General features: G+C 27.8%; 432 protein-coding genes, 3 pseudogenes, 2 riboswitches and 4 other annotated features (2 of these 441 cut by a window edge). Of the genes and pseudogenes, 98 read left to right on the plus strand and 337 right to left on the minus strand.

Annotated elements, in window-relative coordinates; all coding sequences use genetic code 11:
- The 16 genes from JJC01_12770 to JJC01_12845 form a co-directional block, all read right to left on the minus strand.
- A protein-coding gene (locus JJC01_12770) for an ABC transporter permease (GenBank protein UDN57045.1) crosses the window boundary here: on the minus strand, nucleotides 1-271 show its start. It extends 467 nt beyond the left edge of the window; 271 of the gene's 738 nt are visible here — the first part of the coding sequence; it begins with the start codon at nucleotides 269-271; its stop codon lies beyond the left edge, outside the window.
- Nucleotides 264-1187: an ABC transporter ATP-binding protein gene (locus JJC01_12775; protein UDN57046.1), complete on the minus strand. Its 924-nt coding sequence runs from the start codon at nucleotides 1185-1187 to the stop codon at nucleotides 264-266. Before JJC01_12775 ends, JJC01_12770 begins: the two co-directional genes overlap by 8 nt.
- Nucleotides 1188-1344: 157 nt before the next feature.
- Entirely contained in the window at nucleotides 1345-2262 is a 918-nt protein-coding gene (locus JJC01_12780; GenBank protein UDN57047.1) for a HAMP domain-containing histidine kinase, read from the minus strand.
- A gap of 7 nt (nucleotides 2263-2269) precedes the next feature.
- Entirely contained in the window at nucleotides 2270-2971 is a 702-nt protein-coding gene (locus JJC01_12785) for a response regulator transcription factor (GenBank protein UDN57048.1), read from the minus strand.
- A 384-nt stretch (nucleotides 2972-3355) separates the two neighbouring features.
- On the minus strand, nucleotides 3356-5392 hold the full coding sequence (locus JJC01_12790; GenBank protein UDN57049.1) for a thioredoxin domain-containing protein: 2037 nt from the start codon (nucleotides 5390-5392) through the stop codon (nucleotides 3356-3358).
- A 177-nt stretch (nucleotides 5393-5569) separates the two neighbouring features.
- The gene (locus JJC01_12795) at nucleotides 5570-6247 is read right to left on the minus strand and encodes a manganese catalase family protein (GenBank protein UDN57050.1); all 678 of its coding nucleotides are present in this window, start codon (nucleotides 6245-6247) and stop codon (nucleotides 5570-5572) included.
- Nucleotides 6248-6467: 220 nt separating this feature from the next.
- The gene (gene ilvB, locus JJC01_12800) at nucleotides 6468-8156 is read right to left on the minus strand and encodes a biosynthetic-type acetolactate synthase large subunit (GenBank protein UDN57051.1); all 1689 of its coding nucleotides are present in this window, start codon (nucleotides 8154-8156) and stop codon (nucleotides 6468-6470) included.
- A 50-nt stretch (nucleotides 8157-8206) separates the two neighbouring features.
- Nucleotides 8207-9196, minus strand: coding sequence for a ketol-acid reductoisomerase (gene ilvC / locus JJC01_12805; GenBank protein ID UDN57052.1), 990 nt, complete (start codon nucleotides 9194-9196; stop codon nucleotides 8207-8209).
- A gap of 325 nt (nucleotides 9197-9521) precedes the next feature.
- Entirely contained in the window at nucleotides 9522-9761 is a 240-nt protein-coding gene (locus JJC01_12810; protein ID UDN57053.1) for an ACT domain-containing protein, read from the minus strand.
- Nucleotides 9762-9874: 113 nt separating this feature from the next.
- Nucleotides 9875-10133 (minus strand) — a binding site (T-box leader).
- Between the two features lie 154 nt (nucleotides 10134-10287).
- The gene (locus JJC01_12815) at nucleotides 10288-11049 is read right to left on the minus strand and encodes a M48 family metallopeptidase (GenBank protein UDN57054.1); all 762 of its coding nucleotides are present in this window, start codon (nucleotides 11047-11049) and stop codon (nucleotides 10288-10290) included.
- Entirely contained in the window at nucleotides 11049-11876 is an 828-nt protein-coding gene (locus JJC01_12820) for an XdhC family protein (protein ID UDN57055.1), read from the minus strand. The genes JJC01_12815 and JJC01_12820 overlap by 1 nt, the downstream gene beginning before the upstream one ends.
- Nucleotides 11877-11917: 41 nt before the next feature.
- A complete protein-coding gene (locus tag JJC01_12825; GenBank protein UDN57056.1) occupies nucleotides 11918-12673 on the minus strand; it encodes a DUF3298 and DUF4163 domain-containing protein in 756 nt (251 codons plus the stop codon).
- A 42-nt stretch (nucleotides 12674-12715) separates the two neighbouring features.
- A complete protein-coding gene (locus JJC01_12830; protein ID UDN57057.1) occupies nucleotides 12716-13585 on the minus strand; it encodes a DUF3298 and DUF4163 domain-containing protein in 870 nt (289 codons plus the stop codon).
- 11 nt (nucleotides 13586-13596) lie between these two features.
- Nucleotides 13597-14079 carry a sigma-70 family RNA polymerase sigma factor gene (locus JJC01_12835; protein ID UDN57058.1) on the minus strand — a complete coding sequence of 161 codons (483 nt, stop codon included), beginning with the start codon at nucleotides 14077-14079 and terminating at the stop codon, nucleotides 13597-13599.
- 51 nt (nucleotides 14080-14130) lie between these two features.
- Nucleotides 14131-15063 carry a peptidylprolyl isomerase gene (locus JJC01_12840; protein UDN60177.1) on the minus strand — a complete coding sequence of 311 codons (933 nt, stop codon included), beginning with the start codon at nucleotides 15061-15063 and terminating at the stop codon, nucleotides 14131-14133.
- 92 nt (nucleotides 15064-15155) lie between these two features.
- Nucleotides 15156-15989 (minus strand): polysaccharide deacetylase, encoded by an 834-nt coding sequence (locus JJC01_12845; protein ID UDN57059.1) that lies wholly within the window; start codon nucleotides 15987-15989, stop codon nucleotides 15156-15158.
- 502 nt (nucleotides 15990-16491) lie between these two features.
- Here JJC01_12845 and JJC01_12850 point away from each other — a divergent pair.
- On the plus strand, nucleotides 16492-17340 hold the full coding sequence (locus tag JJC01_12850) for an MBL fold metallo-hydrolase (GenBank protein ID UDN57060.1): 849 nt from the start codon (nucleotides 16492-16494) through the stop codon (nucleotides 17338-17340).
- A 93-nt stretch (nucleotides 17341-17433) separates the two neighbouring features.
- Here JJC01_12850 and JJC01_12855 read toward each other — a convergent pair.
- The 9 genes and pseudogenes from JJC01_12855 to JJC01_12895 all read right to left on the minus strand — a co-directional run bounded on the left by JJC01_12855 (nucleotide 17434) and on the right by JJC01_12895 (nucleotide 25599).
- A pseudogene (locus JJC01_12855) lies at nucleotides 17434-18770 on the minus strand (amino acid permease).
- An 809-nt stretch (nucleotides 18771-19579) separates the two neighbouring features.
- On the minus strand, nucleotides 19580-20248 hold the full coding sequence (locus JJC01_12860) for a bifunctional phosphoribosyl-AMP cyclohydrolase/phosphoribosyl-ATP diphosphatase HisIE (protein UDN57061.1): 669 nt from the start codon (nucleotides 20246-20248) through the stop codon (nucleotides 19580-19582).
- Between the two features lie 28 nt (nucleotides 20249-20276).
- Nucleotides 20277-21035, minus strand: a complete 759-nt coding sequence (gene hisF / locus JJC01_12865; GenBank protein ID UDN57062.1) for an imidazole glycerol phosphate synthase subunit HisF — start codon at nucleotides 21033-21035, stop codon at nucleotides 20277-20279.
- Entirely contained in the window at nucleotides 21017-21739 is a 723-nt protein-coding gene (gene hisA, locus JJC01_12870; GenBank protein ID UDN57063.1) for a 1-(5-phosphoribosyl)-5-[(5-phosphoribosylamino)methylideneamino]imidazole-4-carboxamide isomerase, read from the minus strand. The genes hisF and hisA overlap by 19 nt, the downstream gene beginning before the upstream one ends.
- Entirely contained in the window at nucleotides 21736-22341 is a 606-nt protein-coding gene (gene hisH / locus JJC01_12875; protein UDN57064.1) for an imidazole glycerol phosphate synthase subunit HisH, read from the minus strand. The genes hisA and hisH overlap by 4 nt, the downstream gene beginning before the upstream one ends.
- A 1-nt stretch (nucleotide 22342) precedes the next feature.
- Nucleotides 22343-22921 carry an imidazoleglycerol-phosphate dehydratase HisB gene (hisB, locus tag JJC01_12880; GenBank protein ID UDN57065.1) on the minus strand — a complete coding sequence of 193 codons (579 nt, stop codon included), beginning with the start codon at nucleotides 22919-22921 and terminating at the stop codon, nucleotides 22343-22345.
- Between the two features lie 2 nt (nucleotides 22922-22923).
- Nucleotides 22924-23973 (minus strand): histidinol-phosphate transaminase, encoded by a 1050-nt coding sequence (gene hisC / locus JJC01_12885; protein ID UDN57066.1) that lies wholly within the window; start codon nucleotides 23971-23973, stop codon nucleotides 22924-22926.
- Nucleotides 23974-24006: 33 nt separating this feature from the next.
- Nucleotides 24007-24633, minus strand: a complete 627-nt coding sequence (locus JJC01_12890) for an ATP phosphoribosyltransferase (GenBank protein UDN57067.1) — start codon at nucleotides 24631-24633, stop codon at nucleotides 24007-24009.
- 21 nt (nucleotides 24634-24654) lie between these two features.
- Nucleotides 24655-25599: an ATP phosphoribosyltransferase regulatory subunit gene (locus JJC01_12895; GenBank protein UDN57068.1), complete on the minus strand. Its 945-nt coding sequence runs from the start codon at nucleotides 25597-25599 to the stop codon at nucleotides 24655-24657.
- A 527-nt stretch (nucleotides 25600-26126) separates the two neighbouring features.
- Between JJC01_12895 and JJC01_12900 the strand changes: the two genes are divergently transcribed.
- Nucleotides 26127-26303: a hypothetical protein gene (locus JJC01_12900; GenBank protein UDN57069.1), complete on the plus strand. Its 177-nt coding sequence runs from the start codon at nucleotides 26127-26129 to the stop codon at nucleotides 26301-26303.
- 158 nt (nucleotides 26304-26461) lie between these two features.
- On the opposite strand, the gene JJC01_12905 is transcribed toward JJC01_12900, so the two are convergent.
- Nucleotides 26462-27115, minus strand: coding sequence for a hemolysin III family protein (locus tag JJC01_12905; protein ID UDN57070.1), 654 nt, complete (start codon nucleotides 27113-27115; stop codon nucleotides 26462-26464).
- A 159-nt stretch (nucleotides 27116-27274) separates the two neighbouring features.
- Between JJC01_12905 and JJC01_12910 the strand changes: the two genes are divergently transcribed.
- A complete protein-coding gene (locus JJC01_12910) occupies nucleotides 27275-27841 on the plus strand; it encodes a DUF1836 domain-containing protein (GenBank protein ID UDN57071.1) in 567 nt (188 codons plus the stop codon).
- A gap of 139 nt (nucleotides 27842-27980) precedes the next feature.
- Here the strand turns inward: JJC01_12910 and JJC01_12915 are convergent, their stop codons facing one another.
- The 10 genes from JJC01_12915 to JJC01_12960 form a co-directional block, all read right to left on the minus strand.
- Nucleotides 27981-28190, minus strand: coding sequence for a hypothetical protein (locus tag JJC01_12915; protein ID UDN57072.1), 210 nt, complete (start codon nucleotides 28188-28190; stop codon nucleotides 27981-27983).
- Nucleotides 28191-28270: 80 nt separating this feature from the next.
- Nucleotides 28271-28924: an NAD(P)H-dependent oxidoreductase gene (locus JJC01_12920; GenBank protein ID UDN57073.1), complete on the minus strand. Its 654-nt coding sequence runs from the start codon at nucleotides 28922-28924 to the stop codon at nucleotides 28271-28273.
- A 308-nt stretch (nucleotides 28925-29232) separates the two neighbouring features.
- Complete coding sequence (locus JJC01_12925; protein ID UDN57074.1) at nucleotides 29233-30273, minus strand: Fic family protein; 1041 nt, start codon at nucleotides 30271-30273, stop codon at nucleotides 29233-29235.
- Between the two features lie 107 nt (nucleotides 30274-30380).
- Complete coding sequence (locus JJC01_12930; GenBank protein ID UDN57075.1) at nucleotides 30381-31754, minus strand: MATE family efflux transporter; 1374 nt, start codon at nucleotides 31752-31754, stop codon at nucleotides 30381-30383.
- Between the two features lie 122 nt (nucleotides 31755-31876).
- A complete protein-coding gene (locus tag JJC01_12935; GenBank protein UDN57076.1) occupies nucleotides 31877-33751 on the minus strand; it encodes an ABC transporter permease in 1875 nt (624 codons plus the stop codon).
- Nucleotides 33751-34497, minus strand: coding sequence for an ABC transporter ATP-binding protein (locus tag JJC01_12940; protein ID UDN57077.1), 747 nt, complete (start codon nucleotides 34495-34497; stop codon nucleotides 33751-33753). Before JJC01_12940 ends, JJC01_12935 begins: the two co-directional genes overlap by 1 nt.
- A gap of 155 nt (nucleotides 34498-34652) precedes the next feature.
- Nucleotides 34653-36863 (minus strand): EAL domain-containing protein, encoded by a 2211-nt coding sequence (locus JJC01_12945; GenBank protein UDN57078.1) that lies wholly within the window; start codon nucleotides 36861-36863, stop codon nucleotides 34653-34655.
- Nucleotides 36864-36884: 21 nt separating this feature from the next.
- Nucleotides 36885-37217 (minus strand): hypothetical protein, encoded by a 333-nt coding sequence (locus JJC01_12950; GenBank protein ID UDN57079.1) that lies wholly within the window; start codon nucleotides 37215-37217, stop codon nucleotides 36885-36887.
- Between the two features lie 170 nt (nucleotides 37218-37387).
- Nucleotides 37388-38782: an NADPH-dependent glutamate synthase gene (gltA, locus tag JJC01_12955; GenBank protein ID UDN57080.1), complete on the minus strand. Its 1395-nt coding sequence runs from the start codon at nucleotides 38780-38782 to the stop codon at nucleotides 37388-37390.
- Complete coding sequence (locus JJC01_12960; protein UDN57081.1) at nucleotides 38782-39675, minus strand: sulfide/dihydroorotate dehydrogenase-like FAD/NAD-binding protein; 894 nt, start codon at nucleotides 39673-39675, stop codon at nucleotides 38782-38784. The genes gltA and JJC01_12960 overlap by 1 nt, the downstream gene beginning before the upstream one ends.
- Nucleotides 39676-40303: 628 nt before the next feature.
- Between JJC01_12960 and JJC01_12965 the strand changes: the two genes are divergently transcribed.
- Complete coding sequence (locus tag JJC01_12965; protein ID UDN57082.1) at nucleotides 40304-41155, plus strand: sulfurtransferase; 852 nt, start codon at nucleotides 40304-40306, stop codon at nucleotides 41153-41155.
- A 138-nt stretch (nucleotides 41156-41293) separates the two neighbouring features.
- On the opposite strand, the gene ggt is transcribed toward JJC01_12965, so the two are convergent.
- From ggt to JJC01_12980, 3 genes are all read right to left on the minus strand, one after another.
- Complete coding sequence (ggt, locus tag JJC01_12970; GenBank protein ID UDN57083.1) at nucleotides 41294-42907, minus strand: gamma-glutamyltransferase; 1614 nt, start codon at nucleotides 42905-42907, stop codon at nucleotides 41294-41296.
- Between the two features lie 194 nt (nucleotides 42908-43101).
- Nucleotides 43102-45033, minus strand: coding sequence for an ABC transporter permease (locus tag JJC01_12975; GenBank protein ID UDN57084.1), 1932 nt, complete (start codon nucleotides 45031-45033; stop codon nucleotides 43102-43104).
- The gene (locus tag JJC01_12980; protein ID UDN60178.1) at nucleotides 45020-45709 is read right to left on the minus strand and encodes an ABC transporter ATP-binding protein; all 690 of its coding nucleotides are present in this window, start codon (nucleotides 45707-45709) and stop codon (nucleotides 45020-45022) included. The genes JJC01_12975 and JJC01_12980 overlap by 14 nt, the downstream gene beginning before the upstream one ends.
- Before the next feature lie 364 nt (nucleotides 45710-46073).
- Here JJC01_12980 and JJC01_12985 point away from each other — a divergent pair, with 364 nt between their 5' ends.
- From JJC01_12985 to JJC01_13005, 5 genes are all read left to right on the plus strand, one after another.
- Nucleotides 46074-46748 carry a response regulator transcription factor gene (locus JJC01_12985; GenBank protein UDN57085.1) on the plus strand — a complete coding sequence of 225 codons (675 nt, stop codon included), beginning with the start codon at nucleotides 46074-46076 and terminating at the stop codon, nucleotides 46746-46748.
- 23 nt (nucleotides 46749-46771) lie between these two features.
- A complete protein-coding gene (locus JJC01_12990) occupies nucleotides 46772-47776 on the plus strand; it encodes a HAMP domain-containing histidine kinase (protein ID UDN57086.1) in 1005 nt (334 codons plus the stop codon).
- Nucleotides 47777-47892: 116 nt separating this feature from the next.
- Complete coding sequence (locus JJC01_12995) at nucleotides 47893-49125, plus strand: efflux RND transporter periplasmic adaptor subunit (protein UDN57087.1); 1233 nt, start codon at nucleotides 47893-47895, stop codon at nucleotides 49123-49125.
- 7 nt (nucleotides 49126-49132) lie between these two features.
- Nucleotides 49133-49807 carry an ABC transporter ATP-binding protein gene (locus JJC01_13000; protein UDN57088.1) on the plus strand — a complete coding sequence of 225 codons (675 nt, stop codon included), beginning with the start codon at nucleotides 49133-49135 and terminating at the stop codon, nucleotides 49805-49807.
- Nucleotides 49808-49809: 2 nt separating this feature from the next.
- Nucleotides 49810-51045: an ABC transporter permease gene (locus JJC01_13005; protein UDN57089.1), complete on the plus strand. Its 1236-nt coding sequence runs from the start codon at nucleotides 49810-49812 to the stop codon at nucleotides 51043-51045.
- Nucleotides 51046-51224: 179 nt separating this feature from the next.
- Here the strand turns inward: JJC01_13005 and JJC01_13010 are convergent, their stop codons facing one another.
- The 5 genes from JJC01_13010 to JJC01_13030 form a co-directional block, all read right to left on the minus strand.
- A complete protein-coding gene (locus JJC01_13010) occupies nucleotides 51225-52220 on the minus strand; it encodes a GNAT family N-acetyltransferase (GenBank protein ID UDN57090.1) in 996 nt (331 codons plus the stop codon).
- Between the two features lie 27 nt (nucleotides 52221-52247).
- A complete protein-coding gene (locus JJC01_13015; protein ID UDN57091.1) occupies nucleotides 52248-53513 on the minus strand; it encodes a dihydroorotase in 1266 nt (421 codons plus the stop codon).
- Between the two features lie 52 nt (nucleotides 53514-53565).
- Nucleotides 53566-54714, minus strand: a complete 1149-nt coding sequence (locus JJC01_13020; protein ID UDN57092.1) for a DUF362 domain-containing protein — start codon at nucleotides 54712-54714, stop codon at nucleotides 53566-53568.
- Between the two features lie 100 nt (nucleotides 54715-54814).
- Nucleotides 54815-55360 carry an NADH peroxidase gene (locus JJC01_13025; GenBank protein UDN57093.1) on the minus strand — a complete coding sequence of 182 codons (546 nt, stop codon included), beginning with the start codon at nucleotides 55358-55360 and terminating at the stop codon, nucleotides 54815-54817.
- Between the two features lie 223 nt (nucleotides 55361-55583).
- The gene (locus JJC01_13030) at nucleotides 55584-56528 is read right to left on the minus strand and encodes a DMT family transporter (GenBank protein UDN57094.1); all 945 of its coding nucleotides are present in this window, start codon (nucleotides 56526-56528) and stop codon (nucleotides 55584-55586) included.
- Between the two features lie 370 nt (nucleotides 56529-56898).
- On the opposite strand from JJC01_13030, the gene JJC01_13035 reads away from it, so the two are divergent.
- Nucleotides 56899-57780 (plus strand): polysaccharide deacetylase, encoded by an 882-nt coding sequence (locus JJC01_13035; GenBank protein UDN57095.1) that lies wholly within the window; start codon nucleotides 56899-56901, stop codon nucleotides 57778-57780.
- Nucleotides 57781-57836: 56 nt separating this feature from the next.
- Here the strand turns inward: JJC01_13035 and JJC01_13040 are convergent, their stop codons facing one another.
- Together JJC01_13040 and JJC01_13045 are read right to left on the minus strand one after the other, a co-directional pair.
- Nucleotides 57837-59045, minus strand: a complete 1209-nt coding sequence (locus JJC01_13040) for a tyrosine--tRNA ligase (GenBank protein UDN57096.1) — start codon at nucleotides 59043-59045, stop codon at nucleotides 57837-57839.
- A gap of 71 nt (nucleotides 59046-59116) precedes the next feature.
- Nucleotides 59117-59369 (minus strand) — a binding site (T-box leader).
- 151 nt (nucleotides 59370-59520) lie between these two features.
- Nucleotides 59521-60489: a DUF2232 domain-containing protein gene (locus JJC01_13045; protein UDN57097.1), complete on the minus strand. Its 969-nt coding sequence runs from the start codon at nucleotides 60487-60489 to the stop codon at nucleotides 59521-59523.
- A 180-nt stretch (nucleotides 60490-60669) separates the two neighbouring features.
- Here JJC01_13045 and JJC01_13050 point away from each other — a divergent pair, with 180 nt between their 5' ends.
- The 3 genes from JJC01_13050 (at nucleotide 60670) to feoB (JJC01_13060) (ending at nucleotide 63810) form a co-directional block, all read left to right on the plus strand.
- Entirely contained in the window at nucleotides 60670-61110 is a 441-nt protein-coding gene (locus tag JJC01_13050) for a GNAT family N-acetyltransferase (protein ID UDN57098.1), read from the plus strand.
- 326 nt (nucleotides 61111-61436) lie between these two features.
- A complete protein-coding gene (locus tag JJC01_13055) occupies nucleotides 61437-61664 on the plus strand; it encodes a ferrous iron transport protein A (GenBank protein UDN57099.1) in 228 nt (75 codons plus the stop codon).
- Nucleotides 61665-61689: 25 nt separating this feature from the next.
- Nucleotides 61690-63810: a ferrous iron transport protein B gene (feoB, locus tag JJC01_13060; protein UDN57100.1), complete on the plus strand. Its 2121-nt coding sequence runs from the start codon at nucleotides 61690-61692 to the stop codon at nucleotides 63808-63810.
- Between the two features lie 141 nt (nucleotides 63811-63951).
- Here the strand turns inward: feoB (JJC01_13060) and JJC01_13065 are convergent, their stop codons facing one another.
- Nucleotides 63952-64770, minus strand: a complete 819-nt coding sequence (locus JJC01_13065; GenBank protein ID UDN57101.1) for a MerR family transcriptional regulator — start codon at nucleotides 64768-64770, stop codon at nucleotides 63952-63954.
- Nucleotides 64771-65048: 278 nt separating this feature from the next.
- A pseudogene (locus JJC01_13070) lies at nucleotides 65049-65361 on the minus strand (BlaI/MecI/CopY family transcriptional regulator).
- Nucleotides 65362-65574: 213 nt separating this feature from the next.
- Between JJC01_13070 and JJC01_13075 the strand changes: the two are divergent.
- From JJC01_13075 to JJC01_13085, 3 genes are all read left to right on the plus strand, one after another.
- Entirely contained in the window at nucleotides 65575-65808 is a 234-nt protein-coding gene (locus JJC01_13075; protein UDN57102.1) for a helix-turn-helix transcriptional regulator, read from the plus strand.
- Entirely contained in the window at nucleotides 65792-66205 is a 414-nt protein-coding gene (locus tag JJC01_13080) for a hypothetical protein (GenBank protein ID UDN57103.1), read from the plus strand. The genes JJC01_13075 and JJC01_13080 overlap by 17 nt, the downstream gene beginning before the upstream one ends.
- 668 nt (nucleotides 66206-66873) lie before the next feature.
- Complete coding sequence (locus JJC01_13085; GenBank protein ID UDN57104.1) at nucleotides 66874-67191, plus strand: hypothetical protein; 318 nt, start codon at nucleotides 66874-66876, stop codon at nucleotides 67189-67191.
- 59 nt (nucleotides 67192-67250) lie between these two features.
- Here JJC01_13085 and JJC01_13090 read toward each other — a convergent pair whose 3' ends face one another.
- The 5 genes from JJC01_13090 to JJC01_13110 all read right to left on the minus strand — a co-directional run bounded on the left by JJC01_13090 (nucleotide 67251) and on the right by JJC01_13110 (nucleotide 71070).
- Nucleotides 67251-67418: a hypothetical protein gene (locus tag JJC01_13090; GenBank protein ID UDN60229.1), complete on the minus strand. Its 168-nt coding sequence runs from the start codon at nucleotides 67416-67418 to the stop codon at nucleotides 67251-67253.
- 6 nt (nucleotides 67419-67424) lie between these two features.
- Nucleotides 67425-67532 (minus strand): DUF2829 domain-containing protein, encoded by a 108-nt coding sequence (locus JJC01_13095; GenBank protein ID UDN60179.1) that lies wholly within the window; start codon nucleotides 67530-67532, stop codon nucleotides 67425-67427.
- 188 nt (nucleotides 67533-67720) lie between these two features.
- Nucleotides 67721-67939 (minus strand): hypothetical protein, encoded by a 219-nt coding sequence (locus tag JJC01_13100; protein ID UDN57105.1) that lies wholly within the window; start codon nucleotides 67937-67939, stop codon nucleotides 67721-67723.
- A gap of 644 nt (nucleotides 67940-68583) precedes the next feature.
- On the minus strand, nucleotides 68584-68733 hold the full coding sequence (locus JJC01_13105) for a hypothetical protein (GenBank protein ID UDN57106.1): 150 nt from the start codon (nucleotides 68731-68733) through the stop codon (nucleotides 68584-68586).
- A 234-nt stretch (nucleotides 68734-68967) separates the two neighbouring features.
- The gene (locus JJC01_13110; protein UDN57107.1) at nucleotides 68968-71070 is read right to left on the minus strand and encodes an EAL domain-containing protein; all 2103 of its coding nucleotides are present in this window, start codon (nucleotides 71068-71070) and stop codon (nucleotides 68968-68970) included.
- 421 nt (nucleotides 71071-71491) lie between these two features.
- On the opposite strand from JJC01_13110, the gene JJC01_13115 reads away from it, so the two are divergent.
- The 4 genes from JJC01_13115 to JJC01_13130 all read left to right on the plus strand — a co-directional run bounded on the left by JJC01_13115 (nucleotide 71492) and on the right by JJC01_13130 (nucleotide 75320).
- Nucleotides 71492-71674 carry a hypothetical protein gene (locus JJC01_13115; GenBank protein ID UDN57108.1) on the plus strand — a complete coding sequence of 61 codons (183 nt, stop codon included), beginning with the start codon at nucleotides 71492-71494 and terminating at the stop codon, nucleotides 71672-71674.
- 232 nt (nucleotides 71675-71906) lie between these two features.
- A complete protein-coding gene (locus JJC01_13120) occupies nucleotides 71907-72821 on the plus strand; it encodes a DUF2935 domain-containing protein (protein ID UDN57109.1) in 915 nt (304 codons plus the stop codon).
- Between the two features lie 445 nt (nucleotides 72822-73266).
- A complete protein-coding gene (locus JJC01_13125; GenBank protein UDN57110.1) occupies nucleotides 73267-73914 on the plus strand; it encodes a lactate utilization protein in 648 nt (215 codons plus the stop codon).
- Between the two features lie 563 nt (nucleotides 73915-74477).
- Nucleotides 74478-75320, plus strand: coding sequence for a creatininase family protein (locus JJC01_13130; GenBank protein UDN57111.1), 843 nt, complete (start codon nucleotides 74478-74480; stop codon nucleotides 75318-75320).
- Between the two features lie 914 nt (nucleotides 75321-76234).
- Here JJC01_13130 and JJC01_13135 read toward each other — a convergent pair.
- The 3 genes and pseudogenes from JJC01_13135 to JJC01_13145 all read right to left on the minus strand — a co-directional run bounded on the left by JJC01_13135 (nucleotide 76235) and on the right by JJC01_13145 (nucleotide 77826).
- A pseudogene (locus JJC01_13135) lies at nucleotides 76235-77089 on the minus strand (4Fe-4S binding protein).
- 10 nt (nucleotides 77090-77099) lie between these two features.
- Entirely contained in the window at nucleotides 77100-77249 is a 150-nt protein-coding gene (locus JJC01_13140; protein ID UDN57112.1) for a hypothetical protein, read from the minus strand.
- On the minus strand, nucleotides 77242-77826 hold the full coding sequence (locus JJC01_13145; protein UDN57113.1) for a TlpA family protein disulfide reductase: 585 nt from the start codon (nucleotides 77824-77826) through the stop codon (nucleotides 77242-77244). The genes JJC01_13140 and JJC01_13145 overlap by 8 nt, the downstream gene beginning before the upstream one ends.
- A 421-nt stretch (nucleotides 77827-78247) precedes the next feature.
- Between JJC01_13145 and JJC01_13150 the strand changes: the two genes are divergently transcribed.
- Nucleotides 78248-79573: an MATE family efflux transporter gene (locus JJC01_13150; protein ID UDN57114.1), complete on the plus strand. Its 1326-nt coding sequence runs from the start codon at nucleotides 78248-78250 to the stop codon at nucleotides 79571-79573.
- 177 nt (nucleotides 79574-79750) lie between these two features.
- Here the strand turns inward: JJC01_13150 and JJC01_13155 are convergent, their stop codons facing one another.
- The 7 genes from JJC01_13155 to JJC01_13185 all read right to left on the minus strand — a co-directional run bounded on the left by JJC01_13155 (nucleotide 79751) and on the right by JJC01_13185 (nucleotide 86565).
- Nucleotides 79751-80542, minus strand: coding sequence for an ABC transporter permease (locus tag JJC01_13155; protein ID UDN57115.1), 792 nt, complete (start codon nucleotides 80540-80542; stop codon nucleotides 79751-79753).
- Nucleotides 80543-81418, minus strand: coding sequence for an ABC transporter ATP-binding protein (locus JJC01_13160; GenBank protein UDN57116.1), 876 nt, complete (start codon nucleotides 81416-81418; stop codon nucleotides 80543-80545).
- Nucleotides 81419-81421: 3 nt separating this feature from the next.
- On the minus strand, nucleotides 81422-81790 hold the full coding sequence (locus tag JJC01_13165) for a GntR family transcriptional regulator (GenBank protein UDN57117.1): 369 nt from the start codon (nucleotides 81788-81790) through the stop codon (nucleotides 81422-81424).
- Nucleotides 81791-81977: 187 nt separating this feature from the next.
- Nucleotides 81978-82637, minus strand: a complete 660-nt coding sequence (deoC, locus tag JJC01_13170; GenBank protein UDN57118.1) for a deoxyribose-phosphate aldolase — start codon at nucleotides 82635-82637, stop codon at nucleotides 81978-81980.
- A gap of 35 nt (nucleotides 82638-82672) precedes the next feature.
- On the minus strand, nucleotides 82673-84217 hold the full coding sequence (murJ, locus tag JJC01_13175; protein UDN57119.1) for a murein biosynthesis integral membrane protein MurJ: 1545 nt from the start codon (nucleotides 84215-84217) through the stop codon (nucleotides 82673-82675).
- Nucleotides 84218-84913: 696 nt separating this feature from the next.
- Nucleotides 84914-85798: a sigma-70 family RNA polymerase sigma factor gene (locus JJC01_13180; GenBank protein UDN57120.1), complete on the minus strand. Its 885-nt coding sequence runs from the start codon at nucleotides 85796-85798 to the stop codon at nucleotides 84914-84916.
- 290 nt (nucleotides 85799-86088) lie between these two features.
- Nucleotides 86089-86565 carry a type I restriction enzyme HsdR N-terminal domain-containing protein gene (locus JJC01_13185; GenBank protein ID UDN57121.1) on the minus strand — a complete coding sequence of 159 codons (477 nt, stop codon included), beginning with the start codon at nucleotides 86563-86565 and terminating at the stop codon, nucleotides 86089-86091.
- Between the two features lie 267 nt (nucleotides 86566-86832).
- Here JJC01_13185 and JJC01_13190 point away from each other — a divergent pair, with 267 nt between their 5' ends.
- The gene (locus JJC01_13190; GenBank protein ID UDN57122.1) at nucleotides 86833-88023 is read left to right on the plus strand and encodes a DUF1002 domain-containing protein; all 1191 of its coding nucleotides are present in this window, start codon (nucleotides 86833-86835) and stop codon (nucleotides 88021-88023) included.
- A 79-nt stretch (nucleotides 88024-88102) separates the two neighbouring features.
- Here the strand turns inward: JJC01_13190 and proC are convergent, their stop codons facing one another.
- From proC to JJC01_13225, 7 genes are all read right to left on the minus strand, one after another.
- Complete coding sequence (gene proC / locus JJC01_13195; protein ID UDN57123.1) at nucleotides 88103-88906, minus strand: pyrroline-5-carboxylate reductase; 804 nt, start codon at nucleotides 88904-88906, stop codon at nucleotides 88103-88105.
- A 36-nt stretch (nucleotides 88907-88942) separates the two neighbouring features.
- Nucleotides 88943-89527: a helix-turn-helix transcriptional regulator gene (locus tag JJC01_13200; GenBank protein UDN57124.1), complete on the minus strand. Its 585-nt coding sequence runs from the start codon at nucleotides 89525-89527 to the stop codon at nucleotides 88943-88945.
- Nucleotides 89528-90622: 1095 nt separating this feature from the next.
- Nucleotides 90623-91231, minus strand: coding sequence for a DNA-3-methyladenine glycosylase (locus JJC01_13205; protein UDN57125.1), 609 nt, complete (start codon nucleotides 91229-91231; stop codon nucleotides 90623-90625).
- A 114-nt stretch (nucleotides 91232-91345) separates the two neighbouring features.
- Nucleotides 91346-94084 carry a PAS domain-containing sensor histidine kinase gene (locus JJC01_13210; protein ID UDN57126.1) on the minus strand — a complete coding sequence of 913 codons (2739 nt, stop codon included), beginning with the start codon at nucleotides 94082-94084 and terminating at the stop codon, nucleotides 91346-91348.
- 148 nt (nucleotides 94085-94232) lie between these two features.
- Entirely contained in the window at nucleotides 94233-95024 is a 792-nt protein-coding gene (locus JJC01_13215) for a MetQ/NlpA family ABC transporter substrate-binding protein (protein UDN57127.1), read from the minus strand.
- Nucleotides 95025-95061: 37 nt separating this feature from the next.
- Nucleotides 95062-95718 (minus strand): ABC transporter permease, encoded by a 657-nt coding sequence (locus tag JJC01_13220; GenBank protein UDN57128.1) that lies wholly within the window; start codon nucleotides 95716-95718, stop codon nucleotides 95062-95064.
- A complete protein-coding gene (locus tag JJC01_13225) occupies nucleotides 95711-96676 on the minus strand; it encodes a methionine ABC transporter ATP-binding protein (GenBank protein ID UDN57129.1) in 966 nt (321 codons plus the stop codon). Before JJC01_13225 ends, JJC01_13220 begins: the two co-directional genes overlap by 8 nt.
- 118 nt (nucleotides 96677-96794) lie before the next feature.
- Nucleotides 96795-96901: riboswitch (SAM riboswitch) on the minus strand.
- 601 nt (nucleotides 96902-97502) lie between these two features.
- Between JJC01_13225 and JJC01_13230 the strand changes: the two genes are divergently transcribed.
- From JJC01_13230 to JJC01_13240, 3 genes are read left to right on the plus strand one after another with little or no spacing between them, the layout of a single operon-like run.
- Nucleotides 97503-98126 (plus strand): TetR/AcrR family transcriptional regulator, encoded by a 624-nt coding sequence (locus JJC01_13230; GenBank protein ID UDN57130.1) that lies wholly within the window; start codon nucleotides 97503-97505, stop codon nucleotides 98124-98126.
- Between the two features lie 15 nt (nucleotides 98127-98141).
- Nucleotides 98142-98948, plus strand: coding sequence for an alpha/beta hydrolase (locus JJC01_13235; protein UDN57131.1), 807 nt, complete (start codon nucleotides 98142-98144; stop codon nucleotides 98946-98948).
- A 26-nt stretch (nucleotides 98949-98974) separates the two neighbouring features.
- Nucleotides 98975-99073 (plus strand): hypothetical protein, encoded by a 99-nt coding sequence (locus JJC01_13240; protein UDN60180.1) that lies wholly within the window; start codon nucleotides 98975-98977, stop codon nucleotides 99071-99073.
- A gap of 152 nt (nucleotides 99074-99225) precedes the next feature.
- Here JJC01_13240 and JJC01_13245 read toward each other — a convergent pair whose 3' ends face one another.
- Nucleotides 99226-99825: a hypothetical protein gene (locus tag JJC01_13245; protein UDN57132.1), complete on the minus strand. Its 600-nt coding sequence runs from the start codon at nucleotides 99823-99825 to the stop codon at nucleotides 99226-99228.
- 244 nt (nucleotides 99826-100069) lie between these two features.
- Between JJC01_13245 and JJC01_13250 the strand changes: the two genes are divergently transcribed.
- Nucleotides 100070-100666 carry a DUF3793 family protein gene (locus JJC01_13250; protein UDN57133.1) on the plus strand — a complete coding sequence of 199 codons (597 nt, stop codon included), beginning with the start codon at nucleotides 100070-100072 and terminating at the stop codon, nucleotides 100664-100666.
- Between the two features lie 115 nt (nucleotides 100667-100781).
- Here the strand turns inward: JJC01_13250 and JJC01_13255 are convergent, their stop codons facing one another.
- The 12 genes from JJC01_13255 to JJC01_13310 all read right to left on the minus strand — a co-directional run bounded on the left by JJC01_13255 (nucleotide 100782) and on the right by JJC01_13310 (nucleotide 112691).
- The gene (locus JJC01_13255) at nucleotides 100782-101744 is read right to left on the minus strand and encodes an NrtA/SsuA/CpmA family ABC transporter substrate-binding protein (protein UDN60181.1); all 963 of its coding nucleotides are present in this window, start codon (nucleotides 101742-101744) and stop codon (nucleotides 100782-100784) included.
- Nucleotides 101745-101777: 33 nt separating this feature from the next.
- Nucleotides 101778-102509 carry an ABC transporter ATP-binding protein gene (locus JJC01_13260; protein ID UDN57134.1) on the minus strand — a complete coding sequence of 244 codons (732 nt, stop codon included), beginning with the start codon at nucleotides 102507-102509 and terminating at the stop codon, nucleotides 101778-101780.
- On the minus strand, nucleotides 102502-103272 hold the full coding sequence (locus tag JJC01_13265; GenBank protein ID UDN57135.1) for an ABC transporter permease: 771 nt from the start codon (nucleotides 103270-103272) through the stop codon (nucleotides 102502-102504). Before JJC01_13265 ends, JJC01_13260 begins: the two co-directional genes overlap by 8 nt.
- Before the next feature lie 88 nt (nucleotides 103273-103360).
- The gene (locus JJC01_13270; GenBank protein UDN57136.1) at nucleotides 103361-104071 is read right to left on the minus strand and encodes an AIM24 family protein; all 711 of its coding nucleotides are present in this window, start codon (nucleotides 104069-104071) and stop codon (nucleotides 103361-103363) included.
- Between the two features lie 180 nt (nucleotides 104072-104251).
- A complete protein-coding gene (locus tag JJC01_13275; GenBank protein ID UDN57137.1) occupies nucleotides 104252-104404 on the minus strand; it encodes a FeoB-associated Cys-rich membrane protein in 153 nt (50 codons plus the stop codon).
- Between the two features lie 25 nt (nucleotides 104405-104429).
- Nucleotides 104430-106586: a ferrous iron transport protein B gene (gene feoB, locus JJC01_13280; GenBank protein UDN57138.1), complete on the minus strand. Its 2157-nt coding sequence runs from the start codon at nucleotides 106584-106586 to the stop codon at nucleotides 104430-104432.
- Between the two features lie 99 nt (nucleotides 106587-106685).
- Complete coding sequence (locus JJC01_13285; GenBank protein ID UDN57139.1) at nucleotides 106686-106907, minus strand: ferrous iron transport protein A; 222 nt, start codon at nucleotides 106905-106907, stop codon at nucleotides 106686-106688.
- A 12-nt stretch (nucleotides 106908-106919) separates the two neighbouring features.
- Nucleotides 106920-107129 (minus strand): ferrous iron transport protein A, encoded by a 210-nt coding sequence (locus JJC01_13290; protein ID UDN57140.1) that lies wholly within the window; start codon nucleotides 107127-107129, stop codon nucleotides 106920-106922.
- A gap of 510 nt (nucleotides 107130-107639) precedes the next feature.
- A complete protein-coding gene (locus JJC01_13295) occupies nucleotides 107640-108251 on the minus strand; it encodes a dienelactone hydrolase family protein (protein UDN57141.1) in 612 nt (203 codons plus the stop codon).
- Nucleotides 108252-108415: 164 nt separating this feature from the next.
- Nucleotides 108416-108961 (minus strand): NADH peroxidase, encoded by a 546-nt coding sequence (locus JJC01_13300; GenBank protein UDN57142.1) that lies wholly within the window; start codon nucleotides 108959-108961, stop codon nucleotides 108416-108418.
- Nucleotides 108962-109079: 118 nt separating this feature from the next.
- Nucleotides 109080-110903, minus strand: a complete 1824-nt coding sequence (locus JJC01_13305) for an ABC transporter ATP-binding protein (GenBank protein ID UDN57143.1) — start codon at nucleotides 110901-110903, stop codon at nucleotides 109080-109082.
- Nucleotides 110904-110915: 12 nt separating this feature from the next.
- A complete protein-coding gene (locus tag JJC01_13310; GenBank protein ID UDN57144.1) occupies nucleotides 110916-112691 on the minus strand; it encodes an ABC transporter ATP-binding protein in 1776 nt (591 codons plus the stop codon).
- Between the two features lie 291 nt (nucleotides 112692-112982).
- Between JJC01_13310 and JJC01_13315 the strand changes: the two genes are divergently transcribed.
- Nucleotides 112983-115211: a YhgE/Pip domain-containing protein gene (locus JJC01_13315; GenBank protein UDN57145.1), complete on the plus strand. Its 2229-nt coding sequence runs from the start codon at nucleotides 112983-112985 to the stop codon at nucleotides 115209-115211.
- A gap of 200 nt (nucleotides 115212-115411) precedes the next feature.
- Complete coding sequence (locus tag JJC01_13320) at nucleotides 115412-115981, plus strand: TetR/AcrR family transcriptional regulator (GenBank protein UDN57146.1); 570 nt, start codon at nucleotides 115412-115414, stop codon at nucleotides 115979-115981.
- Between the two features lie 303 nt (nucleotides 115982-116284).
- On the opposite strand, the gene JJC01_13325 is transcribed toward JJC01_13320, so the two are convergent.
- Nucleotides 116285-116584 carry a rhodanese-like domain-containing protein gene (locus JJC01_13325; protein ID UDN57147.1) on the minus strand — a complete coding sequence of 100 codons (300 nt, stop codon included), beginning with the start codon at nucleotides 116582-116584 and terminating at the stop codon, nucleotides 116285-116287.
- Nucleotides 116585-116791: 207 nt separating this feature from the next.
- On the opposite strand from JJC01_13325, the gene JJC01_13330 reads away from it, so the two are divergent.
- Nucleotides 116792-119836 carry a serine hydrolase gene (locus JJC01_13330; protein ID UDN57148.1) on the plus strand — a complete coding sequence of 1015 codons (3045 nt, stop codon included), beginning with the start codon at nucleotides 116792-116794 and terminating at the stop codon, nucleotides 119834-119836.
- Nucleotides 119837-119911: 75 nt separating this feature from the next.
- Here JJC01_13330 and JJC01_13335 read toward each other — a convergent pair whose 3' ends face one another.
- The 6 genes from JJC01_13335 to JJC01_13360 form a co-directional block, all read right to left on the minus strand.
- A complete protein-coding gene (locus JJC01_13335) occupies nucleotides 119912-121186 on the minus strand; it encodes a 4Fe-4S dicluster domain-containing protein (protein UDN57149.1) in 1275 nt (424 codons plus the stop codon).
- 224 nt (nucleotides 121187-121410) lie between these two features.
- Complete coding sequence (locus tag JJC01_13340; GenBank protein ID UDN57150.1) at nucleotides 121411-123975, minus strand: ABC transporter permease; 2565 nt, start codon at nucleotides 123973-123975, stop codon at nucleotides 121411-121413.
- Nucleotides 123976-124653, minus strand: coding sequence for an ABC transporter ATP-binding protein (locus tag JJC01_13345; GenBank protein UDN57151.1), 678 nt, complete (start codon nucleotides 124651-124653; stop codon nucleotides 123976-123978). It lies immediately after the preceding gene.
- A 79-nt stretch (nucleotides 124654-124732) separates the two neighbouring features.
- Entirely contained in the window at nucleotides 124733-125983 is a 1251-nt protein-coding gene (locus tag JJC01_13350; protein ID UDN57152.1) for a HAMP domain-containing histidine kinase, read from the minus strand.
- A complete protein-coding gene (locus JJC01_13355; GenBank protein UDN57153.1) occupies nucleotides 125970-126674 on the minus strand; it encodes a response regulator transcription factor in 705 nt (234 codons plus the stop codon). Before JJC01_13355 ends, JJC01_13350 begins: the two co-directional genes overlap by 14 nt.
- Nucleotides 126675-126942: 268 nt before the next feature.
- Nucleotides 126943-127398, minus strand: a complete 456-nt coding sequence (locus JJC01_13360; GenBank protein UDN57154.1) for a hypothetical protein — start codon at nucleotides 127396-127398, stop codon at nucleotides 126943-126945.
- A 206-nt stretch (nucleotides 127399-127604) separates the two neighbouring features.
- Here JJC01_13360 and JJC01_13365 point away from each other — a divergent pair, with 206 nt between their 5' ends.
- From JJC01_13365 to JJC01_13375, 3 genes are all read left to right on the plus strand, one after another.
- The gene (locus tag JJC01_13365) at nucleotides 127605-127994 is read left to right on the plus strand and encodes a GntR family transcriptional regulator (GenBank protein ID UDN57155.1); all 390 of its coding nucleotides are present in this window, start codon (nucleotides 127605-127607) and stop codon (nucleotides 127992-127994) included.
- On the plus strand, nucleotides 127987-129084 hold the full coding sequence (locus JJC01_13370; protein UDN57156.1) for a DUF1648 domain-containing protein: 1098 nt from the start codon (nucleotides 127987-127989) through the stop codon (nucleotides 129082-129084). Before JJC01_13365 ends, JJC01_13370 begins: the two co-directional genes overlap by 8 nt.
- 118 nt (nucleotides 129085-129202) lie before the next feature.
- On the plus strand, nucleotides 129203-129679 hold the full coding sequence (locus tag JJC01_13375) for an HD domain-containing protein (protein ID UDN57157.1): 477 nt from the start codon (nucleotides 129203-129205) through the stop codon (nucleotides 129677-129679).
- A 118-nt stretch (nucleotides 129680-129797) separates the two neighbouring features.
- On the opposite strand, the gene JJC01_13380 is transcribed toward JJC01_13375, so the two are convergent.
- Nucleotides 129798-130349: a tryptophan transporter gene (locus JJC01_13380; protein UDN57158.1), complete on the minus strand. Its 552-nt coding sequence runs from the start codon at nucleotides 130347-130349 to the stop codon at nucleotides 129798-129800.
- A 170-nt stretch (nucleotides 130350-130519) separates the two neighbouring features.
- Nucleotides 130520-130786: a binding site (T-box leader), on the minus strand.
- Nucleotides 130787-130932: 146 nt separating this feature from the next.
- Here JJC01_13380 and JJC01_13385 point away from each other — a divergent pair.
- The 3 genes from JJC01_13385 to JJC01_13395 all read left to right on the plus strand — a co-directional run bounded on the left by JJC01_13385 (nucleotide 130933) and on the right by JJC01_13395 (nucleotide 133265).
- Nucleotides 130933-131400: a pyridoxamine 5'-phosphate oxidase family protein gene (locus tag JJC01_13385; GenBank protein ID UDN57159.1), complete on the plus strand. Its 468-nt coding sequence runs from the start codon at nucleotides 130933-130935 to the stop codon at nucleotides 131398-131400.
- 298 nt (nucleotides 131401-131698) lie between these two features.
- Entirely contained in the window at nucleotides 131699-132418 is a 720-nt protein-coding gene (locus JJC01_13390; protein UDN57160.1) for a hypothetical protein, read from the plus strand.
- A 244-nt stretch (nucleotides 132419-132662) separates the two neighbouring features.
- Entirely contained in the window at nucleotides 132663-133265 is a 603-nt protein-coding gene (locus JJC01_13395; GenBank protein UDN57161.1) for a TetR/AcrR family transcriptional regulator, read from the plus strand.
- Between the two features lie 342 nt (nucleotides 133266-133607).
- On the opposite strand, the gene JJC01_13400 is transcribed toward JJC01_13395, so the two are convergent.
- From JJC01_13400 to JJC01_13525, 26 genes are all read right to left on the minus strand, one after another.
- Nucleotides 133608-134129 (minus strand): GNAT family N-acetyltransferase, encoded by a 522-nt coding sequence (locus JJC01_13400; GenBank protein UDN57162.1) that lies wholly within the window; start codon nucleotides 134127-134129, stop codon nucleotides 133608-133610.
- A gap of 142 nt (nucleotides 134130-134271) precedes the next feature.
- Nucleotides 134272-134853 carry an NAD(P)H-dependent oxidoreductase gene (locus tag JJC01_13405; GenBank protein ID UDN57163.1) on the minus strand — a complete coding sequence of 194 codons (582 nt, stop codon included), beginning with the start codon at nucleotides 134851-134853 and terminating at the stop codon, nucleotides 134272-134274.
- Between the two features lie 62 nt (nucleotides 134854-134915).
- Nucleotides 134916-136013, minus strand: coding sequence for a Nif3-like dinuclear metal center hexameric protein (locus JJC01_13410; protein ID UDN57164.1), 1098 nt, complete (start codon nucleotides 136011-136013; stop codon nucleotides 134916-134918).
- Between the two features lie 13 nt (nucleotides 136014-136026).
- Nucleotides 136027-136716 (minus strand): SAM-dependent methyltransferase, encoded by a 690-nt coding sequence (locus JJC01_13415; protein UDN57165.1) that lies wholly within the window; start codon nucleotides 136714-136716, stop codon nucleotides 136027-136029.
- A gap of 148 nt (nucleotides 136717-136864) precedes the next feature.
- Nucleotides 136865-138031: an RNA polymerase sigma factor RpoD gene (rpoD, locus tag JJC01_13420; GenBank protein ID UDN57166.1), complete on the minus strand. Its 1167-nt coding sequence runs from the start codon at nucleotides 138029-138031 to the stop codon at nucleotides 136865-136867.
- Between the two features lie 17 nt (nucleotides 138032-138048).
- Nucleotides 138049-139836 (minus strand): DNA primase, encoded by a 1788-nt coding sequence (locus JJC01_13425; GenBank protein UDN57167.1) that lies wholly within the window; start codon nucleotides 139834-139836, stop codon nucleotides 138049-138051.
- A gap of 263 nt (nucleotides 139837-140099) precedes the next feature.
- A complete protein-coding gene (gene aroF, locus JJC01_13430) occupies nucleotides 140100-140885 on the minus strand; it encodes a 3-deoxy-7-phosphoheptulonate synthase (GenBank protein UDN57168.1) in 786 nt (261 codons plus the stop codon).
- On the minus strand, nucleotides 140866-141372 hold the full coding sequence (gene folK / locus JJC01_13435; protein ID UDN57169.1) for a 2-amino-4-hydroxy-6-hydroxymethyldihydropteridine diphosphokinase: 507 nt from the start codon (nucleotides 141370-141372) through the stop codon (nucleotides 140866-140868). Before folK ends, aroF begins: the two co-directional genes overlap by 20 nt.
- The gene (gene folB, locus JJC01_13440) at nucleotides 141365-141730 is read right to left on the minus strand and encodes a dihydroneopterin aldolase (protein ID UDN57170.1); all 366 of its coding nucleotides are present in this window, start codon (nucleotides 141728-141730) and stop codon (nucleotides 141365-141367) included. Before folB ends, folK begins: the two co-directional genes overlap by 8 nt.
- A 10-nt stretch (nucleotides 141731-141740) precedes the next feature.
- The gene (gene folP, locus JJC01_13445) at nucleotides 141741-142532 is read right to left on the minus strand and encodes a dihydropteroate synthase (protein ID UDN57171.1); all 792 of its coding nucleotides are present in this window, start codon (nucleotides 142530-142532) and stop codon (nucleotides 141741-141743) included.
- Nucleotides 142533-142598: 66 nt separating this feature from the next.
- Entirely contained in the window at nucleotides 142599-143171 is a 573-nt protein-coding gene (gene folE / locus JJC01_13450) for a GTP cyclohydrolase I FolE (protein ID UDN57172.1), read from the minus strand.
- Between the two features lie 25 nt (nucleotides 143172-143196).
- On the minus strand, nucleotides 143197-143898 hold the full coding sequence (locus tag JJC01_13455; GenBank protein ID UDN57173.1) for a hypothetical protein: 702 nt from the start codon (nucleotides 143896-143898) through the stop codon (nucleotides 143197-143199).
- A 36-nt stretch (nucleotides 143899-143934) separates the two neighbouring features.
- Entirely contained in the window at nucleotides 143935-144675 is a 741-nt protein-coding gene (locus JJC01_13460) for an aminotransferase class IV (protein UDN57174.1), read from the minus strand.
- A complete protein-coding gene (gene pabB, locus JJC01_13465) occupies nucleotides 144665-146014 on the minus strand; it encodes an aminodeoxychorismate synthase component I (GenBank protein UDN57175.1) in 1350 nt (449 codons plus the stop codon). The genes JJC01_13460 and pabB overlap by 11 nt, the downstream gene beginning before the upstream one ends.
- A 1-nt stretch (nucleotide 146015) precedes the next feature.
- The gene (locus JJC01_13470; GenBank protein UDN57176.1) at nucleotides 146016-146600 is read right to left on the minus strand and encodes an aminodeoxychorismate/anthranilate synthase component II; all 585 of its coding nucleotides are present in this window, start codon (nucleotides 146598-146600) and stop codon (nucleotides 146016-146018) included.
- Between the two features lie 24 nt (nucleotides 146601-146624).
- Nucleotides 146625-147344, minus strand: a complete 720-nt coding sequence (locus JJC01_13475; GenBank protein ID UDN57177.1) for a polysaccharide deacetylase family protein — start codon at nucleotides 147342-147344, stop codon at nucleotides 146625-146627.
- A 27-nt stretch (nucleotides 147345-147371) separates the two neighbouring features.
- Entirely contained in the window at nucleotides 147372-148436 is a 1065-nt protein-coding gene (locus tag JJC01_13480) for a peptidase (GenBank protein UDN57178.1), read from the minus strand.
- A 159-nt stretch (nucleotides 148437-148595) separates the two neighbouring features.
- Complete coding sequence (locus tag JJC01_13485; GenBank protein ID UDN57179.1) at nucleotides 148596-149405, minus strand: hypothetical protein; 810 nt, start codon at nucleotides 149403-149405, stop codon at nucleotides 148596-148598.
- A 245-nt stretch (nucleotides 149406-149650) separates the two neighbouring features.
- Nucleotides 149651-150517, minus strand: a complete 867-nt coding sequence (locus tag JJC01_13490) for a YitT family protein (GenBank protein UDN57180.1) — start codon at nucleotides 150515-150517, stop codon at nucleotides 149651-149653.
- Between the two features lie 511 nt (nucleotides 150518-151028).
- Nucleotides 151029-151718, minus strand: a complete 690-nt coding sequence (locus JJC01_13495) for an LrgB family protein (GenBank protein UDN57181.1) — start codon at nucleotides 151716-151718, stop codon at nucleotides 151029-151031.
- The gene (locus tag JJC01_13500; GenBank protein UDN57182.1) at nucleotides 151711-152082 is read right to left on the minus strand and encodes a CidA/LrgA family protein; all 372 of its coding nucleotides are present in this window, start codon (nucleotides 152080-152082) and stop codon (nucleotides 151711-151713) included. The genes JJC01_13495 and JJC01_13500 overlap by 8 nt, the downstream gene beginning before the upstream one ends.
- A 180-nt stretch (nucleotides 152083-152262) precedes the next feature.
- Nucleotides 152263-153612: a tetratricopeptide repeat protein gene (locus tag JJC01_13505; protein ID UDN60182.1), complete on the minus strand. Its 1350-nt coding sequence runs from the start codon at nucleotides 153610-153612 to the stop codon at nucleotides 152263-152265.
- Between the two features lie 181 nt (nucleotides 153613-153793).
- Nucleotides 153794-154387: a Fis family transcriptional regulator gene (locus JJC01_13510; protein ID UDN57183.1), complete on the minus strand. Its 594-nt coding sequence runs from the start codon at nucleotides 154385-154387 to the stop codon at nucleotides 153794-153796.
- 64 nt (nucleotides 154388-154451) lie between these two features.
- Nucleotides 154452-155921, minus strand: a complete 1470-nt coding sequence (locus tag JJC01_13515; GenBank protein UDN57184.1) for a VanW family protein — start codon at nucleotides 155919-155921, stop codon at nucleotides 154452-154454.
- Between the two features lie 122 nt (nucleotides 155922-156043).
- Nucleotides 156044-157435, minus strand: coding sequence for a UbiD family decarboxylase (locus JJC01_13520; GenBank protein ID UDN57185.1), 1392 nt, complete (start codon nucleotides 157433-157435; stop codon nucleotides 156044-156046).
- Between the two features lie 164 nt (nucleotides 157436-157599).
- Nucleotides 157600-157848, minus strand: coding sequence for a hypothetical protein (locus tag JJC01_13525; protein UDN60183.1), 249 nt, complete (start codon nucleotides 157846-157848; stop codon nucleotides 157600-157602).
- Between the two features lie 264 nt (nucleotides 157849-158112).
- Here JJC01_13525 and JJC01_13530 point away from each other — a divergent pair, with 264 nt between their 5' ends.
- Nucleotides 158113-160236, plus strand: a complete 2124-nt coding sequence (locus tag JJC01_13530) for a peroxiredoxin (protein ID UDN57186.1) — start codon at nucleotides 158113-158115, stop codon at nucleotides 160234-160236.
- Nucleotides 160237-160420: 184 nt separating this feature from the next.
- On the opposite strand, the gene JJC01_13535 is transcribed toward JJC01_13530, so the two are convergent.
- Both JJC01_13535 and JJC01_13540 read right to left on the minus strand, forming a co-directional pair.
- Nucleotides 160421-161020: a ribonuclease H family protein gene (locus tag JJC01_13535; GenBank protein UDN57187.1), complete on the minus strand. Its 600-nt coding sequence runs from the start codon at nucleotides 161018-161020 to the stop codon at nucleotides 160421-160423.
- A 24-nt stretch (nucleotides 161021-161044) separates the two neighbouring features.
- Nucleotides 161045-164155: a DEAD/DEAH box helicase family protein gene (locus JJC01_13540; GenBank protein UDN57188.1), complete on the minus strand. Its 3111-nt coding sequence runs from the start codon at nucleotides 164153-164155 to the stop codon at nucleotides 161045-161047.
- Between the two features lie 224 nt (nucleotides 164156-164379).
- Here JJC01_13540 and pdaA point away from each other — a divergent pair, with 224 nt between their 5' ends.
- Complete coding sequence (gene pdaA / locus JJC01_13545) at nucleotides 164380-165204, plus strand: delta-lactam-biosynthetic de-N-acetylase (GenBank protein ID UDN57189.1); 825 nt, start codon at nucleotides 164380-164382, stop codon at nucleotides 165202-165204.
- A 94-nt stretch (nucleotides 165205-165298) separates the two neighbouring features.
- Here pdaA and JJC01_13550 read toward each other — a convergent pair whose 3' ends face one another.
- Nucleotides 165299-166084 carry a GNAT family N-acetyltransferase gene (locus tag JJC01_13550; protein ID UDN57190.1) on the minus strand — a complete coding sequence of 262 codons (786 nt, stop codon included), beginning with the start codon at nucleotides 166082-166084 and terminating at the stop codon, nucleotides 165299-165301.
- A 555-nt stretch (nucleotides 166085-166639) separates the two neighbouring features.
- On the opposite strand from JJC01_13550, the gene JJC01_13555 reads away from it, so the two are divergent.
- The 3 genes from JJC01_13555 (at nucleotide 166640) to JJC01_13565 (ending at nucleotide 168533) form a co-directional block, all read left to right on the plus strand.
- A complete protein-coding gene (locus JJC01_13555) occupies nucleotides 166640-167005 on the plus strand; it encodes a helix-turn-helix transcriptional regulator (protein UDN60184.1) in 366 nt (121 codons plus the stop codon).
- Between the two features lie 78 nt (nucleotides 167006-167083).
- The gene (locus JJC01_13560; GenBank protein UDN57191.1) at nucleotides 167084-167638 is read left to right on the plus strand and encodes a cysteine hydrolase; all 555 of its coding nucleotides are present in this window, start codon (nucleotides 167084-167086) and stop codon (nucleotides 167636-167638) included.
- A 220-nt stretch (nucleotides 167639-167858) separates the two neighbouring features.
- A complete protein-coding gene (locus tag JJC01_13565) occupies nucleotides 167859-168533 on the plus strand; it encodes an MgtC/SapB family protein (protein UDN57192.1) in 675 nt (224 codons plus the stop codon).
- 43 nt (nucleotides 168534-168576) lie between these two features.
- On the opposite strand, the gene JJC01_13570 is transcribed toward JJC01_13565, so the two are convergent.
- Together JJC01_13570 and JJC01_13575 are read right to left on the minus strand one after the other, a co-directional pair.
- On the minus strand, nucleotides 168577-169245 hold the full coding sequence (locus tag JJC01_13570) for a hypothetical protein (GenBank protein ID UDN57193.1): 669 nt from the start codon (nucleotides 169243-169245) through the stop codon (nucleotides 168577-168579).
- Between the two features lie 440 nt (nucleotides 169246-169685).
- The gene (locus JJC01_13575) at nucleotides 169686-170495 is read right to left on the minus strand and encodes a MerR family transcriptional regulator (protein UDN57194.1); all 810 of its coding nucleotides are present in this window, start codon (nucleotides 170493-170495) and stop codon (nucleotides 169686-169688) included.
- Nucleotides 170496-170905: 410 nt separating this feature from the next.
- On the opposite strand from JJC01_13575, the gene JJC01_13580 reads away from it, so the two are divergent.
- Together JJC01_13580 and JJC01_13585 are read left to right on the plus strand one after the other, a co-directional pair.
- Nucleotides 170906-173140 carry an EAL domain-containing protein gene (locus tag JJC01_13580; protein UDN57195.1) on the plus strand — a complete coding sequence of 745 codons (2235 nt, stop codon included), beginning with the start codon at nucleotides 170906-170908 and terminating at the stop codon, nucleotides 173138-173140.
- Nucleotides 173141-173553: 413 nt separating this feature from the next.
- Nucleotides 173554-175287, plus strand: coding sequence for a diguanylate cyclase (locus JJC01_13585; GenBank protein UDN57196.1), 1734 nt, complete (start codon nucleotides 173554-173556; stop codon nucleotides 175285-175287).
- 669 nt (nucleotides 175288-175956) lie between these two features.
- Here JJC01_13585 and JJC01_13590 read toward each other — a convergent pair.
- Nucleotides 175957-176127, minus strand: a complete 171-nt coding sequence (locus JJC01_13590; protein ID UDN57197.1) for a hypothetical protein — start codon at nucleotides 176125-176127, stop codon at nucleotides 175957-175959.
- A 196-nt stretch (nucleotides 176128-176323) separates the two neighbouring features.
- On the opposite strand from JJC01_13590, the gene JJC01_13595 reads away from it, so the two are divergent.
- Both JJC01_13595 and JJC01_13600 read left to right on the plus strand, forming a co-directional pair.
- Nucleotides 176324-177310, plus strand: a complete 987-nt coding sequence (locus JJC01_13595; protein UDN57198.1) for a CPBP family intramembrane metalloprotease — start codon at nucleotides 176324-176326, stop codon at nucleotides 177308-177310.
- A gap of 28 nt (nucleotides 177311-177338) precedes the next feature.
- Nucleotides 177339-177656 carry a hypothetical protein gene (locus JJC01_13600; GenBank protein ID UDN57199.1) on the plus strand — a complete coding sequence of 106 codons (318 nt, stop codon included), beginning with the start codon at nucleotides 177339-177341 and terminating at the stop codon, nucleotides 177654-177656.
- Between the two features lie 701 nt (nucleotides 177657-178357).
- Here the strand turns inward: JJC01_13600 and JJC01_13605 are convergent.
- A complete protein-coding gene (locus tag JJC01_13605; GenBank protein ID UDN57200.1) occupies nucleotides 178358-178645 on the minus strand; it encodes a hypothetical protein in 288 nt (95 codons plus the stop codon).
- Nucleotides 178646-179593: 948 nt separating this feature from the next.
- Here JJC01_13605 and JJC01_13610 point away from each other — a divergent pair.
- Nucleotides 179594-180949 carry an MATE family efflux transporter gene (locus JJC01_13610; protein UDN57201.1) on the plus strand — a complete coding sequence of 452 codons (1356 nt, stop codon included), beginning with the start codon at nucleotides 179594-179596 and terminating at the stop codon, nucleotides 180947-180949.
- 111 nt (nucleotides 180950-181060) lie between these two features.
- On the opposite strand, the gene JJC01_13615 is transcribed toward JJC01_13610, so the two are convergent.
- Both JJC01_13615 and JJC01_13620 read right to left on the minus strand, forming a co-directional pair.
- Nucleotides 181061-181711, minus strand: a complete 651-nt coding sequence (locus JJC01_13615) for a diphthine--ammonia ligase (protein UDN57202.1) — start codon at nucleotides 181709-181711, stop codon at nucleotides 181061-181063.
- A 90-nt stretch (nucleotides 181712-181801) separates the two neighbouring features.
- Complete coding sequence (locus JJC01_13620) at nucleotides 181802-182230, minus strand: DMT family transporter (protein ID UDN57203.1); 429 nt, start codon at nucleotides 182228-182230, stop codon at nucleotides 181802-181804.
- Nucleotides 182231-182382: 152 nt separating this feature from the next.
- Here JJC01_13620 and JJC01_13625 point away from each other — a divergent pair, with 152 nt between their 5' ends.
- Both JJC01_13625 and JJC01_13630 read left to right on the plus strand, forming a co-directional pair.
- Nucleotides 182383-182931 carry a DUF308 domain-containing protein gene (locus tag JJC01_13625; protein ID UDN57204.1) on the plus strand — a complete coding sequence of 183 codons (549 nt, stop codon included), beginning with the start codon at nucleotides 182383-182385 and terminating at the stop codon, nucleotides 182929-182931.
- A 118-nt stretch (nucleotides 182932-183049) separates the two neighbouring features.
- Nucleotides 183050-183991 (plus strand): TIGR01212 family radical SAM protein, encoded by a 942-nt coding sequence (locus JJC01_13630; protein UDN57205.1) that lies wholly within the window; start codon nucleotides 183050-183052, stop codon nucleotides 183989-183991.
- A 153-nt stretch (nucleotides 183992-184144) separates the two neighbouring features.
- On the opposite strand, the gene JJC01_13635 is transcribed toward JJC01_13630, so the two are convergent.
- The gene (locus JJC01_13635) at nucleotides 184145-185089 is read right to left on the minus strand and encodes an EamA family transporter (GenBank protein ID UDN57206.1); all 945 of its coding nucleotides are present in this window, start codon (nucleotides 185087-185089) and stop codon (nucleotides 184145-184147) included.
- A gap of 325 nt (nucleotides 185090-185414) precedes the next feature.
- On the opposite strand from JJC01_13635, the gene JJC01_13640 reads away from it, so the two are divergent.
- Both JJC01_13640 and JJC01_13645 read left to right on the plus strand, forming a co-directional pair.
- Nucleotides 185415-186836 carry a sigma 54-interacting transcriptional regulator gene (locus JJC01_13640; GenBank protein UDN57207.1) on the plus strand — a complete coding sequence of 474 codons (1422 nt, stop codon included), beginning with the start codon at nucleotides 185415-185417 and terminating at the stop codon, nucleotides 186834-186836.
- 199 nt (nucleotides 186837-187035) lie between these two features.
- Nucleotides 187036-187620 carry a zinc dependent phospholipase C family protein gene (locus JJC01_13645; GenBank protein UDN57208.1) on the plus strand — a complete coding sequence of 195 codons (585 nt, stop codon included), beginning with the start codon at nucleotides 187036-187038 and terminating at the stop codon, nucleotides 187618-187620.
- A gap of 193 nt (nucleotides 187621-187813) precedes the next feature.
- Here JJC01_13645 and JJC01_13650 read toward each other — a convergent pair whose 3' ends face one another.
- Together JJC01_13650 and JJC01_13655 are read right to left on the minus strand one after the other, a co-directional pair.
- Nucleotides 187814-188593 carry an HAD family phosphatase gene (locus tag JJC01_13650; GenBank protein UDN57209.1) on the minus strand — a complete coding sequence of 260 codons (780 nt, stop codon included), beginning with the start codon at nucleotides 188591-188593 and terminating at the stop codon, nucleotides 187814-187816.
- A 69-nt stretch (nucleotides 188594-188662) separates the two neighbouring features.
- Nucleotides 188663-189919 carry a competence/damage-inducible protein A gene (locus JJC01_13655; GenBank protein UDN57210.1) on the minus strand — a complete coding sequence of 419 codons (1257 nt, stop codon included), beginning with the start codon at nucleotides 189917-189919 and terminating at the stop codon, nucleotides 188663-188665.
- Nucleotides 189920-190178: 259 nt separating this feature from the next.
- Between JJC01_13655 and JJC01_13660 the strand changes: the two genes are divergently transcribed.
- From JJC01_13660 to JJC01_13675, 4 genes are all read left to right on the plus strand, one after another.
- The gene (locus tag JJC01_13660; GenBank protein UDN57211.1) at nucleotides 190179-191078 is read left to right on the plus strand and encodes a D-alanine--D-alanine ligase; all 900 of its coding nucleotides are present in this window, start codon (nucleotides 190179-190181) and stop codon (nucleotides 191076-191078) included.
- A gap of 23 nt (nucleotides 191079-191101) precedes the next feature.
- Nucleotides 191102-192550 carry a PLP-dependent aminotransferase family protein gene (locus tag JJC01_13665; GenBank protein UDN57212.1) on the plus strand — a complete coding sequence of 483 codons (1449 nt, stop codon included), beginning with the start codon at nucleotides 191102-191104 and terminating at the stop codon, nucleotides 192548-192550.
- Nucleotides 192551-192631: 81 nt separating this feature from the next.
- Nucleotides 192632-193414, plus strand: a complete 783-nt coding sequence (locus JJC01_13670) for a M15 family metallopeptidase (protein UDN57213.1) — start codon at nucleotides 192632-192634, stop codon at nucleotides 193412-193414.
- A 25-nt stretch (nucleotides 193415-193439) separates the two neighbouring features.
- The gene (locus JJC01_13675) at nucleotides 193440-195359 is read left to right on the plus strand and encodes an ABC-F family ATP-binding cassette domain-containing protein (GenBank protein ID UDN57214.1); all 1920 of its coding nucleotides are present in this window, start codon (nucleotides 193440-193442) and stop codon (nucleotides 195357-195359) included.
- A gap of 146 nt (nucleotides 195360-195505) precedes the next feature.
- Here JJC01_13675 and JJC01_13680 read toward each other — a convergent pair whose 3' ends face one another.
- The 3 genes from JJC01_13680 to JJC01_13690 all read right to left on the minus strand — a co-directional run bounded on the left by JJC01_13680 (nucleotide 195506) and on the right by JJC01_13690 (nucleotide 200374).
- Nucleotides 195506-195859, minus strand: a complete 354-nt coding sequence (locus JJC01_13680; GenBank protein UDN57215.1) for a PqqD family protein — start codon at nucleotides 195857-195859, stop codon at nucleotides 195506-195508.
- Nucleotides 195846-197774 carry an oligopeptide transporter, OPT family gene (locus JJC01_13685; GenBank protein UDN57216.1) on the minus strand — a complete coding sequence of 643 codons (1929 nt, stop codon included), beginning with the start codon at nucleotides 197772-197774 and terminating at the stop codon, nucleotides 195846-195848. Before JJC01_13685 ends, JJC01_13680 begins: the two co-directional genes overlap by 14 nt.
- Nucleotides 197775-198184: 410 nt before the next feature.
- The gene (locus tag JJC01_13690; GenBank protein UDN57217.1) at nucleotides 198185-200374 is read right to left on the minus strand and encodes an amino acid adenylation domain-containing protein; all 2190 of its coding nucleotides are present in this window, start codon (nucleotides 200372-200374) and stop codon (nucleotides 198185-198187) included.
- A gap of 336 nt (nucleotides 200375-200710) precedes the next feature.
- On the opposite strand from JJC01_13690, the gene JJC01_13695 reads away from it, so the two are divergent.
- Together JJC01_13695 and JJC01_13700 are read left to right on the plus strand one after the other, a co-directional pair.
- Nucleotides 200711-201442: a glycerophosphodiester phosphodiesterase gene (locus JJC01_13695; protein ID UDN57218.1), complete on the plus strand. Its 732-nt coding sequence runs from the start codon at nucleotides 200711-200713 to the stop codon at nucleotides 201440-201442.
- A 79-nt stretch (nucleotides 201443-201521) separates the two neighbouring features.
- On the plus strand, nucleotides 201522-202160 hold the full coding sequence (locus JJC01_13700; GenBank protein ID UDN57219.1) for a cysteine hydrolase: 639 nt from the start codon (nucleotides 201522-201524) through the stop codon (nucleotides 202158-202160).
- A 222-nt stretch (nucleotides 202161-202382) separates the two neighbouring features.
- On the opposite strand, the gene JJC01_13705 is transcribed toward JJC01_13700, so the two are convergent.
- Entirely contained in the window at nucleotides 202383-202976 is a 594-nt protein-coding gene (locus JJC01_13705) for a DUF3867 domain-containing protein (GenBank protein UDN57220.1), read from the minus strand.
- Between the two features lie 70 nt (nucleotides 202977-203046).
- Nucleotides 203047-203910 (minus strand): LD-carboxypeptidase, encoded by an 864-nt coding sequence (locus tag JJC01_13710; protein ID UDN57221.1) that lies wholly within the window; start codon nucleotides 203908-203910, stop codon nucleotides 203047-203049.
- Nucleotides 203911-204083: 173 nt separating this feature from the next.
- Between JJC01_13710 and JJC01_13715 the strand changes: the two genes are divergently transcribed.
- The 4 genes from JJC01_13715 (at nucleotide 204084) to JJC01_13730 (ending at nucleotide 207705) form a co-directional block, all read left to right on the plus strand.
- Nucleotides 204084-205253, plus strand: coding sequence for an amidohydrolase (locus JJC01_13715; GenBank protein ID UDN57222.1), 1170 nt, complete (start codon nucleotides 204084-204086; stop codon nucleotides 205251-205253).
- Nucleotides 205254-205350: 97 nt separating this feature from the next.
- Nucleotides 205351-205827, plus strand: a complete 477-nt coding sequence (locus JJC01_13720; GenBank protein ID UDN57223.1) for an SAM-dependent methyltransferase — start codon at nucleotides 205351-205353, stop codon at nucleotides 205825-205827.
- Between the two features lie 617 nt (nucleotides 205828-206444).
- Entirely contained in the window at nucleotides 206445-207239 is a 795-nt protein-coding gene (locus JJC01_13725) for a M55 family metallopeptidase (GenBank protein ID UDN57224.1), read from the plus strand.
- Between the two features lie 22 nt (nucleotides 207240-207261).
- Complete coding sequence (locus JJC01_13730) at nucleotides 207262-207705, plus strand: regulatory YrvL family protein (GenBank protein ID UDN57225.1); 444 nt, start codon at nucleotides 207262-207264, stop codon at nucleotides 207703-207705.
- Between the two features lie 78 nt (nucleotides 207706-207783).
- Here the strand turns inward: JJC01_13730 and JJC01_13735 are convergent, their stop codons facing one another.
- Both JJC01_13735 and JJC01_13740 read right to left on the minus strand, forming a co-directional pair.
- Nucleotides 207784-209070: a Gfo/Idh/MocA family oxidoreductase gene (locus JJC01_13735; GenBank protein ID UDN57226.1), complete on the minus strand. Its 1287-nt coding sequence runs from the start codon at nucleotides 209068-209070 to the stop codon at nucleotides 207784-207786.
- A 186-nt stretch (nucleotides 209071-209256) separates the two neighbouring features.
- The gene (locus tag JJC01_13740; GenBank protein ID UDN57227.1) at nucleotides 209257-210156 is read right to left on the minus strand and encodes a DMT family transporter; all 900 of its coding nucleotides are present in this window, start codon (nucleotides 210154-210156) and stop codon (nucleotides 209257-209259) included.
- Between the two features lie 301 nt (nucleotides 210157-210457).
- Between JJC01_13740 and JJC01_13745 the strand changes: the two genes are divergently transcribed.
- Nucleotides 210458-210802 (plus strand): RidA family protein, encoded by a 345-nt coding sequence (locus tag JJC01_13745; GenBank protein UDN57228.1) that lies wholly within the window; start codon nucleotides 210458-210460, stop codon nucleotides 210800-210802.
- Nucleotides 210803-210898: 96 nt separating this feature from the next.
- Here the strand turns inward: JJC01_13745 and JJC01_13750 are convergent, their stop codons facing one another.
- Genes JJC01_13750 through JJC01_13760 form a run of 3 tightly spaced genes read right to left on the minus strand, consistent with a single transcriptional unit; the run spans nucleotide 210899 to nucleotide 215256 of the window.
- Nucleotides 210899-212995 (minus strand): CocE/NonD family hydrolase, encoded by a 2097-nt coding sequence (locus JJC01_13750; protein UDN57229.1) that lies wholly within the window; start codon nucleotides 212993-212995, stop codon nucleotides 210899-210901.
- Between the two features lie 13 nt (nucleotides 212996-213008).
- The gene (locus tag JJC01_13755; GenBank protein ID UDN57230.1) at nucleotides 213009-214169 is read right to left on the minus strand and encodes a DUF819 family protein; all 1161 of its coding nucleotides are present in this window, start codon (nucleotides 214167-214169) and stop codon (nucleotides 213009-213011) included.
- A gap of 19 nt (nucleotides 214170-214188) precedes the next feature.
- Nucleotides 214189-215256 carry a dipeptide epimerase gene (locus JJC01_13760; protein UDN57231.1) on the minus strand — a complete coding sequence of 356 codons (1068 nt, stop codon included), beginning with the start codon at nucleotides 215254-215256 and terminating at the stop codon, nucleotides 214189-214191.
- Between the two features lie 341 nt (nucleotides 215257-215597).
- On the opposite strand from JJC01_13760, the gene JJC01_13765 reads away from it, so the two are divergent.
- Nucleotides 215598-216164 (plus strand): helix-turn-helix transcriptional regulator, encoded by a 567-nt coding sequence (locus tag JJC01_13765; protein ID UDN57232.1) that lies wholly within the window; start codon nucleotides 215598-215600, stop codon nucleotides 216162-216164.
- A 202-nt stretch (nucleotides 216165-216366) separates the two neighbouring features.
- Here JJC01_13765 and JJC01_13770 read toward each other — a convergent pair whose 3' ends face one another.
- From JJC01_13770 to JJC01_13785, 4 genes are read right to left on the minus strand one after another with little or no spacing between them, the layout of a single operon-like run.
- Nucleotides 216367-217353 (minus strand): biotin-dependent carboxyltransferase, encoded by a 987-nt coding sequence (locus JJC01_13770; GenBank protein UDN57233.1) that lies wholly within the window; start codon nucleotides 217351-217353, stop codon nucleotides 216367-216369.
- A 29-nt stretch (nucleotides 217354-217382) separates the two neighbouring features.
- A complete protein-coding gene (gene pxpB, locus JJC01_13775) occupies nucleotides 217383-218078 on the minus strand; it encodes a 5-oxoprolinase subunit PxpB (protein ID UDN57234.1) in 696 nt (231 codons plus the stop codon).
- Between the two features lie 19 nt (nucleotides 218079-218097).
- Nucleotides 218098-219318: a divalent metal cation transporter gene (locus tag JJC01_13780; protein ID UDN57235.1), complete on the minus strand. Its 1221-nt coding sequence runs from the start codon at nucleotides 219316-219318 to the stop codon at nucleotides 218098-218100.
- A 28-nt stretch (nucleotides 219319-219346) separates the two neighbouring features.
- Nucleotides 219347-220138 carry a LamB/YcsF family protein gene (locus tag JJC01_13785; protein UDN57236.1) on the minus strand — a complete coding sequence of 264 codons (792 nt, stop codon included), beginning with the start codon at nucleotides 220136-220138 and terminating at the stop codon, nucleotides 219347-219349.
- A gap of 585 nt (nucleotides 220139-220723) precedes the next feature.
- Between JJC01_13785 and JJC01_13790 the strand changes: the two genes are divergently transcribed.
- Nucleotides 220724-221353 carry a GntR family transcriptional regulator gene (locus JJC01_13790; GenBank protein UDN57237.1) on the plus strand — a complete coding sequence of 210 codons (630 nt, stop codon included), beginning with the start codon at nucleotides 220724-220726 and terminating at the stop codon, nucleotides 221351-221353.
- 113 nt (nucleotides 221354-221466) lie between these two features.
- Here the strand turns inward: JJC01_13790 and glpK are convergent, their stop codons facing one another.
- The gene (gene glpK, locus JJC01_13795; GenBank protein UDN57238.1) at nucleotides 221467-222981 is read right to left on the minus strand and encodes a glycerol kinase GlpK; all 1515 of its coding nucleotides are present in this window, start codon (nucleotides 222979-222981) and stop codon (nucleotides 221467-221469) included.
- 260 nt (nucleotides 222982-223241) lie between these two features.
- Between glpK and JJC01_13800 the strand changes: the two genes are divergently transcribed.
- From JJC01_13800 to JJC01_13810, 3 genes are all read left to right on the plus strand, one after another.
- On the plus strand, nucleotides 223242-223784 hold the full coding sequence (locus tag JJC01_13800; protein ID UDN57239.1) for a TetR/AcrR family transcriptional regulator: 543 nt from the start codon (nucleotides 223242-223244) through the stop codon (nucleotides 223782-223784).
- 13 nt (nucleotides 223785-223797) lie between these two features.
- On the plus strand, nucleotides 223798-226296 hold the full coding sequence (locus JJC01_13805; GenBank protein UDN57240.1) for an MFS transporter: 2499 nt from the start codon (nucleotides 223798-223800) through the stop codon (nucleotides 226294-226296).
- 432 nt (nucleotides 226297-226728) lie between these two features.
- Nucleotides 226729-227136 (plus strand): transcriptional regulator, encoded by a 408-nt coding sequence (locus JJC01_13810; GenBank protein UDN57241.1) that lies wholly within the window; start codon nucleotides 226729-226731, stop codon nucleotides 227134-227136.
- A 231-nt stretch (nucleotides 227137-227367) separates the two neighbouring features.
- Here JJC01_13810 and JJC01_13815 read toward each other — a convergent pair whose 3' ends face one another.
- Both JJC01_13815 and JJC01_13820 read right to left on the minus strand, forming a co-directional pair.
- On the minus strand, nucleotides 227368-227577 hold the full coding sequence (locus JJC01_13815) for a hypothetical protein (protein ID UDN57242.1): 210 nt from the start codon (nucleotides 227575-227577) through the stop codon (nucleotides 227368-227370).
- A 37-nt stretch (nucleotides 227578-227614) separates the two neighbouring features.
- Complete coding sequence (locus tag JJC01_13820; protein UDN57243.1) at nucleotides 227615-227824, minus strand: helix-turn-helix transcriptional regulator; 210 nt, start codon at nucleotides 227822-227824, stop codon at nucleotides 227615-227617.
- Between the two features lie 298 nt (nucleotides 227825-228122).
- Between JJC01_13820 and JJC01_13825 the strand changes: the two genes are divergently transcribed.
- Complete coding sequence (locus JJC01_13825) at nucleotides 228123-228533, plus strand: helix-turn-helix transcriptional regulator (protein ID UDN57244.1); 411 nt, start codon at nucleotides 228123-228125, stop codon at nucleotides 228531-228533.
- 235 nt (nucleotides 228534-228768) lie between these two features.
- Nucleotides 228769-229224 (plus strand): hypothetical protein, encoded by a 456-nt coding sequence (locus JJC01_13830; GenBank protein UDN57245.1) that lies wholly within the window; start codon nucleotides 228769-228771, stop codon nucleotides 229222-229224.
- A gap of 169 nt (nucleotides 229225-229393) precedes the next feature.
- On the opposite strand, the gene JJC01_13835 is transcribed toward JJC01_13830, so the two are convergent.
- The 18 genes from JJC01_13835 to JJC01_13920 form a co-directional block, all read right to left on the minus strand.
- A complete protein-coding gene (locus JJC01_13835) occupies nucleotides 229394-230191 on the minus strand; it encodes an N-acetylmuramoyl-L-alanine amidase (protein UDN57246.1) in 798 nt (265 codons plus the stop codon).
- Between the two features lies 1 nt (nucleotide 230192).
- Nucleotides 230193-230456 carry a hypothetical protein gene (locus JJC01_13840; GenBank protein UDN57247.1) on the minus strand — a complete coding sequence of 88 codons (264 nt, stop codon included), beginning with the start codon at nucleotides 230454-230456 and terminating at the stop codon, nucleotides 230193-230195.
- 244 nt (nucleotides 230457-230700) lie between these two features.
- Nucleotides 230701-231054 carry a hypothetical protein gene (locus JJC01_13845; protein ID UDN57248.1) on the minus strand — a complete coding sequence of 118 codons (354 nt, stop codon included), beginning with the start codon at nucleotides 231052-231054 and terminating at the stop codon, nucleotides 230701-230703.
- Nucleotides 231055-231071: 17 nt separating this feature from the next.
- Nucleotides 231072-236249, minus strand: coding sequence for a chromosome condensation regulator (locus JJC01_13850; GenBank protein UDN57249.1), 5178 nt, complete (start codon nucleotides 236247-236249; stop codon nucleotides 231072-231074).
- Between the two features lie 21 nt (nucleotides 236250-236270).
- Nucleotides 236271-237254, minus strand: a complete 984-nt coding sequence (locus tag JJC01_13855; GenBank protein UDN57250.1) for a phage tail protein — start codon at nucleotides 237252-237254, stop codon at nucleotides 236271-236273.
- Complete coding sequence (locus JJC01_13860; GenBank protein UDN57251.1) at nucleotides 237255-237953, minus strand: DUF2313 domain-containing protein; 699 nt, start codon at nucleotides 237951-237953, stop codon at nucleotides 237255-237257. It lies immediately after the preceding gene.
- Nucleotides 237950-239002 carry a baseplate J/gp47 family protein gene (locus JJC01_13865; GenBank protein UDN57252.1) on the minus strand — a complete coding sequence of 351 codons (1053 nt, stop codon included), beginning with the start codon at nucleotides 239000-239002 and terminating at the stop codon, nucleotides 237950-237952. The genes JJC01_13860 and JJC01_13865 overlap by 4 nt, the downstream gene beginning before the upstream one ends.
- Nucleotides 238995-239423, minus strand: a complete 429-nt coding sequence (locus tag JJC01_13870) for a DUF2634 domain-containing protein (GenBank protein ID UDN57253.1) — start codon at nucleotides 239421-239423, stop codon at nucleotides 238995-238997. The genes JJC01_13865 and JJC01_13870 overlap by 8 nt, the downstream gene beginning before the upstream one ends.
- Entirely contained in the window at nucleotides 239423-239749 is a 327-nt protein-coding gene (locus JJC01_13875; GenBank protein ID UDN57254.1) for a DUF2577 domain-containing protein, read from the minus strand. The genes JJC01_13870 and JJC01_13875 overlap by 1 nt, the downstream gene beginning before the upstream one ends.
- A 14-nt stretch (nucleotides 239750-239763) precedes the next feature.
- Nucleotides 239764-241293, minus strand: a complete 1530-nt coding sequence (locus JJC01_13880) for a C40 family peptidase (GenBank protein UDN57255.1) — start codon at nucleotides 241291-241293, stop codon at nucleotides 239764-239766.
- 281 nt (nucleotides 241294-241574) lie between these two features.
- Nucleotides 241575-241997: a hypothetical protein gene (locus tag JJC01_13885; protein ID UDN57256.1), complete on the minus strand. Its 423-nt coding sequence runs from the start codon at nucleotides 241995-241997 to the stop codon at nucleotides 241575-241577.
- On the minus strand, nucleotides 241997-244444 hold the full coding sequence (locus tag JJC01_13890; protein ID UDN57257.1) for a hypothetical protein: 2448 nt from the start codon (nucleotides 244442-244444) through the stop codon (nucleotides 241997-241999). Before JJC01_13890 ends, JJC01_13885 begins: the two co-directional genes overlap by 1 nt.
- Nucleotides 244444-244611, minus strand: a complete 168-nt coding sequence (locus tag JJC01_13895; GenBank protein UDN57258.1) for a hypothetical protein — start codon at nucleotides 244609-244611, stop codon at nucleotides 244444-244446. Before JJC01_13895 ends, JJC01_13890 begins: the two co-directional genes overlap by 1 nt.
- 26 nt (nucleotides 244612-244637) lie before the next feature.
- Nucleotides 244638-245084: a phage portal protein gene (locus tag JJC01_13900; GenBank protein UDN57259.1), complete on the minus strand. Its 447-nt coding sequence runs from the start codon at nucleotides 245082-245084 to the stop codon at nucleotides 244638-244640.
- An 81-nt stretch (nucleotides 245085-245165) separates the two neighbouring features.
- Nucleotides 245166-245594 carry a phage tail tube protein gene (locus JJC01_13905; protein UDN57260.1) on the minus strand — a complete coding sequence of 143 codons (429 nt, stop codon included), beginning with the start codon at nucleotides 245592-245594 and terminating at the stop codon, nucleotides 245166-245168.
- 13 nt (nucleotides 245595-245607) lie between these two features.
- Nucleotides 245608-246672, minus strand: coding sequence for a phage tail sheath subtilisin-like domain-containing protein (locus tag JJC01_13910; GenBank protein UDN57261.1), 1065 nt, complete (start codon nucleotides 246670-246672; stop codon nucleotides 245608-245610).
- Nucleotides 246673-246676: 4 nt separating this feature from the next.
- Nucleotides 246677-247120: a hypothetical protein gene (locus JJC01_13915; GenBank protein ID UDN57262.1), complete on the minus strand. Its 444-nt coding sequence runs from the start codon at nucleotides 247118-247120 to the stop codon at nucleotides 246677-246679.
- A gap of 251 nt (nucleotides 247121-247371) precedes the next feature.
- Nucleotides 247372-247812 (minus strand): hypothetical protein, encoded by a 441-nt coding sequence (locus JJC01_13920; protein UDN57263.1) that lies wholly within the window; start codon nucleotides 247810-247812, stop codon nucleotides 247372-247374.
- A gap of 467 nt (nucleotides 247813-248279) precedes the next feature.
- Between JJC01_13920 and JJC01_13925 the strand changes: the two genes are divergently transcribed.
- The 3 genes from JJC01_13925 to JJC01_13935 all read left to right on the plus strand — a co-directional run bounded on the left by JJC01_13925 (nucleotide 248280) and on the right by JJC01_13935 (nucleotide 250654).
- The gene (locus JJC01_13925; GenBank protein UDN57264.1) at nucleotides 248280-248600 is read left to right on the plus strand and encodes an XRE family transcriptional regulator; all 321 of its coding nucleotides are present in this window, start codon (nucleotides 248280-248282) and stop codon (nucleotides 248598-248600) included.
- Between the two features lie 82 nt (nucleotides 248601-248682).
- On the plus strand, nucleotides 248683-249189 hold the full coding sequence (locus JJC01_13930) for a hypothetical protein (protein ID UDN57265.1): 507 nt from the start codon (nucleotides 248683-248685) through the stop codon (nucleotides 249187-249189).
- A gap of 709 nt (nucleotides 249190-249898) precedes the next feature.
- On the plus strand, nucleotides 249899-250654 hold the full coding sequence (locus JJC01_13935) for a peptidylprolyl isomerase (GenBank protein ID UDN60185.1): 756 nt from the start codon (nucleotides 249899-249901) through the stop codon (nucleotides 250652-250654).
- Nucleotides 250655-250802: 148 nt separating this feature from the next.
- Here JJC01_13935 and JJC01_13940 read toward each other — a convergent pair whose 3' ends face one another.
- From JJC01_13940 to JJC01_13950, 3 genes are all read right to left on the minus strand, one after another.
- The gene (locus JJC01_13940) at nucleotides 250803-251231 is read right to left on the minus strand and encodes a CBS domain-containing protein (protein ID UDN57266.1); all 429 of its coding nucleotides are present in this window, start codon (nucleotides 251229-251231) and stop codon (nucleotides 250803-250805) included.
- A 422-nt stretch (nucleotides 251232-251653) separates the two neighbouring features.
- Nucleotides 251654-251854 carry a cold-shock protein gene (locus JJC01_13945; GenBank protein ID UDN57267.1) on the minus strand — a complete coding sequence of 67 codons (201 nt, stop codon included), beginning with the start codon at nucleotides 251852-251854 and terminating at the stop codon, nucleotides 251654-251656.
- Nucleotides 251855-252036: 182 nt separating this feature from the next.
- Nucleotides 252037-253206, minus strand: coding sequence for an amidase domain-containing protein (locus JJC01_13950; GenBank protein UDN57268.1), 1170 nt, complete (start codon nucleotides 253204-253206; stop codon nucleotides 252037-252039).
- A gap of 235 nt (nucleotides 253207-253441) precedes the next feature.
- On the opposite strand from JJC01_13950, the gene JJC01_13955 reads away from it, so the two are divergent.
- The gene (locus tag JJC01_13955; GenBank protein ID UDN57269.1) at nucleotides 253442-254263 is read left to right on the plus strand and encodes a pyridoxamine kinase; all 822 of its coding nucleotides are present in this window, start codon (nucleotides 253442-253444) and stop codon (nucleotides 254261-254263) included.
- 80 nt (nucleotides 254264-254343) lie between these two features.
- On the opposite strand, the gene JJC01_13960 is transcribed toward JJC01_13955, so the two are convergent.
- From JJC01_13960 to JJC01_13995, 8 genes are all read right to left on the minus strand, one after another.
- A complete protein-coding gene (locus JJC01_13960) occupies nucleotides 254344-255735 on the minus strand; it encodes a HAMP domain-containing histidine kinase (GenBank protein UDN57270.1) in 1392 nt (463 codons plus the stop codon).
- 132 nt (nucleotides 255736-255867) lie between these two features.
- Entirely contained in the window at nucleotides 255868-256623 is a 756-nt protein-coding gene (locus JJC01_13965) for a lantibiotic immunity ABC transporter MutG family permease subunit (GenBank protein ID UDN57271.1), read from the minus strand.
- Between the two features lies 1 nt (nucleotide 256624).
- Nucleotides 256625-257344 carry a lantibiotic immunity ABC transporter MutE/EpiE family permease subunit gene (locus tag JJC01_13970; protein ID UDN57272.1) on the minus strand — a complete coding sequence of 240 codons (720 nt, stop codon included), beginning with the start codon at nucleotides 257342-257344 and terminating at the stop codon, nucleotides 256625-256627.
- Between the two features lies 1 nt (nucleotide 257345).
- Nucleotides 257346-258053, minus strand: coding sequence for a lantibiotic protection ABC transporter ATP-binding protein (locus tag JJC01_13975; protein UDN57273.1), 708 nt, complete (start codon nucleotides 258051-258053; stop codon nucleotides 257346-257348).
- A gap of 125 nt (nucleotides 258054-258178) precedes the next feature.
- Nucleotides 258179-258709, minus strand: a complete 531-nt coding sequence (locus JJC01_13980) for a hypothetical protein (protein ID UDN57274.1) — start codon at nucleotides 258707-258709, stop codon at nucleotides 258179-258181.
- A 101-nt stretch (nucleotides 258710-258810) separates the two neighbouring features.
- Complete coding sequence (locus JJC01_13985) at nucleotides 258811-259884, minus strand: DUF4097 family beta strand repeat protein (protein UDN57275.1); 1074 nt, start codon at nucleotides 259882-259884, stop codon at nucleotides 258811-258813.
- On the minus strand, nucleotides 259877-260806 hold the full coding sequence (locus JJC01_13990) for a DUF1700 domain-containing protein (GenBank protein UDN57276.1): 930 nt from the start codon (nucleotides 260804-260806) through the stop codon (nucleotides 259877-259879). The genes JJC01_13985 and JJC01_13990 overlap by 8 nt, the downstream gene beginning before the upstream one ends.
- The gene (locus tag JJC01_13995; protein UDN57277.1) at nucleotides 260793-261125 is read right to left on the minus strand and encodes a PadR family transcriptional regulator; all 333 of its coding nucleotides are present in this window, start codon (nucleotides 261123-261125) and stop codon (nucleotides 260793-260795) included. Before JJC01_13995 ends, JJC01_13990 begins: the two co-directional genes overlap by 14 nt.
- Nucleotides 261126-261314: 189 nt before the next feature.
- Here JJC01_13995 and JJC01_14000 point away from each other — a divergent pair, with 189 nt between their 5' ends.
- A complete protein-coding gene (locus JJC01_14000; protein UDN57278.1) occupies nucleotides 261315-262445 on the plus strand; it encodes a galactosyldiacylglycerol synthase in 1131 nt (376 codons plus the stop codon).
- Between the two features lie 133 nt (nucleotides 262446-262578).
- On the opposite strand, the gene JJC01_14005 is transcribed toward JJC01_14000, so the two are convergent.
- Nucleotides 262579-264477 carry a glutamine synthetase gene (locus JJC01_14005; protein UDN57279.1) on the minus strand — a complete coding sequence of 633 codons (1899 nt, stop codon included), beginning with the start codon at nucleotides 264475-264477 and terminating at the stop codon, nucleotides 262579-262581.
- 313 nt (nucleotides 264478-264790) lie between these two features.
- Here JJC01_14005 and JJC01_14010 point away from each other — a divergent pair, with 313 nt between their 5' ends.
- The gene (locus JJC01_14010) at nucleotides 264791-265567 is read left to right on the plus strand and encodes an exonuclease domain-containing protein (protein UDN57280.1); all 777 of its coding nucleotides are present in this window, start codon (nucleotides 264791-264793) and stop codon (nucleotides 265565-265567) included.
- Between the two features lie 92 nt (nucleotides 265568-265659).
- On the opposite strand, the gene xth is transcribed toward JJC01_14010, so the two are convergent.
- Nucleotides 265660-266412 carry an exodeoxyribonuclease III gene (gene xth / locus JJC01_14015; protein UDN57281.1) on the minus strand — a complete coding sequence of 251 codons (753 nt, stop codon included), beginning with the start codon at nucleotides 266410-266412 and terminating at the stop codon, nucleotides 265660-265662.
- A 135-nt stretch (nucleotides 266413-266547) separates the two neighbouring features.
- Entirely contained in the window at nucleotides 266548-267498 is a 951-nt protein-coding gene (gene galT / locus JJC01_14020) for a galactose-1-phosphate uridylyltransferase (protein UDN57282.1), read from the minus strand.
- A gap of 374 nt (nucleotides 267499-267872) precedes the next feature.
- Between galT and JJC01_14025 the strand changes: the two genes are divergently transcribed.
- Nucleotides 267873-269069 carry a pyridoxal phosphate-dependent aminotransferase gene (locus tag JJC01_14025; GenBank protein ID UDN57283.1) on the plus strand — a complete coding sequence of 399 codons (1197 nt, stop codon included), beginning with the start codon at nucleotides 267873-267875 and terminating at the stop codon, nucleotides 269067-269069.
- A gap of 87 nt (nucleotides 269070-269156) precedes the next feature.
- Here the strand turns inward: JJC01_14025 and JJC01_14030 are convergent, their stop codons facing one another.
- The 3 genes from JJC01_14030 to JJC01_14040 all read right to left on the minus strand — a co-directional run bounded on the left by JJC01_14030 (nucleotide 269157) and on the right by JJC01_14040 (nucleotide 272416).
- Nucleotides 269157-269609, minus strand: a complete 453-nt coding sequence (locus tag JJC01_14030) for a MarR family transcriptional regulator (GenBank protein UDN57284.1) — start codon at nucleotides 269607-269609, stop codon at nucleotides 269157-269159.
- A 309-nt stretch (nucleotides 269610-269918) separates the two neighbouring features.
- Nucleotides 269919-271364 (minus strand): adenylosuccinate lyase, encoded by a 1446-nt coding sequence (locus JJC01_14035; GenBank protein UDN57285.1) that lies wholly within the window; start codon nucleotides 271362-271364, stop codon nucleotides 269919-269921.
- 140 nt (nucleotides 271365-271504) lie between these two features.
- Nucleotides 271505-272416 (minus strand): tyrosine-type recombinase/integrase, encoded by a 912-nt coding sequence (locus tag JJC01_14040; GenBank protein UDN57286.1) that lies wholly within the window; start codon nucleotides 272414-272416, stop codon nucleotides 271505-271507.
- Nucleotides 272417-272671: 255 nt separating this feature from the next.
- On the opposite strand from JJC01_14040, the gene JJC01_14045 reads away from it, so the two are divergent.
- Both JJC01_14045 and lepB read left to right on the plus strand, forming a co-directional pair.
- On the plus strand, nucleotides 272672-273496 hold the full coding sequence (locus JJC01_14045) for an undecaprenyl-diphosphate phosphatase (protein UDN57287.1): 825 nt from the start codon (nucleotides 272672-272674) through the stop codon (nucleotides 273494-273496).
- Nucleotides 273497-273535: 39 nt separating this feature from the next.
- Nucleotides 273536-274066, plus strand: coding sequence for a signal peptidase I (lepB, locus tag JJC01_14050; protein UDN57288.1), 531 nt, complete (start codon nucleotides 273536-273538; stop codon nucleotides 274064-274066).
- 77 nt (nucleotides 274067-274143) lie between these two features.
- Here the strand turns inward: lepB and JJC01_14055 are convergent, their stop codons facing one another.
- From JJC01_14055 to JJC01_14205, 31 genes are all read right to left on the minus strand, one after another.
- The gene (locus JJC01_14055; GenBank protein UDN57289.1) at nucleotides 274144-275931 is read right to left on the minus strand and encodes a UvrD-helicase domain-containing protein; all 1788 of its coding nucleotides are present in this window, start codon (nucleotides 275929-275931) and stop codon (nucleotides 274144-274146) included.
- Nucleotides 275932-276284: 353 nt separating this feature from the next.
- On the minus strand, nucleotides 276285-278618 hold the full coding sequence (locus JJC01_14060; protein UDN57290.1) for a diguanylate cyclase: 2334 nt from the start codon (nucleotides 278616-278618) through the stop codon (nucleotides 276285-276287).
- Nucleotides 278619-278964: 346 nt separating this feature from the next.
- Nucleotides 278965-279771 (minus strand): response regulator, encoded by an 807-nt coding sequence (locus JJC01_14065; GenBank protein ID UDN57291.1) that lies wholly within the window; start codon nucleotides 279769-279771, stop codon nucleotides 278965-278967.
- Between the two features lie 4 nt (nucleotides 279772-279775).
- The gene (locus tag JJC01_14070) at nucleotides 279776-281569 is read right to left on the minus strand and encodes a histidine kinase (protein UDN57292.1); all 1794 of its coding nucleotides are present in this window, start codon (nucleotides 281567-281569) and stop codon (nucleotides 279776-279778) included.
- A gap of 325 nt (nucleotides 281570-281894) precedes the next feature.
- A complete protein-coding gene (gene rny, locus JJC01_14075; protein ID UDN60186.1) occupies nucleotides 281895-283436 on the minus strand; it encodes a ribonuclease Y in 1542 nt (513 codons plus the stop codon).
- Nucleotides 283437-283611: 175 nt separating this feature from the next.
- Nucleotides 283612-284658, minus strand: coding sequence for a recombinase RecA (recA, locus tag JJC01_14080; protein ID UDN57293.1), 1047 nt, complete (start codon nucleotides 284656-284658; stop codon nucleotides 283612-283614).
- A 289-nt stretch (nucleotides 284659-284947) separates the two neighbouring features.
- The gene (gene pgsA / locus JJC01_14085; protein UDN57294.1) at nucleotides 284948-285490 is read right to left on the minus strand and encodes a CDP-diacylglycerol--glycerol-3-phosphate 3-phosphatidyltransferase; all 543 of its coding nucleotides are present in this window, start codon (nucleotides 285488-285490) and stop codon (nucleotides 284948-284950) included.
- Complete coding sequence (gene rimO / locus JJC01_14090) at nucleotides 285477-286811, minus strand: 30S ribosomal protein S12 methylthiotransferase RimO (protein ID UDN57295.1); 1335 nt, start codon at nucleotides 286809-286811, stop codon at nucleotides 285477-285479. The genes pgsA and rimO overlap by 14 nt, the downstream gene beginning before the upstream one ends.
- Nucleotides 286805-287863 (minus strand): tRNA 2-selenouridine(34) synthase MnmH, encoded by a 1059-nt coding sequence (mnmH, locus tag JJC01_14095; protein ID UDN57296.1) that lies wholly within the window; start codon nucleotides 287861-287863, stop codon nucleotides 286805-286807. The genes rimO and mnmH overlap by 7 nt, the downstream gene beginning before the upstream one ends.
- Before the next feature lie 2 nt (nucleotides 287864-287865).
- Nucleotides 287866-290277 (minus strand): DNA translocase FtsK, encoded by a 2412-nt coding sequence (locus tag JJC01_14100; GenBank protein ID UDN57297.1) that lies wholly within the window; start codon nucleotides 290275-290277, stop codon nucleotides 287866-287868.
- Nucleotides 290278-290399: 122 nt separating this feature from the next.
- Complete coding sequence (locus tag JJC01_14105) at nucleotides 290400-291134, minus strand: ATP-dependent Clp protease proteolytic subunit (protein UDN57298.1); 735 nt, start codon at nucleotides 291132-291134, stop codon at nucleotides 290400-290402.
- A 111-nt stretch (nucleotides 291135-291245) separates the two neighbouring features.
- The gene (gene dapG / locus JJC01_14110) at nucleotides 291246-292469 is read right to left on the minus strand and encodes an aspartate kinase (protein UDN57299.1); all 1224 of its coding nucleotides are present in this window, start codon (nucleotides 292467-292469) and stop codon (nucleotides 291246-291248) included.
- Between the two features lie 9 nt (nucleotides 292470-292478).
- Complete coding sequence (locus tag JJC01_14115) at nucleotides 292479-292724, minus strand: YlmC/YmxH family sporulation protein (GenBank protein ID UDN57300.1); 246 nt, start codon at nucleotides 292722-292724, stop codon at nucleotides 292479-292481.
- A 34-nt stretch (nucleotides 292725-292758) separates the two neighbouring features.
- Nucleotides 292759-294006: an insulinase family protein gene (locus JJC01_14120; protein UDN57301.1), complete on the minus strand. Its 1248-nt coding sequence runs from the start codon at nucleotides 294004-294006 to the stop codon at nucleotides 292759-292761.
- 156 nt (nucleotides 294007-294162) lie between these two features.
- Nucleotides 294163-294906, minus strand: a complete 744-nt coding sequence (locus JJC01_14125) for a polysaccharide deacetylase family protein (GenBank protein UDN57302.1) — start codon at nucleotides 294904-294906, stop codon at nucleotides 294163-294165.
- 384 nt (nucleotides 294907-295290) lie between these two features.
- Nucleotides 295291-296691, minus strand: coding sequence for a multidrug efflux MFS transporter (locus JJC01_14130; protein ID UDN57303.1), 1401 nt, complete (start codon nucleotides 296689-296691; stop codon nucleotides 295291-295293).
- 47 nt (nucleotides 296692-296738) lie between these two features.
- Nucleotides 296739-297164 carry a MarR family transcriptional regulator gene (locus JJC01_14135; protein ID UDN57304.1) on the minus strand — a complete coding sequence of 142 codons (426 nt, stop codon included), beginning with the start codon at nucleotides 297162-297164 and terminating at the stop codon, nucleotides 296739-296741.
- Between the two features lie 147 nt (nucleotides 297165-297311).
- A complete protein-coding gene (gene pnp / locus JJC01_14140; protein UDN57305.1) occupies nucleotides 297312-299423 on the minus strand; it encodes a polyribonucleotide nucleotidyltransferase in 2112 nt (703 codons plus the stop codon).
- A 124-nt stretch (nucleotides 299424-299547) separates the two neighbouring features.
- A complete protein-coding gene (locus JJC01_14145; GenBank protein ID UDN57306.1) occupies nucleotides 299548-300393 on the minus strand; it encodes a DegV family protein in 846 nt (281 codons plus the stop codon).
- A gap of 238 nt (nucleotides 300394-300631) precedes the next feature.
- Nucleotides 300632-300889, minus strand: a complete 258-nt coding sequence (rpsO, locus tag JJC01_14150) for a 30S ribosomal protein S15 (GenBank protein ID UDN57307.1) — start codon at nucleotides 300887-300889, stop codon at nucleotides 300632-300634.
- A 103-nt stretch (nucleotides 300890-300992) separates the two neighbouring features.
- Nucleotides 300993-301922: a bifunctional riboflavin kinase/FAD synthetase gene (locus JJC01_14155; protein UDN57308.1), complete on the minus strand. Its 930-nt coding sequence runs from the start codon at nucleotides 301920-301922 to the stop codon at nucleotides 300993-300995.
- Nucleotides 301923-302053: 131 nt separating this feature from the next.
- Entirely contained in the window at nucleotides 302054-302959 is a 906-nt protein-coding gene (gene truB / locus JJC01_14160) for a tRNA pseudouridine(55) synthase TruB (GenBank protein UDN57309.1), read from the minus strand.
- A gap of 12 nt (nucleotides 302960-302971) precedes the next feature.
- Nucleotides 302972-303955: a bifunctional oligoribonuclease/PAP phosphatase NrnA gene (locus JJC01_14165; protein ID UDN57310.1), complete on the minus strand. Its 984-nt coding sequence runs from the start codon at nucleotides 303953-303955 to the stop codon at nucleotides 302972-302974.
- Nucleotides 303936-304316, minus strand: a complete 381-nt coding sequence (rbfA, locus tag JJC01_14170; protein ID UDN57311.1) for a 30S ribosome-binding factor RbfA — start codon at nucleotides 304314-304316, stop codon at nucleotides 303936-303938. Before rbfA ends, JJC01_14165 begins: the two co-directional genes overlap by 20 nt.
- A gap of 42 nt (nucleotides 304317-304358) precedes the next feature.
- Complete coding sequence (infB, locus tag JJC01_14175) at nucleotides 304359-306299, minus strand: translation initiation factor IF-2 (GenBank protein UDN57312.1); 1941 nt, start codon at nucleotides 306297-306299, stop codon at nucleotides 304359-304361.
- A gap of 21 nt (nucleotides 306300-306320) precedes the next feature.
- Nucleotides 306321-306632 carry a ribosomal L7Ae/L30e/S12e/Gadd45 family protein gene (locus JJC01_14180; GenBank protein UDN57313.1) on the minus strand — a complete coding sequence of 104 codons (312 nt, stop codon included), beginning with the start codon at nucleotides 306630-306632 and terminating at the stop codon, nucleotides 306321-306323.
- The gene (locus JJC01_14185; GenBank protein UDN57314.1) at nucleotides 306622-306903 is read right to left on the minus strand and encodes a YlxR family protein; all 282 of its coding nucleotides are present in this window, start codon (nucleotides 306901-306903) and stop codon (nucleotides 306622-306624) included. Before JJC01_14185 ends, JJC01_14180 begins: the two co-directional genes overlap by 11 nt.
- A 6-nt stretch (nucleotides 306904-306909) precedes the next feature.
- The gene (gene nusA, locus JJC01_14190) at nucleotides 306910-308064 is read right to left on the minus strand and encodes a transcription termination/antitermination protein NusA (GenBank protein ID UDN57315.1); all 1155 of its coding nucleotides are present in this window, start codon (nucleotides 308062-308064) and stop codon (nucleotides 306910-306912) included.
- Nucleotides 308065-308093: 29 nt separating this feature from the next.
- Nucleotides 308094-308555 (minus strand): ribosome maturation factor RimP, encoded by a 462-nt coding sequence (locus tag JJC01_14195; GenBank protein ID UDN57316.1) that lies wholly within the window; start codon nucleotides 308553-308555, stop codon nucleotides 308094-308096.
- Nucleotides 308556-308767: 212 nt separating this feature from the next.
- Entirely contained in the window at nucleotides 308768-313066 is a 4299-nt protein-coding gene (locus tag JJC01_14200) for a PolC-type DNA polymerase III (GenBank protein UDN57317.1), read from the minus strand.
- A 212-nt stretch (nucleotides 313067-313278) separates the two neighbouring features.
- Nucleotides 313279-315108 carry an SH3 domain-containing protein gene (locus JJC01_14205; GenBank protein UDN57318.1) on the minus strand — a complete coding sequence of 610 codons (1830 nt, stop codon included), beginning with the start codon at nucleotides 315106-315108 and terminating at the stop codon, nucleotides 313279-313281.
- Nucleotides 315109-315422: 314 nt separating this feature from the next.
- On the opposite strand from JJC01_14205, the gene JJC01_14210 reads away from it, so the two are divergent.
- Together JJC01_14210 and JJC01_14215 are read left to right on the plus strand one after the other, a co-directional pair.
- The gene (locus JJC01_14210) at nucleotides 315423-316160 is read left to right on the plus strand and encodes an NAD-dependent protein deacylase (GenBank protein ID UDN57319.1); all 738 of its coding nucleotides are present in this window, start codon (nucleotides 315423-315425) and stop codon (nucleotides 316158-316160) included.
- Between the two features lie 118 nt (nucleotides 316161-316278).
- Entirely contained in the window at nucleotides 316279-316599 is a 321-nt protein-coding gene (locus JJC01_14215; protein ID UDN57320.1) for a MazG-like family protein, read from the plus strand.
- 211 nt (nucleotides 316600-316810) lie between these two features.
- On the opposite strand, the gene JJC01_14220 is transcribed toward JJC01_14215, so the two are convergent.
- The gene (locus JJC01_14220) at nucleotides 316811-316960 is read right to left on the minus strand and encodes a hypothetical protein (protein ID UDN57321.1); all 150 of its coding nucleotides are present in this window, start codon (nucleotides 316958-316960) and stop codon (nucleotides 316811-316813) included.
- Nucleotides 316961-317236: 276 nt separating this feature from the next.
- Between JJC01_14220 and JJC01_14225 the strand changes: the two genes are divergently transcribed.
- Complete coding sequence (locus JJC01_14225) at nucleotides 317237-317905, plus strand: YwaF family protein (GenBank protein ID UDN57322.1); 669 nt, start codon at nucleotides 317237-317239, stop codon at nucleotides 317903-317905.
- 101 nt (nucleotides 317906-318006) lie between these two features.
- On the opposite strand, the gene JJC01_14230 is transcribed toward JJC01_14225, so the two are convergent.
- The 7 genes from JJC01_14230 to JJC01_14260 form a co-directional block, all read right to left on the minus strand.
- Complete coding sequence (locus tag JJC01_14230; GenBank protein ID UDN57323.1) at nucleotides 318007-319458, minus strand: leucyl aminopeptidase; 1452 nt, start codon at nucleotides 319456-319458, stop codon at nucleotides 318007-318009.
- A gap of 15 nt (nucleotides 319459-319473) precedes the next feature.
- Complete coding sequence (locus JJC01_14235; protein ID UDN57324.1) at nucleotides 319474-319914, minus strand: MarR family transcriptional regulator; 441 nt, start codon at nucleotides 319912-319914, stop codon at nucleotides 319474-319476.
- Nucleotides 319915-320174: 260 nt separating this feature from the next.
- The gene (ytfJ, locus tag JJC01_14240; protein UDN57325.1) at nucleotides 320175-320603 is read right to left on the minus strand and encodes a GerW family sporulation protein; all 429 of its coding nucleotides are present in this window, start codon (nucleotides 320601-320603) and stop codon (nucleotides 320175-320177) included.
- On the minus strand, nucleotides 320557-321189 hold the full coding sequence (locus JJC01_14245; protein UDN57326.1) for a DUF2953 domain-containing protein: 633 nt from the start codon (nucleotides 321187-321189) through the stop codon (nucleotides 320557-320559). The genes ytfJ and JJC01_14245 overlap by 47 nt, the downstream gene beginning before the upstream one ends.
- A 219-nt stretch (nucleotides 321190-321408) precedes the next feature.
- The gene (gene scpB, locus JJC01_14250; GenBank protein UDN57327.1) at nucleotides 321409-321948 is read right to left on the minus strand and encodes an SMC-Scp complex subunit ScpB; all 540 of its coding nucleotides are present in this window, start codon (nucleotides 321946-321948) and stop codon (nucleotides 321409-321411) included.
- A 1-nt stretch (nucleotide 321949) separates the two neighbouring features.
- Nucleotides 321950-322669 (minus strand): segregation/condensation protein A, encoded by a 720-nt coding sequence (locus JJC01_14255; GenBank protein ID UDN57328.1) that lies wholly within the window; start codon nucleotides 322667-322669, stop codon nucleotides 321950-321952.
- A 29-nt stretch (nucleotides 322670-322698) separates the two neighbouring features.
- Nucleotides 322699-323295 carry a site-2 protease family protein gene (locus JJC01_14260; GenBank protein UDN57329.1) on the minus strand — a complete coding sequence of 199 codons (597 nt, stop codon included), beginning with the start codon at nucleotides 323293-323295 and terminating at the stop codon, nucleotides 322699-322701.
- 258 nt (nucleotides 323296-323553) lie between these two features.
- Between JJC01_14260 and JJC01_14265 the strand changes: the two genes are divergently transcribed.
- The 3 genes from JJC01_14265 (at nucleotide 323554) to JJC01_14275 (ending at nucleotide 325176) form a co-directional block, all read left to right on the plus strand.
- On the plus strand, nucleotides 323554-323703 hold the full coding sequence (locus tag JJC01_14265; protein UDN57330.1) for a hypothetical protein: 150 nt from the start codon (nucleotides 323554-323556) through the stop codon (nucleotides 323701-323703).
- A gap of 192 nt (nucleotides 323704-323895) precedes the next feature.
- Nucleotides 323896-324750: an AraC family transcriptional regulator gene (locus JJC01_14270; GenBank protein UDN57331.1), complete on the plus strand. Its 855-nt coding sequence runs from the start codon at nucleotides 323896-323898 to the stop codon at nucleotides 324748-324750.
- A 3-nt stretch (nucleotides 324751-324753) separates the two neighbouring features.
- Nucleotides 324754-325176 (plus strand): DUF2000 domain-containing protein, encoded by a 423-nt coding sequence (locus JJC01_14275; protein ID UDN57332.1) that lies wholly within the window; start codon nucleotides 324754-324756, stop codon nucleotides 325174-325176.
- Between the two features lie 114 nt (nucleotides 325177-325290).
- On the opposite strand, the gene JJC01_14280 is transcribed toward JJC01_14275, so the two are convergent.
- The 3 genes from JJC01_14280 to JJC01_14290 all read right to left on the minus strand — a co-directional run bounded on the left by JJC01_14280 (nucleotide 325291) and on the right by JJC01_14290 (nucleotide 328586).
- Nucleotides 325291-326454, minus strand: a complete 1164-nt coding sequence (locus JJC01_14280) for a D-alanyl-D-alanine carboxypeptidase (protein ID UDN57333.1) — start codon at nucleotides 326452-326454, stop codon at nucleotides 325291-325293.
- A 53-nt stretch (nucleotides 326455-326507) separates the two neighbouring features.
- The gene (locus JJC01_14285; protein ID UDN57334.1) at nucleotides 326508-326708 is read right to left on the minus strand and encodes a spore protein; all 201 of its coding nucleotides are present in this window, start codon (nucleotides 326706-326708) and stop codon (nucleotides 326508-326510) included.
- A 201-nt stretch (nucleotides 326709-326909) separates the two neighbouring features.
- On the minus strand, nucleotides 326910-328586 hold the full coding sequence (locus JJC01_14290; protein UDN60187.1) for a ribonuclease J: 1677 nt from the start codon (nucleotides 328584-328586) through the stop codon (nucleotides 326910-326912).
- 216 nt (nucleotides 328587-328802) lie between these two features.
- Between JJC01_14290 and JJC01_14295 the strand changes: the two genes are divergently transcribed.
- Nucleotides 328803-329540, plus strand: coding sequence for a metal-dependent hydrolase (locus JJC01_14295; GenBank protein ID UDN57335.1), 738 nt, complete (start codon nucleotides 328803-328805; stop codon nucleotides 329538-329540).
- Nucleotides 329541-329660: 120 nt separating this feature from the next.
- Here the strand turns inward: JJC01_14295 and JJC01_14300 are convergent, their stop codons facing one another.
- The 18 genes from JJC01_14300 to JJC01_14385 all read right to left on the minus strand — a co-directional run bounded on the left by JJC01_14300 (nucleotide 329661) and on the right by JJC01_14385 (nucleotide 351877).
- A complete protein-coding gene (locus tag JJC01_14300) occupies nucleotides 329661-330119 on the minus strand; it encodes a transcriptional repressor (protein ID UDN57336.1) in 459 nt (152 codons plus the stop codon).
- Between the two features lie 275 nt (nucleotides 330120-330394).
- Nucleotides 330395-330682, minus strand: coding sequence for a DUF1292 domain-containing protein (locus tag JJC01_14305; protein UDN57337.1), 288 nt, complete (start codon nucleotides 330680-330682; stop codon nucleotides 330395-330397).
- A gap of 77 nt (nucleotides 330683-330759) precedes the next feature.
- Entirely contained in the window at nucleotides 330760-331185 is a 426-nt protein-coding gene (gene ruvX / locus JJC01_14310; GenBank protein UDN57338.1) for a Holliday junction resolvase RuvX, read from the minus strand.
- Between the two features lie 151 nt (nucleotides 331186-331336).
- Entirely contained in the window at nucleotides 331337-333508 is a 2172-nt protein-coding gene (locus tag JJC01_14315) for a hypothetical protein (protein ID UDN57339.1), read from the minus strand.
- Nucleotides 333509-333517: 9 nt separating this feature from the next.
- On the minus strand, nucleotides 333518-333775 hold the full coding sequence (locus tag JJC01_14320) for an IreB family regulatory phosphoprotein (protein ID UDN57340.1): 258 nt from the start codon (nucleotides 333773-333775) through the stop codon (nucleotides 333518-333520).
- A 24-nt stretch (nucleotides 333776-333799) separates the two neighbouring features.
- A complete protein-coding gene (gene alaS / locus JJC01_14325; GenBank protein UDN57341.1) occupies nucleotides 333800-336439 on the minus strand; it encodes an alanine--tRNA ligase in 2640 nt (879 codons plus the stop codon).
- Nucleotides 336440-336506: 67 nt separating this feature from the next.
- Nucleotides 336507-336751: a binding site (T-box leader), on the minus strand.
- A gap of 141 nt (nucleotides 336752-336892) precedes the next feature.
- Entirely contained in the window at nucleotides 336893-337972 is a 1080-nt protein-coding gene (gene mnmA, locus JJC01_14330; GenBank protein ID UDN57342.1) for a tRNA 2-thiouridine(34) synthase MnmA, read from the minus strand.
- 142 nt (nucleotides 337973-338114) lie between these two features.
- Nucleotides 338115-340958 carry a cell wall-binding repeat-containing protein gene (locus JJC01_14335; GenBank protein UDN57343.1) on the minus strand — a complete coding sequence of 948 codons (2844 nt, stop codon included), beginning with the start codon at nucleotides 340956-340958 and terminating at the stop codon, nucleotides 338115-338117.
- A 326-nt stretch (nucleotides 340959-341284) separates the two neighbouring features.
- Nucleotides 341285-341725: a Fe-S cluster assembly scaffold protein NifU gene (gene nifU, locus JJC01_14340; protein ID UDN57344.1), complete on the minus strand. Its 441-nt coding sequence runs from the start codon at nucleotides 341723-341725 to the stop codon at nucleotides 341285-341287.
- Between the two features lie 55 nt (nucleotides 341726-341780).
- Nucleotides 341781-342974 carry a cysteine desulfurase NifS gene (gene nifS, locus JJC01_14345; protein UDN57345.1) on the minus strand — a complete coding sequence of 398 codons (1194 nt, stop codon included), beginning with the start codon at nucleotides 342972-342974 and terminating at the stop codon, nucleotides 341781-341783.
- A 17-nt stretch (nucleotides 342975-342991) separates the two neighbouring features.
- Nucleotides 342992-343441: an Rrf2 family transcriptional regulator gene (locus JJC01_14350; GenBank protein UDN57346.1), complete on the minus strand. Its 450-nt coding sequence runs from the start codon at nucleotides 343439-343441 to the stop codon at nucleotides 342992-342994.
- Nucleotides 343442-343550: 109 nt separating this feature from the next.
- Nucleotides 343551-344321: a GNAT family N-acetyltransferase gene (locus JJC01_14355; protein UDN57347.1), complete on the minus strand. Its 771-nt coding sequence runs from the start codon at nucleotides 344319-344321 to the stop codon at nucleotides 343551-343553.
- Nucleotides 344322-344351: 30 nt separating this feature from the next.
- Entirely contained in the window at nucleotides 344352-345617 is a 1266-nt protein-coding gene (locus tag JJC01_14360) for a replication-associated recombination protein A (GenBank protein ID UDN57348.1), read from the minus strand.
- Between the two features lie 113 nt (nucleotides 345618-345730).
- On the minus strand, nucleotides 345731-346516 hold the full coding sequence (gene codY / locus JJC01_14365; GenBank protein UDN57349.1) for a GTP-sensing pleiotropic transcriptional regulator CodY: 786 nt from the start codon (nucleotides 346514-346516) through the stop codon (nucleotides 345731-345733).
- 163 nt (nucleotides 346517-346679) lie between these two features.
- Nucleotides 346680-348767, minus strand: coding sequence for a type I DNA topoisomerase (gene topA / locus JJC01_14370; GenBank protein ID UDN57350.1), 2088 nt, complete (start codon nucleotides 348765-348767; stop codon nucleotides 346680-346682).
- A gap of 32 nt (nucleotides 348768-348799) precedes the next feature.
- Nucleotides 348800-349900, minus strand: a complete 1101-nt coding sequence (gene dprA, locus JJC01_14375) for a DNA-protecting protein DprA (GenBank protein ID UDN57351.1) — start codon at nucleotides 349898-349900, stop codon at nucleotides 348800-348802.
- An 18-nt stretch (nucleotides 349901-349918) separates the two neighbouring features.
- Entirely contained in the window at nucleotides 349919-351502 is a 1584-nt protein-coding gene (locus JJC01_14380; GenBank protein UDN57352.1) for a YifB family Mg chelatase-like AAA ATPase, read from the minus strand.
- Between the two features lie 30 nt (nucleotides 351503-351532).
- Nucleotides 351533-351877 carry a YraN family protein gene (locus tag JJC01_14385; GenBank protein UDN57353.1) on the minus strand — a complete coding sequence of 115 codons (345 nt, stop codon included), beginning with the start codon at nucleotides 351875-351877 and terminating at the stop codon, nucleotides 351533-351535.
- 184 nt (nucleotides 351878-352061) lie between these two features.
- Between JJC01_14385 and JJC01_14390 the strand changes: the two genes are divergently transcribed.
- From JJC01_14390 to JJC01_14415, 6 genes are all read left to right on the plus strand, one after another.
- Nucleotides 352062-353225, plus strand: a complete 1164-nt coding sequence (locus JJC01_14390; GenBank protein ID UDN57354.1) for a sensor histidine kinase — start codon at nucleotides 352062-352064, stop codon at nucleotides 353223-353225.
- Complete coding sequence (locus JJC01_14395; GenBank protein ID UDN57355.1) at nucleotides 353218-353862, plus strand: response regulator transcription factor; 645 nt, start codon at nucleotides 353218-353220, stop codon at nucleotides 353860-353862. Before JJC01_14390 ends, JJC01_14395 begins: the two co-directional genes overlap by 8 nt.
- Before the next feature lie 187 nt (nucleotides 353863-354049).
- Nucleotides 354050-354985 (plus strand): ABC transporter ATP-binding protein, encoded by a 936-nt coding sequence (locus JJC01_14400; protein ID UDN57356.1) that lies wholly within the window; start codon nucleotides 354050-354052, stop codon nucleotides 354983-354985.
- Nucleotides 354986-354998: 13 nt separating this feature from the next.
- The gene (locus JJC01_14405) at nucleotides 354999-356096 is read left to right on the plus strand and encodes an ABC transporter permease (GenBank protein ID UDN57357.1); all 1098 of its coding nucleotides are present in this window, start codon (nucleotides 354999-355001) and stop codon (nucleotides 356094-356096) included.
- 2 nt (nucleotides 356097-356098) lie between these two features.
- On the plus strand, nucleotides 356099-357163 hold the full coding sequence (locus JJC01_14410; protein UDN57358.1) for an ABC transporter permease: 1065 nt from the start codon (nucleotides 356099-356101) through the stop codon (nucleotides 357161-357163).
- Between the two features lie 255 nt (nucleotides 357164-357418).
- Nucleotides 357419-357916, plus strand: a complete 498-nt coding sequence (locus JJC01_14415) for a CarD family transcriptional regulator (GenBank protein UDN57359.1) — start codon at nucleotides 357419-357421, stop codon at nucleotides 357914-357916.
- A gap of 183 nt (nucleotides 357917-358099) precedes the next feature.
- Here JJC01_14415 and JJC01_14420 read toward each other — a convergent pair whose 3' ends face one another.
- The 25 genes from JJC01_14420 to aroE form a co-directional block, all read right to left on the minus strand.
- Nucleotides 358100-358348 carry a hypothetical protein gene (locus tag JJC01_14420; protein UDN57360.1) on the minus strand — a complete coding sequence of 83 codons (249 nt, stop codon included), beginning with the start codon at nucleotides 358346-358348 and terminating at the stop codon, nucleotides 358100-358102.
- A gap of 65 nt (nucleotides 358349-358413) precedes the next feature.
- On the minus strand, nucleotides 358414-359430 hold the full coding sequence (locus JJC01_14425; protein UDN57361.1) for an alpha-hydroxy-acid oxidizing protein: 1017 nt from the start codon (nucleotides 359428-359430) through the stop codon (nucleotides 358414-358416).
- 57 nt (nucleotides 359431-359487) lie between these two features.
- Nucleotides 359488-360255 (minus strand): ribonuclease HII, encoded by a 768-nt coding sequence (locus JJC01_14430; GenBank protein UDN57362.1) that lies wholly within the window; start codon nucleotides 360253-360255, stop codon nucleotides 359488-359490.
- A gap of 71 nt (nucleotides 360256-360326) precedes the next feature.
- Nucleotides 360327-362519 carry an adenosylcobalamin-dependent ribonucleoside-diphosphate reductase gene (locus tag JJC01_14435; GenBank protein UDN57363.1) on the minus strand — a complete coding sequence of 731 codons (2193 nt, stop codon included), beginning with the start codon at nucleotides 362517-362519 and terminating at the stop codon, nucleotides 360327-360329.
- 536 nt (nucleotides 362520-363055) lie between these two features.
- On the minus strand, nucleotides 363056-364351 hold the full coding sequence (gene brnQ, locus JJC01_14440; GenBank protein ID UDN57364.1) for a branched-chain amino acid transport system II carrier protein: 1296 nt from the start codon (nucleotides 364349-364351) through the stop codon (nucleotides 363056-363058).
- Between the two features lie 1132 nt (nucleotides 364352-365483).
- The gene (brnQ, locus tag JJC01_14445) at nucleotides 365484-366776 is read right to left on the minus strand and encodes a branched-chain amino acid transport system II carrier protein (protein ID UDN57365.1); all 1293 of its coding nucleotides are present in this window, start codon (nucleotides 366774-366776) and stop codon (nucleotides 365484-365486) included.
- Between the two features lie 389 nt (nucleotides 366777-367165).
- Nucleotides 367166-368062, minus strand: coding sequence for a ribosome biogenesis GTPase YlqF (gene ylqF, locus JJC01_14450; protein ID UDN57366.1), 897 nt, complete (start codon nucleotides 368060-368062; stop codon nucleotides 367166-367168).
- A 317-nt stretch (nucleotides 368063-368379) separates the two neighbouring features.
- Nucleotides 368380-368730, minus strand: a complete 351-nt coding sequence (gene rplS, locus JJC01_14455; GenBank protein ID UDN57367.1) for a 50S ribosomal protein L19 — start codon at nucleotides 368728-368730, stop codon at nucleotides 368380-368382.
- 187 nt (nucleotides 368731-368917) lie between these two features.
- Nucleotides 368918-369613, minus strand: a complete 696-nt coding sequence (trmD, locus tag JJC01_14460) for a tRNA (guanosine(37)-N1)-methyltransferase TrmD (protein ID UDN57368.1) — start codon at nucleotides 369611-369613, stop codon at nucleotides 368918-368920.
- Nucleotides 369614-369621: 8 nt separating this feature from the next.
- Nucleotides 369622-370137 (minus strand): 16S rRNA processing protein RimM, encoded by a 516-nt coding sequence (rimM, locus tag JJC01_14465; protein ID UDN57369.1) that lies wholly within the window; start codon nucleotides 370135-370137, stop codon nucleotides 369622-369624.
- Nucleotides 370138-370247: 110 nt separating this feature from the next.
- Nucleotides 370248-370475: a KH domain-containing protein gene (locus JJC01_14470; GenBank protein ID UDN57370.1), complete on the minus strand. Its 228-nt coding sequence runs from the start codon at nucleotides 370473-370475 to the stop codon at nucleotides 370248-370250.
- Nucleotides 370476-370539: 64 nt separating this feature from the next.
- Nucleotides 370540-370812: a 30S ribosomal protein S16 gene (gene rpsP, locus JJC01_14475; protein ID UDN57371.1), complete on the minus strand. Its 273-nt coding sequence runs from the start codon at nucleotides 370810-370812 to the stop codon at nucleotides 370540-370542.
- A gap of 39 nt (nucleotides 370813-370851) precedes the next feature.
- Nucleotides 370852-372204 (minus strand): signal recognition particle protein, encoded by a 1353-nt coding sequence (ffh, locus tag JJC01_14480; protein ID UDN57372.1) that lies wholly within the window; start codon nucleotides 372202-372204, stop codon nucleotides 370852-370854.
- A complete protein-coding gene (locus JJC01_14485) occupies nucleotides 372201-372569 on the minus strand; it encodes a YlxM family DNA-binding protein (protein UDN57373.1) in 369 nt (122 codons plus the stop codon). Before JJC01_14485 ends, ffh begins: the two co-directional genes overlap by 4 nt.
- A 102-nt stretch (nucleotides 372570-372671) precedes the next feature.
- A complete protein-coding gene (gene ftsY, locus JJC01_14490; GenBank protein UDN57374.1) occupies nucleotides 372672-373964 on the minus strand; it encodes a signal recognition particle-docking protein FtsY in 1293 nt (430 codons plus the stop codon).
- A gap of 26 nt (nucleotides 373965-373990) precedes the next feature.
- Nucleotides 373991-377545, minus strand: coding sequence for a chromosome segregation protein SMC (gene smc / locus JJC01_14495; GenBank protein UDN57375.1), 3555 nt, complete (start codon nucleotides 377543-377545; stop codon nucleotides 373991-373993).
- Nucleotides 377546-377572: 27 nt separating this feature from the next.
- Nucleotides 377573-378643 carry a radical SAM protein gene (locus JJC01_14500; protein UDN57376.1) on the minus strand — a complete coding sequence of 357 codons (1071 nt, stop codon included), beginning with the start codon at nucleotides 378641-378643 and terminating at the stop codon, nucleotides 377573-377575.
- 53 nt (nucleotides 378644-378696) lie between these two features.
- Nucleotides 378697-379407: a ribonuclease III gene (locus tag JJC01_14505; GenBank protein UDN57377.1), complete on the minus strand. Its 711-nt coding sequence runs from the start codon at nucleotides 379405-379407 to the stop codon at nucleotides 378697-378699.
- Nucleotides 379408-379569: 162 nt separating this feature from the next.
- A complete protein-coding gene (locus JJC01_14510) occupies nucleotides 379570-380031 on the minus strand; it encodes a zinc ribbon domain-containing protein (protein UDN57378.1) in 462 nt (153 codons plus the stop codon).
- 91 nt (nucleotides 380032-380122) lie between these two features.
- Nucleotides 380123-380680, minus strand: a complete 558-nt coding sequence (gene efp / locus JJC01_14515; protein ID UDN57379.1) for an elongation factor P — start codon at nucleotides 380678-380680, stop codon at nucleotides 380123-380125.
- 398 nt (nucleotides 380681-381078) lie between these two features.
- Nucleotides 381079-381609: a hypothetical protein gene (locus JJC01_14520; protein ID UDN57380.1), complete on the minus strand. Its 531-nt coding sequence runs from the start codon at nucleotides 381607-381609 to the stop codon at nucleotides 381079-381081.
- Nucleotides 381599-382018, minus strand: a complete 420-nt coding sequence (locus JJC01_14525) for a hypothetical protein (protein ID UDN57381.1) — start codon at nucleotides 382016-382018, stop codon at nucleotides 381599-381601. Before JJC01_14525 ends, JJC01_14520 begins: the two co-directional genes overlap by 11 nt.
- A 19-nt stretch (nucleotides 382019-382037) precedes the next feature.
- The gene (locus tag JJC01_14530) at nucleotides 382038-382730 is read right to left on the minus strand and encodes a hypothetical protein (protein UDN57382.1); all 693 of its coding nucleotides are present in this window, start codon (nucleotides 382728-382730) and stop codon (nucleotides 382038-382040) included.
- Nucleotides 382717-383076, minus strand: coding sequence for a hypothetical protein (locus tag JJC01_14535; protein UDN57383.1), 360 nt, complete (start codon nucleotides 383074-383076; stop codon nucleotides 382717-382719). Before JJC01_14535 ends, JJC01_14530 begins: the two co-directional genes overlap by 14 nt.
- A gap of 57 nt (nucleotides 383077-383133) precedes the next feature.
- Complete coding sequence (gene aroE / locus JJC01_14540; GenBank protein ID UDN57384.1) at nucleotides 383134-383985, minus strand: shikimate dehydrogenase; 852 nt, start codon at nucleotides 383983-383985, stop codon at nucleotides 383134-383136.
- 258 nt (nucleotides 383986-384243) lie between these two features.
- Between aroE and JJC01_14545 the strand changes: the two genes are divergently transcribed.
- A complete protein-coding gene (locus tag JJC01_14545; GenBank protein UDN57385.1) occupies nucleotides 384244-384636 on the plus strand; it encodes a sigma-70 family RNA polymerase sigma factor in 393 nt (130 codons plus the stop codon).
- A gap of 391 nt (nucleotides 384637-385027) precedes the next feature.
- On the opposite strand, the gene JJC01_14550 is transcribed toward JJC01_14545, so the two are convergent.
- On the minus strand, nucleotides 385028-385990 hold the full coding sequence (locus JJC01_14550; protein UDN57386.1) for a cysteine synthase family protein: 963 nt from the start codon (nucleotides 385988-385990) through the stop codon (nucleotides 385028-385030).
- 190 nt (nucleotides 385991-386180) lie between these two features.
- On the opposite strand from JJC01_14550, the gene JJC01_14555 reads away from it, so the two are divergent.
- On the plus strand, nucleotides 386181-386732 hold the full coding sequence (locus JJC01_14555) for a helix-turn-helix transcriptional regulator (protein ID UDN57387.1): 552 nt from the start codon (nucleotides 386181-386183) through the stop codon (nucleotides 386730-386732).
- A 302-nt stretch (nucleotides 386733-387034) separates the two neighbouring features.
- On the opposite strand, the gene JJC01_14560 is transcribed toward JJC01_14555, so the two are convergent.
- The 4 genes from JJC01_14560 to JJC01_14575 all read right to left on the minus strand — a co-directional run bounded on the left by JJC01_14560 (nucleotide 387035) and on the right by JJC01_14575 (nucleotide 390333).
- Nucleotides 387035-387253 carry a hypothetical protein gene (locus JJC01_14560; GenBank protein ID UDN57388.1) on the minus strand — a complete coding sequence of 73 codons (219 nt, stop codon included), beginning with the start codon at nucleotides 387251-387253 and terminating at the stop codon, nucleotides 387035-387037.
- A 284-nt stretch (nucleotides 387254-387537) separates the two neighbouring features.
- Complete coding sequence (locus JJC01_14565; GenBank protein UDN57389.1) at nucleotides 387538-387696, minus strand: hypothetical protein; 159 nt, start codon at nucleotides 387694-387696, stop codon at nucleotides 387538-387540.
- Between the two features lie 154 nt (nucleotides 387697-387850).
- Nucleotides 387851-389278 (minus strand): cell wall-binding repeat-containing protein, encoded by a 1428-nt coding sequence (locus JJC01_14570; GenBank protein UDN57390.1) that lies wholly within the window; start codon nucleotides 389276-389278, stop codon nucleotides 387851-387853.
- A 242-nt stretch (nucleotides 389279-389520) separates the two neighbouring features.
- A complete protein-coding gene (locus JJC01_14575; GenBank protein UDN57391.1) occupies nucleotides 389521-390333 on the minus strand; it encodes a hypothetical protein in 813 nt (270 codons plus the stop codon).
- 180 nt (nucleotides 390334-390513) lie between these two features.
- Here JJC01_14575 and JJC01_14580 point away from each other — a divergent pair, with 180 nt between their 5' ends.
- Together JJC01_14580 and JJC01_14585 are read left to right on the plus strand one after the other, a co-directional pair.
- Complete coding sequence (locus tag JJC01_14580; GenBank protein UDN57392.1) at nucleotides 390514-392031, plus strand: recombinase family protein; 1518 nt, start codon at nucleotides 390514-390516, stop codon at nucleotides 392029-392031.
- A gap of 34 nt (nucleotides 392032-392065) precedes the next feature.
- Nucleotides 392066-392338: a sigma-70 family RNA polymerase sigma factor gene (locus tag JJC01_14585; GenBank protein ID UDN60188.1), complete on the plus strand. Its 273-nt coding sequence runs from the start codon at nucleotides 392066-392068 to the stop codon at nucleotides 392336-392338.
- Nucleotides 392339-392437: 99 nt separating this feature from the next.
- On the opposite strand, the gene JJC01_14590 is transcribed toward JJC01_14585, so the two are convergent.
- The 17 genes from JJC01_14590 to JJC01_14670 all read right to left on the minus strand — a co-directional run bounded on the left by JJC01_14590 (nucleotide 392438) and on the right by JJC01_14670 (nucleotide 410357).
- Nucleotides 392438-394102, minus strand: coding sequence for a penicillin-binding protein 2 (locus JJC01_14590; protein ID UDN57393.1), 1665 nt, complete (start codon nucleotides 394100-394102; stop codon nucleotides 392438-392440).
- Between the two features lie 71 nt (nucleotides 394103-394173).
- Complete coding sequence (locus JJC01_14595) at nucleotides 394174-395421, minus strand: U32 family peptidase (protein ID UDN57394.1); 1248 nt, start codon at nucleotides 395419-395421, stop codon at nucleotides 394174-394176.
- Nucleotides 395408-396082, minus strand: a complete 675-nt coding sequence (locus JJC01_14600; GenBank protein UDN57395.1) for an O-methyltransferase — start codon at nucleotides 396080-396082, stop codon at nucleotides 395408-395410. The genes JJC01_14595 and JJC01_14600 overlap by 14 nt, the downstream gene beginning before the upstream one ends.
- 171 nt (nucleotides 396083-396253) lie before the next feature.
- Nucleotides 396254-397333 carry an endolytic transglycosylase MltG gene (gene mltG, locus JJC01_14605; GenBank protein UDN57396.1) on the minus strand — a complete coding sequence of 360 codons (1080 nt, stop codon included), beginning with the start codon at nucleotides 397331-397333 and terminating at the stop codon, nucleotides 396254-396256.
- 216 nt (nucleotides 397334-397549) lie between these two features.
- Nucleotides 397550-398875: a pyrimidine-nucleoside phosphorylase gene (locus tag JJC01_14610; protein ID UDN57397.1), complete on the minus strand. Its 1326-nt coding sequence runs from the start codon at nucleotides 398873-398875 to the stop codon at nucleotides 397550-397552.
- Between the two features lie 178 nt (nucleotides 398876-399053).
- A complete protein-coding gene (locus JJC01_14615) occupies nucleotides 399054-399866 on the minus strand; it encodes a purine-nucleoside phosphorylase (protein ID UDN57398.1) in 813 nt (270 codons plus the stop codon).
- Nucleotides 399867-399934: 68 nt separating this feature from the next.
- Nucleotides 399935-401107 (minus strand): phosphopentomutase, encoded by a 1173-nt coding sequence (locus JJC01_14620; protein UDN57399.1) that lies wholly within the window; start codon nucleotides 401105-401107, stop codon nucleotides 399935-399937.
- A 41-nt stretch (nucleotides 401108-401148) separates the two neighbouring features.
- Nucleotides 401149-402063, minus strand: coding sequence for a tyrosine-type recombinase/integrase (locus tag JJC01_14625; protein ID UDN57400.1), 915 nt, complete (start codon nucleotides 402061-402063; stop codon nucleotides 401149-401151).
- Nucleotides 402064-402074: 11 nt separating this feature from the next.
- Nucleotides 402075-402680, minus strand: a complete 606-nt coding sequence (locus JJC01_14630) for a stage II sporulation protein M (protein ID UDN57401.1) — start codon at nucleotides 402678-402680, stop codon at nucleotides 402075-402077.
- A gap of 68 nt (nucleotides 402681-402748) precedes the next feature.
- Entirely contained in the window at nucleotides 402749-403285 is a 537-nt protein-coding gene (locus JJC01_14635; GenBank protein ID UDN57402.1) for an NUDIX hydrolase, read from the minus strand.
- Nucleotide 403286: 1 nt separating this feature from the next.
- Nucleotides 403287-404354 carry a DUF3866 family protein gene (locus tag JJC01_14640; protein UDN57403.1) on the minus strand — a complete coding sequence of 356 codons (1068 nt, stop codon included), beginning with the start codon at nucleotides 404352-404354 and terminating at the stop codon, nucleotides 403287-403289.
- Between the two features lie 4 nt (nucleotides 404355-404358).
- Nucleotides 404359-405183, minus strand: a complete 825-nt coding sequence (locus JJC01_14645; protein ID UDN57404.1) for a glycosyl transferase — start codon at nucleotides 405181-405183, stop codon at nucleotides 404359-404361.
- 7 nt (nucleotides 405184-405190) lie between these two features.
- Entirely contained in the window at nucleotides 405191-405883 is a 693-nt protein-coding gene (locus tag JJC01_14650; protein ID UDN57405.1) for a glycosyltransferase family 2 protein, read from the minus strand.
- 23 nt (nucleotides 405884-405906) lie between these two features.
- Complete coding sequence (locus JJC01_14655) at nucleotides 405907-406782, minus strand: copper transporter (protein UDN57406.1); 876 nt, start codon at nucleotides 406780-406782, stop codon at nucleotides 405907-405909.
- A 17-nt stretch (nucleotides 406783-406799) separates the two neighbouring features.
- On the minus strand, nucleotides 406800-407921 hold the full coding sequence (locus JJC01_14660; protein UDN57407.1) for a hypothetical protein: 1122 nt from the start codon (nucleotides 407919-407921) through the stop codon (nucleotides 406800-406802).
- A 408-nt stretch (nucleotides 407922-408329) separates the two neighbouring features.
- Nucleotides 408330-409154 carry a sporulation transcription factor Spo0A gene (gene spo0A / locus JJC01_14665; protein ID UDN57408.1) on the minus strand — a complete coding sequence of 275 codons (825 nt, stop codon included), beginning with the start codon at nucleotides 409152-409154 and terminating at the stop codon, nucleotides 408330-408332.
- A gap of 141 nt (nucleotides 409155-409295) precedes the next feature.
- Nucleotides 409296-410357: a PDZ domain-containing protein gene (locus tag JJC01_14670; protein UDN57409.1), complete on the minus strand. Its 1062-nt coding sequence runs from the start codon at nucleotides 410355-410357 to the stop codon at nucleotides 409296-409298.
- A gap of 160 nt (nucleotides 410358-410517) precedes the next feature.
- On the opposite strand from JJC01_14670, the gene JJC01_14675 reads away from it, so the two are divergent.
- Together JJC01_14675 and JJC01_14680 are read left to right on the plus strand one after the other, a co-directional pair.
- Complete coding sequence (locus JJC01_14675; GenBank protein ID UDN57410.1) at nucleotides 410518-410958, plus strand: GNAT family N-acetyltransferase; 441 nt, start codon at nucleotides 410518-410520, stop codon at nucleotides 410956-410958.
- A 60-nt stretch (nucleotides 410959-411018) separates the two neighbouring features.
- Nucleotides 411019-411510 carry a GNAT family N-acetyltransferase gene (locus JJC01_14680; protein ID UDN57411.1) on the plus strand — a complete coding sequence of 164 codons (492 nt, stop codon included), beginning with the start codon at nucleotides 411019-411021 and terminating at the stop codon, nucleotides 411508-411510.
- A 79-nt stretch (nucleotides 411511-411589) separates the two neighbouring features.
- Here the strand turns inward: JJC01_14680 and JJC01_14685 are convergent, their stop codons facing one another.
- The 37 genes from JJC01_14685 to JJC01_14865 all read right to left on the minus strand — a co-directional run bounded on the left by JJC01_14685 (nucleotide 411590) and on the right by JJC01_14865 (nucleotide 446338).
- Nucleotides 411590-412456 (minus strand): hypothetical protein, encoded by an 867-nt coding sequence (locus JJC01_14685; protein ID UDN57412.1) that lies wholly within the window; start codon nucleotides 412454-412456, stop codon nucleotides 411590-411592.
- Between the two features lie 214 nt (nucleotides 412457-412670).
- Entirely contained in the window at nucleotides 412671-414350 is a 1680-nt protein-coding gene (gene recN / locus JJC01_14690) for a DNA repair protein RecN (protein UDN57413.1), read from the minus strand.
- Between the two features lie 19 nt (nucleotides 414351-414369).
- Nucleotides 414370-415182, minus strand: coding sequence for a TlyA family RNA methyltransferase (locus JJC01_14695; GenBank protein ID UDN57414.1), 813 nt, complete (start codon nucleotides 415180-415182; stop codon nucleotides 414370-414372).
- Nucleotides 415183-415301: 119 nt separating this feature from the next.
- Nucleotides 415302-417161, minus strand: a complete 1860-nt coding sequence (locus JJC01_14700; GenBank protein ID UDN57415.1) for a 1-deoxy-D-xylulose-5-phosphate synthase — start codon at nucleotides 417159-417161, stop codon at nucleotides 415302-415304.
- A gap of 34 nt (nucleotides 417162-417195) precedes the next feature.
- Entirely contained in the window at nucleotides 417196-417633 is a 438-nt protein-coding gene (locus tag JJC01_14705; protein ID UDN57416.1) for a divergent PAP2 family protein, read from the minus strand.
- Between the two features lie 29 nt (nucleotides 417634-417662).
- Nucleotides 417663-418550: a polyprenyl synthetase family protein gene (locus tag JJC01_14710; GenBank protein UDN57417.1), complete on the minus strand. Its 888-nt coding sequence runs from the start codon at nucleotides 418548-418550 to the stop codon at nucleotides 417663-417665.
- Between the two features lie 2 nt (nucleotides 418551-418552).
- Nucleotides 418553-418768, minus strand: a complete 216-nt coding sequence (gene xseB / locus JJC01_14715) for an exodeoxyribonuclease VII small subunit (protein ID UDN57418.1) — start codon at nucleotides 418766-418768, stop codon at nucleotides 418553-418555.
- Between the two features lies 1 nt (nucleotide 418769).
- Nucleotides 418770-419975 (minus strand): exodeoxyribonuclease VII large subunit, encoded by a 1206-nt coding sequence (locus JJC01_14720; protein ID UDN57419.1) that lies wholly within the window; start codon nucleotides 419973-419975, stop codon nucleotides 418770-418772.
- Nucleotides 419972-421084: an O-sialoglycoprotein endopeptidase gene (locus JJC01_14725; GenBank protein UDN57420.1), complete on the minus strand. Its 1113-nt coding sequence runs from the start codon at nucleotides 421082-421084 to the stop codon at nucleotides 419972-419974. The genes JJC01_14720 and JJC01_14725 overlap by 4 nt, the downstream gene beginning before the upstream one ends.
- Nucleotides 421068-421574: a transcription antitermination factor NusB gene (gene nusB / locus JJC01_14730; protein UDN57421.1), complete on the minus strand. Its 507-nt coding sequence runs from the start codon at nucleotides 421572-421574 to the stop codon at nucleotides 421068-421070. Before nusB ends, JJC01_14725 begins: the two co-directional genes overlap by 17 nt.
- Nucleotides 421575-421658: 84 nt before the next feature.
- Nucleotides 421659-422021 carry an Asp23/Gls24 family envelope stress response protein gene (locus JJC01_14735; GenBank protein ID UDN57422.1) on the minus strand — a complete coding sequence of 121 codons (363 nt, stop codon included), beginning with the start codon at nucleotides 422019-422021 and terminating at the stop codon, nucleotides 421659-421661.
- A 109-nt stretch (nucleotides 422022-422130) separates the two neighbouring features.
- The gene (locus tag JJC01_14740) at nucleotides 422131-422820 is read right to left on the minus strand and encodes a SpoIIIAH-like family protein (GenBank protein UDN57423.1); all 690 of its coding nucleotides are present in this window, start codon (nucleotides 422818-422820) and stop codon (nucleotides 422131-422133) included.
- A gap of 26 nt (nucleotides 422821-422846) precedes the next feature.
- Complete coding sequence (locus tag JJC01_14745) at nucleotides 422847-423401, minus strand: stage III sporulation protein AG (protein UDN57424.1); 555 nt, start codon at nucleotides 423399-423401, stop codon at nucleotides 422847-422849.
- An 11-nt stretch (nucleotides 423402-423412) separates the two neighbouring features.
- Complete coding sequence (locus JJC01_14750) at nucleotides 423413-424024, minus strand: stage III sporulation protein AF (GenBank protein UDN57425.1); 612 nt, start codon at nucleotides 424022-424024, stop codon at nucleotides 423413-423415.
- A gap of 59 nt (nucleotides 424025-424083) precedes the next feature.
- The gene (spoIIIAE, locus tag JJC01_14755; protein UDN57426.1) at nucleotides 424084-425289 is read right to left on the minus strand and encodes a stage III sporulation protein AE; all 1206 of its coding nucleotides are present in this window, start codon (nucleotides 425287-425289) and stop codon (nucleotides 424084-424086) included.
- 100 nt (nucleotides 425290-425389) lie between these two features.
- A complete protein-coding gene (gene spoIIIAD / locus JJC01_14760; protein ID UDN57427.1) occupies nucleotides 425390-425776 on the minus strand; it encodes a stage III sporulation protein AD in 387 nt (128 codons plus the stop codon).
- A 15-nt stretch (nucleotides 425777-425791) separates the two neighbouring features.
- Nucleotides 425792-425989, minus strand: a complete 198-nt coding sequence (gene spoIIIAC, locus JJC01_14765; protein UDN57428.1) for a stage III sporulation protein AC — start codon at nucleotides 425987-425989, stop codon at nucleotides 425792-425794.
- A 16-nt stretch (nucleotides 425990-426005) separates the two neighbouring features.
- Entirely contained in the window at nucleotides 426006-426527 is a 522-nt protein-coding gene (locus JJC01_14770; GenBank protein ID UDN57429.1) for a stage III sporulation protein AB, read from the minus strand.
- On the minus strand, nucleotides 426517-427485 hold the full coding sequence (gene spoIIIAA, locus JJC01_14775) for a stage III sporulation protein AA (GenBank protein ID UDN57430.1): 969 nt from the start codon (nucleotides 427483-427485) through the stop codon (nucleotides 426517-426519). Before spoIIIAA ends, JJC01_14770 begins: the two co-directional genes overlap by 11 nt.
- Nucleotides 427486-427684: 199 nt before the next feature.
- Entirely contained in the window at nucleotides 427685-429670 is a 1986-nt protein-coding gene (locus JJC01_14780) for a fructose-1,6-bisphosphatase (GenBank protein ID UDN57431.1), read from the minus strand.
- Nucleotides 429671-429759: 89 nt separating this feature from the next.
- Nucleotides 429760-430299, minus strand: coding sequence for a GNAT family N-acetyltransferase (locus JJC01_14785; protein ID UDN57432.1), 540 nt, complete (start codon nucleotides 430297-430299; stop codon nucleotides 429760-429762).
- A 207-nt stretch (nucleotides 430300-430506) separates the two neighbouring features.
- Nucleotides 430507-431820, minus strand: coding sequence for an amino acid permease (locus JJC01_14790; GenBank protein UDN57433.1), 1314 nt, complete (start codon nucleotides 431818-431820; stop codon nucleotides 430507-430509).
- 21 nt (nucleotides 431821-431841) lie between these two features.
- Nucleotides 431842-432567, minus strand: a complete 726-nt coding sequence (locus JJC01_14795) for a gamma-glutamyl-gamma-aminobutyrate hydrolase family protein (GenBank protein ID UDN57434.1) — start codon at nucleotides 432565-432567, stop codon at nucleotides 431842-431844.
- Nucleotides 432568-432602: 35 nt separating this feature from the next.
- Nucleotides 432603-432848: a TIGR03905 family TSCPD domain-containing protein gene (locus JJC01_14800; GenBank protein UDN57435.1), complete on the minus strand. Its 246-nt coding sequence runs from the start codon at nucleotides 432846-432848 to the stop codon at nucleotides 432603-432605.
- Nucleotides 432849-433207: 359 nt separating this feature from the next.
- On the minus strand, nucleotides 433208-435208 hold the full coding sequence (locus JJC01_14805) for a sigma 54-interacting transcriptional regulator (GenBank protein UDN57436.1): 2001 nt from the start codon (nucleotides 435206-435208) through the stop codon (nucleotides 433208-433210).
- 30 nt (nucleotides 435209-435238) lie between these two features.
- Nucleotides 435239-436957: a GGDEF domain-containing protein gene (locus JJC01_14810; protein ID UDN57437.1), complete on the minus strand. Its 1719-nt coding sequence runs from the start codon at nucleotides 436955-436957 to the stop codon at nucleotides 435239-435241.
- 243 nt (nucleotides 436958-437200) lie between these two features.
- Nucleotides 437201-438439, minus strand: coding sequence for a beta-ketoacyl-ACP synthase II (fabF, locus tag JJC01_14815; protein UDN57438.1), 1239 nt, complete (start codon nucleotides 438437-438439; stop codon nucleotides 437201-437203).
- Nucleotides 438440-438467: 28 nt separating this feature from the next.
- The gene (gene acpP / locus JJC01_14820) at nucleotides 438468-438692 is read right to left on the minus strand and encodes an acyl carrier protein (GenBank protein UDN57439.1); all 225 of its coding nucleotides are present in this window, start codon (nucleotides 438690-438692) and stop codon (nucleotides 438468-438470) included.
- 76 nt (nucleotides 438693-438768) lie between these two features.
- Nucleotides 438769-439518 (minus strand): 3-oxoacyl-[acyl-carrier-protein] reductase, encoded by a 750-nt coding sequence (gene fabG, locus JJC01_14825; GenBank protein UDN57440.1) that lies wholly within the window; start codon nucleotides 439516-439518, stop codon nucleotides 438769-438771.
- Nucleotides 439518-440468: an ACP S-malonyltransferase gene (gene fabD / locus JJC01_14830; protein UDN57441.1), complete on the minus strand. Its 951-nt coding sequence runs from the start codon at nucleotides 440466-440468 to the stop codon at nucleotides 439518-439520. The genes fabG and fabD overlap by 1 nt, the downstream gene beginning before the upstream one ends.
- Before the next feature lie 15 nt (nucleotides 440469-440483).
- Entirely contained in the window at nucleotides 440484-441413 is a 930-nt protein-coding gene (fabK, locus tag JJC01_14835) for an enoyl-[acyl-carrier-protein] reductase FabK (protein ID UDN57442.1), read from the minus strand.
- 106 nt (nucleotides 441414-441519) lie between these two features.
- Nucleotides 441520-442506, minus strand: a complete 987-nt coding sequence (locus JJC01_14840) for a ketoacyl-ACP synthase III (GenBank protein UDN57443.1) — start codon at nucleotides 442504-442506, stop codon at nucleotides 441520-441522.
- A 25-nt stretch (nucleotides 442507-442531) separates the two neighbouring features.
- Nucleotides 442532-443554, minus strand: a complete 1023-nt coding sequence (gene plsX, locus JJC01_14845) for a phosphate acyltransferase PlsX (GenBank protein ID UDN57444.1) — start codon at nucleotides 443552-443554, stop codon at nucleotides 442532-442534.
- Nucleotides 443555-443564: 10 nt separating this feature from the next.
- Nucleotides 443565-444122: a transcription factor FapR gene (gene fapR / locus JJC01_14850; GenBank protein UDN57445.1), complete on the minus strand. Its 558-nt coding sequence runs from the start codon at nucleotides 444120-444122 to the stop codon at nucleotides 443565-443567.
- Between the two features lie 201 nt (nucleotides 444123-444323).
- Nucleotides 444324-444500 carry a 50S ribosomal protein L32 gene (gene rpmF, locus JJC01_14855; GenBank protein ID UDN57446.1) on the minus strand — a complete coding sequence of 59 codons (177 nt, stop codon included), beginning with the start codon at nucleotides 444498-444500 and terminating at the stop codon, nucleotides 444324-444326.
- 24 nt (nucleotides 444501-444524) lie between these two features.
- Nucleotides 444525-445049, minus strand: coding sequence for a DUF177 domain-containing protein (locus JJC01_14860; GenBank protein ID UDN57447.1), 525 nt, complete (start codon nucleotides 445047-445049; stop codon nucleotides 444525-444527).
- A gap of 92 nt (nucleotides 445050-445141) precedes the next feature.
- Nucleotides 445142-446338, minus strand: a complete 1197-nt coding sequence (locus JJC01_14865) for an acetate kinase (protein UDN57448.1) — start codon at nucleotides 446336-446338, stop codon at nucleotides 445142-445144.
- A gap of 454 nt (nucleotides 446339-446792) precedes the next feature.
- Here JJC01_14865 and JJC01_14870 point away from each other — a divergent pair, with 454 nt between their 5' ends.
- Nucleotides 446793-448073, plus strand: coding sequence for a nucleotidyltransferase (locus JJC01_14870; protein UDN57449.1), 1281 nt, complete (start codon nucleotides 446793-446795; stop codon nucleotides 448071-448073).
- Between the two features lie 304 nt (nucleotides 448074-448377).
- Here JJC01_14870 and JJC01_14875 read toward each other — a convergent pair whose 3' ends face one another.
- From JJC01_14875 to JJC01_14895, 5 genes are all read right to left on the minus strand, one after another.
- On the minus strand, nucleotides 448378-449769 hold the full coding sequence (locus JJC01_14875) for an FAD-binding oxidoreductase (protein ID UDN57450.1): 1392 nt from the start codon (nucleotides 449767-449769) through the stop codon (nucleotides 448378-448380).
- 10 nt (nucleotides 449770-449779) lie between these two features.
- Complete coding sequence (locus tag JJC01_14880) at nucleotides 449780-451000, minus strand: FAD-binding protein (protein UDN57451.1); 1221 nt, start codon at nucleotides 450998-451000, stop codon at nucleotides 449780-449782.
- Between the two features lie 13 nt (nucleotides 451001-451013).
- The gene (locus JJC01_14885; protein ID UDN57452.1) at nucleotides 451014-451802 is read right to left on the minus strand and encodes an electron transfer flavoprotein subunit beta/FixA family protein; all 789 of its coding nucleotides are present in this window, start codon (nucleotides 451800-451802) and stop codon (nucleotides 451014-451016) included.
- A 16-nt stretch (nucleotides 451803-451818) separates the two neighbouring features.
- Nucleotides 451819-453093: a nickel-dependent lactate racemase gene (larA, locus tag JJC01_14890; GenBank protein ID UDN57453.1), complete on the minus strand. Its 1275-nt coding sequence runs from the start codon at nucleotides 453091-453093 to the stop codon at nucleotides 451819-451821.
- Nucleotides 453094-453210: 117 nt separating this feature from the next.
- Nucleotides 453211-453924, minus strand: a complete 714-nt coding sequence (locus tag JJC01_14895) for a FadR family transcriptional regulator (protein UDN57454.1) — start codon at nucleotides 453922-453924, stop codon at nucleotides 453211-453213.
- A 124-nt stretch (nucleotides 453925-454048) separates the two neighbouring features.
- On the opposite strand from JJC01_14895, the gene JJC01_14900 reads away from it, so the two are divergent.
- Together JJC01_14900 and JJC01_14905 are read left to right on the plus strand one after the other, a co-directional pair.
- Entirely contained in the window at nucleotides 454049-455308 is a 1260-nt protein-coding gene (locus JJC01_14900; protein ID UDN57455.1) for a sporulation integral membrane protein YlbJ, read from the plus strand.
- A 268-nt stretch (nucleotides 455309-455576) separates the two neighbouring features.
- Nucleotides 455577-456143 carry a tyrosine-type recombinase/integrase gene (locus JJC01_14905; GenBank protein ID UDN57456.1) on the plus strand — a complete coding sequence of 189 codons (567 nt, stop codon included), beginning with the start codon at nucleotides 455577-455579 and terminating at the stop codon, nucleotides 456141-456143.
- 131 nt (nucleotides 456144-456274) lie between these two features.
- Here the strand turns inward: JJC01_14905 and JJC01_14910 are convergent, their stop codons facing one another.
- The 7 genes from JJC01_14910 to JJC01_14940 form a co-directional block, all read right to left on the minus strand.
- Entirely contained in the window at nucleotides 456275-457477 is a 1203-nt protein-coding gene (locus JJC01_14910) for a homoserine dehydrogenase (protein ID UDN57457.1), read from the minus strand.
- A gap of 103 nt (nucleotides 457478-457580) precedes the next feature.
- A riboswitch (SAM riboswitch) is annotated at nucleotides 457581-457687 on the minus strand.
- A gap of 93 nt (nucleotides 457688-457780) precedes the next feature.
- On the minus strand, nucleotides 457781-458149 hold the full coding sequence (locus tag JJC01_14915) for a YhbY family RNA-binding protein (GenBank protein ID UDN57458.1): 369 nt from the start codon (nucleotides 458147-458149) through the stop codon (nucleotides 457781-457783).
- Nucleotides 458150-458178: 29 nt separating this feature from the next.
- Nucleotides 458179-459456 carry a GTPase ObgE gene (gene obgE, locus JJC01_14920; GenBank protein ID UDN57459.1) on the minus strand — a complete coding sequence of 426 codons (1278 nt, stop codon included), beginning with the start codon at nucleotides 459454-459456 and terminating at the stop codon, nucleotides 458179-458181.
- Between the two features lie 110 nt (nucleotides 459457-459566).
- A complete protein-coding gene (rpmA, locus tag JJC01_14925) occupies nucleotides 459567-459857 on the minus strand; it encodes a 50S ribosomal protein L27 (protein ID UDN57460.1) in 291 nt (96 codons plus the stop codon).
- A 13-nt stretch (nucleotides 459858-459870) separates the two neighbouring features.
- Complete coding sequence (locus JJC01_14930; GenBank protein UDN57461.1) at nucleotides 459871-460188, minus strand: ribosomal-processing cysteine protease Prp; 318 nt, start codon at nucleotides 460186-460188, stop codon at nucleotides 459871-459873.
- A gap of 14 nt (nucleotides 460189-460202) precedes the next feature.
- The gene (gene rplU / locus JJC01_14935; GenBank protein UDN57462.1) at nucleotides 460203-460514 is read right to left on the minus strand and encodes a 50S ribosomal protein L21; all 312 of its coding nucleotides are present in this window, start codon (nucleotides 460512-460514) and stop codon (nucleotides 460203-460205) included.
- Between the two features lie 100 nt (nucleotides 460515-460614).
- Nucleotides 460615-461373, minus strand: partial view of an Rne/Rng family ribonuclease gene (locus tag JJC01_14940; protein UDN57463.1) — the 3' portion only. Its footprint extends 663 nt past the window's final position; 759 of the gene's 1422 nt are visible here — the last part of the coding sequence; the start codon falls outside the window, past its right edge — the gene reads right to left on this strand; it ends in the stop codon at nucleotides 460615-460617.

Here is a 461373-nt window from a genome sequence, read left to right on the forward strand (position 1 = left end):
GCACAATCAAAAGTTGTTTGAGTATATCATACTGATTTTCTTCGCGCATAAGTATCGTACAAAGCATTCCCAAAACGACAGGCAAAATAATAAAAATAGTATAACTGAACGCAGACCATTTATAAAATTGTATTGGGTCAACATCAGTTTCTCCCAAATGCTTGAAATATAATAGTGCGAAAAATGGCATAATGAGAGTAGCTAACAACATTAACCAAATAAGTTTCTTGCGGCGCAGTTTAAGAAATTCTGTTTGAATAAATTTAAGCAATGCCTTCTCCTCCTGTAATTTTTTTGAAATAGTCCTCTAAAGTATCATTACAAATCCCCGAACTAGTTACAGTAACATTCTGCATAACAAGGGCTTTATTTATTTCACCCATATTCAGATTAGTGTCGTAAATACGTAAGCTATGGCTGTCTTGAACAGAATAATCTTTTAAGTTGAATTGACGCTCTAAAATCAGTAAAGCTTTTGGAGTATCTGACACTTGCAGCAGTATATATTTACGATTTTTCTTTTCTAGTTGACTCATGCTGCTTTCTTCCAAGAGGACACCATTGTTGATAATTCCAATATCATCAGCCAATAATGAAATTTCCGAAAGAATATGACTTGAAATAAGAATCGTTTTTCCGCACTCAACACTTAAATGTTTAATAAAATCTCTCATTTCAGCAATGCCAATAGGGTCAAGACCGTTTGTAGGTTCATCCAAAATCAGCACTTCTGGGTCATGTAAAATAGCATTTGCAATTCCCAGACGCTGTTTCATTCCAAGTGAATACTTACCAAACAGCTTTTTGTCTTTATAATGCAATCCTACTATTTTCAATGCGTTTTCAACTGCGTGTGGGCTGGCTGTGCCGCGCAGCTTCGCAAAAATTTCAAGATTTTCTGTTCCAGTTAAATTTGGATAAAATCCTGGTGTTTCAATAATTGCGCCAATACGAGGATATATTTGTTTTTCTCTACCTTTGATATTTTTTCCGAATACAGTTACTTCGCCAGAAGTGATAGGCGTCAGTCCTAAAATCATTTTCATAATCGTGGTTTTACCAGCTCCATTGCGTCCTAACAAACCATAAATTTGACCTTTTTTAATATGGAGATTGACTTTGCTAACCACTTCCTGTTCTCCATAAACTTTTGTCAGATGTTTTGTTTCAATCACAAAATCATTCATATAAAATTTCCTCACTTTCCATAAAACTACTTTTGTCATGTGATAACTGATAGAATATCAGAAACAATCACAATTAGAAGTATACAACATAAACCTTGCCAAAACCTTGCTAAAACCTTGCTTTTATCTTGTTTTAGCAGAAAGAAAGCCCTGCATTTTACAGAGCTTTCGGAAGCAATATTGTAAATATAGTCCCCATATTAATGGTGCTGTTGGCGGTAATCGTTCCTTTGTGAACATTGATAAGTTCTTTTACAATCGCCAATCCTAAGCGATTACCTTTTGATGACCTAGAATGGTCACATTGATACATTCTTTCAAAGATATGTGGGAGATTATCAGAAGATATTCCTTTCCCGTTATCTTCTACTACAATTTTGACTTGCTGTTCATTTTCAAAAATACGTAGTGTTACTTTATCTCCATCACTATGCCTAATGATATTTTGTAATAGATTATTAAGAATGCGGGTATATGCGTTTACATCTATGTGCATAGCATACTCAGTTTCAGGTATATCAATTTCATATTCAAAATGGCATTTTTCTAAAATAGGAACCCAATCAGCTATAATATTACGAGATAATTCATTCAAATCGAAAAGTTCAAAATGAAAAATCTGTTCCCTAGAATCCAATTTCACCCATTCAAATAGATTTTCTACAAAATGTTTTAAGTGTTGGGCTTTATTATACGCAACATGTATATATTCGTCCTTTTCTTCTCCTACAACAATATCAGTTTCGATTGCCTCCAAATAACCAACCAAAGAAGCAAGTGGAGTTTTTACATCATGGGAAAGACTTGTCATTAGCTGTTTGTATGCTTGTTCCGATTGTTTCTGCTGGATAAGCTGTGATTGACTGTTGATTGCAATTTTGTTAATATCATAGCAAATTTGTCTTGTTATATCACTCTTCCTTGTTAAAACACGTCGGTTAAGGTTCCCGTTTTTTATATCTTCTAAAGCATATTTTATAAGTGCAAGCTGTGTTCGGACACGCCACAAAATAGAAACGAGATACACTATAATAATTAAAGCAAGAGCAAATGCAAAAAGCAGATAAACATTCATATTTAGGTTATGCCTCCTTATTAAAACGATAGCCAACACCTCGGACTGTCAAAATATAAAATGGATGTCCAGGGTCTGCTTCAATCTTTTTCCGTAATTTACTGATAAAAGACATAATATTACTATCGTCAAAAGCATATTCTTCTCCCCACACTTGCATATAAATCTGTTTTTTGGTAAACACTCGTCCTTTATTAGAAGCCAGAAAAGAAAGTAAATCAAATTCTTTGCTTGTAAGCTGAACAGTAATATTGTCAACGGAAACAACGCGATTTGTTCTGTCAATAACCATGCCTTTTATTATTATGCAATCTGTATCTGTTACAAAAGTAGGGTTTAACATAGTATAACGGCGAATAAGAGAATTGATACGAGCCATAAGCTCATTTATGCAGAATGGCTTTGTTAGATAATCGTCAGCACCTAGACGCAACCCAGAAACTTTATCATTCTCGTCACTTTTAGCGGTAAGCATAAGTACTGGGACATTACTTGTTTCCCTAATTTTTTTCAGAACTTGAAACCCATCTATGTCTGGCATCATTACATCCAAAATCACAAGAGAGCAGCTATTTTTGTTTTCATCAGTCAGGCGTAATCCCTCCACACCTCCATGTGCAATAATAGCAGATAAATTTTCTTGCTCTACACATTTTTTCATAAGAGCACAAAGCTCTTTGTCATCGTCTATAATCACAACATTATTCATATTATAGCTCCTTTCTCCTCTTTGTTCTACTATACGACTTTTTAGAGTCTTTTAGTATTAGCCACATATAATCAATTTTTGAAAATTCCAGTATATTTTGCACCATCTTTCAGAAATGCCCCATTTTATCGTCACTTAGGGGCAAGACATATATTCCATATTCAAATGGTTCTTTCGTTATAATATATCAGCATATATTATATATGGAGAACCAAATAAAATCAAGAAATGGAGTGCGAATACCATGATTTATTTTGCCTAATAATAAGAACTACGTAAATATCCCTAAAAAGAAAGGAGAACAGTAAAATGTAACTAGGTGAATAACTATTGCAAAAAGAACTCAGTATCAAATATCAATACTGAGTTCTTTCAACATTATAATTAGTCTCTCATAAAAATTATATCATTTAGCTTTTGTAAATCATTAAATGGTTGACTACAACTATTATTTTGACATACATAATAAGTAGTTTTGTCGTTTTTTAATCTATAATTATTTAAAAAATCTATCTTAGTATTTTCTTCATTGTATTTTTTTACTAAAAAAGTTGAATTTGGTAAAAAATTTTCACTTACTAAAGTCTTAAAACCAATTAAATCAGAGTTTTCCTTTAAAATACATATGATTTCTTTTGTAGGATAAAGTTCATACATTAATGAAAGCATATAAAAACTATATCCTGTTGGTGAATTTTTTACACTATCTGAATAAAGCTTTAATTGCTTGTATGACAATTCTTCAAGTTTATTGTCACCAGTAGTTTTTGCAAGTCTTATAAGATTATATAATTGTACAGAATTACCTGATGGAATAGCTCCATCATACAAGTCTTTTGGTCTTGCTATTAAATTTTCACTATCTTTACCATATAGGTAAAATCCACTTTTTTCATAGTCCCAAAAAAGCTCAATACAACTTTCATTTAATTTTAATGCCTCTTCTAAATACTTTATATCAAATGTTGATTCATAAAGTTCTATATATGCCCATATTAAAAATGCATAATCATCCAAATATGCTAAATAATCAGCACTACCATCTCTATATCTAGCTAATAATCTACCTGCTTTATTCACAAGATTACTATTTATAAAATCAATACACTTATTTGAATACTCTAAATATCTATCCATTTTTAGAGTTTTATAAGCCTTTGCTAAAGCTACTACCATCAATGCATTCCATGATGTCAGAATTTTATCATCTTTATGCAAAGAAGTTCTTTCTCTCCTATATTCAAATACCTTTTTACTCAAATTAGCTATTCTTTCATTATACTTATCATATTCTTTATTTTCTATGAGATTAGGAATACTTTTCCCCTCAAAATTTCCACTACTAGTTATATCAAAATAATCATTAAAGAATTTTCCATCTTCTTCACCTAATATATCAATTATTTCAAGTGGATTAAATGTATAAAATTTACCTTCCTCGCCCTCACTATCTGCATCTTGTGCTGAATAAAATCCACCTTCTTTATCTTGCATCTCTCTAATTACATAATCTATAGTTTTTATAGCAATTTCTTTATATAACTCTTTCTTGGTTATCTTGTATGCATCTAAATATGCAACTGTAAGCATAGCATTGTCATATAGCATCTTTTCAAAATGAGGTGCTAACCATTTTTTATCAGTGGAATATCTTGAAAAACCAAATCCAATATGGTCAAATAGACCTCCTCTGTACATTCCATCTAAAGTTTTTTCCACCATTTTTAATACATCTTCATCTTTTTCTATACTATAGTATTTCATCAAAAACATAAGATTTTGAGGACTTGGAAACTTAGGTGCATTACCAAAACCACCATATTTATCATCATAAATAGTTTTAAATATTCTAACTGATGAACTCAACATATCTTTTGATAAATCACCATCTGTATTTTTCACTCCAAAATCATCTTTAAGAGCCTCTACTATTTCATTTCCAGATTTTATAAGCATATCCTTATTTGTATTCCATTTGTCAGATACATTTTCCAATAAATCTATAACACCTGGTCTATTATATCTTGAGTATTTTGGAAAATAAGTTCCTGCAAAAAAAGGTTTTTTATCAGGAGTCATTATTATAGTCATTGGCCATCCACCACTACCTGTCATTGCTTGACAAACTGTCATATACACACTATCTATATCTGGTCTTTCTTCCTTGTCTACTTTTATTGCTATAAAGTTTTTGTTCATTATTTCAGCAACTTCTTCATCTTCAAAAGATTCATTTTCCATAACATGACACCAGTGGCAAGTTGAATATCCAATACTTAAAAATATCGGTTTATCTTCTTCCTTTGCCTTTTTAAAAGTTTCGTCGTTCCAACTATGCCAATTTATGGGATTATATGCATGTTGCAGAAGATATGGAGATTTCTCACTTATTAAATTATTAGGTTTTTTATTCGTTGCCATAATACCACCTCATTTATTATTTTGTTATATGTTTTGCAATAAAAAAATAGATATACACTTATAATAAGCATATACCCATTTTTAACTGTATATATTTAAGTTTTTATCTACTTAATTCCTCTAGGCAAATAATTTTTAAAATACCTACCAAAACAAAACAATACAAGAAATATCAAGCTATTTCTTTAAAGGTTTTTCAAAAGAAGGAGGATTGATATCTATCTTAGTATCATGATTTGGTCCTGGAGTTGATAAATCGAAGTATAGCTTAGAATCTTCTGTAACTCCAAAATCCTTGTTTGAACCTGTATCTTTAACCTTGTTTAAAGCATCTCTAAATAAAGCATTATGTGCTTCTTCTCTATTAAGTAAAAAATCAATTGTTTCTTTTACATATTTATCATCAATTTGTCTATATAGATGCTCATAAACTACCTTTGCTCTTTGTTCAGAAGCTATATTTGAAAGTAAATCAGCTACTAAATCACCTGTAACTGTAACATAATCAGCAGTCCATGGAGCTCCTGATGAATTTATTAATACTGGTGATAATCCAGTTAAAACATGAGTTTCGATTTCCCCTGTATCAACTGCTTTGTAATCAACATCATGCCCATTTAATAAATTTATAGTTTGACCTACCATTTCCATATGACTAAGTTCTTCTGCTGCTATATCAAGAAATAAATCTTTTATTTGAGGGTCTTTTATTCTAAAGCTTTGAGCTAAATATTGCATTGCTGCTTTTAATTCTCCATTTCCACCACCTAACTGTTCTTGCATCAAAACGGCATATTGAGGGTTTGGTCTTTCTACTTTTACTTCTTTTAATAAAGCTTTATCATGCTTAAACATATAAATACCTCCGTAAATTATTATTCAGAATTATTATTTACTTAAGTTACATTATTATTCTAAATTCCATCATTAATATTTAATCAATACTTTATCATACATGAATTAAATTATTATAAAACTAAAAAATATTAATCTATACTTGAGATTATTGTAAAATAAAAAACTGAATATCAATAAAAGTTTAATAAAAAACTTTATCAATATTCAGTATCAATTTTTAGTTACATATCAAATTTTCTAATGCATCATTAGGAGCTACAATAGGATAAACATCATAGTCTTTATCTATATCACATTGTAAAAACACAGGTTTATTAAAATCTATTGCATCCAAAATTCTTTCTAATCCTTCCATATCACATGCTTTATATCCATCTATATTATAAGCATTTACAAGCTTAACATAGTCTACATTTTCATTAATATCAGTTTGAGAGTATCTTTGATTAGAAAATAATTTCTGCCATTGTCTTACCATTCCTAGAGTTCTATTATTAAGCAATAAAATAAGCATAGGTACATTATAATTTGCAACTGTAGCTAACTCATTACAATTCATTCTAAAGCTTCCATCACCAGTAACTAAAACTACATTTTTATCTAAATTACCAACTTTAGTTCCAATAGCTGCTCCTAGACCAAATCCCATAGTTCCTAGACCTGCTGATGTTATAAAACTTTTATTTCCTTTAAAATCCCAATACTTTGCAGACCACATTTGGTGCTGGCCAACATCAGTAACAACTACAGTTGGATTTGCCAATTGCTCGTATTTTTCGTTTATTTTTCTAAGTATATTCTGTGGATGAAACTCTTTTTCCTCTACACCCTCACCTTTTCTAAAGGTCTTTATTTCCTCTTTCCAATTGCTATTGTCCTTACCTTCAACTCTTTCTAGTAGTAGACTAAGAACCATCTTTACATCTCCAACTAAAGATATATTGGACTTTATATTTTTACTTATTTCAGATGGGTCTATATCTATGTGTATTACTTTTGCATTTTTAGCAAATTCAGAACTTTTACTTATTACTCTATCACTAAATCTTGCACCTATCGCTATCACTAAATCTGAATTAGAAAGTGCTAAGTTACTTTCTCTACTTCCATGCATTCCAACCATTCCAAGAGATAATTCATTTTTTCTATCTATATTTCCAAGTCCCATAAGTGTATTTAATATAGGTGTATCTATCTTAGTTGCAAATTTTACAAGAACTTCTTCACTATTGGATGATTTAACACCTCCACCAGCATAGATTATAGGTTTTTTAGACTCTTTTATCATCTCCACTGCATCTTTTAAAAGTTTAAAGTTGTTTTCATCATCTAAGTCAAAATCATCCTTATAATCCATATACTCATCTATTTGACATAAACCATAGTCCTCATCATTAAAATCCATTTCTGCTAAAAACAAATCCTTTGGAACATCCACAAGTACAGGTCCTTTTCTACCTGAGTTTGCAACTTTAAAAGCTTCTTTTATTGTAGGTACTAACTCTTTAGTATTTCTAACTAGATAATTGTGCTTTGTCATAGATAAGGTTGCTCCAGTTATATCAATTTCTTGAAAAGAATCTTTCCCCAATAAACTAGTTGGAACTTGACCTGAAATTACAACCATAGGAGAAGAATCCATAAAGGCTGTTGCTATACCAGTTATAGCATTCGTTGCTCCTGGTCCAGATGTTGTAAAACAAACCCCCACTGTATTAGTGCTTCTTGCATATCCATCTGCTGCATGAACCAAACCTTGTTCATGTGAAGTCCTTATATGTTTAAAATAATCTGTATAATCATATAGAGCATCATAAAGAGGTATTACTGCTCCACCAGGATATCCAAATATTGTGTCAACTCCCTCTTTCTTTAAACATTCTAAAATTACCTTTGCTCCGTTCATACGCACTACTATGCACCACTCTTTCCCTCAAACTAATCCATTTAATATATTTATTTCAAGAATGACATCATACTTCTTAAATTTCTACCAACTTCAGCTATTTCTGTAGCATATTCTGCTTCTCTAGTTTTTAGGAAGTTTTCACGCCCTTCTTCATTTTCTTTAATCCATGCCTTAGCAAATTTTCCATTTTGTATATCTTCTAATACATCCTGCATACCTTGTTTTGCTGCATCAGTTATTACTCTTTTACCAGATACATAATCTCCATATTCTGCTGTATCACTTATGCTGTATCTCATTCTTTCAAATCCACCTTCATATATAAGGTCAACTATTAGTTTCATTTCATGTAGACATTCAAAATATGCTACTTCCTTTTGATACCCTGCATCTACAAGTGTCTTATATCCTAATTTTATAAGTTCACTTATACCACCACAAAGTACTGATTGCTCTCCAAATAAGTCAGTTTCTGTTTCTTCTTTAAAAGTAGTTTCTAAAACACCTGCTCTTGTAGCTCCTATTCCTTTTGCATATGCCAAAACTGTCTCTGTGGCTTTTTTAGTGTAATCTTGATATACTGCAAACAATGCTGGAACTCCACTTCCTTTAGTAAATACATTTCTAACTAAGTGACCAGGTCCTTTAGGAGCTACCATTACAACATCAACAAATTCTGGTGGTTGTACTTGATTATAGTGTATATTGAATCCATGTGCAAATGCTAATGTTTGACCTTCTTTTAAATTATCTCTAACGCTTTCTTCATAAACTTTCTTTTGCTTTTCATCAGGCATTAACAACATTGTTAAATCACTTTCTCTCGTAGCCTCTGCTACACTTTTTACTTCAAATCCATCTTCCTTTGCTTTTTGCGCTGACTTACTTCCATCATAAAGTCCTATCACTACATCCACACCATTATCTCTAAGATTTTGTGCATGTGCATGACCTTGACTTCCATATCCTAAAACTGCAACCTTTTTATTTTTTAAAACCTCTAAATTTACATCATTTTCATAATACATCTTTGCCATCTTTACTTCCTCCCAATATTTTCTCTCAATTATTTTGTGATATTTATTTTTATTAGAAATTTATACTCATTATCATTGATTCTATGCTACTTAACAAACTTTATTTTCTAATTTATAGAATTTTAATCTTCAGAATCTCAATATTTATAGTTTTAATAATCTTAATATTTATAATTTTCAGTTTTTAGAATTTGTAATAGGTTTATAATTTCAATAATAATCGTATTTTTAATCTAAAATTTTTCTCATCTAATATTTTTCTTTAGTTTTTATTTAAACATTAGTTTCTTCATACTAGTTTTTAATTTTTATAAGTCATATTTAATTAGTGTCTTACTTGTTCAACAGTTATTTCTCTTATATCATGTAGTTTCTTCATGTGATTTAAGACACTATCTAGAGATGTCTTTTCTTCATTTACTATCAATTTTATACCTGAATTATTCATATTATCTACAGTCATACTTATTGATTGTATATCAACTTCTCTTCTTCTAAGTGTCATCGCCACTCTTAAAAAAGAATCTATTCCTTGGTTTAATTTAGCATATACAGTATTTTCCATAAAAAACTCCTCCTTATTTTTTATTATTATTTTCATTAATTTTATATGGATTAATCTTTTATATCGCTCAAAATAAAAAAACTTTCATCTTTATAAGCAATATAAATATTACTTATAAGGACGAAAGTTAAATTCCGCGGTACCACCTTATTTGTAGATATAAAAAATATATCTACCACTCTTTTTTCAGGTCGGGTAATTGATTACCTTAACCTTAGCCATATAACGTTGGCAGACGTTTGTACTTACTAAAATATATTCAGTACAAAAGCTCCAGAGTGATCATTATACTACTGTTAACACCAATTCTCAGCAACATTGGTTCTCTGTAGATAACTCTATTAGTATTGTTGTCTCTGTCATTGCTTTTATCTATCTAATTTTTTTAACTTTGTTTTGCTGTTAATATAGATTATATTATCTATCTTTTGGAATGTCAACGACTTTTTTAAAATTTTCAGATTATTTTTTTTCTTCGCAATAATCACTTTTTTATATTTTAAATGAACATTTGAAATAATCGTTTTCATATTATTATCTTATATCCATTTTTTTTAAGCCAATTTTCTTTATCTTTATACTCTGGCATAATATTTTTTACCAAATCATAAAATTTTTTTGAGTGATTCATATGTAATAAATGACTAAACTCATGTACTATTATATAGTCAATTACATCTAATCTCGCCATAGATATTTTTGAATTTATATAAATATTTTTTTGAGATGTACAACTCCCCCATCTACTTTTTTGTTCTTTTACTTTTACATTAACTGGTGTTAGTTGCTTCATTATATCACAATTCGACTTAAGAAAATCGATTCTTTTTGAAACAATTCTTTGACTTTCATTTTTGTACCAACACTGTAAAGATTTTTTGATAAAATCTTTACTTAGGTCATTTGTTTTAACAATTATTTTATATTCTTCAAGATTTATTTTACACTTACTTTTTTTCGCACAATCATCCAAAGTTTTATTTACAACTAAGCAATATTCTTCACCAAGATAAAGAAATTTGTCACCTGTCATAAATGTTCTTTGTTTGTATGCTTCCTCTCTGTCTTTATACTCACCAGATTTTTTAAGTATCCAGTCTCCTTTTTTAATTATTATTTCTTCTATTGTTTTTTTAGAAACTTTAGGTGGACTTATTACAACTACTTTGCCAAATGAGTCTATTTTTATGCAAATATTTTTTCTATTTTTATACAGTAATACTGCTTCTATTTCTTTATTTTTAAAATTAATATTTAAAATCTGATAATCTTTGCTCATCATTTTCATTAATTTCTTTTTTCCTTATTTGCTCTACAATTTATAAGTTCAGCTGCTATACACACAGCTATTTCTGCTGGTGTTTGAGCATCTAATTTTATTCCTATTGGAGCATGTACTTTATTTAGTTCTTGCTTACTGAACCCCTTTTTCATAAGTTTTTCGTATGTCAATCCAATTTTTGTTCTACTTCCAATCATACCTATATAGCAAGGATTCGTTTTAAGAGCCCATTCCAATGAACTTGAATCATATAGATGACCTCTCGTTAAAATAATTATATAGCTATTCTCATCAATTGGAAAATCTGGTATATTTTCAAAAGAATCTAAAACTACCACTTCTGAGTGTGGAAATCTTTCAGAATTAGCAAATTCCTCTCTATCATCTATTACTATTGTTCTAAACTCTAGAAGTGATAATATTACTGCTACATCTTTTGAAATATGACCTGCACCAAATATATATGCTTTACTTATATTTTCTTTTAAGTTTTTATTAAATCTTTCTAAATTGCTCTTCAAATTACTATCAATAAAATCTATCTGTATTTCTCCAGTACCACCACATATCATTCCAAGCTTTGCTATATCAGTTTTATTTAGAGTAAATTTATACAACATTGACTCTCTATTTTTTATAACATTAATTGAATGTTTTATGCATGTTGCTTCTACACTTCCCCCACCTACAGAACCAAATATAGAGCCATCACTTTTTACAATCATCATTGCTCCAGTTTCACGTGGTGTTGAACCTGAGTGAGAAGTTATTGTAGCAAATGCAAAGTCCTCATTATTTTCTATTAACTTTATCGCTTGTTCATATATATTCATATATTTCTCCTTACTAGTCTATTTAAAAATCTTCTATATGTCTACTTTAAGTTTTTTATTACTTTGTCTGGTATTACAAACTCAACTGGCCCCATATACCCAGGAGCTACTTCATATTCATCAAAACTAATTACAAGGTTTCCATCTTTATTAAAATAGAAATCTTGATACTTATTTATAGACTTAAAATTTTTTACTGGGGAATCTTTTTCTTGGTCTATAAAATATGATTTTGTATTGTCTTTCTTAATTTGATTTTTCATCTGTCCTTTTATATTATCACTTATAGCATCCATATATCTACTATCTTTAAAAAATATTGGTAAGTTTAATAGTATTTCTCTATTTTTATCAATAGTATAATGTGTTTTAGTTACATATGAGGAAGCTTCTATCTCTTCTTTTTTAACTTCTATAGATAAAAAGCCCTTAGAATTATTTTTTACACTATAACTTACATTTAAGTATCTATGACCTTTGTTGTTTTCTTTTTTCATTTTATTTTGAAATTCACTATAAAGTTTTTTCACATTTTCCATAAATTCATTGTTTAATTTATTCTCTAAATCTTTATCTTTTAAACCTTCTATCTTAGGAATTTTGATATTGACTTCATAATTATCTTGTTTCAAACTATAATTTTTAGCATTTATCACTTTTATCGGATTATTTTTTATAACTCTATCAGAAGAACTTCCTGCAAATATAGGATTTACATTTACTAATGCTACAAGTAGACACACTGAAATCACAGCAATTTTAAATATAGATTTTTTAAGTTTTTTATATGTATTCATATTAACCTCCTTAATATATTTATATATAAATTACTATTCTATTTACAAATTTTTTATTACTTTATATGGAATTACAAATTCTACTGAACCCATATAACCAGGTGCTACTTCAAACTGGTCAAAACAAATTACAAGGTCTTCATTTTTATTAAAATAGAAATCTTGATATTTATTTATTGTTTTAAAATCTTTAACAGGAGAATCTTTCCCCTGATCTATAAAATATGATTTTGTGCTGTCATTTTTCATTTGATTTCGCATTTGTTCTTTTATATTATTACTAATAACTTTTACATATTTATCATCCTTAAAAAGCATAGGTAAAGTTAAAACTATTTGTCTTTTTTTATCAACATTATAATGTATTTTGCTCACATATGATGATGCTTCTATCTCATTTTTTGTCATTTCTATTGATAGAAAATCTTTAGAATTATTTTTAACACTATAACTTAAGCTTAAATACTTATGTTCCTTATTTTTTGATAATTCTATTTTTTCCATTCTATTTTGAAATTCATCATAAAGCCTCTTTCCATCTTCCATAAAACTATTATTTAATCTCTTCTCTAAATTTTTATCTTTTAAACCTTGTATTTTAGGAATATCAATTTTAGCTTCATAGTTTTCGTTTTTTAAACTATAATTTTTTATAGTTACTACTTTTACTAATCCTCCAATTATAGGTAATTTAGAAAAGTTATCTGCAAATACAGGGCTAATATTTACTAATACTATAAACATACAGGCTGAAGCCATAATGACTTTAAATCTCCATTTATTTATCTTTTTATTTTGTTCGCAATATATATCTTTTATTTTTTTATGATTTATTATAGTATCTAGTTTCTTTGGTATTGGAATTTTATGATACTCATCTCTTAACTTATCTAACCTTTCTTTGTTCGTCATTCTTTTTATCCCTACTCTTCAATTTTTAATTTTAATTTTTTTAAAGCAGTGTATAACCTAGTTTTAACAGTATTCACATTTTCATCCAATATTATTGCTACTTCTTCAATCTTTAAATCCTCAAAAAATCTCAATATTATAATAGATTTATATTCAATAGGTAATTCTTCTAATGCTTTTTTTAAGTCTAAATCAGTATACTTATCACATTCTCCTGTCTCATCTATAAGAGTGATATCTGTCATATTATTATATTTGCGGTTTTTTCTAATAAAATCTATACTCGTTCTAACTAGAATTTTATAAAACCATGTTTTTATATAATTTACTTCTTTAAGGTTTTCTACTGAATATAGAGCCTTATACATGGCTTCTTGAACCACATCTAATGCGTCCTCTTCATTTTTTGTATAACTATATGCAATTCTATAAAAAGAGTCTTTATTATCGATAATGTATCTCTCAACTTTCCTTCTCTTTAAACTCTTAAACATTCCTGTAAAATCTCCCTCCGGCTACAGGCTAGGATTGAGTTTTTATAGATTCTATCTCTCTACTTTTGCACTTTCATTCAATTTTTTTATGTGCTCAATATATTTTTCGTTTAAAATAGATTCTCTTACTAAACTCTGACACTCATTAAGACTTTTTTGTCTTTCTCTTTTATCAGTAACTTTGACTATATGATATCCATAACTAGTTTCAAAAACACCTGAAACCTCATTTTTCTTTAATTTGAATACTTTTTTTGTAAATTCAGCATTTTTATCATTCTTTGAAAAATATCCTAGCTGACCTCCATTTTTTCCAGTCGCTTTGTCATCTGAATATTTTTTAGCCAATGCTTCAAAACTTTCTCCATTTTTGATTTTAGTCAATATACTCTCTGCCTCTTTTTTTAAAGCTTCTTTTTTATCCTTACTTACTTCTTTTTTATTTTTGTCTAAAGTTGATATCAATATTTGAGAAGCACTTACTTCTTCTACGTTAAAATCTTTTTTATGATTTACATAATAAGATTCCATCTCAGCATCACTTATATTTATTTTATTTTCAAAGGCTTTTTTACTTTTGTCTATGGCTAAATCTCTAGATATTTCTTGCTTTAAATATTCCTTATCTACACCTGCTTTGTCCATTTTTTCTTTATAGCTTGTATTCAAATTCATTTCATTTTCTAGTTCTTGATATTTTGAGTCTATCTCACCTTTACTTGGAGTTAATCCTTTATCCTTAGCCTCTTGATATAAAAGTTCATTATCCACCATAAACGATATTATAACATTTTCTAATTTATTTCTACCTTTTTTATCTAAACTTTTTTCCATTTCATCTAAAGATTGACCATTTATATAACTGTTAGTAGCAGATAATACTGCCTTTGTTTTTTCATATTGCGCCTTTGTGATTTCTACATCATTCACTTTAGCTAAACTTTTATTACAACCAACCATCATTAAAGATAGTACTCCGACCATTCCTACACAAAGTTTTTTATTCAAAACACTTACACCTCACTCATTTTTTATTTTCAATTTTTAAAACTCTTAATCAACATTTTTTATTTTTACTATTCCAAATTACGTAACCAATAATTTTTTGGTATCTGATTTTGCTCTACTGCTGCAAATTCATAGCCTTCATCTGATAAAAATTTTAAAATTGAATCTAAAGCTTCTGCACTTTGTTTTTTCTCATGCATTAAAACTACAAGTTGATCCTTATCTTCACCTTTTCTATTCTTAATATGAGCTTTTACATTCTGTACAATTTGTGCAGAATTAGATTTCCAGTCTTCAGTATCTAAATCCCAATCCCAAATTTTATACCCTGCATCAACTAAGGCTTGATATGAAGCTTGTGGAGTATATGGTTTACTTCCATAAGGAATTCTTATTACTTTTGAATGTTTACCAGTTATACTATAAAGAGTCTGATCATTCGTATCAAATTCATCTTTTGCTGATGTACTAGTAACATAAAGTTTATGAATATCATGAGATACACTATGAAAACCTGCTGTGTTCCCATTTTTAATTATATTTTTAACTTGCTGTGGATATTCCTTCATATTTCCATCTATCATAAAAAAAGTTGCTTTAACATTATACTTATTTAAAGTTTTTATCATTTGGTCAGTAAATTTAGATGGACCATCATCTATAGTTATGTATGCTACTTTTCCAGAACTTTTACTAGGCCCTTTACTAACTTCTGCTGATGTATTAGATATTATATCTGTAATAGTAGAACTTGATAGTTTAGCATTTCTACTAATTTCATCTTCTTTCATGTTCATATAACTAACTCGTATGCCAATTATTATAAATGCTAAACAGACTACTATAGCACTTAAAAGCAAATACAATCTCTTTCTATTTATTTTTTTCTTTTTATTTCTCATCGTTCGACCTCCAATATTACTATATTTTTACATTTATATTTTTGTAGTATTTTAGAATCAGAATCTACACTACATATATATAGACGTTGAACTTCGACAAAAAGTTTTACTTAATTTTTAAAATTTGTTATTTTGCTGATTATTATGCTGTATAATTTCTGTATAATTGTATAGAATGTTGAAAATTGAGTATTATATAGTGTTTTTTACAATTAATACTAGTTAAAATGTCGTTTCTAATTTTTAAAATTTATAATTTTTTTTCTATAAAATAGAAATTTAAAATAAGAAATATATTAAGAAAATAATATTATTTCTTGTTTTGACCTTATATTTTATATATTCATATACATTTGTTTTTGTTATTAAATAAAAATTTATAAACTTGTCTACAAAGTGTTATACTTTATAGGAAACTTTTTACATTACAACATAATAATTTGTTACAATATAAGTATTAGTTGTATAAAAATTCTAAAAATATTATTGGGAGGTATTGTTTATGAAGGTAATTTCTTTAATTGAAAATATTTCTGGCTCCAAAAACTTAAAATCTGAACATGGTTTATCTTTATTTTTAGAAATTAATGATAAAAGATATATATTAGATACAGGAAAAAGTGGAAATTTTATAGAAAATGCTAAAAATTTAAATGTTGATTTATTAAATTTAGATGCACTTGTAATATCTCATAATCATTCCGACCATATTGGTGGTATAGATAAATTTTTTGAAATTAATAAAGATATTGACGTTTATATAAAATCTCAAGCTAAATTATATGAATATTTCTACCATAACGAAAATCAGCAAGAAAACTACTATATAGGAAATAGAAAGGGCTTATTTGAAGATTTTAATAAAAACTTTATTTGGATAGATGATTTTTACAAACTTAGTGAAAATCTTTATATCTTCTCTGATAAAAACAATAATAAAGATTTCTTTTGTAGAGATAAAAATCTGTTAAAATTTAAGGACAATATGTTTATTGAAGATGATTTTAAACACGAATTATTCTTAGTATATGTGGATGGAGACTATGTATCAATAATAAGTAGTTGTAGTCATAGTGGAATTGTAAATATCGCTCATACTGTTAAAAAATACTTTCCAGATAAATCAATTAAGTTTATTATTGGAGGATTTCATATGGATAATTTATCAAAACAAGGTGGACTTAACTGTTCTACAGAATACATAGATGATGTCATAAAGGAACTTAACACAATTGGTTTTCAGAAAATATATACATTCCATTGTACAGGATTAGTTGCATTTGATTACATGAAAAAATTACTTGGAGACAAAATAGAGTATTTTAAGACAGGTGATTTTTTAGAGGTGTAATTATAAAAGCTAAAAATAAAAAAATAAAATCCCAATCTATCTACGTTATAGATTGAGATTTTATTTTTTATATAATCATAAAGTATTTATAAACTAGTTAGACTCATTTTTTGTTTTCTTAGTCATATAAGCATACACTGGCAAGCCTATAGCTGTTATTATAAGACCTCCAACAGATATCATAGTAGTTTTCATACCCGCGAAGCATAATTGATTAACTACGACAAATATACCACTCACTATAGCTATTATTGGAACAATTGGATATAGTGGTACTTTGTATTCTCTTGGTATATCTGGGTGAGTTTTTCTAAGCTTCATTACCCCTATAAATGTCAATACATAGAATATCCAAGTAGCAAATACTGCTAAATCAGTTAATAAATTAAATTGACCTGATAAAGCATAGATAGCTGCAAGAACAGATACTAATACTATAGAATTTGCTGGAACTTGAGCAGAATTTAATTTAGAAAATACTTTATATTTAGGCAAAGTTTTATCTGTTGCTAAAGTATAGGCCACTCTTGAACCAGTTAATAAGAATCCATTTAATGCTCCAAATACTGAAATTAATATACCTACAGATATTATTTTTCCACCTATTGAACCAAATATAACCTCAGCAACTGCTGATGCTGGTGAAGCGTAATTAGCTAGCTCACTAGCTGGTAATACCCAAAGATATGCTAAGTTTATTACAAAGTAAACAGCCATAACCACTGATAATCCACCTATTATAGCTTTTGGAAGGTCTTTTCCTGGATTTTTCATTTCTCCAGCCAAAGTACCAACATTCATCCATCCATCAAATGCAAATAATATAGCAATTAAAACTTGACCTATTACACTTCCTAGACTTAATCCTTCACCAACCATAGGACTAAGTATTGGATTATCTCCACCGCCTTTAATAAATCCAACAATCATTATTAATATAAGTGGTATTAATTTACATATTGTAGAAATTGTTTGTATAGCTCCCCCAGTTTTTGAACCCAACATATTCAGCCCTGCAACTATCACTATAATTCCAATTGCTATTGGAAGTAATAATGATGAATTACCAATTAAAGCTGATGCTTGCTCTCCAAATATGACACCTAATGCTGCCATCATCCCAGGATAGAATAATACAATTTGCATCCATCCAGTTAAAAATCCCAATTTATCTCCATAAATCTCTTTTATATATACCATCATTCCACCAGTTTTGGTATTGCAACTGATACCTCTGCAGCTGTAAGACCAGCTGTTATAGTTATGATTCCTGCTATTAACCATGCCAATATGCCAAGTCCTGGAGCTCCTCCAGTTAATGTATAAACTGCCTGCGGTTTAAAAAATACACCTGCTCCTATTACTGAACCTACAACAGTTGATAATGCTGCAGATACACCAAGAGTCTTTTTTAGCTCACTATTTCCCATTTTTTTCCTCCTATTTCTTCCTATTTAATTTTAATTTCATAGTTATATAAGCATCTACTATGCCAATATTATAGAAAAATAGTTTTTATTATTTATTAAGATAAAATAACATATGCTAAACTTTTGTAAATTTTAATTTTTAAGTAAAATTAAAATTTTTTAAAAAAATTATAAAAATTAAAAATCCCAATATGATGATACATTCTTCATAACAGTTAAATTGTTTTACATTTCAATATCTATTTATCTATTAGAATAGATTCTATCCACAAGTAAAAGTTAATTTAAACCTTTTGCAATAAATTTTCACCGTTTTCAAAAACATTTTATTATATTTTTGTAATTTGTATTTTATTATTAATGTTTTTGACTAAATAGTATCACTTTTATTTATTTTATAGCTTGTTTTATAGTAATAAATAATTTAACAATTTATTATAACCCAAATTAAACCATAAATCAAAACTAATATTTTATTTTTTAGTAAAAAATAAAATATTAGTTTTGAAAACGTTTACTTTTTATTGAAATTTATATCTATTTCATCTTAAAACATATCCTTTTTCAGCCCATATTATTCAATATGAAAATTAATTTAAAATTATTTTTCTTAAATATTAATTATATAATCATATTTTTTCTAAAATAAATAATGTATTATAATCGTTTTATTGATAAATTGTATACATAATAAACTTAAGTAAGAAACCTGTGATTTTCCTCTATAATATAAAACAGAAAATAAGAAAGTATACCGTTTTTTTTTAAAAACGGTATACTTTCTTATTTTCTATCAATCTATTTTTATTCTATTTTCTTCTTTTAATTAATTCTTTTTTTATTTCATCAATTTCAACACCTTTTTCTATCATTAAAACCAATGTATGATATACTAAATCACTAATCTCATAAATAAGTTCACTTTTATCTTCATTTTTTGAGGCTATAATTACTTCACTGCTTTCTTCTCCAACTTTTTTAAGAATTTTATCTAAACCTTTGTCAAATAGATAGTTAGTATAAGACCCCTCAATAGGATTGTTTTTTCTTTCATTTATTAAATCATATAATTCTTTTAATGTATTTTTTTGTACTTCAAAGTCAATTTTATCAGTATCATCAAATAAATCTCTATAGAAACAAGAGTAATTACCTGTATGGCAAGCTACACCTGTTTGTTCAACTAAAAGTAATATTGTATCTACATCACAATCATAAGAAATCTTGACCACTTTTTGAATATTTCCAGATGTCTCACCTTTAACCCATAATTCTTGTCTACTTCTGCTAAAGTAACAAGCTATTTTGTCTTTTAAAGTTTTCTTTATAGACTCCTCATTCATATATGCTAACATCAATACATCTTTACTTATTACATCCTGAACAACAGCAGGAACTAATCCTTTATCATCAAATTTTACATTTTTTATAAATTCTTCAAATTTTTCACTGCATACATTATTACATTTATCATTCATTTTTCCAATCTCCTTATAGATATTTAATTTATAATCTTACTTCTACACCCATTTCTTTTAAATACTTTTTCAAATCCTTTATTTTTATCTCTCCAAAATGAAAAACAGATGCTGCTAAGATTCCATCTACATTAGATTCTTTGACTGCTTCATAGAAATCTTCCATTTTCCCAGCCCCTCCAGATGCTATAACAGGTACATTTACTAAAGATGTTATTTTTGACAGTAACTCTATATCGTATCCATTTTTCATTCCATCTTCATCCATACTATTTACAACAATCTCTCCAGCTCCAAGTTCAACACCTTTGACTGCCCATTCAATTGCATCTAAATCTGTTTTCTCTCTACCGCCTTTTACATATACACTCCATGAACCCGCTTCATTTTTTTTTGCATCTATTGATAAAACTACACATTGTGCACCAAACTTTAGTGAGGCTTCTCTTATTAATTCGGGATTTTTTACTGCTGATGAATTTATAGAAACTTTATCTGCACCTTTTCTTAAAATATTAGTAAAGTCTTCTAATTTATTTACTCCTCCACCTACACAAAATGGAATATTTATATTTTCTGCAACTTTAGATACAAATTCCAAAGATGTCTTTCTTTCTTCATTTGATGCAGTTATATCATAAAATACAAGTTCATCTGCGCCACAGTCACTATAAAATTTTCCAAGGACTTCTGGACTATCCACATCCACTATATCTGTAAATTTTTTCCCTTTTACAACTCTTCCATTTCGTACATCTAAACATGGTATTATTCTTCTAGTAAGCATAGTTGTTGAGCCTCCTTAAAGTCTATCTTCTTATCATAAAGTGCTTTACCTATTATTGCTCCATATAAGTTCATATCTTTAAGTTTTTTAATATCTTCAATAGAAGTCACTCCCCCAGAAGCAATAACATTTAAAGATGTCTCTTTTGATATTTTTTCATATATATCAAAGTTTGGACCTTGAAGCATACCATCTTTTGATATGTCTGTATAAACAATCGTCTTTACTCCTATTTTTTCAAGTTGTTTACATAAAGTCAGAGAATCTACATTGCTTACAACTTCCCAACCTCTAACCGCTACCTTTCCATTTTTAGCATCAATTGAAATAACAATTTTTTCTTGATATTCATTAACCAACTCTTCAACTAACTCCATATTTTCAATTGCGATACTCCCAAGTATCACTCTAGTAACACCTGCTTTTATTAAACTTTGAACTTTCTCCTTATCTCTAACCCCTCCACCTACTTGAATAGGTATTTTTATATTGTTTGCTATATTTTCAATTGTTTTTGTATTTACACCAAATTCACTTCTAGCTCCATTTAAATCTACTATATGTATATATTCTGCACCTTCATTTTTCCATTTATATGCTACTTCTAATGGATTATCATAATATACATTTACTTTGTCAAAATCACCTTGAGTTAATCTTACACACTTGTTATCCTTTATATCTATTGCTGGAAATATTATCATTTTATCATCTCCCCATATGCTCTTAATATATTTAAACCTACTTCTCCACTTTTTTCTGGATGAAATTGTATACCATATACATTATCTTTTCTAACTATTGCTGGAATCTTCTTCTCATACTCTGAAAACGCAACAAGTTCTTCATTTGATGAATTTGCATAATATGAATGAACAAAGTATACATAGTCATCTTCTTTAATATATTTAAGAATATCATCATTTTTCTTATTAAATTTTAGATTATTCCATCCCATATGTGGAACTTTTAAACTTATATCCAGTTTATCAATGCTACCTTCTATAAGACCTAACCCTTCATATTCTCCATATTCATAGCTTTTTTCATAAAGTAATTGCATGCCTAAACATATGCCTATTAAAAACTTTCCCTTTGACACATGTTCTTTTATTATTGGCACCAAATCTAGCTTATTTAAAGCATTTATAGAATCTCTAAAAGCTCCAACACCTGGAAGTATTAGTGAATTTGCCTCCTTTATTTCATTTAAATTGTTAGAAATTTTAGTTTCTATTCCAGCCTTCTTAAAACCTCTAGATACAGAATCTATATTTCCTAGACCATAATCTACTATTATATTCATTTTATAAGACCCCCTTTGAAGATGCTATTTCATTGGAAATTACTTCGCTACCTTCTTTCAATGCTCTTGCAAATGCTTTAAAAATACTTTCTATTTTGTGATGGTCATTTTCTCCATACAAAAGATTAATATGTAAAGTTACTCTAGATTCATTTACAAAAGCTCTAAAAAATTCTTTAAAACATTGAGTACTCATACTACCAATCGTTTGAGTATCAAACTTTGCATTAAATACAAGATATGGTCTGTTGCTTATATCAATAGACACCATGGATAAAGATTCATCCATAGGTATGTAGATAGTAGAATATCTTCTTATTCCTTTTTTATCCCCTAAAGCATTTTTAAATGCCTCTCCTACAGCTATACCTATGTCCTCCACACTATGATGGTCATCTACATATATATCTCCTTTACAAATAATCTTTAAATCAAACTTACCATGAAACGCCATTAAAGTAAGCATATGGTCTAAAAATCCAATTCCAGTATCTACCTCAACTTTTCCAGTACCATCAATGTTTAGTTCTACTAAAATCTGTGTTTCAAGTGTATTTCTTTCTATCTTCCAAACTCTCATACCTAATTCTCCTTTTGAAAAATATCTTTTATAGCATTTGCAAACATAATATTTTCTTCTTTATCACCAATTGTAACTCTATAATAATTTTCTAGTTTTCCACTAAACTTTCTTATTAGTACTCCTCTATCAATCAGCTTTTGTGATAAATTTTCTATCTCAGAGTAAAATAATATAAAGTTTGCTTGTGACTCATACGCTTTGATACCCATATCAATTATTTCTTTATACAATTTTGCTCTTTCTTTTTTTACTTCATCTATATAGGACTTAACTACTTCTTTATTTTTCAATGCTCTTGTAGCAATGAAATCGGACAATGAATTTAAGTTATATGGAGGTCTTACCTTCTCAACAGAGTTTATCAAACTACTATTAGATAGCATATATCCAGTTCTTATCCCAGCTAATCCAAATGCCTTTGATAGAGTTCTAAGAACGATTAAGTTTTCATACTCAAAAACATTCTCTAACATGCTTTCTTCCCCAAAATCCATATATGCTTCATCTAAAACTACTAAACTGTTAGTTGAGTTTAAAAGTTTTATTATGTCTTCTCTTTTAAGTATTGCCCCTGTTGGATTATTAGGATTACAAACAATTACTATCTTTGGATTATTTTCTTTTACTGTTTCAATTACATCATCTATATTTATAACTAAATTTTCATCACTCTCAACACCTATAAACTTTGAACCATTTATCTGACTGTATATAGAGTACATGCTAAAACTTGGAGAAAAACTTAATATTGTTTCATCTTTATCTACAAAAGTATGTATTATCAAATCAATTATTTCACTTGAACCATTTCCTACTAAAAGGTTTTTCTTACTTACTCCAGAAATATCTATGTAATTTATTATAGACTCTTTTAAATCGCTATAAGAGTCTTCAGGATATAAATTTAAATCTATATCGCTATCTCCAAGCTCTTTAACAAGATACTTGAACAACTTTTTATTTCCTTCATTTGCATCAAGCTTTACCTTACAATTTACATGATTTGGTTCGTATCCCTTTAGTTCTCTTATACTTTCTTTTTCTCTCAATCTAAACCTCTCCTTGTCAATTTTAATTATATTTTAGTTATCAATTTCCTTAAACAAACGAATTATATTTTGAATTTGTTCATACTTAAATCTATAACTAGCTCTATTTGATATAATCCTAGCGCTTATATCGCATATATCTTCTAATATTTCAAGTCCATTTGCTTTAAGTGTATTACCTGTCTCAACTATATCAACAATTACATCTGATAAGCCTACTATTGGAGCTAGTTCAACAGAACCATTTAGTTTTATTATTTCAATTTTTTGACCTTTTTCTTTAAAGTATTTTTTTGCTATATTTGGGTACTTTGTTGCCACTTTTAAATATTCATCTTTTCTATATATGCTATCTCCCTTTAATCCTGCTACTGCAAATTTACACTTTCCAAAACCTAAATCATATATTTCATATACATCTGTTTCATTTTCTAAAATAGTATCTTTCCCTGCTATACCAAGGTCAGCAACTCCTTTTTCAACATAGGTAACCACATCTGATGGTTTTACATGTATATATATGATTTTATTTTTTTCATCTTTAAAAATTAACTTTCTTGTATCAGTATCTATACTGTCTCCCAAGCCCATTTTTTTAAATTTTTTAAATGATTCCCCTTCTATTCTTCCTTTTGCTAGTGCTATAGTTAAATAATCCAAAATAATACCTCCTTTTCAATCTTACTTATATACATACTTCATTAGCTCATCAACACTTAATGTAAATCCAATAGCTGGAATTTCTTTTCCATACTCTTTAGTTAGAGAATCATATCTTCCACCGCTTAGAATTTCTTTATATGAGTCTGGATAGTATCCTCTAAACATAACTCCTTCATAATAGTCAAGCATTGTAATCATTGATAAATCAAATCTAGCTTTATCTAAAAAATTACATTCCTCAATTAAATCGTTTATTTGTTTTAACTCTTCAAGTGCTTGTTTCATCTTATCATTACAATAGAATTTTTGCGCCTTTTCAATAACATTATATAGATTACCTTGAAAACTTAAGATATTTGATAATAATTCTTTTACATCATTTTTAATTTTTAAATCTTCAATATATACTTTTAATTCATGGTTATTTTTGGTATATAATAAGTTTTTAATTTGATTTTCACAATTCTTATTCAATTTTAATTCCTCTAATAATCCATTAATATATTTACTACTCCCAACTTCCAAAATGAAATTATTGTTGTACTTTTCAAGTATCTTAAGGGCCAATTTTACCACTTCTCTATCTGCTTCTACAGAAGATTCTCCTAAATACTCACAACCTATCTGTCTTATCTCTTTTATTCCAACTGTATTCTTATTTTTATATATAGATGAATTATAAAAAAGTTTAAGTTTTAAACCCTCTTCCCATCTTGGTATGAGGCTTTTTATTATACTTGTAGTTATATCAGCTCTTAACACCATTACTCTTCCATTTACAACCTTTACCATAGATTCTTTTGGGATTTTACTATTTATATTTGTAAATTCATCATATTCTTCAAATAATTGTGGTTCTATTTGAAAATATTCTTCATCTAAGAAAAGCCTGTCTATTTCTCTTTTTAATTTGTATCTTTTTTTAGAATAAATAACCTCATCTTCAATTCTTAAAAATTTCATACTCTCACCCTTTTCATTAAAATTACTCTTACATTTGCAAATTTAAAACAATAAAAAAGCCATATAGGCTTTATACCTATATGGCTATAATTTTCTTTTAAAATTACTTCCCATCATAGATACAAGACCAATTACACTAAAAACAGGGCTTGTGTCTATGAATCAATTTCATATTACAATCCCTTTAATCTATGATGATGGTGATGATTTAATTTTATATTTAATTTTTCTACATTTAATCTCACCATGATAATTTCCTCCCAAATATTTTTTATTAATATTCTAAATTTACAGTTTTTTTATTACTATTAATAATAATATACTTTTCAAAAATTGGCAATAGTTATTTAAAAATTTAAATAAAATATTTTATATGATTTTTTATTTGTACAGTTAGATATTTAATCTTTACTTAATTTGGAAGTTTTGTGTATAAAAAATGAAATTTCGGGAAAAATTGTAATAATTAAAAAAAACTTATTAAAATATAGTATAATAAGTATATCTTAATGTAAAGGGATGATTTTATGTATAAATATGATGACTATGTAAATTTAACAAATGATTTAGATTTGCCTGTAGAAATTAGAAATAAATGTGTTAGAATTGTTAGTGTGTCAGAGAATTTAGAGGATATAATTATAGTACATAAATTCAAACTATATGTCGTAAATGAGAAATACATTAAAGGAATTATGGAATAGACATTTTGAATATGCTATTTTTATAAACAGGTTATTATAAATATAATTGTATTTATAATAAGGAACTGTCTTATAGTAGAAGATAGATTCTATATAAGACAGTTCTTTTTATTTTCTTCATTGTAGAAATTTTAGTATCAATTAACTGGATTCTTAAACTATAAAACATACAATAAAACAGCTAAAAAGTGGAATAAAGAACCTAACATAATAAAAATATGAAATATCTCATGAAATCCAAATTCAGGACTTATGTTTGGCTTCTTAATAATGTAAATAACTGCACCTATAGAGTAAGATACACCTTCTATTATTAATAAGTTAAGACAATCCTTAGGAATTGAATTAAATGCATTTATATCAAAGACAATTGCCCACCCCATAAGTAAATATAGACTTGTAGACAACCATCTAGGTGCATCCATCCAAAATATTTTTATTACTATACCAATAAATGCAACTATCCATATTGCTGTAGTAAATATTATTCCCTCTTCTTTTTGCATAAAATATAAGCATATTGGTGTATATGAACCAGCAATCAATACATAAATCATTGCGTGGTCTACTTTTCTGAAAAATAATTCTTGTTCTGGTGTACCTTTTAAAAAATGATAATATGAGCTTGCACTATAAAGAGCAATTAATGATAATCCAAATACAGACACAGACACTATCATCAAAAAAGAAGTTTGTTGTAAAGATATAGATTGAAAAATTAAAATTATAGTAGCTATAAGAGATAAACAAGCCCCTATAAAATGAGTTAAACTACTTATTGGGTCTCTACCCTTTAAAAAAAATTGATACATTTCGTCCTCCTACAATTATGTATTTTAAAAATTACATTTTATATATAGTTTTTAATACTATATTATAAATTTAATTATACCACTTTATATATCTTTTGCAACCATTAATATTGTTTTATTTTCTAAATTAGTGTATTATAAATATTATGGAGGTAACATATGATGAACAATGAATTAAATACCATAATACTGGAAACGCTAAATAATACAGATATAACTTCAAATGATATTCCATCTATTGACCTATATATGGATCAGATTATTTCTCTAATTGACAGTAAACTTTCTGCCAATAAAAGATTTGAGGATGATAAAATTCTCACTAAAACAATGATAAATAATTATAGTAAAGAAGGATTAATCAAACCAATTAAGGGAAAAAAATATACCAAAGAACAAATCTTACAAATGATAATCATTTATTCTATGAAAAATACACTTACAATACAAGAGATTAAAAGAATCTTAAATGGTGTATACGAAAAAGATGATTTCAACGGAGAAGATTTAGTGGCATGTTATGAAAAGTTTATATCAATAAAAGAAAGGCAAAGAAATAATATGCCAAACTTTATAGAGTCTAATTTTGAAAATATCAGTATTAATCCAGAAAATAAAGGTGATTTATTGATAGCCTTACTAAGCCTAACTTCAATGGCTGACCAATTAAAAAGTATTTCAGAAAAAATAGTAGATACTTTTTTCCAAGATACTCCCAAAAAATAATTTTAATAAAGTAAGACTGAAAATAAATATTAAAATACAATACAGCTTAAATTAATCATTATTGTATACAATATAATTTTCAGTCTAAATATTAATACTTTCTATTTTTAACTCTTTCAAGAATCTCCATATCTAAAGTTTACAAATTTAATTTTATTCTATTTAAGTTTTGACAATGTGAACAATTCAAATTAACTTGAATTTGTTTATACCCTATGAAAACGGCTTGTTTAAGTATACCAGTGCCATCATCTATCATCACTACATTGTCTTTTATCTCTACATGGAAATTATTTTCTTGATTACACCAATAACAATCATACTTCTCATTACTTTTTTCTTCTCGCATGATTTTCGCCTCCTTCAATATAGGTTTCTACATTAAGAGAGGTTTTTCCTTTATATTTTCAATAAAATAAAATATTATAACTAAAACTTCATAGAATCTACTATGCCTTCTATTTTTTCAGATGCTTTTTCTATTGCACTTTGTCTTTCTTCTTCACTAGTTCCAGTTCCATCTACTAATAATTCATCAAATTTTTTGATTCCTATAAATTTCATGATACTTTCCACATAATTTACCCCTTTATTCATAACTGGTTTTAGTACCCATGGTATATGTCCACCTGAAGATTGTATATATACCATACTTCTATCAATATCATTCAGTATTCCTTGTGGTTTATCATCACCTTCAAAAGATATAGTTTTTCCATCTTGAATTATACAATCTATATATTCTTTAAGTGGTGCTGGAAAAGATAAACTCCACATAGGTGCTGCTATTACATATACACTTGCACTCACAAATTGGTCACAAAGGCTTCTAATTTTTGCAAGTTCTTTTCTATCCTTATCATCTAATTGCTTAGCGGCTTCTTCGCTGACTATACTATTTCTCTTTTCGAAGTATTGATATTCTAGTCTTGGTATATGCTCTTTATAAAGATCTATTTCTTCAACTTCAAAATCCTTATTTTTTTCTATAAATTTATTGATAAACTTTCTTGCTACAGTTTTACTTGAAGATAAATCTTCTGGTTTTGAATTCACATTTATATATAATAATTTTTTCTTCATAAGCTCACTCCTAAGATTATTTTTATATTATTATTTCACAAAAATAACCATTCTATTCTGTAATTAAATTATAAAGTTAATAGAAATATATTTGTTAAATAATCTTAAAAAGTAAATTGATAGAGTACAGGAATAAAACATAATTTATTATATAATATAATTTTAAATATTTTAAAATTCTAATCAAGAAATTACCTATAGTATTTTAGGTTCCATAAAGTTATGTAAATTCCTCTCAGAGTTTCTAATTTCAATAAAAAATGGTATAGTGCTTTAACACTATACCATTAAAATTATTAAAGTATTTTTTAATACTTCTTCTTCCATTTTGCGCTTCTTCCCCTTGCAACAACCTCTATCTTATCTTGTTTTCTTAGATTATTAAAAACTCTATTTATAGTAGGTTCTGGAATATCAGGACACAAGTCCTTTATATCTTCTTTTGTAAAATATCCAAGAGTAGAATTTATTATTTTTTCTATTCTACTAGTTTTTGTCTGTCTTTTCTTATCAGATACATTTAAACTGTCATCTAACTTCTTATATGCAGTCAATATAGTTTCTAAAAAATATTCAATCCAAGCATTCATATCTGATTTTTCATTCCCTATAGATGACTTCAAATAGTTTAAGTTACTATAGTACTCATATGAACTGTCATCAAATATTTTTCCTAAACTTATATATCTTCCAACTTCATATCCATTTTTGTTTAACAGCAGTAGTATAAGTACTCTTGCCATTTTTATATTACCTTCTTTAAATGGATGTATCAAGATGAAATCTAACACAAATGCAGAAATTAATATTAATATATCAATTTCATCCTCATCTATCAATGTATTATAAGCTTCACATATTTCTTCTACAGCTTTTTCAACCTTATTAACACTTGCATCAACATTTATGAAGTCACTATTTTTTAAATTATATTCAAAGAATCCACTTTCTGATTTATAGCTTCCCCCTCTGGTAGATGAAAATTTATATAAGTATCCATGAAGTTCAAGAATTGTTTGCGAGCTTATTGGTATACTCTCATAAGCACTATTAATAGTTTTTACTACATCTCTGTATTCAACAATACTTAACTCTTCTCTACTTTTAGGTGTGACTTCATTGCTTATTAATTTTTCTAAATTAAAAGTATTACTTTCTTTTTGATTTCCAATATATGTAGATTCCGAACAATCTACTAAAGATTTTTTTTCTAGACTTTCTAAAATTTCTTTTGGTTGTTTTTTGTAAAGCAGTTGTCTACCTTTATACTCATTTATCTTAGACAACATTTTAGCTACATTCATGTTTACATACATATTTTTTAATTTGCTTTTTTTTGTAAATTCCATAAAATCACTCCATAATTAGAATTTCTCTTCTTTTTGACAGCGGTTTTATTTTATCATATAATTGTATTTTTTACAATTTTTTACTTATTTATCTGAAATTATACTTTTTATTCAGTTGTTATTTCACTTAAACGTTCACTTTTAGGTGTATATCTTTTCAACTCTCTAAATACTACTACACCTGTAATTACTGTGGCTATAAAGTCAGATACTGGTTGAGCTGTCCATACACCCTTTAAACCTAAGAATGTAGGAAGAATTATTACTGCTGGTATCAATAAAATTACCTGTCTTAGAAGACTTAATAACATTGCCATTTTTGCTTTACCTATAGATTGTATAAAGTTTGTTCCTGTAATTGATAAACCTACAATTGGTAACATAAGTAGGTATATTTTTAAACCATCTACAGATATACTCATAAGCTCAGGGTCTTTATTAAATATCCCTATAATTGCCTCTGGGAAAAGCATAATTACTACCATACCCATGCATAAAATTATAGTAGCTACTACTAATGAACCTAAGTATGCTTTTTTAACTCTATCGTATTTTTCAGCCCCATAGTTAAAACCTATAATGGGTTGCGCTCCCTGATTTATTCCAAAGATAGGCATTAAAAATACCATTGCTATAGAAGAAATTGTAGCCATAGCTCCTATAGCTAAATCTCCACCATGAGTTTTAAGTGCAATATTTGATATTACTTGAACTAAGCTTGCTGCAAGTTGCATAGCAAATGGTGACATTCCTATTGCAAATACTGCACCTACTAATCTTTTATCTAATTTTAAATGAGATTTACTGAATTTTAAATTTGATTTTCCACTTATATAGTAGCCTATAGTTAAAATAGCTGTAAGAGCTTGAGAAGTTACTGTAGCAATTGCAGCTCCTTGTATTCCCATATTGAATCCAAATATTAACATCCAATCTAAAACTATATTAGTTAGGCATCCTATTATCATTATTCCTGCTGAAATCTTAGGGCTACCGTCAGCTCTTATTGAGTGATTTAAAGAAAAGGATAGAAGATTTACTATTGTTCCTAATAAGATGATATTTATATATGTCTTTGCATATATTAATGTATTTTCACTTGCTCCAAATAATGTAAGTATTTTATTTGCAAATAATATCCCAAGTACCATTATTATAATTCCTGTAACTACAGCTAATGTCATTGCATTTCCTATAAGTTTCCTTGCATCTTCTACTTTACCTTGCCCAAGTTTTATCGATATAGTTGTCGTTGTTCCTATTCCTATCAACATACCAAATGCAAGTATTATTGTCATTATTGGCATCGTAACACCAAGACCTGTTATTGCAAGTGGTCCAACCCCTGGTATGTTCCCAATAAAAATTCTGTCTACCACATTATATAGACTATTTACCAGCATACCTATTATTGCCGGTATAGAGTATTTCAGTAGTAATTTACTGATTCGTTCCGTTCCTAATAATTGTTGATTATCCATCAAGTCTCCTCCTTCTTCTAATATTTAATTTTCCACATATTACAAGGGAGGTGCATATGCCCTCCCTTAATATTAACTACTTTTTAAATATTAATTTTCTATAATATATATTATATACCACTTTAATCAAAAAACCAAACTTTTCTAATATAAAATTTCTTTAGTAAATGAAAATAAAGTGAATATATACATGAGAGCACTAATAATATACCCCAATTTTTTAAGTTAAAACTATTGTTTAGTACACTATTTAAAAAGAGTAAAGAAAATATGCTATTTACAATAGCTATGATAAAAGGTACAAAAAATAGTATACCTATCTCTATACTAACAATCTTATTCATATTTTTAAAAGATAGACCTATTTTTGATAGATTATTGTACTTAACCTTATCAAAAGGTTCATCTGTGTATAGTCTAAAATACAAAAAACTAAGAACTGCCATAAACATAATAACACCTATGAAAATACCCATAAATTGAAGAATTTTACTTTGTTGTAACTCAGCTAAATACATATCTGGTAAGGTTAAAAAATATGACTTCATATCATTTCTATCTAGATTAAAATGTTTTTCTTTTAATGCTTCAGTTATATCAGCACTATTTTGCCAGTTTTCATAATCAAATCCATGAAAGTTTATTTTTGAAAACTTACTTTGTATATTATTATATAAATTATCATGTATAACTATAATTTTACTAAACATACCTGTAGGAAAAATTATCCTATCTGTTGATTCTTTTATCTTTATGTTTACATTTTTTATCTTATAAGCTTTAATTTCTTTTAAAGAATTTATATGCTCTTTAGAATTATATCTAGGAACTATAATGCCCTCATCTATCTTTAGATTAATTTTATCTAATCCCAATTGTTTTGATAATTTATTATAGTTACTCATACTTAATAATACTTCATTATTATATTCAAGCATAGGAAAACTTAATTCCTTATAATCATATTCTTTTATTGTGTTTCTAATTTCTTCTAAGTCTTCATATTTTTTGTTATTATTGTCTTCTGAGAAATATGAGTAAACCATTGGAAAATTATTTTTAGAGGATTTACCTTGTGAAGTTACAAGCGTTAAAGTTGTTGTAAATGCTACTAAAGTACCAGATAAAAGTATTGTCATTAAAAACAATAATCGAGAATTATCTTTCATCTTATATACTAAATTACCTATAAGCAACATATTTATTTTGTTTTTATAAAACTTCTCTCTATTTTTCATATGCTTTAATATTAAAATCGTAAACTGAGAAAAAAATAAAAACATTCCTAGAGTAATCAACAGCGCTATCATGTACATATCACCATTTATATTTAACTTATTACCAAATAGTATCATAGCATATCCTGTCATAAGACATGATATACCAAGTATTCCAAATAATTTTGAAGGTTTTATATCTTTTTTAGGTTTCTTTGTGCCTACTAAAAGTTCAAAAATATTATTTTTGTTTAACAATTTTAAGCTAAGTGGTCCTGTTATCAAAAATAATAACATAAAAGATATAATTGTCATTAGTATCGCTTTTATTGGAAAGTAACTTTCTGTCAAGTTCATATAAAATATTTTACCTAAATACAATAAAAATAACTTAGAAATAGATAGCCCTAAAAGTATTCCTAACATTATTGCTAATAATCCTATTATTAAATTTTCAATCAATATCAATCTTTTCAATTGTTTATCACTCATTCCAATTATTATCATAACTCCAAAATCTCTTAATCTAGATTTTAAGAAATTTCCTAAGGAATATAATATAAAAAGCAGACTAAATCCTAATATTATTAATTCTGAAATCATAAGAGCCATAAATGCAGTAGAACCACTTTGGATTCCAGAATCCGTTATAATTGGATGAAACATAGATACTGCAAATACAAAAAATATCATTATAGAGAAAATTGAGCTTAAAAAATACGCTAAATATGCTCTAAAATTTCTAATTATATTATTATAAGCAAATCTTCCAAAAGTCACTACCTTACACCTCCTATTTGAGACAAGACAGATAGTATTTTATTGTAAAAAGAACTATTCGTGCCTGATTTCTTTATCTCTGTATATATGCATCCATCCTTTATAAAAACAACTCTATCTGAATGGCTTGCACTATATGCTTCATGAGTTACCATAAGTGTAGTTACATTTTGTTCTTTGTTTATCTTGGCAAATAACTCTAAAACATCATCAGTGGATTTCGAATCAAGATTCCCTGTTGGTTCATCTGCAAGAAGTAATGATGGGTTATTTATAATTGCTCTAGCAATTGCACATCTTTGAGCTTGTCCTCCTGAAATCTCATAAGTTCTTCTATCTAAAATTTTATCAATACCTAAAAATTCAGATATATTTTTAGTTTCCCTGTTCATTTTTTTAACATTTCTACCATCTAGTGTAAGTGGCAACATTATATTTTCACCAACTGTCAAAGTATCAATCAAATTAAAATTCTGAAATACAAAACCAAGTTGTTTTCTTCTAAATTCAGCTAATTTTTCTCCTTCTAATTTACTTGTATCCTGTCCATTTAATATAACTTGGCCTTCACTCTGCTTATCAATTGTAGATATTATATTTAAGAGAGTAGATTTGCCACTTCCAGATGGACCCATAACAGCTACAAATTCGCCCTTTTCTATACTTAAATTAATACTATCTAATGCTTTATATGGAACTTTTCCATAATATGTTTTTGATATATTTTTAATACTTAATATGTTCATTTTATATTCTCCATTACTTTTTTATTTTCACTACAGTAATATATTATCGTGAATATCCCATTTTAACCATAAAAATACCCTAACAATTAACTTACATATTTGTAAGTTAATTGTTAGGGTATCAACAAACTAATTAGTATTAATAATTAATTCAACTAAAATTTTAGAAGCTTTTCAAATTCACTAAGTACCATCGGTTTAGCAAATAAATAACCTTGAACCTTATCGCATCCTATTTCTTTTAAAAACTCTACTTGCTCATTGGTTTCTACACCTTCACATATAACTTTAATATTAATCGCTTTTGACATTTCTACTATCTTAGAGATAATAATTTTTCCACGTTTTGTATCTGTTGTTTCAATTAGAAAGCCTCTATCTAATTTTAAAATATCAAAAGGAAGGTCCTTTAATAGATTCAAGGATGAATATCCTGAGCCAAAATCATCCATTGATATAAGAAATCCTATCTTTTTAAGCCTCTTAATTATATCAATCAATATATTTAAATTATCAAATACAACACTTTCTGTTAATTCAAGTTCTATAAACTTAGGAGATATATTATACTTATTTATCAATTCAGTAATATTCTCTATAAAATTATCTCTATGTAAATGAACTCTAGATATATTCACTGAGATTGGCACAGGGTTATAACCTTTGTTTAGCCACTTTCTCAAGGTCTTACATACTTCTTCAAATACAAACATATCAATATTTACAATGAAACCATTTCTTTCAAATAAAGGTACAAAATCTACGGGTGAAATAAATCCTATATCTGGATTGTTCCATCTTATTAGAGCTTCTGCTCCTTCAATTTCATTTCCATCATTTAAACTATATTTTGGTTGGTAATATACTACAAACTCGCCTTTTTCCAAAGCTTTATTCATATTATCCTCCAATTTCTTTTCTCTATATAATCGATTTCTTGTATCTTCATTGAAAAATGAATATGAATGCTCATACTTATCTTTTTTTGTTTTTGCAGCAATATTCGCTCTATCAATTAACAAGTCAATTTTTTGTATATCATCACTTCTATTTATCTTATATATGCCACTTGACATAACAATTTTATATTGTGAAGAATTACTAGTACTTAAATTGCATATTTCATTATTTATTTTAGCTAGTCTATTTAAAAGGTCAGTATCAGTATTACAAGAAAGCAATAATATAAAGTGGTCATTATCCATTCTGGCACAAAGTTCATATTTGTTTGTATTGTGTTTTAACACATTTGCAATATGTATTAATATCTTATTTCCTTCAGTATAACCAAACATCTCATTTATGTATTTAAATTTATTGACATCCAATTGAACTAAGTAAAAATCATCCTTATAATAATTATGTAAAATATATATAGAATCTTTTTTAAACTTTTCTTTGTTCTTTATTCCACTTAAGGAATCATAATAAGCTAATTTTTTCAGTTGTTCTATTAGTGTAACATTACTTAATTTCCACAATATCAAAAATATTAATATATAGAAAAATAACTTGATTATAAAATCAATTATCAAGCTTTTAAAGTTCTTAAAGACATCACAACTTGATATTAACGTCCAATCAGTTCCTTCGATACTCGTATATCTTGCACTATATAACTTCCAATTATCCCATGATAAAAAACCACCTTGACGTTTCTCATCTATATTTTTTAAAATTTCATTTTTACTGGACCCTATAATATTTCCTTCTATACTAAACATGTCCGTCTTATTGTGGACATAGTCTTTATTTTGATGAGAAATAATGGCATAATTTTTATCTACCATTAAAAACTTAATAGAATCATCAGAATTACTTCTACTTACTATCTTATTTACATCTTGAAAATAAAAGGAAGCAAAAATAGTTCCAGTTACTTCATTATTTTTTATAATAGGTACACATATAATAAATACTTTATCTCCTGTAACCTTACTAACTGTAATGTCAGAAATCACCATTTTCTTTGTTTCTAATACCTTCTGAAAATGAGTTCGGTCTTTTATTGTCCCAACCCTTTCTCTATATGTACTTGAAGTATTCCCTTGTGCATCAGTTATTCCAAGCATAAAAAGGTTATATTGTTTTTGATAAGGTCTTAATAACTTACCTTTTTCAATTAGAGAAGTTCTGGCATCAGAAAATCTATCGTCTTGACTAAGAGCTTTTAATAAGGATGCATTGACACTTAAATAATTTTCTAATTCTCTTTTTGAGGCTTCAATCATATTTTTAGAAGCAACCTCCATAGAATTACTTGCATATATAATTGTACTTGTAAAATCAATTAAAATTAATAACATCCATAAAATTAATATATACCTAAAAACTAATCCATCAAATATTTTTTCTCTTTTTCTCATATTTAAACACCATTAATTATACTATTGTAATACATACTCAATCGGCTCTTTAATAACTTGTGACATTACTCTATGTGAATAATCCAAAAGTATTCTTTCTTTAAATTTATATGAATCCTTTATACGAGATTCATAATTTAAAACTGGCACATTTAATTTTTCAATTTTATATAGGAAAGGCCTATATTCTAATGATGGTATATTATTTTTTAAGTAATTTATACTTGCTTTATCTAAAATGCTTACATTTTCAATATCTGTTGCACTAATATATGTAACCGTTATACCAAAAATATTCTTTTTAGGTATAAGTTCTAATGTCAAGTTTGATAACTCTGATTCTGCCAACCACACATTATTTCCCCCTTATAAAATCTTTATTCGATATTATTTTACCATAATTAAACAAAATTATGTTGCTTAATAGTAAATATTACAATAGTAACTATGACTTTATTATATAATTTTTCAAAAAAATATACCAAGCTAGAGATTATTCTAACTTGGTATATTTAATTTACAAATTAAGCATTAACTTTTGCTTTTAAATATTCATCTATTGAAGCTGCTGCAGTTTTACCAGCACCCATTGCAGATATTACTGTTGCTGCTCCAGTAACAGCGTCTCCACCTGCAAATACACCTTCTTTAGAAGTTTGACCATTTTCATCTGTTATTAAGCATCTTCTCTTATTTATATCAAGGCTCTTTGTTGTAGAAGATATTAATGGATTTGGACTTGTTCCAAGTGACATTATAACTGTATCTACATCAAGTACAAATTCAGAACCTTCTATTTCTATAGGTCTTCTTCTTCCAGAATCATCTGGTTCTCCTAATTCCATTCTTATACAAACCATACCTTTAACATATCCATTTTCATCTACTAAAATTTCTTTAGGATTTGTCAATGTATTAAATATAATTCCTTCTTCTTTTGCATGATGTACTTCTTCAGCTCTCGCTGGAAGCTCTTTTTCACTTCTTCTATAAACTATATATGATTCTGAACCTAATCTTAATGCAGTTCTAGCAGCATCCATAGCAACATTTCCACCACCAACTACAGCAACTTTTTTACCAGAACTAATAGGTGTATCATAATCATCTCTATAAGCTTTCATTAAGTTTACTCTAGTTAAAAACTCATTTGCAGAAAATACTCCATTAGCATTTTCTCCTGGTATATTCATAAACATAGGAAGACCAGCTCCTGAACCTATGAATATAGCTTCAAATCCTTCATCTTCTATAAGTTCATCTACTGTTATTGTTTTACCAACAATTACATTAGTTTCTATTTTTACACCTAATTTTCTTATATTATCTATTTCAGGTTGAACAACAGCTTGTTTTGGAAGTCTAAATTCAGGTATTCCATAAGTTAAAACTCCACCTGGTTCATGCATTGCTTCAAATATTGTTACATCATAGCCTTTTTTAGCTAAGTCACCAGCACAAGCAAGACCTGCTGGTCCACTTCCTATTACAGCTACTTTTTGATTTTTCTTAGGTTCTGTATCAGATAAGTTTATATCATTTTCTTTTGACCAATCTGCTACAAATCTTTCCAATTTTCCTATTGATACTGCATCTGATTTTATTCCAAGTATACATACACCTTCACATTGACTTTCTTGTGGACATACTCTACCACAAACAGCAGGTAGTGAACTACTCTTGGCTATTACTTTAGCAGCACCTTCTATATCATCTTCTTTAATTTTTGTTATAAATCCTGGGATATCAATTCCTACTGGACATCCACCTACACATTTTGGTTTTTTACATCCTAGACATCTATTAGCTTCCGCCATAGCTTCTTCTTTATTGTATCCTAAACATACTTCATCAAAGTTTGCTGCTCTTACAGCAGGTTCTTGTTCTCTAACTGGTACTTTTACTTTTTTAGCATCCATTATTTGTTACCTCCACATCCACAATTACTATGATGATGACTATCGCCTTCTTCAAGTTTTAACATAGCTCTTCCTTCTTGAGTTTTGTACATAGATTGTCTTCTCATAGCTTGGTCAAAATCAACTAAATGTCCATCAAATTCAGGACCATCTACACATGCAAACTTAGTCTCATTTCCAACACTAACTCTACAACCACCACACATACCTGTTCCATCAATCATTATTGTATTTAAACTTACTATAGTAGGTATGTTTAATTCTTTAGTCAATTGACACATAAATTTCATCATTATCATTGGTCCAATTACTATTGCTTGGTCATATTTTTTGCCTTGATTATCAACCAAATCTTTTAATAAATCTGTAACTCTTCCATCAAATCCATATGTACCATCATCTGTTGATATGTATACATTTTTAGCTACTTTTCTCATATCATCTTCTAATATGATTAATTCTTTAGTTCTTGCACCAATTATTACATCTACATCTAATCCATTCTCTTTAAACCATTTAACTTGTGGATACACTGGAGCAGAACCTACTCCACCAGCTACAAATAGGATTTTTTTATTTTTTAATTCTTCTATATCTTCATGTATGAATTCACTTGCTTGTCCTAATGGCCCTACAAAGTCCATTACAAAATCGTTTTCTTCAAACATTGCTAATTTCTTAGTTGAAGCACCAACTGTTTGGAATACGATAGTTACTGTTCCTTTTTCTCTATCATAATCAGCTATTGTAAGAGGAATTCTTTCTCCCTTTTCATCATTTTTAATTATTATAAATTGACCAGGCTGAGAAGATTTTGCAACTCTAGGAGCCTCTATTTCCATCAAATAAATACTATCTGTTAATTGTCTCTTACTAACTATTTTATTACTCATCTCGCTATTCTCCATTCTAACAAATATATTTTTCCCACTTTAAATTTAATTAAAACATAAACACACAAAACTATAACTCTAATTATAATACAATATTAGTTCTCGATTAAATGTTTTGTATTGGACATCCCCCCTGTAAAATAATTATAACTGCCCAAATTACAAATAGTTGATATTAACAAATTACGTTTAAATTCCAACAAATATTAAAACCCATATTATACGTATAATTTGTTATAGATTTAACCTAATACACACTTAAAGTATACTATATTATGCCAAATTTGTAACAAAAATTTTATAAATACATAATAAATTTTTTTTATTCAATTATTTGTTTAATAAATTAACCTAGGTTTTCATAATAACTCAGATTTCTTTAAAAACTAAACATGTATAAGGCTTTAATCTATTGCAATACCAGCTTTTATATAAACTAAAATATACTCTTATTTTATTATATATCTAAAATTTTTAATATTCATTAATTATTTGAATTTTTATATAAAATTTTTATATTTTCTAAAGATTTATTTACTTATGTAATAATTTATAATAATATTAATTTATAAAGTTAATAATTATTATGAATACACATAAAAATAATTAAAAATAGGAGGTTTGTTTTTTGAAAAATATTATTTCTGCAAAAGAACTTATATCTAAATTAGAACATAATGATAATCTAGTTGTTATAGATTGTAGATTTGACCTTATCAATAGAACTTATGGTATTGATTCTTATAAAAAAGGACATATAAAAGGTAGCTTTATCTTGGATATAGACAAGGATTTATCATCTCCTACAAAAGAACATGGCGGTAAAAATCCTTTACAAGACCCTTTTATATTAAAAGAAAAGTTAGAAAAAATGGGTGTTGATAATTACACTACAATTGTAGCTTATGATGATGGAGATTTAAATGGTGCTTGTAGACTATTCTTCCAATTAAAACACTTAGGTCTTGAAAATGTCTATGTATTAGATGGTGGAATAACAGCTTTTGTAAAAGAAGGTGGAGAATTAGAAGAAAAAATAAATATTCCAAACTGTACAGACAAAAAAATTAAGCCTAATGTAAATGACAGTTTAGTTGTTCCAATGGAATATGTTAAGTCTAAATTATATGACAAAAATACTGTGATTATAGATTGTCGTGCTAATGAAAGATACCAAGGTTTAGTTGAACCTGCATATTCAAAAGCTGGCCATATACCTAGTGCAAAAAATTACTTTTGCAAGGATTTAATAAAAGGTGATTTTGAAAATGGCTCACTTAAAGATACTGAATTTTTAAAAGACTTCTTTAAGGATTTAAACAATTATGAAGAAATAATTTTGTCTTGTGGTTCAGGAATATCTGCTTGTGTTAACAGCCTTGCACTTAGAGAACTTAATATGCCCCATAAGATTTATGTTGGTAGCTTTAGTGACTGGATTAGCTATGATGACAACGAAGTTAAAACTGGACAAGAATAAAGTTAATAATAAATAAATCTAGCATATTATATATCTTAGTTTTTTATAAAGGCGTTAGTCATTGTAGACTTTCGCCTTTTATTATCATCATTTCATATAGATTCCTTTAGTCATTAAATATAAATTTAGTTTACAATATTAATAAACTGCAACATGACCATCACATCTTGACTCTGTTGCACAAACATAACTTTCTTGCTCTGTTTTGAAGATTATTTGTCCCCTACCCATATCAACATTATCATAAATTACTTTTATCTCATGACCTTTTTCAATAAGAGCATCTACCATCTGTCTTGGCATCTCTGATTCAACTTCTATCTCTTTACCTTTTATCCACTGCCATCTTGGAGCATCTAATGCCTCTTGAGGGTTTAAACCAAAGTCTATCATACTCGTTAATACTTGAAGATGTCCCTGTGGTTGCATAAAAGCACCCATTACACCAAATGGACCTATTGCCTTATCATCTTTACCTAAAAAACCAGGTATTATTGTGTGATAAGGTTTTTTAAATGGTTTTACTACATTATGGTGTTTAGGGTCTAAGTTAAAATTATTACCTCTACTATGTAGTGCAATACCAGTGTTTGGTATTACTATCCCAGAACCAAAATTTATATAATTACTCTGTATATATGAAACCATATTTCCATCTTTGTCAGCAGTACAAAGATATACAGTTCCACCACAATATGGTTCTCCTTCTTTTGGGTATAAAGCTTTTTCATTATCAATCAATAAACTTCTCTTTTTTGCATAATCTTGACTTAATAATTCCTGAACCTTTACTTTCATATGTTCTATATCAGTTACATAAGTTTTAGAATCTGCAAAAGCCAGTTTTAAGCTTTCTATAATCTTATGTATGTCATCTACATTTTCTATATCTCCTTTTATGTCCAATTCTTTTAATATATTTAATGCCATTAGGACTGTTATTCCATGTCCATTCGGTGGAATTTCAAATATTTTATATCCTTTATATTCTGTACTTATAGGTTCTACCCAAGTTGGATAAAAACTCGCTAAATCACTTTTTCTTATAGCTCCCTCAAACTTTCTAGAACACTCATCTATTTTATCTGCTAGTCTACCTCTATAAAAACTTTCAGCTTGTGTATTGGCTATTTCTTCTAATGTATTAGCATGCTCTTCACATACAAATATGTCACCAGCTTCTGGAGCTTTACCATCCTTAGAAAACGTCTCAAACCATGACTTAAATTCTTCTCCAACAAATTCTTTTTCATATAGTTCATAGGATTTTTTCCATACTTTTGATACATTAGGAGAAACAACATATCCTTCTCTTGCATATTTAATTGCTGGAGATAAACATTCTAGTAGACTAAGTTTTCCATACTTTTTATTTAATTCTGCCCAAGCTGCAGGTATTCCAGGTACAGTTACTGCTCCAAATCCATACTTTGGCATTTCTTTCATGTTCTTGTAATTTTTTAATTCCATTCTTTCTGGAGCAAAACCGCTAGAATTTAGTCCATATAATCGTTTTTCTTCCTCTATCCAAACAAGAGCATATGCGTCTCCTCCAATTCCATTACTTGTAGGTTCAACTACAGATAATGTAGCAGCAGTTGCAACTGCTGCATCCACAGCATTTCCACCTTTTTTTAGTATTTCAAGCCCAGCTTGAGAAGCTAATGGCGTTGAAGTTGCAACTGCTCCATTTTTAGCATATATAACATTTCTTATTGATGGATATTTATGTTGATGAGCATCAAACATCATAATTTTCAACTCCTTGTCATTTTTATTTTATATTTTCCTTAAATTTATTATATAACATTAATTAATACAACTGATACAAAATACAAACTTTTTCCAAGACTTAATTACATTATTATAATATTTTTTTGTTTTGATTAGATAAGCTATCTTGTTTTTAGTATTTAATTCTTATTAAGTAAAAAATACTCTACAACTTAATCTATTATCATATTTTGAGCGTATTTTAATGTTATAAAATAATATATAAAATAACCTATATAATAAATGGCTAGTGTTGTAATAATTGGTATAAGCAATGGCCTAGTTATAAATTTTTGAGCAATTGACATAGCAAATAAATTATGAATTGTACCTACAATTAATGGCAACAAAAATACAACTTTTAATTGTCTTGATATTATTTTCTCAATATCTTGATTATTTGCCCCAAGTTTTTTTAGCATAATATATCGTTCTTTATCATCATATATATTTGATAATTGCTTAAATAAAATTATACTTCCTGTACACAAAAGAAATACTACAGATAGAAATATACCTATAAATAACATAAGACCACTTACTCTAATTAAATCATTATAGTTTTCGACATTTGATGTAAAATTAAAAGGATAAGTTGATTCCATATTTTTATCAACTATATTTTTTAATCTTAAAGACATATCAAACTCTTTTTTTTCATTTTTTATATCAATTAATCTTAATAATCTCGATTCTCCTCCTGATTTTAATCTATTAAATATGTTATCTTTTACCACAATTAAATCAAATGTTGATTGTAAATTTATTTCTGGCTCTAAAATATTTTTTTGAACTGTAAATAAATTCATCTTCTCTTTTTCTTTAATGTATACATCTATTTTTTGAGTACCAGTACTTTTAAGAAACATTCTCTTATATGAATCTGAAACATAATATACATGCTCTTCTGAAGTTAATTCTTCATAATTAGTGTTTTGATATTGTCTTAATTTCTTAAAATCACTTTCTTTAATAAAATCTACAATCACTGTATTTTCTCTATAAACTCCTCCTTTTTTATAATACAATTTAAAATTTACATCTCTACTTATAAACGCTACTGTCTTATCAAAAAGCACCTTATCATCTTCTTTATATTTATATAGCAGCTTATCGATTTCATTATTTACAAGAGAATTTTCTGCATTTATAGTATAACTATACTTGTAGTTTTCATTTATATTTCTATCTATATCGTAATAAATTGATATTGTAAATCCTAACATAGTTACACTTGTAGCTATTAATATTGCTATTATTGCCAATACTCTGCTATTATTCTTTAATTTGAATCCAAGTTCTGAAAATGCAATTAGATTTCTTCCCTTGTAATAAAAACTTTTTTTCTTCTTAGCAACATCTATAATTATCGACATTATTGATGAAAAAAATAAAAAAGTACCTGGTATTATTGTAATTAATATAAAAGCTGAAAACATTATGTTTTCAACAATGAAATGACTAACTGACATTAAATAAGAAAATACTATCAGTAAAACTCCAAGAGTTCCCTTTAGCTTTATAAATCTTTTATTTGTATATTTTTCTGGTGACTTCTTAAATAACTCTACAATTTTTTTATTCCTAATAACTATAATATTTCTCATTCCAATTACTACAAATATTATTAAAAATATTCCTAATGTCTGAATTAAAGCCCTTATACTTAAAGTCATCTTTACTACTATAATCTCTTTCATTAATTTTACAAGAATCATTGTCATAAGCTTTGAAAATAAAAAACCTAAAGATATTCCTATTAATATTGCAAAGATTCCCATCAAAAAAGTTTCATATAAAAATATTCTGCCTATCTGATTTTTTCTCATTCCAATCAAGCTATAAGTACCTATCTCTTGCCTACGTCTATTAAAGAAAAATGAATTTGAATAATATATAAACAAAAAAACAAATACCACTATTACAATTGAACTTGTATTAATACCTATTTTAGTTTTTCTACCAAGTAAATTTAAGGCTTCATTGTACTCTATTGACTTGAAACTAAAGAATATAAATACACTAAATACAATTGAAACGAAGTACATAAAATAGCTTAAAAAGTTCTTTTTTATATTTTTTATAGCAATTTTAAATAAACTCATTTTTATTAACTCCTCCAATTAAGGAAACTGTATTTAGTATTTTATTATAGAATTCTTTTGTGCTTTCTCCTTTTATAAGTTCTGTAAAGATTATTCCATCCTTTATAAAGAGTATTCTACTACAAAAACTTGCACTTATAGCATCATGTGTTACCATTAATATTGTTGAATCGTTATCTTTATTTAATTTTACTAGAGAATTTAATAAATCCCTTGCAGATTTAGAATCTAATGCTCCTGTAGGCTCGTCTGCAAGTATTAATGATGGTTTTGTTACTATTGCTCTACAAACAGCGCCTCTTTGTTTTTGTCCACCTGAGACTTCATTAGGATATTTATCTAATACTGATTCTATATTTAGTGATTTTGAAACTTCTTTTATTCTACTTTCTATTACTGATACTTTTTCATTTTTTAAAGAAAGAGGTAGCATTATATTTTCTTTTATAGTTAATGTATCTAAAAGGTTAGAGTCTTGAAATACAAATCCAAGATTATCACGTCTAAAGTCGGCTAATTTATTTTGTTTCATTTTAATAATATTCTTATTCTCTATATAAACATTTCCTGATGAAGGCAAATCTATTGTAGAAATAATGTTCAAAAGAGTTGATTTTCCAGCTCCAGATGAACCCATAATACCTACAAATTCGCCTTTATAAACTTTAAAACTTATTCCCTTTAAAGCTTCATATTTTGAGCCTTTTCTACCATACTCTTTTTTATATTTTCAACAATTAATATTTCTTCCATAATTACTTACCACTCCTCAACATAATTGCTCATTTTCCAATTCTTATAAATATATTATATATATTAAAGTAGTTTTTAACCATTTACTTATATTAATATAATGTTACATTTCTGTAAGTATTAATTATATTTCTTCCTTTTTACTAGAATTATATTTAAAATATAATTTGTCAAGTAAAATATAGTTATATTAATATAATTATTTTAAATTATAAGGTAGAAATGTTTGAACTTATCAAGTAAAATATAGTTATGTTAATATAACTATTCTGGATTAGGAGGTAAAAATGTTTAAAATAATGGTAATTGAAGATGATGTTTCATTAAAACATCAAATAGCAGATTGTCTTTCTAAATGGGGACATATTGTCTATCAAATAGAAAATCTTGAAAACATAATAGAAGAATTTAAGCATTATAAACCACAATTGGTTTTATTAGATATAAATCTTCCATTTTATGATGGATTTCATTGGTGTAATGAGATAAGAAGAATTTCCAAAGTTCCAATAATATTTATTTCTTCAAGAAATTCTAATATGGATGTGATAATGGGTGTAAATCTAGGCGCAGATGATTATATACAAAAACCATTTTCTATAGATGTTTTAATAGCTAAAGTAAATGCTCTTTTAAGAAGAACTTATAATTTTGTTGATAATAATTCAAATAAAATTGTCCATAATGGGGTTACTTTGGATTTATCAACTGCAACTATATGTTATAAAGATAGTACTATTGAGCTAACCAAAAATGAAATTAAAATTCTTCATGAACTTATGAGGAATAAAAGTAAAATAGTTAGTAGAAATAAACTTATGAAAAAATTATGGGATAATGATTGGTTTGTAGATGATAATACTCTCACTGTTAATGTAAACAGAATACGTTCAAAATTAAGTGAAATTGGATTGGAAGACTTTATAGAAACTAAAAGAGGATTAGGTTATATAATCAGTTAAAATAGTTTTAAGTAGGTGAATTTATGAGTTTTAAAGATTTTCTCAAAGATAAACTCGAATTTTTAGTATACAACTTTGGTTTCTTACTTTTTACGATAGCAGTTATTATATTTTCTCCTATTGATGCTCTCTTAGTAGATACTATTGTATACATATTAATTGTAAATATAGTATTTTCATTTATATATATACTTACTGGCTACATTAAGAAAAATAGATTTTTAGAGAAAATTAAAAATAATACATTCAAAGTTAGTACTAATGATATAGAATTAGTTAAATGTACAAATGAAGAAAAAATATATTTGGATATAATTAAAGGTTATCAAAACCAGTGTGATGATATAATAGATATCAATACTAAGAAATTTGAAGAAAATAAAGAAATTATGAGTATGTGGGTACATGATATAAAAATACCTATAGCAATAATTAAACTAGTACTTGAACAAAACGAAGATTTAATCGAAGAAAAAATTTCAGATGATATTGATAAAGAGATATTTAGAATTGAAAATTCTGTTGAAAGAATTTTATATTTATCTAGACTTGAAGATTTTCATAAAGATTTTTTGATTCAAGAAGTAAATATTGAAAATATTCTTAGAGATATTATAAGAAAATATTCAAAATATTTTATCTCAAAAAAAATAATTTTAAACTTAAATAATTTGAATTATACAGTTTTATCAGACGAAAAATGGCTTCACTTCATATTCGAGCAATTATTAAATAATTCCCTAAAATATGCCTCAATAGAAGATAATATATCTATCTATTGCAAAACCCACAAAAATTATTTACAATTAAGGGTGGAAGATACTGGCTGTGGTATAAAAAAGGAAGATTTAAATCGAATATTCAATAAGGGATTTACAGGTAATAATGGAAGAAATAACACTAAATCTACAGGGCTTGGTCTTTATTTAGTAAAAGAACTTTGTGACAAACTTGGCCATAAAATTGATGTAGATTCAGAGTACAATCAATATACAAAAATTACTATTACATTCAAAGATTATCTATAGTATCTTATATATTGATAAGTTATTTTCATTTGACTTATATTCAACATGCTTCTTATAATGATTCTATATGTACATCCCAGTATATAATAAGTAGTTTTTATACAAAGGAGGAAAACATGTCTTTTCTAAAAAAATTTAAAAATAAAAAATTTAGAAATAGTAGCTTTAAGAGTAATAGCTTTAAAAATACTAGCTTTGGAAGTAATAATTTCAAAGCTAAAAATAAAGGTTTTAAAAATAATCCTTTTAAAAACAAGAGATTTAAAATCTATGCAGGAATCGTGATAATCATACTTTTAATATTAGGGGTACTTGCTTATGTCGATTCAAAAAATACTGAATTACAAACTAATGAAAACTTCATAGAAACATACACTATTCCAGAAAACGAAAAAATATTTATAAATGGTATGGTTGTTCCTAAGCAAACTAAAGACTTTAATATTTCTGGAGATTATGAGTTAAGTGATGTAAATGTTACAAATGGTCAAAAGGTAAATCAAGGAGACCTTCTTTTTACTGCTAAAAATCCAACTATAATATCAGAAATAGATAGTCTAAAATCACAACTTAGCCAATATAAAAAACAAAAGATATCACTTGCAAATATTGATGAAAATAGAGATGCTATAGCTTCTATAAATGCACAAATAACAGCTTTAAACTCTCAGATAGCTTCTTTAGATAAGAAAGCATATGATAGAACTACTGCTCCTTTTGATGGTACTGTATATTTAAATGACCAAACTGGAAATCCAGACCAACCAGCTTCATTTATGACTATTCAAGGTCTAGAGTTTTATATGAATGGGCAAGCAAGTGAACAAGATTTACCTAAGATGAAAATTGACCAAATGGTTAATATATTAGTTTTCTCAACTGACCAAAATCTTACTGGTAGAATAAGTTTTATATCTGATAAGCCATCTACTCCAAGTAGCGAGATGGGAGCTCAACAAAGTACTTTATCTTATTATGATATAAACATAGCATTTGATAACCAAGAAGGGTTGACAAATGGATTCCATCTTCAAGCATCACTTGAAGTAGCTAACTCAAGCTTTAAAATACCAGCATCTTGTGTACTTAAGGATAAAAAGCACTCATATGTATTTAAAGACTTAGATGGAATCTTGAAAAAACAAATTGTAGATGTTGCAAGTAAAAATAATGACTTTGCTGTAATTAGAGGCGGTCTTGAACAAGGTGATATAGTAATAAAATACCCTACTAAAGAAATGAAAGAAGGAGACCCAGTTCAAGGTGATGGTGTAACTGCTGGCTCTAATAATAATGGAGATGCTACTCCAGACAAAAATTTAAAAGAAGTTAATATGGATGTGAATTAATTTACATATGTTAATTAAATTAGAAAATATTCAAAAATATTACAAAGTAGGGAAAGATGAATTACATGTTTTAAAATCCTTAAATTTAGAAATTGAATCTGGAGAATTTGTCATGATAATGGGTAAATCTGGTAGTGGTAAAACCACTTTACTTAACATCTTAGGTTTTCTTGATGTGTTTGACGAAGGAAGATATATATTTGATGGCACAGATGTAACTAATCTCAGTGAAAATGAGCGTTCTGTTTTTAGAAATATCAATATTGGTTTTGTTTTTCAACAATTTAATTTAATAGAAACTTTAAATATATATCAAAATGTAGAGCTACCTCTAATTTACAATAAAATATTAAAAAAATCTGAAAGAGAAGAAATTGTTAAGAGCAAACTAAAATCTGTTGGGCTTTTAGATAAAATCAAACAAAAACCTCTTCAATTATCTGGTGGTCAGCAACAACGTGTAGCTATTGCACGTTGTTTGGCAAATGACCCTCAAATAATCTTTGCTGATGAACCAACTGGAGCATTGGATAGTGAAACTAGCAGGGAAATTATGGAACTTTTGACAGAACTTAATGAACAAGGCAAGACTATAATAATGGTTACACATGATCAGGATTTGACTAAGTATGCAACTAAGGTCATACGACTTAAAGATGGTGTGTTTACTTCGGAGGTGTAATCATGGGCTTATTAAAAAATTCTTTGGCTAATTTAAAGGGGCACAAGCTTCGTGTCTTTGTAGCTTTACTTTGGATTATTATAGGAATAACTTCAGTAATACTTGTTAGTTCTATAGGTAATGGATTTCAAAAAGAAATCAAGAAATCTGTAAATAACGCTAATCCTAATAAAACTACTATTTCATTTGAATCAGCTGATAACACAGGTCTTACCAATGATATGAGTATATTTTTAAAGCCATTCAATGCAAAAGATTTAGAAGAATTATCATTTGTTGAAGGTGTAGAAAGAATTGCTCCTGCAAGAGATGGATTTAATCTTGATTCAACTTATTCTTCTGAGGCATCTTTTGATAAAAAAACGACTTATGTGGAAGTTGGACCAGTAAAAAAAGATTCAAAAATAAATTTAATCTGTGGTAGAGATTTTTCCTTGGATGATGAAAAAAGAAAGGTAATTCTACTTACACAGCAAAGTGCAAGTGAAATTTTTGAAAATCCAGAAGACGCTTTAGGCCATGGTATTAATGTAAATGGAACTATATTTGAAATAATTGGAGTATTGGATGATTCTTCTAACCAACAACAAGCTGGAGGATTTTTAGGAGGTTATCAAGATATGCAATTTATAACTTCTCTTATACCTAAAAAAGCTTTTGATAGTCTAATGAGTCAAAACTCTTACTCCACTGAAATTTATCAGTTAGACTTAGTTTGTTCTAAAGGATATAATGTGAATGAAGTTGCAAACAATATTATAGCTAAACTATATGAAATGCATCCTGGTATCAATGGTTCTTATACTACACCAGACCCAACTGAACAAACAGCTTATCTTGAAAGCATCAATTCTAATGTCAATAAATATGTATCTATAATAACTGTAGTTGCAATGTTTGTTGGTGGTATTGGTGTAATGAATATAATGTATGTATCAGTTATGGAAAGACAAAGAGAGATTGGTATAAGACGTGCTATTGGTGCAAAACCTAGGTCTATATTATTTCAATTTTTAGTTGAAGCTGTTTTTATAACGGTATGTGGAGGAATTTTAGGAACTATAGTTGGATTTATTGCTACTAACTATGTTTCTAAATACATTGGATTTGAAGCAATTCCTAGCTTAAATAGCTTACTTTATGCTATTTTGGCTACTATATTAACTGGAGTTGTATTTGGTTTAATACCAGCCTTTAAAGCCTCTAAACTAGACCCTATAAAGGCAATTTATAAATAGTATTTCCATTAATAAGTTATTATTTTTAAATTGTTTTCTAAAACATGCTTAAATATTTAATGCACTATTATATATGATAGATTAAGAACTTAATCTTTTTCAAATCAAATATAATAGTGCATTGTTATTTTCAAAATTACTAATGAATTATTTGCTTTAAATATTTTTAATATTAATATCTAATCTATTATGCCTCTTATGAAATCTGTTTTGTTATCACAATAAGAGTTAACATCATACCTATAAAGTTTTGCTAGCTTCTTTTTTAAGTCAGAATATTCTTTAACCTTATCTGGATTTAGTCTCAAATACTCTCGAAATTTAATATGCTCTAAATATCCTTTCCCATCTTTAGGACATACATATAAATTATGCTCCATGAAACTAGTTGTCTCATAAGAAAATGCTTCTCTTCCTTCTACTTCTAAATTGCCTAGATGTTTATACCCTAATTTTTTTAGTTTACTGACAACATCATTTAAGTAGCTATAATCTCCAATTATTATATCAACATCTAATCTAGGTTTTGCAGAAAGCCCTTCAACAGATGTGCTACCAACATGTTCTATTTTCAAAATCGAATTACCTAGAGTCTTTTCTAGTGTAGATTTTAATTTTTCAAACTCATACTTCCAATTTGGATTATAATCTACTATTTCAACAATTTTTGTAGTTAATCCTGTTACTTTTAATTGGTAGACATCATGTTTCATTACTTGTCCTCTATAAATCTTGTCGCACTCAGATATTTTCTTCATACCTAGTTTTTTTGCCACATTTATAGATGCTATATTTTCAGGTCTGATATCTGCTACTAAAGTATCTACATTTAAGTTTCTAATAGCATAATCTATACATATAGTAGCACCTTCTGTAGCATAACCTTGATTCCAATATTCTCTTTTTACTATATAACCTATTCCTAACCCTATGTCCTGTTTTATAAGGCCTATTTGCCCCACTACATTATCTATATACTTATCTATAACAATAAAATATCCATATCCATCATTATTATATCTCTGTATATTTCTATCAATCCATTCTGTAACTTCTTCATCAGAAAAAGCATGTTCCCATGCATACATTACTTCTGAATCTTGTAACATTTTACTTATTTCCTTAAAATCACTATGATTCATTTGTCTAATATATAATCTTTTGCTTTCAATCACTGTATTCACCACCCTTAAAACACAACCTTAAGCGTTGTATACAACTTCTCCATTACATATAGTATAATTAACTTTCCCATATAGAGATTTACCTCTAAATGGGGAATTGTCAGCTTTAGAAGCAAAATCTTCAACTATCCATTCTTCTTCAGGATTAAATATAACAATATCTGCTACTGCTCCTTCTTCTATAAAACCAACATTTAAATTGTATAGTTTTGCAGGATTTGTAGACATTTTTTCTATTAACTGCATCATACTAAGATGATTTTTATATACTAAGTTTGTTATTCCAAGAGACAACGAAGTTTCAAGCCCTATAATACCACTTGGAGCTTTTATAAACTCTCTATCTTTTTCTTCTTTACTATGAGGTGCATGGTCTGTTGCTATTATCTCAATAGTACCATCATTTAACCCTTCTATAATCTTATCTCTATCCCACTTAGTTCTTAAAGGCGGATTCATTTTTGCATTTGTTCCAAACTCTAATACATCTTCCTCAGTCAGTGTAAAGTGATGTGGTGAAGCTTCTGCAACTACGTTTGCTCCAAGATATTTTGCAAATCTAACCATATCAACAGAAACCCCAGAACTTATATGTTGTATATCAATCTTAGCACCAGTTTTTAGTGCTAACATGCAATCTCTAGCAACCATTACATCTTCTGCTACATTCGATGCACCTTTTAGACCAAGCTCTGAAGCTATCTTTCCTGCATTTACGCCAGGATTTCCAACTAAAGAAGGGTCTTCTTCATGAAAACTAAGTGGTACATCTAACTCTTTTGCCTTAATCATTGCTTCCATAATTAGACTGCTATCCATTAAAGGTAATCCATCATCAGTAAATCCTGGAACTCCAGCCTTTTTAAGATTTTCCATATCCACTAACTCTTTACCTTCAAAACCTTTTGTTATAGCTGCTGCTTGTAAAACATTTATACATGCATTTTTTGCTTTTTCCTTCACATAGTTAAAAGTATCTTCATTATCTACAATTGGGTCAGTATTTGCCATACATATAACTGTTGTAAATCCACCTCTAGCTGCAGATTTAGCTCCACTATCTATATCTTCTTTATATGTAAATCCTGGGTCTCTAAAATGTACATGTACATCTACTAATCCAGGTGCAACTATATTCCCACTAGCATCTATTATTTTTTCAAATTCATCATTTTCATCAAAATTACCTATTTTATAGATTTTATTTTCTTTTATAATTAAATCTATTTTCTCATCTCTTTGACTCTTAGGGTCTATCACTCTACCATTTTTAATTAAAATCATGTTATTTCTCCTTTATAATTTTCATTTATATAGACTCATATAATATTATACATTATTTTACATACTTAAATACAAAATTACGTTTGACATCAATAGCCTTTTTAGGACAAAGTTCATGACAACAGTAACATCTTATACATTTATTTAAATCTATAAGAGCACCTCTATTCCCTATCTCTATGGTATTTGCAGGACAAGCTTCCTTGCACTTTCCACATTTTATACAATCTTTAAATCTAACCACTGGCTTTGGTGTTATAAGTTTTGAAATAGGTTCATTTAAAAATTTTGGCAATTTTACAGAAAATAGCCTTAAATCTTTACTTACAATTGGTACCTTATAATCTTTTATAATTAAATCCTTTATATCTTCTCCTACAATCTCAATATCTAAAAAGTCTTCTTTTATATACTCTCTTTTAATAGCCCCTCTAATTGTAGCAACTTTATTTGGAAGCAAACCTATAATCTTACATGCAACAACATCTATAGCATATGGATTTTGTGATGCTAATAAAACACCTATTTCTTTAGGGTTTCCTGCTGAAGGACCATCCCCTTCCATCCCTACAATTCCATCCATAATTGTCAGTGTCGGATTTACATAATCACAAATATCTAAAAGTACATTTTCACAAAATAATTCCTCTGTAGGAAATCTATAATGTATTTCTGCTTTTTTTAATCCAGCTATACATCCATATAAGTTTTTTGTTCCACCAGTAAAAGTTGCCATCACATGTGTTTTTAATTTACAAAGATTTATTACATAATCAGCATCTATTACTGGTTTAATAATATCCATATATTTAAGAGCATGCGCTTTTTCACTATGTATCTTAACATCTGAAACATCATAATTTAATTTGATACCTAAATCATTTGCTACCTTTTCAATTCCAGATGTCTTATATATACTTTTAAGAGAGGCTTGATTATATGGTCCACCAGGACTATCTGCTACTACTACATCACAGTTTAATTCTAAAAGCTTTTCGCATACAACCCTTACTACCATAGGATGAGTAGTTGTAGCTTCTTCAGGCTTTTTTTTCATCAGTAGATTTGGTTTTACAAGTACTTTACTTCCTTCTTTTACAAACTTGTTAAGCCCTCCAATGTCCTCTAAAATTTTTTCAATAGAAAATCTTACATTTTCATACTCATAATTTTTACAGCTTCTAACAGATACCGATTTCATATTATCTTCACCCTTTTATTACAAAGATTTTTTTATATTTTTTGTATAATTTAAAAAAGGAGAAACCAAAGTTTCTCCTTTTAATCTATGTTTTTAATTATTATTTTCCAAAATGTCTATTTAATAATCCTAAGAATGCTTTACCATGTCTAGCTTCATCTTTACACATTTCATGTACTGTATCATGTATAGCATCTAATCCTAATTCTTTAGCTCTCTTAGCTAATTTTAATTTCCCATCAGTTGCACCATATTCAGCGTCAACTCTAACTCTTAAGTTTTCTTTTGTATCTGCAACTACAACTTCTCCAAGAAGTTCTGCAAATTTAGCAGCATGTTCAGCTTCTTCAAAAGCTATTCTCTTATATGCTTCTGCTACTTCTGGATATCCTTCTCTATCAGCTTGTCTACTCATTGCTAAATACATTCCTACTTCTGTACATTCACCAGTAAAGTTAGCTCTTAATCCTTCGATTATTTCTGCATCCACACCTTGAGCTACTCCTATTCTATGTTCGTCAGCCCAAACCATTTCACCTTTCATTTCTTCGAATTTATCAGCTCCAACTTTACATACTGGACATTGTGCTGGTGCAGCATCTCCTTCATGTATATATCCACATACTGTACAAACAAATTTTTTCATAATTAAATTCCTCCCAATTTTATATTAATTAAATTTTTATTTTAAAGTTTAATAACTTGCTACAAGAATATATATACCCCATGTACTATAGTTTAAACACTAAAAATAAAATTTATTTCCTAATTAATTTTATCACTTTGAAACATTGGTATCAACTAAGTTTTGATGTCAAATTTCTACATAATATATACTTTATTTGATTAATTAGGAAACAATTGTCTATTTAAATACTTTCTAGTGAAGAATCTTTTGACTCTTTAAGTTCTACTTTTTTACTTTTTAAAAATGATAATTTAGTTTCTGCTGTTATAATTGCACCAAATATCAATATACTACCAATAACTAATTTGGCTGTAATAGGTTCTTTTAAAATTATTATAGAAAATATAGTCCCAAATATAGCTTCAGTAGATAGTATTATGGCTGTTCTAGTTCCATCAACTCTCTTTTGACATATAGTTTGGAATAAAAACCCTATTGAAGTACTAAATATAGCTAAATATATAGTTCCCATATATCCAGACAATTCAGCTTCCATTTTCAACTGTCCTGCAAATGTCTGAACTACTAAAGACAGTAAAAATGCTACAGTAAATTGAATAGCTGTTAATGCCATTGGATTGTTATCTTTAGCAAATTCGCTAGTAAAGAATATATGAAATGCAAATCCAAATGAACATATCAGTGTTAATAAATCTCCAAAATTAATAGAGAAATCAGCCTCTAAAGAAAGTATACCTATACCTACAAGAGCTACTAAACTACTTATTAATCCTATTTTATCTAGTTTTCTTCTATAAAGTATAAATCCTATGAATGGAACTATTACAACATTTGCTGCTGTTATAAATGCATTTTTAGATGGTGTAGTGTACATAAGTCCAATGGTTTGTACTGTAAAGGCTAAAAATAAAAATATTCCTAAAAGCCCTCCTGCTTTTAATAAATGCTTTCCCATATTGGCACGAATTTGTTTAAAAAATAATAAATTCATAATTACAGCTGCCAAGAAAAATCTTATAGTTATTATTTGTAGAGGTGTAAGCCCACCATCTAGTGCAAATTGGGTTGCTACAAAGCCACTTCCCCATATAATTGCTATGAATATTAGTCCTATTTCTCCAAAGTATTTTTTCAATAAAGCCCCCTCCTTTTTATTTTTTTGCAAAATTATAAACCCCCTAAACAGCAAGAGAGTTTTTCTATAAGCATTACTATAAATTTATATAGTTATAGTAAATTTTTTCAGTATTTTAAATCTAGATTTATATCCACTATTTAACATTAATATATTAATCATTTTTTGTAAACACCTTTTTAATAAATTTTTACCTTTTTTATATTTTTTTTACTTATATTAAATTTTTTTATAGATAATTTCAATATCTAGGATAATTTAATATTATGCAAATAATGTTGTATAAGTTACACTTTAGTTATTTTAGTTACAACTTTGTCGGTTTACTTTTTCTACTTTCTTCGATATAATTATAATATATTTTTGATACAATTCGACAAAAAGGGGGAATGTTGAAATCATGGTAAAAAAAAGAAAAAAGAAAACTATGGCACTTACTATAATTGTTGTAATAGTTATTGGTATTTTTTCTATGGCATGGGCGGATATGTCCAAGAAAAGAGAAATTAAAGAAACTCAAGAAAAGCTTAAAGCTGAAAAATTAGAAAAAGAAAGAATTGAAAAAGAAAAAAATGAGCCTATCATTGGTGCAAAAAAAGAAGCTGCAAAAGAATATGGATATGACGCAAAATCAGTTTGGGATAAACTTAACAAATACGACTATTCAAATAATGGAGAAAAAATAGTATTCCTTACATTCGATGATGGACCATCTACTACTAATACTCCACAAGTCCTAGATATCTTAAAAAGACACGATGTTAAAGGAACTTTCTTTATTAAGGGGGATTCTCTTGAACGAAAAGGTGCCAATGAAATTTTAAAAAGAACATTTGATGAGGGAAATGCAATAGCTCATCACTCATATTCTCATGACTACAAAAAACTATACCCTGGCAGAAGCCTAAATCTTGATACATTTGTAAATGAACTTAATAAAACAGATGAAGCCATGAAAAAAGTTCTAGGAAAGAATTTTTCATCACATGTAGTTAGATGCCCAGGTGGATATATGTCATGGAAAAATATGGAACCTTTAGGTAACTACTTAAAAGAAAAAAATATGGCATCAATAGACTGGAATGCTCTAAATGCTGATGCAGAAGGTAAAAAGAAAAATGCTCAAGAGTTATTTGAACATGCAAAGAAATCTTCTGAAGGTAAAGAAATAGTTGTACTTTTAATGCATGATACTTATGGAAAGCAAGAAACAGTAAATGCACTAGACCAAATTATAACATATTTTAAAGATAATGGTTACCAATTTAAAACCTTAATATAATAAAAAAGCAAGTTCATTGATTATACTTTTATATAACCAACGAACTTGCTTTTATTTTACTTTACTAACTCTATTTTTACAAATTTTTTCTTTCCTATTTGAACAACAAGTTCGCTTTCTTTAGCAACTGTACTTAAATCTTCCACTTTCTCACCATTTACTTTTACTCCACCTTGAGATGCTAATCTTCTAACTTCACTCTTACTTTTAACAATCTCATTAGAAACTAATACTTCAATTAAATCAAATTCTTCTTGTTTAACTTGAATTGTTTGTATATCTTCAGGTATTTGACCTTTTTGGAATACAGATTTAAACCTTTCCTCAGCTTCTTTAGCAGCTTCTTCTCCATGGTATAAAGTTACTATTTCTCTTGCTAGATTCATTTTTATATCTCTTGGATTTACTGAACCATCTTTTAACTGAGTTTCAATTTTATTAACTTCATCAGGATGAACATCAGTTACTAAATTATAGTATTTAACTATAAGTTCATCAGGAATCTCCATAGATTTTTGGTACATTATTCCAGCTTCTTCATCTATTCCAATATAGTTACCTAAACTCTTACTCATTTTTTCTTTTCCATCTAAACCTTCTATTAAAGGCATCATTATTACTATTTGAGATTCCATACCAAATTCTCTTTGTAAAGATCTTCCCATTAATAAGTTAAATCTTTGGTCAGTTCCACCAAGCTCTATATCAGCTTCTAATGCTATTGAATCATATGCTTGCATCAATGGATAGAAAAATTCATGCACTGATATTGGCATTTGTCCTTCATATCTCTTCTTAAAATCTTCTCTTTCCAACATTCTCGCAACAGTAATAGTTGCAGCTAATTTTATTACATCTTCAAAGTTTAATTTAGCTAGCCATTCACTATTAAATCTTACAATAGTTTTTTCTTTATCTAGAACTTTAAATATTTGTTCTTGATAAGTTTTTGCATTTTCAAGAACTTGCTCTGTTGTTAAAGCTTTTCTAGCTTTAGATTTTCCAGTTGGGTCTCCAATTTTACCTGTAAAATCTCCAATTATAATTACTATTTGATGACCTAAATCTTGTAATTGTTTCATCTTTCTAAGAACTACTGTATGACCTAAGTGTATATCTGGAGCACTTGGATCTAACCCCAATTTTACTATCATAGGTTTTCCTTCTTTTTCTGATTTAATAAGTTTTTCTCTTAGCTCTTTTTCGTCTATTAAGTCGTCTACACCTTTCATAATGATTCGCATTTGCTCGTCTATTGATTTCATTTTCATTCCTCCTAAAATATTTATATAATCTATGATTTTTATTTTTATAATAAAAAAAGCTCTCATCCTATTAAAAGGACGAAAGCATTGCTTACGTGTTACCACCTTAGTTCACTAATATCTCACGATATTAATCTCTGTAGAGTATAATTTGTTTACTCATGTACTATAACGTGTACTATTCCGATATCTCTTAGTGGTTGTTATCTTTCAGAGATATTGCTCCAAGATGTATTCAAACTAAATCAATTTATTCCATTTCACCAAACTGGAACTCTCTGTTAAATAAAATTCAGCTCTACTTCTTCTCTTCACAGCACTTATATATTCAGATTATTTCATCAATTACAAGAAATTTTTCTTAACTTACTCATAATATATTATTATTTTTACATTTTGTCAACCTTTTTTATTATTATATACATGTTTTTTTACATTATACTACTTTTTTATATTTTTTACCAATGTATAAAGTTTATTTTTCAATTAAAATATTTATTTGTTTATCGACAATATTAATTTGAGTCAATCTTATATTCATTTTCTTATTTAAAAATGCATTTATAATTATTAATCCAATAACAGTTATCTTAAACATTAGAAATAAAGATATAACTACTATCAAAAAAGAAATTCTAGCGTATGCTACTTTTCCAAATTTAGTTATTATAAAATTTTGTAGTGACATACAGGAATCTCTAATAACAAAATACATACACAAATATCCAATTGATATAAAAATTGTTTTTAAGTAAACTAACTCAGTTTTAATATTTAATATATTTGTAACTTCAAAAATAGTTAAATAAAACACACACATATAAAAAACTTTCTTTGAGCAACATAAAAATTGATTTAAAAATCTAAAACTCTTAAACACTAGAAACTTTTTTAATGCATTAGAGTTTAAAATATGTAATTTATGTCCCATAATCAAACTTAAAAAGTATATACAAAAAACCATTCCAAAAGGAAATAGTGCTATCAGTAAGTAAAAAATAGAATCTGAGTATTCATTAAAATAAATCAATTTACTATATCCTTGAAATTCTCTCATAAAACTGTATCCTATTAATGCTGAAGCATATATATCAATAAAAACCATTATAATGACTCCAATAATTGAACCATATACTAAATCATCCATAACTGTTGATGATTTACTTATCAAATAACCACATATTATACCAAGTAAGACACTCTGACTTGCCCAAATAGCAGTTCCCAAGTTTCCAAGCACCAAGGAAATTATTAAAAGAGATATAACTCCAGATAAAACAGTATACTTTAAATCACACTTTAAACATATTATACAAAAAAATATTGGCACTATAAAATCTAAATAAATGGCATATCCAAACCCAGTCCCTACAGCTATAATTGTTATTACTATAAATAAAGACGACAATAAAGCCGCTTCAGTTAATTTTTTGGTAGTATTCAAAACAACTTCCTCCACAAACCATAATTTTTCTAACTAATATTTTGTTTTTAATACAGTATAACACTTTTTTAAAATATTTTTAACACATACCTATTTTAATAAAAGTATTACTGTTAAAAATTATAAAATGGTATAATATATCTTAATATTTGGTTTTAATATACTTAGGAGGTAATTATTATGTTTAAAATAAAACACTTTAATGATTTAAGTCTAAATGAGTTTTACGAAATAGCAAAGTCAAGATATGAAGTATTTGCATGCGAACAGAGGATATTTTCATTAAATGATTATGATGATGTAGACAAAAACTCTTATCATATATTTTTAGAAGAGAATGGGTTGATTTGTGCTTATGCCAGAATAATCCCTAAAAAATATAGCTCTTATAATGATGTTTCTATTGGTAGGGTTTTAGTTCTTTCTACTCATCGAAAAAAGGGCTTGGCAAAGAAAATGATGGACTGTGCTATAGACTTTATAAAGGTTAATTTGCATGAAAATAATATAACCTTATCAGCACAGGCTTACATAAAAAATCTTTACTTATCTTGTGGTTTTAAAGAAATTTCAGAAGTGTATGATGAAGCAGGTATTGAACATATTAAAATGAGATTATAGTGTTGACAAGCTAACATTGTTAATATATAATTAAGTCATAAATTAAATATTGAATTGATATCTAGGTATTTGAAAATACCTTATATAAGTCAGAAGGCTTTTGCGCTTTCTGACTTTTTTATTATCAAAATTCAATAATTATATAGATTCAAAATGTTAATTTTTATTCTATATTCTACTTTCCCCAAAAGTAAGAATTATACCCAACTTTGTGATAGGCATATTGCCTATCTTTTTTTTGCAAAAAGTAACAAGGTAATAGCATAGTGCATAGTTTAAAATAAGAAGATTAGCTCAGGCTAAATTTCATGCATGGAGGTGCTACTATGAAAAACCTTAATGATATTCAAGTGAAAAAAACTGTTAAAGTTGAAGATATATTATCTAGTGGTAATTTAAGAGAGAGAATGTTAGCGCTTGGTCTTACTAGAGGAGCTGTTATAGATGTAGTTAGAAAAGGACCAAAAAATAATTTAACTGTCTACAACATCAGAGGTAGCAAGATAGCTCTACGACAAGAAGAAAGTAGACTAATATTAGTTTCTGACATTTAAAATTTTCTAGCAGGAGGATATTAATATGGGTTTAACACACAACTCAACTAAAATGAATTCTTTAAAAGACATGTTTGATATAGATAACAAGGAAGACCAGTTTGTAATTGCACTAGCTGGTAATCCAAATACAGGTAAAAGTACTGTATTTAATCATCTTACTGGACTTAGACAACACACTGGAAATTGGCCAGGAAAAACTGTAGCTACAGCTCGTGGTAATTTCAAATATCAAAATACAGAGTATGCATTAATAGATTTACCAGGAACATATTCTCTATTTGCTTTGTCACAAGAAGAGGTTGTAGCTCGTGATTTTATATGCTTTGGTAATCCAGATGCAGTAATAGTAGTGTGTGATGCTACATGTCTTGAAAGAAATTTAAATTTAGTTTTTCAAGTAATGGAACTCACAGATAAAGTCATTTTGTGTATAAATTTGATAGATGAAGCTAGAAAAAAAGGTATTAATATTAATAAAGATTTCTTAGAGGAATCTCTTGGAATTCCAGTTGTTTTAACTGCTGCAAGAAATGGTTCTGGTATGGGTGAACTATTAGAAATTTTAAATGACGTATCTTTTGATAGATACAAGTTTAATAATAAACCAGTAAAATACAGCGAAAATATAGAAAACACAGTAAAATCAATTCAACCAGAGTTAGATGATATCATGCCAAATATAAATTCTAGGTGGTTGGGTCTTAGACTTATTGATGGCGATGAAAGTATTTTTGAATCTATGAGTAATTATATAGATAAAGATTCTATAGATGCTATTAACGAAGTAAAGAAAAAAGTTCCAAATGATATAAACAAACAGAAGACTAGAGATGAATTTACTAAAATCAATTATGATTATGCTAAAAAATTAAGTGATAAGTGTTGTTCTAATAATGCTAAAAAACCAACAGATAGAGAAGAAAAAGTAGATAAAATATTAACATCTAAAATATTTGGACTTCCAATAATGCTCTTATTATTAGGTACTATACTGTGGATTACTATAGAAGGTGCTAACTATCCATCCACTTTATTATCTAATTTATTACTTGGATTTGAACCAAGTATTTCAAATATATTAAATAGTATTAATTGTCCATTGTGGTTAAATGATATGTTAGTATTAGGATTATATAGAACTTTAGCATGGGTAATTTCTGTAATGTTACCTCCTATGGCAATCTTTTTTCCATTATTCACATTACTTGAGGATTTTGGATATTTGCCAAGAGTTGCATTTAACTTAGACCATCTATTTAAAAAAGCATGTGCTCATGGTAAACAGTGCCTGACTATGTGTATGGGATTTGGATGTAATGCTGCTGGAGTTATTGGTTGTAGAATAATTGACTCTCCAAGAGAAAGACTTATTGCTATACTTACAAATAACTTTGTACCTTGTAATGGTCGTTTTCCTACTTTAATAGCCATATCTACAATATTTTTTAGCTCTGTTGTAACTAGCTCTTTTGTATCTAGTATAGCAACTGCATTTTGTATAACCTTATTAATAATTTTAGGAGTTATAATAACATTGTTGGTTTCTTATACTCTTTCCAAAACATTATTAAAAGGAGTTCCTTCTACATTTACATTAGAACTTCCTCCTTATAGAGTTCCTCAAATAGGTAGAACTTTATATACTTCTATAATAGATAGAACAATATTTGTTTTAGGAAGAGCTGTAATGGTGGCTATACCTGCTGGTGTAATAACTTGGATATTTGCAAATATCTATATAGGAGATTTGAGCATATTATCACATGTTGCAAACTTTTTAGACCCTTTAGCTAAGCTAATTGGCCTAGATGGCTTCATATTAATGGCTTTTATTCTTGGTTTTCCAGCAAATGAGATAGTTGTACCTATACTTTTAATGGCTTATCTAGCAACTGGTTCTATGATAGAATTAGATAGCTTTAGTGCTCTAGGTCAAGTTCTTAGAGAACATGGTTGGACTTATTTAACAGCTTTAAATGTTATGTTATTTAGCTTACTTCATTGGCCTTGTGCAACAACACTTTTAACTATAAAAAGAGAAACTGGAAGTTTAAAATGGACTGCCTTAGGATTTTTAATGCCTACTGTACTTGCTTTTGTTGTTTGTTTTTTAACAACTTTTGTTTATAATTTATTTGTATAATTAGCATTTAGTTAACATTAAACTTTATCCTATAAGTATTATTTAAAAATTCATATACTTTATTATTAAAATAGAGGTATATTCAGGTGATAAGTAAAATTACTTATCACGTGAATATACCTCTATTTTAATTTTTAATTCTTATATAGATATTTGAATTGAAATCTCAGTCATATAATTTTCTTCATTATTTTCGCAAAAAAAGTCAAGTATACTTTCTTCATATGAATTACCAATAATTTTATAGTTATTATCGTATATATATTTTTTTAATTTTTCATAGGACTTATATGAGTCTTCATATCTCCCAATATGCTTTATACACACATACATTCCTTCTGGCTTTATATATAGCTTTTTATCTTTTATTTTTTTATCTATTTTTAAATAAAAACTTGATATACTTAAATATTCTCCATTTTTTATATTTTCATTACTTACTATTGCTCCTAGTTCATACCCCTGATACAGATTTTTTGACTTACAGTAATTTGTAAAATCAATCAATTCCATCATAAAATTGCCATCATTTATACTACTCAAATCACTTGATAATACTAAGTATTCTTCACATCTATTGGATATATAAATTTCTTCATTATATATCTTAGAAATACCTTCAACTGTAGTATTTATCCGGTTTTGTATTTTAGAACTTATTTGTTTTAATTTTTTTATTTTCTCTTTTATCTTTTTTTCTTCTTCTTTAAGCATTTCTACACAATGTTGAGGGCTTCTATTTTTTATATATTCTTTTATCTCTTCTAAACTCATGCCTATTTCTCTTAATGATTGTAATATATCTAATGTATCGTACTGATATACTGAATAATATCTATAATTGTTTTTATCTTTATATTCAGGTGAAAAAATCCCTATTTTATCATAAAAAATCAACGTCTGCTTAGAAACACCACATAGTTTTGCAAATTCACCTGTAGTAAAATACTGTTTTTCCAAGGTTTGTACACTCCTTTTCGCTTTGTTGTCTATATAGTTACTATATCCTTTAGTATTTACTAAATCAAGTAGTTATTATTTAATAAAATCAATATTTTTTTAATTTTAAAGGTCAAATGTCAGTTAGATATCAGTAAAATATGTTACCCACAATTTTATATAACTTTTCCATATTTTATCCATATCAATAAAAAGGTAGCACTTATATTGAACTGAGCCCTACTTAATAGCTACCTTTTATTCTATTAATCTTCATCTTTCCAAGTTTTTATCCATTCTCATATCTCTGTTATTTTGTCTTCTGTTGTTTCCTCTTTATGTAGCTTTGAAATTATTTCTGATAAAGGATTGTTATGTAAACCTCAAAAAATTCTTTTTCTTTCACTAATACTGTATAGTGTACATGTCTTCTAATTCTCTGAGATATTAAAAAACCTTTTTAGTTAATCTTGCTAAGATTGTAATTGTAGTTGTATGTTTCCACCCATAGTTTTCATCTGCAACATCTTTTGATATTACAGTTTTGTATGCCAAATTCCAAATAAATTTCATGAGTTTTAATTCTGCATCTGGTAATTTTTTATTTAGCATAATATATTCCTTCTTTCTATATAACATAAAATTTAACTTAAACTAATAGTAGGAACTTTTTAATACAAAAACTACAGGTAAAATTTACAATATATTCTACTTTTTTAGTTTATTTTTATCTTTTCTCTAAAAAAAATTGACATTTTACTCTTTTTAGGATATTATGAAGCTAACTTCACATGAAGTTAGCTTCATATAGAGAGAGGGTATGGAATGAAAACAAAAGTGCGAGAATTTCGAACAAATATGAGTTTAACACAGCAACAACTTGCTGATTTAGTCCATGTATCAAACAGAACAATTATTTCTATTGAAAAAGAGCAATATAGTCCTTCTCTTATGCTTGCTTATCGTATGGCACAAGTGTTTGGTATAACTATTGAAGAACTATGTTGTTTAAAAGAAAATAAAGAAATGGAGGACAAAAAACATGAAGGTAAAGAATAGACGAGGTTTTATAGTAGCTGTTATAGCTTCTATGTTATGCTGTGCTAGCATAGTTATTTACTGCATTTTAAAAGAACAAAGATTCCTAATTTCATCATTCCTTTTAATTACAATAGCAATCTTTAATTTTTACAATGCTTTTTCAAAAAAAGGCATTGTTGAAGAATTACAAGATAATGCAGATGAAAGAGACTTATACTTAACAATGAAAACAAGTCATATATTAGTTAAAATTATGAATTATACATTATGCGCTTTTACATTTCTTTTCATCATAGCTTATAGTGCATGGAAAAATCAATCACTTATAGTTATAGCTATAACACTATGTGTCATTGAGATTTTTTTATTTGTTGCATATTTGCTCATAAATATACTTTTAGATAAAAAAGAGTAAATACAAGTTTATTAAAAACACAAGTTAATGTAACTATTTTAGAGGCTAATATATGTTTAATTTTTTTATAAATATGAGAGGTGATATAAGTGTGTTTTAAGACTTACATACTAAAAAGAACTCTAAACAACAATCAACTAGAAATAACTCGAAGTTTTGACTTAGATAATCTAATTTTTACTGCAACAGAAATATTAGAAGAAAATGAGATTGATTTGATAATTATTGATGAAGTAAATAATATTGTTTGGAAAAATGAAAAAAGCACTCCCCGACATGAGAATGCTTAGTTATAACTATAGAAGTGTATTGGCAGTACACTTCTATTTTTTTATTATATCATATGATTTAGGTTGTTAAAAAGACCTATTTAAATCAATTTTAAAGTGTGTTGAGTAATGTTCTTAATAGTTCATATATATTAATGAATTCCAAAAAAATAAGCACTCTTTTGCAGAAGTGCTTTTAGTGTAATTAATGAAACTTTGTAATACAATTATAACATGTCTTATGTTTTAGTATGATAGTTTTTGTTCGTTTTATTATTAAAACTTTTACTATAATTTTATTCCCTTTGTTAATATTTGTAATTTTTTAGACACTCTTTATGTTTATACTACTGATATACTTTGATTAAGAAAATAAATCTAAATGGAGGTATCTCTACTATGAATTCTTGGAACATTATATTTTTAAGTTATGGAGTAACATTTACAATAGTAGTTACTGTAGGATATTTAATCAAGGGTAAAACTAATTATTGTAAGAAAAAATATTTAGATAAATTAGAATTAAAATATGGGAATATAGATAGAGAAAAAGCTACTAAACTAGAAATATTTTATCACTATTTAATAGGTTTAGAATATATAATCATGGGTTTATTAACAAGAAGACTTGATACTGCAATAATATCAGTAATATTAGTGTCTATCATAACAATAATATCCTATTATTTAATTAGGAAAAGATATATTGTTTTATAAACTTTAAATTTATTAAAAAAGAAGGTAACAACTATTTACAGTTGCTACCTTCTTAAGCATCAATTCTTAAGTTTTGATATACTAAAATTTTCAACTTGAGACTTGAATAACTGTTCAATCTCATAAACGTATATTGATTTTAACTGTCTTTTTATCTTGAGAAAGTCTATTGCTGGATAAATATTATTTGGATAAAAACTCTTATCATTTATTAACATCCTATCCATCCCTTATCATTCTCCTCTTATTACTTCCCAATCCTCTGCAAATATATCACTTACACTTGGAACCCATGTATTAAAAGAATTTAATGTGTTTTTTATTACAAAGAATGGATAAATTTATGAAAACTCATAATTTCTGCCTTTATCCATTTGCATGTACATTCCTTTCCCATTCAAATATAATCTAAATGCTTTTTCTTCATTTTTTATTAGTGGTAATACTTCTTCAAATTTCATAATTCATTCTCCTTTTCAATTTATTATATAAAAAAAGACCATCTACAAAGATAGCCTTTTAACTTATTCTATTTTTTTATATTCTTTATTCTCTTTATCTGCCAATCCTCATCAGTATTTTCCATTATGTATGTTCTAACTATTTCACCACAATCCAAACATAAATCAGAATATACGGTTGCTACTCCTAGTAAACTATATCTTAGTCCAACATTACCAGCATTTCCTTTTCCTCCCCATTTAATATTTTTTTGAATTTTCTCACTAGCACAGTTAGGACATTTCATGTTTATACCTCCCAAAATTATCATATATTTTATGTACAAGTATGTATATTTGAATTCATTTAGTGTCTATACACTCTTTGATTTACTTATATATTACCAAAAGTTTGTGTACTGAATATGAACTGCATTAGAAGAATTTTAGAATTTAAAAAGACTAAACTTACCCAAACTTAGTCTTTTTAAGGTGGAATTACATATTATGTCTCAAGTTCTATGAATCGAACCTAGATTAATCACCAGTACCTGTATAATGAGTGAAGTTACCAAGTCCCACCCGATTTTTAGACTTTGAACTAAGATACAAAATTGTATGAGATTTTAATCTCAATTCAAATACTTAATATAGTGTATTAATAGATTTTGAACATAATTAGAATTGAACTAGCATCATCAATCATATTACTAGCTTTATTAGTTTTTCCTGCTTTGACACTATCATAGCTTATACCTTTTGTTAAATCTCCAGTGAGCTATAAATAGTTCAATTGATAGCAGCTATCACATACATAAATTACTGCAAAATTTATATAATTATATCATATTATATAAATATTTTTTTTGAATAATTGTATCAATTTGTGGTATAATAAAAAACAAGAAGAACTACAATCTATTGTCAGTAGAGTGGAGTTCGTAATTTAAAATTACTCATTTTTACGGAATGTGATTTTTAAATCAAATTCCCAACCACTCTTAGTTGCCGCTTCGAGTGGTTTTTTACATTTTCCAAATAGTTTGTTAACTATAAAACTGGCAACTAAACGTTCTAGTACACCTCGTAAAAAAATATCCATGCACAATTCACCTCCCTTCTTAACGTTGGGAGGATATTCTTTACGCATGAACCTCACTCTTTAGATTGTAGACTGCTTCTTCTTGTTAACCCTATTATAGCATATATATTTACATAATCTACCTATATTTTACTTTTTCTTTATTTTTATCTAAGGTTAAATGTCAGTTAAAATTAAAATATATTTACTTGCTAGATTATATAAGTAAATGTGAAATTGAAAATTTGATTAGTATTAGATATCTAATTTTAAAATAGCTAAAATTTCTCTTGCTGTTTGCGGCTTTCCAAAAAAATATCCCTGTATGTAATCTGGTTTCATTTGCTTAACTAAATCATACTCCTCCTGTGTTTCTACTCCTTCTAAACACACTCTTATGCCTACATCATGACAAATTGCAACAATAAATCGTATGAATGTAGCATCAAACTTACTTTTTAATATGTCTTTGACAAATACTCTATCAATTTTAACTATATCTATTGGAGAAAATTTTAAAATCTCTAAAGAAGAGTACCCTGTACCAAAATCATCCATAGCAATACGAATTCCTAAACATTGTAGAATTTCAAACTTATCTTGTAAAATACTCATATTTTGTACTGTATGACTTTCTGTCAACTCTAATACAAGATTTTGATAAGGAAAACTTTCCTCAGATATAATTTTAATTACATCCTCAATAAACGTCTCCTCTAATATTTGTACAGCTGAAATATTTACGCTTACTGTAAAAAGAGGATTATAATCAATCCAATCACTACAAGTACGTAATGCCATTCGAAGTACCCATGCTCCCACATCATTTATCATGTCATTTTCTTCCAAAATTGGAATAAATTCTAAAGGAGAAATTGCTTCACCTTTTTGGTTAGTCCATCTTAAAAGTGCTTCTACACCTATTATTTTATGACTTTGCGTGTCTACTTGTGGCTGAAATCTAAGACTAAATCCTCGAAAATTATCATTAATTGATGCTTTCAACTCCCACATCATTTCCAATGAATGCATTTTATTTTTCAAGATTTTTTCAGAGAAAAAAACAAGTTTATTCTTTCCATGTTCTTTAGCATACTGTAAAGAATAGCTAGCATATTTATAAAGTTCTTTTACTGTATCTCCATGCTTTGGATATATAGCACATCCAGTAGAAATTGTTATATTTAATCCATATTTTCTCCACAAGTGAAGATGTATAATCAAATTCTGTATTTGTTCATATAGAATTCGAATGTCATTTTCTTCAACATTATCAACAAGAATTCCCATTTCATCACCATCAAGTTTATAAAGTTCAGCATTACCTGGCAAAATAGATTTTATAGATTGTGCTAAAGTTTTTATTATGTTATCTCCAAAGGCTCTATCATATATCTCATTAACATTCTTAAAGTCATCAATATTTAGTAGCATTATGCATAATTTTTCAATCATGGGATTTGAAAGTTTTTCTTCAAATACACTCATAAACTCATAGTAGTTCAATAACTGTGTTAATGGGTCAATCTTATTTTGTTTACCTAACTGCGTCATAATTCCTGCAAAAATACTTGGCTCTCCAAATTCATCACGCATTAATTGGCCTTTACACTTTAACCATATATATTCTCCACTACGATTTTTAGCTCTAAATTCAACTGTATGATAATCCATATAATCTTTACCTATTTCCATATTTGACTTATAAAAACGATTCCAGTCCTCTGGATGTACAATTTTTTTCCAATATTCAAGTGGATTTTCCACAATTTCTCCTGGTAAATCAAATAATTCAACTTGTGATGGTGAATATCGAAATACTCCTGTTTTGAAGTTACATATATATATATATTCATCTGTACCTCTAATAAGAGCATCATAAAGTAAAGTGGAATCATAATCAAATTTATCTCTTGATATATTTAAATACTCAAAGTTCTCTTTTTTTTCATCGTTATCTGATACGTGACAAAACTCATCAATCTTAAGTTGTTTGTTTAAATCTATAGAGTTTGTAATATCTATAGATTGATGTATATGAACAGTTGTCCCATCATACCATGTAATTAAACTATCATAATTCTCAAAAACTCTATTTAACTTATTACATTTTTCATACCATTTTATTGATACTCCTTTTTTATTGCTCGCTAGTAATTCTGAAATCTTACAACAACTGCAAGGAATATTTTTTTCGGGATATAATACTTCCCAACAGACTTTTCCTTCTGGAACTAAAATACTGTATTCTTCTTTCATATTTTCATTCATAAAAATAATTTTATTAGTATGAATATCTGTAATATATATATTAGTCTTTATCTGATTTAATATAATTTCAATGTTATGTCTGTTCATATACATGCCTCCTTCATTGTTACTATTACTTATAACAACATTTCCAAAATTATTTTTTATTACAGAGGATTGCTTAATCATTTATATATACACATTAAATAGCTTAATTTACTGGAGAAATTTATCACTTCATATTCTAAATTATAGTTGATAAAAAAAAATACATCAATATCCTATTTACCAATTTAAATGATATATAAAAAATCTATTTGATAATGGATTTGCCCAATATCTTACTTGGTTTCTTATTCATGAACATATAACAAAACAGCTATCCAGTTTTGCAATTATAACAACCAGTTTTGCATACCCACTTGTAAAATTTTTCTAGCCAATATATCATACTATATAGGTTATCAAATGAAATAATACATGCTATTTACTGAATATTTTAATTTTTCGTTTTTTAGGGGGATTGGTTGTGTTTAAAGATAAAATTGATGAATGTGTCCATATAATGACTGCATATATTGCTAATTTAAAAGAATACTATTCATTTATAGAAACTCAAATCGATGATTTTATTAAAAAATATGGCGAAGATACTGTGGAGTCATGTCTCCATAGAATAATGATTTTATTATGTGAGTGTGGTTTGGCATAAAGTCAAGTATATTAAGTAGGCAAAAGAATTTTATATAAGATTCTTCTTGCCTACTTTTATGTATTTTAGCTTTAATAGTTTTATCCAAAAGTTATGTATTCAAAACTAAAATCTAATAATAAATCTTAAAACTAGTAACAAGAGAATTTAATTAATTTATTTCTAATATACATAAAATCAAATCTTAAGAATAAAGTATTATAAACAAGATAATTTTTAAAGGGAGGAAGTTATGATAGATAATCAAAAATATGTTATTTTATCACTTGAATTACACTTATTTTTTTCAAGAATCATGAAAGAGCATTCTCTTTTTTTGGAAGCAGGATTCACACCTAATGATTACAATCTTGCTCTAGAAGCTGACCACTATAAAAAGCAATTTGAGGAATTATTATCATATGCTGTTAGTGCTAGCAATGGTGTAATTAGACCTGATATATTATATTCAGAAGAAATTGTCACTAGTCATACATTGAATGCAGAAAAAAAGACAGAGGAATTTACAGGAATAGAAATAAATCAAAACATAACCACAAGAGAATTAAATTTACAAAGTGGTGTAAATCCACAGGTTAGCCAAGATTTAGTAAATTATGTAGCTCAGCTTAACTCAGATTCACTAAAGTTACTTGATGGACTTATTAATCTAAAGGAAAGAGTTCTAGATGGAGTGCTATCATGCAATCTATTTACCTCAAATTACCCTCTACTTATTGAACATATAATACATGAAGCTAACTTATATCGTTCCTATGTAATTGACCTAGAAAATAAAATAGATATTGATTCAAAAGATTTTAAAGAGATAGAATTATTTTGGGATCAAATTATGATGGAGCATGCATTGTTTATAAGAGGATTACTTGACCCATCTGAAAATGAACTAATCAATACTTCAAACGAATTTGCTGCAAAATTTAAGGAATTAATAGAAGAAGCAAATAAAATGAATGATGCTACTATAAATAGTATGACAGATAAAACTCTAGATGAAACAGTTGAATTCAAAGATTTTAAAGAGGCTGGAGTATCTGGAATAGAAGAATGTAAAATAAAATCTATAATATTGCCACTTTTAGCAGACCATGTGTTAAGAGAAGCCAATCATTATATCAGAATATTGGAAAACTACAAAAATATGTAATTAAAAAACTCTAAACAAATTTATATAACATAAAATTAATTAAAGTAAAGATGCATCTAAACTGCTTCTTTACTTTTTTATTATTCAATAGAACTTAAGTCATTTATTTATAATAAATATTTGTGAAAAAATCATATAATCAACTACAATTTACAACATTCTTATATAGTAGTTTTAAAAATAAGAACTCTTAACAGAACTATTTTTCCACTTGATTATTTACTAAAAATTAATAATATACATCTTATAATAAAAACTTATTTGTGTTATAACTATATTGTAACTATTTTCATAATTTTAGGAAAAGTTAATAATAAAATTGGTTTTATGTAAGCTTATTTTGTATAATCTTTTCTTTATCTTTATTTATACAATTATCTAGTAGGTAAATTTAATTAGCATAATAGTTACAACTTTAAAATTTAAATACAGGAGTGATTTTAGTATGATAAGACAAACACCATTAGAAAAACGTTACGATAAGTTAGGTCCAAACATCGTTACAGCTCTTAAAAAACGCTATTTTGATGCTTATTACTGTAAAACTAAAAACGATGCTTTACAACAAATTTTAGATTTAATTCCTCAAAATCATACAGTCTCATGGGGAGGTTCTGAAACTCTTAAGGAAATGGGTGTACAAATTGCTGTTAAAAATAAAGGATATAAAGTTATTGATAGGGATTTGGCAAAAAGTCCAGAAGAAAGAACAGAAATTATGCGTCAAGCACTTCTATGTGATACTTTTTTAATGAGTAGTAATGCTATTAGTGAAGATGGTCAGCTTTTTAATATTGATGGGAATGGAAATCGTGTAGCTGCAATGATTTTTGGACCAAAAAATGTTATAGTTGTTGCTGGCATGAATAAGATTGTAAAAAATATTGGTGATGCAATACAAAGAACTAGAACAATTGCTGCACCAGCAGTTGTACAGCGTTTTCAAGATGTTAATACTCCTTGCTATATTAATGGTAGTTGTATAGATTGCACAAGTCCTGAAAGTATTTGTGCATATATGGTAACTACAAGAATCAGTCGTCCAGCAAATAAGATAAAAGTAATATTAGTTGGAGAAAATCTTGGTCTATAAAATACATCTGTAAACAAAAATAATTACATAAATAATAAAATAATGTTACATAGTTTACCTACATAAGTGATAGAGAGAAAATTCTATATAAAATTTTCTCTCTATCACTTTTACCTTGTCCTCAAATTTCTATATTCCAATTTTCTTAAATACTATTTCCCTTAGAAATCAAAATATCTACTACTTTTATTATTTAAACTTCTATAATATATAATTTAAATTGTATTTCTAATAAAGTTTTCATAAATACCATAAAGTTTTTTGTTTTAATTTCCGATTGGTGTTTTTTGAATAAATATCTTCTATTTTTTAATAGTACTATACTTGCTCTTTATATTTAGTCTAAAAAATATTGTAATAAATTTATAAGCATTAACTTTTTCACTTAACAATTATTAAAAGAATCGTCGTTGTTTTTAAAATCAGAGTTATTTCTTTCTTGACACTAATATGTATATATATTACTATTTATATAAAGTACTATATATACATATTAGTGTTAATTATTATGTATATAGAAAATAATATCACTACTAAAATAAATTTTCAGGAGGTTCAAGGCTATGAATTATAACTTACTTACTCTTTCATGGGAAGATATTTTGAATTTAGACAAAGAAAAACTAGTAGTATTTGTTGGTATAGCTCCAATTGAGGAACATGGTAGACATTTACCAATAGGTGTGGATATTTATGAAACAGATGAATGGATTAACCTTGCAATTAATAAACTAGACTCAATTTTACCTAGCTATTGTTATGGAAAACTGCCTATAATACCTTTGGGCTTTGCAGATATGGGAACTTTCCCAGGTAATATTCATATTAGCCGTGAATTAATTTACAAAATAATTTATAGTACATTAAAGAACATAGTCAAATGGGGTGTTAAAAATATCGTTGTTATATCTGCTCATGCTGACCCACTACATACAATTGCTATAGAACAAGCCTGTAAATCAATCAACAAAGAATATGGCATAATTTCCATTGCACCTATGGGTTCAATTTTTAATTGCGAACAAAAGGGAATCTTAAGAAAATTTTCTAATTCTATTAAAGAAAAAATCAAATTATTTCCAAATGATTTTCACGCAGGCTGGATTGAAACATCTAATATGTTATCACTCTATCCAGAATTAGTAAATGATAATTACCAAGAACGCCCTGATATATCTATTCAAGATAACGAAATGATGAACATCCAAAAAGTTATCAATACAATTAAAAATGAAGGTCATATTGGATTTCCTAAAGAGGCAAGTGAAGAATTGGGAGTTGAACTAAACAATGACATTGGAGAACAAATATACATAGCTACACATAATTTTATTCTTCGTTCTAATTATGAAAAATATATGAATCATCCTTTATATCATGTCCCAAACTTAAAACTTAAAATTTAAAACTTATAATTACTATAATACTTAATTTTTCAAATCAATATAATCTATTTATAACCTATAAAAAATACCTACATAAACTCTTATAAATAACATAAATAGTATAATAAAAGTGGCACTTATAATTAAGTGCCACTTTTATTATACTATTTATGTTACATATTTAATTATTTTTATATAATTCAAGCAAATATTTATATTGCCAATTATGTTCTTTATTAGCATCTTTATTTCTATAAGAAACAACTTTTACATAATAAACTTCTACATATTGACCATAATTTTAATAAATTATTGAGTATGTTTTATCTATAAATTTAGTTTTTTTATTCTCCATCAAGTTTTTTAAAATAATCTTTATTATACTCAGCTAGATAATCTGTACCTCCTCCAGTAATTACATTTAAAAGTTTCATTGCAAATTCAGGGCTAGCTTTACATATATAATTTTCCCCAGACTTAACGACTTCTAAAGCAATTGTAAACTCTTTTTTATTTGCAGAATCAATGTCCTCCATAGTTGGATTAGGCATCATTTCTCCTAATTTAGGAGGATTCTTTTTTAATATAGAAACCATATCTGTATTATTAATTTTTAAATCTACAATAACTTTATCGTCTTTTTTCTTTATATTTTCGATTTTCCAAGACATATTTTTAGAATACATTTTAAATCCTTCTTTGTCACTATAGATAAAACTACCTAACCCTGATTCTGGAAAATATTTATCTACTTTATCAGAATCTTGAGTCTTTATTGCATTAAACATATTATCTACTTCACTTTTTATTTTATTGTCATTATTACACCCAGTTAATACTAATACTGAGATTGCAAACATCATAATACATATAGTAATCTTCTTCATTAAATTATTTCCCCTTACATTTTTTTTAAATATTGATTTATTCTTTATATTTTTTGAAAAAGTTGCAGTAATTGCATTTTGAGGGCACACTTTTATACAATCACCACATCTAATACATTCTAAACTATTTACATCTTCATATATTGGAATATCAAGCTTACATTTTGACTGACATACTGTACAATTTGTACATTTATCTTTATCAATTTTAAATCTATATATTGAAATAGGATTAAAGAAACTATAAATTGCACCTAAAGGACATAAGTACCTACAAAATGGTCTATAAATCATTATTGACACTAATAAAATCAATATCAAAATACTTAATTTCCAGCTAAATAAGAATCCTATGGATTCTTTTAAACTTTCATTTTCTAAAATAAGAGGTACCCCACCTAATAATGTACCTGAAGGACAAATCCACTTGCAAAACCAAGGATTACCACCACCTGCTACATTTACAATAGTAATTGGTAAAATAATTACAAAAACTATTAAAACTATGTATTTTAGATATTTTAAATATTTGTCACCATAAACTTTTTTTACTTTTAATGGAAATGGTATTTTATATAATAAATCTTGAATAAGTCCAAAAGGACAAAGCCATCCACAAACAAAGCGTCCAAAAAAAGCTCCAAATGCCATTAAAAATCCTACAACATAAAATGAAAATTTATAATCCCTACTTGATAAAACGGCTTGTAGTGAACCTATTGGACATGCACCTAGTGCCCCTGGACAAGAATAGCAATTTAATCCAGGTACACACAAGTTTTTACTTTCTCCACCATAAATAGTCCCTTGCAAAAAACCATTTATATATCCATTTGTTAATGCTGTAAATGCAATCTGAGTAATAATTCTTATATTATTGTTTATTTTTGATAATAACTTCATGATTGCTCTCCTAACCAATACCAATACATTCAAGGCAAATCATAATTGCTTTAGTTAATACTATATTTGCTTCTCCACGATATATGCCCAATACAATAAATGAAATACCAATTACAATAATAGAAATACCTTTTTTATTTTCTTTAATAAAGTTACTCATTACTTTTTACCATCTTTAATCTTTCATCTATAATTTTTTTCCATTCTTCTTTGCTATTTGCACCTGCAACTTTGTCACCTACAAATTTCCCGTTCTTGTCTACAAAATAAGTTGTTGGAAACTCTATAATTCTTTTAAAATCAGTCTTTTTCAAACCTTCAGATACTGTTAATTGTTGATAGGTAGCATTTGATTTTTTCATAATATCTTTAACTAAGTCTCTCTCTTCATCAGAAAGACCAGTTTTCATATCAGCTCCATCCACTTCTACAACTAATCCCTTTATAGCTACATTTGAATTATTACTTGCATATTCTTTTGATAAAGCTTCAAGTTCTGGCATCTCACCTACACATGGACCACACCAGGTAGTCCAAACATTAATAAGAGTAAGGTCTTTACTTGAAAACACCTCCTTTGTTACCTTATTTCCATCTACATCTTTTGTTTCTAGATTAAAAAACCATTCACTATTCTTTTCGCTTGTGTCTATAGGCTTAGACTCTTTTTTACTACAACCAGAAAGTATACCTAAAACAAAAACACATCCCAAAACTAATACAAAAAACCTTTTCATACTTCACACTCCTAATATCTATATAATATATAAAATTGTTGATTGAAATAAAAGTAACCTATTCTCTATACTATAGTTATTACATTTAATAAATAATAGCCAACCTAAGGAAAACTATATTGAATATATATAGTTACTAAAATATACTTCTTATCAAACAAAATCTTATATATATGATAAGCTGTAAAACTTAAGATTATATACCTATATTTCTAAAGATTTTCTTAAGATATAATTATCTTTTTCAATAGAGTATAATTATTCTTTCAATAAAAGTTCATTAATCGCTATTCTATAAATTATACGAAACATAAGTTATTATTGATTTAAAGCCATTTATAGTATTAGCAAAGTTTTTCTTGACTATATAGTTACTATATACCTTATTATATATAGAGAGTAATAAAAGGAGGTAAAATTTATGGAAAATTTATTTACAAGAAAATTCACTACTTTTGAATTTCTGAAATTTGTTTCTCCTGCAATTATATCCATGGTATTTATATCTTTATACACAATAATAGATGGTATATTTGTGTCAACATTAGTTGGCTCAGATGCTCTTGCTAGTATAAATATTGTACTACCCATAATCAACCTTGTTTGTGGTTTTGGAATAATGATGGCAACTGGTGGAGGAGCTATAGTTTCTATACGTATGGGGGAAAATAGACAAGATGAAGCCAATTCTACATTTTCTTTTATAGTTTTATTTTCATTGATTATTGGAATTTTATTCACAATAATCTCGTATTTTTTTGTCAAAGAAATATCTATTTTACTTGGAGCAACAGATAAACTACTACCTTATTGTATAACTTATGGTAAGGTTATGATTTTATGTACACCTTTTTATATTTTAAAATTTATATTTGAATATTTTACAAGAACTGATGGAAACTCTAAATTTAGTTTATTTCTATCAGTAATTGGAGGTGTAACAAATATAATATTAGATTATGTGTTTATTAAATATTTTGGAATGGGTCTTCTAGGTGCTGCGGTTGCAACTGCTATAGGTATCATTTTAACTTGTATTTTAGGTATAGCCTACTTCTTATCAAGTAAGTCTACATTAAAATTAAAAAAACCAAAAACTGATTTTAGACTTATAAGAGATACAATGATAAATGGTTCTTCTGAAATGGTTACAGAATTATCTACAGGAATTACAACATTCTTATTTAATATAGTTGCTTTAAGATTAGCAGGAGAAACTGGACTTGCAGCTCTTACTATAGTACTTTATGCTCACTTTTTGATGACATCGGTTTATCTAGGTTTTGCTGCTGGAGTATCACCATTGATAAGTTATAATTTTGGTGCTGAAAATAGTGATAAGTTAAAAGAAACATTTAAGCATTCTTTAAAATTTATATTTGTTTCTTCTATTTTAGTTTTTATTGTAGCTTTAGTTTTTGCACCACTTATTGTTAGAGTTTTTGTAAATCCTGATAATGAGGTATTTGGTTTAGCTTTACAAGGTCTAAAAATATTTGCTTTTGCTTTTTTATTTGTTGGTATAAATATATTTGCATCAGGATTTTTCACAGCATTTCACAACGGAAAAATTTCAGCTATTATATCTTTTAGTCGTGCCTTTGTTTTTGTAATTATAGGAATTGTAATTCTTCCTCCTATATTGCATCTAAATGGATTATGGCTTACTGTTCCATTTGCTGAAATTATAACTATATTTATATCTATATTGTTTATAAAAAAATATAAGAGTAAATATAAGTATTAGTAAAATATATACTTGTTAAAATTAATAAAGCTAGCTTAAAGTAACCGTATTCAAATTTCGCTTTAGAAACTTCATATTTGTAATGAAATTAAAGCCCTTAAAATCCAAAACAAATGGTTTTTAAGGGCTTTTCACTAGTAATATTTAAATCTACTTTTAAGGTGATTTCTATTTTAATTATAATAAATCATTTGCATAATCCTTAATTGGAGCTCTTCTAAGTAGTAATATTATTAAGGCTATACAAACAAATATAGTTCCTACTTTTAACCCTAATAAAATAGAAGGATTTTCAAATAAAATAATAATTTTATCTAAATATGTAATCATTTTTTGCATATGTTTAATTGCAAAATTAACTACATAAATTAATATCAATATTGGTAGTCCTATTAATATGGTAAAGCTTGTAGCTTTTCTAACCCTATACGTAAAAGCACCCAATAAAGCGCCTATCAAACCTATACATATTTCACTAATACATAAATTTATAAAATAATTTAAATAAGCTAGTGGCATATTTGTTGTTGATGATTTTATTATCATGGGTATAGAGGTCCAAATTAAATCTTGTTTCAGTAAAGCTAACATATCTACCTTATAACCAGTTATAAGCTCAATAGATAACTTTGATAAAAATATCAAAACTATACTTACAATAGAAAGAACAAAGGCTAAAATAATTAAAGTTAGTATAATAGCTTTTATACAATTCTTTCTATCTGCCCTTATACTTAAAGCACCTGAAAAATCTTTATTTACTATAGATATTCCATATACAAATATTAGTATACTTATATAGTTTAAAAGTGGAGTTGTAAATGAAGATAAGTCTTCTCTAGGTAAATTAGCAAAATTTACAATAATAAGTGGTAAAACATTTAAAAAAACACCTATTACCAAAAATAAAATTATATACGTTTTTGTATTTTTATTAAAAAATTTCATATATGGTCTTAATTCATTCAATTACAAAACCTCCTTTTTAGTCATACTTACAAACATATCTTGTAATCCTATATATCCTACATCTATATTTGAATTTTTAAGTATATTTTCATCGTTTTTATTAAAGTCACCATAGTAAAAATAGGCAACTGTATTTCCAAATGATTTTTTAGGCTTTACATTTCTTATTGCTTCTAATTTTTCTACTTCTTCTCTGCTTCCAGTAATATAATGAGCTTTTTGTTTTATAGTATCAATATCTTCATCTATAATAATCTTACCTTCATTTAATATTATTACATGCTCTAATAAATCATCTATTTCATCAATCAAATGAGTTGATATTATTATCGTTCTTGGATTTTTTATATAATTATCTAAGATTACATTATAAAATTCTTGCCTGTTTACTGCATCTAGACCAATTGTTGGTTCATCAAATATAGTAATAGCTGAATTGGAACAAATTCCTATTATATTTGAAAGTATAGTCTTCATTCCCCTAGACAATTGTCTATACTTTTTCTTTATATTTAAATCAAAATATTTACATAGTTTTTCTTCTAATGCCTTATCATAATTTTTATAGAAGCTAGAAGAAAACTCAAATATCTGACCTACCTTAAAGTCTGAATTATAAAATTCTTTTTCTCTTACAATACAAATATCTTCCAATACTTTTAAATCTTCTTTTATATTTTTTCCTGAAATTTCTATATCTCCTTCACTTTGAATTAATTGATTTACTATTATATTCAATAATGTAGTTTTCCCAGCACCATTTTTTCCTAATAAACCATATATTTTATTTTCTTCAAAATTCAGAGATACATTATCAAAAATCTTTTGTTTTTTGAAGCTATGAGACAAATTTTTTATCCTAATAGAGTTACTCATACATTACTCCCCCTTAAAATTTATTATAATATCAACTAATTCTTCTCTGTTTATTTCTAATTTATCTGCTTCTTGAAGTAGATTTTTTATAAAATTATTTTTAAAGTTTTCTTTCCTAACTTCTTTTATTATACTTCTTGCCCCCTCTGATACAAACATTCCTATCCCTCTCTTCTTGTATAAAATATTCTTATCAACTAATGTATTTATTCCTTTCAAGACTGTAGCAGGATTAATTTTATAAAGCTTTGAAAGTTCAGTTGTTGATGGAACCTGCTCTTCTTCTTTTATTCCATCTGATAGTATTTCATCTTCAATTGCTCGTGCTATCTGAATAAATATGGGTTCTTCATTATTTAATATTAATTTCATAGGTTCCTCCTTCCTAAGTTAGTTAATTGCTTAAGTAACTAACTATAAGACTATAATATATTATAAAGTTTTCTCTGTCAAGATTAAATAAAAAAAACAGAGGGAAATTTCCCTCTGCCTTTTATTCTATAAATTTATAATTAAACTAATATCTAGTTGTCATTGTTTTATCCATTAATTAATAGTTTTAATAACCTGTTATGTCTTCATTTTTTAATATTTTACATATTGAACTAGTACCTAATCTTTCAGCACCTGCCTCTATAAATTTTTCTGCATCAGAAATCGATTTAACACCTCCAGCAGCCTTTATCTTAACAGTTTCTCCAACATGCTCTTTCATAAGCTTTATATCTTCTAAAGTAGCTCCACCTGTTCCCATTCCAGTAGATGTCTTTATAAAATCTGCACCAGACACTGTTACTATCTCACACATCTTTACTTTTTCATATTCCTCTAAATAACATGTTTCTATAATAACTTTTAATATTTTATCTCCAATAATTGCTTTTATTTCTTTTATCTCATTTTCTATCTTCTCATAGTCCCCATTTTTAATATCTGAAATATTTACAACCATATCAACTTCATCTGCTCCATTTTTAATTGCATCTTCAGCTTCAAATACCTTTGTTGCAGTAGTTTGATATCCTAGGGGAAATCCTATTACTGTGCATACCTTTATTTTACTATTTAAATATTCTACTGCTCTTTTTACATATGATGGTGGTATACAAACTGATGCTACATTCATGTTTATAGCCTCATCACATAAAATCTTAATATCTTCCCATGTCGTTGTAGCCTTTAAAATAGTATGGTCTACTGTTTTTAATATGTGTTTCATAAAATCCTCCTAAATATATAATTAATATAGTTAAACTAGTTTTTTAAGTGTAACTTTCTTTTTGCAATATTTAATATCATATCAACTTCTTCAACTTTAAAAATGGTCATTAGTAATGTATAAATTCCACCTCCAACTATTACTGAAATGGTTAACGATACTAACTCGTTAAGTGTACCTACGCCTAAAAGTCCAAATATAAATTTATACGTAAAATATGATAAAATTCCCATAATAACTGATGCTACTAATGATTTTAAGGTTGCTTTTATTATCTTATCTTGTCCAAAATAACCTACTTTCCTTCTTAAATTTATGAAAAGTAACAATATACATGCAATTGATGATGAACTAGTTGCAAGAGCAAGACCACCATGAGCCATAGGTTTTATTAAAATTAAATCTAGCACTATATTTACACAAACAGATATAATACCATTTACCATAGGTGTTTTTGTATCTTGTAATGAATAAAAAACTTTACCTAATATATCTCTAAGTCCAAATGCAGTCATTCCAACTGCATAGAAAACTAAAGCAGTTGCTGTCATTTGAGTTGCTCTAGCATCAAAAGCTCCTCTTTCAAATATAATTCTAACAACTGGATTTGCAAAAACAATAGACCCAACTGAAATAGGAATCATAGAAATTATTATCATATTGACACTAGATTTAACTGAACTAGTAAATTTTTTTTGATTATTCTCTGCACTTAATTTTGACAGCATTGGGTACATAACAGACACTATTGAGGCTGTAAATGTCCCTGTAACAAAACCATTTAACCTATCTGCATAAGTAAGTGCTGGTATACTACCTTTAACTAATGTAGATGCTAAAGTTGTATCAACTAATGAGTTTACTTGATTAACAGCAACACCTATAAACACTGGTGAAAGTAATGCCAGCAATTTTATAAGACTATCATCTTTAAAATCTAAGTAAAATGAATATTTGTAATCTGTTTTTTTAACAAAAAACATGTAAAAAAGTAGCTGAACTATCATAGCAACTACAGCACCAACTGGAAGTACATATGGTCCAAACACGGTACTTATCATTATTGAAATAATTATTACTATATTATAGGGGATACTACCAAATCCAACTATGATAAAATTTTCTTTTATTTGTAAAAATGCTGACATAACACTAGTAATACCTATAAATATTATTCCCGTTATAAGTACTTTAGTAAATTTTACAGTAAGCTCAAATCTTTCGCCTTCAAATCCTATAGCAAATATACTCACAAGTTGTTTTGAAAAAATCACACCCAGTATAGCTACAATTATGCATATACCAACTATTATATTTAAGACATTGTTTAAAAATTTTACTGCTTGTTTTTCACCTTGTTTACTACTTATGTCTTGATACATTGGTATAAAAGTAGTAACTATAGCAGTTCCTATTGCTGCAAATATAATATTTGGTATATTCATAGCTGTCAAATAACTTTCTGTATACAAACCTGTTCCATAAATTGATGATAAAACCAATTCTCTACCCATGCCAAGAATCTTAGATATTACAGTAACTATCATCAAATAAAAAGTTGCTTTAGCCACTTTGCTCATTTCATCACTCCACTTCTAACACACTTCTTTTAGTTCAGTAAAAGCTAGCCTCTTATATATAATTTAATCTATTATTCCTACATTTTCTGAAGATAATAGTAGTTGTTTATTCTTTAATATATCATAAATAACATTATTTTTTATGTTTTTTATTTATACAACATTTTCTATAATCGCAATTTAAATCTAATAGAATAAATTTAATTGAATTCACAGAAATGGAGTTATTATTTTCTAATCTAGGTAAAACAAAACACTTATATTAGCAATATCTTTAAATTTCATTTTATTCATTTCTTATAACTTAATAATCTCAACATAAGGAAAATATATAATCATTTTTAAGTTATATTTTAACATATTTTATCTATTTTGAAAAATTTTAATCACTTTTACTAAATAATTATTTATTTAAAGAAAATCCAAAAAAGTATTCTCCTCAATGAAGAATACTTAACAGAGATATATAAGTGCATTTTAAATAAAGTACATCAATATGATTATTAATAGTCGTCAATAAGCTAATAAAAACTCAACTTTTCTGCAAGTTAAAGTAATGTAAAGGTAATTTTTATTTTATTAATCTCATATTTTCCTATTGAAAAACCATTATTGATTATGTGTAAGTATAACAAAAGAAAAAACAAAAGTAGGAGAATCTTTCTCCTACTTTCTTTTATATTCGCTTTATAAATATTAATAAAAATGCTTTAATTGTTTTAATTTACTTGGATGTCTTAATTTTCTTATTGCTTTAGCTTCTATTTGTCTTATTCTTTCTCTAGTAACTCCAAACACCTTTCCAATTTGCTCTAATGTCTTAGGGTCATCATCATCAATGCCAAATCTCATTCTCAAAACCTGCTGTTCTTGTTCTCCAAGACCTGTAAGTAATTCTTCTATTTTTTCTTTTAAATTATGTTGTTCCACTTCATGCATTACAACATCTTTAAAATCAGCATCTGATGGTATAAATTCAACTAAACTACTATCTTCATCTTCTTTTAATGGTGTATCCAAAGATACAACATTTTTATCTCGTTTTAATAATTCCAATACTTTCTCAACCTCAAGACCACAAGCATCTGCAATCTCATCTACAGTTGGTTCTCTTAATAATACATTTAAAAGTTCTTGTTTCTTTTTCTTTACAAAATTTATTCTTTGGTGAAGATGTATAGGTATTCTAATAGTATTTTCGCAATCATCAATATATCTTGTTATGCTTTGTTTTATCCACCATGTAGCATAAGTGCTAAATTTGTATCCTTTTTTATAATCGTACTTCTCTACTGCTTTTATGAGTCCTATATTTCCCGCTTGAATTAAGTCTAGCATATCAATACTATCTCTTTTATATCTTTTTGCTATGCTCACTACCAACCTATAATTTGAATTTATAAACTTTTCCTTTGCTACTGAAGATGAGTTGATTATTTCCTTTGCCAGCTCTACCTCTTCTCCTGCTGACAACATTTTGTATTCCTCAATTTCCTTTAAATACATTTTCATCGCATTTGATACATTTGATGAACCCACACAAATATAATTTTCATAATTATTTTCTTTTTTAGTATCCATAATCAAACCCCTTCTATTCATAGAATTTGCTAAAACAAAAATAAATAATTTAAAACTACATAATCTACAACTACATAATATCCCCTTCTTCAAATAAGTTGTTTTGTATATTATGTATACAAAGTTATAAAAACTATACCTATAATATTATTCTACCTCTAACCCTAATATCCTCCTTATATATATAATTTATTTTATTATATATTGTTATATCCTAAGTTTTTAGATTGATATATGTCTAAAAAAAGACTGTTGATTAAACAGTCTTTTTTAATATATATGCTTGTTATTTACTTTTCATGATGATTGCATCCACATCCACAATTTTCATCGTGATGATGATGTTCTTCTTCTGAATCTTTAACTTGTTGTTCCATCTCATTAAACTCTTTTACCATTATATCATAAGTTGGAAGTGCTGCCTCAGTATCATATTCTTCGCCTCTCCAATCAGCATACATCATAGCATCACCATTAGTTAAAACCAATCTACCTGACATAGTTATGTTATCTACTTCTTCTAAAAATTCTATTTGTTTTTGTAAAACTTCCCCTTCTAATTCTACATCTTCATCTAAACACTGCACTATCATTACTGGAGCGTAATAATCCTCATCATCTTTAACATTTACAATAATATCTAAAGTTCCCTCTGCACCTTCTTCAAATTCTGCTAATTCAACATTTGTATCAATCATGTCCTGAGGTACTAATAAATCTTCTATTAAATATTTTATTACTCTGTCTTTTACTAATTCTTTTGACATTTATTTTTTCTCCTTCCGATTCTATAACATTATCATAATCATTTCTATATTATAGTATACTACATTAATTGTTTTTTCAATCTCTTATAAAAATTATTTTTTTATTATTTACCTTATATTACCTTTTTTATTACAAACTTGTAATCGCATTGATTTAAAAAATAGTTTATATTTAGTATAATAGAAATGTAGCACATATTTTTATTCAATATATTGATAAAAATATATATTGAAAATGTAATGTATGTTAAATCTAGGAGGATTATTATGAAGTTTAAAAAACAAATTAGCTCTATTATTATATCTACTATGCTTGTGTTTGGAAGTTTAAACCTTGCTTATGCAGATGGAACAAATGTTGTTACACTTGGAGCTAACTTATCAGAATCTCAAAAACAACAAATGCTTAATTATTTTGGAGTTAAAAAAGACCAAGTCTTAGTTTTAGATGTAACAAATGCAGAAGAAAGACAATATTTACAAGGTGTTGCAACAGAGAGCCAACTTGGTAAAGTTACTATTTCTTGCTCTTATGTTGAGCCTACAACAAATGGCAATGGAATTAATGTTAAAACAGCAAATTTAACTTGGGTAACTAGCTCAATGATTGCTTCAACACTTACAACAGCTGGTCTTGAAAATGCAAATGTTATTGCTGCTGCTCCATATCCTGTAAGTGGTACTGGTGCATTGACAGGAATTATGAAAGCATTTGAAGATGCATCAGGAAAAAAACTTGACGAAACAAAAAAGGAAATTGCTTCTGAAGAGTTAGTGGTTACAGGTGATTTAGGAGATGATATAGGTCAAGAAAAAGCAACTGGTGTGATGAATGATATCAAAACAGAAATTGTAAAAAATGGTACAAAGGATACTAATCAAATAGCTAATACGATAAATAATGTTGTAAACAATTACAATATTACTATTACACCAGAACAAAAAGAACAAATTCAAGGTGTAATGAAAAAAATAGCTGACCAAGATTATGATTACAATAATATGAAAAATACATTGGATAATGTATCAGACAATGTAAATGAACAACTAAAAAAATTAGGTGATAGTGTTAAAGGTTCTGGAATACTAGATACTATAGGTGGATGGTTTAGTGGAATAGGAGATTGGTTCTCTGGTTTATTCTCAGGAGGAGATAAAAAAGATTTGGGAATCTTAAATAACACTAATGATGAGTCTCTTGGCTCAAATGCTGTGATAAACTCTACAGAAGGTGTTCAAATAAATCCACAAGATAATACTAACTCTAATAATACAGATAACTCAGAAGATAGTACTAACTCTAATAATACGGATAACTCAGAAAATAATAGCGAGAATAATGATAACACTCAATCAAGTGAAAATAACACAACTAATAATTCTGAAAATCAATCCAATACTAATGACTCAGTTGGTTTCTTTGAAAAAATAAAGAATTGGCTTTCAGGTTTATTTTAAAAATTAAGTAAATAAAAGAATTGCCTAATATAGAAATTTTCTATAAAAGGCAATTCTTTTTATCTCAAATAAATTCTTATTACTTGCTCATTTTTTGAGATTTTTCTATACATGCACATATAGCTTTTATAACAGAGGCTCTAAAACCTTCCTCTTCAAGGACTTTAACTGCTTCTATAGTAGTCCCTCCAGGTGAGCATACCATATCTTTTAGTTCACCAGGATGTTTTCCTGTTTCAAGTACCATTTTTGCAGAACCCATAACTGCTTGTGCTGCAAATTTATATGCTTGTTGTCTTGGCATTCCTGCAATTACTGCTGCATCTGCAATAGCTTCTATAAACAAAAACACATAGGCTGGTGCAGAACCACTCGCTCCAATCACTGCTTCTATAAGATATTCTGGTACGACTTCAGTGTTTCCAAAAGAACTAAATACTTCTACCACTGCTTCTAAATCTTCATCTTTTATATTTTTATTTATAGATATTGAAGACATAGCCTCATTTACAAGTGCAGGAGTATTAGGCATAGTTCTAACTATTTTTTTATTTTCACCTATAATTGCCTCTATATCTTTTATAGATTTTCCTGCTGCTATTGTAACTATAATCTTACTATCATCTACAAAATCTTTTATCTCTTCTAAAATATCATCATATATGTCTGGCTTAACAGCTACAATTACTATATCAGAATTTCTAGTAACCTCTTTTGAATCTTTTGTAGTATTTATACCAAAATTTGCATGTATTCTATCAAGAGTTCCTTGAGTATATGCTGATGCTGTTACCATATTAGGTTCAACTAATTTTGAATTTACTATACCACCTATCATAGCACTGGCCATATTCCCTGCACCTATAAATCCAATTCTTTTCACTGTAATACTCCTCCTTAAATAAGTAATAACTAAACTTTAAGCTTCTTTAACTGTATCAGAATTTTCAAATGGATTTGGTATACTTACCACTAAAATTCTTACCATCTTATTAGTATAGTTAACCCAATTGTGATTGTTCTTTTCACTATTGTAGTGTATTGTATCACCTGGATACATTTCAATTTGCTCGTCACCCAAAAACACTGTAAGAGTGCCCTCTAAAACATATACAAATTCTTCACCACTATGTACATAGCAACAAATTTCTTCACTACTTTTACTTGGAAGAATTTCAATTAATCTTGGTAACATAGTTTTTTCTTTTAAATTAGATGATAAATGATAATGTATAAATGTTGAATTTTCTACATCAAAAACTTCTTTTTCATAACTTCTTAATACAGGTCTCTTATGCTCCTTTGGTTTCATAAAAAAGTAAGTTAAATCTACATCCAATACATTTGCTATTTTACCTAATGAATCTGTTGCCACACTTGTTAATCCTCTTTCAAGCTGTGACAAAAATCCAATTGATAAGTTTGTTTTCTCACTCATATCTTTCAGTGTCATTTGTTTTTGAGTTCTAAGTTGCTTTATTTTTGCTCCTATGTCCTTATTCAAAACCATCACCCCTAAATAATTTTAATTTTTTCATAATATAAATATAAGAATATAAATATAGGCTATTATATCTATAATATTTCACCTCAAAAAAACTTTATTAGTATAAATATAATTTATTCACTTTCTTTTGTCTACACATTTATCATTATTTATAATTTATTATATATATCTCTCTACCTAATTTAATAAAATTTATTAATCATTTTTCTATTTTTTAATATATCTGATTATAATGACTTTTTTTATATTATAAAACTATATTATAAAACTTAAGTTATTCCTATAATTTACTTTATTATTTATATAGTTCATAATATATAAATCCTATTAGTATAATTTTTATCAGATTACTATCTTTAATTTATGTATATTGCATTATATAGTTTATTTGAATTTAACTATTAAAAATCAAGCTTATTATATTGCTATTTCTACAGATTTTTACATCCTTTACAATAATTATAACATAATTTTACAATTTAATAGTATCTATTCAATGCCTTTTTTTATTTCTACAATATCTTATATTTTACAGTCTAAAACTATACATATTTTTCTAATATTTATACAGATACAGACTTGTTATTTCCTAATTTAACAATCGTTATCAAAATATTTATCATCTTTTTAAATTCCATTTTTAAATTTTCTGTCTAACAATAATTTTCATAATAAACCATATGAAATCACCTTATAACCTCAATCATACGATTTTAAATATATCTCTATTCTAAAGATACTTTCTTTTTTTGTCAAAATTTTTCTATTTTTTATAAATAATTATTTGTTGTAATAAATAATCTGTTTAATATAAAATAAACTAACTTTATATATAAACACGACTATTCTTAATAAAATGCGTCCAAAAGTTAATATTCATTTATTTTATAGTATAATATTATCATACTTATTTTGTTGAAATATATCTTTGTTTGTATAAACAAAACAATTGAAAATAATTATAAAAATCTACTGAAAATACATCTCCTGCTTTATAAATTTATTTATACTAAAATAAAAATTCTATAAAAAATAAGATATATATTTATAAAAAATAATTTTTATAAATATATATCTTATTGATATCAGTACCTATTCTATATAAAAACGCCATAAAAAATCTTTTGCTTCTTCTGCATAGTCTATATTTATACGTTTACTAGTTTTTATATCCAATTTATCTTCACTAAATACTTTTTTTCCTTCATTATCATAATAAAAGTCACTTATATATAATTCTTCACCCATTATACTCTTACTATTTAAGCTTCTATCTATTTTTAAAGCCTTACAAAGTTTTCCTGGTCCATTAGTAATATTTTTTATTTGATACTTACTCAAATTATCATACAGTTTATTATATCTATTTACAGATATCTCATTTAAAGAAGTTATTGGTTCGACACCTCTTATTAACACACACTCTGGTACATTTTCTATATTTGCTGATAGATTTAGACAATTGTACATACCATAAATTAAATAAACATATATATGTCCACCATCTAAATAGAGAGGCTTAGTTCTCTCAGTTCTTTTATCACCATATACATGTGCGCCTTTGTCATTTATACCCATGTATGCCTCTGTCTCTACTATCTTGGTAACAATTGTTTTATTTTCATATTTTCTTATTAAATATTTACCTAATATAGATTTAGCTAAATCAATTCCATTTTTCCTAAAAAAATCCTTTTCCAAAATTCCACCTCATAAAGTTTATTTATAGTCAGTTAAATACAGCTAAAATCATAAGTAAAATTAGTCTGCTTTTAATTGTATATTAATATATAAAATAATGGATTTCAATATTTACTACTTATATATATCAAAAAATTCTATCTCGAATTTTTCAATATTATCGTTGTAATTTGATTTATCATAGACTTCTTCAACTACTTCTTTAATTGGGAATATTATTTTTACCTTTGTTCCTTCTCCTAATTTACTATCTATATAAATTTCTCCATTTTGAATTTCAATTAATGATTTTGCAAGACACAATCCTATTCCACTGCCGAATTCGTTTGATATACCACTATTTTCAATTTGTTTAAATCTATTAAATATGTCGTTTAATTTCTCCTTTTCTATACCTATTCCAGTATCTTTTATAAGTATTTCTACATTTTCACCCTCTTTATATATTCCTACAAGTATTTCTCCACCTTCTAAAGTAAACTTTATAGCATTTGATAATATATTCAATATTATCCTCTCTATAGATTCTGGGTCAAGTCCTACTCTCATGGTTTCTTCATTTGTATCAAAAACTAAGTCTATTCCCTTAGATTTTGCATAACTGCTAATGGATGTAACTATTCTTTCTGTTATATCGATAATATCAAAGTTAACCGCTTTAATCTTATATATTTCTGATTTAACTTGAGAAATATTTATTATATTATCTATTAATCTTAATAATCTAAACATGTTTTGTTTAGTTATTTTTATGTGTTCTCTTAATATATCTTGACAGTCAATTATCTTTCCTTTTTTATAAAGATTCTCGATAAGCTGAACTGAACTATAGATATTATTTAAAGGGGTCTTAAGTTCATGAGATATATTAGCATAGAACTCCATCTTCATCTGGTCATACTGTCTTTGTTTTATTAATGCTTTTTTAAGTCTCTCAGACTCTCTTTGTACACTTAAATCTTTAATTATTCTCACTCTACTTCTCTTCTGCCCAAAGTATAAGGTTCTTGATATCATCTTTACTTCTTTAATATGATTGTTTTCATTTACTATATGAATACTTTTTTCTCTTTCACCTATATTTAAATTGTTTATGTATTTTTTTACTAAGATATTTCTATATTTTTGTGTTGTTACGCCTAGTACATCACTTGATATTCCAAATAATTCTCTAAAAGCTCTATTCGTATAGAGTACTCTTGATGTACTTAAATCTTCAAGAAAAATAGCCTCTGGTATAGCATCTAATAATTTTTCATATATTATTTTTTGTTCATTTACTGTTCTAAGTATATTTATTTCTTTAGTTATATCTCTAAATGTAAGTAACTTAAATAATTTATTATTTGACCAATAATCTCCAACTCTTACTTCTTCAACATGTTCTTCGCCCTCTGAATCAGACATTACAAAATTAATTATACAATTTGCTGTATCATTATAACTTACTATTTCAGCTTTCTTTTCTTTTGTTAGATTTAATCTTTTAAACTCTCTATTATCAAAAAAATCTATGTTAAAGGTTTCAAAATATTTTTCTAATGTCATATTAACTAGCTCTTTTGGTGTACATTTAAAACTCTTTTCATATTTTTTATTTATGCTTATTACTTTATTCTTCTTTATACCACCTTCTGCACTTCTTACAAGTATAGGAGATGGTATATTTAATATTATATTTTCATAATCTTTATTTATAGCCCTTATCTCTTTATCCATTTTTATTTCATTTGTAATATTATTTAAGCTTATTAAATAATTACTTTCTTCTTCATTATTACTTAAACTTAACAAATATATTTTATTATTCAACTCTACTTGTTTATCAATTATACTTATATCCGTATCAAATTTCTTTAGCTTTTCAGCTACATGCTCATCTTCCTTTATAAAATTTAATATGTGATAAAAGTTTTTCATATCCTTTGAAAATTCATCTTTAAATGCATTATTTGTATAACTTATATTAAAATCATAATCTGTTATTATCCATACATTTGGTATAGTATCAAGTGCTTGTCTTAATAACTCTTTTCTTTCATCTATGTAATTTTTTAATGTTTTCTGTATAGTCATGTCCTTTTCTATTGCTAGATTTATCTTACTTAATTGTTCTGACTTTTTACTTAATTTCTTATTTATTGAATTTAATTCATAATATGGATATACCACTCTATTAATTAGACTGTATACATACACATAGTAAGTATAATTACATAACAATAAATACACTACTCCTATTAATCTATCTGTATCTACTATACTAATTTGACAAGTTGTTATAAAACCTATAATAGTTGCAAATAAAGCAAAGTATGATAAATTTTTTATTAAGCTATAATGTTCAGTTTCACTATTAGTTTTGTTTAATACAAACAATAAATTGAACAAAGACATGACAACATTAATTGCCATAATAATCATATTCAAATAAAAGTTATTAAAAATACTTCTTAAAAGATAATCTACTATTACAAAAGTACTGTTGAAAATCAACAAATGACTTATTCTCAGCTTTTTTATTTTAGAAATTGTTAAGTATATAAATGTAGATATATTAATTATACTTAAATTGAGTATCATAACTTGGAATTTTTGAATCTCTAATTCTGCTATGCCTAAAATCCCCACAAAAACTAATACAAGGCATCCTAATTTTAGTATGTTTATAAATTCATCTTTTTCAAAACTAGTTATATAAACTATAGAATATCCAAATATCCAAAGTAAAATTATTCTATACATATTTATGGAAACTGTATACAAATTTATATTCAAAAGTGCAATAATTAAAAATAACCCATTAGCCAATATATAGCCCTTATTCTTCCTTAAAGTTCCTTTAGATTCCATATTCTCCACCACTTCTTCATTTTTATATAGTTTTATCTATAAATATGTTACCACAATTCTCCCAAAAAATTTGTCACTTTCTAGTTATAAAAAAAAATGAGTAAAGTTTTTAAAATTTTACTCATTTTATAGATTTTGTATATTTAATTTAAAAAGCTGGAACTATACTTCCTTTATATTCATCTTGTATAAACTTTTTAACTTCTTTACTATTCATAGCCTCTGATAAAGCTTTAATCTTATCGCTATCTTTATTATCTTCTCTACAAGCAATTATATTTACATATGGAGAATCGCTTGATTCTATTACTATTGCATCTTTAGTAGGATTTAAATTCGCTGTTAAAGCATAGTTAGAATTTATTACTGCTCCATCAACATCTTTTAATACTGTTGGTAATTGTTCTGCATTCATTTCTTTTATTTGTATATTTTTAGGATTTTTAGTTATATCTTTTTTAGTTATAAGTTCGCCATCCTTTACTTCTATTAATTTATGCTTTGCTAATAATTTAAGTGCTCTAGCTCCATTAGTCGCATCATTTGGTACAGCTATAACTGCTCCATCTTTTACTTCATCTAATGATTTAACTTTTTCTGAATAGAATCCCATTGGCTCTATATGAACTTTAGATGTATAAGTAAGTTTATATTCCTTTTCCTTCACAGTCTCCTCTAAAAATGGAATATGTTGAAAGAAGTTAGCATCCAAAGAACCTTCATCTAAAGCTGTATTTGGAAGCACATAATCATCAAATATCTTTACTTCTAAATCATATCCTTTTTCTTTTAATAAAGGTTTTGCAACTTCCAATATTTTTGCATGTGGATTTGATGATGCCCCTACTAATATTTTTTTATCCTCTTTGTTTGAACATCCTACTGCTGATATTGCTATTGCTGACACTAATGCTACTGATAATAATTTTTTTAATTTCATTTTTTACTCCCCCTTTAAAAATGTTTTATTGATTAAATTATTTTAGTTTCTTATAAGCTAGATTTCCTAAACCTTGTATTATTTGAACTAGTATTACAAGTGCTATTACTGTATAAACCATTACTGCTGTGTCAAATCTTTGGTATCCGTAAATAAGAGCTATATTACCTAGTCCACCAGCTCCTACTGCACCTGCCATAGCTGTATAGCCAAGTATAGAAATTACTGATAATGTAATTCCAGATACTATTGAAGGCATTGCTTCTTTTATCATAACTTTAAATACTATTTGTTTTTTTGTAGCTCCAAAAGATTTGGCAGCCTCTATTAGTCCCTTATCAACTTCGTTTAATGAACTTTCTATAATCCTAGCGATAAATGGTGCTGCACCAATAGTTATTGGTACTATTGCAGCAGTTTCTCCTATACTTGTTCCAACAATTAATCTTGTTATTGGAATCATTGCAACTATAAGTATCATAAATGGGAAACTTCTAAATATGTTTACTATAAATCCTAGTGCACTATTAATCGTACTATTTGGTTTTAATCCATCTGGTTTTGTCACTACTAATATAATTGCTAGTATAAATCCTAATATTGTTGCCACTACAGTTGGTACTATGACCATATATAAAGTTTGTAGTAATGCATTTGGAAATAGTGTTGTTAAAAAATCAATTAGACTATTCATTTATCATTTCCTCCCATCTTATGTCCTTATCTGTAAGATACTGTTTTACTTTATCTCCACTTTTATCTGAAACATTTATAATAAGTGAACCTAAAATATCTTCTTTAAATTGTTCTAATTTCCCAAATATTATAGATACATCTATGTTTAACTCTCTTGCCATTGTTGTAATAATAGCTTCATTAGAAATGTCTTTAGGGAATAGTATTTTTATATTTGTTCCTTTTGGTAAAATTATACTTTCTTCACCTATTAATTTTCTAAGTCCTTTAGTATTTCTCAAGAAAATTTCTTCTGTATCTCCTATTTCTAATACCTCTCCATTTTCCATTATTGCCACTCTTCCACAAATTTGTTTTATAACTTCCATTTGGTGAGTTACAACTATTATTGTTATTCCTAGGTTTTTGTTTATATCTTCAAGTAATGAAAGAATTGATTTTGTAGTATTTGGGTCTAGTGCTGAAGTTGCTTCATCACAAAGAAGTACTTGTGGGTTTAGTGCTAAAGCCCTAGCAATTGCAACTCTCTGTTTTTGACCACCACTTAAGTTTCTTGGTTTATCATTTTTCTTTTCAGATATACCAACCACTTCTAGTAACTCTAAAACTCTTTTTTTTATTTCTGCCTTTGTATATCCAAAGCACTCTAAAGGTAATGCTACATTATCAAACACTGTTTTTCTTTCAAGTAATGAAAAGTGTTGAAAAATCATACCTAACTCTTTTCTTAAATCCCTCATTTGCTTTTCATTTAATGACTTTACTTCCTTATTAGATACAAGCACACTACCTTCTTGATATTCTTCTAGCCCATTTATACATCTAAGTAGTGTTGATTTTCCAGCACCACTATGACCTATTATTCCAAAAATTTCTCCAGATTCTATCTCAATACTTACATCTTTAAGTACTTGAGTCTTTCCATAATACTTATTAACATTTTTTATGCTAATCATAAAATTTCCTCCCCACATATTCTGCTCAATTTGTATGTTTATTTTTATTTATGTATTTTAAATTTGTATCTAACAAAATAAAAGCCTGAGTATAAACTCAGGCTTAGAAAGCTATTTATACTCATCTATCAACTATATTAGTTGCAGGATTTAGCACCAATGTATATAAAATATACTGGTTGCCGGGTTTCAAAGGGCCAGTCCCTCCACCACTCTTGATAAGACGTTATTTAATTTAATTCGATTATCATTTCTTGCTATGTTATATATAATATATTTATTAATAATATTTGTCAATAAATTTATTTGAAATTTTTATTTTTTATTATTCTGAATTGAAAACAAAGTTCATAAAACCTCATATCAGTTTAGAAAATGGATATCAAGATACTACTCTTTCAATTATTTTGACAAAACTGATACTTGTTCTATCTAATTTCTATTTGGATGTGGATTTCTTCGAGTAGAATGTTAGTGATTTTCCAGCAAAAGTAGAAGCATATAAAGAACTTATTTGCAAAGAACTTGGAGTAAAAAATAAAAACGAACTATTTTAAAATGCGAAGTAAATATTTGTGAAAATACTAATCATCTGAACTGGAGTTATTGGAACTTTAAATGCAGTCTCGTTGGCAGGCAAAAACCAAATACATCACTATGTAAGAAAAGATTGTAATAAAGCATTATAATATCTCCACTTGTAACATTTTTTTGAAAAACTCATTGACAAGTAAGTGACTAATAAGTATACTAAATATCAGTGACCACATGGTCACTAATATTGTACAACGGAAATGACCAGTCGGTCATTACATAAGGAGATATCATGCCTACAAAATTATTTTTTGAGCTTAATGAAGACAAACAAAGGAATATTATTAGTGTGGGAATATCTGAATTTGCAACATATGGTTATACAAATAGTTCCACCAATAGAATAGTTAAAAGCTCTGGTATTAGTAAAGGTAGCTTGTTTAAATATTTTTCTACTAAAGAAGAATTGTATTTTTTCATACTTGATACCGTCACAGCAGACTTTATTGAAAGTTTAGAAAAAAAGACAATCGCCATTTCACCAGAGTTATTCCAACGAATAATTGAATATTCTGCTTTAGAATTTTCTTGGTATATTCAAAATCCTGAAAAAGCAAAATTGTTAATAGGTGCATTTACAAGAAGTGATACTGAGATTTACCAAAAGACCATAGAACGATATAGTATTAAGGAATTTGATGTATATGACAATCTAGTTAAAGATATTGATTTGAGTAATTTTCGTTGGGATAAGCAGAAAACTATCGACATTTTGAAGTGGTTTCTAAAAGGTTTTAACGATTCTTTTTTAGTAAGTACTCAAATAGATAACTATTCATTCGAACACATACAAAATGAATATGTAAAAAGTCTAACAGAATATCTGGAAATATTAAAAATGGGGCTTTTAAAATAAAAGGAGGATACAGTTATGTTTTGGAAGGCAAAAGGTGGATGCGTCAGCATTGACGATACAGATATGGACTATATCTCTTTTGGAAATGGTAGTGATATTTTAATCATGCTTCCTGGACTAGGCGATGGATTAACCACAGTCAAAAGAATGGCTATCGCAATGGCTATAGCATATCGCATGTACGCCAAAGACTATAAAGTATATGTTTTTAGCAGAAAAAACCATTTAAAAGAAGGTTATTCTACACGAGATATGGCTAAAGACCAAGCGAAAGCCATGAAAATACTTGGTATCACTAAAGCTAAAGTTTTAGGTATTTCTCAAGGTGGAATGATAGCACAATACCTTGCTATTGATTATCCCGATTTAATTGAGAAACTCGTACTGGCAGTTACGCTATCAAAGCAGAATAAAAACATACAAGAAGTTGTTGGGAATTGGATTACATTGGCAGAGCAAGAAAAATATAAGCATCTAATGATTGACATATCAGAAAATTCTTATTCAGAGAATTATCTAAAAAAATATCGTTTTCTTTACCCCTTGCTTGGGAAAATCGGTAAACCTAAAGATTTTAGACGGTTTCTCATACAAGCATCCTCTTGTATTCAGCATGATGCATATATGGAGTTGAATAATATTATATGTCCCACTTTGATAATTGGGGGCGATAACGATAAGATAGTTGGTGTAACTTCTTCTGTTGAATTAACTGATAAAATTAAGGACAGCGAATTATTTATATATAAAGGTCTTGGACATGCTGCGTATGAGGAAGCAAAAGATTTTAATAATCGTGTTCTAAATTATTTATCGAAATAAAGTAAAGCATTATAAAAATAGAGTAGATACGCTATCCTGTATGTGGCAACAAAACAAGGCTAAAAATTCGATTAGATACTATACCTGAAAATTTCTCGTTTTATATTTTTTTACTGTTTTTATAAGCCATCATTAAATATTGAAATCAAATAGGCGTAAAACGGAATTTTTAAGCAACTAAAACAGAAACACATAAAGCCACACAAACATAGTGTTCGTGTGGCTTTACAGCGCTTTATAAAATAATTTTTATTGTTGATATTGGCAGGTTATTCTACTATTTTTTATTATTTCCTGTTATTCCTAATCTATCATTCATGTCTTTTATCATTTTTCTAAAACCACTACCTATATCATTTCCAACATCTTCTGTTCCATGAACTAGTTTCATAAAGTCATTTTGACCTTTTTTCATATCTTCATCAGATACTTTATCTAATTTCTCTAATCTAGCATCTATATCTTTTACTAATCTTTCACCTTCAGTTATTAATTCATCATTCATTTTCTTTAATTCAGCATCTTCTGTTTTACCATCTTTTTTAAGAGATGTTACAAATGATTGTATTTTGTCTCTACTGTCTTTGTATGCAGCCTTTACATCACTTAAATATTTTTCATTTCCTGGATATTCTTTATCTTTAAATTGATTATTTATACTTTCTGGAGTATCATAAATAGAATATCTATTTAAACCTGCTATATAATCATTATAGCTTGTTGAATAATAATTCATATAACCTTCATTGTTGTTTACTGATTCATTTGGATTTTTTCCTGCATTTTCATTTGGTTTTTCAGTTTTTTTAGTACAAGCAGTCATACCTATAGCTAATACTAACGCTAGTCCTACAAATAAAGTTCTTTTTAATTTCATTTTTATTATCCTCCTAGATGTTTTATATTACAAAAAGTTTTAATAAAGTTCTTTCTCAATTTAGTATTTCTATATTTTTATTTTTTATTTACTAAAATTAAACAATTTATAATTTATTTTTTGGGAAATTATAATAGATAAGTAATTAATAAAAAAAATATAATTTTATTATTGATATTGATTATCATTCATAGTATAATTTAATTAATTGATATTAATTTTCATTTGAAGGAGGTTATCTTTTATGCATTGTTGCAATTCACAATTTTGTTGTAAGAATAAAATTGAATCATCATATATAAAATGGCTTTTAGAAGTTTTAGGTCCAGTTTTTTTAGGCTCTAAACCTGCTGAAATAATAAATATTTCATTTACTGATGTAAATAGAGAGGAAAAAATTAATGATATTTACAAATATCTATATAATTGTAAAAGAATAGATTTTATAGTTATTGATAAAGAAAAAAAAGGATTAAAAATTTTATTTGTAAATAAAACAGCATTGTCAGAAAGATTAAAATGTAAAAAAACAGTAAATTTCTTGAAGTTTTTAGGATACAAACAAAATACTAATGTAAATGCTTATTTAGAGCATCTAGTTGAAAAGCTTAAAACTGATACTTTTCCTGATGAAATAGGTATTTTTTTAGGATATCCCCTTAAAGATGTAATTGGATTTATGGGATATAGTAACTATGAAGTTTCTATGATTAGGTATTGGAAAGTTTATGGTGATCCAAAACAATCAGAAGACACATATTCTAAGTTCTTGCTTCATCGTAAAAAAATGAGAAAATTACTTGACTACATAAGTGTAGATAAAATAGTAAGCTGTTTCTAATTAGATTTTATTCTATAAAATAATTAAAAATAAAAATACATCCTTTTTTATCATGTTATTATCACAATAACTTAAGGATGTATTTTCTATTTTAATATGCTAATTTCTTAATATACTAATTTTGGTTATATAACATATCTTTAATATTTATTTTCTTTTCTTGCATTCCATTAGACATCAAGAATTCTTGTGTATCCTCTAACTCTTTTATGTCCTTATCTGTTATCTTAGAACTAAAATCATACCAAGAATACATTTCCTTTGTTTCATCTAAAGTTAAACCAACTTCTTTTGATACCTCTTCCATTACCTTATCTTTATTCTCATCCATATATTTTAAAGTATCTTCATGAACTTTCATAAATCTTTTTACTAATTCAGGATATTTTTGAGCAAAATCATCACTTACTGCAGTAACTATTATTCCACTAACTAAACCTTCTCCATTTACTATCATTTTGCTACCTGCATTTATTGTTTTTAAAGCCACTGGCCCTGCAAGCATTGCAACATCTGCACTTTTACTTTCTAATGCAGAGGCAGCACTAGGAATATCCATGTTTACATATTCAACATCATCTATCGTATAACCTTCCTTAGCAAGTGCAGCAATCAATAATTGATGAAGTATAGTCCCTTTTGGACCTACAATTTTCTTACCTTTTAAATCTTTTATAGATTTGATATTTTCATTGTTAGTTATAAGCATATATCCTTTTGGTGATCTACTATAGATATTTGTAACTTTAAGTCCAACTCCATTAGATGCTGCTATTATAGCAGATGTTCCACCTAATGCATGTAAAAAGTCTAATTCTCCAGCAGCTAGTGCCTGAGTTTGTTCTGGGCCTGTTGTTAGTTCATGAAAATTAACTTTTATATTATCCTTTTTAAATTCCTTACCAAATGAATCATCTTTCTTTTCCAGTATACTTGGAACGTTAAGTGGAGACTTCACATAGGTTAAATTTATTTCCTTAGGTAAACTAGTCTCTTTTTTTGTAGGAACATCTTTATTACCCTCTTCTTTGGTTGAACATCCCACAGTCCCAACCAATACCATTACTAAAGATGTCATTACTGCTAAAATTTTTTTGTTTCTCTTAATCACTTAAAACTCCCCCAATTCCCTTAATATTTCTTTTTTTAAGCTTATATAATAGCTTTTAGTTAAATCTCTATTATATTCATCTTCGACACTAAATTGTTTAATCCCTTTATTTTTACTAAAAACAATTATTTTCTTTGCTATTTCCATAGCTTCTTCTATATTATGAGTTACAAATACTACCCCTTTTTTAGTATTTTTATGGATATTTACTACTTCTTTTTGCATTTTTCTTCTTGTAAAATAATCTAATGCTGCAAATGGCTCATCCATCAATAGAATATCTGGGTTAAAAGAAAGAGCTCTTGCAATACTTACCCTGTGAGCCATTCCTCCTGATAACTCATTTGGATATGAGTTCTTAAACTTTTCAAGTTTCATCATCTTTAAATATCTATCTAAATCAACTTTATTTCTATTATTTTTTTCAGTATGTAAAAGTATATTTTCACTTACATTTAGCCATGGCATTAGTCTACTTTCTTGAAAAACAACTCCTACTTTTGGGATACACTTTTTATCATTATTAAAAAAATATACATTTCCACTAGTAGTACTTTCAAGACCTGCTAAAATTCTAAGCAAGGTTGTCTTCCCACAGCCACTTTCCCCTAGTATAACCGTTATTTCTTCGCTAGATATACTTAATGATATATCATCAAGCACTAAATGTTCTTTATTATCAACTAAATACTTTTTATGTATATTCTCTAATAAAAATCCATTTCTAACCATTTAAATCAACCTGCTTCCCTTTACTAAATTTTGCTATTGCCATTGAAAATAGATAATCTGAAAGTATACCTAAAAAACCAATAACAAAAATTCCAACCAGTACAATATCAGTTCTTGACATATCCTTACCGTCAGAAATCAAGTATCCTAAACCTGAAGAAGCCGCAATAAGTTCTGCACCAATTATAGCTCTAAAGCTATACCCAAGACCTAAACTAAGTCCAACAACAATATCTAACATAGAATTAGGAATTATTATTTTGCAAAAAATTCTTTTCTTAGATAAATTAAAAGACTTGCCTACTTCAATTAATTTACTGTCACAATTTTTTATCCCTTTTAGTGTATTTAAAAATATTGGAAAAAACGATGCTAAAACTATAATTATAATTTTAGACTCTTCACCTATACCAAACCATAAAATCAGCATAGGTATTAAGGCTAGTGGAGGTGTACTTCTCATAAATTCAAATAGTGGCTTGAAATATTCATACATTTTTTTATTTACACCAAACACGATTCCAAGTGGTATTGCTATCAATGAACTTATTAAAAAACCTATAAATATCCTCTTCACACTAGCATAAACATTTAAAAAAATAGAACCATCATTTATCATTTTTATAAAAGTTTCCAAAACTCTTTCAGGCGGAGGCAAAATATAGCTACTCCATATACCTAAAACACATACAATTTTCCATAAAACTAAGATTAGTAAGAAAATGTAATATCCTTTAAACTTTCTATGAATTCTCTCCAGCATCTAATACTCCTTTTTAATATACCTACCCCTGCTACCCTTTTTATTCTTTAAATATATTTTAAGCTACAATTAAAATTCACTATAAAAATTAATCTATACCAATTCTTACTCCACCTGACCTCATTCTGTCAGAAGGTGTTGCATCTGTATTCAAGCTAGACAATCTTTCAGATGGTTGTATAATAACAATTTGACCATGCTCAACAAACTCCATATGATAAGATTCCCCTGAAGTCTGACCAACAAAAGTTTTCCATGATAGTTTTGCTACTTTAGGATATGGTTCCCTTCCAGTCCATGCTACTAACGCATCTGGGTCGACACAACAAGGCCCTTCAAGTATTAGAGGGTTCCCATCTGTTATTATGGCAATATCTTGATTTTGACTTGTTTTATTTATTAAATGTGTAGTAAAAAGTCCTTTTTGAGATATTACTCCTGAACCAATTAATTTTACACTATAATCTAGTTGTTCTGAAAATGCTAATAAGTTTTCACTCTCAACACAAATCGAGTCACCTGGGTCAATTGATATTACATCTACATGATAAGCATTTTGTGCTAGGTAAATTTCACCTTCACCTTCAACAACCATTATTGGCATTTGTTCTCCTGTCAATGACCTTTGAACATGTCCTAGCAATGCTCTACCTAAACCACCACCATTATTTGGGCCTAATATTAATTTTTCAAAGTTAAAATTTCCTTTAAATGCTACCATAGCACCTTTTTTAGCAAAAAATTTACCACTTCCTCTTGCTATACACATAAGTTCATTTGTTACATCAAATTTAAACATAATAAACATTTATATTGCTGTATTTAGCAATAATCCCTCCTAATCATATATTTGTCTATAATTATACAGTAAAAATATAATATAGTCTAATTGACTTCAAATATGAAATTTATTATTTATATAAAAAATAAGAGCCTGATAAAAAGTTTAACTTACTTTATTATCAGACTCTTATTTTATCTATCTTTTAGTATCATGGCAACTCTTACTACTTGAGCATCCAGAACAACCACATCCACAACTACTGCCATTCTTTTTCTTGTTATTAACCATATGCATCACAGCCAATGCCATTAATACTACCACAATAGCTGCTATAATAAATGTAGCCATAATCATCACTCCTTATTTATATGAACTAATTTTTCATATAGCTCAAATTACCAATTTTATCTTTTTTTATTGTTCGATTTGAATAAGTTAAAACCCCAAATACTACAGCTATTGCTATAACTATAGATATTATTGCCCCAGCAATACTTCCACCAGTTCCTAAAAGTACACTTCCAACTTGATTGATAAGAAGAGCAACTATATAAGCTGTTAAAGTTTGGAACCCTAATGTAATCCATGTCCATTTCCATGAACCCATTTCTCTTTTTATAGCACCAATAGCTGCAAAACAAGGTGCACAAAGCATGTTAAATGCCATAAATGAAAATGCACTGACTACTGTAAACATACTTGCAACTGAACCAAGAAGTGTTGGGTCTTGTTCTGTTGCATCTGATATACCAAATAAAACGCCAAATGTTCCAACTACATTCTCTTTTGCTACTAGACCTGTAACTGTTGCTACTGATGATTGCCAGTTTCCAAATCCAAGAGGTGCAAATATTGGTGCAACTATATTTCCTAGACTAGCCAATATACTATCTCCTGCATCTACCATTTGTAGTGACCAGTTAAATGATTGTAAGAACCATATTACTCCACAAGCAACAAAGATAATTGTACCTGCTTTGATTATAAATGCTTTTCCTCTATCCCACATATGAATTAAAACTCCTTTTGCACTAGGAACATGATATTGAGGTAGTTCCATAACAAATGGAGATGGTTCTCCAACAAATAAAGAAGTTCTTTTTAATATAATTCCACAAACAATTATCATTACAATTCCTAAGAAATACATTGATGGTGCTACCCATGAAGCCCCTCCAAACAGTGCTCCTGCAAATAAAGCTATTATTGGAATCTTAGCTCCACATGGAATAAATGTAGTTAACATGATAGTCATTTTTCTATCTCTGTCATTTTCTATAGTACGAGTTGACATAACACCAGGAACTCCACAACCTGAACTTATAAGCATCGGTATAAATGACTTTCCTGAAAGACCAAACTTACGGAATATTCTATCCATTATAAAAGCCACACGTGACATGTATCCACAATCTTCAAGTATTGATAATAGCAAAAATAAAAGCATGATTTGTGGTACAAATCCTAATACAGCTCCAACTCCACCAATTAAGCCATCAACTACAAGACCTTGTAACCAATCAGCTACATTTACGGAAGCTAAGAAATTACTTACATTACCTTGAATAATTTCTCCAAACAATACATCATTTGTCCAATCAGTTGCTATAGCACCCAATGAACTTACTGCTATGTAGTAAACTCCCCACATTATAAGTGCAAAAATAGGTAGTGCTAATATACGGTTTGTTACAAACTTATCTATTTTATCTGAAACAGTTTCTTTACCATTTCTATTTTTCTTTATTATGCTTGAAATTATTGAACTAATAAATTCATAACGATTTGCTGTGATTATACTTTCACTATCATCATCCAATTCATCTTCACAATTTCTAGTTATCTCTTCTATGTCATTTAATATTACTTTAGAAATATCAAGCTTTTGTATAACATTTTCATCTCTTTCAAATAACTTTATAGCTAACCAACGTGTTTCCATATCTATATATGGAGTTTTTTCCTCTATTATCTTTTCGATTTTTTCTATTGCTCCTTTGCTTTCATCAACAAAAGGTAACTTAAAATCTAATTTATTGTTACCACTTGCAATTTCAATTGCTTTTTGAGCAGCTTCCATAATTCCTTGCCCTTTAACAGCTGTTACTTCTACTACAGGGCAACCTATAACCTCTGATAATTTTTTAATATTTATCTTATCTCCATTTTTCTTAACAACGTCCATCATGTTAAGAGCTATAACAGTAGGTATACCTAATTCCAAAACCTGAGTTGTTAAATATAAATTTCTCTCTATATTTGATGCATCTACAATGTTTATTACTGCATCTGGTTTATCATCAAGCATAAAATTACGTGTAACAACTTCCTCTAATGTATATGGTGATAGAGAATAAATACCTGGTAAATCTACTATTTCTACATCTTTATTTCCTTTTAATTTTCCACCTTTTTTTTCAACTGTTACTCCTGGCCAGTTACCAACATATTGTGATGAACCTGTAAGTCCATTAAACATTGTTGTCTTGCCACAATTAGGATTTCCTATGAGACCTATTTTTATTGACATTTCCATTCCCTCCATTAATATTTAGATATATAAATTATTTTTGATACAGAAAATCATTCTCACTATATAATTGCATTAACTCTACTATAATTAACTTTATTATTCCACAATAATTTTTTCTGCATCTGATTTACGAATTGATAGTTCATAATCTCTAACTGTTATTTCAATTGGGTCTCCAAGAGGAGCTACTTTTCTCACAAATACATCAACACCTCTTGTAATTCCCATGTCCATTATACGTCTTCGTGTAGCTCCTTCTCCTTCTAATTTTTTAACTTTTACAGTTTCCCCACACTTAATATCCTTTAGCTTGTTCATATTACTACCTCCCTATATTATTATTCTACTTGCCATTTTTTTATCTAATGCAATTCTAGTATCCTTTACATCTATTATTAAATTACCATCTATCTTAGAAATTATTTTAACATTTGTTCCTACTACAAATCCTATGCTATTTAAAAATGTTCTTGTCTTATCACTTCCTGAAATCTTCTTTATAACTACTTCTTCTCCTATATTTGATAATACTAATGGCATACGATATTCCTCCTTATACTAATTTAAATTTATATGTAGACTTTTCCTTCTATTTAAATTCTAGTATCTTATTTTTAAATTGTGGTTCATTAAAATGATTACCTATTTTTTTCCTTCTTTTTACAATTCTTAATTTTGATTTAAGTCTATCATAATAGTATAGTTTTTGCAAGTGATTATTGTATTCTTTTGATTTTTTCTCTCAATTAATTTTATTCCTCATACAAATCTTATTTATCTTAACATAATTTTTATAAAATAAAGATGCTTTTAGATAGTATCTTTGACTATCTAAAAGCATCTTTATTTTTCATCTATTTTATATTTATTTATATACTTAATTCTTACTTGGAAACATTTTCATTATTACTTTCATCTTTTTCTGTAAAAATGTCTTTATCTAATTTTAAAATATCAACAAACAAATGTATTTTGACATACTCTCTTCTTCTATGTATGAGAGTGTGACAAACAAAGTTTAAATTCTATTATAAATAATTATATTCTCTATTAACTTGAATATTTAGATAGAAACTCTATTTGTTGAAGATTAAATGTTTGTGTATGAATATTGGAATAATTTTTTGAGTATGTATCAACAAAACCATGATTTGCATCTGCGATTTCAATTTGAATATTTTGTTTTTTGGCAAGAAGTTGAGAGGCAACAAACTCAACATCAAATGAATCGTATTTTGCAAATACTAATAAAACAGGACATTTTGGAATTATATCCATATAATCTCTAATTCGAGAACCATAACAGCAAATTATTCCATCACATAAGGAATTTTCACTGCATCTCCATGCAATTGTTGCACCTACACTATATCCAATAACGAATACATGCTTATATTTTAATTTTAAATCATTTATAAGTTTTTCTACTTTTTCATAGATATTAAATCCTATATTACTTATAAAAAAATTATATGCATCTTGAGCTTTTAAATAAGAAAAAACTTTCCCGCTACCCAAAAGTTCAGGGCAAAATACATCATATCCATCTTGATAGTATTTTTCACAAATATCCTTTATAAAATTGTTAACTCCATAAATTTCATGTAGCACTACAATAGCTATATTACTTTTATGTGTATACTTAATCAGTTTATCCACCACCTTTATTAAATAGTCAATATTTTTATACTTAGTTTAATGTATTCCTATATGTATGTCAATTTACTGTTTTAGAATCTAATTTACTCAAAAAGGAGTATTTCACTCATAATCTTTAAAAACCATGAATGAAATACTCCTAAAAGTTTACTTAATTTATATTAAATTTATTTTCCAAAATATCTATTTAATAATCCTAAGAATGCTTTACCATGTCTAGCTTCATCTTTACACATTTCATGTACTGTATCATGTATAGCATCTAATCCTAATTCTTTAGCTTTTTTAGCTAATTTTAATTTTCCATCAGTTGCACCATATTCAGCGTCAACTCTAACTCTTAAGTTTTCTTTTGTATCTGCAACTACAACTTCTCCAAGAAGTTCTGCAAATTTAGCAGCATGTTCTGCTTCTTCAAAAGCTATTCTCTTATAAGCTTCTCCAACTTCTGGATATCCTTCTCTATCAGCTTGTCTACTCATTGCTAAATACATTCCTACTTCTGTACACTCACCAACAAAGTTAGCTCTTAATCCTTCGATTACTTCCTCATCTACACCTTGAGCTACTCCTATTCTGTGCTCATCAGCCCAATTCTTTTCGCCTTTCATTTCTTCAAACTTATCAGCTCCAACTTTACATACTGGACATTGTGCTGGTGCAGCATCCCCTTCATGTATATATCCACATACTGTACAAACAAATTTTTTCATAATTAATTTCCTCCTAATATTTTATATATCAAATTTAATTTTTTATTTTCTAAGTTATTCTATATATACCCGTGTCATATACCTTCAAACAATTTTTTTTAAAATTTTTTATTAATTTTTAATTTCGATTTGTCAGCAGTATATTTCTGTAGTAATGACCTTTGAGTTTCATTAGCTCTTTATGATTTCCAGATTCTACAATTCGTCCATTTTCTAAAACTATTATATTGTTACAATTTGATATAGTACTTAGTCTATGAGCTATAATTATACTAGTCTTTCCATAAGTCACATTATTTATTGCATCTTGAATCTTAGCTTCAGTTGCTATATCTATATTACTCGTAGCTTCATCCAAAATAAGTATTGGTGCATTTTTTAATACCGCCCTAGCAATACTAATTAATTGTTTTTGCCCCTCACTTAAATCCTCACCCCTATCTGATAAAACAGTCTCATATCCTCCATGCATTTTAATTATAAACTTGTGTAAATTTGCTATTTTACTAGCAGATATAACCTGTTCATCAGTTGCTGTTAGGTTTCCATACCTTATATTTTCCATAACAGTGTCATTAAATATATAACTTTCTTGTGGAACTACTCCAAAATAATTTCTTAAACAATTCCTATCAACTGAATATATATCATTCCCATCTAAAAATATCTTCCCTTTTTCTACTTGATAGAAATTTGTAATCAGATTTATAATTGTCGTTTTTCCACTGCCAGTTTCTCCTATTATGGCATTTGATGTTCCAGCCTTGATTTTTAAGTTTATATCACTTAGAATATTCTTTTTTGAGTCATATGAAAAACTTACATCTTTAAATTCAATATCTCCATTTATAAAAGATTTTTTTAAATTATTATTTTTATTGTTGTAAATGTCACTTTTAGTGTTACTATTTATTTGTTCTTCTTCTTGCTCATCCATAACTTCAAAGACTCTTTCACATCCTGCTACAGCTGAAAGCAATGTATTAAATAAGTTAGCTAATTCATTTAAAGGTCTTGTAAATTGTCTTACATAACTTAAAAAACTTGCTATAACGCCTATAGTTATAACATCTTTAGACGCAAGTACTCCACCTATAATACATATAATTGCAAATCCTATATTACTAATTACGTTCATAATAGGCATTAAAAGAGATGTATAAATCTGTGATTTAAGTGAAATACTCAAAAGCCTATCATTGATTGCTTTGAAATCACCTACAGATTTTTTCTCATAATTAAAAGCTTTTACTACATTTATATTTGATATCATTTCTTCAATATGAGAATTTAGTTTTCCTAATTCTACTTGTTGTTGCTTAAAAAAAACTCTAGTCCTCTTTGCAATGAAATTGCTTAGAAACATTACTATTGGTATTAACACGATACTGCAAAAAGTTAAAATAGGGCTTAATATAAACATCATAATGAAAGTTAGCAATATGTTCAAAATTCCTGTAATTAATTGTACTAATGAAGTTGAAATACCTGTACTAATATTATCAACATCATTTGTTACTCTACTCATAATATCTCCAGTAGGACTCTTATCAAAGAAAGTTATTGGTAAATTCCTGAATTTTAGAAATAAATTACTTCTCATATCTCTAACTATGCTTTGAGATAATCTAGCTGTAAATATCCCCTTGAACAACTTAACTAAAAATTCAATTATATAAAATAAAAGTAAAATAAGTATTCCTTTTAAGAAAATAGACTTTGAATATATATCAATATTTATTATGTCAACTACTTTTCCAAGAGTATATGGTATTATAGTTGATATAATTGAATCAATTATTACTAGTAAAAAAATTAATCTAGTAATTTTTTTATCTTTTTTAAAGTACATAAAAACTCTTTTAAATGTTTTTTTAAAATCTTTAGGCTTTGCTTTTTTCTTTAGTCTACTCACCTTTTGATTTCCAGTACTCAAATTCAATACACTTCCTCCTTAATTTACATCTTCATTTACTAGATTTTGCAACTCAAAAATCTTTTTATAAGTTGGAGAACTAACCAGTAAATCTTCATGTGCAGCAAATCCAACCACCTCTCCCTCATCTAAAACTAAAATCTTATCACAGTCAATTATAGAACTAATTTTTTGTGAAATAGTTATAATAGTACATTTCTTGTTTTCATTTTCTCTTAAATTATTTATATAATCTTTTATATTTTTCCTTATAACTGTTTCTGTATTGATGTCCATCGCACTAAAACAATCGTCAAGAATTAATATTTGTGGTTTTTTTGCTATAGCTCTAGCTATTGTAACTCTTTGTCTTTGTCCTCCTGATAGGTTTTTACCCCTTTGAAACAAAACTTCATCATAAGAATTTTCAAGTTTTGTTATAAATTGATTTGCATTTGCTATTTCGCATGCTTTTACAACATCTTCTTTACTTATATCTTTACTTCCCATAATTATATTTTCTGATATACTCTTTCCAAACACACTGCTATTTTGAAAGACTACACCTATTTTTTCTCTTAAACTATCTTTAGATATACTGTATATGCTATGCTCTCCAATCTTAATATCTCCTTTATCAACTATATATAGTTTTTGGATTAAATTGACTAAAGAAGTCTTTCCTGAACCAGTTTGACCAATCACGCCAATATTTTGCCCTTCTTTTATTTTAAAAGATATGTCTTTTAATATCTTCTCATCTATATTTTTATTATACGAAAAATCTACATTTTCAAAAATTATATCACCATTTATAAATTCTAACTCTCTTTCTTTAGCATCTAAATCAGTATTTTTGATAATTACTTCTTCATTCTCATCAATTAGGACTTCACTTATTCTTTCATAAGAAGCTTTTGCTCTCACAAAAACATTAAAAACGTGTGAAATCATTATAAGTGATGTTAATATTCTAGTCATGTAGTTTACATAGGCAACTATAATTCCAATTTTAATTTCTCCAGAATAAATTAAATATCTCCCAATTAGCAATATTATTATTATAGCAATGTTAATAATTATTGTAATTGTTGGTCTAAAAAATGACATCATTGTTGTGGCTTTTCTACTATTTTGAAAAAGTTCATTATTTAATTCTTCAAAACGTTTATTCTCATAATCATATCTACAGAATAATTTAACTACCTTTATTCCACCTAAAAACTGTCTCAATTTTGAGTTTATCTTATCTGTACTTTCTTGTACTTTTTTAAACAACTTATATCCAATCTTCATGTTAAGCAATATTATAATAAATATAATTGAAACTGCAATTAAAATAATTATTGACATTTTTAAATTTAATTTTATCGCTATAATTAAACTTCCTATACACATAATTGGTGATTTTATAAAAACTCTCATCATTCCATGAACAAATAATTGTATCTGATTAATATCATTAGTAATTCTTGTTATTAGTGAGGCTCTACCAAATTTATCTACTTGCTTCAATGAATATGTATTTATCTTTTCAAATACATCCTGTCTTAAATCATAAGAAAAACACTGAGAAACTCTTGCTGAGATTATACTTCTTATTATTGAAAATACTGCTCCTAAAAAAGTTATACCTATCATTAATGCTCCTGTTGATAATATGTAATCTAAGTCCTTATTTGAAACCCCTATATCAATTATTTTAGCCATTATAGTTGGTTGTGCCAAATCACAAAAAGCTTCCAATGTTAAGAAAAATATTGCTGTTAAAAACAACACTATATATTTTTTTATATATTTTTTAAAATACCTCATTCAACCATCCCTTCATAGTATTTTCTAACTATTAAAAGTATATCACAATCAATAATTTAATTGATTATATCAATTATAAATATTTGATTTATTCTTAATTTTTATACTATATATTTTATAAATTATTTGTTTTTATTTCCCATATTTATATATATTTATAGCATACTATTATATATAATATATATGTATTAAAATTAAGACAAAACTTTAACTTTACTATTTGTGTAAAAAGTAATATAATTTAAAATTGATTATAAATCTAACTTTTTTATCTATTAAAATATTCAGGAGGTGAGAGATTTGAAAAAAACAAATGGTTTAAAAGAAATTTTAAACTGGAATAATATGAAAAATTTAAGACCTTCAAAGGGTTTAAAAAATATATTAGAAATTTTTAAAAATGACCTAAAAGATATACGTGGAAATTATGCAGTACTTATAATAGTTGTAGGACTTGCTTTTTTACCATCTTTATATGCTTGGTTTAACATAAAAGCATCTTGGGACCCATATGGGAGTACTGCTAATATGCTTGTAGCAGTAACAAATGAAGATAAAGGTAATGAGATAGCAGGACAGAAAATTAATATCGGAGACCAGTTAATTGAACAACTTAAAGATAATAAAAGTTTAGGTTGGCAGTTTGTAGATGAGAAAACGGCTCTTGAAGGTGTTAAAAAAGGTACTTATTATGCATCACTTAAGATTCCAAAGAATTTCACAAAAGATTTAACTTCCCTAATTACAGATGATGTCAAAAAGGGTGAACTTATCTATACAGTAAATGAAAAGATAAATGCAGTTGCACCAAAGATTACTGACAAGGGAGCTTCTGCAATACAGTTACAAGTTAATCAAACAATAATAAAGACAGTGAGTGAAATAGTTCTTGGTGTATCAAATGGAGTTGGTGCAGGAATTGAACATGGGCTTCCAAAACTAACAAAAGTTGAAAACTCTCTTATGGACCTTCAAAAAAGATTTGACCATATAAATAAAACGGTCGATTTAGCTGCTGATGCTACTTCAAAATTATCAGGTACAGTTAGAGATATTAAGGCTGATTTACCTACAATTAAAAAGACTTTAAATGATACAAAATTATTATCAAGTGATGTAAAAAAATTCTTAGAGGATACAAATAACAATGTAGATGAACTTTCTCCTCTTATAAAGTCTGATTTAAATTTAATGGTTGACCTTTCATCTTCTGCTTCTTCTCTTACATTAAATTTAATTGATGCTGTAAACAGTGGAAGTGAAGATGTACCAAAATTGATAGACAATTTATCAGAAAAGCTTTCTAACTTACAATCTTTAAATGATACTTTAGAAGATTTTTTAACTAAATTGAATCAGCTTACATCCAACAATAGACTGGATGATGTAATAAATAGCCTTGAAGATTCCAGTAATAAAATAGATTCTTCTATATCAACATTAAATGATATTAAAGATAAGGTTATATCTGGGCAACAGCCATCTATAAGTGCCTTAAATAATGTTTTAAGTTTATCAAATGGTATAGGAAGAATTAATTTAAATATTTTGAATAATTTTGACTCAAAAATATCAAAACCTATAAACAGTATATTTGAAAAAAGCATAAATGTAGCAAATGATATAATTACTGTTTTAGATAAAGCAGAAGCAAAACTTCCAAAGGTTGAAGAAATTCTTACTACTTCTTTAAGTCTTTCAGGAAATGCACAAGAAAGTATATCATTAATAAGAGAAAAACTTCCTTTGGCAAAAGGAATGTTGGATGACTTAGTTGATACTTTAAGTAAAATTAGCAATGGCGAGGATATGAAAAAATTAGTTAACTTACTTGAAAGTGATATATTGACAAAATCAAACTTTTTAAAGGAACCTGTTGAAGTAAAGACAGAAAAATTATATCCAATTGCCAACTATGGTTCTGCAATGACACCATTTTATAGTGTTCTTTCTACATGGGTAGGTATATTACTGCTTTCAGCATTATTATCTACATCTGTACATGGAAACTATAAACCTTATGAGATTTATTTTGGAAGAGGACTTACTTTTTTAAGTATAGCCCTCGTTCAAGGATTTATAATTGGAACTGGAGATATATTATTATTAGGAGTAACAGCAGAACATCCAATTTTACTAATAATTCTACTCATGTTTACTAGTATGGTGTTTAATTTTATAGTTTACTCTTTAGTGTCTGTGTTTGGAAATATAGGAAAGGCAATTGCAATAGTACTACTAGTTGTACAGATTGGTTCTTCTGGTGGTACATTCCCTATACAAGTTACACCTACATTCTTCCAAAGAATAAACCCTATAATGCCATTTACTTACGCAATAGGTGCCACAAGGGAGGCTGTTGGTGGTATATATCCTCCAAATTTAATTAAGGATGTATTAGTATTACTATTATTTATGATTTTGTTCATCTGCTTAAATGTACTTTTAAAAGGGCCTATAAATAGAGTTATAAAACCATTTAACAAAAAATTTGGTGATAGTAATTTAACTGGACATTAAACACTTGATTATATCTTTAAAAATCCTATAAAAATAATCTATAGTTTAAGTTTATATTAAAGGTAGTAGCTTCTCAGTTACTACCTTTTTCTAGTTAATAGACTATCCCTCACAATTACTTATAAATGACTGATATTCATTCATTGACTTTCAAAATCCCATATGCTATTATGTACTTGAAATCAGAAGGAGGATGCTATATGCCACGTATTACTAAAGAACCTAATGAGCGTAGACAAGAAATTTTAGATACTGCAATGAAGTTATTTTATGAAAATGGATATGAAAAAACTTCTATTACTGATATTGCAAAATATATGAATGTTGCACAAGGTTTATGTTATCGTTATTTTCCATCAAAAGAAATCTTATTTGATAGTGCTATAGATCAGTATGCACAAACTTTAGTAGATAAAATGCTATCTATACTAAACGATAAAAATAAAACATTAAAACAAATAATTGAAGAAGTACCAACATTTATTGATATAGAAACTGATGATAATCTTTATTACAAAATATGTCATGGAGAACAAAACAAAAAAATTCATGACCAGTTATCTTTAAAAGTCTGTGAAAAGCTTTTGCCAATTGTAAAAAAACAAATTGAACTAGCTCATTCGCGAGGAGAAATTGATGTTCCTGATTCCGATACAACAGCATACTTTTGTGTATACGGTCAACAAGGTATATTACTACGTAATGACATTTCTAATGATGAAAAGATAGAAAGAATTCGTTCTTTTCTAACTTATCTTATGAATATTTAAATATATACCAGCTCAATAATCAGAGATACATATATTTTACAAATACAATTTAGCATTATACTCTATCTCTTACTTCTATATCTAAAGATACACAGATTGACACTTTTTATACCACTCTGCATATCTTTAGATAAACTTGTAGTTACATTAATCCTTTGTAATTCTCTTCCTCTAAAAAATAACTATAACTTTTACATATATTCTAGCTTTATTTTCTTTAAATAAAAATATGCCTTTATAATTTATAAAAGCATATCATAAAAATTTAATATTAAATTACTTCACCTAACATAACCTAAGTATTTAATTCATATAATCAGTTATTCCAGATTTTAAGTTATACAAATGCTTAAAACCTTCCTCGACTAATAAATTACATGCTGTAACACTTCTGTGACCACTTCTACAATAAACTATTACCTTTTTATCCTTATATTCATAAATTTCATCTATATTATTAATTAACTCTTGTAAAGATATATTTATCGCATTTTCTATTTTACTTTCATTAAATTCATCTTTAGTTCTTACATCTAACAATAAAACATCTTTTTCATTTTTCATCATTTCCTTAAGTTGATTTTTATTTATAGTTTTGTACATAATTTAAGATTCCTCCATTTTATTTATATATTTACTTATACCCTTTATTTTTTATCAGATAACAAAATATTGTATTTTTATTTTTCTCATATATATAAAATGTAACTTATTATAAATACACTTTTCTTGAACAATAATCTGTTGATTAAAATAATTAAGAATGTTATGCTAATTATAATTATTAAAAGGGAAAAGAGGTAATTTAATATGTTTAAGCAAAGATTATGTAAGTTATTATCTAGCACATTGGTACTTAGTATGTTATTTACTGCTACTCCAAGTATTACTTTTGCTGATAATGACACAAACAATATCTCCGATAAGTATCAAAGCTCTGATATAGAGTTAAATGATTATAGTAAAGGTTCGGAGTCTTACACAAAAACTAGAGCTCTTGCTAAAGAGAAAATTCAAACTTTACTATCTAAATATGGTGCTGTAAGCGCTCAATATGCTCTAATTGATAATGGTAAAATTGAGATTTCTGGAAATGGTGGAGTATACAGCAAACAAGATAATAAAAATTTAACTAAGGATAATATGTATAATATTGCCTCTATCAGTAAAGTATTTACTACTACAGCTGTTATGAAGTTGGTTGAACAGGGAAAAGTAAATTTAGATACTCCTGTTGTAAAATATATACCTGAATTTAAGATGGCTGATGATAGATATAAAGAAATCACTCCAAGAATGTTATTAAATCACTCATCAGGGCTAATGGGAGGAAGTTTAAAAAATGCCCTTTTATTGGGAGACAATGATTCTTATAGTCATGATAATTTCTTAGAAGAATTAAAGAAACAAAGATTAAAAGCTAAGCCAGGAGCTTTTTCCGTTTATTGTAATGATGGATTTACTTTAGCTGAAATTTTAGTAGAGAAAGTATCTGGTATGTCATTTACTAATTTTCTTGATAAGTACATAAATAATCCACTTAACTTACAAAACACAAAAACTCCAGAAAATAGCTTTGATAGTTCAAAACTTGCAAAAGCCTATGTACCTTATTGGGAAGATGCAGTTCCACAAGATAACTTTAATACTATAGGTATGGGTGGCTTATATTCAAGTGCAGAAAATCTATGTACATTTGCACAAACATTTATGAAAAAATCAAATGGAATTCTTTCTCCTGCTTCAGTAAAAGCTATGGAAAATAAAGAATATTTAAATGGTCTATGGCCTGAGGGAGAAGACTCTATCCTTGGATATGGTTTAGGATGGGATTGTGTCAACACTTATCCATTTAATCAATATAATCTAAAAGCACTTACAAAAGGTGGAGATTCTTTATTATTCCATAGTAATCTTACAGTGCTTCCAGATGAAAATATGGCAGTTGCAGTTGTTTCTTCTGGTGGAAGTAGTCAACTTAACGAAGTAATCGGACAAGAAATTTTACTATCTGCATTAAAAGAAAAAGGTAAAATTAAAGAAATAAAACCTGATAAAACATTTAGTAAGCCACAACAAGTCAAAATGCCAAGTTACTTAAAAGAAAATAGTGGACTTTATGCTTCTTCAAATATGCTAAAAATCGATGTTAATGATAATGGTACTTTAACAGTATCTTCTCCATACATAGAAAATGGACCTGAAGATAAATATGTATACATAGGTCAAGATAGATTTGTATCTGAAAAAGGTAATAGTTGCCTAAAATTTGTAAAAGAAAAAAATAATATCACATATTTAAATATGAGCTCTTATGATGATGTTCCTGGATTAGGTCAGACAGCAAGTTTATACTACGTAGCTCAAAAGGTAGATGACAATGATATATCAGATAGTGTCAAAGAAGCATGGGAAAAAAGAGGTGAAAAAGGCTACTATATAGTGGATGAAAAATATAGTTCTCAACACTATATGCTTGGTTCTGTTAAAGCAATTCTTGGTGTTTCTGATAAAACTCCAGGTTTTTTAGCTAATACTAAAATAATAGATGAGAATAATTCAAATGCTTTTATAGAAATACCTGGTGTAATGGGTCGTGATTTGAGTGATATCAAACTGTATAAAGAAAATGGTACAGAATACCTAAAATTTGCAACACAAACATATGTAAGTGAAGATTCTCTAACTAATTTATCAGCAGAAAAATCTTTTACATATCAAATAGATTCAAAGGGGTATGCAAAATGGTACAAAATTGGCGATGATATAGCAAATAAAAAAATAGAAGTTAATCTTCCTCAAAATTCATCTTTTGCAGTTTATGATGATAAAGGAACTCCTGTAAATTACTCTTTAGTGACAAAGAATAATAGAGTTAGATTGCCAAAAGGAGGCGTAATAGCTTTCTTAGGAAGTCCAAATGCCAAATTTGAAGTTACGTACCAAGATGAAGTAAATGCAAATGCATTAACAGGAACTGATAGATATGAAACTTCTATTAAGATAAGCCAAGCAGGTTGGGAAAACGCTGAAAATGCTGTTTTAATAAATGATTCTGCAATTGCAGATGCTTTGGCTGCAACACCATTTGCATATAAAAAAGATGCTCCTATATTGCTAACTGGAAGTTCTCAAATAAATGAGAAGACTTTAGCTGAATTAAAGAGATTAAAAGTTAAAAATGTATATGTAATCGGTGGTGAAGCTTCTGTAAACGAAAAATCTTTAGATACTATAAAGTCAGATAATATGTCTGTATCTAGAATTTCAGGAAATGATAGATATGAGACTTCTCTAAATCTTGCTAAAGAATTAAAAGGAATTAGTAATGTATCAAAAATATCAGTAGTTAATGGTGAAAAAGGATTAGCAGATGCAGTAAGTATTGGTGCAGCATCAGCTCAAAATGATATGCCTATAATACTTACTAATGAAAATAGTAATATAACTGAAATAAATGATTTATTCAAAGATAAAAAAATAGATAAATCTTATATAATAGGTGGAGAATATACAGTTTCTAAAAATATAGAAAACAAACTTAAAAATCCACAAAGAATATCAGGTAGTACTAGAAATGAAACAAATGCAAAAGTAATAAAAGAGTTCTACAAGGATTCTAATATAAATAACCTATATGTAGCTAAAAATGGAATCAATAAACAAGATGATTTAATAGATGGTTTATCTGTTGGGGTTTTAGCTGGAAAAACTAAATCTCCTGTAATACTAGTAGGAAATTTACTAGACTATAGTCAAAAAGAACTATTTAAAACTATGAGATTTAAATCAGTAACACAAATTGGTGGAAATGGAAATGAAAATTCATTTAAACAAATTAAAGAAATAGCTTAATATTTTAAAACGGGCTATATTCAAATAATTTTATTTGAATATAGCCCGTTTTTATTACAATTATAAAATTAATCTTTATTTATCATTCATACTTAGTAATTTATCTAAGTATACTGACTTTAGCTGCTTACTAGCCAAAGCTTTTTTAGCTGGTTCAAGTTTTAATATAGCTGATAGTATCGCTCCCATAGCTCTATGACTAGCTAAGGCATTATTATCAAAAATTAGATTTTGTAATTGCCCTTTCTCGATTGCCATGAGAACTGCTCTATGTACTGAATTTGCAGGAGTTATTATTTTTTCATCTCTCTTTAATAGCATAATACTATTTTTGTGACAATTTCTAACACAAACGCCACAACCTAGACATCTATCCTCATCAACTTTTATATATTCTTTATCATTTTCTTTTACTTTACTTATTGCATCTATTGGACATGCAGATATACATTTACCACACTTTACACAACTTTCATGGTTTATATTTGGTATAAAACTAGTTGTTTGTACTGGGTGAAGATTTCCAAATCTTTTTGCTGCTACTAGCGCCTCACAGCAGCAACCACAACAATTACATATAAATGTAACTCCTTTTCGAACATTTTCTCCACATTGAACTAAATTATGTTCATATGCTTGATGAAGTAATTCCTTACATTCTACTTTATCTACACGTCTTGCAAATTTATTGTTTATTAAAGAATTAGCTACATTGTCAAATGTCATACATATATCCATAGGAGCATCACAGGCTTTTCCAACGTGTTGCATTCTATGTCTACAATAACACATGCTTATACCTATATGAGTCGATTCATCAATTATATGAGTAGCTCTTTCATAATCTAAAATACTTACTTCATTATCATTAGTCAATACTTCTTCTTGAACGTAAACTCTTCCAAGTTTTGTTTCTGTTGAATAAAATAAATCTTTAATAAAATCTTCTTCTACATTCATATACTGATAGTAAAGTTCTGATAAAAGTTTTTGGTCTATATCGTGTCTTGTTCTCATCATGGCAAACTCAAAAAAACCAGCCATTGGAGGAGGCATTATATATTTTTTACCTTTTTTATCTTCTATATCTAGTATTAGTGCCCTGCTAGCTAGCTTATCTAGCACTCTATATGCTTCACTTTCACTTATACTCCAAATTTTAGCTGCTGTTTTTACTCTAAAAGGCTTTATTGGAAGTTGTGCCACTAATTTTGCCTCTTGTTCTGTAAAAAGTACATTTAGTATTTTATATAATGTATCAGAGGGTGGAGCACCCTGTGGAAATTTATTTATTCTTTCCTCTAAGCTTTTATACATGTTTTTAGCAGTTATATGAGAAATAGTAATCACCTTCTTTTTCTTTTGTTTTCCAATATAATCAAATATCTTTCTTTATTATCTAAACTCCTACTTTATATAATACCAATTCTTTCTAAATAATTAAATACCTCTAGCAATTTATTTATTAGATTTCTTATATAAATAAAAACCGTTTAATCAGCATAATTATAGTTTATACCAATTAAACGATTTTAATAATATTTTACATATCTATAAATTATTTTTATAGTATTTTATATACTTTCCTTTCTTATATTATCTATTATATTCTCCTTATTTAATTTATTCATAGGTATATATGCTGCTATAAAGGTTATTATAAAAACACTAACTATGCATATGCCAATTGCTGTCCATGGTATAACTGTAGAAAACTCAATTACACCTGAAACTAATTTATTCATAATTAATATCAACCCAATACCAATTGGTACGCCAAACAATAAAGATAAAATACCATAGATAAAACTTTCTAAGTATATCATTTTTCTAAAACCTACAGGAGTAACACCTATTGATTGTATTATTGCTAGTTCTCTTTTTCTTAGATTTATACTTGTACTTATTGTATTTAGTATATTTGTAACACTTACTAGAGATATCACTACTATAAACCCATATACAAAAACTTTAATAGCTTTTAAATTTTGCTTTTCACTTTTGTCACTTGTATTTTCATCATGAAAATTGACATTATTTTTCTTAGCCAAAGACTCTATACTCTTCCTAGTCTGAGCACTTCCCCCTGAGTCAATAAAGACAATACCTTTCTCTAACTTTAAATCCATATTTTCAGCAACCTCATCATAAGTTAAAAATTGCAATCCCATATTTTGATAACCCATTCCTAGACGTTTTTCATCTGTTATACCAAGAATTTTTATGTTTACTTTTTTCTTTGAATCATTTTCGCCAGTATATTCACAAGTTACAGTATCTCCAACTTTGTAATTAGTTAACTCTATTACGCCTTTCTTACCCTTTGATTCAAAGTAACTTTTTCTAACAAATATCACTCCATTTTCTTTAATCGCTCTTTCTTTATCAAAAGAGCCTTTTATTAAGTTTTTTGTTTTATTTTGTATTGCAGTTTCTCCAGGAAAAATTAGTTCGTTGTTGTTAAACTCATATACATAACTATCTCCAACCTTACGTTGTTGATAATAATCCTTAATTAGATTTTCTTTAGATTTATTTATTTTATCCTTATCTACTCCTATAGAAATATACTCTCCTACAGCTACTTCAAAGTTTTTTATTCCAGATATATTTTTTAGTTTATTTATAGTATCATCCATAGACTTAGATATTTGTCTTGAACTTAAATATAAATCGTAGTTTCTTTGAGAATTTCTGATTTCTTCACCTTTTAAGAAATTCGCCATAAATCCGCTAAAAGATATAAATATTACTATACTTACTATTAAAGAAAAAAGTGTCACAATAAATTTCTTTCTATTTCTTCTTACACTTTTATATGCAAGTACACCTTCTGTTCCAAAAACTAATTTAATAAGTTTCGAATTTTTAACCTTACCTACTTTGTAATCTCCACTACTCCTTATTACACTAAGAGGAGAAATATTAGAGGCTGTTATTGCAGGTAGGAGAATTGATATAAAAATTGTAAGTAAAACAATTATTATACTGATAATTATTATTAATGGATTATATACTATTTGTAAACCCATCTGTGATACAACTGATTCTGTAAGATATTTATTTATAGCTTTAAATACTAAATCTATAGCTACTGTTCCAGACAATAGTCCTATTGGTATTCCAATACAGCTAATTATAATACCTTCAATAAAAACTAATCTTTTAATTTGATTAGTAGTAGCTCCTATAGAATTTAATATTCCAAACTGCTTTTTTCGTTCAGTTATAGAAATACTAAAAGAATTATATACTGTAGCAATTGTACATATAATTACTAAAATAGTTACCATAGTAATTATAGCTTTTATAGAACTATTTATATTTGCATACTTACTAGCTCCTTGTAATCTCAATAAATGTTCATTGTATTTTATCATTTCAGAGTTTGATGCTTTATCTTTATTTGTATATATATTATTACTTATTTTTCTTGTTATTTCATATATATCTTTAGGATTTTTTGCTGTTATTGATATATTCACTGTCTCTTTATTATTATCTATAGGATTAAAGTAAGTTAAACCAGTAGCAACTTGGTCAGTGAGTTCAAATCCTGGCCTTTTGATTATACCTACAATTTTAAATGTCTTTTCTTTTTCATTGGCAATATAATCACCTTCATGAAATACACTCATATCATCAATTTTTTTGTTATTACTATCAAACATATCACCTACTTTTAAGGTTATCTTATCTCCTATTTTTAGCTTTTTCTCCATAAGATTAACTATGTTTTCACTTAAAATAATTTCTCCATCTTTATCTGGAAATCTACCTTCTTTTATAGAAACTCTATATCCTTCCATAGCATTTTTATCATATTGCTTAACGCTTAATATACCATTTACAGTATCTTCTATTCTAGAGTATCCAAGTTGATTAGTAAGTGCATAACTTTTTATTTCAGCCGATTTTGTTGCATAGTCTATATTTTTTTTGTTTACATTGTAGAATTTAGCATGAAAACTCCCATCATTTTTTATGGTTTCTCTTATTTGATAATCCATAAAACTTTCAAATATGTTACCTATACCACAAATTAGAGCAGTGGAAAGTATTATTCCAATTATAGTTACAATAGTTCGTCTTTTATTTTGTTTTAAATATCTAACAGTTAGAGATGTATATAGATTCATTTATATCACCTCATCACTTTTTATAATTCCATCTTCTATGCCTATAATTCTATCCGCCTGAAGTGCTATATTTTTGTCATGAGTTATCATTATTAATGTTTGATTATATTTTTTCACTGATAATTTTAATAACTCTAGTATTTCTTTTGAGTTTTTGCTATCTAGATTACCTGTTGGTTCATCTGCTAATACTATAGATGGTCTATTAATTAAGGCACGTCCTATAGATGTTCTTTGTTGTTGACCTCCTGATAATTGATTAGGAAGATGATTTTCTCTGTTGCTTAGACCCAATGTTTTCATCAAATCATTCAAGTATTCTTTATCAATCTTTCTATTATCAAGCTCTGCTGGAAGTAATATATTTTCTTTGACATTTAAAACTGGAATCAGATTATAGAATTGATATATAAGACCTATATTTCTTCTTCTAAAGATTGCCAAATCCTTAGTTTTTAGATTATATATATCTACATCATTTATATAAACCTTACCACTAGTAGGTCTATCAACACCTCCTAATAAATGTAATAATGTACTCTTTCCACTTCCGCTTGGACCTGTTATTGCTATAAACTCACCTTTTTCTATAGACAAGCTTACATTTTTTATTGCATCGACTTTTGTTTCATTTTTACCATAACTTTTAGTCAGATTTTCTACTCTTAAAATTTCCATAACTACCTCCAATATTTATATTCTATACTTCATATATTAGACTCAAGCTATTACTATAAAGTGAATTAAATATTACAGATTAGTCACTATTATCATCATATATCTTATGAAATGCTATATGAAATTCAGTTCCTTTACCTTTTTCACTATTTACATAAATATCTCCATTTTGGCTTTCTATTATGGATTTTGCCATTGCAAGCCCTATACCTACACTATCCTCTTTTGAACTACTTTTCCCTCTATAGAAACGTTTAAAAATATGTGGTATATCTTTTTTATCTATACCTTCACCATCATCTTTTATTATTAACTCTGAAAATAATGGATTTTCTTTGTAAATTATACTTATATTTCCAAACTCAGGAGTATGTTCTATACAATTTTTTATTATATTTACTAAAGCCTCAACTGACCAATCAATATCACCAACATAAGATACATTACCATTGCCTTCTATACTTAACTTTTGGTTTTTAATCTCCATAGGTATTTTCATTGGTTGGATTGCTCTATGTATAAGTTCACTAAACTTTATTTTTTCTCTCTTAAACTTTATAACTTTAGCTTCTACTTTTGATAATTTAAGCATACTTTTAATCAACCAATCCATACGATTTAGTTGATTTTTTATCTTGTCTAAAAAATCTATTTTCACTTCATATGGTACATCATTATATAATAAATCACTTAGTATGATTAAGGAAGTCATGGGAGTTTTTAACTGATGTGATATATCTGAAATTGTATTATTTAAAAATATTTTTTCTGAATTTAAAAGTTCAACTTTTTCATTAAGAATTGTTGTCATCTTCAATAGCTCTGTTTTTAAAAGACCTATCTGCCCTTCTTGATTTCTATTTTTCATATCAAATTCTTTTCCTTCTGAACTATAGTAAACATACTTAGTCATATCTGATAAATCATTATATATAGTTCTAAAATATTTAAGTATCAACATAAATATCATCATAAAAATTATACAAACTAAGATTATATTTATTTTTATAGTGTTTGAAAGTAATTTGGAAGTAAGAGGCTCAGAATTTATTCTAATAGTTTTGTCATAGTTATACTTACTTAATATTTTCTCACCAAATTCTACATTTTGCATGGACTTTCCTTGTGTTATTATATCTACGATATCACTTTCTAGTTTTGGATACTTGTTAACTAAGGTTCCTATTATAGCTTGATTATTTTTTACAATCATATTTTTAGTTGTATTTATATTGATTATACCAAATCCAATTGATATAAGAATTACCATCAACATTAAAATAATATATTTACTAAAAAAGTTCTTTACTTCAGGATTATATAGAAACATTATTTTCACTTCCTATCCATTTATAACCTAGTCCTCTTACAGTTTCTATGTAAATTGGTTTACATAAGTCATCTCCTATTTTTTCTCTAAGTCTTTTTATATAAACAGTTAAAGTATTATCACTAACAAAATCATAAGTTACATCCCAAAGCTTTTCTAATATTTGAGTTCTACTCAAAACTGTATTTTTATTCTGTATAAGAATTAAAAGAAGCTTATATTCAACAGATGTCAGAAATATTTCTTTGTTATTTTTATATACTCTAGCTTCTAATGTATATATATTTAAATCTCTATATTTAAGTATCTTCTTATTTTCTTCTGTAGCGTCACCTTTTCTTCTTAAAACAGCTTTTATTCTCGATATTAATTCTCTAATTCTAAAAGGTTTTGTTATATAGTCATCTCCACCTATATCAAGACCCAGTACAATGTTTACTTCTTCATCACAAGCAGTTAAAAATATTATGGGAATCTGAGAAAACTTTCTTACATACTCACAAAATTCATATCCTGTTCCATCTGGTAACATTACATCCAATAGTACCATACTATATTCATTAGAAGATATCATTTCTTTTCCACTTGATAAATCCTTTGATATATCTACACTAAATCCCTCTTGCTCCAATGCATACTTTATTCCAAAAGAGATAGTACTGTCATCCTCAACTATCAATAACTTTAACATAACTATTTCCCTTCTTAACATTTTAATTTTAAACTATTTACATATACAACTTTTATTATACACAATTGTTTTAGATACTAAAATATATTTAGAATTACAAAATAGTCACAAACAATTACTAAAAAACATAAAAATAAAAATGCAAGTTGACACTTAACTATTTTGAAAATAGTATAGATTTTTCTCAAGTTAAGCTACAACTCACATTTTAGATATTTAATTTTATATAAACTGGTATTCTCATCTGTTTAACTATTTAAAGCTTACTTTATTCTTCCTCATATTTTTTATATTCTTCTTCTTTATAAATATTATTTTTTTTGTCATCTTCATGTAAATCAATGTCTTTTTTATCATTTTTAACACTATTTACATAATGCATCATTTCTTCTTGAGAAACATGTGGACAATTTTCACAATTTATTCTTCTTGAATTAAATTCTCTTACTTTTTTTTTTAATTCTTCATATTCATAATCTTGTTTTTTATCACTACAATCACATTCATAACCAAACTCATCATATTTATAGTCATTGTATTGATTATTTCCATAATACTCTGTATCAATCATTTGAGACATTTGAGATTTAGATTTAATGTTTTTTATCATCCTATAAGTTGCATATGCACCCACTCCTGTAATCACGGCTCCTGCAAACATCATTGGCTTACTCATTCCATCATCTTTTTTATTCATTTGTCTTTTAATTAAATATGTTAACATATTTTTTCTCCTTTCTGATTTCTATTTATAGATAGTATCTGTATTATTTTGATAAAAATTATGTTATTTTTAAATTACAATTTTTACAAATAATATAAATCATCTTGCAGAATATAAATTTATATTTTGTACTTGATAATGTTTTTTGTGTTATACTATATATATAACAAGTATTTTTATTTATAACGATATTATGGAGGTTTTTTATGATTTTAAATTTAGATTTTAATAGTGATAAGTCTATTTATGTACAAATTAAAGAAGAGATAACTAAAGCTATAGCTTCAGGAGAATTAAAAATAAATGAATCACTTCCATCTGTAAGAAGTATGGCTGAAAATATTGGTGTAAATCTACATACTGTAAATAAGTCTTATAATGAACTAAAAGAAGAAGGATTTTTAAATATTGATAGGCGAAAAGGTGCAATTGTAGCTCAACTTCCAATGGAAACAGAAAATTCAACTCGCCAAAAAAATAGAATTGATTTAGAACTTTTAGTAGCAAAATCTTATTTATCAGGTATCAATAAAGAAGAGTTCTTGACGTTAAGTAAAAATCTATTTGATAAGTATGAGGTGAAATACTATGAATAAGATTGAATGTTTATTTACAATATTTTCAACCTTAATTTTGATGTATGCTACTTTTTATTTTATGCCACATCTTATTGGTAAAAATCACATTTATGGTGTTTCTATAAACCAAGAACATAGAAACTATCCTGATTTTATAATACTTGATAAAAAATTTAAAAAACTTTTATCTATAGGATTCATTGTGATTTTTATTTTAGTTTTAGCTCTAGTTTTTATGTTTGATAAAATAGAATTTTCTTATTCTATTAGTATTATAGGGTTTTTACTATATGAAAGTATATTATATATCTATATTCATAAAGAAGTTAAAATGACTAAATCCAAGTTTTTCACTGAATTAAGTCAGATAAGTGCAGACTCAAAATTGGTAATAGATATGGATTTTATAAATGAAAAAAATAAAATAATAAAAAAATTTAAGATATTGTATTTAATACCAGTATTACTTACTTTTGGAATAAGTATTTTTATATTGCTTAACTATAATCAATTACCAGATTTAATTACTACGCACTCTACTATAACAGGAAAACCTGATGGATTTATGAAAAAATCCTATCTTGGTGTGTTTAAATTAATAGGTCTTGAGTTTTGTATAATGATTTTATTATATATAACTTCTATTGGAGCTATAAAAGCGAGAATTAAAGTAGATACAAATAAAATTGAAGAAAGTAAAACTAAAAACATTAAATATCTAAATAAAATTGGTTATTTGTTTTTTATATTGATGATTATGATGATAGTACAATTCTTTATCGTTTTTTTATCATTAAAAACAAATTCAAATTTATTAACTGTTATAAATATAATAATGCTTTTAGTTATAATTTATTTAATGGTAACATATATTAATTCTCCAAATTTAAAATCCAATTCTTCTTATACTCCAGACAATGATGAAAAGTACTGGATAGGAGGTATTATATATAATAATCCAAACGACCCATCATTTATGGTTGATAAAAGATTTGGCATAGGATGGACTATAAATTTGGGAAATCCGATTGGAAAGATATTATATATTCTTATAGCTATATTTTTAATTTTTTCACTTTTTAGTGTTATAAAATCTCTTTTACTTTAAATACCATAAAAGGTATCTTACTTGTATTATTGGGTATTATATTTTGTAAGATAAGAAATATTTCATATTATCATTGAAATATAGTATTTATATATTACTAGGAATGGAGATTTGCATAATGTTGTCAAAAACTGAAATTAAATACTTTAATGATTGTGCTTCTGAGATACTTTCATCTGAAAAAGTACAACTTATGAGAACATTTCCTCATCATGGCAATGTTTCATGTCTTGAACATAGTTTATCAGTAGCATATTATAGTTATCTATTATGTAAAAAATTGCATTTAAATGTTGAAATTCAAAGCGTTATTAGAGGGGCTCTACTGCATGATTTTTTTCTTTATGACTGGCATTATAAAGGTGATAGAAAGGGATTACATGGTTTTACTCATCCTAAAGAAGCACTAAAAAACGCAAATTTATTCTTTCAAATAAATGAAAAAGAAACAGACATTATTTTAAAGCATATGTGGCCACTTACTGTTAGACCTCCTAGATACAAAGAAGCATTAATTGTTTGCTTATTAGATAAATTTTGTTGTCTAGTTGAGACTCTAAGAATACACTCACTACTCTCTCCTTATCACATATAAAATAGGTCTTTGATATTGTTATAATTTAATTTAAAAAGAGGTATTAAGATTACATTTAACTTAATACCTCTTTATTAATTTATTATTTATTTTTGTCATATGCTTATAAAATATAATCTTATCCTTGATAACTTATTCTTCTTATAGAGATACTTACTACTTTAAATAATAACATACCAGCTATTAAGTTTATCAATATTGCTGGTACCACTGCTACCATAAATAACGCTGTGAATGAACCTCCAGGAAGACCTACTATAGCTTGAGCAACTAGTAAAAATAGAGTTCCACTTATAACTGTCCCTACTGGGAATATTATTGTTGCAGCTATTAAATCTTGTTTTTTACTGTTCAATTTTTTCATAAATGGTAATTTATAAATTATATACATTATCATGAACATTATATTTATTGTAATAGTTTTATCAAGTATATTTGGAATCTGACCACCTGGGAATTTAGTTGTTAATGCTGCAAATATTCCTGTTACAATTCCTGCTACCAAACAAATCTTATAATCATCCTTATTTAGTATCATTATTATAAACATCATTGCTAGTGATATATCTGGTTGCATTGGAAGTCCTATAGCAGGTGTAAGTTGATGTATCAATAATCCCATAGCTAAAAGTATTGCATTTAAAGTTAATTTTTTTGTATTTGTTTTCATTGTAATATTTCCCCCTAATTTGTTTAATATTTATTTCATTTTCGTTCCAATTTTCCATATCATTCTCTTTAGCTTTAGAAGTTCATAACATCTCTCTCACCACCTTTTATTTTAAATTATATAATTTCTTTATTAATAGTTTTTGCAAAATAAAAAACTCCGTCCTAAATCAATAGGACGGAGATTATCCGCGTTGCCACCTAAATTATATAAAAAATAAGCTTAAAACTTAATTCTTATATATCTCATTATCAAGTACTTACATACCCTATTCGCTGTAACGTGCGACTGACGATAAAGTCTACTCTCATAAAAATATGATTTCAATTTATTCCTCTAAGGTCCATTCACTATATTCCTTCTTGCTAAGATTCCACCATCCTCAGCTCTCTATGTTGAAGCTAAACATAATTACTCTTCCTTGTCATAGGATTTTTAATTTGCTGTTGCTATTATAATATTCTAAATTTTTATAATTGTCAACTGTATTTTTTATTTTATTTAAAATTTACAAAAAGTGTAGAATAATTTTTATAAATGCTTTAAACTTTTATTTAAATATTGAATTAGGAAGGATGATATTATGTTTAGAGAAATGAGATTAAAAAAGAGAGAAATGACAAAAGAAGATACTATAGAAGTATTAAAAAATGGTGAATTTGGTACTTTTTCTACTATAAGTGAAAATGGCTATCCTTATGGAGTTGCTGTAAATTATGTATACTTTAATGATTCTGTATATTTTCATTGTGCAAGAAGTGGACATAAATTAGATAATATCTCAGCAAATAACAAGGTTTCTTTCTTAGTAGTAGCTAATGAAAGTGTTCTTCCAGATAAATTTAGTACTACATATGCTAGCGCTGTAGTATTTGGAAAAGCTTCAACAGTAGACAATGAGGAAAAGAAAAATGCTCTTGTAGAAATAATAAAAAAATATTCTAAGGGCTTTATTGAAGAAGGTATGAAGTACATAGAAAAAGATATAAATTTGACAACTGTAGTTAAAATAGAAATATACCATATTTCTGGTAAAGCTTCTCGTTTATAATAATCTAATACGATATAATAAAGTGGCTATATGTATGGTCACTTTAAATATATTTATTTATCATTATTTTTATTAATTGAAAATGCTCAAAACACTTTAAGAAACTTCCTCAATACCTATGTAGATACAACACAAAGTTACTTGTATCCAAGCTGACATAAATTTTTCCATACCCATATAAAAACTTGAAAATAATACAGTCATATATGTCAAATATCAACATAAATTACTTACTTTTTTTGCCATTAAAACTATCAAAAAAAGTAAGTAATTATTGAAAGAGAGGTTGAAAATAATTATGAAATTCAAGAAAAAACCAAAGTTTTTACTCCTCATTACATTTTTAATAATAACTATATTATCAACAGGAGCAACAGCTTTAGAAATCCATACATCATCACAAGTACATGGTGATAGTGATATCAGCAATAGAGGAAATTTCAATACCTCTGCTAATTCCAAGGTAGGTGCAGACTCACAAAAAAGCAGTGATAGCTTACCTCACAATGCACAAAACCTTAATGTTTCTTTAGACATCTGCAATGGAGGAGTAGAAATACTACCAACCTCATCCAACAAAATAATAGCAAATTACAACAACCAATACTACAATATTAAAATGATAGAACAAAACGGAAAATGGGTTGTATCTATATCAGGAAAAACAGCTAAAATGGGCAATTCTAGCTATGTTCAACTCCATATTCCAAATATAAAATGCAATATGGATGTAAATGTGCTTGATGGTAGCTTTAGTTATGATTTACCCGAAAATTGTATTGATGCAATAAATGTTACTTCAAAAGATTCAAGTATAGAATTTACTTCAAAAAATCAATACAAAAATAGCACTATTTCTCTATCCGCAACAGATAAAGAATTTCTTAAATATGGTCTAATTAATTATCCAGACTATTTTACTAAGATGAATAAAGGATTTGAATATAAGAATGGTACGAGAAAAAATCAAATTGACATTTCGCTAACAGGATTTACTAATGTTGATTTTAGAGATTAAAACATAAAAAATTGAAGACTTTAGCCTTCTTTTTCTTTGACTTTCTGTATTCATATTTATATTTTATTGTTTATTTTTCCTTTTGGATATGAGTACATATATCATAGCACTAGGTAAAATTGAACATATTACTCATCCACAAATAATAATTATAAGAACATTATTCTTTTTATTATTGACGTTATTTATACATTGTGATATTCTTTAAGCAAAACACCATTCTGTTTAAGGGAGGATTAAATAAATGGCACGAAAACCTATTTTAGAAGGTGGTAAAAGAGAAGAAATACTTAAATGCGCTTTACAGTTGTTTCTAAAAAACGGTTATGAAAGCACCTCTATTCGCATGATATTAAATGAGGTTGGTGGAGAAGTTGGAATGTTCTACCATTACTTTTCTTCCAAACAAGAATTATTTGATGAAGCCTTAAGACTCTTCATGAAAATGCAAGGAGAGCGAACTTCTAAACTGATGAGTCAGAAATCCGATAAGATTTCCCCACGAATGAGATTGGAACAACTTATAGAATGCTATGACAGCGGAATGGATGAATTTTCGAAATTATCTGATGGAGCTATTCATTGGTCAGTTTTATCATCTATTCACAGCTTAACCTTAGAAGCAATTCTGCCCTCTTTTAGGACAATGATTATTGAAATACTCAGATTAGCAGATAAAAAAGACTTAAGTGAGTCTAAATGGCTTGCGCCATTTGTACTAAAAGGTATCAGTGGATTATTACATGATAAATCATTTGCTGAATTAAGCAAAGAAAAACAGATGCTTTTAATTATAAATTTACTATGCAGAACTTTACAAGTTCCATATAGCTTGTTTGAAGAATAAGAGAATATCGACAATGAACATCTATGTATTAAAATTGAACAATGACATCAAAAGTATATCTGAGAGAAAATGGCATTAAAAACTGATATAAGATTTGGCACTCGTTATTATGAGTAAGCAAAGAAAACTGAGTTAAAAATATAGAAAACACCAACAACTCATAAAAATGTAGTGTTTATACGAGTTTTGGTGTTTTCCTTATTCTTGACTTGCATGAAAATATGATTGGCAAGAATGGGCTGGTATATACCACTCTTTCATGCTTGCCATTTTTAAAAACAGCAAAAATGATGTTTCGTAAAATATCTCAATAAGGCACATATAAATTATACCTACTCTGAATCATAACCCCATTACTGTTCTTCTTAAATACTGATTGAAATTACCATACTCAACTTTTGTCAATGTTTCTGGATAAGACATCAAAATTAACTGATGTCCATTGCATTCTTCATGGTATGGTGGGTGAATATGTTCAAAATCATTTACCTTATATCCAACCCTCTCATAAAAACCTTGTCGCTTGATGGAAATTTTATTAATGGGAGGGTCGATTTCTAGAATAACAGTTTTGCCTCGCTGGTTTAACAGCTCCAAAGCTCTTTTTCCATACTTTTTATTGCGCATTTCAGGATTGATACAGAAATGTTCCACGTAAATAAAATTCTCTGTTTCCCAGCATAAAATGATACCAACCATGTCGTTTTCATCATAAATTAAGTTAAATTGATATTCTTCATGACCCATAATTTCTGCTTGTAAAGATGGGTTTCTCTGTTCATGAAAAGGAAAACTTACATTGTATAACTTTATTGCCTCTAAATACAATTTATCTTCATATGTTCTTAGCCTCTCAAAGCGCATTTTGCTATCCTCCTATTATATAAAACAACCTTCGCACCACATCTTTTTAGTCTAATGAAACTCTAATTAGCTCTTATTTAGATTATAATATCTGTCCAAGTATAAAATGAATTGTAAGGTTAAACCATTGCTGAAAATATATCTATTTTTTATATATACTAAGACTGTTTAGATAATCTCTTATACCAAACTTAACATCATCACTTGGTCTTATATCAGAGTTATCTCCTGCTATATGAAGTATTCCATATGCTGGATGACCTCCTCTTACTGTACATGGAACTGATAAAAGTGTCATCCCCATATGTTGAGCAAATATATTCATTGATTGTAAAGCTAGTTCTCCTCCTCCATGTTGTGAACCTGCAGTAGCAAAACAACCAAATATTTTTCCACTTAAAGGTGCTCCTACCCATACATCAGAAAAACTGTCCATAAACATCTTCATTTGACCAGATACATTTCCATAATATGTTGGTGAACCCATAAATATTGCATCATAATCTAGTAATTCTTTTCCAGATTTAATTACATTTATACTTTCAAATTCATCTTTATGTTCCTTTGAATTTATCAAATAGTACTGAGGAAGTGTTTTTGCAACCTCATCACTTACTTTAAATATATCTACCTCTATATTCATTTCTTCAAGTACCTTTTTATACTCCCTTGCTAATAAATATGTACTTCCACAAACGCTATGAAAAATCACTGCTACTTTCATTTTTATCCCCCTAATCAAAATCAAATTTATTTTTTATATAGTGCTTTTATTATCAAGTACCATTAAATGATACTAAATGGATTTAAATATACATTACTTTTTATTGTTTCAATCTCTTCAAACTCATCCAAAAATCTCTTCATAACATGTTTAAATATATCTTCTGTATCAAAATGTCCACAATCTACCATACATATTCCCATATCAAGTGCATCTTGTGCCTCATGATATTTTACATCACCAGTTATTAGAACATCTGCGCCTTGTCTCTTAGCCTTTTTCACAAACTCAGAACCAGCTCCTGTTACAACAGCAATTTTTGTTATCTCGGTATTAAGACTTCCAACTACCCTTATATGCTTCATATTTAATTTTTCTTTTATTTTATTAGAAAGATTTTCTAATGTTGTACTTTCATCAAGTTTACTTATTCTACCTAATCCAAATGTTTTTCCTTTGTTTTCTAGCTTGTACAAATCATAAGCAACTTCTTCATAAGGATGTGCATCTATCATAGAACTTATCACTCCACCTAAACGCTTCTGTGGTACTACAGTTTCAATTTTAACCTCATTTACACTTTCTATATCATTTATACTTCCAAGAAACGGATTTGAGCCTTCTAATGGCTTAAATTGACCTTCTCCTTCTATCGAAAATGTACAGTTACTATAATTTCCTATATGGCCTGCTCCTGAATTACTTAGTGCCTTTCTCAACACTTCTGAATAATTACATGGAACATATACTGCAAGTTTGTATAAAGTCTCATTTTCAGTGACATCTAAAACTTTTGAGTTATTAAATTCCATAATTTCCATGAAATAATCATTTAGACCATCAAATGCTATGTCAAAATTGGTATGCATAGAATAAAGGGCTATATCATTTTTAATGAGTTTTTGTATAAGTCTACCTTTTAAGTCCGCGCTATTAATCTTATTAATTTTTCCAAATATAAAAGGATGATGTGTAACAATTAAATCAACATTTTGAGATATAGCTTCATTGATTACATTTTCATTGGCTTCTAAGGATACCAGAATCTTCTTTACATCCATATCAAAATCTCCAACTATAAGACCTACATTATCCCAATCTTCAGCTAAGCTTAGAGGATACTTTTTTTCAATTTTTCTAGTAAGACTCTTCAGTAACATATTTACCTCCTATTTATTTTATTAAATTTTCAAGTTTTCTTATTGCTATTTTACTTTCTTCTCTCTTCCTATCTATTTCTTCTCCATGTTTACCTTCTAGTTGATTAACTATAGCACTATATGTTTTTATTTTTTTTTCTACAAAGTCATAAAAAAGAGAATCTTTATTTTCTAAAAGTTTTATTCCAACTTCAAACTGTATCTCATCTTCTATTATAGTATTTTTACCTGTATATTTGGCAACTATTATTTCATATATCCTAAAATCTTCTCTCACTAAAACCTCTGTTAAAATTTCATATCCGTTATTCAGAAGATAGCGTCTAAGCTCTTCTTGAGCCTGCATAGGCTGTAATATCAATTTTTCTATACTATGTGCTACTTCTTTTTTAGCTTCTAGAAGCTCACTTATCAATATACCTCCCATACCAGCAATTATTACTTCTTCAACTTCACCTATTTCTAGTACCTCTATACCAGAACCCAATCGTAAATCGACTTTCTCTAAAAGATTGTTCTGTATGACCTCTTTTCGTGCATTGTCAAGAGGTCCTTTATTAACATCTGCCAACACTGCAAATGGAACTCTTTCCTCCTTTAGCAAATAAACTGGTATGTATCCATGGTCCGTTCCTATATCAGCTATCTTTTTACCATCTGACACCAATGATGCTATTTTTAATAATCTATCTGTTAGTTTCAAAGATATATCTCCTTTCAATCTTTTTATTTGTTCTTGATTTTAAACTAAAACCAAGATAAAAAATAATATAAAATCTCTACCACAAAATAGCCATGAGATATCACTTATCCCATGGCCTTTATTGCAAAAACATTAATGATGTATCTTTTTAATCTAAATAATCTCTAAGTTTTTTTGATCTACTTGGATGTCTTAATTTTCTTAGTGCTTTTGCTTCTATTTGTCTTATTCTTTCTCTAGTTACATCAAACTCTTTTCCAACTTCTTCAAGAGTTCTAGCTCTTCCATCCTCAAGACCAAATCTAAGCTTTAATACCTTTTGCTCTCTATCATTTAATGAGCCAAGTACATCTTCTATTTGTTCTTTAAGTAAAGAATATGCTGCTGCCTCAGCTGGAGCTGGAGCATCATCATCTGGAATAAAATCTCCTAAATGACTGTCCTCTTCTTCGCCTATTGGAGTTTCTAAAGACACTGGGTCTTGAGCTATTTTCATTATCTCTCTTACTTTATCTTCTGTCATTTCCATTTCTTTTGCAATTTCTTCTGGTTTTGGGTCTCTTCCAAGTTCTTGAAGTAGTTGTCTTGATACTCTTATTAATTTATTTATAGTCTCTACCATATGCACTGGTATTCTTATAGTTCTCGCTTGGTCTGCTATAGCACGTGTTATAGCTTGTCTTATCCACCATGTTGCATAAGTACTAAACTTATAGCCCTTTGTATAGTCAAATTTTTCAACAGCTTTTATAAGACCTAAATTTCCTTCTTGTATTAAGTCTAAGAAAAGCATACCTCTACCTACATATCTTTTTGCTATACTTACAACTAGTCTTAAGTTCGCTTCAACTAATCTTTGCTTTGCTATCTCATCACCTTCATGCATTCTTCTAGCAAATTCTACCTCTTCATGTGGCTTAAGTAGAGGAATTTTTCCTATTTCTTTTAAGTACATTCTAACAGGGTCGTCTATACTTATCCCTTTTGGTAAAGATAAATCCACAGTTTCTATTTCTATTGCAGAAGAGTCCTCATGTGAAATTACTTCTGCATCTTCATCTATGTGGCTCATATTTAAATCGTCATCAGTAGCCGAAAAGTCTATATCAGCTTTATAGTTCTTTGTTTCTGTTATTTCTATTCCCAAATTACCTAAAGTTTCATAAAGATTTTCTACCTGATCCTTATCAAGTTCAGTTTCAGAAAAAGCTTCCATTATTTCTGCAAGCGTCAATGAACCTTGCTTTTTTCCTTTTTCTATTAGTGTCTTAGCGGTAACTTTTTTTAACTCTTTTTTATTCGACTTATTTTCCACACTCAAACCTCCTTTCTCTACAAGCTTTTTAAAATTTTATTTATCTCAACTATTTTTAAAGCAATTTCCATAACTTTACCATCTACCTCTTTCATATCATTATTATTTTCTAATTCCTGTTGTTCTTTCAACAAGTTATTAATTTGTTCTTCTAATGAGTTCTTTCTGATATTTGTTATTATTCCTTCTATTTCTTTTGTGTTCTCTAAGTTTATACTATTCAAAGAAATTGAATTTAATTCTTTTAAGTATTCTTCGGATATGTTTAAACTTTTCAATTTGTCAATAGTTATTTTGTCCAATTCTTGATTTTTAATCATGTAATTTAAAATTTCTTTACTTTCATTCAATAAAAAATCACTTTCTTCTACTTTAAGTAGAGCTATTTCTCTAATTTTTTTGTCTTCTAACATTATTTTTATTAGAGTTTCTTCAACTAATTGTTTTCCATCTTGTCTAACTTCGACTTTTTCAATTACTTTTTCTTCTATCTTTTTCTGGTTTTTATTATATGGCTTATTGTAGTTTTTACCATACACTTCCCTTTTTATAGACTCGACATTAATATCTATTTGATTACTTAAATATTTTGTATAAAAATCAATTTCTACAGGACTTGTCAATTGTTTTATAATCTTAGAAGCTTCTTTTGCAAACTTCACTCGTTCTTCATCTTTTTGAATATTGAATTCTTTTTTAAGATGATCTATTTTATATTTTATGTAGTGAGTAGAAACATCCATTGCCTTTTTATAATCACTAAGTCCGTACTTTCTTACAAATTCATCTGGGTCTTTAGAGTCTTTCAAATCCAAAACTTTTACAGTAATACCTAATTTAATAAGTATATCTATAGCTCTTAAAGTCGCTTTTATTCCAGCTTCATCAGAGTCATAAGATATAATAGCAGTATCCGCATATCTTTTTATTAAAATACCTTGTTGTTCAGTCAAGGCTGTTCCAAGGGTTGCTACTACATTTCTTATACCATACTGATAAAGTGAAATTAAATCCATATATCCTTCAACTAAGACTATAGTTTTATTATCTAAATTTTTTCTAGCAAAATTTAGTCCATATAAGTTTTGTTTTTTATTAAAAATTAATGTGTCTGGAGAATTTAAGTATTTTGGTAAAGAATCATCTAGTACTCTTCCTCCAAATCCAATTATATTTCCTCTATAATCAAATATAGGAAACATAACTCTATTTCTAAATTTATCATAGCAATTAGTTCCATCTCTATTTCTTGCAATTAGACCGCACTCCAATAAATCTTGTTTTGTATACCCTTTATTAATAAGAGCATTCATAAGAGAATTCCATGAATCCAAAGAAAATCCTAGACCAAATTTTTTAATTATTTTATCATCTAATCCTCTAATCCTTAAATATTCATACCCAAGATTTTTACTTCCCAATAAGTTTGAAAGATAAAATCTAGCAGCTTCTGTATGAATATCTTGAAACTTTTTAGATTTCTCTATTTTCATTCTAGTTTCTTCATTCATGTTGGTATTAATTTCTATACCACATTTATTTGCTAAAATTTTTACAGCATCCATAAAATCTAAATTTTCCATTTGCATGACAAAATTTATCACATCTCCACCTTCACCACAACCAAAACACTTATAAATTTGTTTTGATGTATTTATATAAAAAGATGGAGTTTTTTCTCCATGAAATGGACATAATCCTTTATAATTAGCTCCAGATTGTTTTATATTCATATATTCAGATATTATACTTGCTATATCACATCTAGCTTTTATTTCTTCGATAACGTCTTTTATATCATTCATATTATCACCTTCTGGTGTAATTTTTTGTGTTAACATTTCTATTCTACACTATATTCTAAATTTGTCAATCACTCAATATACAGAATTCGACTTTTTTTATTGATATCCTTCTTATTAATCAAAAAATTTTTATTTTTTATGTTAATTACATCAATATTAGATTTTTATTTATGTCAAATAATCTAACTATTAAATTATATATCTATTATCTTATAAATTTACATCAAAACTATCACGAATAAAAAAGAGGCTCTTGCCTCTTTTTAATAAACACTAATTGATTTCATCAAATCTTCAAATTCATCAAAGCAGAGAGATTGAATCCCATCTGATAGAGCATTTTCTGGGTCTGGATGAACTTCTACCATTATTCCATCTGCTCCACATGCAAGTGATGCCATTGACATAGGTTTTACTAAATATCTAACTCCAGTAGCATGACTTGGGTCTACTACAACAGGAAGTCCCGTTTCTTTTTGAATAATCGGTACAGCCGCTAAGTCTAATGTATTTCTAGTATAATCATTGTATGTTCTTATACCTCTCTCACACATTATAATGTTACTATTTCCTTCTATTGCTATATATTCTGCTGCACCTATCCATTCAGTAATTGTTGATGCGATTCCTCTTTTTAACATAACAGGCTTATTTTGTTTTCCGATTTCACTTAAAAGAGTAAAGTTTTGCATATTTCTTGAGCCAATTTGAATTATATCACTGATACTATATAATTCATCCATATCTCTTATATCCATAAGTTCTGTAATAACAGCTATCCCAACCTCTTCTTTAACTGCTTTTAATATTTCAAGACCTTCTTTTTTTAATCCCTGAAATGAGTTTGGTGATGTTCTTGGCTTATATGCTCCTCCTCTTAAAATATTTGCACCATGACTTTTTACAAATTTAGCAGTCTTTAAAAGTTGCTCATAACTTTCTATTGCACATGGCCCAGCTATTACAAGTTTATCTTCTTTTACAGTTATTTCTTTATCATTTGTATTTATCACTATCTTTGAATTATCATTAAATAGGTTTTTTCTCATAACCTACAAGCTCCTTTACTTCTTCTATTTCTTTAGCAGATAGGAGATTTAAATATTCTTTTATTGATTTTTTATTTATTAAAAGTTCCTCATTCAAATCCATAAGTGGTATCAAAACAAAAGCTCTATCTTGAATCCTTGGATGTGGTATTAGTAATCTTTCATCAGTTGAAACTACATCATTAAAAAATAGTATATCTACATCAATAGTTCTTGGACCCCAATGTACTATTCTCTCTCTATGCAATTCTTCTTCTATTTTTTGACAATATTCTAACAACTCATAAGGTTCAAACTCTGTTTCTATCTCTACACACATATTTAGAAAATCTGCTTGTTCTGTATATCCCCATGGCTTTGTTTCATATAATTTTGATTCTTTTACTTCATATATAGAATCACTATCTCTCAAAAGTTCACATGCTTTTGATAGATTATCAAATCTATTGCCCATATTCGTCCCTATTCCCAAATAAGCCTTATTCATCTCTTGTTCTCCTTATCTCAACACCAAAGTAGTCATAAATTCCATTTACAGGAGCTTCTGGCTTTCTAACTCTAACCATAACTCCATTTACAAGGTTAAATTTATTTAAGACTTCTTCAGCAATATTCTCTGCCAAAGCCTCCAAAAGATTAAATTGTTTATTTTCTGTAATATCCTTAACAACACTATAAACTTCAGCATAGTTTACAGATTTATTTATATCATCACTAAGTCCTGCTTCTCTTGAATCAACATAAAGTTCCATGTCGACAAAAAATTTCTGACCTAGAAAATTTTCTTCTTTAAGCACACCATGATATCCATAGAATCCTAGATTACTAAGTAATATTTTATCCATTATACTACACCTACTTTCTATATATTGCATCAGTCATTTTAGCTGCCATTAAATTTTCATAAACATCATGCACTCTAACTATATCTACACCATCTCTTATTCCAAGTACAGTAGTAGCTATTGTTCCTTCCAATCTCTTTTTAGGTTCAACTGGAAGTACTTTTCCTATTACTGATTTTCGAGATGTTCCAAGTAAAATAGGATAGTCTAATTCTTTCAATTCATTTAATCTTCTTAATACTTCTATATTTTGCTCAAATGTCTTCCCAAACCCTATCCCTGGATCAAGAACTATTTTTTCTTTTTTTACACCACAGTCTATTGCCATTTTTATGCTCTCTTTAAAGAAGTCCTTTATTGACTCCATTATATCTTTGTCATAGTTTGTCCCATCTTGATTATGCATTATACATACTTCTGCATCATATTTTCCTACCACAGAAGCCATATTCTTATCTCTTCTAAGCCCCCAAACATCATTTACCATAGTGACACCTAATTTTAGAGCTTCTTCTGCAACATCTGCCTTGTAAGTATCTATTGATATTGGTATATCTAATTCTTTTTTAAGTTTTTTTATCACAGGGATTACTCTTCTTAGTTCTTCCTCTGAATCCACATAGCTATGACCTGGACGTGTAGATTCACCACCTAAGTCAATTATATCAGCACCTTGTTCAACCATTTCTTTTGCATGTTTTATTGCTATGTCTAAATTACTAAAGTCTCCTCCATCAGAAAAACTATCTGGAGTTACATTTAATATACCCATTATATAAGTTCTTTTACCATAATCAAACACAGTTAATGACACTCCCTTAAATTAAAATTTATATCTTATCAAACGATTTTTATCTACAATAATTTACTACTTCATAGTAATTAAACTCATAGCCTCAGCTCTTGATGCAATATCTTTTTCAAATATACCTCTAACTGCTGATGTAACAGTTTTTGAACCAGGCTTTTTTACACCTCTCATTGTCATACACATATGTTCAGCTTCCACTACTACTAAAACACCATATGGCTGTAGCTCTTCCATTATTATGTCTGCTGCATTTTTAGTAATTCTTTCTTGTAATTGAGGTCTTTTTGCTAATGTGTCTATTACTCTAGCAAGCTTAGAAAGCCCTGTAAGTCTTCCACCTTTTGGTAAATAAGCGATATGTGCCTTTCCAAAAAAAGGAACCAAATGATGCTCACAGCATGAATAAAATGGAATATCTTTTACTAGTACTAGTTCTTCATGCTTTTCATCTGCAAAAAGAACTTTTAAGTGGTCTCTTGGTTCTTCACTAAGACCAGAGAATATCTCTTCATACATTCTAGCAACTCTATTTGGAGTCTCTATTAGACCTTCTCTATCTGGGTCTTCACCAATTGCTTCTAATATTTCTCTTACTGCATGTTGTATTTTTTCTTTATCTACTTTATTCATTTAAACTCCCCCCATTGACTCGTGACTAGAAGATTAATTTTATAATCTTTTTTGTCTCAATTTCTTTAAAAATATAATTATAAACATCTAAAAGTTTTTGATAGTCATAACTTTCACTTACCTTTGATACTAGGTTAAAAAGTTCCTTATTTTCTTTTTTCAAAACTTTTAGCAATTTTTTATCTTTTGGTACCCATTTATCATTTATATTAAAGTACCCAATTATTATATCTTTTAAATATAAATTCGTCAAAAAATGATATTCAAAAACATCAAATTTTTCTTTATTTTTCAACTTTGATATTTTTGTTTCAATATCTTGTTTTAAAAAAGACTTTTCTTCTAAAGACAATTTGCTAGGACCTTTTAAGTAAATATCTCTGCTCATATCTTTTATAGTATTGGATATATTCTCCATATCAAATAGTACTTTAGCATCCTTCATCTCTTTCACAAAGAAGTACTCTCTATCTGACAATAATTTTTTTACACCATCTTTTGAAAAATAATTTATATCAAATTCTATTCCCTTTTGTTCAAACAGTACTCGCTCTTGTTTTTCCCCTTCTTTTACAAAAACGAATACATCAATATCATTAACTTCTACATTATAAAAACTAAAATCTACATCTTTACTAGAACCCACTAGAAATACTGCTAATGTATTTGGATTGTCTATTATTTTTTTAATATTTTCACTATATACTTTATAAGTATGACTTGCCATCTCTTATCTCCAATAAATTGTTAATATTTTAATTTATTACAAACACTCTATTATTTTATTAAAAATAATATTTTCTTTGCCAAATTCTGTCTTGTCAATTTCTGTAACTTTCATTGCTCCCATAAGACTATTTGTGACAAAAACAAAATCAAAACTACTAATTTCTGATATGTTAATTTCATTTTCCATCAACTCTATATGTAATTCGTCACAAATCTTTATAATCCTTTTTTTTATTGTTCCATTTAAAATTGGTAATTTACTACTGGGTGTATATACTTTACTTCCTCTTATAAAGAATATATTACTCATAGAACATTCTAAAATCACACCATCTGAATTTATAAATATACCATCATTGTATCCATTCTTATTTGCAATATTTTTAGTATATATATTTTCAAAATAATTAGTAGTCTTATGTCTATAAATTAGGCTATCTCCCCTAACTATAGGAGATATAGTCAATTTAAAACCTTTATTATATGCTTCTTTATTATATGGAATTTCTCTAATAGATATATTGTAACCTTCATCAAAAACGGTAATCCTAAGTGCTTTATTAATAATATTTTCTTTTTTTATGTATTTAATAATTTCATCTATTAGAAATCGCTTTTCATAATTTATATTCAAATCCAAACATGTTATCGAATTGAGCATCCTATCTATATGTGTATTTAAATCTATAGCTATACCATCTTTAACTTTAATAGTCTCAAATAACCCAATTCCAAATTTACTCAAGCTACTATTAAAGCTTAAATTATTCTTCATAATATCCCCTCAAGGCTTTCATTATAGATTTTGCTTTATCTAGTGTTTCTTGGTATTCTTCATCTGGGTCAGAATCCCAAGTCATGCCTCCTCCAACTTGGAAGTATACTTTTTTGTCTTTTTTTATTATAGTTCTAATTGCTATATTAAAATCCATATCACCATTAAAACCTATATATCCAATTGAACCAGTATATACATTTCTCTGTGTTGGTTCCAGTTCGTCTATGATTTCCATTGCTCTAATTTTAGGTGCTCCTGTTATAGAACCACCTGGAAAAGTTGCTTTTATTATATCAGTAGCATCCTTATCATCTTTTAGTTCACCTACAACTGTTGAAACCAGATGATTTACATTTGCATAAGGTTCAATTACAAACAACTCTGGAACTTTGACACTTCCAGTTTTGGATATTCTACCAATATCATTTCTTTCTAAATCCACTATCATAAGTAACTCTGCTCTATCTTTTTCGCTATTTTTAAGTTCCTCTTGAAGCTTTAAATCTTCTTCCTTATTTTTACCTCTTGGTCGAGTGCCTTTTATTGGTCTTGCCTCTATTTTTTTATCAATACATCTTATAAATCTCTCTGGAGAATTTGATAAGATATGTGCTTCTTCAAAATTTAAAAATGCTCCAAATGGTGCTGGACTAAATCTTCTTAAATCTCTATATAACTCAAAACTTGTCAATTCTGTTTCCCCACTAAACCTTTGTGTCAAATTAGCTTGATATATGTCACCTTGTCTTATGTACTCTCTAACATTTCCAACTGCATTTTTAAATTCTTCCTTTGTAAAGTTAGATTTAAGTTGAATAGGTTTTACATCTTTTTCCTGATAGCATATACTATCTATTCCTTTTTTCTCTCCTGTTAATATTTTTTCTTCTATATCAGCTATTATTTTTTCTTCTACTTTTATATCTATATCTGGAGTGGCTATGTAAGTTTTTCCCTTCAAATGGTCTATTACTATAACATGGTTATAAAATCCAAAATACATATCAGGCATCTCAATATCATCTATAGCAGTTCTAGGTAATTTTTCTATATAATTTCCCAAATCATAAGACAAATATCCTACAGCTCCACCTATAAACGGTAAGTCAGTTTTATTTACAACTTTATATTTATCTAATTCTTTTTTCAAATTTTCTAATGGATTTTCATCAGTATTTTTATATCTTAACACTTTAAATGGCTGGCTACTTATAAAAGAATATCTTCCTAACTTTTCTTTGTCCATAGCACTATCTAATATAAAACTATCATTTTCATTTCTAAAAATAGTAAATATCTCAAAAGAATTTAATTTAGTTTTTATTTCTCTTATCATTTTATTTATGTATCCTTTCCCTAGCTTCTTTTATAAAGTTTTTCAGCATTTCATGACCATACTCTGATAAAATAGCTTCTGGATGAAATTGTACTCCTTCTATTAAATACTTCTTATGTCTAATTCCCATTATTTCACCTTTACTTGTTGTTGCTGTAACTTCAAGTTCATCTGGAACTGTATCAGAATCAATTATAAGCGAATGATACCTAGTAACATTTAAAGGATTTTTAAGACTACTAAAAACTCCCTTATTACTATGGTTTATACTGTATACTTTTCCATGAACAGGTTGTTGTGCTTTTATTATGTTACCACCAAAAACATGTCCAATAGTTTGGTGACCTAAACAAATTCCTAGTATAGGCTTCTTATCTTTGAAATATTCAACAATATCTATACAAACCCCAGCTTCTTTTGGAGAACATGGACCTGGAGATAACACAATTATCTCTGGATTTAGTTCTTCAATATCTCTTAATGTTATTTCATTATTTCTTTTTACTATAACTGTTTCCCCCAATTCTTCTATGTATTGTACTAAGTTATACACAAAAGAATCATAATTGTCTATCATGAGAATCATACTATAAATCTCCCCCCAAAAAAATTATTTAATTAATTCAGAAACTGTAACAAACTTAAAACCTTTTTCTATCATCTTTGGAATAAATATATCCAAAGCTTTGACTGTATCATCAGTTGCATAGTCATGTAAAAGTATTATATCTCCATTTTGTACTTTATTAATTATTTTATCTGCGATACTATTAGCTCCAGGATTTTTCCAATCCCTCACATCTACACCTGTCCATAAAACTACTTTGTAATTATGCTTTTTTGCAATTTCTACTAAATCCTTTTCTCTGTAACTCCCAAATGGTGGTCTAAATAATGTAGGTTTCTTTCCAGTAACTTTCTTTAAAATTTCTTCACACTTAACAATCTCCTCTTCAATTTGACTAGAAGTTAAATTGCTTATATCAGGATGATTAAAAGTATGATTTCCTATTTCATGCCCTTCTTTACTTGCTCTTACCAGTGGTTCTTTATACCACTGTGCATGTTTTCCAGCTATAAAAAATGTAGCCTTTACATTATAATTCTTTAACACATCTAAAACTTGATCAGTTTCTTTAGGATGAGGTCCATCATCAAAGGTAATTGCTATTAGTTTCTTTTCCCTTGAACCATGTTTAATTAAAATATTTTCATTCGTTTCCATCATTAAAGCAGAAACTTTACTAAAATTGGCTATTAGTATTATTCCACAAAACAAGACTACTGCTATTAAACTCTTAAATATTGTCTTTTTTTTCCCTGGTGTCATTTTTAAACTTCCTTTCAAATATTTTAGTTATTTATAAAAATTTTGAGTGTAGTACGTTTTATAACTTCCTCCAAATATTACTCCAACTCCAATATTATTATAATTCCCCAAAATATTTTTTCTATGTCCTTCTGAATTCATCCAAGCTTCATGTGCATATATTGCATTAATCTGTCCTGCTGCTATGTTTTCTCCTGCTGAAGTATATATTATTCCTTCTCTTTTCATTCTATCAAAAGGAGTTTCATCTTTTTTGTTTATATGGTCAAAAAAATTATTATCTCTCATATCTTCACTGTGTTTTCTTGAACTTAAAGTGGCTTGCTCACTGTATCTTAGTGAATTCAATCCTCTTTGATTTCTAACACTATTTACAAGGTCTATAATTTCAAATTCAAAGCATTTTTTAAGTTCTTCTTTATCAGTTGGATATAATTCTTTGAACTCATCTTCTGTACTTTTATCAATTATTAAATATGAACAAACTCTATTTTTTTCATGAATATCGTAGAAAATTGTAATATATTTACCTTCCTTATTTATTATATCATATTGATTTTCTGAATTTATTATATATCTAGTATTTCCTTTTTTCTTATATTTTAATGGAGTAATCTTGTTTCTTACTGTTTGTCTATCTTGATTTATTTTTATATCTTGATTTTCACATGAGTTCATAGAGTTACTGTAAAGTGCAACTACCTCATCATTTTCAACACCAACCATTGCAAAATCTTTTCCATATTGATTATATACATACCAGTCAAATCCATATTCACTAGTATCAATTCTACCAGGCTTTCCAATATTAGCTAAAACTTGATTTAAGTTTTCTCCTAAATTTAGTTTTTCAAAATTTTTTATATTAGTCTCGTTTAAATTATTCTCTCCATTATTATTTAGTTGTGAGCTTTGATTTTTCTCATCTTCCTTTTTCTTTGAATTATCACTTAAGTTTATTTTATCTAAAAACTCATTCCATATTTCGCTTTGAAAAAATTTTTCCTTCAAATCATCTACTTCTCTCAATAATTCAGGACTATAAAATAAAACAATAAGTATTACTAATACTAAAGCAATTAATTTTTTCAATATATTCCTCCTTTAAAAAGCTTCACTAAAAATTTCTAATATATACATTATCATGTATTAATACTGATAATATATACTAATTAAATCCTATTAACATCTCTTTATATGTTTTTTATTTAATAAGTATTATAAAAAAGCTTTACCTATTAATAGATAAAGCTACAATCTTAATGAAAATATTTCATCTAAAGTTCTATCAAAGATAGATGGCTTATCAAATTTCCAAGTTCCTTCATAAACTAATTCATTATTTAGATAAAAAGTACCTTGACCATGTTTTTTACCATGCATAAACTCTCCTACATACTTCTTTCCTTTTGACCATATGTAAGTTCCTTTTCCATGAATCAAATTATTTTTCCATTCTCCTTCATAAAGTATTTCTCCTTCACTATTATAACAAATACCATATCCCTCCATCTTTCCACCTTTAAATTCTCCTGCATATATACATCCATCATTCCATTTATAAATACCTTTTCCATCTTTTTTGCCATTCTTCCAAGTTCCAATATATTCATCTTTACTGTTATAGAGCATATTCCCAATGCCATTCATCATGTCTTCCTCAAAATAACCTATATACTCATTACCGTTTGAAAATACAAAATTTCCTTTTCCATTTTTTTTATCTTGTTTAAATTCTCCTATGTACTCCATATCAGTTCCTTCATTGACAAAAAAAGTATATGAACCTTGACCTTCCATCTTTCCTTCTAAAAACTTTCCTACATATACATCTCCATTAGAAAATTTATATATTTTGTTTTTTGGCTTTTTTGTATCGACATCATCTATATCACGAATTGTTTTTCCTTCTAATTCCAAGACTTCACTTTCTGATGCAAAATCACCCTTTTTTAAAACACGTTTTTTCATATTTTTTATGCTCTTAATCTCTTTATTTACTTCATTTATATATTTTAAATAATTATCATACAAATCAACATATTCTTTAGATAAATTCATAATGCCATTCCTCCAACGTTATTCATAGATATTTTATTAAATCTATTAAATTTATTATATCCTAATACTGGTCATGTTTTCTACACATTGAGTAATTTTTTCAATTTTAATTTTAAAATAACCTCTTTTAAAGTGATACACAAATAGTAAATAAACCATATTTATTATATTTTTAAATAAAAGAAGCTGAGGACTATAATATATAAATTTACATATTACAAACCCTCAGCTTATATTTTTATAGTTTATAAGTCTTTTGCTTTAAATCCTCTTCCTTTTACCTCTGTAACATCATTTACAGATATAAATGCTTTTTTATCATATTTTAAAGCTATATCCTTTATCTTTGGTATCTCACTTGATGCAACTATTGTATATATAATCTTCTTTTTTTGATGAGTGTATGCACCCTCTGCATCCAAGAAAGTTACACCTCTAACTAAACTTCTCATTATGTCTTCTGCTATCAAATCGACTTCAGTTGACATTACCATAACAGATTTTTGATAATTCATTGCATCTTTAATAAAAGTCATTGAATATGCATTTAGAAATAATCCTATGAGAGTATATAATGCTAAATCTAAACCAAATAAAAAGCTTCCTGTAAGTACTATCAAACCATTTATTGCTAAAGCAGTATCTTTCATTTCTATATTTTTCTTAATTTTTAGTATTGCAGCTATAATGTCTGTACCACCTTGAGAAGACCTAGTTCTAAATACAATACCAACTCCTAAACCAGATAATATACCTCCATACACACTTTGAAGTAATATATCATTGATAGGTATGATATTACTTACTTCCTGAGTTGCACCTAATAATAATGAAAATACAATCATATTTAATAAACTTGAAATACAAAATTCTTTTTCTAGGTATATAAAACCTAAAATAAATATTGGAATATTGATTAAAAATGTTAATAGACCCACATTGATATTTGTCAAATAGTTTATAGATGTTGCTATACCTGTAGCACCTCCACTTAATAGATGTGCTGGTCTTAAGAACCCATTTATTCCTATAGATGTCATCAACATCCCCAGTAGCATTGTTGAATATCTTAAAGCTGGATGTTTTTGTAGGGTATTCTTAACTTCACTCATTTCTTTCTCCCTTCAATTCTTATAAATCTTTAGAATTTTAAAAACTTACTTTTATATATATTATTACTGATGTAATAGATAATATTTCAAGCAAATTTTTTCATAGAGTTTCTTGAACTGTCATCTATTACATCATCTATTATAGTATCTTTTATATATATGTCTAGTGCATTTTTTTATATTCCAAAATTTCAAAGTACTTAAATTCTCTCATTTATGCTCCAAATTAAAATTCTTCTAGCACAATATGATACTATATATTATGCAACTTGCAATATAGTAAATTTATAGTATTTTTTCTTAAATATTTATTTTTATAGTATTTTAGTAAACTTAACCATATAATTCTTTATTCATAATTAAGTTTTAAATGAAATTTTTATTTTTATAATTTCAGTACATGATTTTTTTATTTCATTATTTGCAATTTTTTCATTCAGTTTTTACTTTAAAATTTTTTTATTTTATTTTGTTTTAAGTATTCAAAGACGCCTATTGTTACTTTATATTTTTACATAAAATTCATTATAATTGGGATTAATATTACTGTAATCGTACCAGAAACCCCAATAGAAACTCCACTCATTGCTCCTTCTACTTCTCCAAGTTCAAAAGCTTTAGTTGTTCCCAGAGCATGTGCTGATGTCCCAAGTGCAATTCCTTTAGCAACTGGATGATTTATATTTCCAAGTTTAAATACAGTAGAAGCAACCATCCCACCAAAAATACCTGTAAAAATTATAGCTACTACTGTTATTGACTCTACACCATTTAAAGAATTTGCTAAAGATATTCCCATTGGTGTTGTTATAGATTTTGGAATAAGAGAGTTTATTATACTTACATCTGAATTAGCTATTTTACCAATTATTAATACAGATGCAAAAGAAATTATTATACCACAACCTATTCCTATAACAATCTCAAGCATATGCTTTTTAAATAATTCAAACTGTTTATAAAGTGGAACTGCAAGCACTACTGTAACAGGTCCTAAAAAGAAATTTATGCTATCTGCTCCTATCTTGTAATTTTCATAAGGAATTTTTGTTATGCTTAGAAATAATATGATTCCTACAATAGCAATTAACATAGGGTTACATATAGGATTATTTGTTTTTCGCTGAATGTATCTCCCTAAATTAAAAAACACGATTGTTACTATTATACCAAATACTGGTGTTTGTAATACATTATACATTCTTTTGTCCTTCTTCCTTTTTTTTTATCATTTTTTCCACTATAATTCCAGTGGTGTACATTACTACTAATGTACTTAGACATATAACTAGTAAAAGTACTAATACATTTTCTTTTATTAGGTCTAGTGATTTTATAAGAGACACTCCCGCTGGTATAAAAAATACAGCCATATTATCAAGGAAAAATCCACTTATATTTTCTATACTGCTTAAATCCAACACTTTAAATTGTAGCAATAGGAATAATAATAGCATGCCAACTATACTCCCAGGAATAAGTATAACACTTTGTATAAATGAGCTTATATACTCTCCTATTACCCATATACATAAAATTATTACTAATTGATTGAAAACTTTCATTTTCCACCTCCAAAAACTAAAGAGATTGTTTCAAACCATATATTTGTAGTCTTATAAACAAGCAAATATCTTTCTTCAAATAGAAAGTTATGATTTAATACAATCTCTCTTTAAATTTATTTTTATTTTAATTTAATAAAATACATACTTGGTTGTTTCAAAAAACTTAATTATATAAATCTATTTTTTGCTTAAAATTTCTTTTATTTTTGAATTGTTATACATACTATCTGGAACTTCACTTCTTAAACTATAAAAAGTTTTTTTTGCATTTTCTAAATCTCCATTATCATAATATAGCATGCCTAACTCATAGTATGAATCATCATAGTACTGGTCATTTTTAGTATACGTATTTATATACTTCTTATAATACTTTATAGCTTCATCCTTATTTTTCAATGCTTTATTTGTTATTGCTAATTGATATATTGATTCAGAAATGTATTTTTTAGTTTTTCCTGAGGAAACTATACTTTTGAAACTATCTATCGCTTTTTCATACTCTTTATTTTTCTTTAAATCTAAAGCCTTATAGTATAAGTCTTCCTCATTAGCTACAGTGATTTCTTTTTCTGGTTCTTTATTTTTAGCTTCATATAACTCTTTATTTGTTTTTTCTAATTCTTTATTTGTTTCACCCAGTTTTTTATCAGTTTCAGTTAACTTCTCATCTTTCTTACTTATCTGATTATTCAAGGTTTCTATTCTCTTTTTACTTTGAATAAAATATACACCCATTGCAATTACAATACAAGCAAATATAATATATGGTAAGCTATTTTTCTTCTTCTTTTTAACTCGTTTTTCCTCTTCTTTTTTACTTGTATCTTCTGGTTTCTCTTCTTCTTTTTCAAATACTGGATTATCTTTATCTATCTCTTTGAGTCTATCCAAATATCCTTCTCTCTTTTTTACATTACCTAGTTTATCATACAATAAAGATAGGATTACATATGGTTCTATTAGTTGTGGTTCTTCCTCTACTATATTCTCCAAAATATGTATTGACTCATAATTCATTTCTTCATTTATAAACCTTATAGAATGATTGTATCTGCCTAAAAATGTTTTGAAATCTTCAGATGAAATTAAATTAACATATTTTCTTGATATATGATTATTTTCATAACATAGAGCAGTATAAAAACTTTCAAATGATTTAGCAAAATCGCATTTTAATAACTTTAGAAGCCCTCTAAGATTTAATATATCAATATCTTTAGGATTTATTTCTAAAGCTTTATTTACCATATTAACAGCACTAGTTATATAGTCTTTATACGCTAAGTCCAATGCATTATTGTACCTTTTATATGATTCTAATTTTAACTCCTTTGATGTTGTATCTGACTTTGACTTCAAAGCTCCTTGTAAATTTAAAAGAGTCTCTTCTTTATAATTAGTAGTCACATAGCTTTGTTTTAATGCTTTTAGTGTCTCATCACCATCTTCTTCTTCTATGTTAAAAAAAGTTAAATCGCTTTTATTTTCTTCTATCAAAGATATATCTAAAATTTTTCTAGGCATGTTTTCTATATCTTGTTTTATATCTTTTACTAAAATAATAATCACCTCCACTTCAAAATATATATTTAAGATAACATATTTAATATGTCAAGTCAAAACTATACATTTTTTGCCATTATTCTCACAATAAAAAAGGTAATCCAATTCTTTTTATGAAAAGGTTACCTTTTTTACAATATTACTAACTTTTAATGTTGAATTTTTTTACTTTTCTATAAAGAGTAGCTATACCTATATTCAATGCTTCTGCTACTTTTTTCATTCCTTCTGTATTACTGCCATATTTTTTGATAGCATTTTCTATAGCTTCTCTTTCAAGGTCATCCATAGTCTTAACCTCTTGTTTGTATAGTTCATCCAATTTAAAAGATATTAAATCAGACATACTCCTTACAAAAGCAGTTAATTCCTTATCTTTTGAAAGTATCTTTTCTTTTTGCTCTTCATTAAATGCAGCTATACCCAATATTCCAAGTATATGTTCTCCCATTTTAACAGGAGTACAGATATCTGCTAACTCTTTACAGTTTTCTCTATTTGCACACTTATTACAGTTCTCTTCTATTTCCTTATTTATAACATAGGATTTTCCATCTTTTAAAACAAGAGAATACACAGATTTCTCTGATATTGTTTCTCCTATTTTACCTCTGAATATTCCTGTTCCTGCTATCCTAGTCAAATCTTTTGTAACTAAAGTAACATCTACATCTAACACATTAGAAATATTCTCGCAAATACTTTGAACGTAATTAGTTATATTATTTAAATTCAAAGTAATCCCTCCTATTTAGATTTATATTTTTTAATACTCTACATAAATCCTATTCTTGAGAACTTTAAGCTTGTGGTTGTGGTTGTGTCTCACTAGGTTTATTATCAGTTGGTGGTGTTTCTGGTTTTGGTTTATTATCTGTATTTTGATTATTTGTATTTTGATTATCTTTATTTTCATCTGTCTTTGGCTTTTCTTCTGGTTTTGGTTCCATAGTTCCAACTAATATAATACCTTCCTTCTTAGGATAATATGAATTAGCTATTTTTTCAGTTTTAATTTTCTTGCCATTTGCATCATTAAATGTTCTATATGTTGATACAGAGTATGCATTTCTTCCACTCTTATCTACTTTTTCTTTTCCTTTAGGCATTGAAGAATCATTGACCCTCTTCATTGTAGTTTGTGAAACTCCATCTAATTTTGTTGATATTGTTATATTTTGTTTATCCTCTGCACTTCCATATATATTGCAAACAATTTGATTTCCTGAAACATAATTTTTTATGTAAATTGGATGCTTAAGATTGTTTTTAAATAAGAAATCTATTCCGCTGTCTGCAACAGTGGCATCCCTTCCTTTTGGAACATAACTTGATGGTATAGTATGATTTTTTACATTAGTAATTTCTAAGCCTGCATATAAAACAGAATTATATAGAGTTGATGAAACTTGACAAACTCCTCCACCATAATCCTCTTCCATTTCTCCCTCTACTATAACAGGAGCACTTTTGTAGCCATTCGCTTTGCTTCTTTTTCCTGTATGTTCATTAAACGAAAAAGTTTCTCCTGGCATAAGTAAAATATTACTTATACTATCTGTTGCTAATTTTATATTTATACTTCTATTTACCTGAGAAGTTTTAAATGTTGTTGCATATTTACCTAAATTTGTGTCTATATTAGCAAGTTGCTCTTTTTTTATTTTTGCTGAAGTAGCTTTTACCACTAACTTATTTGTATACTTTCCTTTTTTAATCTGACTGTCAAAACTATTCATACTCTTAGAAATATCCATTTTAAGGCCATCAGAATCTGGTACAACCTTTACCTTATCACTACTTATATCAATTGTTGCATCTTTTACCTCTACATCTATTTCTTTAGCTATTTTTTCCATTTCTGTTTTTAACTTATTTTTATCATAATTTGTTACTACTACTAAATCACTCTTTTTACCAAAATTTGCTGAAATAGTTTTTGATAGGTTGCTAAAGAAACCATTCTTTCTATTTAAATTATATGCATTTTCTACAGTTTTATCCAAATCAGCAGATAAATTTAGGTCTTGACTTTTAACTTTCCAATTTCTATCGTTGTAATTAAATTCAACATTATCTAAATTGTATTTTTTAGCTAATTCCTGCTTAGCCTGAGATTTAGTTAATCCTCCAACACTTATGCCATTAACATATGTGTTTTTTGCTATTTTCTCCCCTTTAAACTGTATACACATTATACCTACAAATATTACTAATAATAATGCTACAGCTCCAATAGCTATAACTAGCTTTTTGTTCACATTAATCATCCCTTACTTCTCCTTACAATAAAATTATTTATATACACCTACTATTATATTACTACATAATGTGCCTTAAAAACCCAAAAACTTTTTAATTATATAATAATTTAACATTATAATATAAATAACTAATATTCACTCAATCCTTTTTCTGATATAGAATATATTTTTTCATTGTATATGTTGATAGCATAAACTTCTTTTCCTCTAAATAAACCTTTGTTTACTACAGCATAATAATAAATATTTTTTTGTTTTCCAAATAATTCTTCTAAACTTTTTTTACTTTTTACATATTTATCAGCTTTTTCTATATCCAATATATCAACCTTTTTGTATTTATTTTCTTTTTCATCAAGAGTACTAGTCAACACAAATTTAGCTTTATCTTTAGTAATACCAAATTGATAGCTTCCATCTTCTAATATTCTAAAATATCCTTCTCCATAGTCCACCTTATAATCTTTTTTACCATCTTTATATGAATATAAATCTTTAGTTTTTGCACTTATTAAAACTTCATTTATTAATTTATCATACTCATATACCTCAGCATAATAGTATTTATCGTTTTTTACCATTTGTGGAAGTGAGTTTATAGATAGATTTGCCTTTTCTTTCCCACTTTTTTTAGAGATTATATTTATAATGTCATCAGATGTTAAAGTATACAATGATAAATTCTTTTTATATTTCTTCTCTAAACTTTGTACCTTTTCATCGTCTGAATAGTCTTCTTTTAGATAGTCTATATACTGTAATGCTTTCTCATAATCACCAGAAGTGTTTGCTTCTTCTGCTTTACTTATATAGTAATCATACATTTCTTCAACACATTGTTTTTTAGCGTTTTGAGCTAGGTTGTAATATTTTTCGTCTTCTTTTAATACTTTATTATATTTTTCAATAGCATCATAATATTTATATACTTTTTGGTCTTTTACTGCAGAGTCATAAACATCTCTGGATTCTTTAATTGTTTCTACATTTTGCTTGTATACATCTAAGTTGCCACCTATACCATTTAAAATTGAAATAGTATTTATGTAAGAAATTGCCACATTGTAAGTAATATTTTCTTCTTTATACATTTCTCCAACTCTATTAGCTTGAGTTATTAAATCATCTACATTTATATTTATTTTATCTAATGATTTTACTGTATTTATTAATCCAATAAAACTTTCTTGACTTATATCTCCATCTAAATATTTGTCACCACTATTTAATAATAATTTATTTATTTTTTTAGAAATGGATTTATTAAACCTTTCCATTTTTGAATCAGAAAACTTTTTATCTACACTTGCATAGTAATCCACAGCAATAGAGTATTGTCTTTTCTCTACAATTTTTAACAACTCATTTGCTTCATTTCCTACACTAAATTCATTACTACTTAAGAAAAATACTATGATTAAAACAAGTATGCCTAATGCTGATAATGAAACTGCTACTATAGATTTTCTTTTTTCATCAATAAAATCTACAGTTTTTTCAAATAAATCTCTAAAATTCATTATAGTTCCCTCTCTATTTAGCAATATTTATATTTATGATAAACTAAATTTCTTAATGGTTATTATATCATAATTCCTGAAAAAAAATAAAAACACAAGTTAAATCGTGTTTTTATTTTACCTACCAATCATTATTTTATACATAAATATTTCCTTTACATAAATTATGATATCTTTCTCTTTATATCCCTAGAATGACTTTTTTGTTTTTTATTAGCACTGACATTTTTCATTCTTGTTGTATGTATAGTTTTGTTAGCAAATATTTTTCTAGCATTGCATAAAACAACTCCTGTAGTCAAGCATACTGTAAGCACACTCGCCATTAAAAAGTAATAATCCAATCCTACATGTACTCCCATAACTGAATTTATTAATACTAATGCAAAAGTCATTGCAAAACATATCATCATGGAGATAACTAAAATTCTTAGAATTTTTTTCAATCCAATCACCTCGTATAATCACTAATATTGACACTACTCCTTATCCATTACTATACCAAATTAGTAAAAAAATAGCAATTATTATTGTCATTTATATTACGAAAATATTAAATATTTTTAATAAATATCTTTTTTTGACATTAGTATTCCTTCATTTTAATAAAATAGTAACACTAATCTGTGCTAATTAATAGAATGAAATAAATGATAATTTATTGAGGGGTGATTTACATGCCAAATTTGCCAAGTTTAGGATCCAAGGCTCCTGATTTTAAAGCCAATACAACAGATGGCCCTATTAGACTGTCTGATTACAAAGGTAATTGGGTTGTTTTATTTTCACATCCTGGTGATTTTACACCAGTTTGTACTACTGAATTTTTATGCTTTGCTAAATATTATGATGAATTTAAGAAAAGAAATACAGAATTAATCGGCCTAAGTGTTGATAGCAATAGCTCTCATTTAGCTTGGATGTACAATATGTTTTTACTTACAGGTGTAGAAATCCCATTCCCTATCATAGAAGATAGAGATATGAAAATTGCCAAATTATATGGCATGATATCAAAACCAATGAGTGATACATCTACTATCCGTTCTGTATTTATTATAGATAATAATCAAATATTAAGAACTATTCTTTATTATCCATTGACTACAGGAAGAAATATACCAGAAATACTTAGAATAGTAGATGCTCTTCAAACTAGTGATAGAGATAATGTAGTTACTCCTGCAAACTGGTTCCCTGGAATGCCTGTTATCTTGCCATATCCTAAAAACTATAAAGAGTTAAAAAATAGAGTAAATAGTTGTAATAAAAAGTATTCATGTATGGATTGGTACTTATGTTTTGTGCCAGATAATTACACAGATGAAGAATATACTAAAAATATTGATGATACTTACAGTTGTAAAAAAGAACATACTAAAAATATTGAAAATGATTACGAACAAGAAAATATTAAGTGTATAAACAAATCTCATGACCACAAACAAGAATACAATAAGGATGTTAAAGATAGTTGTGATTGCGAACAAAAACATACTAAAAATACTAACAAAATTCATAACTCCAAACAGGATAAACTTAAAGATAAATCCTGTGATGAAATAAAATACAAATACGATAAATGTAGTAAAGAGGATAATAGCTATGATAAATGCGATAAAGAAGATAATAGCTATGAGGATTTCTATAAACAAAATTATAAAAACTATGATTATACAAGTGAAAAAAATTCTAAAAAAATAGCTATGAAAACATTAAAAGACTCAAAGAAGTTAGTTAGACCACAAATAAATGACCCATATAATCCAATAGTTGAAAATATAAATTGTCCAGATATAAATCCTATTGTAATGGAATATGTTCTTGGTAATCCAACTAATGTAGATGCTCAGTTATTAGATGCAGTTATTTTTGCATTTGCTGAAATAGACCAATATGGTAATTTATTTATTCCTTATCCTAGATTCCTAAACCAATTGCTTGCACTTAAAGCTGAAAAGCCTAGCTTAAAAGTAATTGTAGCCATTGGTGGTTGGGGAGCTGAAGGATTCTCCGATGCAGCTTTAACGCCTACATCCAGATATAACTTTGCAAGACAAGTCAATCAAATGATAAATGAATATGCTTTAGATGGAGTTGATATAGACTGGGAATATCCTGGAAGTAGTGCAGCTGGTATAAAATCGAGACCTCAAGATAGAGAAAATTTCACACTTTTACTAACAGCTATAAGAGACGTTATAGGAGATGAGAAATGGCTTAGTGTAGCTGGAACAGGGGATATGGGATATATAAACTCAAGTGCTGAAATAGATAAAATAGCTCCAATAATAGATTATTTTAATCTTATGAGTTATGATTTCACAGCAGGTGAAACAGGGCCAAATGGCAGAAAACATCAGGCAAACCTTTTTGACTCAGACTTATCCTTACCAGGATATAGTGTTGATGCAATGGTTAGAAACCTTGAAAATGCTGGAATGCCTTCTGAAAAAATCCTTCTCGGCCTTCCATTTTATGGAAGATTAGGTGCCACTATAACAAGAACTTATGATGAACTTAGAAAAGATTATATAAATAAAAATGGATATGAATATAGATTTGATAGAGTTGCTCAGGTTCCATATTTAGTTAAAGATGGAGAATTTGCAATGTCATATGATGATTCATTATCTATATTCTTAAAAACTCAATATGTGCTTAGAAACTGTTTAGGTGGTGTATTCTCTTGGACATCAACTTATGACCAGGCAAATATATTAGCTAGAACTATGTCTATTGGTATAAATGACCCTGAATTGTTAAAAGAAGAACTTGAAGGTCTTTATGGTCAATTCTAATTAGACATAATATAAAATTTTATACTTTTGCCATATAAAAAAGCAGATTGCATTATATTAAATGAGTTTTACTTAATTGATAATAATATCAATTATTTTGAAATCAGAAACTTATCTTATTATAATACAATTCTGCTTTTTTGGTTATAAGTCAATGTTTTTTTAATAGCATGCTAATTCCTAATTATATACCAATAGCTTTTTTGGCTAACTTATCAGCTTCTTCATTATATTTATTTCCAGAATGCGCTTTAACTTTCATAAATCTGACATTTAACTCCGTTTTGATACTATCATAAAAGTTTTTATATGCTATAGTTCCTTCTTTATTTGTTTTCCAAACTCCAGTGCACCACTTTTCAATACCTTCATAGTCAAAATATAAAATCAGGTTTTGAATATTATTATCAATACAGTACTGCATTGCAATTTTAGAAGCTTCTATCTCACCCGCCACATTTCTCATACCTACTAAAGTTTGCTCTTTTCCATTTTTACTATAAGTTTTTATAACTTCATTCTTCTTTAGAATTACAACACCTGAACCATACATCTTTATTGAATGCTCATAACTACCATCAACATATGCTTCTATAAATTCTTCATCTTCTTTAAATGTTGGTTTTGTTGCTCCATAAACATACTCTTTTGCTTCCTGTGATGTAGTAAAACTCTTGTATTCAGCTCCTGAAAATCCATTTACTTGTTTTTTACACTCATCCCATGTCTCATATATTCCAATTTTTTTGCCCTTTTTTACAGCATAAAACTTTTGTTTTGCCAAATATATCACTCCCACCATTAGTTTTTATGTTTCTCTCATAAATATATCTAGATTTATTAGATAATTTTTATCGAAATACTTTACTCTCATATCTTTGTTTTCAATATCTATATGATATACTTCTCCTTTTACAGCTCTTTGCCTTATATTTTCATTGATATCTTTTTTTATAGTATTTTTATCAACTTCATCATTTTCTATTTTAGTATTGACCTGTAATGCTTTTATAGTATCAAATATAACAGATTTTAATATTAGGCTTCTAGATTTATTTAAGTGTTTTTTTGCATAAGTATAAAAATCGTTACCATTCATCTTTAAAATTTTACAACCATGCAAATCTTGCTCTAGTCTTTTTAATATGCTTATATTAGTGCCAACATCAAAAATCACAAAGCATCCATAATCATATTTACTTCTTAAAAGTCTTCCCATAGCTTGCTTTACTTTTATAGTCATCTGGGGATAATTTATACTGTAATAATCTATATTATACTTCTTCATTATAGTATAATACAAAGGGTCTTTAGGGTTTAAATTAGGAAGCTTGTCCAAAGTTACACATACCAAACCATCGCCTGGAATGTCTACACCTTCAAAACATCCTTTTGAGCCAAGTACTACACACTTTCTATTTAAATCATTAAGATGTCTAACACCTTTTTTATTAGCATAAATTTCTAAATTTAAACCATGCAAATATTTTTTTAATATATCATAAGTTTTTTCTTGTCTATTTTTACTATTAAAAAGAGCTAACATATGCCCTTCTGTAATGCATGATATATTCGATATAATTTTACTTATTTCATTTGGAAATTCAGCATTTTTATACTCACAAATATCAGAAAACGCTACTACAGAAACCATATTCTTATAATCAAAAATTGGTTCTATAATTTTTTCTATATTCTTAACCCTATCTATTCCCAATGTAGTTTTAAAATAAGACATATTTTGAGATAAACTTAAGGTTGCTGATAAAAATATTCCTTTCTCTAGCTGAGATAAAATATTTTCTTCAAATAAATCTGCTATTTTTAATGGAACTACTCTAAATTCAAAATCATTATAATTCTTTTCAATTTCAACTATTCTTGCATAATCATCATTCTCATCATACTCCAAGAAAATTTCAAAAACAATTTTTATATCCTCTAAGTCTCTTGTCTTTGCTTTTCCAAACTTGTATATATCTGTTTCTTTATCTATACTATCATCATCAATATTCCTATAAATTACAATTATTATTGAAACTAAATTTTTTATTATTTTTTCACAACTTAGCTTTATCTTTTCACTATACAATCTATAGCTAACTTCAGTATCTATATCATCTTTTTTTATTTTTCCTGCAATTTCATCTATTTGTAAATTTAATTCCCACCTTAAGTTATAATTGCTTACATTACCATATTCACTACAATTGCCAAATGCTAATATTGAATCTATTTCTTCAATAATAAGATTTATACTCCTAGCAATCTTTTGTTTATTTTTTCTTTCAATTTTTAATATATGATAGAATTTATCAAAAGCCTTTATTTTCTTCATGTTTGTAGTAGTTTTTTTATACATAAAACTACTATCTTGTATAAATTCATAAGGATAAATTTCTTGTAATAAGTATCTTAAAGACTTTGAATTTATGATACTTGAAAAAAAATCATATCCTTTTTCAGTTAAATTGTGAGCCTCATCTACTATTATATTTTCTAAAGGCTTTTCATCTTTATATGGCCATTTAGCCAGTAAAGAGTGGTTTATTACTGTTATATGTTCATCTTTTAACTCTTCTGTCCTATTTTTATATAGACAATCTTTTTTACATTTTTTAGGTTTACACATGTTTGGGTCACAACTTATATTTCTTAAGTGAGTATTTATTTCCTTGAAGTTATCCAACACCCAATAATTTATTTCTTCTATATCTCCATATTTACCACCTTCAACTAATCTTTCTAAAAATATTAAAGATAATATTTCTTCTTTAGTAGGTTCTTGAGACTCATAATCTGCTATATATGCTTCTAATCTATCTATACATATATAGTTGTTTTTTCCCTTTATATATCCATAACTTACTTTACCATTTAACCCTAAAGAATTTAACACATTTGGAATATCTTTATTTATCAATTGTATCTGCAATTCTTTTGTATCAGTAGAAATTAGCAATCTTTTTTTATTAATTCTAGCTTCTAATATAGCTGGCAATAAGTATCCAACACTTTTTCCTATCCCTGTTGGCGCCTCTATGCACGCAATTTTTTCGTCATCTTCATTATTTCTAAACAATTCTCGTATTGCCTTAGTAAGCTCATACTGACCTGGTCTATATTCATATGTAAATCCCTCTTTACTCTCCCATATATGCTTATATTTTAATAATTCTTCATATTTCTTTTCTTGCTCACGTAAAATTTTTAAAGTTTCTTTTTCTTTTATATTTTCTTCTTTTGGATTAAACTCCTCATGCTCTTTTATAATACTTACATCATGAGATAAATCATAGTTTGCTTCTTCTAAAAATTTACTCCATTCCCATTTTCCAAGATTAAACTTATTTAGATATGAATTTATTTTAAAACTTAATGGCTCTAAATTAGTTTTCTCATGGTTATTAAATCTTATTAAAAGAGAATTTACAATATTTATAGTATCAATAGCATCTGATAAAGCTCTATTCTTGGTCTCAGATTTATCACTAGTTAAAATACTTTTTAAATACACCAAACTATAATCCTTATGATATGGCTCTAAAATAATTGCCAACTCAATTGAATCAATAAATTTATTTTTTAGCTTTGGCATATAGTACTCAAAAAACTTTCTTTTAAAACTTAAATCATGACATATAATCAGACTATCTCCTACAAAATTTCTTAACTCCTCTTCTACCATTTTTAGATTAAAAGCATCTTCTAAATCAATTTTTTTAAGATTATCACATAGAGAGAATACTTCTATAGGTACTTCAGCTTTATTTTTTATTAACGATTGATATGTCTCAGCTTTCCAATCTTTAATTTTAACAGCTCCAACTTCTAAAATTTCTGAATTTAAATAGTCTATTCCACTAACTTCTATATCTAAAAAAACAACATCATTCAATATACTTATTATATTATTCATTTTTTTATCCCTTCAAGTTAAACCAATTTCACTTCTACACAATAATTGCTCCTTATATTTTATCATTTATAATGTATTTTGTTTAAGATAATTAATGTTATTTTATATATCTTAAAAGAAACTTCTTTAATTTATTATTTGTATATATGAATATTTTTAACTATAAATATTCAAACTATATTATAAGAAAGATTTACTTGAAATTTTAAATAAGAGGTGACATTGTGAAAAAAGATAGCCTGAAAAAATACATTATGATAGGAGCATTCGCTTTAATACTTTTTGGAATTGCTAGTATGAACTTTAAATCCCTAGATAAAACAAAAACTCAAATTTCTAGTCCAACACTTGATACACATGAATATGATTGGTATTTTAATCCTAGAGAGGATGGCAAACAACCATCCCCTATAAAAGAAGCCAATTTTTTTAAGAAATATGATTCATATTATGTAGGAAACCCTAATGAAAAAGTTATATACTTATCATTTGATGCTGGATATGAAAGTGGGAACACTCCAAAGTTGTTAGATACACTAAAAAAACACAATGCAAAGGCACAATTTTTCGTAGTTGAGAGTTATATAAAAAGTAATCCAGATTTAATAAAACGTATGGAAAAAGAAGGTCATTTGGTTTGTAATCACTCAAAAAGTCATCCATCAATGGCTGGAATTACAGATTTTGAAAAATTCAAAGAAGAAATTACAAGTGTAGAAAAAGCATATAAAGATGTTACTGGAAAAGAAATGCCTAAATATTTTAGACCACCAATGGGTAAATTTAGTGAACAATCTCTAAAATATACACAAGACTTGGGTTATAAATCTATATTTTGGAGTTTTGCTTATGTAGATTGGTATGAAAAGAAACAACCTACTCATGAGTTTGCTAAAAACAAAATTTACTCTAGAACACATCCTGGTGCAATAGTTTTATTACATCCAAATTCTTCAACTAATACTGAGATATTGGATGAAGTACTTACACATTGGGAAAAAGAAGGTTACAAACTTAAAACACTTGACTATTTAAGCAGTAAAAAATAACATTTTAATTAAAATAAAACTCCCTCATGAATTATAGTAAAAATAAATCTATTTATAAATACTTTAATTCTTGATGGAGTTTTGTGTTTTAGAATTATTTAAAAAGCATTGTCCATTCATTTATCTCTTCATATCCTATATCGTAATATATTTTTCCTGCTATTTCATTATTATAAAAAAGACATGGTATTTTCCCTTCTGACAATAGTTCTTTACTTAAATTGTACACCATATAACTAGCAAGCCCTTTTTTTCTATGCTGTTTGTCTGTACTTACAGAAACTATCATTGCTAAAAAACTAGTTTCCATACCAGTTGATACAGTACTAATCATAGTATTATTATCTTTTATGAAATATGCTCTTACGTTACCTTCTTTTAAGTACTCTTTTCTTGCTTCTATGTAATTTGGACTTACCTTATATCCTGATTCATTTAAAAGTTTTCCTATTTCATCAATGTCTCTTTCATATGCCTTTTCTATCCTATATTCATTCATAGTAGAAAAATCCAGCTCTTTTATTTTCTTTAATATACAAAATTTATTATCCAATTTTTCATAAAAATCTTTGTATATACTCACTAGTCTATCTATTACACACTTTTTTCCACTTATACTTTCTATATCTAATCCTTTTATATGGCTTTTCATTTCTTCTACATCAAAATTATTTTCTAAACTATAGATTATAAGTGTTGACTTATTTTTTAATATTATAGAAGTTATACTTCCTTCTTTTGTCTGAGACCATACTTCTTGAGAATCAGAACTAAATCCATAGTTTTCAACATATCCAATTATAAATAAGTTTAAACTTTCTTCATGTGATACATATTGCCAGAATTTTTTTTCTAAAGTATTATCTATTTTTACAATCAAGTGTACATCCTCCTTTTGTGTTAATAATGATATACCTTATAATTTATAGTATCATTTAAAGTTATTAACTTCTACTAAATATTCTAAATTTTTGTAAATAATTTAAATTTGTAAATTTATAATTTTTTCAGAAAAATCAATCAGTGATTATATTATATTTTCTACTTTACAAAATTGAACTATATTTTTAAATTTCTATGCAATATGTTGGTATTTCTGTTTATATTCTTTTAATGCCTCATCCCAGGCTTCTTCTACTGAGATACCTCTCTTGGTTGCAATCCTTTGTGCTAATTCTATTATTCTCATAGCTTTTCTTGATATATTCATATATTTTCCTCCTCTAAATTATCATAAATTATTTTAAAATTATTTAATTTGTATCAAATATATTACTTACTTATATATTACTAACTATTTGTGTACTAAGTGTGAACTATATTAGAAGAAATTTAGAACTTAATAAAACACAAATTTTATATATACTTCATATAGATTTGTCATATTATAAAAACAGTGATATAATTTATTATCATTTTATGGAGGTGATATATTATAAAAATAAGAGATGAATATACATGCCCTCTTGAAATTGTACATGATATCATTAAAGGGAAATGGAAGACTATAATTGTATTCAAGTTGAGACAATGTAATAAAACATTCTCTAACTTAGAGCATAGTATAGATGGAATAAGTCAAAAAATGTTAATCCAACAATTAAAAGAACTTAGAGAATTTGGTATTGTTGATAAAATCAGTTCAACTGGATATCCATTACATACTGAATATTTTCTTACCAATCGTGGCAAAAAAATGCTACAAGCTGTAGAGATAATGCAAGAAATAGGTATAGAATATATGCTTGAACATGGACAACAAGAATTTTTAGACAATAAAGGAATCTGTTATAATAAATAATTCTATACATACCAAAAAGTAAGTAATTTACATTTCATTTAGCAGTATTATAATTAAAATATATAAGGAGGTATAAATATGTCTATAGCTTTAATTTTAATTGATATTCAAAATGATTATTTTAAAAATGGGAAATGTGAATTATTTAATACAGAAAAAACTGCTGAAAATGCTAAAAAAATACTGACACTCTTTAGAAAAAATAACTTACCAATTATTCATATACAGCATATATCAATGAGTTCAACTTCATCATTCTTTCTCCCCGACACTTATGGTGCAAAAATAAATAAAAATGTTTTTCCACTTGAGAATGAAGAAATTATCATTAAAAATACACCAGATAGTTTTTTTAAAACACGTTTACAAAGTTGTCTTGAAGAAAAAAACATAGATAAATTAGTGATTTGTGGAATGATGAGTCATATGTGTATTGATACAAGTGTAAGAACAGCAAAGAAACTTGGATACGATATTACGCTTATAAGCGATGCTTGCACAACAAAAAATTTATTTTGGGATGACAAAGAGATTAATGCTGAAATTGTACATCAAGTATTTATGGCATCCTTACAATCTAGTTTTGCAGATATAAAAAATACAGACATTTTTTTGTCTAATTATTGTAAATAAAAATATTTACCATTATAAAGAGCAAACTTAATTAATTTAAGTTTGCTCTTTAATCATATAATCTTATATATCCCTTCTAGTATTTTTATATATATAAAATACTTTTTCTGATTTTAGATTTAGGTGCAACAATCATATAATTTTCAAATGTTACTATATCCACATAAAAAATGTAGTGTTATAGTATATATAATATTACATAAAAGGGGGTGCTAAATAGATGAATAATCATATACTTATTCAATTTGAATATATAGCAAGAATCATTATTGCTGGTTTATGTGGAGCTTTGATTGGATATGAAAGAAAGAATAGGCTAAAAGAAGCTGGAATCCGAACTCATTTTATAGTAGCACTAGGATCAGCACTTATAATCATTGTTTCTAAATATGGGTTTGATGATGTAGTAGGTACTCCAGGTATTGGTTTAGACCCTGCCCGTGTTGCAGCACAGGTTGTCAGTGGGATAGGTTTTTTAGGGGCTGGATTGATATTTATCAGAAATCAATCAGTGAGTGGACTTACTACAGCTGCTGGTATATGGGCGACAGCAGGTACAGGGCTTGCAATTGGTTGTGGATTATACTTACTTGGTATTGTTTCAAGCATTATTATCGTTATCACGCAAATACTACTTCATAGAGATAGGAAATGGATGAAACTCCCTACAGCAGAGCAGGTCTCTCTCAAAATTTCTAACAGCACTGATTCAATCTCATATATTGAAGAAAAATTTAAGCAGTCTAAAATTGAAATTATAAATATGAATATTAAACGCATTGATGGAGATTGGCTAGAAGTAATTATCTATACTAAATTACCCAAAGGATATAAAAAGACAAATCTGTTAAAGTTGTTTAGTGATAATCCTCTTATAGAATCTTTAGAGATATAATATAAAAAATAGACTAGCTAAACACTAGTCTATTTCTTTGTTACTAATAACATATTTTACAAGCTACATATCCATTTGCTTCTGCTTCTTCTCTACTCATTGAAATTGCACCTTCCATATTATGTGCAGTAGGAGAAGAATGATATTTATTTGATTTAGATTTTCCTCCATTTGCATATACAGTTTCAGATGTTTTTTGGTTGTTTGGATTTGATTCTTCAGTTTTAGGATTTTGAACTTGAACGTTTTCAGTTGACTTATCGACACTTTCTTTATCAAGTTTTTCTGCTTTTTCCTTCTGAGCTAACTCTAACTCCTCTTGTTTTTTCTTTTCTTCTAACTCTTTTTTCTTTTGTTTCTCTAAGTTATCTTTTTCTTCTTTTGCTTTTAATTCTTGTTTTTCTTTTACTTCCTTGTCTTTTGTATCCTGTTCTTCTTTTCTTTTTATTTCCTGTTGCTCATTTAAGTTAGGTTCCGTTGCTACTTTAAACGTTGCTCCCCACCATACCCAATTGAACATTAAGAGTATAAACACTACAAATAGGCTTATAACAACTTTTAATGTTTTTACTATTTTATTACTATTTTTATTTACACTTTTTACTAAAAATAGAATAGACAATAATAATAATGTTAATGGTAATAATAAAATTCCTATAATAACAATTAATATCTTTTGCCAACTTTTTAATACTTTAAACTTCTCAAACATAAATTCCCCTCCAAAACAATAAGTTAACTACTTTATCATCCATGACTATCAATCTAATAAGATTTAAGTCTGATAAATATTGATGTTAATTTTTAATAATCCCTTAATTTTCATCCTATATCCCCCTGTTTATACATTATTAATTAAATTATATAATAAACAAATAATAAATGTTGTCGAAAATCAAAATTATATATTGTTAATTGGGTATAAAGATAATTATTACTAATTTTCAATCTAAACACTATCTACTTATACTTTAACCAATATAAAACATAATTAAGACTTATTCTTATGTCACACATAGAATGGAAATGAAACAGTAAATATTTTAGAAGTTCTTAAAATACAATTTGCCACCGATTTTATAATAAAGTGGCAAATTGGTGGCAAATTTACATTTTTTTACGTTATTTATTGTCTAGTTTATTAAAATTTAGCTATTTATTTACAGGAACTTGAATTTCAGTTACAAATTCATCTACAATTCCAGTTTCATGTATATCTATTTTATATATCTCTATTGGCGCAGCATTTATTTTATAATTATTTTCTTCTATAAATCTAAATACTTTTTCCATATATATTTTATTATTAGAGTTACTTCCAGTATAATTTAATGTTACATAGTACCCCTCATCAAAAACTATATTATATATCTCCTCATTATCTTCCAAAAAACAAAATACAGACTTAAACTCATTAAAGATACCATTATTGATTGCTTCAATAGAAAAAGCAGAACCAATATTATTATTTCCAAGTATATTAAATCTGTCTTCATATTCTTTTTGAAGCTTTTGAATTAAGAAATCAAAATCCTCATCTCTTTCTATATCAGCATTTAATTCTAAGGCTTTTCTTTTTTCTATATATACAACTTCTATCTCATCTATTTTAGTATTTTGAATCACACTTTCAATTGAACTTAATCTTGTTATGATATTTTCCTTGTGACTTACAAGTTCAAGCATCTTTTTGTCAATTAAATCAAGTTCTTCATTTAATATAGTTTTTGTAGATTCTATACTTCTATCGTCTAAATATTCTTTTATCTTTTTCATTGGAAAATTCAAACTTCTAAATTCTTTTATCAAATTCAATTTCCATATATCAGATATATTATACATTCTATATCCATTGGTATCTCTAAATGGTTTTAGAATTCCTATTTCTTCATAGTACATTAAAGAATCTCTTCCTATACCATATATTTTAGATATTTCTCCTATTTTATAATAATCTTTCATTTATATATAAAGACCTCCATAATTATATTTTTTCTTAAAAATAAATAACTCGTCTATTTCCCTAATTCTATTTTAGAATATACTAAAAAATCGTCTAAAACAAGTTTTCAAAAATAAATTGTATTTTGTTAACTATCTAAATATATCTATATTTTGTTCATTATTCTATTATAATATTGATTATGATGTTTCTGACTCTACGCTTTTCAAAAGATATATTTGACTTTGTATTTACATCTATGCCATTATGTTTTTATATGATATTTTTTATTTCCAAAATATACCTTTATAAATTTAATAATATTGATATATTATTTCAGTATATTGTTCAAATATTAATTAACATTTAAATATTTTTAATATAAACACAGTTGGTATCAAAAAATCAAAGTATCTTATGGAGGAATGCTATGCCAAATTATGATTATATAAAAATGTTAAATAAAAAAGTAGAACTATTGTCTAAAGATTTAGAGAAAAGAAATTGTAAATTAAAAGTCTCAAACGAAATAGATTTTTTTACTAAAATGCCAAATAGAAAATGTATATATCAATATATTGATAATTGTATTTCAAAAAATACTTCTATTGGAATTATGTTATTAAATATTGATAATTTTAAATTATTCAATGATATATACGGATACCTAGTTGGAGAAAATTTATTAATTAATCTCATTCAAAAACTATTGTATTATGTTCCAGAATCTAAAGGAATAGTTGGCCATTTAAAAGGAGAAGGATTTTTGATTGCTATCCCAAATATATCAAAGGAAAAATTAGATGATATGGGAACATCTATTATAAAATCTGCTAGGGAATTAAAAATACAACTTCCTAATGAAAAAGAAGTCTATTCTAATGTTACATTTAGTATTGGTAGTACAGTTTGGAATGGTAAATCAGATGTAACTACTTTAATACTTTTAAATCAAGTATATAGTGCTTTAAAAAAAGCTAAAAGTGAAGGTAAAAATAGATACATTTCATTTGATTTTAATGATAATAATTTTTATAATAAATTAGAAAGTGATAAAGAATTTTTATCAGAAATATCATATGCTTTATTGGATAAACAAATTGAGGTATTTTACCAACCACTTTATAACATAAAAAGTAATACTATAGTTGGATGTGAAGCACTTGCACGCTGGAGACATCCTCTTAAAGGGCTTCTCACTCCAGATAAATTTATATCTTTATTTGAACACTCTGGACTTATAATAGAATTAGATTTATATTTATTTGAAGAAAACTGTAGAAATATAAGAAGATGGATTGATAACAATGATGTGTTTGTATCAATTTGTTGTAATTTTTCTCGTCTTCACTTTTTTAACCCTAATTTTCCAAGTACTTTAAAAAATATTACTGAGAAATACAGTATATCTACATCAAATTTTAGCATTGAAATTACAGAAAATATATTAATAGAAGATACAAATACAATTATTCAACAACTAAACGAATTACGTTCTTTTGGTTTTTCTGTATCAATAGATGATTTTGGCTCTGGATATTCATCCTTTGGTATGTTGCAAAATCTCCCTTTGGATATAATAAAAATTGATAAAATATTTTTATCCCATGACTTAAATGATTTTAAAAATACAACAATTTTGTATTCTATAATAAATATTGCAAGAGCTCTTGGTATGCTTACAGTATGTGAAGGTGTTGAAACAAAACAACAAGTAGAGTTTATCAAAAGCATAAACTGTGACATTGCTCAAGGTTTTTATTATGCAAAACCTATGGAATGTAAGCAATTTGAAAAGTTACTATCTAAAAAAAATACTTCAGATAAAATGTTTATCAAATATTCTGATATAGGAAAATCTTTAATAGAAAAAATCTTTGATGCATTTTTTATTATGCAAGATATGCAAAAACTAAGAGCAAATGTTATTGAAAATATTAAATGGTTTGATTTTTATAACAAAAAAGAACTTATATCTTTTTCTGAGGTGATAGAACACTTTGAAAAACATATCAAAGGTAAAAAATTTTCTATTCTTTATAAAAGTATAACTCCACATGATGTTGGTTCAGATTCATTACTAATTAGTGGAGAAGCTGTTTTATCTGATGAAACTACTGATTATCAAAAATATAGTAATTTCTATTTTAGTGCAAATTGTATTATTTCAGAAAATAAATTAATCTTAACAAAAATACATTTAGATTTAATTAAAACTGCTGGTTATATAAATGAATTTGAATCATATTCAATACCTAAAATGACAAACACTCATCTCGATGAAAGTAGTACTTTATCACAATTTTATTCAATGCTACCTGTAGGTATCATTCGCTATGATTTACTTGGTGATATGATTATTACATATATGAATGAGGAAATGTTTGATATTATAGGTTATACAAAAGAACAATTTTTTGGTGAAATGAGTGGCAACTTAAGAGCAATTGTTCATCCAGATGATTTAGATTTTGTTTATAAAAAAAGTTTAGAAATGATTGACACAAATAATATTAATCCTTTTTTATACAGATTTATAAAACGTAATGGTCAGATTGTTACAGTTATGTATAAACAATGTAATCTTTCTGCAATTGATGGAAGATCTATTGCACAAGGTATGTATATCGATGTTGATAAAATAAAAAATTTAATAGATATTTAATTTTAACTGTCTCAACTATAAATAAATTACAAATACTGTTATAGATTTATTAAATTAAAATTCCAATTTATGTATAATTAATAACAATCGTTCGACAAATTGATGATAAAATTCCCACTATGTGCTATAAGTTAATATATAATGCAATAAAATTAATTTAAATTTAAGTCACTAGGCTATTTAGAGTAACTATTTTTGATTTATTTGTGTTTTTATAATAAAATCATTTGATGCTATAAATCAGAGTTAACATAGATAAAATAAGTTTTTATATAAAAAACCTACTTTTACTTAAAATATTGCATAAATTTTTCTTATTTCATAGAAATGTCATAGTTCAACAAAGTTTTCTAATTTAAAAGCATTAATGTATAATATAATTAATTTATATAATATTAAGAAAGGGGAATATCATGAGCACACTCTCAAAAAAAGCACCTGAATTGGTAAGACATATTTTAATGAGTTTTTATGTAAATCGAGATATTAATGAGGTATTAAGATATCTGTCAAAAGATATTACTTGGATTGGTCCAGGAGAACAAGAGTTTCTCACTTCTTTTAATGAAATAAAAGACTATTTTTATGCTGGTCAAAATGAAGTCCCTTCTTGTGATATGAATAATGAAACATTTGAAGTTGTAAGTGAAGATAAATATAGATGTATTGTAGTAGGAAAATATACTATTCGTACTAAAGAAAATGACCAAATGATTTTAGAGGTGTGTCAGCGTTGTACATTTGAAATAATTGAAAATAATGGACAGTTATTGGTGAGACATATGCACATATCAAATCCATATAGTGAAATGCAAGTTGATGAATTCTTCCCTAATAAAATAGGAACACAAAGTTATGATTATTTGCAAAGATTACTAAAGGAAAAAACAGAAGTAATTGAAATGATTACCAATAATATCAATGGTGGATTAAAAGGAAGTAATGATGATGATACATATTCATTCTTCTATGTCAATGAAGGATTACCCAAAATATTAGGATATACATACGATGAGTTTATTGAAATGAGTGGTGGCTCTGCAGTAGGTGCTGTATACCCACCAGATTTACCTAAAGCACTAGAAGATTGCCAACGTTGTTTTGCAAAAGGCACTACCTATTCATCTGAATATAGAATACGTAAAAAAGATGGAACATTAATGTGGGTATTAGACTCTGGAATGAAATCCTTAAATAGTGATGGTATCGTAAAAATTAATAGCATTATTACAGATATCACTCAACTAAAAAATATAGAGTCTGAATTAAAGTTAGAGAGAGAACGCTATCGCATTGCTTTACAAAACATTACAGATATTATGTTTGAATATGACATTGAAAACGATAACTTTATGATATATCAACGAGTTGAAATAGACCGAAAAATTGAACTAGAAAATTTTGAAACGAAAAATTATTCTAACATATTGAAAGATGGAAAAAGTATTCATCTTGATGATATTGGTAAATTATTAGAAGTACTTCGCGGAAATCTTCGTGAAACAATTGAAATACGACAGTTAGAATCATTAACTAAAGATGAATGGAGATGGATTCGTGTTCAATGTTCAGTTATTTATGATGGTGATCATAATCCAATCAAAACAATTGGCGTTTTGAAAGATATAACTGAAGACAAATCTAAATTAGAAAAATTAATTGCTCAAACTCAACGAGATCCATTAACACAGCTTTATAATCAAAAAGCATCAGAAAATTTTATAGATGAGTATCTTAACAGTACTAAACAAAAAAATAATGAAGCTTTAATGGTCATTGACATTGATGACTTTAAAACTGTAAATGATTCTTTTGGACATTTAGAAGGAAATGAAGTTTTAGTTGCTGTTTCAAAAATATTAATGCAAAATGCAGATGATAAGGATATAGTTGCTCGTATTGGCGGAGATGAGTTTATGATATTTATGAAATCGTTGACAAAGGATTTTGTAATAAAAAGTATTAATGATATTTTAACTGATGTAAGCAAAATAAAAGTAAAAAACAATCATCAAATAACATTAAGTATTGGTATCGCTTTTGCTACAGATTCAAGTAAATCATATAAAAACTTATTTTCTAAAGCAGATGAAGCTTTGTATTTAGCAAAAGCAAGTGGTAAAAATTGTTACAGAATATGTGAATAATATATTTATTTAACATATTCCATATTAATATAAATTTAATTTATAAGATATATACTTTTATAAATGCTATAATGAAGCACTGTAAACAGTAAATTCTTCCCAAGTTAAGTTATTACAATCAATATAATTTTTAATAATTCAACTTCTTTACTATATGCTCCAATCCTCTAACTACTACTTATATATTAAACTTTCTGAGGTTAACATATAGACCTCTTTACTGGTTTTTATACTATCTTTTAATCTTATACATATTTTATATATAACGAAATATTTTTGTATAAAAACATTTCGTTATATATAAGTTTCTAATTTTATAATCAATAATATAAGTTAAAATATTTGTCAATTTAATAAGATGTATTTTTAATTTGTGTTATTGTTTATAAGTCATCTCGATGATATACTGAAATTATTTAAAACATCTTTCATATGCTTAAAGAATAAAAGTACTATGAAAACAAAAAATTTAAAGAATATCCCCCTTTTACTGACAGTTTTTTCTTGGCATCAAAAGATGGAAATGCGATTTTTCCAAATGTCAAAAACTTGATATTTCAGGAAGTCGCTACTTTAAATCAATTAATAAACTTAAAATACCTCTAAATCTAGAATCTTAATCAACATTTATAGTATATTCAAGTTGTAGTGCTAAGTTTACCCATTTACTCAAGTATCTAAATCTATTGTTAACTCTTTTTCATACTTTTTATAATTTTTTAATTTTTCTACTTCCACTTCAAGTAAATTGGATAAAATATTTTCATTTATGCTATCTTCATTGATTAATTTATTAAGTAAATGTTCTATATAATTACTATCTATCTTTTTTATTTCCATAAAAATTAGCCCTTCTAAATAAAATTTTATTAATTTATTTTTATTATATTATATTTGAAATTAAATCAATTTGTATTTGTAATTTTTTAGACACTCTTTATACTTATACTACTGCTATACTTTGATTAGGAAAATTAAATCTAATATAATTTTGTGATTATTTAAAAAAAGTCATATCTTAAAGGAGGTTTTTCTATTGAAGTTAAAAGAAAAATGGATTGATTTATTAAACCCAAAATATATTGAAAACGAGGAAAAAAGAAATAAAATACAGATTATAATATTTTTTTCTATAACTTTTGGTTTAACTTATTTATTAGGTTTTCTATTATATTTCAATAAGTTTATTGACCCAGAAAATTTTGGATTATTTATGATGATATTGCCCTTATCCTCAGTTGCAATCGCAAAATTTTATACAGAAGGAATGACTAATGATAAATATAAATTTTATTCATTAATAATATTATTTTTTCTAATTTACTTATTTTTACTTATTATTGAATTATTAAACTTAATAAATAATCAGCAATTTCAATCATTAAATACTATATTGGTTATTATAAGTAGTTTATCTATTATTCTTTATTCTGACAGTATAAAAGATTTGTCTCCTATAAAAAATATTAAAGTAGGTTGTTTATTAATTTTTTATTTCATGTTTTCCAAAATTATTCCAGAATCACTTAGCCTAATAATACAAGGAAATCAACCTAACTATGAAGGTATTTTTAATTATATATTCTCTTCTATGATGTTATTCTTATATATATACCCTTTTTTTGGTGAAGAATATGGTTGGAGAGGATTTTTGCAAGATATATTTTTTGATAGATTTGGTAAAAAAATTGGTATTCTAGCACTAAGTATGTGTTGGAGTTTGTGGCATTTACCTCTAATATTTACATTATATACACCCGAAACACCAGTATTAGGCTTAATAACTCGCTCAATATATATATTTGGAATTTCAATATTTTTAGGATATGTATACATGAAGACTAAAAATGTATGGTTTTGTGCTATAATCCACGCTTTAAATAATACATCTTTTCTTATATCAGGTTCTAGTATTACCTATTGTTCAACTATTACTTATTCTGATATATTAGAAATATCCATACTTATTTTAATTTTTTATGTTCCATTTCTATTTACAAAAGAATATAAGCAAAACATATAAAAATTATTATGTAAAGGAGATATACTATATGAACTTTTGGAATACCTATCTTATATTTATTGGAATAGGAATTATAATATTAACTACAATAATATACTTAATTAAATATAAAATTATTTTTTGTAGTGAAAAATATTTTAATAAATTAGAATCAATGTATGGAAATATAGATAAAAAAAGAATTGTTAAGTTGGAAGTACTTTATCGTTATGTAATAGGACTTGAGTACATAGTTATAGGTTTATTCATAAGAAAATTAGATGTTGCAATAATAGCATTAATATTAGTATCTATTATAACAATAGTATCCTATTATCTAGTCAGAAAGAAATATATAACTGTATAAATTATTTATAATAAAATGCTAATATAAGTGATAATCAAAAGAAGGTGATATGATTACTCTATCACCTTTTGCTTAGTCTAATATTGTATGATTTCATCCTGTTTTTGTTAACTAACTCTATTTTTATATAAAATCGTTCAACAAATTGCTGATATAAACTCTTAAATATGCTATAAATTAAAGTATATTATTTACAGAATGTAGATGGACTAAGGAAGGATTTTTAATACGCCTAAATCTAATAATGAGATATATAATATGGATGAATTGAAAAAATTCATAAAGAGGAAATAATTGATATAGAAAATATTATGATTATAGTTTTAAATTTTATAATAATATGAAAGAAATGAACTCTATTGAAAATATAAGAAAAGGCTAGAATTAAGTCATCCTTGAAATCTAAAAATAACCCTGTAACCTCATTTTATATTACTTTGTATGTAGCATTTTTAACAACCTTCTTTGTAATTATAATTAGTAAATTAAAAATATACTTTATTATCATTGAAAGTTTTATCTTGATTTTCTTTATTCTTATTCTAGGTAAAGCAAATAAAAAATCAATAGAGTTTAAAGAATACCAGATATATTGCATGACTTCATTACAAATGTTGGATGACATGGAAAATAAAAAATTTATAGAAAGAAAATATATAAAAAGAAGGTAACAAATAACTCTAGTTGCTACCTTCTAACCATCAATTCTTAAGTTTTGATATACTAAAATTTTCAACTTGAGACTTAAATAAATGCTCAATCTCGTCAATTATACTTTGTATCTTATTTTCATGTTCTAAATCATAATATATATTTATCTCACCGATGCTATTTATACTTATAGAATATTCTTTTCTTTCTATTATACATATGCTTCCACAATCTGATAAATCATTCTTGTATATTGATTTTAATTGTCTTTTTATCTTGAGAAAGTCTATCGCTGGATAAATATTATTTGGATAAAAACTCTTATCATTTATTAACATCTTATCCACCCCTTATCATTCTATTTATTAAATTTATACCTTAATCAAAATCATATTAAACATATTTTCCATATTTTTCATAATTATTTATAATAAAATATTAAATCTATATTTTGGCTTTTACAAACTCTCTAGCCTTATCCATTGTAGACCACACATCATTGTCATATATCTGAGTGAATTTTTTTCCTATAATCTTACTCATTTCTTTTATTTTATTGCAAGTTACTCCACCAATTACATACAGATTTTGTGTTTAATGTGGCTTATAGGCTTCTATATCTGTAACTAGATAACTTTCTTTTACTCTCTTGTAATATAGTCCTAAAATGTCTGCTGATACTTTATCATCACCACTATAAACAATTGTTTATACATTTGCTTCACATCATTATTTACAATACTCTTATTTAATATACCTTCTACAATTAACTTGGCCATACTTTCATATACAAGTTTTTTAGTTCTCTAATAATCTTCTTTATTGTCACAGAAAAAACTTTCAATTAACATTGCTGTAGGCTTTGAATCATTTAAAATATATCCACTAATATTGGTGCAACTCCAAGCAAAATAAATAATTCAAATTCTAAGTTTTATACAAAGCAAGAAGCACAATTGTTATTAGAAAAATAGAAAAATATCCTTATAGGTATACCAATTTTTCTGATGCTAACTCTTGGATTGCATTTTGGTAAAGCTGTATCACTTAGATGGTCAGTTAAAATACTTTTTTTCTATTTGTCAGTTAAATGTCAGTAATATAGATAATACAATTTACTTATAAAACATTTAAAATCACTATTGTTTAATAAAATTTATAATTATTTGCTATTTGCTGTTGACATTGGTACTATACTATAGTTTATCATCTATATTAGTAATAAATAAAATTATTAATTAATAGTTTCATAATTTTTATAATAGCTTTACAAGGAGTGATAATAAATGGATACAAAAATATCTATAGACGAAAACATAAGTTTGGGCAAAAGGTTTTTTAAATACTTAGCTCCATCTGTAGTTGCAATGTGGGTTTTCTCATTATATACAATGGTTGATGGAATATTTGTAAGTAAAGGAGTTGGAGAATTAGCCTTAGCTGCTGTTAATATATCTATGCCTTTTATTAATTTTATATTTGCGGTTTCTTTGTTATTTTCAACTGGTGCATCTACTATAATCGCAATTTATCTAGGAAAAAAAGATATCAAATCTGCAAATGAAGTTTTTTCATTTAATTTAGTATCAATAATTATACTATCATTAATTATATTGGCAGTAACCTTTTTTAACTTAGATAGATTGGCACTATTTTTAGGTGCCACAGAATCTACAATTGGTATGGTTAAGGACTACCTAGGAATAATAATATTTTTTAATGGTTTCTTTATAGTCTCCTATTCTTTAGAAGTTATAATAAAAACTGATGGATTCCCAATATTGGCTACTGTTGGTGTTATAATATCAGCCCTTACAAACATCATACTAGATTATTTATTTGTAATAGAGTTTGGATGGGGTGTAAAGGGTGCTGGTATTGCGACTGGTTTGTCTCAAGTTTTTTCTACTGTTTTTTTCTTAATACACTTTTTTAGAAAAAACTCAACTTTGAATTTTTCTAAATTTAAGGTTAATTTTAAGACACTTAGAAAAATTCTCTTTATAGGTTTCCCTGATTCAACTACTGAATTAAGCTGCGGTATAGTTGTTTTACTTTTTAACTTGAGTCTTACTAAATATATAGGAGAAAATGCGCTTATTTATTATAGTGTTATAAACTATATAAACACATTGGTTCTTATGACTATGATGGGTATCACTCAGGGTATGCAACCACTTACTAGTTTTTATTATGGTGCAGGAAACATAGATAATGTAAAGAAATTATTGAAGATGGGTGTAAAAGCTACAATAATAGCTTCAATAGCTGTATTTGCAATCTGTATGACTTTTTCAGAACCAATAGTTTCTCTGTTTATTCACCCAGAAGAAACTATATTATTCAATGAAGGGGTTCGTGTATTTAAAATATTCTCTATATCATTCTTGTTAGTTGGATTTAATGTAATAATTTCAGGATTCTTTGTTTCAGTAGAAAAACCATCAATTTCTACAGTTATATCTCTTGGTAGAGGTCTTATAATCGTCTCTCTAAGTTTAATTGTAATGATACTAATGTTTGGTGGTCAAGGAATATGGATGACTACTATTGTTTCTGAATTTATATGCCTTATTGCATCAATAATTTTCTTAAAGAAGAATTTTTCTACATTAGATTCTAGTCTAAAAAAAATAGCTTAAACAAAAGTAGCAATAATAATATATAAAATACAGAATACCTATTATACAATCTTGCAAACATCAATACTTTGCATACATTAAGATTGTATAATAGGTATTTTATTTATGTACTTATTTTATTTCTAAATAACCATAACCATCTTTTATTACATTTCCTTTTACTTCATATTCTACAGGAGTTCTAAATACTGGCCCATCTACTACAAATGTATGATATTCTCCATGCTCTCCACATGGGTCTGAGCCTGTTTCTTTTATCTTTTTCACAAGTTCTCTGGTTAATTTTTTTCCTAGAAATTCCTCTCCTAAATGCTTTAAGTTTACTTTTGTTATGACACTACAAAATCCACTATCTATAAATTCATATACCAATTCCTCTCTACTTTCTTGCCACAATGGTAGTTCTACCTTCATACCAACTGCATCACATCTGTCAGAGTCCCACTTTTTGTGACTTTCTATATCTATATCTCCATATGCACATATTGTTGCTCCCATGTTTTTAGCTTTTATTAAAGCTCTCTCAAAACTCTCTTCATATCCTTCTACTCCACATTCAGCAACTAACAGAGGTAGCCCAATACTATCACTTACTTGTTTAAGCATCTTATGCTCTAAGTTATGAGTCCATGATTTTCCATGTTCTTCACTTATAGTTGTCAAGAGTGCCACAGGCTTATATCCTTTTTCCAACATTCTATTTAATGCTAATATACTATCTTTACCACCACTAAATGACATTACAAATTTTTCATCAGCCATTCCTAACACCTCTTTCTTTTAACTTTACTTACTATCCTAATTATACCAAATTTTTAAGTTATATAGCAAATTATATAGTATTTTAAATCATTAGTTTACTATAAAGAATGTACCTAAAATTAAAAGTATAACCCCTATGTATTTGTATAAATGCATTGTTTCTTGTCCCAAAATCACACTATCAATAAAAAAACCGATTAGAACTTGAGATACAAGTGTTAATATAAGTGTATTTGATACCCCTAAGTTTGGAATTGCTTTTACTGTAAAATATATTATTAGCCCTCCAAATACTCCTCCTAGCAATAACTTATAATTAAAACCATTTAAAGATACTAAACATTTTAAATCTCCAGCAACTATTATACTTGCAAGAAAAAATATTGCTCCTACAGTCAAACTTATAAAGGTGGCAACCAATGCTGTTGTACTCTTACCTAATTCTCCATTTATAAAAGCTTCAAGAGCAGTAGACCCACCCGCCAATAATGCAAATATTATTGCCCATAATTTTGTCATGGACAAACCTCCTCCTATATAATTCTATTAATAAGAGTTTATGATACAACCTATTAATTAATTACTAACTAGAGTTTTATTTTTATACTATGTGGCTTTATTTGAGTATAAATTTCTGTTATAATTGTTCTATTGATTTTGGAGGTGATTTTATGTATACAAATTTTAATATCAATTTTGATAACTTTAATAAAAAGGAAAATGCTACTAAATTTATGATAATGGGAGTGTTACTTGTTATATTGGGATTCTTGTGCCTTACGTTTAAGACTCTAGGTATAAAATTAATTTCTTGGACTTTTGGAGTTGCACTTTTATTCTTTGCATATTTAAATCTTAAAAACATTAATGAGTTAAAAAGATATGCTACTAAAGAAGAAATTAAACCATCTACCAATGTTCAATGGATTCTAATAATTACATGTATACTACTTTTTATATTTCCTCAAAAAATACAGAGTATTTTCTCATTACTTTTGGGCTTTTATTTAATTTTTAATCAACTCGTAGTGTTTGTAAATAGTAAAAATAATCCATATTCTAAGTTTACAACTTGGAATATAGTTAAAACTTTATTTGGTATATGCCTTATATTGTCACCACTATTTTTATCTAGATTTATAGTCTCAATAATGTCATTTTTTATAATATTATTTGGACTTGCTCTATTTTTTTCTGGAAACAAATCTAGAAAGTATTAATTATTTTGTTGCTTTATTCTTCATTACTTAAAATAGAATTTGTTTAAGTCACCTATTTGTGGTAATATGTTTTTTGTACAAATTTAATGTACAATTTTATTAGAAATAGGTGATTACTTTGGATAAATTTAAATATGCTTTTGATAATAAAAGATATCATACTTGGAATTACTACCTTAGAAATACATTTGGAGAAAAAGTCTTTAAAGTATCAATAAATGCAGGATTTACTTGCCCAAATATTGACGGAAGTATTGGCTATGGTGGTTGTACTTATTGCAGTAAAGAAGGTTCAGGCGACTTTGCTGGAAATCCTAAGGATAATCTTATTAATCAATTTTATAATATAAGAGAAATGATGTTAAAAAAATGGCCTCATGCTAAATATATTGGCTACTTTCAAGCTTATACAAATACTTATGCACCTCTTGAGGTTTTAAAAGATAAATATGAAACTATACTATCTCTTGATGATGTTATAGGCCTTTCAATCTCAACAAGACCTGACTGTTTACCAGATGATGTAGTTGATTATCTATCTGAACTTAATAAAAGAACTAATCTATGGGTTGAACTTGGACTTCAGACAATTCATGATTCTACATCTAAAATTATAAATAGAGGACATGATTATAAAGCATTTGTTGAAGGTGTTGAAAAATTAAAGGCTAAAAATATAAAAGTAGTTGTACACATTATAAATGGTCTACCTGGTGAAGATTATAATATGATGATGGAAACTGCTAAGGCAGTCGGCAAAATGAATGTGGATGGTATAAAAATACATCTATTACATGTTATAAAAGATACTCCTATGGAGAAAATGCTTCAAAATGGGATGTTAACTCTTATGAACCAAGATGAATACATTAATCTTGTTTGTGACCAACTAGAAATATTACCTGAAACTATGATAATTCATAGACTTACTGGCGATGGTAAAAGAGATGAACTGGTTGGACCTTTATGGAGTTTAAAAAAATGGGAGATTTTAAATCAAATTGATGATACATTAAAATCTCGCAACTCCTATCAAGGTTGTAAATTTATTCAAGATTAAATAAATGATTAAAGATAACATAATAGCTATAGATAGCTTTATATAAACATAAATCTATCTATAGTTATTTTATTGTTTCCAAAGCAAATTTCATATTAAAAATTACAATGAAAAATACCCCTATATAAATATATAAGGACAAAATACATATTCTTAAATACTTTCTGTTTTCTCAGTTTGTTTTAATTTATTAGACTTATAGAACATTTTTATTCCATCATAAGAAAGATTAAGTGCTATTACAGCTGATATCAACATTAACATCACTCCAAACAGCTTTCCTATAGAAAAACTTTCTCCTAGCATAGTGCATCCAATTATAACAGAGCCAACTAATTCTACTGATGCTACAACACCTGCAACAGATAACTCTACACCTTTAGATATACCTGCTGCATAAAAAATATATGCAAGTGCCGCTGGAACAACCCCCAACATCAACATACAAGATAAAATATTTAAATCTTTAGCATAGGTTAATATTTCCCATGGTCTAGCAGAAGGAATCATAAATATCGCTCCAAATAAAAAGCTGTAAACTAATATTGTTGAACTTGAAAATTCTTTTAAGGCATTCTTACTAATAGTTGGCATAAGTGCATACGCTATTGCAGATAATATTCCAAGCAATAATCCCATAGTACTTAAGTTTTGAAAATTTAAACTTCCACCAGTTACTGCCATAATAGCTCCAATAAAGCAAAAAATCAGCGAAAATATTTTACTTCTAGTAATACTCTCTTTATAAAAAAATTTTGAAAATACAGCTAAAAACAATGGCGATGTATACAATAAAACTGCTGCTACAGATACACCTACAGTATCAATAGCTTTAAAGTAACATAAATTAAACATAGCTTGACATATAATTCCTATTATTACTGAATAAATAATTCCTCTTTTGTTTATTTTCAAAATATGTGGTGTTCTTATAGCTGAATAAACACCTAAAACTATAAATCCAAAAAATAATCTTGTAAATGCTACTTGTTCTGATGTCAATCCACTTCCCATCAGAAACTTTCCAAACAACCCAAGTGTAGCCCATAAGATTCCTGCTGTTGCTATAAATACATACCCTTTACTTTTTTCTCCCATCTTAAATACCCCTCTACTATTATTTAGTCAATACACATCATTTTTATCAAGCAAAAACCATGCCACTTTTATTTTATTTATATCGACACTAAAAACTTAGAATTTGCAACAATATTACTAGTTTTTCAACTTTTCTATAGTTATTTCAAGTATATTTTAAGTTGATTTAGACTCGCTTTAATTGTAAAATAAGTTATATATAACTTATTCAAAGTTAAAATAGACTGAAGTTTATGTATTATATAAAGATTATACTTTTAATTATATTTAATAAATTAAATATATTTTAATATATCATTAAAAATTTAGGGGGACAATAGGGAAAATGGATTTAGATTTAGAGTTTTATAAAAAAATATTAGAGGCTTCTCATGACGAAATATGTGCATCTGATGATAAAGGTATAATAATATATTGTAATAAGGCATTTGAAGAAAATTATGGTCTAAAAAAAGAAGATATTTTAGGAAAAAATGTTTCTTTCTTAGAAGAATCTGGATATTCAACAAAAAGCCCCATACCAGTAGTATTGAGAACAAAGTCTAAATTTTCACTTGAACAAGATACTCAAACAGGAAAAAAACTTATTATAACTGCAAGTCCTGTATTTGATGAAAATGGTGAGCTAGAATTCACTGTTGAAAATTGTAGAGATATAACCGAACTTAATAATATAAAAAATAAACTTGAAGATACAAAAAAACAAGTAAAAAAATACAAATCTGAAGTGGAAACACTATATAGAACCGCTCTTAGGATTGAAGATACAGTAATTATGGATGGCATAGTTATGAGACCTATTATGAATACAGTCAACCATGTTTCTAAAACTGATGTAAGTGTACTATTATTAGGAGAATCTGGAACAGGAAAGAGTTCACTTGCTAGATATATACATCACAATAGCAACAGGTCAAGTGGTCCATTTATAACTATAAACTGTGCAACCATATCTCCACAACTACTTGAATCTGAACTTTTTGGATATACTTCAGGTGCTTTTACAGGTGCAAGTACCAAAGGTAAAGTTGGTCTTGTAGAATTGGCTAACGGAGGAACTCTTTTTTTAGATGAAATAGGTGATATACCACAAAATCTACAAGCAAAATTTTTACAATTGATACAAGATAGGACTTTTACTCCAGTCGGAAGTTTAAAAAATAAAAAAGTTGACATAAGAATTATATCCGCTACAAATGCTGACTTAATTTCTAAAGTAAAAGAAAAAAAATTTAGAGAAGATTTATATTATAGATTAAATGTTATAGAAATAAAACTCCCTCCACTTAGAGAAAGAAAGGATAATTTAGTAGAGATTATAAAATATTATTTTAATAGATATTCAAGTGACTTTAATCTAAACAAGACAATTTCAAAAGAAGCTATAAGTATTATTGCAAACTACAGATTTCCAGGTAATATAAGAGAGTTACAGAATATAATTCAAAAAATCTTACTTACTTGTAGAGATAATCATATAACAACAGACGATTTACCAAGTATACTCACTAAAAATGTAAATATTGTAAATTATGGAAATAACCCTCCAACATACACAACCAATGTAGATAATTCTCTACATATTGATTATAAGAACAAAAACTTTGACACCTTGATTATGGAGTATGAAAAAAATGTAATTTTGGATGCTTATGAGAAATTTGGTAGTTCTTATAAAGTAGCTAGACAACTTGAAATTTCTCAATCCAAGGCTAATAGGCTAATTAGAAAGTATACTAATACTTAATTTTAAATTTGATAAATAAAAACTTAACATTATTTACATATTGTAAATTTCGCCAATTACTGGTATTATGAATATGGTTGAAATTATTTAAATAAATGTGATTGACTTAATTTCATATATTTACCATTAAACTTTTATCATAAATATCATATCATAATAATATATTTAATAAGTCTAATAAACTATACGAGGTGTAAATATGTTAATGAATACCCATTTTATTATGGCAAAATCGATACTTAATAATATAGATGAAAATAAAACATTCTTTATAAGCGAAAAAAATTTTATATATGGTAATATAAAGCCAGATGCTTTTTCTAAATATAAATTAAAAAAACATTATATGGATGAATCATTTAATATGATTGCTTCTAAAATAAAATATCTGTGCAGTCTTACTATAGACAGTGTTTCTAAATATTTTTCAGTAAGTAGACTTAGTCAAGAGCTTGGTGTTATCTGCCACTTTTTATGCGATTTTTTCTGCTTAGCTCATAGTGAACGCTGGGAATTTAAGCATAGTTTGAATAAACATGTTACTTATGAAAGAGAACTTGGAGCATTTGCAAAGGATGTTGATTTATCTAAAATTAAAGGTAATACTATAAATAGTGGATTTGAAAAATTTTTTGTTAAACTTTACAATGAATACAAAAAGAAAAGCGACTATATGAATGATTTAAAATTTTCAGCGTATACTTGCAATAGTGTTATAAATTATATATTAGATTCTATTTTATCTAATACAATAAAATCATACCATATAGCAAATTGTGGTTAACTTAAGAATTTTAAACTGACAATTAATATAATCAAAATGACTGCTCTACAGAATATAAAATCTAGTTTTATAATTCTACTGAACAGTCATTTTTTTATACTGAATAGGTAATACCTTATAAAATTGATTAATTAGTAAATCAACAAACAAAAATAATTTACTAATTTTTTATTACTTCTCATCAATCTTATATCTAACTGTTTATTTTTATGATAGCATCTATAGCACTTTTTACACTATCTACTACATAATTTGCACTTTGTTTTACTTCTTCTCTTGCCTTTGACATTACAAAACTATATTTAAATCCCTCTAACATACAAATATCATTTGGAGAATCTCCAATAGTAGCAACTTCATCTGGACTTACATTTAGAGTTTTTATTACATGTTCTATGCTACCTCTTTTCGATACACTTTTAGGAACTATGTTTAAAGTATAAGTACTAGAAAAATATATTTCCAACACTTCACTAAACTCACTTTTTAAATATAATTCTATTCTAGACAACTCTTCTAAATTTTCAGAGCATATACCAATATTGCCTATAAGATTATCAAAACTATCTCTTTTCTCAAAATCGGGGTCCACTATAAAATCGCTAGAATAATGTCTAAAAGCTGTTGTGTCACTATCTACAATTACATCTCCTTTATATTTAAAATACAATTGTGCATCAGTTGATTCAAATCTATCAATAACTTTTTTTACTAATTTATCATCTATAGTTTGCTTAAAAATCACATTATAATCTTTATCATGTATAAATGCACCATTTTCACATATATAATAGCCATTCATATCTAAGCTCCCTTCGATAATATCACGAGCCTGTTTGAAAACTCTACCTGTAGCAACATTAAACTGTACTCCTCTTTTTTCTATTTCCTCAATTGCTACTATATCTTCTTTTGTTATAGCTCCATTTTCATATAAAGTTCCATCTAAATCACAAAATATATGTTTTATCATAAATTAAAAGCCTCCAAAAATGATTTTATATTATACCAATACTTTAAATATAATCAATATCACAATAGTTTAAAGTTTTTCTAATTGTATTCTCAACTCATTAAGTAAATCTCTAGTAGCTCTCAATCTTATTTTTCTTCTATCTCCATTAAATATATTTTTTTTCACTATTATTTTTCCATTTATATATATTGCAGTATAAACCAACCCTACAGGCTTTTCCTCAGTTCCTCCACCAGGTCCAGCTACTCCAGTTGTAGATATACCTATATTAGCTCCAAGCCCTTTAGCAACGCCCTCAGCCATTTCTATTGCTGTTTGTTCACTTACTGCTCCAAAGTCTTCTAAAGTTTCTTTTTTTACTCCCAATCTTTTCATTTTGGCTTCATTAGAATATGTTACACATCCTTCAAGAAATACAGAAGATATTCCTGGGTAGTTTATAAGAGATGAAGATACCAAACCTCCAGTACAAGATTCAGCCACTGCTATTGTTAAGTTTTTTTCTACAAGAAGCTTAGAAACAGCATCTTCTAATGCAGACTCTCCTTCAGATACTGAAATATCTCCTTCAGTATATACATATTTACCTACTCTGTCCTTTATCTTTTCTTCTACTGGTCTTATAAATTCAAAAGCTTGTTCTTCATTTTCAGCTTTTGCAGTTATTCTTATTGTAACTTCTAATTCCTTTGCATACAAAGCAACTGTTGGATTAGTTTGTTCATCAATTATATCTAAAATTTCCAATTCTAGGTTTGACTCCCCTATTCCATACAATCTTAAAGTTTTTGATACTAGCATTTCCTTTGTAAATTGTTGTAGGTAAGGTTTGACACTTTCATTAAACATTGCCTTCATTTCTCTTGGAGGTCCAGGTAGTACTATTATACTTTTATCATCTTTCTTTAAAATAGCTCCTGGTGCTGTTCCATTATTATTTTTTAATACTATAGCATCCTTTGGAAAATATACTTGTTTCATATTATTTTCGGCCATTTTTTTTCCTGTTTTAACAAAGAATGATTCTAAGACTTCTAATGATGGTTTATGTAATTCTAATTCCTGTCCAAAATACTCTGCTGCAGTTTCTTTTGTCATATCATCACCAGTTGGTCCAAGACCTCCTGTAGTAATTACTAAATCACTTCTTTTTAAGCTTTCATCAAAACATTCTAAGAGTCTTTGCTTATTATCTCCAACTGTACTTTGATGGTATACTTCTATTCCCAATGCTGCAAGTTCTTTAGCTAAAAATTGAGAGTTTGTATTTACTATATCTCCCAACAGTATCTCTGTTCCTACACTTATTATTTCTGCTTTCAAATTTTATCACTCCTTGATTTATAGCCACTAAGACTAGTCTTAAGTTCATACCACTAATTTTAGCAAAAATAATGATATAAATAAAGTTAAAAAATCATTCAAATCTATCTGTAAGTTAGATTATCACTCTAAAACCACACATAATATAAACTTCACATGTAGTGGTACTTTCATCATCAACCATTAATTCATATAATTAAGTAAGTAAATTAAAAAATTTAATTTAAAAATAATAAAATTTAAAATAGGAGTGTATAATATGAAAATAGCAGTTATAATGGGTGGAATATCATCAGAGAGAGAAGTTTCTTTAAATTCAGGAAAAGAAATATATAATAATCTTGATAAAAGTAAATACGATGTTGTAAAGGTGATAATAGATGATAAAAAAGATATATTTACAAAAATACCAGAAGATACAGATTTTGCAGTACTAGCACTACATGGGAAATTTGGTGAAGATGGATGCATTCAGTCAGTACTTGAGACTATGGATATACCATATTCTGGATGTGGACCTCTTTGTAGTGGAATGTGTATGGACAAAAACATCACTAAAAAAATGCTTAGAGATTCAGACCTTCCTACTGCTCCATGGGCTTTAGTAAAATCAATTGATGAAATAAATTATGATGAGATAGACAAAATAGGCTATCCAGTATTTATAAAACCAAATTCAGGAGGTTCAAGTGTTGCTACATTCTTCATCCATTCCAAAGATGAAGTTGAAGAAGCAGTTCGTAAAGGTTTAGAAGTTGATGAGTTTGTAATGATTGAAAAATATATACCAGGTGGAGAATATACTTCATTCATATTAAATGGCGAAGTATTTCCTACTATATCTATAAAATCAGACTCAGGATTCTTTGATTATGAAGCTAAATACTCACTTGAAAAAGGAGCAAAAGAAGAAGTTATTTATTTAGATGATGAACTTCAAAAAAGAGTAAATGAGATTTCTGAGACTTGTTGGAAAATTTTTAATTGCAAAGCATATGTAAGAGTTGATATGATTATAAGTGAAGGTATTCCTTATGTTCTTGAGCTAAATACTCTTCCTGGCATGACTAAAACTAGTTTAATACCTAGAAGTGCCGCTGCTAAAGGTCTTGAGTATAGCCAATTATTAGATAAACTTATAGAATACTCTTTAAATTAGATAATACAATTTGAGGTGGTAATTTGATATTTTCAAATCTAAGATTAAATGATAGTGAACCAATTTATATACAAATTAAAAATTATATAAGTGATATGATATCAAAAGGATTAATTCCAGACAATAGTAAGCTCCCTTCTACAAGGGAGCTTAGTCAGCTTTTACAAGTTAGTAGAAATTCCATAGTCTTAACTTATGAAGAACTAAAATCAGAGGGCTTAATCTACTCTGTTTCAGGAAAAGGTACATTTGTTAATTCAAAAAATAAATCTTCAAACACTACATGGTCTTTAAATTGGGATTGTTTAGAGAATACATACTCTAAAAAAGCTAATGAATTAGATATTATAAAAAGCGAAATACCTTGGAGCTCTAACCTAATATCATTTAAAAGTATATCTCCTGATGGAGATTTATTTGATATGGAGGAATTAAAAAAATCTTTTTTAAATAGAATCTCATTAGAAGGTCACAAACTACTTAACTATGGATATGCACAAGGTTATAAACCTCTTATTGACTATTTGCTTGAATATATGACAAATAAGGGCGTTGATATTAATAACAAAGATATATTAATTACAAATGGATTTACAGAAGGCTTTGATATTATTATGTCCTCTTTCACTCAAGAAGGAGACTATATAATTTGTGAAAATCCTACTCACAACACAGCTATAAAAATTATGAAGTCACACAATCTCAATATTTTAGGTGTGGATATATCTGAAAATGGTTTAGATTTCAATATGCTCGAAAATCGTTTAATTGAGTACAAAAATAAAATAAAATTTGCATATATTACACCTTCTTATCACAACCCAACAGGGATTGTAATGACCCCTGAAAATAGATATAGATTCTATAATCTTATGAAAAAATACAATATAGCAATTATAGAAGATGGATTTAATGAAGAATTACTCTACAATAGTTCTCATATATTTCCCCTCTGCTCTCTTGATAATATGAATAATGGTGTTGTATATATTGGTAGCTTTTCAAAAATTTTATTTCCTGGAATAAGAATTGGATGGATTTTTGCAGATAAAAAAGTTATAGATAAGTTAGAAAGTGTAAAAAGGTGCAGAAATATACATGTATCTTTTTTAGACCAAGGTATTTTATTTGATTATTTAAGTAATGGAGGATTTGAAAAATACGTAAAAAAAATACGTAAATTCTATGGGGATAAATTTAACTTCGCCTATGAATGTGTAAAAAAATATATGCAAACGGAATATATCTTAGGTGATGGTGGTTTGCATATATTTATCAAACTTAAGAATATAGATACTAGAAAGCTATTAGAAAAATGTTACAAAAAAAATGTTATCTTCATGCCTGGAGATTTATTTTTTACAAATGGCTTTGGTTCTGACACTTTAAGACTTGGATTTTCGAGACTCTCTTTTGAAGATATTGAAACTGGTATAAAAATAATAGCAGAAACTATAGATGAAATGTCCTAGGTTAACTAAATATTGTTAGCCTAGTTTATTTTTATGAGGTATAATATATATAGTTTATATGAATCTAACATGGGGGATAATATGAGTAAAAAGTCAAAACGAAAGAAGATTAATAAATTAAAGCTAACAATTGTAATAACTGTATTATTTCTTGCCTTACTATCTATATATGAGATATTTTTCTCTAAATCCAACAAAGAAGATAATATAAAAAGTCAAGAAACTATGCAAGATAAAAACAATACAACAGAGGATTCTAAAAATAATCAAAACTCTACTAAAAAACAGGAAGATAACAACATTAAGCCCACTTTTTCATATTCTTCAATACCAGATAAGATAAAAAACAAAATGATTGGTAAATCTATGCCTTCTGATGAACCTATAGGATTTGATAGTTTATCTTACTTGCAACTTACCTACTACGGATTTGATGAAAAAACTCATCAAGGTGAGATGATAGTAAATAGTGAACTAGCTTCAGAAGTTGTCGATATTTTTAAAGAGTTATATGAAAAAAAATATCCAATTGAAAAAATTAAATTAATAGATGATTATGATGCTGTAGATGAAAAATCTATGTCTGATAATAATACATCTGCATTTTGTTATAGAACTGTAGCTGGTACAAATACTGTCTCAAATCATGGTAAAGGACGTGCTATAGATATAAATCCATTACAAAACCCACATGTTTCTGGAGACAATGTTAGCCCTAAGGTAAGCACTGTTTATGCAGATAGGTCTGCTTTAAAATTTGGAATGATAAAAAAGGGTGATGATTGTTATAATGCTTTTGTAAGCAGAGGTTGGAGTTGGGGTGGATATTGGAAAAACCCAGACTACCAACATTTTGAAAAATAATAGATTAGAAATAAAGGTGAATTATATGAATTTAATGACATTGGAAAATATAAGTAAAAGCTATTCTGAAAAAAAATTACTTGAAAATATATCTCTTGGTATCAATGATGGAGAAAAAATAGGACTTATTGGTGTAAATGGTACTGGTAAATCTACTTTACTTAAAATTATTGCAGGAACTGAAGAAAGTGAAACTGGCAATATAACAAAGGCTAATGGTATTAGAGTAGAATATCTTCCTCAAAACCCAACTTATGATGAAAATTCAACTGTTCTAGAACAAGTATTTAATGGAACTTCAGAAGAATTAAAACTCCTTGGTAAATACCAAGAAACTTTAGAAAAACTTAATTCTAACTTTACAGATGAACTAAATAAAAAATTATTATCCATGCATGAGAAGATAGATGCTTTAAACCTTTGGGATTTAGAAAGCGAAGCCAAATCTGTACTTACAAAGCTTGGTATAAATGATTTCAATCAAAAAATAATAGAACTTTCTGGTGGTCAAAGAAAAAGAGTTTCTCTAGCCTCAGCTCTTATTACTCCTTGTGAGCTTTTAATACTAGATGAACCAACAAACCATCTAGATAATGATACCATCGATTGGCTTGAAGAATACCTAAATTCAAGAAAAGGTTCATTGCTTATGATAACTCATGATAGATATTTTTTAGACCGTGTTACAAATAGAATAATTGAATTAGATAAAGGTAGATTATTTAGCTATGATGGTAATTATTCAATATTTTTAGAAAAGAAAATGGAAAGACTTGCATTAGAATCAAGTATTGAGGATAAACGACAAAATTTAATTAGAACAGAACTTGCATGGGTTAGACGTGGAGCTCAAGCTCGTAGCACAAAACAAAAATCTCGTCTACAAAGATTTGATGAACTTGTAAATAGAGACTCTTTCAAACCTGATGAAAATATTGATATATCGGTTGCCTCAAGTAGGCTTGGAAATAAAATAATAGAAATACACAATATATCTAAATCTTTTGAAGAAGTTACAGTTATAGATAATTTAGAATATACTTTAGCACGTACAGATAGAATTGGCATAATAGGTAAAAATGGTATGGGTAAATCAACTCTAATAAACATAATAAATGGGAAATTAGCCCCTGATAGTGGATATATCTCAATTGGAGAAACTGTAAAAATAGGTTGCTTTTCTCAAGATGATTCTCATATGAACATTGACATAAGGGCTATAGACTATGTAAAAGAAGCTAGTGATTATATAGAAACTTCTGATGGTACTAGGATTACAGCTTCTCAAATGTGTGAAAGATTCCTTTTTAATGGTACCATGCAGTATACTTTGATAGGCAAACTATCTGGTGGTGAGAGAAGAAGACTACACCTTCTTAGAATTCTTATGACAGCTCCTAATGTACTTCTTTTGGATGAGCCTACAAACGACTTAGATATAGAAACACTAAAAATATTAGAAGAATATCTTGATGAATTTAAAGGTGTAGTAATTACAGTATCACATGATAGATATTTCCTAGATAGAATCTGTAATAAAATATTTGCATATGAAGGAAATGGAAAAATTCATATTTATACAGGTAATTATAGTGACTATCTTATTTATAGAGAGATTCAAGGAATTGAATTTGAAGAATCTAAAAAAGAATCACTTAAAAATGATGATTCAACTGCTCCAAAAAAAGAAAAACCTAAAAATGATAAAAAACTTAAATTCTCATACAATGAGCAAAGAGAGTTTGAAAATATTGATTCTGACATAGAAAAACTTGAATCTAAAATTGCAAAACTTGATGAAAGTACTTCAAAATTTGCAACTGATTTTACTAAACTTCAAGAAATTTTAGATGAAAAATCAAAATTGGAAAAAGAACTTGAGTACAAATATGAAAGATGGGAATATCTAAATAATTTAGCTGACGAAATAGCTAATAATAAATAATATTAAAACATCTAAGTTTAATAACCTTTACTTTAAGTTTATAAGTTATAAATATTTAAAAGAGCTATATGTCTTTAAAAACATATAGCTCTTTTTTAACTATCTTCTAATTTTTATATTCTGATATATCCTATAATAATTCTTTATTATAAGTCTATATCCATTCTTTCAACATAGTGACAATTGACATCAATATGATTTAAAAAAACCAATAACCTTTCATAAAGTGGATAAGATTCTTCTCCATATTTGGATTCTAAGTTTTCACCTATTTCCCTAACAGTCTTTTGACCATCAATTTGTAAAAATACAAAACTAGAATATTCATCTAGCTCTATTTTTTTATATTTAGGTATTCTAGCTTTTAACTTTCTAAAAAACTTTTGAATCTTATGGTCCTGTTTTTCAAGTATAGTTACAATACCATTTTCATCTACTTCATATTCAAGTCCATCAGTAATTTTAAATACAATATCTAAAACATCATTACTCTTGCTCATTATTTTTTACTTTAGATAAAATGATAGGTAATGTTGTAAGTACAACTAAAACTATTAATAAAGCAATTGCCATTGAATTTGTAGCAGCAAAACCACTTGGTACTTTTGGAGTTATAACTCCAGTTACTTGTAATATTATACCTATTAAACCAATGATAGATCCACCTGCAACAAGACCAGAAGATAAACTTATACCATTAGAAACTTTAGCTTCTTTTTCTTTTTCAGATTTAGATACTAGTTCAACAAATAAACGAATTAATGCTCCAACTAATATTATAGAAGTTGTTGCTATTGGTAAATAGAATCCTATAGCTATAGTCATTATTGGTAAGTTTAATGCATATAACACAATTGCCATAAATACTCCAACAATAATCATAACCCAAGGTAAACTACCTGACATAATACCAGAAGTTAATGTTGACATTAAGTTTGCTTGTGGTAATGCAAATTGTACATTATCACCAGTAGCTTTAAGTTGGTCAGAAAGTAATAAGATTACTCCTACAACAACTATAACACCAACTATACTTGCAACTGTGAAGTAACGTTGCATTTCATTTTTGCTACCACCAATGATGTAAGTTACTTTTTGAGATTGAGTATATCCTCCAGCTATAGCAATAGCAACAACTATAAATGACCCAAATAAAAGTAATGATTTATTAGCTTCTAAATCAGTCCATCCCATTATAACAAATACTAATGTTACAATAACTAAAGAAGCTATAGTCATACCAGAAACTGGAAGATTTGATGTTCCTATTGTTCCTGTTAAACGTCCAGCTACTATGACGAATAATAAAGATAATAAAAGAGATATGATAGCTCCAATAATTGCCATAGCAATATTACCAGAAATCAAGAACGCTGCTAAGAACCCAACTACTACTCCACCTAATAAAAGTATCATTTGTATAGATGAACCTTCTTCTGCATCTCCAGTACTTGATTTAGCTTTAAGTGTTTCTTTTATAGAAGCGATTATAGTTGGGATAAGTTTTATTGCACCAATAATACCTCCACAAAGCATCATACCAGCACCTATATATTTTACATAACTACTAGATATAGCTCCAACATCCATTTGGTTAAGAGGCATTGCAGGATTATTCCATACCATAGCTCCATCTTTAGCCATATCAGTAAAGTAACCTATTAAAGGTGCAATACCAAAGTTTGATAAGATACTTCCTGCAAACATTGTTAAAGAAACTTCAAGCCCTACTATAAACCCAATTCCTAAAAGTAGAGGGTTTACTTCAATATCAAATTTCCATTTGTAAAATTTACTTCCTACAAGACTCATTACATTGTTTGCTACATTTAAGAATGAACCAGTTAATACAGTGATAAATCCACTTATTACAAATCCAATTCCCATGTATTTAATTGAGTCTCCACCAGCCTCTGAAGCAACAAGTGTTTCAGATATAGCCATTGATTCTGGGTACATAAGTTTACCATGTTCTTCAATTATTAAATAATTGTGAACTATTGCTGCAACTCCTATACCAAATAAAACACCACCAACTCCAACAGCTAAGCCTTCTAAAAATGTGATTTGGCTTCCAATTAAGATAACTGCTGGTAATACGAAAATGAATCCACTTGCAACAGATTCCCCACCACTTGACATACCTTGGATTAAGTTCTTACCAAGAATACCCTTTTGGCGAGCAAATGCTCCAACAAAAGCAGAACCTATTATAGCTCCTGGAATACCTGCTGCAACTGTAAGACCAGCTTTCATTCCAGAATAAGTTGTAGATGCGGCAAAAATGGCAGCTAAAATGATACCGATAATCAATACAGCTACATTTCCACCGGTTCTGGACTTATCTGTGATGTATGGAACGTAATCTTTTCCACTAACCTCACCATAAGCTCCCTTAGGTAATTTTTTGTTCATAAAATTTTCACCCCTTTTCAGTTTGTATATATTATAACATATATACATATAAAACTTAACTTTTTATTATTTTACAAATAGCGAGTAAAAACTACTAAAATTTAATCCCATATTATTAATTTCTATTTTTAGATATTTTTATGCTAATTTTCTTTTTATTTTTCGATTATACTAAAAAGGATTAAGATAAAAAATAAAAAATTTTTTTATATTAAAATTAAATTTGTTATAAAAACACTTTAAAACACGGAAAAGTATAAAAAATACAATAATCATCCTTATAAACAGATTTTCACCACAGTAAAAATGTACAGAAAATTCTTTCTTTTATGTCAATTGATTCATTCTTGAAAATAGGTGTCATAAAGAAACTTCTATAGTTCCTTTATAACACCTGTCATAATACAAAATCACTCTGGCAATGCCCTTTTATTTACTTTTCCAATTGGTGTAACTGGTATTTTATCTATCCTCATTATTATTGTTGGAATCATGTATGGAGGTAAATGCTCATTTAAATATTCTCTAACTGTTATGTCATTTATTTTTTCACTATCCTCATCATCAATCACATAATATGCACATATATACATATCTCCATCCTCATTTGTTCTTGAGATACAAACAACACTTTTAATTTCTGTAATATTGTTTATTATGTTTTCAATCTCATACAGCTCTATTCTAAATTCATCAATTTTTACTTGATTATCCATCCTACCAATATAATCCAAATTTCCATCATCTAGCCATCTTACCAAATCACCAGTTCTATACATTAATTTATTATGTTCACAAGTTTTGTAAGGATTTTCTACAAATACTTGCTCTGTTAAACCTTTTTTATTTAAATAGCCTCTTGATATTTGGATTCCTGATAGACAGAGTTCTCCTGGAACTCCAATTGGGCATAGTTTATTTTTTTTATCTAATACATATGCATAAGTATTAAAGATTGGCTTACCTATTGGTATTTTCCCATACTCTTTATCCACATGAAAAGAAGTTGATACAACAGTAAATTCTGTTGGTCCATACTCATTATATAACTCATAGTTACGTTTTCTATATCCTTTTAATCTTTCTCCTCCTGTCTGCACAACCCTAAGTGAACTGTTGTTACAGTTTTGTATAAATAATCTTGCAAACGCTGTTGGTAATGCTAATATGGTTATATCATTTTCCTCACAATACTCATTTACTGTATATTCATCAAATTTTGCTTCTTCTGGCATAATGTTTATTGAAGCACCCATCAATAGATATGGAAATAGTTGTTTCATTACAGCATCAAAACTAAAACTTAAATATATCCCACATATATCATTTTCTGTAGCACTTATAGCTTCTATACTATAATAACACATATTTACTAAACTCTTATGCTCTATAGCTATAGTCTTTGGTCTACCAGTTGACCCTGATGTAGATATTGTATATGCACAGTTTGATGGTGTTATTTTTTCAGTTAAGTCATATCTAATTTTAAATATATCTTCATCATTTATATCAATTACTATTGTGTTTTCATTTATAACCTTACATCTAAGTTCGTCTGTAGTTATTACTACTTTTGCATTACTATCTTCAAGAAGGTAATTTAATCTTTCTTCTGGATTACTTGTGTCTATCGGGAAGAATGCTCCTCCTGATTTCATAATTCCTATGGCTGTAACAATTATATTAATGTCTCTTGGCAACATTACAGCTACTATATCTTCACTTTTTACCCCTATATAATTTAAATAACCTGCAAGTCTATCAGTTAACTCATCAAGTTCTCTATATGTCAAATTTCTATTTTCATCTCTGGCAGCTACATTATTAGGTGTTCTCTCAACTTGTTCCCTAAATAAATTAATATAACTTCTGTTATATGGTATCTCACATTGATTATCATTAAAATCTTTCAATAATATTTTTTCTTCTTTCTTACATACAAATTCTAAATCTTCTATTAAAATATTGTTATTCCTTATTATCTGCTCTATTATATAATCAAATTGATTTAATATCCTTCTAATAGTTTCTCTTTTGTATATAGATGGCTTATATTTTATTTTTATTTTTAATGCCCTTTTAGTATAAACTATTACAGATAAATCATATCCTTTTTTTTCTATGTCATAGTCATATGATAAATCAAAACTTTTAGCTACAAATATTGTATTTATAAGTTTAGTATTCAGATGATTTTTATTCTCTATATCTGATAATAAATAGTATCCATATTCTAAAGACCTACTCCATTGCCTTTTTAAATTTTTTACAACATCTATAAACTTTTCGCTTTGTCGAACCTTAACTCTTATAGGAATTATATTTATTGTTTTTCCAAAAACTACATCATCTTCATATGTATACTTTTGTAATATAAGTCCATAGATAGTTTCTATAATAGAACTTATGCTTATATTATTCATTTTAGAATATTGAATTAGTTTCTCATGTTTTTCAATATCAATCTTAAAAATTTCATCTACAACTTCATCAGAACAATCTTTATAAAAAAAATCATTTGGAATTTTTGCTAGATTGGTATAATCATCTAACAAATCCATCCAATAATTCATAGCTCGTTCTAAATTAACTTCATACATATCAAAATTCCCCCTTACTACTAAATCTATAGAAAAAATTCTTTTGGAATTTCATTTTTTTAAATACAGAAATATATTAATAATATATATGCAAGCTCTAAACACATGAGCTTGCATAAACTTATACTTATATATTATGACTATTAAATTCGTAATATTTATAATGTTTAAAATATATTATAACACAGATATGATTTTATTTTCTTACATTTATATAATATATAAATTATAAATTGTTATTTAATTAATGTATAATTATATTGTTTAGAATATGATATATTATATTAATTAAAATTTTATAAGAATAAGTTATATTTATTGAAAGGAGCTTTACAAATGAACATTTATGCTCACAGAGGTTTTAGTGGAAAATATCCAGAAAACACTATTCTCGCTTTTAAAAAATGCTTAGATATGGATATATACGGAATAGAACTTGATGTTCACAAGACTAAAGATGGAAAAATTGTAGTTATTCATGATGAAACGGTTGATAGAACTTTTAATGGACATGGTTTTGTAAAAGACCTTACTTTAAGAAAACTAAAAACATTGAACTCATCCTTTGAGGGTTACCAAAACAATAAAGAATGTAAAATTCCAACTTTAGAAGAAGTCTTAATCTTAATTTCGCCTACAGACCTTATCTTAAATATAGAACTAAAAACTGACAAAGTAAATTACACTAATATAGAAAAAGATGTTTTGAAACTTATTTTAAAGTATAATATGAAAAACAGAGTTCTTATATCTAGTTTTAATAGTAATAGCTTAAAAAATTTTCATAAGTTAGAACCCAGTATAAAAACAGCTTTATTATGCTACTTACCTATAAATAATGTAGTTGAATTTGCTAAATTTCTAGGAAATAGCTATCTTCACCCTCCTTTAATTTTAGTAAATGAATCTCTAGTTGAACTTTGTCACAAAAATTTACTAGGTGTCAATGTGTATACTGTAAATGAAGAAGAAGATATGCTACATTGCCTATCTCTTAATGTAGATGGTATTTTTACTAACTATCCAGATATAGCTTTAAACCTTTTACAATCAAAGCAATATAGCTAGTTATATAGTAGTTTATACTCCTTGACTTTTATATGATTAATATGTACAATTTTATTAAATTTAGCTTGGAGGTATACTTATGGATAACTTATTAAATGAACTTGAAGCTTTAAAAAGTAATTTGGATAATTTACCAATAGAAAAAATAGAAAATTACGATTTGAGTAAAACAGTTTTATTTATAATTGATGTCAATAATGGTTTTGCAAAACAAGGTGCCTTATACTCTCCCAGAGTAGAATCTTTGATAAAACCAATTGAAATTTTCGCAAAAAAAATATCAAATAAACTAAATAAAGTAATTGCATTTACTGATTGTCATACACCTAAATCTATAGAACTTTTAAGTTATCCTGTTCACTGTTTAGAAAGTGATGTGGAAAGTGAACTAGTTGACGAACTTAAGTCTATAAAAAATCTACAAGTTTTCCCTAAAAACTCTACTAATGGATTTTTCGCACTAGAAAATTTAGACTTTGATGGGATAGACAATATAATTATAGTTGGTGATTGCACAGATATATGTATATATCAATTTGCAATAACTCTAAAATCTTATTTTAATCAATATAATATCGAAAAAAATATAGTTGTTCCTATGAATTTAGTAGACACTTATGACATTCCTAATGTTCATCCTGCAGAGATTTTAAACCTAGTATTTTTTAATAGTATGCTTCAAAATGGAATTAAGGTATTAAAGGAAATTAGCTTATAATAAATACTTTATAGATTTATATAGGGATACAACTTTGATAATAAGATTGTTCTATACAAATATTACTTAATACAATTAATTTAACATAACTAAAGTATATAAATATAGAAATCGCAATTTAAATATTCTTCTATACATCTTCTGTAGGAGAAATTAAATTGCGATTTCTATTTTTTACATAATACTAATCAACTATACCGCTTCAATAGTTAAATTTACTTTTTAATAATCGTATTTATTTGTAGTTTCACACATAACTACTTTTATCTTTTTATTAAACATATTCTTATATTCTAATAAAAACTCATTTAATTCTGAGTCCATAAGATTTATTTTTTTGTCACTACAAAGCATTATTTTTTCTTGATCTATTATTACATTAATATCATTTAAATCATTTTTTATGAATGTTGTTATACAACTCTTAGGTTGAATTTTTTCACCATATTTCTCATAAAATCCTGCACTCTTTTTAAACGATTCTAAATCTTCTGTAGATACTTTGCTGGAAGTATTATTACTCATAAAACCTGCTGTAGAAGGGTCGATTCCAAAGTTTCTAAGTTGTTTTTCTACTTCTTCAGTGTCCATACCATATCTTTCCATGAACTGTTTTTGTATTTTCATAAACTTTTCTTGAGATATGTCATTATCTTTCATATAATCAAATATTTTTCTTGAAAATTCAGCCATCGACATCTTTCCATCCATAACAGAAAAATATAAGTTATATATGTATTGCTCAAATTTATCTACATCAGAATCTTTAACTTTGTTTTTTAATTCGTTAAAGTCAATTATTCTATCATCAGACATTTTTTATCCTCCTAGCTAAATTTTTACTTGTATAAGATTATACCATACTTCTAATATATTTATATATACACTATTTTTTTAATTTAACCATTTTTTCTGTTGCATCTAATTCACACATTCTTCCTAAAGGAATAGTTATCATTGGTATACAGTGCCCAGATTGTAGATTATATATAGCTGGCTTATTAACCTTCTGCGCAAATTCCTCCAATAGTTCTATTAAATCTTCTTCTTTGATACAGTCTTTAAAATCTCCAAAAATTATACCATTACATTCATCCAGTTTTCCTGAAGAATACAATTGAGTTAACATCCTGTCTAATTTATATTGACATTCTCCAATTTCTTCAATGAATAAAATTTTATCCTTTGCATCTATTTCATATTTAGTTCCTATTGTAGAAATTATTAGAGATAAGTTTCCTCCCATTATTATTCCCTCTGCTTTGCCTTCACATACAGTATAAATCTTTTCTTCTTTTGGATTTTCTAAGTATAACTCATCTTTAAATTCTAAAGCATCTACTAGAGATTTATAAGTAAATTCATCCCATTTAGCTACATTCGCTGCCATTATTCCATGATATGGTAAAAGACCACAATTTTTATAAAAAGCTAGATTTAAACCTGTTATATCAGAAAAACCTATAAATGGTTTAGGATTTTGTTTTATTATTTCGTAATTTATTTTATCTAGTATTCTTGTTGTTCCATAACCTCCTCTTAAACACATAATTATATCTACTTCTTCATCTAAGAACATCTCTTCTATATCTCTTACTCTAATATCATCATTCCCAGCTAAATAACCTTTATAATTTAGTCCACAACTTTCAGAAAATTTAACTTTATAACCATACTTCTCCAAATTAAATTTTATTTCTCCTAGACTTATATTTCTCAATGGTCCAGAAGGCGCAATTACTCCTAACATCTAAACACCTCTTCTTCTAAAATGATATATTCTAATTTATGCTAAACATCTCTACTATAATTATAAGACATTTTATTTATACTTGATACAGAATAATGTTTTATATAGAATAATATAATTATAATAATGAAGAAAAATAAATTTTTAATTTTAATATAGTTAGGATGTGTTTTATGATTAATATTAAAGCTCTTTGCCATGATATAAATGATTGGGTTATAGATATTAGAAGAGATTTACACAAAACTCCAGAACTTGGCTTAGAAGAATTTCAAACTAAGAAAAAAATTATTAAATATTTAGATGAAATAGGTATAAGTTACATTGAATATGAAAATCACACAGGAGTAACTGCATATATAAATGTAAATCCAAACTTTGAGACAATTGCTATAAGAGCTGATATAGATGCTTTACCTATAACAGAAAAACTCAATCTTCCTTATAAATCCATTAATTTAGGTAAAATGCATGCATGTGGCCATGATGCACATACTGCTATTTTACTTGGCACTTGTAATATACTATTTAAATTAAAGGATTATTTAAATGTAAATGTAAAGTTTTTTTTCCAACCTGCTGAAGAAACTATTGGTGGCGCTAAACTTATGATAGAAGATGGATGTATGAAAAATCCAGATGTAAATTATATATTTGGTCTTCATGTAAATCCCAATATTGATAAAAGTTTAATTGAACTAAAATACAATACTTTAAATGCATCAACAGATACACTTTGTATAACTGTATATGGCTCAAAATGCCATGGAGCTTATCCTCATCAAGGTGTTGATGCTATAGTTATCTCTGCTCATATCATAACTGCTTTGCAGACAATTGTCAGTCGAAATACAAACCCCACTGATTCTGTAGTTATTTCTTTAGGAAAAATTGAAGGCGGAATTAAAGAAAATATAGTTTGCGATAAAGTTGTTATAAAAGGAACCTTAAGGACTTTAACGCAGGAAACCAGAGATTTTTCAAAAAAACGAATTAGAGAAGTTTGTGATTTTACTTGCAAAACATTTGGTGGAAATATTGATGTTGAAATTGAAGAAGGTTATCCTTCCCTTATAAATTCAAATTCTCTTGTAGATTATGTTAAACAAAATGCAGTAGAATTATTTGGAAAAGAAAATATTTTGATTAAAGATACACCTACTCTTGGTGCTGAAGATTTTTCATATTTTTTGGAATATTGTGAAGGTGTTTTTTATCACCTTGGTTGTGCAAATCAGGGAAAAAATATTAATTCTCCTCTTCATACAGATACCTTTGATATTGATGAAGATTGTCTTATTACTGGTGTTATGCTTCATTCAAAAAATGTATTATCCTTTTAATTATATGCTTCTATCTCCTTTTTATATTGACTCTCACATGGTGTTAGGGTTTACTCTAAAATTACAAATAACAAACCAAATAATTGGAGGTAATATTATGAAACAAATTTTAGTAAACCCTATAGGAAAAATACGTGTTCAAGGTGAAGAAATTTCTATCAAATTGGATAAAAAGTATATACCTGCATTAAAAGCACTTGATGAATTTAGTCATTTAAATGTAATCTGGTGGTTTGATGGATTTGATGATGTTGAAGCAAGAAGTATCTTAGAAACTCCAAAGCCTTATAAAAAAGCACCTGATGTTATGGGAATATTTGCGACAAGGTCACCTATTAGACCTAACCCAATAGCATTAACTACTGTACAAATTATTAGCATCGACCATGAGCATGGTATAATAAGAATTCCATATATCGATGCTAATGATAATAGCCCTGTTATCGACTTAAAACCATATACTCCAAGTATTGATAGAGTTGAAAATCCCTCAGTCCCTGAATGGTGTAGTCATTGGCCTAAATGTGTAGAAAAATCAGGGGAATTTGATTGGGAAAATGAATTTGAATTTTAATTTATTTTAGATAGAGTATTAAATTAAAGGTAGAGTATTAAATTAAAAAATTCTAATTTAATACTCTACCTTATTATATTTTAATTCTATAAAATATTCGTTGTATTTCATTTTCTTGAATTATATAATTGATTTTATCCACTTTCATATTGGCAAATTATCTTGTATACTTAATATAAATAATTATAAAGGAGAATACTCATGACAATATTTAGTCTACAAACAGCAAATTTATTTGGATGGATAGCTATTTATAGCCCCTTAAACATCTTCTTTTTTACTAATTCTATAGAATAATTCTATAATTCCACTCTTTCTCCTAATCTTAAAACACTACAACCATTAAACAAACTTAAAAATAATATCTATCAATGTTTTAAGTATGTTAAACTAGTAAATGTAGCTACTTCTGTGTTACAATTTTATATAAATATTGTATATAGCAATAATAGGATAATAGATACTAGTTAGTGTTATATTTCTAATATCAGTTATTTTTCAGTTACAGATTTAATAATAATTAATAATGAGAAATAATATTTTTCTACCTCTTATTAATTGTATGTTTACTGTTATCTGTTATTATCATTAATAATAAATTTAAGGGGGCTTATATTATGAAGTTATATTTAAGTGCCGATATAGAAGGTACTTGTGGCATTGTAAATTGGGATGAAACAAAGCTTGAATGTGAATTTTCACAACACTATAGAACACAAATGAGCAAAGAAATAGCAGCTGCATGTAATGGAGCTACTCAGTCTGGTATGCATGAAATACTTGTTAAAGATGCACATGATAGTGGTAGAAATATTAATCCAGATATTTTACCTGAAAATGTCAAAATCCTTAGAGGATGGACTAAAGACCCACTAGTTATGATGGCTGGTATTGATAAAAGTTTTGATGCATGTGTATTTACTGGCTATCATTCTGGAGCTACTTGTAATGGGAATCCACTTTCTCATACTATGGATATTGACTATGACTATTTTAAAATAAATGATGAAATAGCATCTGAATTTACTATAAATGCTTATGCTGCTGCATACTATAATGTTCCTGTAGCATTTTTAAGTGGAGATGAAATGCTTTGTGAAAGTGCAAAAAAACTAAACCCAAATATAATCACTGTTCCTGTTTCAAAGGGAATTGGAAATGGCTCAATTTCAATCCACCCAAATCTTGCACTAAAAAAAATAGAAGAAGGTGTTCAAGAATCTTTATCTGGAAATTTATCTAGACACTTAATAAAATTACCAAACAAATTTAAAATTGAAATAAAGTTTAGAGAACATTACAAGGCTTTTAAAGCTTCTTTTTACCCAAGTATGAAAAAAATAGATTCTCAAACAATACTATTTGAAACAGAAGATTATTATGAATTTTTAAGAATGTTGTTATTTATATAAATTTCATGTTATACATAAGGAGTTGATTAAGATAAGTAATAAAAGAAGGATTCCTTTAGGCGAATTTATTTCTGTATTTTTATTTTTTTGCTGTTTTTTTGGTATAACTTTTTGTATTTTCACTGTTATAGGAATTGGCTTCTTATCATTCTTAGGTTTTGAATATAAATCTCTTGGGTCTGTACTAATTTTCTTTTTAATATATTTTTGTATAACTACCCCAATTGATTTTCTATGCACTACCATTTTAGATATATTTAGATATGTAAACAAATTGCCGTATTCAATTTATAAATTTTGCGAATTTATAATTGATTTTATACTGACTTTTTTAGCTATGAACATAATTGATACATTTATGGATTCAATAATGATTCCTTTAAGTACAGAAATTTTATTTGCCTTACTTTCTTATCTCTTATCTGAATGCATGGATTTTTTTGATAAAGATAAGAAAAAATCTTAATAAAAAGATAGATTACTTAATAGACGATTTATATATCCCTATTATCTAATCTATCTTTATTTGTGTAATCTTTTATATTTAAAATATAGTTTCTTCTATTTCTTTAGTCATCTTTATAGCATCATCAAAAAATTTATCTATATGCACCACTTCATCACTCAATCTTGAATACTCTGCTGCAAATGCCATTACATGACTTTCTATAGCATCTTTTGCTGCTGCTCTTCCTTTTTCTAAGTCTTTATTTAAAACTAATTTAATAAATTCAGTTATGAGATTTCTATCATATTCTTCTACCATATCTTTCTTATTTGATGGATTTATAACTACTTCTTCATTTTTTCCAAATTCTTTAATTCTTATCTCATTTTTATTTAAATCTCCACCAACTTCTCCCTGACTAAACATCATCTTTATAGTTCTTCCATTTTCTTTAGTAAATGCACATAAATTAAAAGTAGCAGTTACTCCATTTTCAAATTGTAATATATTTACCATGTTATCTACTACATTATTATCACATCTGTAAACACATCTTCCATATGGACTTGTCTCAAGTATCTTTAAAAGATTCTCTTTTGTAGGATTTATATGCACAGCTCTATTTATATTTCTGTCATTTTCTAGGTAAATTTGTTTTGCAGAATATGGACATTTCTTTTCTACCAAACATTGAAGGCAATTCTGTGCCATTTCTCCCCCAGCATTTTCATTATTAAGATGCTTTAAACTTCCAAATGCAGAGATTTTTTTACATCTACTACCTACCAAATATAATAGAATATCCATATCATGACAACTCTTCGCCAAAATCAAAGGGCTTGTCTCATTACTATTTCTCCAATTCCCTCTAGTAAAACTATGAGCAAAATGCCAATAGCCTATATTCTCATTATATTGTATACTAACTAATTCTCCTAATTTTTTACTTTCTACAATTTCTCTTAATTTATTGTAAAATGGAGAATATCTAAGTACATGACAAATCATAAAAATCTTATCTTTATACTTCTCACATAGGTCATTTATATGTACTAATCCATCTAAACTATTAGACATTGGTTTTTCCAATAATATATGATAACCTTTTTGAAGAGCTAAACTTGCTACATCATAATGTCTATCATCATTTGTAGCTATTATGACTGCATCTGCCATTTTATCCTGTTTAAAGAATTCTTCTAGACTTTCAAATACATTTTTGCTATTTAAGTTATACTTCTGTGCAAATAATTCACGTCTTCCTTTTTTTGGCTCTGCTACAGCAACTATCTCACATGTATCAGAATTTTCATAAATATATGGAGCATATGCATATGTACCTCTATTACCTGCTCCAACCACAGCAACTTTTACTTTTTCCATACTTTAAATTATCCCCTTTATATTATTCTACTACTTTATTATATTCTATTTTTAAATATATTTGGATATTTTTGATAAAAGAAACAGCAGTTATAGTTTTTTACTTTTAACTGCTGTTTTAACTTAATATGCTATTCTTTTTTAGAATCATATTATTTATTTTTAATGTAAATTTTAATACCATTTTTATTTATTTTGCTTGTCAATTTCTTTTTCTAGCTTGTCTAATTTTTTATTGTATAAAAACATATAAAATGCTGCTGAAAAGACTATTACATATCCTACAACACTTAGCATATCTGGATAAACATTAAACAAGAATATACTCAAGATTGCTGAAAATATTATATTACTATAGTCAAATATAGAAATTTCTTTGGCTGGCGCATACTTATATGCTAAAGTTATACCAAATTGACCTAAACTTGCAAATACTCCACCTAGTAATAAATATACAAGTTGCATAAGAGTCATTGGTTCATACACTGCAAAAGCTATTGGTCCTACAGTAACTAATGAAAAAACTGAAAAGAAAAACACAATTGTATAATAATCTTCTCTATCTCCAAGAATTCTTAAACAAGTATATGCCATTGCTGCAAATACAGCTCCTGCAACTCCTCCTAGATATGGAATTACTTCAACACTAAATGTTGGTTTTATTATAAATAAAGCTCCTATAAATGCAATTATAATTGCCCCTATCTGTTTTATGTTTATTTTTTCTTTTAGAATAATTGCACAAAATATAACTACGAGAAAAGGACTCATTTTATTTAGCATATTAGCATCTGAAAGCATCAACTTATCAATTGCATAATAGTTAAATATAACCCCTAAAGTTCCAAAAATTGACCTATATAAAAGAACCTTCATATTTTCTTTTTTACCTGTTAAACTTCCTTTATGTTTTATGATTAGCCAAAACGCTATTATAGCCGATACCAAGTTTCTAAAAAATACTTTTTGAAAACTTGGTAAATCGCCTGCCAGTTTTACAAATGCAGACATCATTGCAAAACCAAGAGCTGATGCTATTATAAACATTATACCTTTTATTCGATTTGATTTGATTGTACTACTCATATTTACCTCTTTTCTATACAAATACATAAACCTATATTTAAAAACTACTTAAAAAACTAAAATTTCTAAATTAAATAATAATTATCTAAATATTCCAATTTATACTATAATTAAAAGTATAAATTATGTCAAGTAACTAATAAATCTTTTCAATTAATAACAATAATAATTATAAGTAAAAAGTTATATCTTTTTATAGATTATTCGCCAAATATATACTATAATTTTATATAGTATAGACTTTTTTTAATTTATTATTTAGATTTTTAGTGGATTTTTTAATTATGGAGGTATTTAAAATATGGAAATAAAAAGATATGAAGGAACTGGAAGAATGAGTAGAGCTGTAGTTCACAACAATACAGTTTATTTATGTGGACAAACTCATGCTGAAGGAGGAGTAGTTGAGCAAACTACTGAAGTTTTAAATAAAATAGAAGATTTATTAAACAAATATGGTTCAGACAAACAACATTTACTATCTGTTACCATTTATTTAAGAGATATGAAGGACTTTGAAGCTATGAACTCTGTATGGGATGCTTGGGTTGAAAAAGGATTTGAACCTGCTAGAGCTTGTGTTGAAGCTAGACTTGCTAGAGAACACTTATTGGTTGAAATGAGCGTTGTTGCTGCTACAAAATAATTGTTTTAAATTTAATAAGCAAATATAATTACTTTAACCTATAAGGAGATATAGTATTGATTAATACTACATCTCCTTATTATTTAATTCATCAATTTAATTGTTTTCTATTGGCAATATCAACCTAGATGGATATTTTCCTCCATGATAAATTGCATTTTTTGCTTTTATATACTCAATACTATTATAACTATCTTCAGTGTTACTATTTTGGAATATAAAGTTTTTCGCACTAGATGTTATATCTAACCTAATTCTATGCCCAGTTTTAAATGTATTTGATATTTTTGAAGTTGTTATTGTAAACTTATAAATTTCTCCTTCTTCCATAAATTCTGACTTGTAAAAACTATTTCTGAATCTAGCACTTAGTATACCATCAGCTAATTTAATTGAGTTTCCATCTAAATCCACATCCATAATTTTTATAACCCAATCAGTATCTTTTGCCGAACTTGATGCAAAAAATTCCAACTTTATATCACCTGTTATAGTAAATTCTTCACTAAAAGCATCTGATGTGTAGCACAACATATCACTTCTTTTCTCCAAATCTTTATAATTATTTGGAACTCCCACTTCATTTTCTGACATATCAATCAACTGTATTGAAGGGTCTTTTGGATTATATATGTAACTATCATAATTTTCTTTTGAACATTCTTCAAAAGATAGTTTTCCATCTCCTAAAGATGTATTAGCATTTCCACCACTTATTAAATAGATACTTTTATCTATTTTATTTGCTATTGGCCAATTATCTGCCATCTTCCATTCATTCGAACCTACTGAATAATACTCTATTGGAGCAGTCTTATCTATATCATTTTCTACTCCTTTTAAGTATTTATCAAACCATAATAGATAGTTATAGTCTACATCATATCTCAATGAATTATCTCCAAAAGGAATATCATTTATATCCCTTATCGTGTTTGAATTATGCATCCATGGACCTAATATAGCCTTTCTCTTTCCTCTTTCATAATTTTTTATTACATCCAAAGCTTCTGTAGTACCCATACCATTATCATCATACCATCCAGATATGACTAATGCAGGCACATTTATTTTATCTTTTTTTAGATGCCAATCCATCCTATCCCAATATTCATCCTTTTCTACTCTTTTTATCCACTCTTCTAAAAATTCTATTCTATATCCAAGTGCTTCAATAGGTATATTTTGTATCGGTCTTATATTTAAAACATCATCCCAGTCATCTCTTAGCATTTTACTTCTATCGACTTTACTTCTTGATACCATAAATGCCCATGCAAGCATTCCAGATACAAAAGCTCCACCTTTTCTTGGTATGTCAATGAAAGGACTACCTGCTGTAACTATACTAATTAAAGCTTTTAGGTGTTTGTTTCCTGAAGATGCAGCTGCCCATTGAACATAACCAAGATATGAGGCTCCCATCATTCCAACAACTTCATTTGACCAGTCTTGTGCTACTATCCAATTTATAGTACTATCTCCATCTTCTCTTTCATAAATCATAGGCTCCCACTTACCTTCTGATTCATTTCTTCCCCTGACATCTTGTATTACAACAGCATATCCCCTTTGTACATACTTATAATATATTTCTTTGTCATTTTCTTTTCCATATGGAGTTCTCATAAGAATTGTAGGTACTTTTTTAGTAGAGTCTTCAAACTTAGGAAGATATACATCTGTAGAAAGTTTTATTCCATCTTTCATATCAATCATATAATTTCCATCAAATTTTATAGGATATATCGCTTCATTCTTATGTGTTTTCTTCCACTCTTTTAATATCGTATAATCCTCATATTCATCCATAATTAGTATAGTACAAGTTTCCCTGGACAAGCATATAAAACCAACTATTTTATTATCCAAAACAATTACATCTAAAGGAAATTTTTTATTTCTTTGAACCCAGATATAGTCATTAAACTTAGAATATGTTTCTCCTAACTCATTTACAACCATACTTTTATCTGTGTTTATTAAGCTATTACTATAAACATTAAAGTTTTCAAATAAGAAGTTTAAATCTATTTTTGTAAGATTTAAATAATATATTCCTTCATCTTTATTCATAGGTTTTATTTCTTCTATTTCATTTGTAAAAGGATTTAATTTTTCAATAAGTAATGTTTCATCAAATACTACATTACCACTATACAAACCAGATATATATAACTTAAACTTTTTCAATAAAATTCACCTCCTAGAGACCAAGAACCATTTTTATTGCATATGCCACCGATATACCTGCATAATTTCCTAATACTCCACCAATTACCCCCATCACTACAGCTACACTTACAAGCGAATTCCATTTTGCTGAAGCGGCTACTAAAGCTGACGTTGGACCATCAGCAATTGCTCCAACTATAGAAAGTATTACATATTGATACTTTATCTTTAACATTCTAGTTACAAATAGATGGAAGACAAATGAAGCAAAGATTATGCTAAAGCAATAAAATGTTATAGTAAAAGTTGAACCTAAAAATTCTTTTATATCTACTGAAAATCCTATTGTACATAAAAAGAATAATGCAACAAACAATCCTAAATCTAAATTCCCCTTTAATTTTTTTACTGGTTTTAATTGAGCAATTATAATTGAAATTGTTGTAACTAAAAGAATTCTTGCTGCACTGCTAAAGCTTGAACTAAAATATCCTGAAAGAATTGTTGCAACCTCTGTAACAACAAAGCCTATAGCCAGCATCCAAGCGATATCTTTTATGCTCCACTCTTTTGATTCCATAAATTCTTCATTCTGGCAATCTTCTAACTCTGATTCTTCTAAATGATATGGCCAAAACTTTTGAAACTTCTTAGAATTTTTTAATATTGCTGGAAGTGCAAACATAAATATTAATGTTGGAACTCCAATTACATAATCAGCTGCATTCGCTGCTGCTAGAGTTTGTCTACTTACATTAAGACCTGTTCCAATAGCTGTAAGATTAGCACTTCCTCCAGTATATGTACCTACAAACATCCCTGCAACTTTCCATCCTTCTGATATTTCACCTGCAAATACCAATCCAAATAAAAACGCCATTATACTTACTGTCAATACTGCCACAAAAATTGCTATTAAAGGCTCTCTTGATAGCTTTGTCATTTCTTTTAAATCAACACTCATCAACATTATAGTCATAGAAACTGGTATAGCATATGTAGAAATAGTTCCATACAATTCTGTACTTACTGGAACTACCTTTAAATTTGAAAGTATTATTCCCATTATGATTATTGTAAGTGCTGGTCCTAGACTCTTAGTTACTTTATATTTTTGTAAGTAAAATCCAAATGCAACCATAGCTGTCATTATTGCAAGTATACTACCTGTACTTGAAAAAAGTGTATTCATATTTAACCCCCTAATTTCATCATAAGTTTACTTCTATTCCTAAACCTGGTTTGTCGATAAGATTCATAATATCTCCATCCATTTCAAATCCTCCAGATATACTTTCTAACTCTTCACAAAACATAAAACTATCAAGGTCAGCTTCTGTTATATTCTTCTTAGATGCTATTAAATTTGCTGCTGCTGTTATACCAATCCTTGTCTCAAGCATACATCCTAACATACAATTAACCCCACTTGCTTCAGCTATATTATTGATTTTTATTGCAGGGTAAATTCCACCAGATTTCATTAACTTGATATTAAATGTATCAACTGCATTTTTCTTTATAGCTTTAATTGCATCTATTGGTGAATGTAATGACTCATCTATCATAATCTTAGTATTACTCTTATTTCTTATGTAAGCAGTTCCATCTAAATCCCAATGTGGAAGTGCTTGTTCAATCGCATCAACGCCAAATTCTTCTAGTTTTTTGATAGTATTTATGCTACTATTTACATTCCAGCCTTGATTTGCATCTATTCTAATTCTTATATTATCTCCAACAGCTTCTCTAATTAATTTTACAGCTTCAATATCTTCTTCAGGTCTTATTCCAGCTTTAAGTTTCAATATTCTAAAACCTTCTCTAACTCTTCCCAGTGCTTCTTCTGCCATTTTCTCTGGTTTATCTATACCTATAGTTACATCTGTTTGAATTTTGTTATCATATCCTCCAAGAACTTTATAAAGAGGTACATTCATAATTTTACCTTTAAGGTCATACAAAGCTATATCAATTGCTGCTTTGGCAGAAGTATTACCTATTATGATTCCATCCATAATTGTATGTATAGTTTCAATATCTAATGGGTCTTTACCTATAAGTTCCTTTTTAAACATGATTAATATAGAAATTACAGTATCTAAAACTTCACCTGTAACTGCTGCAAGAGGAGCAGCTTCTCCAAATCCACAGTAACCTTCATCAGTCTCAATTTTTAAGATTATGCTCTCTCCATATTCAATTGTTCCAAACGAAACTACAACAGGCTTTCTTAATTTGATTCTTAATTTTTCAAATTTAATATCTGTTATTTTCATGTTAACCTCCTCATTTTTTGAAGTAATAATTTAATTTTTTTATTTTTATACTTCAAATTATATTATTACTTCAATGTATCTGTCAATATAATTTACTGAAAATTTAATTTTTTCTAAAATATCCTACAATAATACCTTTAAAATTAATAATCCTATATTAAATTTTTCTGCATTATATTAATTCATCAACAATTTATTTTTATAAGATTTTATTTGCACCCCACTAATTGCTAATTCTTAAAATCTTCCATTCATCTTTCTTGCTACTACTTCTATGTTATGCTATAATTACTTTGTTTTAATCGAATATTTTGTATAAATTTTATTATTTGGAGGTTCTTATGCTAGGGGAAAAGATGAGAAATATAAGAAAAAACAAGAAAAAAACACTAAGTGATGTTTCCAAATTGACAGACTTATCTATAAGTTATATATCTCAAATCGAAAGAGATGCTATTGAACCATCCCTGTCTTCATTAAGAAAAATCGCTGAAGTTTTAGATACTCCTTTATATATGTTTATGGATGATAATAACACGGATGATTTAGTCATCAGAAAAGAAGATAGAGTTATGATGAAGTTTCCAAAAAGTGAAATGTTTTATGAGATAGTATCTCCAATGCCAACAGCTGATTTTGCACCTTCAATCTTATTTTTAGAATTTGAACTTAAACCAGAAAGTGAAGATACTAAAGACTATATCTCTCATGCATCAGAAGAAGTGGTTGTATTGACAAGTGGTATAGTTGATATTTGTATAGGTGAAAATATAGTAAGATTAAATCCTGGAGATTCAACATTTATAAAAGCTAATACTCCTCATAAAATTATCAATCCAAGTAAAGATAAACCAGCTCGTGGATATGGTGTTATATCACCTCCCATTTGGCCAATAAAGTCCAAGTAAATATCTACAATACAATTGTTTAATATGTAAAATGTTTTAATACATAAAACCAAAACGTAAGCTCTTTTAAAATTAATGTATTTACTCAAATAAAAATAGCTATTTGACTAATTCAAACCATTTTAATAATGGCAAATAGTAAATAGCTATTTCTAAATTGTACTTTAAATTGTAACAAAAATTAATATTAATTAAATTTAAATTAAACCGCTATATCGTTTAATACTTTGGCTTTAACAACTCTTATATTTTTCATACTTTTATATATATCTTGAATCTTATCTTCTTGTTCTTTCAATAATCTATGAGCTTCATATATATCTACAAACTCAAACTTTACTACATCATTTGGCTTTGCTTGTGCTAACTTACACAAATCTACACTTATAACATTTCCTATTTTAGTATAACCACCACTAGTTTGTCTATCTGATAACATTATGATAGGTTTCCCGTGTCCAGGTACTTGTATAGCTCCATAAGAAATACCATCAGATATAATATCTGCTCCATTAATATGCTTTATACTATCTCCTTCTAATCTACAACCCATTCTATCTATTTCATTTGTAACTTTATATTCATTTAATAGAAATTTTTCTACTTCCTCTTTAGAAAAAGCATCAAATTGAGGTCCTTTTACTATTCTTAGTACTATTTCTGAACTATAATTTGGAATGTATTTTGAATTTAATTTTTTGTTTATTGTAAAATCTTTTTCTTGAGCAAAAGTATTTATATAATCACCTTTTTTAAGTGCTCTACCTTCAAATCCACCAATCTTAGCTCTTGTATAAGTTGATTTACTTCCCATTGCAAGTGGAACATCTATTCCACCAGCTATTGATACATATGCCCTAGCCCCTGAGTTTACACCTCTAAATGATAATATGTCACCAGGATTTATTTGATATGACCTCCAATTTTGAATCTCTTTTCCATTTATTCTAGCTCCTAAATCTCCACCAGTTACTGCTATTTGTGTATATTCATCAAAGGTAATTGTAGGACCTAACATTAGAACCTCCAAAGAAGCTTCATCTTCAGAGTTTCCAACTAATATATTTCCCACTCTATGTGCATATTCGTCCATTGCTCCACACCCAGATACACCATATTGTCCATATCCAACTCTACCTCTGTCTTGTATTAATGTTTGGAAACCTCCTAATTCTACTTTAAATCCCATATATACCACTCCCTGTATTATCACTATTTTTAAACACTTAAATTATTTTTTTCAATTTCTATAAATTCATCTAAAGTTATTGGAACAAACTTTATAAAATCTCCAGCTCGAAGTAAAATTTGTTCTTCTCTATTTTCGTCATATAGTTTTAAAGGTGTTCTACCAATTATTTGCCATCCACCAGGGCTATCTATAGGATATACACCTGTCTGAGAACCAGCTATTCCCACACTTCCACCATAAATTTTAGTTCTTGGTACTTCTAATCTAGGTGTAGCTATTCTTTCATCCATTCCACCTAAATATGGAAATCCAGGAGTAAATCCCAACATATATATTAAATACTCTCTGTCTGTGTGTATATTTATGACTTCATCTACAGTCAGATTATTGTAACTTGCAACAGTTTCAATATCTATACCAAATACCTTATCGTAACATACTGGAATTTCATGTATTTTAGGTTTTGGCAGCTCTATACTTTCTAAATTATTTTCTATTTTTTTTAAGCTTTCAATTAAACTATCAAAATCTATTTTCAAGGGATTGTAGCTTATCATAAGTGACCTATATGTTGGCACCATTTCTGTAACAATACCTTTAAGATTTGATATTTCTATCGCTCTCATAAACGAAATTACTTTTTTATTTATATCTTCCGATATTTCATTTCCAAATTCAGCAACTACTGCTTTGTCTCCTGATAGCAAGTATCTAGTTTCCATAAATGTCACCTCTTTTAAATTAAGCAAATAAAGTACTCAGGCTACTAAGAGAAGTTATCCCTGCATAAGCAGATATTAAAACTACTATTAATCCAAATATCAAAAGCCATGTAGGATGTTTATAATCACCAACAATATCTTTTCTCTTAGATGCTATAAGCATTATTCCTAAAGTTATTGGAAGTATTAAACCATTTAAAGCTCCTGCTAAAATTAATAAAGTTGCTGGCTTTCCTATAAATGCCATTATAAGTGTTGATATAGCTATAAATGCTATTATAAAATACTTTTCATTTTTTGCTATGAAAGGATTTAGCGTCTTTAAGAAAGAAACTGATGTATAAGCAGCTCCTATAACTGATGTAATTGCAGCAGACCATAATACAAGCCCAAAGAATTTATATCCTATCGCTCCTGCACTAAATTTAAAAGCTGAAGCTGCTGGATTTTCTGGGTCAAGTTGAATCCCTTTTGAAACCACTGCTAATATTGCTAAAAATAAAAGTACCCTCATCATAGTTGCAACTAATATCCCTAAAAGAGATGATTTAGTTATTTCTTTTATATTTTCTTCACCTGTTATTCCACCATCTATTAATCTATGTCCTCCAGCGAATGTTATATATCCTCCAACACTTCCTCCAAGTAGAGTTATTATTGGAAATATCAGTGTCTTTGGATTTTCTGGTTTTACCATTCTATAAACTGCTTCTCCAACAGGAGGATGATTTGATATTGCTACATATCCAACTATAATTATCATACCTAATGCTAAAAACTTAGTTATCTTATCTACTAAAGAATTTGAATTTTTTGACATAAATACAAATATTGCTATTAATCCACTTAATACAGTTCCTAATGTCATATTCATATTAAACATTACATTCATACCAAGTGCAGCTCCACCAACATTTCCTATATTAAAAGCTAATCCACCAAGGCCTACTAAAAAGGCTACTAGGTAACCTAAGCCAGGTACTATTTTATTTGCTATATCTTGACCTCTAAGACCTGATACACCAATTACTCTCCATACATTCACTTGAGCTCCTATAAAAAGGATAGTTGTAATTAGTACTACAAATGAAAAACTTGGCCCAAAATCTTGAGTAAACTGTGCTGTCTGAGTTAAAAATCCTGGCCCAATTGCTGATGTTGCCATTATAAATGCGGCCCCTATAAGTGCCCCAACGTCTTTTTTACCTTTTTCGTTATCTGTAATATTTTTTGTACTCATATTTTATTTCCCCCTCATATTATCAGTCTTACAATGTGTCCTCTGATGAACAAACTTCCATATTTTCTAATGGACAAACTTCTATACTTTCTAATTCAAAACGTTTTCTTATTTCTTTAACAAACTCTATTGCTTTTGGATTGTCTCCATGCACACATATAGAGTCCGCTTTAATATGTATAATTTCGCCAGTTATAGTTTCCACTGTTCCTTCTTTTACCATCTTAACAACTCTATCTATTGCAGTTTTTGTATCATGTATAACGGCTCCCTCTACATTTCTTGGAACCAAAAATCCGTTGCTATCATAGGCTCTATCTGCAAATACTTCATTTGCAAACTTAAGTCCAACCTCTTTAGCTGAATTTATCATTTCACTATTATATAACCCTAACAATGTAATATCTTTATTAACTTCATATATAGCTTCACAAATCGCCATAGCTAAATTTTTATCTTTTGCAGCCATATTATATAAAGCTCCATGTGGCTTTACATGCTGTATATTACATTCATTTGAAGTTGCAAATGCCATTAATGCTCCTAATTGATACTTTGTATAATCTTTAGCTTCTTGTTTTGTTATTTTCATCTCACGTCTTCCAAATCCTATTAAATCTAAAAACCCTGGATGTGCTCCTATTTTAACTCCATTTTCTTTAGCGAGTTTTACTGTTTTATCCATATGGCTAGGATCTCCTGCATGAAATCCACAGGCTATATTAGCTGATGAAATATATTTTAAGACTTCTTCATCTAAACCAATCTTATATGTTCCAAAACTTTCTCCTAAATCGCTATTTAAATCTACTTTATACAATTTATGACCCCCCTTGCTAACATTTTGATAGAATAAGTAGTTTTAATTTTTAAATTTTGTTTATTATATATATTGCATGAAATATTTTATTACTTGTATGCAATCTATTTTTTCAACTATTTTAATACATTTAATTAATATAATTTTACCATTTAAGGAATTTTTTTGCAATTAATTTAAATCGACATTCATTTGTACTTCTTTTTCAAAAACATTTTTCCCATTTTTTAGTTAATAATTAATTATTTATAGATGAATTATAGCTTTTAACTTTCATTTTTAAAGCATTTTTCAATTTTAATAACTTTGTATGCAAGACAGAAGTGTTTTTTTTCATTCATTTGTTTATTTCATCTATATAATTATCTATTTTTGTCCATAGAATGTCTTTACATTCCCTTAAATACTTCATTTCATACTTTGAATGGAAAAATTTAAATATGTATACTAAATGCATGTTAAAATATTATTTTAAAAAGACGACAATATTTGTACATAATGTAGACATATAAATTTATAAATTATACAATAGTATTATTAAGATTATATATTTTTTAACATAAATTTTATATTGGAGGAAAAACAATGGAAAAAAACTATACTATGCCGATATACCAAAAGATAGCTTTGGATATTGCAAATAAAATATATACAGGTGAAATACAGGAAGATTCAGTATTGTTTGGACGCTCTGTTTTGGCTGGTAAATACAATGTATCACCAGAAACTATAAGAAGAGCTGTTAAAATTTTAGAAGATATTGGCGTTGTTAAAAGCATAAAAGGTAAAGGTGTTATTGTACTATCACCAGACAAAGCTTCTTCTTTTATAAAAAAATATAGAGACATTACAAATATATCATCATATAAATCAACACTTTACAATTTAATAGATACTAAATCAAATCTAGAAAATGAAATCTTAGATACTATAAATAAAATTATAGATTATTCTAATAGACTAGAAATAATAAACCCCTTAGTGCCCGTTCAGTTCACAATAAATTCTAATTGTAAGTACATTGGCCAAACAGCTGCACAAACTAAGTTTTGGCAAAATACAGGCGCTACAATTGTTGCAATCAAAAGAGGTGAGGAACTTATAATCTCTCCTGGTCCATATATTGAATTTTTAGAGGGAGATATTCTTTTGGTTGTTGGAGACCAGCATATTTATAATTCTATACCAATGTTTTTATACGAAAATGAAAAATAGATTATACTATTTGGTTACAACTATGCAGAAATATAAATTTGAGAATAAAAAAGTAAAAATAAAAAAGTAGAGCTTTACAAAGCCCTACTTTTAAGTTTAAACACATCTAACCTTTAAATTTCTGACTCATCTTCTTTTTCCCAACTTAAAGCTCTTGATACAGCTTTCTTCCAACCTTTATATAATCGACATCTCTTCTCTTCACTCATATTTGGATTAAACTCTTTTTCGACTGACCATTTTGATGTAATTTCATTTCTTCCAATATAGAATCCTACACACAATCCTGCTAAATAAGCAGCTCCCAAAGCTGTAGTTTCTACTATTTTAGGCCTATCTATATCTACATTTAGTATATCTGACTGGAATTGCATTAAGAAATTATTATTACTGGCTCCTCCATCAACCTTTAATGACTTTAATTTTAATTTTGAATCATGTTGCATTGCTTCTAATACATCTTTTGTTTGGTATGCAATTGATTCCAATGTCGCTCTAATTATATGCTCTTTTTTTGCACCTCTTGTAAGACCCAATATTGAACCTCTAGCATACATATCCCAATATGGAGCACCAAGACCTGTAAATGCAGGTACTACATACACACCATTAGTATCTTCTACTCTATTTGCATAAAATTCACTGTCGCTTGCAGATTCAATCATTTTAAGTTCATCTCTAAGCCATTGGATAGATGCTCCACCAATAAATATACTTCCTTCTAATGCATAAGTTACTTTTCCATCAACACCCCAAGCAATCGTTGTAAGCAAACCATGTTTAGATTTAACTATATTGCTACCCGTGTTCATAAGTAAGAAGCAACCTGTTCCATAAGTATTCTTTGCAGTACCTTCTTCAATACAATGTTGACCAAATAAGGCTGCTTGCTGGTCTCCTGCACATCCAGCAATAGGTATTTTAGCCCCTGATAACATACGCTCATCTGTATGCCCATAGACATAGCTAGAAGGTTTTACTACTGGCAACATACTTATTGGTATATCTAATTCTCGTAATATATCTTTATCCCATTCTAAGTTATTTATATTGTACATCATTGTTCTAGATGCATTTGAATAATCTGTTATATGTACTTTCCCACGTGTTAAGTTCCATATTAACCATGTATCGATAGTACCAAATAACAATTCGCCTTGTTCTGCTTTTTCTCTAGCACCTTCTACATTATCTAGTATCCACTTTATCTTTGTTGCTGAAAAATATGCATCTATCAAAAGACCAGTTTTTTCCTTTATTGATTCCTCTAATCCTTTACTTTTGAGTACATCACAGATTTCTGATGTTCTTCTACATTGCCATACTATCGCGTTATAAATCGGTTTCCCAGTATACCTACTCCAAACAATGGTCGTCTCTCTTTGATTAGTTATACCTATTGAAGCAATTTCTTCTGGTCTTATACCTGCTGTTTCTATTACCTCTCTCATTACCCCACTTTGTGAACCCCATATTTCCATAGGGTCATGTTCTACCCAGCCAGCTTTTGGATAAATCTGTTTAAATTCCTTTTGCGCAATTTTTATTATTTCGCCTTTTTTATTAAATAATATAGCTCTTGAACTAGTTGTCCCTTGGTCTAGTGCCATTACATATTTCTTTTCCATTATTTTATTCTCCTTATCATATAATAATATTATTAACTTATTAAAAAGAAAAATCTAATATTACATAATTTTAGTACATATTACTGCTTAAATATAAAAAATATAAATCTAATTAGATTAAATACTTATATAATAAGGCATCTATTTTACGCCATATCTATATATTAATATTATACATTATAGCTTGCATATTGATTAATAAATTTTAAAGGTTTATAATAAACAGTGTTCATAATAATTTTAATGAAAGAGGTGGTCATATGCCTAAGATTTTAGAAAATGTAAAGGAAGATATACTAAAAGTGTCTCGAGATATGATTTTGGAAGAAAATTACTCAAATATTAGCATAAGAAAAATAGCCCAAAGGTGTGGTATAAGTGCAGGTACAGTGTATAATTACTTCAAATCAAAACAAGAAATAATAGAATATATTATAAAATCAGAATGGGATTTATTGATAAGGAGAATTGAATACTCTAATAAAAATAGTAATAATTACATTGAAAAACTAAATATTATCTTTACAGAAATAAGAAATTTTATAAACAAAGTTCATAATATTCAATATGACGATTTTTTAGATACTTTTGAAATGGAAAGATTTATCGAAATGAAAAAACAAAAAAATGATTTTCATGAGCAACTTTCAAATAAAGTATATGAAGCTTTACAACAAGAAGATTTCTTTAATAATGATAAATTAGTATGTAATATCATAATCAAAATGTTTTTTTCATACTCAACCTATCTTCATATAGAATTTAAAGATTTAAATCCGTATATTGAAAAATTAATACATTAAGGTGGTGTTTACCTTGAATTCTAATACTAGTGTTCAAAGCAAAGATAATAATCCAAAGTTATTTTTAGTACTCACTCTTTATCTTTTAGGTATATTTATGGGAGCTATTGATACTGGAATAGTATCACCAGCAAGAACAATTATACAAAATAGCCTAGGTGTAAATGAAAAAACAGGAATTTGGATGATTACTATATATACACTAACATATGCATCTGTAATCCCTATTTCTGGTAAATTAGCAGACAAAATAGGAAGAAAATATGTATATTTAGTTAGTATATTTCTATTTGGTAGTGGCTCATTAATCTGTGGATTATCATCATTATTTTCCAACTTTTACATTTTACTAATTGGCCGTGTTATACAAGCTATTGGTGGAGGCGGAATTATGCCAATTGCTACAGCAGAATTTGGAACCACTTTCCCAGAAAACAAAAGAGGTATGGCTTTAGGTTTAGTTGGAGCAACTTATGGTATAGCAAATATTTTAGGTTCAAGTATAGGTAGTACAATACTAAGTATATTTGGAACTCAAAATTGGAAGTGGTTGTTTTTTGTTAACCTTCCAATATGCTTGGTTATAATTATTGGAGGAATACTATGTATTAAAAATAATAAGTCTACATCTACAGAGAAAATTGATAAATTAGGAACATTAATGTTGATATGTATAATAGTATCTTTGTTATATGGTCTTATGAATATAGACTTTTTTAATTTTAAAAATTCTCTACAAGATACATCAGTTTATCCTTATTTATTGACATTTATAATACTTATACCTATTTTTATATTTGTTGAAAATAAAGCTAAAGACCCTATTTTGAATTTCGAATATTTTTTGAATCCAAGAATACTAATAGTACTCATTCTGTCTTTAATTGTTGGTATTGGAATGATGGGTATGGTATTTGTTCCACAATATGCTGAAAATGCATTAAAAATAAATGCTGGTTCTGGTGGATATTTTGTTGCTATATTAGGATTATTTGCAGGTATTGCCGCTCCTTTGAGCGGAAAACTTATTGATAAGTTTGGCGCAAAAAAGATACTGTTACTTGGATTTTCAGTATCTATGATAGGCTCTCTTTATCTGATTTTAATTGCACTAAAAACCAATACAGTATTTAGTGTATGTGTAAGTCTTATATTTATGGGATTAGGAATGGGATTTACTATGGGAACACCTTTAAATTACATGATGCTTTCAAATACAAAAATAGAAGAATCTAATTCTGCACTTGCAACACTGTCTCTGATACGTTCAATTGGAACTTCAATTTCACCTGCAATAATGATTGGATTTATAGCACATGCGGGATTATCTGTACAGGATAATATTATGGATATAGTTGGTAAACCATCAACACCTAAAATAGTTCAACTTGAAGAACTTGAAACTATGATAGATGATTTAAAGTCAGACCCAGAAATGGCTAAGAATTTGAAAAATATTTCTATACCAAACATGAACGATTCATCAAGTATTAATATGGATATGACAGATGGCAAACTCCCAAAATACTTACTAGACAAAGTTCAATCAGCAGATACAACCAATATTACCAACATCACAAAAGAAATATCAACAACAATGTTTGATGAAAAAGTTCCTTCTGTAATTACGAAAATAGAATTAAATGTCCAAAAAGGAATAGATGGTACTCAAAGTGGAATAAATGGTATTGAAGAAGGTGAAAACAAACTAAACAGTGGCATCAAAGGAATTCAAACTGGTATTGACAATATGATAAAAGCTAGAACTGGTATTAATCAAGGAATAGCTGGAATAAAAAAAGGTATCGCTGGCACTGATAAAGGCATAAAAGGTATGGAACAAGGTATAAAAAAACAAGATAAAGCTATAAATGAAATGACACTTGCTTATAATAAAATACCTACAATACCACAGGGTACTACTCCTTCTGATAATGAAAATTCATCAAATAATCAAGAGCAAAATAACACTAGTAATTCTGACTCAAACAGTAATAAAAATGATTCTACAGAAAATAAAAATAACAATTCTAGTGAAAATAAACAAAATTTAAATGAAAAAAAAGAAGCTCTAAATTCTCAAATACAACAACTAAAAAAAGCAAGAGCTGAGTTAAACACCAAATTGCAAAAAACTAAATCTCAAAGAAAAGAATTAAGTAAAAAACTTAAAAACATAGAATCTCAAAAGAAAGAACTTCAGAGAAAATTAAATGATTCCATAAATAAAAAACAAGACATGGAAAAAGGTTTTGACACAATGGAACAACAGAAAAAATCGCTTCAATTAGTTCTAGCAAAAACACAGGAATTAAAAGATGAAATACCAAAAGCTTTTAATAAGTCAAAACTAGATTATATAAATTCTATAGAAAACAATAAAACAAAAATAGAAAATACACTACAATCTACTCTAAATTTAGGATTTAGACAGATGTATATAACAGTTTTTTGTGTAAATTTACTTGCATTCATAGTATTGTTATTCTATAAAGAAAACAAAACTAGATAAACAAATCCAATAGTATTATATTGTAAGCCTATATTATATTTTAAACATTTGAAATTCTTTATCTTTAACTAATATAAACTACAGTATAATACTATTCTCTTTCTAATATCTATCCTTAATATAATTTATATATATTCTTCATTATTAGAAAATTATATTTTCATACCCAAGTATACTTTAAAAGTAATCTATAAAATATATTATTGAAACTATTTTATTTTCAATATCTACTTTTGTCTATTAAAAGATATCTATAAATCAAAATAAACCATATATTTTCAATTATAATATGTTAAAATCATAGTATGAGTATATTAATTTAAGCAAAATGTCATTCAGACTTTATTTTAGTAATTTTATAGAAGAAAAGGAATATACCTCGATTTTTAATGTCATTTGGACTTCATTTATAAAAAGAAAGGAGTGTGTTTCATGGATACTTTAGGAAAAAGAATTGCTTATTTGAGAAACTCCAGAAAACTTACCCAGCGTAAACTTATGGATATTTTAAAATTTGAAAACTTAGGTAAGTTTGAAACTGGAGGTAGAAAGCCTAATTGCGATATATTAATGTCAATAGCTGATTATTTTGATGTTAGCACTGACTGGCTTCTATATGGAAAAGAAAAAGTAAACTCCAATAATAGTGTTAAAGAAAATAAGGAAGATTATTTGTATAATCTACATGTAACTGATGATGAAATGATGGTATTAAACCTCTATAGGCAATTGAATGAACGTGATAAAATAAAAATAGAAGGAATGCTAGAGTTTAAGATATCTGAATATAAAGAATTAGAAAAACATTCTCCTACTGAGGATAACGATAAACCAGTTTAAACATACATAATTTGATACGAATTTACATCATTTGTAGAGATTCTTTTTTTGTGATAAATTGGCAACTAAAATATGGATATTAAATTGCTCAAATAAACTATGATTTAATTACAAATACATTTATTGTAGCTGAATTAACATATCCATATTTTAGTTTATATGTTTTTTATATGTTTTTAAAAATATTCTATATCACTATGTAATTCTTTCTATCCCTAATTAATATATTACTTACGTCTTTAATTCTTCCAACATCTTTTTATATACAATTGTACATCCTTCGTAATTTTCCTCTTTAAGAAGGATTGAGCATGAAGTAGAATATTTAGTTAAAATATCCAATTTTTCCATGTTTAAACTTCGTACACCATTGAGAGCTGTAATAAAATCATCAATTGCTCTACAGCACTCTATTACTCCATCTGAATCTAATTTACACATAAGAATATGTCCCTTCTTCATATATTAGTTATTAATATTAATCTTCTTCTGAGCATTCTATATTAAGCAATTGATAAATTGATGATTTATATTTTTTTCCTGTCCTTCTGCCATTTAAAATAGCTGACAAATAGTTTTCATTAACACCGACTTTTTTTGCTAATTCCCTTTGAGTCATGTTTAATTCAATAAGCCTTTGCTTGACCTGTATTCCCAAAAAAGGTATCCATTTTTTTCGAGTATCCATTTAATCAAGTTCCCTTTCTAAATAATTTATATTTATTTTTATTATTAAACTTATACACCTCCCTCTGTTTAGTATATTTTTTAAATATGTACAAATATTAAGTACATGAATTTATTTAATACTAAATAAGATTTTTTGATTACTTTGTGCTAAAATTAGGATGTAATTTCGTATCATTAAATTAATTATAAAGTCATTTTGACCTTAAGTCAATATTTTTTATGTCATTTTGACCTTAAATTTGCAACTATCTATATTTTAAAAAGTCTTTCTGACATTAATTGAATGGAGAGTGTTTATGGATACTTTAGGAGAAAGAATTGTTTATTTAAGAAAAACAAAGAACCTTAAGCAATATGAATTAGAAGAAATGTTAAACTGTGATAATTTGAGTAAATTTGAAAGAAATATTAGAAAACCAAATTATGAGATATTAAAATCCATAGCTGATATATTTAATGTTTCTGTAGACTGGCTATTAAATGGAGATAATATATCACAAGAATCAAATTTAATTTGCGATTCCTCACCAAACTATCCATTTAATAGCATCAGTTCTAATGAAATAAAACTTTTAAAAAATTTTAGAAAACTAAGTGATTATGATAGAGCAAAAATAGAAGGTATGATTGAATTAAAACTTCATGAATATGAAAAAGAGAAAGATTTTGAAAAAACTGAGTATGATAAAAATAAAGATAAAAAATAGATAAATAATTTTTATGTTGCTTTTGATACGATTTTACATCATTTCTTTGCTCTAATATTTTTATTTCATTTATTTTCTTTTTTATAGTTTTATGATAAAATAATTAGTATATTTTGCTTTACTTGAATGTAATTATTTATACAAAAGTCAAACATAATATAAATGTAGTAAATTTTTAGTTTCAAGTAATCTCTCGTTATTATAACTAAATATTTATTAAAATTAGGAGGATAAAATGGGCTTAAAAGACAAATTCGCGCAATCATTTGCTAGATCAAAAACTATGAGTGGCCCTGAGAAAAAGGCTAATGAAATAATGGGTAAATTACTTCTTAAGAAGGCTATATTACCTATCGTTTTAATGTTCGTGATAATAATCGCTGGAGCTATGCTGAAAATCAATTCTTGGGTTACACTTGGCATAAATTTAGTTATTGCTGTTGGTGCTTTCTTCTACATAAGAAATTCTAGTAAAAAGTATCAAAACTTTAAACCTTATGTTGGCAATTTGATTAGTTTAGAGAAAAAAGGTAAAAAAGAGTATGTTGCTATTATAAAACAAGGTAAACTACCAGTTAAATTACAAATTGCTTATGGTGGTGAAGACCTTGAACATATTAAGAAAAATCAAATGGTTCAAATAAGTTATAATCCAGATGCTAAGATAGCTATTTTAGTTAACAGACAATAATTTTATAGTTTAATTATAAAAAGAGGTAGCATTAAATACTACCTCTTTTATATTTTTTCAATTTTAACATTTACTTCGTTTTATTTAGTTTTCTAATTAAACTAATTTATTCAAATTTATTATCTACTTTCCTTGCACATTTATTTTTGTATACTTCTCTTTCTGTATTTTAGTTGTACTTTTCTAAGTACTTTAGCACAAGTTCAAAAGTTTCTTTTCTATCATGTCCGACAAATTCAATATATTTATCAGAATAATTTTTTATGACTTCTGTAGCTTTTCCACCTATAGAAAAAATATTTTTTGCCATTTTATTTTTATAGTCCTTTATATCAATTAATAAGCTTTTTTCTATATAAAATGACATTATGATTGCAATTGATTTATCAACTTCTCCAGAATATACTATTACATTTTCATAAGATTCCTGTAAGTTATCTTCTTCTTTTATATTTTTATTTAGTATTCCTTCTGCTATTAGTTTTGCAATTGTATGTTTACTTCTAATATAATAGTCAGTATCTGCTTTACTGTCTACAAAACAAGTTTCGATTAGTATTGCTGGCGCTTTAGTGTGATTAAACCAGTATAGGTTTCTTATATCTTCTTTGGCTCCTCTATTTTTAAACACAGTTGAAAGTTTTGAGTTTACTCTTTCCGCATATATTTTTCCGCTGTTTGTTTTATATATTGTTTCTGTTCCTATGGGATTTAGAGTTGTCTTATTTGCATTGAAATGGATTTGTACTGCTAGGTCTACATCTTGCTTGTTGGATATTTGGCATTGTTCTGATAGATATTCATTTGATTTGTCTATTTTACCAGTATATGTTGTTGCTCCTCCTAGTTTTAGCCATTTTACTATTAAGTCTGTTAGGATTCTGTTTTCTTTTCCTTCATCTATATAGCCAACTGCTCCTGTTCCTTTTCCATACAGTGTATGTCCTGGTACTATTGCTACTTTCATATTATACACCTTCTTTTTGTAACATATCTTTTATATCAGTTACATTTTCTTTGATTTCCTCTACATCAGTCTTCATTGTTCCCATCTGTACAAGTATATTTTTATTTATTTCTTGTTGCTGAGTAGATAATTCTATAAAATTTTCTACAGTTTTTTTGTACATATCTCTATCTTCTTTTTTCTCTTGCATAGTGTTTTTAAATAAAAGAGCACATAATATCCCTATTGCTCCTAGACTGCTCAATTCGGTTATTAATTTATCCATTATATCCTCCTATCATCTAATTTTTTTATATTTGTATCTTGAATTTTTATTATATTTTAATATCATATAATACTCTGTTTTTTGACACTGTTATTTGTATATTTAGTATTTTAATTTTTTATAAAATTAATTAAATCTATAAAAAATTAATATAGCAAAAAATAAGTACAAGGTCTTAACTTTAGTGATTAAGACCTTGTACTTTGCATAAAAAAATAACTACTCTATAGTTATTCTAAGTTTACTATTCAACTGGTATTTCTAGTTCTTCACATCTAATTCTGACTTGTTCTCTAATTATTGTTGGTACCTCTTCTATAGTTTTCTTTCCCCTTAAAATTAATGCTACATATACCTCTACCATTCCACTTTCACCTCCAGATTTTGATATATTAAATGTGCTTATACTGTGAACTTCATTGACAGGAATTTGACTTAACAACATCTCATATATTTCTGCATTTGCTATAAAGTTGCTAGTTATATCATCATCTTGTTTTACTTGACCTACACTTATGTCTGAAATATCTTTATATTGCATTTCTACTTTTCTACCTTGTTTGATTTGCTCTATTTTGTTTTTATCAAATTTAAACAATTTTTAACACCTCCATTTTAAGCTTCTGGTTCGTTGTTTTCTGCATCATATCTAAAAATCATAGATGGACGTTTTATAGCTGTCCATTTATCCCCTTTTTCTACTATGATTTTAGGTTGAGCACTTTTTATGTTAGCTTCTTCTAATTCATAGATTTCTTGATAGCTTGAATCTGATTTTTTGATTTCAACTAGCTTCATGTCTTTAAATAAATCAGATTTATTTATTTTTACTTGAACCTTGGTTTTATTTATTAATTGATATATAGGGTCTCCAAGGTTTAAATCTTCTTCAAGCCCTCTATCTAGTGTAATCGTAATGTCTTGTTCATTAGATGTTGTATTGACTATCTTGTACATTCTATTACCTATCATAACATAAGAATCTTTAATTATAGAATTTCCAGTGCTCTCTTTAAAAATAAATAAAGAGGCATATAAATCATCACCTTTACAATAAGCTCTAAATAGTATCTTATTCTCTCCTATTTTAATTTTATCTGATGGCACTTCAAATGATATTTTTTCAGTAGTTAAGTCATTTATAGATTTTACACTTTCTCCATTTATAAGCATTTCTATTCTACTTATATCTTTATTAGGGTCTTGTATTTTTATTTTAATTGATGAAATTGACTTTTCATTAATTTCTATAGCAGCATTTGTTGTTCCTACTTCTGATATAATATATAATGTATTGTCCGTTGCAAGTACATCCTTTACTGTATTTACATCTTCAGAAATAGGTACTATAGTGAATTCTTTTAAAAATTCTACTGGTTGCTCAATTTTATATACATCTCTATTTTTTCCAGTAACCCATACTGAATTATCATTTTTAAGTACTAATATATGGTCACTTCCATAAGATTTTATATCTCTTATGTCTGTCAATGCTTTTGTAAAAAATTTAATTATAGTATTTTCACTATCACTTCCTAATCCTAAAGTACCTTTATCATTATACCCTTGTACAAATAATTCATTGCCTGTAGTTACTACTAAGGTATAGTTTTTACCACAATGTACTTCTTTACAGCTAGATACAGTTGTAATTCTTTGTAATTCAGTAACTGGATTATTATGCCCTATACCTAATTGATACTCTGAGTTTTTACCAATAGACCAAAGACTATCATCAGACTTTATAAAGTAAGTAAAATTATCTCCACATGAAATATGTTTTACATCTGATACATTAATCTGTACAAATTCATCTACTTGATTTATAGATAAGTCTTGTAATAGTTCTCCATGATAGTTTGTACCGCATCCATATATTGTTCCATCATTAAGTAATACAATAATATGAGTTTTAGAAACAGAGACTTCTTTTATATTTTCATATGGAAGTTCAGTATAAAGGTCTCCTTTATATAAGTTTCCTAATACTAAGCCATAGTCTATGTCTTTTGTAGTAGGAACAACTATCTTGTTATTTAAAAGTATAAAATTATGTCTGTTTTTAATAGATGTTAAATCTCCCATTACAAAATTCATATGCTTATAATTAAATATTCTATTATCATTATTTCTACTATCATATCTATTGCCAACACCTAATTGCCCATAATTATTTAATCCACAAATATATATATCATTAGTATCTTTTATTGCTATATTAGCATACTCTAGAGGAAGTATTTTCTTTACTCTTGTATTGGTTTTTATAAATGTATCTCTTTTTGTTACATCGCCAACACCTAATTGCCCATAATCATTAAAACCTGTACCATATAAGTCCCCATTATCACTTACATAATATCCACATCTATAATTCATTCCAATATCTTTTGCTTTTGATGCTATTTTTTTAATCTTCTCTGGAGTCTCACTTCCTGTACCTGAACCATTACTACATTTACCTGCAGTATATACATCCCCTTCACTTGTAAGTAAAAGTACTGCATTATTTCTGTTTGGAGCTACTTTTACCACATTTGAAATTGGAATTTCAGAAAATGCACTTTGATTGCTATTGCTATTTAGTCCTAAGCAATAATCAGTATTTAGGCCTGTACTATATGCAGTATTATAAATTGTTATTATATAAGTATTTATTTCATTTGGTATAACTTCTTTTACATTTTCCATACACTTTATAAAACTATACTGGTCAGTAGTATTTCCCATACCTAATTGTGAATTGTTATTGTATCCACAACAATATGCAATATTTGTGTCTTTTACAATAAAAGTTGTTGTGTCTGAACAGTATACATCTCTTATATTGGTTATATTATTTACAGTAAATGTCAATACATCTGGATGATTACTTTCGCTTCCTAAGCCTAGTTGCCCATGAGTATTTTCTCCACATGAATATAGTGTGTTATCATCTTTGATTGCATGTGAGTGAGTAGTCCCTAAAACGACATCTCTTACATTTTGTATATTTACTTTGGTAAATGTATTTCTATTTACTATATCACCTAAGCCCAATTGTCCTTTGGTATTTAATCCTGTAGAGTATAGTGTTCCATCATTTCTAATTGCAAATGTTGTGTTACCATCTATACTTGTTGATATTTTATTTATGTTATCAAGATTTATCTGAGTAAACTTATTTCTATTTACTGTATCTCCTAAGCCCAATTGTCCAGAACTATTATTTCCTGTGGCATAGACTGTTCCATCATTTTTGACTATAAACATTGTATTTTTTGATGTTGTAATTTCTTTTATGTCATCCATAAATATAAATGAGTTCAATTGTTCAGTTATATTTGTGAATTTTTTTACTGGTTGATTGTTATATTCTCCTATGCCTAGTTTATTAAATTGATTTGCTCCTGTTACATATATATTGTTATTTTTATCTACTACTACTACTGTATTACCTTTTACAATTATATCTTTTATATCTTTTAGTCCTGTATCATATCCACTTACACCATCTAGACTTGTCATATTTCCAAATTCTCCATTATTAGCAATTCCATACCCATATAATTTAGAATTACTAGAATTTATAATAAAAAGACTCCCCAAATTTGAATATTCAGAACTAATAGTAGTATAGCTTTTATATCCAGTAGCAGATAATCCAAATGTTTTTGGGTACCCAGTAACATATGTACTTCCTTTTTTAAAGTATAATATATTATCTGATGTTCCTATTACTTTTTCTATTCCACTAAAAGTATTTACCTGTGTAAAGTAAGTATTATAATGAGAATTTGTAGTTTCAATAAAACTTCCATATCTTGAATAGTCAGTTATACTTGGATTGCTCTTTGATGTATCTGGGTATTTATGATGTCCTGCTAAATAAACATATCCTCTTTCGTCAATTATTGCACAACCATAATTAAAAGGAAAAACATTAGTTATTTTAGGTAAATCACTTAGACCACTAGAACTAGTAGATAATGAAACTGTTCTATACTTAGATACTAGTGTTTTATTTGCATTGCTACCACTAACTATACCTAATTGATAGTAACCATTATATCCAGATACATATAATTTTCCTTCACTATTTATCATATATACAGAATAATCATATACTGCTATCTTTTCAATATTACTTATACTCTGCTTAGCTGGATAATTAGAAACTCCTTCTATATTATTATAAGTACTAGCCCCCCAGCCATATACCTCTTTTGAATGATTTAAAGCTACTACATAATTACTTTCTACACAAAAATCTTTTACATTCTCTATTTCTATTTTTGTAAATATACTTCTATTAATACTATCTTTTAATCCCAATATACCTGAACTATTATATCCACAAGAATATAATGTTCCATTATTCTTAAGTACAAAAGTTGAGTTTCCATTTCCCTTTACATCTAAGACATTATCTATATCCACCTTAGTCATAACTGACCTGTTAGCAGTATCTCCCAATCCTAACTGTCCATGATTATTTAGACCACATGAATATAATGTCCCATCATTCATAACTATAAACATATTGTTATTCGTTAACTCTATCTTCTTATAATCTTGAAAATTATCACTTAACTTTACATTTAGAAATTCACTATTATCTTTAGTAACATACAAATAATCATCATTAACCAATAATCCTGAATAATTATCTAAATTTGAAGATTGTACCTTTGAAAACTCATATAGAAAAGTTGTATGAAAAAATGAACCAAGTTGACCTGATAAATTACATCCAGACACAAATATTTCCTTTGAACCATTTATTAAAAAGTTAAATTGAGAACCACACTTAATATCTTTTATATTTTCTACGTTAACCTTAACAAAAGTATTTCTTGATGCTACATCCTTGTCAGCATTGGCTAATTGACCATAAGTGTTTTGTCCTGTACTAAACAGTGTATTGTCATACTTTAATATCATAGTATGATTATTTCCACAAAAAGCAGATTTAACATTATTTATATTAGAAAGAGTAAATACAATTGAATTATTATTATTTCCTGTACCAAGCTGACCAACACCATTATATCCTGTAGTATACATAGTTCCATCATTCTTAATAAGGATTGTATGACTACTACCACATGCCATCTGCTTTACATTATCCATACCTTCTATTTTATTAAATACACTTTTATTCAAAGTACTATTAATTCCCAACTGCCCACTTGAATTTAACCCACAAGCATGTGCTGTTCCATCCATTTTTATAATGAATACAGATTGATTATAAGTTACTACATCCTTTACACTATCTACATTTACTTTAGTAAAAGTAGCCCTATTGTTAGTATCACCTAATCCAAGTTGACCACTTGAATTTAACCCTGCTGAATATAGAGTTCCATCATTTTTAAGTACAAAAGTAAAGTCATAACCACATACAACAGATTTTACATCATCTATTGGTAACTTAGTAAATTCGTAATACACTGTAGACTCGATTACTCCTAATTGACCTACATTACTTGTTCCTGCTCCATATGCAAATCCATCTTTAGTTACTGCTACACTATGCTTTGAACCACAAGATACATATTTTACATTATCAATTTTTACTTTACTAAACATCCTTCTCTCTGATGAATCTTTTCCAAGTCCTAATTGAAAACCTGTATTATCACCACAAGCATATAAATTCCCATCTGATTTTAAACCAAAGGTACTATTACTTATACCAGTAAAAAATTCTACGAAATCATAATCGTTATATCTTTTATCAAAATCATCAACCAATATGTTCTTATCGTTAAAATAAGCACCACGTTGTAAAAGTTTATTTTGCTTCATTATCAGAACTACCCCCTTTATTTATCTTATTTCATATGAATACTTATTTAGAGTTATATCTTTTTGTTCTTTTAAATAAGTATTACTAGATTTTGTCTCAACAAAATTATTATCCATATCATGTATATATCTAACTCTATTTGCACTAAATGGTAATACCACATCTCTAAAAACCACATTACCAACTTCGCCTGTTATACACTTTCTATTTAAATCTAATTTTAGTCCTTCTATAGCTACTATGTTGTTTCCATTTGCTAATGTATCATACCAGTAACCTGCCTCATCTACAGTTACTTCTGACTCTAATTCTAAGTATATTAATATATCTAATACTTTTTCAGATAATTTGTTATAGCTATTTTTTAAAACTGATATATCAGTTTGTATCTGAGCACTTATAACATCGTCAAAAGATATATTTTCTATTTTTTTAACTACTTCATTTATAGCTCCTGATAAATCTTTAGAATCTGTAGATAAAATTTCTTCTCCAATTTTTACTTTTATTTCTTTTATATTCTTATCAAACTTATCGTCTAAATCTTGAATATCCTTTTGAGTCACAAAAACCAACGTTGGGTCCACTTCCAATGTCACATTTGAAGTATTAGACAATTGTAAAATCATCTTTACAACTAAATCTTTAATACTTCCATCTTCAGCACGTGGCTTATACGTCTCTGGATATTTCCCTATAGCTATTATATTGTTCTCATTATCCAAAACAGCAGCTTCTCTTATCATAAATCCACCAACTGTTCCTGGTAAAATAGTCTCTATAACTATCCAGTTAGGATTCTTCTCATCAATTCTTAGAGAATTTATATTCCCTTCCCAAACTACATTCTTTAAAGCAGTTTGTTCTTCTGTTGGCTCATAATATTCTCCATTACTATCTCCAACTTGAAACTTGGTTAATCCTACAAGTTCCCCTAGTGCAGTCGCATTTGCTATTTTTTCTCTACCAATTTTGGTTAATATTATATAAAATTTTTCTTCCAACTATACCACCTCCGATTTAGGATAAACTACTACTTTTTCTACACCTGTACTATTTGCAATAGCTATATTAATCTTACAATTACTTTCAATATATTTAATACTTAAAGGATAAACCTTTATTTCTTCTCTACTTAGCATTCCAGCTCCACAATTTATAACGGCACTACATTTTATAATTGGTTCAAAATATGGGTGAACTTTTACTTCCTCACTACAGACCATACCTCCACCACAATAGACCATACTTTTATCCAGTATTATAGGCTCTAAATAGTGCAATAAGTGAGCAGGTTTTACTTTTTCAATCATATCACTACAATCTAAAAGAGTTTTATAGTCACAGTTATTTGCTATAAAGCTCAGTATGAACGTAAATTCATCACTATAAATTTTTATGTCTGTTTCTGATTTTGTATAGGCTTCACATATACTTTTTATAACCTCAATAGTACTAGTTCCTCTACTTCTCATTTTAGCTTTTATATTACTACGTCTTGTATTAAAATCAATGTCTTTTTGTTCGATGCAGAGTATATCTTCCCACACATCTAGACCCCACGTTGCAGTATCTACAAATAATTGGGCAAAAGTATCATCAATATCATATTTGAGAATATCTAACTCTGTATCATATGCATTTTGTATCTCTTCTACAATGTAATTTCTATCAAATGATGGCAGTTTATCAATTAGTTTCATTGATTTTCCACCTCGCTAAAATCAACAGATGTTACACTTGGTATTTTGTCCTCAGTAATAGTTATATTATCTGTGCTTCCATTTATAAGTAAATTGCTTAAATCATGTACACCAATGGTGTTTATAAGTATTCCCATAACCTTTGTATAAATTATTTCTCCTCTAATCTCTCTAAAGTATGAATTTATACTTTCTAAGAAAGATTCTTTAACACTATCTAAGGTGTATCCATCTTCTAATTTCATTACTGCACTTATATTTATTTCTATTGGTGCTGGTGTCACAACTGTTATAGTTGGTCCAATAGGTTTTTCTTCATCTAGATGTTGCTGACATCTTTGAATGGTTTCTGTATCAACAGCTTGATTGTTTTTCCCAAATATAAGGACTTTAATCGTACCTGCCCCATCCCACCTTGGATAAACTTTGACATTGTACACTCCATCTACTTCCAAAGCCCATTCTTCATAATGAGCTTTATTTCCACTTGTAGCTTGGTTTCTTTGTATCTTATAGAATCGTTCTTTTAACTCTTCATCTGTCTCTATATCTGTTCCACCTTCAAAACTTCTTGTATTAACAATCTTTGTGATACCAGATATATTGTCAACTAACTTGAATTCACAATTTGTAGATAGATTATATTTCTTACCGACTTCTAGAGCTTGAACTGGACTATTGTCACCTTCTTCACTACCAATAGTTACATCTTTTATTACTACAAATAGTAAATCGCTATATGATATTACTGTTCCATTAGTTATTACAGTTCCTTTTTCTCCAATAAATTCAACTTCTCCATTTGACTCTGTTCCCAACTTTCTATATACACCAAATTCATTAACTCTCTTGTCAAGAAACTGATTATATGTATCTTGTATAAAAGCCATTTTATGTATTTTAGAAAGTTCTATATATATCTTTGCAAGTTCTAGATTATTTCCAGATACCATATTGTTTAGAAAAGAACCCTCACCTTTATAAATATCAAGCTTGATATTTTCAAGAGTTCTATTTTTTATTATTTCATATGTCTGGTCACTATACATTTATTTCCACCTCCCCATAGATAGTGGATACTTTTACATTTGCACTTAATATGTCTCTGTTAAAGTTAGCACTTTTTACATTTACTTCTAATATATATGGATTTATTAAAAGAGCTTCTTTTATAAACCTGCTCGCTTCACTTTCTGTAAGGCCTTTTGTATATTTTTGCCCTATAAGTTCTGAAAGCTCTGTTCCATATTCTAAAGAGTATATCTCATGTTCATATCTATTTGTTTTTATGCACTTGTATATCCAAACTTTTAAAGCTTCTTTTTTTTCAATTATTTTAAAATCACCTTTTTCTAAAATAGGCTCATCTTTTTCAAAATCCCAAGCTACTTCACGAAAGATTGGCAATTCTTCTGTTTTAGGCAAAATATAATCTTCTGGGACACCTATAAAAGGAAATATCGCACTCATTATAAGCTCACCAACTTACTTACAACAGCAAATTTCTCGCCTATTCTAAACATTATTACCATGTCTCCAGATTCAAAATTATCTATAAAAGGATTTTTTACTTCATGTTTATGTTCTTGATTTGTTTCTGTATCAAAGGATTCTACCTGTCTATCAAGTATCCAACTATCTATTAAAATATCTTCTTTTTCTAATATGATGTTGTTTATCTCTATTTTTAAATTTGGTAGTTTACTTTTAATTTTTCCAATAAAAAAAGAAGGTTGATTATGATACTTTCCTTCTTCTCTCATTATTCCTATAAATTCATTAATCGGATTTGCCATTATATCACCATCCTCTAAAAAATCCTTCTAGCTATGTTAAAGTCTTTTCTGCTATTAAAATTACTTACTCTAATTTTTTTACCTTTACCAGGTGCTTCTATAAATTCTCCATTTCCTATATATAATCCAACATGACTTACAGGATTATGGAAAAATACTAAATCTCCTGCTTGTAAATTTTTTTTCTCTACTTTCTTTCCTACTGTGGATTGTTGGCTTGAAGTTCTTGGCAAATTAATACTAACTTTCTTAAAGCAATAAACCATTAACCCAGAACAGTCAAAACTATTTGGTCCATTACCACCCCATTTATAAGGCTTACCTAGATGTTTTTTTGCTTCTGATATTACTGTTTTAGCTTTATCAGATACATTACCAGCGTAACCACCAATAATAATCTTTCCTTTTCTTCTTCCAAATTTACTAGCTTCTTCAACATTTCCAAATAAAATATCTATGTGGTATGTTCCATTCTTTTCTATAGTTATTGCAGATCCTACATCATTTACTTTATACACTCCGTCGCGTCCAGAAACTCCTGTAATTACCTGTATTTCATCTCCATAGTTCAGCAGAGGATGTTTATTTAAAAACTCTTTTGTGTAGTAAGTTTGTTCATATTTACCAACCATAGGAGCAGCACAAGTTTTTTTAGATGGGTCAAGTTTTTTCTCTCTACAGTCTGTATCTCCACCTTCTTCTTTTCTAGGGCAATAAGCTGTAAATTCTGCTGTAAACTCCGTTCCTCCTGTATAACCTTCTCCTCCTAAATTACTTTCTTCTTTAGGTTCATCTTGACCTGCTGACTTTTCATCCATAAGATTTTGAAAGTTTAGTTCAAGTTCAATTTGATACTCTCCATTTTGCCATGTATGTTTATCTGTATCTATATAAAATAACCCTACAAGCTTTGTATAGGAATCCTTAACTTTTACCCCTCTGCCAGTTATACAACTTACATCTCCATAACCTCTGAGAGAACAGCTTTTTTCTATACCTTTAAACTCACTATCCACATCTACATCTTGATTTTCTTGTTGCTGAATTACTTTTTGCATTATTACATTTACTTCTTTAAAAATTTCACTGTCTACTTTTTCACTAATCTTACTTCCATACTGGTCTACTACTATCACCTTATTTTTTACATTTTCCATACTTTCTGAAAAAGTAGTATTTATAATATTAAATCCCTCTTCAAACATAACACTTAGTGTAACAGTTCCTTTTTCAATAACATTAAACTTATCTAAATTGGCTTCTATCATATACTTTTTCTTAGTCTTCTTGCTTGCCTCTGTATATGCACTCATTATAGTATCATATCCATTTACTCCTATAAACATCTTAGTATGCTTAACATTAGTCTTTGCTATTGTTCCAACTGCAAGCTTATTTTCAGCAAAGACTTGCTTTGCTATATCTTCAACTAACTTGTCTTTAAAGTTGTATGACACTTCACTTTGTGTAAGTAGAAATCCCATATCTTTAGATACAAAACTAATTTCATTACTACTTGAATCTTTAGACCTATTAATTATCATTCCTCTAAAAAGCTCTTTCTCATCTACATAAAAACAAATCGTACTAGCTATTGGTATATCTATTTGTTGAAAATTCACATCAAAAGAGGATTGGATTATTGAAAACTCTAGAGTTCTTGATGGAGATTTATAATCACCTGACCAAGAAACTTTATCTACTATATCAGTTATATCATATATACTTCCATTTTTTATGTGTACCCAAATTTTAATAATAAAAAATCACCTGCCTTTTCATTTAACTTTATCAGCAGTTGTTTACAACTTATTATCCATAATAGTTATTTTTTTGGAGTTACCTTTGGTATTTTTATTCTTTTATACTCTTTTAAATCTAATGTAAAATACACATCTCGAGTCCCATCTCTTTCTTCATAGCTAAAACCCTCAATTATGACCTCCATATTTATATTTGTTTCTGTAATTGTAAATCTTAATATAAGCCCTTCATTCATCCATTTTTCAATCTTATTTACACAATCATATGGTGATGGAAAACCTGTATAATCACAAAAAGTATAGTATTTATTTGGAAAAAAACTTGATATTGAAATACTTTTAAGAGCTATACCTCCAAAAGTTGCTATTTCACCTATTTTGAGTATACTAGAAGAGTTTACAGCAGCTTTTCCATTAATACTAAAGGAAGATGGAAATACTGGAAATCTAAATCTATCTTCTGCTTGTCTAAGCCACATTTCCATTATAATACACCTCCTAATTGTGCCATTTTTATACTTGAAACTAATTTTGATGTAATTTTTTCTATATCAGCTTCTTCTCTAATTACTATTGTATCAGCTAACTTGGCTATGCTTATATTTCCACCACTTTTTCCGCTTCTATATTGATTGGCTTCTTGTTTAGTTAGAACCATTTCCCCCTCATGAAGTCTTGTTGGGTAGTCATTATAAGGTACATAGTTTAATCCAAATGCCTTTCCAAACAGTTCACTTATATCAGGATTTGTACCTGAATCATGAGCTAATCCACTGTCCATACCTTCTTCTTCATATTTCTTTCTTCTCTCTGTAATATATTTACCTATTTTAGCAGTTATCGGGCTTTCATTTATAGACTTAACCATCTTCTTCCATGAATCGCAAATTAAATTTATAAAATCAGATAAGTTTTTTAATGCATCAAGAAAAGAATCTAAAAGTGGCTCCAAAAACTTCCATGCTTCTTCTAAAATTGGACCTAATGTTTCCCATACAGTTTTCCATACGTTACCCATAGTTTCAATAAAATAATTTATTTGTGGAGCATGCTCTCCTAAAAAGGTAAAAATTCTTGTAATAATTGGACTAACAGCCTCAACTACAGGCCCAATTAGTTGAAATGCTGTAGTTACTATTGTACCAAATATACTTATTAACCCTTGTGCAATTGGTGATTTATTATTTATACTGTCTAGTAAATTATTTACTAAGTTTACTACTGGTAATAATGAATCCATTAGTGCAGTAAAGTCAATATTTTGTAATAGTGTATTTCCTGTATTAACAATTGCTTTTGGAGCATTCCCTATCATTCTTGCTGCACTATTTTCAAAATTTTCTTGTTTATTTTCAGTCATCATTTTACGCTTTTCAACCTCACTAGAAAGTCGAAATTGGGCAGAATCAGGAAGCCCTTTTTTATTTTTCATACTTCTAAATTGCATTTGTTCATCCTTATTACTAGTAATTCCTCTACCATTCACTACATTACCTATCTTTTCGGCCATTCTTTTAGATATACTAGCTAAATTTGATAACCCACATTCTATAAAAGTTTTTATTTTCTTTATTCCTTGACCTAAAATATCATCGAAAGGTTTAACAATACTCTTCAAACCATTATTAATACTTGTTTGAGCACTTGCTATTATACCTGGTATTGTATTACTCATTTCTTTAGCTAATCCCATCTGCTTTATACTTATACCTTCCAATGCTTCATCAAAAGTTTTATAATTTTCTCCTACCAAAGTATTAAGAGATTCCATATTCCCCTTTGCTGCACTTAAAAAAGCTGCTGATACATCTTGTGTACTACTTGTATCCATATTTAAAGCTCTAACATCTACCATAGCCTGAGTTATATCTTCTTCTTTTTTACCCCCAGTAATATTACTAATCATTTTAGCTTTAGTTCCCATTGCAACAACATCTTCAGGATCAAAAGGTGTATCATTTGCCATATCTACTAAACGATTATAATACTTATCAACATCTTTTTTACTAGTACTCCCAGTATTTCTTTTCATTACACTTTCTAAAACAACTTTCTGATTTTGCTCTTGACCAAGTAAGTCAACACCCTTTTTCACAGCAACACCTATAGTAGCACCATTTGTTAAATCTGATATCTTCCCCTTTATAGAACTAAGTATTCCACTCGCCATATCCTTTACAGCTATTGCACCTGTCCATACCTTCCCTGCAAACAATCTCAACTTAGGAAATACCTTACTTATAATACTACTTGCCATATCTTTAAGATTAACAATTCCTTGCCAGCTATTTTTAATAAAGTATTTCAATTTTTCCAAGAGATTACTTACAACACCCTTAGCTGTATCCTTTATTTTTATTACAACTGGCCATGCTTTGTCACTAATCTTTTTTAACTTTTCAAGTACTTTACCAAGTACCTTTTTTGCACTTGAATTTTCTATCTTTAACCTTATATTAGAAGCAAGGCTTCTTAGGAAACTTATTTTTGAATTAGCTTTTTCAATCTCTTTAGCTTTAAAATCAAATATTATTATAATTTTGGCATTTGAGTTCAATTCATTTTTCTTTTGAATCAGCTTACTGAAATAATCAATAATCATAGCTATAGTTACTGCTAGTCTCATAATACTTCCATTTAAACTTCCAATCGTTCCTGAAGCAGAATTTATACTAGAACTTAATTTTGTCATAGTAGAACTTGTACTACTAGCAGTAGTCTGAACTTTTCTTAAAGAAGAATTCAAACTATTTAATGTACTACTTGCACTTCCAATAGAATTTTTTATACTACTAGCCATTACATTAGTAGAAAGAGAAACAGCCACAGTTGCTCTTCTAAAAGTATCCGTTACTGATATGATTTGATTCATCTTTGGAGTGTAATTATCTGTAAGATACATATTTATACCTTCTTCTCTTACATTACCCACTATATACCACCTCCTGTCAAAGGACAAACTCCGTATCCATGCTTCATTTTTTCAACTTCCTCTTCAATTTCTAAGGCGAAAAAAGCTTCAATAAGCTTTAATTCGCCTTTATCCATTGCATAAAAAAGGGACGGTCTAATACCTTTTGTCTTCCAATAATAATACATTATTGTAGTTTTGGTATCCGTCCCTATTAGTTTTTTACCTCTTCTATTACTGCATTTTTACCATAACCCATTACATCTTGAAGGATTCTGTATAAATTAGTAATTTCACCTGGTAACAATAGCTTTCTTGCCAATTCCTTTGGAGTTGGAGCCTTAAATTTACTCATTAATTCCTTGTTTTTAAATAAAAGCTTTCCATCTAAATCACAAACACCTTCTATAATTGTAAGCATCTGCATCTCTGGTAAGTCTATATCCGTTTTCATATTTTCATCAATTTTAAGACAAGTATTTTGTATCTCCTCATCTTTACTTATTGTTAAAGCTTTGCACATTACTTTAAATTCCTGATCAAATATACTTGATAATCTCTTAAGTTCAACTACAGTACTTGGTCTTTCTAAATTGTCTGTATCTGCATTTAAAAGTAAGTCTACTATATTTATATTTTTTGATAATCCATTTTCACTCATTATTATCTACTCCTTTATCAATCAATTTCTATTAACTAACAGCATTTATTAACTATATATTTACTAACTATCCAGATAAAACTAAATTATATCAAGGAAGTCATACTCAGTAAATGTGAAAGGAGCCTCTATTTCTCCTTTTACTCCAACTTCCCAATCAGCTAAAGTTAAGTCATCAAAAGCTATATTTTTTACTGCTATTCTTTCTGCTCCATAAGAATCTGGGTCATTTAACTTAGATATAGCTACAAATCTAGGTTCAGAACCTCTTTTTATCTTTTCTCCAATTAACTTATGCATTCTTGAACTGACATGATATAAAGTTATTGAACCTTTCCCTTTATATCCCATATACTTCGTATCAGTTCCCATTTGACCTGCTATTATAATATCTTCTTTTGTAAATTCCATCTTTGCTTGAAATTTCTTTACTTCTGCCACTTTATCTCCATCAAGCCAAAGTTCTCCCCAAGTACCACTCATTACATTTCTAGCTTCCATATTTGCCATATTAATAATCCTCCTATATTTCTATTGATAAATCTATATCTTCCATAGCATCTAGTGCTTTTATTGTTGCTTTTAAAAATACTTTAGAACCAGTATTAGCTTCTTTTATTTCTTGTGAAGTCATATAAGATAAATCTATTCCCTTTAATTTCAAATAAGATTTTTGTGCTTCAAAATCTATTTCAACAGTAGAATTGGACTCTATAAGAGCAGATTTTTCTAGTTCTTCTAAATAACCTTTTATCGATACTATTAATAGGCATTTATTATCGTAACTATTAGTAACTTTTCCTATATAGTCATCTATAATTACCTTTCTTATATCACTATGTATAATATCCAAAGTGTCAACTATCTTGATTTTTTGGAACATCTCTCCTTTTTCTTCAGTTAAATCAGTTAAAGAATTTATTCCTCTGGCAATTCTTATAGCTCCAGCTTCTTTAATAAGGATAAGCTCTCCATTATTAACTTTTGACTCTGCATCAGCTTTAGTGCTTTTAGGTATATCAATAACATCACCAAGCTTAGTATAAGTTATTGATTGACTTAAAGGTGTTCCTGCTATAATACCAGCTATTCTACTCGTAAACTCCTCAGCACTATACTTCTTTGTTCCAACTAATGTATCTTCTGTAGTAAAATTAATTATTCCCTCATGATTTCCTGCAACTTTGCCCAATATCGCTTTAACTTTAACCTTATCTGTATCTCTAAGTTTAATTATCCAGCTTTTGATGACATTCTTATCAGCTTCTATTGCTTTAGGCATACATAAATAATTAAATTCTTTAGTTTCTAAAAAGTCTAAGGAACTTTGAACCTCTTCCTCTTCTCCTAACACATAAACTAATACTTTATTTGGTGCATTGACATTTCCCATCAAAGCCATATTTATATAGTCTTTATTTTCAGCAGATAAATCAGCTGGTATATCTTCTTTTTCATGTATTTCATTAAATCCTAGTGCTTTGGTATCTTTAAGCACCATTGCAATTATTCCTCTAGCTGAACGCTCTTTAACAGTTGTAGCTAGCTCCTTAAATGATATATTGATACTTGGTAATCCTATAGCCATACTATCACTCTCCTAAGTTTAAATTTATTTCTTCCATATTTTCATATACTTCTTCTTCTTCATATACACTATCAAGAAAGTTTAATGTAATTGAAAAGTTCAATGTATAAATTGACTCCTCTTTTTTAATGCTTTGTTCAATTTTAGCTATATTTAATTTTCTATCTCTTACATTTACAGTTCTATTAAATAGCTTATCAAGTTCATCTGAAACTTCATACATTCTTATATTATTTGATTGTGGTCTTGGTAAATACTTTATAGACATAACAACATCTTTGTTGTTTGTCTTTAACATTATGGGTGTACAAAGAACTGATACCATACTTACAAAAAAACAAGACCCTTCTGAACCTTGCATACTTTCATCATCAATAAAAATACTTTCATCAAAACTTTTTTTAAGTATATCAATAATTGTTTCTAATATTTCTTTGTTTTTAAGCAAATAATCACCACGCTATCACTAAATATTTTTTTACTTAATGTGGCAAACTTCTTATGAGTAGCATAAGTAATTTTTAAAGATACATCTAATTTCTCTATTGTTATGTTCCCTCTATATTTTTAGGTAATATCATGTTTCTCAATTCCTCACCTCCCTCACTATAGATTTCTTTCACAATAACATTATCTCATGTATTTCAGTGGGTGTTGTTGCTATAGTGTGTATAAAGTGTTGTAAAAGTGTTATGTTTTTTATAATATTTCACTTAATTTACAAATCATCTTTTTCTTTAAGTTGTAGCAAGAAGTTCTATCTAAATGCAATTTCATAGAAATATAGGTCATATTATTTTTAGTCTTACTATTATAAAAGAGATTAAAAAATTCCATCTCCATATCATTTAGACAAGTTAGAGCATTTTCTATTTTTTCCTTTTCTATTTCTATATCATCTTTTTCCATTTTTAATTTTCTTAATCTCTCCTCTTTTTTTATAACTTCATTTTCAACAGAAGAACTTATATTATATGTAGTACTAGTTTTTTCAGTATAAACTACAGCTCCACATCCAAAGTATTCATTTTCACATCTTTTTATATCTAGGTTAATATTCTTTATCTTTACATCCAAATACTTGTAATTATGTAATCTTTCATCTACTTCCTTAAGTAATATATCTTTTTTATTATCCATTGTATTTCTCCTTTTTATATTTTATTGTCTTTAGCCTTAACTTTATAATGATAGTTTCTAATCAATAGCCTTATTGCAAGTTCCACAAACTTTAAAGAACATTTTGTTCTATATATATTCAAAAAATTTTATTCATATTTTGTTCTGAAATAACAGAATTTTTTATGCAAAATGAATCATAACTTTTTATGCCTATTTCTACTCTTGATATATAATTATTTGTAATTCCCGCTTTCTCCAAATTTAGTTTGCGACAACCTTATAGATTCTCTGTAACCTTTTAAATTATTTTTAAACATACTTTTCTCCTCCTAGTATAATTAAGAATATTTTGTTCTTATCTATATTCATTATATAGAATTATTTGTTCTTTATCAATATTTTTTAGAAAAAATCATTCTTTTTTCTTTTATTAGTTTTAATTTTTAGAACAATTTGTTATAATTTATACATAAGGTGGTGTTATAATGTTTGCCAAAAGATTAAGAGAACTTAGAAAGGAATTTGGATTTACTCAAAGAGAACTTGGTGAAAAAGTAGGAGTTTCTCAAAGAGTTTTAGGATACTATGAAACAGAAAACAGATTTCCTGATGAACATATTTTAAATAAATTGGCTGATGTATTTAATGTATCAGTTGATTACCTTCTTGGAAGAACCTTGGTTAAGGAAAATATTGACACTGTTGCGGCACATAGAAAAAATCCACATGAAGACTTACCTGAAGAAGCTCAAGAACAACTTAATGATTATATAGAATTTTTACTAAATAAATATAAAAAAAAATAAACTATATAATGAGCAGATTTATTTCTCTGCTCTTTTAATATAACTTTTCATCAAACATACATTCTATATTAGGGGGATTTTTATGAATAATTTGGATAAACTTTTTGAATTAGCTTCTCAGGAAGAGATAATAATTCATTATACCACTCATATTGCAGGTGACTTAGAAGGATTATATATAAACAGGCATGGTATAAAAGTTATATCATTACTCAGTAACTTAAAACAAAATACCAATAAACTTACATCCATATTAGCAGAGGAACTTGGACATCATTTCACTAGTTTTGGATACTATATATCCTCTTATAATGATTATTACACAAAAATCATTATAGACAAATGTGAAAATAAAGCTTTAAAATGGGCTTGTGAATTTTTAATTACAGAAGAAGATATAATAAATATAATTAATTCTGGTATTACTTGCGTTTATGAAATGGCTGATATACTTAATGTAGATATCAAATTTTTTCAAAAAAGATTGGAATTCTTATCATTAAAAAAACAAACTTTACCACTTGGTAATAATAAATATCTTGTATTAACTAATTTGCCATATTTCTACATATTTGATCCAATTTCATAATAAAATGGTAGTAATTTTAATTGACTTAATAACAAAAATCTATATATTTATTTTAGCAAATTTTGGTTTCTATAAACTCAATATTAATATATAATAATGATAGCACATTATTTTAAATTCTAAAAACAAATACATGCTTTTTTAAGAAAGGTTGTTTGATGAATGTATAAAGAAAAGTTTTTTGATAATTATTTTAAGTTCTTAGCACTATTTTTTTGGCCAATTATGTGGTATAAGTGGATAGTAATTTCAAATGGTACTCTTGAAAATACATTATTTACTGCTTATACAATTGTTGCAATTATTTACATCATTTTATACTCAATATTTATAATAAAATATAAAGACATTACACAAATAGATTTCTTTTACAGGATAAGCACTTTACTTGCATTTATATTTACTCTTTTTAGTTTCTTGATATATCCAAAGAGTTTATTTTTCTTGTATCTAAAGATAGTTTTTACTGGAATATATTTTTATTATTCAATAGTAAAAACACTTAAATTTAAACATGAAGAAGGAATAGTGGGAATTATGGCCTCAATTCTATTGATTGTAATCACCTTGTTCTATTAAATCTAAGTCTATTTGACTTAATATGACTTTAAATGTTAGACATATACATCGTTTTCTGATATTATTTAAGTTGGTAGCTTTATATTAATAATGAAATACACTATAAAAGGAGTTAACTATTATGGAAAATATGGAAAAAAAAGTTTTAGTAACAGTTGGAGAAAAAGAGATAACTAATATTGATATTGAAAATGCATTAAAATCATTAGATCCTTATCAAGCAATGCAATTTAAAACTGAAGAAGGAAAAAAACATTTATTAAATGATTTAGTAAACCAAGAACTATTCTTCTTAGATGCTAAGGACGAAAAATTAGATGAAGAAGAAGTGTTTAAGTTAGAAATGAAAAAAATAGAAGCAAATGTATTAAAGCAATTTGCTATAAATAAAGTTTTATCTAGTGTTGATGTAACAGAAGATGAAAAAGTAAAATTCTTTGAAGCTAATAAGAGTTCTTTTTCTAAACCAGAAAGTGCAACTGCTAAACATATACTAGTAGATAGTGATGAAAAAGCTAAAGAAATACTTGCTCAAATAAAATCAGAAGAAATATCTTTTGAAGATGCTGCTGTTAAACATTCTTCTTGCCCATCTAAAGATATGGGTGGTGATTTAGGAACATTCGGTAGAGGACAAATGGTTCCTGAGTTTGAAGAAGCTGTATTCTCTATGGCTAAAGGTGAAGTAAGTGAACCAGTTAAAACTCAATTTGGATACCATATAATAAAGTTAGAAGACCTTCAAGAAAGTACAGAATCTACATTTGATGAAGTTAAAGATGAAGTTGAAAAAAGTTTATTATACCAAAAACAAAATGAAGTTTATGGAAATAAAATAAATTCTCTTAATGCTAAATATGGAAATCTTGTAAAATACAACGACTAATAATAAAACAACAGATAAAAAAGGCTGTCTTATCTATAATTTTTAGAAAAGACAGCTTTTATATTAAAGTTTAAGAATTTAATTTCATATTATTATTCTTTTATTACAAAGAATAGAAGTAGAAACTTGAAAAGTTTCAAAAAATTTTCTAATTATCATCTGCTAAATTTTTATATCCACGTATTATCTCATAACAATAACCTATTACATCTCTTCTTTTTATTATCCCAATAAATGTATCTTGGTCATCTATAACAGGAATAAAATTTTGATTTAAAGATTTTATTACTAAATCTTCAATATCTGCATTGATGGAAACAGGAGAATTATCCATTTTTCTATTTATATCTGTTACTGGAACATCTTCCAATCCTTTTAGGTCCAGATTTAAGTCGTTTTTTAATGTCCATAAAAAATCACCTTCTGTTATAGTTCCAATATATTTACCCTCTTTGCTTATTATTGGAATTGCAGAGTATTTGTGATATTCCATTTTTTCTAGGGCTTGCCTTATAGTGTAGTCTTCATATATATATGCTACTTCACTTTTTGGTGTTAGAAAGAATAATATGTTCATTACACTACCCACCGTTACCGAAAACTTATAAATATTATCCAATATTTATAATGTTACTTTTTTGCAGTAACTTTCTCCTTTCTCATTTTCTAAGTATTTTTTAGATACTATACGCTGTAACAAGCGTTTTTCTTTTAATAGCTTTAAATGTCTATACTTTATTAATATTTTTATATGGTCTATCAGCGTCACTTATTCTTTTTATAGAAAATTAACTAGAGGTTAATTGACTTAAACTTAGCCATAATAATTTTACTCTACACTATTAATTTTAACATATTTATCTTATTATTAATGCCTTTATTTTAATAATTTTAATTTATTTTGCAATTAATTTAGTTTACAAAAAACTGAAAAAACCGCTAAACGATTAGCGGCTTATCTGTCATATTACTAGAATACTAATATATATGAATTTTTAATTATAATCTAACTACGTTAGCAGCTTGAGGACCTTTAGCTCCATCCACTACTTCGAATTCAACACTTTGTCCTTCTTCTAATGATTTGTATCCATCTCCTGTTATAGCTGAGAAATGTACGAAAACATCTCCTTCACCTTCTACAGATATAAATCCAAATCCTTTTTCATTGTTAAACCATTTAACTACACCAGTTTTCATTAATAAATCCTCCTAAAAAAACACAATTATTTAGCTACTCTTTTCTGTAACCTTATTACTACTTTATCATATATAGCTATGTTTGTCAATTATTATTATTTTTATACATTAACAATCATTTTTTTTAATTTATAATATTAAATCATTGTTATCTTTTATACTTTATTTTTCTTTATAAATTTTTAATAGTTTATTTTTATTATATGGAATCTTATAGATTTATCACTCCAACCTAAATCCCATGGCACAAGCATTCTATCAGTATTATGACAGGTTACCAAAGGATATCCTCTTGAATCCAATCCCGTTACAGTCGAAACATGTGTTATTCTACCTTTTTTTTCATATCCTACAAAATCTCCAGGACGTAGATTATAAGCTTCTTTGTAAACATCTTCGTAAGAACCTTTAGCTATTAATGAACCTCTTCCACTATAGAGAGCATAATTTTTAAAAGCTTGCGCATTTACCCATGCTTTTGTTCCTGCTCTTTCACTATAATTCCAGATTGAATTTTTCTTAAACTTTCCACTTTCAAACATTATCTGTGATGCAAAGTTGGCACAATCTCCACCTTCTGGATTATAATCTCTATAATTTGGATTAAACTTCATACCATGTTCTTCATCTGCTGCTGCTCCACAGTATTTATGTGCATAATCTATAGCCTTCTTTTGCTCTTCTGTAAGCTGTAACTCTACAGCATTTTGTTGACCAATATAGCTTCTTATATCATCAGATTTTATATTTTCTAAATTTAAAGAATCTGCAAAAGGGTCTGTATACCACTCTTTAGTTATTACATATTGATTATCTATGATTTTTACATTTAGATAGTGATATGTACCTATTCTAAATACATTTTCTTTGTCCTTTTGATTTTCATATGAGTACTTATACTCAGTTGATACAGAACATATTATGCCATATAAGTCTTTTTCTTTTTCTTTTATTTTTTTAACTTTGACTCTTGTCTTTATGTCTTTAAACTTTACACCTTGTTTACTAGACCAATTTTCTAAATACTTCATCTTTTTTACTTCATTTTCATAAGCCCAAAGACCAAACTTTTTTTCTGTTTCATAAAGACCTTTTAAAATATTTTCATTTTTCTCTAATATTGCCTTATTTCTGTAGTCAAATAAATTTTCAAGCAATAACTTATACTGGTCTTTTACATCATCACCTTCAACAGTAGCAGATTCTATAACTTTTTCTTTCATATTTTTCATACTTAAATCATTAATTAAAAATACACCTGCTGTAGTAGCTAAAGATAAAAATACAAATGCCATTATACCTTTGATGTACTTATTTTTATTTTTCAGTATTTTCAAAGCTACACCTCCCAAATAGTACACCTTACGAATAAATTCACAAAAAAGCTATTATTATATACAATAATTTTCATATTTAATAATTCTCTATCTTATTATGTCCAATATTAAAAATTAATTGTATTGATACACTGTTTTTTTTACAAATTTTTATTTTATAATCTACTTTTTTCTTTTTTTTATAGTAATATATATGTATATAAATATTTTGATATCATTATGATTAATACATACTAATGGAGGGTTTTTTATGCAAAAAAAAGTCGCAGCAATTAATGACTTATCTGGAATAGGAAAATGTTCATTATCAGTTGCTATACCTATACTTTCAGCATTAAAGGTTCAATGTTGTCCATTTCCAACAGCTATACTTTCAAGTCAAACTGGTTATCCTGAGTTTACATTTTTAGATTGCACTGATGAGATGGTAAAATATTCAACTGTTTGGAAAAATTTAAAAGTCAACTTTGATAGTATATATAGTGGTTTTTTAGGTTCAAAACATCAAATTGAAATAGTGGCAAACTTTATAAATGATTATCCAAATGCTTTTATCGTAGTTGACCCTGTAATGGGCGATAATGGAATTATGTATCCAATCTTTACAGAAGAAATGAGACATGAAATTAAAGAATTAGTTAGACATTCAGATTTAACTACTCCTAATTTAACAGAAGCTTGTTTCTTAACTGGAAATGACTATACAAAAAAGGATTATAATAGAGATGAACTTATAAATATTGCAAAATCTGTATCTTCTTTAGGACCTAGTAAAGTTGTAATCACAGGTATATTAGAAGATGATAATATATTAAATTTAGCTTATGATAGAGATACTGACCATATATTCTTTACTTCTGTTAAATACAATAACTGTTCTTATAGTGGAACTGGAGATATATTTACATCTATACTTTGTGGTATGCTAGTGAATAACCATGACTTAGGAATAGCTGTTAATACTGCAACAGATTTTATATATAAAACGATAAATTATACGTCTCAATTTGACACTGATAGAAATGATGGAGTGATGTTCGAAAACTTTTTATCAGATTTAATTAATATATAAAATTAACCACAAAAATTATCCATTTTACAAATACCTACCAAGTATATAAAATTTAGGTATTTATAAAATGGATATAAGTATTAAATTATTGGTATTTCAATTGTTATCATTGCTCCACTAGTTTTTATAGAATTTTCAACATTTAAATTACCATTATGTTTTTGTATAATAGTATTTGCAATGTATAGACCCATACCATAATGAGATTTAGAGTTCCTACTCGAATCGCCTGTATAAAACTGTTCTGTAGCTTTTGATAAATCTTCCTTAGAAAAACCTCTTCCACAATCTGTAATTACAAATTTTAAATATCTTTGATTTACTAATACATCAAAATATAACTTACTTTGATTTGTTGAATAATCAATAGCATTTGAAATTATATTCATAATAGCTCTAAATAATAATTCTCTATCTATTGTTATATTCTTAGGTAAATCATCTTGCTTATAAAATTCCACATCTAAACTTTTTGTACTGGCCAGTGCTTCTATTTGCACCAAAACATCCTCTATAAATTTATCAATATTAATACTTTCTTTATTAATTGTATAACCTTTATCTGCTTTAGATATGTATATTAGAGTGTTAATATATTTTTCTATCTGAGTAACACCATTTGCTATATATTCCATATATTCTGATAGCTCAGGATTGTCATTTATTTCAATCAATAAGTCCGCATTTCCATGTATAATGGTTAATGGGGTCTTTATATCATGTGCTAATGCAGATATCTGTTCTTTTCGAGTTTCTTCCAGTCTCCACTGCTTTTCTAGAGAATCTTTTAATGCTAGCTTCATTTTTTCTATAGAAAAGAGAACATTATCAATTTCATAAATATCACTAGATTCTATTGTAAAATCTAAATCTTGCTGTTGTATTTTTTCTGTAGCATTTTTCAAAAGGTCCATTTTTGCATTAATTTTTTTACCAAAAGATTTTGATAGTATAACCACTTCAATAAAAAATGCTACAACAAAAATAATTATCCCTAATACTTCTGGCTTTGGCAAATATTTTCTTAAACCTGGAGAATTGAATTCTGATACTATATCATATCTTATTATACATACTTCATTTTGTCTAAAAAGTTTTATATAATTGTCTGACGAATGTCCACTTTTTACTTCAATACCTTTCATTAAATTCCAAGTTTTTTTTGCTTCTTCATTATTAAAAGTTCCCGAAGTCAATTTACCATCTAAAGTGTAGATTCCATAGTCACAAAAATCTGGTATTATATCTTTAGTTACTTTTTCACTTGAAATAATTTCATCTTTATATTTGTAGATTTGCTTTTCTGTATAATTGGATGGCAACACTACTCCTAATGATAATAACACAGAAAACAAAAATACTAAAAGAACTCCCAAAGTAATTGTTGTAACAAAGAATACAGACAAATATCTTACAAAAATAGTTCTTAACTTTACAACTTTTTTATTATTAGAATTTTTTTTCCGAAACATTCGTATCATATCCTCCAAACAGTTTAATTAACACCTAAGCAACTGTATATCTGATTATTTTTATCTCTTTTCTGTTATCAAATTATACTATAATATAATAATACAAATAATCTAAATAAACAATTAATTATTTTATTCTTCAGATTTCTTACCTTCCCATTTAGAAAACCAAATACATAAAATTACAAATGCAAAAATAGTTGCAAAGCCACAAATTAAACCTATTGACTGGAACTCTTGAATTGATTCAATTTCTTTAGAACTTGAAAAAGATGCCCAAACACTTACAAATCTAACACCCCATGCACAAGGAATATACTGCCATATACCATCTCCTAGTCCAGTTAGTAATAGTGCTGAAAGTAAAGTCTCCACTATACCTACCCCAATTGATGCTCCTTTTCCAAATCTCAAACTTAAGAATAAATGTAATATATATTCAAATAGATTACTTCCTGCTAAAATTAAAATTGAAATCATATAAAAACTTAGTGTAAAATGATTATTATTAAAAATAGTATCTATACCAAATTCAAAACCTAACACAGAAACTAATGTTGCTCCAAAACCAAGGCATATTAAAATTACATATTTACTTATAATTGTAAGGTATTTTGGATTAGATGATGTTAGTATATGCTTATAATTTCCTGAGTAATATTCTTGTTCAACGCACATTGAACACATAATACTTGATAATAAAGGAAAAGCTATAGCTATAACTTGTAAATATGCTACTATCTTTGATATACTATCATAACCTGAAATATTGTAATATCCTAAAAATAAGCCTATTCCTACTAATGCAATACAAAAGTGTATTAGTACTATGTAAGTTCTTTTTAGTTTTATCAAGTCAGAATTAAATAGTCTTATTAGTTGTGCCATATTATTTCACCTCTCTATTTTTAAACCAAGCACTTGTAGCTAAAGTAAATAATATAAATAAAGCAATAGATATTAATATACCTGGTAAAATGACATTAGGGCTTAAAAGTTCATTTCCTTCTGGTACAGGAAGTCCATTTGGTAAAATATGCAATATTGCAGCCATTAATCTTGATGGAATTGAATATGGAAATAAGCACCATGAACTTGTAGTTGAAAAAACAGCTACTCCAAATACAGTGAAAAACATATTTATTAAAACTGTAATAAACAAACCAAATTTTGAGGCTAAAAACATACAAAGTGGAATTTGCCACATAAATAGTAAGATAAGTACTATAGTTCCAATAATATTTTGATTTATTAAAATAGTTTTCTTATAAACTACTCCAATAAAAACTATCCCTATCATGAAAATAATTGAAGATATACAAAGTATAATGGTACAATAAAGTATTTTTCCAGTCCAGATATTTTTTTTGTCAACTGGCAATGACAATACACCTCGATACTTCTTTTTTTCATCTTTTTGTACTACTAAAGAACAAATCAAAGTTATTGCTCCTGGAAGAAACATAGTATACCACCAATTGTAAGCACCATTTTGTCCTCCACCTAGTCCAAAGCAGATAAGTATAGAAAATATTGGGGCTATCCAAGACAATCTCATTCCAAAAGTTCCTTTCATCTTTAGGAATTCTGCTCTAACAAATCTTTCCATGTTACTTACCTCTCTTTCTATTTTCAGCTACAACTTTCATAAAAAGTTCTTCTAAATTTTGTTCCCTTGATACTTCTCCTTGATACCCTATTACTCCATTAGAAATTATTCCAATTTCATCTACAACTTGCTCAACCTCAGATAAAATATGACTTGATAAAATAACTGTAATTCCTTGTTTTGGAAAAGAACGAATCAGTTCTCTAAGTTCCTCAATTCCAATAGGGTCAAGTCCATTTGTAGGCTCATCTAAGATTAAAAGTTTTGGGTGATTTAATAATGCAATAGCAATACCAAGACGTTGCTTCATACCCAGAGAAAACTGACCTGAACGCTTTTTAAAAGTATCTCTTAAATCAACAATCCCTAAAACTTCTTCAATGCGAGAGTCAGGAATACCAAGTAATGTAGTATGAACTTTTAAATTTTCTCTTGCTGTTAAATTCTCATATATAGCAGGTGATTCAATAAGAGACCCAATGTTTGCTAAATCTTTTCTAGTCCATCTATGACCTTCAAATAATATCTTCCCAGAAGTGGGGTTTAAGATTCCTGTTATCATTTTTAATAAAGTGGATTTCCCAGCTCCATTCGGCCCTAATAATCCATAAATAGAATTATGTTTAATTGCAATTGAAATATTATCAACTGCAACCTGCTCCTTAAACTTTTTAGAAACTCCTTTTACTTCCAAAATATAATTACTCATAATTTTCATCCTTTCTTTTGTCAAACTTATTTACAAGAATCATTCTAAATCATAAATATAAGGATTTTATAAGAATTAAAAAATTATAAAAAAATGATGTGCTTTTAAATAAAACACATCATTTCTTATGTTAACTCTATTAATTCTCCATTGTAGTATATCTCTACTTCTTCAATCCAAATACTATTATCATCTTCTTGAATGACATTTTTGATAATATTATTTATAGTATATATTATATTTTGTTCATTTAAATAATCATCTTTCCAAGAAACTCTCCCCTTTTCATCAGGTTCAACTAAGTTTATCTTAACTAGACTATCTTTTTCCTGAACTTCTACTTCCATATCTAAACCATTAAAATACTCATGTGATAAAGTATCTAAGATTAACTGTAGTTTTTCTTTTAATGTACTTTCTTCATCTATTTGTAAGTATTTTACTATCTTTTCATCCTTTGAAACTATCTCTATAGGTATTTTAGCTGTTCTTCTAGGATTAATTGTATCAGTTTCTTCTTTGATATCTTCACCTTTCTTTACAACTGCAGAATCTCTAGAATCAACCAATTCTACTTTGTCAACTTTATAATCCATACATGCTGTACTCAATAAAGTAGTAGCAATTATTAAAAAACTTACTGCTATTTTATTCATAAGTATCCCTCTCCCAATTCTATTTCGATACTTATTATACCATAGTATAGACTATATTTTTATACTTTTAGGTCAATTTATTAATTATAGTAATGAATTATTTACATTTCTAATTTATTTGAATTTATTTTTATAGTATACTCTTGTTCTAAATTCGACAAGTTTTCATTTAAAAGCCCTTTTATTTCTCTTATATTTTTATATGCGTTATGATTTTCTTCACTGTGTTCATATTCAATTGAACTATCATTGTATTCTTCTGACTCATCATTAATTTCTTCTATTCTTTCTTTAGATTTTATATCGCAATTAAACTTATACTTATTTACTGGTAGACTAAGACTTACTTTAGAATTTGGAACCTCTATATCTAAATTTTTAGCAATTGGAAAATCACAATATATGCTAAAGTTGTTATCGTAATGTGAATTTCTACCTATTTTTTCTTTTATATTTATATTTTCAGGTATATATTGTTCTACATTATTGACAAATATGTCTTCATATTCTGAAGATATATCTAATGATTCTGTTTCTATATTTACGTTTTTAACACCTAAGACTGATTTTGTAGATAATTCAAGATTATTGCTAGATATTAAGTTTAATGTATCTAACTTATTTATATTATTTTCAGTTATAACTCTCTCAAATCTTCCATAAGAAGTCTTATATGTTATATTGCTTGAAGCTACATTATCATATACTAATAAAGATGAATCTACACTTGATACATTTATATCTACATTATTTGGTACATAGATTACTATTTCCCTATAATCTCCTGAAAACATATTATTTATAGATGTATTGAATAATTGGTCAAAATTTTTAATTTTTTTAACACGATTTTCATATTTTCTTTCACCTTTTACAACTAATGTCTTATCCTTTAAAGTTACATTATATTTGTAAAATTCATTGTTTCCTCTTGTTGTCACACGTACATCTTCACTTGAATGTCTCTTTATCGTAACATTTATATTGCCAACAGATACATCTAACTTGTCAATATTTACTTTTTCTTGATAAAGTTTATTTTCCTTTTTGAATTCAGCTTCTTTTTCGAGTCCAAAGTTTATTAAGCTTGGCATAACTAAAATCCCTGACCATGTTGTTCCAATTATACCTATTACCAATAAAACCGCAGCAAATATGGCAAGTTTCTTATTCATGTTTATCTTCTCCTTTCTTATCATCTATTTCTTCAAAATCTTTATACATTGCCTCAAAATTTATACTATCATCGTTGTAATTATCAGATTCCTTTATATTCTCTTCTTTTTCTATATTACAATAATCATCATATAAATCTTCATTACTATCTTTATTTAAATCTTTCTCACTTAAAGTATCCTTATTTCTTTTTTCCATCTTTTTATTTGCATTTATATAAATGTTTTTTCTCTTTATCCAATTTATATAACTGCCTAACAATTGTTTACCTAACTTTATAACAAACAGTAAAATTTGCCATGCCAGTATCTCTAAACCTATAAATGCTATAGTCGCAAATATACAAAACATTGTAACATCTGGAACCATTGAAATAAATTTAATCACAAATGGAATTGATATGACAAAAGCAATCAATGTACATACTAACCCAATAGCAACTGAAATAATAGCACATACAAATGCAAATGCTGGAATAATCAATAATAAGGATAAAAATACTAATAAAATCTTTATAGCTTCTCTAGATACTCCTCCGACACCTTCTTCTATACTTGGAGTAAGCTTATCATTTACTCTTTCTTTCGATTTATTGTACTTTTCTTTAGCTTCATCTTTTAAAATAGAATAACCCTTTTTCATATCTAACTTGAATTTACTAAACTTATCATTTAAAATATCTGTGTTTATTATTTTTTCATCTTCAATGTTTTTTTCTTTTGTCTGTAGAATAAGTTCTCTTGCTATAGATTTTGGTGAACCAAGTGATGCTATTATTTCCATATCACTCTTTCCCTCTATAATCCCATCTACAAAATATTCTTCATAATCTCTCAATATATCATTAACTTCGCTCTCAGAAAAATCCTTTTTTAGATAATCCTTTAAAATTTCCAGAAACTCAGTTTTATTCAAGTTCATTACCTCCCTCATCTTCACTTATTAAAATCTCAACAGCTTTTACAAATTCTCTCCACTCTTCCATCAGATTGGATAAGTTTTCTTTTCCTAGTGAAGTTATTCTATAGTATTTTCTAGCAGGACCCTCATTAGATTCTAGTATATACGTTTCAAAATACAAATCTTTTGTCAGTCTTCTTAGAATAGGATATATCGTTCCTTCATTTACATCTATTACTTTGGAAATATTATGTACTATTTCATATCCATACATATCTTTTTTAGATATTAGAGCAAGTACACAAATTTCTAAGACACCCTTTCTAAATTGTGTGTTCATATACTCCATCCTTTCTTTAAATACACAGTATTGTGTTTTACAAGGTACTATGTTAAAACTTCTTATGTTTTTATAATAACACAGTACTATGTTTTACACAATAGTTATTTTTTAATATTATTATTGATTAAATTCTTATGTAAATGTATAATACTCTAATCAGATATATTTTATGAAAGTGGTGATAAATTGTCTAAAACAAAAGAAGATAAAACTATATTAATCTTAACAGCTCAATTTGGTGCTGGTCATATAAGTGCTGCAAAAGCAGTTAAAGAATGTATCATGGAAAAATATAGTAATTACAATGTTGTTATACAAAACTTTATAAATGCAAGTATACCTATGATGAATAAGCCTATGGTGAAGCTTTATGAAAACAATACAAAATATACTCCTGGATTATATAATTATTATTATTATTTTAAGAAATCGTTTGACTCAAGACATGATTTCTCTCATAAATTATATACACCTAAACTTTCTGAGTATATTTCTGATATAAATCCAGATTTGATTATCTCTACATTTCCACTAGCTGCTGCTTGTGTAAATAATTTCAAGATAAAAAACCCTGATATAAATATACCAACATTGACAGTTATCACAGATGTTGTAGACAGTATGGAATGGGTTTTTGAAAATACAGATTTATATTTTGTTCCATCTCCAGAGATAAAAAATAGATTTTTTCAAAAAGGAATAAGTCCAGATTCCATAAAAGTTACTGGTGTTCCTGTAGATAAGAGATTCCAGATTGAAAGTAAAGAACCTTGTTGTGGAAAATATAGGCTATTGCTTTTGGGTGGAGGAAGAGGTCTATTTGATATAGATGAGGATTTTATGCATTGGATAGATGACTTCATTGAAGAACATATTAATTCCATAGAGATTACAATAGTTACAGGTAAAAATAAAAAACTATATGATAATTTAACTCATAAAAAACCTCTAAAAAATATAAAAGTACTTGGATTTGTAAATGATATGTACAATCTGATAAAAGAATGTGACTTAATGTTGACTAAACCTGGAGGAGCAACTATATTTGAAGCAATCCAGTCTCAAACTCCAGTACTTGTTAAAATGCCAAAAGTTGGTCAAGAAATTGAAAATGCTAAATTTATAATAGATAAAGGACTTGGAATGATTTATAGTGATGACTTAGACCTAAAAAATATATTTTATAAGTTAGTATCAAATGAGTTTGATTCTATAATAAATTTTATGAAAAAGAATCTAGAAGAATTTAAAACAGTCATTCATCCAGATGAAATTGCTGATTATATATCAGAATTAATAGATAATCAATATAATTAATTTTATTGTAAAACTTAAAATCCAAAATTCAAGGCAATTGAGTATGGTTTTTACATTTGAGATTTAACTCAAAATGATTTAACCATACTTAATTGCCTTTATAACATCAAAATCAAATTATTACTATTTTATTTTAATATATATTTTTCTTGTATTGCATATATAATTGTTGTATTTCTTCCATGCTTCTCTTTAGTTCTATTTGTAAATCCGAAGCAGTTTGATAATCTTTATTTTCTACAGCCTCTCTTACTCTAGTAAATAGTGATTCTCTAGTTAAAGTATCTTTCATAATATTAAACTTTAAGTCTGATATTGAATTCCAAACTACTTCATCAAGTGCATCCATATTTTCTTTTGTGTGTACTTTTACAATACTTCTTATCTTTTGAATTCCAGCTTCTATTATTCTAGTTTTTAATTTTTTTTGCCACTTATCTATTGCCCCAACTTTAAATGATTCTATTATACTATCAGTAAATACATCACCTTGTTTTAAAGATTTTAATTTAGAAGCATATATTTCTAGGTTTTTCATATTTTCATAAACTGTTGCTGGAGGTGTTCCAAATCTTGCATTTCTTTCTTCTAAATTATAATGTTCAAATACATCATTTTCATCTCTATATGCTCTGTCTTTTTCTAAATAGAAACTTTCTTCTCCCACATTTTTAGATAATTCTTTTTCTAGTTCTTTAGTACTAAGTCCACTCTTAGCTGCTGCTTTTATACCATCTAACATTGTTTGATAACATCCTGCTATTACTAGGTAAGTATTAGATAGAGGACTTGGTGATCTTAATTCAAATCTTACAGTTTTTGGATTCTTTATATCTCTTATTAACCCAACAAGTACCGACCTATTTCTAGATGGCATTTCATAACTATGACCTAAAGATGTAACTATACATACAGGTGCTTCAAATCCAGGAACCAGTCTATTAAATCCATCATTAGAAGCTGTTACAATCGGATTTAATACTTCATAATTATAAAGAAGTCCCATAAGAGCTCCATACCCTAATTCACTTAGATAGTCTTCTTTTAAATCTTTTGGAGCAAATAAGTTTTTGATACTTCCATCTTTTAATTTTGCACTTACTCCTACATGTGTATGACCACCACTTCCTGCAACTCCATGAATTGGCTTTGCTTTAAATGTAACTTCTAATCCATGCGATGTAAATACATCTTCTATAACATCTCTTACTAATAATTCATTATCTGCCGCTTGTAGTGGTGTAGAAAACTTCCAAGAAACCTCTAATTGCTCCATAGCATGGTTTGTTTTTCCATCTATACTTATAGAACTTTGAATTCCCCCAACCTCTTTATGAGCCATTTCAGGGCTTACACCTAGCTTTTGAAGTATTATTAAACTTTGTTCCAGACAAGTTCTTATAATACCATGAGTTCTTTTCCAGTATTGTTCTTTTAAGCTTTGTGATACATATAATTTTTCTAAGTCAGCTTTATCTTCAGGAGTATTAACCCAAAATTCGAGTTCTGTAGCTGCTGTTAACATTATTTCTTCTATATCATCTACTGAGTTTATTCCTATATTGTTTATTACATGTGGATATTCTCTAAATATTTCAAACATAGATTTCTTAAAATATTTATCTGCTTTTTGAAGAATTCCCCTAGAACATACTTTTTTATTATCGTGTATTAGAAATGCAGGTATCTTTAATGTTCCTACAGGCAACCCTACTTCTTCATCTATGTATTCCATATTGTAATCTACATACCAATGACAACTTTTATCTGGCATTAAGTCTACTTTTGCATTATTCAATGTTGCTATATTGTAAAGTTCAACACTTGAACCATCAGTTTGTATAGCTGATTCTAAGAATTTATCTATATCCTCTAAAAATAATTCTACAGGAATTTTTTCATCTGTTGCATTTCCTCCTAAGTCAACTCCCATTAAAGAAACGAACCTTATGTTTTTATTGCTCTCTAGGATTTCTCTTATTTCTTCATTGGTATGCTTATCTTTCTCTATTACATATAATAAACTCTCCATCTTTTCACTCTCCTATGATTTTTGTGTAAATTTTATTTTATTAAATATACAAGATAAAATTCATTTTTCCTTATATTCATGAATTTTTCTTGCAAAATATTCGTGTTTTATTCGTGTTTTTATTTATATTATTATATATCAAGTACAAAAAGTTCGCAATATTTTTTCTTGGAAAAATATTATACATACAATAGTTTAACATTTTTATAAATATGGGGTATACTAAAATAAAAGTATTTTTGTTTAAAAATTTAATTTAGCTTATAATATAATCTATACTAGTAATAATACAAAAATTTAGGAGATAAACTTTATGGAATACATAATTTTCGATTTGGAATTCAACCAAGGATTTGACAAAAAACTCAATAAAACTGTGTCCAATGAAAAATGTCCTTTTGAAATTATACAAATAGGAGCAATTAAACTGGATTCTAAATTTAATATAGTAGATACATTTAATAGCTATATTAAACCTACACTATACAAGGCAATGCACCCTTTTATTAGTCGTATGACCAATATTAAAGACTCTGATTTTAACGATTCACCTACTTTTCCTGAGGTTTACAACAATTTCATAAAATTCATAGCATCACACGACCCTATACTATGTGTTTGGGGGGTTGGAGATTTAAAGGAGTTATACAGAAATATCAATTATCATAAGCTAGCATCAGATATTTTACCTAAGTCTTATATTAATATTCAACAACATGCATCTAAATATTTTAATAATCCAGCAGGAAAAAGTATTGGCTTGCAAAATGCTATTTCTATATTGGAACTTGATGAAAAAATGTCTTATCACAACGCTTTAAATGATGCATATTATACAGCGAAGGTTTTTATTAAGATATATAATCCAAGCATAGTACCTGATATATATGTGTATACAAATATTAAATCTAAATCTATAAAGTATTCTAATAAAAAAAGAGTTGACTATGATAAATTATTTGATGAGTTTAAGAAAATTCTAAATCGTGATTTGACTAAAGATGAGAAAAAAATTATTAATTTAGCTTACAACATGGGAAAAACAAATCAATTTGAATTAGAAAACTCTAAGCAAAGAAAAAATAAGTGAAATTTATTTAGGTTAAAAAAAGGCATGTAGATTAAAAGAATAATTAACTTTAAATTTACATCTACAGCCCAATTTTTATCCTGATTAAACTTCTATCTTATCTCTAATTCTACTGGACAATGGTCTGACCCCAATACCTCAGTATGTATATTTGCACTTGTCAATCTATCTTCTAATTTTTTAGATGCACAAAAATAATCGATTCTCCATCCAGCGTTATTTTTTCTTGCATTAAATCTATATGACCACCAACTATACACTCCTTCTTTATCAGGATTAAAGTATCTATATGTGTCTATAAATCCACTATCTAATAATTTAGAGAATTTTTCTCTTTCTTCTTTTGTAAAACCTGCGTTCTTTGTATTGTTTTTAGGATTTTTTAAGTCTATTTCTTTATGTGCAACATTCATATCTCCACACACTATTACAGGCTTATGATTATCTAATTTAACTAAATAATCTATAAAGTCATCTTCCCATCTAGTTCTATATTCTAATCTCTTTAATTCAGATTGAGAATTTGGCGTATATACAGTAATAAAATAAAAATCTTCAAATTCTAAAGTTATAACTCTACCTTCCTTATCATGTTCTTCTATATTTATTCCATACATTACTTTTAAAGGCTCTTTTTTTGTAAATATAGCAGTACCTGAATAGCCTTTTCGCTCTGCATAATTCCAGTACTGAAAATAACCTGGCAAATCTAACTCTATTTGCCCTTCCTGTAATTTAGTCTCTTGTAAGCAAAATATATCTGCATCAATATCTCTAAAAAAGTCTAAAAATCCTTTCCCAACACACGCTCTTATCCCATTGACATTCCACGATATAAATTTCATATTCCACTCCTCATCTAAATAGCAATTTTCTATTAGTTTTTTTATTTATTTTTCTATTTGTTTTTATTTTAACATTAATATACTATAAATTTATTTTAAAATCATTATTTCTTTAATACCTAAAAGATACATACTTTAATCAAATTTTAATTTTTTTGTTAATTCTTCAGGATTCATTGAAGAAACATACATATTTGTTCCAAGTTCAAATCCTCCAAGGTTATACTTTCTTGGTATTATGTGCATATGGACATTAAAGTATGATTTTGTTTCAATTTTTGTTGGATGAGTATGGATACATAAGTTAAATGGCATATACCCATTTATATTATATAATTTTTTAAATAACTTTTCGAATATCATAGAAATCTCTTTTACATTATTATCTGTTAATTCATCAAACTTTATGTTGTCTTTAAATATTACTCTTACTTCTCCACTGTACTTAGTTGCATATGGTATAATCACTAAAAAAGCGTCTCCATTATAAACCACTCTTTTATTTAAACTTATTTCATTTTCTACCAAGTCATTATACAAAGAGCTTTTATTACTATCATAATACTCTTTTGAAACCAACAATTCATTTGTAATTTCAGGTGGAATAAAAGACATAGATAGTATTTGAGCATGTGGATGCATCAAAGATGCTCCAGCCTTTCTCAAGAAATTTTTAAAAATACTCACATATTCTACTTTGTCATCTTTCGACAAATCTTTAAATCTATTTCTATACATAAAAAAAACATCTTCAAATTCTTTTTGATTCATATTGTAAAAACTGCTGTTATGTTTATTGCTTTCTATCATTACCTCATGAATACCATATATATCTCTTGCCAAATCATCAATTATAGGAAATTTATTATATATAGATTTTACAAGCCAACCTTCATCACCTTTTATTTCAAATAGTGTATCTGTTGCATAAGCTTCATTTCCCTTACAAAATGGGCATCCTTCATCGTATTCATTCGTTTCTTCTTCATCATTTGGTACATCAATTGTATCTAATGGTCTTTTCAGCCTATCAGTAGCAAATATAACAACATCATTAGTAATTGGATCTATTCTTAATTCTCTCATAATTAACACCTCTTAGTTAATAGCCTTTAATATAATTATATGATATTTATTGTATCTGTTAAATAAATTTATAATATTTTTTATAATTTTACATATTTAGTATTAGGTATTTTAATTTTCTAATACAAAAAAATTATAACTAATATATCCATATATTATCATACTATAAATAAGTTTATGTACATATAATTTATTAGTATAAATACAAGTGTTTCACTGTAATTTGTTAAAAGTTTATTTTAAAGCTATATTAATTTTTTTTGATGATTTTTACCTATAAGTATGTTATTATTATCTTGTAAAGATGTCTTGTATTCCAATATACAATTTACATAATACAATATACGTATTTAAATTAAATAGGGGGTATTAAAATGAATTATTCAAACAGAGTTAGTGCAATGCAAGCCTCTCCAATCAGAAAACTTGTTCCATTTGCACAAGCAGCAAAAGATAAAGGAATCAAAGTATATCACTTAAATATAGGTCAACCAGACATAAAAACTCCTCAAGGGTTTTTTGATGCTGTTAAAAACTTTGATAGCGAAGTTTTAGAATATGCTACTTCTGAAGGTATTCCAGAATTATTAGAAGCACTTCAAAATTACTACAAAACTTACAACATGGATTTTGAAAAAGATGAATTATTAGTGACTAATGGTGGTAGTGAGGCTTTACTTTTCACTATGATGGCTGTTTGTGACCCAGGAGATAATTTATTAGTTCCAGAACCATTCTATACTAACTACAATGGATTTGGTCAATGTGTAAACGTGGAAGTTAATGCTGTTACAACAAAAGCAGAAAACGGTTTCCACCTTCCATCAAAAGAAGAAATAGCTTCTAAGGTAGATGATAGAACTAAAGCTATAATTCTTTCTAACCCAGGAAATCCAACTGGTGCAATTTATACAAAAGAAGAACTTAATATCCTAGCTGAAATAGCTAAAGAAAAAAATCTATGGATAATAGCAGACGAAGTTTATAGAGAATTTGTTTATGATGGACTTGAGTATACTAGCTGTGGTAACTTAGAAGGTGTACAAGACAGAGTTATAATAATAGACAGTGTTTCTAAGAGATACAGTGCTTGTGGTGCTAGAATTGGTTCTATCGCTTGTAAAAATAAAGGTCTTATAGCTCAAATACTTAAATTGTGTCAAGGAAGACTTTGTGTTCCTACATTAGAACAAATAGGAGCTGTTGAATTATACAAAACTCCAGCTTCTTACTTCAAAGAGGTTAATGAAGAATACAAAAAAAGAAGAGACGTATTATACAATGAATTAATGAAAGTTGAAGGTGTTATATGTAAAAAACCAACTGGTGCATTCTATATAGTTGCTAAATTACCAGTTGAAAATGCAGAAGATTTCACAATCTGGATGTTAAAAGAGTTCAGTAAAAATAATGAAACTGTTATGGTTTGCCCTGCTGAAGGATTCTATGCTACTCCAGGTTTAGGACGTGACGAAATAAGATTAGCTTACATCCTAAATGAAACTGACCTTCATAGAGCTGCTACATTATTAAAAGAAGGTTTAGAGCAATATGTAGCTTTACACAAATAAATTTTAAAAGTTTACTTTATGTAAATTTTATCAGATAAAAAGTCCCCTTTTCAACCAATATTTGAAAAGGGGATTTTTCATAGTTTTCTATCTAAATTCGTCTTTATTTAATATATATTGAAGAGTATTTATTGCTCCTAGATAGTTCTTTCTATCTTCTTCAGTTAGTCTAGAAAGCTTCTCTTCTAATCCATCACTCAATTTATCCATAAAATCAGAAGCTATCTTATCTCCTTCTTCTGTAATATCAATTAAATACTTTCTTCTATCAACTAAATCTCTTTTTCTTGTTACATATTTCTTTTCTGTTAAATCATCTACCATACTAGTTAGACTGCCTTTTTCTATATTTAATTTAGAGCATAAATCAGTCATGCTTATTACTCCATAATTTCTTATAAATACTAATGCTCTTAATTGTGTTTTATTTACATTATAGTCTGGTGCGAATTTTTTTAGGTCTTCTAAATATAAGCTAGAATAAATCTTCGGAAATGTTTTTACCAAAAAACTTATAGTATCTTTTACTACGTATTTCATACAATCACCTCAGTTGTTTTAAAATTTATTAAATTATCTAACTAACTTATTTCAGTTTACATTAAAAATATTGCAAGTACAATAGTTTTTAAATAATGATTAAATTTAATTAGTAATCTTATTGTTTTTCTTATTTTTAATAATATTTCTCTGATTAAATATTATTTATATAGCTATTTTATTAAATTCATGATATAGTAAATAAGGAAGAACTCTTCACAGCGGTGAAGAGCAGACGCTAGCCCATTAAAATGGCTATCTTATTTATAAATAAGATAGCCATTTTTAATTATATTTTATCTATAAAACTTACACTCTTAAATCCACATCTACTTTTCCTAAATCTTCTTTATAATCTTTTATAGCTGGTTCTACAACTTCATTTACAAATTCTACAACTTGTTCTGGAGCTCTACCTATAAAGTTTTTTGGGTCCATTATAGATAATATTTCTTCCTTACTCATTTTAAATGAATCATCATTCATTATAAGCTCAATTAAATTATTATCTTTACCTTCATGTTTAACTCTATAAGCAGCTTTCATAGAATATTCTCTTATTATCTCATGTAATTCCTGTCTATCTCCACCTCTTTTTACAGCTTCCATAAGTATTGTTTCTGTAGCCATAAAAGGAAGTTCTTCATTTACACGTTTATTTATCATATTTTCATATACTACTAACCCATCAGTTACATTTATACCTATTTCAAGTATAGCATCTGCTGCCATAAAAGCTTGAGGTATAGCTAATCTTTTATTGGCTGAGTCATCTAATGTTCTCTCTAACCATTGAGTAGCCTGTACCATTGCAGGGCTTATAGATTCAGATATTATATATTTAGATAAAGAAGCTATTCTTTCACTTCTCATTGGATTTCTTTTATAAGCCATTGCTGATGAACCTATTTGATTTTTTTCAAATGGCTCTTCTAATTCTTTTAGACTTTGTAAAAGTCTTATGTCATTAGTCATTTTATGCATACTTTGAGCTATTCCTGATAATACACTTATTACTTGATAGTCCAGCTTTCTAGTGTATGTTTGTCCACTTACTGCATAAGAAGAACTATATCCCATTTTGTTACAGATTTTCTTATCTAACTCTTTTACTTTTTCATGGTCTCCTTCAAATAAACTTAAAAAACTTGCTTGAGTCCCAGTAGTCCCTTTAACTCCTCTTAATTTCATATTGTCTATTCTATAATTTAAGTCTTCTAAATCAAGAATTAAATCTTGAGCCCACAAACAAGCTCTTTTCCCTACTGTTGTAAGTTGTGCTGCTTGAAAGTGCGTAAAACCAAGAGCTGGCATATCCTTATACTTAAGTGCAAATTCTTTTAAGTTGTTTATCAAATTTACAAGCTTTACTCTTAAAAGTTTTAGAGCTTCATTCATTTGTACAACATCTGTATTATCTCCAACATAAGCAGATGTTGCTCCTAAATGAATGATTCCTTTAGCTTTTTCACATTGTAAACCATACGCTTTTACATGAGACATTACATCATGTCTTACTTCTTTTTCTATTTTTCTAGCTTCATCAAAATTTATATTATCTATATTAGCTCTTAACTCATCTAATTGTTCTTCAGTTATATTGATTCCTAACTCATGCTCGCCTTCAGCAAGAGCAACCCATAATCTTCTCCATGTAGAAAATTTAAATTGTGGAGAAAATATATAACTCATATCTTTACTACAGTATCTATCTGTAAGCGGATTTGAGTACGTAGTATATTTGTTATCTATCATTATATTAGCACCTTCCTTAAATCTTTTGTTGTATAGTTATTATGTACATATTAGTACATAAATAATTATATATAATTTTACGAACTATAACAAGGCTTTTTTATTTTTTGTTCATATTTATATAGATTATTTTTTATGTGCTAATATTTTTTATTTATATCTAGATTATCTTTTTCAATTAAATAATCCACAATCTCGCTATCAACAAAATTCAATACATATTTATACCTAATTGCATAGTATTTATCACTCCAGCCAAGTTGATTTTTTACGTCACTCTCATCTGCCCCAAGTCTTAAACTTATTGCTGCAAATGAATGTCTAAAGTCTCTTGCTGAATATTGAGAAAGTCCTGCTAAATCTAATGCTTTTTTTACTATCAATCTGACATTTCTATCTGTTATAGAATTGCTTTTTTGAGTTGTAAAAATAAAATCATCATTAGGTATTATTACTTCTGGAAGTCCAGAATAGTTTCTGTAGTCTTCTAAAAGCCTAAAAAAGTATGGATGTAACTTTACTACTCTCTCTTTTCTTCCCTTTCCTAGTCTAACATACGAGTTATCGTTTTCATCTACCATAAGGTCTTTCCACTTTAAGCTAACTAATTCATTTAATAAACACCCAGTAGTAACTAGACAGACTATTATCACTCTATCTCTTATATTCAGTTTTGGCAAAATACCTATAAGCTTATTTATTTCCTGTATGCTTAAAACATCATCCTTTGTCTTTATTCTAGTTACTGTTGGTTTTTCTACATGTCTAAATGGATTTATATCTATATATCCTTCTTTTTTTAAGAAGTTGTAAAAACTATGTAAATAACTATATATCTTTTCACAAGTTGATTTTGCATATTTGGTTTGTATATAGTCCACAAAATTTTTACAATCTTCTTTTGTTACATAAATTAATTCCTTTCCTTTTAGAAACTCTTTAAATAACATAACCTTTGATAAATAATCGTGTTTTGTATTTGGGTTTAATTTTGTAGAAAAAACATTAAAAGTTTCATACTCATAATCATCCAATATTTTCGTACTATACATAATAACTCCTTTCCTTTTCATAAAATAAAATAGTTATACTTTTACTATACCATATATTTCCCCCTCATATATACCCCTTATTCAATAGACAAGTTTCAAGTTTATGATTTTAAATTATGAAGGTTTTATGAAAATATCAATCTTCCATTGTGCACTACACAGTACTATGGTATTATAAGTTAGTAAAAGATGGCATATTTTATTAATCTTTGAATAAAATATGCTACTATAAATTTGTATTGGAGGTATTTAAATTTGGAAACATTTAGTTTGCTTGAAGTTTTTAAAGCAGTCATTTTGGGAATAGTTCAAGGAATTACAGAATGGCTACCAGTAAGTAGTACAGGGCATATGATATTAGTTGATGAATTTATAAAATTGAATTTTTCATCTACATTTATAAATACATTTTTAGTTGTAATTCAATTTGGTTCAATATTGGCTGTACTTGTTATATTTTTTAGGAAGTTAAATCCTTTTGATAGTGCAAAAAATACTAAACAAAAAAAAGAAACAGTTCGCTTATGGCTTAAGGTTATAATTGCAGTTATACCATCTGGAGTTATTGGTATACTGTTTGAGGATGATATAGACAGATTATTCTTCAATTCAACAGTAGTTGCAATTGCTCTTATTGTATATGGTATAATAATGATAGGACTTGAAAATAGAAATAAAAGACCAAAATATAAAGATTTTTCTCAAGTTACATATAAACTAGCTCTTTGTATAGGTTTATTCCAATGTCTAGCTCTTATTCCAGGTACATCTAGATCTGGTTCAACTATAATCGGTGCAGTATTACTTGGTACTTCTAGATACGTAGCAGCAGAATTTTCATTCTTCTTAGCTATTCCTACAATGCTTGGAGCTAGTGCATTAAAACTTTTAAAAGCTGGGTTTGGATTTACTGGATTTGAATGGCTTATTTTAGGTGTTGGCTCTGTAGTAGCTTTTATAGTTTCAATCGTAGTTATTAAGTTTTTTATGGATTATATCAAAAAACACGATTTCAAAGTCTTTGGCTATTATAGAATAATTTTGGGTATAGTTGTTCTTGGTTATTTCTTTTTATTCTAGAGTATTTTAATTTAATGACAAATGATAAGGAGAAAAATTATGAGTGTTAAAAAGGAAATATTTGATTGGATTAAGTCAATAGCCATGGCTATTGTACTTGCATTTGTAATATTACAATTTATAAGACCTTCTATTGTTAGTGGAGAATCAATGTATCCTACTTTAGATGATAAAGACTATCTAATTTTAAATAGAATATCATATAAAGTTGGTAAACCTGAAAAAGGTGATATTGTAGTTTTTAAAACTAATTTAGTTGATGGAGATACTGGAAAGAAAAAAGATTTAATAAAGAGAGTTATAGCTACTGAAGGTGACAGTATAAAAATATCAAATTCTAAAGTATATGTAAATGGCAAATTACTAACCGAACCATATATACATAATAATTATACTTCTGGAGATATAGACACAGTTGTTCCAGAAGGAAAGTTATTTGCAATGGGTGATAACAGAGAAAATAGTAATGATAGTAGATCCCCAGATGTAGGTATGGTTGATGAAGACGAAATTCTTGGTAAGGTCATGGTAAGGTTATTACCTTTTGATAATATTGGAAAAGTAAGTTAAAAAAATAAGAGACTGAGTTGGTAATATTTATTCTACACAATTCAGTCTCTTTTAATTTTTTGAATTCAAAATATGTTTTATTCCCTATCTTCTTTTGATTCTGTAATAATTCTTATTATATCACTTGCATCTTCATTAAAGGTTGTTACTATACTTAGATAGTCAGTGGCCCTGCTCATAGCCAAATAAACCTTATTTAAATCACCTACAAAGTCATTTACTTGATAATCTTGCTCTGTATCATTTATTGTTTGATTATACAACATTTCTAACTCACATATTATTATCGCTTTATATTCTAAATTCTTTATTGTATATATATTTGCTATTGTCGTTCCTATCTTCTTACTTATGTTTGTTAAGTTATCTTCTGCACATATATAAGGAATTTGTGCTTCTTCTAATGCCTTTTTTAACATGTATTGAAAATAAATAGTTTTTCCACTTTTTAATTTCTTCTTATTATAAGGATATACAATAGCAACTTCAGAATAATCAAGACCTTTTTTGCTTATTAAATATTCGATTTCCCATATTACAGAACTTATTTGGTCATCTAAATCACTTACTTTTATTATATCAACCGACTTATTACCACCTCTAAGTGCTTTTGTATTAAAAAAAGTATTAAACTTTGTATTAGGTCTTAATTCATTAATATAAGCGTTAGAATTATTGGAAAAATTATTTGTAAAATCAACAATTTCTTTAGCTTGCCTATAATTTTTATTTAATATTATTTTATCATCAAACTCTATATTGCTGTATAGTTTCCTAAATATATTTAGTCTATTAAAGATATTTAAAGAGTTACAAGAATACACATTAAATATGAATTTTGTTTTATATAAAAACTCTCTTATAAAATCTATTTCATAATCTAAAAAACTTTCTGCTTCATCAATAAAAATCGCCTTAAACATATTTTTATTCTTTATAATGTTTTGTGCTTGCTTTACAAGATTATTAAATGTTTTTTCATAATCATTTTTTAACATATTATAGTCAATAATTAGATTATATTTTTTAGCTAATTTAAATATAAAGGAACTAAATGTATGAACTTCTAAATTGTTATTGTCTTTATATAATAATTCTATTCTTTCTCGAAGTTCATTACATAGTTGTTTTGTATGTGTAAATATTAGTAACTTATGATGTGGATATACTTTTGCCAGTTTTATAGCTCTAGAAAGCATATTTGCCGTTTTTCCTATACCAGAACCGCCTTCAATAAGTGTATTTCCATATTTAATAGAAATAGCATCTTTAATTTGAATTTCTTCCATCATAGTTGCTGTATACTTATAGTCATCATTATAGAAGGAAATTTTTTTAAATTTTTCGTTTAGGTGAAGTGTGTCATTTATTATATAGTATTCTGAACATATATCTAATAAAAATAAATTTAAATTTATTTCATCATTTTTTTCCTTAAGATATTCATCCAGTGAAGCACTAGCCATTATATCTTGAAGCTTATTTTTATCTATTATATTATTATTCACAAATTCTTCAAACTCATAAGCTTCGTCTACTTCAACATATGGCATAATGTAAACATAGTTATAGCTTATATTTCTATTCTTTTGTCCCATTTTTAGTTTCAAAAGCTCATATTCCTCATGCATAACTTCAAGTAACTCTTCTTCCAAAATAAAATATATGTCTTCTGTTGTATCCATAAATTTTATAAATAAAATTTTTCCATCTTTTACATACAACAAGTCAGTATTTATTCCTTTAAAAGGAGTAACTTTTGGCACTACTTTAACGTCCTTATTGATATTTTCGTAAAATACTTTCTCGAATTCTTTCAATTTCAGGGCGTCTAACTGAGAGTTTATATTTATGTATTGGCTCACTTATATTACCTCCTTCTGTTATAACTAATTATACCATTTTAAACTATATTTTTATATATACTTTTTATAGGCAAATTTCGTAAACAAATTCAAAATAAGTACAAATAAATACAAAACTATTAAAGAAAAATTGCAATAAGTATAGATATATATAAATATAAAATTCTTTATGATAAGCACTGACAAAATAAACTTCAGAATTATTTTTTTAAATAATAAATAAAATCTACTCTAAAAAGGTAAAATTTCTTTAACTAGTGACTTATATTACTTAATTATATAAAAATTAACGAACAAAAAATTTTAAAACCTGCTAAAAAATAATTCATTCATATTAGCAGGTTTTATTTAAATTATCTTCCTAAAAAAACATTAAAGTTTGATATATCTGTGTAAACTGCATAAAAAACAGGGTAACGATTTTGGTATAGTTCATTTACAAACTTACCTTGCATTCTCACAGGGAAATAGTGTCCATCTATATGACGGAAGTTAAAAATCACTTCAAAAGTTTCTCTCTTAGGTATTGCTTTATTCAGCGTATCAAGTACAACCTGTAAATCCTCTGGTAATATAGGTGAAAGTACATCAAAATCTTTGGATGAAACATTTCTAGCTGAATAACCAGTAAACTCAAGCATTTTTTGATTAAAGTAAAGTAGTTTCAAATTTTCCATACAAGCAAATTTTGCAATACCATCAGTAGACATCTCCAACAATAACTTTACATCTCTAGTGTCTATATTAAATGCTATACCATCAATAGAATCATCCCCAAAAATATGGAAAGAATTTTTTCCATGACCCTTTGTATAGTAAAGTGCTTGGTCTGCTTTTTCATAGAGTTCAGAATACTTACAGCCATGCTCAGGATATATTGCCACACCAATGCTACATGAAATAGAAAATTCTTCATGTTCAGCAAAACGTTTCTGGTTAATCTTAGAACAAAAACGCTCTAATTTATCCATAATTACATAATTACTGCTATTGAAATCTTTTATCAACACAACAAATTCATCTCCACCAATACGCCCAACAATATCATCTTCACGAAATTGAGACTTTAATTCTAATGCAAATTCACTTATAATAAAATCTCCAAATGCATGACCATATCTATCATTTACATTTTTGAAATCATCAATATCAAAAATCAGAAAAATATGTTCTGAATTTTGATTTTTATCACTTTTTAAAAATGTACTAATAAAGTCCTCTGTTACTCCCTTATTATAAAGACCAGTAAGAGAATCACGTTGTGAACGCTCAAGAAGCAACAATTCTCTATTTTTTTCTTCATCTATATTTTCACGATAAGAAATCATGCGAACAGATTCATCTGATGTCCAAAAGAAAATTCTGGCAGTAATCCTCATCCAATGATAATTTTCTTCATCTCTTTTAATTAAAAAGTCATAACTTATGTTATTGATTCCACTATTATAACACTTAAGAACATTTTCAGGTAAAAATGTATCTAAATAACCTTGTGCATACTCTTCTTTAATTTGCCCTTTAGCAATTATATAGAGTGCTTCATCATATGGTGTGCTAAGACTTAAGCCAAACTCTTTAAAATATCGATTTGCATCTTCACAACCAGCTTTGTTATTAGTAACATCAATCTCAAAAATATTTTCATAGAGATCTTCAGTAGATTTACTCAATAACTTTTGATATTCTAATTTCTGAGAAGAGCTGAGATTAATTATTTGTTGCTTGTATTTCTTAAGCACACGTGTAATTGTAAAAAGTACAAACATTATAATTAAAATTATAATTGCAATCCCTTTTAAAAACTGTATTTGAAGTTGTCTACTCATTGTAGTCAAATCATTTTCCAAAACAAGATGCCATTTTAAACTTGGGATATACTGATATACAACATAACTTTTTAATTTTTCTGATGAATTCCAAAAACTATTCTGTTCTTTTTTATTGCTCAAGATTAAATCTTTTGAAGCAGATAAATTACTACTTTTGTCTTCAAATAAATTAACATGTTCATAGCCTGTTTCCTCAGATGATAATTGAACAAATCCTTTATCATCAATTAGACGTGCTACAACATCAAACTTTTCATCATATTCTTTAAGTAACATTTGTAATGAGTCAACTTTTAATCCAACCCCAATAATTCCCATAGTTGATCCATTATCATCTTTTATCTTACAATTTACAAATACAGTAATACTATTATTACTTGCCTCATCATTATCAACATTTAATGAATATTCTTCATCCTGTTTTAAAAAATCATAATACCACTGATTCTCTGAGTTGTCAGCACTAAGTGTCCTATCAAGTCCATTAAAATGATAATAATTATTTGTCTTGGTTGAAACTAAAAAAACAGAATCATAGGAATATTTATTTCTGTATGTATTTAAGTAATCCTGTAATTTATAAACAAAGTTCCTATCATTTATATATTCTTTCTCACTAGTTAAAAAATTTTTTAATAGACTATCATTGGCCATGGTAAGTGATACATTTATAGGTTGTGAAAGAAGTTTATCTATCTGATAATAAATACCTTCAGCAGCCAATGTAGATACGTGTTCAATATCATTTTTAAAAATATTAGTATTAGATTGGTACCCAATCACAGATGTAGCTATAAAACCAATAGTAATAATAACGCAAACAATAACATTTGTATGTAAAAGTGTATTTTTTTTCATCATGTATCCTCTCTTTCATCATCACTTTGGCTCATTGTATTCTCAACTTTTTAGTGCTTACAATATAATTAATTTTAATCAGCAAACTATCTCAAAAACTTAATTTTATTTCAAATATTAAATTTCATAAATCAACATTAATGCATAGATATTACATGTAAAAACATATAAATTGCTCATCTAAATCATTTTTAATAATATAAATCTATTATATAATTTTTATTTATTATTATATATTTTTAATATTCCTATAATATATTAATATAATCGATAATGCACATCCAAAGCACATCAACAAAACAAAAAACTTAAGAACTTCTGCTGTATAAAAACATATTATCTATCTTTAACAATTATAATTAAAAGTTTTTTGATACAGCATACCTGTAGTTAATTCTGCCCAACTGTAATTTGTCATGTATTCTCCAGCATATGTGTTAATTGCCATCATATCCCACCTTAACATATTATAATAATCACAATCAAATTTTGTAATATCTACTGCAAGGCTATTCCATTTTTTAATAACTATATATTCAATTTTTGCATCCTTTATGGTTTTCATCAGATGTGATATAACAGTTTGCGTTTGATTTTGCAAAGAACGATTGTATTCTTTGTCTTCCCAAAGTACTGCTGCAATTTCAGCAATAGTCACACTTGCTCCTTTCCTATCTACTAAATAAGCAAGTAATTCTTTTGATTTTGCTCTACTAAAAGTTAATGGCTTTTCATCTACAAATACCTCAAAGTTACCAAATGTATGAATAAATATATGGCTCTTATGGTTCAAAACAACAGGAGAACGTAAATTTTCTATTTCTTTCTGAATTCCTTCTATTGTAACAGGCTTTAGAAGATATCCACTGGCATGCATTGAAAATGCATCTAACGCATATTCTGAATAACCAGTTACAAAAATAATATTTATGTTTGGTAAAATTTCTTTTGCTAGACATGCAAACTCTAGTCCATTCATACCGTACATCTCAATGTCAAGAAATGCAATATCTACAAAATTTCTTTTTAAATACTCTAGCGCCAACTTAGGTTCATCAAAAAGAGTAACTTTTTCAATACCAGAAATATATGTTAATTTTTCATTCAAATTTTTAAGAGCAATTTGCTCGTCATCTACGACAATTATATTCATAATTTTACCCCTTTCTAATAGGAATGATTATTGTTGCTATTGTACCTTTTCCTATGCCACTTTCTATATTTAGAATTCCATTACATTGTGTCTCTAATCGTCTTTTTACATTTTGAATACCAACATGGCTTTTTCCATCATTAACTCTTTCAAAGGGTTGGAAACCTACTCCATCATCTTTTATAACAATATAAATGTTATTTTCATCCTTGGATGTTGATACTATAATTGTTCCCCCTTCTTTTTGTTTTGTAACACCATGTCGTATCGCATTTTCAACAATTGGTTGTATAGTGAGAACAGGAATAAAAAAATCAGTAATTGTAAGCTCATAATGTATTTTTATACGCTCTCCAAAGCGTAATAACTCTATGTACAAATAATTTTTTAAATGAGCTAATTCTTTTTCAAATGGAATTAGCTTTTTTTGTGTAAGAGAATCCATATTTCCACGAAGATAAGAAGAAAATTTTTCTACTGCATGAACTGCCATGTTAGAATCATGTTTACACAAATATTGGATAGTGTTAAGTGCATTATATAAAAAATGAGGCTGTATTTGACTAAGCATTATAGAAATACGATTTTCCATCAATTCTCCCTCTAATCTCTGTTGAAACTTTTCCTTTCTTTTGATAGATAGCATCATATGCCCAATCTGTAATACAATAGTGGTTAGAAAACCTATACAAAAAAATGGTAGACTTCTAATGTATATAGTATAATAATTTGCTATTTCTGCAATACCACCTATAGTTGCTGGTAGATAAGCAAACAAAGCAATCTTAGCATCAGATTCTCTGTATATAATAATTTCAATAACCAAGAACCCCATACCAAGTAATACAATTAGAATACAGATGCTATTTTGTAAAATCAGAAACTCATGCAAATCATAAATATGAAGTATTTGGAGAATAACACAAAGTAGTATGATAGTCATAATTAAATACACACATAAATTTATAACGTTCAATCTCCACTCAGTTAAGTAAGTAGACAAATAAAGTATACAAAAAGTTGGAAGTAAAAACTGCGACAGTAATTCCAAAATACTGACAAGAGTTGGAGATTGGATAATAAGAGTAAGTATATTAAAATCTGCTAAACACCAAATTCCTCCAAATATAGCAAAACATGATAACAAAAAAATCTGACGTGTTAGCTCACTTTTCAAAAAAAACAAAATGATACTTGCAATTAGACCAAATAAGCCAAAAGATATTGTTAACATAGTAAATATAAGACCAATCCTGTTTTCGTGGAATATACTAACAATTAAATCGCCCTTGGAGCCAATCTGCATTTCATCAAAAAAACATACTAATTGTAATGCTCGCCCACTAGGGTACACTCGTTGTATATTTATCTCAACTAAATCGTCAACCGATATTCCATCAGATTTAAAACCTGTCCAAAGATGACCTGTAGACTTTGTTAGTGCATTTTCTCTACCTTCTTGTATGGAAAATACCTCTTTATTAGATACACGAATATCAACTTTTAGATGGCTGATATGTAGCAAAAGTGTCTCTCCAGCTGGAATATTTCTGCTAAAATGTCCACGCAAATAAATAGACTCTTTTCTTATATCATTCAATGAGTCAACATTGATAAACGGCTGAAGATTTTCAGAATTAGATGTTCTAAATTCTCCAATAAATGAAACTGGAATAAGATTGCTTCGAGGATTTGAATGTTTATCTGATTTAAAAGCACAAACAAACAACAGTATTACTGATAAAGTTAGTAATACTGGTAAATAATACATATACCATCTAGATGTTTTCTTTTCCACAATAGTTTCCTCCATAAAATATATGTATATCTTTTATATATTTGAATATATAAAAAAGTTATATAACCTAAAAATATTTATTTAGATATAATAGATTATTTTATCACTTCATTATATCAAACAAACTTAAATAATTATACAAACAATGTGTATATAAGGATTAATTTTATTAATTCTTTATAATTAATATTTATCAGCCTTATAATTATTTCAAATTATATCATTTTATACCTTGAAAATTAAAAAGCCACAGGATAAATTATTAAATCCTGTGGCAAATCTAAATTTTTAAAAATATTTTTATTATCATTTAGATATTTATATTTTATTTTGCATATTCTATAGCTCTTGTTTCTCTTATTATACTTACTTTTATTTGTCCAGGATATTCAAGTTCATCCTCTATTTTCTTAGTCATATCTCTAGCTAATAAGTGTATTTCTTCATCATTTATAGCTTCTGGTTTTACCATTATTCTAATTTCTCTACCAGCTTGTATAGCAAATGATTTTTCTACACCTTCGTATGAATTAGCTATTTCTTCTAGTTTTTCAAGTCTCTTAATATAAGCTTCTAAAGTCTCTCTTCTAGCACCAGGTCTAGCAGCTGATATTGCATCTGCTGCTGTAACTAATACAGCTTCTACTGTTTGAGGTTCATAATCTCCATGATGTGTACTCATAGCATGTATAACTTCTTTAGATTCCTTATAACGTCTAAGTAAATCCATACCTATTTCAACATGTGTACCTTCCATTTCATGGTCTACAGCCTTACCTATATCATGTAACAAACCAGCTCTCTTAGCTAATCTAATATCTGCACCTATCTCAGCAGCCATTATACCAGCTATATGAGCAACTTCTATAGAATGTTTAAGAACATTTTGTCCATAACTAGTTCTATAATTAAGTCTACCTAATAATCTTATTAATTCTGGATGAATTCCATGTACACTAGTTTCAAATGCAGCTTGTTCACCATATTCTTTTATAATATTGTCAACTTCTTTTCTCGCTTTTTCAACCATTTCTTCAATTCTAGCTGGATGTATTCTTCCATCTGCTATTAACTTCTCTAGAGCAATTCTTGCAATTTCTCTTCTTATTGGATCAAATCCTGATAAAATTACTGCTTCTGGAGTGTCATCTATTATAAGGTCTATCCCTGTTAAAGTTTCTAGAGTCCTTATATTTCTACCTTCTCTACCTATTATTCTACCCTTCATTTCATCATTAGGTAAGCTTACTACTGTAACAGTAGTTTCAGCTACGTGATCTGCTGCACATTTTTGAATTGCATATCCTATAATTTCTCTTGATTTCTTATCAGCTTCTTCTTTAGCTTGACCTTCTATCTCTTTTATCATTATAGACATTTCACGTCTTACATCTCTCTCAGCATTTGTTAAAATAATTTCTTTAGCCTTATCAGATGTAATTCCTGATATGCTTTCTAATTTTTCCAATTGTTGAGTTTTTATTACTTCAACTTCTTCTTCTTTCTTTTCAACTGTCTTTAATTTTTCACTTAAATTTACTTCTTTAGATTCTAAATTTTGTAATTTTCTATCTAAGACTTCTTCTTTTTGTACTACTCTTTTTTCATACTTTTGTACTTCTGTTCTTCTTTCTTTGTTTTCTCTTTCAGCTTCTGTTCTCCATTTATGGATCTCTTCTTTAGCTTCTAATAACTTTTCTTTCTGTACTGTTTCTGAATCGTGGTGTGCTTTATCTATTATTTCTTTGGCCAAGTTTTCAGCTTGTCCAATTTTTGCTTCAGATATATTTTTTCTAACAAAATATCCAGCTATAATACCAACAGCTGCACCTATTACAATCATTACTACACTATCTATGACATCCACCTCCTTCGTTAATAATCCCAAAATGTCATCACTATGATTAAAAAATATTCCTAATAATTAAAATTAAATTTAGATATTTTATCCTCACTTAATTTTATAATTTTTTCAACATTGTGTCAAGCTAATAGGGAGCGTGGTATGTCCTTATTTAATAGTTATTTTTTTATATTTTCACTTATTTTTCAACAACTTCTTCTGATACCAAAGTACCGGCTTCTTCACTAACCTCATTTAAATTGTAAAATGTTCTAACTTTTTCATCTATTTCATTAGTTAAATCCATATTATCCTCTAGGAATTTTTTTACATTTTCTCTTCCTTGTCCAAGTTTAGTGTCATTGTAACTATACCATGAGCCTGATTTTTTAACTATATCTATGTCAGCAGCTATATCTAAAAGATCTCCAATTTTTGATATACCTTCTCCATACATTATATCAAATTCAGATTGTTTAAATGGTGGTGCTACTTTGTTTTTAACAACCTTAACTCTTGTTCTGCTTCCTATAACCTTGTCACCTTGTTTTATTGTGTCTATTTTTCTAACATCCAATCTAACAGATGAATAGAACTTTAATGCACGTCCTCCAGTAGTCGTTTCTGGATTTCCAAACATTATTCCTACTTTCTCTCTTAATTGGTTTATAAATATAGCAACACAATTTGATTTTTTAATCGAACCAGTTAATTTTCTAAGTGCTTGAGACATAAGTCTAGCTTGTAAACCTACATGAGAATCACCCATATCTCCGTCTATTTCTGCTTTTGGAACCAATGCTGCAACTGAATCTATTACTATTATATCAATTGCACCACTTCTTATTAATGCCTCTGCTATTTCTAAGGCTTGCTCTCCTGTATCTGGTTGAGATATGATTAGATTATCAACATCCACACCCAATGCTTTTGCATATACTGGGTCAAGCGCATGTTCAGCATCTATAAATGCAGCTATTCCTCCATTTTTTTGAGCTGATGCTACACAACTAAGTGCAACAGTCGTCTTACCAGAAGATTCAGGACCATATATTTCAACTATTCTCCCTCTAGGTAGACCTCCTATACCAATAGCTATATCTAAACCAATTGCTCCTGTTGATATAACATCTATAGACATAGACGTTGCTTCTCCCAATTTCATTACTGAACCTTTACCAAAATCTTTTTCAATTTTACCTAAAGCTTCATTCAACGCTTTTAATTTTTCTTGATCTACACTCATCTCTATACCATCCCTTCATTTATCTACAAACATTTGTTCTCTTGTTATATATTAATTATATAACATAAATCAAACCTAGTCAATTTAAAAACGCTCCTAATGATTATATTTTTATTTGCTACATTTTATTTATAAACCATTATCAATAATTATATACACAAAAGAAAATATTCCTAAAAAAGAAAAGAGATATACTATTATAGTATACCCTTTTTTACATTTTTAAAATTTTAAGTTGCTATTTTTTATTTATTAATCAATCAATTTATGATTATTAAATGATAAGATTCTATTTAGAAGACATGAAAAGTTCTTTATTTTTATATAGGTATTCCCATCCAGAATATAAAGTAAGCAGTGTTGCTATAAGTATAAGAATTCCACCTATATTTAGTATTAATTCATTTTCAAACTGAGCCCCTAACAATAAAATTACTACTGATATCATTTGAGTTATCGTTTTAAGCTTTCCACTGCCACCAGCTGCTATTACTTTTCCATCAGCAGCTGCTATAGCCCTCAATATGCTAACTGTAAGTTCTCTAGCTACTATTATAATTACCATCCAACTACTTACAAGACCATCTTCTATCATACATGTAAGTGCTGAGATTACTAATAACTTATCTGCTAATGGGTCCATAAACTTCCCAAAATCAGTAACTAAGTTATACTTTCTAGCTATCTTTCCATCTAGTGCATCAGTAATTGAAGCTACTATAAAAATAATACAAGCTAATAAAAACTTGTTCGGTACATTAAATAACATTATTAAAACAAATACTGGAATTAAAAATATTCTAAACAAAGTTAATTTGTTAGGCAAGTTCATATACAACATCTCCCATTAAATCGTATTCCATTGCATCATTTATTTGAACACTTACGAATTCTCCTACTTCAAGATTATCTACACTTTTTACATATACTATACTATCAATTTCTTCTGCATCACCCTGTGTTCTTCCTGTATATACATTATTTTCTATTTGCTCTTCTATAAGGACTTCATATGTTTTTCCTATTTTTTTATCATTAAGTTCTTCAGATATTTTTTGTTGAATCATCATTAAAGTATCTCTTCTTTGTATTTTTACTTCTTCATCTATGTGATTTGGTAATTTATCTGCTGGTGTATCTTCTTCTCTTGAATATGCAAATGCACCTAGCCTATCAAATTTAACTTCTTTGACAAAATCTACAAGCTGTTTAAAATCTTCTTCTGTTTCACCAGGAAAACCTACTATTATCGTAGTTCTAAGTATAGCATCTGGTATATTCTTTCTTATAAGTTTAATTTTATTTAATATATCCTCTTTACTAGTTTTTCTATTCATTAACTTTAAAATACTGTTACTTGCATGTTGTATTGGCATATCAAAATAGCTACATATATTATCATGTTCTTTTATAACTTTAATCAGTTCTTCTGTTATTGATTCTGGATATGAGTACATGACTCTTATCCATTTAAACCCATTTATCTTTGCAAGCTCTTCTAAAAGTTCTGGTAATCTTTCTTTACCATATAAATCAAAACCATACTTTGTAGTATCTTGAGCTATAACTACGAGTTCTTTTACTCCAGATTCAGCCAATTTATTCGCTTCTTTAATTATATCTTCAAATTTTCTACTTCTATATTTACCTCTAAGCTTAGGTATTATACAATAAGTACAATTATTGGAACATCCCTCTCCAATTTTTAAGTATGCCATATAGCTAGGTGTAGATAGATATCTTGGTAAGTCCTCATTAAATACAAACTCTATATCATCAAGGCTTACAATTTGATGTTTCTCACTCAAATCTTTAAGTATGTCATCTATATTTTGGTAGCTTCCTGTACCAACTATTGCATCTATTTCTGGAATTTCAGTTTTTAATTCCTCAGAGTATCTTTGAGCTAGACATCCTGTTACTATCAATAGCTTTAGATTACCAGTCTGTTTTAATTCTGCAAATTCTATTATCGTATCAATTGATTCCTGCTTAGCTGACTCTATAAACCCACAAGTATTTACTATAATTACATCAGCTTCTTCAAAATCTCCTATTAATTTATAACCCTTTTTATTTAAAATTCCCATCATTATTTCTGCATCCACCAAATTTTTTGAGCATCCTAATGATTCTAATGCTATCTTTAACATTTTTTCTCTCCTTCCAATATGCTCTCATATAAGCCTATAACATCTTCTAGGGCTTTTTGTGTGTCATCAAAATTTACAATTTTATTGTACTTATATTTTTCCACTGAATGCATATAAAGTGGGTCGTAATATTCTATAAGATATTTTTTTACAAGCTCTTCATATTTACCTGATTCTAATAAATCAATATATCCATCTACTTCTTTATGACCCAATCTTTTTCTGAATTTATTTATACACTCTTTTAAAACCAATATATTATCTTCACCTTTACCATAAATATAATCTCTACAAAGCCTATTGACTCTATTATCAATATCACATTCCAGTAGTATATGATACCCATCTCGTATCATTGCATCGAAGATTTCATTAGGAACTATGACACTTCCAACTCGCTTACTTTCACTTTCAACAAATATATAATCCTTCTTTGAGAAAAATATACTTTCAAATAAATTAGTTTCAAAGTTCTTTTGAGATGGTGGCTTCTCATCAAATGTTATAAAACCAAAGGTTGAACCACTATTTTTAGCTATACCTTCTAAATCTAATACATCTATTTCTTTTTTCTTCAATAAATGCAATAAATCAGTCTTTCCTGAACCAGTTAATCCATGCACAGATATAAAATTCTTTGTATTCATTATATTTCTTAAGTAATCCAATACAAAGTTTCTGTAAGCCTTATATCCACCTTCAAGTTGATAAACATTTACACCTAATGATGACAATACATTTACTATACTTCCACTTCTCATTCCGCCTCTTGCACAATATATGACGATATTATCATAATTTGCTGCAAGCTCTGCTGCCTGTAAATATATATCCTTTAGCTTATATGATACATAATCAAATCCTTTTTGTATTGCTTCATGTTTTCCCTGCATCTTATAAATAGTTCCGACTTCATTATGCTCATTGTTTTTAAAAAGAGGCATATTAAAAGCATTTAATATATGGTCTTCTTCATATTCCCCTTCTGTTCTTACATCTACAAAAACTACTTTTTCTAGCTTAAGTGCTTTTTCTATTTCTATAACTGACAATTCTATTCACCTTCTAAATTCTGCAAATCTTGTTTGCTTATTAGTACCTTTCTCGGTTTGCTTCCCTCGCTAGCTCCAATTATACCTCTTTCTTCCATAGAGTCAATAAGTCTAGCCGCTCTATTAAATCCTATTTTAAATCTTCTTTGCAACATAGAAGCAGATGCTTGACCACTATCTACAACAAATTCTATTGCCTCACTTAAAAATTCATCCTCATCACTAGATTTTGATGTGTTAACTTTAGATATAGTTTCAATTATATCTTCCTCATACTTTATTCCATCCTTAACTTGGTCTTTTACAAAATCAATTACTCTTTCTGACTCACTTTCTGATATAAATGCACCTTGAAGTCTAACTGGTTTTGCCGCTCCAAGTGGGTAAAATAGCATATCACCTTTACCTAAAAGTTTCTCTGCTCCACCCATATCAAGTATTGTTCTTGAATCAGTTTGAGATGACACTGCAAATGCTATTCTAGATGGTATATTAGCTTTTATAACACCCGTTATGACATCAACAGATGGTCTTTGTGTAGCTACAATCAAGTGCATTCCAGCAGCTCTGGCCATCTGAGCTAGTCTACAAATATAATCCTCTACATCATTTGCGCTTGCCATCATTAAATCTGCTAACTCATCTATTATTATTACTATTTTAGGTAATTTTTCCTCTGATTTTTCATTATAACTTGTTACATCTTTTACTTGAGCATCTGCAAATAATTTATATCTTCTATTCATTTCTGTCACTGCCCAGTTTAAAGCATTAGCAGCTTTTTTAGGGTCTGTAACTACAGGTATCAGAAGATGTGGTATTCCATTATAATTTGCAAGTTCAACTACCTTTGGGTCTATTAAAAGTAATTTTACTTCATCAGGGTTTGCCTTATATAATATACTACTTATCAAAGTGTTTACACAGACACTCTTCCCTGAACCTGTAGAACCAGCTATAAGTAAATGTGGCATCTTACCTATATCTCCAATTATAATTTTACCTGCTACATCTTTTCCAAGTCCCATTGCAAGAGGTGAATCAAAATTATTAAACTCTTCACTTTCTAGAACTTCTCTTACTCCAACCATTTGAGCTTCCTCATTTGGAACCTCTATTCCAATTGCACTTTTCCCAGGGATTGGTGCTTCAATTCTTATACTTTTAGCTGCTAAACTCAAAGCTATATCATCAGTTAAGTTTACAATTTTACTTACTTTAACCCCTGGACTTGGTTGTATCTCATATCTTGTTATAGTCGGACCAACTGTAACTTGATTAATCTTTGCTTCCACTCCAAAATCTGAAAGTGTCTTTTCTAAAAGAGAGGCATTTTTTAAAACCTTCTTTTTGCCATTTTCATCAGATTTTTTATTTACTTTATTTAAAAGTTCAACACCAGGTTTTTTATAATTTGAATAGTCTTCATTATTTGACTCTGATACAATGCTTATTGGTTGAGTTTTTTCTACAGCTAAATTAGATTTGCTTATATCAACTTTCTTTTCTGGTTTAGTCTCTACAACTGAATTTTCATTTGTAGCTTTCTGTAACTCTTTTAAAACATCTAGTTCTGGCATACTTTGAGTTCCTTCTAATATTTCTAAATATTCATCTTCTGCCTTGTTAAAACCAACTATTTTAATAGTTTTATCGTCTACACCATCACCATTTTCTTCTTCTAAATATTCATCTTCTTCATCTTCATTGTCACGACCTTTTGACATTAGCCCTTTAAAAAATCCAGGCTTCTTGTTTACAGTAGTATCATCCACTTCATCAGTTATCATATCTATTGCAGATTTTTTCATATTTGAAATTTTATCTTTAAAAGTTAAATTACTGTCTTTTGATGCTTTAGATTTTGACTTTGCATTTGATACCAAGTCTTTTATAGAAATATTAAATATAAACATTATAGAAAGTATAAGAGCAAATATACTTATTAGCCATCCACCTGCTATACCAAATATTTTACTCATATAATACGCAATGGTTGTTGCTATTAAACCACTACCTTGTCCACTTACACCCAATTTCATAACATCATCAAACATATTACCTTTTAGTGGGCTATCTACAGGAAGAGTTCCTGCATTTAACAATCCATAAAATACAAAAATAAATAAAATAATTATGTAGTATAATTTAGTCTTTCTCAGTCTATATATATATTCATTTCCATCAAAAAATCCTAGAAGTCCTGTTATAATTACTATAAATGGTATTGCTATGGAAAGTCCTCCAAATAATCCTTTAAAGAGATTTTGCATTATCACAGGTATCCATCCCATAGAATTAGAATTTAAACTATATAATAAAAATACACCTATAAATATGGTTATCAAATTATGATATTCTGCATTAAAGCTTAAGGTATTTACCTTCTTTTTTTTCTTCTTTTTCGTGGCCATTAATATCACTCCTTATTTTTAGCAAGTTTTACCCCTTCATAGCAAAAAGTGCTAATGCCTTAACACTAACACTCCTACTTTATTACATCATTATATCATAAATTTTATTATTTAAACAAATTTTAATCATTATTTTTTTCTTCTTCTGACTCTTTTATAAGCTCTTTTAATTTTTTAATAGCATCTTTTAATCCACCAACTTCATCTATAAGCCCATAATCTACAGCTTCTTTTCCTATTAGAACACTACCCACATCACTTATAAGCTCATCTTTCTCATGCATAAGTTTATCAAGTATATCTCTTTCGATATTAGATGTTCTTATGATAAATTGAATTATTCTCTCTTGCATCTTTTTAAAATACTCGAAAGTTTCATTTATACCTATTACAAGTCCAGTTGTTCTTACAGGATGTATAATCATTGTTGCAGTTGGAGCTATAAATGAGTAATCACCAGCAGTAGCAAGAGGAACACCTATACTATGACTTCCCCCTAATACAAGAGTAACTACTTTTTTGGATGTACTATTTAAAAGTTCTGCAATAGCTAGACCTGCCTCAATATCTCCTCCAACAGTATTTAAAACAACTAGTACTCCTTTAACATCATTACTTTCTTCAATTGAATAAAGCATTGGAATTATATGTTCATACTTCGTAGCTTTTTTCTGAGGATTTCCTATAAAATGACCTTCAATTTCTCCAATTATAGTTATACATTGGGTATCTTTAGGAGGCTGAGGAGGCATCTCACTAGTGCCAAATTGTTTTATACATTCTCTTTCCTCACAGCTAGAATCTCTTCTACAATTATCTTTATCAAATGTTTCATTATCATCTTTATAATCTTTCATAAAAAAACTCCTATCAAAATATATTTAACTTAGTTTTACCAAATAAATCAAATATATTAAGATATAAGCAAAATTATTAAATTTTGAATAAAAGTAATTGTATTACGATTCTTATTTTACATAAAATTGTTGGTGTATTGCATGTACTGCTGTATGCATATCTTCTTCACTAACTAAACAAGATATAGTCATATTTGAATCTGATGTTTGTAAAAGAGATACTCCTGCTTTTGATAACCCTCTAACTACTTTTGACATGATACCAGACATTTCATCAGCTATTCTTGAACATATCAATGTTACTTTAGCACAATCTCTATTTACTTCATAATCTAATTCAAATTTATCTAGTATTTCTTTTAATTCTTTTATATCAGCATCTTCAATAACAAAGGCTTTTTCTGATATAAAGAAATTTATCATATCTATATTTATAAGTTTCTTTTCTATTTCATTTAATACTTCTGTAAACACTTCTTCTGCTGATTTAATCTTAACTTGAGCAACACTATCTTTATTTGCAACAGCAACTTTAAGGTCTTTTTCTTGTTCATATTCTATATTTTGTTCTAAATGCTTACATAAAGAACCTATTTTTGTACCTTCAAAAGTTGGATTCATTGTATTTTTTATTGCTAGAGTTATATTTCCACTTTTAGCCAACTGTACTGCTCTTGGATGTATTACCTTAGCTCCTTTATCTGCCATTTGAAATACTTCTTCATAATCTATAAAACTCAATACTTTAGCATTTGGTTCTACTCTAGGGTCTGCAGTCATTATACCATCTACATCAGTGTAAATTTCAACTGTCTCACATTCTAAAGATTTACCAATAGCAACTGCTGATGTATCACTTCCACCTCTTCCAAGAGTCGTTACTTCACCATCATCTGTTACACCTTGAAATCCAGCTATAACAACAACTTTACCATCATCTAATGCTCTTTTTACCTTTTTAGGGTTTATATATTTTATTTTTGCATTAGAATACTCATCACTTGTAATTATACCTGCTTGTTGACCAGTAAAGAAAACAGATTCTATACCTTTTGCATTTAATAAATTAGCAAGAACTGTCCCTGATATTATTTCACCACAAGACATTATTAAATCAAGTTCTCTTTTATTTGGTTCGTCATTTACTGAATTACATAGATTTATAAGTGTATCTGTGGCATATGGAGCTCCCTTTCTACCCATTGCTGAAACTACTAATACTAATTGTAACTCTTCATCATTATCTCTGTATGCTTTTACTATTTTACATACTTCATTCATTTTTTCATATGATTCTACTGATGTCCCACCAAACTTTTGCACTAAAATACTCATTTTTTCCTCCTAAATATATCCCTCATATTCTATAATTATCATATCATTGCCTATTTTTTTTACATTTCTCCATGGAACTTCTAAAAATGACTTATCTTTTCTTCTGGCAAAAAAGCCTTTTTCTTTTGGAATTAAAAGCGCCAATATCCCGCCTGTAGTTTCATCTAGTATAAGGTCACACTCTCCAATAACTCCTAATCTTTCTCCTGTGACTAAGTTAACTATTTCCTTACCTGCTATTTCAGATAAATTCATATTTTATACCTCCAGAGATTTACTTTTTAAGATATTAATCCAAGTGCAGAATATCTTCTACATCTCTTCCCACTATACATGTACCAATATTTTCTATATTGAATACCTTATCAACAACTTTTTTTACTGAATTAATATCAACATTATTTATACATTCAAGTATTTCATCTGTAGTTTTTACTTTTTTACTCAATAACATAGATTTACCAGTAGACATCATTCTACTGCTAGTACTTTCTAAATCCAATATATAATTACCTTTTAGTTGCTCCTTACTTTCAAATATTTCTTTTTCTGTAAGATAATTTTTTCTTATATTTTCAATTTCTTCTTTTATTAAATTATAAACATCTTGTAAATTTTCTGTACTCATACTTGCAAATATACCCAATTCACCACATTTTCTGTATAGTGTTTGTGATGAATATATTGAATATACTAACCCTTTTTCCTCCCTTATCTTCTGAAAAAGTCTTGAGCTTATACTTCCACCAAAAATATTGTTTACCACTGCCATTGAATAAACTTCATCATCATTTTCAAATGGAATACCTTTTAAACACATAGCCAAATTTACCTGTTCAGTATCTTTATTTTTTGATATAAAACAAGGATTAAACGTAGCCTCAGTTACGTCTATATTTAAATTTCTCTTTTTCCAGTTTCCAAATTTAGATTTAAGTTTATCTACCATATCATCAAAGTCAAAGTTTCCAACTATAGAAATGACTGCATTATTTGGAATATAATATTTGTTTAAGTACTCTAACATAGATTCCTTAGTTATATTGTATAGAGAATCTTTTGTCCCAATTATATTCATCCCTAAACCATCATTAGCATATATATTTTCGACTAATAAATCATAAGATAAATCGTCTGGAGAATCTTCATACATCTTAAGTTCCTCCAGTATTATAAGTCTTTCCTTATCTATATCATTTTTATCAAATCTAGAATTTAGTATCATATCACTTAATACATCTATTCCTGTATCTATATGCTCATCTATTAATTTTACATAATAACATGTACATTCTTTACTTGTAAATGCATTGATTTGCCCACCTAAATTGTCAATTGTGCTAGCAATCTCTTTTGAGGTTCTATTTTTGGTTCCTTTAAACATCATATGTTCTATAAAATGAGAAGTTCCACTTACCTCTTCTTCTTCTATTCTAGACCCTGCATTTATCCAAATACCTAATGTTATTGACTTTAGATATGGTATTTCTTCACCAATTATTGTAAGCCCATTTTCCAGTATTTTTGTCTTATACATTACATTCTCCTAAAAATTTATTCTTTATTTTACATTGGATTATTGAAAACACTATGTTCTAATTCTATTTATTTTTATATGTATTACATTATAAGTCAGTCTTTTAATTAATTCAACTACAACTTATACAATCTTAATCAAATTTTTATACTTTGTCTACTTAAATACATCACTAAGTTTACCTGGTTTTAATCCTTTTTCTCTTACAATTGCTATAATATCATCAATACATTTTGTCGTTGCATCAGTTGGATGCATTAAGATTATACTACTATCTTTAATATCTTTTTTCTTCATTCTATCTATAATTACTTCTGGTTGATCTTTATATTTCCAGTCTATAGTATCAGCATCCCATTTAATTGAAGTATATCCTAATTCTTTAGCTGCCTTCACGGTTTCTGCTCCAAAAGAACCTGCTGGAGCTTGAAAAAACTTAGTCTTTTCATTTATAATTTCTTCAATTATCTTTTTAGAGGTTTCTATTTGTTTGTAGTTATCTTCATATGATAGTGTCGAATAATCTAAGTGTTTGTATCCATGATTTCCTATTTCATGTCCTTGTTTCTTTATCTTCAATAATTCATCTTTGTTTTTTTCTGCCCACTTCCCAGTTACATTAAAAGTAATTTTTACATTCTCTTTTTTGAGAGTTTCTAAAATAGATTCTATGTACTCTGTTTCCCATCCAAGGTCTACGTTGCATGTTAATGCAACGTAGCCACTTTTATCTTTTGTGCCTCTCTCATATGGTAAATCTACTCCATTAAATAAGTTGAAAACGGGCTTATTGTTAAACAATTTTAATACCATTACCCCTCCTGACAATCCTAATAATATCACTAAAATTAGTATTATAATTTTTTTGAGCTTACTCTTATTAAGTACCATCATTATCATTAAAACTCCCCCTAATTATGTACAAATTGTTTCTTATTTAATACTATTAAAGGAAAGCTCTATTTATGCACTAAATATAACATAAACCTTTCTCTGTATATCAATAAAAAATTATCTTAAAAATCTCTTAACTAAACCTCTATTATTAAAAAAATTTTAAATTAGCTATTTATTTTTCCTATTATTTTAGAATTTCCTATAGTACTTCCTTCCATTACCTTTAATATAAGAGGACATAATACATTTTATATAAAAAGCCTCTGTTAGCAAAAGTAACATAGGCTTTTAATTTCATATTCAAAAGTTTAATTTCATACTTGAAAATTTATTATAATAACTAGAACATGTTTATGTAATTGTGCTTTTAAAATCTACAAATCAGCTTTAGTTTGTTGATTTCTTTAAACTTTTTCTTTCTATAAAAAAGAAAGCCACTAAAAGCTGAACTACTGCAACAATTGAAATACAAATAAATGCAACATCCATTCCAAATACATTTGCTGTAGCATTTGTCATACCTCGTGATGTTACTGTAGCAGTTGTCATTACTGCAACAAAAACTGCTGAGCCAATAGCACCAGCTATTGTACGCAATGAAGTAAGTAATGCTGTTCCGTGAGCAATATTTTTTTCACCAAGCACACTCATTCCCCAGGTAACAATAGGCATCATAATTAATCCAATAGCTATCAGACGTATAATATAAAAAGCAGAGATATACAATACTGAAGTATCTTCTCCTACAAAAGATACACCAAGACAACTTATTGCCAAGAATATACTTCCACATACAACTAGCTTTCGTATTCCAAACCTATCATAAAATCTACCTGCAAAAGGACTTATAAGTGCCATTACAAGAGAACCTGGCATCATAATGAGACCACACTTAGTTGCTGAAAATCCTCTTACTGTCTGGATATATATTGGAATTAAAGTGGAACCTGCCATCATTACAACATATAAAAGCATACTTATAATTACAGCAAGTCTATAACTTTTATTTTTAAGAATACGAAGTTCTAGAAATGGCTCTTTTGAGTGAATCTGACGTAAAGAAAATACTATAATTGATACTATCCCTACAAATAATGGTAAAGCAATATTTATACTAAAAAACTCAGTTGTCCCAATATTCCCAAGCCCAAGTAAAAGACCACTAAATCCTACTGCACATAAAATCATAGAAAACGTATCAAATGATTGTTTTTTTGTCTCTATTACATTTTGTAACACTCTAGATGCTATAATAATATCAATAATACTTATAACTAAAGAAAACCAAAAAATAGCTTGCCAATTAAAAATATCAATGACAATTCCTGCTAGAGTTGGAGCAAATATTGGAGCAGCACCAGCAGCCAAACCATATATACCCATTATAGAGCCCATTTGCTCTGCAGGATAAATTGTTAAAATTATTACTTGTGTCATGGATAGCAACACTCCATTCCCCATTGCTTGCAATATACGCCCAAACAAAAGGGGTGTAAATGAAGATGCACTAGCAGAAAGCAACAATCCTACAGCAAAAAGACTCATAGCACTAATGAAAAGTGGTTTTGTTGGAAATCTCCTAATCAAAAATGCAGTGGCAGGAACCATAATTCCCATAGCAAGCGTATATGCACTAGTAAGCCATTGAGCTGTTGTGGCTGATATATTTAAATCCCCCATCATAACTGGCAATGCAGTAGTAAGAGATGTCTGAAGTAATGAGCCAACTATAGATCCAATCAATAGTACAGCAAAAATCATATTTCTAGATTGCTTATTTAAATTCATGTCTTTACCTTCTTTCTGTTTTTATTAGCAACACTTAAGAAATATCTCTATTTTTTATCTTCAAAAAACTTTATAATCTTTTTTTGAATACGTATGTAAGCAATAGCATCTTCTGGACCTAGTGCTTTTAAAAATTCAACTGTATACTCTAAAAATTCTTTTTCATTTATTTTCTGCTGTTGTATTCCCTTAGGCATTAATTGAACTAGTGTCTGTCTACCATTTTGTGGGTCAACACAGCGTTCAATCATTTCCTTTGATTCTAATTGATTAAGAATAGCAGACATTCTAGCAGTACTAACATTCATAGTACTACTTATTTCTTTTGGATTTACTTTTTTATTATTTTTAGATAAATAACCCAATACAAATTTTTCACCACTTTGTATATCTGCAATTTTATCTTTATGCGGTATTTTTACCATCAACGTCTTAACCTTTCCAAGTTCAAGTGCTAATTTCATATAGTCCACATTATCACCTCCTTAATTGCTAATACTATTAGTAATTTACCATATGTTGTAAATAAAATCAATATTAACACGATATTTAATAGTCATTATCATATTAGCAATAAAAAAAGCAAAACCCTAGGATTTTGCCTTTAATTATTTAATATATTATTTATTTTTATGCTCTGGTTTTGGTAAAAGAACTTTTCTGGATAAGTTAACTCTTCCTTTTTCATCTATTTCTGTAACTTTAACTTCAACTTCATCTCCTATATTTAATACATCTTCAACCTTAGCAACTCTTTCATGAGCTATATGAGATATATGAAGTAATCCTTCTTTTCCTGGAAGTATTTCAATAAATGCTCCAAAATTCATTATTCTACTTACTTTACCTTTATAAGTTTTTCCTACTTCTGGTTCAATAACTATATTATTTATAAGTTCTTGAGCTCTATTAATCATATCAATTTCAATACCTGATATGAATACTTCTCCAGTTTGTTCAATATCTATCTTAACTCCAGTTTCATCTATTATCTTAGTTATTATTTTTCCACCAGGTCCTATTACATCTTTTATTTTGTCAGGATTTATTTGCATTTTAACAATCTTAGGTGCATATGGTGAAAGCTCTGGTTTTGGTTGAGATATAGTTTTTCTCATTTCTCCTAGTATATGGATTCTACCTTCCTTAGCTTGTTTTAAAGCACGTTGTAGAACTTCTTTATCTATACCATCTATTTTTATATCCATTTGTATCGCAGTTATACCATGCTCTGTTCCAGCCACTTTAAAGTCCATGTCTCCTAAGTGGTCTTCCATACCTTGTATATCTGAAAGCACTGCTACTTTACCATCATGCTTTATAAGTCCCATTGCTATACCTGCAACCATGTCTCTTATAGGTACACCTGCATCAAGCAGAGATAATGTTGAGCCACATACACTCGCTTGAGATGTAGAACCATTTGAACTCAATACTTCAGAAACTAATCTAATAGCATAAGGGAAGTCTTCTTGAGATGGTATCACTGGTAGTAAAGCTCTCTCAGCTAAAGCACCATGCCCTATTTCTCTTCTACCTGGACCTCTTGATGGTCTAGCTTCTCCAACACTATATGATGGGAAATTGTAGTGATGCATATATCTCTTGTTTTCTTCTTCATCTAATCCATCTAACTTTTGAACATCTCCTAAAGCACCTAAAGTAGCTACATTAAGTACTTGAGTTTGTCCTCTAGTAAATATAGCTGAACCATGAGCTCTAGGTATCATACCAGTTTCACACCATATAGGTCTGATTTCTTCTAATTTTCTATTATCTGGTCTTACATTTTCATGCACTATAAGTTTTCTTACTTCTTCTTTTATTATATCTTGTAATACTTCCTCTATATCACCAATAAGTTCTTCAAAATTTTCAATAGTTTCTTCAAAATGAGCTAGAGTTTCTTCTTTAACTCTATCCATCTTTTCCATTCTTTCTAGTTTTTCAAAAGTTTGAACTGCGTCCTTCATCTTAGCAGTTGCAAATTCACGAACCAATTGAGTTATTTCTTCTCCTGCATGGTATAATTCAACAACAATTTTTTCTTTTCCAACTTCTGCAACTATACCATCTATAAATTCAACCACTTTTTTTATTTCTTGATGAGCGAATAAAATAGCATCAAGCATTATATCATCTGGAACTTCATCTGCTCCAGCTTCAACCATCATTATTGCTTCTTTTGTACCTGAAACAACTAGATGCATTGAACTTTTCTCTCTTTGCTCTGCATTTGGATTTACAACAAATGCACCATCTACAAGACCAACACATACTGAACCTGTTGGACCATTAAATGGTATATCTGATATAGAAAGTGCTATAGATGAACCTATCATTGCTACTATATCTGGTGTGCAATCTTGATCTACTGATAAAACTGTTGCAACTACCTGAACATCATTTCTAAATCCTTTTGGAAATAATGGTCTTATTGGTCTATCTATCAATCTTGATGTAAGTATCGCTTTTTCTGAAGGCTTACCTTCTCTCTTTAAAAAACCTCCAGGTATTTTACCTACAGAGTATAATTTTTCTTCATAATCTACACTTAAAGGGAAAAAGTCTATTCCGTCTCTAGGCTTAGCTGATTTAGTTGTATTTACCATTACCATACTGTCGCTATATCTAACTATACAGCTACCGTTAGTCATTTCACAAATTTTTCCTATTTCTACAGAAAGTTCTCTCCCTGCGAAATCCATTTTAAATATTTTATGTTCAAACATTAATGCTTGTCCTCCTCTTATTAAAAACACGTATATCACTCTATTTACTATATTATCAAAAATACTATAAATTAACAATATAAAAATTATCTTTGCCTATATATGCAAGAAGCTTATATTCCTGCTAATTAGAACAACTTATAGCTAATATATCTGGCCCTGTATGAGAGCAAATAGAAACTCCACCTCTAGTAAACAAGACTCTTCTTGCTTTTATTCTTTTATTTACTTCTTCTTTTAATATTTCACAATCATGTAGATTATCTCCACAGCCTATTGTTACTATTTTCCCTTCTAAAGACCCTTCATTCATTTCTAAAATTATATCTACTAGTTTACTTGCTATATTTTTTACTCCTCTGACCTTGTTTACCAACTTAGCTTCCCCATTATCAAAGAAAAATATAGGTTTTATATTCAACATATTTCCTATTAAAGCAGTTGCTACTGGAACCCTTCCACTTTGTTTTAAGAAATCAAGGGTATATGGAGCAAAAAGTAATCTTATACTGCTACGAATGTTTTCTAACTCATTTATTATTTCTTCAAACCCCAAACCTTCTTCAACAAGTTCACAGGCTTTTATAACATATTGCCCACTACCAAGTGATAAGTTTCGAGTATCAAATATATGTATTTTTTCTTTTTCATTCATATCATTCTTAGCTATTACAGCACTTTGAAAAGTTCCTGAGGCATTTGATGCACCTGTTAAACAGATTATATGATATCCCTCTTCTATAAACTTATCAAATACTTCTTTAAACTCCATATATGTAGCTTGTGAAGTCTTAGGTATTTGTTTTATTTCTTTTACTTTCTTGTAAAACTCTTCTTTATCTATATCCACTCCTTCTATGTATTCTCTATCATTAAAAATAACTGTAAGTGGAACTATTTCTATATAATCTTTCTTTGATATTTCATCTGGAATATCGCACAAACTATCACATACTAACTTTATTTTCAAAATAATTTCCTCCTTATTCTAACTAAATATTATAGTATAAAGTTTCTATATTTATCTTGTCTTTCCTTTTTAATTGCTTATGTATTTATATATTACCTTATATTCTTACCCAATATTATTCATTTTATAATTTTTTATAATGTATAAATTACTTTTATTATTAACTATTTTACTCTATAATAAATTAACTATAAAAAAGCAGGTATACACTATACCTGCTTTTTTATAAAGAATGAAATTACTTTCTTAATCCTAATTTAGCTATTAATGCTCTATATCCTTCAAGATCTTTTTCTTTTAAGTAAGCTAATAAGTTTCTTCTTCTACCAACCATTTTTAATAGTCCTCTTCTTGAATGGTGGTCTTTCTTATGAGTTTTTAAATGTCCATTTAGATCATTTATTCTAGCTGTTAATAAAGCTATTTGTACTTCTGGAGAACCAGTATCTCCTTCAACTCTTCCATATTCTTTGATTATTTCTGTTTTGTTTATCATTTAGATTACCTCCGTATTTTTTTAGAAACGCCTATTACTAAGCATTGATTGGAGTATTCAAAAGCTGAGTAATGGTTATTTTCCTTAATCATTTTATCATACATTACCTGTTTTTGCAAACATAGTTTTCATATACATAGTTTATGTCATTAGACAATTGATTTTTTAAGTCATCTATTGAATTAAATTTTCTCTCATCCCTTATTCTTTCCAAAAATTCAACAATTATATTTTCACCATAAATATCTCTGTCAAATTCTAAAATATTTGTTTCAATAGACAAAGATTTTCCATTAACTGTTGGGTTGTAACCTACATTTGTAGCACCAAAATAAACCTCATCTCCAATATGTACAATAGAAGCATAGATACCTCTCTTTGGAATGAGCATATTATTCTTAAGGTCAATATTTGCTGTTGGGAATCCAATAGTTCTTCCAAGGTGTTTAGAATGTATAACACAGCCTTCCAACTTGTAATTACGACCTAAATACTCTTTGACATTAGTCATATCACCTTGGGATACTAAACTTCTAATATAAGTACTACTCACTCTTACATCATTTATTTTGATTGGTTTTATTACTTCCACCTCAAAACCAAATTCATCTTCTAAGCTTTTTAATAGATTGACATTACCTTCCTTCGCTCTGGCAAACGTAAAGTCATGTCCAATTACTATTTTTTTAGCTTTTAATTTTTTTACTAGTATCTCCTCTACAAAATCCTTTGCAGGTATTTTGGTCATATACTCATCAAATGGTATGATTACAACTATATCTATTCCCAATTCTTCCAATAATCTTATTTTGTCCTCATTGCTTATAATATTTTTTGTTGAGTTTGGTCTAAAGTAGTTTACAGGATGATTTGCAAATGTAAATACAATACTCTGTATATTTTCTTTTTTTGCATATTCAACTGCTTTTTTTATAAGAACTTGATGTCCTTTGTGTATGCCATCAAAATTCCCTATGGTAATGACACTTTCTTTTATGTTTGCTATTTCTGCTATAGATTTTATAATCACCATAATAAATTTTCCCCGCTAAAATTATAATTTACTCTTAACTTATTCACAAACTATTATAGCATAAGTAAAAGAGATAGACTATAGAAGTTATTATAGTACTATCTCTTTTGGTGTTTTTTCAAATACATTGATTATACAAACATCTTATCACTTTTAACACTTATTGTATTATTATGTTTTGATAATTTTCCTAATCCTAAGAAGTTATCTTTACTGTATACTCTTACAAATTCATCATCTTTACTGAGATTGTTCTTTAAAAATCTCTTATCATCTATTGAACCACCATTACTATAATATTTTATAGCATTAGGGTTTAATACAATATAATTAAACGAATCCAATACATAATCTATATCATATAAATGTTTATCCAGAGTTTCATTTGCATAAAATAATTCTAATTCTTCCAGCGTTATCGAATTTTCCAAGTTAAATTTGCCAGAAGATGTTCTATTTAAAAACGACATATGTCCTCCACACCCTAGATATTCTCCTATATCATGGCAAATGCTTCTCACATAAGTCCCTTTAGAACATTCAACATAAAACATTACTTTATTACCTTTTATACTAAGGATTTTTATATCTTTTATGTTTATTCTTCTAGTTTTTAAAGTAATCTCAGAGCCTCTACCACTTCTTACTAAATCACACATTCTCTTTCCATTTACTTTTAAAGCTGAGTAAATTGGAGGAAGTTGATCTATTTCACCTTTTTGCATATCAAAAGCTCTTTCTATATCTTCATTACTTAACTTAAAATCATCAACTTTTTTTATAATTTCGCCAGATGAATCATAGGTATCTGTACTTATACCTAAAGTAAGTTCACATATATACGATTTATCTTTGTTTAAAATAAGTTCACATACTTTTGTAGCTTTTCCTATACATATTGGTAAAACACCTGATGCATCTGGGTCAAGAGTACCTGTATGCCCAACTTTTTTCATATTTAAAATCTTTCTTACCCTACTTACAACATCATGAGACGTCATACCTGTAGGCTTCAATATATTTATAATCTTATTCATTTTATTGTCACCTTAAATTGATTTTAACACTGCCTCTAATACCATTTTTTTAGCATTATCAATACTATCTTTGATAGTGCATCCAGCAGCTCTTATGTGACCACCGCCACCAAATACCTTAGCTATTTCACTTACATCAACATAATTTTTTGACCTAAAACTCACTTTAATTTCATCTTGTTTTTTTTCTTTAAATAAAATTCCAACTTCAATATCCTTTATATCTCTAGTATATGTTGTTATACCATCAACATCATTGAAACTCATGTTATTCCTATTCATCATATCCTGAGTTAAAATTATACTAGATACCTTTGAATCAAATATCTCCAAAGATTTCAAAGCTTCACCTAATAATTTGTAATAATCAGAAGAATTACTTTGATATATATTTTGTATTATAGTATTTTTTTCTGCACCCAAAATAAGTAAATCCTTTGCCATTTCAAAACTACTTGCATGCACATTTGAATAGGAAAAATTTCCGGTATCAGTTACAAGACCTGTGTATAAACATGTTGCTATGTCTTTATTTATAATCTTAATGTCTTTTATTTCTTGAAATCTAACCAATAAATTATACACTAGTTCACAAGTAGAAGATGCATCAATATCTACATAGTTTAAGTCTCCATATGAATCATTACTCGCATGATGGTCAATACAGATTACTTTTGATGCATTATTTTTGATTTCATCACTTACACATATTCTCATCTTATCTCCACAGTCAAGTGCAATTAGAGAATACTTATTTATATCAAATTCATGAGACTTATAAATTTCTATACCTTCAACTAAAAACTTTAAATTCAATGGAGCTTCATCATCAAGTACATAATATACATTTTTCCCTAAATTTTTTAGTGTATAATACATTGAAAGTGTGGAACCAATATTATCTCCATCTGGACTAATATGAGAGGTAACTATAAAATAGTCACCTTCATATATATAATTTATAATACTATCAATATTATTCATCATAATTTTCATCCTCATTTTTTTGAGTATTTTTTTCATTTACTCTCTTTATAAGGCTATCCATATACATTCCTTTTTCTATTGAATCATCAAGTTTAAATATTATCTCAGGAATATATCTAAGCTTTATATTTTTTCCTACTTCTCTTCTTATATACCCTCCAGCACTCTTAAGTCCTGCTAATGTGGATTCTTCATCTCCACCTAGAATACTTACATATACATAAGCATATCTTAGGTCATTTGTAACTTCTACATCAGTTACACTTACCAAAGATGTTATTCTAGGGTCTTTTACTCCATTTATAAGCATAGTGCTTACTACTTTTCTTATTTCTTCTGCAATTCTTCTTGTTCTATTATATGATGCCATACCATCGACCTTCTTTACTAACTGATTTTCTTTGATACGAATTTATAATTTTCTTTCTACTTCTTTAGTTATATAAGCTTCTACTATGTCGCCTTCTTTTATGTCATTATAATTTACAAAACTCATACCACATTCGTATCCAGAATTAACTTCTTTTACATCATCTTTAAATCTCTTAAGTGCTGCCAGTTCACCTTCATGTATTATTATACTATCTCTAACTAATCTTATTTTACAGTTTCTAAATATTTTACCATTAGTTACATAACATCCAGCTACTGTTCCAATACCAGATATTTTATATATTTCTCTTATTTCAGCTTTTCCTGTTTCTTCATCAACATATTCAGGGTCTAACATACCAGTCATAGCAGCTTGTATATCTTCTATAGCTTTGTATATTATAGTATATGTTCTTATATCAACATTTTCCTTCTCTCCTAGAGATTCTGCACCTGGAACTGGTCTTACATTGAATCCTATTATTATTGCATTAGAGGCTGCTGCAAGTAATATATCTGATTCTGTTACAGCTCCAACACCTCCATGTATTACTTTAACCTGTACTTCTTCATTTGATAATTTTTCTAAAGATTGTTTAACTGCTTGTACTGAACCTTGTACATCTGCTTTTATAACTATGTTAAGGTCTTTTATAGCACCTTCACTCATTTGACTAAATAAAGCATCTAGTGATAATCTTTGAGTTGATTTTAACATCTCATCTCTAAATAATTGTTGTCTTCTTGCTGCTACACTTCTAGCAATTTTATCTGTTGGAACCTCAACAAATTGGTCTCCACCTTGTGGAACTTCTGATAGCCCTAATATTTCCACTGCTGTAGATGGACCTGCTGTTTTTACTCTTTTTCCTTTTGCATTTATCATTGCTCTAACTTTACCACATGCAACACCTGCAACAATTGGATCACCTACTGTTAGAGTACCACCCTGAACAAGTACTGTTGCAACTGGACCTCTTCCCTTATCAAGCTCAGCTTCTATAACAGTTCCTACTGCTCTTTTATTTGGATTGGCTCTTAATTCTTCTATTTCAGCAACCAACAATACCATTTCTAAAAGTGTATCTATTCCTTCTTTTTTCTTAGCTGATACTGGAACTGCTATTACTTCTCCACCCCAGTCTTCAACTAATAATCCCTGGTCTGCTAATTCTTGTTTAACTTTATCTGGGTTTGCACCTGGTTTATCTATTTTATTTATAGCAACTATTAAAGGTACTCCTGCTGCTTTAACATGGTTTATTGCTTCTACTGTTTGAGGCATTATACCATCATCTGCTGCAACAACTAATATTGCTATATCTGTAACTTGTGCTCCTCTTGCTCTCATTGATGTGAAAGCCTCATGCCCTGGTGTATCTAAAAAGACTATTTTTTGTCCATTAATTTTAACTTCTGAAGCACCTATATGCTGAGTTATTCCTCCAGCTTCACCTGAAATTACATCAGTTTTTCTTATTGCATCTAGTAAAGATGTTTTACCATGGTCAACATGTCCCATAACTGTAACAACTGGTGGTCTAGGTTTTAAATCCTCTTCATTATCTTCTTCAATTTCCATTAAAGCTTCTATTTCTAAAGCTTCTGTATCATCACTTTCTGCTACTGTTAATTCAAATCCATAGTCTTTGGCAGCTAAAGCAGCAATCTCAAAATTTATCTCTTGATTTATTGTTGCCATAGTTCCCATTTTCATAAGCTTCATAATTATTTCTGATGGAGATTTATCTAATTTAGTTGCCAATACTTGTACTGTCAACTGTCCATCTATTTCTATAATATTTCCATTTTCTTGAGATGAATCTTCACTTAACACTTCAAGTGCTAATTCTAACGCTTCACCTTCTAATACTGAATCTTTGTCAGTTACATTAATATCTAATTCAGCTAACTTATTTATAAGCTCTTCATTTGATATATTTAATTTTTCTGCTATTTGGTATACTCTTGTTTTTGACACAAGATCACCCCCTATTTTATTTTAAATTTCTATTAGTTCAATTATCTTTTTAGCAAAATTTTCATCTTTTATTCCTACGACTGCTCTTGGAGATTTTCCTATTGCAAATCCTATTTCATCTTTTGTTGAAAAAAATAGATATGGAATATTTCTAAAAGTTGATTTATCTTTAAAAAGTTTTTTTGTGTTATTTGATGCATCTTCTGCAATTAAAATTAATTTTACTTTTCCTTTTTTTAAGTCAAGCAAAGTTGAATCATCACCAGACACTATTTTCCCTGCACGAGTTGCGAGTCCTAAGAACGAGTGTATCTTTTCTTTATTATTTTTCATATTCTTCTAACTCCATAAGTAGATTATCATAGACTTCATCAGGAACATCAATTTTAAAAGCTTTATTTAATGCTTTGCTTTTTATAGCTTTTTTTAGACATTCAGAGCTTTTGCACACATATGCTCCTCTTCCATTAGCTCTTCCTGTTGGGTCTAAAAATATTTTTCCTTCTTTATTTTTAACTATTCTTATAAGCTCTTTTTTAGAGTCTCTATCTTGACACGCTATGCATTTTCTTTGAGGCACTTTTTTTACTTTTTTCAAAGCCATCCCTCCTTACTCTTCTTCTTTGAAATTATCATCTGAGATATCTAACTCATCTTGATTGATAAATTCAGCTTTAATACCCTCATCTTCTATTTCTTTGGAATTTTCAAGATTTATCATTTCTTGTTCTGCTTGAGATTCGCTCTTAATATCTATCTTCCAGTTTGTCAATTTTGCTGCAAGTCTTGCATTTTGGCCTTCTTTACCTATAGCAAGTGATAGCTGATAATCTGGAACAATAACTAAGGCAGATTTTTCATCTTCATTTATATCTACTTTAACAACTTTTGATGGGCTAAGTGCTGCTGATATAAACTCTGCTGGATTTTCACTATATTTTATTATATCTATTTTTTCATCACCAAGTTCATCCACTATATTTTTTACTCTAAGTCCTTTTGGACCTACACAAGCTCCAATTGGGTCTATTTTTTCATCTATAGATCTTACTGCCATTTTAGTTCTTGACCCAGCTTCTCTTGCTACTGATTTTATTTGAACTATACCCTCATATATTTCAGGAACTTCTTCTTCAAATAATCTCTTTACTAGACCTGGATGACTTCTTGATACAACTATTTGAGGTCCTTTGTTAGTCTTTTTAACTTCAAGTATATAGAATTTTATTTTTTGACCTGCTTTATAATTTTCAAATGGGATTTGTTCACTTTGAGTCATTATCCCTTCTATTCTTCCAAGATTTACATAAACAATATTTTTATTTGCTCTAGCAACCTCTCCTGTAACTATTTCATTTTCTTTTTCTATAAATTCATTATACACTATTTCTCTCTCAGCTTCTCTTATTCTTTGAACAACTACTTGTTTTGCTGTCTGAGCTGCAATTCTCCCAAAGTTTTTAGGTGTAACTTCATGCTCTATAATATCACCCAGTTCATAATTAGGGTTTATTTCTCTAGCATCTGCTAACTCTATTTCTAAGAAAGTATCATACAAGTCTGATTCATCGACAACTACTCTTTGAGAAAACACCTTTATATCGCCTTTGTCTCTATCAAACTCAACTCTAACATTTTGTGCTGAACCAAAGTTTTTTTTGTATGCAGTTAAAAGAGCTTGCTCTATAGTATCTATAAGTATTTCTTTATCTATACCTCTATCAACTACTAATTCATTTAGTGCTTCCATAAATTCATGATTCATTTTTTATTTCCTCCCTATTTAATATACCACTAAAACTTTATTGCTAATCTAACAATAGCAACATCTTTTCTATTAAATTCCATTTCTTCACCATTTATAATGATTTTTATATTATTGTCTTCTGTTAATCCTACAAGTTCACCTTCAAATTGTTTACATCCATTTAATGGTTTATATAATTTTAAATCTACATCTCTACCTTGGTATCTAGCAAAATCTCTGTCTTTTTTTAGTGCTTTATCAAGCCCTGGAGAAGATACTTCTAAGAAATAATTCTCTTTTATAGGGTCTTTTTCGTCTAATATTGGGCTTAGTTCTCTACTAACTAATTCACATTCGTTTAAAGATATTCCTTCTTCTTTATCTATGTATACTCTTAAGTAGTATTCTCCCGCTTCTTTTACATATTCAACATCAACCATTTCAAATCCATGTTCATCCGTTATTTTAGTTACAATTTCTTCAATTGCTACTTCTAAATCTTTTTTCATTAAATTACCTCCTATTCAATTGTAAATGACTATTTTAAATTTATTAAATAATTTTTAAATTAAATGTATTTAATAAATTTAAACTAGTTCTTAATAATATATTTAAAATAAAAGAGTGAGAACAGCTGTCTCACTCTTAGTTTCTGCAAAGTATACTATTTTCTATACTATGATATCATAAAATTCTTTTATTTGCAACTTTTTGAACTAACCTAAAACAGTGACAATTGGTTTTCATCACTCATATTTTCAAGTGAGCCATGATTAGTAAGTGTTTCTATTACTGTTTTTGATACTTTTGCTCTCTTTCTTAAATCTTCTTTTGATATAAACTCACCATTTTTTCTTTCATTTTGAATATTTAAAGCTGCATTTCCTCCAAGACCTTGTATTGCTGCCATTGGTGGAAGTAATGTTTTTTCTCCAACAACTATAAAGTCACTTGCATCCGATTTATATATATCAACTGGTAACAGCCTTATCCCCCTTGCATACATTTCAAGTGCAACTTCTAATACGGTCAACATACCTTTTTCCTTTGTAGTTGCATCATTTCCCAATGCTTCAATCTCATTTATTTTTGATTTTATAGTATCCAAACCTTTAACAATTAAATCTGCATCAAAATCTTCCACCTTTGTAGTAAAGTAAGTTGCATAAAAGGCTTCTGGGTAATGTACTTTACAATATGCAATTCTAAATGAGGTCATAACATAAGCAACAGCATGTGCTTTAGGGAACATATATTTAATCTTTTTACACGAACCTATATACCATTCTGGAACATTATTTTTCTTCATTTCTTCAATATGTTCTGGTTTTAAACCTTTCCCTTTTCTTACACTCTCCATTATTGTAAAACTCATCTTAGGAGGTAAGCCTTTAAATATTAAGTAGTTCATTATGTCATCTCGTGTAGATATAACATCTTTTAATCCCACTATATCTTCTCTAACTAAATCTTGTGCGTTATTTACCCAAACATCTGTACCATGAGAAAGACCAGATATACGTACGAGCTCTGCAAACGTAGTAGGTTTTGTATCAAGGAGCATTTGTCGTACAAACTTAGTTCCAAATTCAGGTACAGCAAGACATCCTATAGGACAATTTATCTCTTCTGGTGTAACTCCTAACGCTTCTGTAGATGTAAATAAAGACATAGTCTCTTCATCATCTAGAGGAATTTCAGTTATATTTATTCCAGTAATATCTTCAAGCATTCTTATGATAGTAGGACCGTCGTGTCCAAGTATATCAAGTTTAAGTATCCTACCACTTATTGAATGATAATCAAAGTGAGTAGTTATAACGCCACAAGAAGTATCATTTGCTGGATATTGTATAGGTGTAAAATCATATACATCTTTATAGTCTGGTATAACCATAACTCCACCAGGATGCTGTCCTGAGGTTCTTTTTACGCCAGTACACCCATTTGAAAGTCTAAGAACCTCCGCATTTGGTACACTTATATTATTTTCTTCTACATATTTTCTTGCATATCCAAAAGCTGTTTTTTCTGCTACTGTACCTATAGTTCCTGCTCTATATACATATCCCTCTCCAAATAATTCTTCGGTGTATTTGTGGATTGTTGGCTGATAATTTCCTGAGAAATTTAGGTCTATATCTGGTTCTTTATCTCCTTCAAAACCTAAGAAAACCTCAAACGGAATGTCATGACCATTTTTAGCAAGTTTTCTTCCACATTTTGGACAATCCTTATCTGGCAAGTCAACACCTGACCCCCATTCACCTATTTCATAAAAAAAGGAATATTTACAATCTTCATTTTCACAAATATAGTGAGCTGGTAGAGGATTAACTTCTGTTATATCACTCATAGTAGCTGCAAATGATGAACCAACAGAACCTCTTGAACCAACCAAATACCCATCTGAAAGAGATTTTGCAACTAGTTTTTGAGCTATAATATACATAACTGCATATCCATTACTTATTATTGAATTTAATTCTCTATCCAATCTCTTTTGAACTATTTCTGGTATTGGCTCTCCATAAATCCGTTTAGCTTTTTCATAGCACATTTCCCTTAATTCTACATCTGAACCTTCTATAATTGGTGGATATGTATCATCTGGTATAGGTTTTATATTTTCAACCATATCAGCAATCAAATTACTATTTTCAACCACAACTTCATATGCTAATTCTTCTCCAAGATAACTAAACTCCTCCAACATTTCATCTGTTGTCCTAAAATGTAAATAAGTCTCTTCTTCATCTACCTTAAATCCTTGAGAATACTTTAGAACTTTTCTTAAAACAGCCTCATGTTTATCTAAAAAATGCACATCTCCAGTAGCTACTGGAATTTTATTAAACCTCTTAGCTGTATCAATTAATTTTCTATTTAATTCTCTCAGCTCTTCTTCATCCTTTACTTCTCCTTTATCAATCATAAACCTATTGTTATCTATAGGCATTACTTCTATATAATCATATAAATCTATTATTTTTTTCATTTCTTCATCAGATACATTTTTCTTTACAGCTTGAAAAACAACCCCTGCTTCACAAGCGGAACCAATTATGAGACCTTCCTTATACTCATTTAAAATACTTCTAAGGATTCTTGGGGCTCTAAAAAAATGATTTACATGTGCATCTGAAATTATTTTATATAAGTTTTTTATACCTATAGAATTTTTTGCTATCAAAGTTATATGATTTGTACTAAGCTTTGTATAATCGATTTTTCCAAGAATATTATTCACATCACTTAAAGTTTTGGCACCTTTTTCTGTAAGCATCTGTAAAAATTTATTAAATATAAGTGCAGTTGCTTCCGCATCATCAACTGCTCTATGGTGGTTTAAAAGAGGTATGCCAAGCTCTTTAGCAACAACATTTAATCTATGTCTTTTTAACTTGGGAAGCATTACTCTGGCTAACATAAGTGTATCTACTTTTTTGTGATTATACATTATCCCCTGTTCTCTACACTTTTGTGATATAAATCCAGTATCAAACTCCGCATTATGTGCAACTAGTACACTATCTCCAACAAACTCCATAAATCTTGGAAGAACTTCTTCAATAGTTGGCTTATCTTTAATCAATTCATTAGTTATTCCTGTTAATTCTTGTATCTTATACGAAATATCTTTTTCAGGATTTATTAATTCACTAAATCTATCTACAATTTTAAAATTTTCTATTTTTACAGCACCAATTTCAGTTATTTTATCATTTGTATTAGAAAATCCAGTAGTCTCTATATCAAATACAACAAACGTCTGAGAAAGTTCTTTATCATTTGCATCTTCTATAATAAGAGAATCATCTTCAACTAAATACCCTTCTACTCCATAAAGTATTTTTATGTTGTTTGCCTTACCAGCATTCATAGCATCTGGGAATCCCTGTACAACACCATGGTCTGTTATAGCAACCGCTGGATGTCCCCATTTTGCTGCACGTTCTACAAGTTTTTTAACAGAACAAATAGCATCCATAGAAGACATCTGAGTATGTGCATGAAGCTCCACCCTTTTTTCTTCTGAAGTATCTTTTCTCTCTGGTCTAGCTTCTTGTCTAATTCCACTAATCATCATACTAATTTCTCTTTGATATGTATCATAAACTATGTCACCTTTAAGTTTTAAATAAGCTCCTTTTTTAACATTTTCAAGTACTCCATCTTTATTGGTATCTGTTAAAAATAGCTTACAACTTATTGAACTAGTATAATCTGTAATTGATGCTATCATAAGTATTTTTCCATTTTTAAGTTCTTTAGTCTCAACATCAAATATATCTCCAACAACTGCAACTGTTCCAGAAGAGGCATTTAAACCAGATATATTTTCAATCATAGCATTTGCATTATCTCCATAGACTAAATTTTCGTCAACTTCTGATTTAATAACATAGCCTTCTTCTTCATTTTCTTCACACTTATTAATTTGTCCAATTTCCAATGCTCTAATTTTTTCTTCCATTTCTCTATCATTTATTCTTATAAGTCTTTCTACATTTACCTTTTCATCAACAGCTTTTTCAATAGTTATATCTAAATCCAATCCCAATTCTTCACTAAGAACAGTTTTAAGTACATGAACTACATTTTTTTTTATTAATCTCTCATAAAATATACCCTTTGGGAGTTTTATTTTTAATTCTTCATCTAAACAAAGAAATTCAACTTGCTTATACCATCCTGCAATGGATGGACACAGGTACTTTAATATATACAAGATATTATTCCAATATTTTTTTATAACATCTTTGTTAGATTTTCTTTCAAACCCAGTAAATCTTATTTTCATCTTTATATCTTTAAAATAATCAAGCTTATACATCAATTCTTCTCTAAATTTATCTAAAAGTTCATGTGAAACAATATCTTTAGATGTCAGGTAAAAATAAACAATTTTATTTTCTTTAAAATAAACTACTCTACTTATGTAAACTTCTTTAAGTTGCTTTCCAAGACCGCTGTTATTAATTTCTAATTTATCTAAATATTCCTTAACACTTTCCATTTATATCCTCCTTTCCTAACATTATATATATATTATTACCACTTTTTCTCTATTTCTATCTATTACTCATTTATATTTACTTAGAATTAATATTATAGCATAAAAATTTTGCTAATATTAAGATTTATATCTTGTAAATTATATACAAAAAGACTACAGATAATTTAAACAAAATGAAAAACTACCCATAGTCTATATTTTTTACTTATGTATTACTTATATTGTGGTACCTCAAAGACTAAACTACTTCCACCACTATAAAGGCCAATTAAATTTTCCATAATTCCAGAAATTCCATTAGCCCAATTTACATCAGTTGCATATTGGTGCCATGTATAATCATAATTCCACTTCATCTTGTAAATAGTATTTTGATTATACTTAGAACTATTTACATAGTTTTGAGATATCCATTTTGCAGAACCATCTATCGTAGCTTCAATACTAGTCCATCCATTAGAATATGCTGCCTCTGCTCCTGAAACATTGGCACTTTTATCTATTGCTCCTATTCCAAAAAAATTATACACTTTAACTGGTTTGCTAAGAGCTTGGCCTTTATAAGAAGTCAATGTCTGACCTTGTGCAAGTGTAGATTTACCATAAGCAGTTTCCCACATAGCATGAGATACTAGATATACTACATCTATATTATACTTCTTAGCAGCGTTTATAAATGCAGCTCCTTGATTCTTAAATACACTAGAAGATAATCCATTAAGGTATGAATTTAAGCTTGACTCTGATATACCACTTCTATAGCTATTAATTTTTAAGAATTGCATCATACCTTTTGTAGTATTTGTAAAGTTTTTAGGATTTAAATAATATTCTATGTCACTTGAACTAGCATTTACAAATGAACTTGTTCTTTGTGCTGAAAATGTACTAAATTCAGGACTTGGGGTACTTTTTCTATTACCTGGAGCTATTACATTCCCTCCTGCTGTTGCTTTCTCAACTTGTTTACTTACATGAGAAGCTAGTGTATAGTTTAAAGATTTGTAATCAATCTTAGCTCCACTTATATTTGCCATACCATTTACTTGTCCTGACGTTGTAGAATCATTATTTCCATTATTATTGGAATTGTTATTTGAGTTATTATTATTTGTATTATCATCTGATGTATCTGTCGAATCAGCTAGATAATTCCCCACAACAAATGCTTCTTTATTGTTAAAATTAATTTTAGCCCATCCACTACTTTCTGACATTACAGTTACTTTGCTTCCCTTATAGACTTTTCCTAATTTACTATATGTAGAGCCTGGACCACTTCTTACATTTAAAGAGGCTGTATTTACAAATTTATTAGTATTTTTTTTATCAGTATCTTGGCTAGAATTATTTGTATCACTCTGACCTGCATCTGATAAATACATACTAGATACATATCCATCTTTTCCATTATACTTTATTTTTGACCATCCATTAGATTCTGATATTACTTCTACCTTACTTCCTTTTTGTAACTTACCTAATACACCATAGCTTGTATTTGGACCACTTCTTACATTTAGTGAAGTTGTATTTACCTGCTTAGTTTTTGATTTATTAGTTGAACTTGATACATCTCCTAGATAAGAACTAGATACATAGCCTAGTCTTCCATCATATTTGATTTTTGACCAGCCATTGCTTTCTGATATTACTTCTACTTTTTGTCCCTTTTTTAATACAGTTATAACTCTATAGCTTGTTCCTGCTCCATTTCTCATATTTAAACTATTTGAGGTAACCTGTTTTTCTTTATTTGTAGATGTTCTTAAAAAGTCACCATTAGATTTTGCTATATATTTTGATGAAGCCCAACCTTCTTGTCCAGATTCAGCTTTTATTTTATACCATCCATTAGAAGAGTCTTTTATTAAAACTTTATCATCTTTTTTAGCAACAAAAGATATACTACTTTCGGCAGTTGGTTCATTTCTTACATTTAAATAATTTATAGTCACTATACCTATTTCTCCATCAGCATGTGCATTTACCATAGTTAATGGCAATACAGCTAATGTTGCTAAAGCTGCTTTTTTCTTCACTTACTTCCCCCGCCCTTCTTTTAACACTAAAACAATTTTAATATAATTATACGACAACTTATGATTTTAGTAAATATTGTCTATTTATATTATGTATACATTTTATTTATACTTTCTTTATTTTCATTTCTGATTTTAATTTATCTATTTATATATTGAAAAATATAAACTCTTTTAGCTCATATAATTTTATTTATGCCCACTCTTTAAATTGATTTGTAAAACATTAAGAAGATACTCAGAATCTAATAAAGTAACATAAACTTTATAATATGTAGTACAATCTATATATAATAATTTTGGAGGTGTAAACTATGGATGCAAATAACCTAAAAGACTTAATATCTAATCATAATAATATAGTATTTTTTGGTGGAGCAGGTGTTTCAACTGAATCTAATATACCAGATTTCAGAAGCTCTACTGGACTTTTTAGTCAAAAACTCAATAAACAATTTACTGCTGAGCAATTAGTTTCACATACTTTTTTTGTTAAATATCCAGAAGAGTTCTTTGAATTCTACAAAGATAAACTGATATATCCTAATGCAAGACCTAATAATGCCCATATAGCTTTGGCAAAGCTAGAAGAAATGGGCAAACTTAAAGCTGTTATAACTCAAAATATTGATGGACTTCATCAAATGGCTGGAAGTAAGAATGTTTTAGAACTTCATGGTTCTGTACATAGAAATTACTGTACTAACTGTGGTAAATTTTTTGATTTAGAAGCTATGCTAAATCTAGGAGGTAATATTCCTCATTGTGATGATTGTGGCTCTATAGTAAAACCTGATGTAGTGCTTTATGAAGAAGCTCTTGACGGTGATGTTATTACTAAGACAATTTCTGCTATAAGTAATGCTGATTTACTGATTATAGGAGGTACATCCTTGGCTGTATATCCAGCAGCTAGTTTTATAGATTATTACAAAGGTAAATATATTGCTCTTATTAATAAGGCAAACACAGTTTATGATAAATCTGCATCTCTTGTAATTAATAGACCTATTGGAGAAGTTCTATATGAAGCTGTATTAAGACAAATATAGATTTATTTCAATATTTTTATTATATATATGAGTTTTTATGTTGAATTTAAAGTTTCTTTTTATTATTATTTTTGTTATAGTATTTTAGTATAAATATATAATTTGAAAGGAGCTTTTTATGAAACTAAAAACTATATCTTTACCAGAACTTAATAATTTAGACCCAACACTGGAATCTACATTTATCAAAATGGGTGAAGAGCAAGGCGAACTAGCTGAATGTATAGGCAAATTCAGAAATCTAAGTGGAGAAAATAATGACTTAGATGAAGTTGATATTATAAAGAAAACTGCTAAAGAATTGATGGACGTGGCTCAAACATGTGTAACTATGATGTTTAAACTAGAAGAACAATATGGTATTAATCTTGATGAAATACGCAAAGAACATATAAAAAAACTAGAAAAAAGAGGCTACATAAAAAACCTAGATAAGTAAACATTCTATCTCTAAATATTTATTAAAATAAATTTAAAGTCTGAAATGTTTAATTTCTATGTAAATTTGCTATTAAATGGTATCTCAAAATGATTTTTTAAATTGTAATTGAGATACCATTTTTTATTTTATTTGTGTATATTATTTAATATTTTCATAAACAATTAAATTTTATCCAGTATAATGAGTTTTTGTCAGCAAAATTTTATTTTTAACTTCTATATTGTTCTCTCTTATTTTCATAAATTTTACTATATTCTTCTATCGCTTCATCCCATGCTTCTATATCTGTTATCCCTTTTTCAATTGCTAATAAATGAACTATCTCAGCTAACTTTGATGCTGATTCTATTATTCCCATTTGTTACACCCTCTCTATTGTCAAATACTTACAAAAACTGTTAATTAGTTCTAATATTTGTTATTATTATTCCCAAAAACTTTAATAAATAAAAATATTTTTATTTTTTGACACGATTCTAATATGGCCACTATGACTACGAAATTTAAAAACTTTTATCTCTTTAAATTTTCTATATAAAATCTTAACTTTATTAAATTTTTTATATATTAAATTGACAGAGGATGAATATATTTATATAGGTACATATTAATTTATTATAGGAGAGAATGCTCTATGTTTAAAATTTTTCTTTTTTCTAGTGAACAGTTTGTAAGTCTTTTTATATTCGGATTATTTCTATATCATTGTCCAAAGCTAACAAAAAATATTTTACCCTATAGTTACACAGTTGAAAAAATACTTTGTACCTTAATGGTAATAGTCGTTGCTTTAGAACAAATTTTAATTATTTCTTCAGGGAATTATAGCACCTTGAATTCCTTACCAATTGGAATTAGCCATATTTGTATCTACATATGTATAGCTATATTAGTTTTTAAACAGTATCATTTTTTTAACATATTTTTTTCTTGGAGTTTAGTTTGTTCTGTTGGAGAACTTATTTTTTCTAAAAACTTAGGATACGAATTTCCTAGCTTCATATATTTTCTATTTATCTTCTCTAAATGTTTGATAATATATGCAAATATTTATATGGTTGATGTAAGAAAATTTAAAGTTAACAGACATGCATTTAGAGATAATTTTGGAATTTGTCTTATTTATTTTTCATTTATATTTTTACTAAATACATTTACTGATTCACAATATTACTATAGCTTTTTAAGTTACAATACAACTACCATTTTCATATTTATTTTTGCTACTAGCATTGTGTACATACTTCCTCTTTTATCCAATATAGATACCTTTATCCTTGAAAAAAAGAAAAAGAGTAAATAATTTGTTTAAATTTATAAATAAAGCCACTTAGATATTTTTTAAGTTTTAAAAATATCCAAGTGGCTTTACACATTAAACTATAGTTTTTGTAATATATAATTTTATACCTCTGCTAAATAATACAATGTCCTAACAGGCTCTCCTGTCGCTCCTTTTGATTTATATCCCTTTGATTTTGATGATGTACTTGTACCTGCTATATCCATATGTATCCATGGAGTACTGCCAACAAATTCTCCAATAAAGGCTCCTGCTGTTATGCATCCAGCATTTTTACCTCCAGTATTTTTAAGGTCTGCTTCTTCTCCCTTTACCATATTTTTAAACTCATCATAAAGAGGCATCTTCCAAACTCTTTCTCCAGATAAAGTAGATGCTTTTTCCAATTCACAATAAAAATCATCATTATTTGTTACTACAGGAGTTGCAACATTACCTAATAATGTTAAAGCTGCACCAGTCAATGTTGCTACATCAACAACTTTTGTTACTTTTTCATTATTAATAATGTAATATATTGCATCGGCTAATGTAAGTCTACCTTCTGCATCTGTATTTAAAACTTCGATAGTTTTTCTTGCCATAGAGTTAATTATATCTCCTGGCTTATATGAACCTCCCGATAAAGCATTTTCACATGCAGCTACTACTGCTATAACATTTTTCTTTAATTTACTCTGAGATATGGCACACATAGCTCCTATTACACTTGCAGCTCCAGCCATGTCTGTTTTCATATCTAGCATAGATGCATTTGATTTTAAAGAATATCCACCAGTATCATAAGTCAATCCTTTGCCCACTAGACCTAGTATATCTGAATTCTCTTCATCTCCAAAATATCTCATTACTATAAATCTTGGTTTATTAACTGAACCTCTTGATACAGCAAAAAAAGCTTCCATACCCAATGCTTTTATTTTTTCTTCTTCATAAATCTCAACATTAAATCCATACTCTGCCCCAAGTCTAACTGCCTCTATTGCCAATGTCTTTGGGTATATTATATTTGATGGTTCGTTAACTAGATTTCTAGCTATTATAGTTGAATTAGATAGTATTCTAGCTTTTTCTATTTGACAATCTGCTTCTTTTTCAGTGAATATAATTATATTCTCTATTTCTCTTTCTTCAAATTCTTTACTTTTTGTCTTATATTTATCAAATTTATAGTTTCCAAGCAATATTCCTTCTGAAAAAGCACCTATCTCTTCTATATCTAAATTAATATTTATTATGTTAATATCATTATTTTTACATACTTTATTTCTCAATATACTTTTTATTTTTTTACATAAATTGCCCCCTATGATTCTAAGTTTTTCCTTATCTAAAGATTCTTTCTTACCAAGACCAACTAGACAAATGTCTATTAGATTTTCATTTTCGAGCAATGTCACAATCTCTATGTTATTTTCTTTAGCACTGAAGTTTTTACTTACAATATTTAATTTATCAAACATTGTAGAAACATTCTCATCTTCAAACACAGTAACTACAGTTATAGCATCATCCAAGCTTTTTAATATTTCTTTAGAACATTTTATCTGCATATCAAATTCTCCTTTTTAAAATAATTGCTCAATTATATTTCTAGAGTCTTCCAAAGAATCAAATAATTTATCTTTGTTTTTTACATCTAAACAGTTCATTTTATCACTTATTATAGATATAAATTTTAATATTTCATCATCTAATATTTTTTCTCCACTTTCAGTTATTCCATAAAAAGTATTTCGTCTATCTCTACTATCTTCTTCTCTATATACATAGTCTTGCTCAACTAGCTTATTAAGCAATATACACAAACTAGAAGTAGATACATGTAAGTCTCTACTTAAATTTTTAAGTTCCATTTTATTATGCTTTCTTATACTTACTAAAGCAAAAAATTGCCTTTCTGTAAGTACTTTACCTTTTTTATATCTTTCATTATTAATAATCTTTATTAAATTATGAAAGTTATTCATACTTTCCAACAACAAAATAGATAACTCTTTATCACTCATAAAATTCACCTCAAAATTAATAATTGGGACTCCCTCTTATCCCCCCAATATGTTTATATATCTCTAATATAATACTTCTTTTCTTTTTATAATTATACTATAGATAAACTTTATTATCCATTTAAATTGTTTTAAACTAAAATATTATTAGGTATAAAGTAAAAAACATTTAAATTACATTATAAAATAGTGAGACTTATATCAATCTCACTATTTTACTTAAGGATATATTTTATTTTCAAAAGTATTCTAATCTTATACTACATATTATTCTTGTCTGTATTTTTATTATTTTGAGATATATTCTGAATTTTTTCTAATACTCTAGGAGTTATAGACAAGATATTATCTACTAGATTAATATTACTATCTAAACTCATTATTCTAGTTTCTCCACTTTCAACTACTACAAATGCTACTGGTTGTACAGATATAGCTCCTGCACTACCTCCTGCAAAATTTGTATCTGCTTTTTCACTTTTTATTTCAATATTTTTATCTTTCTCATCATATCCTTTTGAATATTCTCCTCCACCTATACCAAATCCAATTGTTACTTTTGATATAGGAACAACTACTGTAGTATCTGTTTTTATAGGGTCTCCTATAATAGTATTTGCATCTATAGAACCTTTAATAGTTTCAAGAGTTGTTTCCATAAGACTTTGTATCGAACCTGTTGCTCTCATTACTATCACCTCCCTTATAATTTCCTTTATTTTTATTCATAACCTTATTAACCATTATTATAAAATGAAATAAATCTTTTATTCTTGACCTTATATGTATCCTTACATTTCCCAAAAAGTAATCTTTTGTAAAATTTGGATTTACATTTAGATATATTTTTTCTGCATCAATTATATTAAATAAATTTCCATATAGAGTATTTATTAATACATACACAGAAGATGTCAAACTTACATTTTTAGTTCCAAAATCAATGTTTGAATAAAATTCATGTATTTTTATCTTTTTTAATAGTCTATAAATACTTAAAAGGTCATCAGCTAATAATATACTAGAGTCTATATTATTCTTCATCCCCTCTTTTTTATCATTATTGTTACTATTTTCAGCTGGATATAGTTGTCTATTTATATTTATTAAATCAAACATGTATTTTATATTAAGTTTTAAGCAAACATCTTTATTGTTTATATCTGCTATTAATAAGATATTTATATGAGACATTAAAAACAATACAATTATACTTATTATAAAAATTATTGCTATTATTAAGTATTTAAAATTAAGTAATTCATTAATCTCCATGTCTATATTATCATCAAAAAATTACTATTTATACTTAATTAACCATATTTATTTTACCAAAAGCACTTTTTTATATTCAAACAAAAAAACACAATAACTTAGAGTATTTTAAACCTTCTAAAAAATTTAAAAATATAAACTAAATTACTGTGTTCTCCATATTTTTATTTTAAAATTAACATTTCTATTGTAAAATTAATATTCTCTTTGTATAACATTTTATTCATTTGTTAATGCTTCTTGATAAGTTTCTATAGCAGGCAACTCTTCAAGACTTTCTATATTTAGCAACTTTAAAAATTCATCTGTTGTCTTATAAATTATAGGTTTTCCTATTTTATTAAGTCTACCAGCCTCTCTTATAAGTTGATTTTCAAATAGAGTTTGTAGCACCTTATCACATTTTACTCCCCTTATATCTTCTATCTCTACCTTCGTTATTGGTTGTTTATATGCAATTATAGTAAGAGTCTCTAGTGTAGCTTGACTCAAACTTTTCTTTTTCTTTGGTTCAATAATTTTTTTTATATATTCTGCATAATCTTCATTTGTACACATTTGATATTTGTTTTCCAATTTGATTATTTGAATACCTCTATTTTTTTCTCTATATTCATCAATAAGTAAATTTAACATAATCTCTATCTCTTTTGATGAAAGTTCTTTATTTATTATATAATTTAATTCTTTTATACTTATTGGGTCACCATATGCAAACATAATAGATTCTATAATACACTTTATATCTTCTCTTTTCATTTTAACACTCCGAACTTTTTCTAATTAAAATATCATCAAAAAATATATCTTGTACCACTACTATCTCTTTTTCTTTTATAAGCTCCAATATAGATAAAAAAGTAGCAATTATTTCATCATTTTCATATGATTTTATGATATTTGTAAAAGTAACTTCTATTTTCTCTTTTATGACATTTCTTATATACACTATTTTTTCTTCCACAGATATTATCTTTTTTCTCACTATTTTATCCAATTTTTCATCATTAGTATTTTCAATTTGTGATGTTTTAACCTTAAATATATATGGAAGTATATTTTTTATTGCCTCTATTGATATATCTTCTAAATCTACATTATCATCAATAACTATTTCTTCTTTAGTTCTATAAAATCTTTCATTAATATAAGTTATATTTTCCTTTATATCTTGTGATGCTATTTTAAATTTTCTGTATTCTTCTAATTTCTCCATAAGTTCTATTCTTGGGTCTTCTTCTTCATCCTTTTGTTTGTAAAGTAAGTATTTAGATTTTATCTCTAAAAGCTTAGATGCCATAGTTATAAATTCGCTAGTTATCTCTAAATCCATTTTGTCTAACATTTTTAGATAATTAAGATATTGCTTAGTTATATCTATAATTGATATATCTTTTATATCTATCTTATGTTTAGTTATCAAGTCATACAGCAAATCTAATGGTCCCTCATAAACTTGTAATTGTATATTATACTTCATATTAATCCCTCTTTAAGTTATTTATTTTATTAAACAAATAAATATACTATTCTTAGTAATACTGTATATATTGGTGTTAATATTATTTGATATATCCCTGTAAATAAAGCAATCAACAAAATTATATAACTCATATTTTCAAATTTATATACATATTCATTCCATTTATATGGAACAAGTGTAGATATAACTCCCCATCCATCAAGTGGAGGTATAGGCAGTAAATTAAAAGCTGCAAATCCCATACTATATAAGAATACATATTCAGCTATTGTATTTATCGCATACATGTGCACATATTTATTTATAATGACACAGACTATAGCGGTCAGAACATTACAGAAAACACCTGCAAGTGAAACTATCAAATTGCCTATCTTGTAATTTTTAAAATTATTAGGATTTACTGGGACTGGCTTTGCCCATCCTATTCTAAGAATAAACATAGCCAAAAGACCAATTGGGTCGACATGTCTTACAGGATTTAATGTCATTCTTCCATAAGCCTTAGCTGTATCATCACCTAATAAATGTGCCGAGTATGCATGACCAAACTCATGTATTGATATTGCCATGGCTATACCAACCAAACTTGCTACGATTTCTCCTATATTCATACTTAACATTAATGTACATCTCCTAAATTAAATTTTTAATACTATTATAACAATTAAATAACTTATAATCAAAATTATTTTATATTATAATAATTGTGTGTATAAGCATAAAATTAAAATTCATTTTTTACTTTATAACTTTTATTATTATATCATATTAGCTGTAAAAATATAATAATTACACTTATTGGTAGTATAATATTATATTGACATAAACTGACATTGTTGTTATCTTATTGGTGTATTACAAATGAAGGTAACAACAAAATGAATAGTACTGTAGAAAATAATGAACTAAAATTTAGATACACAGTTGAATCAGATACAAACCTTTTATTAAAATTTATAAAAGAACTTGCTTCTTATGAAAACATGTTAGACGAAGTTATTGTAACTGAAAAAATACTTAATCATTAACTATTTGTAAAGAAAAAGGCAGAAGTTTTAATTGGTTAGCAAAATAAATTACATATAAATATTATTTAATTTGACAACTAAAAAAATTAAGTTGTCATTTTTTTAGTTGTTCTTAATTTTTAGTCAATATCATACAAGAACTACAAAAAAATATATGTTACACTTTATACATTATGAAAGGAGGTTGTCCAGTTGAAACAAGAAGAACGCACAGTATGTTTTGATAGTGAATTAGAAATTGAAGCATATAGATTCAAAGGTATTATGCAAAATTTTCCAAACCATTTTCATGAACACTATGTGATTGGTTTTATAGAAAAAGGTCAAAGATATTTATCATGCAAAAACAAAAAGTATACCACAAGCACAGGAGATTTATTACTTTTTAATCCTTTTGATAGTCATACTTGTGAACAAATAGATAATGAAGTTCTTGATTATAGATGTATTAATATTAAACCAGAAATAATGCAAAAAGCTATATTAGAAATTACAGGGAAAAATTATTTACCTCAATTCAATCAGCAGGTAATATTTCGTAGTGAATTAGTACCTTTACTACAAGAACTACATCATATAATTATGGAAGAACAATTAGATTTTAAAAAAGAAGAAATATTCTTTTTCCTAATTGAACAAATAATCAATGAATATACAGAGCCAGTTTTACAATCTAACTCAGAAAAAATAAATACAGAAATTCAAATAGTCTGTGATTATTTAGAAAATAATTATGCTGAACGCATAGCACTTGATGAATTAAGTTATCTAGCAAAAATGAATAAGTACTCATTACTTCGTAATTTTACAAAATTAAAAGGTATTACACCCTATAGATACCTTGAAAATATAAGAGTAAATAAAGCTAAGAAACTTTTAGAAAATGGAATAGAACCTATAGATGCTGCTATACAAACAGGCTTTGTGGACCAAAGTCACTTTACAAATTTCTTTAAAAACTTTATTGGTCTTACACCTAAACAATATCAAAATATATTTATAAACAATGATAAAAATAATTTTAAAGAGGATAAAAAGGAGAATTGAAAAATGGAAAATAAAAATGTAAAATGTGTTATGGTAATAGATGAAAATTTACCAATGGGAATTATATCAAATACAGCAGCAGTAATGGGAGTTACACTAGGTAAATATACTCCAGAAATAGTAGGTCCAGATGTAGTTGACAAAACAGGTAATAATCATTTAGGAATTGTTGCTATACCTGTTCCTATCTTAAAAGGAAACAAAGAAATTATAAAGAATTTACGTAAAAAATTATACACTCCTGAATTTGAAGGATTAACTGTTGTAGATTTTTCAGATGTTGCACAAGGTTGTAATATTTATGAGGAATTCACACAAAAAATTGCCACTGTCCAAGAAGATGAACTACAGTATTTTGGTATAGGAATATATGGAAATAAAAAGCAAGTAAATAAACTTACAGGCAGTATGCCTTTACTTAGATAATCATTGTAAGCATATGCTTATAACAATCTTTAATATATTAAATAAAAATACCCATATAGTACTTCTATACGGGCATTTTTTATGTGAATTATAGCTGTATCTTATCGCAAGTTATTATATCATATTATCAATTATTCTTTGAAGCATTTGTAGGTAACTTGCCTTATTTATATCTTTATTATTTATTAATTCTACTTCACCTATTACTTTTTTATCTTTACATATCTTTATCTTTCCTAAAACAGTACCTTTTTTAATTGGCATTTTAGGATTTTTTACTATTTCTATTTTCTTTTCAAACTTTTTAGAACTTCCTTTTTTAATAAGAGCATTTAAGTCTTCTTTAGCAACTAATTTGACTTTATTTTCATCAGCTTTATCTAATGTAAGTGTAGCGATATTATCTCCCTTACTACACAGCTTAACGCTTTCATAATTTGCAAATCCATAATTTAAAAGACTAGATGCATCATTAAATCTTTCAGGAGAAGTTTCTGCACCCAAAGTCGCCGCAACTAAATGAGTATTACCTCTTTTTGCTGATGCTGATAGACAATATTTAGCTTCTTGAGTAAATCCAGTTTTAACACCAGTAGCTCCTTGATAATGCTTTATAAGCTTATTAGTATTTGCAAGACCTACTGTAACTTGTTTTTTACCTACTACAACCTTATCCATCCATGTAGTTAAGTATTTACTTATCATTTCATGTTTTAATAATTCTCTAGACATTAAAGCTATATCATGAGCAGATGTATAGTGATTTGCTACTGGAAGTCCATTTGTATTTGCAAAATGAGTATCATTCATATTTAGCTCCTTTGCTTTAGAATTCATCCTATCAACAAACCCTTCAACACTTCCAGCCAAGTGTTCAGCCATAGCTACACAGGCATCATTTGCAGAAGCAACAGCTATACCTTTTAATAAAGTATCAACCTTTTGAGTTTCTCCTGGTTCTAAAAATATTTGACTACCACCCATACTAGATGCAGTTTCACTCACTTGTACTTCATCATCAAGTTTAATATCACCTGAATCCAAAGCTTCTACAATAAGTAACATTGTCATTACCTTTGTTACACTGGCAGGAGGAAGCTTCTTATGAGCATCCTTTTCGTATAAAATTTGTCCACTACCAACATCCATCAAAATTGCCGATTTTGAAGATATATTTAGTTGGTTGGCATCAGCATTGTCCTTACTATTTGCAAAAGAAAAACTCAAAGGAGTAAATGCAAGTAATATAGCCAAAGCAGTACTAGCTAATTTTTTCATAGATGTCACCTCTTAAAGTTTATTTAAACTTATTTTCTCACAATTAACTTTTTTTATTCTAAATGCCTAGATATACCTTGACCCAAATTTTTTTTCTTTTCAAGCTTTTTAAAATAACCTTCTAAAACACCTTTATTCGATGCATTTTCTATTATTTCAAAGGCATCTTCATAATTCATTCCATATTCTCCTGCTATTTCCATCTTAGTTTGTTTTAAAGCTTTTCTAGCATTTTGTTTTGAAATATTATCCATAAATATCCTCCTATTAATAAAATTTATATATAAGTAGTTTTTACTAATAAAAGATTGTTATAATTGGTATTTTATGTAATATCTGAATTTTTCAATATTAAAAAGACCTCTTGTAATTCTTAAAATGATATCAATTTAATCTTTTGATATCATTTTAAAAATTACAAGAGGTCTACTTTTCAATTTTATAAACTTTATATCCTATACTTCCATTATTATAGGAAGTATCATTGGATTTCGCTTAGTTTTTTGATATAAATACTCTTTTAGGTTTTCTTTAATGTTATTCTTTAAATAAGCCCATTCTTTAATATTTTTCTCTTCACACTCGTTTAGAACGTTTTTAATTATATCCTTTGCTCCATCCATTAAATCTTCAGACTCTCTTACATACACAAAGCCTCTAGATATTATATCTGGACCTGCTAAAACTTTGCCTTCATCTTTAGAAATAGTTACTACAACTATCATAAGACCATCTTCTGATAAATGCTTTCTATCTCTTAAGACTATATTACCTACATCTCCTACACCTAATCCATCAACTAGTATATTTCCTGTTTGTATACGATTTGCTACTTTAGCAGAGTTTTTATCTAACTCTAAAACATCTCCTGTTTGCATGACAAAAATATTTTCCTTGTCCATTCCAAGTTGTTCAGCTATTTCAGCATGTCTTTTTAACATTCTATATTCACCATGAGCTGGCATAAAAAACTTTGGTCTAACTAATGCATGTATAAGCTTTAATTCTTCTTGACAGGCATGTCCAGAAACGTGTATATCCGCTATATCACTATATACTACTTCTGCTCCTTTTTCAAATAAGAAGTTTATTACTCTTGATATTAATTTTTCATTTCCTGGTATTGGATGAGCAGATATTATAACTAAATCGCCACTCTTTATTTCTACTTTTTTGTGTTCTGAAAAAGCCATTCTAGCAAGAGCTGACATAGGCTCACCTTGTGAACCAGTCGTTATTATCACTAACTCGCCATCTTCATGCTTGTATATATCATTTAAATCTATCAGCATATCGTCAGAAATATCTAAATATCCTAATTCCTTGGCAACTCCAACTACATTTACCATTGAACGACCTGATATAGCAACCTTCCTATTAAACTTTTCAGCTGTATTTATTATTTGTTGTAATCTGTGTATGTTAGATGCAAACGTAGCAACTATAATTCTTCTACCATTTCCCTTTGCAAATAACTCATCAAGACCTACTCCAACAGTTTTTTCAGACATAGTAAATCCTGGTTTTTCTGCATTAGTACTATCTGCCAACATTAAAAGAACTCCTTTTTTGCTCAACTCACAGATTCTATGCATATCCATAACATCACCATCAATTGGAGTTAAGTCAATCTTAAAGTCTCCTGTATGGTATATTATCCCTTGGTCTGTGTGTACTGCAATAGAGTAAGCATCTGGTATACTATGGTTATTTTTCAAAAACTCTACTTCCATATTATCAAGCTTTATAACTTGTCTTGGAGTTATGACATTTAACTTAACATTATTCATCTTATGTTCTTTCAATTTTACTTGTATAAGACCTATACTAAGCCTCGCTCCATATACAGGAACATTTATCTTTTTTAGTATATATGGAAGAGCTCCTATATGGTCTTCATGTCCATGTGTAATAAATATACCCTTTATTTTATCCCTGTTTTTGACTAAATAAGTTATGTCTGGTATAACTATATCTACTCCTAACATTTCATCTTCTGGAAAACTAAGTCCAGCATCTATAACAATTATTTCATCTTTATACTCAACAACAGTCATATTTTTTCCAACTTCGTTAAGTCCACCTAAAGCCATTACCTTTATCTTGTTGGTGTTCTTTTTGAACAATTGCATCATCTCCTTCTGTCTATTTAATTTTTTAACACGTTCTACAATCTTAAATAATATCAAATCACGCACTCGCTACCAGTTATTCTTATTGTACCATAATTCGTATCATATTTTAAGCTATATTTAAAATACATTTAACGTATTATTTTGACAAACCTATTTTATTTTGATATCCTCTAAATATTATATGATTTAATATCTGATATTTTAGGAGGATTTATGCGTGGTAAAACTCATTGTGCAATAGGAATTTTAACAGCTATCCAGACATCTTTAATTTTTACAATTCCTATATCTCTAGTAGATATTTTAGTTTCAGCTACTTTTGCAGTACTGCCCGATTTGGATAAATCTAATTCTATGGTCTCAAATTTCATTCTAAAAAACAATATATCCAAATACATATATAGAATTTTTATATACGCTATTAATATTATTATTTTCTTTATTTCAATAAATATAAATGATAATTTTTATTTAAGTGCAATAATTACATTTGTTGCAATTATAATTATTGAGGCAAAACTAACCCATACATTTCTGAGAAAAATCTTTCTATCATTAATATTTATACTATTAGCTATATGCTTATACATCGTAGAAGTTGAAATATATTTTATAATTTTTTGTCTAATGTTGTCAATTTTTCCCTGGCTAAAGCACAGAAGCTTTTCTCATAGTATATTTGCAACCATCATAATATATTTTTTACTAAAACAAATAGAATTAATCACTAGTATTAATAATTTATCTTTTTATGGAACACTTGGCTATGCAAGCCATATGTTTTTAGGGGATTTATTTACAAAACAAGGAATACCACTTTTTTATCCACTAAGTGAAAAAAAGATTTCCTTAGGATTTTTAACAGTTGGAGGACCATTTAGTAATTTTATAGAAAAATCATTTATTTTCATACTTATAGGATTAATTATATTTTCAATATTAAAATTATAAAAAGCTTTAAAGCTATTTATATTTATACTATATATTTAAATTTATAATAAAAAATGGAAGAATAGCATAGAATATAAAAGTTCTATACTATTCTTCCATCAACATTAAATTACAGAAGAATTATTCTTCTGAATCACTTATTTTATTGCACTCATCACATAATCCATAAAATTTAACATCATGATCAAGTATTTTAAATTTGTACAATGATTGTATTTCTTTTTCTATATTGTCTAAAAGGTCTTCTTTAGCTTCCATTATCTTTCCACAATTTTTACAAATAAGATGATGATGATTATGACAGTCTTCTTTATGTAGACTAATCTCATATCTTATACACCCATCATCTAAGTTTAGTTTTGATATTAATCCTATTTCGTCTAATAACTGCATTGTTCTGTATACAGTAGCTAGACCTATTTCAGGACAGTCAACCCTAACTAAATCATAGATTTCTTCACTACTTAAATGTGAATGGTCATGTTGAAGCAATATCTCAACTATTGCTCTTCTTTGTGGCGTAATCTTAAAACCAGTTTCTTTTAACTTGTCTTTTAATAAATCCATTGTGTTTGCCATAACATCACCCTTACTATTTTCAATTGATAATCTTTATTAAATAATATTGTAATTGATAATTCTTTTTTTGTCAAGACATTTGAAAAAATTTAATTTCTTCTCATAATATAAATATATACCCATAAAAGATATATTATTCACCAAAATCTATAAATTTTTTAATAAAAAACAAAAAAACAGATATATACTATAAATACTTTTTACAATTAATAATTCTTAATTAAAGTAAATACAGTAAAATACCTGATTTTTTATATACAAACTTAATTATTTACCTAGTTAAGTCCATTTGATTCATCTTCGTCGTAATTTAAACCTTCTTCTTCCATTATAGCAGTATATACAGCTACAACAGTTTCATACTCTTCATCACTTTCTAAAGGTATTAGTATTTCTCCTTCTTCATCTTCATCAATTCTAAATATTAAAGCTTCTTCAGCCTCTTCATCATCTAAAGGCATTAATATTGCATATTCTTTTCCTTCTGCTTCTAATGTTAATATTATTTCAAATTGGCTTTCTACACCATTTTCATCAATTAAATTTATTATATTTTCTTCCATAATGTCATTCACCTCAAATTTATTTTTATTTTTATTATTTATATTATATATCATAAGTATTCAATTTTATAGTTCTTTTATGAATTTATTTTAAAATCTAAATATCCTTGTAAAATTATTACTGCTGCCAACATATCTATAACCTTTTTTCTTTTTTGTCTACTAACATCCGCTTCTAACAAAGATCTCTCTGCCGCTACTGTAGAAAGTCTCTCATCCCAAAACTCTACATCAATTCCTGTTTCTTCTTTTAATAATTCACAAAACTTAATTACCTTTTCTCCTTGTGGTCCTAAAGTACCATTCATATTTTTTGGTAATCCTGACACAATTTTATTTACTTGTTTTTCTTTTATTATAGCTTTTAATTCTTCAATATCCTTCTTCTTGCCAACTCTTCTTACCGTTTTTATCCCTTGTGCAGTTAATCCCATTAAATCACTTACAGCAACTCCAATAGTTTTATCTCCAACATCAAGACCCATTATTCTTCCATCTAACATATTTTCTCCTTTTATTTACCTTATTTTATAAAACATATACATTTCATTAATTACAAAAATTGCAATATGAATTTTTGATGTAAGCTGTTTGGTTTACATTAATAATCATATTGCAACTTTTTATTCAAAGCATATATACATTAAAAAATTTTTAGTTATTTTTTTCAAATATTATCATGTTTATGCTTATTATTATAAGTGGTATAAGTATATATATAGATGCTGTAGATGCAGCAACTATACCAGAGTCATTAACTAAAAGAGTAATTATACAACCAACCATAGATGCAATGAATCCTTTAAACAAAATTGGAAAATTATTCATTATCTTTCTAAAGTGTCTAGATGGTTTAAATATAAGTACTGCAATCACAGCAATTCCCACAAGTAAAATATTTACCCATACACTTGTCTGTGCTAATTGCATATTCATTTGAATTTTTCTTCCAAATGTCTGCAATATCTCTCCTGGTCCATTTAAGAAAATTCTTTGTACAAACATTCCTAAGTGAGATTCACTACCTGAGATTATATCTAGAGCTGCAAATGCACAAACAACAACCACAGCTGAAATAGCTAATAGTGCAACTTTTTTAATATCTAGTTTAGCATCATATATAAGCATTATAAACAACAAATATGCTACACATTCTGATATTGCTCCACCAACATTTGCCCCCATAGAAGGATATGCGCTAGTTATAAGTATTATTAATGAAAATATTACAACAAGTGGCTTAGAAACCTTCTTGTAATGTAATAAAACTGCTAAACCAAATACTGCACTTGCTATGGTTACACCTTCATACTCATTTCCTACACCATAGTATCTGGCACCAATAACAGCATCATAACTCATTATATTATTTTGCATTAAGTATGTTCCAAATACAGAATCTATGACTATTATTAAAATAGTCAGTGTTGCAAAAAATCCCATATGTTTTATATCATTGTCTTTAAATAACTTTCGACCTAATAAGTATAACACTAGTGTAGTTACAAATATTCCCAAAGATATTGTAATTGGGGTCTTAAAATTCATCAAAGGAGCCAACATAAATGACAGAGGCATTATTATACCCAATTTTATAAACTCCTTAAGTACTTTGAATACACGCTCTTTATGTGGCATGTAATTTCTAAAGAATATTGCAAACATTGCAATCACCCAAGAGGCAGATATTACACCTACAAATCCATTTATGATACTTGACCTTATAGATGATATAGATACTATCTTTTTATAAAGTGATTTTAGGTAACTAGCATTATCTTCTTTGTCAACCAAAGTATAACTTCTACCCACCATTTCATCATTTTTAAGACCAAACTCATTTAATATGTCCACTCCAACATCTAAGTTTGCAACAATACCAGCTTTTCTTGTTGTAGCAGATTCCAATAGACCCTTTCCTTCTCCACTAAATTTTATTATTGGAGAAAGTCTTCTCTTATTTTTATAATCTAAATCACTTGGAAAAGCACTTGATACATAAACAGTATCATTTTCTCCAACCATAGAAAATACTTCTTTAAGGTATTTATCTATATTTTTTACAATATTTTTCTTCATTGCAGCATAAGTATTATCATTTAAACTCAATCTATACATATCTAATCTATATGTATCTCCAAGTTCTATAAATATAGCATCACTATTTTTATAAGACTTTTTAGTTTCATCTAATAACTTATCGTAGTCTGTAACTATTCCAAACGGCATCTTAGAATCTTTTTTGTTAATATCATCAATATTCCCAGAATCAATTCTTCCATATTGATCCATAGCAACTAAACATAAATTTCTATTTTTAACCAATTGGTTATTTTCAATTATATCAGCATTTCCAATTACGGATGTTTTTAGTCCATTTTCTGATAAAGTTTTTCCCAATGAACCTAAGGTTGCTCCATATTCTCCATACTCTAGATTTTCATTTATTGACCTATTAATACTTAAATTATTTATCTCTTTAGCTTTTTGACCTGTTGCAACTTCAAAAGTTTTAGCAGTATCTTGGTCTACTTTTTGAAAATTGATATAGTCTTCAGTAGTTACATCAGCTCTTACTCCTGCACCCATACTAGCATAAGACCTTCTATCATCAGTACCTTGATCCCCTCTTATATTCATAAGAGCTATATGACCTCTCTTTTCTAGCTCACTCTTTAAGATTGGAACCTTCAACATACTTCCAAGATTGGTCCTATTCATATCAATAAATATGACTTTGCCCTTTTCTTCAGCAGAACTGTAGCTAGCAGTTGATACAAAAATCATAATAACTACTGCCAACAATGACATAATCTTTTTTCTCATTTATTTGACCTACTTTCTATTCAGATAGTGCGTGATTACTTCTTCAAGTATCTCATCTCTTTCAAATTTTTTAATTATAGCTCTTGCATTTTTATGACTAGTTATATAACTAGAATCGCCAGAAAGGAGATACCCTATAATTTGATTTATAGGGTTATATCCTTTTTCAACTAGTGCTTTATATACAAAATCTATCGTATCTCCCACACTCATTCTATCTTCTGGTATTCCTTCAAATTTCATAGTGTAGTCTAAATCTTTTTCCAAACTAAAAACCTCCTTAAGTGAATGTTATTTAACTTGTGTCTTAATAACCTCACTTGCATAGCTTAGAGCTTGGTCAACCTTAGATATGTCACTAGCTCCTGCTTGTGCCATATTAGGTCTTCCTCCACCTTTTCCTCCAGCTATTTTTGCAACTTCTCTAACTATATTCCCTGAATGTATTCCTTTATCTAACACATCTTTAGTAGCAGTAACTACAAAGTTAACTTTATCATCTACTACATTTGCCAATACTACTACACCAGAGCCAAGCTTATCTCTTAAATTATCTGCTGTTTCTCTTAGTGTATCCATATCCATACCTTCAAATTTATTAGTTATTAAGTTAACTCCATTTACTTCAAGCTTAGAATCAAAAATAGAATCAGCTGATTGTAAACTCATTTTAGTCTTTATATCATGTAATTCTTTAGATAAATTTTTATTTTCTTCTAATAAAGAACTTATTCTTTGAATTAAATTATCTTCTTTAGATTTTAAATTTACACAAACTTCAGATATAATTCCTTCTTTTTCTTTTAAGTATTCATAAACAGCTTTTCCTGTTATTGCTTCTATTCTTCTTACTCCTGCTGCTACTCCACCTTCAGACAATATTTTAAACATTCCTATCTGAGAAGTATTTGTCAAGTGAGTTCCTCCACAAAGTTCTGTAGAATAATCTCCCATAGAAACTACTCTTACTTCATCACCATATTTTTCACCAAATAGTGCTGTAGCTCCTTTTTCTTTTGCCTCTTTTATATTCATAATATCACATTTTATGTCTAAAGATGATAAAATAACATTATTTACTTTTTCTTCTATAACTTTTAATTCTTCATTTGATATAGCTTCAAAGTGAGTAATATCAAATCTTAATCTATCTGGAGTAACTAAAGAACCAGCTTGATTAACATGCTCTCCTAATACTTCTTTTAGTGCTTTATGAAGTAAATGTGTAGCACTATGGTTTCTTGCAGCAGACATTCTAACATCTCTATCTACTAATGTCTTTACTTTATCTCCATTACTTATTTTTCCTGATTTTATTATACCTATATGTTTTATACTATTATTAGCACCTTTTTTAGTATTTAATACTTCCACTACTAAATTTTCGTTAGTTATTAATCCACAATCACCAACTTGTCCTCCACCTTCAGGATAGAAAGTAGTATTGTCTAGTACTATAGATACTTTATCACCTTCTTTTGCATTTTGAACTAATTCATCCTCTTTAACTATAGCTTCAATAATTCCTTCACCATATAATTCACTAGATCCATTAAACATACTATCTATAGTAGACTCTAATTTTGATAGAGGGTCTTCCTTCCAACTTTCTCCATCCATATTTCCTCTAGCATTTCTAGCTCTTTCTTTTTGTTTTTCCATTTCTTCATTGAAAGACTCTTCATCTACAGATAAATGTTCTTCTTCCAAAATTTCTTTAGTTAAGTCTATAGGGAATCCATAAGTATCATACAGTTTAAAGGCTTCTTGACCACTTAAAACAGTTTTTCCTTCATTCTTTAATGCTTCTATATATGAGTTCAATATTTCTGTTCCTTGGTCTATAGTTTCATTGAATTTTTCTTCTTCTATTCCAACAACTTTTTTAATATAACTTTCTTTTTCAACTAAAACTGGATATGCTTTATCATTTACCTTTATAACTTCATCTATCAGTTTTTGTAAGAATAATTCTTTTACACCTAATAGTTTACCATGACGAGCAGCACGTCTAAGAAGTCTTCTAAGAACATAGCCTCTTCCCTCATTTGATGGAAGTACTCCATCACTAACTAAGAATGTCACAGCTCTTATATGGTCAGTTATTATTCTTATTGATATATCATTTTTTGGATTTACTCCATATTTTACTCCTGTTAACTTTTCAACTGCTTCCAATATAGACTTAATAGTATCTACTTCAAAGATAGTGTCCACACCTTGCATGATACATCCCATTCTTTCAAGGCCCATACCTGTATCTATATTTTTACTTTCTAATAGACTGTAGTTTCCTTCTTCATCTCTATCAAACTGAGTAAATACATGGTTCCAGAATTCTAGGTATCTGTCACAATCACAGCCTGGTTTACAGTCTGGATTATCACATCCATATTCTTCTCCTCTATCAAAATATATTTCTGAACAAGGACCACAAGGACCTGTACCTATCTCCCAGAAGTTATCATCTTTACCAAGTCTAACCATTCTTTCTTCTGGGAAATTCATTTCTTTTGCCCATATATCATAAGAATCGTCATCTTCTTCATATACAGTTACCCATATTTTATCTTCTGGGATACTTAGCCATTCTGTGACAAATTCCCATCCCCATTTAATTGATTCTCTTTTAAAGTAATCTCCAAATGAGAAGTTACCCATCATTTCAAAAAAAGTGGCATGTCTTGCAGTTATACCTACATTTTCTATATCTCCAGTTCTTATACATTTTTGAGATGTACACATTCTTAAACTTGGAGGTACTTCTACACCTGAAAAATAATTTTTTAAAGGTGCCATACCTGAGTTTATAAGCAATAAACTCTTGTCATTGTTTGGTACTAAAGAATAGCTATCTGCTACATAGTGACCTTTTGACTCAAAAAATTCTAAAAACTTACTTCTTATCTCGTTTAGTCCCATCTTTTCCATATTATGTTCCTCCTAATAAATTATATTTTTTCGTTTAAATAAAAAACCTCGTCCCTATAAATAAATTTATAGGGGCGAGGACAATCGCGGTACCACCCTAATTATCATAAAAAATTATGATATCTTCGGAAAACCTTAGCTATAACGTAACTACCGTCAATCTCTACTTAAATCTACCTTGTTAATTCAAAGTACATTGTTCAAAATTGCTACTAAAAGGCTGCTTCAAATATTTTATTCTAAGGGCTTTCAGCATGTTCCCTCTCTCTGTAAGACATCAAATACTTTACTATTCCTTATCACTGTATTTGTTTTTAATTAATATAATAATTATATTACTAAATTTTACAAAATTAATCAATACTATATTTTCATATACAATAAATTTATTTTATAAACTTTGTTTTAGATTTATAGACTATATTACTTATTTTATAAGTTTCTTGGATATTTTTATAAACTTTTCTCTATTATTCCTCCGCCTACTACAATATCTCCATCGTACATTACAACAGATTGACCTTTTGTAATAGCTCTTTGAGCTTCATCAAATACTATTTTAATAGTATTTTCTCCAACATTATAAATAGTAGCTGGTGATGGTTTTGCAGAGTATCTTATTTTTGCTTGAACTCTTAATGGCTCTTCTAGTTTGTCTATTGATATAAAGTTAACATCTTTTGCAATAAGTTCTTTTTTAAATAATTCTTCGTTGTCTCCAAGGACAATAGTATTATTTATTGGATTTATATCTACTACAAACATTGGTTTGCCAAAAGTAATTCCAAGACCTTTTCTTTGTCCTATTGTATAGTATAGTATCCCTTTATGTTTTCCAAGTACATTTCCTTTAGTATCTACAAAAAAACCTTCTTCAATACGCTTTTCAGAATGTTTTTTTACATAATTTGCATAGTCATTATCTTTAACAAAACAAATTTCTTGACTATCGGGTTTATTATGGACTGCCATTCCCATTTCTTTAGCAATTTCTCTTACTCTATCCTTTTCATAATCACCTATTGGTAGTAGTGTATGTTTTAATTGTTCTTGTGTAAGATTATAAAGTGCATAAGTCTGGTCTTTTTTATCTGTAACAGATTTTTTTAATAAATATCTTCCTGTATCTTCATCTTTTTCTATTTTTGCATAGTGACCTGTAGCCACATAATCACATCCTATTTGTCTAGCTCTTTTATAAAAATCGTCAAATTTTATATGTTTATTACAAGCTATACAAGGATTAGGAGTTTTTCCTTCTAAGTATTCATCTATAAAATAATCTATTACTTTTTCTTTAAATACTTCTCTAAAATTAAGAACATAAAATGGTATTCCTATTTTATTTGCTACTCTTCTAGCATCTTCAACTGCTGATAAAGAGCAACAACCACCTTCATTTTCAACTTCGTCATCGTCTTGCCATAATTTCATAGTAACACCAATGACGTCGTATCCTTGCTGTTTTAAAAGATATGCAGCTACAGAACTATCTACTCCTCCACTCATACCTATCATTACTTTTTTATTCATAAACAAATTTCACCTCATCTTTTGCATTACTTATTATTATACCATATAGAGCAAGCATTGTATTTATTTAAAATATAGCTTGCTCTATTTTCTAAAAAAAATAATATTATTAGGTAATTTTAAAAGATTTAAGGGTAATTTTTTATTTATTAACTACCACTACTGACGCTGTTGTTTCTGTTATTATATTCTTAGAATTACTAACATCAACTAGTTCTATTTTCACCTTATAAGTACCTTCTTTATTTCCAACTAGATAAACTTCTGTTGTTGCACCTTGTAATGGAAAACCTTCCATTGGTCCCCATCCTGTTTTTACTATGTTAAACCAGTTTCCATTGCTATCCTTAGCAATTAGTTGTATTCCACCTAACTCTGCTGAACCTTCTTCTGGTCTTATTTGAACTCTTACATTATTATAATCATTTTTGCCTTTATTTAGTGTAATCTTTACAGGAGTTCTACCATCTACACTTTCAAACTTAGGTATACTGCCATTTTCATCCTCATCTATTTTATTCTCTTCCGTTATATTAGCTATATCATTATTTTCATTTATAGTTATAGAAGCTTTACCCCAAGTAGCAGTTTTTGAATCTTGTAATAATATACAATCTCCATATCCATTAACAATCACTTTATCTTTATCATAGTTATCAGTTTTTATTGGAGTATATTCACTTATCTTACAATCACCTATTAAATCTAGACTTGCATTAGTTTCATTTACAATTCCATCATCTTTTACATATTCTACATTAACTCCATACCATCCGTTTCCACTTGTTACAAGATTTGAAGCTATTACTGATGAACCATTTACTATTAAACCTGCCCCTTTATTATTATTTAAAGTTACATTGTTTAATTCAACATTTTGTGATAAATAAACATGCATTCCTGATTTATTTAATTTGTCTGAATCTAAACCTGTTACTTTTAGATTGTTTATTTTTACACCATCTTTTCTGTCTATTGTTACTATATTTTCGTACCCTGGTTTAGTATCAGTAAATTCTACAGCTTTTTTCAATTCAGCATTATTAATACCATTTATAACTATTTTTTTATCTATAACAACTGGCTTTTTAACATCTATTTGTCCACTTATTTCCCACACTTGACCATCTTCTTGTAAAGCAAGTGCTTCTTCTAATGTATCAGTATCAGTAATCTTTATTGTCTCCACTTTAGCAGGTTCAGCTACCGTTACTGTAATAGTTGGAAGTGATACTCCTTCTGATAGCTTATATCCACTTGATAGACTTGCACTAAATATATACTTTCCTGCTACTTGGCTAGCATATTCTGGTGTACTTTTCCAAGTTACACCTACTTTTGTATTAGCCACTCCAGACACAGTTGCTGATAACTCTTTTGGTAAGTTTAACTTACTTAATTCTGTTCCATTTTCTACATTTTGTACTTTTATTGAATTATCAAGTGCTGTTATTGATGTTATCAATTTATCTTTTACAGATGAACCACCACTTGAACTTCCTCCACTTGATGAAGAGCCTCCAGATGAACTTCCACCTGGTTTAGTGCCATCTACACTTGGAGTCTGAGAACCTTCTACTTTGTCAGTTATTGTTCCTTCATTTTTTATATTTGTTCCTGTAGCATCATTTTTTATGTTTGTTATTTTTCCGTTGTTTTTAACTACAACATTGCTAGAATTATTTTGTATTTCTACTTTTTCTATTTTTGCTCCACTTTCATTTATTATTGTTCCACCTTTACTATCCTTAACCAAAACTTTATTTATTGTACCTTTATTTACTATATCTGCATTTGGAGCAGTTACTACTATCGTACCTGTATATGTACCATTTAAATTTACAGAAATTGAATTATTAGTACTCAATGATAAATCATTTGACATAGTTCCTGATGGCTTAATATTTATAATATCATTTGCATCAGCTTTATCTAAAGCTATTTTTAACTCTTCTATATTTTTAACTTCATATGTTGTTGTAGATTGTGATTTTTTTATCTCAGAAAAAGCATTCTCATTGCCTGAACCACCAACCTGTGTAACTGTTTTTAAGCTTTTAGTATTTAATACTTTTTCTTGTTCTTTATTTAATTTATTTCCAACTAAAACTACTGGTGAATTATTTTTTGCTGCCAATGAACCTACTGCTAATGAATCTATAAGATCTCCTTGTTTATTCATACCATCTTTTGTTATATATGCATTTTTCAACTCTTTTGAACCATATAATCCACTTATAACAGCCGCATTAGTTTCATTTCTATCTTTTCCTGATAATCTTTTAGGACTAGGTAAAGTGCTTTTTGTAGCTTCTGAAATCGACTGCACTCCTCCTATTACATAAGATGTTTTTATACCTTTATCTTTTATAAATTGATTTGATTGTTTTATTCCATCTTCTGGACTAGAAAGAATTATTGGCATTTTATTTTGAGCAGCCGCAGCTCCTACACTTACTGCGTCAGCAAGACCTTTTTCTCCATTAACTACAACTATCTCTGAAATATTACTACTTGTTTTTCTTCCAAGAGACTCATCTAATTTTTTAGCTATTTCTAAAGAAGTTTGATATCTATCATTTCCTGAGATTCTTTCTGTATCAATTTTTAATGATTTTAATTGTGTCTCTACCTCTGAACCTAAAGTTTTTGTCCCGCCTATTAAATATACTTTTTCTGCTTTTAACCTTATTATTTCTGCTTTAGCTCTATCATCTAATTTATTGTTTTGTGTCAAAAGAATTGGTGCATTCTTAGAACCAGCAAAAGGAGTTGCAGTCAATGCGTCTACTATAGTATTATCATTAACTAATATCACATTTTTAGATGTATCCCATCCTTTTTTACTTATTTGTATGGCAGTTTCCCATCTACCTGAACCTTTAAGTGTATCACTGTTTGTTTGAGCACTTGATATGCCTGCTGTCGCACTACTAGCTACTAATGATATAGTAAGTATTGCTGCTATCCTCTTTGGTATTTTCATAACTGTTCCCCCTAATATTGTATTTAGTTGAAATGTGCCTTTTTAAAGAAAATAGCATTTTTAAGTAAAAATTTCTGAAAATATATTTTTATATGAAATCCTCGTAAACGATTGATTTGCTGAGATTTTTTATATTTTTTAATGTTTAAATATTATGGATGTGTATATTTTTTTATTATTTCATTAATTTCCAAAACGGGCTAGAATGGCAGTTTTAACAATAAAAAATAGCCGTTTTCTTTAAAACGGCTATTTTTCATCTTACTATACCATTATACACTTTTTTAAAATGATTTTAAACTTTTTTTGGAAAATTATTCCTTATTTTATTCTTCTTCCTCAATATCATGGTCATGAGCATCATCTATAACATATCCATCTAATTCTGGTATATGGATATTATTCTTTTTAGCATAGTCTATAAGTGCTGCTTTTACAGCTTGTTCTGCTAAAACTGAACAGTGCATTTTTACTGGTGGTAAACCATCCAAAGCTTCAGCAACAGCTTTATTTGTAAGGTCTAATGCATCTTTTATAGTCTTTCCTTTTATCATTTCAGTTGCCATAGAAGAACTTGCTATAGCTGAACCACAGCCAAATGTTTTAAACTTAACATCTTTTATTATGTCTCCTTCTATGTCTAAAAATATCTTCATTATATCTCCACATGTAGGATTTCCAACTTCACCTACACCACTTGCACCTTCAATTTCTCCCATATTTCTTGGGTTCATAAAATGTTCCATAACTTTATCACTATATTGCATTATTTTTTCCTCCTACATTAATTTATGCCTATTTTTTATGTCTTATCTATTTTGTCTATTTTACTAATCCTTGTTTCTTTGCATCATCGTAAAGTGGTGACATACTTCTAAGTCTTTCTATAACTTTTGGTAAATTTTCTAATATATAATCTATATCATCATCCGTTGTAAAATCTCCAACTGTAAGTCTCAATGAACCATGTGCTATTTCATGTGGTAAACCTATTGCAAGTAATACATGTGAAGGGTCTAATGAACCAGAAGTACATGCAGAACCACTTGAACCAGCAATTCCTAACATATCTAATAGTAAAAGTATTCCTTCACCTTCTATAAATTGGAATGCAAAGTTTGCATTTCCTGGTAATCTATTTTCTAAACTACCATTTATTCTTGTATAAGGTATTCTTTCTAAAACACCATCTATTAACTTATTTCTAAGACGAGTTAAAGTCTCAACATGGTTTTGCATATTTGCTTTAGCTAATTCTGCTGCTTTTCCATATCCAACTATTGCAGGTATATTTTCTGTACCTGCTCTTTTACTTTTTTCTTGTGCTCCACCATGGACAAAGTTATGAAGTCTTACACCTTTTCTTATGTATAAAGCTCCAACACCTTTTGGTCCATATATTTTATGTGAAGACATACTCATTAAATCTATTCCTAATTCTTTAACATCTACTGGAATATTACCTGAAGCTTGTACTGCATCAGTATGGAATAATATACTGTGTTTTTTAGCTATTTCAGATATTTCTTTAATAGGTTGTATAGTTCCTATTTCATTATTTGCAAACATTATACTTATTAGTATAGTAGTATCTTTTATTGAATCTTCTAATTGTTTTAAATCAATTTTTCCTTCGCTATCAACATCTAAATAAGTTATTTCAAATCCATGATGTTTTTCTAAGTATTCACATGTATGAAGTATTGCATGGTGTTCTATTTTTGAAGTTATTATATGATTACCTTTATTTTTATTAGCATAAGCTACACCTTCTAATGTCCAGTTGTCACTTTCTGAACCACCTGCTGTAAAATATATTTCATTAGGTTCAGCATTTATAAGGGCTGCTACTTGTTCTCTTGCTTTATCTAAAGCATCTTTTGCTTCTCTTCCGAATGTGTGAAAACTAGATGCATTGCCAAAATAATCTGTTAGGTATGGCATCATTGCATCTAATACTTCTTTTTTAACAGGTGTTGTTGCAGAATAATCCATATACAATCTTCTTTTTTCCATTACATTCATCTCCAAATCTATTTTTTAGTTATATTTGTTATATCATTTTCTAATTTATTTTTGTTATAGTCATTTATCATATCTTTAAGAGTAATTGAATCTATAACATCTTCTATACCCTTTTTCATCTTTTCCCAAACTATTTTTGTTACACACATGTTTGAGTTTTCACAGACATCTTCATCTAGTACACAGTCAGATAATGCAACTGGACCTTCCAATACTACAAGTATATCTCCTACTGTTATGTCTTCAGCATTCTTTGAAAGCAAATATCCTCCTTGAGCACCTCTTACACTTTTTACTAGACCCGATTTTTTTAAAGATGAAAATATTTGTTCTAAGTACTGGTCCGATATTTTTTGCTTTTTAGCAATAAATTTTAATGACACTGGTCCATTATCTTGATTTAGTGCTAATTCAAACATTGCCTTTAGTCCATATCTACCTTTAGTAGACAACTTCATACATTATCACCTCTATATAGAAATCTAATTCATACTGTTTTAGTAGGAATTACTTTCAACATAATTTTATTATACCCTACTAATTTTGTCAAGATTAATTTTAATTTTTTTATTTTGAATAAATCCCCCATTTTCCAATGTTTTCAAATCCTAATTTTTTATATATCTTTCCAGCTTCTTCATTATCATAAAACAAACAAGGCATTTTATTCTCTCTTAAAAGTTCTGAACATAGTTTAATTAAACATTTTGTAGCAAGCCCTCTAGCTCTATATTTAGGATGTGTACCTACTCCAATTATCATTGCATGAGTCCTGTTTTCTGATGTACTCTTTGCCATTGATACTACTTCTTTGTTAATCTCTATACAATATCCTCTACCTGTTCTTAAACCATTTTTTAAACTATCTAAAGTTGTACTGTGGAATTCATCTATCAAATCATAAAGCCTAACTGTTTTCTTTAGATTTCCAAGTCTAATTCTCTTGACCTTTTCATTACAATGATTGTCAACTAAAAATTTTTTAGTTCGAAGCTTACAAAAATCAACTATTTTTAGATTATTAAGTCCTAATCGCTTTGCTAAAGCATCTACAGCACTTATTTTTCCAGAAATTTCTTCGTAATCAGTGTCACAAAGCAATTCATAAAAGCCTTCAACATCATACTCTCCATCTGAATAAAACATCATAAATTCAAAATATTTAAGTAGTACTGCTCTGATTTCACCATTTAAACCTATATCTGCCCATAAATTTAAAAAGTTATTTCCATATCCATATCTTTCAATATCCCCTATTATAAATAAATTGTACTCAGGTTCTTTTTTTAAATATTTCATAACTCTACTATGATAACTTGAGTTAACCTTTATAATCATAATATCTACCCCCGATACATAAAATTCAACTTAAAAATCGCTATCCAAATATTCTAGATATTTCTTTATATTTTTCTCAGTTTTGTTTTCTTGTGGTATGTAGTAAATACTATCTTTTATGCTATCTGGTAAATACTGTTGTTTTACATAATGATTTTTAAAGTTATGAGGATATTTATATCCACATCCTCTACCTATATCTTTAGAACCAGAATAATGAGCATCTTTTATACTGTTTGGTATGTCTTTAACAAATTCTCTATCTAATTCATCTAATGCTTTCATTATTGCCATACATGCAGAATTAGATTTTGGCGATGTAGCTAAAAGAACAGTAGCTTCTGCTAATGGTATTTTTGCTTCAGGAAATCCAAGTTGCATAGCTGAATCTACACAGGCTTTTACAATAACAACTGCATTTGGATAAGCTAAACCTATATCTTCACTAGCTATTACTAAAAGTCTCCTACAGATACTTATTAAATCTCCACCTTTTATAAGTCTTGCTAAATAGTGTATGGATGCCTGCGGGTCACTTCCCCTTATAGATTTTTGAAATGCACTTAAAATATCATAATGACTATCACCATTTTTATCATAGTTTATAATTTTATTAAATGTAGATTTTTTTACTACATCTGAATCTATATAGATTATGTTATCTATATTTGGTTTAGTTGAATAAACTACTAATTCTAAAGCATTTAAAGCCCTTCTCATATCTCCATCAGAGATAATAGCTATATCCTCAATAGCATCATTATTACATTCAATATCCATATAACTATCTTCATTTAAAACTTCAATTGCCCTTCTTAAGCCTTTTTCTATATCTAATTTTTCTAAAGGCTTAAATTCAAATATAGTCGCTCTACTTAGAAGAGCTTTATATACATAATGATATGGATTTTCTGTAGTACTAGCAATCAAAGTTATACTACCATTTTCCATAAATTCTAATATCGACTGCTGTTGTTTTTTATTAAAACTTTGTATCTCATCTATATATAGTAAAACCCCATTTATATTACTTATACTTCCAAGTTCTGCTATTACTTTTTTTATATCTTCTAGTGATGAATTAGTGGCATTTATTTTATAAAAATTTTTATTGCTTTTTTCTGCGACAATTTCTGCTACAGTAGTTTTTCCAACACCTGGTGGACCAAAAAATATCATATTTGGCAAAAAATTAGTCTGTAATATCTTAGACAGTATTTTTCCATTACCAATTATATGACTTTGACCTATTACATCATTCATTGTTTTTGGTCTTATTTTATCTGCTAAAGGCATATTCCCACTCCTATTCAAAAAAATATTTCATGATTATTATCCCAATAATCCGTCTAAAAAAGGTATCTATTTGAAATAGATACCTTTTCTAATCACAATCTATAAAATTTAGATTATTGATTGTTTTTTAATTTTTTTAATTCATCTGTAAGTTTATCATTAAGTATTCTTATATGAGTTCCTTTCATACCTAATGATCTTGATTCTATCACACCTGCACTTTCAAATTTTCTAAGTGCATTTACTATAACTGACCTAGTTATACCAACTCTATCAGCTATTTTACTTGCTACAAGTAAGCCTTCTTTACCGTCTAATTCAGCAAAAATATGTTCAACTGCTTCAAGCTCGGAGTAGGACAGAGTGCCTATTGCCATTTGAACTACAGCTTTTTTTCTCATTTCTTCTTCTAATTCTTCACCTATTGCTCTTAATATCTCAAGACCAACAACAGTTGCACTGTATTCAGCTATCACTAAATCATCATCATTAAATGACATTGAATATCTTGAAAGTACTAATGTTCCAAGTCTTTGTCCACTTCCTAATATTGGTACTACAGTAGTATATTTTTGTAATCTTCCTTGTTCTTCAGGGAAAATCTCTAATATCTTCTCACCATTTAAGTTTTCTAGTGTCTCATCAATTTTTAATAAGTTTTGAGTATATTCTTCTGAGAATTTTTTTTGCTTAGTATATTCGTCTTCTATAACTGAGCTATCTTCAATATCATTTAAATGAAGCCCTAGAACTTTACCTTTTGCACTTACTACATAAACATTAGAATTTAATACATCTCCTAATGCTCCGGCCAGTAAATCAAAAGAGACACTGCTTCCACCACTTGTTTGTAATGTTTTATTTATTTTTCTTGTTTTTTGTAATACTTCACTTGCCATTTAATCATCTCCTCATGAAATTTAGGCCTTTTAATAACCTTTATATTTTCTAATATTATTCTCACTTTTAATGAAAATTTATTTTTATATTAGTTGTTCACACTTGAAAGATTATCATAGTTTGGAACCTTTTTCAAGATAATTATGTGATTTTTTTCAATTTTCACTCTTTTCCGTCATTATGCTCTTTTGACTCTTTGTTACATTCTTTATTGGAGCATACTGTTTTCGTTTCAGATTTAGTCACTTTTTCAACCATATATGAACCACACTTTTCACAAAACTCTCCTGTTGGCTTATTCCAAGCTACAAAGTCACAGTTTGGATAATTAGAACATCCATAAAAAGCTTTCCCTCTTTTGGATTTTCTAAGGATAATTTCTCCTTCTTCACATTTTGGACATTTAACACCAATTTTATTCATAATTGGTCTAGTCGTTTTGCAATCAGGATAGTTTTTACAAGCCATAAACTTTCCAAACCTACCATATTTTATAACCATATTAGAGCCACAGTTTTCACAGATTTCATCAGTTTCTTCATCCATATTTATTTTTTCTATATTCTCAAGTGCTTCTTCAATGGCTTCTTTAAGTGGTGCATATGCTTCAGATACAATTTCTTTCCAATCTGTATTTCCCTCTTCTATGACATCAAGCTTACTTTCCATATCAGCAGTAAAATCTACATCTATAAATTTATGAAAATTATTTTCTAAAATATCAGTAACTATTATTCCAAGTTCTGTTGGGCATAGACTTGTGCCTTGCTTTTCAACATATTCTCTATTTAATATAGTAGCTATTGTTGGAGCATACGTACTTGGTCTACCAATTCCCAGTTCTTCCAATGTTTTTACCAAACTGGCTTCTGTATATCTTGCTGGTGGTTGTGTAAAATGTTGGTCTGGCAATATATTTTCTATACTTAATATATCTCCTTTTTCTATACTTGGTAGAATCTTATCTTCTCTTTCTGAAAAATTGTATACCTTAGTATATCCATCAAATTTCATTTTTGAACCAGTGGCTTTAAATACAATATCTCCAGCCTTACATTCTACATTTAGTATATCGAATACTGAATCCTCCATTTGACTTGCTATAAATCTTCTCCAAATTAAATTATACAGCTTATATTGGTCTTTACTCAATGAAGCTTTTATGCTATCAGGAGTTCTATCAACGGAAGTTGGTCTTATTGCCTCATGTGCATCTTGAACCTTTTTAGTGTCTGGTTTTTCTTTTTTTTCTACAGGGTTTTTATAATAATTTTCACCTAAGTCACTTATTATATAATTCTTAGCTTTTTCTTTTGCTTCATCAGATATTCTCTTAGAATCAGTTCTTATATATGATATAAGACCAACAGTGCCTTCACCTTCTATATCTATACCTTCATATAGTTCTTGCGCTATCATCATTGTTTTTTTAGTAGTAAAAAACAACTTATTTGCACCTTCTTGTTGAAGCATACTTGTTGTAAATGGTTTTGGAGCTGATTTACGTCTTGATTTAGATTCTATCTTTTCAACTTTTAAATCCTTTCCTTCCATTTCTTTTAGTATTTCATTAACAGCATCTTCATTTTCTAATTCAATTTTTTCATCGTTCTTGCCATAAAATTTTAAAGTTATATCTTTATCTTTTGCTGTCTTTGCTTCAACATCTATTGTCCAATATTCTTTTGGAATAAACGCTTTTATCTCTTTTTCTCTATCACAAATTAATTTTGTTGTTACTGATTGTACTCTACCTGCACTAAGACCTTTTCTAACCTTTTGCCATAATATAGGGCTTATTTGATATCCTAAAAGTCTATCCAATACTCTTCTAGCTTGTTGTGCATCTACTAAGTTTATATCAATATTTCTAGGATGCTTAATTGCTTTTTTAATTGCATCTTTAGTTATTTCATTAAACTCAATTCTACAATCATCAGATTCATCTAAATTTAGTATATGAGCTAAATGCCATGATATAGCTTCACCTTCTCTATCAGGGTCAGTTGCTAGATACACTTGTTTAGATTTTTTAGCTTCTTTTTTTAATTCCTTTATTACATCGCCTTTTCCTCGTATATTTATATATTGAGGTTCAAAATTGTTTTCTATATCTACACCTAATTTACTTTTAGGTAAATCTCTAACATGACCAACTGATGCTTTTACTGTATAATGACTTTTACCTAAAAATTTTTCTATGGTCTTAGCTTTTGCAGGCGATTCTACGATGACTAATGTTTTGGCCATAAAACCACACACCCCCACTACCTAATCTTAATTTATACATTTAAACTGTACGTTTTATTATTCATCTCTATTACTAACTCATTTAGTACTAATTCATTGATTATTGAATTTACATACTTTATTTCTATACCAGTATAATCACAAATACTATCTATATGCAAGCTTCCTTCTCTTTTTATAGCTTCAATTATTTGCTTAGACTTGGCATTTAAACTTATATTATCATATTTTTGATTTATTTTTTTATTGATAATATTAAATATGTTATACTCATTCAAAATATCATCTATATTTTCAATTAATTTCGCACCTTCTTTTATAATTTTATGACATCCTCTACTCATTTGAGAATTTATATTACCAGGTACTGCAAAAACATTTTTTCCATGTTCAAGAGCAAACTCTACTGTTATTAATGCACCACTTCGTATTGCTGCTTCTACAACCACTACTCCATCACTTAATCCACTAATAATTCTATTTCTATTAGAAAAATGATATGGAGCTACTGTTGAGTTAATATTATACTCTGATAATAATAGTCCCCCATTTTCTAATATTTTATTTGATAAATGTAAATTTTGTTTTGGAAGAGGGTTGTCTACTCCTGAACCAAGAACCGCTATAGTCTTAGATTTTCCATTCATACAACCTATATGTGAATATGCATCTATTCCTATGGCTAATCCACTTACTATATTAACTCCATATTGAGACAATTGACAACTCATTGTTTTTGCACAATTAATTCCATAAGCTGTAGGCTTTCTTGAACCTACTATAGCTATATTGAAATTATTATTAACTAAACTTATGTCACCTTTGTAAAATAATAACTTTGGAGCATTGTATATATTCTTCAAATTTTCAGGATATTCTTCGTCATATTGGCAAATATATTTAATTGTTTTTTTGTAAAGTAGTTCTTTTATATTTTCTAAATAAGCGTGACCTCTATATTTTACTATATTTTTTCTAATATTCAAGCTTATATTTTTTAAATTATATATTTCTTTTTCAGAAAAATCAAATATATCTTCAATATTTACTATATTATTTTCTATTATTTCAATTGTTTTTGTTGTTATTCCACTAATTGATTTTAACCATAAATAGATATCTTTTTTCTCCATAAAATACACCTCAAAAACTTATTTAAAATAGCTATAATAAGCTCTTCTAAATGAAAAAGCTTCTATAATACACTGTGAATTTATCAACTCTATTCCTTCTAAATCAGCTATTGTTCTTGCCATCTTTAAAAGTTTTGTATAACTTCTACTACTTAAGTTATATTTATTAAATATTACTTTAGCCATTTTTGAAGCTTCTTTTTCTAATTTACAATATTTTAATAAATTAGAAGCCTTAATTTCACTATTATTTTTTATATTATCTTCTTTAAATCTATTTATTTGTATTTTTCTAGCATTTTCTACTCTCGTCTTTATTTTTTGAGAACTTTCTTCTTGTTTTGATGAATTTAAATCATCATATTTTACAGTATTTACTTCTACAAAAATATCAAACCTATCTAATAATGGTCCTGATATTTTATTTATGTATTTATTAATTTCATTACTCCTACATCTACACTCTGTATTTGACATATAATAACCACATGGACATGGATTCATAGCTGCAATTAGTAATACTCTACAGGGATATTTTGTACTATACTTTACTCTAGATATATTTACATACCCATCTTCTATAGGTTGTCTCAAAGTCTCAAGTATTTTCCTATCAAATTCAGCGATTTCATCTAAAAACAAAATCCCCCTATGTGCTAGTGCTACTTCTCCAGGTCTTGCATCTGTTCCTCCACCAATTAAAGACTGCTTTGTAGTTGTATGATGAGGCGCTCTAAAAGGTCTCTTATCGATTATGCCTTTATTTTCATCTATCATACCCAATACACTATAAACCTTACTTACTTCTATCATCTCTTCTATACTTATATCTGGCAAAATTGTTATTACTCGTTTTGCAATCATTGTTTTACCTGAACCTGGAGGCCCAATCATAAGTATATTATGATTTCCAGCAGCGGCTATCTCTGCGCTTCTCTTTATAAAATAATTTCCTCTAACATCCTTAAAATCTTCATCATATTTGCTTTCTTTTGTATCATAAAACTCAGGATATTTACAATATGTATAATCCCCGTTTGTTTCTATTTCTTCATTTAAAAAAGACATTATTTTTTCTTTATCGACTTTTATTTCTCCATTTAAAAACCCTATACATTCTTTTAAACTTTTAATAGGTATTATATCAATTTCTTCTATAAATAAACTTTCTCTTATATTGTCAACTGGTATAAAAATACGCTTTATATTTTGGGTTTTTGCACCTATAATTATTGGTAATATCCCTCTTACTTTTCTTATTTTTCCATCTAGTGATAATTCTCCTATAAACATACTTTCTCTTATATAATTTTCATCTTTTTCTATTAACCCTCTTAAAAGACCTATACTTATTGATAAATCTAAAAAAGCACCTTCTTTTTTTATATCTGCTGGTGATAAATTTACAACAATTCTTGTATTTGGAAATTTATATCCACTATTTATAATAGCTGATTTAACTCTCTCTCTCGCCTCTTTAATTTCCTTACTTGGAAGACCGACAATATTAAAGCTAGGTATACCATTACTTGTATCCACCTCAACCTTTACTAGAAAACTTTCAATTCCTATTAAATTACTTGAGTTAATAATACTTAACATATAATAATCCTTTCCAAACCTTTATCTTTCTTAAAAAGCATTCATTATGTGATTTACTCTTTTTTCTGATAAATAAACTTCTACAATATCAAATCTTATGGGAATATTATGTAAATTATTTTTTGTGATATAGTATTTAGCAATCTCAACTATCTTTTTTCTCTTCTTGAAATTTACAGATTCACAAGGATAACCATACCTTAAACTAGACCTTGATTTTACTTCTACAAATATAATCTCATCATCTATCCTTACTATTATATCGACCTCTCCAATCTTTAATCTGTAGTTTTTTTCTAATAGTTTTGCGCCTTTTGACAATAAATAATTAATTGCTACTTCTTCTCCAAAATCACCTTTTTCTTTGTTATTCATTTTTTACTCCAATACATTAAATTTTTACTTTTTGATTATGGTCAGTATACGATTTAACTATTCAAATTTTTTAGATTGATTTTATTTCTATTAATATTAATAGATACTTCTATTGACTTTATTCTTTTATGATATTATCCTAGTTTTCATAAGGAAAGTTTATTTTTATGGAGGAGTCCTTTTAATGAATAGAAAAAAATTAGTTACTTTTATACGATATTTGTCCCTATTTATAGTACTTGTAAGTTCTTTAAACACTACTGAAAATATATTGTATCCAGTTATAACCATAATAATATTATTTCTAATTATAATAAATAATCAAGTCAGATTTTTTTCTTTATCAAATAATAGTAGACTTGTACTTATTTCTTATTTTTTAGAATTTGCTTTAATTTTCATATTATATAATTGTACAAAGACTTTTAATTCAGTTTACTTTGTTCCTTTAATTTTGGACATATCATTTTTTATAAATGAAAAATACAAATACATATTATTATTTTTCATTATAGTATCTTCTTTTATTATTAGTTTAGACAAAAACTTGTATCTAGCGTTGGAATCAAGTTCAATATTATTGATTATATCTATACTTTCTATATATATAGAAAGTGAAAATATATCTAAATTATACAATCAAAACCTTTATGATAAACTTAGAATTTCTAAAGATAAATTAAAAAAATCTAATTCTGATTTAGAAATTTATGCAAGTTCTATAGAAGAACTAGCCATTTTAAAAGAGAGAAACCGAATATCTAGAGAAATACATGATAGTGTTGGACATTCTCTTTCTACAACAATAATACAGCTAAGTGCTATAGAAAAGCTCTTAACTGATAAGCCAGAAGTATCTGATTTAGTACATGAACTCAGAGAATTCGTAAATGAAAGTTTTCAAGATGTTAGAAGGGCTATATCTGAGTTAAAACCTATTGAATATGAAAATTATCAAAATTTATTTAAAATTAAAGAACTAATTAAAAGCTTTATTAAGCTTACAAATATTAATGTAAGACTAACTATATCAAAAAACACTTGGAACCTATCTAGAGCTCAGTCTATAGCTTTATATAGACTTATTCAAGAATCGCTTTCCAATGCATCAAGACATGGAAAAGCAAGTAAAATCAAAATTTTTATAACATTTAATCCTTCAAATCTTATAGTTACGATTAGTGATAATGGTATAGGATGTGAAAATATAAAAAAAGGAAATGGAATTAACAGTATTAGCGAAAGAATATATGAACTAAATGGAAAAGTTGAATTTGATAATCACAATGATGGATTTACAATTAGAGCTTCTTTTCCCAAATTTTTAGGGGGTGATTTTTTTGAGTAAAATCAAAGTTCTTATAGTTGATGATGAAAAACTAATTAGGAAAGGTCTTAAGATTATATTGTCATCTTATGATGATTTGGAGATAATTGGAGATGCCTCTAATGGATATGAGGCTTTAGAATTTTGTAAGTCAAATGAGGTAGATGTTGTTCTTATGGATATTAGAATGAATATTTGTGATGGTGTTTTAGGTACAAGACTTATAAAAGAATATGATGAGTCAATAGCACTATTAATTTTAACTACATTTAATGATGATGAATATATAAAGGATGCAATGAAATTTGGAGCTTCAGGTTACCTTTTAAAAGACAGCTCTGATGAAGTGTTACATGAGGGAATACGCTCTTCATTTTTTGGCAATGTTGTACTTGACAAAAATGTAATTGAAAAAATTATGTCAGTTGAAAAAACTGTCGAACACGAACATATTTCTAATATATATAATTTAACTGAAAAAGAAATATCCATAGTTAAGTTAATTGCAGATGGGCTTAGTAATAAAGAAATAAGTCAAGAATTATTTTTATCTGAGGGTACCATAAAAAATAATATAACTAATATTTTAGGTAAATTGGAACTTAGAGATAGGACTCAATTGGCTATATTTGCTTTCAAAAATAAAATTGTAATATAATATGTCAATAAAAAAGCTAAACTATAAACAAAATTTTAAAAAACTTAACTTATAATAAATATAAAACTATAAAGTGACTTAAGTCACTTTTTTTAGTGACTTATAGTAATAGAAATACACCTATTAATTCTTTATTATAATATTATAGATTTTTAAATTACACAAAAATATTTTGGGAGGGATTTTTATGGATATAGTTAAAGTAAATAATATAACAAAAAGATTTAATGATAAGTTAGCACTTGATAACATTAGCTTTTCTGTTAAAGAAGGGGAAATATTTGGACTTATTGGTCCAAATGGTGCTGGTAAATCTACACTTATAAGTATAATTACCAATCTTACTTTACCAAATAGTGGTAATATTCAAATAAATGGTATAGATTTGTCAGCAGATCCTATGAGTGCAAAATCTATAATAGGATTAGTTCCACAGGAATTAGCAATTATGGAAACACTAACTCCTTTTGATAACTTAGAATACTTTGGAGCTTTCTATGGATTGAAGGGCAAGTTACTTCAAGATAGAATCAATGAGGCCTTGGAAGTTACAGGTCTAGCTGAAGTTAAAAAGAAAAAAGTAAAAAAATTATCTGGTGGTATGCAAAGAAGATTAAATATTGGGATAGCACTTTTAAACCACCCTAAAATATTAATATTAGATGAACCAACTGTAGGTGTTGACCCTCAATCAAGAAATCACATTTTTAATTTTATAAAAGATATATCTGAAAAACAAAAAACTACTATTATATATACATCTCATTATATGGAAGAAGTTGAACATCTTTGTTCTAAAATCTTTATTATGGATGAAGGTAAAGAAGTTGCTTTTGGGGATAATAATTATCTAAAATCAATAGTATCTACAAGTACAAAATTAATTATGGAAATAAAAAATATAAATGCTCAACTTATATTTGATTTAAAAAATACTAAAGGAGTTATATCTGTTTTAGAAAATACTTCAGTAATAGCATTAGATGTAGATAAAAACTTTCTGCTAACAGATGCACTTTCTGCTGTTGATAAAAACAATTCAAAAGTAGTACGTATATCTTATGAAGAACCTAGTTTAGAAGATGTATTCTTAAATCTAACAGGTAAAAATTTAAGAGACTAATGGGGGTGATTTTATGAAATTATATATAAGTGTAAAAACTATGTTAAAAGGTCTGAAAAGTTCCTTCATGATTAGTTTGCTATATTTCTTGGCTCTTCCTTTACTTTTAGCTTGGTTCCTTGGAATGGTAACAGGAGATATGTTTCAAAATCCTATAAAAACAGAACCTATATCAATCGTTGTATATGACAAAGATAGTTCCAAGTTATCAAGTAATTTGACAAACTTTTTAAAAGGTGATTTATCTTCTGTACTAAAAATAAACAAAGATGATTCTGATGCAGATTTAAAACTTACAATACCTAAGGGATACGAAAACAATATTCTAAATGAAAAATCAAATACTTTAAATATAGAAAAACTTGGAACTAATGATGACTTAGCAATACTACTTCAAAACATATTAGATACTTATCATGAAAAATTATATTTAAATAATTCTCAAAAACTAAGTTCAGAAGATTTTTCTAAGTTGTTTAATAAAAGTTCTATTGCTACTTCTATAATAAAAAGCGATATCGAACAAAACTCATATGAATACTTTGCTTTAGTTTCATTGGGATTCCTTGTAATAATTTTCATAATGAATAATATTTTGTCAAATTATATAAGTGAATCAAAAGGGCTTTCAAAAAGACTTTATTCTATGCCTATAACTAGAGTGCAGTATTTAATTTACGACTTTGTAGGTTTATGGATTTACTCATTTATATTTCTATTATTATATGTTTTATTTTTTAGAATACTAGGAATAACATTTAAAGGTAATCTTGCCATATTGACCTTACTATGTGCTTTATCATCATATTTTATGACTTCGATATCTACTTTTGTAACTAGTTTTTTTAGTAAAAAATATGGTACATTCATAGTTTATATGTTACTTTTCTTACAGACAATTTTTGGAGGTATTTTTAACATGATAAGTGAAACTTTTACTAAGTTTACTAGTTTATCTCCAACTTATTTGATAGGAGCTCTATATAGTGACTATGAAAGCTTCAATACTTTAAGTTCAATAAGTAATTTAATTGTAACATGCTTAGTTGCCTCTACAATATTGATTATATTCTCTATTGTAAAAGAAAAATATAAATGGAGGGAGATTTAATAATGATTAGATTAATTCTTGCAAATATAAAAAGATACATAAAAAATCCTTCTCTTTTAGCTAGTATGGTTATGATTCCTATTATATTAGTTGTTTCTCTTAACCTTTTTTCTAGTAAATCAGACAATCAATCTATGTACTTTTCTCCAGTAGCAGTTGTATCTAACTCTTCAGGAAAATATGAACATAAATTGATAAATAATTCAAAGTTAAAGGAAAACACATTTAGGTTAAATGAAGAAGATAAAGCTATGAACTTACTAAAAAATAATAAAGTTTCTGCAGTATTTGTTTTAGACAAAAATTTTTCAACTGATATAGATAACTTAAAAAGACCTGCTGTTAAATGTTTTAAAACTGAAAATGGTGGTGGTAGTCTTTGGGCAGAATCAGAAATAGAATCTTTTATCAATAATTCTTTAAAATCAAAAATAGATAGAAATCTGGATGAAAAATTAACTAAAACAACTATAGTTGATAGCAAACCTGATAAAAACACAAATTTATTTTTACCAGTTTTCTTAATATGTTATTTTATGTATATTAACGCAGCGCATCTTGCTTCTGACTTATTTTCATTAAAAAAATCAAATGTTTTAAGAAGGCTTATTTCTACAAAACATAAAGATATAAAAATAATTTTTAGCATACTCTTAGGTTTATTTTTTATTCAAGCAATTGTATACACTTTAATACTTGGATGCCTTACATTTGTTGGAGATTTTAAATTAACTCTAAATGTATTAATGATTGTACTAGCAAATAGTTTTGTTTCCACTGGATTTGTATTTTGTATAGCTAGAGTATTCAAAAATGAAAACTCTATAAGCCTTGTAACTACATTTTATTCTTTAATAGGTTTAGCTATATCTATATCTAGTCTGATACCATCAATGAGTGAATTATCATTTATGGCTAATCTATCAAAGCTTACACCTTTTTACTGGACTATAAACGCTATTAAAAGCAATGATAGCATTTTAATAAATGTAATCGTTCTAATACTTATTGGAATAGTATTTGTAACAGCTGGAAGTTTTAAATTAAGAGATTTTGCAAAAAACTAATGATTACTAAATATAGTTAGTATATAATTTTATACAATACTAACATAATATTTCAAGATGTTAAATTATTTTATATTATATTTTTATAGTTAGTTTTATAGTTGGTTTTAACCACTTTTGATGCTAAACTTAGTATTATATATTAATATTTTTGACTTGTCAATAGTTTTATGATATAATATTAATTATTAGATAATTAAAGCATTGTACCCAAATTGCAATATCTAAAATTCAGTTTGGAGGTATAACTAACATATGTATAATATCGGTGAAAGTGTGATGTATCCAAAAGAGGGAGCCTGTTATGTAAGTGATATTGTAACCAAGGAAATAAATAAACATATGCAGAAATACTACGAATTAACTGTCATTTTCAATAGTACTCTTAAAATTTCTATTCCTGTTCTGAATGCTGACAAGATTGGTGTCCGTCCAATTATGAACGAAAATGAAATTGATAATTTTATCCAATCTATTAACAAAACAGATGCTATATGGATTTTTGATAGAAAGAAGCGGCTTAAATTATACCATGATAAATTTCATTCAGGAGATATCTTTGAGATTGTAAAATTAATTAAGATGCTTATGATACAAGATTGTTCAAAACAATTATGTAGTACAGATAAGGACTTTTTAAATAAAGCTCAGAGATTTGCTTTGTCGGAATTAGCTGCTGCTCAATGTAAATCCTATACAATCGTATTAGAAGAAATGAAAAAACATATTCTAAATCCGAAAAATAATAATTAAACCAGTCTTTAAGACTGGTTTTATTTTTTAGATTAATCATATTTACTACCATATTTTACTTTAGATTTCATAATCTAGTGTTCCTAATCTAGTGTTTATAAAGCCATCTTAATTAGAATATATTTTATACAACAAAAAACCAAGTGTAAGTCAGTAATATGATTTACACTTGGTCAACAAAATCTAATCTTCCTCAAGTTCCTTTTTTTCTTCCAATAATACATTCAATTCATTTGCTTCTAAAATCTGTGCTTCTGCAATGTCAAGTAACTCTTGTTGCCATTCCACACATTTATCTTTGTAATCAAAAGGTAGCGTTCTGTCAACTATGTACTTATCGATACATTCCTCCGCACTTTTAACTATTTGCTTTCTCTCATCAATAAATTTTTCCAATTCTACTAAGGCTTCTTCATAAGCTTTTTTACTCATATAAATTCCCCCTTTGTATAATTGTTCTACATTAAAATAATTTTTCCTCTTTTTTGTATAAAAATTTATTTGTATATAACTTTTCCATCAATATCTTTTATAGTTTGACATCCAGTTAATATCATAGAACCACTTAATTCTGATTGAAGTTTATTTACATAAGTTTCTACACCATCAGTTGCTCCACCAAATGAAGCTGTTACAAAAGGTCTTCCTATTAATACTGCATCTGCCCCTAGACCTATCATTTTTAATACGTCCAACCCTGTTCTAACTCCACCATCTGCAAGTATTGTAACTTTACCTTTAACAGCCTCAGCAATCTTTGGTAAAACTTCACATGCTCCTGGAGTACAGTCAAGTACTCTTCCTCCATGATTTGATACAACAATTGCATCTACACCTGCTTCAACTGCCATTAACGCATCTTCTACAGTCATTATTCCCTTTAATATAAATGGTAATTTAGTAGATTTAACTAATTCTTTTATTTGGTCAACATTTTTAGGAAGTACCGGTTTTCCATGTAGTGATAAAGTTACTAAACCACAAGCATCTATATCAACTCCAACTGCAAACGCTCCAGCTTCTTCAGCCAATCTTATTTTTTTTATAATATTTTCATTGTCCCAAGGTTTAATAAATACAATTCCAGCACCATTATACTTTTTAACTACATCTAAATTTTCCATTAAAAATGCATCTACTGCTGTATCTCCAACCATTGCATAGATACCACTATTGACACATCCTGCAACTACTGGTTCTATGTAATCTCTTTCATTTATTTTTCCACCCATATTTAAAGTAGTTCCTGTTACTGGAGCTGCAAATATAGGAGCACTCATTTTTTTTCCGAACATTTCTATAGATGTATCAGGATTTGAAACATCATGTATTACTCTCATATTTACTTTTACTTTTTCTAAACTCTTGCTATTTTCTATAAAAGAAGAACCACTTCCTTTACCTCCCATACCAGGTACTTCACCTGCACAGACAACTCCATTACAAACTTTACAAACTTTACAACTTCCATTTAAATTTTCTCTAGCATTTTTTAATAGTTCATTATAATCCATCTCTAATCCCCCATTAATTATAGTAATTTATATAATATATATTATATCATATTATGTTTATAGTATATTTTTCAAGAAGCTTTTTCTATGTATAGGAGTTATCCCATGTTTTTCAATAGCTTCATAGTGTTCTTTTGTTCCATATCCCTTATGAGATTTAAATCCATATTCTGGATATACTCTATCATATTGATACATTATACTATCCCTAGTAACTTTCGCTAATATACTTGCTGCTGCTATTGATATAGATTTTGAATCTCCTTTTATAATTGGATTTTGAACTATATCAATTCCTGGTATTGTCGCTGCATCAACAAGTAAGTAATCTGGTGTTTGTTTTAAACAATTTATTGCTTTTTTCATTGCCATATACGTGGCATTTAATATGTTAAATTCATCTATTTCTTCGTTATTTACTATCCCTATTCCATAATCTAATGCTTCTTTTTTTATTACTTCAAAAAGCTCATCTCTTTTTGCTTCACTTACTTTCTTAGAATCATTTACGCCTTCTATTTTTGTATTTTTCTTAAACACTACAACAGAAGCTACAACAGGACCTGCAAGTGGTCCTCTTCCAGCTTCATCAATTCCTCCAATATATAAATATCCTTTACTATATCCTTCATTTTCAAACGTATTTATGGTTTCTAATCTTTCTGCTTCTTTTCTAATATTATCTAGTTTCTTAGCAAGTTTTATAGCCAAACTTTGAACAGATTTTCTTTCGTCCACTCTTAATATTTCTATATATTCCATATACTTTTCAACTTCTAAAGCCTCAATTATTTCTTTAATCTCCCTCACACTCTTGTTCTGCATGCTATCCCCTCATCTTTCACCTGTAAAAATATTCTTCTCTTAAATATATTAAAAACTCACTAACTTAGAATTTAATTGCATCCACTATATCCACATTTTAAACATATACTACATCCACCTGTATGTGCTATTCCTTCACTACCACACTCAGGGCATACAAACTTTTCATCTTCTTCAAAATTTTTACTTTTTAATTCTTTGGCTTTTTCTTCTTTATTATCTTTTTCTTCTTTATTATTTTTATGAGACTCTTTTTTATTATCTTCTTTTTTGTTATTTTCTTTTTTATTATCTTCTTTTTTTTCATTTATTAAGATTCCACTCCTTTTGCATCCATCTCTAAATATTGTTACTCCCTTAAGACCAGCTTCCCATGCCTTAACATATATGTTGAAAACATCTTCAATTGTAGTTTCAAAAGGTATATTTATTGTAGATGATATAGAAGCATCAATATACTTTTGCCATACTTTTTGCATATTTATTCTTTCTTCATATCCTATATTCATAGCAGTAACAAAAAAATCTGGTAAACATTCTTCATCTGTAATGCCTTTTTTATCCATATATTCTTTAACTATTGGAGTATATACTTTATAATACACATCTTCATCATGCAAACTTTCAGTTTTTCTTATATATGAAAGATTAAATATAGGTTCTATTCCTCCACTAATACCTATCATTGTAGATATAGAACCTGTAGGAGGTATAGTTAAAAGTTGTGAGTTTCTAAGCCCATACTTTTCAACCATCTCTTTAATATCATCATTTAGGTTTTCTATAAAGAATCTAGATTTAGAAATATTTTCATATTTATACTCACTAAATGTGCCATATTCTTTAGCAATCAAAGCTGATTGTTTTACAGCTTCGTTAAGCATAGTTTTACCAATTAAATCACACAATTCTAAAGATTTATCAGAACCATATCTTATCCCCATCTTTATAAGCATGTCAGCAATACCCATTACACCTAATCCTATTTGTCTATATTTATAGACACTATCCCTTTGTTCTTGTAATGGATGTAAATTTAATCCCTCATCTAATACATCATTTAAAGCTACCACAGCTTCTCTAACACAAGATTTTAACTTATTAATATCAAAGGTAGCATGTTCCCCAAATGGTTGTATTACAAACTCTGATAAGTTTATTGAGCCAAGCAAACAGCTTCCTCCACTTGGAAGTGGCTCTTCTGCACAAGGATTTACACCTGAAAAACAAAAAGACTTATCTTCACTCATAAGGTTATATGTTTTTATTTTGTCCCAAAATAATATTCCTGGTTCTGCATAATCCCAGTTATTTTTAACAAACTTATTAAACAAATCATATGCATTTACTATTTTGACTATTTTTTCTCCAGTAGTTTCAACTTCAAAAGTACAATTATACAGCTTTTTTTCCTTTACAGCTTGCATAAACTCATCTGTTACTCTTACAGAAATATTTGCTTTAGTAACCTTCTCCAAATCAGTTTTTATATCTATAAATTCCTCTATTTCTGGATGATTTACATCCATAGAAATCATAAGAGCTCCTCTTCTACCTCTTTGACCAATCAAACCTGTCGTCATGCTATAAAGTTCCATAAAAGACACTGCTCCAGTTGTATATTTTGCAGCATTATTTACTTTTGCACCTTTGGGTCTTAATTTTGAAATATCAATTCCAACCCCTCCACCATAACTAAAAGTTCTAGCAAGTTTTTTTGCAGTGTCAAAAATATCTTCTATACTGTCTTTTGGTGGCTCTATTACATAACAATTAGAGTAAGTTACTTTTTTACCTTCTTTATGTAAACCTCTATTTGCTAAAATTCTACCTGCAAATAAAAATCTCTTTTGTCTTATTAACTTTGATATTCTTGGACTATTATTTGAAATTCTCTTTATCCATTCATCAAAACTTTCTCCATCGTGTCTATACTTATTTTTCCATATTGATTTTTGTAATTCATCAAACTCCCAAGCCTTATGTCTTATTTCTGAACGTCTTTCTCTATATAATATGTAGTGTTTTGCTATATCTTTTCTATTTGATTCCATAAGTAATACTTCAACTATATCTTGGATTTCTTCTACAGATAAACATTTTTCCATAGAATTATAATCATTAGCAATTTTTCTTGATATATCATATGCTAAATCTCTATCTACTCCACCTTCACTATTTATACTAGCTTTATAGACAGCATCTTCAATCTTACTTTTACTAAAAAGTTCTTTTGTCCCATCTCTTTTTATTATGTACTTCATTTTTAGACCTCCAATAAATTAGTATTACATTAATACACCTATTAGTTGTAATTCTAAACAAACTTTTTTCTATATTTGCATGTTTTCATATTAATTATCTTACACAATATATATTATACTATTTTATATTCAATATAACACGCTTTATAGTTTTCTCAATTAAGTAAATGAATTTTTTATATTCTAAATATCTTCTATTAAAAACTTAAAAATAACATAAAAAAGTATATAAAAGTGTAATTATACTCTTATATACTTTATTTTTTTATAAATTTCATCCTTATTGTTCCATTATTTTCCATTGAAATTATTAATAAATTCTTTATATTTTCCATACAAATATGCTACATCCCATAAATATTATTTGTAAATATATATAACAAAATTCAACCTAACAATAATCTATCTTTAATCTACTTAATTTAATATCCATTTACATATAAATACATATAAAGTTTTACATATCAAAAAGGAATTGCCTCCTAAATGATTTTAATCACTTTAAGGCAATTCCTATATGTATGAATTATTCTTTATTATTGTACAGCTTTACTACTTTGAGATGGAATAAAGTTTCCTATTATCCCTGCTATTACAACTGGAACTACCCAGTTAAATCCTAATGAAGCTAGTGGTAAGCTATTAACTAAAGGTATATTTATACCAAAGCTTGTTGCAACTGTTAATACACTTACTAACAATGCCATATATGCAGCGCATTTAAATACGTTATCATTTTTAATTTTATTACTAAATAATGCTAGTATAACTAGAGTTATAGTTGCTGGATATACCATACTTAATATAGGAGAAGAGAATTTTATTATTGTACTTACTCCAAAGTTTGATATGATTGCACTAAATACACAAACTACTATAACTATATGCTCATATTTTAATTTTCCATCTGTAAGTGTTGAGAAATATTGACCTGCTGCTGAAGAAAGACCTATAGCTGTTGTTAAACATGCTAATGCAACTATAATAGCCAATAGAATTTTACCTGTATTTCCAAGTAATGATGCTGTTATTGAAACTATTAAAGCTGTTTGTTGAACATCTTGTCCATATATCTTAGATACAGTTGCTCCAAGGTAACATAGTCCACCATAAACTAGTGCCATACCTATTACCGCTATAACACCTGCACTTACTGTAGCTTTCATCTTTTCTTTTTCACCTGTATAACCTTTAGCTATTACTGACATGATTATAATTGATGCAAATACACTAGCTGCCAATGCATCCATTGTTTGATATCCTTGAGTTATACCTTCTGCAAATACATTTTGTATTAAAGAAGTATCTCTTATGTCTCCTAGTGGAGATACAATACCTTTAACTATTAATACTGCTAAAGCTATAAGTAAAGCTGGAGTTAAAATTGATCCAACTATATCTACAACTTTTGATGGTCTTATTGTTAAAACCAATACTATAGCAAAGAATACTATAGAGAATATTACTGGGCTTATTCCTGAACCTATTGTAGGTAATATACCCATTTCATAAGTTGTTGCTGCTGTTCTAGGTATTGCCAAAAGTGGCCCTATACAGATTACCATTGCACATCCTAATACAATACTTAATCCTTTACCAGCTCTTGAAAACATTTTTGATGTGTCCCCATTAAACTTAGTTGCTGCTATAACTGCTAATAATGCCAAACCACCATCTGCGAAAAGGAATCCTATGAAAGCTACTAGCCAGCTACCTCCGGATAAAACTCCTAGATATGGAGGGAATATTAAGTTCCCAGCACCAAAAAACATTGCAAATAGTGCAAATCCAATTACAATTACATCTTTAAACTTGATTTGTTTCTCACCCATTTAAAGCACCCCCATTTGAATTTTACTACTTTTTATTACATTTTACCAAAAAATAAGTCCAATCTCTTCTTAAATGAAAACCTTTTGACGAGATTTTATTTAATTATACATTTTTGACTTAAACTTGTCAATTATGTTTCATAATTTATAAAATCTTCGCAATATTTAGTACAACTTTCTTAATTAAATAAAATTAACATGTATACTTTAAACATATATGCTTTTTTTATTTTTATTTAATTTTTCTTGACAAAATTAAAACTTTTAAATCATCTTAATTGTGCGACTTTTTCAATTATTTGCATTATTTCCAATTTATATTGCTTTATAGACAATATTAATGTATACATCACTCTCCTTTTTGTTTTGTATAATCTTTTAATTTCAATTTAAATTTTAAATATTTTGTGTTTATTATATAATCTGAAAAAAAAGCAGTCAATATGATTTTTAATTTTTTTAATTTTCAAAATTATGATACTTAGAAAATCGTTTTCCTTTTGTCATAACTTCTATTTACGTTAATTCTTGTAGTATTTTGTATTTATTTTGCTAAATTCACTATTAATTTTACGTAATTCCAATTCTACACTTATAGACTTTTTACTTGCTAGAGTGCTTCCAAATCATTTTTTCTGAAAATTTTTTATTATGATTTGTTGATTTATTTTTCTTCATAGAAACTATATTATAAGTTCCAACTTGTTAAAACTTTGCAGTTGCTAGTATTCATCTTAGTTTACTTATTTTTTAGAATTTACTAAATAATCTTAATATAATCCAATTAAAAAACAATTTAGTAATTTACATAAGTTATTTATATGTTCAAATGCCTTAAATTTTATTTTATTATTTTATTATTGTCACAATTTTATTTATATAATATTTTTGTAAAAGTCAACTAATACACATATCTGAACTTCTAATATTCCTTTAAATAGCTTTTATAAATACTCATTATTGTTAAAAAATAAACATTATTTTTTTTTAATACTTCTAGCTAATTTTTACTATATTAAATGCAAATAATTAGTATATACTCAAAAATAAAAAGAGTTATCTATATAAATAGTTTCATTTATTATAGATAACTCTTTTATTTTCAGATGCTTATATTTCAATTAAATAAGTTTTAATTTGTACCAAGTGTATTAGATTGACTCTTTGATGGTATAAAATTACCAATTATTCCAGCTATTATAACTGGAACTACCCAGTTAAATCCTAATGTATGAAGAGGTAAAGAATTTACTACTGGAACGCTTACTCCATAACTAGATATAACTGTTAATATACTTACAAGCAATGACATATATACTGCTCCTTTGTATACATTATCATTCTTAATTTTTTCATTAAAGAAAGCCAATATTATTAAAACAATTGATGGTGGATAAACTATACTTAGTATAGGAGATGCTATCTTTATTATAGTTCCAACACCAAAAGATGCTACTACTGCACTGAATACAGATACGGCTAATACTATTTTTTCATAACTTAACTTACCTTTTGTAAGTCTAGAAAAATATTGCCCTGTTGCAGATGTAAGACCTATAGATGTAGTTAAACATGCTAGAGATACAACTATTGCTAAAATAACTTTTCCAACATTTCCAAGTAATCCTTGTGTTATATTTACTATTACTTGTGATTGTACTGCATCTGTTCCATACATTGTTGATACAGTTGCTCCAAGGAAACACAATCCACCATAAACTAGTGCCAATCCTCCACAAGCAAGAATACCTGCTTTACCAATCATCTTTAACTTTTCACTAATACTAGTATATCCTTTTTCATTTAGAGATACTATCAGTACTGATGCAAGTGCTATTGCTGCAAATGCATCCATTGTCTGGTAACCTTGACCAATACCTTCTGCAAATACATTAGGTATCATAGGTTTATCTATTACCTCTCCAAGAGGAGATATAACACCTTTTATAATTATAAATGCTAAAGCTATTAGAAGAGCTGGAGTTAAAAACTGTCCAACTATATCTACGACCTTAGATGGTCTTACTGTTAATACATATGATATCGCAAAATAAACTATACAGAATAATAACACTGGAATTGAGCTTCCAAATAAAGGCATCATACCCATCTCATAAGTTGTTGCACCTGTTCTTGGTATAGCTAAGAATGGTCCTATACATAAAATATCTACACAACCTATAAGAATTCCCAATTTCATACCACATCTTTTAAACATTTCTACTACGTTTCCATCGAATTTAGCTGTAGCCATTACTGCTAGAAGTGCCAAACCAGCATCGGCAAATGTAAATCCTAAGAAGGCAATTAACCATTCTGGACCTGTAATTATTCCCAAGTATGGTGGAAATATTAAGTTACCTGCTCCAAAGAACATTGCGAATAATGCAAATCCAAATACTATTACATCTTTGGTCTTACCCATTATAAAATCCCCCTTTTTAACCTTATTAAATTAACAAAATTTCTCAATTGTTCACGTTTGCATAAATAAATTAACTAAAACAATAAGAATCTATTATTAAATTAATAAAATTAAATAAATTAAATTTTTAATATATTGTATTTATTTGTGCTTATTATATATTATATGAAACAAGCACGTCAATATACCAAAATTGCAAATTATCATACTGATTTTAATTTTCAAAAAATTAGGTATATTTGTCTTAAATTAATATTTTTGAAAGTTTTCTAATCTAATTTATACTTTCATGTGACAATTTTTGTCTATATTTCAGAAAAGAAAAAAAACCTTTTAAAAAAAGGTTTTTTTTTACTTATAATATTAATTTTTTAACCCAGCTTTAAAATCTATCTTTTAACACTCTCTGGTACTTCTAGTGTTATATTGCCTATCTTTCCATCTCTAAACTCATTTAAGACAGTTACAGCTATGCGTGTATAATCAAGTTCTTTCCCACCTGTTATGAATCCTCTTTTATGACCAATCATATCCATTGTTTCAATTGGAGTTTCTCCTAAAGAATCTAATTTATATCTAGCTTTCAACTTTTCTGGCTCTATTATCATAAGTTTTTCTATAAGTCTTAAAGCTAAGGTCTCAACGTCTAAAATCTCATCTTTTATAGCTCTACTAAATGCTAAGTTTAAAGCAACTTCTTGGTCTTCAAACTTTGGCCAAAGTATTCCAGGTGTATCTAAAAGTTCAAGATTTCCCTTTAATCTAACCCATTGCTTACCTTTAGTTACTCCTGGTTTATCTCCTGTTTGAGTGCTTTTTCTACCTGTTAATTTGTTTATAAGAGATGATTTTCCTACATTTGGTACACCAACTATCATTATTCTTATAGCTCTTTCTTTTCTTCCTTTATCTTTTAAAGAACTCATTTTTTCTCTAGTTACATTCTTACATTCTTCTACTATCTTATTTACACCTACACCTTTTAATGTATCTACTGGTATAGCTTTTATGTTATTCTTTTTGTAGTACTCAATCCATTGATTTAACTTATCTCTATCTGCCATATCACTTTTATTTAATACAACTACCCTAGGCTTATCTCCTACAAGCATATCTATATCTGGATTTTTGCTACTAAATGGTATTCTAGCATCTAAAAGTTCAACCACTACATCAATTAGTTTTAAGTTATTTTTTACTAATTCTTTGGTTTTCTTCATATGGCCTGGATACCAGTTTATATGTAGATTATTATCCATAAGATACTCTTCATATTCATTTGACATGTATATCACTCCTTTAAAATAGTATGTTATTATTACCTAATTTTACTAAAAAATATATCTACTTAAAACCTTACATTGTCACCCTTTTAACATCATACTTTACATAATATTATCTTCTTATTTTTAGTATTATTTCAAAATATAATCCAATATTTATTGATTTTATTTTCAATTTTAAAATTCCTAAATCTATCAATAAATAGTATATTTTCAACAAATAATCATATCTGCTTACAATTTAATTATTTGTTATGATTTCAGTTAAAATAGAAAGAGGACTGATAAATCAGCCCCCCATTTATAAGTAAAGTTTTTAATTATCTATTTCTAGCTTCTTTTATCTTAGCAGCTTTACCTACTCTACCTCTTAAGTAGTTTAGTTTAGCTCTTCTTACTTTACCTTTTCTAGTTACTTCTATTTTTTCTATTTTTGGAGAGTGAACTGGGAAAGTTCTTTCTACACCAACATTGAAAGACATTTTTCTAACTGTAAAAGTCTCTCTTGCTCCTCCACCTTGTCTCTTTAATACTACACCTTCGAATATTTGTATTCTTTCTCTTTTACCTTCTATAATTCTAACGTGTACTTTAACTGTGTCCCCAGGTCCAAAATTAGGAACTTCATTTTTTAATTGTTCTTGCTCAATTGCTCTTAGCATTTCATTCATCTTTCTTCCTCCTAAATATCATAGACGTTCTTAACTACCCGACCAGTGTAAACAGAGGAACGCCCGTATTTTCAACATTTTATATTATACTATACTTCTATAGTTATTACAAGCATTTTTATATTTTTAATTCCATTTATACCCACTTTATTGTATACATGTATATTAAATTTTATTGTATATGTTTTTATTTTTCTTGAGATTTTTTATATAAGTCTAATCGTCTTTCCTTAGTTATTCTTATAGATTCTTCTCGTCTCCACTCATCTATCTTTTTATGATTTCCTGATAAAAGCACTTCTGGTACTTTTAACTCTTCAAACTCTCTAGGTCTTGTGTAATGAGGATACTCCAATAGATTATCTTTAAATGACTCCTCTTCAAATGACTCGTCCTGATTTAATACTCCTGGAATTAACCTTGATATAGAATCTATCATTATAAGTGCAGGCAGTTCTCCTCCAGTTAGTACATAATCTCCAATTGAAATTTCATCAGTTACTATTAAATCAATAATTCTCTCATCTATTCCTTCATAGTGACCACATAAAAGTATTATATCCTCTTGGATAGACATCTCTTTGACTATAGATTGATTGTATACTTTACCTTTGGGAGTTAAATAAATTACTCTTGGATTGTTTATATTATGAGTTTTTATTATATGCTTATATGTGTCATATATAGGTTGAGGAGTCATCACCATACCAGCTCCTCCTCCAAATGGATAATCATCTACTTTTTTATGTTTATTATTAGAAAAATCTCTTATATTATATATATGCACATCAATTATGCCTTTTTCAACTGCTCTTTTCATTATACTTTCATTCATGTATGAATTAAATATTTCTGGAAAAAGCGTCATTATGTGAAATCTCATATTACCACCTAATCTATCATACCCTTAATAGGGTCTATAATCATTTTTCTTTCATCCATATCTATAGTAGGTACAAATTTTTTTATAGCTGGTATCATAAATTCTTTATCTTCTTCACCTTTTATTACATAGACATCATTTGCAGAATATTGAAGTACATCCTCCAAGACTCCTACATACTTTCCTTCTATAGTTAAAACTTCCAAACCAATCATGTCTGCTATAAAAAACTCGCCTTCTTCAAGGTCTCTACTCTCTTCTCTAGACACATACATAAATTTATTTTTTAGCTTTTCTGCTTTTTCTATAGTGTCTATATCTTTTATCTTCATTATAACCATAGAACCTTTATATCTTACATTTTCTACAGTCCACTTGTTGTTTAAATCTTTTCCTAAATAAAAATCTTTCAATTCATCAAATCTATCTATATCATCAGTAAGTGGATAAACTCTTACCTCACCTTTTAGACCTTGTGTGTTTACTATTTGCCCTACCTTAAAATGAGTTAATTTTTCATTCATGTTATCACCTTCTCAAAAAAATTTAATCTTATGTTACCATATCATCATAAATTCTCAAAACTGTACACAGTTATACAAAAAGGACTAGGCACTATACCTAATCCTCCTCTTTACACTATCTCAAGAGAAACTTTTATGTTTTCTCTATTTGCAACAGATCTTACGACAGTTCTTATAGCTTTAGCTATTCTTCCCTGCTTCCCAATAACCTTACCCATGTCATCTTGAGCAACTGTAAGCTTTAAGACGATACCGTCATTGTCTTTAAATTCCTCAACAACAACTGAGTCAGGATTATCAACTAGAGCCTTAGCTATATCTACAACTAGCTCTTTCATATATTTCATCTCCTAAAGTAACCTCAACAATAAGTATTTACTTATACTAATTGCTAAGAGAAAATTATTTTGCTTGTTTAGAAGCTTCGAATTTTTCTATTACTCCATTTTTTACAAGTAATTTTTTAACTACTTCTGTTGGTTGAGCACCAGTAGCTAACCATTTTATAGCTTTTTCATCATTTATTCTTACTTGTTTAGGTTCAGAAATTGGATTATAGTATCCTATTTCTTCTATGAATTTTCCATCTCTTGGAGCTCTTGAATCAGCTACTACTATTCTGTAGAAAGGTTTTTTATTAGCTCCCATTCTTTTTAATCTTATTTTAACTGCCATTACAGTCACCTCCGAATAATTTTTACTATTTTTTATATTTTATTTAAAAAAAGGTAAACCGCCTAAGCCGCCCCTTTTCTTCATACTTTTTTGTGAACCAGCAAACATCTTCATCATTTTTTTCATTTCATTAAGTTGTTTTATAAGTCTATTTACATCTTGAACAGTAGTTCCACTACCTCTAGCTATTCTTTTTTTCCTAGAAGCATTTAATATTCCTGGGTTACGTCTCTCATATGTAGTCATTGACTGAATTATGGCTTTAGTTCTATTCATTTCTTTACCATTCAAGTCTACATCTCCAAGTTGGTCTTTTATATTTCCCATACCAGGCATCATACCAAGTATCTTGTCTAGAGGTCCCATATTTTGTATTTGTTCCATTTGTTGTAAAAAATCTTCAAAATCTAGTTCTTGTTTTTTGATTTTTTGTTCTAATTCCTTAGCTTTTTCTAAGTCCATACTTTCTTGTGCTTTTTCTATTAGGCTTAATACATCTCCCATACCTAATATCCTTGATGCCATTCTGTCTGGGTGGAAAGGTTCTATATCATCTAGTTTCTCTCCCATACCCATAAACTTTATAGGTTTTTGTGTTACTGCTCTTATTGAAAGTGCAGCTCCACCTCTAGTATCTCCATCTAATTTAGTTAATACTACTCCATCAACACCAAGTGCTTCATTGAAGCTTTCTGCAACATTTACTGCATCTTGCCCTGTCATAGAGTCTACAACTAAAAGTATTTCATGTGGCTTAACTTCTGACTTAATTGACTTTAACTCATCCATAAGCACTTCATCTATATGAAGTCTACCAGCAGTATCTATAATAACCAAATCGTTAGCATTTTTAATTGCATGACTTAAACCTGCCTTGGCAATATTTACTGGACTTTCTTTATCTCCCATATTGAATACAGGTATATCCAATTTTTCACCAACAACTTGAAGTTGCTTTATAGCTGCTGGTCTATAAATATCACAAGCCACCAATAGAGGCTTCTTGCCTTGCTTTTTAAAATATCCTCCAAGTTTTCCTGCTGTCGTAGTTTTACCTGCACCTTGCAATCCAACCATCATTAAGATTGTAGGAGGTTTTGAGGAAATCATTACTTTACTTTGTACATCCCCCATTAAACTTGTAAGTTCTTCATTTACAATTTTTATTACATGTTGAGCTGGTGTCAAACTTTGCATAACCTCTTGTCCAACACATCTCTCTTGAACTTTTTTTATAAAATCTTTAACTACTTTAAAGTTAACATCTGCTTCAAGAAGAGCAAGTTTAACTTCTCTCATAGCATTTTTTACATCTGCTTCTGTAAGTTTTCCTTTTGACTTTAACTTACTGAATGCCCCTTGTAGTTTATCCGACAATCCTTCAAATATCATTTTATCATCTCCCTACATACATCTTCTATATTTTCTAGCTTAGGGATTAAATTAGCACAATCTCTATTGTGCAATAAATCTTCTTTAATGTCAATAATTTTATTTCTTATAAATTTAATATTTTTTTCCTGTTCTTGAAGCTTAGATACTAAATGTAGCTTTTCTTCATAATCTCTTAGTATCTTTTCTGAACGTTTCAATGTATCATATACACCTTGTCTTGATACACTTAAATTCTCACTGATTTCACCTAAAGAGTAATCCTCTTCATAGTATAGAGCTACTATCTCTTTTTGCTTATCAGTTAGTAATTCTTTATACTGTTCAAATAACAATCCAATTTCGACCATTTTTTCTATATTCATATCTTACACTTCCTAGCAGTATACTGTAAAGGTTATTTACTTTACACTATTGTATTTTATATCATATAAACACTCTTGTCAACCATTATTTTTAAAAGAATACTAGTTACCAAATAATGCATCTGAAAATGATTTTGCATCAAAATCCTGTAAGTCTTCTACTCTTTCTCCAACTCCAATAAGTTTTACAGGTACATCTACTTCTGACTTTACTGCAAGCACTACTCCACCTTTTGCTGTTCCATCAAGTTTTGTAAGTACTATACCTGTTATATCTGCAACTTCTTTAAATGTTTTAGCTTGAACAACTGCATTTTGACCTGTTGTGGCATCTACTACAAGAAGTACCTCACGCTTTGCTTCTGGAAATTCTCTATCTACTATTTTAAATACTTTTCCAAGTTCATTCATAAGATTAGCTTTGTTGTGTAATCTTCCGGCTGTATCACATATTAATAAATCTGCCTTTCTAGCTTTTGCTGCCTTTATGGCATCAAACACTACTGCTCCTGGATCTGCTCCTTCTTGATGCTTTATTATATCTACATTAGTTCTATTTGCCCAGATTTCTAATTGCTCTGTTGCTGCTGCTCTAAATGTATCTGCTGCTGCTAATAAAACTTTTTTTCCATCTTTTTTATATCTATTTGCCAATTTTCCTATCGTAGTAGTTTTACCTACTCCATTTACACCTACCATTAGGATTATACATGGAGCTGGTTCTATGTCTAATGTAGAGTTTTCATTTGTAAGGATATCTTCAACTATAGATTTAAGTTCTTCTCTTACCTTTATTGGTTCAGTAATTCCCTTTTGCTTTATCTTATCTCTTAGTTTCTCAATTATGTCCATAGTTGTATTTACACCAACATCTGCTGTTATTAAAATTTCCTCTAAATCCTCAAGCAATTCTTCATCTATTTTTGTATATGATTTTAAAACCTCATCTATTCTATCAGTTATTCCTTGTTTTGCCTTTGTTAATCCTTGTTTTAATCTTTCAAACAAATTAACTTTCTTTTCTTCATATTTCTCTTCTTTATTTTCATAATCTTCATGTTCAGTTTCTTCATCATTATTATCATTGTTTAATGCTTCTATTTCACTATCTAGAGAATCATTATTTATTATCTCTTCTACATCTTGTTCATTAGTATCTATCTTATCTTCTATCTCTCTATCTTCTTCAGCACTTTCATCAACAACTTCTTCTTCAGTTTTTTCTGGAATATCTTCTACTTTATCTACAACTTCCTCCTCAAACCCTGAAAAAATTGTTTCTTCTACATTTTCTAAGTTGTCAGCACCAGTTTCTATTTCTTCTTCTGAGCCAACATCTTTTTTTTCTAATTCCTTATCCTTGTCTTTGCCAAAACCAAATAATTTTTTTAACACTATTCTTCCTCCTATGTCAATCTAAGTTATATAATATCAGTTATCTCTTGAGCTTCTTTTAGTTTTAAACTAATAACTTTTGAAATAGCTTTTTCTTGCATTGTAACCCCATATATATAATCAGCAGCTTCCATAGTTCCTCTCCTATGAGTTACTGATATAAATTGTGTCTCTTTAGATAAATCTTTTAAAAATTCTCCAAATCTGAATATATTTGCATCATCAAGTGGAGCCTCAATTTCATCTAATATGCAAAATGGTGTTGGTTTTGTAATTAATATTGCAAATAATATGCTTATTGCAGTTAGAGCTTTTTCTCCACCAGACAGTAGATTTAAATTTTTCATTTTTTTACCAGGTGGTTGAGCTGTTATTAGTATATCACTTTCTAATAAATTTTCTTTATCTAAAATAGTTAATTCTCCACATCCACCACCAAATAGTCTTTTGTACACATACTTAAAGTTTTTACTTATTTCTTCAAATTTAACCTCAAATTCAGATTTCATATTTTCTTCTAATGTATGTATAAGTTTTTCTATTTCCTCCATAGATTCTTCTAAATCTTGTTTTTGTTCACTATAAAAATCATATCTTTCTTTTATTTCTTCATATTCTTTGATAGAATCTATATTTATATTCCCAAGACTTCTTATTTCTCTCTTTAAATTTTCTAAGAATTTTCTATCTATCTCTAGATTTTCATCTTTGATTTCCAATGCTTGTACTAAAGTCATTTCATATTGTTCAAATAACTTATTTATATATGTGTCTTGACTAGTTTTTAATCTTTCTAATCTTCCACCAACCTTAAATAAACTTTCTTTAAGTTCTATATGTTGTCTATCTATAATTTTTAACTCTTTACCAATTTCATCAAAGTTATTTTTCAAGTCATCTTTAGCTATTTTTCTAGTTTCAAGATTTCTATTGCTGTCCCCTAATTGCTTAATTAAGTTTTCTTTTTCTTTTTCTTCAATAGATATAGAGTCTTGTAACTTAACTATTTCTTGTTCTTCATAATTTAATGATTCATCTAATTGTTTGGTTTTTTCTTCTAACTCGTAATTTTCACCAGATATTCTTTTTATATCTCTAACTATACTATTATAAGCTTCTGTTTTCTTTACTAAAGTTAGGTTTAATTCATCAAATTCAGATTTTTCTTTATCATACAAATCATTATATTTTTTTATTTCATCACTTAATATATCAATTTTTTCTTTATTTTGATTGTATGTATTTTCTAATTCTTCCATCTCTTTTTTAACAATATCACTTTTTTCGAGAGTATAATTCAAGTTAGAACCCAAATCACTTTTCTCATTATCTAATCTAGTAATACTAGATTTTAAAGATTCAATCTCAGATTCGATATTTTCTATACTTGTACTCTTTATTATAATGCTTTTTTCTAAATCTTTTACTTCATTTTCAACTAAGTCAATTTCACTTTTTATATTTTTTATATTTTTATTTAGAGATTCTTTTGTAATTTCTAGACCTGAAATCTCAACCTTAACATCATTTATTTTTTCTGTATATTCGTTAATAAATCTTTTTCTTGATAATATATTTCCGTTAGTTTTTAAACTACCTCCTGTTAAAGAACCTCCTGGATTTAAGATTTCACCATCTAAAGTTACTATTTTAAATCTATGACCAGTTTCTTTTGCAAATTTTATCCCTTCATCTATATTATTTATAAATATCGTTCTTCCAAGTATATTTTCAATTATATTTCTATATTTTTCATCAAACGTAATTAAATCACTTGCTATTCCTATAAATTTAGTATTTGCTTTTAAATTTCCCAAACTTATTTTATTTGATTTAATTATATTTAATGGCAGAAATGTTACTCTTCCTAAATTATTCTTCTTTAAATAGTTTATTGCAGATTTAGCACTAAACTCATCATCAGTTATTATATTTTGCATATAAGCACCAAGTGCTGCTTCTACAGATTTCTCATATTTTTCAGGAACATTTATAATCTGTCCTAGCGCTCCATGAATACCTCTTAAATCCTTATTTTTTAATACTTCTTTTACACCTCTATTAAATCCCTCATAATGGTTTTCCATATCTATATAAACATTTAACTTTGAGTTATATCCATTTAGATTGTATTTACTTTTCTGTATTTCATCTTCTATCTTATTGAGTTCATTAATAGAATATTGTAAATCAGCAGTTAATTTTTTATTTCTGTTATTCACATTGTTTAAAGTTTCTTTTTTCATATTAAAGTCTTTATTTATACTATCTAATTCAGAAGATTTTGTTTGGACATTTTGGTTTAACTCTGCTATTTCTGAGTTTATGTTTTCATCTCTGATATTCATATTTTCTTTATTTGCATTTAAAGCAGATAACTTATTACTAAATTCTTGCTTCTTATTTAATATATCTATTATATTTTCTTTAAATAATTCTATATCATTATTTAAAGATTCCAACTTCATCCTTTGATTTTCTTTACTAGATTCTAACTTTTTTATATTCTCTTGTAATATCGATAACTCTTCGCTATTTGAAGACTTATTACTTTCTAATTCTTTTATGTATACCTTATTTTCATTTAGCTTTTCTTTTATATTGTTTATTTCAGAATTTTTTCTATGAATTTCATTTGTAAAGTTTTTTATTCTTTCTTTAATTAAATTTATCTGTGACTCTTTTTTTGATATAACACCTTTAATTGAATTTATATAATCTACAGATTTTTCAATTACATCTTGTAGTACCTCTATCTCCTTATCAACATCTTCTTGTTTTTTCTCTACAACATTTTTTTGTTCTTCTTTTTCTTTAAGTTCTTTTTCAAGAACTTTACTATGCTCATCAACTTCACTCAGTTCTTTTTCTATTCCTTCAATTTCTCTTATAAAATTATTGACTTCTAATATTTTTAATTTTTCACTTATTTCTAAATACTTTTTTGCTTTTGTTTGTTGATTAAAAAGAGGTTTTAATTGATTTTCAATTTCTATATATATATCATCTATTCTTTCTAAATTTTCTTTTGTATTACTTAAATTTCTTTCTGCTTCCTGTTTTTTATATCTATATTTTGATATACCACAAGCTTCATCAAAAACTTTTCTTCTACTTAAAGGATTATTACTCAATATTTCATCTACTTTTCCTTGCTCTATGATTGAATAACCATCTTTTCCAATACCAGTATCTAAAAAGACTTCTTTTATATCCTTTAATCTGCAACTCTTATTATTTAGAAAAAATTCACTTTCTCCATTTCTATAAGCTCTTCTTCTTATAGTCACTTCTGTAAAGTCTAATTCTAATTGATTCTCAGAATTGTCAATAGTAAGAGCTACTTCACAGTAATTCATGGGTTTTTTTGTATCTGTACCTGCAAATATTACATCTTCAAGTTTGTCTCCTCTAAGACTTTTGATACTTTGTTCTCCTAATACCCATCTTACGGCATCAGATATGTTACTTTTTCCACTTCCATTTGGTCCTACTATCGCTGTTATTCCTTCTTTAAAAATAATATCTGTCTTTACTGGAAAGGATTTAAATCCCTTTAACTCTAGTCTCTTTAAATACAAATCGTTTCTCTCCCTTCATTGTTAAAACTAAAGGTTATAAATGTCATACAATTTTCTATGGATGTCTCTCATATTAGCAATAATTAAACTTTTCCCATCTAACACAATTTCTAATTGATTTATATCTAAATCTGATTCTTGTGTTTTTAAAATCACACCAAAATTTTCTTTCATATATTTAATATTTGTTTTTTTATTTCCTATTATTTTAGAAATATTCTTTTTATTAGACTTCACCAACACGTTATTTATATTTTTATTTTGTAAAATAAGAAATTCTAAATAATCTTTTATCATCTCAGCTTCTACTAATTCTCTAAAAGCAGGGTGATATGGACCCGCTAAGACAGCTTTTCCCATTTGTATATCATCAGTAGCTTGAAGCCCGACTCTTATTACATTTATATCATTAACATAAAATAATACAAGTACTTTTTTTACTATTCTTATACTCTCGTCAAGTGTAAATGGCTTATATTCGTTTTGCTCCATCAATTTTTCCAGACCAGTCTCTTTTACCACTAAAGTTGGATAAATTCTTACACAATCTGGTCTAAGCTCTACAAATTTTTTGGCTGTAAATATGCATTTTTCTTCTGTATCAGCTGGAAGCCCAACCATCATTTGTAAACCAAGTTTAATTCCACTATTTTTTATCAACTTTGAACTCTTATATACAATTTCTGACTGATGACCTCTAATACTATCTAACAATACTTTTTCATCTAAGGATTGTACTCCAAGCTCTATTATACTTGTCTTATATTCTTTTAACATTTCCAATATTTCTTCACTAATACAATCTGGCCTTGTGGACATTCTAATATCTTTTATAAAACCTTTTTCTACATATTCTTTGGCAACAGCTAATAAACTTTTTTGTATATCTACATCTATGGCAGTAAAACTTCCACCAAAAAATGCTATTTCTACATCAGCATCCTTATCTATAGTCTTTAGACATTCTTCAATTATATTTCTTGCATCTTCACTAGTAACATCAGTACTCACACCTGTTATTTTTTTTTGATTACAAAATATACAATCATGAGGACAACCTTTGTGAGGAACAAATATAGGTATAATTCTCTTTTTCATCTACAACATCCTTCTAATCTAAATATTTCTTTTTATATTTTTACATATTATATTTATTTTTCCCATAATTTTTTCTTTAAAGCTACTTTAGCAGCCAATTGTTCTGCTTCTTTTTTACTTTTACCTTCTCCTATCCCCAAAACACCTTCATTAATTCCCACTTCCATAACAAACCTTTTATTATGGTCTGGTCCTTTTTCTTCTATAAGCCTATACCAAATATTATTTTCTCCATTTCCTTGTAATACTTCTTGAAGATGTGTTTTATAGTCTCTAAATATATTTCCCTTTCTTGAATCGTAAATTATATTTTCCATATGGTGTAATATAAATTGTCTTGCACTTTCAAATCCTCCATCAAGATATATTGCTGCTATTACAGCCTCAAATGCATCTGCTAATATTGAAGTTCTATGTCTACCTCCAGTAGCTTCTTCACCTCTACCCAGTAACATATGAACCCCTAAATTTATATCATTTGCAACTTCACTTAATGAATCCTCACAAACTATATTTGCTCTAAGCTTAGTCAATTCCCCTTCGGGCAGATTAGATTCTTCATTAAATAAATAATCACTTATCACTATGCCTAAAACTGAATCTCCTAAAAATTCTAATCTTTCATTAAAATTATATCTCTTATTTTCATTAGAATATGAACTATGTGTAAGAGCTTCTAGTATATATTCTTTATTTTTAAATTTATAATTTATAACATCTTCAAATCTTTGTATATTATCTAGTAATTTTTTACTTATCTTCATTATTACATCCCTCCAAAATCCTATTCTATAAATTCTAGTGTACTATTTTTGTGCAACTATTGCAAAACCAAAATCTAAAATACTTGTCCTCATAAAAATAAAACTACCTATGAAACAAAATATCTCATAGGCATCATAGGCAGTTTTATTTCTTATGAATTTTTATTCTCTATCATCACAATTCGAACAACCACCACATGTACAATCATCATCATCATAATCATCTTCTGATGATAATATTACAGCCTTACAATCAGGACAAACAACATCTACGTCATCATCATATAACAAATCTTCGTCTATTTCTACTAATTCTCCACAATTTGGGCATTCCATTTCTATATAGCTGAAGTCCTCATCGTCATCATTTTCTTCATCTTCTTCGTAAAGGTCATCTTCCATGTCAGCAATATCTTCTTCTAAATCTGCTAAATCTTCGTCTATAGATTCAACAAAATCTTGAAGTTCTTCCTGTTCTTCATCCAATGTTACAATAGCTTCTGCAAATACTTCTAATGCATCAACTATTTTATGTATCATTTTCCCTTCTTTACTTTCAGTGCTTATTTCTAAACCTTCTGCTAAACCTTTTAAGTATGCAACTTCTTCATATAAATGTTTCATGTAACACCCCTCGCTTTCTTTTTAATATATAAACTAAAAGCTCATATATCTTATATTATTAAGACATATAAGCTTTTATATACATAAATTTTTATACTCTTGATAAATATTCACCTGTTCTAGTATCTATCTTCACTTTATCTCCAGTATTTATAAATAATGGAACTTGAACAACTGCTCCAGTTTCAACTGTAGCTGCTTTAGTTACATTACTTGCTGTATCACCCTTTATTCCTGGCTCTGTATCTACAACTTCTAGTTCTGCAAAGTTTGGAGCTTCCACTTGGAATGGTTGTCCTTGATAAAATCTTATTGTAGCAACTTCATTTTCTTTTAAGAATTTAATTGCATCTTCAACTTGATCATAGTTTAATGGTATTTGTTCAAAATTTTCTTGGTCCATAAAATAATATAACTCACCATCATTGTATAGATATTGCATTTGTCTTGTATCTATTACAGCTTTAGGGAATTTTTCACTTGGATTAAAACTTTCTTCTCTTATAGCTCCTGTTTTTAAATTTCTGTATTTAGTCCTAACGAAAGCAGCTCCTTTACCTGGCTTAACGTGTTGAAAATCAACTACTAAACATGGTTGTCCATCTTTTTCAAATGTAACACCTTTTCTAAAATCACCTGCTGATACCATTTTTTGTTCCTCCATATTAAAATAAATTTCTTATTTTTTAGTAAATTTTACATTACTATGCCTTTAAAATTATATCTCTTACTTGAATTCTGTCAAGTCAGGATTACAAATTTTTACTAATATCATAATATCATAAGTTATACAATATAAACAAGTATTTGGCAGATTACTTATCCTATATTTTTATTATTTACATCTATAATCACACTTTATACATTTTATATGTTGATATTATTTATCTCTACAACTATACTTTCCACTATTACTCATTACTTTTTATTTAAAAACAATGGATAAACATAATTTTTTAGATTTTTACAGAATAACTTTTATGAAAATTTAAAACATTTTTCTTCATTAATAATACTGTTACTTAAAAATTATACTGTTACTTAAAATTATACATTTTTAATAAAATTCCATATTTTTACTTTAAACTCAGTTTCATATCTTTGATTACGTTTTGATAATTTCAAGATTATATTAATATATTCTCCATTATTAGACATTGAGACATACATTTCATCTACATAATCACCAATTTCATATCCACCAGCTTGACTACTTTCACCATTTAAAGAATTTACAAACAACTTATTTCGTCTCTCATTTAATATAATTTCTTTGTTGCTTGTATATTCTTCATTATAAGTTGTATTTTCATCTATATATCTACATTTTATGGATGTCATTTTTTTTAAACCTTCATCATTAGAAGATAAGTTTATTATCCCCTTAGAATTACCAATGATTCCTTCTATAGATTTTGTAATTTCAATACTTTGTTGTTGTAACTCTATTTTATCTTCTATTTTAACTTTTAAATTCATTGTAAGTATAAATATAGAATATAAAGTTATCACCAGTACTACAATTACAGTTAAAGATACTGCACTTTCTAAAAGTAAATATCCACATTTACGTTTCATATTTTCCCTCTTTCAAAAGTACTCTTCCACTTACAGGTGTTATTGTTATAGTTTTATTTAATCTACCATTATATATCTCTATTGTAGTTGCTCTTTGAGGTGAGCCATCAGATTTAAATTTTATAGTTTCAATACTTCTTGCGATTCTTACATTTCTAGGCAGTACTATGGATTTAACATCTTTGCCATCTTTTCTCAATACATATCCTTCTTGTTCCTTTTGCTTTATATAGTATATATATGTATTGTAGTTGCTAAACATATTAATTCGTCTAACATACCTTATATCTGAACAAAGTTGACGTGCAAATAAATTTATTTTATGATTTTCAAGATTATCTTTTGGAAAACATATTGTAGTTATCAATAGTATTATACTTATGGATACTACTAATTCTATTACAGTCACATTCCTTCTTTTTTCAAAGTTATACACCCCTATACTTATATATATATACTAAGTTTTTTTCATCAAAGTTCTTTTTTATATTTTCTATTATCTCTTGGTCGATTTCTTCTTCTCCATTAGTGTTTTGATTATCAAAATCTTTACTGTCAGTCTCAAATATAGTTGAAAGTTCTATTTGGTCAAACGATTTAGACTCATCAGATGTTTCAATAAAATCTTTATCACTATAATCAGCCTCTGTATAATCTTTAATATCAACTCCTACCCATGGATTTTTAATTTTCACGCTCACTTTTATTACTTTTAAAAAGTCTTTCTCTCTAGCTGTACTTGTTATGTCAAATTCAAAAAAATCTCCTTTGTCATATATAGTATTGTTTTCTATTTTTAAATGAACTTCTTCTAAATTACTATAAGATATATCTTTTATTTTTTTTATACAATCAATCATATTATTTCCTAAGAAATAGTCTCTAAATTCTTCTTCATTATTAGATATATTAATAGCTTCTTCCACACAGCAAAGAACATTACTTATTGATATTTCTATACCACTTAAAGAAACTTCCCTTAACTTAGCATCTTTATATTCTAATTCAAATAAGTTATCATTACTATAAATTAAACCTATACACATAATACATACAGTGCTTATAATAGAAAATATTATCAATGCTATTATTAATATAGAACCTTTATTATTTCGTAACATAACTCTTAAATCTTAATTGTTTTAAATCACTCTTAATTTCCATATTTATCTCATAACATTGATAATAGTTTAAAATTTGTTTCACTGTGCTATTTATCTCATAACCTTTTATGTAGTTTTTATTTATTTCATCCTCAGTCAATTGATATTCATTATTTTTTATTTTATATTTCTCATCTTCCAAGTATTTCTTTGCAATATTTAACATTTCTCTATTGGATACATTTTTACTAATAAAACTATAGCAGTTATATAAAGATGTAGATACCAAATACACAGCTACATATAATATGGCGATACTCATTATACATTCAATTGATATAAAACCACTCTTTTTCATTTTCAATAATAAAAAACCTCTCATTAATATTTTTATTCTATAGATTAAATCTTAAGGATTTAGTTATAAATTCTTTTCATAAAGCTCTTTTATACAACTATTTTCATTACTATCTAACTTTATTCCAGTCCATATACAAAATGCACTTAGACCTTGATTTATTAACATATCAATTCCAAATATAACATCTAAATTGTATTTTCTCGCCCATTTTATAAGGCTTGTTTCATGAGGCTTGTATACTATATTACATACTAGTATTTTTTTGCTTGGAATCAATGATTCATCTATTGGACATAAGTTATTCCCCATACCTATTGGTGTAGTATTTATAAGTATATCAATTTTGCTTAAATCATTTTTATCAACTTCTTTAGTGCTATAGACTACATCTAATTTAAAACTGGATTTTATTATATTTGATATTTCCCTTGCTTTATCTATACTTCTATTTCTTATTTCTATAGATTTTACATTGTTAAATGCAAGTTCAATAGCAATACTTCTACACGAACCTCCACAACCTAATATCATGACCTTTTTGTCTTTTAGGTCAAACCCATTTTCAATTACAGCTTTTACAAATCCAACTCCATCAGTATTATATCCTTTTAATCTACCTCCTTCATTCTTAATCGTATTAACTGCTCCAACTAATTTTGCTTTGTAATCAATATAATCCAAGTATTTAATTATATTTACCTTATGAGGTATTGTCACATTACAACCCTCTACACCCATACTTTTTATGGACTCTACTGTTTTCCATAAGTCTTTTGACTCTACATCAAAGCATACATAAACATTATTTTGTTTGTATTTTTCAAATAAGTAATTATGCATGATTGGTGAAAAACTTTGTTTCACTGGATGTCCTAAAAGACATATAAGCTTTGTTTCGCTATTTATAATCATATCTTTCTCCCTTTTATTTATTGACATCTAAAATTCAATTTATACCAAATAAACTAATAATTTATCCGTCTTATTTTTTATATATTCAACAAAAAATCAAACTTAAATTCTTCTTTTTAATGTTATATTACAGCCAAAAGTTTGTAAATATATGTTTTAAATTCTAACAGTATACATATTATTTTATTGAATAACAGTCAACTTGGATAAGTCTCCTTCATATAATTTAAAGTGACCGTTAAAAAGGGGGGTGACTTATTGGCAGCGCTTAAATCTTTTGAAAAACCCTTAACCCCTGAAGAAGAGATTGAGTATTTAACTAAATTTAAAATAGAAAATGATAAAAGTGCAAAAGATATATTGATTGAAAGAAACATGAGATTAGTAGCTTATATCGCAAAAAAATATAACAATTCGACAGAAGATCAAGATGATTTAATATCTATAGGTACAATAGGATTAATAAAAGCTATAGAAACTTATAATATAGATAAAGGAACTCGATTGGCAACATACGCTTCTAGATGTATTGAAAATGAAATTTTAATGAATATCAGATCTAACAAAAAAAACAAATCACAAGTATCTCTACAAGACCCTATCGGAACAGATAAAGAAGGTAATGAAATAAACACTATTCTTTATATGTAATTTTTTATTATCTATTATTTTGTTTTCACCTATCTTAGGCTTTGGTTACAAAGTAGTATTTTCACCTCTTTTGAATGTCAAATATGGTTCTAAACTATGCACATGAGAATTTTAGATTCTACAATAAATCCATAAAATATCATATAAATAAAGAATTATTAAAAAATTAGTATAAAGCTTTTTAAAAAACTAAGTGTATGAATTAAGATCTGTTATCTAGATACAAGTTATTGATAAATAAGTATTATAGATATAAAAAATATGAAAAAAGTATCTCAGGTTTAAAGAGATACTTTTTTGTAGTTAAATTATGATTTTTTTTAAAACATAACTGATGAATTTTAATATATATTTTTAATTTAAAAGTTGGTACATTAATATTTTAATGTCATTATAATTCTTCATATAAATCAGTACTCAAGTATTTTAAGCCACTATCATTAAGAGTAAGAACTATATTTTTACCTTTTTCTGAACTCTCTAATAATTTAATTGCTGCGCATACATTTGCTCCAGAAGAAAAACCTGCAAATACGCCTTCTAATTTAGCCAATTTTCTAGCTACATTAGTTGCTTCATCATCTGTTACCTGAATATAACCATCAATAAACTTTTTATCTACTAATGGTAAATCCATAGAATAACCTCCACCTTGTATTTTATGCCCTTGATCAGTTATTTCTTTGCCTGAATAAATTGCTGCTGTTGAAGGTTCAACCACATAGCATTTAATAGAAGAATTGTGCTTTTTAAGTGTTTTCGAACAACCAGCAAAAGTACTACCACTTCCAAGGAAATCTACAAATACATCAATATTCCCATCTAATTGTTTCCACATTTCTTCTGCTGTATAATATTCATGTGCATGATTACAAGCTTCTAAATTAAATTGATCTGCTCTAAATGCATTTCTTTCTTTTGCAATTTTTTGAGCCTCAACTTCTACAAGTGCTAAATCTTCTCCAGAAACTTGTCCATGAACTGAATTAGGCATTTGGTCTACAAGAACTACTTCTGCTCCTAAAGCTTTCATCATTCTTGCTCTTTCCATAGAATTTCCTTTTGACATGCATGCAATAAACTTATAACCCTTACATGCACAAGCTATTGCCAATCCTGTACCTGTATTTCCACTTGTCAATTCTACAACTGCTTGTCCATGAACTAATAGCCCTGCATTTTCTGCTTCTGTAATCATTTGTAATGCTACACGGTCCTTTTTACTAAATCCTGGATTTAAATACTCCATCTTTGCATAAATATTACCATCTACTCCAAATTCCTTCACTATTTTAGATAAGTGTAACATTGGAGTATTTCCTATTGCTTCTGTAACATTATTAAGTACATGCATCACAATTCCCCCTTAATCGATTAACTATCATCTGTTGAAAAACAATTATTTATACATTATAATGTATATTACGGATGTACAGTATATTTAACATTTAATCTATTATGCATTCATAAATTAGAAATAATGTTAAATAAATTATACATTCGTAAATTATATTTGTCAATAATTTACAATTTAAGGAGTACATATGAGTATTAATACTATTATTGCAAAAAATTTAAATCGATTACGTAATGAACGTAATTTAAGTTTAGGTCAACTTGCTGAATTATCTGGTGTAAGTAAAGTAATGCTATCACAAATTGAAAAGGGTGATTCTAATCCTACAGTAAACACAATTTGGAAGATTGCAAATGGACTAAATGTACCATACACTGCAATACTTGACCAACCACAAGATAAAACTTTTATTGTTTCAAAATCTGACATAGATGTTCAAATTTCAGAAAGTGAAGACTATCGTCTTTATTGTTATTATCCTAATACACCAACTAGAAATTTTGAATTATTTCAAATGGAATTAGAGGAAGGTCACAGTTATACATCTATTGGTCATTCTGAAAAATCTCAAGAATATATTATGATTCTAGAAGGTCAGTTAGGATTAGAAGTAAATGATTCTGTTTATCAACTTAAAGAAAATGACTCTATCTGTTTTTCAGCCGAATCAACACATACATACCATAATCAAGGAAAAAAAACATTGAAAACAGTGATAATAAATTACTATCCAGTTTAAAGATATTGATTCAAAATTAGGATGATGATTTTCTCATATAAAAAGGTGAATCTTCATAGATATGATTTATCTTTTTTGTTTTCTTACACTCTTTTTCATAATTTATTGATGATGTTACATAAATATTATTGCTACCTAACTTCTAAAACCTTGAACTCCAATGAACTATTTTTTAACTGAATAACTAAGGCTCTAATTATTAGGTATTATATACTTTACAAAAATGTTATCAAAACTCTATGAAAATACTTGTCCAATTTCTTTACAGCGAAGTGCTAAGTATTAGCAACTTCTCTATTTTTTTAACTTTCAACTGTCTCAGCTTTTTTCATTGCTATATTAATAGCTATTTCTTTAGCTACAGCATCAAGTTCATTCCATCTTCTTTTGTTTTCTTCATCAGAGATACGTGGATATATTATATAAACTTCTGTATTTTGATTAGCTATGATTTTCTCATCATATTCTATATCTTTTTCAGCATCATATTTAAATGGTTTAAATTGTTGTAGTATTTTCACAATATCACCCCTTATTATAAAATATGAGGCTATAAACTTGTCTTATACTTAATATTTTAAGATGTATTTAATTTTAAAATTCTATATTAAAAAATTGAATATAATAAAATCAATGTAAAGTGTAGTTCATAAATAAAAATAGAGTAGTTTAACCTACTCTATCCTTCTCTAATTAATAAATATAAAATTATTATTTTTGAATATTTATACCAACTTGTGATATAATAAAAGCAAGAAGAACTACAATCTATTTAGCAGTAGAGTGGAGTTCATCATAAATGATATTATTTGAATTTATGGAATTTGATTTTTAAATCAAACTCCCAACCACTCTTAGTGCCAGCTTTGAGTGGTTTTTTACATTTTCTAAATAACTTACTTATTAAGTAAACTATATAGCTAGCTAGAATACTAGCTAATATGCTCAGTAAAAAATTATCCATACATAATCACCTCCCTCCATTTTTGTTGGGAGGATAATCTTTTGTTTGTATGAACTCCACTCTATAAATTGTAGATTACATCTTCTTGCTAAAAATATTATAACATAATTTGGTAATCTATCTAATAAAAAATGTACACTTAGATATTCTAATTTTAGTTATAAATTTTTCCAGTTTTTATATCTATAAAAAACCAGCCAAAAGTTCCATTGCTATTTTTTGAATTGATTTTAACAGCATAAACATTACCACTATATATATCATCTCTAAAATCTATCATATCAACTATTAAGTTATTGATATTGATTTTATGTCTCTTCGCACATTCTTTTAATGCTATCTGTTTTGCTTGTTCCTCTGTTATACTTTCTTTATTTTTATAATCATCAGGATTACATACTTTCATATTACCATTAACATCATATGTATAAACTTTACTCATATCATTTTTTTCTACACAATATCTAACATCACCCTCTGCGCCTTGTTTGATATAAGCAAATGCATAGTACTCTTTTCCTGAAAAAGCAAAGTTTTTATCTAGTATAAATATTAAATCTTCATCTTCTGAATAATTAGGTTCATAGTAAAACTTATTTACACCTAACAATTTTTTTACTGCATTAGCAGCATCTTCTACTTTATATTGTCTTCCAGTATTAGAATCTCCTATATTTTTTGTCACATTTAAACACTGTTGTAATATACTATCACTCAAATTTCCTATAGCAGTTAATTTAGTTGTACTTTTCAATACACTTTTATTACTATCATTATCAACTAACACAATAGCATTATTTTTAGCAATAGTAGAGCCAACAAGCGCATACACTAAATCAGTACCACTTGCTATATAAAATTCTTTTACTCCACTATAAAATTTATTTATTATTTTTTCATTAGTATCATATCTATCAGTCCCGCCCAATCTAGTTGAATTAGTATCATTAACTAGTTTGTCATTCATTGATGAATTGCCACCTATTACATAACTTTCCACACCAGTTGTATTAAATGATACACTTTTTCCATCAGTTAATACTATAGCTGCTTTATCTCTAACAGCTACAGGTGCAGCACTCATTGCATCAGGTTCTCCTTTAAAAGCATTAGTCAATATTACTTTATTTACTTTGTTAATTGAATTTATTTCTTTTGCAACATCATAGCTTGTCTTAATTCTATCACTACCTTGAAGTCTTTTAATCTCTATCCCTTTATCTTTTAGAACAGTTTCTGTTGCTTTATCAATAGAGTTTTCTCCTCCGATTATATATACTTTTTTTGCCTTTTCTACTCTTTTAAGTGTAGCATTTGGTATACTATTTTTCTTAGTTAAAAGAATAGGTGCATTTGTACTACCTGCAAGCCCACTTGCAGATAATCCATCTGCCATTGTACTATCTGCATTAATCAGTATAGCTGTTGTATAGTTTTGCTTATCTGCGATAAGTCCAGCAGTTTCATATTTATCTACACCTTTAATTGTATCAATCTTATCAAGTGCATTTGCAGATATAGGGCAACTAGCAATAAACATAGATAAAGATAACCCTATTGTTAATAATTTTTTAATTTTCATAATATCTTCCCCTCCTAAATATTTTCACTTAAATTATATAACACTTTATAGAAAAAAGTTGTCATAAATTAGGAAAATTATTACTTAATATAAATATTAACTAAATTAACATTGATTATTATACATCCTTTTCATGTAGCTGAATTAATATAAAATAGTTATATAGTCTTACTAAAAATAGACTAAAAATCTATCCTCTTAAATTAGCTAATACTTTCTATATATTTTTAGATATAAATTATCTATTCAGTTATACTATAATTGTTTGCAGAATAATGAGGCGTCCACTCTATTTTTTCAAAATCCTTATCTGTATTAAACTCAAGTCTAACTTTTTGACCTTTCTTCCAAGTTCCATTTACTGATGTTGATGTTTGTGTCTCAATTATTACACCATCTTTGTCTATTAAATTTATATCTAAGTAAAAGTCTTGAAGATCTAAATCACCTGTATTTTCTACAGTAGCTTGATAAGTCTTCCAATCATATTCATCTTTTACTTTTTCAAATTTTATACCTTTTACCATAGCATCAATTTTTTCTTTTGAATCGTTTTCTTCATTTACAACTTGTGCATTGTCTTTTAATACCTTAAACTCTTTTTCATCTACTTTCAAACCAAACTTGTCAACTAAAGTCAACAATATTGTACTTCTCTCATTATAAGGCTTTTCCCAAAGTTCTGAAAACTTCAATGGGTCGTTTGAATAATATTTTATGGCTTCCTTTGAATCTTCAAGAGCTTTTATATAATCTTTTGCCAATTTACCAAGTTCTGGGCTGTCAAACTCAGCATCTTTATATTTTGATACAGCATCCATTTCTGCTTCTACAAATTTTTCATAAGCTTCATTCTGCTCTAAGTTTAATGTTCCAGCTTCTTCTTTAGATGCCAAATCCCATCTTTTTTTTAAACCTTTTCCTAAATCCTCGATAAATTGCTTGTCCTTACCTTTGCTTTCATCTTTTGAATCTCCCCCACTAGAGCATGCTACCACAGAAACTGATAACATAATTATCATAAACAAGCCTAGTATTTTTTTGAAATTACACATATAATTCCCCCTTAAAAATTGTTTTCAATTGAATTATACTATATTTACCTACTGAATGCTGTCGATTCATGCGAAATTTTCATACTATTTTTACAATTATATCAAGTTTTAATTATCATAAATTATACCCTTATATACTTAATATAATATATAATATATTCAAGGAGTGTGATTATTTATATGAGTGTTGCTATATACTTAAGAAAATCTCGTGCTGATGAAGAGGCAGAAAAACAAGGAGAATTTGAAACTTTAAGTAGACATAAATCAACCCTACTAAAACTAGCAAAAGAACAAAACTTGGATGTATCTGAGATAAAAGAAGAGCTAGTTTCTGGTGAAAGTATAATACATAGACCTAAAATGATTGAACTCCTAAAGGAAGTTGAAGAAAATAAATACGATTCCGTCTTAGTTATGGACTTAGACAGACTTGGTCGTGGGGATATGAAAGACCAAGGTATAATATTAGAAACTTTTAAAGAAAGTAAAACCAAAATTATAACACCTAGAAAAACATATGACCTAACAGATGAATTTGATGAAGAATATTCAGAATTTGAAGCCTTTATGGCAAGAAAAGAGCTAAAACTTATATCTAGACGTATGCAAAGAGGAAGAATAAAATCAGTTGAAGAAGGTAATTTCATAGGAACTTCTGCTCCATTTGGATATGATGCTGTAACAACAGGCAGAAAAGAAAGAATACTTATACCAAATAATGATGCTGATGTAGTTAGGACTATCTTTGACTTATATATTAATGAGGATATGGGTTGTAGTAAAATATCAAAATATCTAAATAACTTGGGCATTAAAACTGCTACAGGTGCTAACTGGTATAACTCTGCAATCACAAATATAATAAAAAATAAAGTTTATTGTGGATATATTCAATGGCAAAAAAAGGACTATAAAAAATCTAAAAATCCAAACAAAATAAAAACAGTTAAGCTAAGACCTAAAGATGAATGGATTGAGGCAAAAGGAAAGCATGAACCTTTAATAAGTGAATTAACATGGAAAAAGGCTCAAACTATACTCAAAAAAAATGGTCACATCAGCTATGGTAATCAAATAAAAAATCCACTTGCAGGAATAATAATTTGCAAAAACTGTGGTAGACCATTAGTACATAGACCATATGCAGACCACGACTATATAATTTGTTATCATCCTGGTTGTAATAAAAGTTCTCGCTTTGAATTTATTGAAGCTGCCATTTTAAAATCTTTGGAAGACACTGTAAAAAAATATCAATTAAAAGCATCTGATATAGACTTAGATAAAAATAATAAAGACAGCAATATAGAATTTCAAAAGCGAGTATTAAAAAGCTTAGAAACTGAATTAAAAGAATTGAGTAAGCAAAAAAATAAGTTATATGATTTATTGGAGCGAGGAATATATGATGAAGATACATTTATTGAAAGGTCTAATAATATAAGTTCAAGAACTGAGGAAATTAAAGATTCAATCAAGACAGTAAAAAATAAATTAAATACTGTTAAAAAAGATAATGCTAAAATGATAGAAGATATTAAAACTGTACTATCACTTTACCACGATTCAGATTTACTTGGAAAAAATAAACTCCTAAAATCTGTAATTGATAAAGCAGTTTATTACAAATCTAAAGAACAAAAACTAGATTCTTTTGAATTAATGGTTCATTTGAAATTACATGAAGACCAGTAATACCAATAACATATAAAGAGTAGTATGTAATGAAATAAGTCTTTTGGATATACTTGGTACAGATGTCAACTATGTTCTTGACGAAGTTGAGTTAAAAGTTCAAGTTGGAAAACTATATGAACAACTTAACAAAATCCTTACTCCTAGAGAAAGAGAAATTGTCCAGTTAAGATACGGGTTAACTCCTTATGGGTATAAAACTCAAAGAGAAATAGCACAAAGACTTGATATCTCTAGATCATATGTGTCCAGAATCGAAAAAAAAGCTCTTAAAAAACTAGAAAAAGAGCTTGTTCAAGAAAATTAATATTATATTTTTAGAAGGATATATCGTATAACATTAGACAAAACAACTTGCCTAAAAATTAAAATTACGATATATCCTTAAATTTTATAATACATGACTTTATTTTATACTTTCACATATTTCTTTAAATATAGGTATTGCTGATTTACTTTCCTTTTGAGTTCCTTCTACTAGCACAGTTATTACATACTTAGGTCTTTTCTCTGGATAAAATCCAGTTATCCAACCATGATCTATTGGCTTTTTATTCAGACTACTTTGAGCTGTACCAGTTTTTACCCCACATCCTCCTTCTAAATCCTTTAGGACTTTAGCTGTTCCAACTTTAGAAACAGATTTCATAATTTCTTTTACTTGTGTGCATACATAAGGAGAAATAATTTCTTCTTTTTTTGAAGACTTATAGGTTTTTACTGTCTCCATATCATTATTTACAAGACTTTTATATAAATATAATGGTTCAAATGTTCCATTATTAGCTATTATCTGGGTCATTTGATTTATTTGGAGTGGTGTAAATTCTATATTTTCTTGACCTATAGCTAAATTACGTATTGATATATTTTTTGGAGCTTCTCTAATTCGTTCTTCATCAAGACCAATATCAACCTTTTCAAATAAATGTAATTTTTCAGCAGATTTTAATATCTTCTCTTTACCAACTTTCATTGCTATATCTAAAAATGCTGGATTACATGAATTAGAAAAAGTTTGCTGTAAGGATTGAAGACCATGTCCATCTAGTTTATTGCATCGCAATATTTCATTACTATTTCCAACTTTAGTTTTACCTTTGCAATTATAGGTATAATTCTCATCTACAACTCCATTTTCAAGCGCAGAAAATAGCACTACCATCTTAAACACAGAACCTGGCGGATATGTCGATTTTATGACTCTATTCTCAAATTCTCCATTTTTACTCTTTAAACTCTTTGCTATGTTATTTTGGTCAAAATTAGGTCTAGAACACATAGCAAGAATTTCACCTGTAGATACGTCTGAAATCACTGCTGCTGTTGGATTTTCTTCTTTATTTAGTATTTGCTCTAAATTTTTTTGAATATCATAATCAATAGTAGTTTTTAAATGTTTATCTTTATCTTTTTCATCAATTGTTTTTACACTTCCCTTTAAAATATTTAGAGATTTTTCGTTTCCCGCATCTCCTGCTTTAAAGGCACTTATATATTTTTCATTTGAGTTTCTAAGCACACTATCCATACTTTTTTCTATCCCCAATTGACCTGATTTATCATCATCTTTTATATAACCTATTGTATGTGATAATAAACCATCCTGTGAATATCGCATAGTCTTTTCTTCTAACATTATACCATTCTTCTCAAGTTGTTTTTTCATGCTCTTATCAATATTTTCGGTCTGAATTTGTATTATAGGATGTGCCAATTGTTCTTGTATAATTTTATATATTTCCAAATCATCCATCTTCGTAGCCTTCTTAACAAGTTCCAGTATTTTATAGTTGTTATTTAATTTTTCTTTCTCAACAACTAAAATCTGAACTTTACTTGTATCTGTAAGTTTCTTATTATTTCTATCATAAATTATGCCTCGTCCACTATTTAACTCTACTTTCTCAACACTCTGAGATTCAACATTTTTTTTGTACTTATCACCTTTTAATACCTGTATATCAACTAGCCTATATATTAAACCACTATAAATTATTAAAATTATAGTAAATATATACCAGCTTCTCTTTCCCACTTTTTTAAAAAATGGAGTCTTTTTTTTTGACATGAAATCACCCCTTAGATAATTTCATTATTGACAATTTCTAAGGGGCTAATACTATTTTTATTAAATTTTTATTACTCTTCAACTTTTTCTTCTATAACTTTTCTAAGCATATAATCTTTCTCAACTTTTACAGATAGTTTTAACTTAACTATCTGTCTAGGGTGAGGAGCTGATTCTATAGGCTCTCCTTCTTCGTTGTACATTTTTTCTATTTTAGTAAACATAGTTTCTTTATAAGGTCCCATAACTTCTATTTCATCACCAACACACATTTTATTTCTCTGTTCAACTACAATAAGCCCATTTTCATCCTCTGTCTCTCTAACTATACCTATAAAATCATAGTTTCTAACATATGATGCTGATTGATAATTTTGGTCTTCTGTTGTTGGCTTATTCAAGTAAAAACCTGATGTGAAATGTCTATGACTCCCTTTCTTCAACTCTTCCATCCACATAGGATTAAATTTCCAGTTCTCAGGGTCCTTATAAAATTCATCTATTGCCATTCTATATGCTCTTACAACTGTTGCTACGTAATACGATGTCTTCATTCTTCCTTCTATTTTTAAGCTTGTTATACCAGATTTAATTAATTCTGGTATGTATTCTATCATACACAAATCTTTTGAGTTAAAAAAGAATGTACCTCTTTCATCCTCATATATAGGGAAATATTCACCAGGTCTTTTTTCTTCAACTAAATGATATTGCCATCTGCAAGATTGAGCACAAGAACCTTTGTTTGCATCTCTTCCAGTCATATAATTACTTATCAAACATCTTCCTGAGTAAGAGATACACATAGCTCCATGCATAAAAGCTTCTATATCCATATCTAAAGGTGTTTTAGCTCTTATTTCAGATATTTCATCAAATGATAATTCTCTTGCCACTACAACTCTTTTTATTCCATGTTCATACCAAAAATTGGCACTAAGATAATTAGTTGTATTTGCTTGTGTACTTAAATGTATTTCCATATTTGGAATTACTTTTTTAATTACACTAAGAACACCTGGGTCAGCTATTATAACTGCATCTATTCCTATCTCTTCTAACTCCAATAAATAAGCTTCTAATTGTAGGAAATCTTCATTGTGAGGTATTATATTTACTGTTACAAAGACTTTCTTCCCTCTCTCATGTGCAAAAGCTACACCTTCTGCCATATCTTCTTTACTAAAGTTTTTTGCAGCAGACCTCATTCCAAAGATTTCTCCACCTATATAGACAGCGTCTGCTCCATATGTTATAGCTATTTTTAATCTCTCCAAATCACCTGCTGGAGCTAAAAGTTCAACTTTATTTAATTCCATCTACGTCACCTCTTTTACTTTCTTTATAACTTAATGCCACACCATCTCCGATTGGTATCAATGATGTACTCAAATAATCACAATTACATATATAATCTAAATAATTTCTCATTCTTTTTACTATGGTTTTCTTTCTTCTTACAACAAAATCATCATGTGCAACCATTCCTTTATATAAAATATTATCAGAAACTAATAGTCCACCATCTTTTAGCTTATCTATAACTAAATCAAAAAATAGCTTGTATTGACCTTTTGCTGCATCTATAAATATAAGGTCAAATTCACCTTGGATTTGACTCAATTTTTCTTCTGCATCTCCTTCTAGTATAGTTATGTTATTTTCAAATCCAGCTAATTTTATATTTTCTTTTGCTTTTTCTATCATTTTTTCGCTTCTTTCAACAGTTATTATATCTGCACCTTTTCCTATGATTGTTGCAAAGAAAATAGAAGAATAACCAATTGCACATCCTACTTCTAAAACTCTTTTCGGCTTTTGAATCTTTAATAAAACTTTTAACAAGTCTGAAACTTCTTTGTGTATTATAGGAACACTATTTTCTTCAGCATAAATTTCCAAATCTTTTAAAAGTCCTTCTTTTTCTTTTAATGTTACTCTTATATAATCTTCAACCAAGTCATTAACTATATTACTCATAAAAACACTCCCTAAAATAATAAACATCAAAATTTTGTCTTAATTTATTATTTTTTAAATTCATATTGCTCTGTATATTTACACTTTCTTTATTATAAATCTAAGAATAACAATTTTCAATAAAAAAGCCCAACATTATTCTTACCCTGTTAGACTTTTTATAATCATTGTTTATTTTGTGGTATTTTCATTATTTGTTGTTTTTGTATCTTTACCTTGTTTATCTCTCGCTTCCTTGTACTCTTTAACATATTTTAAATGGTCTTGATAGTTTGTACTATAGTTATTTCCTCCATCAATCTTTGCTACAAAATACAAGTAATCTGTTTTATCTGGATAAAGTGCTGCCTCAATAGATTTTATACCAGGATTTGATATTGGTGTAGGAGGTAATCCTTTATTTTTGTAACTATTATATGGTGAATCAATTTTTAAATCATTATAAGTTACAATTTTCTTTCTTTCTTCAAATATATATTGTATTGTTGCATCTGATTGAAGAGGCATACCTACTTTAAGTCTATTGTAAAATACACTTGCAATTATTGGTCTATCTTTATCAAGTACAGCTTCTTTTTCAATTATTGAAGCCATCTCCATTACTTCTTGAAGAGTCATCTTTGATTCTTTTTGTTTCTTTTTAAATTTGTCTGTATATTTACTATCAAATACGTTTAACATTTCATTTAAAATATCTTCCTCTGATTGTTTCTTTGAATTAAAATAATATGTTTCTGGATACAAAAATCCCTCTAAAGAAGTTATTCCATCTTCTTTTAAGAATGTAAACTTGTCATAAAACTCTTGAGGTTTTTTTATTAGATTTTCAAAGGTAGTTTTATCTCCTAAGTTTTTATTTACTAATATTGATATAATTTCTTTAGATGTAGACCCTTCTGGAATAGTTACTTTTACACCATCATGATATATTTTTCCTGAAGCTAAAAGGCTTATTATATCATTATTTGAATACGATTGATTAAGTAAATATGTTCCTGATTTTATAGATGGTGCCTTATTACTTATTTTTACTATCAATTTAAACAATAATTCATTTTTTATTAATTTATTTTCATATAGTGTGTCAGATATTTTTCCAACTGATGCTCCACTTGGAATGTCAATAATTACATCTTCTTTGTTATTTTTGTCATAAGGACCTATTTGCATAGACACAAATATACCTACCACAACAATTAAAATAACAACTATTAATGCTACTATTTTCAATCTATTTTTTTTAAAATTCATAATATAATCTACTCCTTATGTATATTTGTCCATTTTCTATTATAAAACTAAGCACTGTAATTTTCAATCATCTTGTCGAATAAACTTATTTATATTATAAAAAAATACTTTAAAATATATTTTTATTATTATATATTTAATACTTCTCAAACTTTTCAAAAAAATAAAAAACCTAACACTATTTTTAACATGTTAGGCTTTTTATAATCACTTTTTCTAAAATTTTTTAATTTCATCTTTAGTTACAATACCATATACTAATTTATTTTTTTCTATTTCTTCATCTACAATAGAATATGAATTGACGAATCTATCCTTTGCTAATGTAAGTTTTTTCTCATCATCATAGTGCATATGTGCTAAAACTTCACCCTTTTTTACATAATCTCCAACTTTTTTTTCTAAAATTATTCCTGCTGATAAATCTAAAATATCATCTTTAGTTTCTCTACCAGCTCCAAGAATCATAGCTGATATGCCTATATCTTCTGCCTTAATCTTACTTATATACCCAGATTTATCTGATTTGATTGGATACTTATACTTTGATTCTTTAAATAGAGAATAATCATCAACTATATCTTTATTTCCACCTTGATTTTCTATGAACTCTTTAAGTTTATCTATAGCTCTACCAGATTTTATTGATTCTTGTATCTTTTCAATACCATCATTAAAGTTACATGCAACTTTTGCTAAAACCAGCATATATGCTCCTAAAACTTCACATAATTCAACAAGGTCTTTTGGTCCATTTCCTTTTAAGGTTTCAATTGCTTCTATAACCTCTAAAGAGTTCCCAACAGCAAAGCCTAGAGGTTCATCCATATCTGTCACAATTCCTATGGTATCTTTATTCATACCAACACCTATATCAACCATAGCTTTTGCCAATTCAAAAGACTCCTCTAAAGTCTTCATAAATGCCCCATTTCCAGTTTTCACATCTAATACGATTGCATCAGCTCCGGAAGCTAGCTTTTTAGACATTACACTAGATGCTATCAATGATATATTGTCTACAGTTGCTGTAACATCCCTAAGAGCATAGATTTTTTTATCTGCAATTGCTACCTTTGCACTTTGACCACAAACTGCTATTTTATGCTTGTTTACAGAATCAATAAATTTATTTATATCCATTTCTGTAGAAAAACCTGGTATAGCTTCCAATTTATCAATAGTTCCTCCAGTATGTCCGAGACCTCTTCCAGACATTTTTGCAACTGGTGCTCCACATGAAGCAACTAAAGGAATAAGAGCTATTGTAGTCTTATCTCCGACACCACCTGTACTGTGTTTATCTACTTTTATACCCTCGATATCTGAAAGCTCTATCATATCACCAGAGTGCATCATTGCCTCTGTAAGATATACAGTTTCTTGTCTATTCATCTTATTTAAATAAATAGACATTAATAGTGCAGAAGCTTGATAGTCAGGTATATCTCCTTTAGAATAGTTTTCTATAAAGTAATTTATCTCTTCTTTGCTAAGTTCTAAATTATCTCTCTTTTTTTTTATAATATCATACATTCTCATACTTGAAATCTCCATTCTAACCTGTAATAATGTAAATAAATTTATAAACATATTTATATATTATAATATTATAAAAAACTGTCTCTTATTAGAAATACTTTTCTATATCAAGACAGCTCCTTATTAATTATTTTCAAATTGTACATTATCTATTTTATAATAAATTTACTTAAATCCTCTATAAATTCTTAACTGTACTCTTAACTAAGTTCAAAAACTCTGATTTGACTTTTTGAGTAGTTTGTATAACTTCTTCATGACTTAATGGTTGATTTAAGATACCAGCAGCCATATTAGTTATACAAGATATACCAATAACATCAATATTAGAATGTGCTGCTACTATAACTTCTGGAACTGTTGACATTCCAACTGCATCAGCCCCCAATATTTGAGCCATTCTTACTTCTGCTGGTGTTTCATAATTGGGTCCACTAAAGAACATATATACACCTTCTTTTACATCTATATTGTATTCTTTAGCACACTCTTTAACTATATCTATATATTTACATGAATATGCATCTGACATATCTGGAAATCTATCTCCAAGTCTATCATCATTTTTTCCTACTAATGGATTACTACCACTAAAATTTATATGGTCTCTTATAATCATCAAATCCCCTGGTTTAAATTGCTTATTTACACCACCAGCAGCATTAGTTACTACAATAATTTCGACTCCAAGAGCTTTCATAACTCTAACTGGAAAAGTGGCTTCTTTTTGAGAATAACCTTCATAGTAATGAAATCTTCCTTGCATAGCAATTACTTCTTTTCCTGCAAGCTTTCCAATAACAAGTTGCCCAGCATGTCCTTCTACTGTTGAAACAGGGAAATTTGGAATTTCGCTATATTTAATTATGACAGAATCTTCTATATCATTTGCTAAATCACCAAGCCCAGAACCTAATATTAGACCAACTTTAGGCTTTATATTAATTTTAGAATTTATAAATTTACTACTTTGTTCTATCTTTTCAAACATTCCAATCCCTCCATTCATTCTATTAAGATAATTTTTATTAGCTTATATATTTATCTTCTATTTAATATTTAAAATAAATCTTTTTTAAAACTCGTTCCATGTTTAGACAGTTTTACATCCAATATATCTGCAACAGTTGCTCCAATATCAGCAAAAGTATCTTTTATTCCTAAATTAAATCCTTTTTTAATCTTACTACCATAAATCATTACTGGAATATATTCTCTTGTATGGTCTGTACCTTTATATGTTGGGTCATTTCCATGGTCTGCATTAATTATAAGAATATCATCTTCCCTCATATTGCTCATTATCTCAGGAAGCCTATTATCAAACTCTTCAAGTGCTTTCTTATATCCTTCTGGGTCTCTTCTATGACCATATTTTGAATCAAAATCAACAAGGTTTGAATATATCAAGCCTTTATTATCTTGTTTCATATATTTTAAAGTTTCATCTACTCCATCCATATTACTTTTAGTATGAATAGCTTCTGTAATTCCTTTACCATTAAAAATATCTTCTATTTTTCCAACAGCTAATACTTCAAGACCTGATTCTTTTATATTATCAAGTACAGTTGGTTCAAATGGGTCCAGTGAATAATCTCTTCTATTTGAAGTTCTAACAAATTCACCTGTTTTTTTACCTATAAATGGTCTGGCAATTACTCTAGCCACTGCATTATCACCCATCATTATTTCTCTAGCTATTTTACACATACTATACAACTCTTCTAGTGGAATCACCTCTTCATTAGCTGCTATTTGAAATACACTATCAGCTGAAGTATATACTATTACATCTCCAGTTTTTATTTGATGTTCTCCATATTCATCAATTATCACAGTCCCTGAAGCTGGCTTATTTCCTACTACTTTTCTTCCAGTTTTTTTCTCAAACTCTTCTATAATTTCTTTTGAAAATCCATGTTCAAATGTTTTAAAAGGTTTATCAACTATTATCCCAGTCATTTCCCAGTGACCAGTAGTAGTATCTTTTCCTTGAGACATTTCTTTACATTTTCCAAAGCATCCTATTGGCTCTTTTTCATCTTCAAAAAAATCTACACCATCTATATTTCCTATACCTAATTTTCTCATATTAGGAATTTGTATTTCTGGATATTCTTTAAATATATTTCCAAGAGTACTTACATCCTTACTGTCTCCAAAATTTTCAGCATCAGGTAATGCTCCTATTCCAACACTATCAATTACAATCCAAATTACTCTGCTCATATAAATATGCTCCTTTTAAATTATAAAATTTGCTATATAGTCTATTTAGCTTCTACTTTTTGTAACTCTATATCAATATCATTTCTAGGATGTTTTTCTTTTATTTCTCTTCTCACGTTTTTATCTATGTGGTTTAAATATACTTGTAAACTAGACAAATTAACATTTCCTAAGATTTTACTTACAACAGCAATGTTAGCACCTTCATTCAAAAGATGAATAGCAAATGAATGTCTAAGCATTGTAGGATTTATGTTTTTATCTATATTAGCTAAATTAGAATATTTTTTTATAACTTTCCAAAGACCTTGTCGTGTGAATCTTTGTCCTAATGAACTTACAAATAATGACTTTTCACCTTCTACAGCTATTTTAGGTCTTGCTTCTTTTAAATATTTATCTAAATAAAGTTTTGTAATATCACAAAGAGGTATCACTCTTTGGCTTTTACAGCATGAACTACAATATATATAGTCAATATCCAAGTCAACATCGTCTACATTCATATCTACTAGCTCTGATACTTTTATACCTGTACCATATAATACTTCAAAAATAGCCTTGTCCCTAATTAATTTAGGTGTTGTTAACTTAGGAAAATTTAATAATCTTTCAATTTCTTCTTCTGTAAGTATATTTATATTTTCTTTTTTTACCTTAGGTTTTTTTATATCCTTTGCAGGATTATTTGTACATACATGATTTAAAAATAAATAATCATGAAAAGATTTTATAGATGATATCATCCTTGCTATTGTAGCTATTGATACATTATCTTTTTCCAACTTTATTAAATAACTTATAATATCATTTTCTACTATATCTACTAGTTTAATGCTTTTTTGATTTATATATTCCATATATTTTTTTATATCCATAAAGTATGATGCCACTGTGTTCTCTGATAATTTTTTTTTATCTTTTATGTAATCTATATATCCCTCTATAATATCCATTATAAACTCCTTTATTTAACTAGGAACTTAATAATACCAATACTTACAGTATTTAATATTAATTGCAACCCCAATGATAGTGCTATTATAATTATAATATTTAGTATGTACCTCTTAATTAAAAACTGCATATTTCTTCTATTTTTCTTTTTAAATTCATAAACCATCTCTTTAAAATAGCTTAAACTAATTAATGTTAATATGATTGCACATGGAATAATAATCAAATTTTTAAATAATATTATCAAAATCATTTTTGCACTCTTAAATTTTAATGCCAATATAAAACTATTTATTGTATATCCAATTGACATTCCCTTTAATACAAAAATTACTAATACTGCTGGAATTGTTACTACAAATAGACTTAATAGAGCTATCGAGCCCATAAAGATTGTATCTGACTTTAAATTTTGTAGAACGGTATCTTTTACATTTATATTCAGATTATAATACTCTACAGCAGGATTTATATTGTTTAATATATTATCATTAGAACCTGGTAATATTTTATTTATATAGGACCCAATAACAATAGACATCATAAACAACAATCCTATAATAATTATTTGTCTATTTAATTCTCTAAAATCATTTTTTCTATATGTTTTTCTCAATTTTATTCCCCCTTGTCCTTTATAAAATAATATGCTGTAGGACAAGGGGTTATTCATTTTTATAAATATTAATTTTTAAACATATCTTTTACTAATAATAATCCAATAGAAGTTTTTGCATCTTCAACATCATTTTTTAATACCATATTATAGGCTTCTTCAAGTTCAACTTCGTAAACATCTAAAAATTCATCTGCATCTAGATTATTTTCTCCTGGAGTAAGACCTGTTGCCAAATATACAAACATTATCTCATTAGAAAAACCTGCTGAAGTGAAAAATTTATGTATTAGCTTAATATTTTTTGCACTATAACCAGTTTCTTCTTTTAGCTCCCTCTCAGCACATTCTTTAGGACTTTCATTTTTTTCTAGCTTACCAGCTGGAATTTCAAAAATTGGTTTTTCTATAGGTTTTCTAAATTGCTTCACTAATACAACTTTATTATCATCTGTAATTGCAACTATTCCTACTGCACCACCAACTTCTACTAATTCCCTCTTTTGATATCCTTGTCCTGGAATTTCAACAGTATCGACCTTTAAAGTAATTACCTTACCTGTATAAACTCTATCACTACTAATAGTTTTTTCTTCTAATACCATCTTAAACCTCCATTAAGTAATATGCTGCTGTACTTGCAGCTTTGAAAAATGCCTCATCTTGCTCATAATTTCTTCCCATACTTTTTACTTTTAGATTAAAATAGTCTAAATCCTCTTTCGTTTTATTATTATCTATATAAATTATATTATGCTTTTTATCTAAACCACTAGTTTTAACTTGTTCTTTTATAAATTTTAATTTTTCATCATCATATATAGTTATTGGTATATCTATATTTACATTTACAATTTCTTCAAATACAGTCATACTGTGATGTGAAATACCTTGATGCCTTTCTCGTTTGTCAGCAAAACTAATTCTTGGAATTGCTATTGCTTGTCCTCCAAGCTTTATTACAGCATCAAGAATTGGACCTTGTTCAATTCCTGTAAATCCATATTTAGTACCTGTACCAGCAATTCCTGGTCCCATACTTACAAATACTACATCGGCTTTTAATATTTCTTTTGCTGTAATCAATGCAGTGTATATATTTATACACTCATAGTCTCCCCCAAATGCATTTCCTATAGTTATTGTACTATCTATTAATTTTTTTTCTTTTAAAGTATCTACATTTTTACTTAAATAAATTGGAAGAGATGCTCCATCAGTCATTATATATACTAGTTTCTTATTAGGGTTATTTCTTTTAAATGAAGCTACAAATGGAGTTAACATACTATGAAGAGTTCCTACTACAACAGGAAGGCCTTCTAACTCTGTAAAATCATCAAATTTATCATGATAAATGCTTTCTTGTTCCTCAACAGCGTCTACCTTTATTTGAAGTGGTGTATATCTAAGTTTCATTATATGACCACCTTCAATTAAACTAGATTCCAAATTGTTTAAATTAGTTATTACAAAATGGTATCCACCAGTTCCTAGACTTAGTTCTACTGCTGTTGTATTTAAAACTACTTCATCCCCTATATCTACTACTCCAGACAGTTTTGGATAATTGTATGCTCTTTGTATTTCTCCATTTATATTTACTCTTATATCATCCAACGTTTCAGTTTGACTTACAATTGACTCAACAATCCCCACTCTTTTGCTTATCATAATGCTACCTTCCCAACTTATCTATAAAATTTAATAATTTATTTTTTTCTATTATTTTAGTCAATGAGTATTTTTCGGTAAATATATGCATAATAACTACAAATATTAACCATCCCAGTCTGATATTAAATGGATATCCAAAAGAAATTAGAATTCCAATAGACATTCCAAGAACATTTGAACCAGTATCTCCCATCATTGCTCTTGCCTTTAAATCATAATTAAAGTATGCAAGTACATTTGGAACTATAAGCAGTGGAAGAACTTGAACAAATCCTGTCAATGTTAAAAATACAATCACCATTATAAATAAATATGCTTTTATTGCTCTTCCTGGTCTTAAATCTAAAAGATTCATTAAATTGGTTGATAGAGCTATTATTAATGTATTTACTATTATATCTATTATGTCTTTTGATATAGACACAGAAACTATAAGTCCTACAAATCCACCAAACAACGCCTTAAAGCCTCCAGTTGTAAGACTTCCTTTAAATAAACTTTTAAAGTGACCTTTTAGACCACTTACATTTCTATTTCCAATAATATCGTCTAGTATTCCTGCAAAAAACATGGATATCATACCAAACATAAACATAAATATATATGCTAAATCTCTATATTCTGTAGTAAAAAATGCAAGTATTATTCCATTAATCACAAGCATAGGTAAAAATACAATTCCCATACTTACTGGTATCATATCTTTTTTGTAGTTTGGTCTAAGTATATTTCCATTTATCAATAAATTTTTAAATAGTGGTATTGCAGCATAGGTTCCAAATAATCCTGTTAATAATAAAATGGTATAAAGTATATAATCTTTCACTAAGATACTACCTCCATTCTTTCTTTTTTTGTCCTAAAACCTTTTTTATATGATAATACTGCTTGCCTCTATGAATAAATCCTTTTAAATTTCTGCCAGTTTCATTATGAGTCATGTTTACTAATACTTCTTTAATTTTAAAACCATACTTTAGTATATCAATCGTCATTCCAACTTCAACACCATATCCAAAAGGTATTTCATCAAATTTTTCTAAAACTTCTCTTTTAAATATTCTTTGACCTGACAGAGTTGCATCTAGTTCAACTCCTGTCATCTCAAAAACAGAATTTTTAGCTAAACCTTTTACAAATCCCAGACCTCCTTTTTTCTTTGCAGGAGGAAACTTTGCTATAGTAACATCAGCTTCACCATTTAATATTGGTACAATTAATTTTTCAATTTCTTTAGCTGAATTACCTAGATCTCCATCCAAAAATCCTATAATATTTGCGCTTTTCATTGATACTTTAAGCCCATAGTTTAAAGCATATCCTTTACCTCTGTTTTTATCTAACTTAAAAAATTTAATTTTTTCATTCTTTAATTCAGATACAACCTTAGCAGTATTATCTGTTGAACCATCATCTACAACTACTATTTCATTTATTTCTTTAATTCCAACTATACTTTCTAATGTATAGTTTATTCTACTTTCTTCATTATAAGCTGGTATTATTATACTTATATAAGAATCCATTTTTTCTCTCCTTAAAATTATTTCTATTTTATAGATGGCAACAATGAAGTTGCAGTATCTAATCTACCAAAATTACCAACTATATTACCTTGTTGTAAAAGCATAGCTAGAGATACACTTCCTACACCTTCATCAATATTATCTATAGTTGCAACTTTATTTTTAGAATATAATTCTACATAAGAAGTTTTAACTCCTGTATTTTGAACTTCTACTAAATATTTATTTTCTGATTTTATTTTTGAAACTACAAATTTTTCTATTTTGTCAAATTGTTTTGTATTATCTTTTGCATCATTTCCACCAGCTATTACAACAGATTCATATTTTAGATATGTGTCACCAATAGAGTTAAATTTTATTACATCTAGTTCTTGAAGATATGTCAAAATGTCACTTGCATCTTCCTTTTTCAAGGTATCAATTATATAATTAACTGCATCATTTGTATTTTTAATTTCTGTACCTAATTTACTTGAGATTTCTTTTAATTTTTCTGGATTTGTTATATTTTCTTTTAACACTATGTTAAATGCAACACTACCATTAGATTTGTTTATTATATCTTCTATATTTTTTGTATAATCATCATTTTCATTAGCTGATATTATTCCTATACTTTTTCCACTTAATGAACCAATTAAAACCTTGTCCACATTTTTATTTATAAAATTAATTGCTTCTTCATAATCTTTATTTACCTTTGCTAAATCTACATCAAGTTTATCATTTTTTTCTTTTAAAATATTAAATTTATCATCCAAGTCATTTATTATATTTGCTTGCTGCTCGCTTAATTGTTGATTATTATTTAAATTAAATCCTACTAACATGCCTATACCCAAAGCTATAAATATAGCCCCAATAGTGACTATATAATATTTCATATTAATATGCATATTTATCCTCCTAAAATTTACATCTGTAATAGTACCTTAAATTTCAATTGCATTAACTGTATAAATTGTTGAACTCCTGGTGACAATGATGCAACTACCAACACAGGAAATAATGCTGTTGCTATTAACGCCCATATGTACTTTATCTTTAGCTTACTTCTATATAACAAGTTAACTCCTTTAGCATCTATAAGCTTAGAACCTATCTTTAGTCTAACTAGAAAAGTACTTGCCATTCCCTTTCTTCCTTTTTCAAGGAAATCAATCATATTTGAATGTGTCCCCACTGCTACTATTAACTCTGCTTTATACTCATACGCAATAAGCATAGCTATATCTTCACTAGTTCCTGGTGCAGGAAATACAACTGCATCCAAACCTAGTTCTTGAACTCTCTTAAGACCTGGTGCTCTACCATCTGTATAAGCATGTACTACTATTTCACTAGCTTTTTTTAAAGCTTCATCGCTTACACTATCCATATCTCCCACAATTACATCTGGAGTATATCCAAACTCAATTAAAGCATCTGCGCCTCCATCAACACCAACTAGAACAGGTTTTACCTCTTCTATGTATGAAAGCATTGTACTTAAATCCTCTTTATAGTCCTGACCTCTTACAACTATTAATACATGCTTATTTGCATAATTAGTTTGTACTTTTGGAATTTCTACTTCACCAAGTATAAATCCTTTTTCTTTTTTAGCATAATCTATAGTATTGTCTATAAATCTATCTAATTCTACGGCTAAGTTTTCATAAGCAGCCTTTATTTGATACGAAACTTCATACTTATCTAAAACTTCACCTGCACCTAAAAACTCTCCTTCTCTATATATCTTTCCATCTATAACTTCTATAGTCTGTCCTTCTTTTAATTCTTCAAATAATTCTTCTCCAATATTATCAATTATCAAGATATTATTCTCAGTCAATATTCCTGGACCTTTATTAGGATATCTACCACTTATAGAAGGAACCGCATTTATGACAAGTTTTATTTTGGCTTCTACCAAAGAGTTTGCAGCAACTTCATCTATGTCTATATGATTTATAACTGCTATTTCCCCACTTTCAACTCTTTTAGCAAGCTTTTTAGTTTTTCGATCTACTTTTATAGGGGCCTCGACTCTCATTTTTAAACCTCCACTATCATTATTAAAATCACATTATATTATAGCATTACTTAAGAATAAAATAAATGTTTTAAGTTGGTCTTACATCTTTAATCATTATAACACTATATTTTATGATTTTTTTATTTAATACTTTTTGTAATATACTTTAAAAATTAATGTTTCGACTTGTTAAAGTATATTTTTATATTAAAAAACAAATCAACATTAATCTACAACTGACAAAGGTACATAATATGGCCATATTATAATAAAATTATATTAAATAAATAATAAAGAAAAAATAAAGCTTTTATTATATATTAAAACAGCAAAACGGTATAACCCTATTGGTTATACCGTTTTGCTGTTTGTAATGCATATTTATTGCCAATACCTTCATTAAAAGGTCTTACTTTTTCTGTCTATTTATTTAACCATACTATGTTCTAATCTTAATTTATCAGCAATCATTGCTATAAATTCTGAATTAGTTGGTTTTCCTTTAGTATTGTGTACCGTATATCCAAATAATTGATTTATTGTGTCAACTTTGCCTCTACTCCATGCAACTTCTATGGCATGTCTTATTGCTCTCTCAACTCTACTTGGTGTTGTATTGAATTTTTTAGCTATACTTGGATATAACTCTTTTGTTACTGCACCTAAAAGTTCAACATTATCAATGACCATTTTTATAGCTTCTCTTAGATATAAATACCCTTTTATATGAGCTGGTACTCCTATTTCGTGTATTATATTTGTGATTTCTGTTTCTATATTACCTACATTTTTAACGAAATCACTTCTTGTCATTTGAGTTTCTTGAACTGGTCTAGGCTTTGGCTCTACTTGAGTAACTCTATTAGAAACTAGTTCTCTAATTCTGTTTATAAACACAACAAAATCAAACGGCTTTACTATGTAGTAATCTGCCCCTAGATTTATTGCGCTTTGAGTTATCTTATCTTGACCTACTGCTGATAGTACTATTATTTTTGGCATTTTAGGTATATCCATAGTATTTAATTTTTCAATTACACCTAATCCATCCAGATGTGGCATTATTACGTCTAATATTAATAAATCTGGTTGTGTCTTTTTTACTAAATCTAATGCTTCAATCCCATCTTTAGCTATGCCTAATATATCGATATCATCCTCATTAGACAAATACTCTTTTAATACCTGACAAAAATCCTTATTGTCGTCTGCTAAAACTATTTTGATTTTTTCCACTAAAAATCCCCCCATTAAAAAACATCTTCTTATTACAGAAAACTAAACTTTTTACACAAATTGTTCCTAATTATCTACTCTAAAGCATATTCGACACTTCAAAATTATATTCCTCCTAGATAAGTGATAAAATAATAAATTTTTTTAATGCCTCACCTACAATTTTATCATTTCATCTATAAAAATACCATATCCTTTTTTCGGATTATCTCTAAAAACATGAGTTATTGCACCAATAATTTTATTATTTTGTATTATTGGAGCCCCACTCATCCCTTGTACAATCCCCCCTGTGTATTCCAATAACTTATCATCTACAACTTTTATTACCATATCTCTATAATTTCCTTTATCATATACTATACTTTCTATTTTTATATCATAGCTTGTTATATTTTTGTTTTTGTCTTCAAAAAGAATTATTGCATCCCCTATTTTTACATCTTGAGGTCTTCCAACTTCGATTAATTGTAATTCTTTATTTGCTAAATTAAATTCTTTATTTTGTTTTTCTGTAATATTACCACTTATACCTAATTTTGAGTTATTCGAAAAATTTCCCATCAGATTACTATCATTAAAATCACCTTTTATTCTGCCTACTTTTTCATTACTAGCTTTTAATATTTTTAGTTTTTCTGGTTTATATATATACCCTTGCTTAATCTTTAATAGTTCATTAGTGTCCGAATCTTTTATAGCATGACCAATTGCTTTAAATTTTTCCATATTAGGGTCATAAAAAGTCATAGTTCCAATTCCAGATATCTTATCTCTCACCCATAATCCAAGTTTATAATTACCATTTTCTTTTTTAGTTTCTATTGTCTCTGTTTTATATTTATTTTTTCTTTCAAAAGTCACTTCTACTTTACTTTTTTTAGCTTCATTTAAAATTTTTGATACATCCTGACTATCTTTTATTTTTTTATTATCTATTTTTACTATATTGTCGCCAATCTGTATGCCTCCAATATAATCTACATCCTCTTCCTCATATCCTAAAACCAATACACCATCTGTATTTGCTTTCACTCCAATTATATTTCCAAGTGGATATACATATTTTTTATCATGATTCTTAATTGTAAAAGTTTCTATTGGGGTCTCCTTATTCGTATTACAATTTTTATTTTGAAAAATTATAACCATCATAAAAATCGATACAGCTCCTAATATTATCCAAATATTTTTGAAATTCTTATTTATTTTGTTCATATATTCATCTACTCCTATGCTGTATTATTATGTATTTATAATTCCTTTTTCGTAAAAATTTATTCATTTAAAAACCTCGTTGTATATCTTACTAAGTGCTTTTTATCCTATAATATGGTAGTATTATATTGTGGTAAAAAGTTTGAAGGGCGGTAATATTTTGAAATTAAATGTAAGAATTGCAGATATAAATAATTGGCATGATTTAGTTAATTTGTCTGTAGATAAGAATCAATTAGATTATATAGAAAGCAATGCACTTTCTATTGCTGAGTCTAAGTTTATAACAGCTTGGATACCTGTTGGAATATATGATGACAATATACTGATAGGATTTGCTATGTACGGTCGCCTAGAAGATGACAGAGTTTGGCTTGATAGATTCATGATTGACTCAAAGTATCAAGGTAAAGGATATGGAAAAGCATCCTTAGATTTCCTTATAAATCATCTTAAAAATGAATATAATTGCAATGAGTTATACATTAGTATATTCGATAACAACAAAATGGCTATTGGACTTTACAAAAGCTTTGGATTTGAGTTTAATGGAGAACTTGACTATGGTGGAGAAAAGGTCATGGTATTAAAATCTAATTGATATTAATAAAAATATATATCTATCAAGGAGGTGAAATCATTATATAAATATATTTATATAATGATAAATAAAATGACTCAAAATGTAATTTTAAAATTTGTTGAAGAAAATGATTTAGAAAATCTTGAAAATGTAAAGATTTTATTCACTGAATACTCAAATTCATTGAATATAGATTTGTGTTTCCAGGACTTTAATAATGAATTAAAAACACTTCCAGGAAAGTATAAAAAACCTTCAGGCTCATTAATACTAGCATTTGTTGATGAAAATTTAGCAGGTTGTGTTGCATTAAAAAAACTTGAAAATGATGTATGTGAATTAAAAAGGTTATATGTAAGAGATAAATTTAGAGGACTTAAAATAGGAAAAATATTATTAGAAGAAATCGTAAAAGAAGCCAAAAAGATTGGATATACATATATGAGACTAGATACTCTTCCAAGCATGAAAAGCGCTCAAGGTTTATACGAAAAAATTGGTTTTTATGATATAAATCCTTATACTTATAATCCAATTGAAGGGGCTAGATATATGGAGCTAAAATTATAAATAAAAAAATAGAGTATAAATAAAATTATAGATGTTTTATTTATACTCTATTTTATTGATTAAATTATTTTAAATATATTTATTTCTCTAAATCTTCCAAACCAACACTTATATCTTCAGTTATATCTTTTATATATTCTATTCCATTATTGTATGTAAGCTTTGCTTTAATATAAATTATATCATTAATATCCTTTTTAGGAAAATTAGCCTCATAATTTACTTGCTCTCTATCTATATTATCATCTTTACTACCATTTGATAATTTAGCAGACTTAGCTTTATATACAGTATCACCTTTACCTTCATTTACAATAATATCTACATTTTCTAACTTTATATCATCATAAACTTTATTTTTTGATTTTTCACTTTCATGATTAAATAAATTGCTGTTTTCCAATATTTCAATAAAGTATTCCTTATTGTCCCTTATTCCATAATTAAATACAGGTGGTTCAGGCATATAATCAGACTTAGTCAATTTTTGAACATCTGAACTTTCAGATATTGTACCACTTGTAACTACTTTATAATCATATTCACTACCTGTAGTTATTTTTATTTCACAAGTATATGATAATTCCCCATGCTTTGTCATCTCAGTCTCATTCCATTTATCACTATCTGCTTTATACATAAAGATTACTTTTCCATCCTTGCCAAGTTTGCTCAATTGTGTATCTACATCAATTACACATTCGTCTTTTTCTAATTTTTTAACTTTTAAATCAATACTTTTTGTTATATAACTTTTTGACATTTCTTCATTAATTATATTGCTAATATCTGACTTAGTATTCATAATTTCTTGTGATAAATAATCTAATTTATCATTAGAAGTGTCAAGATTATTCTTGATACTATTAATAGTTAATAAAATATACCCTAATACTATAATAACTATGATTATAAAAATTAAGTGCATAGTATTTTTTTTATTCATTTAATACCCCCCCACTACTACTTTAATACATAATATTATACTCAAAAACTTAAATTTTTTACAGTTACAAGTCTATACAAGATTTATTTAAATTATAATTTTTATTTATTTTTGATATCCAGATAAAATATTTTAAAATATTTTCATCATAAAAAATAGATGTAAAGTATCTAGATTAAATATTCTCTACATCTATTTAAAATAAGCTCTTTCACTAACACTTTTTAGCCATTTCAATAATTTCGCTTGCATGTTCTATAGTTTTTTCTGTTATATTATTACCTGCTATAAGTCTTGCAATTTCATTTTTTCTTTGAGATTGATTTAATTTCTTAACATTTGTAAATGTTCTATTATTTGAAGTATCTTTTTCTATACAATAATGGGTATCTGCATTTGCAGCAATTTGAGGTAAATGAGTTATACATATTATTTGTTTTTTCTTTGCTATATCACTCAATTTCTCACCAACAATTTGTGCAGCTATGCCACTTATCCCTGTATCTATTTCATCAAATACTAAAGTATCTATATCATCTATATCAGCTAATATAGTCTTAAATGCCAACATAAATCTAGACATTTCACCACCTGATGCAACTTTATATATAGGTTTGATATCTTCTCCTAAATTAAAAGATATCATAAATTCAATATCATCTATTCCATTTAAAGTAAATGAACTTTCTTCAAAATTGACTTTGAACATTACATTTTTCATATTTAGACTCTTTAATTCATCAAGAAGTACTTCCTCTAATTGAATTGCCACTTTATTTCTTGCTTTAGTCAGTTTGCTAGCTTTTACTTTTAGCTCTTCTTCTATTTTTATTAATTGATTTTTTAATTGTTCAACTCTTTCATCTCTATTTAATATCTCATCTAGTCTATCTTTTGTCTTTTCATAATATTCAAATATAGCTTCTATACTATCTCCATATTTTCTTCTTAAGTTATTAATCTCATCAATTCTAAGTTCAATCTGTTCTAATTCATAAGGTTCAAAATCTATATTATCTTTGTAATTTCTTATATCACTAGATATATCTTGTAGTTCATACATTATTCTTTCTATAGTTTCACTATATTCACTTAAAACACTGTCATATTTAGATATATCATTAAGCTCTTTAGATGCAATACCTATCAAGTCAATAACATTATATTCACCATTATGTAATTTACTGTAACTTAAGTTTAAATTATTATATATCTTTTCACTATTTCTATAGACATCTCTTTGTTTTAATAAATCTTCATATTCATTTTTATTTAAATTTGCAGCCTCAATTTCATTTATTTGAAACCTTAATAAATCTATTTCTCGTTGAATCTGCATATCATCTTTATTTTCTGTTAAAGAGTTCAAAGCTCTCTTTACTTCGCTGTATTTGTAATAAATTTTTCTATAATCATCTTTAAACTTATCTAGTTCATTTTCTCCAAATAAGTCTAAAAATTTTAAGTGTGTATCCTTATTGAATAAAGCTTGATTTTGATGTTGACCATGTATATCTATAAGTGTAGATGCAATTTCCTTTAGAAAAGATACTTTAACAGTCCTTCCATTTACTCTAGCAGTACTTTTCCCATCTGAATATATCAATCTAGTTATAACCAATAAATTATCATCTTCTATACTTATATCATTTTCATCTAATATCTTTTTTAGATACACGTTATCTGAGAAAAATATAGCTTCAACAAGTCCCTTATCTGTACCTTTTCTTAGAAAAGACCTGTCATATTTCTCACCTAGACAAAGTCCAAGCGCATCTATTATTATAGATTTTCCTGAACCAGTTTCTCCCGTAAGTATATTTAAGTTTTTATCAATACCCAGCCTTAGTTCTTCAACTAAGGCACAATTTTTCATATATAATTCGAGGATCAAGTCTAAGCCCCCTTTTATTCTATTTATCTAAATTATGAGAAGCCTCAACGACTTCCACTATTTTTTTGTCATACATATCACTATCAAATTCATATCCTTCATTTCCATTCTTTAAATGAATTAGATATTCTATATTTCCTTCTGGACCCTTAATTGGAGAAAAATCTAATCCTAAAATTTCAAATCCATTTTGCACTGAAAAATCAGAAATCATTTTTATAACTTCTATATGTGTAGATTTTTCTCTAACTACACCTTTTTTACCTACCTTTTCTCTTCCTGCTTCAAATTGAGGTTTTATCAAGGCTACAATTTCTCCATTATTAATAACTAATTCTTTTGCTTTTGGAAGTACTAGTTTCAATGATATAAAAGATACATCAATTGATGCAAAATCTGCAAATTGCTTTGTATCTTCTATTGTTACATTCCTTATGTTTGTTCTTTCCATACACACAACTCTATCATCTTGTCTCAATTTCCACGCAAGCTGACCATAACCAACATCTATGGAAAATACTTTTATAGCTCCATTTTTTAGCATACAGTCTGTAAAACCACCCGTAGATGCTCCTATATCCATACATACTTTTCCATCAATAGTTAAGTCGAAGTTCTTCATTGCTTTTTCAAGCTTTAATCCACCCCTACTAACATATGGTATTGGGTTTCCTTTTACTTCTATAGCACAATCCTCTTTTACTTCTGTACCTGCCTTATCACATCTTTGATTATCAACAAAAACTAATCCAGCCATTATTGCTTTTTTAGCTCTTTCTCTACTTTCAAAATGCCCTTGCTCTACTAACAATAAATCTATTCTTTTCTTCATAAAATTACCTTTCTGTTAAAAGCTACTTTAATATTGACTAAAGTAGCTTGAAGTAACACACTCGATATTTATTCTAAGTGACAAATTTTAAATTTTATATTAAATCTAATCCATATTATTTATATTAACTCTCTTACTTTATCAGCAATGCACTTTGGCGATAATCCTACAAAATTATATAGTTCATCTGCATTGCCATGTTTTATAAACTCTTCTGGTATTGCTATATTAAGTATATTTACTTTATATCCATTATCTATAATAAATTTACTTATTCTACTTCCAAATCCGCCAGTAATAACATTATCTTCTACTGTAACTACATTTTTATGATTCTTAAATAAAGTATGCAACATATCTTCATCCATAGGCTTTAAAAATCTAGCATTAACTATTGTTGGATTTATACCTTCTTCTAACAATATTTCTTTAGCTTCTAGAGCATGTTTCACCATATTCCCAATAGAAAGTATGACTGTATCTTGTCCATCATCTAATATCTCATATTTTCCTAACTTAATTTCTTTGTATTCTCCTTTATTTAGGTAATAACTATTTCCTCTTGGATATCTAATTGCCAATGGAGAATCCAATTTTAATGATAAATCCATCATAAGTTCCATTTCTCTTGTATCTTTTGGAGCCATCACTACAATATTTGGAATAGAATTTAAGTAACTTAAATCAAACATACCATGATGAGTTTCACCATCATTTCCAACTAGACCAGCTCTATCTATAAGAAAAGTAACTGGTTTTTTTGTTATACATACATCATGAATAACTTGGTCATATGCTCTTTGTAAAAATGATGAATATACAGCAAAATAAGGCTTCATACCATTTTTTGCAAGACCTGCCGCAAACCCTGTTGCATGTTGTTCAGCTATACCAACATCATAATATCTTTTTGGGTAAGCACTTTCAAATAAGTTTAATCCTGTTCCAGATGGCATTGCAGCTGTTATAGCTACTATTTCTTCGTTTTTGCTAGCCATCTCAACCAATTTTTCACCAACACTAACCGACATAGACTTAACTTTAGAAGATGTTACACCTGTCTTTATATCAAACTTTGATACTCCATGATATTTATCAGGTTGTTCCTCTGCAAATTTATATCCTTTTCCTTTTTTTGTAATAACATGTAAAAGCACAGGGCCTTTTTTATGTTTAGCTTTTCTAAGTGTTTCTATTAATTCTTTAGTATTATGACCATCTATAGGACCATAATATTTTATACCTAATGAATCAAAAAATGAACAATCTTGAGGAGAAAAACTATATATTAATTTGTCCTTAAATCTATGTGCAGTCTTAGATAAAATTTCACCTGTTGATGTAACATTTAAAATCTTATCAACTTCATCTGTCATTTTAACAACTGTTGAATTTCTTATAATACTTGATAGATATTTAGACATTCCGCCAACATTTTTATCTATAGACATCTCATTATCATTAAGAATTACTATCATATTAGTATTTATATATCCCAATTGATTTAAAGCTTCAAGTGCCATACCTCCAGTTATAGAACCATCTCCAATTACAGATATAACACTATAGCTTTCTTTTTTTATATCTCTAGCACAGGCAATACCTGTTGCCACAGAAATAGATGTACTGCTATGTCCTGTGTCGAAAATATCATGAGGACTTTCACTCTCCTTTGGAAAACCACTTAGTCCGTTGAATTGTCTTAAAGATACAAAACAATCTTTTCTTCCAGTAACCATTTTGTGAACATAAGACTGATGTCCTACATCCCATACAAATTTATCTTTAGGGCTGTCAAACACTTTATGAAGTGCTAATGTTAACTCAACTACACCTAAGTTAGAAGCTAAGTGTCCTCCTGTCTTGGAAACAGATTTTACTAAAAACTTTCTTATATCCTTTGCAAGTAAATCCATTTCTTCTATGCTCATATTTTTTATATCTTTTGGAGAATTTACTTTATCTAAATATTTATACATATTATCCTCACCTTTTATTTTGTAAATTTTAAATTTACATCAATATTAAAGCTGTTACTATACCAAGTAAAGCTCCAAACCAAACCTCTAGTGGTGTGTGACCTATTAATTCTTTTAATTTCTTCTGCTCTATATGCTTTCCATGTTGAAGGTCTGCTACCATCTGATTCAATATAGTAGCTTGTTTCCCAACAGCACGTCTAACACCTGCTGCATCATACATTATAATCAGTGCAAGCACAGTAATTATAGCAAAATCAGTAGAATTAAACCCTTTTTCAATGCCTACCACTGTAGCTAAACTTGTAACAAAAGAACTATGAGAACTAGGCATACCTCCTGAAATGAGTATTCTTGAAAACTCAATTCTCTTTCCCTTCCCAGTAAATATCTTTATAAATTGTGCTAAGAAACAAGCAATAAGACTTATTCCCAAAGCCCCATTGTTAAAAATCTCCGAAAAAAAGTTCATTTTTCCCTCCTCGATTTTAGCTGTATATTTTAATATTCTCTATCTATTATATATTCAGCCAATCCCTTTAAAAAATCTACATTGTCAGATAATTTTTCTATACTCTTCTTTGCCTCATCTATTAAATTATGTGCAATTTCTTTAGATTTATCTAATCCTAAAAGAGATGGATATGTTGATTTATGATTCTCTATATCACTGCCAACTTTTTTCCCTAATTTTATTTCATCTCCCACTATATCTAGTATATCATCTACTATCTGGAATGATAATCCGATATTTTTTGCATATTTAGTTATTTCTTCCATTTGTTCTGAATTTGCTCCACCTATAGTTGCTCCTGCTCTCATACATCCAACCATCATTGCAGCAGTTTTATTCATATGTATATAATCTAATTTTTCTTTTTCAATTTGTTTATTTTCACTTTCTACATCTACCACTTGCCCACCTATCATTCCATATATTCCAGCACCTTTAGCAATTTCATTTATAGCTTTTAGATATTTTTCTGGATTTTCTTTATTTATTGAACCTGCAAGCATAACTTCAAAAGCATAGTTCAGTAAAGCATCTCCTGCTAAAATTCCCATTGCCTCTCCATATACTTTATGGTTTGTTGGTCTTCCTCTTCTTAAATCATCATTGTCAAGAGCTGGTAAGTCATCATGTATAAGTGAGTATGTATGTATCATTTCAATTGCAATAGCAAAAGGTATAGCTTCTTCTTCATTTCCTCCAACTACCTTACAGGCTTCTAGTGTAAGTATTGGTCTTAATCTCTTACCTCCAGCGCTCAAGCTGTAGTTCATAGCCTCAATAACAGTTTTTTGATAACCTTCTTCTTTTGGCATATATTCTTTAAGTATATCTTCTATAAAACTTGCTTTTTCTTTTAAATGTTGTTTAAATTCCACTTTTATTCCTCCTCTATTCTAAAATCCTCTTCTATTCCTAATTGATTAAATTTACTTATTTTTAATTTTGCATCATCCAAAAGCTTATTACAATGTTTATAAAGACTAATTCCTTCTTCATATAAGCTTAAAGATTCATCTAAGCTAGCATTTTTAGATTCTAACTCATTTAAAATGCTCTCCAATCTTTTGTAAGCTTCTTCATAGGTTAAGTTCATATTATACCTCTTTATTTTCAATTTTATCTATTATACATTCTAAATTTCCATCTTTTAATACTATATCTATGTTATCTTCAGTTTTCAATCTTTTTATACTATTTATTACTTTTCCGTTTTTTTGAACTATACTATAACCTCTGTCCATAGTGGCTAATGGACTTAGGTTATGAAGTAATGCTCCAACCTTTATTAATTTTTCATCTTCTAATTTTAAATTATTTTCTATTCCAAAAATTATTTTATCATATATTTTATCCAATTGTATAACTTTATCTTTTATTATGTAAGAATCTAAATAGTTATTTATTTTATTAAACACTGATTCTAACTTGTATTGGTCTAATTCAACTTGATTTATAAGAGACTTGTTAAGTCTGCTTTTTATATTCCCAAGTTTATATTTTATGTCATCTAATGATGGAGTTGCAATCTCAGCTGCTGCTGATGGTGTTGGTGCTCTCATATCAGACACAAAATCACAAATAGTAAAATCAGTTTCATGACCAACTGCTGATATTATTGGAATTTGAGAGTTAAAAACTTCTCTTGCTACCATTTCATCATTAAAAGACCAAAGTTCTTCTATTGAACCCCCACCTCTACCAACTATAATTGTATCCACATTCTTCATATGATTAAAAAATCTAATTGCTTCACATATTTCTTCTGCTGACCTATCTCCTTGAACAGTTACTGGATAAAGCTTTATATTGACCTTTGGATATCTTCTTTTTATTACATTTATTATATCTCTTATAACAGCTCCTGTTGGAGATGTTATAACTCCAATTGAATTTGGCATTCTAGGGATAGGTATTTTGTATTTGGAATCAAACAAACCTTCTTTATTAAGTTTTTCTTTTAATTTGTTAAATTCTATGTGTAAATTCCCAATTCCCTCTATTTCAATTTCATTAATATATAATTGATATGCACCATCTCTTTCATAAACTGATATATATCCACTAGCTACAACCTTTACTCCATTGTCTAATTTTAGATTACGATTAAAATTACTTTTAAAAATTACACAGTTTAGCTTTGAAGTTTCATCCTTTAACGATAAATAAACATTTCCACTGCTATGTATTTTAAAATTAGAAATTTCTCCCTTAACTTTAAGATTAGAAAGTATTGGGTCATTTATTAAAATTCTTTTAATATATGAATTTGCTTCACTTATATCTAAAGCTCTTAGTTTCATATTTTTTCTCCTAAAAAGTTATTCAATCCTATTATAGCACACCCAACAGCATTATCAGTTGAATATTGTGGCTCTGTAAAATGAGCTTTTATACAGTTTTTACTTAGTTTTAAACTTAATTCTTTGAGGATATACTTACTTGCAGAAACTCCACCTGCAAAAACTACTTCTTCTACATTGTAAGCTTCACATAAATATATTAAAGATTTAAACATGTTTCTAACTACTGAATCCAGTACTAATTTAGATATATATTCTTTTTTATTTTTACTAATATTATCTCTATTGTCATCTATAATTTTATTCACCTGATTTTCTAATCCAGATAAATTCATATATCCCTCTCTTACAGAAGTTTTTAGACCACTTTCTATTTTAAGATTACAATTTAAAGCATTTTCATCTAGATATTTTCCTGAAGGAAATTTATATCCTAGCTTGACACCTATTCTATCTATAAGTTGCCCAAAGCTAATATCTTTACTTCCTCCAATTATATCTATATTATATCCAAAATTATTGTATAACTTACTTTTATCATCTTTTTTAGTATTTATTTTAGCTATTGCATCTAAGTTTTTTTTATTGCTTATTTTAGTTATTACATCTAAATCTTTGTTATTTGCATCATAATTATTATCATGCTTAGTTATTAAAAGTATCTCTGTAGTGCCACCTGACATATGAACAGAAATAAATTTGTTATTATTTTTTAATTTACTATTTAATAAACTAGCCTCAATATGATTTTCCTGATGAGTCGTTTCATAAAATTTACATCCATGTATACTTGATAATAACTTTCCAAAATTGTACCCAACATTAAATACAGGCATGTATGAATTTTCAACTGGTCTAGGCTTAATAGATGAACAAACTCCCTCTATGACAAATTTGTCCCCAAATGATTTTATCCTATCACTAAGTAATCCTAAATTATTTATGTGTTGAAACACAGCTTCACTTTGTCTCAATCCTTTTGAATTTTCCTTTACTTCTAGCATTATTTTTTCATTAAAAATAACTTTTTTATCTAAAGAGATAGCTGCTATAGAAGTAGTATAGCAGCTAGTATCAATTCCAATTATTATATTATTGTTCAATTTCATCAACAACACTTCCTAATATTCCATTTATAAATTTAGGAGATTTATCATCACAATATATCTTTGCAAGTTCCACAGCTTCATTTATTGATACTTTATTAGGAGTGTCTAAATAAACTATTTCACACACGGATAATCTAAGTATAGACACATCTACCTTTGGCATTCTATCTACTGTCCAATTTTTAGCATGCTTATTTATTAATTCATCTATCTCATCATGATTCTCTCTTAGTGCTTTACATACTGTATTTATATATTCTCTATCTACTATATCTTCAAGTTTAGTATCTTCTAATTTTAATTTTGCATTATTTGAGTACTTAAGTGTAAGTTCTTCATATCTATTTATAATATGTTCTGAATTATCTTTTAAGAAAGAATCCACTTTATAGTCTAAACCTTCAAACTCCTCTTTATTAATATTTATTTGGTATATAAGTTTCATTATATATTCCCTTGTTGTACTTTTTTGTGCCCTATCTTTTTTCATCAATTAAAATTCTCCTTTAAGTTTAATTATCTATATAAAATCAAATGCCAACAAAAAACCCTCTGACTTTTCAGAGGGCTAATATTAATTTTTCTTAGTTGCTTTTACTTCTTCTTTATCAACTTTATCTTTCTTAAAGCTGATTCCTTGAATGTGTATATTTACTTGAGAAACCTTCAGTCCTGTCATTGTCTCAACAGTATTTTTTACATTTTCTTGAACTTTAAAAGCTGTATCTGGTATTGACATGCCATATTTTATCATAACCATTACGTCTAAATTAACATCCTCTTCTTCTATTTGTATCTTTACTCCATTATTTTTTAACAACTTATCTGTTAATGTTGCTGTAGTTTCTATGCCCTCAACTTCTAATGCTGCTAAACCAGCTATTGTAGCTATTACATCATTAGATATTTTTACTTGTCCAAATTTATTATCTTCCATATTAAAACTTACCTCCTGATTTTAAGGAACTATTTTTATAAGTATAATAATACCAAATACAACTCTACTTTGCAAGAAAATAACCTCAGTTAATTCTGAGGTTTATATTTTACTTAGTATTATTATTTGTAAGTTTAATATTTTCATACTTTACATTAGCCTGTTCTGCAACCAAATCAAATATTTTTGCTGCATCTTTCTTATCTAATTTAGCTTCATTTACAACAACATTGACTTTGCTATCACTTATATAAACTAATGCTTCTTCATATCCCTTTGTACTCAAAAGATTTTCTATTTGAAGCTCCTTTTCTTGAGTTTTAACTATATTTAATTTCATATTAGAAGCTTCTTTTCTAGATTCCTCTGTTGTAGATGGATTATTTATCATTTCATTTAAATCCTGAACTAATTCATTTCTTTGTTTTTCTCTGTTCATTTTCATATCTAAAATATAAGATGCTTTTTTCATATTCTTTTCAGATGATAATTGAGCTTTTATTTCTTTACTTGTTTCAGTTACTTTTTCCTTAACCTTACTAGCCTTACTATCAACTATATCAATGTCAGCACTCTCTTTGCTATTTTGTTTATCTGTAGCATCTGAGTCTTCTTTATTGCTACTATCACTATCATCAGTAGTATTCTTCTGTAATTGAGCTTCTTCATATGCTTTAAATTCTTTTGATGTTTCTAGTAAAGATTTCTTACTAAGTTGATAATTTACTGTTCCTACTATTACTAACATTGCAGTTAAAGTTATTATTACAAATCCTCTTCCCTTATAATTAAACTTCATTCATTTATCCCCCCGGTTATATGTATTTATTTAGAATATATTTCTACTTGATGACCTGCTACTTGTAATGATGTTTGAACTGCACTATAAAGTGTTTCTTTGACATTTGGATTACTAGCTCCACTTGCTACTACTATCACTCCTTTTATCTTTGGCTCTGTAGTTTTTATAACTACAGGGTCACTTGAATTTGAAGTTATCATTGTTTTATTTTCACTTGAAGTTGTAACTGTTCTTTCTCCACCTTGTGCATCTTTCTCCTCTGTTGTTTCTGTTGTTTGGTTTGAGTTAAAAGCAGGTTGTATTTCTTCACTTGACTCAAATGTAATCATTACATCAACATCTCCTGCTCCATCAATTTTAGATAGTATTGTTGTTAATTTTGATTCTAAATCGTCTTTTTCATGTTCCTTAGCAACTTGTTTTTCAGTCTTTTTGTCAGCATCTGTTTTTCCAACTTTTTCATCAGTTTTGCTACTTGGAAAACAAGATAATAGTACTAATGATACCACACATATTCCAGCTATAGTTATTAGTGAATATACCTTTCTCTTATCTTTGTCGTTTAAGTTTTTAAACATTCTTCCAACTCCTATTTATCAATTTGTATAGTTTCTATAGAAACATCAAGCACTTTTATTAGGTCATTTTTTAGTTTGTCTTCATTTAGATTCAGTCCATACTCTGTACCTTTTTTAAAAACTTGTTTAGAATTTTCTTTGTCATTAGAGTTTATGCTATCTTCATCTCCTTTAGTACTATTATTTTCATTTTCTTCATCACTATTGCTCTTTGACATATTATTTTTTTCTTTTATTTTTATATTATTTATATTTGCACCATTAAGCTCTATATCTTCTAAATCATAACCATATTCATCAAGCTTTAGCTTAAGCACTTCTTTCAAACCATCTTCATAGCCCTTAGATAAGCTAGTATTTCCAGTCTCTTCTGCTAAAGCATTTGTACTATCTACATATTCCTTATTGTAATTTCCCATAGATTTTAAAATTCTATCTTCTAAGCTCATGTCTTTTGAAAAAAATCCTACCACTGGAGTTATTACAATAAATACGAATATAAAATTTAACACCAAGTTAACATACGGCTTTATCTTGGAACTAGGTAAAATCATATCAACTATATTTACTATAAATGCTCCTATTAAAATACTAACTATCCATGCCTTTATGCCCTCTAACATAGCATCCTCCTCTCTAAAATATTTAGATTAAAAGTAATTACTCTTTATTAATCTATACATTATCCTTGACTTACAACACTTATCGAGGTCAAAATAGCTACAGTCACAAAGAACATTATTGTTATAGCAATTACTGATGCTAACATTATTATCATTAGATTTGCAACTTCATTTAAAAAATTTGATATCCCATCTTCTCCAACAGGCTCTACAATTATTGCTGCCAATTTATATACCACTATGACAGATAAAATTTTTATCACTGGAAGCAAACAAATCCCAATGAGTAAGATAAGCCCTATTCCACCAAATATATTTTTTATAAGTTGAGATGAAGATAGTAAAATATCCACAGAATCTGATACAAATCCACCAACAACTGGTATAAAGTTACCTATAGCAAACTTCGCAGTTTTTACACTGAATTTATCAAAACTAGTTACATATAAGCCTTGTATAGATACAAGTCCTAAATATACGGTAAACATAGCCCCAATAGAAACATAATTTATTTGTTTGACAAAAGAAAAAAATCTTTTTAGCCTTATGTTTTTTGATAAATTGTTTATTATTAGAATTCCAAATGCAACAGTTACTGATACAAATAAAAATTTCTTGAAAAATACATTTATAAATGTCACTCCTCCTATAAAAATAGGATTTAAAGTAGTAGATGTTATTGGAAATCCAATTAAAAGTAAAAATGTTATTAGTATTGGCATTATAACTTGCATAAGACCTACAGTATGGTCTATTGCATCATAACAAATTTGTAGTACATCTTTAAATCCAATTAAAGTGAGCGATACCATTGTAATAAATATTATATACGTTGCTATTTGACTAACTGCACCTGATGAAAAAGAATTCTCTAAACTTTTTAAAATAGATGACAGTAAAGCTAATACTAAAATTACTGCCACTACCTTTAAACTTGCTTTAAACTCATCAAACATCAATATCTTCAGTCCATCTTTATTAAATAAATCTAAAATATTTTTTTCTCCACTAATTAGGTCTTTTACAAACGATTTTAAATTAACATCATTAATAACTATTTCTTTATTTATATAATCTTGAATTTCATTTATATCTAACTTGTCTAACTGACCATCAATATATTTATCTATGCTACTCTTAGCTTCACCATATTCTTTATCTTCGCTACTTGGAACCTCATTAGCAAATATTATAATGGCAAAGATATTTACAAAAAAGAAAGTCAATACAAATCCCATAATCATTGGTAAAAATCTTTTTTTCATAAGCAACCATGCCTCTCTTCACTCTATAAACCTCAATACAACAAAATATCCTTTAAATAACAACTAATATATCTATAGCTATCTACCTTAATATAAATAACTATGGAATTATATTCACCACCATTTCTACAATGGATAAAAGTATAGGGAAAGACATTGACATAACTATTATTTTTCCTCCAAACTCTAGTTTTGAAGCAATGTTTCCTTCCCCACAATCTTTACAAAGTTGTATTGCAAATTCCATTAAATATGCTATTCCTATTAATTTTATTATTAAAGATATATACATAGTTGGAATATTAGCTTTATTAGCTAAATCTTGTATACTATCTATTATAAAATTTAGCTTAAACATAACTGATAATAATATTGTTACTCCAGTTATTATTGCTATGAAATTTGCTATTTCTGGTCTATCTTTTTTTATTACTAAACAGAGTGTAGTTGAAATGATTGCAATTCCTATTAATTGCATTATTTCCAAATTACTCCCTCCTCTTTAGTAAAGTTGAAACATTGTTCTTACAGTATTGAATAAATCACTTATTTCTGTTATTACCATCCCCAACACGATTATTACACCTGCCAAAGTAGTAAGCCCTGCCCAATCTTTTCTGTCTGTTTTTTCCAATATCATATTTAATACTGATATTAGAATACCTACACCTGCAACCTTTAATATCAATGATATCTCCATAATAAACCTCCCCATATTAAATCAATATAATACATATACCTATGCCTATAAAGGTTACTAATTTTTTATATAGCAACCCTTTTTTACTTATGTCTTCTTTTGTTTCATAGGTTTGTTTTTTCAGATTTTCTATAGATAAATCTATCATTCTTTGTTGGGACTCTATATCACTTTTTCCCAATGTAAGAATTAGATTTTTTAATTCCTCAATTTCTTTACTTCCAAGATAAGTTTCTTTAACTAAAATTTCAGTATTCTCTGATATTATTTCTTCTAAAGTTTTGCTTTGTTCATTGTGAAGTTCTTCTGAAATTTGATAGAAAAAATTCCAAAAACAAAAGTCTTTATTGCATCCTATCCTTCTAAAAATTTCTTCTAATGTATAAAGCCCAAAAGATAAATCCATCCTTAATATTTCTAAAACTCTTATTAAATCATTTAGTTGTTTGTGTCTTCGTGTATAGGTTTTGTATATATGTTCACCTATCAAATAACTACTTCCTATTAGGAGTGCTATAATAATTATCTTAATTTGCAAAGTACCATCTCTTTTCTTCTAAATCATAAATTTTTTCAATTGTCCCTGCACCTTTCTTAGCAGAAAGAATTATAACTTTTTTAAACAATTCTTTGTCTAAGAGTCTGTTTAACTCTTTTCTATTTTGTATATCTTCCATTGAATCTCCATGTACAGTAGTTATTAATCCAATACCTCCATTTAATGCTGTATATAATGCCTTTATTTCTTTCTCACTTCCAATTTCATCTGTCACAATAACATTTGGCGACATTGACCTTAAAAGCATCGTAATACCCAACTCTTTTGGGCAAGTTTCTATTATATCAGTCCTTATTCCAACATCCATCTGTGGAGCACCTAAGTAAGCTCCTGCTATCTCATTACGTTCATCTACTAGTGCTACCTTCAATCCTTTAAATCTATATTCTTCATTACCATTACTTAAATTTCTTACTATATCTCTAATTAAAGTTGTCTTTCCACATTGAGGTGGAGATATTATCAAAGTATTATTAATTTGATTTTTACCTTTTATGATATGACTTAAAATCTTATTTGAACATCCTATGACTTCTCTTGATACTCTTATATTTAAAGATGATATGTGTTTTATATTTTTGACTTGTCCATCTTCTACTATTACTTTTCCAACTAACCCTACTCTATGGCCTCCTCTCAAAGTTATAAACCCTTTTTTTATATCATCCATAAATGAATGTATTGAGTATTTACATATTATTTGAAAAGTTTGCTCTATATCTTCCCTTGTCACTATATATGAATTGTGCTGATTTAAATCAAGTTCCATAGTTTTTTGATTATAAAAATAATCTTTAGAGTTTGCATTTAGTATCAATGGTTTTTGTGAACGTAATCTAATTTCTTCTATGTTTAGATTATTGTCTGAGATTTTTTCTACCTTCTCTCTTATGTTTGTAGAAAGAGAGTTTATTATTTCATCTGAAAGTTTATTCATTTCTTGTCCTCCTCCTTTGTTTATATAATTCTATTTATAAAGGACAAGGAATATTACCAAAACCTATATAATTTTTTTAATAATATTTATCTATAAAAAAATGAACCCTATTGTTTAGGATTCACTTAATAAGTAAATTATTATAAAAATAAAAACTAAGACCACTCTCAAGCATAGAGTTATCTTAGTTTTTTATTATCTACATTTCTTTTATTAGCCCTTTTTTATAGGCCATTAAAAGCAATTTTAAGTCTTCTATTTCTTCTTGTATTTTTACACCCTCATCAGTATCTCTCACCATTTTTCTCTTTGCCTTATGCTCTACTACAACAGTTGTCGATAAGATATCGCTTTCATTTGCAATAGCCTCTTCAGCAGAATTAAATGGTTCATGTGATACTAGTTGTAAAGTTCTAGAATTATATATCAAAGTGTATCCAGCTATACCAGTAGTTTTTTGATAGGCTCTAGAAAAACCACCATCTATAACAAGAATTTTTCCATTGGCTTTTATTGGGCTCTCTCCATTTTTACTTTCTACAGGAACATGCCCATTTATTATATGTGATTCATCAAGTTCTAAATCAAATTCTTCAAATATTCTTTCACAAGCAACATCACTTTCTCTAAGCTTAAAATATGGATTCTTATTTTCTTTATGAGTCTCTTTTTCTGCTATAAAATATCTTTCAAATGTAGTCATATCGTCTTTTCCAAATAATGATGAACATTTTCCAGTCCACAAATACCACATAATATCCATACCATATAGTTTTTCTTCTGCTTTATCCTTAAAGAAAAAACCTTCTCTTGCTAGAGATTCCATCTTATCCATAAGGATTTTACCTTTATACTCTTTTCCCATTATATTCATAGACATAAAGCTTCCATCTTCATTCAATGGGACACATCCATGAATTAATAAATTTGAGTTTGCCTTTAAATATATACTTCCTTTAGAAAATAAAAATGAAACATGCTTTTGTAATTTTTCGCTACCTCTAAATGAAGACACTAATTTTTCAATAACATTTTTTTCTTCAATACTCAATTTATATGGGTCTTTTTTGTCTATTGTAGGCAAATAAGTATCTTTTAGTTTATATGTTTTTCCTTTTAAAGTAATTGTTCCTTCTTCATAATTTATCATGTTAAGCAAAAGCCTATGCTCCATTTCAAACTCAGGTCTTCTCTTTATCACTTCACCTTCAAGTTTAAATTGAATTATACTTATTGCCTTATGCATTTTTGCCATCAAAGACTTTTCTGTTGTTGTCACACTTTGGTCATTAATCTTAGGAATAAATTCTTTACATGGGTCATCTTTATACATTTCTATTGCAAAAGTAGCTAAAGGTAATAGATTTATCCCATATATATCTTCTACGATATCTAGGTTTGCATATCTAGCCGAAATTCTAAGTGCATTTGCTATACAAGTTTTTTCACCTGATGCTGCACCCATCCATAGTATGTCATGATTTCCCCATTGAATATCTACACAATGATGTTCAATAAGCTTATCTACAATTATATCTGGTCTTGGACCTCTATCATAAATATCACCTATTACATGTAGTCTGTCAACAACTAACTTTTGTATAACCGTGGAAATTGCAATTATAAACTCTTTAGCTATACCTATATCAACTATTGTCTCAACTATACTTTTATAGTATTCTTCTTTATGTTCACTTTTAATATGCTCATGTAAAAGTTCTTCTATTATGTATTTAAAATTTTCTGGTAAAAGTTTTCTAACTTTTGACCTAGTGTATTTGCTGGAAGCATACTTACAAAGTTCTATAAGTCTATAGATATTTATTCTATAAAAATCATCTATATTTTCCTCTTGTTTAATTATTAAGTCTAGTTTTTGTTCAGGATAGTATACAAGAGTTGCTAGCATCTTTTTTTCACTATCTCTTATTGTATTTGAAAATAATTCTTCTATTTTTCTCTTTATTACACCAGAACCATTTTTTAAAACATGTACAAATGGCTCATATTCGCCATGTACATCTGTTATAAAATGTTCAGTTCCCTTTGGAAGATTTAATATAGCCTCTAAATTTATTATTTCTGTACTTGCTTTCGATATGCTTGGATATTGTTTTGATAATAACTTTAAATATTTAAGTTTACTATTTAAATATTCATCTGATATTTTACACAGATTTTTCATAATTCGTCCTCCAAAATTATATTAAGTTATATTCTTTTTTTAATTATACCATACTTAATATGATTTTTTCGAGATAAAATGTACACTAATTATATTCCTAATAAAAGTGACATCCCTATCAAATCAGTATAAACACCATTGTAATAACATTCTTTCTTTAATATACTTTCTACTTCAAATCCGACTCTTTTGTATAATTCTATAGCATTATGATTTTCTTCATTAGTAACAAGAGTTATTTTCTTAGTTATTCCATTTGATTTACACCATTCTATAAGGTCTAACATAAGTCTTTTACCTAATCCAGCTCCCCAGTATTTTTCTTTAACAACAATTCCTAAAACTCCAACATGCTTTCCTTTTGCTTTTTGATTGGAATCAATTGTAGCAATACCAGCTATCTCTCTATCTATAAATGCAATTAATTTTATTGAGTTATCAGATGCTTTTGCTGACTCTATAGAATTTTCTTGGTCTTCTAAAGATATTTTATATTCATCTTTCCCAAATGAAAGAAAATGAGTTTCCCCACCTACTTCATTATAAAAATCTATAATAGCTTGGGCATCTTCTTTTACGCCTTCTCTAATAGATACTTCTATACCATTCTTTAAAGTTATTTCTGACATAAATTTACCTCCTAACAAGTTTTTTATCTAATAAACATAATACTATTATTTTACATGTATTACAATATTTTTCATGTATTAATAACAATATAAGGTTATACTAAAATAAAAATTTAATAATATTTTAATATAACCTTATATATATTTATTTATATTCAATTTTTTGATAATATTCCTCTGCTAGTTAAATAGTATTTACAATATAATTTAAACAACTTTCTTTAAATCTTCTCCATAAACTTTTCTGTTATAAGACTTCATTATAAAGTATAGTGGTACTCCAACTGCTAATGCTCCTAATCCCATAACTAATTGGTGCATAGACGCCTGGAATAATAACCATGTACCAACACACACTGCAATTAAAGGAATTACTGCTCCAAATGGAGTTCTAAAAGTCCCTACTAATTCTGGTCTTTTCTTTCTAAATACTAACACTGATAGAGAAGTAGGTATATATTGTATAAATCTAGCAACTGCACTTATTGCTGCTAATTCAGCAAAACTTCCAGACAAAGCTATTGGTATAGTAATTATCATAGTTGCTATTATTGCTACATATGGTGTACCATTTTTATCTTTCCTTGCAAACATTCTTGGTAACATTTTGTCATCAGCTAAAGCTACACAGCTTCTTGGATTTACAAAAGCACCACACATACAAATTCCACCAACAGAAACTAATGTCCCAAAAGTAACTAATCCTGCACCCATATTTCCAAAACATATTCTCGCCGCATCTGCAACAGGAGTAGCTGTACTGGATAATTTATCTCCTAAAATACCAACACACACAACTTGATTTAATATATATATTATTGATGCAATTACTATTACACTTATAATTGCTATAGGTATATTTTTTTGAGGATTCTCCATATCTTCTGCTGCTACTGCTATAGATTCAAACCCTGTAAATGAATAAAACATTAAAAGTGCTGCTGCTCCAAATTCTGTAACTCCTGCTCCTGGTGGTACCATTGTTGAATTAGTAAAATTAGCTCCTTTTATAAAAAATACACCTATTACTATAAATAATACTAATGGAATTAGCTTACCTACTGTTATAACATTTTGTACAATTTTTGATAAAGATACTCCTAATAAATTTATAATTGTAAGTCCAACTATCATAGCTACTATTATAATTTTTTGTATATGTGGGTCACCTGCAGGAGCCCATACTGCTGATAAAGATGTAGGAAAACCTACTATTAACGCTCCCCAAGAAATACATCCTATTACCCATTTCATAAGACCTACTTCAAATCCAAAAAAATCTCCAAATGCTTCTTTGGTGTACACATATGCAGCACCATTTTTATTAAATTTACCTGCCACTTCAGCAAAACAAAACGCCATAGATAAAACTAATAGCATATCAAACATATATACAAATATACTCGCAACACCAAATGCCTTCATTGCGTTTCCTGGTAATAGGAAAACTCCTGCTCCTACAACCGCATTAATACCTAAAAGTATAATACTTATTAATCCCATTTTATTTTTTTCGTTCATGTTTAATCCCCCCAAGGTATATTATAAAGTTGAACAAATATTTACGAAATATTTAAATAACTTTTCCATTTTATTACAATAATCTACCATCATTTCTGGATGCCACTGTATTCCTACTACAAAATTTTCATCCTCTTTTTCAATAGCTTCTATTATACCATCTTTTGAGTATGCTATGGCTTTTAATCCTTCACCAAGTTGTTTAATACTTTGATGATGATAACTATTTGTAAGTAATTGTTTTCCTAAAATACCTTCTAAAATACTCCCGTCTTGAACATCTACCTTATGAGTAGCTACATGTCTTTTAGAAGATTGTGTATGTTTTATGTAACTTCCTTTAACAAGACTATTATCTTGATATAAAGTTCCACCTAGGCTTACATTTAATATTTGTAGCCCTCTGCATATACCTAGTATTGGCTTTTTAAGTTCTAAAGCTATACTTATAGCAATTAAATCAAATTCATCTACTTCGGGATATATAAACATTGTTTCTTCTCTTGTTTCTTCACCATATAATTGAGGATTAACATCCCATCCTCCAGATATTAAAACTCCATCAACCATCTCAATCTGTCTCTTTATAACTTCTCTATCTGTATTTACTGGAATAATAACTGGGCTACCTCCTCCCTTTAATACTGCGTTTATATAATCATTATTTACATAAGATCTTTCAAGCCCAGGAAACATTCCATTTTCCATTATTATCAGATTTCCTAAAATACCTATTATTGGTTTCATAATTAAACTCCTAACTAGTTGATTGTTTTATGTACTTATTTTTTATTTATATAATTCTCTAATGCCAGAGAAAGTTGGTCTGGACAAGATGTTGGTTTTGTTTTACACTCTATTCCTTTTAGTTTTTGAATTACATTTTCTATATTCATACCTTCAACCAACACTTTTAATCCTTTTAAATTTCCATCACATCCACCAACAAAATTTACATTTGTAACTTTGTCATCTTTTACCTCAAATTCAATTTCTGTAGCACAAGTCCCTGTTGTTTTGTATTTCATAATTAAACCTCCCAATTATTTTGTTGTCTTATCTCTATAGTTAGCAATATATATGCCAAAATTTATACTTTACGTTTATTTATTATTTATCAAGTATTCACAATGCTTCCATCAAATATTTTTTTATTTTTAGATATAAATACAAATTTTTTTGCAAATAAAAATAGGTAATGGGTTATTTACTTATAACCTATTACCTATCTAAACCTATTGTCTAAACCTATTTATATTTAATTTATTTTTATATGCTTTTAATATATAGTATTAAATGTTAATTTGAGCATAAGATGGTTTAACTTTTATATATATCTTTCCAAGTTCTAAGATATTTCTATTTAGAATCTTTTACTTTAATATACCTAATTTATATTATTGTAAAACTTTATACCTTCTTGTGTTATTTGACTTCCACATCTTCCAGATTTAGATGATATGTATCCACACTCACTCAAATAAGACAATACTTTTCTTACTTTACTTTCAGATATTTCAATACCCTCCTCTGTAAGTTTTTCTATTATAAAGCCTCTTCCAACTCCAGAAGTTAAATCTTTTCTTTCATATAGTATTCTAAGTATATACTCAAATTCTTTTTTTGTATAACTAACCCCATCATCAAAGCTACTAATATATTCTGTCTTTATATAAGGTGGAAGGTCATCTTTAAAAACCATACTTTCACACATTAAACTTACATAAGAAGCAACATTTTGCAACTCTCTTATATTTCCTGGCCAATTGTATTTTTCTAAAATAACCTCAACTTCAGGAGAAATTTTTATGTCCTTTTCCAAAAAGAAATTCATGAGAGTTATTATATCTTCTTTTCTCTCCCTCAATGATGGTATGTCTATTGGTAGTACATTCAATCTATAATACAAATCTTCTCTAAATTTACCTTCTCTAATCATTTTAGGTAAATTTTTATTTGTCGCAGCTATAATTCTAACATCTATATTTATAACATTGTGGGAGCCTATAGGCATAACTTGTTTTTCTTGAAGTACTCTAAGTAATTTTGTCTGTAATAATGGAGGCATATCTCCAATCTCATCTAAAAATATAGTTCCATTGTTTGCAAGTTCAAATAGACCTTTTTTCCCTTCTCTTAATGCTCCTGTAAAAGAGCCTTTTTCATAGCCAAATAACTGACTTTCTAATAAGCTATCTGGAACTGCAGCGCAATTAACTGCTATAAAAGGCTGATTACTTCTATTAGAGTTATTGTGAATTGATTGGGATAATAATTCTTTACCAGTTCCACTCTCTCCTATTATTAAAACAGAAAGGTCTGATTTAGATATTTTTTTAGCTAACTCTATACACTTTGTCATCCTCTTATTCTTAGTTTTTATATCTTTGAATGTGTACTTTGCTATTTGACCTTGCTCTCTTAATTTATTGGTAAGATTTTGTTCTAATTTTTTTATATAGGTTATTTCTTGTAAATTGTAGTATATACCAGCTTTATTACCCATAGAAAATATATTTTTTTTATTTACATTTATATATTTCTTATTTGTAAATACAACTTCATCAGCAATTTCTTTATCTTCAAGTAAAATATCCAAATCTTTAGAGATAATATCTTTTATGTTTTTTCCTCGTATATTTCTGTCTATACCTAAAATTTTTAATACTTCTTTATTAAATGTATTTACAACACCATCTGTTGAAGTAAATATTATTCCATCCTTTGACAAATTTAATATAACATCTTGTTCTTCTATTTTTAGAAATAATTGTCTATAATTGTCTTTGACACCATTATCTAAGCTTATTAGACGTTCAGAATATACCATCAGATTTTTTCTTATTTCCTTCACATCAATTTTAAGCCCATTTATTATCTCTATAAAAGTAGATATATCAATGTATCTATTTCCTAAATCAATTACCTTATTTATATAATTTGGTACTTTTTGGGTTACTCCAGGTGTTATGGCTATATCTATATTTTCATAGGTTTGTCCTTCAATATATGGAGTAAGCTTTAAATTTTTTACTCCTATCTTATAAAACAGACTTATTGTTTCTAAAGTAGTTTCTTTTGTGTCATTTACAACTAATACTTCTGTTCCATATGGTATTGAAAACAATCCATATATTTCTTTTTCTTTAAGAGTTCTTCTCACAACTATAATTTTACTATCTTGTACTAAATGCTTTCTCATGCTATTTAATCTGTCATCATTCATTACTAAAACAAAATCACCTTGTATTTTATCATCATCTTTTAAATTTTCTAAATAATAATGATTTATATCAAGATAATTTTCTAAAACTAATCGTATATTTTCTTCCAAGAAAGATGATAGTTTAGTTATCTTATCTGTTACTATAGCTATTGACTGCTTCATATTTATACCTCATATCTATATAATATACAATTATTTGTACACTACTTTATTTCTTCCAAGCTGTTTTGCTTTATATAGATTTTTATCAGCTTCTTCTAATATGTTTTTGCTATCAGAGACATGGGCTATACCTGCACTTATAGTCACAGTCACATCTTCACCCCATTTTTTATTTTCAATTGCATTTCTTATATTGTCAATTATATCAAACACTTCTTCACCAGATTTATCTCTTATCAATACAGAAAACTCTTCTCCACCATATCTAAATACTTTATCTTCTTGCTCAAGCATAACACAAATAGTATTTACTATGCCCTTTATGACAACGTCTCCAAATTTATGTCCATAATTATCATTTATAAGTTTAAAATTATCTATATCTATCATTACAAGTGCAAAGTTATCATCTTTTTCTCTGTACTTATTATACATAATATCAAAACTTTTCCTATTATAAACATTTGTAAGTCCATCATGTAAATTTTGTGCTTTAAAGTACTTCAATCTATTATATAAAAAAGTAGAACCTAATGTAATAATTAAAATTACACTAAATAATATTTTATAAGACTTAATTTCTTTTTTACTTTTTTCAAAAAACTCACTTTCACGTGATACCTTATCAATTATATAAAAACTAATTTCCGAATCTCTTATACTTTTGCTCTCTTTATATTCATTTATTAATATCTTCTGGTACTTATTTACAGAGTTTACATTCCCTTGTTTCTCATATATATTCAATATTTCATTTAAGGTTTTTATTTTCTCTTGAGTTAACTTTCTTTTAGTAGATATCTCTAGGCTTTTTTTATAGTTATCTATTGCAGAATCATAGTTTTTACTTTTATATTCCAAATTTCCCATTGCCATATAGTAATACATACCTTTATCTAATATATGAATTGATTTATCATATTTTATAAGATAATCAGCTCTTTCTAAAAGAGTCATTGCCTTTGATATCTCATTTTTTCCTACATGTGCATTTGCCTGCATTATAGAAGCCATTATTTCAAAATCATTGTAATCATCTATGTTTACAAACTTTTTATAGTCTTTTACATTGCTACATGTTTCAATGGCTTTATCATATTCTCCCAACTCTACATATATTTCTGCTAAATTTATAAGAGCATATAATCTAACCATTCCATTTTTTTCATCTTCATCAACATCTATCTTAAAAGAATCCTTTATTAATTTTTCTCCTGTTTCATATCCACCTACCTTTAAAAGTATGCTCGCCAAATCAACATCTAGTCTTGCTTTTTCATAATTATCCCCTAATTTCTCAGCTAATTTTATAGACTTTACAGTTAAATCTACTGCGCTAGAATAATTATTATCCATTATGTACACTGATGCTAGTCTTTTCTCTATACTAAATCTACACTCATCAGATAATTTTACATCTGATGTTCTCATCTTTTCTAACGAATCAATAATTATCTTCGTTCCATCTGGGACATATGAAATAGTCTTTAACATATCCCAAACTTCATTATATACTTTATTGTATTTTTTTTCTGGGATAGATTCAAAAGAAGTTTTGACCATTTTTTTTGCTTCATCATACTTCTTATCCGACACAAGACTTTCAGACATATATTTTCCCTTATTTATAATTTCTCTTTCTTTAAGTCCATTTTGATCATACCCTATAAACAAAATAATACTAATAAGTATTATAGCTATAAAAATTATCTTTTTGGGTAAACTTTTCTTTGGTAGTCTAAAATTCAAAATTTTAGCCCTCCTTCTGTATATTGTAGAATGAAAACTTGCATATATATAACCTCTCAATAATTTATGATACAATATATCAAAATGATTTACAACATGTGCTAGAATTAAATTTTAATAAAAAAGTCCCCTAAATTAGACATTTATTCTAATTTAGGGGACTTTTAATTTAGTTAATATAAATTTATAAGGTCAAAAACAAGTGCTTGTTTTTTAATGTTATTTTTAATATTTGTCATTTATTTATACATATTTTTTTAGTACAATTGTAGCATTATGCCCACCAAAACCTAAAGAATTTGATAGTGCATATCTAATATCTTTTTCTTTACCTTTATTTGGAACATAATCTAAATCTAAATCTTCGCCAACTTCTTGTATATTTATAGTTGGAGGTACAAAATTATCTTCTATACTCATTGCACAAACAACTGCTTCTATTGCACCTGATGCTCCTAATAAATGACCAGTCATAGATTTTGTCGATGATACACATAAATTATATGCATTTTCTCCAAATACAGTTTTTATAGCCATAGTTTCATATAGGTCATTATAATAAGTTGAAGTTCCATGAGCATTTATATAATCTACTTCTTCTAGTGGAACATTTCCATCTTTTAAAGCCATATTCATAGACCTAGCTGCTCCTTCTCCATTTTCAGCTGGAGTTGTCATATGATATGCATCAGCAGTTAAACCATATCCTACTACTTCTGCATATATTTTTGCACCCCTTGCTAAAGCATGTTCTAAGTCTTCTAATATAACAATACCTGCTCCTTCTCCCATTACAAATCCATCTCTGTCCTTGTCAAATGGGCGTGATGCAGTTTTAGGGTCATCATTTCTAGTTGACATAGCCTTCATATTACAGAATCCAGCAAATGCAAGTCCTGTTACAGCAGCTTCAGAGCCTCCTGCTACCATAATATCTGCATCTCCTCTTTGTATAACCTTAAAGGCATCACCTATTGAATGAGTTCCTGATGCACAAGCTGTACATACATTAGTATTAGGTCCTTTTGCTCCTAAAAATATTGAAACTTGACCTGCTGCCATGTTTCCTATCATCATAGGTACAAATAGTGAACTTACTCTTTTGTTTCCTTTTTCTAAAAGAATTTTATGTTGAGTTTCTATTGCTTCAACCCCACCTATACCAGAGCCTATTATAACTCCAACACGTTCTCTATCAACTTTATCTAAATCAAGATTTGCATCTTCAACTGCTAATTTTGCAGAAACTATTGCAAATTGAGCAAATTTATCTAATCTCTTTAATTCTTTTTTGCTTATATATTCCTCTGGATGAAAATTCTTAACTTCTCCTGCTATTTGAGTTTGATATGTGCTAGCATCAAAATTAGTTATTTTATCTATACCAGATACTCCAGATTTTATATTGTTCCAGAACTCTTCTTTTCCTGTTCCCAATGGTGTAACACATCCAAGTCCCGTTATTACTACTCTTTTATTCATCTGATACCTCCACTTTTTTAAAGCTCGACTATTTGTTAGCTTCTATATAGTTAACTATGTCCCCTATAGATTTGAAGTTTTCTGCTTCTGTATCTGGTATTTCTATACCAAATTCATCTTCAAGTGCCATTATTATTTCTACTGCATCTAATGAATCTGCTTCTAAATCTTTCATTAATGATGTTTCCATAGTTATTTCTTTATCTTCTACTCCTAATTGTTCTATTATTATTTCTACAACTTTATTAAACATTGTGTTCCTCCTAAGATTTTTTATTTTAATTTTTATTTTAAATAGATTTCTCTACTTTTTAAAGTATTATTTTTTATTATTGCATTACCATTCCACCATCTACATTTAACACTTGTCCTGTTATATAACTTGACATATCACTAACTAAAAATGCTACAGCATTGGCTACATCTTCTGGTTTACCATAAGATTTTTTTGGTATATTTGATAGTGTTGATTCTTTTACCTCATCACTTAGTACTTTAGTCATATCTGTTTCTATAAATCCTGGTGCCACTGCATTTATATTTATATTTCTTGATGCTAATTCTCTTGCAGAAGATTTTGTAAATCCAATCACGCCAGCTTTTGATGCACAGTAATTAGTTTGACCTGCATTTCCCATGATTCCAACTACTGAAGTCATATTTATTATTCTACCATATTTCTTTTTCATCATAGGTTTAATAACTGCTTTTGTACAATTAAATACACCTTTTAAATTTATATCTATAACTCTATCAAAATCTTCTTCTTTCATTCTCATAAGTAATGCATCTTTAGTTATACCTGCATTATTAACTAATATATCAATTTTTCCAAACTCTTTTATAATAGAGTCCATCATTTGATTTACTTCATCAGATTTAGATACATCACATTTTATAGAAGTACATTTTACACCCATACCTTCTATTTCACTTTTAGTTTTTAGGGCTTCATCCTCTTTAGAAGTATAATTGATTACTATATCAGCTCCAAGAGATGCTAGTTTCTTTGCTATTTCTCTCCCTATACCTCTAGAGCCACCAGTAACAATTGCTACTTGTCCTGTAAGATTTATCATTATATCTCTCCATTTCCATAATCTTGTACAAATTCATTTAAAGAATCTATACCATCTATATTGTAAATATTCACACTTGCTTTTTTATTAGAGGCTATCTTCTTAATAAATGCTTTTAAAGTTTTTCCTGGTCCCATTTCTATAAAAGTATCATACCCATCATTTAATAATCTTTCTATAGAATCTTCCCAAAGTACAGAAGAACTTACTTGTTTTATAAGCAAGTCTTTACCTTCATTTTCATAGTAATCTGCATTTACATTTGCTACTACATCAACTTTAGGCTTAGTTATATTAACTTTGTCTAATTCACTAGCTAGTTTTACTCCAGCTTCTCTTAACATTGATGAGTGGAAAGGCCCACTTACATTTAATTTAACAGCTCTTTTTGCTCCTGCCTCTTTACATTTTACCATTGCTTCTTCTATCTTTTCATTTTCACCAGATATAACTATCTGACCAGGAGAATTGTAATTTGCTACTTCTACAATCCCTCCTTGTATGTCTTTTACAACACTTCCTAATATTTCTCTATCTAAACCTAAAATCGCTGCCATGGCTCCAACCCCTGTTGGGACTGTTTCCTGCATAAATTTACCTCTTTTTTTAACTAGGCATACAGCATCTTTAAAATCAATTGCATCTGCTGCAACTAATGCACTATATTCTCCTAAAGATAAACCTAAACATGCATCATATTTTAAATCTATTTTTGATTGTATCGCTTTTAGTACAGCTACACTATGTGTAACCATAGCTGGTTGAGTATTTTCAGTTTTAGAAAGTTCTTCTTCACTACCCTCAAACATAAGCTTTTTTAAATCTATATTTAAGGCACTACAAGCCTCGTCTATCACATTTTTGGCAACCTCGTTATTTTCATATAAATCCTTAGCCATCCCTACATACTGGGCTCCTTGACCAGGAAATACTAGTGCAACTTTTCCCATCATGCTCCTCCTGATTTACAGTTCTATGCCTGGCATAATCTCTTTTGCTTGATTTACCATAGTTTCTATAATTTCTTTACAAGGTGTTATTTTTTTTACCATAGCAGCACTTTGACCTGCCATAAATGAACCTTTTTCTATATCTCCATCTACTGTTGCAAATCTTAAAGCACCTGTACCTTTTTGGTCTAATTCTTCAGGAGTAGCTCCATTTTGTTCCATCTTTAAGAATTCTTTTGATAATTTATTTTTTAATGTTCTTACTGGATGACCTGTGCTTCTTCCTGTAACAATTGCATCTCTATCTTTTGCTTTTAACACTAATTCTTTGTAGTTTAAATGTACAGAACACTCTTCACTACAAATAAATCTAGTTCCTACTTGAACTGCATTCGCACCCAGTGCAAATGAAGCAACAATACCTCTACCATCTACAATACCTCCTGCTGCTATTACAGGTATATTAACAGCATCAGCAACTTGTGGAACTAAAACCATAGTAGTAAGCTCTCCTATGTGTCCTCCACCTTCTGTCCCTTCAGCTATTACTGCTGTAGCTCCTAACTTTTCCATTCTTTGCGCTAAAGCTATTGTTGGTACTACAGGTATAACTTTTGTTCCAGCTTCTTTTAATCTGTCCATATACTTTGCAGGATTTCCAGCGCCAGTAGTAATAACTTGAACCTTCTCTTCTATAATTAAATCTATTATATCATCTACAAATGGTGACATAAGCATTACATTTACACCAAAAGGTTTATCTGTTAATTCTTTACATTTAACAATTTCTTCCTTTATAGCTTCTTTTGGTGCATTTCCTGCTGCTATTATTCCAAGTCCACCTGCATTAGATACAGCACTTGCTAATGATGCAGTAGCTACCCATGCCATTCCCCCTTGGATAACTGGGTATTTTATATTTAACAGTTTGCAAATTTTATTCATATCATTCTCCTTCACTTAAAATCAAAAGTAAACTTTTTATTGTAAATTAACTTTAATTTTTAGATAAAGCTAATTTTGTTAATTAAAGAATTTTAGATGTTTTGTACTATAAAGTCCACTTAACAACTGAAGCTCCCCAAGTTAAACCTCCACCAAAGCCAACTAAAACTACATTATCACCTTTTTTGATTTTTCCTTCTTTATATGCTTCATCTAGCGCAACAGGTATAGATGCAGCAGACATATTTCCATACTTATTTATATTTACATAAACCTTATTCATATCAAGCCCTAATCTCTTAGAAGAAGCTTGTATTATTCTTATATTAGCTTGATGTGGTATTAGATAGTCTATATCAGTTGTATTTAAATTTGCTTTTTCAAGAGCTGTTAAAGATGTTTCTGCCATCTTTCTAACTGCAAACTTAAATACATCGCTACCTGCCATCTCTATTGTATGTAGATTAGCTTCTACAGTATCTTTACTTGCTCTAAGTCTTGAACCTCCAGCAGGTATCTTTAAACAATCTTTTCCCCTACCATCAGAACCCATATGTGTAGATAGGATTCCGCCTTCACTTACAGGTCCAATAACAGCTGCTCCAGCACCATCTCCAAATAATACTGCTGTTGACCTATCATTGTAGTTTAGAAACTTTGAGCAAGTTTCTGCTCCTATTACAAGTACATTTTTATAACAACCAGTTTCCACAAATTGCTTTGCAATAGTTACTCCATATACAAATCCAGAACAAGCTGCTGATATATCAAATGCAGTAGCATTCACTGCTCCTATTGCTTCTTGTACTATACATGCAGTTGAAGGCAAAGACATATCAGGAGTAATTGTTGCCAAAATAATCAACTCTATGTCCTCTACATTTAACTTTGCACACTCTATAGCTTTTAAAGCAGCCTTAGATGCTAGGTCAGAAGTTGCTTCATTATCTTCTACAAATCTTCTTTCCTTAATACCAGTTCTAGTGCTTATCCACTCATCTGATGTATCCATTATTTTTTCGAAGTGAAAATTATCATATGATTTCTCAGGTAGATAACTTCCCACACCTAATATTCCAGCCTTTGTATTCATTATATATTAAACCTCCAAAACGAGTTTATTCATCTTCGTTATTTTTATTTTCTTCATTATATTTACTTATAAATTGATTGATATCCTCAACAACTTTTCCTTTTGTAAATTTTATACCTTGATTTATAGCATTTTTTATAGCTTTAGCATCAGAGCTACCATGAGCCTTTATAACTCCTCCATTTAATCCTAGAAGTGGAGCTCCACCATACTCAGAATAATCTATAAAACTCTTTAATTTTTTTAAATCATCTTTTATAAGTAATGCTCCTATTTTGCTTTTTGTACTAGCCATAAAAGTTTCCTTTATAAGACTCATAACTGAAAGGGCTACCCCTTCAGCAGATTTAAGTAATATATTACCTGTAAATCCATCACAAATAATTATATCTGTATATGCATTTATAACCTCTCTAGCTTCTACATTCCCTATAAAATTTAAATCTAATTTTTTAATTTCCTCATATGATTTTTTAACTAAATCATTGCCTTTACCTTCTTCTAGTCCAACATTTGCTAGTGCCACTTTAGGATTTTCAAGTCCCAACACTTTTCTTGAGTAAATATTACTCATAGCTGCAAATTCAACTAGATTCTTAGATTTACAATCTGCATTCGCACCACAGTCTGCTATAAGTGTCATTCCTCGCTTTACATTTGGTATTGCTGAGCATAAGCAAGGTCTATCAATTCCTTTTATTCTACCGACTACAAATAATCCACCAGCAAGTAAAGCTCCTGTGTTTCCAGCTGATATTATAGCATCTGCCTTACCTTCTTTTACGAGGTTTAATGCTACTACCATAGATGAATCTTTTTTGCTTCTTATAGCCTTAACTGGTTTATCTTCATTTTCTATAATCTCAGTAGTATGAACTATTTCTAGTTTATTTTTATCAAATTCATAATTTGAAAATTCCTTTTCTAATAAATCTTTATCTCCTGTGATTATTAAATCTACTTGATATTCTTTTATAGCATTTACTGCGCCTTCTACATTAGATTTTGGTGCATTATCTCCACCCATTCCATCTATTACTATTTTCATGATTTTCCTCCTAATCTAACTCTTCAAAGATAAACTTCCCTCTAAATATTTGCTCTTGGGCTTTATTGTTGATAACAACTTTTACATAATGCTTTTTGTCTATATTTCTATACACTTCTGCTTTTGCTATAAGTCTGTCTTGTTGTTCTATCAACTTAAAACATTTTACATTTGCAACTCTCATAATAACTTTAGGTGCATCTATTATAGCCATTGCTAATGAATCTGCTAGAGAAAATATATACGTATCTTTCAAAGTATTAGTTTTAGAGTAAATCATGTCCTCTGTAACTTCTAACATAGATATACCTAATTGCCCTACAGATAAATCAATGATTTCGCCTGTAATTTCCTTTACTCCTAAAGTCTTTACTTTTGAACTCTGAGTTTCTGCTATTGATTTGACTCTTTCTCTTAGCTCTGGTATGTTTAGACTCATTCTATCTAATCTTATTGTCTGTATACTAACATTAAACAAACTTGATAATTCTTCATCAGTATAAAAAGGATCAGTCTTTAGCATATCTATAAGCTCTTGTTGTCTTTGGGCTTTACTCTTCTTTTTCATGTTCCCTCCAAATTTTATAGCTGTAATTAGTACCAGCTACTAATAGTAGTATATAGTAACACACAAAAATTTTCAATACTTATATTATTATTTTTCTAATTTTTAATATGCATAAAATCCATTTATTTCTCTAGTAAATCATCTTTTTTATATGTACAAAAAAAACATGTAGAGTACACTCTACATGTTTTTTAGAAGCTATTACTTAGATACAACTTCTTTACCTTTATAATATCCACAGTCTGGACACACTCTATGTGGTAATTTTGGCTCATGACATTGTGGGCAACTTACAAATCCTGTTGCTTCCATCTTTGAGTTAGCTGCTCTTCTCATTTTTGTGTTTGATTTAGACGTTTTACGCTTTGGTACTGCCATTTACGCCACCTCCTTAGTCAAAATTTAATTAAATAAATCTTTTAATTTAGCAAAACGAGGATCTATGTATTCCTCATCGTTTGTAATTTCACTGCAAGAACATTCTTCTTTATTTAAGTTTGCTCCGCATCCTTGACAAAGACCTTTACAGTTTTCACTACAAAGAACTTTATGAGGCAAATTAAAATCTAATGTCTGTTCTATTATATCAATAAGGTCGATTTCTTCACCATCAAATATAAAAGGATCAAACTCCTCAAATTCATCTTCATCATAATCTTCTTCTTTTACTAAAAAACCTTGTATAGAATACTCTAATGGTATTTCTACTTCTTTAAGACATCTTGAACAATTGTCAACAATTGTAAAATTAACATCTATATCTAGATACAAACCTTTATTAGTCTTTGATACTTTACCTTTTAAATTTACAGGTGATACTAATTTGTAAATCTCATCACAATAACTAATAGTATCAATTTTTTCACAAAAATTCAAGTCTATTTTGTCAGTTTCTTTTCTATTTATTTTTTCTATGCTAACTTTCATTAAGTTCACCTCAACATATCACCAAATTTATTATACAAATCTAGCATTTGTTTGTCAAGTATTTTTACTTGATAGGCATAAGTTTAATTAAATTATTTTACTAATCTTAATGTATCTCTAGCTATCATTAATTCTTCGTTAGTTGGTATTAAAAGCATTTTTACTTTAGAGTCAGCAGTAGATATTACTGTTTCTTTTCCTCTAACATCATTAGCTTCCTTATCTAGTTTCATTCCTAAGAACTCCATATTAGAAGCTATGTCTGCTCTTATAGCCTTTCCATTTTCACCTACACCAGCAGTAAATACTACAACATCTAATCCATTCATTTCAGCAGCATAAGCACCTATATACTTTTGTACTTTTTTAACATAAGCTTCTAATGTTGCTTGAGCTCTTTCATCTCCATTTTTAGCTGCATCTTCTATATCTCTGAAATCACTAGAAATTCCAGTCATTCCATATACTCCAGATTCCTTGTTCATTAATTTATCTAATCCATCAGCATCTAAACCTTCTTTTCTCATTAAGAAAGGTAGTATAGCAGGGTCTATATCTCCACATCTAGTTCCCATTATTAATCCTTCTAATGGAGTGAATCCCATAGATGTATCTATACATCTTCCACCATCAACAGCAGCTATAGAAGCACCATTTCCTAAGTGACAAGTTACTATTTTTAAGTCTTTTATATCTTTTCCTAACATCTCTGCTGCTTTTTGAGATACATAGTTATGAGAAGTTCCATGGAACCCATATCTTCTTACTCCATATTTAGTATATAATTCATGAGGTAAACCATATAAGTATGAAGATTTAGGCATTGTTTGATGGAAAGCAGTATCAAATACTCCTACCATTGGTACACCTGGAAGTATAGCCTTACAAGCATCAATTCCCATTATGTTTGCTGGATTATGAAGTGGAGCTAAATCTATACATTCTTTTAAAGCTTCTTCTACTTCTGGAGTTATTACTACTGAAGTTGCAAATTTTTCTCCAGCATGAACAACTCTATGCCCTACTGCATCTATTTCTTTCATTTCTTTAACTGCACCAAATTCTGGGTGAGCAACAGCTTCTAATACTAATGCTATTGCATCTTTATGGTCTTTCATTGGTTGTTCAACAATGTATTTATCATCTCTTCCTGCTTTTTCATGTTTAAGTATAGAACCTTCGATTCCTATTCTTTCAACTAATCCTATACATAAAACTTCTTCATTACTCATATCTATTAATTGATATTTTAATGAAGAACTCCCACAGTTTAATACTAATATTTTCATTATTATTTCCTCCTTAGATTTTTATAAATGATATGTAATCAATTTTGATTCATAATAAATGTCTAAAAACTTATATTTTATTATTTTGTCATAGATATATTATTGTATACATTAAACGATTTTCATAAATAATATATCACCTTTTAATATAAAAGTATATACTTTTTTTTATATTATATCATATTTCTACTATGGCAAATTGTGTGTTTTAATAACAATTTATTAACAAATTAACTTAATGTAGATTATTCTTTCCCATTTGCTATAATAATATAATATAAAGGCTTAATAAAGTTATTTTAATAACACTTAACTGATTTCTTATTATGTAGTATTTCTACATTTTAACAAATTTTTTTATGTTTTTTAGCTAGGTAATTAAAAATTTAAATTTTATACATATTATAATAAATTACAATATAGATAAAATAAACAAAGGAAAAAGGAGCATTTTATGAATATACTTGGATTAATAGTTGAATATAACCCATTTCATAATGGACATATCTATCATTTATCTAAATCTATAGAAAAAACAAATGCAACACATACAGTGGCAATCATGAGTGGAAACTTTCTTCAAAGAGGTGAGCCCGCTTTATTTGATAAATATACTAGAGCAAAAATTGCTGTCGAAAATGGTGTAGACTTAGTTATAGAATTACCAACTATGTTTGCTTGCCAAAGTGCCGAAATTTTTTCTCATGGTGCCATCACAATTTTAAATTCTCTAAACTGCATAAGTTCTGTATGTTTTGGTAGTGAAGAGGGAAACACAGATATTCTTTATAGTATTGCAGAGATTTTAGCAAATGAGCCAAAAGAATTTAAATTACTTTTAAAAAAATATTTAGATGATGGTATGTTATTTCCAGTGGCTAGAGCTAATTCACTTTTTGATTATATACACCAATATGAAAACAACGACTTATCTCAAAAAACTACAAAAGAACAATTATTAAAAATATTAAATTCATCAAATAATATACTTGGTATAGAATATATAAAAAATCTTATCAATTTAAACAGCAATATAAAGCCATTTACTATTTCCAGAGTTCAGTCAGAGTACAACTCTAAAGAAATTAATAATAGTATTTGCTCTGCTACTGCTATAAGAACTTCACTTAAGGAAAATTGTAATATCTCTCAATTAAAAAAAGTTATTCCAGAAAAAACTTATAGTATATTAAACGAAAAAATAGATAATAAATTTTTTCCTATGTTTGATGAATTATTTTTTGATACTTTAAAGACAATCATACTTAGGGACATATCCAATTTAAAGGATTATTTTGAAGTAAATGAAGGTATAGAAAATAAAATTTACAAAGATATTTTTACATCTAATTCTTTATACGAATTACAATTATCAATTAAATCTAAGAGATATACTTTAACTAAAATCAAGAGAACTTTAAATAATATATTGTTAGGCATAAAAAAAAGCGATATTCACCTTGTAAAAGATATAGATATTGTTCCTTATATAAGAATACTTGCTTTTAATGACAAAGGTAGAGAAGTTCTAAAAGAGATAAAAAATAAATCTAACATAGACATAATAAATAAATTTTCAAATATATCATTTTCATTAGATGATGCTATTTTTAAAACACTTATAAGTTATGATATAAAATCTACAAATATATACAACTCAGTATATTATAGAAATAATCAAGATTTAGTAAAAGGTCCTATGGACTTTTACACTCGTCCAATATATGTAAAATAAGTTTTTTAAATAACCTTATCAATTTTAAATAACCTCATTAAATTAATAAGATGTATTTATAATTACAAATATTTTTTATAGATAAAATACGCTTCACATGTGTATTCATATTTTTAGGATGGTAACACCAACTTAACTTAAATAATATTTCATATTTCTAAAGTTAAATAAACATTGCCATCCTAAAATCTTTATAAATAATATTAATATTTACAAATACTATTAACATTAAAAAGTAAATTTAAGTTATTAAATTTAAACCTGTTTTTTATAACTTTTATGTTTAAAAATAACATTTATATATTTAATATATTTTTCCTGGATTTAAAATATTTTTAGGGTCAAAAGCTATTTTTATATTTTTAATTAACATCATATAGGCATCTGATTTTGATTCATGTAAATACTCTTTTTTTGCATATCCTATACCATGTTCACCTGAGACTTGACCATTAAGTTCTCTAGATTTTTTATACATACAGTCAAAAGCTTCTTTTAATCTTACTTTCCAAGTATGTTCATCCATACTATCTTTTAATATATATATGTGTAGATTTCCATCACCTGCATGACCAAAACTTTTTATTCTTATTTTTAACTCATCTTGAAGCTCATGAGTATATCTTATAAACTCTGCTACCTTGTCTCTTGGTACAACGACATCACATTCATCCATTTCTGTTGTAGATGCCTTTATAGCTTCTAAGAAAGCACCTCTGGCTGACCATATGGAATCATTTCTTTCTTGCGTATCTGATATAAATACATCTAATGCTCCATTTTCTAAACACAGATTAGCAACTTTTTCATATTCTTTTTCAATTTCTTCAATACTATTTCCATCAAACGTAAGTAGAAGATAAGCATCTGATGTATTATCTGGAAACTTTTTACCTAAAAATTCTTCCGCAGCCAATATTACATCTCTCTCCATAAATTCTATGGCTGTTGGTATTGATTTCGATTTTATTATTTTAGGAACAGTTTCTATTGCCATTGATAAATTTGGAAAAGGTATAAGTAAACTTACACTTTTCTTTGGTAAAGGAAGCAATTTTAATATCGCTTTTGTAACTATTCCTAAAGTTCCTTCTGAACCTATTAATAAATCTTTTATACTATATCCAGAACTATTTTTAACTACTTTTCCCCCTATATTTATAACTTCTCCATTTGGTAATACTACTTCAAGACCTCTAACATAATCTCTTGTAACACCATATTTTACTGCTCTCATTCCACCTGCATTAGTATTTATATTACCTGCTATTGTAGCACTCTTCTCACCTGGGTCAGGTGGATAAAATAAGTCTCTCTCTTGAACATATTGACCTATTGTCATAAGCAAAACTCCTGGTTCTACTGTCAATGTTAGATTTTCATAATCAACCTCAAGTATTTTATTCATTTTACATAGATTAATCATTATTCCACCATTTATGGCAACAGCAGCTCCTACAAGACCAGTTCCTTGTCCTCTTGGCGTAACTGGTATATTGTTTTCATATGCATATTTCATTATTTTAGATACTTGCTCGGTTTCAATCACATTTACTAAAACCTCAGGATATTTTTCTATTCCTCCAAGTTCATCATGTGAAAAATCTTCATTTATATCACTTCCAACTACTACATTTTCATCTCCACAAATATCTATTAAAAAATCTATATCTTTTTTATCAATTGATTTATACATCTCTATCCCCCTATTCAGCTGCTGATGCCACATATATTTGCTTATCATTTTTTTTATTTTCTATTTTTTTTATCAATTTAGGAATAATATCATAAATATCTCCTATTAAAGCTAAGTGTGCTACATCAAGTATAGGTGCCTTATCATCTTTATTTATAGCTACTATATAATCAGCTCCTTGCATTCCTGCAACAAATTGAACAGCTCCAGATACACCACAAGTTATTATTAATTTAGGCTTTACAGTTCTACCACTAAGACCTATTTGTTTTTTAGCATCTATCCAACCCGCTTCTATAATTGGTCTTGTTCCTGCTACTTGAGCATTTAACTTGTCAGCTAATTTATATATCATATCCATATCTTCCTGTTTCTTTATTGCTCTACTTGCAACTACTATTACTTCTGCTTCTTCAAGACCAACTTCTTTATTTTTTTCTTTTACACTTAGTACTTTAATCTTAGATTTTAATTCTTTTTTTTCTATTTCACATAAAGTTATTTTTCCTGTAGCATTTTCTACCTTTTCTGGAGCTGAAAATATTTTATATCTTACAGTGGCAAATTGAGGTCTATTATTGGGTGTATTTATGTGAGCCATTATATTTCCACCAAATGCTGGTCTTATCTGGTCTAAATCAGTGTTTGATTGCACATCAAGTATTGTACAATCTGCTGTAAGCCCTGTTTTAAATCTAGCAGCAAGCCTTGGAGCTAATGACCTACCTAATGTAGTTCCACCAACCAACATTATTGTTGGTTTTATTTTATTTATAAAGTTTTCTATTGCCTTTGCATATGGTTCTATCCTAAATTCTTTAAATTCATCTTCATCGTATACAAATACTTCATCAATACCATAGGAGATAAGATTCTTACATTTATCTTTTATATCTTTTCCTACAAATACACAATATACAGGTTGCTTTATTTTTGATGCCATTTTGCGAGCTTTTCCTATAAGTTCATATGTTACAGGATGTATATTTCCATTATGATGTTCTACATATACTGCCACTCCCTTCCATTCATCCTTATTTATTTTTGCTTTATTACTTTCTATAAATTCAAATGCACCTTTGGGTCCACTTTTGACACACAATTTGCACATCTTACAGCCAGCACTTATTTCTACCTTACCTGATTTTTCTTCTATAGCACCAAAAGGACAAATTTCTAGTACTCTTTTTAAATCAGTTATTTTATCTTGATTTACAACTATTTTTGACATTTCTTCTTCCCCCTTAGACTAATTTTAATTCCTCTAATTTATTTATAAGCACAGAACTTAACTCTTCTGGATTTCCTCTCATAATATTTTTATCTGTATTTGGCTTAGGAGGAAATATTCTTACAACTTGAGTAGGGGAACCATTTAATCCATAATTATCTTCGTCCTTATCTTCAAAATCATCTAAACTGTACACAGGTATTTTTCTTTCTTTAGTTTCTAACTTTAACTTAAATGAAGGCAATCTTGGTTGAAAAATATCTTTTTCTACTGTTATCAAACAAGGATACTCAATTTCACATACTTGTAAATCATTTGGCATATCTATTTCAACAACTATGCTTTTCTCTTTGATTTCAATTAATTTTGTAACATTAGTTACATGAGGTATATCTAAAAACTCGGCTACTTCAGGTCCAACCTGCGCTGTATCACCATCAGTAGTTTGTTTTCCACAAATTATTAAGTCTACTCTACCCATTTTTTTAATACCTTGCGATATAGTGTAAGAAGTTGCCAAGACATCTGCCCCTCCAAATCTTCTATCGCTTATTAAAGCTCCTTCATCTGCCCCCATCATAAAACTCTCTTCTATTACCTTCTTTGCTTGCGGAGGACCCATAGTAAGTACTTTTAAATTAGCTTTTATGTCGTTTTTTATTCTAAGTGCTGTTTCTAAAGCATATAAATCATAAGGATTCATTTTTGAATCTACTCCATCTCTTTTCAATACACCTGTGGATTCATCAACCTCTACTGTGGTTGTCCCAGGTACTTGTTTAATACATGTCAAAATTTCCATAAACTACACCCCTTTTTTATTTAACTATCACTGATACTCCATCAGGTATAACTGTAACTTTACTATCTTCACCGACTATATTAGTAGCCATCTCTAAAGCATCCTTAAAATTAAATGCATGTTTCATATGCATTTTATTTATCATTTCAGGACTACACTTATCTGTTACCATTATTACAGTATACTTAGATAGTATTCTTGCTAATATTTGAAATTCCCATTGGTCTGGAATTGTATCACATCTGTCAACACTTCTAATTTTTTCTAAAAGTTTTTTTGGAGAATCTGCATTTGCTACATTTTCATAAAAGGATTGACCTCCATGACCATCATTACATGCTGCAATCATTATTATTACTCCACCTTCTTTACAGGTAGCCTCTGCTGCTGTCATACCCTTAACTGCTTGATAAATATTTTGGTCTAATGGGTATCCACCATTTGTACTCACTACAATATCAGACTTTATGGAATTTACTTTTGAGAGTTCTGTTACAAATTCACAACCTCGGGTATGTGCTTTTTCGACATCACCAGCAAATGATGCTATTACTTTTTTCTCTTTATCTATTACAACATTCAATATAAATGCTAGTTTGGCAACCTTAGCTGCATATACCATATCTTCATGAATAGGATTATTTTTTAATTTTCCAGTTCTCGAATTGTCACTATCTATAAAATCACTACAATGGTTATACATTATAGTCTTTGCAGAGGCTATTCCTGGAAGTACACTTTTTCTTCCTCCTGAGAAACCTGCAAAAAAGTGTGGTTCTATAAAACCTTCTGCGATTAAAAGTTCTGCATCATATGCAAGTTTATTTATATATAAATCCCCACCTGAAGGTAATACACCCACCTTGCACATAGCTTCATCATCAGTAGATATATGCATGATTATTTCTTCATTATCTACAATTTCTTCTCCCATCTTATAAACTAATTCTTCTCTTGTACTTGGCCTATGAAAACCAGTTGCTATTATAATTTTCACATCAATTTTAGGATTAGCTTTCCTAATTCTTCTTAAAAGAATTGGCATAGTTACTTTACTTGGAACAGGTCTTGTATGGTCACTTGTAATTATGACTACATTCTTTTTTCCTTTAACTAACTCTTCCAATGATAAAGAGCCTATTGGATTATTCATAGATTCTTCAACTATTTCTTCTTGTGTCTTATGTTCTACATAATTATCCGATTTTGATTCCAAGACACCAAGAAAACGTTTGTTAGGTATTTCTAAAATCATTCCTTGCTTTGAATAAGGTACTTTTAACTTTACCATCTTTAATCTCCCATTATAATAAACTATAAAATTGGTATGTGGTCATACCAGTTTTACATTTATATAATAGTACCATTATCTTCTATTTGCAAGAATAATTTATTTTATAACAAACTTTTAATTTTCATTTTTTCTGTAGTTTTTACTTATAAATCTCATATGCTCTTTCGCTTTTTCATGTGCAAGTTCAGTATTGTTTTCTATAACTGCCTTATATATAGCTTCATGTTGCTTAAGCAAGATAGTTTCATTTAAAGGTTCTGCAATTATCTTCTCTCTTGCATCCTCTATAAATCCATCAAACAATTTTGAGGCTGTTATAAAAAGACTTTGAATTAAATAATTTTTACTTATTGTAGCCAATTTGCTGTGAAATTTTTGATCTAATAAAACCAAAATTTGATTATTATCTTTTTTATTGGTTTCTATTCTCATTTCATCTATTATACTTTTTAATTCTATAGATTCAGAAGAAGTTATTCTCTTTGAAGCAAGTTTTGCAATCTCAATTTCTAAAATTATTCTAAGCTCTAGTATGTCTTCAAGTGTACCATTATTCAGTTTAAAAATCATAGATAAAGGTTCTATTAAAGTTTTTTCTATATTTGTGCATATAAAATTACCCTCACCTTGTCTACTTTCTATCACACCCATAGTTTCTAAAACCCTGATAGCTTCTCTAATAGAGGTTCTACTTACATTCATTTGTTCAGATAATTCTCTTTCAGATAGTAGTTTATCACCCTTTTTTAACTCTCCATTTAATATTTTATATTGAATTTGCTCAATTACTTGTTCATAAACTTTTTTACTAGCTATACTATTAAACATTTTTTCCTCCCATGTAGTAGTCGTTGTTATAATATATATCTATTATATATCTTAAGCCATTACATTCATATATTTTTGTTACTTTTAATATAATATCTTATAACTCAAATTTACAGGTGATATTATGAAAAAAAATAAAATTATTGGTTTTTTCGCTCCAGCTATCATAGTTGGGGTTCTAGTTTTAGGCATTATCTTATACCCAAATGAAGCTATAAAATCTGCAAGAGAGGGTTTTTCCATATGGTCTAATGTTCTAGTCCCATCGCTACTCCCTTTTATAATTGGTGCAAACCTAATTGTTGATTTAAAAATAGTAGATATTATAGGGTTTATTATTAATCCCATAACTAGACTTGTGTTTAATGTATCAGGAAAAAGTGCTTTAGCTTTTGCAATATCAGCAGTATCTGGTTATCCAGTGGGAGCAAGTCTAGCTTCTGAATTTAGAAGCAATAAACAGATTTCTAAGCATGAAGCCCAAAGACTGGTATCTTTTTGTTCTACATCAGGACCTTTATTTATAATAGGCTCAGTTGGTACAGGTATGTTTCAAAATTCAAATTTAGGTTACTTGATGATTTTATGCCATTACTTGGGAACTATATTGGTTGGTCTTTTTTTCAGAAATTATGGAAATGAAAATCTTCCAAAGACAAAATTAGATTTAAAAACAAACATAAAAAACATAATTAATATTAGAAGTTCTAGTGGTAATGGTTTTTTTGTTCTATTTGGAAATGCTGTCTTTAATGGAGTAAATACATTACTTACAGTTGGTGGATTTGTAATTGTTTTTTCGGTAGTATTTAAAATACTATCACTATTTAATGTAATCTCTTTAATAGCATCAGTTATATATTTACCACTTTCACTTTTAGGTGTCAATAAGGAGCTCTGTCAAGCATTTGTAAGCGGTCTATTTGAAATCACAATTGGTTGTAATAAGGTATCTAGTATAACAAGTGCCCCAGAAATCCTAAGAGCATCTTTGGCTAGTTTTCTGATAGGATTTAGCGGATTGTCCATACTAGCTCAATGTTGTACATTTTTATCAAAAACAGATATAGACTTAAAATTATACATATTAAGTAAGTTTGCACATGGACTTTTAGCAGGTTTATTTATTTTTATACTTTATCCTATTGCAAACTCTACTGTATTAGTTTCTAGCTTTGCTGATACATATAATGTTATATATAATAACTTAATTTGGTTCTATTATCTTAGCTATTATGACACTATTCTTCAAATTGTAATAATAATCTACTTAATTTCAGCTTTATTTGTTGCTAAAAAACACATGAGAAATTTATCTACAAGTGGAAAATTAATTAGATATAAAAATACTTTTTTTATAAAAAACTTATTTCGAAAAAAATAAAATGTATAAAAATTAACTAAATGCTTCCATTTTCTAATTATATTTGTCATAATCTTAATAACCTTTTTAATTACTTTATCAGCATAGTTATTTCATCACAATTTTGATAAATTTTTATAACAATATTTTTCAAAAATTCTCCTTAATCACATATAGCACACTTATATAAAGTAATTGGTATATTTTTCCAATATATAATATTTCATTTATATTATATAATAAATACCGACCTAAACTTATCAAATCAAACTAAGAGGAGTGGTTGAAAATGGCAACAAGACCTATAGAAATAGACGAATATAAAAAGATAATGGAACTACTACATACGGGCTTTATTTATAGTGAAAATGGCGTTGAAAAAAGATTTAGAAAGAATCCTAAGGTTGCATTAGCACTAATGTTAGAAGCTAATTTAGGTCTAAGAATATCAGATATTTTAAGATTAAAAATAGGTAATTTTAAAGGTAATATGTTGGAAATAAATGAAAAAAAGACAGGTAAACTACAGTATAGACCTGTTAACAAAAATATAATTGAATCTATAAATGAACATGCAAGAAAGTATAATCTTAAATCAGATGACTACTTAGTAAATATAAAGACAAAAGCTATCCAGAAACAATTGAGAATAATTTGTAAATACTTAAATTTGTATAACATAAGCACACATAGCTTTAGAAAGCTCTATGCTACTACTCAATTTGAAAAGAGTAACAATAACTTAGAATTAGTTAAGGAACTCTTAAACCATAGCTCTGTAGCCACTACACAGCGATATATAAGGGTAACTCAGCAAGCTATTAACGAGGCGAGTGAAAATTTTTTTATTGAATAAGTAAAATGTTATAATCTATCTATTTTTCTATTATCTTATTAAGTCACCAGCTGTTAAAAAGGTGAAGAAAAACAAAATAAACTTTTTGTTTTTCTTCACCTTTAAATTTTTACAGTCATTACATAGATATTTTAATCTACTTTTAATAGTTTTTTAACTGACTTACTATATTCATTTCTCTTTACATCTTCTAAGAACCTATCAATTTCATGTTCTGATTTTGCATTTATAAAAATAGCAAATTCTTCTTCATCTATAATATTATAGCTATCTACATATTTATCTAAACATTTTAAAATTCCATCTTTATTATATTCACTAAATCTAACTACTGCACTACATTCATCTTCTATAAGCCCACTCAAATCCAATTTACCTTTTGAAAAAGACTTTATATTTGAACTCCTATTATCTATTATATCTATGATATCAGCATAAACAGCACTTCCTGTTGCACCTCTTCCAGCACCCTTACCTACAAAAGAAAGTTCTCCTACAGAATCTCCCACTATAATTACTACATTAAACTCATTATCTATTTTAGACAGCATATTATCATTATCCACCAATGCAGGTCTAACAAATCCACTTACTTCTCCCAATTCATATTTACTTCTAGCAACTAATTTTATCTTACAATTTAATTTCTTAGCATATTCTATATCCTTTTCATCTATTGAAGTTATTCCTTCTAATAACAAATCTTTCCAATACACTATTTTCCCATAAGATAAAGTAGATAATATAGATAGTTTTCTAGCACTATCATATCCTAATACATCTGCATCTGGATTAACTTCTGCAAATCCTAGTTCTTGTGCTTGTTTTAAAGCTACATCATATGGTAAATTTTCATCATACATCTTTGATAATATAAAGTTGCATGTTCCATTTAAAATAGCATTTATACTTTTTATATTATTACCTTCTAATGATTCTATTAATGGCTTTAAAACTGGAATACCACCTGCTACTGATGCTTCAAATTTAATGCTAACATCATTTAAGTTAGCCAGCTCTATAAGGTCACTACCTCTTTCAGCTAATAAATCTTTATTTGCTGTTACTACATGTATTTTTTTATTTAGAGCTCTTGTTACATAATCAAGAGCTGGATTTAGTCCTCCAATTACTTCAACTAATATATCAACTTCTTTGTTAAATATATCTTCTATATCTGTTGTTACCTTATCAAAATATCTCTTTGATTTATGTTTCTCTTTATTTTTAACTAAAATTCCAGCTATTTCTATTTCTCTTTTTAAAGTATTATTCTCTATTAAATCTATTAATCCACTTCCTACTGTTCCATACCCTAGTATTCCTATCTTCACTGTTACATACCCCCATCACTTTTGATTATATTAATTTATTTATATATATAAATATGCCAATTAAAAAAGCTTGAGTATAAACTCAAGCCATATGACGGGTTTATACTCATCTTTCAGCGTAATTGCTGCAGGATTTAGCACCAATGTATATTAAAATATACTGGTTGCCGGGCTTCATAGGGCCAGTCCCTCTGCCTCTCTTGATAAGATTGCTAATTTAAATTTATTGTTAATAGTATAATACAATTTTTCCCAATTGTCACTATATTTTTTAACTTATTTCTTCTAAAATAATCTAATTAATTATCTAACTGCTCTTTTAGTTGGTTTACCTTTTTTTGTAACATTGTTATTTTTTACCTTAGCTTTTGCCTGTTCATGACCTGGAAAAAGTATCTTGGGCTCATCAATATTTCTCTTGTAAATAGTAAACTTAAAACCAATAGCTTGAACAAACTCTGCTCTTAAAGCTTCACATACTGCATTAGCAGTTTCTTTAGCATCAAGACCTGCATTTTCTAGTATAGTAACCTTTACTAGTTCTCTAACTCTTAGCATATCCTCTAATTGCTCTAAAAAGCTTTCTGTAACGCCTTCCTTACCAATTTGTGTAGTAGGCTTTAAAGTATTTGCTAAAGATCTTAAATATGCTCTTTGCTTTCCTTTTAACATATTATCACCTCTATAATTCTATATCAAAATTAATTGTAAAATTCAAATTCCAATTCGTAAATTCTAACTACATCCCCATCTTCAATTCCCATCTCTCTAAGCCTATCAAATACACCTTGACTTTCCATAGCTTTTTGGAAATATTGAAGTGATTCCATATCATCAAAATTTACAGAATACATTATTCTTCTAAGTGCCTTACCTGTAACTACATATAAACCATCTTCAACATCTATGTTCAATCCTTCTTCTGTTCCAATATCAAGTTCTGGTCTATACATTTCTTCTTCTGAAACTAATTCCACATCTTCTACTTCTTTTAACATTTTAGAAACGTAGGCAATTACATCATCTATTCCTTGACGAGTTGCTGCAGACATCTTAAATACTGTATATCCTCTACCTTCTAATTCATCCTTAAATTTTTCAAATTGGCTTTCATCTTCCAATATATCAAATTTATTTGCAACTACAACCTGAGGTCTTGTTGAAAGCTTCTCATTATATAATTTAAGTTCATCATTTATTTTGTCAAAATCCTCAATTGGGTCTCTACCTTCCAGTCCAGATATATCTACAATATGTATCAATACCTTAGTTCTCTCAACATGTCTTAAGAATTCATGACCTAATCCTATACCTTCAGAAGCACCCTCTATAATTCCAGGTATATCAGCAAGTACAAAACTATCTCCAAACTTAGTTTGAACAACACCTAAATTTGGTGTCAATGTTGTAAAATGATAGTTTGCAATTTTGGGCTTAGCTTTGGTTACAACTGATAAAAATGTTGACTTACCTACATTTGGAAATCCTAAAAGACCTACATCTGCTATCATTTTAAGTTCAAGAGTTATCCATCTTTCTTCTCCATCTGTACCAGACTTTGCAAAAGCTGGAGCTTGTCTTACTGCATTTGCAAAGTGTTGATTACCTTTACCACCTATACCACCTTTTGCAACTACTGCTGTATCTCCTTCTTTCTTTAAATCTGCTAGTACAAGACCTGTAGCTTCATCTCTTATTACTGTACCTGCTGGTACTTTTAATATTAAGCTTTCTCCATTTTTACCAGCCCTTTTACCTTTGCTACCGTCGCCACCGTGTTGAGCTTGATATTTTTTCTGGTATTTAAAGTCCATTAATGTTCTAAGACCTAAATCAACTTCAAATATGATGCTCGCTCCACGACCACCATCTCCACCATCTGGCCCACCAGCTGGAACATATTTTTCTTTTCTAAATGCTACCGAACCATTTCCACCATTTCCAGCTTTTACAAATATTCTCGCTTTATCTATAAACAAATTCTTCACCTACTTAATTAAAAACTTTTAATTAGCTTTACCAAAAATACTATTATAAATTCATCAGTATTATAAGAAAAAGGAGTGCATCAACACTCCTTTTATGTATATTACTCAGCTATTGCTACTGGATATATACTAACTTTTTTTCTCTTCTTGTCTTTTCTTTCGAATTTAACAGTACCATCAACTAATGCAAATAAAGTATCATCGCTACCTTTTCCAACATTAGTTCCTGGATGTATTTTAGTTCCTCTTTGTCTAACTATTATACTTCCAGCAGTTACTAATTGCCCATCGAATCTCTTAACACCTAATCTTTTAGATATAGAATCTCTACCATTTTTAGAAGAACCTACCCCTTTTTTAGATGCTAATAATTGTAAATTCATGTTTAACATATGGAGTCACCCCCTACTTTTTTAAAATTTTTATATTTTTTGGGTATTCCCGTTTAATTTCTTCAACCGCTAATTGAAAGTGATTTAGTAATAACTGTGCATCTTTTAGATATGCATCTTTAACTATACATTCTATATGCCCTTCTTCTCCTACTACCTTTTCAAATTCAATCTTTTGTAACTTGTCTAAAGAGTTTATAACTGCAATAGCATTAGACGTAACTGCAGAACAAACTATATCATAGCCTATTTCAGCAAAATCAGCATGTCCCTTTAAACAAAAACCTTGTAACAAGAAATCATCATTATAATAATATTTAACCTTTATCATAACTAGTCCAATAATTAAGCGTTGATTTTCTCTACAACTATCTTAGTATATGATTGACGATGTCCTTGTTTTCTTCTGTAATCTTTTTTTGCTTTATACTTGAAAACTATAACTTTCTTAGCTTTACCTTGTTCAACAACTTTTGCTTGAACAGATGCTCCTTCTACTACTGGAGAACCTAATTTTAATTCTCCATCTTTAGAGCAAGCTAATACTTCGTTTAAAGTAACAACATCACCTGCGTTAGCTTCTAACTTTTCAACGAATAATACATCACCTTCAGAAACTTTATATTGCTTTCCACCAGTCTTTACTATAGCGTACATTAAATACACCTCCTCGGTCTCAAACTCGCCAGTACAAGGTACTTCATTAGAAGATTTAGACCTTTACTGTGCGGCATTACAATTATTAATTATAAAATATTTACATTTTATTGTCAACTATTTTATCAAAAATAACATTTGTTTTGTTGTGTTTTAATGCGCAGTTTGCGTTTAAAGAAATTTTCATATTATATTTTTCACCAATTTTATCAATTATATCCATATAATCTTCTTTTATTTGTTTAAAAACAAAATCATTGAATTCTATTATTACGTTTTTATAAACTGTATGCTCACTTATTCTCATAATTTCTTTTTCGACACTATCCACTATATGATGTATAGATTTTATAGTTTTCGTTCCATCACAGCATGGGCAAGCCATTAAATAATACTTATCAATAGACTCTTTTTCTCTTCGTCTTGCAACTTCTACTAAGCCAAGTTTTGTCATTCCTAACACTTCAGCTTTTCTCTTATCTTTACTAAACTCTTCCTCTAGTATGTGTAATACCTCATTTTGATATTTCTTTTTATACATATCAATAAAATCAATTATTATTATTCCAGCTATATCTCTAATTCTAAGCTGTCTCACAATTTCCTTTGCAGCTTCAATATTTGTTTTATAAACAGTCTCATCAAGTTTACCAGTTCCAACAAACTTACCTGTATTTACATCTATAACAGTAAGAGCTTCTGTTTTTTCTATTATTAAATAACCACCACTCTTTAACCATACTTTTTCATTTAATAATTTTTCTATTTGAGATTCTATTCTATATAAATCAAATACATCTTTATTTTCTTCAAGGTATAATTTATCAATATAATCATTATTTATAAGCTTCAAAATAGG

It is taken from the genome of Clostridioides sp. ES-S-0010-02 (assembly GCA_020641055.1).
In the GTDB taxonomy this organism is placed as follows: domain Bacteria; phylum Bacillota; class Clostridia; order Peptostreptococcales; family Peptostreptococcaceae; genus Clostridioides.

Excerpts from the sequence above, each read along its gene's own strand:
- JJC01_13500 (UDN57182.1), bottom strand. The coding sequence starts at position 152,082 with ATGAAAGTTTTCAATCAATTAGTAATAATTTTATGTATATGGGTAATA.
- JJC01_14390 (UDN57354.1), top strand. The coding sequence starts at position 352,062 with ATGAATAGAAAAAAATTAGTTACTTTTATACGATATTTGTCCCTATTT.
- JJC01_13340 (UDN57150.1), bottom strand. The coding sequence starts at position 123,975 with ATGAATCTATATACATCTCTAACTGTTAGATATTTAAAACAAAATAAA.
- JJC01_14735 (UDN57422.1), bottom strand. The coding sequence starts at position 422,021 with ATGGAAGATAATAAATTTGGACAAGTAAAAATATCTAATGATGTAATA.
- JJC01_13970 (UDN57272.1), bottom strand. The coding sequence starts at position 257,344 with ATGGAAAGATTTGTTAGAGCAGAATTCCTAAAGATGAAAGGAACTTTT.
- hisA (UDN57063.1), bottom strand. The coding sequence starts at position 21,739 with ATGATAATATTTCCAGCAATAGATATAAAGGATAACAAGTGTGTAAGA.
- JJC01_14720 (UDN57419.1), bottom strand. The coding sequence starts at position 419,975 with ATGAAACTAAGAGCTTTAGATATAAGTGAAGCAAATTCATATATTAAA.
- JJC01_13870 (UDN57253.1), bottom strand. The coding sequence starts at position 239,423 with ATGAGTGCGATATTTCCTTTTATAGGTGTCCCAGAAGATTATATTTTG.
- JJC01_13190 (UDN57122.1), top strand. The coding sequence starts at position 86,833 with ATGAAGTTTAAAAAACAAATTAGCTCTATTATTATATCTACTATGCTT.
- hisF (UDN57062.1), bottom strand. The coding sequence starts at position 21,035 with ATGCTTACTAGAAGAATAATACCATGTTTAGATGTACGAAATGGAAGA.
- JJC01_14100 (UDN57297.1), bottom strand. The coding sequence starts at position 290,277 with ATGGCCACGAAAAAGAAGAAAAAAAAGAAGGTAAATACCTTAAGCTTT.
- rplS (UDN57367.1), bottom strand. The coding sequence starts at position 368,730 with ATGAATGAAATGCTAAGAGCAATTGAGCAAGAACAATTAAAAAATGAA.
- JJC01_13395 (UDN57161.1), top strand. The coding sequence starts at position 132,663 with ATGGCACGAAAACCTATTTTAGAAGGTGGTAAAAGAGAAGAAATACTT.
- rbfA (UDN57311.1), bottom strand. The coding sequence starts at position 304,316 with ATGGCATCATATAATAGAACAAGAAGAATTGCAGAAGAAATAAGAAAA.
- JJC01_14635 (UDN57402.1), bottom strand. The coding sequence starts at position 403,285 with ATGGTATTAGAAGAAAAAACTATTAGTAGTGATAGAGTTTATACAGGT.
- JJC01_12825 (UDN57056.1), bottom strand. The coding sequence starts at position 12,673 with ATGAATACATATAAAAAACTTAAAAAATCTATATTTAAAATTGCTGTG.
- JJC01_14350 (UDN57346.1), bottom strand. The coding sequence starts at position 343,441 with ATGAAGTTGTCTACTAAAGGTAGATATGGACTAAAGGCAATGTTTGAA.
- JJC01_14295 (UDN57335.1), top strand. The coding sequence starts at position 328,803 with ATGCGTGGTAAAACTCATTGTGCAATAGGAATTTTAACAGCTATCCAG.
- JJC01_13380 (UDN57158.1), bottom strand. The coding sequence starts at position 130,349 with ATGAAAACAAATACAAAAAAATTAACTTTAAATGCAATACTTTTAGCT.
- JJC01_14555 (UDN57387.1), top strand. The coding sequence starts at position 386,181 with ATGAGTATTAATACTATTATTGCAAAAAATTTAAATCGATTACGTAAT.
- fabF (UDN57438.1), bottom strand. The coding sequence starts at position 438,439 with ATGAATAAAAGAGTAGTAATAACGGGACTTGGATGTGTTACACCATTG.
- JJC01_13660 (UDN57211.1), top strand. The coding sequence starts at position 190,179 with ATGAAAATAGCAGTTATAATGGGTGGAATATCATCAGAGAGAGAAGTT.
- JJC01_12835 (UDN57058.1), bottom strand. The coding sequence starts at position 14,079 with ATGTTTAAGAGTTTAAAGAGAAGGAAAGTTGAGAGATACATTATCGAT.
- JJC01_13455 (UDN57173.1), bottom strand. The coding sequence starts at position 143,898 with ATGGCAAGTCATACTTATAAAGTATATAGTGAAAATATTAAAAAAATA.
- JJC01_13575 (UDN57194.1), bottom strand. The coding sequence starts at position 170,495 with ATGAAAGATTATTATAAAATAGGAGAAATATCTAAAATATATGGTATA.
- JJC01_14405 (UDN57357.1), top strand. The coding sequence starts at position 354,999 with ATGAAATTATATATAAGTGTAAAAACTATGTTAAAAGGTCTGAAAAGT.
- murJ (UDN57119.1), bottom strand. The coding sequence starts at position 84,217 with ATGAGCAAAGTGGCTAAAGCAACTTTTTATTTGATGATAGTTACTGTA.
- JJC01_13260 (UDN57134.1), bottom strand. The coding sequence starts at position 102,509 with ATGGTTAGAAATGGATTTTTATTAGAGAATATACATAAAAAGTATTTA.
- JJC01_12905 (UDN57070.1), bottom strand. The coding sequence starts at position 27,115 with ATGTATCAATTTTTTTTAAAGGGTAGAGACCCAATAAGTAGTTTAACT.
- JJC01_13710 (UDN57221.1), bottom strand. The coding sequence starts at position 203,910 with ATGTTAGGAGTAATTGCGCCTTCTGGACCATTGAGAAATATAAGTCTA.
- rpmA (UDN57460.1), bottom strand. The coding sequence starts at position 459,857 with ATGTTAAACATGAATTTACAATTATTAGCATCTAAAAAAGGGGTAGGT.
- JJC01_13745 (UDN57228.1), top strand. The coding sequence starts at position 210,458 with ATGGAAATAAAAAGATATGAAGGAACTGGAAGAATGAGTAGAGCTGTA.
- JJC01_13250 (UDN57133.1), top strand. The coding sequence starts at position 100,070 with ATGCATTGTTGCAATTCACAATTTTGTTGTAAGAATAAAATTGAATCA.
- JJC01_14220 (UDN57321.1), bottom strand. The coding sequence starts at position 316,960 with ATGGGAATAATAGAATCAGCATCAAAGTTAGCTGAGATAGTTCATTTA.
- JJC01_13185 (UDN57121.1), bottom strand. The coding sequence starts at position 86,565 with ATGTCAAAAGAATTAGTAAAAGACAGAGTAATAAAATATTTAATAGAA.
- JJC01_13085 (UDN57104.1), top strand. The coding sequence starts at position 66,874 with ATGAATTCTTGGAACATTATATTTTTAAGTTATGGAGTAACATTTACA.
- JJC01_13505 (UDN60182.1), bottom strand. The coding sequence starts at position 153,612 with ATGCCTAGAAAAATTTTAGATATATCTTTGATAGAAGAAAATAAAAGC.
- JJC01_13830 (UDN57245.1), top strand. The coding sequence starts at position 228,769 with ATGGGCTTAAAAGACAAATTCGCGCAATCATTTGCTAGATCAAAAACT.
- brnQ (UDN57364.1), bottom strand. The coding sequence starts at position 364,351 with ATGGGTGAGAAACAAATCAAGTTTAAAGATGTAATTGTAATTGGATTT.
- JJC01_13140 (UDN57112.1), bottom strand. The coding sequence starts at position 77,249 with ATGAGTAACTTTATTAAAGAAAATAAAAAAGGTATTTCTATTATTGTA.
- larA (UDN57453.1), bottom strand. The coding sequence starts at position 453,093 with ATGGTAAAGTTAAAAGTACCTTATTCAAAGCAAGGAATGATTTTAGAA.
- JJC01_12845 (UDN57059.1), bottom strand. The coding sequence starts at position 15,989 with ATGAGAAATAAAAAGAAAAAAATAAATAGAAAGAGATTGTATTTGCTT.
- JJC01_13590 (UDN57197.1), bottom strand. The coding sequence starts at position 176,127 with ATGGAAATAAAAAAGATAGATAGTAATTATATAGAACATTTACTTAAT.
- JJC01_12795 (UDN57050.1), bottom strand. The coding sequence starts at position 6,247 with ATGTTTAAGCATGATAAAGCTTTATTAAAAGAAGTAAAAGTAGAAAGA.
- JJC01_13490 (UDN57180.1), bottom strand. The coding sequence starts at position 150,517 with ATGAGTGAAGTTAAGAATACCCTACAAAAACATCCAGCTTTAAGATAT.
- JJC01_13235 (UDN57131.1), top strand. The coding sequence starts at position 98,142 with ATGTTTTGGAAGGCAAAAGGTGGATGCGTCAGCATTGACGATACAGAT.
- JJC01_13470 (UDN57176.1), bottom strand. The coding sequence starts at position 146,600 with ATGATTCTCATGATAGACAATTATGATTCTTTTGTGTATAACTTAGTA.
- JJC01_13180 (UDN57120.1), bottom strand. The coding sequence starts at position 85,798 with ATGGATACTAAAAAAGAAAATAATTATGAAAATTATATTTGTGTGGGT.
- JJC01_13425 (UDN57167.1), bottom strand. The coding sequence starts at position 139,836 with ATGAATGATATAAAAGACGTTATCGAAGAAATAAAAGCTAGATGTGAT.
- JJC01_14195 (UDN57316.1), bottom strand. The coding sequence starts at position 308,555 with ATGAAAAAAGATTTAGAAGTAGCAATTGAAGAAATTGTAACTAAAATA.
- aroE (UDN57384.1), bottom strand. The coding sequence starts at position 383,985 with ATGATTATAAATAGCGAAACAAAGCTTATATGTCTTTTAGGACATCCA.
- JJC01_13245 (UDN57132.1), bottom strand. The coding sequence starts at position 99,825 with ATGAAATTAAAAAGAACTTTATTTGTAGGACTAGCGTTAGTATTAGCT.
- JJC01_13690 (UDN57217.1), bottom strand. The coding sequence starts at position 200,374 with ATGTATGAAGTTAATTTAGAACGAGCTATGAATTATTGGATGGATTTG.
- JJC01_13645 (UDN57208.1), top strand. The coding sequence starts at position 187,036 with ATGTTAATGAATACCCATTTTATTATGGCAAAATCGATACTTAATAAT.
- JJC01_12785 (UDN57048.1), bottom strand. The coding sequence starts at position 2,971 with ATGAATAATGTTGTGATTATAGACGATGACAAAGAGCTTTGTGCTCTT.
- JJC01_13495 (UDN57181.1), bottom strand. The coding sequence starts at position 151,718 with ATGTATAATGTATTACAAACACCAGTATTTGGTATAATAGTAACAATC.
- JJC01_13150 (UDN57114.1), top strand. The coding sequence starts at position 78,248 with ATGGAAAATTTATTTACAAGAAAATTCACTACTTTTGAATTTCTGAAA.
- JJC01_13015 (UDN57091.1), bottom strand. The coding sequence starts at position 53,513 with ATGATTTTAATTAAAAATGGTAGAGTGATAGACCCTAAGAGTCAAAGA.
- fabD (UDN57441.1), bottom strand. The coding sequence starts at position 440,468 with ATGGGAAAAGTTGCACTAGTATTTCCTGGTCAAGGAGCCCAGTATGTA.
- JJC01_14840 (UDN57443.1), bottom strand. The coding sequence starts at position 442,506 with ATGAATACAAAGGCTGGAATATTAGGTGTGGGAAGTTATCTACCTGAG.
- xth (UDN57281.1), bottom strand. The coding sequence starts at position 266,412 with ATGAAATTTATATCGTGGAATGTCAATGGGATAAGAGCGTGTGTTGGG.
- JJC01_14860 (UDN57447.1), bottom strand. The coding sequence starts at position 445,049 with ATGAAAGTTAGCATAGAAAAAATAAATAGAAAAGAAACTGACAAAATA.
- JJC01_14225 (UDN57322.1), top strand. The coding sequence starts at position 317,237 with ATGTTTAAAATTTTTCTTTTTTCTAGTGAACAGTTTGTAAGTCTTTTT.
- JJC01_13930 (UDN57265.1), top strand. The coding sequence starts at position 248,683 with ATGAATAATTTGGATAAACTTTTTGAATTAGCTTCTCAGGAAGAGATA.
- JJC01_13765 (UDN57232.1), top strand. The coding sequence starts at position 215,598 with ATGCTAGGGGAAAAGATGAGAAATATAAGAAAAAACAAGAAAAAAACA.
- pxpB (UDN57234.1), bottom strand. The coding sequence starts at position 218,078 with ATGGAAACTAGATACTTGCTATCAGGAGACAAAGCAGTAGTTGCTGAA.
- alaS (UDN57341.1), bottom strand. The coding sequence starts at position 336,439 with ATGGAAAAGATGGGACTAAACGAGATAAGAAGTAAGTTTTTAGAATTT.
- nifU (UDN57344.1), bottom strand. The coding sequence starts at position 341,725 with ATGCAATATAGTGATAAAGTTATGGAACATTTTATGAACCCAAGAAAT.
- JJC01_12975 (UDN57084.1), bottom strand. The coding sequence starts at position 45,033 with ATGAGTTTATTTAAAATTGCTATAAAAAATATAAAAAAGAACTTTTTA.
- JJC01_12915 (UDN57072.1), bottom strand. The coding sequence starts at position 28,190 with ATGCGAGAAGAAAAAAGTAATGAGAAGTATGATTGTTATTGGTGTAAT.
- JJC01_13080 (UDN57103.1), top strand. The coding sequence starts at position 65,792 with ATGAAGGTAAAGAATAGACGAGGTTTTATAGTAGCTGTTATAGCTTCT.
- JJC01_13635 (UDN57206.1), bottom strand. The coding sequence starts at position 185,089 with ATGGGAGAAAAAAGTAAAGGGTATGTATTTATAGCAACAGCAGGAATC.
- JJC01_14180 (UDN57313.1), bottom strand. The coding sequence starts at position 306,632 with ATGAAAAATAATAAAGAAAAGATACACTCGTTCTTAGGACTCGCAACT.
- JJC01_14290 (UDN60187.1), bottom strand. The coding sequence starts at position 328,586 with ATGCAATTGTTCAAAAAGAACACCAACAAGATAAAGGTAATGGCTTTA.
- JJC01_13755 (UDN57230.1), bottom strand. The coding sequence starts at position 214,169 with ATGAATACACTTTTTTCAAGTACAGGTAGTATACTTGCAATAATGACA.
- JJC01_12920 (UDN57073.1), bottom strand. The coding sequence starts at position 28,924 with ATGAAGAAAAAATTATTATATATAAATGTGAATTCAAAACCAGAAGAT.
- JJC01_14625 (UDN57400.1), bottom strand. The coding sequence starts at position 402,063 with ATGGATATTATAGAGGGATATATAGATTACATAAAAGATAAAAAAAAA.
- JJC01_12910 (UDN57071.1), top strand. The coding sequence starts at position 27,275 with ATGATGAACAATGAATTAAATACCATAATACTGGAAACGCTAAATAAT.
- pabB (UDN57175.1), bottom strand. The coding sequence starts at position 146,014 with ATGATAAGAGAAATAAAAACTAAATTAAATTCTTTTGAGATATTTACT.
- JJC01_13620 (UDN57203.1), bottom strand. The coding sequence starts at position 182,230 with ATGACAAAATTATGGGCAATAATATTTGCATTATTGGCGGGTGGGTCT.
- JJC01_13375 (UDN57157.1), top strand. The coding sequence starts at position 129,203 with ATGTTGTCAAAAACTGAAATTAAATACTTTAATGATTGTGCTTCTGAG.
- JJC01_13740 (UDN57227.1), bottom strand. The coding sequence starts at position 210,156 with ATGAGTAGTACAATCAAATCAAATCGAATAAAAGGTATAATGTTTATA.
- JJC01_13090 (UDN60229.1), bottom strand. The coding sequence starts at position 67,418 with ATGGATAGGATGTTAATAAATGATAAGAGTTTTTATCCAAATAATATT.
- JJC01_13025 (UDN57093.1), bottom strand. The coding sequence starts at position 55,360 with ATGAAAAAATTTGTTTGTACAGTATGTGGATATATACATGAAGGAGAT.
- JJC01_13820 (UDN57243.1), bottom strand. The coding sequence starts at position 227,824 with ATGGATACTCGAAAAAAATGGATACCTTTTTTGGGAATACAGGTCAAG.
- JJC01_14795 (UDN57434.1), bottom strand. The coding sequence starts at position 432,567 with ATGAAACCAATAATAGGTATTTTAGGAAATCTGATAATAATGGAAAAT.
- rpsP (UDN57371.1), bottom strand. The coding sequence starts at position 370,812 with ATGGCAGTTAAAATAAGATTAAAAAGAATGGGAGCTAATAAAAAACCT.
- JJC01_13365 (UDN57155.1), top strand. The coding sequence starts at position 127,605 with ATGATTTTAAATTTAGATTTTAATAGTGATAAGTCTATTTATGTACAA.
- JJC01_13350 (UDN57152.1), bottom strand. The coding sequence starts at position 125,983 with ATGTTTCTATATAATCCTGAAGTAAAGAACTTTTTTAGTAAATATATT.
- JJC01_13935 (UDN60185.1), top strand. The coding sequence starts at position 249,899 with ATGGAAAAAAAAGTTTTAGTAACAGTTGGAGAAAAAGAGATAACTAAT.
- JJC01_14335 (UDN57343.1), bottom strand. The coding sequence starts at position 340,958 with ATGAAAATACCAAAGAGGATAGCAGCAATACTTACTATATCATTAGTA.
- ilvB (UDN57051.1), bottom strand. The coding sequence starts at position 8,156 with ATGAACGGAGCAAAGGTAATTTTAGAATGTTTAAAGAAAGAGGGAGTT.
- JJC01_12900 (UDN57069.1), top strand. The coding sequence starts at position 26,127 with ATGTATAAATATGATGACTATGTAAATTTAACAAATGATTTAGATTTG.
- JJC01_13100 (UDN57105.1), bottom strand. The coding sequence starts at position 67,939 with ATGAAATGTCCTAACTGTGCTAGTGAGAAAATTCAAAAAAATATTAAA.
- JJC01_14750 (UDN57425.1), bottom strand. The coding sequence starts at position 424,024 with ATGTTAGAGGGCATAAAGGCATGGATAGTTAGTATTTTAATAGGAGCA.
- JJC01_13130 (UDN57111.1), top strand. The coding sequence starts at position 74,478 with ATGAATTATAACTTACTTACTCTTTCATGGGAAGATATTTTGAATTTA.
- JJC01_13680 (UDN57215.1), bottom strand. The coding sequence starts at position 195,859 with ATGAGCAAGAGTAATGATGTTTTAGATATTGTATTTAAAATTACTGAT.
- JJC01_13105 (UDN57106.1), bottom strand. The coding sequence starts at position 68,733 with ATGGATATTTTTTTACGAGGTGTACTAGAACGTTTAGTTGCCAGTTTT.
- JJC01_13625 (UDN57204.1), top strand. The coding sequence starts at position 182,383 with ATGTATACAAATTTTAATATCAATTTTGATAACTTTAATAAAAAGGAA.
- JJC01_14695 (UDN57414.1), bottom strand. The coding sequence starts at position 415,182 with ATGAAGAAAAGAATAGATTTATTGTTAGTAGAGCAAGGGCATTTTGAA.
- JJC01_14865 (UDN57448.1), bottom strand. The coding sequence starts at position 446,338 with ATGAAAATATTAGTATTAAACTGTGGGAGTTCTTCATTAAAATATCAA.
- JJC01_14780 (UDN57431.1), bottom strand. The coding sequence starts at position 429,670 with ATGAAAAATCTGTGTAAAATATCAGATGAATATTTAAATAGTAAACTT.
- JJC01_12790 (UDN57049.1), bottom strand. The coding sequence starts at position 5,392 with ATGGCAACGAATAAAAAACCTAATAATTTAATAAGTGAGAAATCTCCA.
- JJC01_12820 (UDN57055.1), bottom strand. The coding sequence starts at position 11,876 with ATGAATATATATGAACAAGCGATAAAGTTAATAGAAAATAATGAGGAC.
- JJC01_12945 (UDN57078.1), bottom strand. The coding sequence starts at position 36,863 with ATGAGAAAAAGAGAAAAAATATTTGATGGATTAGTTTTTAGGTATATA.
- JJC01_13300 (UDN57142.1), bottom strand. The coding sequence starts at position 108,961 with ATGAAAAAATTTGTTTGTACAGTATGTGGATATATACATGAAGGGGAT.
- JJC01_14510 (UDN57378.1), bottom strand. The coding sequence starts at position 380,031 with ATGAAACATTTATATGAAGAAGTTGCATACTTAAAAGGTTTAGCAGAA.
- JJC01_14745 (UDN57424.1), bottom strand. The coding sequence starts at position 423,401 with ATGTTTAAAAACTTAAACGACAAAGATAAGAGAAAGGTATATTCACTA.
- JJC01_13880 (UDN57255.1), bottom strand. The coding sequence starts at position 241,293 with ATGATAATTAATAGGTCTAAAGATTCAAGTAGTAATGAAATTAGTTTT.
- JJC01_14705 (UDN57416.1), bottom strand. The coding sequence starts at position 417,633 with ATGAACTTTTTTTCGGAGATTTTTAACAATGGGGCTTTGGGAATAAGT.
- JJC01_14885 (UDN57452.1), bottom strand. The coding sequence starts at position 451,802 with ATGGAAATTTTGACATGTATTAAACAAGTACCTGGGACAACCACAGTA.
- JJC01_14725 (UDN57420.1), bottom strand. The coding sequence starts at position 421,084 with ATGAAATTGAACAATAATATAATAATTGGAATTGATACTAGCTGCTAT.
- pnp (UDN57305.1), bottom strand. The coding sequence starts at position 299,423 with ATGTTTGAACATAAAATATTTAAAATGGATTTCGCAGGGAGAGAACTT.
- JJC01_14230 (UDN57323.1), bottom strand. The coding sequence starts at position 319,458 with ATGCAGATAAAATGTTCTAAAGAAATATTAAAAAGCTTGGATGATGCT.
- acpP (UDN57439.1), bottom strand. The coding sequence starts at position 438,692 with ATGTTTAATAAAGTTGTAGAAATAATAATAGAACAATTAGGAGTAGAA.
- JJC01_13475 (UDN57177.1), bottom strand. The coding sequence starts at position 147,344 with ATGACACCAGGGAAAAAAAAGACAATATTTAAGAGTTTAATAGCAGTA.
- JJC01_13580 (UDN57195.1), top strand. The coding sequence starts at position 170,906 with ATGCCAAATTATGATTATATAAAAATGTTAAATAAAAAAGTAGAACTA.
- ytfJ (UDN57325.1), bottom strand. The coding sequence starts at position 320,603 with ATGAGAGCAACAGGTTCGATACAAAGTCTTATGGAAACAACTCTTGAA.
- JJC01_14425 (UDN57361.1), bottom strand. The coding sequence starts at position 359,430 with ATGGATTATAATGAACTATTAAAAAATGCTAGAGAAAATTTAAATGGA.
- JJC01_13685 (UDN57216.1), bottom strand. The coding sequence starts at position 197,774 with ATGAACAAAAAATTACCTAAGGGAGCTTATGGTGAGGTTAGTGGAAAA.
- fabK (UDN57442.1), bottom strand. The coding sequence starts at position 441,413 with ATGAATAAAATTTGCAAACTGTTAAATATAAAATACCCAGTTATCCAA.
- JJC01_13265 (UDN57135.1), bottom strand. The coding sequence starts at position 103,272 with ATGCTGGAGAGAATTCATAGAAAGTTTAAAGGATATTACATTTTCTTA.
- ggt (UDN57083.1), bottom strand. The coding sequence starts at position 42,907 with ATGATGTTTGATGCTCATCAACATAAATATCCATCAATAAGAAATGTT.
- JJC01_14260 (UDN57329.1), bottom strand. The coding sequence starts at position 323,295 with ATGTTAAGTATGAATATAGGAGAAATCGTAGCAAGTTTGGTTGGTATA.
- JJC01_14900 (UDN57455.1), top strand. The coding sequence starts at position 454,049 with ATGAAAAAAAATAAAATTATTGGTTTTTTCGCTCCAGCTATCATAGTT.
- JJC01_13760 (UDN57231.1), bottom strand. The coding sequence starts at position 215,256 with ATGAAAATAACAGATATTAAATTTGAAAAATTAAGAATCAAATTAAGA.
- JJC01_13600 (UDN57199.1), top strand. The coding sequence starts at position 177,339 with ATGAACTTTTGGAATACCTATCTTATATTTATTGGAATAGGAATTATA.
- JJC01_14640 (UDN57403.1), bottom strand. The coding sequence starts at position 404,354 with ATGATAAGCAAAAGAGTGGGGATTGTTGAGTCAATTGTAAGTCAAACT.
- JJC01_12995 (UDN57087.1), top strand. The coding sequence starts at position 47,893 with ATGTCTTTTCTAAAAAAATTTAAAAATAAAAAATTTAGAAATAGTAGC.
- JJC01_14650 (UDN57405.1), bottom strand. The coding sequence starts at position 405,883 with ATGGATTCTTATATAAGTATAATAATACCAGCTTATAATGAAGAAAGT.
- JJC01_13220 (UDN57128.1), bottom strand. The coding sequence starts at position 95,718 with ATGAATAGTCTAATTGATTTTTTAACAACACTATTTCCAAATGCATTA.
- ruvX (UDN57338.1), bottom strand. The coding sequence starts at position 331,185 with ATGTTAGATGGAAGAATAATGGGTCTTGATGTTGGAGATAAAACTATT.
- JJC01_14275 (UDN57332.1), top strand. The coding sequence starts at position 324,754 with ATGGAAAATAAAAATGTAAAATGTGTTATGGTAATAGATGAAAATTTA.
- JJC01_13275 (UDN57137.1), bottom strand. The coding sequence starts at position 104,404 with ATGGCTACATTTATTATAGCAGCTATTGTGGTAGTATTAATGGCATTG.
- folB (UDN57170.1), bottom strand. The coding sequence starts at position 141,730 with ATGGATAAAATATTACTTAGTAATCTAGGATTCTATGGATATCATGGT.
- JJC01_14930 (UDN57461.1), bottom strand. The coding sequence starts at position 460,188 with ATGATAAAGGTTAAATATTATTATAATGATGATTTCTTGTTACAAGGT.
- JJC01_14400 (UDN57356.1), top strand. The coding sequence starts at position 354,050 with ATGGATATAGTTAAAGTAAATAATATAACAAAAAGATTTAATGATAAG.
- JJC01_14355 (UDN57347.1), bottom strand. The coding sequence starts at position 344,321 with ATGATTATAAAGGTTAACTCAAGTTATCATAGTAGAGTTATGAAATAT.
- plsX (UDN57444.1), bottom strand. The coding sequence starts at position 443,554 with ATGAAAATAGTAATAGATGGAATGGGTGGAGATAATGCACCAAAATCT.
- spo0A (UDN57408.1), bottom strand. The coding sequence starts at position 409,154 with ATGGGGGGATTTTTAGTGGAAAAAATCAAAATAGTTTTAGCAGACGAC.
- JJC01_12850 (UDN57060.1), top strand. The coding sequence starts at position 16,492 with ATGAAGGTAATTTCTTTAATTGAAAATATTTCTGGCTCCAAAAACTTA.
- JJC01_13345 (UDN57151.1), bottom strand. The coding sequence starts at position 124,653 with ATGGAAATTTTAAGAGTAGAAAATCTGACTAAAAGTTATGGTAAAAAT.
- JJC01_12815 (UDN57054.1), bottom strand. The coding sequence starts at position 11,049 with ATGAAAATGATGAGCAAAGATTATCAGATTTTAAATATTAATTTTAAA.
- JJC01_14610 (UDN57397.1), bottom strand. The coding sequence starts at position 398,875 with ATGAGAATGTATGATATTATAAAAAAAAAGAGAGATAATTTAGAACTT.
- JJC01_13735 (UDN57226.1), bottom strand. The coding sequence starts at position 209,070 with ATGGAAAAAGTAAAAGTTGCTGTGGTTGGAGCAGGTAATAGAGGTACA.
- JJC01_14120 (UDN57301.1), bottom strand. The coding sequence starts at position 294,006 with ATGTATAAGACAAAAATACTGGAAAATGGGCTTACAATAATTGGTGAA.
- JJC01_14420 (UDN57360.1), bottom strand. The coding sequence starts at position 358,348 with ATGAGTAAAAAAGCTTATGAAGAAGCCTTAGTAGAATTGGAAAAATTT.
- JJC01_13715 (UDN57222.1), top strand. The coding sequence starts at position 204,084 with ATGATTAATATTAAAGCTCTTTGCCATGATATAAATGATTGGGTTATA.
- JJC01_14430 (UDN57362.1), bottom strand. The coding sequence starts at position 360,255 with ATGCAGAACAAGAGTGTGAGGGAGATTAAAGAAATAATTGAGGCTTTA.
- JJC01_13885 (UDN57256.1), bottom strand. The coding sequence starts at position 241,997 with ATGGAAATGTGGCTTAGACAAGCAGAAGATAGATTTAGATTTCCAGTA.
- JJC01_14245 (UDN57326.1), bottom strand. The coding sequence starts at position 321,189 with ATGGAGATTAATGAATTACTTAATTTTAAATACTTAATAATAGCAATA.
- JJC01_13110 (UDN57107.1), bottom strand. The coding sequence starts at position 71,070 with ATGAACAGACATAACATTGAAATTATATTAAATCAGATAAAGACTAAT.
- JJC01_13225 (UDN57129.1), bottom strand. The coding sequence starts at position 96,676 with ATGATTAGCATAAAAAATGTTAATAAGTATTATGGAAAGACTCAAGTA.
- JJC01_13585 (UDN57196.1), top strand. The coding sequence starts at position 173,554 with ATGAGCACACTCTCAAAAAAAGCACCTGAATTGGTAAGACATATTTTA.
- JJC01_14130 (UDN57303.1), bottom strand. The coding sequence starts at position 296,691 with ATGAATTTAAATAAGCAATCTAGAAATATGATTTTTGCTGTACTATTG.
- JJC01_14530 (UDN57382.1), bottom strand. The coding sequence starts at position 382,730 with ATGTTACGAAATAATAAAGGTTCTATATTAATAATAGCATTGATAATA.
- JJC01_14600 (UDN57395.1), bottom strand. The coding sequence starts at position 396,082 with ATGAGTAATATAGTTAATGACTTGGTTGAAGATTATATAAGAGTAACA.
- trmD (UDN57368.1), bottom strand. The coding sequence starts at position 369,613 with ATGAGATTTCACATAATGACGCTTTTTCCAGAAATATTTAATTCATAC.
- JJC01_12960 (UDN57081.1), bottom strand. The coding sequence starts at position 39,675 with ATGAGTAATAAAATAGTTAGTAAGAGACAATTAACAGATAGTATTTAT.
- JJC01_13145 (UDN57113.1), bottom strand. The coding sequence starts at position 77,826 with ATGAAAAGGTTTTTTGTATTAGTTTTGGGATGTGTTTTTGTTTTAGGT.
- JJC01_14185 (UDN57314.1), bottom strand. The coding sequence starts at position 306,903 with ATGGCTTTGAAAAAAGTAAAAAAAGTGCCTCAAAGAAAATGCATAGCG.
- JJC01_14060 (UDN57290.1), bottom strand. The coding sequence starts at position 278,618 with ATGAAAAAAAATACACTTTTACATACAAATGTTATTGTTTGCGTTATT.
- spoIIIAE (UDN57426.1), bottom strand. The coding sequence starts at position 425,289 with ATGAAAAAAAGATTTTTACCAATGATTATGGGATTTGTATTGACTTTC.
- JJC01_14380 (UDN57352.1), bottom strand. The coding sequence starts at position 351,502 with ATGTTAAGTATTATTAACTCAAGTAATTTAATAGGAATTGAAAGTTTT.
- JJC01_13210 (UDN57126.1), bottom strand. The coding sequence starts at position 94,084 with ATGGAATCTAAAGGAACTTTAAGGAAGAATAAGGGCTATATATTGGCT.
- JJC01_12930 (UDN57075.1), bottom strand. The coding sequence starts at position 31,754 with ATGGATAATCAACAATTATTAGGAACGGAACGAATCAGTAAATTACTA.
- JJC01_14285 (UDN57334.1), bottom strand. The coding sequence starts at position 326,708 with ATGGATAATATTTCAAAACAAAATGCTAGAAAAGCTTTAAAACAAACT.
- JJC01_13355 (UDN57153.1), bottom strand. The coding sequence starts at position 126,674 with ATGTTAAAGTTATTGATAGTTGAGGATGACAGTACTATCTCTTTTGGA.
- JJC01_13410 (UDN57164.1), bottom strand. The coding sequence starts at position 136,013 with ATGTTACTGAAGAGTCTTACTAGAAAAATTGAAAAAAAGTATCCTCTA.
- JJC01_13790 (UDN57237.1), top strand. The coding sequence starts at position 220,724 with ATGGAAAAAAACTATACTATGCCGATATACCAAAAGATAGCTTTGGAT.
- JJC01_14215 (UDN57320.1), top strand. The coding sequence starts at position 316,279 with ATGAAACTAAAAACTATATCTTTACCAGAACTTAATAATTTAGACCCA.
- aroF (UDN57168.1), bottom strand. The coding sequence starts at position 140,885 with ATGAGAAAAAACCTATTTAATGATAATTCAAAGATAGTGATAAATACA.
- JJC01_14595 (UDN57394.1), bottom strand. The coding sequence starts at position 395,421 with ATGGAATTAAATAAAGTTGAACTTTTAGCTCCAGCAGGTGATTTGGAG.
- rpmF (UDN57446.1), bottom strand. The coding sequence starts at position 444,500 with ATGGCAGTACCAAAGCGTAAAACGTCTAAATCAAACACAAAAATGAGA.
- JJC01_13125 (UDN57110.1), top strand. The coding sequence starts at position 73,267 with ATGATAAGACAAACACCATTAGAAAAACGTTACGATAAGTTAGGTCCA.
- JJC01_13810 (UDN57241.1), top strand. The coding sequence starts at position 226,729 with ATGGATACTTTAGGAAAAAGAATTGCTTATTTGAGAAACTCCAGAAAA.
- JJC01_12925 (UDN57074.1), bottom strand. The coding sequence starts at position 30,273 with ATGGAATTTACAAAAAAAAGCAAATTAAAAAATATGTATGTAAACATG.
- JJC01_13615 (UDN57202.1), bottom strand. The coding sequence starts at position 181,711 with ATGGCTGATGAAAAATTTGTAATGTCATTTAGTGGTGGTAAAGATAGT.
- JJC01_14030 (UDN57284.1), bottom strand. The coding sequence starts at position 269,609 with ATGAAATACGTAGTAAAAGATACTATAAGTTTTTTGGTAAAAACATTT.
- JJC01_14040 (UDN57286.1), bottom strand. The coding sequence starts at position 272,416 with ATGTATAGTACGAAAATATTGGATGATTATGAGTATGAAACTTTTAAT.
- JJC01_14165 (UDN57310.1), bottom strand. The coding sequence starts at position 303,955 with ATGAAAATTATGATGAATAATATTGATAGTATTATAAATTATATATAT.
- JJC01_13925 (UDN57264.1), top strand. The coding sequence starts at position 248,280 with ATGTTTGCCAAAAGATTAAGAGAACTTAGAAAGGAATTTGGATTTACT.
- hisB (UDN57065.1), bottom strand. The coding sequence starts at position 22,921 with ATGAGAGTTTGGAAGATAGAAAGAAATACACTTGAAACACAGATTTTA.
- JJC01_14035 (UDN57285.1), bottom strand. The coding sequence starts at position 271,364 with ATGATAGATAACAAATATACTACGTACTCAAATCCGCTTACAGATAGA.
- JJC01_13055 (UDN57099.1), top strand. The coding sequence starts at position 61,437 with ATGAAAAACCTTAATGATATTCAAGTGAAAAAAACTGTTAAAGTTGAA.
- JJC01_13955 (UDN57269.1), top strand. The coding sequence starts at position 253,442 with ATGCAAAAAAAAGTCGCAGCAATTAATGACTTATCTGGAATAGGAAAA.
- JJC01_13040 (UDN57096.1), bottom strand. The coding sequence starts at position 59,045 with ATGAAATCAATAGACGAGCAAATGCGAATCATTATGAAAGGTGTAGAC.
- rplU (UDN57462.1), bottom strand. The coding sequence starts at position 460,514 with ATGTACGCTATAGTAAAGACTGGTGGAAAGCAATATAAAGTTTCTGAA.
- rimO (UDN57295.1), bottom strand. The coding sequence starts at position 286,811 with ATGTTAAAGATAGCATTAGAATCATTAGGATGCTCAAAAAATTTGGTG.
- JJC01_13640 (UDN57207.1), top strand. The coding sequence starts at position 185,415 with ATGGATTTAGATTTAGAGTTTTATAAAAAAATATTAGAGGCTTCTCAT.
- JJC01_14025 (UDN57283.1), top strand. The coding sequence starts at position 267,873 with ATGAATTATTCAAACAGAGTTAGTGCAATGCAAGCCTCTCCAATCAGA.
- JJC01_14580 (UDN57392.1), top strand. The coding sequence starts at position 390,514 with ATGAGTGTTGCTATATACTTAAGAAAATCTCGTGCTGATGAAGAGGCA.
- JJC01_13670 (UDN57213.1), top strand. The coding sequence starts at position 192,632 with ATGAGTAAAAAGTCAAAACGAAAGAAGATTAATAAATTAAAGCTAACA.
- JJC01_14500 (UDN57376.1), bottom strand. The coding sequence starts at position 378,643 with ATGAAAAAGAGAATTATACCTATATTTGTTCCTCACAAAGGTTGTCCT.
- topA (UDN57350.1), bottom strand. The coding sequence starts at position 348,767 with ATGGCCAAAACATTAGTCATCGTAGAATCGCCTGCAAAAGCTAAGACC.
- JJC01_14435 (UDN57363.1), bottom strand. The coding sequence starts at position 362,519 with ATGAAGTACATAATAAAAAGAGATGGGACAAAAGAACTTTTTAGTAAA.
- JJC01_14470 (UDN57370.1), bottom strand. The coding sequence starts at position 370,475 with ATGAAAGAGCTAGTTGTAGATATAGCTAAGGCTCTAGTTGATAATCCT.
- JJC01_14200 (UDN57317.1), bottom strand. The coding sequence starts at position 313,066 with ATGGAAAGTGTTAAGGAATATTTAGATAAATTAGAAATTAATAACAGC.
- JJC01_13995 (UDN57277.1), bottom strand. The coding sequence starts at position 261,125 with ATGAACACACAATTTAGAAAGGGTGTCTTAGAAATTTGTGTACTTGCT.
- JJC01_13230 (UDN57130.1), top strand. The coding sequence starts at position 97,503 with ATGCCTACAAAATTATTTTTTGAGCTTAATGAAGACAAACAAAGGAAT.
- JJC01_13320 (UDN57146.1), top strand. The coding sequence starts at position 115,412 with ATGCCACGTATTACTAAAGAACCTAATGAGCGTAGACAAGAAATTTTA.
- JJC01_13725 (UDN57224.1), top strand. The coding sequence starts at position 206,445 with ATGAAGTTATATTTAAGTGCCGATATAGAAGGTACTTGTGGCATTGTA.
- JJC01_14065 (UDN57291.1), bottom strand. The coding sequence starts at position 279,771 with ATGAATATAATTGTCGTAGATGACGAGCAAATTGCTCTTAAAAATTTG.
- JJC01_14870 (UDN57449.1), top strand. The coding sequence starts at position 446,793 with ATGAATATACTTGGATTAATAGTTGAATATAACCCATTTCATAATGGA.
- JJC01_14520 (UDN57380.1), bottom strand. The coding sequence starts at position 381,609 with ATGAAACGTAAATGTGGATATTTACTTTTAGAAAGTGCAGTATCTTTA.
- efp (UDN57379.1), bottom strand. The coding sequence starts at position 380,680 with ATGGTATCAGCAGGTGATTTTAGAAAAGGTGTTACATTTGAAAAAGAT.
- JJC01_14660 (UDN57407.1), bottom strand. The coding sequence starts at position 407,921 with ATGAGAGTCGAGGCCCCTATAAAAGTAGATCGAAAAACTAAAAAGCTT.
- JJC01_12860 (UDN57061.1), bottom strand. The coding sequence starts at position 20,248 with ATGAATGATAAATGTAATAATGTATGCAGTGAAAAATTTGAAGAATTT.
- fapR (UDN57445.1), bottom strand. The coding sequence starts at position 444,122 with ATGAAAAAGAAGAGTAAAGCCCAAAGACAACAAGAGCTTATAGATATG.
- codY (UDN57349.1), bottom strand. The coding sequence starts at position 346,516 with ATGGCAAGTGAAGTATTACAAAAAACAAGAAAAATAAATAAAACATTA.
- JJC01_13695 (UDN57218.1), top strand. The coding sequence starts at position 200,711 with ATGAACATTTATGCTCACAGAGGTTTTAGTGGAAAATATCCAGAAAAC.
- JJC01_13835 (UDN57246.1), bottom strand. The coding sequence starts at position 230,191 with ATGAAAGTAGCAATAGTACCAGGACATACACTGTATGGAAAAGGAACA.
- folE (UDN57172.1), bottom strand. The coding sequence starts at position 143,171 with ATGAATAAAGTAGATAAAGAAAAAATACAACATGCAGTAAGAGAAATA.
- spoIIIAA (UDN57430.1), bottom strand. The coding sequence starts at position 427,485 with ATGAATAAACTTTCAGATGAAATAATAAACTCTCTTTCTACAAACATA.
- JJC01_13515 (UDN57184.1), bottom strand. The coding sequence starts at position 155,921 with ATGATTAATGTGAACAAAAAGCTAGTTATAGCTATTGGAGCTGTAGCA.
- nusA (UDN57315.1), bottom strand. The coding sequence starts at position 308,064 with ATGAATCATGAATTTATGGAAGCACTAAATGAATTAGTAGTTGATAGA.
- JJC01_13000 (UDN57088.1), top strand. The coding sequence starts at position 49,133 with ATGTTAATTAAATTAGAAAATATTCAAAAATATTACAAAGTAGGGAAA.
- glpK (UDN57238.1), bottom strand. The coding sequence starts at position 222,981 with ATGGAAAAGAAATATGTAATGGCACTAGACCAAGGGACAACTAGTTCA.
- JJC01_13325 (UDN57147.1), bottom strand. The coding sequence starts at position 116,584 with ATGTACAAAACTATAAATAAAAATCAACTTAAGGAAATGATGAAAAAT.
- JJC01_13965 (UDN57271.1), bottom strand. The coding sequence starts at position 256,623 with ATGGCACAACTAATAAGACTATTTAATTCTGACTTGATAAAACTAAAA.
- JJC01_14210 (UDN57319.1), top strand. The coding sequence starts at position 315,423 with ATGGATGCAAATAACCTAAAAGACTTAATATCTAATCATAATAATATA.
- JJC01_13920 (UDN57263.1), bottom strand. The coding sequence starts at position 247,812 with ATGGATAATAAAAAAGATATATTACTTAAGGAAGTAGATGAAAGATTA.
- JJC01_13780 (UDN57235.1), bottom strand. The coding sequence starts at position 219,318 with ATGAGTACAAAAAATATTACAGATAACGAAAAAGGTAAAAAAGACGTT.
- folK (UDN57169.1), bottom strand. The coding sequence starts at position 141,372 with ATGAATAAGGCTTATTTGGGAATAGGGACGAATATGGGCAATAGATTT.
- JJC01_13005 (UDN57089.1), top strand. The coding sequence starts at position 49,810 with ATGGGCTTATTAAAAAATTCTTTGGCTAATTTAAAGGGGCACAAGCTT.
- deoC (UDN57118.1), bottom strand. The coding sequence starts at position 82,637 with ATGAAACACATATTAAAAACAGTAGACCATACTATTTTAAAGGCTACA.
- JJC01_14410 (UDN57358.1), top strand. The coding sequence starts at position 356,099 with ATGATTAGATTAATTCTTGCAAATATAAAAAGATACATAAAAAATCCT.
- xseB (UDN57418.1), bottom strand. The coding sequence starts at position 418,768 with ATGAACTTAACCTATGAAGAAGCTTACAAAAGATTGGAGAGCATTTTA.
- JJC01_13405 (UDN57163.1), bottom strand. The coding sequence starts at position 134,853 with ATGAAAGTAGCAGTGATTTTTCATAGCGTTTGTGGAAGTACATATTTA.
- JJC01_14360 (UDN57348.1), bottom strand. The coding sequence starts at position 345,617 with ATGCCTTTAGCAGATAAAATAAGACCAAAAACAATGAATGATGTAATA.
- JJC01_14700 (UDN57415.1), bottom strand. The coding sequence starts at position 417,161 with ATGTATAAATATTTAGATAAAGTAAATTCTCCAAAAGATATAAAAAAT.
- galT (UDN57282.1), bottom strand. The coding sequence starts at position 267,498 with ATGAGAGAATTAAGAATAGATCCAATTACTAATGATGTTGTTATATTT.
- JJC01_13525 (UDN60183.1), bottom strand. The coding sequence starts at position 157,848 with ATGATGATATGTTTTGCAATGACTTTTGCATTAGTATTAATAAATTCA.
- JJC01_14415 (UDN57359.1), top strand. The coding sequence starts at position 357,419 with ATGTATAATATCGGTGAAAGTGTGATGTATCCAAAAGAGGGAGCCTGT.
- JJC01_13910 (UDN57261.1), bottom strand. The coding sequence starts at position 246,672 with ATGGCTATAGGATTACCAAGTATCAATATATCATTTAAGGAGCTAGCT.
- JJC01_14505 (UDN57377.1), bottom strand. The coding sequence starts at position 379,407 with ATGAAGATAAGTAAAAAATTACTAGATAATATACAAAGATTTGAAGAT.
- JJC01_12985 (UDN57085.1), top strand. The coding sequence starts at position 46,074 with ATGTTTAAAATAATGGTAATTGAAGATGATGTTTCATTAAAACATCAA.
- dprA (UDN57351.1), bottom strand. The coding sequence starts at position 349,900 with ATGGAGAAAAAAGATATCTATTTATGGTTAAAATCAATTAGTGGAATA.
- JJC01_14805 (UDN57436.1), bottom strand. The coding sequence starts at position 435,208 with ATGAAGCAGTCAATAGCTATAGTAACAGATAAGATAACTAAACTATCA.
- JJC01_14485 (UDN57373.1), bottom strand. The coding sequence starts at position 372,569 with ATGAATATAGAAAAAATGGTCGAAATTGGATTGTTATTTGAACAGTAT.
- rimM (UDN57369.1), bottom strand. The coding sequence starts at position 370,137 with ATGAATGAAAAATTAACTCATTTTAAGGTAGGGCAAATAGTAAACACA.
- JJC01_13285 (UDN57139.1), bottom strand. The coding sequence starts at position 106,907 with ATGAACAAGCTAAAGGATATTAAGTGTGGGGAAACTGTAAAAGTTAAA.
- JJC01_14800 (UDN57435.1), bottom strand. The coding sequence starts at position 432,848 with ATGAAATACAAAACAACAGGGACTTGTGCTACAGAAATTGAATTTGAG.
- JJC01_13120 (UDN57109.1), top strand. The coding sequence starts at position 71,907 with ATGATAGATAATCAAAAATATGTTATTTTATCACTTGAATTACACTTA.
- JJC01_14785 (UDN57432.1), bottom strand. The coding sequence starts at position 430,299 with ATGTCAGAAATAACTTTAAAGAATGGTATAGAAGTATCTATTAGAGAA.
- JJC01_13520 (UDN57185.1), bottom strand. The coding sequence starts at position 157,435 with ATGAATTTTAGAGATTTATTTGAAAAAACTGTAGATTTTATTGATGAA.
- JJC01_14575 (UDN57391.1), bottom strand. The coding sequence starts at position 390,333 with ATGTGTAATTTCAAAAAAATACTAGGCTTGTTTATGATAATTATGTTA.
- JJC01_14305 (UDN57337.1), bottom strand. The coding sequence starts at position 330,682 with ATGGAAGAAAATATAATAAATTTAATTGATGAAAATGGTGTAGAAAGC.
- JJC01_13075 (UDN57102.1), top strand. The coding sequence starts at position 65,575 with ATGAAAACAAAAGTGCGAGAATTTCGAACAAATATGAGTTTAACACAG.
- JJC01_14655 (UDN57406.1), bottom strand. The coding sequence starts at position 406,782 with ATGCATATTAATATGAAATATTATATAGTCACTATTGGGGCTATATTT.
- JJC01_14790 (UDN57433.1), bottom strand. The coding sequence starts at position 431,820 with ATGAACGAAAAAAATAAAATGGGATTAATAAGTATTATACTTTTAGGT.
- JJC01_14315 (UDN57339.1), bottom strand. The coding sequence starts at position 333,508 with ATGAGAAAAAAGATTATGTCATTGTTGGCAGTAGTTATTATGATTTTT.
- JJC01_13290 (UDN57140.1), bottom strand. The coding sequence starts at position 107,129 with ATGCCATTAGTATTATCAAATATAGGAGAAGAAGTAGTTATAAAGAAG.
- JJC01_12780 (UDN57047.1), bottom strand. The coding sequence starts at position 2,262 with ATGAATGTTTATCTGCTTTTTGCATTTGCTCTTGCTTTAATTATTATA.
- JJC01_13330 (UDN57148.1), top strand. The coding sequence starts at position 116,792 with ATGTTTAAGCAAAGATTATGTAAGTTATTATCTAGCACATTGGTACTT.
- JJC01_14620 (UDN57399.1), bottom strand. The coding sequence starts at position 401,107 with ATGAGCAGAGTAATTTGGATTGTAATTGATAGTGTTGGAATAGGAGCA.
- pgsA (UDN57294.1), bottom strand. The coding sequence starts at position 285,490 with ATGAACTTGCCTAACAAATTAACTTTGTTTAGAATATTTTTAATTCCA.
- JJC01_13390 (UDN57160.1), top strand. The coding sequence starts at position 131,699 with ATGAAATTCAAGAAAAAACCAAAGTTTTTACTCCTCATTACATTTTTA.
- ilvC (UDN57052.1), bottom strand. The coding sequence starts at position 9,196 with ATGGCAAAGATGTATTATGAAAATGATGTAAATTTAGAGGTTTTAAAA.
- JJC01_13945 (UDN57267.1), bottom strand. The coding sequence starts at position 251,854 with ATGAAAACTGGTGTAGTTAAATGGTTTAACAATGAAAAAGGATTTGGA.
- JJC01_13985 (UDN57275.1), bottom strand. The coding sequence starts at position 259,884 with ATGAATAAGAAACTTGCCATATTTGCTGCGGTTTTATTGGTAATAGGT.
- JJC01_12840 (UDN60177.1), bottom strand. The coding sequence starts at position 15,063 with ATGGTCGGAGTACTATCTTTAATGATGGTTGGTTGTAATAAAAGTTTA.
- JJC01_14740 (UDN57423.1), bottom strand. The coding sequence starts at position 422,820 with ATGAAGTTTAATTATAAGGGAAGAGGATTTGTAATAATAACTTTAACT.
- JJC01_14615 (UDN57398.1), bottom strand. The coding sequence starts at position 399,866 with ATGTTTGAAAAGATAGAACAAAGTAGTAAATTTATAAATTCTAAAATT.
- JJC01_13310 (UDN57144.1), bottom strand. The coding sequence starts at position 112,691 with ATGAGGTATTTTAAAAAATATATAAAAAAATATATAGTGTTGTTTTTA.
- JJC01_13850 (UDN57249.1), bottom strand. The coding sequence starts at position 236,249 with ATGAAGCAAAATAAACTTTTACAACGTGGTGCTTATTTTAACGATAAG.
- JJC01_13990 (UDN57276.1), bottom strand. The coding sequence starts at position 260,806 with ATGAACTTGAATAAAACTGAGTTTCTGGAAATTTTAAAGGATTATCTA.
- JJC01_14115 (UDN57300.1), bottom strand. The coding sequence starts at position 292,724 with ATGAATTTATCTGAAATAGCAGGTAAGGAAATAGTTAACTTAGTCACA.
- feoB (UDN57138.1), bottom strand. The coding sequence starts at position 106,586 with ATGTCAATAAAAATAGGTCTCATAGGAAATCCTAATTGTGGCAAGACA.
- feoB (UDN57100.1), top strand. The coding sequence starts at position 61,690 with ATGGGTTTAACACACAACTCAACTAAAATGAATTCTTTAAAAGACATG.
- JJC01_13165 (UDN57117.1), bottom strand. The coding sequence starts at position 81,790 with ATGAAATTAATATTAAATAATGAAGAACCCATATTTATTCAGATAGCA.
- JJC01_14550 (UDN57386.1), bottom strand. The coding sequence starts at position 385,990 with ATGCATGTACTTAATAATGTTACAGAAGCAATAGGAAATACTCCAATG.
- nusB (UDN57421.1), bottom strand. The coding sequence starts at position 421,574 with ATGAAAAAAGATAGGGCACAAAAAAGTACAACAAGGGAATATATAATG.
- mnmA (UDN57342.1), bottom strand. The coding sequence starts at position 337,972 with ATGAATAAAAAAGTAATGATAGGTATGAGTGGAGGAGTAGATAGTTCT.
- recA (UDN57293.1), bottom strand. The coding sequence starts at position 284,658 with ATGAGTGTAGATCAAGAAAAATTAAAAGCGTTGAATGAAGCTTTAGGT.
- lepB (UDN57288.1), top strand. The coding sequence starts at position 273,536 with ATGAGTGTTAAAAAGGAAATATTTGATTGGATTAAGTCAATAGCCATG.
- JJC01_14010 (UDN57280.1), top strand. The coding sequence starts at position 264,791 with ATGGAATACATAATTTTCGATTTGGAATTCAACCAAGGATTTGACAAA.
- JJC01_13560 (UDN57191.1), top strand. The coding sequence starts at position 167,084 with ATGTCTATAGCTTTAATTTTAATTGATATTCAAAATGATTATTTTAAA.
- nifS (UDN57345.1), bottom strand. The coding sequence starts at position 342,974 with ATGGAAAAAAGAAGATTGTATATGGATTATTCTGCAACAACACCTGTT.
- JJC01_14105 (UDN57298.1), bottom strand. The coding sequence starts at position 291,134 with ATGAAAGATTATAAAGATGATAATGAAACATTTGATAAAGATAATTGT.
- JJC01_13905 (UDN57260.1), bottom strand. The coding sequence starts at position 245,594 with ATGGCAAATATGGAAGCTAGAAATGTAATGAGTGGTACTTGGGGAGAA.
- JJC01_13160 (UDN57116.1), bottom strand. The coding sequence starts at position 81,418 with ATGAGTAACTCTATTAGGATAAAAAATTTGTCTCATAGCTTCAAAAAA.
- scpB (UDN57327.1), bottom strand. The coding sequence starts at position 321,948 with ATGAAAAGAGAAGATATAAAGTGTATTATAGAATCTATTATGTTTGCA.
- JJC01_13385 (UDN57159.1), top strand. The coding sequence starts at position 130,933 with ATGTTTAGAGAAATGAGATTAAAAAAGAGAGAAATGACAAAAGAAGAT.
- JJC01_13610 (UDN57201.1), top strand. The coding sequence starts at position 179,594 with ATGGATACAAAAATATCTATAGACGAAAACATAAGTTTGGGCAAAAGG.
- JJC01_14905 (UDN57456.1), top strand. The coding sequence starts at position 455,577 with ATGGCAACAAGACCTATAGAAATAGACGAATATAAAAAGATAATGGAA.
- JJC01_12810 (UDN57053.1), bottom strand. The coding sequence starts at position 9,761 with ATGGAAAATACTGTATATGCTAAATTAAACCAAGGAATAGATTCTTTT.
- JJC01_14670 (UDN57409.1), bottom strand. The coding sequence starts at position 410,357 with ATGAACAAAATAAATAAGAATTTCAAAAATATTTGGATAATATTAGGA.
- JJC01_14385 (UDN57353.1), bottom strand. The coding sequence starts at position 351,877 with ATGAATAACAAAGAAAAAGGTGATTTTGGAGAAGAAGTAGCAATTAAT.
- JJC01_14875 (UDN57450.1), bottom strand. The coding sequence starts at position 449,769 with ATGTATAAATCAATTGATAAAAAAGATATAGATTTTTTAATAGATATT.
- JJC01_14280 (UDN57333.1), bottom strand. The coding sequence starts at position 326,454 with ATGAAAAAATTAGCTAGTACTGCTTTGGCTATATTACTTGCATTTACT.
- truB (UDN57309.1), bottom strand. The coding sequence starts at position 302,959 with ATGAATAAGATTATAAATATATTGAAGCCTACAGGTATGACGTCTCAT.
- rpsO (UDN57307.1), bottom strand. The coding sequence starts at position 300,889 with ATGATAAACAAAACAGAAATAATCAAAGAATATGGAAGAGTTGAAGGA.
- JJC01_13020 (UDN57092.1), bottom strand. The coding sequence starts at position 54,714 with ATGAAATCGGTATCTGTTAGAAGCTGTAAAAATTATGAGTATGAAAAT.
- JJC01_12830 (UDN57057.1), bottom strand. The coding sequence starts at position 13,585 with ATGACGAACAAAGAAAGGTTAGATAAGTTAAGAGATGAGTATCATAAA.
- JJC01_14300 (UDN57336.1), bottom strand. The coding sequence starts at position 330,119 with ATGGCAAACACAATGGATTTATTAAAAGACAAGTTAAAAGAAACTGGT.
- JJC01_14265 (UDN57330.1), top strand. The coding sequence starts at position 323,554 with ATGAATAGTACTGTAGAAAATAATGAACTAAAATTTAGATACACAGTT.
- JJC01_13975 (UDN57273.1), bottom strand. The coding sequence starts at position 258,053 with ATGAGTAATTATATTTTGGAAGTAAAAGGAGTTTCTAAAAAGTTTAAG.
- JJC01_13865 (UDN57252.1), bottom strand. The coding sequence starts at position 239,002 with ATGTATAGTGACCAGACATATGAAATAATAAAAAATAGAACTCTTGAA.
- JJC01_12990 (UDN57086.1), top strand. The coding sequence starts at position 46,772 with ATGAGTTTTAAAGATTTTCTCAAAGATAAACTCGAATTTTTAGTATAC.
- JJC01_13840 (UDN57247.1), bottom strand. The coding sequence starts at position 230,456 with ATGGATAAATTAATAACCGAATTGAGCAGTCTAGGAGCAATAGGGATA.
- JJC01_13800 (UDN57239.1), top strand. The coding sequence starts at position 223,242 with ATGCCTAAGATTTTAGAAAATGTAAAGGAAGATATACTAAAAGTGTCT.
- JJC01_12940 (UDN57077.1), bottom strand. The coding sequence starts at position 34,497 with ATGAACATATTAAGTATTAAAAATATATCAAAAACATATTATGGAAAA.
- hisH (UDN57064.1), bottom strand. The coding sequence starts at position 22,341 with ATGAATATAATAGTAGATTATGGTCTAGGAAATATAGATTCTGTATCT.
- JJC01_13720 (UDN57223.1), top strand. The coding sequence starts at position 205,351 with ATGAAACAAATTTTAGTAAACCCTATAGGAAAAATACGTGTTCAAGGT.
- JJC01_14235 (UDN57324.1), bottom strand. The coding sequence starts at position 319,914 with ATGAGTGATAAAGAGTTATCTATTTTGTTGTTGGAAAGTATGAATAAC.
- JJC01_13050 (UDN57098.1), top strand. The coding sequence starts at position 60,670 with ATGTTTAAAATAAAACACTTTAATGATTTAAGTCTAAATGAGTTTTAC.
- JJC01_13270 (UDN57136.1), bottom strand. The coding sequence starts at position 104,071 with ATGTTTAAATTTGATGTAACAAATGAACTTATGTGTATAGCAAGAGGA.
- JJC01_14570 (UDN57390.1), bottom strand. The coding sequence starts at position 389,278 with ATGAAAATTAAAAAATTATTAACAATAGGGTTATCTTTATCTATGTTT.
- JJC01_13705 (UDN57220.1), bottom strand. The coding sequence starts at position 202,976 with ATGTCTGATGATAGAATAATTGACTTTAACGAATTAAAAAACAAAGTT.
- JJC01_14005 (UDN57279.1), bottom strand. The coding sequence starts at position 264,477 with ATGGAGAGTTTATTATATGTAATAGAGAAAGATAAGCATACCAATGAA.
- JJC01_13895 (UDN57258.1), bottom strand. The coding sequence starts at position 244,611 with ATGTATTATTATTGGAAGACAAAAGGTATTAGACCGTCCCTTTTTTAT.
- JJC01_14685 (UDN57412.1), bottom strand. The coding sequence starts at position 412,456 with ATGAATAAAAAAAATACTATGCACTTAATTTTTATAATCATAGTTATT.
- JJC01_13675 (UDN57214.1), top strand. The coding sequence starts at position 193,440 with ATGAATTTAATGACATTGGAAAATATAAGTAAAAGCTATTCTGAAAAA.
- JJC01_13035 (UDN57095.1), top strand. The coding sequence starts at position 56,899 with ATGGTAAAAAAAAGAAAAAAGAAAACTATGGCACTTACTATAATTGTT.
- JJC01_13370 (UDN57156.1), top strand. The coding sequence starts at position 127,987 with ATGAATAAGATTGAATGTTTATTTACAATATTTTCAACCTTAATTTTG.
- fabG (UDN57440.1), bottom strand. The coding sequence starts at position 439,518 with ATGATAAATCTTACAGGACAAGTAGCAATTGTTACTGGTGGCTCTAGA.
- dapG (UDN57299.1), bottom strand. The coding sequence starts at position 292,469 with ATGAGTATTTTAGTGCAAAAGTTTGGTGGGACATCAGTAGAATCATAT.
- JJC01_14255 (UDN57328.1), bottom strand. The coding sequence starts at position 322,669 with ATGAAGTATAATATACAATTACAAGTTTATGAGGGACCATTAGATTTG.
- JJC01_13530 (UDN57186.1), top strand. The coding sequence starts at position 158,113 with ATGCCAAATTTGCCAAGTTTAGGATCCAAGGCTCCTGATTTTAAAGCC.
- JJC01_14590 (UDN57393.1), bottom strand. The coding sequence starts at position 394,102 with ATGTCAAAAAAAAAGACTCCATTTTTTAAAAAAGTGGGAAAGAGAAGC.
- JJC01_12895 (UDN57068.1), bottom strand. The coding sequence starts at position 25,599 with ATGAAATTTTTAAGAATTGAAGATGAGGTTATTTATTCTAAAAAAAGA.
- JJC01_14895 (UDN57454.1), bottom strand. The coding sequence starts at position 453,924 with ATGTTTAATAGTATAGCTAGTAAAAAAGTTTATGAACAAGTAATTGAG.
- JJC01_13565 (UDN57192.1), top strand. The coding sequence starts at position 167,859 with ATGAATAATCATATACTTATTCAATTTGAATATATAGCAAGAATCATT.
- JJC01_13900 (UDN57259.1), bottom strand. The coding sequence starts at position 245,084 with ATGAGTGAAAATGGATTATCAAAAAATATAAATATAGTAGACTTACTT.
- JJC01_14915 (UDN57458.1), bottom strand. The coding sequence starts at position 458,149 with ATGTTAAAAGGAAAGCAAAGAGCATATTTAAGATCTTTAGCAAATACT.
- JJC01_13875 (UDN57254.1), bottom strand. The coding sequence starts at position 239,749 with ATGGCAAATCCGATTAATGAATTTATAGGAATAATGAGAGAAGAAGGA.
- JJC01_14125 (UDN57302.1), bottom strand. The coding sequence starts at position 294,906 with ATGATAATGATGGTACTTAATAAGAGTAAGCTCAAAAAAATTATAATA.
- gltA (UDN57080.1), bottom strand. The coding sequence starts at position 38,782 with ATGGATGCTAAAAAAGTAAAAGTACCAGTTAGAGAACAAGAACCTGCT.
- JJC01_13360 (UDN57154.1), bottom strand. The coding sequence starts at position 127,398 with ATGTTAACATATTTAATTAAAAGACAAATGAATAAAAAAGATGATGGA.
- JJC01_13215 (UDN57127.1), bottom strand. The coding sequence starts at position 95,024 with ATGAAATTAAAAAAATTATTATCAGTAGCATTAGTGTCAGCAATAGCA.
- JJC01_13400 (UDN57162.1), bottom strand. The coding sequence starts at position 134,129 with ATGCGCTTTGAGAGGCTAAGAACATATGAAGATAAATTGTATTTAGAG.
- JJC01_14565 (UDN57389.1), bottom strand. The coding sequence starts at position 387,696 with ATGGATAATTTTTTACTGAGCATATTAGCTAGTATTCTAGCTAGCTAT.
- JJC01_13770 (UDN57233.1), bottom strand. The coding sequence starts at position 217,353 with ATGGGATTTAAAGTAGAATTAGGAGGTTTCCAAACATTAATACAAGAC.
- JJC01_13570 (UDN57193.1), bottom strand. The coding sequence starts at position 169,245 with ATGTTTGAGAAGTTTAAAGTATTAAAAAGTTGGCAAAAGATATTAATT.
- spoIIIAC (UDN57428.1), bottom strand. The coding sequence starts at position 425,989 with ATGGAGATATCATTGATATTAAAGGTTGCAGGTGTAGGTATTCTAATA.
- JJC01_13650 (UDN57209.1), bottom strand. The coding sequence starts at position 188,593 with ATGATAAAACATATATTTTGTGATTTAGATGGAACTTTATATGAAAAT.
- ylqF (UDN57366.1), bottom strand. The coding sequence starts at position 368,062 with ATGTCAAATGAATATGAAGAGTATCTTATGGATAATAATCTACATATA.
- JJC01_13700 (UDN57219.1), top strand. The coding sequence starts at position 201,522 with ATGGATAACTTATTAAATGAACTTGAAGCTTTAAAAAGTAATTTGGAT.
- JJC01_14680 (UDN57411.1), top strand. The coding sequence starts at position 411,019 with ATGATAAATAAAATGACTCAAAATGTAATTTTAAAATTTGTTGAAGAA.
- JJC01_13940 (UDN57266.1), bottom strand. The coding sequence starts at position 251,231 with ATGAACATATTATTCTTTCTAACACCAAAAAGTGAAGTAGCATATATA.
- JJC01_13980 (UDN57274.1), bottom strand. The coding sequence starts at position 258,709 with ATGAATAAAATAGCAGTAAGTTTTTTAATAATTGCTACTACTTTATTG.
- JJC01_13605 (UDN57200.1), bottom strand. The coding sequence starts at position 178,645 with ATGTTAATAAATGATAAGAGTTTTTATCCAAATAATATTTATCCAGCG.
- JJC01_13460 (UDN57174.1), bottom strand. The coding sequence starts at position 144,675 with ATGAAGAATAATTTAAGCTTTAATAGTAGCTTGAGTAAATTTGGAATT.
- brnQ (UDN57365.1), bottom strand. The coding sequence starts at position 366,776 with ATGGGTAAGACCAAAGATGTAATAGTATTTGGATTTGCATTATTCGCA.
- ffh (UDN57372.1), bottom strand. The coding sequence starts at position 372,204 with ATGATATTTGAAGGATTGTCGGATAAACTACAAGGGGCATTCAGTAAG.
- JJC01_13825 (UDN57244.1), top strand. The coding sequence starts at position 228,123 with ATGGATACTTTAGGAGAAAGAATTGTTTATTTAAGAAAAACAAAGAAC.
- JJC01_13255 (UDN60181.1), bottom strand. The coding sequence starts at position 101,744 with ATGACATCTTTAGTAATGGTATTGGTTGGGACTGTGGGATGTTCAACC.
- JJC01_13485 (UDN57179.1), bottom strand. The coding sequence starts at position 149,405 with ATGAATTTATCTAAAGAATATGTTGATTTGTATGATAATTATTTAAAA.
- JJC01_13815 (UDN57242.1), bottom strand. The coding sequence starts at position 227,577 with ATGTGTAAATTAGATTCAGATGGAGTAATAGAGTGCTGTAGAGCAATT.
- JJC01_12775 (UDN57046.1), bottom strand. The coding sequence starts at position 1,187 with ATGAATGATTTTGTGATTGAAACAAAACATCTGACAAAAGTTTATGGA.
- mltG (UDN57396.1), bottom strand. The coding sequence starts at position 397,333 with ATGAATTTTAAAAAAAATAGATTGAAAATAGTAGCATTAATAGTTGTT.
- JJC01_13960 (UDN57270.1), bottom strand. The coding sequence starts at position 255,735 with ATGTTTCGGAAAAAAAATTCTAATAATAAAAAAGTTGTAAAGTTAAGA.
- JJC01_14880 (UDN57451.1), bottom strand. The coding sequence starts at position 451,000 with ATGTCAAAAATAGTTGTAAATCAAGATAAAATAACTGATTTAAAAAGA.
- JJC01_14155 (UDN57308.1), bottom strand. The coding sequence starts at position 301,922 with ATGGTGATTATAAAATCTATAGCAGAAATAGCAAACATAAAAGAAAGT.
- JJC01_13540 (UDN57188.1), bottom strand. The coding sequence starts at position 164,155 with ATGAATAATATAATAAGTATATTGAATGATGTTGTTTTTTTAGATATA.
- JJC01_13860 (UDN57251.1), bottom strand. The coding sequence starts at position 237,953 with ATGAAACTAATTGATAAACTGCCATCATTTGATAGAAATTACATTGTA.